The 354,384-nt window shown below is 44.8% G+C and carries 344 protein-coding genes, 2 tRNA genes, 6 pseudogenes, 1 riboswitch and 1 other annotated feature; of the genes and pseudogenes, 222 read left to right on the forward strand and 130 right to left on the reverse strand.

What is annotated here, in order from left to right:
* Window positions 1–102 precede the first annotated feature (102 nt).
* The 6 genes and pseudogenes from DWV34_RS06820 to DWV34_RS06845 all read left to right on the forward strand — a co-directional run.
* Window positions 103–465: pseudogene (locus DWV34_RS06820) on the forward strand (InlB B-repeat-containing protein); the annotation flags it as partial.
* Between the two features lie 208 nt (window positions 466–673).
* Complete coding sequence (locus tag DWV34_RS06825; RefSeq protein WP_118475800.1) at window positions 674–2,941, forward strand: ATP-binding cassette domain-containing protein; 2,268 nt, start codon at window positions 674–676, stop codon at window positions 2,939–2,941.
* Window positions 2,942–3,199: a DUF3781 domain-containing protein gene (locus DWV34_RS06830; protein ID WP_118475802.1), complete on the forward strand. Its 258-nt coding sequence runs from the start codon at window positions 2,942–2,944 to the stop codon at window positions 3,197–3,199.
* A 98-nt stretch (window positions 3,200–3,297) separates the two neighbouring features.
* The gene (locus tag DWV34_RS06835) at window positions 3,298–4,164 is read left to right on the forward strand and encodes an AraC family transcriptional regulator (protein ID WP_118475804.1); all 867 of its coding nucleotides are present in this window, start codon (window positions 3,298–3,300) and stop codon (window positions 4,162–4,164) included.
* A 26-nt stretch (window positions 4,165–4,190) separates the two neighbouring features.
* Window positions 4,191–4,697, forward strand: coding sequence for a GyrI-like domain-containing protein (locus tag DWV34_RS06840; RefSeq protein ID WP_022260789.1), 507 nt, complete (start codon window positions 4,191–4,193; stop codon window positions 4,695–4,697).
* 18 nt (window positions 4,698–4,715) lie between these two features.
* The gene (locus DWV34_RS06845) at window positions 4,716–5,198 is read left to right on the forward strand and encodes a hypothetical protein (RefSeq protein ID WP_009289444.1); all 483 of its coding nucleotides are present in this window, start codon (window positions 4,716–4,718) and stop codon (window positions 5,196–5,198) included.
* An 84-nt stretch (window positions 5,199–5,282) separates the two neighbouring features.
* Here the strand turns inward: DWV34_RS06845 and DWV34_RS06850 are convergent, their stop codons facing one another.
* A complete protein-coding gene (locus DWV34_RS06850) occupies window positions 5,283–6,170 on the reverse strand; it encodes a LysR family transcriptional regulator (protein WP_009289445.1) in 888 nt (295 codons plus the stop codon).
* A 122-nt stretch (window positions 6,171–6,292) separates the two neighbouring features.
* On the opposite strand from DWV34_RS06850, the gene DWV34_RS06855 reads away from it, so the two are divergent.
* From DWV34_RS06855 to DWV34_RS06870, 4 genes are all read left to right on the forward strand, one after another.
* A complete protein-coding gene (locus tag DWV34_RS06855) occupies window positions 6,293–7,081 on the forward strand; it encodes a carboxymuconolactone decarboxylase family protein (protein ID WP_009289446.1) in 789 nt (262 codons plus the stop codon).
* Window positions 7,065–7,505, forward strand: a complete 441-nt coding sequence (locus DWV34_RS06860; RefSeq protein ID WP_006566662.1) for a cupin domain-containing protein — start codon at window positions 7,065–7,067, stop codon at window positions 7,503–7,505. Before DWV34_RS06855 ends, DWV34_RS06860 begins: the two co-directional genes overlap by 17 nt.
* Window positions 7,506–7,819: 314 nt before the next feature.
* Window positions 7,820–8,959 (forward strand): aldo/keto reductase, encoded by a 1,140-nt coding sequence (locus DWV34_RS06865; protein ID WP_039930394.1) that lies wholly within the window; start codon window positions 7,820–7,822, stop codon window positions 8,957–8,959.
* Window positions 8,960–8,982: 23 nt separating this feature from the next.
* A complete protein-coding gene (locus DWV34_RS06870; protein WP_009289448.1) occupies window positions 8,983–10,149 on the forward strand; it encodes an iron-containing alcohol dehydrogenase in 1,167 nt (388 codons plus the stop codon).
* 1 nt (window position 10,150) lies between these two features.
* On the opposite strand, the gene DWV34_RS06875 is transcribed toward DWV34_RS06870, so the two are convergent.
* A complete protein-coding gene (locus DWV34_RS06875) occupies window positions 10,151–11,041 on the reverse strand; it encodes a LysR family transcriptional regulator (RefSeq protein ID WP_118475806.1) in 891 nt (296 codons plus the stop codon).
* Between the two features lie 166 nt (window positions 11,042–11,207).
* On the opposite strand from DWV34_RS06875, the gene DWV34_RS06880 reads away from it, so the two are divergent.
* The 10 genes from DWV34_RS06880 (at window position 11,208) to DWV34_RS06920 (ending at window position 19,591) form a co-directional block, all read left to right on the forward strand.
* Window positions 11,208–11,831, forward strand: coding sequence for a DapH/DapD/GlmU-related protein (locus DWV34_RS06880; RefSeq protein WP_009289451.1), 624 nt, complete (start codon window positions 11,208–11,210; stop codon window positions 11,829–11,831).
* A complete protein-coding gene (locus tag DWV34_RS06885; protein ID WP_006566668.1) occupies window positions 11,815–12,297 on the forward strand; it encodes a cyclophilin-like fold protein in 483 nt (160 codons plus the stop codon). The genes DWV34_RS06880 and DWV34_RS06885 overlap by 17 nt, the downstream gene beginning before the upstream one ends.
* A gap of 215 nt (window positions 12,298–12,512) precedes the next feature.
* A complete protein-coding gene (locus DWV34_RS17930; protein ID WP_267901014.1) occupies window positions 12,513–12,866 on the forward strand; it encodes a hypothetical protein in 354 nt (117 codons plus the stop codon).
* The gene (locus tag DWV34_RS06890; protein ID WP_225103685.1) at window positions 12,809–13,366 is read left to right on the forward strand and encodes a collagen-like protein; all 558 of its coding nucleotides are present in this window, start codon (window positions 12,809–12,811) and stop codon (window positions 13,364–13,366) included. The genes DWV34_RS17930 and DWV34_RS06890 overlap by 58 nt, the downstream gene beginning before the upstream one ends.
* A gap of 256 nt (window positions 13,367–13,622) precedes the next feature.
* The gene (locus DWV34_RS06895) at window positions 13,623–13,886 is read left to right on the forward strand and encodes a DUF1294 domain-containing protein (protein ID WP_006566672.1); all 264 of its coding nucleotides are present in this window, start codon (window positions 13,623–13,625) and stop codon (window positions 13,884–13,886) included.
* A 67-nt stretch (window positions 13,887–13,953) separates the two neighbouring features.
* Window positions 13,954–14,436 carry a GNAT family N-acetyltransferase gene (locus DWV34_RS06900; protein ID WP_022260786.1) on the forward strand — a complete coding sequence of 161 codons (483 nt, stop codon included), beginning with the start codon at window positions 13,954–13,956 and terminating at the stop codon, window positions 14,434–14,436.
* A 29-nt stretch (window positions 14,437–14,465) separates the two neighbouring features.
* Window positions 14,466–15,158 (forward strand): response regulator transcription factor, encoded by a 693-nt coding sequence (locus DWV34_RS06905; RefSeq protein WP_006566674.1) that lies wholly within the window; start codon window positions 14,466–14,468, stop codon window positions 15,156–15,158.
* Window positions 15,155–16,399, forward strand: coding sequence for a sensor histidine kinase (locus DWV34_RS06910; protein ID WP_006566675.1), 1,245 nt, complete (start codon window positions 15,155–15,157; stop codon window positions 16,397–16,399). Before DWV34_RS06905 ends, DWV34_RS06910 begins: the two co-directional genes overlap by 4 nt.
* 78 nt (window positions 16,400–16,477) lie before the next feature.
* Complete coding sequence (locus tag DWV34_RS06915) at window positions 16,478–17,152, forward strand: ABC transporter ATP-binding protein (protein ID WP_006566676.1); 675 nt, start codon at window positions 16,478–16,480, stop codon at window positions 17,150–17,152.
* Window positions 17,153–19,591: an ABC transporter permease gene (locus tag DWV34_RS06920; RefSeq protein WP_118475808.1), complete on the forward strand. Its 2,439-nt coding sequence runs from the start codon at window positions 17,153–17,155 to the stop codon at window positions 19,589–19,591.
* Between the two features lie 52 nt (window positions 19,592–19,643).
* Here DWV34_RS06920 and DWV34_RS06925 read toward each other — a convergent pair whose 3' ends face one another.
* Together DWV34_RS06925 and DWV34_RS06930 are read right to left on the reverse strand one after the other, a co-directional pair.
* Window positions 19,644–19,907, reverse strand: coding sequence for a hypothetical protein (locus tag DWV34_RS06925; protein WP_006566678.1), 264 nt, complete (start codon window positions 19,905–19,907; stop codon window positions 19,644–19,646).
* A 10-nt stretch (window positions 19,908–19,917) separates the two neighbouring features.
* Complete coding sequence (locus DWV34_RS06930; RefSeq protein WP_006566679.1) at window positions 19,918–20,412, reverse strand: hypothetical protein; 495 nt, start codon at window positions 20,410–20,412, stop codon at window positions 19,918–19,920.
* Between the two features lie 59 nt (window positions 20,413–20,471).
* On the opposite strand from DWV34_RS06930, the gene DWV34_RS17390 reads away from it, so the two are divergent.
* On the forward strand, window positions 20,472–20,648 hold the full coding sequence (locus DWV34_RS17390) for a hypothetical protein (RefSeq protein ID WP_006566680.1): 177 nt from the start codon (window positions 20,472–20,474) through the stop codon (window positions 20,646–20,648).
* A 111-nt stretch (window positions 20,649–20,759) separates the two neighbouring features.
* On the opposite strand, the gene DWV34_RS06935 is transcribed toward DWV34_RS17390, so the two are convergent.
* Window positions 20,760–20,981, reverse strand: coding sequence for a hypothetical protein (locus tag DWV34_RS06935; RefSeq protein WP_006566681.1), 222 nt, complete (start codon window positions 20,979–20,981; stop codon window positions 20,760–20,762).
* A 202-nt stretch (window positions 20,982–21,183) separates the two neighbouring features.
* On the opposite strand from DWV34_RS06935, the gene DWV34_RS06940 reads away from it, so the two are divergent.
* From DWV34_RS06940 to thiD, 4 genes are all read left to right on the forward strand, one after another.
* Window positions 21,184–24,849 (forward strand): S8 family serine peptidase, encoded by a 3,666-nt coding sequence (locus tag DWV34_RS06940; protein ID WP_233444272.1) that lies wholly within the window; start codon window positions 21,184–21,186, stop codon window positions 24,847–24,849.
* 95 nt (window positions 24,850–24,944) lie between these two features.
* Window positions 24,945–25,766 (forward strand): hydroxyethylthiazole kinase, encoded by an 822-nt coding sequence (thiM, locus tag DWV34_RS06945; protein WP_118475812.1) that lies wholly within the window; start codon window positions 24,945–24,947, stop codon window positions 25,764–25,766.
* 4 nt (window positions 25,767–25,770) lie between these two features.
* Window positions 25,771–26,391: a thiamine phosphate synthase gene (gene thiE, locus DWV34_RS06950; RefSeq protein ID WP_006566684.1), complete on the forward strand. Its 621-nt coding sequence runs from the start codon at window positions 25,771–25,773 to the stop codon at window positions 26,389–26,391.
* Complete coding sequence (gene thiD / locus DWV34_RS06955) at window positions 26,388–27,170, forward strand: bifunctional hydroxymethylpyrimidine kinase/phosphomethylpyrimidine kinase (RefSeq protein ID WP_006566685.1); 783 nt, start codon at window positions 26,388–26,390, stop codon at window positions 27,168–27,170. Before thiE ends, thiD begins: the two co-directional genes overlap by 4 nt.
* A 78-nt stretch (window positions 27,171–27,248) precedes the next feature.
* Here thiD and DWV34_RS06960 read toward each other — a convergent pair whose 3' ends face one another.
* Window positions 27,249–27,779, reverse strand: coding sequence for an ECF transporter S component (locus DWV34_RS06960; RefSeq protein WP_006566686.1), 531 nt, complete (start codon window positions 27,777–27,779; stop codon window positions 27,249–27,251).
* A 171-nt stretch (window positions 27,780–27,950) separates the two neighbouring features.
* Here DWV34_RS06960 and DWV34_RS06965 point away from each other — a divergent pair, with 171 nt between their 5' ends.
* The 23 genes from DWV34_RS06965 (at window position 27,951) to DWV34_RS07075 (ending at window position 55,001) form a co-directional block, all read left to right on the forward strand.
* A complete protein-coding gene (locus DWV34_RS06965) occupies window positions 27,951–30,239 on the forward strand; it encodes a hydratase (protein WP_009289465.1) in 2,289 nt (762 codons plus the stop codon).
* A 12-nt stretch (window positions 30,240–30,251) separates the two neighbouring features.
* The gene (locus tag DWV34_RS06970; protein ID WP_118475814.1) at window positions 30,252–31,736 is read left to right on the forward strand and encodes a Na+/H+ antiporter NhaC family protein; all 1,485 of its coding nucleotides are present in this window, start codon (window positions 30,252–30,254) and stop codon (window positions 31,734–31,736) included.
* Between the two features lie 10 nt (window positions 31,737–31,746).
* Window positions 31,747–32,679, forward strand: a complete 933-nt coding sequence (locus tag DWV34_RS06975) for an AAA family ATPase (protein WP_006566689.1) — start codon at window positions 31,747–31,749, stop codon at window positions 32,677–32,679.
* Between the two features lie 9 nt (window positions 32,680–32,688).
* Window positions 32,689–33,681 carry a DUF58 domain-containing protein gene (locus tag DWV34_RS06980; protein WP_006566690.1) on the forward strand — a complete coding sequence of 331 codons (993 nt, stop codon included), beginning with the start codon at window positions 32,689–32,691 and terminating at the stop codon, window positions 33,679–33,681.
* A 25-nt stretch (window positions 33,682–33,706) separates the two neighbouring features.
* On the forward strand, window positions 33,707–35,749 hold the full coding sequence (locus tag DWV34_RS06985; protein WP_182483081.1) for a transglutaminase-like domain-containing protein: 2,043 nt from the start codon (window positions 33,707–33,709) through the stop codon (window positions 35,747–35,749).
* A 120-nt stretch (window positions 35,750–35,869) separates the two neighbouring features.
* Window positions 35,870–36,331 carry a C40 family peptidase gene (locus DWV34_RS06990; protein WP_006566692.1) on the forward strand — a complete coding sequence of 154 codons (462 nt, stop codon included), beginning with the start codon at window positions 35,870–35,872 and terminating at the stop codon, window positions 36,329–36,331.
* Window positions 36,332–36,538: 207 nt separating this feature from the next.
* Window positions 36,539–40,453, forward strand: coding sequence for a PAS domain-containing hybrid sensor histidine kinase/response regulator (locus DWV34_RS06995; protein ID WP_022260779.1), 3,915 nt, complete (start codon window positions 36,539–36,541; stop codon window positions 40,451–40,453).
* Complete coding sequence (locus DWV34_RS07000) at window positions 40,450–40,947, forward strand: ABC transporter substrate-binding protein (protein ID WP_006566694.1); 498 nt, start codon at window positions 40,450–40,452, stop codon at window positions 40,945–40,947. Before DWV34_RS06995 ends, DWV34_RS07000 begins: the two co-directional genes overlap by 4 nt.
* Before the next feature lie 57 nt (window positions 40,948–41,004).
* On the forward strand, window positions 41,005–42,420 hold the full coding sequence (locus DWV34_RS07005; protein ID WP_006566695.1) for a 5'-nucleotidase C-terminal domain-containing protein: 1,416 nt from the start codon (window positions 41,005–41,007) through the stop codon (window positions 42,418–42,420).
* Between the two features lie 11 nt (window positions 42,421–42,431).
* The gene (locus tag DWV34_RS07010) at window positions 42,432–43,073 is read left to right on the forward strand and encodes a hypothetical protein (protein WP_006566696.1); all 642 of its coding nucleotides are present in this window, start codon (window positions 42,432–42,434) and stop codon (window positions 43,071–43,073) included.
* A gap of 12 nt (window positions 43,074–43,085) precedes the next feature.
* A complete protein-coding gene (locus tag DWV34_RS07015; RefSeq protein ID WP_009289471.1) occupies window positions 43,086–45,008 on the forward strand; it encodes a response regulator in 1,923 nt (640 codons plus the stop codon).
* An 82-nt stretch (window positions 45,009–45,090) separates the two neighbouring features.
* Window positions 45,091–46,287 (forward strand): enoyl-ACP reductase FabV, encoded by a 1,197-nt coding sequence (fabV, locus tag DWV34_RS07020; RefSeq protein ID WP_006566698.1) that lies wholly within the window; start codon window positions 45,091–45,093, stop codon window positions 46,285–46,287.
* Between the two features lie 3 nt (window positions 46,288–46,290).
* Window positions 46,291–47,424: a ribonuclease E/G gene (locus DWV34_RS07025; protein WP_118475818.1), complete on the forward strand. Its 1,134-nt coding sequence runs from the start codon at window positions 46,291–46,293 to the stop codon at window positions 47,422–47,424.
* 120 nt (window positions 47,425–47,544) lie between these two features.
* On the forward strand, window positions 47,545–47,853 hold the full coding sequence (rplU, locus tag DWV34_RS07030) for a 50S ribosomal protein L21 (RefSeq protein WP_006566700.1): 309 nt from the start codon (window positions 47,545–47,547) through the stop codon (window positions 47,851–47,853).
* 15 nt (window positions 47,854–47,868) lie between these two features.
* Window positions 47,869–48,195, forward strand: a complete 327-nt coding sequence (locus DWV34_RS07035; protein ID WP_006566701.1) for a ribosomal-processing cysteine protease Prp — start codon at window positions 47,869–47,871, stop codon at window positions 48,193–48,195.
* A 4-nt stretch (window positions 48,196–48,199) separates the two neighbouring features.
* On the forward strand, window positions 48,200–48,481 hold the full coding sequence (gene rpmA, locus DWV34_RS07040; RefSeq protein ID WP_006566702.1) for a 50S ribosomal protein L27: 282 nt from the start codon (window positions 48,200–48,202) through the stop codon (window positions 48,479–48,481).
* A gap of 99 nt (window positions 48,482–48,580) precedes the next feature.
* Window positions 48,581–49,864 (forward strand): GTPase ObgE, encoded by a 1,284-nt coding sequence (gene obgE, locus DWV34_RS07045; RefSeq protein WP_006566703.1) that lies wholly within the window; start codon window positions 48,581–48,583, stop codon window positions 49,862–49,864.
* A gap of 9 nt (window positions 49,865–49,873) precedes the next feature.
* Window positions 49,874–50,164 carry a ribosome assembly RNA-binding protein YhbY gene (gene yhbY, locus DWV34_RS07050; protein ID WP_006566704.1) on the forward strand — a complete coding sequence of 97 codons (291 nt, stop codon included), beginning with the start codon at window positions 49,874–49,876 and terminating at the stop codon, window positions 50,162–50,164.
* A gap of 29 nt (window positions 50,165–50,193) precedes the next feature.
* Window positions 50,194–50,799, forward strand: a complete 606-nt coding sequence (gene nadD, locus DWV34_RS07055; protein ID WP_118475820.1) for a nicotinate-nucleotide adenylyltransferase — start codon at window positions 50,194–50,196, stop codon at window positions 50,797–50,799.
* Window positions 50,786–51,358, forward strand: a complete 573-nt coding sequence (gene yqeK / locus DWV34_RS07060; RefSeq protein ID WP_006566706.1) for a bis(5'-nucleosyl)-tetraphosphatase (symmetrical) YqeK — start codon at window positions 50,786–50,788, stop codon at window positions 51,356–51,358. The genes nadD and yqeK overlap by 14 nt, the downstream gene beginning before the upstream one ends.
* The gene (gene rsfS, locus DWV34_RS07065) at window positions 51,355–51,708 is read left to right on the forward strand and encodes a ribosome silencing factor (protein ID WP_006566707.1); all 354 of its coding nucleotides are present in this window, start codon (window positions 51,355–51,357) and stop codon (window positions 51,706–51,708) included. The genes yqeK and rsfS overlap by 4 nt, the downstream gene beginning before the upstream one ends.
* Window positions 51,709–51,966: 258 nt before the next feature.
* Window positions 51,967–52,374 (forward strand): leucine-rich repeat protein, encoded by a 408-nt coding sequence (locus DWV34_RS07070; protein ID WP_158565676.1) that lies wholly within the window; start codon window positions 51,967–51,969, stop codon window positions 52,372–52,374.
* Window positions 52,332–55,001, forward strand: a complete 2,670-nt coding sequence (locus DWV34_RS07075) for a leucine-rich repeat protein (RefSeq protein WP_118475824.1) — start codon at window positions 52,332–52,334, stop codon at window positions 54,999–55,001. The genes DWV34_RS07070 and DWV34_RS07075 overlap by 43 nt, the downstream gene beginning before the upstream one ends.
* A gap of 78 nt (window positions 55,002–55,079) precedes the next feature.
* Here the strand turns inward: DWV34_RS07075 and lexA are convergent, their stop codons facing one another.
* Complete coding sequence (lexA, locus tag DWV34_RS07080; protein ID WP_118475826.1) at window positions 55,080–55,697, reverse strand: transcriptional repressor LexA; 618 nt, start codon at window positions 55,695–55,697, stop codon at window positions 55,080–55,082.
* Window positions 55,698–55,848: 151 nt separating this feature from the next.
* Between lexA and DWV34_RS07085 the strand changes: the two genes are divergently transcribed.
* A complete protein-coding gene (locus tag DWV34_RS07085; RefSeq protein WP_006566712.1) occupies window positions 55,849–56,148 on the forward strand; it encodes a LysM peptidoglycan-binding domain-containing protein in 300 nt (99 codons plus the stop codon).
* 102 nt (window positions 56,149–56,250) lie between these two features.
* On the opposite strand, the gene DWV34_RS07090 is transcribed toward DWV34_RS07085, so the two are convergent.
* Window positions 56,251–57,741 carry an N-acetylmuramoyl-L-alanine amidase gene (locus DWV34_RS07090; protein ID WP_006566713.1) on the reverse strand — a complete coding sequence of 497 codons (1,491 nt, stop codon included), beginning with the start codon at window positions 57,739–57,741 and terminating at the stop codon, window positions 56,251–56,253.
* Between the two features lie 154 nt (window positions 57,742–57,895).
* The gene (locus tag DWV34_RS07095; RefSeq protein WP_022260776.1) at window positions 57,896–59,359 is read right to left on the reverse strand and encodes an N-acetylmuramoyl-L-alanine amidase; all 1,464 of its coding nucleotides are present in this window, start codon (window positions 59,357–59,359) and stop codon (window positions 57,896–57,898) included.
* Window positions 59,360–59,754: 395 nt separating this feature from the next.
* On the opposite strand from DWV34_RS07095, the gene DWV34_RS07100 reads away from it, so the two are divergent.
* From DWV34_RS07100 to DWV34_RS07145, 10 genes are all read left to right on the forward strand, one after another.
* Window positions 59,755–60,462: an AzlC family ABC transporter permease gene (locus tag DWV34_RS07100; RefSeq protein ID WP_006566716.1), complete on the forward strand. Its 708-nt coding sequence runs from the start codon at window positions 59,755–59,757 to the stop codon at window positions 60,460–60,462.
* Window positions 60,459–60,776, forward strand: coding sequence for an AzlD domain-containing protein (locus tag DWV34_RS07105; protein WP_006566717.1), 318 nt, complete (start codon window positions 60,459–60,461; stop codon window positions 60,774–60,776). The genes DWV34_RS07100 and DWV34_RS07105 overlap by 4 nt, the downstream gene beginning before the upstream one ends.
* Window positions 60,777–60,792: 16 nt before the next feature.
* On the forward strand, window positions 60,793–61,875 hold the full coding sequence (gene leuB / locus DWV34_RS07110; protein ID WP_006566718.1) for a 3-isopropylmalate dehydrogenase: 1,083 nt from the start codon (window positions 60,793–60,795) through the stop codon (window positions 61,873–61,875).
* A gap of 84 nt (window positions 61,876–61,959) precedes the next feature.
* A complete protein-coding gene (ilvD, locus tag DWV34_RS07115; RefSeq protein WP_006566719.1) occupies window positions 61,960–63,630 on the forward strand; it encodes a dihydroxy-acid dehydratase in 1,671 nt (556 codons plus the stop codon).
* Between the two features lie 12 nt (window positions 63,631–63,642).
* Entirely contained in the window at window positions 63,643–65,331 is a 1,689-nt protein-coding gene (ilvB, locus tag DWV34_RS07120) for a biosynthetic-type acetolactate synthase large subunit (protein WP_006566720.1), read from the forward strand.
* An 18-nt stretch (window positions 65,332–65,349) separates the two neighbouring features.
* Window positions 65,350–66,432, forward strand: a complete 1,083-nt coding sequence (serC, locus tag DWV34_RS07125; RefSeq protein ID WP_022260775.1) for a 3-phosphoserine/phosphohydroxythreonine transaminase — start codon at window positions 65,350–65,352, stop codon at window positions 66,430–66,432.
* 12 nt (window positions 66,433–66,444) lie between these two features.
* Window positions 66,445–67,605 carry a phosphoglycerate dehydrogenase gene (locus DWV34_RS07130; RefSeq protein ID WP_006566722.1) on the forward strand — a complete coding sequence of 387 codons (1,161 nt, stop codon included), beginning with the start codon at window positions 66,445–66,447 and terminating at the stop codon, window positions 67,603–67,605.
* Between the two features lie 11 nt (window positions 67,606–67,616).
* Entirely contained in the window at window positions 67,617–68,702 is a 1,086-nt protein-coding gene (gene asd, locus DWV34_RS07135) for an aspartate-semialdehyde dehydrogenase (protein ID WP_006566723.1), read from the forward strand.
* A gap of 173 nt (window positions 68,703–68,875) precedes the next feature.
* Window positions 68,876–69,916, forward strand: a complete 1,041-nt coding sequence (locus tag DWV34_RS07140; protein ID WP_009289481.1) for an Ig-like domain-containing protein — start codon at window positions 68,876–68,878, stop codon at window positions 69,914–69,916.
* Between the two features lie 90 nt (window positions 69,917–70,006).
* Window positions 70,007–70,867, forward strand: a complete 861-nt coding sequence (locus tag DWV34_RS07145; RefSeq protein WP_006566725.1) for a mechanosensitive ion channel family protein — start codon at window positions 70,007–70,009, stop codon at window positions 70,865–70,867.
* Between the two features lie 39 nt (window positions 70,868–70,906).
* On the opposite strand, the gene DWV34_RS07150 is transcribed toward DWV34_RS07145, so the two are convergent.
* Genes DWV34_RS07150 through argH form a run of 3 tightly spaced genes read right to left on the reverse strand, consistent with a single transcriptional unit; the run spans window position 70,907 to window position 74,804 of the window.
* Window positions 70,907–71,683, reverse strand: coding sequence for a class I SAM-dependent methyltransferase (locus tag DWV34_RS07150; RefSeq protein WP_006566726.1), 777 nt, complete (start codon window positions 71,681–71,683; stop codon window positions 70,907–70,909).
* Between the two features lie 7 nt (window positions 71,684–71,690).
* Window positions 71,691–73,424 (reverse strand): hypothetical protein, encoded by a 1,734-nt coding sequence (locus DWV34_RS07155; protein WP_118475828.1) that lies wholly within the window; start codon window positions 73,422–73,424, stop codon window positions 71,691–71,693.
* Window positions 73,425–74,804 (reverse strand): argininosuccinate lyase, encoded by a 1,380-nt coding sequence (gene argH, locus DWV34_RS07160; RefSeq protein ID WP_006566728.1) that lies wholly within the window; start codon window positions 74,802–74,804, stop codon window positions 73,425–73,427.
* A gap of 154 nt (window positions 74,805–74,958) precedes the next feature.
* On the opposite strand from argH, the gene DWV34_RS07165 reads away from it, so the two are divergent.
* The 4 genes from DWV34_RS07165 to DWV34_RS07180 all read left to right on the forward strand — a co-directional run bounded on the left by DWV34_RS07165 (window position 74,959) and on the right by DWV34_RS07180 (window position 79,178).
* Window positions 74,959–75,384, forward strand: coding sequence for a putative ABC transporter permease (locus DWV34_RS07165; RefSeq protein WP_009289485.1), 426 nt, complete (start codon window positions 74,959–74,961; stop codon window positions 75,382–75,384).
* Between the two features lie 215 nt (window positions 75,385–75,599).
* The gene (locus DWV34_RS07170; protein WP_006566730.1) at window positions 75,600–76,334 is read left to right on the forward strand and encodes an ankyrin repeat domain-containing protein; all 735 of its coding nucleotides are present in this window, start codon (window positions 75,600–75,602) and stop codon (window positions 76,332–76,334) included.
* A 15-nt stretch (window positions 76,335–76,349) separates the two neighbouring features.
* Window positions 76,350–78,470: a DNA topoisomerase III gene (locus DWV34_RS07175; RefSeq protein WP_118475830.1), complete on the forward strand. Its 2,121-nt coding sequence runs from the start codon at window positions 76,350–76,352 to the stop codon at window positions 78,468–78,470.
* Window positions 78,471–78,491: 21 nt separating this feature from the next.
* Window positions 78,492–79,178, forward strand: coding sequence for a SanA/YdcF family protein (locus DWV34_RS07180; protein WP_006566732.1), 687 nt, complete (start codon window positions 78,492–78,494; stop codon window positions 79,176–79,178).
* Window positions 79,179–79,253: 75 nt separating this feature from the next.
* On the opposite strand, the gene DWV34_RS07185 is transcribed toward DWV34_RS07180, so the two are convergent.
* Entirely contained in the window at window positions 79,254–80,471 is a 1,218-nt protein-coding gene (locus DWV34_RS07185) for an argininosuccinate synthase (RefSeq protein WP_006566733.1), read from the reverse strand.
* Between the two features lie 283 nt (window positions 80,472–80,754).
* Between DWV34_RS07185 and argC the strand changes: the two genes are divergently transcribed.
* From argC to holA, 13 genes are all read left to right on the forward strand, one after another.
* Window positions 80,755–81,795 carry an N-acetyl-gamma-glutamyl-phosphate reductase gene (gene argC, locus DWV34_RS07190; RefSeq protein ID WP_118475832.1) on the forward strand — a complete coding sequence of 347 codons (1,041 nt, stop codon included), beginning with the start codon at window positions 80,755–80,757 and terminating at the stop codon, window positions 81,793–81,795.
* A 23-nt stretch (window positions 81,796–81,818) separates the two neighbouring features.
* Window positions 81,819–83,045, forward strand: a complete 1,227-nt coding sequence (gene argJ / locus DWV34_RS07195; protein WP_006566735.1) for a bifunctional ornithine acetyltransferase/N-acetylglutamate synthase — start codon at window positions 81,819–81,821, stop codon at window positions 83,043–83,045.
* A gap of 11 nt (window positions 83,046–83,056) precedes the next feature.
* Window positions 83,057–83,941 (forward strand): acetylglutamate kinase, encoded by an 885-nt coding sequence (argB, locus tag DWV34_RS07200; protein WP_006566736.1) that lies wholly within the window; start codon window positions 83,057–83,059, stop codon window positions 83,939–83,941.
* Between the two features lie 9 nt (window positions 83,942–83,950).
* Complete coding sequence (locus DWV34_RS07205; RefSeq protein WP_006566737.1) at window positions 83,951–85,132, forward strand: aspartate aminotransferase family protein; 1,182 nt, start codon at window positions 83,951–83,953, stop codon at window positions 85,130–85,132.
* 60 nt (window positions 85,133–85,192) lie between these two features.
* Window positions 85,193–85,630, forward strand: coding sequence for a DMT family transporter (locus DWV34_RS07210; protein WP_006566738.1), 438 nt, complete (start codon window positions 85,193–85,195; stop codon window positions 85,628–85,630).
* A 109-nt stretch (window positions 85,631–85,739) separates the two neighbouring features.
* On the forward strand, window positions 85,740–86,309 hold the full coding sequence (locus DWV34_RS07215; RefSeq protein WP_009289492.1) for a helix-hairpin-helix domain-containing protein: 570 nt from the start codon (window positions 85,740–85,742) through the stop codon (window positions 86,307–86,309).
* A 14-nt stretch (window positions 86,310–86,323) separates the two neighbouring features.
* Entirely contained in the window at window positions 86,324–87,010 is a 687-nt protein-coding gene (locus DWV34_RS07220; RefSeq protein ID WP_006566740.1) for a response regulator transcription factor, read from the forward strand.
* A 28-nt stretch (window positions 87,011–87,038) separates the two neighbouring features.
* The gene (locus DWV34_RS07225; RefSeq protein WP_006566741.1) at window positions 87,039–88,439 is read left to right on the forward strand and encodes a sensor histidine kinase; all 1,401 of its coding nucleotides are present in this window, start codon (window positions 87,039–87,041) and stop codon (window positions 88,437–88,439) included.
* A gap of 14 nt (window positions 88,440–88,453) precedes the next feature.
* Complete coding sequence (locus tag DWV34_RS07230; protein WP_009289495.1) at window positions 88,454–88,972, forward strand: GerMN domain-containing protein; 519 nt, start codon at window positions 88,454–88,456, stop codon at window positions 88,970–88,972.
* Between the two features lie 2 nt (window positions 88,973–88,974).
* Window positions 88,975–91,245: a DNA internalization-related competence protein ComEC/Rec2 gene (locus DWV34_RS07235; protein WP_022260773.1), complete on the forward strand. Its 2,271-nt coding sequence runs from the start codon at window positions 88,975–88,977 to the stop codon at window positions 91,243–91,245.
* Entirely contained in the window at window positions 91,245–91,883 is a 639-nt protein-coding gene (locus DWV34_RS07240) for a nucleotidyltransferase family protein (RefSeq protein ID WP_227031843.1), read from the forward strand. Before DWV34_RS07235 ends, DWV34_RS07240 begins: the two co-directional genes overlap by 1 nt.
* A complete protein-coding gene (locus DWV34_RS07245) occupies window positions 91,864–92,772 on the forward strand; it encodes a selenium metabolism-associated LysR family transcriptional regulator (RefSeq protein WP_006566745.1) in 909 nt (302 codons plus the stop codon). The genes DWV34_RS07240 and DWV34_RS07245 overlap by 20 nt, the downstream gene beginning before the upstream one ends.
* Entirely contained in the window at window positions 92,772–93,752 is a 981-nt protein-coding gene (gene holA / locus DWV34_RS07250) for a DNA polymerase III subunit delta (protein ID WP_006566746.1), read from the forward strand. Before DWV34_RS07245 ends, holA begins: the two co-directional genes overlap by 1 nt.
* Before the next feature lie 88 nt (window positions 93,753–93,840).
* On the opposite strand, the gene rpsT is transcribed toward holA, so the two are convergent.
* Window positions 93,841–94,104 (reverse strand): 30S ribosomal protein S20, encoded by a 264-nt coding sequence (gene rpsT / locus DWV34_RS07255; RefSeq protein WP_009289501.1) that lies wholly within the window; start codon window positions 94,102–94,104, stop codon window positions 93,841–93,843.
* A gap of 197 nt (window positions 94,105–94,301) precedes the next feature.
* On the opposite strand from rpsT, the gene gpr reads away from it, so the two are divergent.
* From gpr to hemW, 4 genes are all read left to right on the forward strand, one after another.
* The gene (gpr, locus tag DWV34_RS07260; protein WP_009289502.1) at window positions 94,302–95,165 is read left to right on the forward strand and encodes a GPR endopeptidase; all 864 of its coding nucleotides are present in this window, start codon (window positions 94,302–94,304) and stop codon (window positions 95,163–95,165) included.
* 9 nt (window positions 95,166–95,174) lie between these two features.
* Window positions 95,175–96,290, forward strand: coding sequence for a stage II sporulation protein P (gene spoIIP / locus DWV34_RS07265; protein ID WP_006566749.1), 1,116 nt, complete (start codon window positions 95,175–95,177; stop codon window positions 96,288–96,290).
* Between the two features lie 102 nt (window positions 96,291–96,392).
* Window positions 96,393–98,204, forward strand: coding sequence for a translation elongation factor 4 (lepA, locus tag DWV34_RS07270; RefSeq protein ID WP_009289503.1), 1,812 nt, complete (start codon window positions 96,393–96,395; stop codon window positions 98,202–98,204).
* On the forward strand, window positions 98,194–99,330 hold the full coding sequence (gene hemW, locus DWV34_RS07275; RefSeq protein WP_022260772.1) for a radical SAM family heme chaperone HemW: 1,137 nt from the start codon (window positions 98,194–98,196) through the stop codon (window positions 99,328–99,330). Before lepA ends, hemW begins: the two co-directional genes overlap by 11 nt.
* On the opposite strand, the gene DWV34_RS07280 is transcribed toward hemW, so the two are convergent.
* The 6 genes from DWV34_RS07280 to abc-f form a co-directional block, all read right to left on the reverse strand.
* Window positions 99,325–100,203 carry a S8 family peptidase gene (locus DWV34_RS07280; RefSeq protein WP_009289506.1) on the reverse strand — a complete coding sequence of 293 codons (879 nt, stop codon included), beginning with the start codon at window positions 100,201–100,203 and terminating at the stop codon, window positions 99,325–99,327. The genes hemW and DWV34_RS07280 overlap by 6 nt on opposite strands.
* A gap of 76 nt (window positions 100,204–100,279) precedes the next feature.
* Entirely contained in the window at window positions 100,280–101,023 is a 744-nt protein-coding gene (locus DWV34_RS07285; RefSeq protein ID WP_009289507.1) for an ABC transporter permease, read from the reverse strand.
* 4 nt (window positions 101,024–101,027) lie between these two features.
* The gene (locus tag DWV34_RS07290; RefSeq protein ID WP_009289508.1) at window positions 101,028–101,744 is read right to left on the reverse strand and encodes an ABC transporter ATP-binding protein; all 717 of its coding nucleotides are present in this window, start codon (window positions 101,742–101,744) and stop codon (window positions 101,028–101,030) included.
* Window positions 101,745–101,816: 72 nt separating this feature from the next.
* Entirely contained in the window at window positions 101,817–102,560 is a 744-nt protein-coding gene (locus DWV34_RS07295; protein ID WP_118475834.1) for a MerR family transcriptional regulator, read from the reverse strand.
* A gap of 146 nt (window positions 102,561–102,706) precedes the next feature.
* The gene (locus tag DWV34_RS07300) at window positions 102,707–103,723 is read right to left on the reverse strand and encodes a glycosyltransferase family 2 protein (RefSeq protein WP_006566756.1); all 1,017 of its coding nucleotides are present in this window, start codon (window positions 103,721–103,723) and stop codon (window positions 102,707–102,709) included.
* Between the two features lie 67 nt (window positions 103,724–103,790).
* Window positions 103,791–105,701, reverse strand: a complete 1,911-nt coding sequence (abc-f, locus tag DWV34_RS07305) for a ribosomal protection-like ABC-F family protein (protein ID WP_187115075.1) — start codon at window positions 105,699–105,701, stop codon at window positions 103,791–103,793.
* A 152-nt stretch (window positions 105,702–105,853) separates the two neighbouring features.
* On the opposite strand from abc-f, the gene DWV34_RS07310 reads away from it, so the two are divergent.
* The 15 genes from DWV34_RS07310 to DWV34_RS07380 all read left to right on the forward strand — a co-directional run bounded on the left by DWV34_RS07310 (window position 105,854) and on the right by DWV34_RS07380 (window position 118,965).
* Window positions 105,854–106,513, forward strand: a complete 660-nt coding sequence (locus tag DWV34_RS07310) for a redox-sensing transcriptional repressor Rex (protein ID WP_009289511.1) — start codon at window positions 105,854–105,856, stop codon at window positions 106,511–106,513.
* Between the two features lie 16 nt (window positions 106,514–106,529).
* Complete coding sequence (gene acpS / locus DWV34_RS07315; RefSeq protein WP_006566759.1) at window positions 106,530–106,892, forward strand: holo-ACP synthase; 363 nt, start codon at window positions 106,530–106,532, stop codon at window positions 106,890–106,892.
* Window positions 106,889–108,370 carry a bifunctional ADP-dependent NAD(P)H-hydrate dehydratase/NAD(P)H-hydrate epimerase gene (locus DWV34_RS07320; RefSeq protein ID WP_009289513.1) on the forward strand — a complete coding sequence of 494 codons (1,482 nt, stop codon included), beginning with the start codon at window positions 106,889–106,891 and terminating at the stop codon, window positions 108,368–108,370. Before acpS ends, DWV34_RS07320 begins: the two co-directional genes overlap by 4 nt.
* Complete coding sequence (alr, locus tag DWV34_RS07325; protein WP_054335029.1) at window positions 108,354–109,520, forward strand: alanine racemase; 1,167 nt, start codon at window positions 108,354–108,356, stop codon at window positions 109,518–109,520. Before DWV34_RS07320 ends, alr begins: the two co-directional genes overlap by 17 nt.
* 117 nt (window positions 109,521–109,637) lie before the next feature.
* Window positions 109,638–109,985, forward strand: coding sequence for a type II toxin-antitoxin system PemK/MazF family toxin (locus DWV34_RS07330; protein WP_006566762.1), 348 nt, complete (start codon window positions 109,638–109,640; stop codon window positions 109,983–109,985).
* 69 nt (window positions 109,986–110,054) lie between these two features.
* Window positions 110,055–111,005: a hemolysin family protein gene (locus DWV34_RS07335; protein WP_009289516.1), complete on the forward strand. Its 951-nt coding sequence runs from the start codon at window positions 110,055–110,057 to the stop codon at window positions 111,003–111,005.
* An 8-nt stretch (window positions 111,006–111,013) separates the two neighbouring features.
* Window positions 111,014–111,742, forward strand: a complete 729-nt coding sequence (locus DWV34_RS07340; protein WP_006566764.1) for a YebC/PmpR family DNA-binding transcriptional regulator — start codon at window positions 111,014–111,016, stop codon at window positions 111,740–111,742.
* Window positions 111,743–111,883: 141 nt separating this feature from the next.
* Window positions 111,884–113,410, forward strand: a complete 1,527-nt coding sequence (locus tag DWV34_RS07345; RefSeq protein ID WP_022260770.1) for a S8 family peptidase — start codon at window positions 111,884–111,886, stop codon at window positions 113,408–113,410.
* A 209-nt stretch (window positions 113,411–113,619) separates the two neighbouring features.
* Window positions 113,620–114,321 carry a zinc metallopeptidase gene (locus DWV34_RS07350; RefSeq protein WP_006566767.1) on the forward strand — a complete coding sequence of 234 codons (702 nt, stop codon included), beginning with the start codon at window positions 113,620–113,622 and terminating at the stop codon, window positions 114,319–114,321.
* A 314-nt stretch (window positions 114,322–114,635) separates the two neighbouring features.
* On the forward strand, window positions 114,636–115,127 hold the full coding sequence (locus tag DWV34_RS07355) for a YbaK/EbsC family protein (RefSeq protein WP_006566769.1): 492 nt from the start codon (window positions 114,636–114,638) through the stop codon (window positions 115,125–115,127).
* On the forward strand, window positions 115,124–115,588 hold the full coding sequence (gene rlmH / locus DWV34_RS07360) for a 23S rRNA (pseudouridine(1915)-N(3))-methyltransferase RlmH (protein ID WP_022260769.1): 465 nt from the start codon (window positions 115,124–115,126) through the stop codon (window positions 115,586–115,588). Before DWV34_RS07355 ends, rlmH begins: the two co-directional genes overlap by 4 nt.
* A complete protein-coding gene (locus DWV34_RS07365; RefSeq protein ID WP_009289520.1) occupies window positions 115,588–116,268 on the forward strand; it encodes a response regulator transcription factor in 681 nt (226 codons plus the stop codon). Before rlmH ends, DWV34_RS07365 begins: the two co-directional genes overlap by 1 nt.
* A 97-nt stretch (window positions 116,269–116,365) precedes the next feature.
* The gene (locus DWV34_RS07370; protein ID WP_009289521.1) at window positions 116,366–117,301 is read left to right on the forward strand and encodes an ABC transporter ATP-binding protein; all 936 of its coding nucleotides are present in this window, start codon (window positions 116,366–116,368) and stop codon (window positions 117,299–117,301) included.
* Window positions 117,279–118,070 (forward strand): ABC transporter permease, encoded by a 792-nt coding sequence (locus tag DWV34_RS07375; protein WP_022260768.1) that lies wholly within the window; start codon window positions 117,279–117,281, stop codon window positions 118,068–118,070. The genes DWV34_RS07370 and DWV34_RS07375 overlap by 23 nt, the downstream gene beginning before the upstream one ends.
* 19 nt (window positions 118,071–118,089) lie before the next feature.
* Window positions 118,090–118,965 (forward strand): sensor histidine kinase, encoded by an 876-nt coding sequence (locus DWV34_RS07380; protein ID WP_022260767.1) that lies wholly within the window; start codon window positions 118,090–118,092, stop codon window positions 118,963–118,965.
* On the opposite strand, the gene DWV34_RS07385 is transcribed toward DWV34_RS07380, so the two are convergent.
* Complete coding sequence (locus DWV34_RS07385; protein WP_009289525.1) at window positions 118,938–119,324, reverse strand: hypothetical protein; 387 nt, start codon at window positions 119,322–119,324, stop codon at window positions 118,938–118,940. The two genes, DWV34_RS07380 and DWV34_RS07385, sit on opposite strands and share 28 nt — an antisense overlap.
* Before the next feature lie 3 nt (window positions 119,325–119,327).
* Window positions 119,328–120,140, reverse strand: a complete 813-nt coding sequence (locus DWV34_RS07390; protein WP_006566776.1) for a MerR family transcriptional regulator — start codon at window positions 120,138–120,140, stop codon at window positions 119,328–119,330.
* Between the two features lie 84 nt (window positions 120,141–120,224).
* Here DWV34_RS07390 and DWV34_RS07395 point away from each other — a divergent pair, with 84 nt between their 5' ends.
* Window positions 120,225–120,863: a GNAT family N-acetyltransferase gene (locus DWV34_RS07395; protein WP_022260766.1), complete on the forward strand. Its 639-nt coding sequence runs from the start codon at window positions 120,225–120,227 to the stop codon at window positions 120,861–120,863.
* A gap of 3 nt (window positions 120,864–120,866) precedes the next feature.
* On the opposite strand, the gene DWV34_RS07400 is transcribed toward DWV34_RS07395, so the two are convergent.
* Window positions 120,867–121,280, reverse strand: coding sequence for an acyl-CoA thioesterase (locus tag DWV34_RS07400; RefSeq protein ID WP_009289530.1), 414 nt, complete (start codon window positions 121,278–121,280; stop codon window positions 120,867–120,869).
* Window positions 121,281–121,422: 142 nt separating this feature from the next.
* Between DWV34_RS07400 and DWV34_RS07405 the strand changes: the two genes are divergently transcribed.
* The 13 genes from DWV34_RS07405 (at window position 121,423) to DWV34_RS07470 (ending at window position 134,894) form a co-directional block, all read left to right on the forward strand.
* Window positions 121,423–125,031, forward strand: coding sequence for a pilus assembly FimT family protein (locus DWV34_RS07405; protein WP_009289531.1), 3,609 nt, complete (start codon window positions 121,423–121,425; stop codon window positions 125,029–125,031).
* 14 nt (window positions 125,032–125,045) lie between these two features.
* Window positions 125,046–125,597, forward strand: coding sequence for a hypothetical protein (locus tag DWV34_RS07410; protein WP_006566780.1), 552 nt, complete (start codon window positions 125,046–125,048; stop codon window positions 125,595–125,597).
* A 4-nt stretch (window positions 125,598–125,601) separates the two neighbouring features.
* Window positions 125,602–125,964 carry a type II secretion system protein gene (locus tag DWV34_RS07415; protein ID WP_006566781.1) on the forward strand — a complete coding sequence of 121 codons (363 nt, stop codon included), beginning with the start codon at window positions 125,602–125,604 and terminating at the stop codon, window positions 125,962–125,964.
* The gene (locus tag DWV34_RS07420; RefSeq protein ID WP_009289532.1) at window positions 125,961–126,572 is read left to right on the forward strand and encodes a type II secretion system protein; all 612 of its coding nucleotides are present in this window, start codon (window positions 125,961–125,963) and stop codon (window positions 126,570–126,572) included. The genes DWV34_RS07415 and DWV34_RS07420 overlap by 4 nt, the downstream gene beginning before the upstream one ends.
* Window positions 126,573–126,685: 113 nt before the next feature.
* Window positions 126,686–127,144: a prepilin-type N-terminal cleavage/methylation domain-containing protein gene (locus DWV34_RS07425; RefSeq protein ID WP_009289533.1), complete on the forward strand. Its 459-nt coding sequence runs from the start codon at window positions 126,686–126,688 to the stop codon at window positions 127,142–127,144.
* Between the two features lie 42 nt (window positions 127,145–127,186).
* Window positions 127,187–127,630 (forward strand): hypothetical protein, encoded by a 444-nt coding sequence (locus DWV34_RS07430; RefSeq protein ID WP_006566784.1) that lies wholly within the window; start codon window positions 127,187–127,189, stop codon window positions 127,628–127,630.
* A 75-nt stretch (window positions 127,631–127,705) separates the two neighbouring features.
* Entirely contained in the window at window positions 127,706–128,482 is a 777-nt protein-coding gene (locus DWV34_RS07435) for a prepilin peptidase (RefSeq protein WP_009289534.1), read from the forward strand.
* A gap of 26 nt (window positions 128,483–128,508) precedes the next feature.
* Window positions 128,509–129,714, forward strand: a complete 1,206-nt coding sequence (locus tag DWV34_RS07440; RefSeq protein ID WP_009289535.1) for a type II secretion system F family protein — start codon at window positions 128,509–128,511, stop codon at window positions 129,712–129,714.
* A gap of 12 nt (window positions 129,715–129,726) precedes the next feature.
* A complete protein-coding gene (locus tag DWV34_RS07445) occupies window positions 129,727–131,178 on the forward strand; it encodes a pilus assembly protein PilM (RefSeq protein WP_022260765.1) in 1,452 nt (483 codons plus the stop codon).
* Between the two features lie 11 nt (window positions 131,179–131,189).
* Entirely contained in the window at window positions 131,190–131,849 is a 660-nt protein-coding gene (gene gspM / locus DWV34_RS07450) for a type II secretion system protein GspM (protein ID WP_009289538.1), read from the forward strand.
* A 24-nt stretch (window positions 131,850–131,873) separates the two neighbouring features.
* Window positions 131,874–133,550 carry a GspE/PulE family protein gene (locus DWV34_RS07455; RefSeq protein WP_118475839.1) on the forward strand — a complete coding sequence of 559 codons (1,677 nt, stop codon included), beginning with the start codon at window positions 131,874–131,876 and terminating at the stop codon, window positions 133,548–133,550.
* A gap of 9 nt (window positions 133,551–133,559) precedes the next feature.
* Window positions 133,560–134,606, forward strand: coding sequence for a type IV pilus twitching motility protein PilT (locus DWV34_RS07460; RefSeq protein WP_006566790.1), 1,047 nt, complete (start codon window positions 133,560–133,562; stop codon window positions 134,604–134,606).
* A 215-nt stretch (window positions 134,607–134,821) separates the two neighbouring features.
* Window positions 134,822–134,894 (forward strand) — tRNA-Arg (locus DWV34_RS07470).
* A gap of 74 nt (window positions 134,895–134,968) precedes the next feature.
* On the opposite strand, the gene DWV34_RS07475 is transcribed toward DWV34_RS07470, so the two are convergent.
* Window positions 134,969–135,433 (reverse strand): hypothetical protein, encoded by a 465-nt coding sequence (locus DWV34_RS07475; protein WP_147342250.1) that lies wholly within the window; start codon window positions 135,431–135,433, stop codon window positions 134,969–134,971.
* A gap of 121 nt (window positions 135,434–135,554) precedes the next feature.
* Here DWV34_RS07475 and DWV34_RS07480 point away from each other — a divergent pair, with 121 nt between their 5' ends.
* From DWV34_RS07480 to DWV34_RS07675, 40 genes and pseudogenes are all read left to right on the forward strand, one after another.
* Entirely contained in the window at window positions 135,555–135,893 is a 339-nt protein-coding gene (locus DWV34_RS07480) for a transposase (protein ID WP_006566792.1), read from the forward strand.
* Window positions 135,890–136,156: pseudogene (locus DWV34_RS07485) on the forward strand (IS3 family transposase); the annotation flags it as partial. The gene DWV34_RS07480 and the pseudogene DWV34_RS07485, both read left to right, overlap by 4 nt.
* Window positions 136,157–136,656: 500 nt before the next feature.
* Window positions 136,657–136,797 carry a hypothetical protein gene (locus DWV34_RS17635; RefSeq protein ID WP_006566794.1) on the forward strand — a complete coding sequence of 47 codons (141 nt, stop codon included), beginning with the start codon at window positions 136,657–136,659 and terminating at the stop codon, window positions 136,795–136,797.
* Window positions 136,734–137,093 carry a flavodoxin family protein BilS gene (bilS, locus tag DWV34_RS07495; RefSeq protein WP_006566795.1) on the forward strand — a complete coding sequence of 120 codons (360 nt, stop codon included), beginning with the start codon at window positions 136,734–136,736 and terminating at the stop codon, window positions 137,091–137,093. The genes DWV34_RS17635 and bilS overlap by 64 nt, the downstream gene beginning before the upstream one ends.
* Before the next feature lie 92 nt (window positions 137,094–137,185).
* Window positions 137,186–139,849, forward strand: coding sequence for a magnesium-translocating P-type ATPase (mgtA, locus tag DWV34_RS07500; protein ID WP_006566796.1), 2,664 nt, complete (start codon window positions 137,186–137,188; stop codon window positions 139,847–139,849).
* Window positions 139,850–139,864: 15 nt separating this feature from the next.
* Window positions 139,865–140,368: a winged helix-turn-helix domain-containing protein gene (locus tag DWV34_RS07505; protein WP_006566797.1), complete on the forward strand. Its 504-nt coding sequence runs from the start codon at window positions 139,865–139,867 to the stop codon at window positions 140,366–140,368.
* Window positions 140,369–140,635: 267 nt separating this feature from the next.
* Window positions 140,636–141,559: a cation diffusion facilitator family transporter gene (locus DWV34_RS07510; RefSeq protein WP_006566799.1), complete on the forward strand. Its 924-nt coding sequence runs from the start codon at window positions 140,636–140,638 to the stop codon at window positions 141,557–141,559.
* Window positions 141,560–141,698: 139 nt separating this feature from the next.
* The gene (locus DWV34_RS07515) at window positions 141,699–142,376 is read left to right on the forward strand and encodes an MgtC/SapB family protein (protein ID WP_006566800.1); all 678 of its coding nucleotides are present in this window, start codon (window positions 141,699–141,701) and stop codon (window positions 142,374–142,376) included.
* A complete protein-coding gene (locus DWV34_RS07520; RefSeq protein WP_006566801.1) occupies window positions 142,377–142,607 on the forward strand; it encodes a hypothetical protein in 231 nt (76 codons plus the stop codon).
* 6 nt (window positions 142,608–142,613) lie between these two features.
* Window positions 142,614–142,925 carry a DUF3784 domain-containing protein gene (locus DWV34_RS07525; RefSeq protein WP_006566802.1) on the forward strand — a complete coding sequence of 104 codons (312 nt, stop codon included), beginning with the start codon at window positions 142,614–142,616 and terminating at the stop codon, window positions 142,923–142,925.
* A gap of 164 nt (window positions 142,926–143,089) precedes the next feature.
* A complete protein-coding gene (gene mgtA / locus DWV34_RS07530; RefSeq protein ID WP_006566803.1) occupies window positions 143,090–145,855 on the forward strand; it encodes a magnesium-translocating P-type ATPase in 2,766 nt (921 codons plus the stop codon).
* A gap of 9 nt (window positions 145,856–145,864) precedes the next feature.
* Window positions 145,865–146,035, forward strand: coding sequence for a hypothetical protein (locus tag DWV34_RS07535; protein ID WP_006566804.1), 171 nt, complete (start codon window positions 145,865–145,867; stop codon window positions 146,033–146,035).
* A 563-nt stretch (window positions 146,036–146,598) separates the two neighbouring features.
* Window positions 146,599–147,201, forward strand: a pseudogene (locus DWV34_RS07540) (class I tRNA ligase family protein); the annotation flags it as partial.
* A complete protein-coding gene (dgt, locus tag DWV34_RS07545; protein ID WP_227031851.1) occupies window positions 147,165–148,601 on the forward strand; it encodes a dGTP triphosphohydrolase in 1,437 nt (478 codons plus the stop codon). The pseudogene DWV34_RS07540 and the gene dgt, both read left to right, overlap by 37 nt.
* Window positions 148,602–148,779: 178 nt before the next feature.
* A complete protein-coding gene (locus DWV34_RS07550; RefSeq protein ID WP_227051605.1) occupies window positions 148,780–149,223 on the forward strand; it encodes a recombinase family protein in 444 nt (147 codons plus the stop codon).
* Between the two features lie 476 nt (window positions 149,224–149,699).
* Window positions 149,700–150,056, forward strand: a complete 357-nt coding sequence (locus DWV34_RS07555; RefSeq protein WP_006566810.1) for a winged helix-turn-helix transcriptional regulator — start codon at window positions 149,700–149,702, stop codon at window positions 150,054–150,056.
* 74 nt (window positions 150,057–150,130) lie between these two features.
* Entirely contained in the window at window positions 150,131–150,550 is a 420-nt protein-coding gene (locus DWV34_RS07560; RefSeq protein WP_006566811.1) for a pyridoxamine 5'-phosphate oxidase family protein, read from the forward strand.
* A 37-nt stretch (window positions 150,551–150,587) separates the two neighbouring features.
* On the forward strand, window positions 150,588–150,998 hold the full coding sequence (locus DWV34_RS07565; protein ID WP_006566812.1) for a C-GCAxxG-C-C family protein: 411 nt from the start codon (window positions 150,588–150,590) through the stop codon (window positions 150,996–150,998).
* 317 nt (window positions 150,999–151,315) lie between these two features.
* On the forward strand, window positions 151,316–152,140 hold the full coding sequence (locus tag DWV34_RS07570) for a metallophosphoesterase (protein WP_006566814.1): 825 nt from the start codon (window positions 151,316–151,318) through the stop codon (window positions 152,138–152,140).
* A gap of 56 nt (window positions 152,141–152,196) precedes the next feature.
* On the forward strand, window positions 152,197–153,069 hold the full coding sequence (locus tag DWV34_RS07575; protein WP_054335023.1) for a prepilin-type N-terminal cleavage/methylation domain-containing protein: 873 nt from the start codon (window positions 152,197–152,199) through the stop codon (window positions 153,067–153,069).
* Window positions 153,070–153,220: 151 nt separating this feature from the next.
* Window positions 153,221–153,883, forward strand: a complete 663-nt coding sequence (locus DWV34_RS07580) for a hypothetical protein (RefSeq protein WP_006566816.1) — start codon at window positions 153,221–153,223, stop codon at window positions 153,881–153,883.
* Entirely contained in the window at window positions 153,880–154,287 is a 408-nt protein-coding gene (locus DWV34_RS07585) for a 23S rRNA (pseudouridine(1915)-N(3))-methyltransferase RlmH (protein WP_006566817.1), read from the forward strand. Before DWV34_RS07580 ends, DWV34_RS07585 begins: the two co-directional genes overlap by 4 nt.
* A 15-nt stretch (window positions 154,288–154,302) precedes the next feature.
* Window positions 154,303–155,193 (forward strand): DUF2156 domain-containing protein, encoded by an 891-nt coding sequence (locus DWV34_RS07590; RefSeq protein WP_006566818.1) that lies wholly within the window; start codon window positions 154,303–154,305, stop codon window positions 155,191–155,193.
* 65 nt (window positions 155,194–155,258) lie between these two features.
* Complete coding sequence (gene pyrB, locus DWV34_RS07595; RefSeq protein ID WP_006566819.1) at window positions 155,259–156,176, forward strand: aspartate carbamoyltransferase; 918 nt, start codon at window positions 155,259–155,261, stop codon at window positions 156,174–156,176.
* The gene (locus DWV34_RS07600; RefSeq protein ID WP_006566820.1) at window positions 156,173–156,595 is read left to right on the forward strand and encodes an aspartate carbamoyltransferase regulatory subunit; all 423 of its coding nucleotides are present in this window, start codon (window positions 156,173–156,175) and stop codon (window positions 156,593–156,595) included. The genes pyrB and DWV34_RS07600 overlap by 4 nt, the downstream gene beginning before the upstream one ends.
* A gap of 16 nt (window positions 156,596–156,611) precedes the next feature.
* Window positions 156,612–158,888: a RelA/SpoT family protein gene (locus tag DWV34_RS07605; protein WP_006566821.1), complete on the forward strand. Its 2,277-nt coding sequence runs from the start codon at window positions 156,612–156,614 to the stop codon at window positions 158,886–158,888.
* A gap of 10 nt (window positions 158,889–158,898) precedes the next feature.
* Entirely contained in the window at window positions 158,899–159,543 is a 645-nt protein-coding gene (locus DWV34_RS07610; RefSeq protein WP_006566822.1) for an MBL fold metallo-hydrolase, read from the forward strand.
* A complete protein-coding gene (hemZ, locus tag DWV34_RS07615; RefSeq protein ID WP_006566823.1) occupies window positions 159,540–160,979 on the forward strand; it encodes a coproporphyrinogen dehydrogenase HemZ in 1,440 nt (479 codons plus the stop codon). The genes DWV34_RS07610 and hemZ overlap by 4 nt, the downstream gene beginning before the upstream one ends.
* A 13-nt stretch (window positions 160,980–160,992) precedes the next feature.
* Window positions 160,993–161,709: an HD-GYP domain-containing protein gene (locus tag DWV34_RS07620; RefSeq protein WP_006566824.1), complete on the forward strand. Its 717-nt coding sequence runs from the start codon at window positions 160,993–160,995 to the stop codon at window positions 161,707–161,709.
* Window positions 161,615–162,856, forward strand: coding sequence for a histidine--tRNA ligase (gene hisS / locus DWV34_RS07625; RefSeq protein WP_009289549.1), 1,242 nt, complete (start codon window positions 161,615–161,617; stop codon window positions 162,854–162,856). The genes DWV34_RS07620 and hisS overlap by 95 nt, the downstream gene beginning before the upstream one ends.
* Window positions 162,857–163,193: 337 nt before the next feature.
* The gene (locus DWV34_RS07630; protein WP_009289550.1) at window positions 163,194–164,741 is read left to right on the forward strand and encodes an L-lactate permease; all 1,548 of its coding nucleotides are present in this window, start codon (window positions 163,194–163,196) and stop codon (window positions 164,739–164,741) included.
* A 21-nt stretch (window positions 164,742–164,762) separates the two neighbouring features.
* Entirely contained in the window at window positions 164,763–166,052 is a 1,290-nt protein-coding gene (larA, locus tag DWV34_RS07635) for a nickel-dependent lactate racemase (protein WP_009289551.1), read from the forward strand.
* A 21-nt stretch (window positions 166,053–166,073) separates the two neighbouring features.
* Window positions 166,074–167,501 carry an FAD-binding oxidoreductase gene (locus DWV34_RS07640; protein WP_009289552.1) on the forward strand — a complete coding sequence of 476 codons (1,428 nt, stop codon included), beginning with the start codon at window positions 166,074–166,076 and terminating at the stop codon, window positions 167,499–167,501.
* A 43-nt stretch (window positions 167,502–167,544) separates the two neighbouring features.
* A complete protein-coding gene (locus DWV34_RS07645) occupies window positions 167,545–168,681 on the forward strand; it encodes an acyl-CoA dehydrogenase family protein (protein ID WP_006566830.1) in 1,137 nt (378 codons plus the stop codon).
* A gap of 29 nt (window positions 168,682–168,710) precedes the next feature.
* Entirely contained in the window at window positions 168,711–169,514 is an 804-nt protein-coding gene (locus DWV34_RS07650; protein WP_006566831.1) for an electron transfer flavoprotein subunit beta/FixA family protein, read from the forward strand.
* 13 nt (window positions 169,515–169,527) lie between these two features.
* The gene (locus DWV34_RS07655; RefSeq protein WP_009289553.1) at window positions 169,528–170,526 is read left to right on the forward strand and encodes an electron transfer flavoprotein subunit alpha/FixB family protein; all 999 of its coding nucleotides are present in this window, start codon (window positions 169,528–169,530) and stop codon (window positions 170,524–170,526) included.
* Between the two features lie 195 nt (window positions 170,527–170,721).
* Window positions 170,722–171,411, forward strand: a complete 690-nt coding sequence (locus DWV34_RS07660; protein WP_006566834.1) for a FadR/GntR family transcriptional regulator — start codon at window positions 170,722–170,724, stop codon at window positions 171,409–171,411.
* Window positions 171,412–171,601: 190 nt separating this feature from the next.
* Window positions 171,602–172,390 (forward strand): electron transfer flavoprotein subunit beta/FixA family protein, encoded by a 789-nt coding sequence (locus DWV34_RS07665; RefSeq protein ID WP_009289555.1) that lies wholly within the window; start codon window positions 171,602–171,604, stop codon window positions 172,388–172,390.
* Between the two features lie 12 nt (window positions 172,391–172,402).
* The gene (locus DWV34_RS07670) at window positions 172,403–173,596 is read left to right on the forward strand and encodes an electron transfer flavoprotein subunit alpha (protein ID WP_009289556.1); all 1,194 of its coding nucleotides are present in this window, start codon (window positions 172,403–172,405) and stop codon (window positions 173,594–173,596) included.
* A 2-nt stretch (window positions 173,597–173,598) separates the two neighbouring features.
* On the forward strand, window positions 173,599–175,002 hold the full coding sequence (locus tag DWV34_RS07675) for an FAD-binding oxidoreductase (RefSeq protein WP_022261169.1): 1,404 nt from the start codon (window positions 173,599–173,601) through the stop codon (window positions 175,000–175,002).
* A gap of 65 nt (window positions 175,003–175,067) precedes the next feature.
* On the opposite strand, the gene DWV34_RS07680 is transcribed toward DWV34_RS07675, so the two are convergent.
* The gene (locus tag DWV34_RS07680; RefSeq protein WP_009289559.1) at window positions 175,068–175,589 is read right to left on the reverse strand and encodes a flavin reductase family protein; all 522 of its coding nucleotides are present in this window, start codon (window positions 175,587–175,589) and stop codon (window positions 175,068–175,070) included.
* A 143-nt stretch (window positions 175,590–175,732) separates the two neighbouring features.
* Here DWV34_RS07680 and aspS point away from each other — a divergent pair, with 143 nt between their 5' ends.
* The 6 genes from aspS (at window position 175,733) to DWV34_RS07710 (ending at window position 182,506) form a co-directional block, all read left to right on the forward strand.
* Window positions 175,733–177,532 (forward strand): aspartate--tRNA ligase, encoded by a 1,800-nt coding sequence (aspS, locus tag DWV34_RS07685; protein ID WP_006566839.1) that lies wholly within the window; start codon window positions 175,733–175,735, stop codon window positions 177,530–177,532.
* A 13-nt stretch (window positions 177,533–177,545) separates the two neighbouring features.
* Complete coding sequence (locus tag DWV34_RS07690; protein WP_006566840.1) at window positions 177,546–178,016, forward strand: ACT domain-containing protein; 471 nt, start codon at window positions 177,546–177,548, stop codon at window positions 178,014–178,016.
* Between the two features lie 31 nt (window positions 178,017–178,047).
* Window positions 178,048–179,283, forward strand: a complete 1,236-nt coding sequence (gene glyA / locus DWV34_RS07695; protein WP_006566841.1) for a serine hydroxymethyltransferase — start codon at window positions 178,048–178,050, stop codon at window positions 179,281–179,283.
* A gap of 132 nt (window positions 179,284–179,415) precedes the next feature.
* The gene (locus DWV34_RS07700; protein ID WP_009289560.1) at window positions 179,416–180,621 is read left to right on the forward strand and encodes a GGDEF domain-containing protein; all 1,206 of its coding nucleotides are present in this window, start codon (window positions 179,416–179,418) and stop codon (window positions 180,619–180,621) included.
* Window positions 180,606–181,829, forward strand: coding sequence for a GGDEF domain-containing protein (locus DWV34_RS07705; protein WP_009289561.1), 1,224 nt, complete (start codon window positions 180,606–180,608; stop codon window positions 181,827–181,829). Before DWV34_RS07700 ends, DWV34_RS07705 begins: the two co-directional genes overlap by 16 nt.
* Window positions 181,826–182,506, forward strand: coding sequence for an HAD family hydrolase (locus tag DWV34_RS07710; RefSeq protein WP_009289562.1), 681 nt, complete (start codon window positions 181,826–181,828; stop codon window positions 182,504–182,506). The genes DWV34_RS07705 and DWV34_RS07710 overlap by 4 nt, the downstream gene beginning before the upstream one ends.
* A gap of 62 nt (window positions 182,507–182,568) precedes the next feature.
* Here the strand turns inward: DWV34_RS07710 and DWV34_RS07715 are convergent, their stop codons facing one another.
* Complete coding sequence (locus DWV34_RS07715; RefSeq protein WP_006566845.1) at window positions 182,569–183,204, reverse strand: lactate utilization protein; 636 nt, start codon at window positions 183,202–183,204, stop codon at window positions 182,569–182,571.
* 86 nt (window positions 183,205–183,290) lie between these two features.
* On the opposite strand from DWV34_RS07715, the gene DWV34_RS07720 reads away from it, so the two are divergent.
* The 14 genes from DWV34_RS07720 (at window position 183,291) to DWV34_RS07785 (ending at window position 197,766) form a co-directional block, all read left to right on the forward strand.
* Window positions 183,291–185,303 carry a DNA topoisomerase gene (locus DWV34_RS07720; RefSeq protein WP_118475842.1) on the forward strand — a complete coding sequence of 671 codons (2,013 nt, stop codon included), beginning with the start codon at window positions 183,291–183,293 and terminating at the stop codon, window positions 185,301–185,303.
* On the forward strand, window positions 185,300–185,968 hold the full coding sequence (locus DWV34_RS07725) for an acyltransferase (RefSeq protein ID WP_022261171.1): 669 nt from the start codon (window positions 185,300–185,302) through the stop codon (window positions 185,966–185,968). The genes DWV34_RS07720 and DWV34_RS07725 overlap by 4 nt, the downstream gene beginning before the upstream one ends.
* A gap of 21 nt (window positions 185,969–185,989) precedes the next feature.
* Complete coding sequence (locus tag DWV34_RS07730) at window positions 185,990–186,868, forward strand: hypothetical protein (RefSeq protein WP_118475844.1); 879 nt, start codon at window positions 185,990–185,992, stop codon at window positions 186,866–186,868.
* Between the two features lie 57 nt (window positions 186,869–186,925).
* Complete coding sequence (locus tag DWV34_RS07735) at window positions 186,926–188,203, forward strand: HD-GYP domain-containing protein (protein ID WP_009289566.1); 1,278 nt, start codon at window positions 186,926–186,928, stop codon at window positions 188,201–188,203.
* A gap of 229 nt (window positions 188,204–188,432) precedes the next feature.
* The gene (locus DWV34_RS07740; RefSeq protein WP_009289567.1) at window positions 188,433–189,311 is read left to right on the forward strand and encodes a class II fructose-bisphosphate aldolase; all 879 of its coding nucleotides are present in this window, start codon (window positions 188,433–188,435) and stop codon (window positions 189,309–189,311) included.
* 32 nt (window positions 189,312–189,343) lie between these two features.
* On the forward strand, window positions 189,344–190,396 hold the full coding sequence (locus tag DWV34_RS07745; protein WP_009289568.1) for a zinc-dependent alcohol dehydrogenase: 1,053 nt from the start codon (window positions 189,344–189,346) through the stop codon (window positions 190,394–190,396).
* Window positions 190,397–190,518: 122 nt separating this feature from the next.
* The gene (locus tag DWV34_RS07750; RefSeq protein ID WP_118475846.1) at window positions 190,519–191,016 is read left to right on the forward strand and encodes a PTS sugar transporter subunit IIB; all 498 of its coding nucleotides are present in this window, start codon (window positions 190,519–190,521) and stop codon (window positions 191,014–191,016) included.
* Between the two features lie 21 nt (window positions 191,017–191,037).
* Window positions 191,038–192,666 carry a PTS system mannose/fructose/sorbose family transporter subunit IID gene (locus DWV34_RS07755; RefSeq protein ID WP_118475848.1) on the forward strand — a complete coding sequence of 543 codons (1,629 nt, stop codon included), beginning with the start codon at window positions 191,038–191,040 and terminating at the stop codon, window positions 192,664–192,666.
* A 94-nt stretch (window positions 192,667–192,760) separates the two neighbouring features.
* Complete coding sequence (locus tag DWV34_RS07760) at window positions 192,761–193,729, forward strand: sugar-binding transcriptional regulator (protein ID WP_022261172.1); 969 nt, start codon at window positions 192,761–192,763, stop codon at window positions 193,727–193,729.
* Between the two features lie 32 nt (window positions 193,730–193,761).
* Window positions 193,762–194,919: an iron-containing alcohol dehydrogenase gene (locus DWV34_RS07765; protein ID WP_006566855.1), complete on the forward strand. Its 1,158-nt coding sequence runs from the start codon at window positions 193,762–193,764 to the stop codon at window positions 194,917–194,919.
* A gap of 218 nt (window positions 194,920–195,137) precedes the next feature.
* Window positions 195,138–195,830, forward strand: a complete 693-nt coding sequence (locus DWV34_RS07770; protein WP_006566856.1) for an iron-sulfur cluster assembly scaffold protein — start codon at window positions 195,138–195,140, stop codon at window positions 195,828–195,830.
* A gap of 12 nt (window positions 195,831–195,842) precedes the next feature.
* Complete coding sequence (locus tag DWV34_RS07775; RefSeq protein ID WP_006566857.1) at window positions 195,843–196,853, forward strand: GGGtGRT protein; 1,011 nt, start codon at window positions 195,843–195,845, stop codon at window positions 196,851–196,853.
* Window positions 196,854–197,315: 462 nt separating this feature from the next.
* The gene (locus DWV34_RS07780) at window positions 197,316–197,582 is read left to right on the forward strand and encodes an AbrB/MazE/SpoVT family DNA-binding domain-containing protein (RefSeq protein WP_006566859.1); all 267 of its coding nucleotides are present in this window, start codon (window positions 197,316–197,318) and stop codon (window positions 197,580–197,582) included.
* Window positions 197,557–197,766 (forward strand): hypothetical protein, encoded by a 210-nt coding sequence (locus tag DWV34_RS07785; RefSeq protein ID WP_006566860.1) that lies wholly within the window; start codon window positions 197,557–197,559, stop codon window positions 197,764–197,766. The genes DWV34_RS07780 and DWV34_RS07785 overlap by 26 nt, the downstream gene beginning before the upstream one ends.
* A 9-nt stretch (window positions 197,767–197,775) precedes the next feature.
* On the opposite strand, the gene DWV34_RS07790 is transcribed toward DWV34_RS07785, so the two are convergent.
* The gene (locus tag DWV34_RS07790) at window positions 197,776–198,708 is read right to left on the reverse strand and encodes a helix-turn-helix transcriptional regulator (RefSeq protein ID WP_118475850.1); all 933 of its coding nucleotides are present in this window, start codon (window positions 198,706–198,708) and stop codon (window positions 197,776–197,778) included.
* Between the two features lie 106 nt (window positions 198,709–198,814).
* Between DWV34_RS07790 and DWV34_RS07795 the strand changes: the two genes are divergently transcribed.
* Complete coding sequence (locus DWV34_RS07795; RefSeq protein WP_022261173.1) at window positions 198,815–199,453, forward strand: type 1 glutamine amidotransferase family protein; 639 nt, start codon at window positions 198,815–198,817, stop codon at window positions 199,451–199,453.
* Between the two features lie 365 nt (window positions 199,454–199,818).
* On the opposite strand, the gene DWV34_RS07800 is transcribed toward DWV34_RS07795, so the two are convergent.
* Entirely contained in the window at window positions 199,819–200,304 is a 486-nt protein-coding gene (locus tag DWV34_RS07800) for a hypothetical protein (RefSeq protein ID WP_006566864.1), read from the reverse strand.
* 457 nt (window positions 200,305–200,761) lie between these two features.
* Here DWV34_RS07800 and DWV34_RS07815 point away from each other — a divergent pair, with 457 nt between their 5' ends.
* The 8 genes and pseudogenes from DWV34_RS07815 (at window position 200,762) to DWV34_RS17855 (ending at window position 207,012) form a co-directional block, all read left to right on the forward strand.
* Window positions 200,762–201,178, forward strand: coding sequence for a hypothetical protein (locus DWV34_RS07815; protein ID WP_118475852.1), 417 nt, complete (start codon window positions 200,762–200,764; stop codon window positions 201,176–201,178).
* Between the two features lie 77 nt (window positions 201,179–201,255).
* A pseudogene (locus tag DWV34_RS07820) lies at window positions 201,256–201,915 on the forward strand (flavodoxin family protein); the annotation flags it as partial.
* Between the two features lie 79 nt (window positions 201,916–201,994).
* Window positions 201,995–202,612: a hypothetical protein gene (locus tag DWV34_RS18095; RefSeq protein ID WP_006566869.1), complete on the forward strand. Its 618-nt coding sequence runs from the start codon at window positions 201,995–201,997 to the stop codon at window positions 202,610–202,612.
* A 398-nt stretch (window positions 202,613–203,010) separates the two neighbouring features.
* On the forward strand, window positions 203,011–203,811 hold the full coding sequence (locus DWV34_RS07830) for a MerR family transcriptional regulator (RefSeq protein ID WP_006566870.1): 801 nt from the start codon (window positions 203,011–203,013) through the stop codon (window positions 203,809–203,811).
* Window positions 203,808–204,617, forward strand: a complete 810-nt coding sequence (locus tag DWV34_RS07835; RefSeq protein ID WP_006566871.1) for an ABC transporter ATP-binding protein — start codon at window positions 203,808–203,810, stop codon at window positions 204,615–204,617. The genes DWV34_RS07830 and DWV34_RS07835 overlap by 4 nt, the downstream gene beginning before the upstream one ends.
* A 3-nt stretch (window positions 204,618–204,620) precedes the next feature.
* Window positions 204,621–205,337 carry an ABC transporter permease gene (locus tag DWV34_RS07840; RefSeq protein WP_006566872.1) on the forward strand — a complete coding sequence of 239 codons (717 nt, stop codon included), beginning with the start codon at window positions 204,621–204,623 and terminating at the stop codon, window positions 205,335–205,337.
* Window positions 205,338–205,768: 431 nt separating this feature from the next.
* Entirely contained in the window at window positions 205,769–205,996 is a 228-nt protein-coding gene (locus DWV34_RS17645) for a hypothetical protein (RefSeq protein WP_006566873.1), read from the forward strand.
* A 5-nt stretch (window positions 205,997–206,001) separates the two neighbouring features.
* Entirely contained in the window at window positions 206,002–207,012 is a 1,011-nt protein-coding gene (locus DWV34_RS17855) for a flotillin family protein (RefSeq protein WP_022261174.1), read from the forward strand.
* Window positions 207,013–207,191: 179 nt separating this feature from the next.
* On the opposite strand, the gene DWV34_RS07850 is transcribed toward DWV34_RS17855, so the two are convergent.
* The gene (locus tag DWV34_RS07850; protein ID WP_006566876.1) at window positions 207,192–207,368 is read right to left on the reverse strand and encodes a DUF1540 domain-containing protein; all 177 of its coding nucleotides are present in this window, start codon (window positions 207,366–207,368) and stop codon (window positions 207,192–207,194) included.
* A gap of 160 nt (window positions 207,369–207,528) precedes the next feature.
* Here DWV34_RS07850 and DWV34_RS07855 point away from each other — a divergent pair, with 160 nt between their 5' ends.
* Entirely contained in the window at window positions 207,529–209,022 is a 1,494-nt protein-coding gene (locus DWV34_RS07855; protein ID WP_118475855.1) for a L,D-transpeptidase, read from the forward strand.
* A 6-nt stretch (window positions 209,023–209,028) separates the two neighbouring features.
* Here the strand turns inward: DWV34_RS07855 and truA are convergent, their stop codons facing one another.
* Entirely contained in the window at window positions 209,029–209,778 is a 750-nt protein-coding gene (gene truA / locus DWV34_RS07860) for a tRNA pseudouridine(38-40) synthase TruA (protein ID WP_009289574.1), read from the reverse strand.
* 159 nt (window positions 209,779–209,937) lie between these two features.
* On the opposite strand from truA, the gene fliB reads away from it, so the two are divergent.
* From fliB to DWV34_RS07895, 7 genes are all read left to right on the forward strand, one after another.
* Window positions 209,938–211,023, forward strand: a complete 1,086-nt coding sequence (fliB, locus tag DWV34_RS07865) for a flagellin lysine-N-methylase (protein WP_009289575.1) — start codon at window positions 209,938–209,940, stop codon at window positions 211,021–211,023.
* Window positions 211,024–211,040: 17 nt separating this feature from the next.
* The gene (locus DWV34_RS07870) at window positions 211,041–211,328 is read left to right on the forward strand and encodes a hypothetical protein (RefSeq protein ID WP_006566880.1); all 288 of its coding nucleotides are present in this window, start codon (window positions 211,041–211,043) and stop codon (window positions 211,326–211,328) included.
* Window positions 211,329–211,384: 56 nt separating this feature from the next.
* Entirely contained in the window at window positions 211,385–211,714 is a 330-nt protein-coding gene (locus DWV34_RS07875) for a GGDEF domain-containing protein (RefSeq protein WP_009289576.1), read from the forward strand.
* A 34-nt stretch (window positions 211,715–211,748) separates the two neighbouring features.
* A complete protein-coding gene (locus tag DWV34_RS07880) occupies window positions 211,749–213,611 on the forward strand; it encodes an LPXTG-motif cell wall anchor domain protein (protein ID WP_022261175.1) in 1,863 nt (620 codons plus the stop codon).
* A 490-nt stretch (window positions 213,612–214,101) separates the two neighbouring features.
* Window positions 214,102–214,479: a M20/M25/M40 family metallo-hydrolase gene (locus DWV34_RS07885; protein ID WP_006566883.1), complete on the forward strand. Its 378-nt coding sequence runs from the start codon at window positions 214,102–214,104 to the stop codon at window positions 214,477–214,479.
* Between the two features lie 22 nt (window positions 214,480–214,501).
* Window positions 214,502–215,212 carry a M20/M25/M40 family metallo-hydrolase gene (locus DWV34_RS07890; RefSeq protein ID WP_022261176.1) on the forward strand — a complete coding sequence of 237 codons (711 nt, stop codon included), beginning with the start codon at window positions 214,502–214,504 and terminating at the stop codon, window positions 215,210–215,212.
* 110 nt (window positions 215,213–215,322) lie between these two features.
* A complete protein-coding gene (locus DWV34_RS07895; RefSeq protein WP_118475857.1) occupies window positions 215,323–215,658 on the forward strand; it encodes a GGDEF domain-containing protein in 336 nt (111 codons plus the stop codon).
* 113 nt (window positions 215,659–215,771) lie between these two features.
* On the opposite strand, the gene DWV34_RS07900 is transcribed toward DWV34_RS07895, so the two are convergent.
* Window positions 215,772–216,770, reverse strand: a complete 999-nt coding sequence (locus DWV34_RS07900; RefSeq protein WP_009289580.1) for an SPL family radical SAM protein — start codon at window positions 216,768–216,770, stop codon at window positions 215,772–215,774.
* Between the two features lie 184 nt (window positions 216,771–216,954).
* On the opposite strand from DWV34_RS07900, the gene DWV34_RS07905 reads away from it, so the two are divergent.
* The 3 genes from DWV34_RS07905 to DWV34_RS07915 all read left to right on the forward strand — a co-directional run bounded on the left by DWV34_RS07905 (window position 216,955) and on the right by DWV34_RS07915 (window position 219,036).
* Window positions 216,955–217,800, forward strand: coding sequence for a hypothetical protein (locus DWV34_RS07905; protein ID WP_009289581.1), 846 nt, complete (start codon window positions 216,955–216,957; stop codon window positions 217,798–217,800).
* A gap of 22 nt (window positions 217,801–217,822) precedes the next feature.
* Complete coding sequence (locus tag DWV34_RS07910) at window positions 217,823–218,743, forward strand: NYN domain-containing protein (protein ID WP_118475859.1); 921 nt, start codon at window positions 217,823–217,825, stop codon at window positions 218,741–218,743.
* Window positions 218,744–218,820: 77 nt separating this feature from the next.
* The gene (locus tag DWV34_RS07915) at window positions 218,821–219,036 is read left to right on the forward strand and encodes a helix-turn-helix domain-containing protein (RefSeq protein WP_009289583.1); all 216 of its coding nucleotides are present in this window, start codon (window positions 218,821–218,823) and stop codon (window positions 219,034–219,036) included.
* A 100-nt stretch (window positions 219,037–219,136) separates the two neighbouring features.
* On the opposite strand, the gene DWV34_RS07920 is transcribed toward DWV34_RS07915, so the two are convergent.
* Together DWV34_RS07920 and DWV34_RS17860 are read right to left on the reverse strand one after the other, a co-directional pair.
* Window positions 219,137–219,343, reverse strand: coding sequence for a DUF378 domain-containing protein (locus DWV34_RS07920; RefSeq protein ID WP_006566890.1), 207 nt, complete (start codon window positions 219,341–219,343; stop codon window positions 219,137–219,139).
* Window positions 219,344–219,402: 59 nt separating this feature from the next.
* Entirely contained in the window at window positions 219,403–219,531 is a 129-nt protein-coding gene (locus tag DWV34_RS17860; protein WP_255419864.1) for a hypothetical protein, read from the reverse strand.
* A 116-nt stretch (window positions 219,532–219,647) separates the two neighbouring features.
* On the opposite strand from DWV34_RS17860, the gene DWV34_RS07925 reads away from it, so the two are divergent.
* Together DWV34_RS07925 and DWV34_RS07930 are read left to right on the forward strand one after the other, a co-directional pair.
* Entirely contained in the window at window positions 219,648–219,836 is a 189-nt protein-coding gene (locus DWV34_RS07925; RefSeq protein WP_006566892.1) for a DUF6472 family protein, read from the forward strand.
* Between the two features lie 14 nt (window positions 219,837–219,850).
* Window positions 219,851–220,381: a VanZ family protein gene (locus DWV34_RS07930; RefSeq protein ID WP_118475861.1), complete on the forward strand. Its 531-nt coding sequence runs from the start codon at window positions 219,851–219,853 to the stop codon at window positions 220,379–220,381.
* A gap of 51 nt (window positions 220,382–220,432) precedes the next feature.
* Here the strand turns inward: DWV34_RS07930 and DWV34_RS07935 are convergent, their stop codons facing one another.
* Window positions 220,433–221,092, reverse strand: a complete 660-nt coding sequence (locus DWV34_RS07935; RefSeq protein ID WP_118475863.1) for a hypothetical protein — start codon at window positions 221,090–221,092, stop codon at window positions 220,433–220,435.
* Window positions 221,093–221,358: 266 nt separating this feature from the next.
* Between DWV34_RS07935 and DWV34_RS07945 the strand changes: the two genes are divergently transcribed.
* The 7 genes from DWV34_RS07945 to ilvC all read left to right on the forward strand — a co-directional run bounded on the left by DWV34_RS07945 (window position 221,359) and on the right by ilvC (window position 230,690).
* On the forward strand, window positions 221,359–223,272 hold the full coding sequence (locus DWV34_RS07945) for a DNA gyrase/topoisomerase IV subunit B (RefSeq protein ID WP_118475867.1): 1,914 nt from the start codon (window positions 221,359–221,361) through the stop codon (window positions 223,270–223,272).
* Between the two features lie 12 nt (window positions 223,273–223,284).
* Window positions 223,285–225,546, forward strand: coding sequence for a DNA gyrase/topoisomerase IV subunit A (locus DWV34_RS07950; RefSeq protein WP_022261178.1), 2,262 nt, complete (start codon window positions 223,285–223,287; stop codon window positions 225,544–225,546).
* Window positions 225,547–225,563: 17 nt separating this feature from the next.
* The gene (locus DWV34_RS07955) at window positions 225,564–226,487 is read left to right on the forward strand and encodes a glycosyltransferase (RefSeq protein ID WP_118475870.1); all 924 of its coding nucleotides are present in this window, start codon (window positions 225,564–225,566) and stop codon (window positions 226,485–226,487) included.
* A gap of 75 nt (window positions 226,488–226,562) precedes the next feature.
* Window positions 226,563–227,627 carry an LCP family protein gene (locus DWV34_RS07960; RefSeq protein WP_006566900.1) on the forward strand — a complete coding sequence of 355 codons (1,065 nt, stop codon included), beginning with the start codon at window positions 226,563–226,565 and terminating at the stop codon, window positions 227,625–227,627.
* A gap of 135 nt (window positions 227,628–227,762) precedes the next feature.
* Window positions 227,763–229,037 carry an LCP family protein gene (locus DWV34_RS07965; RefSeq protein ID WP_118475872.1) on the forward strand — a complete coding sequence of 425 codons (1,275 nt, stop codon included), beginning with the start codon at window positions 227,763–227,765 and terminating at the stop codon, window positions 229,035–229,037.
* 66 nt (window positions 229,038–229,103) lie between these two features.
* Window positions 229,104–229,604, forward strand: coding sequence for an acetolactate synthase small subunit (gene ilvN / locus DWV34_RS07970; RefSeq protein WP_009289590.1), 501 nt, complete (start codon window positions 229,104–229,106; stop codon window positions 229,602–229,604).
* 69 nt (window positions 229,605–229,673) lie between these two features.
* A complete protein-coding gene (ilvC, locus tag DWV34_RS07975; protein WP_009289591.1) occupies window positions 229,674–230,690 on the forward strand; it encodes a ketol-acid reductoisomerase in 1,017 nt (338 codons plus the stop codon).
* A gap of 88 nt (window positions 230,691–230,778) precedes the next feature.
* Here ilvC and DWV34_RS07980 read toward each other — a convergent pair whose 3' ends face one another.
* A complete protein-coding gene (locus tag DWV34_RS07980; RefSeq protein WP_006566904.1) occupies window positions 230,779–231,900 on the reverse strand; it encodes a LacI family DNA-binding transcriptional regulator in 1,122 nt (373 codons plus the stop codon).
* 252 nt (window positions 231,901–232,152) lie between these two features.
* On the opposite strand from DWV34_RS07980, the gene DWV34_RS07985 reads away from it, so the two are divergent.
* Together DWV34_RS07985 and DWV34_RS07990 are read left to right on the forward strand one after the other, a co-directional pair.
* Window positions 232,153–233,028 carry a phosphodiesterase gene (locus tag DWV34_RS07985; RefSeq protein WP_006566905.1) on the forward strand — a complete coding sequence of 292 codons (876 nt, stop codon included), beginning with the start codon at window positions 232,153–232,155 and terminating at the stop codon, window positions 233,026–233,028.
* Between the two features lie 24 nt (window positions 233,029–233,052).
* Entirely contained in the window at window positions 233,053–234,366 is a 1,314-nt protein-coding gene (locus DWV34_RS07990; protein ID WP_006566906.1) for an MFS transporter, read from the forward strand.
* Between the two features lie 354 nt (window positions 234,367–234,720).
* On the opposite strand, the gene DWV34_RS07995 is transcribed toward DWV34_RS07990, so the two are convergent.
* The gene (locus DWV34_RS07995) at window positions 234,721–235,449 is read right to left on the reverse strand and encodes a hypothetical protein (protein WP_118475874.1); all 729 of its coding nucleotides are present in this window, start codon (window positions 235,447–235,449) and stop codon (window positions 234,721–234,723) included.
* A 186-nt stretch (window positions 235,450–235,635) separates the two neighbouring features.
* On the opposite strand from DWV34_RS07995, the gene DWV34_RS08000 reads away from it, so the two are divergent.
* The 4 genes from DWV34_RS08000 to DWV34_RS08015 all read left to right on the forward strand — a co-directional run bounded on the left by DWV34_RS08000 (window position 235,636) and on the right by DWV34_RS08015 (window position 239,634).
* On the forward strand, window positions 235,636–236,493 hold the full coding sequence (locus DWV34_RS08000) for a MerR family transcriptional regulator (RefSeq protein WP_009289593.1): 858 nt from the start codon (window positions 235,636–235,638) through the stop codon (window positions 236,491–236,493).
* 201 nt (window positions 236,494–236,694) lie between these two features.
* Window positions 236,695–237,585: a Fic family protein gene (locus DWV34_RS08005; RefSeq protein WP_022261050.1), complete on the forward strand. Its 891-nt coding sequence runs from the start codon at window positions 236,695–236,697 to the stop codon at window positions 237,583–237,585.
* A 31-nt stretch (window positions 237,586–237,616) separates the two neighbouring features.
* Entirely contained in the window at window positions 237,617–238,486 is an 870-nt protein-coding gene (locus tag DWV34_RS08010) for a toll/interleukin-1 receptor domain-containing protein (RefSeq protein ID WP_009289596.1), read from the forward strand.
* Between the two features lie 413 nt (window positions 238,487–238,899).
* Complete coding sequence (locus tag DWV34_RS08015; protein ID WP_009289597.1) at window positions 238,900–239,634, forward strand: tRNA 2-thiocytidine(32) synthetase TtcA; 735 nt, start codon at window positions 238,900–238,902, stop codon at window positions 239,632–239,634.
* A gap of 211 nt (window positions 239,635–239,845) precedes the next feature.
* Here DWV34_RS08015 and DWV34_RS08020 read toward each other — a convergent pair whose 3' ends face one another.
* Complete coding sequence (locus DWV34_RS08020; protein ID WP_009289598.1) at window positions 239,846–240,286, reverse strand: GNAT family N-acetyltransferase; 441 nt, start codon at window positions 240,284–240,286, stop codon at window positions 239,846–239,848.
* 113 nt (window positions 240,287–240,399) lie between these two features.
* Between DWV34_RS08020 and DWV34_RS08025 the strand changes: the two genes are divergently transcribed.
* Together DWV34_RS08025 and DWV34_RS08030 are read left to right on the forward strand one after the other, a co-directional pair.
* A tRNA-Pro gene (locus tag DWV34_RS08025) sits at window positions 240,400–240,474 on the forward strand.
* A gap of 161 nt (window positions 240,475–240,635) precedes the next feature.
* Window positions 240,636–241,175 (forward strand): annotated as a pseudogene (locus tag DWV34_RS08030) (DUF1989 domain-containing protein).
* Between the two features lie 76 nt (window positions 241,176–241,251).
* Here the strand turns inward: DWV34_RS08030 and thrS are convergent.
* The 6 genes from thrS to DWV34_RS08065 all read right to left on the reverse strand — a co-directional run bounded on the left by thrS (window position 241,252) and on the right by DWV34_RS08065 (window position 249,971).
* The gene (thrS, locus tag DWV34_RS08035; protein ID WP_022261047.1) at window positions 241,252–243,183 is read right to left on the reverse strand and encodes a threonine--tRNA ligase; all 1,932 of its coding nucleotides are present in this window, start codon (window positions 243,181–243,183) and stop codon (window positions 241,252–241,254) included.
* A gap of 46 nt (window positions 243,184–243,229) precedes the next feature.
* Window positions 243,230–243,434: a binding site (T-box leader), on the reverse strand.
* Window positions 243,435–243,479: 45 nt separating this feature from the next.
* Window positions 243,480–245,291 (reverse strand): DUF975 family protein, encoded by a 1,812-nt coding sequence (locus DWV34_RS08045; protein WP_022261046.1) that lies wholly within the window; start codon window positions 245,289–245,291, stop codon window positions 243,480–243,482.
* 17 nt (window positions 245,292–245,308) lie between these two features.
* On the reverse strand, window positions 245,309–247,021 hold the full coding sequence (locus DWV34_RS08050; protein WP_118475876.1) for a B12-binding domain-containing radical SAM protein: 1,713 nt from the start codon (window positions 247,019–247,021) through the stop codon (window positions 245,309–245,311).
* Between the two features lie 15 nt (window positions 247,022–247,036).
* Window positions 247,037–247,396, reverse strand: a complete 360-nt coding sequence (locus DWV34_RS08055) for a YccF domain-containing protein (protein ID WP_006566935.1) — start codon at window positions 247,394–247,396, stop codon at window positions 247,037–247,039.
* Between the two features lie 12 nt (window positions 247,397–247,408).
* Window positions 247,409–249,265: an ATP-dependent nuclease gene (locus tag DWV34_RS08060; RefSeq protein ID WP_006566936.1), complete on the reverse strand. Its 1,857-nt coding sequence runs from the start codon at window positions 249,263–249,265 to the stop codon at window positions 247,409–247,411.
* A gap of 145 nt (window positions 249,266–249,410) precedes the next feature.
* A complete protein-coding gene (locus DWV34_RS08065) occupies window positions 249,411–249,971 on the reverse strand; it encodes a CDP-alcohol phosphatidyltransferase family protein (RefSeq protein ID WP_009289606.1) in 561 nt (186 codons plus the stop codon).
* A gap of 124 nt (window positions 249,972–250,095) precedes the next feature.
* Between DWV34_RS08065 and DWV34_RS08070 the strand changes: the two genes are divergently transcribed.
* The gene (locus tag DWV34_RS08070) at window positions 250,096–251,151 is read left to right on the forward strand and encodes a tyrosine-type recombinase/integrase (protein WP_022261044.1); all 1,056 of its coding nucleotides are present in this window, start codon (window positions 250,096–250,098) and stop codon (window positions 251,149–251,151) included.
* A 4-nt stretch (window positions 251,152–251,155) separates the two neighbouring features.
* Here DWV34_RS08070 and DWV34_RS08075 read toward each other — a convergent pair whose 3' ends face one another.
* On the reverse strand, window positions 251,156–253,591 hold the full coding sequence (locus DWV34_RS08075; protein ID WP_118475878.1) for a PAS domain-containing hybrid sensor histidine kinase/response regulator: 2,436 nt from the start codon (window positions 253,589–253,591) through the stop codon (window positions 251,156–251,158).
* Window positions 253,592–253,768: 177 nt separating this feature from the next.
* On the opposite strand from DWV34_RS08075, the gene DWV34_RS08080 reads away from it, so the two are divergent.
* Window positions 253,769–255,241 (forward strand): GntR family transcriptional regulator, encoded by a 1,473-nt coding sequence (locus DWV34_RS08080; protein WP_158565678.1) that lies wholly within the window; start codon window positions 253,769–253,771, stop codon window positions 255,239–255,241.
* A gap of 280 nt (window positions 255,242–255,521) precedes the next feature.
* On the opposite strand, the gene DWV34_RS08085 is transcribed toward DWV34_RS08080, so the two are convergent.
* The 18 genes from DWV34_RS08085 to DWV34_RS08170 form a co-directional block, all read right to left on the reverse strand.
* Window positions 255,522–256,538 (reverse strand): alpha-hydroxy-acid oxidizing protein, encoded by a 1,017-nt coding sequence (locus DWV34_RS08085; protein WP_009289612.1) that lies wholly within the window; start codon window positions 256,536–256,538, stop codon window positions 255,522–255,524.
* A 28-nt stretch (window positions 256,539–256,566) separates the two neighbouring features.
* Window positions 256,567–257,529, reverse strand: coding sequence for a DNA/RNA non-specific endonuclease (locus DWV34_RS08090; RefSeq protein WP_009289613.1), 963 nt, complete (start codon window positions 257,527–257,529; stop codon window positions 256,567–256,569).
* Window positions 257,526–257,939 carry a hypothetical protein gene (locus DWV34_RS08095; protein WP_009289614.1) on the reverse strand — a complete coding sequence of 138 codons (414 nt, stop codon included), beginning with the start codon at window positions 257,937–257,939 and terminating at the stop codon, window positions 257,526–257,528. Before DWV34_RS08095 ends, DWV34_RS08090 begins: the two co-directional genes overlap by 4 nt.
* A 105-nt stretch (window positions 257,940–258,044) precedes the next feature.
* Window positions 258,045–258,665 (reverse strand): cytidylate kinase-like family protein, encoded by a 621-nt coding sequence (locus DWV34_RS08100; protein WP_009289615.1) that lies wholly within the window; start codon window positions 258,663–258,665, stop codon window positions 258,045–258,047.
* Window positions 258,666–258,759: 94 nt separating this feature from the next.
* Complete coding sequence (locus DWV34_RS08105; RefSeq protein WP_009289616.1) at window positions 258,760–259,692, reverse strand: bifunctional riboflavin kinase/FAD synthetase; 933 nt, start codon at window positions 259,690–259,692, stop codon at window positions 258,760–258,762.
* A gap of 10 nt (window positions 259,693–259,702) precedes the next feature.
* Window positions 259,703–260,593, reverse strand: a complete 891-nt coding sequence (gene truB / locus DWV34_RS08110) for a tRNA pseudouridine(55) synthase TruB (RefSeq protein WP_022261042.1) — start codon at window positions 260,591–260,593, stop codon at window positions 259,703–259,705.
* Between the two features lie 8 nt (window positions 260,594–260,601).
* The gene (locus DWV34_RS08115; RefSeq protein ID WP_118475882.1) at window positions 260,602–261,546 is read right to left on the reverse strand and encodes a DHH family phosphoesterase; all 945 of its coding nucleotides are present in this window, start codon (window positions 261,544–261,546) and stop codon (window positions 260,602–260,604) included.
* Between the two features lie 10 nt (window positions 261,547–261,556).
* Window positions 261,557–261,907 carry a 30S ribosome-binding factor RbfA gene (gene rbfA / locus DWV34_RS08120; RefSeq protein ID WP_006566949.1) on the reverse strand — a complete coding sequence of 117 codons (351 nt, stop codon included), beginning with the start codon at window positions 261,905–261,907 and terminating at the stop codon, window positions 261,557–261,559.
* A 23-nt stretch (window positions 261,908–261,930) separates the two neighbouring features.
* Entirely contained in the window at window positions 261,931–264,282 is a 2,352-nt protein-coding gene (infB, locus tag DWV34_RS08125) for a translation initiation factor IF-2 (RefSeq protein ID WP_118475884.1), read from the reverse strand.
* Window positions 264,283–264,296: 14 nt separating this feature from the next.
* A complete protein-coding gene (locus DWV34_RS08130) occupies window positions 264,297–264,611 on the reverse strand; it encodes a L7Ae/L30e/S12e/Gadd45 family ribosomal protein (RefSeq protein WP_009289621.1) in 315 nt (104 codons plus the stop codon).
* Window positions 264,601–264,870, reverse strand: coding sequence for an RNase P modulator RnpM (gene rnpM, locus DWV34_RS08135; protein ID WP_009289622.1), 270 nt, complete (start codon window positions 264,868–264,870; stop codon window positions 264,601–264,603). Before rnpM ends, DWV34_RS08130 begins: the two co-directional genes overlap by 11 nt.
* 20 nt (window positions 264,871–264,890) lie before the next feature.
* A complete protein-coding gene (nusA, locus tag DWV34_RS08140) occupies window positions 264,891–266,066 on the reverse strand; it encodes a transcription termination factor NusA (protein ID WP_006566953.1) in 1,176 nt (391 codons plus the stop codon).
* A gap of 18 nt (window positions 266,067–266,084) precedes the next feature.
* Complete coding sequence (gene rimP, locus DWV34_RS08145; RefSeq protein WP_009289623.1) at window positions 266,085–266,549, reverse strand: ribosome maturation factor RimP; 465 nt, start codon at window positions 266,547–266,549, stop codon at window positions 266,085–266,087.
* A 155-nt stretch (window positions 266,550–266,704) separates the two neighbouring features.
* Entirely contained in the window at window positions 266,705–269,803 is a 3,099-nt protein-coding gene (locus DWV34_RS08150) for a UvrD-helicase domain-containing protein (protein WP_022261040.1), read from the reverse strand.
* Window positions 269,804–269,913: 110 nt separating this feature from the next.
* Window positions 269,914–270,309: a hypothetical protein gene (locus tag DWV34_RS08155; RefSeq protein ID WP_006566957.1), complete on the reverse strand. Its 396-nt coding sequence runs from the start codon at window positions 270,307–270,309 to the stop codon at window positions 269,914–269,916.
* Between the two features lie 55 nt (window positions 270,310–270,364).
* On the reverse strand, window positions 270,365–271,186 hold the full coding sequence (locus DWV34_RS08160; RefSeq protein WP_006566958.1) for a metal ABC transporter permease: 822 nt from the start codon (window positions 271,184–271,186) through the stop codon (window positions 270,365–270,367).
* Window positions 271,173–271,886: a metal ABC transporter ATP-binding protein gene (locus tag DWV34_RS08165; RefSeq protein ID WP_009289626.1), complete on the reverse strand. Its 714-nt coding sequence runs from the start codon at window positions 271,884–271,886 to the stop codon at window positions 271,173–271,175. Before DWV34_RS08165 ends, DWV34_RS08160 begins: the two co-directional genes overlap by 14 nt.
* Window positions 271,883–272,836 (reverse strand): metal ABC transporter substrate-binding protein, encoded by a 954-nt coding sequence (locus DWV34_RS08170; RefSeq protein ID WP_227051620.1) that lies wholly within the window; start codon window positions 272,834–272,836, stop codon window positions 271,883–271,885. Before DWV34_RS08170 ends, DWV34_RS08165 begins: the two co-directional genes overlap by 4 nt.
* Window positions 272,837–272,974: 138 nt before the next feature.
* Here DWV34_RS08170 and DWV34_RS08175 point away from each other — a divergent pair, with 138 nt between their 5' ends.
* On the forward strand, window positions 272,975–273,403 hold the full coding sequence (locus DWV34_RS08175) for a hypothetical protein (RefSeq protein ID WP_039946575.1): 429 nt from the start codon (window positions 272,975–272,977) through the stop codon (window positions 273,401–273,403).
* 96 nt (window positions 273,404–273,499) lie between these two features.
* On the opposite strand, the gene DWV34_RS08180 is transcribed toward DWV34_RS08175, so the two are convergent.
* From DWV34_RS08180 to DWV34_RS08260, 17 genes are all read right to left on the reverse strand, one after another.
* Window positions 273,500–273,763: a metal-sensing transcriptional repressor gene (locus DWV34_RS08180; protein WP_006566977.1), complete on the reverse strand. Its 264-nt coding sequence runs from the start codon at window positions 273,761–273,763 to the stop codon at window positions 273,500–273,502.
* A 9-nt stretch (window positions 273,764–273,772) separates the two neighbouring features.
* Window positions 273,773–276,304 (reverse strand): heavy metal translocating P-type ATPase, encoded by a 2,532-nt coding sequence (locus DWV34_RS08185; RefSeq protein WP_199485885.1) that lies wholly within the window; start codon window positions 276,302–276,304, stop codon window positions 273,773–273,775.
* A 143-nt stretch (window positions 276,305–276,447) separates the two neighbouring features.
* The gene (locus DWV34_RS08190) at window positions 276,448–277,971 is read right to left on the reverse strand and encodes an HD domain-containing phosphohydrolase (protein WP_118475888.1); all 1,524 of its coding nucleotides are present in this window, start codon (window positions 277,969–277,971) and stop codon (window positions 276,448–276,450) included.
* Between the two features lie 148 nt (window positions 277,972–278,119).
* Window positions 278,120–282,547 carry a PolC-type DNA polymerase III gene (locus tag DWV34_RS08195; protein WP_022261035.1) on the reverse strand — a complete coding sequence of 1,476 codons (4,428 nt, stop codon included), beginning with the start codon at window positions 282,545–282,547 and terminating at the stop codon, window positions 278,120–278,122.
* Window positions 282,534–283,610: a flavodoxin-dependent (E)-4-hydroxy-3-methylbut-2-enyl-diphosphate synthase gene (gene ispG, locus DWV34_RS08200; protein ID WP_118475890.1), complete on the reverse strand. Its 1,077-nt coding sequence runs from the start codon at window positions 283,608–283,610 to the stop codon at window positions 282,534–282,536. The genes DWV34_RS08195 and ispG overlap by 14 nt, the downstream gene beginning before the upstream one ends.
* Window positions 283,611–283,622: 12 nt before the next feature.
* On the reverse strand, window positions 283,623–284,654 hold the full coding sequence (rseP, locus tag DWV34_RS08205; RefSeq protein ID WP_118475892.1) for an RIP metalloprotease RseP: 1,032 nt from the start codon (window positions 284,652–284,654) through the stop codon (window positions 283,623–283,625).
* 4 nt (window positions 284,655–284,658) lie between these two features.
* Entirely contained in the window at window positions 284,659–285,798 is a 1,140-nt protein-coding gene (locus DWV34_RS08210) for a 1-deoxy-D-xylulose-5-phosphate reductoisomerase (protein ID WP_118475894.1), read from the reverse strand.
* The gene (locus DWV34_RS08215) at window positions 285,795–286,610 is read right to left on the reverse strand and encodes a phosphatidate cytidylyltransferase (RefSeq protein WP_118475896.1); all 816 of its coding nucleotides are present in this window, start codon (window positions 286,608–286,610) and stop codon (window positions 285,795–285,797) included. The genes DWV34_RS08210 and DWV34_RS08215 overlap by 4 nt, the downstream gene beginning before the upstream one ends.
* A 4-nt stretch (window positions 286,611–286,614) precedes the next feature.
* Entirely contained in the window at window positions 286,615–287,313 is a 699-nt protein-coding gene (locus tag DWV34_RS08220; protein ID WP_118475965.1) for an isoprenyl transferase, read from the reverse strand.
* Between the two features lie 78 nt (window positions 287,314–287,391).
* Window positions 287,392–287,937 carry a ribosome recycling factor gene (gene frr / locus DWV34_RS08225; RefSeq protein WP_006566986.1) on the reverse strand — a complete coding sequence of 182 codons (546 nt, stop codon included), beginning with the start codon at window positions 287,935–287,937 and terminating at the stop codon, window positions 287,392–287,394.
* An 11-nt stretch (window positions 287,938–287,948) separates the two neighbouring features.
* Window positions 287,949–288,647, reverse strand: coding sequence for a UMP kinase (gene pyrH, locus DWV34_RS08230; protein ID WP_039930409.1), 699 nt, complete (start codon window positions 288,645–288,647; stop codon window positions 287,949–287,951).
* Window positions 288,648–288,744: 97 nt separating this feature from the next.
* Entirely contained in the window at window positions 288,745–289,191 is a 447-nt protein-coding gene (gene dtd / locus DWV34_RS08235; RefSeq protein ID WP_039930411.1) for a D-aminoacyl-tRNA deacylase, read from the reverse strand.
* Window positions 289,192–289,207: 16 nt separating this feature from the next.
* Window positions 289,208–290,491 carry an amidohydrolase gene (locus tag DWV34_RS08240; RefSeq protein ID WP_118475898.1) on the reverse strand — a complete coding sequence of 428 codons (1,284 nt, stop codon included), beginning with the start codon at window positions 290,489–290,491 and terminating at the stop codon, window positions 289,208–289,210.
* A 38-nt stretch (window positions 290,492–290,529) separates the two neighbouring features.
* Window positions 290,530–291,363 (reverse strand): purine-nucleoside phosphorylase, encoded by an 834-nt coding sequence (locus tag DWV34_RS08245; protein ID WP_006566990.1) that lies wholly within the window; start codon window positions 291,361–291,363, stop codon window positions 290,530–290,532.
* A gap of 13 nt (window positions 291,364–291,376) precedes the next feature.
* Entirely contained in the window at window positions 291,377–291,940 is a 564-nt protein-coding gene (locus DWV34_RS08250) for a M48 family metallopeptidase (protein ID WP_118475900.1), read from the reverse strand.
* On the reverse strand, window positions 291,925–292,527 hold the full coding sequence (locus DWV34_RS08255) for a SanA/YdcF family protein (RefSeq protein WP_006566992.1): 603 nt from the start codon (window positions 292,525–292,527) through the stop codon (window positions 291,925–291,927). Before DWV34_RS08255 ends, DWV34_RS08250 begins: the two co-directional genes overlap by 16 nt.
* A 17-nt stretch (window positions 292,528–292,544) precedes the next feature.
* Complete coding sequence (locus DWV34_RS08260) at window positions 292,545–292,946, reverse strand: hypothetical protein (protein ID WP_006566993.1); 402 nt, start codon at window positions 292,944–292,946, stop codon at window positions 292,545–292,547.
* A gap of 249 nt (window positions 292,947–293,195) precedes the next feature.
* Here DWV34_RS08260 and DWV34_RS08265 point away from each other — a divergent pair, with 249 nt between their 5' ends.
* On the forward strand, window positions 293,196–294,392 hold the full coding sequence (locus DWV34_RS08265) for an FprA family A-type flavoprotein (protein ID WP_006566995.1): 1,197 nt from the start codon (window positions 293,196–293,198) through the stop codon (window positions 294,390–294,392).
* Window positions 294,393–294,456: 64 nt separating this feature from the next.
* Here the strand turns inward: DWV34_RS08265 and moaA are convergent, their stop codons facing one another.
* From moaA to cobA, 18 genes are all read right to left on the reverse strand, one after another.
* Entirely contained in the window at window positions 294,457–295,431 is a 975-nt protein-coding gene (gene moaA / locus DWV34_RS08270) for a GTP 3',8-cyclase MoaA (RefSeq protein ID WP_118475902.1), read from the reverse strand.
* 15 nt (window positions 295,432–295,446) lie between these two features.
* Complete coding sequence (locus DWV34_RS08275) at window positions 295,447–296,817, reverse strand: aldehyde dehydrogenase (protein ID WP_022261032.1); 1,371 nt, start codon at window positions 296,815–296,817, stop codon at window positions 295,447–295,449.
* Complete coding sequence (locus DWV34_RS08280; protein ID WP_118475904.1) at window positions 296,814–297,422, reverse strand: SOS response-associated peptidase; 609 nt, start codon at window positions 297,420–297,422, stop codon at window positions 296,814–296,816. The genes DWV34_RS08275 and DWV34_RS08280 overlap by 4 nt, the downstream gene beginning before the upstream one ends.
* A 16-nt stretch (window positions 297,423–297,438) precedes the next feature.
* Window positions 297,439–298,059 carry a V-type ATP synthase subunit D gene (locus DWV34_RS08285; protein WP_009289648.1) on the reverse strand — a complete coding sequence of 207 codons (621 nt, stop codon included), beginning with the start codon at window positions 298,057–298,059 and terminating at the stop codon, window positions 297,439–297,441.
* A gap of 28 nt (window positions 298,060–298,087) precedes the next feature.
* Window positions 298,088–299,536 carry a V-type ATP synthase subunit B gene (locus DWV34_RS08290; RefSeq protein ID WP_118475906.1) on the reverse strand — a complete coding sequence of 483 codons (1,449 nt, stop codon included), beginning with the start codon at window positions 299,534–299,536 and terminating at the stop codon, window positions 298,088–298,090.
* A 47-nt stretch (window positions 299,537–299,583) separates the two neighbouring features.
* Complete coding sequence (locus DWV34_RS08295; RefSeq protein ID WP_118475908.1) at window positions 299,584–301,350, reverse strand: V-type ATP synthase subunit A; 1,767 nt, start codon at window positions 301,348–301,350, stop codon at window positions 299,584–299,586.
* Entirely contained in the window at window positions 301,343–301,930 is a 588-nt protein-coding gene (locus DWV34_RS08300) for a V-type ATP synthase subunit E (RefSeq protein WP_006567002.1), read from the reverse strand. Before DWV34_RS08300 ends, DWV34_RS08295 begins: the two co-directional genes overlap by 8 nt.
* A gap of 24 nt (window positions 301,931–301,954) precedes the next feature.
* On the reverse strand, window positions 301,955–302,263 hold the full coding sequence (locus tag DWV34_RS08305) for a V-type ATP synthase subunit F (protein WP_009289651.1): 309 nt from the start codon (window positions 302,261–302,263) through the stop codon (window positions 301,955–301,957).
* Between the two features lie 3 nt (window positions 302,264–302,266).
* Entirely contained in the window at window positions 302,267–302,692 is a 426-nt protein-coding gene (locus tag DWV34_RS08310) for an ATP synthase subunit C (protein WP_118475910.1), read from the reverse strand.
* Between the two features lie 29 nt (window positions 302,693–302,721).
* Window positions 302,722–304,650, reverse strand: coding sequence for a V-type ATP synthase subunit I (locus DWV34_RS08315; RefSeq protein WP_009289653.1), 1,929 nt, complete (start codon window positions 304,648–304,650; stop codon window positions 302,722–302,724).
* Window positions 304,647–305,696: a V0D/AC39 family V-type ATPase subunit gene (locus DWV34_RS08320; RefSeq protein WP_118475912.1), complete on the reverse strand. Its 1,050-nt coding sequence runs from the start codon at window positions 305,694–305,696 to the stop codon at window positions 304,647–304,649. The genes DWV34_RS08315 and DWV34_RS08320 overlap by 4 nt, the downstream gene beginning before the upstream one ends.
* Before the next feature lie 3 nt (window positions 305,697–305,699).
* Window positions 305,700–306,011: a hypothetical protein gene (locus DWV34_RS08325; RefSeq protein ID WP_022261027.1), complete on the reverse strand. Its 312-nt coding sequence runs from the start codon at window positions 306,009–306,011 to the stop codon at window positions 305,700–305,702.
* A gap of 115 nt (window positions 306,012–306,126) precedes the next feature.
* Window positions 306,127–306,786, reverse strand: coding sequence for an HAD family hydrolase (locus DWV34_RS08330; protein ID WP_009289657.1), 660 nt, complete (start codon window positions 306,784–306,786; stop codon window positions 306,127–306,129).
* A gap of 1 nt (window position 306,787) precedes the next feature.
* Complete coding sequence (locus tag DWV34_RS08335; protein ID WP_006567009.1) at window positions 306,788–307,447, reverse strand: ribonuclease H1 domain-containing protein; 660 nt, start codon at window positions 307,445–307,447, stop codon at window positions 306,788–306,790.
* A 114-nt stretch (window positions 307,448–307,561) separates the two neighbouring features.
* Complete coding sequence (locus tag DWV34_RS08340; RefSeq protein WP_009289659.1) at window positions 307,562–307,816, reverse strand: hypothetical protein; 255 nt, start codon at window positions 307,814–307,816, stop codon at window positions 307,562–307,564.
* A 110-nt stretch (window positions 307,817–307,926) separates the two neighbouring features.
* Window positions 307,927–308,265, reverse strand: coding sequence for a helix-turn-helix domain-containing protein (locus DWV34_RS08345; protein ID WP_022261025.1), 339 nt, complete (start codon window positions 308,263–308,265; stop codon window positions 307,927–307,929).
* A 422-nt stretch (window positions 308,266–308,687) separates the two neighbouring features.
* The gene (locus DWV34_RS08350; RefSeq protein WP_006567013.1) at window positions 308,688–308,972 is read right to left on the reverse strand and encodes a cysteine-rich small domain-containing protein; all 285 of its coding nucleotides are present in this window, start codon (window positions 308,970–308,972) and stop codon (window positions 308,688–308,690) included.
* Window positions 308,969–310,483, reverse strand: coding sequence for a uroporphyrinogen-III C-methyltransferase (gene cobA, locus DWV34_RS08355; protein ID WP_118475914.1), 1,515 nt, complete (start codon window positions 310,481–310,483; stop codon window positions 308,969–308,971). The genes DWV34_RS08350 and cobA overlap by 4 nt, the downstream gene beginning before the upstream one ends.
* A gap of 66 nt (window positions 310,484–310,549) precedes the next feature.
* Window positions 310,550–310,730: riboswitch (cobalamin riboswitch) on the forward strand.
* A gap of 150 nt (window positions 310,731–310,880) precedes the next feature.
* On the opposite strand from cobA, the gene DWV34_RS08360 reads away from it, so the two are divergent.
* The 7 genes from DWV34_RS08360 to DWV34_RS08390 all read left to right on the forward strand — a co-directional run bounded on the left by DWV34_RS08360 (window position 310,881) and on the right by DWV34_RS08390 (window position 316,572).
* Window positions 310,881–311,642, forward strand: a complete 762-nt coding sequence (locus DWV34_RS08360) for an energy-coupling factor ABC transporter permease (RefSeq protein ID WP_009289663.1) — start codon at window positions 310,881–310,883, stop codon at window positions 311,640–311,642.
* Entirely contained in the window at window positions 311,632–311,964 is a 333-nt protein-coding gene (locus DWV34_RS08365) for an energy-coupling factor ABC transporter substrate-binding protein (RefSeq protein WP_054334963.1), read from the forward strand. The genes DWV34_RS08360 and DWV34_RS08365 overlap by 11 nt, the downstream gene beginning before the upstream one ends.
* Window positions 311,954–312,727, forward strand: coding sequence for a cobalt ECF transporter T component CbiQ (gene cbiQ / locus DWV34_RS08370; RefSeq protein WP_009289665.1), 774 nt, complete (start codon window positions 311,954–311,956; stop codon window positions 312,725–312,727). Before DWV34_RS08365 ends, cbiQ begins: the two co-directional genes overlap by 11 nt.
* On the forward strand, window positions 312,724–313,566 hold the full coding sequence (locus DWV34_RS08375; protein ID WP_009289666.1) for an energy-coupling factor ABC transporter ATP-binding protein: 843 nt from the start codon (window positions 312,724–312,726) through the stop codon (window positions 313,564–313,566). Before cbiQ ends, DWV34_RS08375 begins: the two co-directional genes overlap by 4 nt.
* 26 nt (window positions 313,567–313,592) lie before the next feature.
* Window positions 313,593–314,369, forward strand: a complete 777-nt coding sequence (locus tag DWV34_RS08380) for a sirohydrochlorin cobaltochelatase (RefSeq protein ID WP_118475916.1) — start codon at window positions 313,593–313,595, stop codon at window positions 314,367–314,369.
* Between the two features lie 353 nt (window positions 314,370–314,722).
* A complete protein-coding gene (locus tag DWV34_RS08385) occupies window positions 314,723–316,045 on the forward strand; it encodes an MATE family efflux transporter (RefSeq protein ID WP_187115076.1) in 1,323 nt (440 codons plus the stop codon).
* Window positions 316,046–316,197: 152 nt separating this feature from the next.
* Window positions 316,198–316,572: an MATE family efflux transporter gene (locus DWV34_RS08390; protein ID WP_330416985.1), complete on the forward strand. Its 375-nt coding sequence runs from the start codon at window positions 316,198–316,200 to the stop codon at window positions 316,570–316,572.
* Here the strand turns inward: DWV34_RS08390 and DWV34_RS08395 are convergent.
* The 7 genes from DWV34_RS08395 to DWV34_RS08425 all read right to left on the reverse strand — a co-directional run bounded on the left by DWV34_RS08395 (window position 316,520) and on the right by DWV34_RS08425 (window position 323,036).
* The gene (locus tag DWV34_RS08395; protein ID WP_118475920.1) at window positions 316,520–318,256 is read right to left on the reverse strand and encodes an FtsX-like permease family protein; all 1,737 of its coding nucleotides are present in this window, start codon (window positions 318,254–318,256) and stop codon (window positions 316,520–316,522) included. The genes DWV34_RS08390 and DWV34_RS08395 overlap by 53 nt on opposite strands.
* Before the next feature lies 1 nt (window position 318,257).
* Window positions 318,258–319,016, reverse strand: coding sequence for an ABC transporter ATP-binding protein (locus DWV34_RS08400; RefSeq protein ID WP_118475923.1), 759 nt, complete (start codon window positions 319,014–319,016; stop codon window positions 318,258–318,260).
* A 52-nt stretch (window positions 319,017–319,068) separates the two neighbouring features.
* Window positions 319,069–319,329, reverse strand: a complete 261-nt coding sequence (locus tag DWV34_RS08405) for a sensor histidine kinase (RefSeq protein WP_227031892.1) — start codon at window positions 319,327–319,329, stop codon at window positions 319,069–319,071.
* A gap of 22 nt (window positions 319,330–319,351) precedes the next feature.
* Window positions 319,352–319,678, reverse strand: coding sequence for a response regulator (locus tag DWV34_RS08410; RefSeq protein WP_118475927.1), 327 nt, complete (start codon window positions 319,676–319,678; stop codon window positions 319,352–319,354).
* Window positions 319,657–320,160 carry a GNAT family N-acetyltransferase gene (locus DWV34_RS08415; protein ID WP_118475929.1) on the reverse strand — a complete coding sequence of 168 codons (504 nt, stop codon included), beginning with the start codon at window positions 320,158–320,160 and terminating at the stop codon, window positions 319,657–319,659. The genes DWV34_RS08410 and DWV34_RS08415 overlap by 22 nt, the downstream gene beginning before the upstream one ends.
* A 115-nt stretch (window positions 320,161–320,275) precedes the next feature.
* A complete protein-coding gene (locus tag DWV34_RS08420) occupies window positions 320,276–321,421 on the reverse strand; it encodes a hypothetical protein (RefSeq protein WP_118475931.1) in 1,146 nt (381 codons plus the stop codon).
* Between the two features lie 31 nt (window positions 321,422–321,452).
* Complete coding sequence (locus DWV34_RS08425; RefSeq protein WP_233444275.1) at window positions 321,453–323,036, reverse strand: DNA/RNA helicase domain-containing protein; 1,584 nt, start codon at window positions 323,034–323,036, stop codon at window positions 321,453–321,455.
* Between the two features lie 453 nt (window positions 323,037–323,489).
* Here DWV34_RS08425 and DWV34_RS08430 point away from each other — a divergent pair, with 453 nt between their 5' ends.
* From DWV34_RS08430 to DWV34_RS08440, 3 genes are all read left to right on the forward strand, one after another.
* Complete coding sequence (locus DWV34_RS08430) at window positions 323,490–324,080, forward strand: hydrolase (RefSeq protein WP_118475936.1); 591 nt, start codon at window positions 323,490–323,492, stop codon at window positions 324,078–324,080.
* A 159-nt stretch (window positions 324,081–324,239) separates the two neighbouring features.
* Window positions 324,240–324,503, forward strand: coding sequence for a CD3324 family protein (locus tag DWV34_RS08435; RefSeq protein WP_009289684.1), 264 nt, complete (start codon window positions 324,240–324,242; stop codon window positions 324,501–324,503).
* Between the two features lie 156 nt (window positions 324,504–324,659).
* Complete coding sequence (locus DWV34_RS08440; protein ID WP_009289685.1) at window positions 324,660–325,988, forward strand: hypothetical protein; 1,329 nt, start codon at window positions 324,660–324,662, stop codon at window positions 325,986–325,988.
* Here the strand turns inward: DWV34_RS08440 and DWV34_RS08445 are convergent.
* The 3 genes from DWV34_RS08445 to DWV34_RS08455 all read right to left on the reverse strand — a co-directional run bounded on the left by DWV34_RS08445 (window position 325,985) and on the right by DWV34_RS08455 (window position 329,193).
* Window positions 325,985–327,145 carry a cation diffusion facilitator family transporter gene (locus DWV34_RS08445; RefSeq protein WP_118475938.1) on the reverse strand — a complete coding sequence of 387 codons (1,161 nt, stop codon included), beginning with the start codon at window positions 327,143–327,145 and terminating at the stop codon, window positions 325,985–325,987. The two genes, DWV34_RS08440 and DWV34_RS08445, sit on opposite strands and share 4 nt — an antisense overlap.
* Entirely contained in the window at window positions 327,142–328,518 is a 1,377-nt protein-coding gene (locus DWV34_RS08450; RefSeq protein ID WP_009289687.1) for an MATE family efflux transporter, read from the reverse strand. Before DWV34_RS08450 ends, DWV34_RS08445 begins: the two co-directional genes overlap by 4 nt.
* A gap of 114 nt (window positions 328,519–328,632) precedes the next feature.
* Window positions 328,633–329,193 (reverse strand): TetR/AcrR family transcriptional regulator, encoded by a 561-nt coding sequence (locus tag DWV34_RS08455; RefSeq protein WP_009289688.1) that lies wholly within the window; start codon window positions 329,191–329,193, stop codon window positions 328,633–328,635.
* 198 nt (window positions 329,194–329,391) lie between these two features.
* Here DWV34_RS08455 and DWV34_RS08460 point away from each other — a divergent pair, with 198 nt between their 5' ends.
* Window positions 329,392–329,838 (forward strand): MarR family winged helix-turn-helix transcriptional regulator, encoded by a 447-nt coding sequence (locus tag DWV34_RS08460; RefSeq protein ID WP_118475940.1) that lies wholly within the window; start codon window positions 329,392–329,394, stop codon window positions 329,836–329,838.
* Between the two features lie 10 nt (window positions 329,839–329,848).
* A complete protein-coding gene (locus DWV34_RS08465) occupies window positions 329,849–330,616 on the forward strand; it encodes a sulfite exporter TauE/SafE family protein (RefSeq protein ID WP_009289690.1) in 768 nt (255 codons plus the stop codon).
* A gap of 51 nt (window positions 330,617–330,667) precedes the next feature.
* On the opposite strand, the gene DWV34_RS08470 is transcribed toward DWV34_RS08465, so the two are convergent.
* The 23 genes and pseudogenes from DWV34_RS08470 to DWV34_RS08580 form a co-directional block, all read right to left on the reverse strand.
* Window positions 330,668–331,306 (reverse strand): precorrin-8X methylmutase, encoded by a 639-nt coding sequence (locus DWV34_RS08470; RefSeq protein WP_009289691.1) that lies wholly within the window; start codon window positions 331,304–331,306, stop codon window positions 330,668–330,670.
* Window positions 331,306–332,820: a cobyric acid synthase gene (locus DWV34_RS08475; protein WP_118475942.1), complete on the reverse strand. Its 1,515-nt coding sequence runs from the start codon at window positions 332,818–332,820 to the stop codon at window positions 331,306–331,308. Before DWV34_RS08475 ends, DWV34_RS08470 begins: the two co-directional genes overlap by 1 nt.
* On the reverse strand, window positions 332,802–333,869 hold the full coding sequence (locus DWV34_RS08480; RefSeq protein ID WP_009289693.1) for a pyridoxal phosphate-dependent aminotransferase: 1,068 nt from the start codon (window positions 333,867–333,869) through the stop codon (window positions 332,802–332,804). Before DWV34_RS08480 ends, DWV34_RS08475 begins: the two co-directional genes overlap by 19 nt.
* Window positions 333,870–333,886: 17 nt before the next feature.
* Window positions 333,887–334,855 (reverse strand): adenosylcobinamide-phosphate synthase CbiB, encoded by a 969-nt coding sequence (cbiB, locus tag DWV34_RS08485; RefSeq protein WP_009289694.1) that lies wholly within the window; start codon window positions 334,853–334,855, stop codon window positions 333,887–333,889.
* Window positions 334,846–335,454 carry a histidine phosphatase family protein gene (locus tag DWV34_RS08490; RefSeq protein WP_118475944.1) on the reverse strand — a complete coding sequence of 203 codons (609 nt, stop codon included), beginning with the start codon at window positions 335,452–335,454 and terminating at the stop codon, window positions 334,846–334,848. Before DWV34_RS08490 ends, cbiB begins: the two co-directional genes overlap by 10 nt.
* On the reverse strand, window positions 335,451–335,834 hold the full coding sequence (locus DWV34_RS08495; protein WP_009289696.1) for a bifunctional adenosylcobinamide kinase/adenosylcobinamide-phosphate guanylyltransferase: 384 nt from the start codon (window positions 335,832–335,834) through the stop codon (window positions 335,451–335,453). Before DWV34_RS08495 ends, DWV34_RS08490 begins: the two co-directional genes overlap by 4 nt.
* 10 nt (window positions 335,835–335,844) lie before the next feature.
* Entirely contained in the window at window positions 335,845–336,609 is a 765-nt protein-coding gene (locus tag DWV34_RS08500) for an adenosylcobinamide-GDP ribazoletransferase (RefSeq protein WP_118475967.1), read from the reverse strand.
* 8 nt (window positions 336,610–336,617) lie between these two features.
* Window positions 336,618–337,130, reverse strand: a complete 513-nt coding sequence (locus tag DWV34_RS08505; protein ID WP_009289699.1) for a bifunctional adenosylcobinamide kinase/adenosylcobinamide-phosphate guanylyltransferase — start codon at window positions 337,128–337,130, stop codon at window positions 336,618–336,620.
* 12 nt (window positions 337,131–337,142) lie between these two features.
* Entirely contained in the window at window positions 337,143–338,192 is a 1,050-nt protein-coding gene (gene cobT, locus DWV34_RS08510; RefSeq protein WP_009289700.1) for a nicotinate-nucleotide--dimethylbenzimidazole phosphoribosyltransferase, read from the reverse strand.
* Window position 338,193: 1 nt separating this feature from the next.
* Window positions 338,194–339,573, reverse strand: coding sequence for a cobyrinate a,c-diamide synthase (locus DWV34_RS08515; RefSeq protein ID WP_118475946.1), 1,380 nt, complete (start codon window positions 339,571–339,573; stop codon window positions 338,194–338,196).
* Entirely contained in the window at window positions 339,563–341,575 is a 2,013-nt protein-coding gene (locus tag DWV34_RS08520) for a bifunctional cobalt-precorrin-7 (C(5))-methyltransferase/cobalt-precorrin-6B (C(15))-methyltransferase (protein ID WP_009289702.1), read from the reverse strand. The genes DWV34_RS08515 and DWV34_RS08520 overlap by 11 nt, the downstream gene beginning before the upstream one ends.
* The gene (cobJ, locus tag DWV34_RS08525; RefSeq protein ID WP_118475948.1) at window positions 341,568–342,302 is read right to left on the reverse strand and encodes a precorrin-3B C(17)-methyltransferase; all 735 of its coding nucleotides are present in this window, start codon (window positions 342,300–342,302) and stop codon (window positions 341,568–341,570) included. The genes DWV34_RS08520 and cobJ overlap by 8 nt, the downstream gene beginning before the upstream one ends.
* Window positions 342,292–343,338, reverse strand: coding sequence for a cobalt-precorrin 5A hydrolase (locus tag DWV34_RS08530; RefSeq protein WP_009289705.1), 1,047 nt, complete (start codon window positions 343,336–343,338; stop codon window positions 342,292–342,294). The genes cobJ and DWV34_RS08530 overlap by 11 nt, the downstream gene beginning before the upstream one ends.
* Window positions 343,335–344,096: a precorrin-4 C(11)-methyltransferase gene (cobM, locus tag DWV34_RS08535; RefSeq protein WP_118475950.1), complete on the reverse strand. Its 762-nt coding sequence runs from the start codon at window positions 344,094–344,096 to the stop codon at window positions 343,335–343,337. The genes DWV34_RS08530 and cobM overlap by 4 nt, the downstream gene beginning before the upstream one ends.
* Entirely contained in the window at window positions 344,093–344,788 is a 696-nt protein-coding gene (cobI, locus tag DWV34_RS08540; RefSeq protein ID WP_022260967.1) for a precorrin-2 C(20)-methyltransferase, read from the reverse strand. The genes cobM and cobI overlap by 4 nt, the downstream gene beginning before the upstream one ends.
* Entirely contained in the window at window positions 344,785–345,933 is a 1,149-nt protein-coding gene (cbiD, locus tag DWV34_RS08545) for a cobalt-precorrin-5B (C(1))-methyltransferase CbiD (protein WP_009289708.1), read from the reverse strand. The genes cobI and cbiD overlap by 4 nt, the downstream gene beginning before the upstream one ends.
* A 23-nt stretch (window positions 345,934–345,956) precedes the next feature.
* Window positions 345,957–347,231, reverse strand: a complete 1,275-nt coding sequence (hemL, locus tag DWV34_RS08550; RefSeq protein WP_187115083.1) for a glutamate-1-semialdehyde 2,1-aminomutase — start codon at window positions 347,229–347,231, stop codon at window positions 345,957–345,959.
* The gene (hemB, locus tag DWV34_RS08555) at window positions 347,231–348,214 is read right to left on the reverse strand and encodes a porphobilinogen synthase (protein ID WP_187115077.1); all 984 of its coding nucleotides are present in this window, start codon (window positions 348,212–348,214) and stop codon (window positions 347,231–347,233) included. Before hemB ends, hemL begins: the two co-directional genes overlap by 1 nt.
* A 24-nt stretch (window positions 348,215–348,238) precedes the next feature.
* The gene (gene hemC, locus DWV34_RS08560; protein WP_022260970.1) at window positions 348,239–349,117 is read right to left on the reverse strand and encodes a hydroxymethylbilane synthase; all 879 of its coding nucleotides are present in this window, start codon (window positions 349,115–349,117) and stop codon (window positions 348,239–348,241) included.
* The gene (locus DWV34_RS08565) at window positions 349,099–349,557 is read right to left on the reverse strand and encodes a precorrin-2 dehydrogenase/sirohydrochlorin ferrochelatase family protein (RefSeq protein ID WP_118475954.1); all 459 of its coding nucleotides are present in this window, start codon (window positions 349,555–349,557) and stop codon (window positions 349,099–349,101) included. The genes hemC and DWV34_RS08565 overlap by 19 nt, the downstream gene beginning before the upstream one ends.
* A 12-nt stretch (window positions 349,558–349,569) precedes the next feature.
* A complete protein-coding gene (hemA, locus tag DWV34_RS08570; protein WP_118475956.1) occupies window positions 349,570–350,799 on the reverse strand; it encodes a glutamyl-tRNA reductase in 1,230 nt (409 codons plus the stop codon).
* A gap of 300 nt (window positions 350,800–351,099) precedes the next feature.
* Window positions 351,100–351,327: pseudogene (locus DWV34_RS08575) on the reverse strand (replication initiation factor domain-containing protein); the annotation flags it as partial.
* Between the two features lie 252 nt (window positions 351,328–351,579).
* Window positions 351,580–354,369: a DUF7601 domain-containing protein gene (locus DWV34_RS08580; protein WP_118475958.1), complete on the reverse strand. Its 2,790-nt coding sequence runs from the start codon at window positions 354,367–354,369 to the stop codon at window positions 351,580–351,582.
* Window positions 354,370–354,384 lie beyond the last annotated feature (15 nt).

Raw genomic sequence — 354,384 nt, forward strand, 5'->3', positions numbered from 1 at the left:
TCTGACGGAAATAAAGCCACAGTAAAGGTGACGCTGACCGGGGATCACAGAGTGTCCTTTGATCCTGACGGAGGAGACTACTAGCCGGAAACACAGACGGTCAAAGGAGGCGACTGTGCGGAAGCTCCGAGGGACCCTGCAAAAGAGGGATATGTGTTTGAGGGCTGGTATTATACAGAGGAAGACGGAAACGAAGTGAAGTGGGATTTCAAGACTCCGGTTCACGGAGATATAGAGTTAAAGGCGAAGTGGAAAGAAGCGGACAGGACGGAGACTACGGCGGCACCTACAACTGCGAAAAAGCCAAAACAGAAAAAGACGGTGTCGGAATGGGAGTATAAGAAAAGAGTGAGAAGAAAGCGTGTCAGCAGAACAGGAGATGAGAGACAGATTTTGTGCCTCATCCTGGTGTTCGGGGCAGCATTGACCGGACTTGCAGCGGGGATAAGGAAAAAGAGAAGATAAAAGAAGAGCCGGAAGCTTTGAATGTGATATCAATGCTTCCGGCTTTTTGCTTTATGAAAGCTGGCAAAAGAAGGCAGGAAAAGAGAGGAATAAATTTGACGCTTATAGTATGATTATTTTACAATTTATAATATCATGGAAACAGCCGGCACCTTCCTTATATTGAAGGTATACATCATACAAAAATGAAGAGAGGTATGAATAACAGATGTCAGATATCATTGTACAGGGACTTACCCAAAATAATTTAAAACATGTTTCATTCAGAATTCCAAAAGAAAAGATCACAGTCTTTACCGGAGTGTCCGGTTCCGGAAAATCCAGTATCGTCTTTGACACCCTTGCAGCGGAGTCACAGCGGCAGATGAATGCTACCTACCCGGCGTTTGTGCGGTCGAGACTGCCTAAGCATCCAAAACCGGCAGCGGAGAGGATCGACAATCTGACAGCATCTGTTGTCATAGATCAGTCCCCGCTGGGTGGAAATGCACGTTCAACGGTAGGGACCATCAGCGGACTGTATTCCAGCCTGCGTCTTTTGTTCTCAAGAATAGGAAAACCATATGCGGGCACAGCCTCCTATTTTTCATTTAATGATCCAAACGGGATGTGCAAAACTTGTTCGGGCCTTGGAAAAATTACAAAGGTGGATATCAAAGCTCTGATAGATCCTGAGAAGTCGTGGAATGAGGGTTGTATCAAAGATTCTCTTTACCGACGTGGTTCCTGGTATTGGAGACAGTATGCCGGGTCCGGTCTGTTTGACCTTGATAAACCGATCAAAGATTATTCCAGAGAAGAATACAATCTTCTTATGTATGGCTCCAGAGACGGAAGAGGTGAACCGGAAAATCCGAAAATTACCGGGATCTATCATAAATATACGAAAACACTCCTGAATCGGGATATCAGCAGTAAAAGCAGACACACACAGGAAAAGTCTCAAAATCTGATCGCGGAGATGGAATGCAGTGACTGCCATGGAAAACGGCTGAATGATGCGGCATTAAGCTGTAAAATCAATGGATATTCTATCGCTGATATGTGTGAGATGGAGCTGCCCCAGCTGAAAGAAGCCCTGTCACAGATAACAGATCAGGCAGTGGGAGTGCTGGTGCAGACGCTCATAGAAGGACTGGACAGAATGATTGAGATCGGACTTGAGTATCTTCATCTGAACAGGGAAACACCGTCACTATCCGGCGGGGAGGCACAGAGACTTAAACTGGTCCGTTATATGGGCAGCAGTCTGACCGGGCTGACTTATATTTTTGATGAGCCAAGTGCCGGGATGCATCCCCGTGACGTCTGCCGCATGAACAAACTGTTAAAGCAGCTTCGGGACAAGGGGAATACAGTTCTTGTGGTAGAGCATGACAAGGATGTGATCTCGATTGCTGACTATGTGATCGACGTGGGTCCTCAGGCGGGATCAAACGGCGGAGAAATTGTTTTTGCGGGAAGTTATGAAGATCTTTTAAATTCAGAGACCTTAACGGGAAAAGCTATGCGCCAGTCTCTTCCGGTCAAGCAGAAACCGCGGCTTTCTGCGGGCAGTTTTCCGGTTCGGGGAGCCTGTCTCCATAATTTAAAACACATAGATGTGGACATTCCTAAGGGTATTATGACCGTTGTGACCGGAGTGGCGGGTTCCGGAAAGAGTACTCTGATCTCCAAGGTATTTGCCGCTCAGTACGAGAACAGCGTTGTAATGGTTGATCAGGGCCCGATCACGGCGACCAGCAGGTCTACTCCGGCTTCTTATCTGGGATTTTTCGACGCCGTCCGAAAACTGCTGGCAAAAGAAAACGGGAAACCGGACGGACTGTTCAGCTTTAATTCCACAGGAGCCTGTCCGGTGTGCGGCGGAAAGGGTGTCATCGTGACCGAACTGGCTTTCATGGACCCGATTATCACCGAGTGTGAAGCCTGCGGCGGAATGAGATATAACGAGGAGGCGCTTGCCTGCACCTATAAGGGAAGAAATATTGTGGAGCTGCTGGGGCTGACAGCTTCCCAGGCTATGGAGGTGTTTGAAGACGCAAAAATACTGAAGAAGCTTCATGTGATGGAACAGGTGGGATTATCCTATCTGACATTGGGACAGCCGCTCAGTACGCTGTCCGGAGGAGAGCGCCAGAGAATCAAATTGGCAAAAAATCTTGGAAAAAAGGGCGGCATTATCATCATGGATGAGCCAACCACGGGACTGCACATGTCTGATATCCAGAAGCTGTTAAAGTTATTTGACATGCTTGTGTCCAGGGGAAATACCCTGGTAGTGATTGAGCACAATCTGGATGTGATGAAGCAGGCGGACTGGATCATAGATATCGGACCCGACGGAGGAAAACATGGCGGCGAAGTTGTATATGAAGGGACACCGGCGGATATGATAAAGAGTGCAAAAACACTTACGGCTGACAGCCTTCGCGCATCATGCACACAGGCAGACGGAGGAGAAGAAGAGTTTTAGATGAAAATGAACGAAAGCAGAGAATTAAAAGCAAACATAGACAGAATCCATACAACTGATTTAGGTGCAGAACGGATCAAAAGAAACCTTTCTCTGGACACAGATCATCCGGCTGAATGGTGCAAATCTAAAATTATATCTCCTGATGCTGTAATTACAAGAAACGGGAAAAATTGGTATGTAAAAGCAGACGGCTGTATTATAACGATCAATGCGCACAGTTACACGATTATCACGGCGCATATAGAAAAAAATTAAACGATTGACATGCAGTCTATCCGAACAGTACCTGTAAAGAGAGGAATCTTTTCTTCATATGAATTATAATGACGTAGTGAAGAGAGAGGTGAGAAATCATGGAATGGAATGAAAAACTGCAGATGATTATCGACTATGTAGAACATCACCTTCAGCGGGTACAGGAACCGATTGATCCCGGTGAGATATCCAAAATCGCGGAGTGCTCCTTTGGATTTTTTCAGAAGGTATTTTCTTATATGAACGGCATCAGCTTTGCGGAGTATGTCCGCTCCAGGAAGCTTACTCTGGCAGGATATGATTTGAAAAGTACCGATCAAAGAGTCGTCGATGTTAGCTATCTGTACGGATATGATTCTCCGACTTCCTTTACAAGAGCGTTTCAGCAGTTTCATGGTGTTTCACCGAAAGAAGCACGGATCAGCAAGACCAAACTTAAAGTTGTGCCTAAAATGCAGGTTTCAGTGAAACAGGAGTATACATGGAGGGTGGAACAGAAACCGGCTTTCCGGCTCATAGGTAAAAGTATCCGGTTTTTCTGTGACGACGAAGAAAAGTCGTCCAAAATATTGGAGTTTTGGAGTGAATGTCAGAGAAACGGTGTTTTTTCTTGCCTGATTTCCATGGATAAAGGAGAGCCGTCGGGGCTGTTTGGTCTTTTTCACAATGTGGAGGAAAGCCGAAACGAAATGCAATATTCCATCATGGCAGCCACAGACGGGGAAGTGCCGGAAGGATACGGTGAATTTTTAATTCCGGAGACTTCATGGGCGGTGTTTGATTTAAGCGGCCCTGTGCCCCAGGCCATACACAGCGGGTGGAAGTATTTGGAGGAAGAATGGCTGGTGAAATATCCGTTCCGGCATGCAAAGTGCCCGGAACTGGAGTGGTACAGCAGCGGGAACTTTTATGATAAGAATTATCTGAGCCAGATATGGATACCGATCCTGGACGGAGAACAGTAAACAGACAAAAATGGGAGGACACATATATGGATTTACCTTTCCGTATAGAGAAAAGGGACAGCTTTCGTGTTGTCGGAAGTTTGATTGAGACGACAAATAAAAAAGGCGGGGGAAGAAAAGATATCCCCATGCATTGGTCTGAGTTTAAAGAAGATAACCTGGAAGCGTCATTGTTAGATTTGTCAGATCAGGAGCCGGGCGGACTGCTTGGCGTCAATATTTACAACACTGATAAAACAGATTCCAGAAAATTTCATTATATGATCGCTGTCTCAAGCAGCAAAGATACAGAACATGGTTTTGCCGAATATACCGTACCGGCGATGACGTGGGCAGTGTTTCCATGTACGGTGGAAACCATAGGAAAAACAGAAGCACAGGCAATTACAAAATGGCTTCCAAAATCAAAATATAAACCGTTAAATAAAGGATATATTACCGGCAAAATGAAATCCGGGGCGCCGGACATCGAATTTTATGGTCAGGACGGACAAGTTGAAGTCTGGATTGCGGTGAAGGAAAAGACGAACTAGGGTAGGGAGGATCCCAATATGAGTCAAAAAGCTGAGTTTAAAGATTTTATTGTTACTGTTCCGGAAGAAAATCAGGATTTTGTCAGGAAACTTCATGAGAAATTAATGGAGCGGGGATGCAGAATTGACATAAAGACTGCCAGGAGCGGGTATGTGGTTTCTTACAGTTTTGATAAGAAAACCGCCGCAAATTATGTGTTTCGCAAAAAGGGTATGCTTGTTCGGATTTACGGAGCACATGTGAATCAGTACACAGAGGTTCTGGATACGTTTCCTGAAGAAATGGTACAGGCCGTTCTTTCTGCACCACCCTGTAAACGGATGAAAGATCCGGATTCCTGTAACCCAAGATGTTCTATGGGATATGATTTTTGGCTGAAGGGCGAGCACTGCCAGAAATGCCGCAGCAGCGCTTTTATGTTTTTGATTTACCCGCAGAACCACACTTATATAGAAAAGCTGCTTCTGAGTGAGGTTCAGGCACGCAGGAACACACCGTAAAAATAAATTGCAAAACCCGTCCAAAAGAATATTTATATTGTTTTAGAGAGTTTATGGAAGCTTTTATGGCTTCTGTAAACTCTTTTATTTTATCTGTTCTAACGTTCTAACCAGCCGCAGCACATGATCAGCAGGGTTCAGTGAATATAACAGCCCATAGGATATACTGTATTCCCACTCTACGGGAATGGTCACTAACCCAGGATGAACATCCTGCCAGCATTCCAGGGATAACAGTATATTTCCGGTCTCGGCGCACCGGTTAAACACGGACATATCATAAAAATGCGGGGTGTCTTCTATCTGTATCTGAGGATGATGTTTCTTAAGATCATCTCTGATATGATCATTGGTATCGGAGTCACCGTGTTTTACCATCATGAGTCTTTCACCGTATAAATCCATGATTTTCAGCTTCTCTTTCTTCGCAAGACGGTGTTCCCTTGAGACTGCACACATCTTTTTATATCTTCCGAGAGGAAGCATATGACATTTATTCAGCCATATCTTAGAATCACAAACACCGATCAGGACATCAAATTTTTCTCCTAATTGTGATATTTCTGAGAGAATGCCTTTGTGGTCATCGTCAAAAGGAACAAGATGCAGTTTATAACCAGGAAAATCTTCATTTACGCGGTACCACAAATCCATAAAGGGTTTTGCAGGGTTTAAAAGGGAGGTTCCCACATAGAATGTGCGGTCCGTACAGTACATGGCCTGTCTGGCATTGGCAATTGATTTTTTAGAAAAATCGAATAAAAACTTTGCGTCTTTATAGATGACCTCTCCGGCAGGCGTCAGACGAATCCCTGAGGGTGTCCGTTTTGTAAGCTTCAGGTCCAGATGGTTTTCCAGGGAATTGATCTGTTTCATAACGGCGGTAGGTGAGATGTACAGGATTTCTGCGGCTTTTGTAAAACTGCCGCAGTCAGCCACAGTTACAAAAGCTGTTAAGAGACTGTTATACATAGGGTGCCTCCATTCATTGTATAAACATATAGTTTATACTATCGTAACGTACTGGAGATTCCAGGTCAAGCTTATGGCAAATATAATGAAGGAAAGATGGATTAGGAAAGTGAGGGAATACGATGGAAATGACAGAATCTATAAAAAAATACAAAGAAAAAATCTTTCAGGGACGTGATTCTGAGCTTTTAGAAACAGACCCGGAGTTTATGGAGCGTTTTGAGCATTTTGCCTTTAGTGAAGTAGTCAATGAGACCAAACTGGATGACAAGATTGGATTTATGGCAGTTTTGGCAGCACTTTTGGGCTGTCAGGGGGAAGAAGCGTTCAGAGAATTACTGTCTGCGGCTGTAAATATAGGGATTACACCCGTGGAAGTAAAAGAAATCGTATATCAGGCAGCTGCATATTTGGGAATGGGCAGAGTCCTTTCGTTTTTAAAGATTACCAATGAAGTGCTGACAGAAAAAGGGGTATCCCTTCCACTGGAAGGACAGGCAGTCAGCACGATGGAGAACCGCAGGGAGACAGGGACACGGGTACAAGTGGAGATCTTTGGGGAAGGAATGCGGGATTTTTGGCAGTCAGGGCCTCAGGAGAGCAGGCATATCAATCGTTGGCTGGCCGCAAACTGTTTTGGTGATTATTACACGAGAACCGGGCTTGACTACAAACAAAGGGAGATGATCACATTTTGTTTTCTGGCGGCACAGGGCGGATGTGAGCCTCAGCTTACCAGCCATGCGGCGGCTAATATGAAGATTGGAAATGACAAGGAGTTTTTAATCAGGATAATTTCTCAGTGTCTGCCGTATATTGGATACCCAAGGAGTTTGAACGCATTAAGCTGTGTGAATGCAGCGGCAGAGAAACAGGAAAAGGGGATGAATATCAATGAAGATAAGAGATAAAAAGGACTTTGACGAGATCAATGTATTTGGGCAGGGTGAGCCTAACGATGGATTTGCGCAGTATTTCAGCGGGGAATCTTTTTTAAATGTACTTAATAACTCCCAGGAGCATGGGGGAATCTTTGCAGCCAATGTTACTTTTGAACCGGGATGCCGCAACAACTGGCATATCCACCATGCAGCGACCGGCGGCGGGCAGATGCTGATCTGTACCGCCGGTGAAGGGTGGTATCAGGAGGAAGGGAAGGAGGCGGTAAGTCTGACACCTGGAACCGTCATCAATATAAGGCCGGAAGTGAAACATTGGCACGGCGCAAAGAAAGATTCGTGGTTCAGCCACATAGCATTGGAGGTACCTGGAACTGACTGCAGGAATGAGTGGTGTGAGCCGGTTTCTGAAGAAGAGTACGGGAAATGTTCATAACTATGATTTGCTGATAGACAGTTCTATAGAAATTGAAAACTGTGGTGTGGCAGCAGTCTGTGAGTATGCAGAAACTACTGAAAATAAAAAATGATTTATGAAAGAATGGCGGCTGCTGTAAAAACAGCCGCTATTATAAGCGTAACATTAAAATCATCATTCATGAATTTAGTTGGTGAAACACGAATTTAATATTATATTTTACAGGTTTTTTACAAAATTTTTCTTGACTTGGAGTTAACTACAAGGAGTATTCTTTATATATGGGATACATAAAGAATGAACTCGATGTGAAAGATGTAAGGAGGATTTGTATGATTTATAAAGATTTTAAAGACAAGAAGCTGTCTGCCCTGGGGCTGGGTGCAATGCGCCTTCCAATTATGAATGGTGATTCAGATGGGCGGATTGATGAAGAGCAGACTGCAAAGATGGTAGATTATGCGCTGGACCATGGGATCAATTATTTTGATACTGCATATGGCTATCACGACGGGCAGTCTGAGATTGTCATGGGTAAGGTATTGGGCAGATATCCGCGGGAGAGCTATTATTTAGCCGATAAGTTTCCTGGGTACGATCTGTCAAATATGGATAAGGTGGAGAGCATTTTTGAAGAACAGCTGAAAAAATGCGGAACGGAGTATTTTGATTTCTATTTGTTCCACAATGTGTATGAAAAAAATATAGATCCCTATATGGATGAAAAATACGGCATTATGGAATATCTTAAAAAGCAGAAAGAAGCCGGTAGAATCAGGCATCTGGGATTCTCCTGCCATGGACGGTATGATACGTTAAAACGTTTTCTGGATACATACGGCGATGACCTGGAATTTTGCCAGATCCAGCTGAATTATCTGGACTGGAAGCTTCAGGACGCAAAAGCCAAGGTGGAACTGCTCAATGAATATGAGATTCCGATTTGGGTTATGGAGCCGCTAAGAGGGGGAAAACTGGCATTACTTTCTGATGAAAACAGTGAGAAACTGAAGGCCTGCCGTACGGATGAGGAGATTCCGGCCTGGGGATTCCGGTTCTTACAGTCCATCCCGGGGGTGACCATGGTACTTTCCGGTATGTCCGATATGAAACAGCTGATGGAAAATACGGCTACATTTGCAGAGGAAAAACCGCTGACAGAGGAAGAAATGAAGGTTTTGATGGAAGTTACAGACAGTATGCTGGATATTCTTCCATGCACTGCCTGTCGTTACTGTACATCACACTGTCCCAAAAAACTGGATATCCCAACGTTGCTCTCCTTATACAATGAGAGCCGTTTCAACATGACAATTATTACACAGATGGCCGTAGGTGCCATGCCAAAGGATCAGCGTCCGGATGCATGCATCGGATGTAAAAGCTGTGAGGCAGTCTGTCCGCAGATGCTGAAAATATCTGAGGCGATGAAGGACTTTGCACAAAAGCTTGAACAGCCGGCAGGACTGTGAGAGACAGAAGAAGGAGAAATATTATGTTAGGAAATTTCAGTTATTCAAACCCGACGAAATTATATTTTGGAGAGGATTCTTTAAATTATTTAAATGAGGAACTTCCAAAGTATGGTAAAAATGTACAGCTTGCCTATGGAGGCGGTTCCATCAAGAAAAACGGGATCTATGATAAGGTGATGGAGATTCTCAAGGCAAACGGGAAAAATGTATTTGAAGACGGAGGTGTTATGCCCAATCCTACGGTAGAGAAGTTATACGAGGGCGTAAAGATTGCCAGAGAACATAAAGCAGACCTTATCCTGGCTGTTGGCGGCGGTTCTGTCTGTGATTATGCCAAAGCAGTGTCCATTTCCGTTCATTGTGAAGAAGATCCATGGGAGAAATACTATCTGCGCATGGAGAACGTGGACAATGAAATCATCCCGGTGGGCTGTGTCCTTACTATGGTCGGAACAGGTTCAGAGATGAACGGCGGGTCCGTCATCACCAATCACGAGACGAAGTTAAAGATCGGTCATGTTTTCGGGGAAAATGTATTTCCGAAGTTTTCGATCCTGAATCCCACATTTACATTTACTTTGCCGAAGTATCAGATGACAGCGGGATTTTTTGACATCATGTCTCATATTTTAGAGCAGTATTTCTCAGGAGAGGATGACAGTACCTCTGATTACATTATGGAAGGACTTTTAAAATCCCTGATCCACAGCTCACGGACTGCCATAAAAAATCCTGCCGACTATGAGGCCAGAAGCAATATTATGTGGATTGCCACATGGGCATTAAATACCTTTGTTGCAAAAGGGAAAACGACTGACTGGGAAGTGCACATGATCGGACAGTCCATTGGCGCATATACCAATGCCACCCATGGAATGACATTATCAGCCGTATCTTTGCCGTACTACCGTTTTCTTCTGCCTTACGGCCTTCAGAAGTTCAAACGCTATGCCGTAAATGTATGGGATGTGAACCCGGACGGCAAGACGGATGAAGAGACTGCAGAAGAAGGACTCTCCTGCATGGAATCCTATATGAAAGAGCTGGGTCTTGTCATGAACATCCGGGAACTCGGTGTGACAGAAGAGATGCTTCCAGGCATTGCAGACGGAACCTTTGTCATGGAAGGCGGATATAAGGTTCTGACACATGATGATATCATAACGATATTGAAAAAAAGTATGTGATTCAAATACCGTTTAAATATTCTTTCAACAGGCTTAAAAATTTTTCGGCCGGTCTGGAGAAGATTTGATGTTTCTTCCAAATGATGCTCATTTCTTCTTCCAGCTTTGGTGCCAGGGGACGGAAGCAAAGACTGCTGCAGGAGGTGTTGATGATCTTGTCAAGACCAACGGCGTATCCTAATCCTTCATCTACAAGCAGAGACGCATTATAGATGAGATTGTAGGTAGCAGCGATATTTAAATCCGTCATCTGGCATTGAAACCACTGTGTGAAATTGCCGCCCCGGTGCTCCTGCTGGGACAGGATTAATGGTTTGTCCTGCAGATCCCCGGGTGTAATCTCTTTTTTTGATGCAAGGGGGGAATCCCTTCGCATGAGTACGCCCCACACATCTTTGTCGGGGAGCTTGAGGGCATTGTATTTTGTCAAATCAACAGTGCCGAAAACGACTCCAAAATCGAGCAGCCCTTTATCGAGTTTTTCCATCACAAATGTAGCATTGCCGCTGGAAATATGAAAATGGATTCCCGGACAGATCTTCTGCAGTTTTCCTGCAGTCTTTGCAATGAGGCGGACCCCATCGGTCTCGCCTGTTCCGATATAAATATCTCCCATAATAATGTCATCGGCCGAAGTGATCTCACATTCGGTCTTTTTTACCAGATCAAGAATCTCTTCTGCACGTTTCCTTAAAATCATGCCTTCTTCCGTAAGTGTTATTTTCCGTGATCCTTTCGTACCACGGATTAATAGCTGTTTTCCTAATTCTTTTTCCATGTTTTTAATCTGGGTGGAGAGAGTCGGCTGTGAAAGATGCAGCGATTCTGCCGCGCGTACAATGCTCTGCTCCTGTGCAATGGCCAGGAAGTAATGCAGTACCCGTAGTTCCATGTGTGACCTCCTTTATTTGATTTGTAATCAGCAGTCATGTTAATGGATTTAGTCTAACATGGATTTATATAGGTTTCAACTATTCAAATGTATTAATAATAAGTATTTGTTATGTAAAAATATCAGTATTATACTATAAGTAAAAAAATAAGGGAGAAAAGATGATATGAACAATCAAATGGAACTGGAAGATTTTATAAATTATGTGAACAGTGGAAAGGCAGTAACTGCCGGCTCAGAAATACATCAATATATGTGTATGCTTTCACAGGAAGCCCTGCGTCTGACTGCTGAAATGAACAGCAGTTATCACTCACCAGAAGAAATAAGAGAGATTTTCATGAAACTCACAGGAAAGCCAGTGGACGTCTCTTTCGGGATATTTCCGCCATTCTATACAGACTGCGGAAAGAATATCACGATCGGCAAAAATGTTTTTATTAACAGCGGCTGCAGGTTTCAGGACCAGGGGGGAATTACCATCGATGACGGGGCTCTGATCGGACATAATGTAGTCCTTGCTACGATTAATCATGAACTTCATCCTCAGAACCGAGGGGATATTTATACAAAGCCGATCCATATCGGAAAAAATGTATGGATCGGCGCAAACGCTGTAATACTTCCCGGTGTCACGGTTGGAGACGGTGCCGTAGTCGCAGCAGGCGCTGTTGCAGCAGAAGATGTTCCAGAAAATACGGTTGTCGGCGGAATTCCAGCCAAGACAATCAAGACCATTTATTCAGCCATAGAGAAAGGAAGGAGAAATCCGATTGAAAAAGGTTTATAAACTTTTACTTGCGGGAGTCTTTATTTTATCTTTAGCGGGCTGCAGCCGTGCGGGCCGGACGAAGGAGAGCACTTCTGGTCAGGAAAAGAAAGTCCTTATAGAACAGTATCTGAGGATAAAAAGCCAAAATGGTCAGAACATTATCGTCAGTCTGAATGGAAGTCCGGCGGCGCAGTCACTCTATAACCAGCTGCCCCTGTCTGTTCGGATAGAGAATTACAGCGACAACGAAAAGATTTTCTATCCGCCCAAAAAACTTGAAACTGAGGGTACACCGCCGGCAAAGGGACCGGCAGGAATCCTCGCTTATTATGCTCCTTGGGGAGACGTCGCAGTTTTTTACGGAGAATGCAGAGGTGCCAGCGGCCTGTATGAACTTGGGGAGACGGTGTCGGGCAGAGATCAGATTAAAAATCTAAAAGGTGAGGTAAAGATCGAAGCAATGACGAAATCAGACAGCAAATGAGCCGGCTGTTTTTGAGCGCATTGTTGTATTTTGATGGAAATTTCATCTGGTCTTACATAACAAGGAAAGACATTGAACAAGAACAGCCTGCCATTTTTGGCATAAACTTATATTACATATTTAATACAAATATAGTTTCTCAAATGCGTATAGAAAGGATTATAATATGAATATAAGCAGTAACTGTAAAAACGAAAAACTTCAAAAGAATTGCTGTGACTGCTGTAATTGCAGATGCTACCGAGGGCCGCAGGGAGAACCGGGTCCACAGGGAGAACCAGGTCCGCAGGGAGAAGCGGGTCCGCAGGGAGAACCGGGTCCACAGGGAGAACCAGGTCCGCAGGGAGAAGCGGGTCCGCAGGGAGAACCGGGTCCACAGGGAGAACCAGGCCCACAGGGGATGCCGGGCCCGCAGGGAGAACCGGGTCCACAGGGAGAACCAGGTCCGCAGGGAGAACCAGGTCCGCAGGGAGAACAAGGGCCGGAAGGCACCTTTAATCCGGGGGATGTCTTGTTTTATATTAATGGCAACGGCGGTCCCATACCTATCAGGTTTGGAGAGGATTTAAACTTTATATCTCCAAATCTGAATATATTTTTGCATGATTATCCAGCCACTGTCGAAATAGATGGTAAGGCAGTGGAAACTGCGTTCGGCGGTCTTTATTCCAACATGGTTCAATCATTTGATTTTTCTGTCAGTGACCAGGTGGAACAGGTACAATTTAACAATTATATGCCATCTTTTAATGTTGGAGCGGGCCAAAATGAAATACAAATTTATATGCCGGGCGAATATGAAATCAATTATATGATCCGTATCGATCCGGCTGAAACAGCAGGCCAGACAATTTCGGCAGGAGTGCGGCAAAACGGCAGATTTATTGACTCCACGCTGCAATACACTACAATTTCTGCAGATGATATCACAATCTTGCAGGGAAGCGTCATTGAATTCCTGGACGGCCAAATTGATTTGGCGTTTTATTCCACCGGAGCCGCAGGCTTTGATCTGACTTCATTGACAAATGCTACTCTTACAGTAGAACGATTATCTCCATTGCCATAAAAAAAAGGTCTTTAAAGAAGCCGGCTGTCATACAGCAGCCGGTTTCTTCTAATATTTGGATGTATTGAAAAGAGACATCCCTGATACCTTACTCTTCGTAAAAATAAAAGGGATAGATTCTGTTCAGACAAAAGCTGTCTGTGTCAGGACAATGCTGAAAAGGACAAAAAAAGAAAGGTCTAACACAGAAAATGGGACTATGTTATAATGAACTAAGATTTTTACTTTTTGAATTAGAGGAGGGAAAGGAGCTTTCATGAAATTATTTATCGTCTGTCTTGTTTTTATAAATGTAATTACATTTTTTATATATGGGAGTGACAAGCAAAGGGCAAAAAAGAACAGATGGAGGATTCCGGAAAAGACATTGATTTTGCTGGCAGCAGCAGGAGGATCTGTGGGAGCCTGGCTGGCTATGCGGATGTTCCGGCATAAGACAAGGAAGCCGGTGTTTATGTATGGCATCCCGGTCATTCTTTTGTGTCAGATGGGACTTTACACATACTTTTTTATTTCATAGGGAGGGTCGTCCTATGGAATAAAAAGGATGCACACTTTTGTTCTAAAATAACAGGAGGGAGGAGGACATGAGACATTTAGATGAGTATTCTTCAAAAAGAATTTCTTACCGGAGGATGACCGTATGTGATATACCGGCAGTCGTTCGGATGAGAGTACAACAGCTGAAAGATGAAGGAGCACAGGCTGATTTTGAGCTGAAACCATATCTGACAGAGTTTTATGAGAGAAATTTAGAAACCGGACTGTATATTTCATGGCTTGCAGTGTGCGGTGAGGAAATCGTGGCTGCCAGCGGAATGTCATTTACAGAGAAACCTCCGTATTATAAAAATCCAACTGGAAAGATCGGTATTCTATCCAGTATGTATACAGTGGAAAAGCACAGAAGAAGAGGGATTGCACGGGTTCTATTAAAGAAAGTAATCGATGAAGCGAGAAATTATGGATGCGGTGTTGTTCATGTGACTGCATCGGATATGGGAGTTTTACTGTATAAAGACTTCGGGTTTCGGAAAAATAAGAATTTTATGCAGTATGAACTAAACTGACAGAAATACATAGACGGAGGATTGAGGACATGATGAAAGGCAGAATCCTGCTGCTGGAAGACGATGAGAGCCTGAGACGCGGCATATGCTTTAAATTAGAAAAAGAAGGATATGAGGTCCTGGCCTGTGCGGGGATTCAGGAAGGCATGAGACTATGGAATAACAGTGAGATTGATCTGGTCATCTGTGATATAACGCTGGAAGACGGAAGTGGATTGGATTTCTGCAGAGAAATACGCAGGATCAGCAATGTGCGTTTCATGTTCCTGACTGCCATGGATCAGGAGATCGACATTGTCATGGGATATGAGGCGGGGGCGGATGACTATGTGGTAAAACCATTCAGTCTTGCCGTTCTCATCTCGAAGATACACGCGGTATTTGCCCGGATGGATGTAAAAGAGGAAAAGATAGAATCCGGGAAAGTCTGTGTCCATAAGACAGAGATGAAGGTCATGGTATCGGGAGAAGAGAGAAGCCTTACCAAAAATGAATGGAAACTGCTGCTTTTGTTTATCTCCCATCCAAGGCAGGTGTTTTCCAAAGGCCAGCTTTTAGAGCAGATGTTTGACATGGACGGCGAGTTTGCCGATGAAAACACGGTAGCAGTCAACATCAGAAGGCTCAGGGAAAAGATTGAGCCAGATCCGTCCAAACCGGAGTATATTAAAAATATACGGGGGATCGGATATTTATGGGATAAGGAGTGTACCGGAAATTGATTGGAAAGAGGGAAAAGATCGGCTGGGTCAGATTTTCTGTCTGTACAGCAGCTATTTTCTTATGTATCTTTGGATATGGATTATTTTCAGAAAACAGAAAGCTGATCCGGGAAGAAAAGCAGCAGCTGGAAACGGCAGGAATGATGGAAGATGGAAAGACTCAGGAAGAGATATTGTATCATATCTTTCAGGGAGAAGAAGAAAAAGCACTGCAGAAAAAGGGAAGACAGGTTTATGCCAGGGCAGGTTTTGAAGAAGAGATGAAAGCAAGGTATCAAAGCCGCATGGTGCAGTACATCGTCCGTTCCGGAGGAGTTTTTTTAGGTGCGTACCTTTTGATCACAGCGGCTGCATATATCCGAATGAGAGAGGCCGTCAGAAGAAAAGAGCAGGAATTCGAACAATTCGGGAGCGTCATTGAACAATTTTATACAGGACATTATCAGGTCGCTTATCGTGAGGAAGAGGGGATGAAAAGCAGACTGTTCAGCAGGCTCAACTCCCTTGGAAAACGTTTGGAAGTGCAGGAGAAGAAAATCCAGGACGAAAAGGAAACCACAAAGTCCCTGGTAACTGACATATCCCATCAGCTGAAAACACCTGTGGCATCCCTGAAAATGTGTCTGGAGCTTTTAGCGGAAGAAGATCTGTCAAAGGAAGAGGAGAAAGAGTTTCTCGGACAGGCAGTGGGGCAGACCCAGCGCCTGGACAGTCTCACAAAAGCCCTTATTAATATTTCCAGAATGGAAACAGGCATGATCTCAGTGAAAAAGATTCAGGCACCTATCATGGATACCATCGCACAGGCGGTCAGCAGCGTGTATGTGAAGGCCCAGGAGAAGAATATCGAGATAGAAGTGGTGAAAAACAGCGATGAGGCTGCGGATATGGCAATCCCCCATGATCCCCACTGGACCAGAGAAGCGATTGCAAATATTTTGGAAAATGCAGTGAAGTACAGCGGAAGGGATACGTGTATCCAGATCCGCATGATGAAACGGACCAGTTTTTTGAGGATAGAAATTGAGGATCAGGGGATCGGAATTGACAGCAGAGACTATACCAAGATTTTTCAGCGGTTCTATCGGGGAACAGCGCCGCAGGTAAAAGAGGCGGATGGATCCGGAGTCGGTCTTTATCTTACCAGAAGTATCCTGGAGGCACAGGGAGGGTCTGTTTCTGTTTCTGCGGGGAAGCAGGGAAGTATTTTTACGATACATGTAAGTCTTACAGATTTGTAAGGCTTTTTCTTTTGGATTGAAAGATGAATGTAAGAGGAGGCATTTATCATAGACAGTAAGAACAGGAGGTATGAAAAAATGCAGAATACAGTTATTCTAGAGACAAAGGATTTATGTAAATATTATGGCAGCGGAGAAAATGAGGTGCGTGCTATCGACCACACATCCCTCCAAATCTATCAGGGTGAATTTGCTGCGATTGTAGGAAAGAGCGGTTCGGGAAAAAGTACACTTCTTCATATGCTTGGAGGACTGGACTGCCCTACAAAAGGAAAGATCCTGATCGGAGATAAGGACATCAGCTGTATGAAGGAAGAAGAGGTAGCTGTTTTCCGGAGAAGAAAGATCGGATTTATCTTTCAGTCCTTTAACTTGATTTCTTCCCTGAATGTGTGGGAAAACATCGTTCTTCCCATTGGGCTGGATGGAAGAAACGTGAATGAGGCATTCGTGAATGAGATTTTGTGTACACTGGGTATCGAAGAGAAGAAGCACAATCTTCCCAATACGCTTTCCGGCGGCCAGCAGCAGAGAGTTGCCATTGCCAGAGCGATTGCGTCAAAGCCTGATATCATACTGGCGGACGAACCGACCGGAAATCTGGACACAAAGACCGGGGATGAGGTAATTTCCCTCTTAAAAATGACGGCCAGGAAATATGGACAGACATTGGTTATGATTACCCATGATGAGGAGATTGCACAGATGGCTGACCGTATTATCCTGATCGAAGACGGCAAGGTGGTGGATTAAATGAAAGCAGTCACACAGTTGTCGAAAAAGAATTTAACGCAGACCAGAAGCAGAAGTATCCTCATCGGGATTTCCATTATGCTGACGACGGCTCTCTTAACGATCATCGGTTTAAGCTGCAATGGAATAATGAAAATGAACAGTCACAACAGCTCTGTCCTCTATGGAGATTTTCATGCCGCATTTACCGGAATCAGTGAAGAAAAGAAGCAGGAAATTTCCGTCAGAGGCGAGATTGAAAAGACAGGCTCCATGTCCTCTGTAGCCACGGTTGAGCTGGGGAAAGCCAGCGGCGTACTTTCCTACTATGACCAGAATGCCCGGGCAATGTCGAACTTAAAGATGACCGGCCAGAGCAGAATTCCCACCGGGGAAAATGAGATCATGGTTCAGAAATCATTTTTTAAGAAGCTGATGAAAAAGAAACCTAAGATAGGAGACACGGTCACAGTTCCTTACCGGATCAATGGGGAAGGAACCGTACTGAGAAAAAAATTCACAATTACCGGCTTTCTGCCTGACAGTGAAATGAATGATCTGAAGCAGGCATACGGGGCCGTAGTATCAAAAGAATTTTTTGAAAAGGCTGTCCCTGTGGAACAAAGATCCTATACGCTCTGTGTAAAGATGAAGAAGGCAGACAAAGTCACAGAAAACGGGCTGAAGGAAAGTATCAATCAGCTGGCAGAGAAACTTTCCATCCCTGAAAAAAATGTTTCTCTCAATACGATTTTTATTATGTGGGATACGGACCCGGGGGCAGAAACCGTGGCTGCGGGAGTATTTATTGCGGCGGTTGTCATCTTATTCAGCATCGTTGTGATCTACAATATTTTCTATGTCGGTATGATACAGAAAGTACAGGAATACGGGAAACTGCGGGCCATAGGAATGACGAAGAAGCAGATGAAACAGATGATCTTCCGGGAAGGCATGATATTGTCCGGCATCAGTATACCTGTTGGACTGATTGTGGGTTATTTTGGAACAGATCTGTTTTTTACGAAGATTGCCGGGTTCAGCAGTGTAAACGAGTCCATCAACGAAGCGATCGCAAATACTCAGCTGTTCAGCATACCTGTTTTGGCCGGAGCAGGGATCCTTTCGCTGATTACCGTCTGTCTTTCCGTGAAACGGCCGATGCAGATTGCAGCCAAAGTGTCTCCGGTGGAAGCGGTGCGGTATCAGGAAAACACCGGGAAAAAGAAACAGAAGAGGAAAGGATGCAGGCAGGTAAAGCTGATCGGTCTTACCAGGGCAAATTTGTCAAGCAACCGGAAACGGACATTGATGACCATCCTTACTATGGGGCTGAGCTGTGTAATGTTCGTCACCATCGCTAATCTGTGCGGCAATATGGATCCGGCCTATGAGGCTAAAAAAGATGTGAAAAAAGGGGACTTTTATCTGACACTGGATACGAAACTGGATGATAAAACCTATCCGGAGAAAAATCTGAACCGGGTCCAGGAACAGGGACTCATGAATGCTTCGGTAGTAGAGAAGATCAAAAAGATCGATGGTGTTACAAGAGTAGAAACTGGTAAATGGGCCGCAGTAAAAGTCCGTGGTAACGAAGAAGAAGGAACTTCAGTCATTCAGATCTTATCCAAAAAGGATTTTAATGCTTTTGTAAAAAGCGGATTAGAGCGCGGCAGTGCGGACTATGAGCAATTAGTAAAAGAAAGCGGAACCGTCTATCTTTGGGATCACTTCTTCGATGAAAATGGCTATCACATCGGAGACAAGATATCTATGGATCTGCTGGACGGAGAGAGAAAAGTGCCGCTTACTTTAAAAATCACCGGTTCTGCAAATGCACATTTGGAAGCCAGCTGGGCTATGACAGAGGAGACATTTAAGAAACTCCGCGTGAAAGGGAATCTGACCAGCGAAATTTATATTTCCTGCCTTCCGGAAAAAAAGACGGCAGTGGAAAAACAGCTGAGGAATCTGACAGGAGGCAGCGAGTTTTATGACCTGCTCTCTTACGATGATGCATACCGCACTGCGCAGCTTGGCATCGGGCTTCTCAGGGACTCTTTATATGCCCTGCTGTTTGTCATTGGGATCATTGGATTCATGAATATGGCCAATACACTGATCACAAGCATTGTTACCCGGAAAAAAGAACTGGGAATCCTGCAGGCATTGGGTATGACCAATCGGCAGCTGGCCAGAATGCTCCAGATGGAAGGGCTGATTTTTACGGCGGGGACTCTGCTGATATCGTTTACCTTTGGAAATGCCGCCGGATACATGCTGTTCCTGAAATGTAAGGATACCGGAATGATCGGTATTAATGACTATCATTTTCCTATGGCCGAGATCCTTGTGATGGCAGGCATCCTTCTGATGCTGCAGATCATTCTGTCCGCATTTATGAGCAGAAAACTGCAGAAGGATTCTCTTGTTGAAAGGATCAGATACGAAGAATAATTTATGAAATAAAAAATTTCCGAATACTTTTTAAAAGTATCCGGAAATTTTTTTAAAGTATCATATTTCTCAGCATTTCAAGTCTCTGCTTTTCCTGGCCGGTCATAGTTTCCGAGAGAGCGTCTATGATGATGCCGGTTTCTTCGTTGGTAAATGCGATGCCCTGTTCTGCCAGGCGGCTGGAGGCCGCCATAAGATCAGGCAGGATGTCTTCCAGGTTTTTGCCCCGGCATTGGTTCACGAGAAGTTCCATGATTTCTATTTTCTTTGGGTCGATGCTCTGGACCGCGCGGTTCATTTTCCATTGTTCATTCATGCGGGATACCTCACTTTTTCAGAATTTGATTGATTTGATTTAACAGGTCACTGTTGGGTGCATTTGCTGCTTCCTGCTTTTCAGGCTGAGACTGGGACATAAACAGCGGCATTAGTTTTGCCATCATGTCTGAATCGGCTGAAGAATTGCCGGGCGAAGCATTGGCATTTGGATTTGCCTGCAGAAAATCCTGATAGGACTGGTACATTTTTGCCATTTTCATCATCTGGAGTATCTGATCGATTTGTTTTGAGGTTTCCTTGGGGGCCCGCATTCTCATCGCGGTAAGCATCATTTCCAGAGAAGCATTGTTCTGGTCCAGTCCGCATGCGGAGAGAGTATCCTCATCGTCAAAGTCTTCCATGATGTTTTGCAGTTCATGGAGTTTGATGTAAAGAGCTGCAGATTTTTTCAGAGTGGGAGGGAGATAAGGGAGCGCGTCTTCCAGCATATTGGACGAGTCGTCACGGAAAAAGTGCTCCCAGTGGGTTTGTTTTTGATCCATTTTGTCACAACCTTAGGTTTCATTCTCATATCCTATATTATTAGGAGGTGAAGAAAATTATGAGTGAAATTTTTGTAGAAGAAGAAAATACCGTTTACGAACTGGATGAGGAATGTCTCAGAAGAAAAGGAGAAATGGGATTTTCAGGACAGAGAAATGGAATCATGAAAAAGCAGAGTATGGAAGGCGGAAGCATACTGATTTTGATCGCTGCCCTTTTATGCTGTTTTAAATAATAGATATTTCAGTGTCCGGAGGATCATTTCCGGACACTTTTTATTTTACGGCACGCAAAAAGGGCAGCAGGTTTGTTACCCGCTGCCCTTGGTTTATCAGGACATATCAGATTAGCATCCGCATCCGCAGCCACTGCCGCCGCCGAATCCGCCTCCGCAGCAGCACAGTAAGATGATGATCCAAAGGATAGAATCACATCCGCATCCGTCTCCTCCTCCGAATCCGCCGTCGCCTCCGCAGCAGCATAATAAGAGAATAAGAAGAAGACAGTTGTTTCCTCCGAATCCTGAATTGCATGATGTTCCGCAACCTGTTGCAGCTAAATCACTCATGTTGTTTCCTCCTTGATTATATTTACAGTTTATATTATTCGGTCTCTTCCAATGTGTGCCGAAAAAAGAAAATCTTTTTATTTGCCTGCTGCTTTTCTGGGGGAAAACGGGGTTTAAAGAATTGTAAACCAAATGTAACAAACGTAATGAGAAGGTATGTTATACTCTAACAATGAGATACAAGCAGGGGAAAGGAGAGAGTATGAGGTATTTTAAAAGATGGGCAGCATGGCTGATGTCGGCGGTTCTTTTGGGAACATCGGCTCCCGCTGCGGTCAGCGCGGCTTCCGGCAAAGACCAGGTGACAGAGATGAAAAAGCTGCTTTCCGGCAGACAGGAAGCAGGATATGAGGAGGGAGAAGCACTGGTCATGTACCGGACGACGGCATCAGGGCAAAAGGGCAGATCCGCTCCTTTTTCCTCCGGAATAAAGGTTAAGCAGGCCTGGAACTTTTCGGCGGATACCAAAAAGAAGACGAGGAGCGCTTCTCAGAATTCCGCAGTTTCCATTGCCAGAGTGACTTCACAAAAGAGCACGGAGGATCTGGTCAGACAGCTGAAGAAGGATCCGCAGGTGATTGCCGCACAGCCCAATTATAAGATTAGGATTTTGGGAGGCAGCGATCCCTATTTTGACTTTCAGTGGGCAAATAAAAACAGCGGTCAGAATGGAGGCAGTACAGGGAAGGATGTCGGCTATGATCAGTTTTATGACAAGACATCCGGGTCCAAAGGCAAAGAAACGGTTGTGGCGGTAGTTGACACAGGAATTGACCTTGAACATGAGGATCTCAGGGACAGGCTGTGGACAAACAGGTCAGATGTGCTCTACGGCAGACATGGCTATGATTTTGTCAACCATGATGCAGATCCTTCCGATGATTACGGTCACGGAACCCACTGTGCCGGTATTATTGCGGCTCAGGCAGGCAACGGCAGGGGCGTTGCGGGTATCAGCCAGAGCAGCGATGTTAAGCTGATGGCACTGAAGGTGCTGGACGAAGACGGAGACGGTGAATTATCTGACGTGATCGATGCCTATTATTACATCTATAAGCAGCAGATGGAAGGTGTCAATGTGGCGGCTATAAACAATTCCTGGGGAATCGATGAGGCTGACGAACAGGAATTGATGAAATATTTGATCGAACTTGTAGGAAAGAAAGGGGCGGTGACAGTCTGTGCCGCCGGAAACGACAGTGAGGACAATGAAGGGAACGCATCCATTCCGGCAGGCATTGACAGCGATTATGTGATATCGGTTGCGGCATCCAATGAGAAAGACGGACTGGCGTCCTATTCAAACTATGGGAAAGAGTCTGTACATATGGCCGCGCCGGGAAATCAGATTTTGTCTACGGTCAATGAAGACTGTTTTAATCCTTCGATTTACAGTGACGGGGAGAGAAATTCAAACTGCCAGTTTTATAAAAACTATAATGACGGTGATGTCTCAGAGATTAAGACAGAGGGATCAGGCAGCATCGGAAAAGGTACGGTGGCGGTTTCTGAGGACAGTGACTATTTTGGAAAAGAATCTGCCGGAAAGTCAGCGAAGATTTCAGTGAAGAATGCAGAGCCCGGAGATATCTATACGGTATATCTTCCTTATGACAGCGCCAAGGGCAGCACAGATTCCTATTTGAGCACGATGCTCAAGGCTTCCAGCAGTCTGGCAGTGGAAGACGGGGCCGGACTGGTCATAGCAAAGGACTATAAGCTGGATGAAGAAGGTCAGATCGAAGATCCTCTGACGTCGGAAGATGTCACCATAAACATGATAACGGGTACGATCCCTATGATGGCAGCCAACGGCGAGTCGGATGTATGGGGACATCTGTCCTATCCAACCCGCAGCACAACAAAGAATGAAAAGCGTGCGGTTGGTATTTCACTGGTAGTATTAGAGAAGCAGAATTTTACGATCCGTCTGGATGACACTGCAGTCAGCAAGGCAGGTGTATTAAGCCGGGATTTCGGGAAATACGATTTTTCCAGCGGGACATCCATGGCTGCCCCTCTGGTGAGCGGTGCGGTGGCAAACACTTCCTGGTACTATGGGAAGAAGGATGCACTCTCCAACAGGGAGACAGTCCTTGGAATGACAAGAACAGTGAAGGATCTGCCCGTGATTACCAGGGGAGTTCTGGACGGCAGGAAGCTGTCTGATCAGAATGCAATCCTCACCGGCGCAGCAGTTTCCGGGGGCAGAGTCGTTCTCTCAGGGAAGGGATTCGGAACTGGAGGTACTGTAAAGGTCAACGGTAAGGCAGAAAAGGCAGTATCCTGGAGTGATACAAAGATCGTTCTGGAAAACAGACAGTTAGTAAACCGGGTGGGCGAAGTCGAGATCCTGACCGGCAGCGGAAAATCTGTCACTGGTTCATTTTATTTTATAAAAGGTAAAAACGGGCCGAAAAAAGTCTTTTCAGCCGAGGATATTACAGACGGCGGGGGTGCAGTCTCCGACGGCAGGAAGATGTATTATCTGGACAAAGAGCTGAATCTTTATGTGATGGATGAGGAGGAACAGGAATTTTCCAGAATATCCTCTATGGCACGGGAGAAAGCATTTGCAGGCATAAAGAAGGGAGAACTGGACCGGTCAGATCTCAGTCTGGATTCAGCACCGGTCTACTGTGACAGGGCTGTCTATGCGATAGCCGAGGCGGATTTGGGATATGAGACAAAAAGATCTCTTGTGAGCTACTCATTTCAGACGAAATCGTGGTCGAGAGTTGACTCCTATGTGACGAAAACAGGCGGGGCCAAACTGGAGGGATCAGCTCTGACCGCCTACAATGGGAAGATTTATGTGATCGGAGGCCGGAATAAAAAGACCGGAGCTATGGAAAAGAGTGTCTTTTGTTACGACAAGGAGAAAAAACAGTGGTCCAAAGCCCCGGGACTTCCGGAAGGGCGCTGCCAGAGTGTGGCCGTCCAGTCGGGAAATCAGCTGATCCTTACCCTGGGCAGCAGCGGAAAGAAAGGGGAGATTCCAAAGAATCTTGTTTACAGCGATAAGAGCAGGAAATGGGTGAAAAAATCAGCTTCTCTGATACCAAAAAATAAGGGCGAAGAGATCTATACGGCCATTGTGGGCGTATGCAGAGATGGTCTGGCCTACGTGGGGCTTAATACAGACGGCTGCGGAAATGTGTTCCGGTATTCTGTTTCCAAAGATCGTTTTGAAGCCATGGACTATCAGGCAGCCTTTGAAGAAGATCTCATAGGAACCACTGTTGGCTCAAGGTTTCTCTTCATGCCTGTGACGGAGCAGGAAGATTTCGATTATAAAAATTTAAACAGGAAGAAGACATCGGTTCAGGCTAAAGCACAGAGCGATGTAGACGACGAGGATTATGACGACAGCTGTACGGTGTATTCTTATCCTGTAACTTCCGGGCTTGTGACGGTAAAAGCAAAAACTAAGCATGGAACTATCTCCGGAAAAGGAGGATACCTGCCGGGGCAGAAGGTAACGGTAAAGCCGAAGGCCGCAAAATATTACTGCTATAAGCCTTCCACTATGAAAGCGGCAGGCAAAAAGGTGAAAGGCAGCAGCTATTCCTTCCGCATCACGGGAAATGTAACCGTGTCCGCAGTATTTAAAAAGACTGTGGTGAAACTGAATAAGAAAAAACTGACTCTCAAAGCCGGAGATAAATACCGTCTCAATGCAAAAGTAAAGACAGTTGGTAAAAAGAAGTCGGTTACATGGAAGACAAGTAAGAGCAAATACGCCACGGTTTCTAAAAAGGGCGTGGTAAAGGCGAAGAAGGCGGGCAGAGGAAAGACGGTTACGATCTATGCCAAGGCAAAGGATGGTTCCCGGTCCTATGCTAAAATCAAAGTAAAAATCCGATAACAATATAAAAAAGATCCCTGTGTTTCGCGCGATAAGGTATAATAAGAGATGCAGGGATTTTGTCTGTGCTTTTTCAAAAATTATGATCAGGAGGAATGTTTATGTTTAAAGACATATTACATAATGTACAAAAGCATCCGTCTCTTGTCCATTGTATGACAAACTATGTGACGGTCAATGATGTGGCCAATATTGTGCTGGCATCCGGCGGTTCGCCGATCATGGCGGATGACAAGGGTGAGGTGGAGGAGATCACGAGTATCTGTACCTCACTTGTGATCAATATCGGGACGCTGAACGCGAGGACCGTTGAGGCGATGGTGCTGGCAGGGAAGAAAGCCAATGAGCTGGGTCATCCGGTGATCCTTGATCCGGTGGGAGCAGGCGCATCCTCTATGAGAACGGAGACTGTTAAGAGACTGTTAAGAGAGGTTCGCTTCAGCGTGATCCGGGGAAATATTTCCGAGATCAAGACGGTATTTGAAGGCAGCGGTGCCACTCTTGGTGTGGACGCCAGCGAAGCAGATGCCGTGACGGCAGAAAACCTTTGGAAAGCAGCGGATATGGCAAAGTGTCTGTCTGCACAGACCGGTGCAGTCATTGTGATCACAGGAGCCATTGACATAGTAGCCGACGAGCACAAGGTTTTTGTTTTAAGAAACGGCAATCCGATGATGGCAAAGATCACCGGAACCGGATGTATGCTTGACGGAGTCGTCGCCGGATTTGTGGGGTCCAATCAGGACAGGGTTCTGGAAGCAGCAGCGGCAGCAGTGTGTGCCATGGGATACTGCGGGGAGAAGGCCAGGACAAAATGCGAAGGAACTTCTTCTCTGAGGATGCATCTGATCGACGCCATGAGCAGCCTGACGGCAGAGGAATTAGAAAGGGGTGCAAAGGTTGAGAGTAGAATCTGAGGCAATGACCCTCTATGCGGTGACAGATTCCGCATGGACAGGCGGGCAGACATTGATGGAACAGGTGAAAGATGCACTGGACGGAGGTATAACATTCCTCCAGCTCAGGGAGAAGGATTTGGAGTATGATGCGTTCTTACAGGAAGCAATAGAGATGGCAAAGCTGTCCAGGAAGTACGGGGTGCCGTTTGTTATCAATGACGAGGTGGAGATTGCCCTTAAATGCGGAGCAGACGGTGTTCATGTGGGGCAGGAGGATATGGCATGCCGGAATGCCAGAGATATTCTGGGGCCGGATAAGATCATAGGAGTATCGGTCCACAATGTAAAAGAGGCATTAAAGGCACAGGCCGACGGAGCAGATTATCTGGGCCTTGGAGCCGTGAAAGCCACGCCCACAAAGACCGATGCCAGGGTGGTGGAGTTCGAAGAGATAAAAAAGGTATGTGATGCAGTGAACATACCGGTCGTAGCCATCGGAGGGATCAAAAAGGATAACATGATGGAACTGAAAGGCAGCCATGTGGACGGGATCGCAGTGGTCTCTGCCATTTTCGGAGCCGAGAACATTAGAAAAGAGACGGAAGAATTGCGAAAGAAAGCAGAGGAGTTGAGAATACGATGAAGACAGTATTGACCATTGCGGGATCTGACTGCAGCGGCGGGGCAGGGATTCAGGCTGATCTAAAAACCATGGCCGCCCACGGTGTGTACGGCATGTCGGCCATTGCGGCGCTGACGGCACAAAACACCACAGGGGTTGCGGGAATCTATCATGTATCCAGAGATTTTCTGGAACAGCAGCTGGACTGTATTTTTACGGACATTTATCCGGATGCGGTGAAGATCGGTATGGTTTCGGAAAAAGAACTAATCGAGGGAATTGCCGGAAAACTGAAACAGTATGGTGCAAAAAATATTGTCCTGGACCCGGTTATGGTGTCTACCAGCGGCAGCAGGCTGTTAAGCGGGGATGCCATCGGGACCTTAAAGGAGGTGCTGTTTCCGCTGGCTGATATCATTACGCCCAATGTGCCGGAAGCGGAAGTGCTCTCTGGAGTCAGTATAAGGACAAAAGAGGATATGGAAGAAGCCGCGTCAAAGATCGGAGAATATTTTGACGGATATATCCTGATGAAAGGCGGACACTCGGTGGAAGATGCAAACGATTATCTTTTTTATCACGGAAAGAAAAAGATGTTCCGCGGCACGAGGGTGGAAAATGAAAATACCCATGGGACAGGCTGTACGCTCTCATCTGCTATTGCTTCCAATCTGGCAATGGGATGTGATATGGAGACGAGCATTCAGAATGGAAAAGAGTATATTACCGGCGCACTGCTTGACGGGCTGGACCTGGGAAAAGGCAGCGGTCCTTTGAATCATATGTATCGGTTGAAATAGATTTTTTATCTAAAACAGATCAAAAAACTGCTGCTTCATGACAAACGAATAAAGTCATGGAGCAGCAGTTTTTAAAGTCTACTCGTGATTCATGCACAATTTTGCGCGTTTGATATCAGGAACCGCAGTTAAAATAGGAAGCAGGATCGCTGCGACGACCAGGCCGGAGCATCCCTGTACCGCATTGGAAGGAACGCTTAAAAGTGCCGGTCCCACGCCCTCAGTGATATAAGAATGAATAAAATAGCCGGTTACCACAAAAAAGATATCTGCCAGCCCGCAGGGAATCATGGCAATGAGTTCTTTAACTCCGTGGTTTGTCAATATTTTGTAAAGGGTTGCTGCAGTCAATGCTACTAGGAATTTGACAATAAAAGTCGTGGGAGCATAGTAAGCATAGCCGGAGAAAATGTCGGCAAAGGCGGAGCCGATACCGGCGGCCAGGGAACCGTACTTTTTCCCTAAGATCACACCGCTCAAAATAACGAAGGCGTCCCCCAGATGGATATATCCGTGAGTGGCAGGGGTGGGAATCTGGATAACCATGGTTCCCACGCAGCAGAGTGCGGTAAACAGAGCAGTATATACAAGTTTTTTTGTTTGATTCATAACATCAGTCCTCCTCTTGCGAAATCATATCGATTATTTTCATTTATCTTAATACAATATGTGGCATCTTTTAAAATGCCAGTTATAATGTTTTTGATGGTGCCAGACTGTTTTTCTTTCCTAAAACATGATCTTATGATATAATCTCCTAAAAAGATTCAGGAGGAAAGTATGATTAATTTGTATGAAAAAGGTGCTTATTTAGTGAACGGCACCGAATTGGTAGATGAAGATAACACAGAAAAATTAGCACAGCTTACAGGGTCTGCACTGTCAAAAGAAGAAGCCAGACAGAATACCATTGCATATGGAATCCTCAGCGATCACAATACATCCGGAAACATGGACAAGCTGATGATTAAATTTGATACATTGACTTCCCACGATATTACATTTGTAGGGATCATACAGACGGCGAGAGCGTCAGGGATCGAGAAATTCCCGGTTCCTTATGTGCTCACTAACTGCCATAACAGCCTCTGTGCCGTGGGCGGGACGATCAACGAAGATGACCACATGTTTGGGCTGACTGCAGCAAAGCGCTACGGCGGCATGTATGTGCCTCCTCATCAGGCTGTCATCCACCAGTTTGCCAGGGAGATGCTGGCCGGAGGCGGGAAAATGATTCTCGGGTCCGACAGCCATACCCGCTACGGAGCACTGGGAACAATGGCCATGGGCGAGGGAGGACCGGAGCTGGTAAAACAGCTTCTGAACCGTACTTATGACATTAATATGCCTTCCGTGGTAGGTGTTTACCTCACCGGGAAACCTGAAAAAGGGGTAGGCCCTCAGGACGTGGCTCTGGCCATTATCGGAGCCGTGTTTGAATGCGGATATGTTAACAATAAGGTGATGGAGTTTGTAGGACCGGGTGTGGCAAACCTGTCTGCCGATTTCCGGATCGGCATCGACGTTATGACCACAGAGACTACCTGTCTTTCTTCTATATGGAAGACCGATGACACGATCAAAGAATTTTACGAGATACACGGAAGAGAAAAAGATTACAAAGAATTAAATCCGGGAGCAGTCGCATACTACGACGGAATGGTGGAAGTGGATCTGTCAAAGATCAAGCCGATGATCGCCATGCCGTTCCACCCGAGCAACACCTATACAATAGAAGAAGTCAATGCAAATCTTAAGGATGTCCTGGCAGAAGTTGAAAAACGTGCTTTGGTCAGCCTTGACGGAGCCGTAGACTACTCTCTTCAGGATAAGATCAAAGACGGAAAGCTGTATGTGGATCAGGGGATCATCGCTGGATGTGCAGGAGGCGGATATGAGAATATCTGTGAGGCAGCCAATATCTTAAAGGGTGCCAGCATCGGCTCCGATGAATTCACCCTGAGCGTTTACCCGGCAAGTACGCCTGTATTCATGGAACTTGTAAAGAACGGGGCAGTGGCAGACCTGATGGCTACAGGCGCAGTTGTGAAGACGGCCTTCTGCGGACCGTGTTTTGGAGCAGGGGATACACCGGCCAACAATGCGTTCAGTATCCGCCACTCTACAAGAAACTTCCCGAACAGAGAAGGCTCCAAGCTGCAGAGCGGACAGATCGCATCAGTTGCACTGATGGATGCAAGATCGATCGCAGCCACTGCGGCAAACAAAGGTTACCTGACTCCGGCGACAGACATTGATACAGACTTCAGCGTGCCGAAGTATTTCTTTGACAAGACGATCTACGAAAACCGTGTCTTTGACAGCAAAGGTGTGGCAGATCCTTCCGTGGAAGTACAGTTCGGGCCGAACATCAAGGACTGGCCGGAGATGTCTGCACTTCCGGAGAATCTGGTATTGAAGGTCGTGTCTGAGATCCATGACCCAGTGACAACCACGGATGAACTGATCCCGTCAGGGGAGACTTCTTCTTACCGCTCTAATCCACTCGGACTCGCAGAGTTTACACTGTCCAGGAAAGATCCGGCCTATGTGGGACTCGCAAAGGAGATCCAGAAAGCACAGAAAGCCATAGAGGCGGGGAACTGTCCTCTGGATGCCGTGGAAGAATTAAAATCTGTGATGGAAGCGGTTCATACGAAGTATCCGGAAGCCGGCGAAGGAAATATCGGCGTCGGAAGCACGATATTTGCAGTGAAGCCCGGTGACGGCTCTGCCAGAGAACAGGCGGCTTCCTGCCAGAAAGTCCTGGGAGGATGGGCGAATATCGCCAACGGATATGCAACAAAGCGCTACCGTTCCAATCTGATCAACTGGGGCATGTTGCCGCTTACGATCGAAGAAGGAGAACTTCCGTTTAAGAATAAAGACTTCTTATTCCTGCCTGGTATCAGAAAGGCAGTAGAGAACAAAGACAGCAGGATCAGGGCTTTTGTTGTGGAAGACGGAGGACTCAGGGAGTTTGCTCTGACTCTGGGGGAACTCACCGATGACGAAAGAGAGATCATCCTGAAGGGATGCCTGATCAATTACTATAAAGAGGAGAACTGAGGAGCAGTATAAATGGTCGGAACTATTTGGGCGCTGATACCGCCTGTCATTGCCATTGGACTGGCATTGATCACAAAAGAAGTTTACCTTTCCCTGATGGTGGGGATCGCCTCCGGGGCTTTGATGTTTGAACATTTTCAGCCTGTGGAAGCGATGAATACCATATTTGAAATCATGACCGGAAAGATCGGGAGCAACTGTGATATCCTGATCTTTCTCGTGATGCTCGGTATCCTGGTGGCCCTGATTACAAAATCAGGTGCCTCCAGGGCATACGGAAAATGGGCGCTGAAGGCAATCAAATCAAAGAGACAGGCTATGTTTGCAACCTCTCTTCTGGGGACGGTTATTTTTGTGGACGATTACTTTAACTGTCTGACAGTGGGAACCGTCATGAAGCCTATCACAGACAAATATAAGATCACCAGGGCAAAGCTTGCCTATGTGATCGATGCCACCGCGGCTCCTATCTGTATTATCGCACCGATTTCCAGCTGGGCCGCTGCGGTGGGATCTTCCCTGCCTTCGGGCAGCAATATCGACGGATTTTCCCTGTTCGTAAAGGCAATTCCGTTTAATTACTATGCACTGCTGACACTTGTATTCCTTATATTTTTAATGATCCTGAATGCTGATTTTTCTAAGATGAAGCGGTATGAGGAGGAGAAAGGGAATGAGACACACGATCAAAAGCATGAGGCAGATGTTCCGGTCGTCGGAAAAGGACAGGTAAAGGACCTGATCCTTCCGATTCTGTTTCTGATTGCTTCCTGTATTGGATTTATGCTTTATACCGGAGGATTTTTTGAGGGAAAAGATATTATAACGGCATTGTCCGAATGCAGCAGCGGAAGAAGTCTTGTATTGGGGTCCTTTTCAACGCTGATCTTTACATTTCTTCTGTATATTCCGAGGAAGGTCGTGGCCTTCGTGGATTTCTGCGGGAGTTTCAGCCAGGGATTTAAGTCGATGACATCGGCCATCATGATTCTTTGCCTGGCATGGACTCTTTCCGGCATATGCGGAGAAGAGTATTTAAGGATCGGACAGTTTGTCAGCAGGATTATCAGCGGAAATACATCCGCAGCGGCTGTGCTTCCGGCCCTGTTTTTCCTGGCTGCTCTGGGCCTGTCCTTTGCCACGGGAACTTCCTGGGGAACATTTGGAATTCTGATTCCTATCTCCGCAGCTGTCGTGGGGAATGATATTTCTGCGCTGACGCTGCTGGTGGGGTCTGTTTTGTCCGGAGCCGTATGCGGAGACCACATTTCTCCGATCTCCGATACAACGATTCTGGCCTCTGCGGGAGCCGGATGCCGCCATATTGACCATGTTGCAACACAAATGCCTTATGCGCTTATTGTGGCAGTCTGCGCTGTAGTCGGATACCTGACGGCGGGAGCGTTGAATAACGGATTTTTAGGCCTGGCGGTTGCGGCCGGAGCCCTGGCTGTGGCCATGGCTTCCATCGTGTGGAATCTAAAAAAGAAGGCTTAGAGGTGATAAGATGAGCAATTTGGCCACAAGAGCAATAGAAGAAATAGGAAAAGTGATCATCGGAAAAGATCATATCATAAGGCAGGTCATGACTGCGATCCTGGCCAACGGCCATATTCTGATCGAGGATATTCCGGGTGTGGGAAAGACTACGCTGGCGATTGCATTTTCTAAGGTTCTGGGTCTGGATTATCAGAGGATACAGTTTACGCCGGATGTGATGCCTGCGGATATTGCCGGGTTTTCTGTCTATAAGCAGGGCAGTGAATCCTTTGAATACCAAAAGGGGGCGGCCATCACCAACCTTCTCCTGGCAGATGAGATCAACCGGACTTCGCCCAAGACCCAGTCGGCTCTCCTTGAAGCCATGGAGGAAGGAAGAATCACCGTAGATGGGGTGACGAGAGAACTTCCCGATCCATATGTGGTCATTGCCACACAAAACCCTCTGGGAGCGGTGGGGACCCATTCACTCCCGGAGGCCCAGCTTGACCGGTTTATGATCCGGATTTCCATGGGATACCCGGACCGGGAGAGTGAGGTGGCGATGCTCAAACAGGAGAGAGTCAATGTTGCCATCGATTCTCTGGAAGAGATCATACAGGTGACGGATCTCATACTGATGAAACAGCAGGCGGAGCGGATATATGTCCACGAGGATCTGTACCGGTATATTGTCGATCTTGTATGTGCCACCAGAAATCATCCGGATCTTAGCATGGGGATCAGTCCCAGAGGAACTATCTCTCTTCTTCAGATGGCCAAGGCAAATGCATATCTCGATGACAGAGATTATATGGTACCGGATGATATTAAGCAGATTTTCTATGCCGCATCCGCCCACCGTGTCATGAAAAGCAAAGAGGCGAGGATCAAACGCAGGACGGTCAGGGAGATTCTTACGTCCATAGCCGAAGAGATCCCTGTCCCAGAGAGCAGATAAGGAGCATCCATGATCATTGGAATCATCATCCTAAGCGTGATTTATGTTATCTTATATCAAAATATCATCGGAGGATGCCTTCTGGCATCCTTATTTGTTTTGGTGTTATTTTCCTGGTGGAACGTGCGGAGGAAGACATCAAAGCTTAAGATTGAAGTGTCTCTTGACCGGAAAGCGGCTTCAAGGAAGGAAGAGATTCATTTAAAGGGAATCTTTGAAGGAATCCGGTGTCTGGATGCCGCAGAGTGCGAGGTGACTTACCAGGTGCGCTACTGGCTCATGGGCCGGAAAAAAGTCATAAAGGAGAGATTTGAGTATTCCGGGAAGGAGTCAGAGGGCTTTTTGATCCCGCTTAAATTTGACCACTGTGACGAGGTGCACATAACGGTAGCTAAAATAAAAATGCGGGATATGACGGGCCTGTTTTGGGCAGATAAATTTGTAAAAGTCAAAGCCGGGGTGCTTATCATGCCGGATGCGTATCCGCTGGGCCGGATGTCAGATCAGTCGGTGGAGGCAAAGACCATGGACCCGTATGAGTATGACGGCCTCAAGGAATACCGGCCCGGAGACAAAGGCTCCAGGATTCACTGGAAACTGCTCGCGGGAAAAAATCTGCTGATGGTGAAGGACACGGAGGAAGAAAGGGAAGAAAAGCTCTTAATTTTTCTAAGTCTTCCGGAGCGGGGAGAGGCATATGATGATTTTTTTGCTGTATTTTTCTCTGTCTCAAAGTTTTTTTTAGAGCAGGGAATGCCTCAGACAATTTACTGGGGGACAAAGGAATACTACCTGGAACGGTATCAGCAGTATGAAGAATTGTTTGGGGAGATGTTTGCCTCAGACTTCGACGGAAACTTTGAAAACAGGGAGTATGAGGGAATTCATATTTATATGAGAGAGACAGAGCCTGACCTGATTTATGTCGAAACAGAATCGGAGACGAATACAGTTGACAGGAGCGGGCTGGAACAGGGAATCTATGATCTGGAATTATTTTAAATCAGACTGCAAGGGGTCTTTTTATATGAAGGAAAAAATTCAACCATATATGAAATATATATTTCTGAGCATGATATTTCTTGGCTTGACAGACAGTGTGTTTGTCGGGTTTTTTACGAGAGCCTTTCAATATTATCTGCTTTGTGCCGGTGTGGCGATCCTGACAGTGCTCTGCGTTTTGTTAGAAAGGTATCCGAAAGCCGTCTTTGGCGCAGTCGGCTTTGCGGTAGCGGCTGCATTTTTTTTAAGGAGCGCTCTTGCCAATGGATTTCAGGTGATCAGCAACCGGATGGCCGATGCAGTAAATCAAGTGTTTGATATGGGATTTTATTATTACGTGGATATCCGGCCTGAGTATACGCGGCGGGACAGTATCCTCTTTATCCTGCTTTTATTCCTGCTGGGCAGTGTGGTATTTCATTATCTGACGAAGAAGACGAAGATCTTTGCGGCAGTGGTATCTGCCGTCGAAGCCTGTCTGCTGATCCTGACTCCGTACTCTATCACGGGACCGTTTCTGCTGTTTTTATGCGGATTGACTGGCTATGTCCTTTGGACACGCAAAAAGACATTCAGCGCATCGGTCATATCCGTATGCCTTCTTCTGGGGGCTGTCGCAGTATCCGGAACTGCCGGAGAGCCTGCAGAAAGCAATCCGGTGAAGGAGACGGCACTGGAACTTGTAAGGACGCTGTCACAGGGCAAAGATTATCAGGTGGCAGGAGGGATCGGAAGCGGCGATATCGGAAAGATCGGTTCCGTGGCGCCCAGGGGAACGAAGCTGTTTCAAGTAAAGCTTTCAAAACCGGAGACGCTGTATCTGAAGGGATTCACAAGCGGTGTTTATGAAAAAGGAATGTGGAAAAAGGAAAAGAAAGACGCAAAGGTGATTCTGGGAGAGAACAGCCTGGATCTGCCCTACCAGTTTTTTGATCTGAAGATTCCTGAGCTCAGCCTTGAACTTTTAGATACCGGTCTTCAGAAAAAAACGGAAAATGCAGAGATCCGCTATCAGAAATTTACGGATGAATATTATCTTTGGCCTTATTTCAGCAGTATTTCTCCGGAAAAGGGGAGATACTACGGAGATTACAATATAAAAAGGAACGGAAAGAGGGAAAAGGAAACGCTTACATACTATCCTGTATCCTTAGACAATATCCTGAAGGCAGACGGGAGGATCACCGATGCCCTTCTGGACGGACAGACCGGGGATGTAACTTTGGAAAGGGAATATTTTGAGGCGATGGATTCCTACAATCAATATGTCAGGAGCCAATATTTGAAGGTTCCCGGAGATTTAAAGAAGAAGCTTACAAAGAAATTTCCGGAACTGCTGCAGGTGGTCTCCATGAGGAAAAAGACCGGGATGATTCAGACACTTTTGAGAGAGAACTATCAGTATACAAGCGACTCCGGAACTACCCCGGAGGGGAAAGATCCCATCTGGTATTTTCTGAATGAGAATAAAAAAGGCTACTGTACGCAGTATGCCTCCGCTGCGGTCATGATGTTCCGTTCTGCGGGGATTCCTTCCAGATATGTGGAGGGATATCGGATTGATGAAAGGAAGTTTAAGAGGGATCATACGGCCCAGGTTACGGATTTTTATGCTCACGCATGGCCCGAAATATACGTAGAGAATGTGGGGTGGGTTCCGGTGGAAGTGACCAATACCCGGAATCTGCTGTCCGAACAGGATCAGACAGAGAGGGATGCATCATACACAGAACACGGGAAGGATTCCTTTTTGAAAAAAAATCTGGTTCTTCAGAGCCTGGCTGCACTGCTCTTATCTTTTTTCGTAATTGTTACAATTGTTAAGATTACGGCAGAAATTATCCGGTACAGAAACTGGAGAAAGAGCACGAACAAGGAGAAAGTCATAGTTTATCAAAATTTAATAAATTCTTTGACAGAAGGCAAGAAGCTGGACGAAAAATATGTCCTGACTCTCGAAAAAGTGCGTAAAATCTCGGAAAAAGGCAGATTCAGCCAGCATGAAATCACTGACGAAGAACTAAGATATGTGAAGAGATTTGTCGATATATTAAAGAAAAAAATATAATTGTTACACAAATGTTAAAAAACTCTTGACAGTTTTATTACATATAAGCTACAATAGCAACAGTGAAAGAAATACATGAAACATTATTGTAGTATTTGTATTGATTGATTAGGAGAACACATGAAACGTTTGGTAGTAAAAGCAATGGTAGTCATAATGCTCACTGTAGTGGGATGTTCAGCGATCGGCGGAACAAGAGAGACAGAAGCTGCTTCCAATAAAGGGCAGAAAGTTGTGAATTATGCAAAACGCTTTGTCGGTAATAAATATAGATATGGCGGAACCAGTTTGACGAGAGGAGCCGACTGTTCCGGATATGTAATGTCTGTTTACAGAAAATTCGGAAAAAGACTTCCGCACTCTTCTTACGGAATGAGAAAAGTAGGAAAGAAAGTAAAAGGCGGAATCAAGAAGGCGAAGCCGGGAGACATCATCTGTTACAGCGGACACGTAGCAATTTATATGGGAAAAAATAAAATTGTCCACGCAAGCAACTCTGCACCGTATCCCAGAGGGGGAATCAAGATCTCCAAGAATGCAAAATACAGAAAGATCGTCGCAGTAAGAAGAATTTTTAAATAAGTATACATAAATATAAAACTGTTGTATTAGTATTTATACTACTGATACAGCAGTTTTTTTGTTTCGCCCTTGATCCGTGTGTGATCATTGCACTTTTATACCTTGTATGGTAAAATTAATTAATATATATATGGACAGAGTTGGTGCCGGGATAAGAATTTTTATTCCTGTCCAATGTGGAAAGCAGTAACAAAGGCGGTGCTGTGGATGGAGAAGATAAGGCGTGAGGTCCAGGAAGCCCTGGAGATGATTCCAGGCGGAGTGTGTGTGTATTTGTATAAAGAAGGTCGGATTTATCCGGTGTTCCGCAACTCCTCATTCTATGAAACATTAGGCTGTTTTGAGGAGTATACCGGGGAAATAAGCCGGGAGACGGCATTTCAGGGAATACACAGGGAAGACCTTCCGGAAGTGAAGGAAAAAGTAAACAGATTATTGCGTAAGGGCACGGCATTATCACATACCTGCCGTATTTTTAATGACAATCAGGGAAGATACCGGTGGGTCCATATCGATGGGTCCGCAGAGCACGGTGAAGATGGCAGCGTGCTCTTTTATGCTGTTTACAGAGATGTGAGTGAACAGATACAGCTGAAAGAGGAATTGGTCCGTTCCAATGAACAGATGCAGGATATTATAAATTTGATTCCCGGAGGCGTGGCGATCTACAAAGTATCTGATTTCTTTGAGACCGTATATTTTTCGGACGGTGTATCGGAGTTATCCGGATATTCAGCTTTAGAATACAGGGAGCTGATCAAAAGGGACGCTGTTGAGATGACCTGCCGTGAAGACAGAGAAATGATCATCTCCAAGGCAGGGGAAGTGGTTCAGACAAAAGGAACTTCAGAATTTGAATTCCGCAAAAAGCACCGGAATGGGCAGATTGTCTGGGTCCATGTACAAATGAAGTGGATTGGAGAAGAAGATGGGTGCCCGCTTGTGCTCTGTGTATTTCATAATATTACCGATCTTAAAGAAGCTCAGCTGGAGAAGGAACATCTGATTAACTCTATACCGGGAGGGATTGCCAGCTATCGGGTGGAAGGGGAACGATTCATACCCGAGTTTTATTCTGACGGTGTGATGATGATTTCAGGCCATACACGGATGGAATTTGAAGCAATGGTCCGGCGCAATGCATTTGATGTTATTTATGAGCCAGACAGGAAGAGAGTGCTGGAAGCCGCAAAAACTGCTCTTATAAGCGGGGAAGTGCTGGACGTCTCATATCGGATGTATCATAAAGATGGAAATCTGATCTGGATTCATTTAAATGGCCGGCGCATGGGGCCTTTGGCGGAGAAGATGAGATTTTATGCCGTGTTTACCGGAATGTCTGCTGAGGCCAGGCTGTTTCAGGAGATTGCTAATGAAACGGCCGACGGCATCTATGTGATTGACAGATCGAACTTTGAACTGCTCTATGCAAATGAATCTTTAAATCTTTTTATGGAAAAAAAGGAATGTACCGGTCAAAAATGTTTTAAAGTCCTCCACGGTAAAGACAGTCCTTGTGAATACTGCAACATTATACAATATGAACCCGGAAGCGAAGAACATGAGATAAAGATTCCCGGCTCAGACAGGGTGTACAGCGCCCGCTGCCACAAAACAGTTTGGAATGGAATTCCCGCCTATGTGCAGTATGTTAAGGATATCACACAGACGGTGAGAGAGCAGGAGAGGATCAGGAATCAGTATAAAGACCTGCTTCTGAAGCATTACCGGACTCCCGGTCCCGATGCACTGGTCGTGGGGCACTGCAATGTCACGAAGAGCAGGATTCTCGATATTTTAGATTATACCGGTTCGGATCTGATGGAAACCTTCAGTGACGACAGAGAATGTTTTTTTATGGGCCTTTCAAGTCTGGTGACGGATGAGAAAGAACGGAAAACATTCCGGGAGACATTTTTAAATGAGCCGTCTCTAAAGGCCTTTGAGCGGGGAGACTTAGAGCGGAAGCTTGAGTGCTTTGTCCGCCTGCCGAAGGATCAGAGGGGCAGATATGTACAATTTAATATGAATATGGTAGCAGCGCCTGACAGCGGAGATATCACAGGGATTCTGACGGTAACGGATATCACCGAGCGGAAGATTTCGGATCTGATCCTCAGGCAGCTGTCAGTGACAGGATGTGATTTTGTTGTCGATGTTGATCTGACCGCAGACCGTTATAAATTGCTTTCCTGCAGTGAGAATGCATTCTGTGTTCCGCCGCATAGGGGCAGACATTCCGAATGGACCGCCTATATGCTGCGGTCAAGGGTTGTCCCAAGAGACCGGGAGCAGTATAAGAACGGGCTGGAACCGGAAAAAATGATGAGCAGGCTTCAAAAAGACGGGCCGTATACATTTGCCTTTTGCATCTCGGATGATAAAGGGGATATCAGAACAAAAAACATGACAGTTTCAGCCGTCGATCTGAGACTTGGCAGGGTCTGCCTGTCCAGAAGCGATATCACAGACTCCATCCGGGAGCAGCAGGGACTGCTCCATATGATTGCGTATACATTTGAATTGGCTGCGTTCATTAATTTAAGCAGCAGAAGCCTGACATTATATACGAGGGAGAGCGTACTTGACAATTTACAGCCCCATTATGTAGAAAACTACGACAGGACAATTCTTAAATTTGTTGAGCACCACGGTACTTCAGAACATAAGGAAGAAGCACGGACACAGTTTAGGATTGAGACAATGACGGAGCGCCTCAGAGAGAAGCCTAACGGTTATGATTTTCTGTTCTCCTATGAAGGAGATAACGGGGAACGTTTTAAGCAGATCAATGTCCTGTGGGGAGACGTAAATCATAGGACACTCTGCCTGGTGAGGGCGGATGTGACGGAAATGCTGACTGCGGAGAGACAGGCGAAAAAACGGTTGGAACATGCGCTCGCATCGGCAGAAGAAGCCAATAAAGCAAAGAGTGATTTTCTCTCTGCTATGAGCCATGATATCCGGACCCCTATGAATGCGATTATGGGGATGACAACACTGGCATCCGCCTATCTTGGTGACGATGAACGGGTGGCCGGATATCTGGATAAGATAGAAGTGTCTTCAAGGCACCTGCTCAGCCTGATCAACGATATTCTGGATATGAGCAAAATTGAGAGGGCACAGATCACTTTGAATCTCTCGAAGGTATCTATTCCTAAACTGTTGGATCAGCTTTCTGTTATGATTTTATCTCAGGCAGAGGAAGCAGGCCTTACACTTAGCATACGGGCGGAAGGGGTGAATCATGAAGATTTTTATGGAGATCCTCTCCGCATCAATCAGATCCTTATTAATTTGCTGAGCAATGCTGTAAAATTTACAAATAAGGGAGGCATGGTGGAACTGCTGGCAGAAGAAGTTGAAACAGAAGGATCAGCCGGGCGTGTGAGTTACCATTTTACGGTCAGAGATACAGGGATCGGCATGCCGGAGGAGTTTGTTTCCAAAATCTTCGAGCCGTTCAGCCGCAGCGGAAATGCGGCGCATATTGAGGGGACAGGGCTTGGTCTCAGCATTACAAAAGGACTGATTGATCTGATGGGTGGAAAAATTTCTGTGGAAAGCTGGATCAATGAGGGATCTGTTTTTAGAGTGGAATTAGAGTTTGACCGGGCACAGGCAGAAAACAGTTCTTATATAAAGAATGCAGAGCCGTCATTCAGCCTTTCTTCCGGGAAAAGGGCATTTTCCGGCTGCTGTTTTCTGGTGGCCGAGGATAACGCCATTAATGCAGAAATACTTTGTGAACTGCTTGGACTTTGCGGAGCAGAAACTGTGCTCATGACGGATGGAGCTAAGGCGGTAAAGGCATTTCAGGATACAGAGCCGGAAACATATGATGCCATTCTCATGGACATCCAGATGCCTAAGATGAACGGATATGATGCCGCCCGCGCTATCAGAGGAATGGAGCGGGAGGATGCGGAGGAGATACCGATTATTGCCATGACGGCCAATGCTTTTAATGAGGATGTTCAGAACGCATTTCAGGCGGGGATGAATGCCCATATAGCAAAACCTATCGATTTAAATGTACTTATGAACACACTGCAGAAGGTTTTGGATGAATCAGGAAAGGAACTGGAAACTTCCGGAGAACAGAAACGGAGGAAATGAAAAGAAGAGTATTGGCGGTCATATTAAGCATAGCATGTTTGACTTCTATATTTACAGGGTGCAGTTTAAAGAAAAGCAATGAGAGCAAAAAGAAGACAGTAGTGACACTTGTCTATAATCAAAAGTTAAATAATTTTGAAAAATATGTGGAAAGTAAACTTCCTGATGTAGATCTGCAGTGGGAACATATGGCTTCCAGTCCGCTGAGCACTACGATCAAACGGCGGTTAAAAGCCGGACATGGCCCGGATTTGGTTGTCTCCACCCAGCCGGCAGATGAGGAGAGCTCAGCGGATGTGCTTCCTCTGGACGGATATGAATTCAGTGACCGTTATGAGAGCACTATGCTGAAAAATCTGACAGTAAATGAAAGGCTTTATTACCTGCCTATGCCGGGACAGTATAATTGCTATGTGATCAATAAGACCTTATTTGAGGAAGCAGGTCTTAGTCTGCCAAAAAATAATCGGGAGCTAGTATCGGATCTTGAATAATTCCGTAAGAAAAAGATTGGCCTGTCTGATACCGGACACGTTTTTGGCATTAGAGAAATGACAAATGAAAATATCGGAACCTTTCTTGCGGGCTGTATAACACCTGAGTTTTTGGGGAATGCAAAAGGGGTAAAGTGGCTGGCCGCCTATGAAAAAAAGGAAGGGAAGATGACGGGTACATGGGAAAAAGCATTTTCTTTGTTTGAACAGTTACAGAAAAAGGATCTGATGAACCTGGAGCCTCTGCGCAAGCAGGGCAACTTGATCAACAATACAATCTATATGGGCAGAGGGAAAATGATCGCAGCCTATGGAAGTTCGGCATTTCTTGAAGAGTGCCGGCAGATGAATGAAAAAGAAGTGAAAGCGGGGACTAGTAAAAAGTATGAATATGTAATGCTCCCTTTCCTGGGAGAAAAGAAAACAAAGAATTGGACGCTGACGCTTCCGGCAGGCTATGTTGGACTTAATTCAGCTCTGAAAAAGGAGGGTAATGAAGAAAAGATGGATGCCTGTCTTAAGGTAATGGATATTATTTCTACTCAAAAAGGGCAGGAAGCGCTCATGAAAGATTTAAGGCTTGATAACTCCTATTTAAAGCAATTTGACAGAAGTGACAGTAAAGCTCCTTCCGGACTTGAGAGCACAGTTAAGGACGGATACGTCTATTATGTAAAATTTCCGGGGAAAGTGGTGGAGTATCTGGGATTGCAGGGAACACAATATCTGAGTGGACAAAAAAGTGTAAAAGATGTTTTGGCGGCTGTGGATGATTACTATCTTAACGGATCAAAGGAGGCTGATCAGGACCTTACGGTTGTGGGTACCTCCCCGAAAGATTTTATTTATCAGAATTATAACACTCGGCTGAAGGAGACGATTCTTGGAAATCTCGTGGCCGACAGTATTGCCGATTATTCTGATGCTCCGATTGCCGTGGCAAATGGAGGGGGAATCCGGGCAAGCTTATACAAAGGCAATATTCTTGGAGATGATCTGAAGGCAGTATGTCCTTTTGATAACCAGATTCTTGTAGTAAAAATGACAGGTTCAGTGCTCAGGGAGATGCTGGAGCACAGTTTATCCGAAATTGACGGCAGCCGTGGAATTCCGGGAGGAAGATTCCTGCAGGTATCCGGTATCACATTCACTTATGACAGCGCCAAGCCGGTCGGACACAGACTTTTAGATGCAAAGCTGAAGGATGGGACAAACATCGAGAACAAGAAAGACTATACTGTGGCGATCACAGATTATATGGCAGGTTCCAAAGGATATTTAGAGGGCAACGGCGACGGATATACGATGCTCAATCTTTTCAGTGAAAAAGACCCGAAAGCAAAAGGTGTTACGCCGGTAAAACAAAATGTGGGTACTTACCGTGATGCTATGCAAAATTTTATTCAGAAACATGCGGATGCTTTGGAAGCTGTCAAAGCCGAGGGGCGTATTACAGACATCAATGACGATTAGGGAGGAAGTTTATGGCCAAAAAATCAAGCAGGCATATGGGAAGCAGTGCGCCGGCGTTCATTTTGATATTAATCTGTGCTTTCCTGATGTTCTTTATGCTGCAAAAATTCCAGAGCCGGACAGATGACACTGTTTCCAGTATCAGCAAAGCTTATCTGAGTGAGCTGAGCAGTCAGACGGTAGGTCATTTGAAGACGAGTCTGGACAGCCAGTTTGCCCAGATCGTCACGACTGTGGACAGTATCAATGAAGCTGACCTGAAAGACTTGAATTCGCTGCAGCGGTTTTTGAAAAAACAGATGAAGAACAATCGATTTTCCTATGTGGCCGTGCTGGACAGCGATGGTATGTGCTATACTCCTGATGATGTTTACTCAGCCATATCAAAGATCAACTCTTTAGATACGCTTTTAAGCGGAAAGGGAAGATTAATTTCTTCCAATGAAACGATTCTTGGAGACGACATGATCTTACTTGGAACTCCGGTTTCTGATATTAAATTCAGAGGGAAGCAGATTACCGCGGTTTTGGTCGGAATGGATACCCATATACTCAGTGAAAAACTGGTTCTTCACAAGGACAATACGAATTCTTATGCTGATGTCATATCGAAAAAGGGTGCATTTGTTATGCGTTCCGCCAAGGGAGCTTAGACCCGGGCAGGTGTGAATTATTTTGGAATGCTGGAGAACAGGGCCGTTCTTGACAAGGGATTCTCTCTCAAAAAAATGCAGGATCAGATTTCCGGCCGCAGAGAGGGAATGGCAGCGCTTTCGATTGACGGAGTACATGAATATGTCTATTACGGTCCTATTCCGGAAACCGAATGGACGGTATGCGTGACGATGCGTTCCGGAGGGGTAGATTCACAGATTGAATCTCTCAGTGGGTTTATGTCCCGCAGTACAGTGGCGGCTGTATTGTTTATAACGGCTCTCATTATGGGCTTTTCTCTGGTGTACATTCATCTGATCCGGCGCAACGCAGAGCTTCTGGCAGCAGAGAAAAACAGGGCGGAGGAGGCATTTAAACATGCGGAAAAGGCAAATCTGGCAAAGAGCGAATTCCTCTCAAGAATGTCTCATGAGATCAGGACACCAATGAATGGCATTATCGGCATGACGCTGATTGCCGGGCAAAATCTTCAAAATTCGGCGAAGATCAGCGACTGTCTGAAAAAGATCAGCCTTTCCTCAAAACATCTCCTGGCACTTATCAATGATGTTTTGGATATGTCAAAGATTGAAAGCGGTAAGATTGAGATCAAAAACGAAGTATTCGACTTTAAGGTTTTCATTGAATCTTTGACGACGGTTTACTATGCTCAGGCCGTGTCCAAAAAATTGAATTTTGACACGATTCTGATTGGAGAAGTGCGGGAAGAATTGATAGGAGATTCTTTGAGATTGAATCAGATTATTACAAATCTGCTTTCCAATGCTATTAAGTTTACACCGGAGGGCGGGAATGTGACGCTCAGAATTCAGGAATTAAGAGAAGAAGATGAGCTGGTTTGGTTCAGATTTCAGGTAGAGGACACCGGATGCGGCGTAGCACCGGAAAATATGGAAAAAATATTCAATGCTTTTGAACAGGAAACATCAGATGTGGCACAGAAATATGGAGGCACGGGTCTGGGACTGTCTATTTCCAGGCGTTTTGCCTCATTGATGGGCGGCAGTCTGATATTGAACAGTGAAGTTGGAAAAGGCAGTGTTTTTACGGCAGATATCCCATTTCAGATTTCAGAGAAGAAAAAAGCTCCGGCCGTTGATTATGGAAAACTGAGAGTTCTGGTCGCAGACGATGATATGGTCACTTGTGAGCATGTCTCACTGCTCCTTAACAATATGGGGATTCGTTCTGCATGGACGGATAATGGATATGATGCCGTATCACGTGTAGAACAGGCTCATAATAAAGGCGAGGATTTTGATGTGTGTTTTGTGGATTGGAAAATGCCGGGCTTGGATGGGCTGGAGACTACACGCCGTATACAAAACATTGTAGGAAATGAATGCACGTCTGTCGTACTGATCACTGCCTATGATCCGGGGGAGATTGAAGAGGCGGCGAAGGAAGCGGGAGCAGTCGGGGTTATCAGCAAACCTTTATTTGAAACGACGCTGTCGCAGGCATTTGAGTCGATAAGAATGACAGATCCGGCCAATCCGCCGCAGTCTAAGAGAGAAGCGCGGCACGACTTTACAGGCAGACATATATTAATTGCAGAAGATAATGAAATAAACAGGGAGATCGCGGTGGAACTGGTTGCCATGTCCGGTGCAGAAGTAACTGCAGTTGAGAACGGGGAAGAAGCACTGAACATCTTTAACGCTTCAGATCCGGGATTTTTTGATCTGATTCTTATGGATATACAGATGCCTGTCCTTGACGGTTATGAAGCTGCCCGCAAGATTCGTTCCCTGGAACGGCCGGACGCAGGGACTGTGCCAATCTTTGCTATGACGGCAAATGCGTTTGCTGAAGATATGGAGAAAAGCAGGCAGAGTGGTATGGATGACCATATCAATAAGCCGATCGATTTGAATGAATTGTTTGACAAGATGGCCAGCAGGCTTTCCTAAATATTGGGGAAACTTGACAGTGGAATGAGGAACGATTATAATTTTCAGTAATGAATGAACAGGAAAAGAAAAGGAGATATACATGAAAATAAGTCCAAAAGTCCGGGAATTTTTGTGCCTGACCGCACATCCAGAGGGCTGCCAAAAAAACGTTGAGAATCAGATTACATATGTAAAGAAGCACAGTGAAGTTAAGAACGGGCCAAAGAAAGTCCTGATCATCGGAGCGTCCACCGGATACGGACTGGCATCAAGGATCAACGCGGCATTCGGATGCGGTGCTGCTACGATCGGCGTCATGTTTGAGAGACAGGCTGCAGGAAAGAGGACTGCTACGGCGGGCTGGTATAATACAGCTGCATTTGAGCATGCGGCAGCCAATGAGGATCTGTATGCCAAGACAGTCAACGGCGATGCATTCTCAAAGGAAGTCAAAGATCAGGTGATCGATCTGATTAAGAAAGATCTGGGAAAAGTCGACGCCGTCATTTACAGTCTGGCCGCACCGAGAAGAACGGCCGAAGACGGCACCGTGTACCAGTCTGTGCTAAAGACGACAGGAGAAGATTTTACAAATAAGAATCTGAATCTGAAAGACAACACGATTGGAGAGAAAACCATCGAGGCTGCCACAGAGGAAGAAGTGGAAGCGACGGTGAAGGTGATGGGCGGAGAGGACTGGAAGGCATGGATTCGGGCCCTCACAGATGCCGATGCCATTGAAGAGGACGCTGTTACATTCGCCTATTCTTATATCGGACCGGAACTCACTTATCCCATTTATTTTGAGGGTACCATCGGCGCTGCAAAGAAACATCTGCACAAGACTGCAGGTGAGATCAGTGAAGAATTTAAAGAAAATGGAATCAGTGCATATATTTCGGTCAACAAGGGTCTCGTCACTCAGGCGAGTTCTGCAATTCCGATCGTTCCCCTGTATATGGCGGTGCTTTACAGTGTCATGAAGGAAAAAGGACTCCACGAAGGATGCATCGAACAGATTACCAGACTGTTCGGAGAAAAGGCTGTGTTTGGACAGGCAGAGACAGACGGTCAGGGGCTGATCCGTCTGGATGACTGGGAGTTAAAGCCGGAAGTACAGGCAGAAGTGGAACGGCGCTGGGAGAAAATCAATACAGAAAATGTCAGGGAGTATGCCGATATTGAGGGATACTGGGAAGACTTTTACCAGATGTTTGGCTTTCATATGGACGGAGTGGATTATGAAAAAGATCTGGACCCTTCCGTGAATATCCCGAGTATACCGGACGCAGAATAATATATGAATGAAGTAATCATTACAAGGCTCGGAAGACATATTGTCAGTGCATGGCTTGAGGACGGAGAATTCGCGGAATTTTCCTCTGAACCGGCTGAGGAAGGCAGTCTGGTCGGAAATATTTACAAGGCCAGGGTGAAGAATATCGTAGGAAATATTCACGGAGCTTTTGTGGAGATCGACGAGGGCAGGCTCTGTTTTTATCCTCTGGACGAACGAAGAAAACCGGGAAAACTCAAAAACGAAGAAGAAATCCTCATTCAGGTAAAAAAAGACGGTACAGATAAGAAGGAGCCGTTAGCCACAGAGAACATTGAACTGACCGGAGAATATCTTGTGCTGTCCTCTGACAAGCCGTTTGTTGGCATATCAGGGAAAATTCGGGACAAAGAAAAAAAAGAAGACTTAAAGAGATTTGTCTCTGCTTTTGTCACCGGGGAGTATGGATTTATTGTGAGAACAGAGGCTGAAAATGCGGATCAAGACAAAATCGGGAGAGAAGCAGCAAGTCTGGCTGAGAGATATGTTCAGATCCGGGAGAAACAGCAGTATATGAAGCCATGCCGGCTTCTGGCCACAAATCAGAGTTTCTCATCCCGTTATGTGTTTGGACTTTCTCCTTCCCGGGCGGAACGTATCATCTCCGACGATGAGGTGATCTTAAGAGAGGCAGAGGAGAATGGATATCAGGTCCGCCGGATGGACAGACAGGATCAGTCTATCGAGAGAGGATACCGGCTTTCTCACGCACTTGAGGCAGTGTTTCATACGAGAGTGTGGCTCAGGTCGGGAGGGTTCCTGATCATCGAGCGCACAGAGGCCATGACAGTGGTCGATGTAAATACAGGAAAGTCGATCGGGCGTGGACAAAAGGAAGGCCATATCATAAAAATCAACCGGGAGGCGGCAAGGGAGACGGCCAGACAGATCAGGCTTCGGAACTTATCCGGGATCATTCTCGTGGATTTTATTGATATGAAAGAAAAAGAAGAAGAGGGCAGGCTCCTCTCCTATATGCAGAAGATGCTGAACCGGGATTCCAAGAAAGCGGTGGCCGTAGACATGACGAAGCTTGGACTAATGGAGATTACGAGAAAAAAGATCAGGAGACCCCTAGAAAAAGAAGATTTTCTGTAAGATTATTGCTTGACATGGAAAAAATAAGTTGCTATACTGTAACAGTATGCCGCACAGCGAGGTATAAGAATCTGCAAGGATCACCAAAGCTGGCGAGTTTGATTATAGGAGGTGCCATAGATGTACGCCATTATTGCAACAGGAGGAAAACAGTATAAAGTAAGCGAAGGTGACGTGATCAAAGTTGAAAAACTTGACGCGGAAGTCGGAGCAAAGATTACTTTTGATCATGTTTTATTAGTTGGTGGGGATACTGTAAAGGTAGGAACACCGAACGTAGATGGTGCAAAGGTTGAAGCTTCAGTTGTAAGCGAAGGCAAAGACAAAAAAGTCATTGTTTACAAGTATAAGAGAAAAACCGGATACCATAAGAAGAATGGTCACAGACAGTTATTCACACAAGTGAAGATCGATAACATTGTTGGATAATAAAGGACCGAGAGGATGACACAGATTACATTCTACCGGGACCATAAAGGAAAGCCTGTGGGCTTTCAGGCGAAGGACCATGCCGGATATGCAGAGGAAGGACAGGATATTGTCTGTTCTGCGGTATCTGCACTGGTCATCAATTTCCTGAATTCTTTTGAACAGCTGACAGAGGATGCCGGCACATGCCGTACATCGGAAGATGATGCGGTGATCGAGTTCAGAGTTTCAGGTACATGTTCTGAAGAAGGACAGATTTTATTGGATTCTCTGGTTCTTGGGATAACCAACATTGAATCGGAGTATCGTCCATATATTCACGTAGTATTTGAGGAGGTGTAAGACAATGATGAAAATGAACCTTCAATTTTTCGCTCATAAAAAGGGAATGGGTTCCACAAAGAACGGAAGAGATTCTGAGTCTAAGAGATTAGGTGCGAAAAGAGCTGACGGACAATTTGTAAAAGCTGGAAATATTCTTTACCGCCAGAGAGGAACAAAGATCCATCCGGGAGTCAACGTAGGCCGCGGTGGTGATGATACTTTATTTGCATTGACAGATGGTATCGTTCGTTTCGAGAGAAAAGGCAGAGATAAGAAACAGTGTTCTGTACACCCAGTTGCATAATTGTCGACTTAAGTTTGTACAGGCAGACAGTTGAATGTTTAACGGCTTCAAATTTCACAATTTGGAGCCGTTTTTTTGAAAATCAGAAAGGAAAAGCCGATGTTTGCAGACAGAGCAAATATATATATCAGATCAGGAAAAGGCGGCAGCGGCCATGTGAGTTTCCGAAGAGAGCTCTATGTGCCCAACGGCGGTCCGGACGGCGGAGACGGAGGACGCGGCGGCGACGTGATCTTCGCTGTGGACGAAGGGATGAATACTCTGGCAGATTACCGTCATAAACGAAAATATAAGGCCGGAGACGGCGAAGAAGGCGGAAAGAGACGCTGCCATGGCGCAGACGGAGAGGACATTGTACTGAAGGTTCCGCCGGGAACGATCATAAAAGAGAAAGAAACAGGGAAAGTAATCCTTGATATGTCAAATAAAAAAGAACCGGTAGTGCTTTTAAAGGGAGGCCGCGGAGGAAAAGGCAATCAGCATTATGCCACGGCCGTGATGCAGGCACCTAAATATGCCCAGCCGGGAGGCAAATGCCAGGAACTCGAGGTGACCCTTGAACTAAAAGTAATTGCCGATGTGGGACTGGTAGGCTTTCCAAATGTGGGGAAATCCACGTTCTTATCAAGGGTCACCAATGCAAGGCCCAAGATTGCAAACTATCATTTTACAACACTGAATCCTAATCTGGGGGTCGTAGACCTGGCGGGAGGAAAAGGCTTTGTCATCGCCGATATTCCCGGAATCATAGAGGGAGCTTCTGAGGGAGTCGGCCTGGGATTTGAATTTCTCCGCCACATCGACAGGACGAAGGTCATGATTCACCTGGTGGATGCGGCTTCTGTGGAAGGCAGAGATCCGATTGCGGATATCCGGGCCATCAACGGCGAACTGGAAAAATATAATCCGGAGATCTTAAAGAGACCACAAGTCATTGCGGCCAATAAGATCGACGCTATGACCGAAGAAGACCGGGAAACCGTGCTGGATCTGCTGAAGGAAGAATTTGCAGAGAACGGCATTGAAGTATTTCCAATCTCGGCTGTTACCGGAGAGGGAGTCAAAGAGCTTTTGTGGCATGTGAGGAAGCTTTTAGATGAACTTCCGGAAGGCGCGATGGAATTCGAGCAGGAGTACGACCTTGACTTCGAGGAAGAAGAGGGCGGAATCAATGTGGCAAACCCGGAAGAAGGAGTCTTCACGGTGGAAGGCCCGAAGGTAGAGCGAATGCTCGGCTACACAAACCTGGAGTCAGAGCGGGGATTCGATTTCTTCCAGAAATTTTTGAAACGAAACGGAGTCCTTGAAGAGCTGGAAGCCATGGGAATTGAAGAAGGGGATACCGTAAAATTATATGATTTAGAGTTTGATTATTACAAGTAAGGAGAAGCAATGACGAGTAAACAGAGAGCTTATTTAAAAAGCCTGGCAATGAAGATAGATCCTGTCTTCAGGGTTGGAAAAGACAGCATATCCCCGGAACTGATCGAGGGGGTAAGAGAGGCCATAGATGCTAGGGAACTGATAAAGATCGCAGTTCTTCAAAACTGTATGGATGACCCGAAGGAAGTGGCGCAGACTTTAGCCGAGCGGACCAGATCAGAAGTGGTCCAGGTTATCGGAAAGAAGATCGTGTTATATAAAGAGTCCAGGGATCACAAGAAGATCCAGCTGCCGAAATAATATCATGGAAGGGGCTTTTCGGAGGGATTATGAAGAAAATAGGAATTCTTGGCGGGACATTCAACCCGATCCATCACGGACATCTGATCCTGGGGCAGACTGCCCTTGAGGATTTTGGGTTGGACAAGGTGCTGATCGTCCCGACCAAAAATCCGGCCTACAAAAAAATATCTAAAAATGTAGAGATCGAAGACCGTGTTAATATGGTCAGAATGGCCATAGAGAACCATCCCGGCTTTGAATTTTCTGACATTGAACTGGACAGGGAAGGATATACTTATACAGTAGATACACTGAGAAAGCTTACCAGACTGCATCCTGATGCGGAGTACTATTTTATCATGGGCGCAGATTCTCTGTATCAGATCGAATCGTGGAAAGATCCGGGACAGATCTTGTCAATGGCAACGATTTTGGTTGCATCCAGAAATGATTCCAGGAGTGCATTGGATGCACAGATTGAATACATTCAGGACAAGTATCAGGGACGTATTTATCATTTGGACAGTCCAGATTTGGAAATCTCATCGAATGAGATCAGAAAGAGGGCGTCCAGAGGACAGAGCATCCGCTATTTTGTACCGGAAAAAGTCAGACTTTATATAGAAAGAAATGATTTGTATGGAACTCAATGAAATAAAGAAAAAACTGTCGGGAAACCTGAAAGAGGGCCGTTATACACATACGCTCGGTGTGGCCTACACCGCATCTGCAATGGCAATGGCAATGGGAGCAGACATTCAGAAGGCATTCAGGGCAGGGCTGCTCCACGACTGTGCCAAAGGATATTCCATAGAACAGCAGATGAAATTCTGCGGTCAATATGGGATCATACTCACAAGAGAAATGAAAAAAAGTCCGCAGCTTCTTCATTCTGCACTGGCACCGTATATAGCAAGGGACTGCTACGGCAATGAGGATGCAGAGATTGCATCTGCGGTAGAATGTCATACAACCGGAAAGCCGGGAATGAGTCTTTTAGATAAGATTATATTTATTGCCGACTATATAGAGCCCGGCAGAAAAGACATACAGGGTCTTTCCGAGATCAGGCGGCTGGCATTCTCGGATATCGACCGATGTCTTCTTAAAATAATTGAAAATACCATGCAGTATCTGAAAAGCAGGGATCAGGCGATTGATCCAAGGACCACAGAGACTTATGAATACTACAAGGAGGGTGATCACACATGAATCAGTCTTTAGAAATGACAAAAATTGCGTATCAAGCGTTAGAAGAAAAGCTGGCCGAGGAGATCAAGGTCTTAGATATCCGCCAGATCTCCGTCATTGCCGATTATTTTATCATCGCCAACGGAAAAAATAAGAATCAGGTGCAGGCGATAGTCGACAATGTACAGGATGCTTTGCAGAAAGCAGGATATGAGATGAAACAGATGGAGGGATATCAAAATGGAACCTGGGTTTTGATTGACTTCGGTGATATTGTAATTCATATCTTTGATCAGGAAAACCGTTTGTTTTATGATCTTGAGAGAATCTGGAAGGACGGGGTGGAGGTCTCAATGGAGACCGGTGTCTAGCCCGCTGTTATAAAGAAAAAAATAGGTGAAGATTGCTGTCGCAATGGCTGAAATAATATGGCTGTGCGGCAGTTTTTTTCTTTTATAAAATTAAAAATTAAGAGACTTTTCTTTGGGTTATGATGTATAATAAAGGTAAATTAAAGGGGATTCTACAGGGAAGCATAGTATAATGGAGGGGATAGAATGAAGGGGATAAAAAAGCCGCTTATTATTTTGCTCGTCTTAATATTGTCAATACGTACAACAGGAGCCATAATGGCTGAGAATGGCGGAGCTGATCATATAATGCCTAAGGAGGAGGACTATATGTTCAGCGCAGGGGCGATTACTGGTCTGAGTACCGACTTTTTAAGCGGATTGACAGATGAGCAGAAACAGAATATTCATTTGGTGATTCCGGGTACGATCAACGGACAGACGGTAACATCGATTGCAAAAGATGCTTTTAAACTCAGTTATAATACAAAGTATTCAGGGTGCAGATTCGTAAGCCTGGATCTTTCAAATGCATCAGGGCTTACCAGTATTGGAGAGAATGCATTTTACGGAGCTTCCGGCATAAGTGGATCACTGAAAATACCTTCTAAGGTGACGGCGATCGGCAACAGTGCTTTTCGGGGATGTACCGGATTTACCGGAACACTTGTGCTCCTGGGAATTTAAAGACGATCGGAGATTACGCATTTTTTGATGTGGGACTTGGAGGAACTTTACAGATACCCGATCAAGTAACCTCCATCGGGTCAAATGCATTTAAGATCAGCGACAGCAGCCTCGTCGGTTTCTCAGGGAAGCTGACAATACCGGCAAGTGTTGAAAGTTTGGGTTCCGTTGCTTTTTCCGGAAATAAAAAGATAACATCGGTTGAATTTGAGGGGAACAAGCTGACTCAGATACCGGATTCTGTTTTCCGTTACTGCGGTCTGAACGGCGCGGTTGTGATACCGCCTTCTGTCCAAAAGATAGGAAGAAATGTATTTGATTCCACTAATTTAAAAACGATCTATCTGCCAAAAAGGACGGATGAAAGCAATACAGCGTTTATCAACTCGGGTACGTTCGGCACGTTCTCAAACAGCAAACTGACGGCAATCGTGTGTCATAAAGAGGATTTCAGTGTGGTTTGCAGTACATTAGGATCTCAGTTCAGCAAAAAGACAGGATATGAAATTTCTGTCAGTTTTGTAAACGGAGGAAGTGCTGAACCGATTGATCGGCTGTATAACCTTCCCTATAATTATACGAAAGATGATCAGGGAGTGTGGAGTGCAGACAGTACATACAGGTTTCCGCAGATACAGGGGAAAAAGTGGGGGCTCACAGAAAATGCAGTCAGCCCGGTGTCTGAAACGGATATTATAAAGCAGGAGAAACTGTATCCCATCAGTGCACTGGAAGATCCGGTCATTACCTTCGGAGACGGAATTGATAAAGTATATGACGGTGAACCGGCAGCGTTAAAAGTGACGGCGGAACACCCGATGGCAAAGCCCATAGGGAAGGCGAAAACAGGGGATGTAGTGTTTTATTATACATGGTCATGGGGAACGATCACATCATCTTCGGCAGTTTTAAAAGGCTTTGATGAGAATACTTATAATGTGACAGATGTCAGGGAACCAAGATTCCCTATTTCGTGCGGTGTTCGTGTTCAGGCGTGTCTTGTAAATGGCACGAAAGCAACTCTGTTCTATACAGTTGATCATGATTTTACGGTGCATCTGCGACAGGCTGAACCGGAAGTGAATCCTGTATATCCAAAAGGAATGACAAATATCTCGGAAGGTATGCCTCAGATTACTCTCTCAAAAGGAGATACCAAGGGTACTATAAGCTGGGACAAAGACCAGATCTTTGAGGTTGGAAAAAAAGAGTACCGATGGACCTTTGTGCCGGATAAAAATACGGACGGAAATTATAATTATGCCTCTAAATCTGGTACAGCAGTGCTGAATCTGGTGGATGGAAAAGTATTCAAAGCCACAGTGCATCAAGCAGAACACGGACACATCACTCCGGAAGGCGAGTTTGAGACTGCGCAGGGAAGCCTGACTGAGTTTCGAATTAAACCGGATGCGGGTTATCGGCTTAAATCTGTCAGCATGAATGGCCGAGATGTAACCGGAGAGATTGAAAATGATGTTTATACGCTTCATAATATTCAGTCAGACTATGAGATCAGTGCAGTATTTGCTCCACTGTCAGCGGCAGATATGAAGAAGATTGCAGATCAGCTGCCGCAGGCTGCCAGCGGAAAGCCTTTGAATGAGGAAGAAAAAATTTCGATTCTGGATGCGAAACAGCATTTTGATGCTCTGCCGGAAACATCACAGGAAGAAGTTCCGGAGGCATCGAAGAAAAAGCTGAGAGAAGCAATTTTAAGCCTGCCCCAGGTGCAGACCGAAGTGAGCGGCAACCTGCAGCTGAACGATCAGTCTCTGCTTCTGGATAATATGACTTCCGCGGATGTACAGAAGCTTTATCAAAATGACAGAAGCTTTAAAATTGAAGTAGTGGCCGCAGATACGAGACCGGATCGGGGAGAAGCAAAAGCGATAGAGGGACAGCTTCACGGAGCCACTATATATAAAAATATGGATATCCGAGTAATAAAGACCGTTGTGGAAAATAATAAAAAAACGATAGAGGACCTGTCAGTCTTGCGTTCTCCAATCCGTATTGTATTTGATATACCGGAAGAAATCAGAGCTCCTCAGTCAGGAGCCGAAAGAGAATTTTTTATCATAAGAGCACATAAGGCGGACGGAAAGATAACAGCAGAACTGCTGACGGATCAGGACGACAGCGACGCTACAGTTACAGTGGACAGTGATCAATACTCTGTCTATGCGATCGCCTATAAGGACAGTGGAATTTCAGGGAAGGATCCGCAAATACAGACACCAAAAGAAGAACGGTACGAGGTAGTGTTTGACAGCCGGGGCGGCAGCAGCGTGCCGAGTATAAAAAATATTAAATATGGTGATCACATTCAGGCTCCGCATACTCCGAACAGAAAAGGTTTTTCGTTTACAGGCTGGTATAAACAAAAGGAATGTAAAGATAAATGGAATTTTAATGAGGATATCATCACAGAAAACAAGGTCTTGTACGCGGGGTGGAAGGAGTCCGCAGATGTGGGAGGGTCACTGAGTGTTACGAATAACAGCAGCAAAAAATCAAAATTTCTGCCGAAAACAGAAGATTCTATGACTTTTAATAGTGCAGGGCGTATGGGAATAAGTATTGTTATAATGGCGCTGCTGTATAGAAAGAGAAGAAAACTTTAGATAATGAAAAAGAAGAAAAGCTGAATGCGGCTTTTCTTCTTTTTTGTATGTAAGACTGCGTAATGTATAACTGTCGGATCATGACATGCTGCGGTAAAGGCCGATAACCTTTCCTAATATAGAAACTTCATCTACAATGATCGGGTCCATAAAATCGTTTTCCGGCTGAAGGCGGTAATGCCCGTCTTCCTTGAAGAATCGTTTGACGGTGGCGGAATCTTCTATGAGGGCTACGACGATATCGTTATTCTCAGCGGAAGGAGTTTCCTCGACGATCACCATGTCACCGTCATAGATGCCGATGTTGATCATGCTGTCGCCTTTCACATGGAGCATAAAGGTGTTTTTGGAGCCAATAAACTCAGGAAGCATGGGAAAGTAGTCTTCAACGTTCTCAGTAGCGATGATCGGCTCTCCTGCAGTGACGGTTCCCACTATAGGAATGTTCACTACCTCGCGTCTCGTGAGCTGGAAGTCATCGTCTATGATCTCAATGGCTCTTGGCTTCGTCGGATCTCTTCGAATATAGCCCTTGCTCTCTAAAGACTCCAGATGGGAATGAACGGAAGATGTGGACTTCAGACTGACAGCGGCACAAATCTCACGGACTGCGGGCGGATATCCCTTTTCCAGTATCTGAGATTTTATATATTCTAAGATTTGTTCTTGTTTTGGGCTCAGCTTTTGTTTGCTCATAATGTGCCTCCTTTATTTTCTTGTTATTATCTTACCATATATTACAGATTGAAACAAGTGTTCCCGAACAAATTTTCGGAAAGACATTGACAAACGAACGCGCGTTCGTTATAATAGAACTATAAACAAATGTTCGATAGGAGGATGCGTTATGAAAACACTGAAGATAAAAGTTTTGATCACAGTCTTATTTATTGTTACGATTTTGGGTATCGCCGGTGCTGTTGTGGCGGAGAGCCGGCAGGTGGCGGGGGCTGCCGACGGCAGAGAGAAGTATTTTACCAGTATCCGGATTAAAAAAGGGGACAGTCTTTGGAGTATAGCAAAAAGCCGTATATCGGAGGAATACAGTTCTATTGGTGAGTATGTGGAAGAAGTATGCGAGACCAACCATATCTATGACGGGGAGATCAAAGAAGGTATGTACCTGGTTGTCCCATATTACAAATGATTCTGTGATGAGTATAAGATTATGAATTACTTTGGAAGCTGAATAAAAGGCCGGAACAACTCGGCATTGAGTTGTTCCGGCCTCCTGTAACAGATAAATTTCTTATCGTTTGCTCGGATATGTAGAAAAAGAGTTTACGATAGCGTTGTACACGGCTTTTCCATAAGTACCAGTATTGCTTTTCATTTTTTTTGCTTCTGTCTTGTTAGAGATGAAGCCGATTTCTGTAAGGCTGGAAGCAGTCTTTGTATTTCTCAGGACAGCCAGTCCAGTCCTGTTTTTAAGTCCACGGTTCGTAAAGCCTGTGGCAGGCCGTACATATCCATGAATCTTGTTTGACCAGTTGTAGCTGGTAAGACCTGAGGTTGACTTATAACCTTTGGAGTTATAGAGAGTCTCCGTCCCGTGGGCGGAAGGAGTCGCTGAGTTTATGTGGACACTGATAAAACGGTCAGCCCCTACATTGTTTGCCAGATCTGAGCGGTATGACAAAGATGGGTACCAGTCGGACAGCCGTGTGTAGTAGACTTTATATCCGGAATTCTTGTCAAAGTATGATTTGGCAGACTTGACGATTTTAAGTGTCAGATCCTTTTCCCTGAGCCCGTTTCCGGTAGCTCCGGAATCAGATCCTCCGTGGCCCGCATCCAACACGACGATACGGTTATATATCTTCTTCGGTGAATCATACTTTATATAGATATAGTCGGACGTCTGTGAGACTGCATAAGCCTTTATCACGTCTTTTCTCGGACGGATATAGATATTCGTATAGCCGCCGCTGTATGTGACCGTATAGGAACGGAAGTACTTGTCCGTTTTTATGTAGCGGTTGGAACTGGAGCTAAAGTGTGTCTTATAGTTGCCCTTTACCTTAATGATCAGCCTGCGGTTATCGTAATCGTCCGAGGTTGAGATGGCAGATGACGCAAGCCCTTTTGGCTTTTTTATCCTCACACTGTAGTTAGATGCAGAAGCAGTGATCCTTGTCCCGGGAGTGATACTTGAAGTACCAGAGGAAGAGGAGGCTCCTGAATTTGAACTGCCCCCTGTATTAGTGGAAGGCAGTTTCTTCGTTGTTATCAGGCCGCTTTTCTGTGAACCGCTCCATTTGTAACTGTGGCCTAAGTTCTTTGCACAGAACGCCCCTGGCACATAGATATAATTCTTTTTCTTTGCGTAAGAATATACTTTCCTTGCCGGAGTAGGCATCTTTGTCTTTTTCCCGTTTACATAGGCATACATGCTGTCGAGTGTCATGACAACAGATTTACTTCCACGTTTCAGCGTAACTTTTTTTGTTTTAGACGAATAGCTGTAAGACACCCCTAAGCTTTTCTGTTTTTTAAATAGCCAGTATGCTGAATACATAGAAGTGTTGGCCCGGGAGAATCCGGGGGCATAGGTTTTTACTGTTTTGCCGTTGACTTTTACATTTCGGCATTTCTTTTTCTGCTTTTTTCCTGCAATCTTTAGTGTATAATACTTGCCTGCTTTTGGTACAGAGGCTGCGTTTACGGTGGATGCAGGGATCGTAGCTGCTGTCAGCATCATAATTGATAAATAAGCGATAGATTTTTTTAAATTATTCATACTTTCCCGTCCTTTCGCGTAAATTGTAACATAATCGTAATAAAAATGCAATAATCATATAAAAAATCCCATAATATTTTGCTTTTTGGAGGACTCTCCAAAAGAAATATCATGGGATTCCGGATGAGGCTACGATCGTCGTCATTCAGTAATACTAAAAGGAAGCCAGGATTCCATCATAAAATGCCTTTCCGATCTTTGTATAATTGTTTTTCATGGAGGACGCCTCCGTAGGGTTGGATATGAACCCTACTTCTCCGAGAGTTGCCGCAGTTTTGGAATAAGTCAGGACAGCGACTCCGTTTACTCCGGGGACTCTTTGCTTTAAACCGCGGTCTGTAAAACCGGTGGCACTTCTGATTTTCTTATGTACATCACTGGCCAGGGCTTTGCCGGTCAGACTGCTGTACGGGGAAGGAGCTTTTCCGCCTTTTGGGTTATAGAGTGTCTCGGTACCTTTTGCTGAATAACTGATTTTGCCTACATCGTTGATATGAACACTGACAAAGCGGTCTGCACCTACGTTGTTTGCCATCTGATACCTCTCCGAAAGAGACGGATACCAGTCAGACAGTCTCGTATAGTAGACTTTATAATTGGCATTCCGATCAAAGTAATATTTCGTTTTCTGTACGATGGAGAGTGTCATGTTTTTTTCCTGAAGACCGTTTCCAATGGCTCCCGGATCGCTGCCGCCATGTCCGGCATCTACGACAATAACCCTTGAGAACATAGATTTCGGGGCAGCATATTTCACATAGATATAATTAGAATCCTGTGTAATGCTGAATCCTTTGATAGAGCTTGTCTTCAGGTAGATCTTGGTCTTTCCTCCTGTGTAAGATACAGAATAGGTCAGGCTGTCTTTTATATTCCGGTTGGCAGAAGAGGAAAAATGGGTTTTATAATTGCCGTTGATATTTAAGATAAGCCGTTTGTTCCAATAATCATCTTCTGAAGTAACTGCTGAGGATGACAGGCCCGACGGTTTTTTTAAACGTATGGAATAATTGCCGCTGCCTGCGGTTATTTTTGTCTTCGGTGCCGTGGTCTGTGAGGCAGACGGTGCTTGGGCGGATGGTGTTCCGGATGAGGGAGAAGACGAAGAAGATGCCTTCATCACTCCGGACAAGAGCCGGTTGTTCCAGGTGTATGAGATGCCCAGCTTTCCGGCCACAGTCTGTCCGGGTACCATGATATAGTTTTTCTTTTTTTTCACATAACGGACTTTTCTGGGGGCAGCCGGAAGAGTGAATGATTTACCGTTTAAAGTAGCTTTCTTGCTGTTCAAAGTCATGACAACCGTCTTGCTGCCTCTTTTCAGAGTAATTTTTTTCGTTTTGCTTGTATATTTATATGAAGTACCAAGAGATTTGCACCTGCCAAAAATCCAGTAGGCAGAATACATAGAAGTAGATCCGTCCAGAAAGCCGGGCATGTTTGTTTTAATGACTGTGTTATTATATCTTGCGTTCAGAGCTTTCTTTGTGTAGGTTTTTTTGTTGTGTGTATATTGTACTTTAAATTTTGTCCCCGCGCTGATGGCAGAAGCAGGATGGATGCTTGAGGCAAGCATCAATGCTGACAGGCCAAAGCACAGAAGTGTTTTTCGATTCATATGGACTCCCCTTTTCCTTTTTTATTCTCTTTCTGCTATTATAATATATTTTTCTGTCTGAAACAACAGCGTAATCATTAATGGAAGATCATGGAACGGGAGTATCCGGTTTCGCCAATCAGCATTCGGCGTGCAAAGTTTAAAGGCCTTTGAAGTAGTGAGTGACATGGGAGACGAAGCGACCCTGTTTTCTTTGATCTGAAGATTTTAAAATATTGTCATAATTCTTGTTAAAACAGCAAAAAGGCCCAGAGAATCACATATTCAATGAAAAAACTATTTTCAATCTATATTAAAATATGGTATTCTATTATATAAGTTCGCTTCAGGAGGGAGTTGAAACCCCCTATATTATAGAAGAAGAACAATTAATGTAATAGCGACAGGAGAAGAAAATGAAAGTAGAGAACAGCTTTCGCCGGGGAGCTTTGGATTCCATTCCGATAGCGCTTGCGTATCTGGCAGTTTCTTTTGCTTTTGGAATCGCCGGGAGTGCCAAGGGTGTTCCTGTCTGGGCGGTAACGCTGATCTCTGCCACATGCCTTACATCAGCGGGCCAGTTTGCAGGACTGATTTCCATTACCGCAGGAGGATCTCTGATCGAGCTGGTTCTGTCTCAGGTTATCATCAACCTAAGATATTCTATTATGTCTATTGCGATTGGACAGAAGCTTGAATCAAGGACAAAACTTTGGAACAGATTTTTGATGGCATTTGGAGTCACCGACGAGATTTTTGCCATGGCCTGCGGCCGAAAAGGTGAGATAGGTCCAAAATATTTTTATGGACTCATGAGTTTCTCATGGCTCGCATGGACGTTAGGTACCTTCCTGGGAGCCACTGCAAGCGGGCTGCTGCCCCAGATGGTGATGAACGCGCTGGGGATTGCTATCTATGGAATGCTGACTGCGATCATTATTCCGCCGGCAAAGCATAATAAAAAAATAGTGGCAGTTATCATTGTGTCTGTATGTTTTAGTTTATTATTTCATTATGTAAAACTGTTTTCTTTCATTTCCAGTGGATTTTCCATTATTCTCTGCACGCTGATCGCAGCGGGGGCAGGGGCTGTATTGTTTCCGGTGAAGGAGGAAGAGGAATGAATCTTTGGAGATTATTTTTGTATATCATTGCAATGGCAGTGACTACATATCTTGTAAGAATGATTCCGCTGACGGTCTTCCAGAAAAAGATAACCAATCGTTTTTTTCGATCGTTTCTTTTCTATGTGCCATATGCTGTTTTGGCAGCCATGGTCATACCGGCAGTGTTTTCAGCTACAAAGAGTTTTGGATCATCCGTCACAGGTTTTGCGGCAGCGGTGATTCTCTCATACAGAGAAATGAACATCGTCACGGTAGCCTGTTTAAGCTGTGCGGCAGCTTTGGCAGCGGAGATGGTATCAGTGATATTATAAGGAAGAGGAGAAGACTATGAATTTTAATGTAGCAGTTATCAAAGGAGATGGGATCGGCCCTGAGATTGTAGACCAGGCTGTGAGAGTTCTGGATGCAGCGGCAGAGAAGTCGGGACATGAATTTACATATAAGCAGATTTTAATGGGAGGGGCATCCATTGACGCCTATGGAAAACCTCTCACAGAGGAGACACTGGAGACTGCCAGAAACAGTGATGCAGTCCTGATGGGGTCGATCGGAGGCAACACTACCACATCGCCGTGGTATCGGCTGCCTGCTGAGCTTCGTCCGGAGGCAGGGCTTCTTGCCCTGAGAAAGGGATTGGGGCTGTTTGCAAACATCCGTCCGGCTTATTTATATGAAGAGTTAAAGAAGGCATGTCCATTGAGAGACGAGATCATCGGCGACGGTTTTGACATGGTGATTATGAGAGAATTGACAGGCGGACTTTATTTTGGAGAGAGAAGCACCGAAGTGGTGGACGGCATCCGGGTAGCGAAAGATTCTCTCACATACAATGAAAATGAGATCAGAAGAATTGCAGTCAAAGCCTTTGATATCGCCCGCAAGCGAAAGAAACATGTTATCAGTGTTGACAAGGCCAACGTATTGGACTCTTCAAGACTCTGGAGACAGGTAGTGGAAGAGGTTGCAAAGGACTATGAGGATGTAACTTACGAGCACATGCTGGTTGACAACTGTGCCATGCAGCTGGTCAACGACCCAAAACAGTTTGATGTGATCCTGACAGAGAATATGTTTGGAGATATTTTATCAGACGAGGCCAGTATGATTACCGGGTCCATCGGGATGCTCTCATCGGCCAGCCTTGCAGAGGGCAAATTCGGATTATATGAGCCGAGCCATGGTTCTGCCCCTGACATCGCAGGAAAAGATATTGCCAACCCGATCGCTACAATCCTGTCGGCAGCCATGATGCTCAGATATTCGTTCGATCTGGACGCAGAGGCCGACATGATCGAAATGGCAGTGAAGAAAGTGCTGAAAGACGGATACCGCACCGTGGATATTATGTCCGACGGAATGGTCCAGGTGGGAACCAAAGCGATGGGAGATCTGATCATCGAGAGGATATAAGACAATATGATATAAAGTGCCATAGGCATATAAAAAGCCTCCGGAATCCCGGAGGCATAGATAATATTTAGGAGGAAGTGCGATATGAGTAATACTTATACAAATGGAGAGAATTTTGCTCCTCAGAGATCGTTGTTTAATGCATTGGGTTATACCAAAGAAGAGATGGAAAAGCCGCTAGTCGGTATCGTCAGCTCATACAATGAAATCGTGCCGGGACACATGAACCTGGATAAGATCGTAGAAGCAGTAAAAATGGGAGTCGCTATGGCAGGCGGAACCCCGGTCGTCTTTCCGGCGATTGCAGTCTGTGACGGAATTGCCATGGGGCATATCGGAATGAAATATTCTCTTGTGACAAGGGATCTGATCGCTGATTCCACAGAGGCAATGGCACTGGCCCATCAGTTTGACGCCTTGGTCATGGTCCCCAACTGCGACAAAAATGTTCCGGGACTCTTGATGGCAGCGGCACGCGTCAATGTACCCACAGTGTTCGTCAGTGGCGGACCAATGCTCGCAGGACGTGTAAAGGGACAGAAAACCAGTCTGTCCAGCATGTTTGAGGCGGTGGGCTCCTATGCTGCCGGTTCTATCTCCAAGGAAGAACTGGATGAATTTGAAAACAAGGCATGTCCGACCTGCGGTTCCTGTTCCGGCATGTACACGGCAAATTCTATGAACTGCCTGACAGAAGTGCTGGGCATGGGACTGAAAGGAAACGGAACCATTCCGGCAGTATATTCAGAGAGAATCAAGCTCGCGAAGCATGCAGGAATGAAAGTTATGGAGCTTCTTGAAAAAAATATCCGCCCGAGAGACATCATGACCGAAAAGGCATTTTTGAATGCACTGACTGTGGATATGGCACTGGGATGCAGCACCAACAGTATGCTCCATCTGCCGGCCATCGCCCATGAAGCAGGCGTAGAACTGAACCTGGAGCTGGCAAACGAGATCAGTGCGAAGACACCAAATCTCTGCCATCTGGCTCCGGCAGGCCATACTTATATAGAAGATTTAAATGAGGCTGGCGGCGTTTACGCAGTTATGAATGAATTAAATAAGAAAGAACTGTTACATACAGATCTGATCACCGCAACCGGAAAAACGGTGGCAGAGAATATTGAAGGGTGTGTCAACAGAGATCCGGAAGTCATCCGTCCGGTGGAGAATCCATACAGCGAGACCGGCGGAATCGCAGTGCTTAAAGGAAATCTTGCACCGGATTCCGGTGTCGTAAAACGTTCTGCCGTGGCTCCGGAAATGTTAAAGATGGAAGGGCCTGCAAGAGTGTTCGACTGTGAGGAAGATGCCATCAAAGCGATCAAAGGCGGAGAGATCAATGCCGGAGATGTGGTAGTCATCCGCTATGAGGGACCGAAAGGCGGACCGGGAATGAGAGAGATGCTCAATCCGACCTCAGCCATCATGGGCATGGGACTCGGCTCCAGTGTGGCGCTTATCACAGACGGACGTTTTTCAGGGGCTTCCAGAGGCGCATGCATCGGACACGTTTCTCCGGAGGCAGCGGTCGGCGGACCGATCGCCCTTGTGGAAGAAGGAGATATGATCTCCATCGACATTAATGCAAATACACTGAATGTAAAAGTGTCTGACGAAGAGATGCAGAGACGAAGAGAAAACTGGGTGCCGAGAGAGCCGAAGATCACAACAGGATATCTGGCAAGATATGCGTCTCTTGTGACTTCCGGAAACCGCGGTGCCATCTTAGAAATCAATCAGGACAAATAGAGAGGTATTCTTATGAAGCAATTGACGGGATCACAGATTGTTTTAGAGTGCTTGAAAGAGCAGGGGGTCGATACGGTTTTCGGCTATCCGGGCGGTGCCATCTTAAATATCTATGATGAATTATATAAGCAGCAGGACTGCTTTAACCATATTCTTACCGGACATGAGCAGGGCGCTTCCCATGCGGCGGACGGTTATGCCAGATCCACCGGAAAGGTAGGCGTGTGTTTTGCAACTTCCGGTCCGGGAGCCACGAATATTGTTACGGGGATTGCAACCGCATATATGGATTCTATCCCTATGGTGGCGATTACATGTAATGTAGGAGTCAATCTTCTCGGAAAGGACAGCTTCCAGGAAGTAGACATTACAGGGATCACGCTTCCCATCACAAAACATAACTTTATTGTCAAGAATGTAGAAGACCTTGCAGACACGATCCGAAGGGCATTTAGGATTGCCCAGACCGGAAGAAAAGGGCCGGTCCTCATCGACATTCCGAAGGATGTGACGGCAGCAGTCACGAATTATAAAGAACACAAGCCAAAAGAAATCAAAAGAAAGATTGATAATATCAAAGAAATGGATATCCGGCAGGCCATTGAACTGATCGAATCGTCCAAAAAACCGTTTATACTTGTGGGCGGCGGAGCCGTGCTCTCGGACGCATCGGAAGAACTCAGAGAATTTGTAGAAAAAGTCCACGCTCCGGTTGCCGATACACTGATGGGCAAAGGCGCCTTTGACGGGACAGATGCCCTGTATACCGGCATGCTCGGCATGCACGGGACCAAAACGTCCAATCTGGGAGTCTCGGCCTGTGATCTGCTGATCGCCATCGGAACCAGATTCAGCGACAGAGTATTGGGCAATCCGGATTCTTTCGCAAAGAATGCAAAGATCCTGCAGATCGATATCGATCCTGCGGAGATCAATAAAAATATTATGGCACATACCCATATCATCGGTGATATCAAGGCGGTACTCACGATGGTAAACCGCAGGCTCGGACAGCAGAACCACAATACCTGGGTAAAGAATGTCATGGTGGATAAAGTAAATTATCCTTTGACCTATGACAAATCGAAGCTTTCCGGTCCTCAAATCGTAGAGGCGATCTACAATCGAACAAAAGGGGATGCGGTGATTGTTACCGAAGTGGGACAGCACCAGATGTGGGCAGCCCAATTCTATCAATATAAAAAGCCGAGGACATTCCTGACATCGGGGGGGCTTGGAACTATGGGATACGGTCTGGGAGCCAGCATAGGAGCAAAAGTGGGCAGCCCTGAAAAGACCGTTATTAATATCGCAGGAGACGGATGTTTCCGTATGAATTTAAATGAACTTGCAACGGCGACCAGATATAATATTCCGATCATTGAAGTGATCATCAACAACAGTGTGCTCGGAATGGTACGCCAGTGGCAGAATCTGTTTTATTCAGAGCATTATTCTTACACGACCTTCGAGGATCCGGTGGACTTTGTGAAGGTTGCGGAAGGTATGGGTGCGCTGGCGAAACGGGTGACGACTCTTGAAGAGTTCGAGTTTGCGTTCGAGGAGGCACTCGAAGCAGGAAGACCGGTTGTTCTGGACTGTCATGTGGATCTGGACGACAAAGTCTGGCCGATGGTGAATCCGGGAGCCGCAATCCAGGAAGCGTATACAAAAGAAGACTTGGAAAAAACAACAAAGTAAATTTGGAGGATTATGAAAATGGCAAGAGTGTATAACTTTTCAGCAGGTCCGGCAGTGCTGCCGGAAGAAGTGTTAAAGGAAGCAGCAGAGGAGATGCTGGACTACAAAGGCTGCGGCATGTCTGTAATGGAGATGAGCCACAGATCTAAAATGTTCTCTGACATCATCGAGACGGCGGAAGCTGACTTGAGAGAATTGATGAACATTCCTGACAACTATAAAGTATTGTTTTTGCAGGGAGGAGCTTCTTCACAGTTTTCTGCAATCCCGATGAACCTGATGAAAAACAAAGAGGCAGACTTCATTATTACGGGACAGTGGGCAAAGAAAGCATATAAGGAAGCCAGCCGATATGGAAAAGCAAACATCATCGCTTCATCTGAAGACAAGACTTTTACATATATTCCGGATTGCTCTGATCTGAACATTTCTGAAAATGCAGATTACGTGTATGTATGCTATAACAATACGATTTACGGAACTAAGTATCAGCAGGTGCCGGATACAAAAGGAAAGATCCTGGTTGCAGACATGTCTTCCTGTATTTTGTCTGAGCCGGTAAATGTGGAAGATTTTGGAGTCATCTACTTTGGAGTACAGAAAAATGTAGGACCTGCGGGAGTTGTAGTTGCAGTCATCCGGGAAGACCTGATTACGGACGATGTGCTTCCGGGAACACCGACTATGTTAAAGTGGAAGACTCAGGCAGATGCCAAATCTTTATATAATACGCCTCCGTGCTATGGAATTTATATCTGCGGAAAAGTATTCCAGTGGCTGAAAAAACAGGGCGGACTTGAAGCAATGAAAAAGCACAATGAAGAGAAAGCAAAGATCCTCTATGATTTCTTAGACCAGAGTGAAATGTTTAAGGGAACTGTCGTAAAAGAAGACCGTTCGCTCATGAACGTTCCGTTTGTCACTGGTGATGATGAGATGGATGCCAAGTTTGTCAAAGAGGCGAAGGAAGCCGGATTTGAAAACTTAAAGGGACACCGCACCGTCGGCGGAATGAGGGCAAGTATTTACAATGCAATGCCGAAAGAAGGCGTAGAGAAGTTAGTTGAGTTCATGAAAAAATTTGAAGAAGAAAACAAATAAGGAGTGTTGAAAATGTATACAGTAAAATGCTTAAACCCTATTTCAAACCGCGGTTTGGATTTATTTACAAGCGAGTTTGAGGTAATCGACGATTTAAACGCTGCCGATGCAGTTTTAGTCCGCAGTGCATCTATGCATGATCTGGAAGTGCCGGATTCTATGCTTGCAGTGGCACGTGCGGGAGCGGGAGTCAACAATATTCCGCTGAATGAATATGCTGAAAAAGGAATCACCGTTTTTAATACGCCGGGTGCCAATGCAAATGGTGTGAAAGAATTAGTAGTTGCAGGGCTTCTTTTGGCTTCCAGGGACATCATCGGCGGTGTGAACTGGGTAAAAGAGAATGCAAAAGAGGCAGATCTTGCAAAGATGATCGAGAAGAAGAAGAAAGAATTTGCAGGAAATGAGCTGAAAGGAAAGAGCATCGGTGTCATCGGGCTCGGAGCCATCGGTGTTCTGGTTGCAAATATCTGCAATCGTCTCGGCATGAATGTCTACGGATATGATCCGTATGTATCTGTACGTTCTGCATGGAGTCTGTCAAGAATGGTAAACCACAGCAGTTCCTTAGACGAAATCTATGAGAAATGTGATTTTCTGACCATCCATGTTCCGTATATGGAGAGCACAAAGGGAATGATTGGAAAAGAAGCTGTCCAGAAGATGAAAGACGGAGCGACCATCTTAAACTTTGCAAGAGGTGAGCTGGTGGACGATCAGGCGGTACTGGACGGACTCGCATCCAAGAAGATTAAACATTATGTGACAGACTTCCCGAATCCGGCAGTAGCAGCGGCAGACGGCGTGATTACGATCCCTCATCTCGGAGCTTCCACAGAAGAATCTGAAGAAAACTGTGCGGAGATGGCAGTCGATCAGCTGATGAACTATCTGGAAAAAGGAAACATTGTAAATTCTGTTAACTATCCAAACTGTGATTTGGGAGACATCGAGGCAGAATGCAGGATTACGGTTCATCACAAAAACCTTCCGAACATGATCGGACAGCTTACATCAGCTCTGGCAGAAGAAGGATATAATATTGAAAACATGCTCAACAAGTCCAAAAAAGATTATGCATATTCTATCTTTGATGTGGAGAAGCGTCCTTCAGAGAAAGTGCTTTCAAAAATGAAACAGATCGATGGTGTCATTCGTTTAAGAGTATTATAGAGGTGAAAAATATGAGTGAAAAATTAAGAGTCGGAATTCTTGGCGCTACCGGAATGGTAGGTCAGAGATTTATTTCCCTTCTGGAGAATCATCCCTGGTTTGAGGTGACTACGCTGGCAGCCAGTCCGAGATCTGCCGGAAAATCTTATGAAGAGGCAGTAGGCGGGCGCTGGAAAATGGACACCCCGATGCCGGAGGCAGTGAAGAAGCTTATTGTAAAAAATGTAAACGAAGTGGAAGAAGTAGCATCTGAAGTAGACTTTGTTTTCAGTGCGGTGGATATGTCAAAAGAAGAGATCAAGAAGATCGAAGAAGACTATGCGAAGACGGAGACACCGGTAGTTTCCAATAACAGTGCACACCGCTGGACGCCGGACGTACCGATGGTTGTGCCGGAAATCAATCCGGAACATTTTGATGTCATTGAAAGCCAGAAGAAACGTCTCGGCACAAAGAGAGGTTTTGTTGCCGTAAAGCCGAACTGTTCGATCCAGAGCTATGCACCGGTCCTCACCGCATGGAAGGAATTTGAGCCGTATGAAGTGGTAGCAACTACATATCAGGCGATTTCCGGGGCAGGAAAGAATTTTACAGACTGGCCTGAGATGGTTGGTAATATCATCCCGTTCATCGGCGGAGAAGAAGAGAAGAGTGAGCAGGAGCCGCTTCGTCTCTGGGGGCACATCGAAAATGGAGAGATAGTAAAGGCAGAGTCTCCGGTCATTACGACCCAGTGCATCCGTGTTCCGGTATTAAACGGGCATACTGCGGCAGTATTTGTGAAGTTTAAGAAGAACCCTACAAAAGAACAGCTGATTGAAAAGCTTGTAACATTTAAGGGGATTCCTCAGGAATTAAGTCTTCCGAGTGCGCCGAAACAGATGATCCAGTATTTAGAGGATGACAACCGCCCTCAGGTAAGCATGGACGTGGACTATGAGAACGGAATGGGCGTATCCATCGGACGTCTCAGAGAAGATACCGTCTATGACTATAAATTTGTAGGATTATCCCACAATACGGTCCGCGGAGCGGCCGGCGGAGCGGTTCTCTGTGCAGAGACTTTGAAAGCCAAGGGATTCATTGCAAAAAAATAAAAAGATGTAACGAACCAGCCATTAAACAGTTTAATGGCTGGTTTTTTCTTCCACAAATTACCTCGGCAGAGATGTTACAAATGTTACAAAAACAATTGTATTTGTTCACAATTTATATTATAATAAGATTGTTTCAATGTAAAAACATTTTACGGAGACAAAGGGAGAGACAGATGAGTAAGAAAAGGATAAGATGGGGGATTTTAGGACTGGTACTGGGTCTGGCAGTTGCTTTTCCGGCAGGAGGGAAATTAAAGGCCGCCATGACAGTTGTAGAAGTAAAAAAGACAGGACAGGTCGTCGATGAGTTTCAGGGAGTGAACGCGGTTTACCGTCCGGGAAAGTGGGACGGAAATGACAAGACTTATTCCTGTGCGGCCCTGGTTAAGAAATATTATCAGGCCAGATATGGATTTACACCGTACAATCTTTTTTCCGGAGCAACGCCGGAGGAGTATGAAAAAGGCGGTAAGTTCAAAAAGGTTTCTTCACCAAAGGTGGGAGATATCGCATCGGCAGGCACACACTGGGCTATTGTTCAGAATGTTTCCGGAAACAATGTCACATTGCTTGAGCAGAACTGGAAGTGGCAGGAAAAAGGCAGGACCTATGCCAAGGCGGACAGAGTCGTATCAAAGGGTGAGATGAAGTATTTCCGTTACTATGACAAAAGCGGCAGGGAAGTGTCAAACGGCAGCAGTCCGGTGGCATCATCTACGTCCAAACCAAGGACATTGAGTATTAACAAGACAAGCCTTTCGGTCAAAACCAGAGCTACTGCAGCCCTGAAGGCAACGATCGGCAATAAGAGGAGCGGAGATAAATTGATATTCTCTTCTTCCAATAAAAAGATTGCCACAGTCTCCTCAAAAGGAGTGATAACCGGAGTCAAAACGGGCACATGCTATGTAACGGTTAAAGTCAATGGAACCAGCCTTTCAAAGAAGTGCAAGGTCAAAGTATCCCTTGGTTCCAGAATCATAAAGCTGAACGCCAGCAGGCTGACACTGATGAAAGTAAAAAAATATCCTTTGAAAGGTGTCATTTATAATAAACGGTCCAAGGACAAACTGAAGTATAAGACAAGCAATAAAAAGATCGCCACAGTCTCTTCCAAGGGAGTTGTCAAAAAGAAGAAAAAAGGAAAGGCAACGATAACCGCATGGATTCCGGGTACATCCACGAAGAAAACATGCAAAGTTACCGTAAAATAGAGTACATAGGGAAACACGCACTGCGTGTTTCTTCTGTTTTAAAGCCGAAGATATAAAAAATACTTATAAATAACAGGAGAAGAACATAAGATGATAGCATCAAGCGTGAATTGGAATGTCGTATTGAATCATTATACAGATCAGATTTTAGATTTTGCACTGAATATATTGGTGGCACTGATCATTGTCGGTGTCGGGTTTAAGCTGAGCAAATGGCTGGTTTCTCTGTTTCGGAAAGGAATGGAGAAGCGGAAAGTAGATCTCGGAGTTGTAACCTTCAGCTGTTCCTTCCTGAAAATTGCCCTGAGGTGCATTGTCATATTCATGGCAGTAGAGCGTCTGGGAGTGAAGGGAACATCTATTGTGGCTCTGTTCGGATCAGCCGGTGTTGCCGTAGGTCTGGCCCTGCAGGGGAGTCTCTCCAATATTGCAGGAGGAGTTCTTCTGCTGATCCTGAAACCGTTCCAGGTGGGAGATTATATTGTGGTGGACGGCACAGGCTGTGAAGGTGAAGTGGCATCCATGGACATTTTCTACACAAAGCTCAAGACCGTGGACAATCGGGTCATCGTGATCCCAAACGGAACACTGAGCAACAGCAATTTGATTAATAACACAAAGCAGGACAGCAGACTGATTGATTTGAAGATTGGGATTGCCTATGACAGCGATATACAGAAAGTAAAAGAGACGATGCTCGGTGTGGCGAAAAAAGAGCATATGACCCAGGATGAAAATATTCAGGTATTTGTCAGTGATCTGGCCGACAGTTCCGTGATCATGGGGCTGAGGGCATGGGTATCTACGGAGGTGTATGTTTCCACTAAGTGGTCTTTACTGGAGCATATCAAAGATGCATTTGACCGGGAAGGCATTGAAATACCTTACAATAAACTGGATGTCAATGTTACGGAAATAAAGGGAACAGATCGGGAACAGGCTACAGTATAGGGACGAAAATATCCATAAGAAATGGAGAAAATCTGCGGTTTACAGATTTTCTCCATTTCTTTTTTGAAACAAAAGATTGTTTACTTTCTCAGTGATCCAGATTTCACTTTCTGTGATTTCGATATCGTATCCGGCAATGACCTGCTGATCGAACCGGTGTATTATTTCATCAAACTCCGGAGCATTCTCCTTTTTCTTAGGAAACCGTATTTGGGTTTCAAAGCTGTCTGCAAACTGTAATCCTGTCAATTCGCCGAGTTTAAGCCACTCCTCTTTTGTATAGAACTTGATATGTCCGTCTTTTTTCATCTGCATATATGCATCCACAAACCGTTTGTCATCATTATCATTCGGAGCGGGATCGGCAAGAAATAATTTTCCGTTTGGTTTCAATACCCTGTTGATTTCATGGAAAGTATCGGCGATTTGCGGAAAATGATGCAGGGCGTACCGGGTAATAACCAGATCAAATGTCTCATCGGCAAAAGGGAAGGCAAGACCGTCATAACTTAAAAAAATCAGATTTCTTAAGCCCTCGGTTTCAGACCTTTTTCTGTTATGATTCAATGCGTTTTCCACGATGTCCAGTCCGGTAACTTCGGCTTCCGGATATTTCCCGGCAATGGGAAAAGCCAGATAGCCTGTCCCTGTGCCGAGATCAAGAACATTCATTCCAGGGCTTATATTCAGGAAATTTAGGATCAACTCCAGATGATTTTGGTCCTGAGTCTGTTCATTGTAAAAGGTTCCTGACTTAAAACTTTCTTCAAATCCTTTTTTTGTACGTTCTATGCTCTCATATGAATCACGTTTCACTGTATCTTCACCTCTGAAATTTCTTTAGCTGTTCCTGAATCTTTTCCTTTGTTCTCTTCAGCCAATAGAGGACCGAATTTTGTTTGACATACACAAGGATTCCGGCAACGAGCAGAAGGACTAGGGGCAGGAGGAATTTCAGTGCATTTAATAAGAAATGACCCGAAGTGCTTCCTTCATAGTTTACAGTAAAAGAATCGCCTGTGAGTTCTACCTTATGAATAGAAGCTACTGCCTCGTCTCCCTCCATCAGGGCGGAGATCGGTTTATCCGCTACGTTCTGTGCCATTTTAATGTTTTTGGAATGATCTGCGGTCACAGAAATATCAACAGAGGAATCTTTGCTCACGGAGGCAAAAGTGAAAGTGCCTTTGGCTTTCTTATTGTTCAGATGCAGTCTGAATTTTCCGGTATAGCCGGATGTCTGTCCGCGGAAAAGGGTCTTCTTGGTCTCATAGGAAGAAGAACTGCCCTTCCAGATCTTTTTCAAATCTGCATCGCATTGGTCTACGGTGCCTTTCTGTGTGAAAGAGAGGCGGTAGTCATCCTCTTTGTCCAGTGAAACATTGGAGACAGTACTGCCCATAAAGGCTTCTTTGAGTTTAGCAAGTTCCCGTTTGTTACAGACAGAAGAGAAAATAAAGCTGAAACTTCTTCGGATATCATTTTTATTTTTGTAAACTTCCGCAATCTCATACTTTCTCACCGGCTGTCCAAAGGAAGATGAGAAATTTACTTTCTTTTTGCCTGTTTTTCCGTCGATCAGAGTCTGTTCGCCGCTGCCGGAATAGGCGGCGTTGGAAATATGAGTGTAGGTGACGGGGACTTTTCCGGATTCGTCTGCAAAGTTTTTAAAATCTAATGTCTCTTCATAGTCCAGGAGGAATTCAAAGGGGCTGCCGCTCTTTGTCTCTACCCGGTATGTGCCTCTCGTATCTGATGTGTGAAGCACCTTTCGTGTGACGGCGCACAGATCGGAAAAATTATCTTTGGTAAAGGTGATGATCAGGGTTTTTCCGTCTTTTTCATTTTTCCAGCTTTTCTTATAAGAGGAGCCGGAAAAATAGCTGTTGACGGCAGATGAATGTTTTTCCAGGGTTTCTTTCGGCAGCCTGAAGGAAATCGTCCTTTTGAGTTTTCTGCTGCTTGTCTCCCGGGTTTTGATATCAATGGATGTGACAGGTACATAAGTCATTTCATCAATGCTGATCTTTTCATCTGTCTCGTATTTTTTTCCTGCGAACGTAAATTCTGTGCTCTTCAGGTTCCACAGGTCATTGACAGATTTCTGATCCACATACCCCTTCTCATAGAGAGCTGTATAGAGCCAGGACATCAGATCTTTCGTGGAGAAATTTTCTGAATAGCGAAGTCCCTTTGCAAACGGAGAATCTGCATAGCTGTAACTGATCTCCGGGGCAAAATTCAGCAGGGACTCGACTTTTTTTCTGTAATCTTTCAGGGAAGAAAAGTCCATGCGGAAGGTGTAGACCGTGTCGTCTTTTTCCGTGGTCTGCTTATAGACAAGGGCTTTCGGGCAGGCATCCCGTATGACCTTGTCTAAATCTTTTTTGGAACCGGAAAAATATCTTGCCAGATCGGCAGAACTGACCGTACAGGTCATGAGCCTGTGTCCGGAAAAATTTTTATTCAGTTCCATGCGGCTGTTCAGCTCGAGTCCGCATCCCCACAAAAAAATGAGAGAGAACAGCATAAGAGACAGCAAACATTTCTTTTTCATTTACAATTCCTTTAAATATGCTTCGTTTATTTTGATTACTTTTTTCATCGCATCCTGTCCCGGAGCTCCGATGGTATTTCGCTTTTCTACGCAGGTCTTCATGCTGATCGCATCATAAATATCTTCCGCAAAGGCAGGGCTGATCTCCTGATATTCCTCAAGAGAGAGCTCATCTAGGGAAATGCCTTTTTCAATACATAAAAGCACCAGCTGACCTACGATACCGTGAGCGTCCCGGAAAGGAACTCCGTGGTTTACCAGATAATCCGCTGCATCGGTGGCGTTGGTAAAGCCGTTCTTTGCGCTGTTTTCCATGCGGTCTTTATGAAACGTCATCGTCTTTATCATTCCTGTGAACAGGCTTAAACAGCCTTTTACCGTATCAATGGCATCGAAAGTATATTCTTTATCTTCCTGCATGTCTTTGTTATAGGCCAGCGGAATTCCCTTCATAGTCGTGAGGATGGAATTAAGAGCCGCATAGACACGGCCGGTCTTTCCGCGTACCAGCTCTGCGATATCCGGGTTTTTCTTCTGCGGCATAATGCTGCTTCCGGTACTGAAGCCATCGTCGATGGACACAAACTGGTATTCATTGGAGTTCCATATAATGATCTCTTCACTGAACCGGCTCAAATGCATCATAACAGTGGAAAGAGCAGATAATAGTTCTATGATATAATCCCGGTCGGAAACAGAATCCATGCTGTTTAAGGTTGGCCCGTAAAAGTCCAGAAGATCTGCGGTCATTTTTCTGTCCAGCGGATAGGTTGTCCCGGCGAGTGCTCCGGAACCTAACGGACAGTAATTCATTCTCTCATAGATATCGGTAAGGCGGGAGTAGTCCCTTTTGAACATCTCCATATAAGCGCCCGCGTGATGGGCAAGTGTCACCGGCTGTGCCTTTTGCAGATGGGTAAAGCCGGGCATAAATGTATCAAGATTGTCTTTCATGATCTGATGCAGATTTTCCATAAGATCCTTTAAAAGTTCCTTGAGAGAAGTGATTTCGTCTCTGGTATAAAGTTTCATGTCCAGAGCCACCTGATCGTTTCGGCTCCTTCCGGTGTGAAGCTTCTTTCCGGCATCGCCGATGCGGTCGATTAAATTGGCTTCCACAAAACTGTGAATGTCTTCATACTCACTTGTGATCTCAATGGTTCCTGACTCGATGTCTGAGAGGATACTGTTTAAACCGCCGACGATCTGGTCTCTCTCAGCCGCTGAGAGGACACCGATACTTTCAAGCATCGTAACGTGTGCAATGCTGCCCTCGATATCCTGACGGTAAAATTTCTGGTCAAATCCGATGGATGCATTGAAGTTGTAAACCAGCTGGTCGGTTTCCTTGGTGAACCTGCCACCCCATAATTGTGCCATATGTATTTCCTCATTTCTTATTATTTTGTCTTTTGATAAATTCTAACCATAATATTTTACACTATAAATGCAATATTTACTATATTTTTATTGGAAAAAGAGCGTATATCAAAACCCGGCATCGCACACAATATTTAAAAAACGGGTGAATAGAATGGAACGAAGATTAAAAATAGAAAAGCATTTAATTTTATTTGTTTTGGGCGGGATGGGATATTTCTTCCTGGAAGTTTTAGTGAGGGGATATTCCCATTATACGATGTTCCTGTGCGGAGGAGCCTGTTTTTTGTGCATCGGGCTTTTAAACGAGAGTGTAAAGATCAAGATGAGCTTTGTAAGCCAGATGGTTCTCTCTACGTTTATTATCACAGGGCTTGAGCTGATCACGGGGCTGATCGTTAACGTATGGCTTGGCTGGGATATTTGGGATTACTCTGATCTGCCATATAATTTTAAAGGGCAGATCTGCCTTTTGTACTCGGTGCTCTGGTTTTTTGCGTCCAGCGTGGCGATTGTCATGGATGATTTTTTAAGGTATAAACTGTTTCATGAAGAAAAACCTCATTACAAAATCCTTTGATTCTTTCCAGCAGTCAGAAGGAGGCTGTCTTGCCTTCTTCTGATCATATTTTGGGCAGACATCAGGCTCTTTTTATGATATTATTGTCAGGAAAGTATAGGCAGGGTGGAATTGCGGTGAACCGATTTCTTATCAAACTATAATAAAATCATAAGTATTTTCATAAGAATTAGCCAGAAAGAGTTTTATATAATGGTAGCTGCGAGGTGATTCTTATGAAAAAAATACCGACAGTACATAAAAAATTGGCAGCTGTCCTGCTGTTTGTCTTATTGGTGGGCTGTTTTCTGACGGGTGTTCTATATATATCCGGAAAAAAAACAGCCAAAAAATCTGTATATAAAAATGGAACGGTCCAATACAATATTTTCTATAATAACAAGGAAGAAATCAGACGGATGGTAAAGCAGGGCTTTGATCTGAATGACCCTGATCAATCTGCAGCCAATACCCCTCTGCTTATGGCGATTGATGCTCTCGACCGGAACCGGATGTACGGTATGGTGGAATTTTTGATCGGGCAGGGGGCAGAAGTGAATGCGGATTATTCTGCAGAAAATGATATTGTCTTTCGCCGCAGGACTCCGCTCTATGAGGCCATCTCCTTCGGAGACCGAAAGCTGCTCAGTCAGCTTTTGAAGGCCGGGGCAGATGCGGCTTATCAGGATAAAGACGGGACAACGCCGCTGATGTTTGCCTGCTATATGGCAAATGGAAACGTAGATCAAAACTCGGTGGATATCATCCGGAGTCTTCTGTATGCTGGTGCTGATCCGTCTGCCGTAAATAAAGACGGAAAAACAGCCGAGGACTATTTTGAAATGGGACGAAAGAACATAGAAGCCGAGATGAAAAACAGCCGCTTAACCGACGAAGAGAAGAAACAGAGCCGGCGGTATCTGGGAAAGATCCGGGTTCTGCTGGACCGTGCGGTCGTCAGCCGGCGATAGAAATGAGGATGGAAAATGAAAAAACAATTAGTAATCGCAGAGAAACCTTCGGTGGCAAGGGATATCGCCAGAGTTTTGGGATGCAGGCAGAAGGGATCTTCCTTTATGGAGGGGGATCAGTACATCGTGACCTGGGCACTGGGTCATCTGGTGACTCTGGCAGATCCGGAACAGTATGGGAATCAGTATAAGCAGTGGAGCATGGATACCCTTCCGATGATGCCAAAACAGTGGAAACTCGTGGTGATCGGGAAGACGTCCAGACAGTTTCAGTCTGTCAAAAAGCTGATCTTCAGGGAGGATGTGTCAGATATTATCATCGCGACAGATGCGGGGCGCGAGGGCGAACTGGTGGCCCGGTGGATTCTCTTAAAAGCAGGGAATAAAAAGCCGGTAAAACGGCTGTGGATTTCATCGGTCACGGACAAAGCTATCCGGGAGGGATTTTCGAGGCTGAAACCGGGAAAAGAATATGAAAACCTTTATCACGCGGCTGTGGCAAGGGCAGAGGCGGACTGGATGATAGGAATCAATGCAACGAGGGCACTGACCTGCAAGTATAACGCCCAATTATCCTGCGGCAGGGTACAGACTCCTACGCTTGCCATGATCGCGGAAAGAGAAGAGGAGATCCGCAGTTTCCGGCCGAAGAACTTTTACGGACTGAAAGCTGTCAGCCATGGCCTGACATTTACGTGGAAAGAACATAAGTCAGGGAGCAGTCAGAGTTTTGACAGGGAAAGAATAGAAAAAATAAGGAAAGCGGCGGACGGAGCACCTCTACTTGTTCAGAGGGTATCAAAAAAGCCGAAGAAAACCTATGCGCCTGCCCTCTACAATCTGACAGACCTTCAGACTGACGCAAACAAACGATTCGGATTTTCTGCCAAGCAGACGCTGAATCTGATGCAGAGTCTCTATGAGCACCACAAGGTCCTGACTTATCCGAGGACGGATTCCAGATATCTGACTGCCGACATGGCAGATACCATAAAAGAGCGTCTGAAAGCCGTGAGTGTGGGCCCATACAAGCAGTGGACCGCAAAGCTTATGACAAAACCGGTCAAGGCCTCGGCTTCGTTTATCGATGACGGCAGGGTATCGGACCATCATGCTATCATTCCGACAGAACAGCCGGTATTTCTGAGTGATATGAGTTTTGAGGAGCGGAAGATATTTGATCTGGTAGTGAAACGTTTTCTCGCTGTTTTGTCACCGGCCTGTGAATATGAGCAGACGTCTGTTTCCGGAAAAATCCAGGGAGAGACATTTGAGGCAAGAGGAACGGTCATGGTCAAAGCCGGATGGAAAGATCTTTATCGGGAAGAGGACGACAAAGATGATTCCCTGCCTCAGGAAAAACTAAAAATCTTCAAAGAGGGTATGAATGTGAAGGTGAACTCTTTAAAGATCACGGAAGGGAAGACCAGTCCGCCTGCCCGGTATACGGAAGGAACCCTGATTTCCAAAATGGAGCGGCAGGGCCTGGGCACGGTGGCCACCAGAGCGGATATTATTGAAAAGCTGTTTTCCAGTTTCCTTCTTGAAAAGAATGGGAATGAAGTTACGGTTACTGCAAAGGCAAAGCAGCTCTTAAAGCTGGTTCCGGAGGACTTAAGAAAAGCAGAACTGACAGCCCAGTGGGAGCGCAGACTCACGGCGATTGCCGAGGGCAGGGAAGACGACAGAAAGTTCATGGGAGAAATCAGCGGTTATACGAGACAGATCATTGATGAGATCAAACATGCCGACGGAACATTCCGCCATGAAAATCTTACCCGGCAGAAGTGTCCGGAATGCGGAAAATTTATGCTGAAAGTAAAAGGGAAACACGGTACATTTCTCGTGTGTCAGGACCGGGAATGCGGATACAGAAAAACACTTTCAAGGACAACCAACGCCAGATGCCCTGTCTGCCATAAAAAGATGGAGATGGTCGGAGACGGAGATGCCCAGAAGTTTGTCTGTGTGTGCGGGCACAAAGAAAAACTCAGTGCCTTCAAAGAGCGGAAGAAAAAAGAGGGCGCCGGAGTCAGCAAAAAGGAAGTGAACCGGTATCTGAAAAAGCAGCAGAAAGAAGCACAGGAGCCGATCAATAACGCCTTTGCGGATGCATTAGCGAAGCTGAAACTTTAAAAACACAGCAAGGGGAGTGGTATGAAACAGAAGAGAAAAAGATGGAGCCGGTGGCTGAAACTGCTTTTGATCCTTATATTTGCAGGGATTCTGACTGCAGGAGGGATCAACTGGTTTATGATTCACCAGTCTAAAAAAGATATAGAAACAGCCCGTCAGCTGGCCTTGGAACAAAAAGGGAAAAAAGCAGATGCAGTTGTCGTGCTTGGGGCAAAAGTGAGAAAAGACGGCAGCATGTGCCTGATGCTGAAAGAACGTGTTGATTTAGGGATCCAGGCTTACAAACAGGGACTTGCGGACCGGATCATTATGAGCGGTGACCATGGGGCAGAAGGATATGATGAGGTCAGTACCATGAAAGCATATGCCATAAAACAGGGAATCCCGTCCGAACATATCTTTAAGGATCATGCAGGATTTTCTACCTATGAGACAATGTATCGGGCAAGAGACGTTTTTAAGGCGAAAAGTATTGTTGTGGTCACACAAAAGTATCATCTGTATCGTGCCGTCTATGATGCAAAAGCGCTGGGACTTGAGGTGAAAGGAATTTCCTGCGATAAGGCTGTCTATAAAGGAGACAAAGCAAGAAAATTCCGGGAAGCCATTGCAAGGATCAAGGATTTTGGATATACCGCAGTAAAACCGAAACCTAAGTATTTAGGAAAAGCAGTTCCGGTCAGCGGAAATGGAAATACAACGGATTAGAAAACTGCCGGGCAGCTGAAAATATACAGCTGCCCGGCAGTTTTCTAATCATCATTATTTACTTTGTACTGGCAATTAATCAGCAAGTCCCTGGTCTTTTAATGCCCTTACTTTCATTGACAGGCCGAACAGACGGATGAATCCTTCTGCGTCGTGGTGGTCATAAAGGTCACCTGTTGTAAAGCTAGCCAGTGATTCGCTGTAAAGAGTATGAGGAGAGGAAGTACCCGCTTTGATGATATTTCCTTTGTAAAGCTTGAATTTTACTTCTCCGGTCACGTCTTTATCGACGGTCTCGATGAAAGACTGTAAGCCTTCTCTCAGAGGACAGAACCATTTTCCTTCATAGACAAGATCGGCAAATTTACCAGCAACGATTTTCTTGAACGCCATAGTATCACGGTCCAGTACAAGTTCTTCTAACTGCTGATGAGCTTCCATCAAAATTGTTCCGCCTGGAGTCTCATAGACACCGCGGGATTTCATGCCGACTACACGGTTTTCAACGATATCGATGATACCGATGCCGTGTTTTCCGCCTAATTCATTTAATTTACGGATGATATCGGAAGCCTTCATCTTTTCTCCGTTAACGGATACCGGAGCGCCGGATTCAAATCCGATCGTTACATATTCTCCTTCTTCCGGAGCCTGTTCCGGAGAATTTCCCAATACAAGCAAGTGATTGTAGTCGGGCTCTACCGCCGGGTCTTCTAATTCCAGGCCTTCATGGCTGATGTGCCATAAGTTCCGGTCACGGCTGTAACTGTTTTCTGCAGAGAACGGAAGGTCAATACCGTGGTCTTTGCAGTACTGGATCTCATCTTCACGGGAATCCATCTTCCATGTGTCCAGCTCACGCCATGGGGCGATGATCTTGATGTCCGGAGCCAGTGCCATGATGGATAACTCAAAACGGATCTGGTCGTTTCCTTTACCGGTAGCGCCGTGGCAGATCGCAACAGCACCTTCTTTTCTCGCAACTTCCACGAGTTTTTTAGCGATAACCGGACGGGCGAAGGATGTACCTAATAAATATTTGTTTTCGTAAACCGCATCGGCTTTGACCGTTGGGATCACATAGTCGTCAACGAATTCGTCAACAACATCTTCTATATATAACCTTGTGGCTCCGGAAAGCTTTGCCCGCTCTTCCAGACCGTCTAATTCATTTCCCTGTCCGACATCCACGCAGCAGCAGATGACTTCATAATCATAGTTTTCTTTTAACCATGGAATAATCGCGGTGGTGTCCAGCCCGCCGGAGTATGCCAAAACAACTTTTTCTTTCATTCTTGTTCCTCCTCATATAGTTCATACCATCAGATTTTTATCTGTGTTCTATCCAATAATATACGGGATAACAGGAGAAGATGCAAGGACTTTTTCATATAATAATGCATAAAATTTCAAAATAAATGAATATACACAGCAATAAATGAATAAATATTCATAATCCTTTTACGGTGAAAAGATTTAAAAACTCTGATTTATCGGTAAAAAAGGTGTTGCATATTACATTACAGAGATGTATAATTATAAACAATTCGTAAACGCAGGAAAAGAGGAGAATTTTATGATAAAAGCAGGAATTATAGGATCTACGGGTTATGCCGGACAGGAACTGGTCCGTCTGCTGATGCAGCACAAGGATGCAGAGATTGTTTGGTACGGCTCCAGAAGCTACATAGATCAAAAGTATTATGAGGTCTTCCATAATATGTTCGAGATCGTGGATGCCGACTGTATGGATGACAATATGGATGAACTGGCAGAGAAAGCGGATGTGATTTTTACGGCGACCCCGCAGGGATTGTGCAGTTCCCTCGTCTCAGAAGAAGTTTTGTCTAAGACAAAGATCATTGATTTAAGTGCAGACTTCAGAATCAAGGACGCCGACCGATATGAAGAGTGGTATGGGATCAGGCACCCCAGCAGGGAATTTATAAAAGAAGCAGTCTACGGCCTGTGTGAGATCAACAGGGAAGATGTAAAGAAAGCCAGACTGATCGCCAACCCGGGCTGTTATCCGACTTGTTCTATTTTATCCATTTATCCGCTGGCAAAAGAGGGACTGATCAATATGAATACCGTCATCATCGATGCCAAGTCCGGAACCTCCGGGGCGGGAAGGGGCGCAAAGGTCAACAACCTGTACTGTGAAGTCAATGAAAACATCAAAGCCTATGGAGTGGCATCCCACAGGCACACGCCGGAGATCGAGGATCAGCTCGGCTATGCGTGCGGACAGCCGGTGGTACTGAATTTCACTCCGCACCTGGTTCCGATGAACCGGGGAATCCTGGTGACAGCCTACGCTTCCTTAAAAGAAGAAGTTACATATGAACAGGTAAAAGATATTTACGATTCCTATTATAAAGAAGAAACATTTGTCAGAGTGCTTCCCGAGGGCGTATGTCCGGAGACCAGATGGGTAGAGGGCAGCAATTATGTAGATGTGAATTTTAAGATTGATCCGAGAACGAACCGGGTGATCATGATGGGTGCTATGGATAATCTGGTGAAAGGAGCGGCTGGTCAGGCGGTCCAGAATATGAACCTGATGTTCGGACTCGATGAGACAGAGGGGCTTAATCTGGTTCCAATGTTCCCGTAGGAGATGGAAAAGGAGATATATTTATGAAGATATTAGACGGAGGGGTGACATCCCCGAAAGGTTTTTTGGCAGCAGGACTTCGTGCAGGAATTAAGCCCGGAAAAACCAACAAAGACATGGCTATGATTTTAAGTGAAGAGCCCGCGGCTGTGGCAGGGACATTTACGAGAAATGTTGTGAAGGCAGCTCCGGTGCTCTGGGGACAAAAACTGGTGAAGGACCAGGAGACGGTCCGGGCAGTGGTTATCAATACGGGGATCGCAAATGCCTGTACCGGTGAAAAAGGTTATGACAATACGGTCAGGACAGCGGAAATGGCAGCGTCAGAGCTCGGTGTTTTAAAAGAAGAAGTTTTAGTGAGCTCTACCGGAGTGATCGGTCAGCAGCTTCCGATGGAAGCCATCGAAAAGGGAATCAGGCTTTTGGTTCCTGAGTTAAGGCATGACCGGCAGAGCAGCCGGGATGCGGCGGAGGCGATCCTCACCACCGATACGAAGACAAAAGAGGCAGCAGTTTCCGTGGAACTCTCAGGCACGGAGGTGACCGTTGGGGGCATCTGCAAGGGCTCCGGCATGATCCATCCCAACATGGGAACCATGCTCGGTTTTATCACCACAGACACCGCCATCGAAAAGACATTGCTGTTAGAACTCCAGAGAGAACTGATTGAGGATACTTTCAACATGATTTCTGTGGACGGAGATACGTCCACCAATGACACCGTATTTGTGCTGGCAAACGGAATGGCCGGAAACACAAGGATCACAGAGAAAAATGAGGACTATGAGACTTTTAAAAAGGCCCTGCTCTATGTAAACCGGGAGCTTGCCAAAAAGATTGCCGGAGACGGTGAGGGCTGTACAAAGTTATTTGAAGTTCAGGTACACCATGCACCGGATAAGGCTTGTGCCAAAACCCTGAGCAAGGCAGTAGTCACATCCAGCCTCACAAAGGCGGCCATTTACGGAAAAGACGCAAACTGGGGAAGAATCCTCTGTGCCATGGGATATTCGGGAGCGGCGTTTGACCCGCTGAAAGTGGATATCTCATTTGAGAGCAAAAAAGGAAGTCTTGCCATCGTAAAGGATGGGGTTGCCACAGATTATTCGGAAGATGCGGCTACGGAAATTTTATCCGAAGATGCAGTGACAGCGGTGATCGACATCCGCAGCGGAGAAGAGGCGGCCACGGCGTGGGGCTGTGACCTGACCCATGAATATGTATCTATCAACGCAGATTACAGGAGTTAAGGAGAGAAATTATGGACGAAAAGATGTTGGAAGAAGAATCATTAAAAGCAAAGGTGTTGATCGAAGCTCTGCCTTATATCCGTTATTTCAGCGGAAAATATGTGGTTGTCAAATATGGCGGAAGCGCCATGCTGGACGCAGATCTGCAGAAAAATGTGATCCGGGACGTGGCCCTTTTAAAATTGATCGGTATGAAGCCGATCATCGTACACGGCGGCGGCAAAGAGATCAGCAAGTGGGTGAAGCTTTCCGGAAAGGAACCTGAATTTTACAATGGACTCCGTGTCACAGACAAAGATACGATGGAGATCGCTGAGATGGTGCTGTTTAAGGTGAACCAGGAACTGGTTGCCATGATGGCCCAGCAGGGCATTAAGGCCGTCGGACTTTCCGGAAAAGACGCGGAGATGATGAAGGTTGAAAAAAAGGAAGTTCTGGGGAAAGATCTCGGCTATGTGGGAAATGTAACAGAAGTCAATACAGACCTTTTAGAGGCGCTCATTGAGGACGATTTTGTTCCGGTGATCTCTCCCATCGGACTTGGGGAGGATTACGAGGGCTATAACATCAATGCGGATGACACGGCCTGTGCCATTGCTTCTGCTTTGAACGCAGAGAAGCTGGTTTTCCTTACGGATATTGAGGGGGTTTTCATTGACCCTGAAGATAAGAGCACACTGATCTCTGAAATGGATTTGACCCAGGCCCATGAATTCGTAGACAAAGGAGTCGTTGGCGGGGGCATGCTTCCGAAGCTTAAAAACTGTATTGAGGCCATCGAAAACGGTGTTGCAAGAGTGCATATTCTGGACGGACGCCTGGATCACTGTCTGCTGCTTGAGTTCTTTACACAAAAAGGTATCGGAACGGCGATCTTAAAAGATCCGATTTTTTAGGAGGAGAACATGAATCATTTTATAGAAGACGGAGAAGCATACATATTAAAGACTTACAACCGTTTTCCCGTGGTTTTAGACCGCGGGGACGGCGTAAACTTATATGATACCGACGGGAAAGAATATCTGGATTTTGGGGCAGGGATCGCTGTTTTCGCATTGGGGTACGGAAACAGGGAATACAATGATGCTTTGAAAGTCCAGATCGACAAACTGATCCATACGTCGAACCTGTATTACAATGTGCCCTCGATTGAGGCTGCAAAAAAAATCGTGGAAGCCGCGAAGATGAAAAGAGTATTCTTTACCAACAGCGGTACAGAGGCCATCGAGGGAGCGCTGAAAGTCGCAAGGAAATACAAATATCAGGAGGACCCGGACAAGGAATATGAATTCATTGCAATGAAGCAGTCCTTCCACGGCAGAAGCCAGGGGGCCCTGTCTGTGACAGGCAATGAAAAGTATCAGGAAGGCTTTGTGCCGAAGGAATTCCGTGCGGTGTTTGCCGAATTCAATGATCTTTCCGATGTGGCTTCCAAGGTGACGGATAAGACCTGCGGCATCATCTGCGAGGTGGTACAGGGAGAAGGAGGCATTTATCCTGCCGACCCTGAATTTTTAAAGGGTTTAAGGGAACTCTGTGATGAGCATGACCTTCTGCTGATCTTTGACGAGATCCAGTGCGGCATGGGACGGTGCGGTTCTATGTTTGCCCATGATCTCTATGGAGTAAAACCGGACATACTGACCCTTGCCAAGGCCCTTGGATGCGGTATTCCTGTGGGTGCATTTGTCGCAGGTGAAAAAGCAGACGGGGTTTTAGTGCCCGGAGACCACGGAACGACTTATGGGGGGAATCCTCTGGCGGGAGCAGCGGTTAATGCTGTCTTTGACCAGTTTGAAAAGCTTGATCTGGTCGCACATGTCCGGGAAGTGGGCGGCTATCTGTGGGACAAACTCGAAGAACTGAAAAATGAGTTCAGTTTTATCACTGCCCACAGAGGCATCGGACTGATGCAGGGACTGGAGTTTTCGGAAGAGAAACAGGCCGGGCAGATTGTATCGAAGGCTCTGTCCAACGGACTGATTCTTATCTCTGCCGGAAACAATGTTTTGAGGTTTGTACCGCCCCTTGTCATTGAAAAGGAACATGTGGATATGATGACTGAAAAGCTCAGAGCCTCTTTTTAAATGTATAATCAAAAACTTCCAGGGATAAACTATGGGTAACAAATCTTTGGAGGTTTTTTTATGATTGGATTTATAATAGCATTAGTATCAGGTGCCCTGATGAGTATTCAGGGTGTATTTAACACCGAAGTTTCAAAGCAGACCGGATTGTGGACAGCCAGTTCTTTCGTGCAGTTTACCGGACTGCTGACCTGCCTTGCCGTCTGGATCTTTGCGGAAAGGGATCAGAGTTTTTTAAGTCTCATGAAAGTGTCGCCGAAATATGTGCTCCTGGGAGGAGTCATGGGTGCGGGCATTACCTTTACGGTGATCAAGAGCATCGGTTTACTCGGACCGGCAAAATCTGCCATGCTGATTGTGGCTGCACAGCTGATTGTCTCATACCTGATCGAGGTTTTCGGACTGTTTGGGGTCGAAAAAACAGGGTTTCAGTGGATGAAGCTTGCGGGCGTCGTATTGTTTGTTGCAGGCATCTTAATTTTTAAATGGAAATCATAGGGCTCTCCTGAAAGATGTCCTTGTAAAAATGAGGCAGATTAGTTACAATAGCAATAGAGATTTTACGCATGGTTAGATGGCGCTTTGTACAGTTAAGGAGGTCCTTAGATTGTATAGAGCAAAAAAGTTATGTATGACCGGTATTCTGCTTCTGACATTCTGCATCGCGGGATGTGCACAGAAGTCCGGAATGGAGATAAATGATGGGTCCGAGCCCCAAAGAACCGAAAAAGCTTCTGAGAAGGAGAAGATCTGCGTCTATGTCTGCGGCAGCGTGAAGAAACCTGGAGTTTATGAACTTCCGGAGGACGCAAGGATTGTCTCCGCCATCGCTTTGGCAGGAGGATTTACGAAGGATGCCTCAGCCGCAGGTGTCAATCAGGCAGAACGGATCAAAGACGGGCAGCAGATTTACGTGCCTTCGAAAAAGGAAGCCGGGAAGAAGGAAGATACATCTTCACCGACTGGAGGTTCCGGGACTCAGGACAAAAGGGTGAACTTAAACAGTGCATCCAGAGAAGAGCTGATGACCCTTACAGGGATCGGAGAGGCCAAAGCTTCCGACATTATTTCTTACAGAGAAGAAAACGGAGGCTTTGAAAAGCCGGAGGATATCATGAAGATCCGGGGAATCAAACAGGGCATCTACCGTAAAATCAAAGACATGATAACAGTTTAGTTTGAGGTGAAAATATGAAAAAGGTACTGGTTGTTGATGACGAAAAATTGATAGTAAAAGGAATCAAGTTCAGCCTTGAGCAGGATGAGATGGAGGTAGACTGTGCCTATGACGGAGAGGAAGCCCTGGGACTTGCAAAGGAAAATCAATACGATATCATCCTTCTGGATGTGATGCTTCCTAAGCTTACGGGATATGAAGTGTGTCAGGCCATCAGGGAGTTTTCGACCGTACCTATTATCATGCTGACAGCAAAGGGCGACGACATGGATAAGATCCTCGGACTTGAGTACGGCGCGGATGATTACGTAACCAAGCCGTTTAATATTCTGGAAGTGAAGGCGCGGATCAAGGCCATTTTAAGGAGAAGTGTCAGCCACGCTGCTCCGGCAGAGACACCGAAGGTGATCGAGAGCCGCGGATTAAAGATTGATTGTGACAGCCGCAGAGTCCATATCAACGGCAAAGAGGTTAACTTGACGGCGAAAGAGTTTGACTTGCTGGAACTGCTCGTGTTCCATCCGAATAAAGTATACAGCAGAGAAGATTTGCTGAACACTGTTTGGGGGTATGATTATCCGGGTGATGCCAGGACCGTGGATGTCCATATCAGGCGTCTGCGTGAAAAAATCGAAGTAAATCCGGGAGTTCCAGACTATGTACATACTAAATGGGGGGTAGGTTATTATTTCCAAGCATAAGAAGGACAGATTCTCCTACTTTAAGAGCATGCAGTTCCTCATTTTTATGTCAGTGCTGGTGATCACGGTATTCGTGGTGGTGCTGTTCAGCAAGCTTTTAAACGACTCCTACAGCGAGAAGGCAGAACAGCAGAAGATCGATGGAATTGTAAGCCAGTGTCAGTGGCTGGCTGGTCAGGTTGTCGGAGTGGATTTTTTGATTGATGACAGCTCCAACTCTATTTCCAACCAGACCAATGAACTGGCGGCGGGCCTGCATGGACGGATTATTGTCGTAAAGAGTAATTATAAAATAGTAAAAGACACAATGACAGATTATCAGGATAAGTTTTATATCTCTGACGAACTGCTGAACGTCATGAAAGGAAATAAGAAACGCATTGTCTCCGAGGTGGGCAGCAATGTAGAGATCATGATTCCGATCATGAACAAAGGGAACAGGAAAAAGAAGGTACTGGGAAGTGTCATCGCAACGATTCCGAAGAGCGATATTGTCGCTGTGTCCAATGAGATGAAGCAGCAGAGGAATATGCTGGTGGTGGCGTTTATCATCTGCGGTATGTCCGCCGGGGCGCTGCTGAGCTACTGGCTTACAAAAGACTACCGTAAGATTCAAAAGGATCTGGATTTTATTTCTTCCGGACATGAAGATGAGATGATCAGCGTCGTGGGATGCACCGAAGTTAAAAACATGGTTACGGCCATGAATGAGATTCTTGCCAAGGCACAGGTTCTTGAGAATTCACGTCAGGAATTTGTTTCCAACGTTTCTCATGAACTGAAGACGCCTATGACTTCCATGAAAGTTCTGGCCGATTCCCTTCTTCAGCAGGGAGAGACGGTGCCGGCGGAACTCTACCGTGAATTTATGAATGATATTGTGGCTGAGATCGACCGGGAGAATGTAATCATATCGGACCTTTTATCTCTGGTTAAACTGGATAAAAAGGCAGCTAAGCTGGAGATTTCCAGCGTCAATATCAATGAACTGCTGGAGATGATCATGAAGCGGCTGAAACCGATTGCAGGGCAGAGGAACATTGAGCTGATTCTGGAATCTTTCCGTCCGGTAACGGCCGAGATCGATGAGGTAAAGCTGACCCTGGCGCTCTCCAACCTGATTGAGAATGCAATCAAGTATAACCAGGACGACGGATGGGTGAGAGTGTCTTTAAATGCCGACCACAAATATTTTTATGTGAAGGTAGCGGATTCAGGCGTCGGCATCCCGGAAGACTGTCAGGGACAGGTGTTTGAGCGGTTCTACCGGGTAGACAAGGCCAGATCCAGAGAGACCGGAGGAACCGGTCTGGGACTTGCTATTACCAAAAATGCAGTTCTTGTCCATAACGGTGAAATCAAGCTGTACAGCAAAGAGGGAGAGGGCACTACATTTACAGTCCGAATTCCGCTCAAATATCAGGCATAAGGAGGGATACGGCGGTGAGAAAACGAACGATTTTATTATGTATCCTTCTGACGCTTTTCAGTGTGCTCATTTTCTGTGCGGGCTGTTCAAAGAAAGATGATGAGGATACACAGTCAAAAGACGGGACAGGAATTTACTACACGAACAAAACATACACGAAGCTGATCCGAAAGGACAAAGACATCGATGTCCAAATGAACAGTCAGCTGGGAGCAGAGGAACTTTTGGACGAGATGTCCAGGGTCGGCAGGAACAGCAAGTATAAGACAGCCATTCCGGAAGATATCAACATCAGCAATGTGACTGTTTCCAACAATATTGCCTACGTGGATTTTTCGGTTGGATATAAGAAGATTGAACCGAATGAAGATGTCATCTGCAAAGCTGCCATCGTCTATACGCTGACACAGCTGAAAGGGGTCGGATATGTGGAATTTACTGTTTCCGGGCGTCCGATCATTGATACAGACGGCAAACTGATCGGCGCGCTGAACCGGGACAGCTTTATATTCGGAGAACTTCCGATGGAGTAAAAATGAATAACAGACCATTTCTTGCAGTATTTGCAGGCTGTTGGCTTGGAGAAATCACAGCATGTCATGATGTTCGGATGGTTTTCGCAGCGCTTCTCTTTTCAGGGATATTTGTGCTCTTTTTTAAGAAACAAATTTCTGGATGGAGAAGGGCTGTTTTATTTTTCTTTGCAGGCTTTCTTGCGGGAGCACTTATGTTTGTTTATCAGAACAAAAGGTTCACCCGGCAGGAAAATGTGTTAAAAGGCTCTGAACAGGTAAGAGCGGCGGGAACCGCAGAGTGGAAAGGGAGGACAAAGAAGAAAGAATTTCTGCTTTTATCCCATGTATATCTGCCGGACCGGCATCTATATCTGGACGGGGACGTGATGGTCTATGACGATGACTTTGGCCATATACTGCCGGGAAATAAAGTTGTGCTGACGGGAGAGCTTCTGCCTCATGAAGGGCCGTCCAATCTGGGAGAGAACGATATGAGGATCTATTATCTCTCCAGGAATATCGGATTTACGATGTTTCCGGATAAGAAGGAAATTTTGGGGCAGGAGAAAAAGTTTTGGAAGAGCAGGTTGTTCTCTTTACGGAACCGTATGTCAAAAAATCTTTCCTTGCAGTATGACGAAAAGATACGGCCCATGTTTGAGGCTATGATCCTGGGTGACAAGACGGGGATTTCCAAAGATTTGAAAGACACCTTTACCCAAAGCGGGATCGTTCATATCCTGGCTATTTCCGGCCTGCACATTTCGCTGGCAGGCGCAGGGATTTACCGCAGACTGAGAGGGGCCGGGGTTCCTGTCTGTCTGTCCGGTGCAGCCGGGCTGACCTTTGCTTTGTCTTACTGTGTCATGACCGGCATGACCGGTTCATCGAAAAGAGCCCTGTTCATGTTTTTTTTCTTCGTGCTGTCCCAGGTATGCGGACGCTCTTATGATCTGCTGTCATCCGGCGGAGCGGCAGGGCTTCTGCTTTTGCTGGAAAGTCCGTTCAGATGTTTGGATGCAGGTTTTTTGATGTCCATGGGAGCGGTGATGGCCGCCGGTATTTACCGGGAAGTGCTGCCGGCAGGAAAACAGAAAACTTTCAGGGACAGACAGATCAGGCGATTTGTCTTCTGTATCGTGGTCCAGATCATTATGACGCCGGTTCTCTTATATTTTCAGTATGAATGCTATCCTTTATCTTTTATATTTAACTTTTTGATGCTTCCTCTCGTGACAGCGGGTTTTACGGCAGGATTCCTGAGTGCTTTTCTGCCGGTTTTCCTGTTTTCTGTCCCTGCGTCTGCTTTGTTTTCGCTTGTTGTGGCAGGGACAAGTCTGTCCCGCCGCCTGCCGGTTCAGAATCTCGTCCTTGGAAAACCTTCTTTCTTGTGGATCATCGTATTTTATATGGGACTCTGTCTGCTTTATAAGACTTTGAAGAAGAGCTCTTACCATAAATATGCCTGCCTGCTGGCATGCGGCTGCTTTTTGATCTTGGGAGTGCAGAAAAAGCAGGATAAGATTTCTTTTCTGGATGTGGGACAGGGAGACTGCATCGCCCTGTCGTTAAACCGGCAGGATATGATTCTGGTGGACGGCGGAAGTTCCTCCAAACAAGATGTGGGACAGTATATCATAGCACCCTATGTAAAATCACAGGGATATCAGGCGGTCAGCGCAGCAGTCATCACCCACCTGGATTCTGACCATTATTCGGGTATCAGAGAACTTCTGCCGTCGGGGATGATCAGGCGCCTTTATCTGCCCCGGGTAAAAAAAGATCATGCATATATGGAAATAGAAAAGGAAGCCCGACAATATCACGTTTCGGTCAGTTATCTGTCCATGGGGAGTAAGTTTTCAGGGACTGACTGGTCTATGGAATGTCTGCACCCCGGGCCGGATACCGGGCTGGAGAAAAATGCCGCTTCCCTTGTGTTTCGGCTGAAGGTACGGGGTTTGAGTGTTCTTCTGACAGGAGACCTGGAGAACGAGGGGGAAGAGATGCTTGTGCAGAGCGGGATACAGCATGCTGACATATTGAAGGTGGGACATCACGGATCTAAAAACGGCACAGGAGAGGAGCTGCTCCGTCAGCTCAGGCCAAAGATTGCCATCGTTTCCGCGGGGAAAAAGAACCGATACGGGCATCCCCACCGGGAGACGGTCAGAAGGCTGAACGATTCGGGGTGCAGTATCTATGAGACTTCCAGATCAGGAATGCTCTGGTTTTCCATGGAAAGAAAGCGGTGGTATTTAAATCCCAAACTTGATATAATGAAACAATGATGAAAAAGAAGAAAATAGCAGGTATTGTCCCATGTGCAGGGCTATCGAGGAGGATGGGGGCGTTTAAGCCGCTGCTTCCGTTTGGTGACGGAACCATCATAAGCGGTACGGTCAAAAGCCTTTTGAATGCCGGTGTCAGCAAGGTCATCGTGGTGGCAGGATACCGCGCAGATGAAATTGAAGAAGAACTGGCTTCTATGAGCGGGACAGAGATCATACATAATGACAATTTTGAGCACGGAGATATGATGGAATCCGTTCAGGTGGGGATAGCCAGGGCTCTGGCCTTTGACGGCATCACGGTGGTGCCGGGGGATATGCCGATGATTGCACAAAACACATATCAGAAGCTTTTTACATGGCTCGAAGCCTCAGAGGCCTCGGTCGTTATTCCGTCCAGAAACGGTCAGAGAATTCATCCTCCGGTGATTTCGAAGGAGTGTTTTCCATATCTTTTAAGATTCAGAGAAGGAGGAGGTCTCAGGCGGGCACTGCTCCATTTCCTGGAATCTACGGTTTTGGTTACGGTGGATGACGATCCCGGGTGCATGATGGATACGGATACACCGCAGGATTATGTGAGACTGATGGAATATTACGGCAGAGTGAGGAAAAGGCATGGAATTTCGGCAGATTGAAGCTTTTATAAATGTAGTAAAGTATCAGAGTTTTTCTAAGGCGGCAAAGATTATGTTTCTTTCCCAGCCCACAGTCAGTGCCCATGTGGTTTCGCTGGAACAGGAATTATCCTGCCGTCTGTTTAACCGGACGACGAAACGGGTGGAAGTCACGGCAGATGGGGAGAGATTATATGAGTATGCCAGGAAAATGCTGGAGTTAAGAGATCAAGTATATGATGAATTCATCCGGCCGAAAGGAGAGAGGCCTTCTCTCGTACTTGCCGGGGATTCGATTGCTCTCCAGTATGTCCTGCCTGATATCTTAAAGGATTTTAAGCAGCTCCACAGGGAGGCTGACATATCTCTTGTCCAGAAGAACAGTGTGGATACGGTCAAGATGTTACTTAAAAAAGAAGCTGATCTCGGATTTCTGGGGAAACATGAAAATGTGCCGGAACTTACCTTTATCCCTTACGGGACCGATCAGCAGGTGGTAATTGCGCCAAATCAGGAAAAGTACAGGAATCTGCTGGAAAATGGCTATTCGTTTCAGGAACTGCTCAGTGAACCTTTTATTTTAAGAGAACTCACAGATGATACGGAGGAAGATGAAGACCGATTTTTAGAAGAACAAGGTGTTGATTTGAGTAAGCTTCATGTGGCTGCAAAAATCCATGATAAGGAGATCATGAAACGTTCCGTCAGTATGGGAATGGGCATCGCCGTCATGCCGCTGAAAGCGGTGGAAGAAGAGGCAAAAAGGGGAAAGCTGCTGATGTTTCATCTGGACCCCGGGAAAGCCGGGAGAACCCTTTACCTGGCTTTCCGCAAAGAAGATGAAGAGCAGACCATGATTTTAGATTTTACGGCTCTGTGCAGAAAATATAATGGAAGAGAAAGGCTTTGATGATGAAAAGAGTTTTACAGCATATAAAAGAACAGAAGTATCAGAATCTATATTTATTTTATGGAAAAGAAAAATATCTGGTGGCCCAGACGCGGGATAAGTTAAAAGAGGCGCTGATTCCATCCGGGGATACGATGAATTACTCCTATTTTGAGGGAAAAAAGACGGACATTCCGGAAATTTTAGAACTGATACAAACCATGCCATTTTTTAATGATTACCGTCTTTTGGTGCTGGATCAGACAGAACTTGGGAAGAAAAGCAATGATGATTTTTTAAATGCGCTCAAGGAAATGCCGGAGACCACCATCCTTTTGATCATTGAAGATGATGTGGACAAAAGGTCAAAAATCTACAAATACATTAACAAAGAAGGATGTGCGGTGTCTTTTGAGACGCCGAAGGAAAAGGACCTGGTCCTGTGGGTTGCGCAGATGCTGAAAAAGGAACAAAAAAAAATGACCCAGAAAGATATTCAGCTGTTTCTCTATAAGACCGGGCAGGATATGTTTACAATCAAAAATGAGCTGGAGAAATTGATTTCCTATACGAAGGGCAGAGAGGTTATTGGGGCGGAAGATCTGGAGGCCCTGACCACAGCACAGACGACGAATCAGATTTTTGTCATGCTGGAAGCCATCGCAAAAAAGCAGCGGGATACCGTTTTAAAGCTCTATTATGATCTGATCGAGCTGAAGGAATCACCTTTCGGGATACTGGCTCTGCTGGTGAGACAGTGCAATCAGCTTTTACAGACACAGTCGCTTCTGAAAGCCGGAAAATCCCAGGGAGAAATGGCGAAAGAACTGAAAGTGCCCCCATTTGTAGCGGGAAAACTGAAGCAGCAGGTGCGGTTATTTAAGAGAGAAGAACTATATGAGATGATAAAAAAATGCGCAGCCACAGACGAAGGAATCAAGACCGGAAAAATTACGGACAGGATCGGAGTGGAACTGCTGCTCGTAGAATTCAGTAAGTAAGATTAAAGCGGGAAAGCCCGCTTCAAGATTTTAAGTAATAAAAAAAGAGCTGACGGTTAGCTCTTTTTTTATAGATTCATTTTGAAAATTAAGCTACAGAATTGACTGCTTTTGTCAGGCGGGAAACCTTTCTTGCAGCAGTGTTCTTGTGGAAAATTCCTTTGGATGCTGCTTTGTTGATCTCTGAGATACAAGCTGTTAATGCTTCGTTTGCAGCAGTTTTGTCTCCTGCGGCAACAGCTGCTTCTACATTTTTGATATATGTTTTTACTTTCGTTTTGATCGCTTTGTTTCTTTCAGTCTTTGTGTTGATTACAAGAATTCTCTTCTTTGCAGATTTGATATTTGCCAATGTGGGCACCTCCATATAATAATTGTACTTATCTTTTCGTTCGGTGTTTACTTCGAAGCGAGACACGGTTATAGCTTCTATAAACATACTCCTCTATTTTATAGAAGTCTGTCCGATCTGTCAATGCAAAAGTTCCTGTTTTTACATATTTTTTTGGATTCTTTTCATACTAAGGACAGGAAGAAAGGAGAATCAGGATGCAGAACAGAACAGACTTAGCGTTAGAACTAAAAGAAGAAGCGGAGGAGCAATCCAGTCTGAAGGGAGTTTCTATGAAGACGAGGATCGATGCCTCCAATGATATAAAAGAGACAAGAATTACGATTAAGGACAAAGAAGGAGAACAGATTCTTGGAAAGCCCATGGGACAGTATATTACTATTGAGACAAGAGATCTGTCATCAAATGACGGCAGCTATCATAAAGAAATGAGTGAGGCTTTGTATTTGAACTTAAAAGAAATGATTCCGCGGAATGCGAAAGTGTTTGTGGCAGGTCTTGGGAATTCTGAGGTTACGGCCGATTCCCTGGGGCCTAAGGTTGTCAATAATCTCTGGATTACCCGCCACCTGAAAAGAGAGGGTTATTTAAAGGATGCCATGGAACTCAGCGCTATCGCGCCGGGAGTCATGGCACAGACTGGAATTGAAACGTCAGAAGTGCTGGAAGCATTGGCCGAAAAGATCCAGCCGGATCTTTTGATTGCTGTGGATGCCCTGGCGGCAAGAAGTTCTTCCAGGCTTAACAAGACGATTCAGATCAGTGATACCGGAATCGCACCGGGATCCGGTGTGGGAAACCACAGAAATGAGATCACAGAAAGAACGATCGGAATCCCGGTCCTTGCCATAGGAGTTCCTACGGTCATTTCTGTTTCCGCCATCATCAGTGATATTGTGGGAAATGAGTCGGATAACGAAGATATTCTGGAAATGCTTGACGAGGACTTTACTTCTATGCATGTGACACCGAAAAATATTGACGAATCCATTAAAAGAATCAGTTACACAATTTCAGAGGGAATTAATCATTTACTGCATAATCATATAAAAGCTGAATAAAATGATGATATGGGAAAAAAGAGAAGAGCAGCGGGATGTGTCTTGCTTGCCGTCTTTCTTATCATGGGAATCCGTTATTTTTCCGGGCATCCGGACATGGTGTCCACGGCTGTCCAGAATTATTATCTTAAAGCAGTAAATGAGCTGATTCCGTCCTATCACAGCGGCGGACAGCCGATTTACGGATCAGTGCTGAATAAGATCATAACGACCTACCGGAATGACATTGTGCCGTCTATCTGTTACAGTGAAAATTATTCCGAGGTTAAAAGTTCTGATTTAGTAAAAAATCAGTTCTATGATCTGGAGGATAATGAACAGAGCGGAGTCCGGGTAGATGAAGTACCGGCAAAGAAGACCGTGTTCAACAGTAAAAAGTGGAACGATCCGAATTATTTAAGAAAATATATTTATCAGGTAGACAGCACTACGATGGTGACGAACAGTGAGATCAACGGAAAGGTTCTTTTAAATAAGGACCTTTCTCTGAAGAAATCAAAGCAGCCCCAGATTTTGATCTTTCACACTCACGGCAGTGAAGCTTATAAAGACAGCAGGAAAGGAGAAAAGTCAGACACTGTCATAGGAGCCGGAGATGTTCTTACAAAACTTCTTAGGGAACAATATGGGATCAATGTGATACATGACAGAGGGATCTATGATGTTAAAAACGGAAAGGAAGACCGGTCAAAAGCATATTATTATGCTGCGGCCTCTGTTGAGAGATATCTGAAAAAATATCCGAGTATCCAGGTGGTGATTGATCTGCACAGAGACGGAGTGAAGGAGAGTACAAAGCTTGTCTCTAAACAAAATGGAGTGGAAATGGCCCAGTTTATGTTTTTTAACGGCATCAGCCGGACTGCCAAAAATGGAGATATCAAATACCTTAAAAATCCAAACAAAAAGACGAATCTGGCATTCAGCCTGCAGCTTCAGGCGGAGGCAATGAAAAAATATCCGGGTCTTACCAGGAAGATTTACATCAAGGGATACCGTTACAATCTGCATTACAGAGGACGCAGTCTTCTGATCGAATTGGGCGCTCAAAACAACACGGTAAAGCAGGCTAAAAATGCAATGAAACCGCTGGCGGAAATTTTAAATGATGTGTTATACCCTTAGAGGACCTACATAAATATAAACAAAGAAAAAGGTTGAAATAGACTTTCAGCCTTTTTTTTGCTATACTAAATCGAATATGTTTATTTGCAACAGGAGGAAACTATGACAATCGATCAGAGTAAAATCCGCAATTTTTGTATTATTGCGCATATAGATCACGGTAAGTCCACATTGGCAGACCGTATCATTCAAAAAACAGGCACCCTGACTGACAGAGAGATGCAGGAACAGGTGCTGGACAATATGGATCTGGAGAGGGAACGCGGGATCACGATTAAATCACAGGCAGTCCGTATTGTATACAAGGCAGAGAACGGCGAGGAGTATATTTTCAATCTGATAGACACGCCGGGACATGTGGATTTCAACTATGAAGTTTCCAGGAGCCTGGCGGCATGCGAGGGAGCTGTCCTTGTGGTAGATGCCGCACAGGGCATTGAGGCGCAGACTTTGGCAAACGTTTATCTTGCTCTGGACCATGACCTGGAGATTATGCCGGTCATCAATAAGATCGATCTTCCGAGCGCAGATCCGGAAAGAGTAAAGACAGAAATTGAAGATGTCATCGGTATTGAAGCGGAGGATGCCCCCCTGATTTCGGCAAAAAACGGAATCAACATCGAGGACGTGCTGGAGCAGATCGTAATGAAGATTCCTGCGCCGTCCGGAGATCCTGAGGGACCGCTGCAGGGCTTGATCTTTGATAGTATTTATGATGCTTACAAGGGAGTCATTATCTTTGCAAGGATCAAAGAGGGCACGATCCGGCCGGGAACAAAGATGAAGATGATGGCATCCGATGCCGTGGCTGAGGTAGTGGAAGTCGGCATCTTCGGCGCGGGACAGTTCATTCCGTCGGAAGAACTCAGCGCCGGTATGGTAGGATATGTGACGGCCAGTCTTAAAAATGTCCAGGATACCACGGTCGGAGACACGATTACAGATGCAGACAATCCATGCAGCGAGCCGCTTCCGGGTTATAAAAAAGTAAACCCAATGGTATTCTGCGGGCTTTATCCGACCGACGGAGCAAAATATCCTGATCTTCGGGATGCCCTGGAAAAGTTACAGCTGAATGATGCTTCACTGCAGTTTGAGCCGGAGACATCAGTGGCGCTTGGATTCGGATTCCGCTGTGGATTCTTAGGGCTTTTGCACCTGGAGATCATCCAGGAGCGTTTGGAAAGGGAATACAATCTGGATCTGGTGACCACTGCACCGGGCGTTGTATACCGGGTATATAAGACTGACGGTACGATGATTGAGCTGACCAATCCGTCCAATCTTCCGGATCCATCCCAGATTGATTATATGGAAGAACCGATTGTTTCAGCAGAGATTATGGTCACATCCGACTATGTGGGAGCGATCATGGGACTGTGCCAGGAGCGCAGAGGCGTTTATATCGGAATGGAATATATCGAGGAAGGACGGGCTGTTTTAAGGTATGAACTTCCGCTCAATGAAATCATTTATGACTTTTTCGATGCCCTGAAATCACGCTCCAGAGGGTATGCATCTCTGGATTATGAGATGAAGGGATATCAGAGATCAGAGCTCGTGAAACTGGATATCCTGATCAACAAAGAAGAAGTAGATGCACTGTCCTTCATCGTTCATGCCGAGACGGCTTACGAGAGGGGAAGAAAAATGTGTTCCAAGCTGAAGGAAGAAATTCCAAGGCATTTATTTGAAATCCCTATACAGGCGGCAGTGGGCAGCAAGATCATTGCCAGGGAGACCGTAAAGGCTATGCGGAAAGATGTGCTGGCCAAGTGCTACGGCGGCGATATCTCCAGGAAAAGAAAACTTCTGGAGAAACAGAAACAGGGAAAGAAGCGGATGCGTCAGGTAGGCAATGTAGAAATTCCTCAGGAAGCATTCATGAGTGTGCTGAAATTAGATGAAGACTAGAGAACTTGAACTGTACCTTCATATACCGTTCTGCAAAAAAAAATGCAGTTACTGTGATTTCTGTTCGTTTCCGGCCGGAGATGATGAGATCAGCAGCTATATACGAAAGCTTCGGCAGGAAATTCTGCACTGGGGAAGGCTTCTTAAACGCCCGTCAGTGAGCACGGTATTTATCGGAGGAGGAACTCCTTCCCTGATTCCGGGAGCACAGATAGAATCTTTGATGAATACGGTCAGAGATTCTTTTTCCTGTGCAGAAAACATGGAGTGCACGATCGAAGCCAATCCCGGCACTGTCACAAGAGAAAAACTTTCGGCCTATCAAAACTGCGGGATCAACAGGATCAGTTTCGGACTTCAGAGCGCGAGGGAAGAAGAACTGAAGATTTTAGGCCGGATTCACACATTTGAGGACTTTGTCTCGGGATTTTATATGGCCCGGGACTGCGGATTCCAAAACATCAATGTAGATCTGATGAATGCGGTTCCTATGCAGACGATGGAGTCGATGGAACAGACCCTGTTAAAAACTGCAGAACTTGAGCCGGAACATCTCTCAGTTTACAGCCTGATCATCGAAGAAGGGACACCTTTTTATGATATGAAAGGGCTGGATGATCTCCTGCCGACGGAAGATGAGGACGCGGCCATGTATGAAAGGACGGAAAAGATCCTTCATACCTTAGGCTATGAAAGGTATGAGCTGTCAAACTATGCCAGACCGGGATATGAATGCAGACATAACTGCGGATATTGGACAGGGAAACCATACCTGGGATTTGGTTTGGCGGCGTCTTCTTATTTTAGGGGAAAACGCTTTACAAATCCGGCAGATATGGAAAAATACCTGTCAATAACAGATTTTAGCGGCATATTTGAAAAAGAAACAGAACTGACCAAAAAAGAAGAGATGGAAGAGTATATGTTTTTGGGGCTACGGATGACAAAAGGGATCTCAAAAACGGAATTTTCCAAGCGGTTCGGGACAGGTATCCTGGATGTTTACCGGGAACCTATCCAAGAACTCTCTGGAAAAGGCTTGTTAGAACAGGATGCCGAAAGAATCTGGATCCCGCAGCAGGCCTTGTTTTTAAGCAATCAGGTAATGATGGAGTTTCTTTTATAGATCCAGAAGTTTCTGAACGTTGATCTGTCCCCATCCCTGATGATTTCTCGGAGTGGAAAGCTTGTCACAATTGTACCGAAGTTTCATTTTTACATCTTTGTTCGTATAATACGGGTAACGCTCCAAAAGCAGGGCGATGGCCCCGGAAACTGCCGGTGTTGCCATGGAAGTGCCGCTCTTGATGCTGTGCCCTCCGTTCAGGCCGCAGGAATATATATTTGTTCCGGGAGCCACAACGTCCGGCTTCATGACGCAGGAAGAGGTAGGCCCTCTGCTGGAATAATTTTTTGCAAAGCGCTGAGAACCCATGGGACGGCTGGCATCGTCGCTGGAGCCTACGGTAATGATCTTGCGGCTGTTGCCCGGCGCTGTGATGGAATGATCTCTGGGGCCGTTATTTCCGCTGGCGATGCAGACGACCAGTCCGTCATCCCACAGCTGGTTGACCTGCTTCACAATCGCATTGGCAGCTTCGTCATTTCCGGAAGCAGGAGTGCCGATAGAAATATTTACAATCCGGATTCCATACTGTTTGTGAAAATGGTGGATCCAGGACAGGCCGTTTAAGAACGTGCGCTGATTCCCGTTTCCAAGCGCATCCAGAACCTTGAGGGAAATAATATGTGCTGCAGGTGCAATGCCGCAGCTTGCAGATGCGGCAATCCCCGCGATATGGGTCCCGTGTCCATTGTCATCATAAGGATATGATCTGTGGTGTACATAATCTATGAATCCGGCGATCCGCTGATCGGCCGGATAAAATTCTTTATGGGGATAGATACCGGTATCCAGGAAGGCAATCCCTATATTCTTCCCCAGGAAGCCATGTTTATGGGCGATATCCGCATGGATGATCTGTGATATTAGCTTCATAAAATATTGTCTCCTAATAAGTGTTATAGTATAGAATACGCCGGAAACACAGAAAAGCCAGAACATTTTGCGCAGGCTATTCCCACTGAAAGAATTTGGGGGATGCGAAGGTACAGATTACTGCGATGCAGACAATGGTCACAGCCGGAACAATCACACTGCCAAGCTCCTCTCCCAGAGAAGCGGCTTTCAGTAGCTTGATTCCCTGAGTCAGCGGCATAATATCTGCAGTTTTCTGCAGCACTTTGGGCATGACTTCATAGGGAAGTGTTGCGCCTGAAAAAATCAGCATCGGAAAGTACAGCAGACTTGCGGCGACACTCGCTATCTTAGTATTCGGAGCAATACCGCCTACCAGCATGCCGATGCTGAACATAGACACAATGACCAGGAGATAACATCCCAGAAAACTCAAAAAAGATCCGCGGAACTGATATCCAAAGAAAAGAACGGCTTCGGCATAGAGCAGGATCAGAGAAACAGCCGCATATAAAGTATAAATTGTCACCTGTACCGCTAAGATCATGGAAGGGCTGACCGGCGTAACCTTGTAGCGCTTTAAAATACCCTTGCTCCGATAATCAGAGACAACCAGCGGCAATCCCATCACACCTCCTGCACAGATGGATATGGTGGTGACGGCTCCGAACGACTGTTCCAGAAATGAGTATCCGGCACCGCCGAATGCGGGTCTGTCTCCATAAATAATTCCCATGACTGCCAGTACCGCAAGAGGCACACAGATTGCAAAAATAAACATATCCATTCCTCTCAGAGATAATTTTAATTCTGTTTTCAGCATTGTCTTAAAAGTTTTCATCAATTCATTCCTCCTCGTCTGTATACCAAAGATAAGCGTCTTCAAAATGATCAAAAGGACTCGATGCAACTGCCTCCGCCGCCGTACCGTAAAATATGATGTTTCCCTTTTTTAAAATACAGATGCAGTCACACAGGTTCTCGATCTCATCCATAAAATGGGACGTCAGGAAAATCGTCAGTCCATCTTCCTTGAGTGAGGAGAGTATATTCCACACTTGGCGTCTGGCCCTGGCGTCCAGACCGGTCGTCAGCTCGTCCAAAAAGACAACTTCAGGATTGGGTATGAGTGCGAGGATAATAAATAGTCTTTGTTTCTCGCCGCCGGATAAATCTTTGATCTGGCTTTTGGCTTTTTCGGAAATTCCAAACTTTTGCAGTAGTTTTTTCGGATCTGCGGATTCCTGATAGAGAGCAGCGGTAACTTCACAAAGTTCTGAGACGGTAATATTATCCTGATAAGCTGCCTCCTGAAATTGGACACCTACCTTTTGAAACAGCTGCTTTCTGGATGTCTGCGGATTCATTCCCAGAATGGATATGGTTCCGCTGTCTGCCGTCTTTGTACCTAAAATGCATTCAATCGTTGTGCTCTTGCCTGCGCCATTGGCCCCGATCAGGCCGAAAACTGTTCCGCGCTTTACGGATAAACTGATATTGTCTGCCGCAGGCGTTTTGTTGTAGGTTTTACATAATTTTTCTGCTTTGATCACTTCATTCATGAAGGATACCTCCTTGTTTTATTGTAAAAAAAGAATACCACCAACGAAAACATTGGTGGTAAAGTGGAGGGTTTAAGAAAATTGTTTTTTCATTCTTTTTAAGCTGCATATCATTTTCAAAACATTATTCTCGGCAGTCAGCAGAGAAGTAACCAGTTTGTCGCACACCGCAATAATATCGTCATCTTTATTGGGAGTATCCAAAACTTCTTTGATATCAATCCCGGGATTTTTTGACAGGTGCCCAAGCAGACGCAGAATGGATTCCAAAGAATAATTTGCACACCTCAGGGAGCGAATGATTTTGAGCCTCTGTATATCCTGACTCGTATATATGCGGTATCCATTCTGCCTGCGTTTTACAGTCAAAAGGCCGTTCATTTCCCAATTTCTCAGAGCATCCATAGAAATGCCGAGATACCGGGAGACTTCCCTGCGTTTCATGGGATGGGTATGTTCCTGTGATCCGCCGGATAAAATCTCTGTTACGATTTCGACTGCCTCTTCGGCATTGGCTTGTTCCTTTCTGATCTGTGCCAGGTATTCTTCTGCCAATACCAGAGCCCTGGGAAAATCACAGGATGCCGCTGTTTTTACAATCCGGACAGCCTTTTTTCTCAGTCCGTTCTGCAGTACCTCCATTTGAAAAGCCAGCCGGGCCAGCCGGAACTGCTCAATATTAAGATCAGTAAAAATGCGGTATCCATTGCTCTGCCGTTCCGGTTTTGAGATCAGCCCTGCGTTTTCGTACAGCCGGACAGTATTGGGATGAATTCCTATGAGCTTTGCAACCTCAGATGTTTTATAAGTATTCATGTAAAAACCTCCATTCATGGCTCCAGCATAACACAGATCAGAAATATGGTGATATAGTGGAGGGTTTTGGACTCCGCGTTACAATTTTCTTACAGAATAAAAAATGACATTGGTTTGATGGTTCCCAATGTCATTTTTCGACTGATTTAATTAAATCCAATGAACTTCCGTGCTGCTTTGTAAGCTGCGATGACAACTTTCCGGCCTCCGTAGCCCGGGAGGTTTACGGCATTTCCAACAAGAGATCCCCGGATCTGACGGTATAGTTTTGTGTTTTTCGATTTCAGGTACTTCCAGAGTTCCTTCTTCATCTGAAGATGCTCCGGTATGCCGGATTTGATGGCAATGACAGATGATACCGTCATGATGATGCTCAGATAGTGTTTCATGTAGCGGTATAACGGCTTGTTTACCAGCTCAAAGCTGCTCATATAATCGATCATGGCTTTGGTGACAAAAAACTGCTGGTCGATCCGTTTGATCATATTGGCTTCATTGACAGACTGATCGTCCCTTCCGATGAAGTAGCGGTAAAAATTTACATCCAGATAGTAAATCGTCTTCACATATGGAAGCGGTTTGAAAACGTAAAGGTTGTCTACATAAAAAGTATGTTCCGGCAGGCACAGACGGCACTCATGGAGAAGAGAAGTACGGTAAATGACGGAATGCATGAGAATGTACTGACTCAGAGGAAAACGCTTTACATCATCCCAGGTAAAAATCTGTTCAACCGGGATCGTATGGCGGTAATGAATCACGGTTTTTCTCTTCACACCCTGTTTCTCATAGACATAGTTTGACATAAACATGTCTATAATGGTTCCCTGGCGGTAAAAGGTCTCTAATTGATTGAAGATTTCCTCATAGGCATGTTCGTTTACCCAGTCGTCACTGTCCACCACCTTAAAATAAATCCCTTTGGCATGAGCGATACCAGTGTTTACTGCACCGCCGTGGCCTTTGTTCTTTTGATGGATCGCCCGGCAGATACCGGGATATTTGTTTTCATATTCATCGGCGATCATGCCGGTATTGTCCGTGGAACCATCGTCTATGATGAGGATCTCAACTTTGTCTCCTCCGGTCAGCAATGTATCTATGCAGTGTCTCATATATTCCTGGGAATTATAACACGGCACAGCAAACGATATTAATTTCATTTTGTAACCTCCTAAAAATGGTACTTAGTCTATTATAACAAATTTTTGTAAAAATACCATGGCATTTTCACTCAGTTTCTTCTGACAGGGTCTCCCATTCTTCATAAAGGGTTTCCAGATGTTCCTCATTCCGGACTTTGGCAGCGGAGAGTTCCAGCAGTTTCTTTGTGTTGACTGCGTTCTCCGGCAGACACATTTCTTCGTCAAGCTTTGTGCTTTCCGCTTCCAGTTCCTCGATTTCCTGTTCTATTTTTTTCAGGCGGTTTTCTCTTTTCCGACGCTTTGCGTCTTCTTCCTTTTGCTTCTGCCAGCTCAGCTTCGTATCGGATACAGACTCAGTTTCAGCGTTCTGTACCTCTTTCGTGCCTTCCTTCTCCTTTTCGATAAGATAGTGCTGGTAGTCGCCCGGATAAGAGTGCAGACCGTCTTTCGGAGAGAGTTCCAAAATTCTTGTGGCTGTCTTGTTGATAAAATAGCGGTCGTGAGACACGTAAAGAACCGTGCCTGTGTACTGGGACAGGGCGGATTCCAGGATTTCTTTGGAGTGAATGTCCAGGTGGTTGGTAGGCTCATCAAGAATCAGAAAATTGGCATGGGAAAGCATAAGTTTCGCAAGAGATACCCGTCCCTTTTCACCGCCGCTTAAGGAAGAAACAAGTTTAAAGACATCTTCTCCTTTAAAAAGGAAAGCAGCCAGTGTATTTCTGATTTTTGTGTTGGTCAGTTCCGGAAAGGAATCAGATATCTCCTCGAAGATTGTCTTATCCGGATGCAGGTTGTCCTGTGCCTGATCGTAATATCCGATGGAAACTTGGGAACCGAGCTTAATCAGTCCTTTGTTTTTGGCAATTTGTTTGCAGATGATTTTTAACATCGTAGTCTTGCCGGTTCCGTTGGCGCCGATCAATGCCACGCGCTCACCGCGAAATATTTCAAAATTTATATCGGAAAACAGCATATGCGGCCCGAAACTTTTTTCCAGATGTTCCACCGTTAAGACATCGTTTCCGCTGATCACCGACGGTTCGATGGCAAAGCGCATTTTTCCGTCGACTTCCACAGGCTTTTCGATCACATCAATTTTGTTCAGCATCTTTTCACGGCTCTCGGCCCGGCGGATGGATTTTTCCTGGTTAAATTGTTTTAGTTTTTCAATGACCGCCTTCTGGTGACGGATCTCCTGCTGCTGGTTTTCGTACTCCTTCAAGCGGATTGCCTTTACCTGATCCCTTTTTTTAATAAAAGAAGTGTAGTTGCCGTCAAAGAGCATCGCGTGACCCGACTCAATCTCCATGACTTTGTTGACGATCTTGTCCAGGAAATACCGGTCATGGGAGACCAGGATGACAGCGCCCTCATAGTGGCTTAAATAGGTTTCCAGCCACTGGATCGAATCTACATCCAAATGGTTGGTAGGCTCATCCAGGAGAAGGATCTCTGGCTTCATCAGCAGGAGTTTTCCGAGAGCGACCCTTGTCTTTTGTCCTCCGGACAGAGTCTCGATTTTTTTTTGAAAATCTTCCTCTTGAAACCCGAGTCCTTTTAAGATTCCTGTGATCTCACTTTTATAAGCAAAACCGTTTTTCTGTTCAAATAAATGAGTGGCCCTGGTGTATTCCTCCATCTTTTCTTCGAGCTCTGTGCCGCTTAAATGCTTCATCATATGCTCCAGAGAGCGGAGTTTTTTGTCCAGTTCGATCACATCCTGTTTTATGGTCAAAAGCTCTTCATAAATGGTGCGGGAAGAAGTATGGTCCTGATGCTGTGCGAGATAGCCGATATCGGCGTCCTTCTTTTTGTGGATCTCCCCGTCATCGGGTGTCATCTGATCCATGATGATCTTGAGCAGGGTGGACTTTCCGGCACCGTTTAAGCCGATGACGGCAAGCCGGTCCTTTTCATTGATATGAAAGGAAATTCCTTTCAGGACTTCCTGGTCGACAAATGTTTTATGTATATTCTGACAAGATAAAACCATAGTGCACTCCTTCAAAATTTCTAAGCTGTAAAAATTCTTTATAAGCATAACATAATTTCTGAAAAAACGCACTGAAAAGTTTGACAGATATTAGACAATCTTATATAATTTATTTAATTTGAGTAGTTAATAAAATAAGTGGGAGGGTAATAATGTCATCAATGGATAAGAATATATCACCGGCAGTTATAAAGAGATTACCTAGATATTACCGTTATTTGGGGGCTTTGAAAGCAAAAAATATTACGAGGATCTCATCCAAAGAGCTGAGCGAGAGGATGAAAGTAACTGCATCCCAGATCCGGCAGGACCTGAATAATTTTGGAGGTTTCGGGCAGCAAGGATACGGCTACAATGTAGAAAATCTTTACGTGGAGATCGGAAAGATTCTGGGACTTGACAAAAGCAATCAGATGATCATCGTTGGTGCCGGCAATCTGGGGCAGGCATTGGCTAATTATCAGGATTTTAACAATAACAGCATTGGTTTTCAGGTGATTGCGCTGTTCGATGTGAATCCGAAGCTGATCGGCATCACGGTGCACGGAGTGGAAGTGCACGATATTGACGATATGGAAGAGTTTATAAAGAATCATGAGATCAAGATTGCAGCCCTCACGCTTCCGCAGGACCAGGCGCCGAAGATTGCCAAAGATCTTGTGTCGTGGGGCATCAAAGGATTTTGGAACTTTGCCCCTGTGGATCTCACGCTGCCGGACAGTGTGACCGTGGAGAATGTCCATTTGGCAGAAAGCCTCATGACGCTGACTTACAATATTCACAGCAGGGAAGACAGCGAAGGCGCGGAGTAAAGACGGGAGGAACGCCATGATTGTCGGTATAGGAACTGACCTGATAGAAATCGGGCGGGTACAGAAGATGGTGGAGAGAAAGAACCGCCTGAGCCGGATTTTTTCAGAAGAGGAACTGGCATGCGCAGGTTTAAACAGTACGACTCTTGCTGGTAATTTTGCAGTTAAAGAAGCCGTTTCCAAGGTATTTGGAACCGGCTTCTTCGGATTGGAGCCCTATGAGATCGGAGTGTTTCGGAATTCAAAAGGAGCACCTTATGTGAAACTCACAGGCAGAGCCGAAAAAATGGCATCAGATAGGAAGATTACGAAATTTCATGTGTCGGTTACGAACACAGGGGGGCTGGCACAGGCTTTTGTCATAGGAGAGTGTCTATGAAATATGTTTTAAAAAATCAGGAAATGCAGGATGTTGATAAGGAGACCATACAGAAGATAGGGATTCCTGGCCTGGTGCTGATGGAGAGGGCCAGCGAAAAAATTGCCCGAAGGCTCATGGAAACAGTCAGAAAAAATAACAGGATTCTTTCTGTGGCAGGATGCGGAAATAACGGGGGAGATGCGCTGGCTGCGGCCAGAATCCTTCTGGAAGAAGGGTATTCAGTGGATTTTACAGTCGTAGGGGATCTGTCTCAGGCATCCGCAGACTTAAAGACGCAGTACGATATCCTTGCACGGCTTGGATATGAGCAAAAAGAAGAGATAGATTATAAGGATTATGACTGGATTTTGGAAGGACTGTTTGGCGTAGGCCTTTCCAGAGAGGTATCGGGGACATACCGTACTGCTGTGGAAAGGATTAATGGAAGCGGAGCTAAAGTCATGTCAGTCGATATTTCCTCCGGAATCAGCGGGGATACGGGAAAAGTCCTTGGATGCGCCGTAAAATCAGACGCTACGGTGACCTTCGGCGGTCCCAAGGCAGGACATCTGCTCTATCCGGGAAAAGAATATGCGGGCCGGCTGTATGTAGAAAAGATCGGTTTCTTTGATTCTGTTTTGAAGAAACATGCAGGGGGCTTCACATACGATAGGAAAGATTTAGAAAGACTTCCGGGCCGTTTTGCGGATTCTCACAAGGGCACCTACGGAAAAGTCCTGATCATAGCAGGAAATGAGACGATGTCTGGGGCTGCTTATTTTTCGGCAAAGAGTGCCCTGCGCATGGGCAGCGGACTGGTAAAGGTGATTTCCTGCGAAGCCAATCGTCCGATTCTGCAGTCCATGCTTCCGGAAGTGCTGTTCGGGACATATGAGGATGTAAAAGATGCCCTCGAATGGTGTGACTGTATCTTATTCGGACCCGGAATGGGAGTCTCAGAGCGGACCAAAGAATTATTAGAAGAAGTTTTACAGCGCGGAACAAAGCCTCTTTTGCTGGATGCGGACGGCCTGAATACGGTCAGCCGTTATGGAATGGAGATCGATCATCCGGGAGGGTGCGTTTTCACACCGCATCTTCTGGAAGCTGCAAGGCTCCTTGGAATATCCGCAGAGCAGGTGAAAGAAACTCTGACGGATGCGGGACAGAAGCTTTCGGACAGATTCCGCGCCACTGTTGTGCTGAAAGATGCGGCAACGCTTGTAGTGTCAGGCAGCCGGCCTGTTTATTATAACAGCAGCGGAAACAATGGAATGGCCACAGGGGGGAGCGGCGATGTCTTAAGCGGCATGATCGCAAGCCTCCTAGGGAGAGGCATGGAATGTTCTGAGGCTGCCGCCCTTGGTGTCTATATCCATGGGCTTGCAGGAGACCATGCCGCAGAAATTTTTGGACACAACAGCATGCTGGCATCAGACATCATTGAGTCAATCAGCAGTATTTTAGGAGGAATCAGCGATGAATCAGTATTATAGGGTATACGCAGCCATTGATCTGGATGCGGTCTGCCATAATATCAGTGAGATAAAAAAACTTGTGGGGCCGGATACAAAGATTATGCCGGTGATCAAAGCCGACGGCTACGGACACGGGGCGGTCCCGGTGGCGAAGGCATTGAATAAGATCGGCGTCGACGGTTTTGCGGTGGCGATCATTGAGGAAGGGATCGCTCTGAGAAAACAGGGAATCACAAAACCGATCCTAATTCTCGGATATACTTCGGAATATCAGTATGCTTCATTGATCCAGCATGAAATTGAACAGACGGTATTTTCTTATGAGATGGCGGAGGCGATCTCTAAATTTGCAGTTACAATGAAGAAGGACGCCAGGATACATATCAAAGTGGATACCGGAATGAACCGGATTGGTTTTAAGCCCACGGAGGAATCGGTCGGGCAGGTACAGCGTATTCAAAAACTTCCTAATATTAAAATTCAGGGAATTTTTACACACTTTGCATGTGCGGACGAGGAGGACAAGACATCGGCCAGACATCAGAAGGAACTGTTTGATCAGTTTGTCTCAAAGATTGAGGAAAAAGGGATCGAGATCCCGGTCAAGCACGTCTCCAACAGCGCAGCCATTATGGACCTCCGTGAATGCCGTATGGATATGGTCCGTTCCGGCATCATCACCTATGGGCTGTATCCCTCCGAGGAAGTGGATAAATCAGCCATTGATTTAAAGCCGGCACTTTCCCTGATCAGTCATGTGATCCATGTAAAAGAAGTGGGGCCGGGAGAAGGAGTCAGCTATGGCTCCACGTTCGTTACGGACAGAAAGACCAGAATCGCGACGATACCGGTAGGTTACGCTGACGGCTATCCGAGGGCCTTGTCTTCCAGGGGAAGGGTCATAATCCGGGGACAGTATGCGCCGATCATAGGAAGGATCTGTATGGATCAGTTCATGGTGGACGTGACCGATATTGAAGGAGTCAGCGTCATGGACCGGGTTACCCTGGTAGGGACAGAGGGAGATAAAAACATTTCGGTGGAAGAGGCGGCAGATCTGGCAGGTTCCTTTAACTATGAATTTGTCTGCGGGATCGGAAAAAGAGTTCCAAGAGTATACTTTCAGGACGGGAAGGCAAAAGAGGCAGTGGACTATCTGGAAGACTGAGAAATTCTAAAGCCGGACGAAAATCGTCTGGAAAATAGGATTAAGTTGAATACTTCTGAAAGAAATGTCAATACTCTTCATAAACTATTATGAAAGAGATGGAGAGTGATTAGGCTTATGGTAATTAAGCGAGGAGATATTTTTTATGCAGACTTGAGGCCTGTTGTCGGCTCAGAGCAGGGAGGCGTCCGCCCGGTCATTATTTTGCAGAACGACGCGGGCAACCGATACAGTCCCACGGTCATCTGCGCAGCGATCACGAGCAAGATGAACAAGGCAAAACTTCCGACCCATGTGCCGGTGGACTGCAGGAAATGCCAGTTGGAAAAAGATTCGGTCATTTTGCTGGAACAGATCAGGACGATCGATAAAAGCCGGCTGAGAGAAAAGGTCTGTCATCTGAACAGTTCTATATTGGAGAAAGTTGACAAGGCATTAAAGATCAGTTTAAGTCTTGATACATAGATGGACAGATTGACCTTTTCTTCGTAAAATGGTATATTTTATTACGACTGATGAATAAAGGAGATGTATATGGAAGATTTAAGTGCCGCGATGATCCTGATACCGCTGCTTACATTGGTATTAGGTGCCGTCTTCGGCTACATAATTGGAACGAAACGCAAAAATAAGCCCAAGGGTAAGCAGACCGACCAGACAGAGCGGGAAGCGGATGACGATAATGACAATGAATATGAGGAAGAGATCATGAACATTGTCAACCAGGGGCATGAGCAGGGGGCTATTTTGGAAGATGAAGCCAAGATGATCACCAATATTTTTGAGTTCGGAGACAAAGATGTAACCGATGTCATGACTTCCAGAAAGAAGATCGATGGGATCGACTGCACCATGTCTTTGGAAGAAGCCCTTCATTTTATGCTGGATGAGCCATATTCAAGATTTCCTCTCTATGAGGAGGATATCGATCATATCATTGGTGTTCTGTATCTCAAGGATGTGATTGACGCCTATATAAATAATAAAGACCTGGAACTCTATGAGATTGCCAGGGAGCCGTTCTATGTTCACCAGACCATGAATCTGTCTGTGCTGTTTCAGGAAATGCAGACAAAAAAGATCCATATGGCGATCGTTGTGGACGAATACAGTCAGACAGAAGGTATTGTCTCCATGGAAGATATGCTGGAAGTGATCGTTGGAAATATCCTCGATGAGTATGATGTGGAAGACAGGGAGATCACAAAGCTTGGCTGGGCCGATATTTTCCTGATGCGGGGAAGCACGAGACTGGAAAAGATCGAAGAAGTATTAGACATCGAGTTTGATGTAGAAGAGATTGAAACGCTGAGCGGATTTTTGGTAGACCAGCTGGGTCATCTTCCGGAACAGGGAGAAGAAGTAGAGATTATTTATGAAGGATGGTCTTTTAAATCCGTGGATATTCACGACAATGTGATCAAACAGGTAAAAGTGGAGAAAAAGCGTACAAAAAAAGAAGAAAATGATTCAGAGAAGGAGTAAATACAGTTATGTCAGGACATAGTAAATTTGCGAATATTAAACACAAAAAAGAAAAAAATGACGCGAAAAAAGGCAAGATCTTTACCAAACTCGGAAGAGAGATTGCTGTGGCGGTAAAAGAAGGCGGGGCGGACCCGGAAAATAACAGCCGGCTCCGCGATATTGTCGCTAAGGCAAAGGCCAACAATATGCCCAATGACACCATTGACCGAAGCATTAAAAAAGCTGCAGGCGATGCAAATGCCGTCAACTACGAGTCTATTACATATGAAGGATACGGCCCGAGCGGAGTCGCGATTATTGTAGAAGCTCTGACAGACAACAAAAACAGGACGGCTTCCAATGTCCGGAGTGCTTTTACAAAGGGAAGCGGAAGCATTGGAACACCTGGATGTGTCTCCTACAATTTTGAGAAAAAGGGACAGATCATTATCGCAAAAGAGGACTGTCAGATGGATGAGGATGATCTTATGATGACTGCGCTGGATGCGGGAGCAGAGGATTTTGCGGCAGAGGAAGACAGCTATGAGATCGTTACGGACCCGGATGATTTTTCTAAAGTCAGGGAGGCCCTGGAAGCGGAATCCATCGAGATGGCCAGTGCAGAAGTTACCATGATTCCGAACACTATGGTAGAGCTTGCTTCTGAGGATGATATCAAGAATCTGCAGAAGACGCTGGATTTGCTGGAAGAAGACGATGACGTCCAGGATGTCTGGCATAACTGGGACGAATAGACTGTACAGACCAAATAGAGACCCTTCATCATGTATTTATGCCATGATGAAGGGTCTTTTTATGATATAATGAAACAATAATAAAAGAACAATATATCATGCAGATACTGTCTGTTTACAGACAGAAAGGAGAGAGGATTTATGCGGAAAAATGGACATTTTCTGATTCTGGCAGCAATGATACTTATGATGGGTACCTCGCTGCACAATCCAGGAAATTTTTATGAAAGAACGAACAGAAGTGATTGTTTTACCAATGATACGGAGATTTCCAGTGTCAGGTATAAGTCTAATAAGCATAAATATCACAGTATTTTTCAGATGGGACTGGCCGGACCGGGGCTGACGGCATGGAATTATGCAACCGGAAAGGGAGTGAATGTTGCGGTCATGGACGGCGGTTTTGACGTGAATGATAAAGAATTGAAAGGAAATATAAAAGGCTGCTACAATGCAGTTACAAAACGGGAAGGAAAAGGACAGATTACGAAATACAGCCATGGAACTTCTGTGGCAAAAATATTGGGAGCCGCAGGCAACAATCGGTATGCCGGCGCTGGAGTTGCATATAATGTGAATCTGTATCTGATACAGGTAGATGCAAATGGTTCACAGTCATCCTATTCAAAATCAGTGATGGAAGGTATTCGTTATGCTGCTAATAAAAAATGCAGGGTAATCAGCATGAGTCTTAGTGATACTATATATGATGCTAAGATGGAAGCAGCGATAAATGAAGCATATTCCAAATCTAAAAATAGTATATTATTTGCTGCCTCAGCAGGCAACAAAGGAAAAGAGGAATACCGCTATCCGTCGTCCTATCGGAATGTACTGTCTGTCTCTGCCCTGAACTATTCTTCCAATACCCGGAAATACACGGCTGCCGCATCAACCTATAATAACCGGGTTGACATTTCTGCACCGGGAGGTACGACCAGTGCGGCGACACCGTATGCAGCAGGGGTGGCGGCGCTGATCTTTCAAGCCAATCCGTCCCTGACGGCAAAAGAATGTGCAGATATTATTACATCCACGGCAATGGACGCAGGAAGCAAAGGGTATGATAAGCACTACGGATATGGAATTATTCAGCCTCTGACGGCTGTGCAGAAAGCAAAGTACGGAAGAAGTTATATCCCACGGAAGATTTCAGGGACGTCATCTTACAAGAAGTCCTATGGGACGAAGCCGTTTACCCTTAATGCTAAAATTGCGGGCTCCGGGAGTTTGTCTTATAAATCTGGCAATGCCAAAGTGGCTTCTGTCAACGGCAGCGGAAAGGTGACCATCAGGGGAACCGGCAGGGCTGTGATCAAAGCATCTGTTCCTAAATCAGGTATTTACAGCAGTGCTTCTAAAAATATCACGATCAATGTTTCTCTGAAGCGCCCTTCACTCAGCATTAAGAATATAAAAAAGAAGAAATTAAGTCTCAGCTGGAAAAAGGAAAAAAGAGCAAGCGGTTATGAGATCTATATAGCGCCCAATTCAAAATTTAAGAAATATAAAAAATATATGATAAAGAAAAGCCAGATAAAGAAAACGGTTTCCAGGCTGAAAAAGAACAAAAAATATTGGGTCCGCATGCGGTCTTATAAGACAGCCGGAGGCAGGAAAATTTACAGCAGTTACAGCAAAGTGAAGACAATAAAAATCAGAAAGTAAACTTTGTATGGATTTTGATCTCCTATGAGATACTAATAACCTTAATCCTTTGGGATTCAATGAAAGAAGACAGGACAAAATTCCTTTGTGAACATCCTGTGATTTTTTCTAAAATAACTATAAAATCTATTGATTTTATAACTGCTTAAAGATATAATGCATGATATTGTAAAGAAAAGATAAACTTTTTGAAGAGGAAGGGATGACTTATGTTTCCGATGTATGGATTTTTTGATCCGACTTATATTTTGATCATAATAGGTGTTATTATTACGCTTGCGGCATCTGCTAAGATGAATTCGGCTTTTAGGAGGTACTCAAAGGTACGCAGCCATTCAGGGCTGACTGGGGCACAGGCGGCTGCGAAAATTTTGAATTATGCAGGAATCTATGATGTAGTAGTAGAGCGTGTATCCGGCAATTTGACCGATCACTACGATCCAAGAAGCAAGGTATTGAGACTGTCTGACGCTACTTATAATGCCACATCAGTAGCAGCTATCGGCGTAGCGGCCCACGAGTGCGGTCATGCTATGCAGGACAAAGAAGCTTATGCACCGCTCAAACTCCGCGGAAGTCTTGTACCGGTAGCGAATATCGGTTCTAATCTTTCCTGGATTTTCATTATTTTGGGTATCATTATGGGGGCCAATCAGACACTCCTGAATATTGGGATACTCCTGTTTTCATTGGCCGTAATTTTCCAGTTAGTAACTCTCCCGGTAGAGTTCAATGCATCCAGTCGTGCGCTGAGAGTATTGAAAGACTCTGCGATGATGTATGAAGATGAAGTGGAAGACACAAGAAAGGTATTGTCTGCGGCAGCATTGACCTATGTAGCTTCTGCGGCAGCAGCTATTTTGAGTTTGTTGCGTCTGGTGATTTTATTTGGCGGCGGCAGGGACGATTAAAAATTTAGTGAGCTTTTTTAAATAGGCGGGGATCTGAAATAAGTACTTATTTCAGATCCTTATTTTTGTTTTTGGGAAATGACGTATGAGTTTTTCTCCATTATCTCCAGTCGGCTCTTAACAGGCCTCCTTCCGACAATGGAGAAAAACTATCGCAGGTGGCACCTTTGGAGTGGACAGCCGGGAGAAATAAACCCGGCTGTTTTCTTTTGTTTCGGAAAAAGGCCGGGTGCACGGATCACGAAAAGCAAAACTTGTCAACCGGATAAAGAAAGCTTAAAATAGTGAAGAATGAGTATTCAGGAAGAGAAAGGATGAGTGACATGTCTGTAACAGAGGTCAGAAATTATTTAAATGAATTTAATAGGGCTGACAGAGTGAGAGAGTTTGAAGCTTCCAGCGCTACGGTAGAACTGGCGGCAAAAGCCCTGGGTGTGGAAGAAGCGAGAATCGCCAAGACGTTATCCTTCTACGGGCCGGACGGGAGCTGTATCCTTGTGGTAACCGCCGGAGACGTAAAGATCGACAATAAAAAATATAAAACGATGTTCGGATTAAAGGCAAAGATGCTGAGAGGAGATGATGTAAAAACGCTTACCGGACATGAGAGGGGCGGCGTCTGCCCGTTTGCAAATCCGGAGGGGACAAAAGTATATTTAGATGAGTCACTGAAGCGCTTTGAGACAGTTTTTCCGGCATGCGGCAGCTCAAATTCTGCGATTGAGCTCAAACCCGAAGAACTCTTTGAATATGCAAAGGCCGTAAAGTGGGTGGATGTGACAAAGGCCGAGGGAGACGGGAAATGAACGTAAAGGTTATCTGTGTAGGAAAGATAAAAGAGCCATATGTAAGAAAACTGATTGAGCGCTGTGTAAAAGTACTGAACAGGAGCTGCCGTCTGGAGATTATTGAGCTGAAAGATGAAAAAACACCTGACGGCGCCAGTGAGAAAGAGGAGGATCGCATCCGGAAAATCGAGGGCGAGAGGATCTTAAAGCGGATTCCAGCAGGAAGTATTGTGATTCCGCTTTGTATTGACGGAAAACAAATGACTTCCGATGAACTCAGGCATAAGTGGGAAAAATGGAACAGGCAGAGGGATACGGAGGTTGCGTTTGTCATCGGAGGATCTCTGGGTCTCTGCAGTGCGGTCCAGAGGAAGGGGGCTTTTAAGCTGAGCTTCAGTGCAATGACATTTCCGCATCAGCTGATGCGGCTGATCCTTCTGGAGCAGCTCGTATACGCGGCAGGGAGGAAGGAGGAGTGATGGAGTCAATATTGATCATAGAGGACAATCAGGATGTCAGCCGGATGCTGTCAGAATTTCTCTCGGAGTCCGGCTATCAGCCGGAGGCAGCTTTTTCAGGAACGGACGGGCTTATAAAGCTGAGAGAAAAGAGCTATGACCTGGTACTCCTGGATCTGATGCTGCCCTATAAAAGCGGAGATCAGGTTTTGAGGGAACTGAGAGGATTTTCGAATATTCCGGTGATCGTTATTTCGGCAAAGGACATAGTAGGAACAAAGATCGATCTCTTAAAGCTGGGGGCCGACGACTATATTACGAAGCCTTTTGACCTGGGAGAGGTAGAGGCCAGGGTCCTGTCGAATTTAAGGCGGCAGAGTTCTTCCAAAGTCAAAGAACAGACACTTCAGTATAGAGACCTGGTACTGTCAAAAGATGCAAAGAGTGTACTGCTGGGAGGACAGGATCTGGAACTTACCGCAAAGGAATACGCGATCCTTCAGCTGCTGATGGAGCACCCGAAGAAGGTCTACACAAAAGCAAATTTATACGAGACGGTATGGGAAGATGAATATTTGGGGGATGACAACGCAGTAAAAACTCATATAAGCAATCTAAGAAATAAATTAAAAAAGGCCAGTCCCTTAGAACAGTATATTGAAACGGTGTGGGGCATTGGATATCGGATGTACAAGGAATAAACCCACAAATTCTTTACCATTGATCGTATGAACTTAACCTTTTCTTTACGATTGACAGATATACTGTACTTACAAAAGGAAAGGACAGGTGAGAAACATGAATTATGTATTGGAGACAGAAAATCTGACGAAAGATTTCGGCAGTTTTCGTGCACTTGACCGGGTCTCAGTAAAACTTGAGTCTGGGAAAATTTATGGGCTGATCGGCCGGAACGGAGCCGGAAAGACCACACTGATGCGGCTTGTGGCAGGGCTCAGCTTCCCATCAGGAGGAAGTATCTCTTTGTTTGGACGCGGGGGCGAAAAAGCCCTGCAGGAGGAGCGGAAGCGGATCGGCTGTATGATCGAATATCCGGGTATTATCGGAAACATGAATGCAAAAGAGAACCTGAGAGTACGCAGAGTTTTAAAGGGAATACCAAACGAGGAAACTGAAGATGAACTGCTTAAACTGGCAGGTCTTTCTAAGGCAGGAAAGAAAAAAGCAAAGGATTTTTCTCTGGGTATGAAGCAGAGACTGGGTATCGCAGATGCACTGATCGGCACTCCGGAACTGCTCATCTTAGATGAACCCGTTAATGGTCTGGACCCGCTCGGCGTAGTGGAAATCCGCCGCCTTCTGATAAAACTGTGCCGGGAAAATCATATAACGATCCTGATTTCCAGCCATAATCTGCCGGAACTCTACCAGACGGTTACAGATTATATTATCATCCACGAAGGAAGAGTAGTAAAAACTCTGAACCAGGAAGAACTGGAAGAAAAATGTAAGCGTCATATCAGGGTCCGGTGTGCGGACACATCTAAGCTGGCTGCGGTTTTGGAAGAGAGCCTTCATACCTCAAACTATAAGGTGATGCCGGACGGTTCTGTAAAGCTGTATGATTACCTGGACCGGCAGGAAAAGGTCGCGGAAACATTATATCAGAACGGATTGACAGTGAAGGGATTTTCCGTAGAAGGTGATAGTTTGGAAAATTATTTTGTATCTGTGATAGGGGGCGGTCAGGATGATGAATGTTTTAAGGGCTGATATGCTAAAGTTTAAAAAATCAATGGCTTTAAAAGTAATATTTTTGATTTCTGGGGCAGGAGCAGTCCTCATGGTGATCGTGGCCCGTCTGTTCAGGGACGGTACTCTTGGCATGAACGCCGCCGGCAATGCCTCTTTTCTGGCAGATCCTCAGATGGTGGCCCTATTGGGAACCGTGGCCGCGGGAATGTTTCTCTGCGGAGATTTTGAAAATAAGACCGTTCAGGATGCAGTGTCCGGAGGCATCGGAAGGAGTCAGCTGGTTCTGGGGAAAGCATTTTCTTTTTTTTTGATTATTTTTCTATTGATTCTTCCGTACTTCGCTGTTACGGCCGCGTCATTTTTTATAGACAGCCAGTATCAGCTGTATATCCCGTCTGTGTTTCTCACGTTGATTTGCAGAGAATCGGGAACTGCACTCACACTGTATTCTGCACTTAAAATTCTTGGGATCACGGCGTCGGTATGTGTGGTCTACGCGGGACAGCTGAGCATCTGCCTTCCTCTGGCGTTTATTTTCCGCAGGCCGGTGCCGGTCATCGGGATCGGATATCTGGTCTCAATGGCCTGTGGAATGCTTCAGGCAGGAGGAAACAAAGTATTTGAAAAAATGATTAGTCTGACGCCGTTTCATCTTGAAAATTTAACCCGGCTTTCTATGGACGCAGAACCGGAAATGTTTTTGAAGAGTGTCGGAACCGGAGCCGGCTTTGCCATCCTGATGATCCTGGCGGCCATGTTCATTTTCAGGAGAGCCGAGATAAAATAAACAAACAGGAGATATACAGATGGTTTTTATATTGTCAGCGGTGATTTTGTTTCTGGCTGGATATGTGATTTTACTCCGGAAACAGATCAATCAAATAACCCGTCAGCTGGAAAAACGCAGAGAAGAGAATACGAGACAGCCAATAAGCCTGGAATTCATAGACTCCGGGCTTACAAGACTTGCGGGAAATATGAACCGGTGTTTAAAAAGTGAGGAAAAACTGCGGGAGGAAACTGTGAGCAGGGAAAAAGAGCAGAAGGAAATGATAGCCGACTTATCCCATGATCTCAGAACACCTTTGACGGCAATCAAGGGATACCAGCAGCTGCTCATGGCAACACTAGCGGAGGAAGGACAGAGACAAAGACTCCGGACCGCCCAGAAACATGCGGATGAACTGGGAAAGATGATCGAACAATTTTTTGAGTATTCTCTTTATTCTTATAAGCAGTCAGAGCCAAAATATGAACGGATCAACCTGGGAGCCCTGATTGCCGAATGCGTTGCGGAAATGGTTCCGCTGCTGGAAGAACATGAACTTTCCATCCGAATGGAGGAGACAGATCCGGTTTATGCAAAAGCGGATAGGGAAATGCTCATCAGAATTATTCAGAATTTGATCCGTAATTGTCTTGCTTATGCAGATTCCAATGCTGTGGTCAGAGTTGAAAAAACGAAAAGAGCGGTTTTTTCCTTTGGAAACCAAACAACGGCAACAGCAGACCCGGATCGTCTGTTTGACCGGTTTTACAGGGAAGACCGATCAACAAGCCGGCCTGGAGGTATGGGCCTTGCTATTGTAAAACTTTTGGCTGAACAGATGGGGGGAACTGCCAGGGCAGGAAAAAAGGAAGGCTGGCTGTGGATCTATGTCGAACTTCCTTCTGACGGATGATACTTGTTCCATTCATCCAGGATATAACGATTCCACAGTTTATAAAATTGAAAGCCGCGTGCAGCAAACCCGGCGAAAAATATAAGGACTGCAGTGGCGGATGCGTACCGGAATCCTGCAAATGACAAGGCATACCACATAAAAACCGTCGACAGCAATGCCGATACGGTGTAAAGAAAAGCAGCGTATGTCTTGATCTGTTTTTTCGACAGACCGAAAATAAACCAGATCCATCTGCTTGGAGCAAAGCATAAAGCTCTGTCTTTCATCAAAAAGATCAAAAAAAGAAGTCCCAGTGCGGCCGCTTTTGTGATTAAGGATTTCACGCCTATAATGATAAGAAATAGAATTAATTTCATGTCTTACTCCTCTTCATTTTCTGCCTGTATCATGATCTGTGTAATGTATTCGTCTGCACTGGAAATCACAAAATCATTGAGCCCGGTTTCATATGCGTATCCCGTTAGTGTTAAATGGTGTTTTTCTGCAAATGCTATGATTTCCTCATAGAATTCCGGAAGGCCGTCCCAATCACCCGTAAAAAATCCGCATATATAAGTTCCGCCCGGTTTTTTAAATATATCGTTGCTACTGTTCTTTGGTGCCGGAGTAAAAAGACCGTCATAGGAATCGAACTTCCTTTGCTTAATCTTTTCAGTGGAGATAAAACTTCCAATGCCCATAATAAAGTCTTTCGTGTCCCAGAAATTTTTAATCTGAGCGTATATTTGTTCAATATCCTCATCACCAAAAGCAAAAGAGATCCTTTGGTGATATTCTTCTTCACACTCTATGATCCTGATTTCTCTGTTTTTTATCTGACTGCATAATTCCAGCTGTTTCTTTTTCATAAGAAGAATTTGTCTGCTTTTTTTCAGCCGCCTGATCTCACAGCCGATCTCTTTTAGTTTTGTGTCTGCAATACGTAAAAAATCTGCTTGGTTCGGATGGTTCAGATATTCTTTTATTTCTTTAATGCTCATATTTAATTCTTTCAGCATACGGATATATTCTAATTGAATACTCTGTGAGTCATCATAGTATCTGTAATTGTTATCTCCTTTATAGTGCGGTGAGAACAGACCGATCGTATCATAATAGTGCAGAGTCCGTTTGTTGAGTCCGTGGATTTTTGCAAACTGTGAAGTTGTCAGCTTTATTGAGCGGCGATTCATGATAGTTCCTCCTTGACATTACACTTACTGAATACTTTAAGGTAATTATATACCAATCAGTTTTATTAGAATAGGAGGAATCAGATGAAAAAGCAAATCAGGGTAAGGGAATATCGGGACAGAGACAGCAGAGCGTTGGAGAACATTATCAGAGAAGCATGGAAATACGATGAACTTACAGGGCCTGCGACAGCATCTAAATTGGCAAAAGTTTTTCTTTACAGCTGCCTCTGCAGCCAGACTTTTGCACAAGTAGCCCTGGCAGATGGAATGCCGGTCGGGGTAATTATGGGGAAAAATCTGAATAAACACAAATGTCCGTTTAAATACCGTGTGAAGCAGATTACATCCATACTCTCTCTGCTGTTATCCGGAGAGGGAAGACAGGTGATTAAGATGTTTGGATGTATAAGCGGGATAGATAAAAAATTATTAAAGGACAGTGGGAAGAATTATCAGGGAGAGATTACGTTTTTTGCTGTTGATTCTGAATTTCGGGGCCGTGGAGTCGGAAAAGTATTGTTCCAAAATATAAAAACCTATATGAAACATGAAGAAATTCAAAATTATTATTTGTTTACAGACACAAGCTGTAATTTCGGATTTTATGAACATCAGGGTATGAACCGGTGCAGGGAACATACCCATATTTTCACTGTCCGCAGCAGGCCTGCCAAAATGAAATTCTTTTTATTTGAACAGGAAGACAAACGCATGGTCTGAACTCTAATTGTCCATACATTCCTCAAACATCCGGTAGATTTTTGGATGTTCTTTCTTTACATTGACCGGCACCAGGTCTTTGCTGACCATCCCGTGAGAAGTGGTGCCGGTGGCGATCAGGACACGGGGATTTTCCCGGATGACTTCATAGGAGAATTCCAGGCGCACCGGTGTAAGCCTTGTCAGTTTTATATGGATGGAAAGTTCGTCTTCATAAAAAGCGGCCTGTTTATACCTGACCGTAAGGCCGGTAAGTGGAGTGATAATGCCGGCTTTTTCCACGTCTGAATAGCTGATTCCTGAGGCCTTAATAAAATCAGTTCTTGCTACCTCAAACCAGACAGGATAGTTGCTGTGATGGGCAATCCCCATCTGATCAGTTTCCGCGTATCTTACAACGATTTTTGATGTGTACATAAAATCATCCTTTCTTAGCTTTGTCAATTCTATCAGTATATAATAAAACATCCTGACATGTCTAACCCATCTTTGCGGGAATCGTTGAATTTCTTAGATTTATATTGTATCATAAAAGAAACAGAAAGCAGGGAGAGCTTCTATGAAAAACAGGCTGAGAGACAACAGAGGATACACATTGGTAGAGCTGATGGCGGTGCTGGTTATTTTCGCCATTCTTCTGGCTATCGCCGGAGGAGGGATTGCAGCCTATCAGAAGCACTCTGCGTTTAAAAAGAACAATGAATATGCACAGACGATCTTCACGGCACTTCAGTCTTCCATGGCCCATGCAAAAGCAGGCGGAAGTCTGGATGAACTGTCCAAAGAACTTTCGGGTTCAGAGTATAAAGATAACCGCCTGAATGGGAAAATGATCGACGAAGGCGCTCCGGTTCCCGACGATGCTGAGGGCATGTATTATTTTTTCTTTCAAAAAGGCGAAAAAAGGACGGATTACGAAGGGGCTAAAAAGACGGTATATGAGATGATTGCGCCGTATATATATGACGCAGATGTATTGAATGCGTCTTTTTGCGTCGAGTTTGACCCCGACGAAGGGACGGCTCTGGGAGTCTGTTATTCAGACAAAGCAAAGAGTTTTTACTACGGAAATACCCAGTCCAAAGGCGGTGAGGGAAGCGCGGATATCAGCGGCAGGAGCAGAAATGACCGTTATGACCGGCTCGTAGGCTACTACGGAGTGGATTCTGTCTCTTCCACGCCGGAGCCGATGGAGGGGTCAGTTTTCAAAAGCCTTGAGCTGGTCAACAAAGAGACGCTTTCTATCCGATGGGAGTTGGAAGACGCATATCAGGCTTCTGCACTGGGCCTTGCATATGACATAAAACTTTACGATGCAGCGGACAACCGGCTTGTGTGTTCCTTCAAAATCAACGATCTCGATAAGGCGGAGACCATTCTGAAGGAAGAAGGCAGTGATAAAGAGCTTACATTGACCAGTGATGTTTTATTTTATGATGAAGACGAGAAGGTTACAGAGACAAAAAAAGATTTGAAATTTATGGGTTATATCTCAAAGGAAGGGAAGATGATCCTCGTTCTGGATGCAGCAGATTTAGAAGCCGCATCTCAGGTAAACGAGAAATCGCCGGATTATGACGGCACTTACAGCATACGCAGACTGGGATTTTCAGCGGGTCCCATGTATGCAAGAATGCAGGCCTCAGGAACCGGATACCGGCCCAGCCAGTGGGAGCAGACCAATACAGAACACTCATATTTTGCCAAAGAAGAGGCAAAGAAGGACGGCACAAAAATTTATGACCTTAAAAACCCAAGGCATCTCTTCGATCTTAGGTTTGAGGAGAAAGACGCGCCGGATGATACGGTTTTATACCGCCAGGCAGGCGACATTTTCTGGAACGGAGAGAAAGGCATGGCGGCAGGAGGTTTCCTTTTTGAGAAGACGAAACAGCTGTCAGAGACGGAGGAGGGGATCCCTTTTCCTTCGGCAAGTAAACTGAATAAGAAACATACCTTGCAGGGGATGGATGAAAATGACCAGTCCTATGCTGTTCAGTTATTTAAATTCGGAGCGAAGGACCAGAAAACTCCGGCCGGATTATTTGAAGTCAATGAAGGTACGATAAGGAATATGTTACTGAAACAGATATCTTCCCAGGGAACTGACTATGTGGGAACAGTCTGCGGAGTCAACTACGGGACACTGAAAAATATTTCTGTGGATAAAAAGAGCACGGTCAAAGGGAAAAAATTTGTAGGGGGCATCACAGGAAGTGATATCACAGGGAAACCCCTGGATACAGGAACGGAGAAGCTGATCTTAGTAGGTACCATGAGGACTTACGATTCTCTGAAAAACAGCGCCAGGGTTGAAGGAGAAAAGTTTGTGGGAGGCGTTGTCGGATATTTAAACGGCATCTGTATAGAAGATCCGTCTAAACCGGAGGACGTGCAGAGTATTTCTGTCAAAGAGTGCGAAAATTATGGCTATGTGACGGGAACCGGACAGTGTATCGGCGGAATTGTCGGATACAACAGGCTGTCATCCATTGAGAAGTGCTTAAGTGTTCCTGTTTTGACAAAAGAGGAGGAAGAAAAGCTTAGAGAAGCGGCGAAAAATTATCAGCTGAAGGGCGACTTCGTAGGAGGAATCGTCGGTCTCAATGATGACGGCATCATCACGAAATGCAGCACCGGAAAAGAGGATGAAAAGTCCTTTGTGGCAGGCAGGAGATACGTGGGAGGCATCTCCGGATTCCATATGAAGATCGAGAATTCAGGTGCCATAGATACAGAGCTTGTTATGGACGGAGACGGCTCTGCAAACTTCGCAAATGTGATCGGAAGCCAGTATGTGGGAGGAATCACAGGGGTGAACGGCAGCGTGCAGGGGAAAATCTCGGATATACTCAATCAGGATGTTAATCTTAACAATTTTATTGTCAATAAAGAAGAATACACGTCAAAAGCGGTTCTCAAAAACTGGACGAACAAGGGACTTGTGACGGCGAATGAGCTCTTTGCAGGAGGAATTACCGGTCTGAATACCGGGAAAATACAAAACTGTACGTCTCAGATGCAGACAGAGGAAAAAGACAAAGAGAAGATACAAAAACTTCTGCTGGAATATGGAGCATTAGGTATCCAGATCGGCGGTATTGCAGGCTACAATAACGGGCTGATTGAAAATGACAAGAGGACAGAAGTTACGGCATATGTAGCCGGGGATACCTATATCGGTGGGATTACAGGCTACAATGAACAGAAAGGAAAGATCCGAAATTTCTCTGAAATCAAAGGATTTATTTATGGAAAAGACTGTGTCGGAGGAGTTGCCGGAGCCCAGAAAGGCGGGGAAGATCTGAAAGGATTTGAAAACCAGGCGGATATTACGGCAGACTTCGGGGATGCCGGAGGAATCTGCGGACAGATGTCAGAAGGAACAACGGTTATAGACAGCGGCAACACTGGCAACATCAGTTCCGAATACGGAAATGCCGGAGGAATCTGCGGCAGTGGTGAAGATTTGGTCATCGAGGGAGCTTATGTAAAAGACTGCACAATTACTTCTGAGAGAAATACAGCAGGGGGAGTCATCGGCAGGATTTCAAAAGAGGGGCTGATCAGAATTTCATCTGTGAGGCCCGGAGTTGTGATTCAAAGCCCGAAAGAGACGGCAGGAGGCATGATCGGACTGGCAGAAAAGACCAAAGAAAATGGAAAGCTGGAGATTTTCGGGTGTAACAGCGCCGCCGCATTGGAGTCAGGCAGGGCAGGAGGCATAATAGGAGAGTCAGACCTTACATCGGGCAGCATGGAAATAATACAGTGCAGAAACTATGGCTTTCCGATCGGCAAAACGAAAATGTCCGGACTGATCGGCTCTAAGAAGGGTTCGGCTGAGAATTTAAAACTTTATCAATGCTTCGGTGTTTCTGATTTGGAATATCCTCTGGCCGGCGAACCGTTTGAACAGGCAGAAATATCCAAATGTTATTATTTTATTGCTGGGGATCAGACAGAAGGCAATGTGGGAATCGGTATTCCTCTGATGGTGGAAAAACAAGGAACCCAGTATTACAGGGCATCGGGAACCGAAGAAGGCAAAAAGGTTACGATCAGCAACTTTACCGTAGATCCGACGCTGCTTTCGGAAGCAAATCTAAAAGATTTTTATGCTAAGATCGAGCGCACAATCAATGGTTATTATAACGGCTTGAACTAAGAGGATGAAGAACTATGGAAAGACTCAGAAAAAGAAATGAAGGAAGTGCATTGATCTTTGTCATGTGTATCCTCTGTGTATTTATGGCGGCGGCATTGATTATGATTCTCGTGTCTTATCAGGTACTGACAAATGCCCAGCAGTCGGCAGTCAAAGACCAATGCAGGATTTCCGCGGTTTCGTTTAATAAACTGCTGGAAAAAGAGATTACTGCCCCGGAAGGACAGGGAATCAGAGATGACAACATCCGGTATTTTCTTTACGACCAGATAAAAAACGATAAGTGGGTCTACTACAATGAGAAAGAGGAAGGTCATGGCGAAAATGAAGCTTTCCGCACTCTGGACATTGAGATGATCCAGTCGGCGAAAGATACACTGGGAGACATCAAGGTTACGGTTTACTGGGAATCCCAAAAAGATGATCCCCTTGACAAGGCTGTACTTGTGACTAAAGTAAGCGCGGGTTCCAGAAAACAGGAATATCATATAACGACCAGGTATTCTTTAAAGGTAAACACAGGCGAGCCGGAACAGTGGATCTGGGCTACAAATTGGCAGGAGTGATTACATGAGAAAAATACGGATCAAGCATATTTTAAAAGGGCGAGACGGAATGACTCTGGTGGAAGTCCTGGCTGCATTTGCCATTCTGCTGATGGGCATCGCTTTTCTCTACAAAAGTACGGTGATGTCGTTAAACCAGATCAGGAAAGCGAGGGAAGTGCAGGAGCAGGCAGACCGGGCGGTTTCTGAATTTTATGAGAAGAAGGCAGAGGAGTCTTCGGAGAAACAGACCGTCGTGCTCACCGTAAAAAAACAGGACTCCGACACTGCTGTGTCCCAATGGGGTATGGAAGTGAAGGTTGGAGAAGCCAAGAGCAGCGATGGATATTTTATCTATTTCTTCGGGCAGGAAGGAAGTGAGAAATGATACGCCGGCGGATCAGGAGTAAATTACAAAAAGTACTTTTGCATGACAAGTCAGGAATGACCCTTGTGGAATTGATGGTTACCTTTCTGCTGCTGGGCATATTGATGGCAGCGGCCATCGCCACACTGTCTCCGGCGATGAATGTCATGGCGAGGATATCGAACATGAGCCGGGCCCAGGGTGTGGCAGATATTCTGATGGAAAAAGTCTGCGGGGAAGTGGGAAGCTCCACGGGCCAGGTACAGATCGACAGCGGAAATGAAAAGATTTCTTATACCGACAAGAAGGGGCGCTCGGTCATCATGTACGCAAAGGAGACAGACGGAGAAAAGAGGCTGGTGCTTCACTATCAGGCATCTTCGATAGCCGAGGGAGGAGCGGCAGCGACAAAGGGAGTTGACTGGACCTTTTCCAAGAAGATGTATATGAACCAGGAAATTAAGGAACTGAAGTTTGAACGGAAGGAAGATACCAATCTTGTAAAGATCACGCTGACGGTCCGGAATGTAAAGACAGGGCAGACGTATAGACGGACAAAAATCGTGGAGTGCTACAAGCTGGACGACAGGGGATTTATCGCTGATACGGAATTTCCGCAGGAGGTTTAAATAAGGCAGAAAATGCCGCTGTTTTAAATCTCGATATTGTTTGACAAGTATAGGGATTCAGCATATAATTTAAATATGCACTTTGGTAAATCAAAGGATAGGAAGGGAAAATTATGAAGAAAAAATTAAGTGATTTCAGACAAAAAATGAGGGAGGATAAAAAAGGGTTTACTCTTGTAGAATTGATCGTTGTATTGGTTATTCTGGCAATCTTGATTGCATTGTTGGTTCCTACTTTGACTGGATATATTGATAATGCGAATAAGAAAAAAGTAGCATCAGAGGGAAGGCAGATTCTAATGGCAGCTAAAACTATTGCGGCGGATGATTATAACAGTGATGAAGCTACAAAAAACTTGTGCGGCAAAACAATTAATACTTTAAAGATTTCTGCTGCAGGTGCAGCTGCGGATGATCCCACGATTGAGAAACTTTCCGAGGTAAAGGACAGCAAATATACAAATGTTTCTATTACATTTGATGCTGATGGAACGGTATCAAAGTTGGTTTACACAGGTAAAAAATTTACGGCAACATTCGATGGATCTGCATGGAGTACAACTAAGAACTAAGAATCGCTGAGATAGCATTTTTTGGAAAGCGGACGGTATAACTTGGTCACAAGAAGAAGGTTTAAAAATCACAAGTTTATAGAATATACAGAATGGATTTTGCTTCTGGTGCTGTTGTCTGTATTGTTCCTTGGAGTCATTCCTCGTGTCAAGACATCATTCCAGCGCCAAAAGGCCCGTGAAATCTTAAGAAACGCCAAAGATGTCCGTGTCTCAGCACAGATTTATTTCTACGATACATATGCAAAAGGAGAAGAAGTCCCTGTCGCAGGAAAACGCCAGGTGCTTTCCGGGGATGTGGAGAAGGACATTTTAAAGACAGCCAGGAGTCATGGAAGGATTGACACCATTGCCTATGACAGACGGGATGTAAAAGTGACGGACCTTGTTTATATTGAGGATGGCTACATCGTAAGCTACAAAGAAGTGAAGGGAAAACCAGTCTGGAAAGTGTACCGATTGAGCCGGATGATAGGGGATTCATAAGAGATTTAAGTAAAAGGGTGTCCCAAAAGTATTTTTACTTCTGGGGTATCCTTTTCTTTCGCAAAAGGGGGAAACATGGGACTTATCTATTTTATATTCTTCTGGATCGGAGCATCCGTCTTTTCCTTTGTGAATGTCTTAATTTACAGGGTGCCGAAGAAGATTTCTTTTGTCGGCGGCAGAAGCTTTTGTCCGTCCTGTAAAACCAGTCTAAAACCATACGATATGATACCGGTCTTCAGCTACATTCTCCTGAAAGGCAGATGCAGAAAGTGCAGCTCAAAGATCCCGGTCCGCTACCTCTTTGTAGAATTATTTGGAGGAATTTTAGCTGTCCAGTGTGCGGCATCTGTTCCTCTGGATGAGTCGGGAGCGGGCATCTATCTTTTAAAAACAGTATTTTTATTAATAACAGGGGCTCTTTTGACTGCAGTGACATTTGTAGATATTGACACAATGGAAATTCCCAATGGCTTTGTACTGGCGTTAGCGTGTCTTGGAGCCGTGTCTCTTTTTTTGTTTCCGGAAGTATCTCTGCCTATGAGAGTGATCGGCTGCTTTGCGGTCAGTGTTCCGATGCTGCTGCTTACGGTGCTGATCCCCGGGGCTTTCGGAGGCGGTGATATTAAGCTGATGGCCGCAGCGGGAATTCTGCTGGGGGCAAAGCTTACCGGAACCGCATTTTTCTTTTCTGTGTTAGCCGGAGGTGTGTACGGAATCTATCTGCTGGCCGGAAAGAAAAAAGGAGGCAAAGACCATTTTGCATTTGGACCGTTTTTATGTTTGGGCATCTGGGCGGCCATTTGCTGGGGAAATGAGATCATCGGCTGGTATCTTGGCCTTTTGCCGTGAGATGATGCCTGAGGGGGGAATCAAATATGCCGAAATATAAATATAAAGCGAAAGACAGTAGTGGAAAGTTGTCAAAGGGTGTCCTGGAGGCTGCCGATGAGCTGGCCTTATACCAGGCTCTGAGAACAGACGGAAAATATCTGGTTTCCAGCAAAGACTTAGAGGAAGGAAAATTAAAGTCCAAAAGAAAGATGAAGGCATCTGTGCTTGCAGATTTTTGCAGACAGCTGGGGACGCTCTTAAAAGCAGGCGTTTCCTTGGTCCGCTCCCTGAATATCATCGCCAACGAGATCGGAGTCAGAAGCACCGACAAAGAGACGTATCAGAATCTTTTAAATTCCATCCGCCAGGGAATTCCTCTCTCAGAAGCTATGGACGAACAGGGCAGGACGTTTCCGGTGCTTTTGGTCAGTATGATGCGCTCTGCGGAGGCCAACGGAAACCTGGACCAGACCTCACTGCGCATGGCGGAGCATTATGAGAAAGAAAACAGGCTCAACGGAAAAGTCAGGAACGCTATGATTTATCCGATCGTTCTGTCTGTACTGCTCGTAGGTGTGATCATTTTCATACTGTCATATCTTGTACCGCAGTTTCAGGATATTTTTGATACGATGGTATCCCTGCCGCTGCCCACTGTGATTTTGCTGGGACTGAGCGGAGGAATCCGGAAGTACTGGCCGTTTATTCTGCTGATTTTGGCGGCTGTGATCTTCGGAATCCGTCTCATACTCCGCATCCCAAAGGTGCGCTGGAAGAAAGACCAGCTGAAACTGAGGCTTCCGGTGATCGGAAAGCTCTTAAGAAAGATTTACACCGCAAGGTTCGCAAGAACGCTGTGTTCCCTGTATTCCAGCGGGATACCGATCATACAGGCAATGCAGATCGGAAGCTCAACGGTGGGAAACCGTTATATAGAAGAACAGTTCGGTCAGGCTGTCGACTCTATCCGCAGAGGAGAGTCCTTATCAGTTTCCCTGATGGAAATTGACGGGTTTCAAAAGAAACTTTCTTCGGCTATTCAGGTAGGGGAAGAAACAGGAAGTCTGGACGAAATGCTGGATTCCATAGCAGAAAGCCTTGAATTTGAGGCGGAGAGAGCTTTAGAGCGTCTTGTGACACTTTTGGAGCCGGTTTTGATTATCCTGATGGCAGTGATCATAGGATTTGTAGTGGTGGCAGTCATACTGCCGATTTATGAATCTTACTCTACGATTGACCAGGGATATTAAGGGGGAGCTTTTATGAAGACAACAGTATATTTATCGAATCACAGAGTGCAGATCGCTGTGGGGGAGGCAAAGAAGAGCAAAATAAAGATTCAGAACCTGGTTCAGTTTGATCTCCGGGAAGGAAGTCTGATCAACGGAGTCATCACATCGGAAGACGGGCTGAAACATCAGCTGGAAAAAGCCTGGGAGAGCCACGGCATATCAATGAAGATCAGTCTCGTCATAGACAGCACGCAGATTGCCGCAAAGCTCATGACGATTCCAAAGATGAATAAAAAAAAGACACTGGAAACAGTAAGAAAAGAATTGTCAAGCATTGAGAATCCGGAAAAGTATGTTTACGATTACCGCGTCTGCGGCATGGATAAAAAAAGCGGTATGGCAACAGTGCTTGGAGCGGCAGTACAGGAATCAATGTTAAAGAGTTATCTGGATGTATTTGCGGCTATGGGCGTGGAAGTAGAATCGGTGGATATTGCCCTGAATGCTCAGCTGAAAGCTTTTGACCGCATACAATCTTTGAAAAACGAGACCTTTATATTCTCGAAGCTCGACGCTGAGATTCTGATCAGCACCCTGTTTGTGCAGGGTGTCTATAAATATCTGAACCGCACAAGGATTTTTGCAGAGCATGGAACCGACGGGATCGCCACAGAAGTCGGGAATACGACAAGTTCTATGATCCAGTTCCTTGCCACAGAGCAAAAAGGAGAAAAAATTAAAAGCATTTATCTGGGAGGCTTCCCGGAAGAAGACAGAAGAATCCTTGCAGCGCCTCTAAAGGATCTGGGTCTTCAGGTTGGACAGTCTTTTCCACTGACGGGATTTGACATGCCCGACCAAAAGGAATTTTCAAATTATATTTTTCCAATCGGTGCTTTTCTTTCAAAGAAAGGTCAGGACATCGACTTTGCCCAGAAGATCAGGGCCAGGGAGGATAACAAAACGTCTTCCAAAGTATATCCGGGTGTGTTTGCAGCGGCGGGCGCTCTGGTTTTGTGTATTGCCGTGTCAGCCGTCCTATTTGCTATGAATACGATCAACAAATCAAAGATCAGTGGAATGGACACTTATATTGAGGACTCAAAAAATGAGGCAGACTACACCAATGCCAAAAATCTGGATCTGGAATTGGCAAACAAGCAGACAGGAAAAGAGCAGTTTGCAGTCGTAAAACAAGTTTTGGAATCTTATCCCCAGGCGAATTCAAGGGTGGAGAAGATGGTCAGAAACAGCGCCGGGACAACGGTTTCCATCACTATAGACCGGTACGATTCCTCCACGGGAATGTACGAATTTGTTGCCATGGCTCCGAAAGTTACGAGTATTTATGATTTTATCAACCGTCTGAAAAAGTCTGAACTGTTTGCGGATCTAAAATACTCGGGCTACAATTATACAGAAGAAACAAGGCAGTACGATATTCATATCAGCACTTATCTAAGTGAGAATGCAGGAAAGTAGGTGGAGCAGCAATGGAAATAACGAGTCGTGACAAAAAAATATTAAGTGTGCTTTCCGTCGTGCTGATCCTAGTGGTCTTCGGAAACTTTGTGATCCGCCCGCTCCTTGCACAGCGCAGTGAGCTGGCTGAGGAATTCAAGGAAAAGCAGCAGACAAAAGAGACAATGGAGATGGCCATAGCCTCCATTCCCCAGAAGGAGGCCCGGCTGAAAGCTTCCAGGGCAGACTTTGAAAAGGAGACAAAGGATATTTATCCGATGATGGAGTCCCATAAAGTGGAGCGTATGATCACGAAGCTGATCTTGAACTGCGGACTTTCTTCCAGAGATTTTGAGATTTCTGCAAGGCCGTCTGTCAGCGTTCTCACTCCTTACATCGAGTCTTCTCTGGCAAAAAGCCTGGGAGTGAAAAGCAGCGGCGACAGTACAGCGGAGGACAGCAGCAAGACCGCCATTTCTCAAAATGTACTCTATTCCTATCCTGTATCTGTCAATATTCTCGGTACAAAGGCGAATGCCAAAAAGTTGATCGATAAAATATATGCGGATTATCCTTCCATTCGTATTGTGAGTTATGGAATGAGTTCAGAGACGGCGTTGACCACATCTAATAAAGTGATCGATGCGTCGACTCTGTCCTTGGTGCTGGAAGTCTATATGTGCAGGAAGTAATATCTGGAAAGCAGGGGGGAGATTATGAAGAATATTCCAATTGGAGAAGTTTTGCTGCAGTATGGATATATAACCAAAGAGCAGATTGACCAGGCGCTGGATTATCAGAAGGAACATCCGGGCAAGCGGCTGGGCACCATTTTGATGGAACTTCAGTTTATTACAGAACAGCAGATGCTGGAGGCTTTGGGGCAGAGGCTGTCACTCAGCCACATCAGTCTGGGAAGCTACCCGGTGAACAGCGAGGCGGTGGAAAAAATACCGAGACAGCTGGCTTTTAAATACAACATTCTGGCTGTAGATATGAAGGATCATCAATTATATATTGCCGTGAATGACCCGCTGAATTTTTATGCTATGGAGGATATCCGCCAGCTGACCGGCATGCAGCTGAAAGTATTTCTGGCAGAACTCAGCCCTCTGAAAAAGGCCCTGGAATATTTTTACGCGGAAGTATCCGCAAGGCAGGCGGCCAGACAGGCTAATGAGACGACCCAGGAGGCAGAGGACATCTCCTTTTTGGACGACATGGATGAGGAGGCTGACAGCGATGCGCCAATCATCAAACTGTTGAATACTCTGGTGCTCCGGGCGTACAATACCAATGCCAGCGATATTCACATCGAGCCTTTTGAGAAAGAAACTGTGGTCAGGATGAGGATTGACGGAACCATCGTAGATTATGTGACGCTGAAGCGTTCCCTTCACGCATCTTTGACGGCCAGAATCAAGATCATGGGCGGCATGGACATAGCGGAGAAAAGGATTCCCCAGGACGGACATTTTAAAATGCGTCTGGAGGAAGACAACATCAACATGCGTGTATCCGTTATACCAACGGTTTACGGAGAAAAATCAGTGCTGCGGCTCCTGAGCAACCGGACGCCGATCGATCATAAAGAGCATTTCGGCATGAACAGCGAAAATTATGAGAAATTCCAGTCGCTTCTGAAATCTCCCAACGGTATTTTATATATAACAGGACCGACGGGAAGCGGAAAATCTACGACCCTTTATATGGTTTTAGAATATCTGTCCAAGAGAAATGCAAATATTTCCACGATCGAAGACCCGGTGGAAAAAAATATCGCAAGGGTCAATCAGATGCAGGTAAATAACACTTCCGGATTGACATTTGAAACGGGGCTTCGGGCGTTGCTCAGACAGGACCCGGATATTATCATGGTAGGGGAGACAAGGGATGCGGAGACTGCTTCGATTTCTGTCAGAGCCGCTATTACAGGACATTTCGTCCTTTCTTCCCTGCATACGAATAATGCAGTATCCTCTATTGTCCGTCTGGTCGACATGGGAGTGGAGCCGTATCTGGTTGCCAATTCCCTGATTGGATTGGTGGCTCAGAGACTGGTCCGGAAAGTGTGTCTGGACTGTGCCAAAAAAGTGAGGACCACAGAAGAGGATAGGAAGATTCTCGGAGAGGACATTGAGTATGTGAAAGAGGCAGTGGGATGTTCTAAATGCAGCCATACCGGATATCAGGGCCGTATCGCAGTCCACGAGATCGCGGTGATCGATCAGGGCATACGAAAAATGATTTCTGAGGGCAGACAGGTGGATGAAATCCAGGACTATGTGACGAGGGAGCAGGGCATGAAGACGCTGAAGGAAAGTGCCGCAGATCTCGTAAAAGAGGGGATCACTACAATGGAAGAATTCTGGAAGATTGCTTATTATGTATAGGAGGCGTTTATGACAATAGAAGAAATGATCGGCATGGCCAGACAAAGGGATGTATCGGATATTCATTTGTCTGAAGGGATGCCCGTTGCTTTTCGCAGCTGCGGACGCCTTGTGGACAGCAGAATCGAACTATCTGACGATGAGATCAGACAGATGATCTTAGGACTCCTGCCGGTGGGACAGAGAGAATTATTTGACCAGGGGGAGGATGCGGACTTTGCGCTCCAGACCCCTGATAAAAACCGGCAGAGGATCAATGTTTTCCGCCAGCAGGGAAAGATTGCGGCGACGATCCGTCTGCTCAATGATCATATTCCCACACTCAGTGAGCTGAAGCTTCCGAAGTGCTTAAAAGATCTGGCTGACCAGCCGAGAGGCCTGATTCTGGTCACCGGTCCCACGGGAAGCGGAAAGTCTACCACACTGGCAGCTATGATCGACTATATCAACAACAGCCGGGCGGAGCATATCATAACGATTGAGGACCCGATCGAATATGTCTATGACAGGCAAAAATCAATTATTCATCAGAGAGAGACCGGTGTTGATGTGAAGGATTTTGCCTCTGCGCTCAGATCTTCTCTGAGAGAGGACCCGGATGTGATTCTGGTAGGAGAAATGAGGGATTACGAGACGATCTCAGCGGCTCTGACAGCGGCAGAGACCGGACATCTGGTTATGTCGACTCTTCACACTACAGGGGCTGCTCAGACTATCGACAGGATCATCGATGCCTGTCCCGGAGAAAGTCAGAGCCAGATACGGACACAGCTTGCTGGAGTGCTGGCCGGAGTTGTGACCCAGTGTCTGATCCCGACACTGAGCGGGATGGAGAGAATCGCCGCGACGGAAGTGCTGATCGGCACAGACGCGGCGCTGAATCTGATCCGGGAAAATAAATGTCATCAGCTGAATACGATCATGCAGTCCGGAATGGCACATGGAATGCACACGCTGAACCGGGATCTTTCAAGACTGGTGGCGGAAGGTACTATATCGAGAGAATCGGCAAAGAAGTATACGAATGATATTCAGGACCTGGAACAATATCTGTGACATTTTCTATATGATTCCCGTTCGGCTCTTAGAATGCCTCTCTACAATCATATAGAAATGGATATAATGTCTGCAGGATAGAGAAATCATTCCGGAATGATTTCTTCTTTCTGCCGGCAGATAATCGGCGAAAATGTCCTGAAATTTGAAAAATATGATTGCAAATAATCTTGAATTGTTGTAATATATAACACGGACATTTAAATTACCGCTTTGCATCAGTAACTCAGTGGATAGAGTGACAGCCTCCGAAGTTGTTGGTCGCAGGTTCGACTCCTGCCTGGTGCATTTTGGAAACCGCGTATTTACGCGGTTTTTTCTATGTCCAAAAGTTTTGAGTGATATTTCGTGTGATACTTTTACTATACGGCGTCATCCATGGAGTTCAAATTTGCAATCTGAGCTTCAAAAAAAGTATCCACTTTGGTGTCCGCTTCCTGGCGGTTTTTTGAAAATGTATGTCTGTACACCTTCTTCATAACCTTATCTGTTTTCCATCCCCCTCTCTCCAAAAAGTATTTTTCTGGAATACCAAGTAGATGCATGACAGATGCATTGATATGCCGCAGTCCATGGAACGTGATCTTTGGTAGCCCACTTTTTTGTATCATATAAGCAAAGCGGGAGGAAAGTGCCCTGGCACTTAATGATACAAGGATATCTCCGTGAACTTCATCCACTAATTTTTTAATATAGGGTGGCATTTTATGCCTCCGGAGACTAGTTTCCTCCTTTGCATCCGTTTTACGGACATCTTCCCGGTCCAGGGATACGACTACCTCCCTAATGGTGATATAGCCCTTATAGATGGATTTTGACTTCGTCAAACCCCGGATCTCTGACATCGTAAAACTAAACCACATGGTCAAAATGATATTGTATAAATAAAGTTGACACTCCATTCTCAAGGATTTGGTATATAAATAAAAGAATAAGGAGTGGACAAAAATGGCAGAAAATAGGCAATATGATCACGAGTACAAAGTACAGGCAGTCAAACTCCCAAAAGAAATTGGACAAGCGAAAGCTGCCAAAGAGCTAGGGATCCCCAAGAATACAATGTATGGCTGGATGAGGGCCAACCGTCTCGGCAATCTCGATCTTGGAGCAGGCTCACAGACCCCTCAAAGCGCTATGACGCTTAACGAAGAGCTCATCCGGCTCCGTCAGCAGGTTAAGGAACAGGACAAAGAAATCCGCCGCTTAAAGAAAGAAAATGACTTTTTGGAGAAAGCCAGTGCTTTTTTCGCCGCGAGCCGTCTGAAGTCAGCAAAAACGAAAGAATGAAGTTGATTGCTTTTTCAAAAAAAGACGGCGGATTGAAAGGAGAAATCGCTTTTTATTGCAGGATGCTGCATGTCAGCAGACAGGGATTTTATCAATATCTTGTTAATAAAGACCGTCCTTGGAAGTATCAGCCTCTGGCAGATGTTATGATGGAGATCCATGCGGAAGACGAATGTAATGACACCTAGGGGCGGATTCGTATGTATCAGGCGTTGATCCTTAAACAGCCTGAAAATATTGATATACCAAGTGAACGTACGATGGAAGCTGCATAGGTACAGAATCCTTGTGGAAAATGTGTCAACTAATCTTGACAAAATCATAATGTGAACTGTCCTCTCATTCCATGCAAATACAGAGAAAATTCGGGACTAGATGACCCTACGGGTAAAAGTGATACTGAGTTCAAAAAAAACAATACATCCCATTCATGCTAAAATTCTTGATTTAGAAGAAAAAGTAAAGAAAAAAGATTTCTGTAACTAAAAATGCCACTAATTTAGCTCGCACAAACTATATGGTTTGTGCGGGCTTTTTAATGCCTTTCCCTTTTTAAAAATGGTATAAGCGTATATTTACGTTTATATATTTCAGCCAATAGCAGAAAGGAGTTTCCCATAGTTAAAGATATCGTACCTGCGCTTACATTACTTGCAAATTATAGATCCTGAAGGTAAAATGCCATGAAAAGCTGATTTCATACAAATTCAATAAGGGTGCCTATAACGAAGTGGAATCTATCTATATAGAGAGGAAGTTGAAAATGAAATATGCGATTGGCCGCAGACTGATTGCTTTTACCTTGAAATCCCTGCTGATGCGGCACTGTCCGCAGAGCGTTTGGATGTTGGATTCTGGACAGACAAAGGAGCCTGTGACGACACTGCGGCTGCGTTTCTTGTAAAGATGCAAGGCAAGGAAGTATTCCTCTTTGGTGCCGCTGGTTTTGGAGGAGAAGCTGCCTATTTTGAAAAAATACTGAAAAACACTCTACACAAACTAAACAGTAGCAACACCATTGTCTGCACTCATATGTGTCAGGGGAAAATGCCTATGTCTGTGCGAGAGCGCTATGAGAAAATGCTCTCCGCGCCCATTCATGCTCCCAATTTAGAAGGAATGATTGAAAACTTTGATAAGGCTTTTTCTCACCCTGACGAGACAGATTTGATCGAGCTGAAAAATGCTGCATCAAAGTAAATTGCAAGAAAAAAGCAAGAATATAAACATAGCATTTTCATGGCACTATGTTAAAATATACTTACTTATACTTATAAAGGAGGGAATGTCTCGTGTCAAAAGCAACACTATTTGACAGTCGTATCAAAAAATACGCTTACCGTGAGGCATCAGAAATATATCGAGACATTGGCGCATCTCCGGATGGTCTACCCATTGAGCAAATCGAGGCGATGCGCGAGAAATATGGAGTGAACGGCTTCACTGAGCGAAAAAACGATACGACGATGCAACGATTGCGACGGGCATTTATTAACCCGTTTAATGTGATTCTTTTTGTTCTGGGCATTGTTTCTCTCGTTACGGATGTTTTCGTAGCCTCCAATTTTGCGAGAAATGCCACCACCGCCATTATCATCTTTTCCATGATCCTAATTAGCGGTGTAATTCGTCTGATTCAGGAGCTGCGGGCAAAGAGCGCTGCTGCTCAGATTGACCGCCTGATTCATGAAAGCGTCACGGTGAGGCGCGATGGGGAGTTAATGGAGATTCCCACCGAAGAATTAGTGGTCGGGGATCTTGTTCTATTCTCCGCAGGTGATCGTGTTCCGGCGGATATCAGATTGACGAAGATCACGGATCTCTTTATCTCCCAGGCTGCCATCACCGGCGAGAGCGCCATCCTTGAAAAGAGCTGCCGCAAACTCAGCTACGGCGAGCAGGAGACGCTGACACAGCTTGAAAACCTCGCTTTTATGGCAACAACTGTCATCAGTGGCAAAGGCGAAGGAATTGTGCTGGCCGTCGGCAAAGACACGCTGTATGGTAGCTTTACAAAGCCCGATTCTGACGACAAAAATTCCTTTCAAAAGGGTGCCAATTCCATTGCCTGGGTCATGCTCCGCTTCATGGCAGTGCTGGTGCCGATTGTGTTTGTGCTTCTCGGTATCACAGGCGGAAAATTGCTGGAGTCCTTTGCTTTTGCTCTGTCGGTGGCCGTCGGACTGATGCCCGAAATGCTGCCCATGGTTATTACAGCCTGCCTTGCCAAGGGCAGCCTTGCCATAAGTAAAAAGCAGACGATCATCAAAGACATCAATGCCATGCAGGGCTTTGGAAGTATGGATGTGCTTTGCATGGACAAGACTGGCACGCTAACCAATGAAAGTATCCTGCTGGAATATTACATGGATATTCTCGGCAATGAAAATACGGAAGTTCTCGATCTGGCATATCTGAACAGCTCCTATCATTCCGGCGTTCGCAACACTATTGACAACGCAATTCTTGCCTGTAAGACTATGCCGGGTTGTGAAACCCATTATACTGACCTTTTGGCCCAGTATCAAAAGGCGGACGAAATTCCCTTTGACTATGCCCGCAAGTTTGTCAGCACCCTTGTGCGAGATAGCGATGGTGAGTGTCAGCTCATTATGAAAGGTGACATTGGGCATATCGTTTCCCGTTGCAGCCATGTGGAATATCGGGGTGAAATTCTGCCGATTGAAAAGGATGGGATGCAGAGCGTATCTTCTGTGGTAGATGATATGCTCCAGGATGGTATGAAGGTCATTGCTATCGCACGGAAAAATGTAGGCCATCAAAGCAAAATTACACCCGTTGACGAATTTAATATGACTCTGGTGGGCTATCTGTCTTTCTTTGATGCGCCCAAGCAAACTGCAAAAGAATCCGTGGCAGCCCTCAAGAGGTTAAAAGTAACCCCTAAAATTCTGACGGGAGATCAGGCGGCCATTGCGGTGTCTGTCTGCCGCCGGGTGGGAATCTCCGCCGAGGAAATACTGACAGGTGCGGAGCTGGATGAAATGACGGACAGTGAGCTTAGCACGGCGGTTGAGAAAATCCATGTTTTTGCAGAGCTTACTCCCGGACAGAAAGTGCGTCTGGTTTCCGCTCTGCAGGAAAACGGCCATTCGGTGGGCTTCATGGGCGACGGCATCAACGATATTCCGGCGATGAACGAAGCGGATGTCGGTATCTCTGTGGATACCGCTGTTGACGCCGCCAAGGATGCAGCGGATGTAGTTTTGCTGCAAAAGGATCTCAATGTGCTAGAGCAGGGCATTCTGGAAGGGAGAAAGACATTTACCAATATGCTCAAATATATCAAGATCACCGCCAGCTCCAACTTTGGTAATATTTTCGCCATCGTATGCGCCAGCGCATTTTTGCCGTTTCTGCCCATGACATCCATCCAGATTCTGCTTCTGAATCTGCTGTACGATATTTTGTGTATTGTTCTGCCTTGGGACAATGTGGACGAGGAAGAAATCCTGTCTCCGAGAGATTGGTCGGGCAAAACTTTGGGACGGTTTATGATGTCATTCGGGCCGATCAGCTCTCTATTTGATATTGCGACCTTCTTGTTCCTGTATTATTTCCTGTGTCCCATGCTGTGTGGAGGAGCAACTTATCTGAATATTACCGATCCTTCTTTGCAGCTTCAGTATGTGTCACTGTTCCAGACGGGGTGGTTTTTGGAATCCATGTGGACACAGGTGCTGATCTTGCATTTTCTGCGAACACCCAAAGTTCCTTTTATGCAGAGCAGGTCATCTACACCTGTGATTTGCATAACGCTTGCCGGAATCGTTGCCTTTACAGCTATTACCTTTACCAGCGGTGCGTCGCTGTTCGGCCTGACGAAGCTGCCACTTTGGTATTTTGCATTTTTGCTGATCGTAGCGCTTGTGTATATGCTGCTGACTACGGTAGCCAAATATTTCTATAAGAAAAAGTACCATGAGTTGATTTGAAAGGAGGAATTCATCGTGAAAAAGAATATCAGTTTTATCCCTATGGATTCCGCCCTTGAAATTTGGATGCTGGAAAAGCTGATTAAAGAGCCGCCGAAAAGTGACTGTGCAGAAGATTTACTGTCTGGCATCCGGGATATGATCAGCGGGGAGGTATCTTCTTTGCTTTTGGGAGCATCAGAAGAAACAGAGCTACCTGCCGGTATTCTGTCGGACGGGATTCTAATTGGAGAATTGGAGATTCATCCGAAAAGTAGAAAGGTTCTGCTGAAAGGTTCAGAAATCAGCTTGACCCCAAAAGAGTTTGACATTCTGTATTTTCTTTCCCAGAATCGGGGCGAGGTCTTTACTAAAGAGCAGATTTATCGTGCAGTCTGGGAAGAGGATTATCTGCTGGATGACAGCAACATCATGGCATTTATCCGAAAACTGAGAAAGAAGATTGAGCCTGATCCAGATGCGCCGAAGTATATTTTGACTATCTGGGGCATCGGGTACAAATTTAATGACCAACTATAACATAGGCGGACTGAGACCACTTTCGGTTTCAGCCCGCCTAAATTCTTGTCAAATCGCAAGGAAATCGCAAGGTTTTCGCCATGGGAGTCACCTTGCGATTGTTGTATTATTAAGCCTGTGCCTGTTGCAAGGTATTGTTCCGCGGCTTCAGCCGGTATACATCTCAAACATGTATGAAGAGAATAAAGCCCAAAGACATTTTGAGAGCGGCATTGGACCGCTTTGCCATGATTATCAAAAAGAATTATAAAAGAAGGAGGTATTAAAGTGGAGAGTAAATCGAATCCCGATAATGCCGCACAAAAGACTGCAATGCACGTTTCCAGTATCAGTATCATTGTAAATCTCCTTTTGTCTTTATTTAAATTGATTGCCGGAATCATCGCAAGATCTGACGCCATGATCTCCGATGCAGTTCATTCAGCGTCCGATGTGCTTAGCACAATTGTGGTTATCGTTGGAGCAAAAATGTCGAGCAAGGAATCCGATGCAGAGCATCCTTACGGACATGAGCGTATTGAATGCGTATCATCCATTATCCTCTCGGGTGTGTTGCTGGTAACGGGAATTGGAATCGGAATTGTTGGGTTGAAAAAGATTATTGCCGGCAGCACTGGGGATGATTTGACAGTTCCGGGAATATTGGCGCTTATGGCCGCCGTAGTATCCATTATTGTAAAGGAGTGGATGTACTGGTTCACCAGATCGGCCGCAAAGAAGATTAATTCCGGCTCTCTGATGGCAGATGCGTGGCATCACCGTTCAGATGCCCTATCTTCTATTGGTTCGTTTGCGGGGATTCTGGGGGCAAGGCTTGGCTATCCTATTTTAGATTCAATTGCCAGTGTTATCATTTGTGTGGTGATTGTGAAGGTGTCCATGGATATTTTCCGTGATGCTATCAATAAAATGGTAGATCATTCCTGCAATGATGCTACTGAAGATAAACTACGAAGTCTGATTGCCGCAATCCCTGAAATAAGGCGTATTGACCTGCTACAGACCCGCCTGTTTGGTATGAAAATATATGTGGATATTGAGATTGCCGTAGATGAAAACCTACGGTTAAAAGAAGCGCATTATATTGCTGAGCAGGTTCATTACTCAATAGAAAATTCCTTTCCAGAAGTAAAACACTGCATGGTTCATGTAAATCCAGCAAGCACTGTATCCGATGGCAGTACAAAGTAGAACATAGCAATCTATGAACTATTATCAACGTATTATTCTTTAAAATCTTGCCAAATCGCAAGGAAATCGCAAGGTTTTCGCCATGTGATTCTCCTTGCGGTTTTTATATACTGTTCGTGGTCGAAGGGAGGCGATTCGCATGTTTTACACCGATTTTGTTTTAAGAAACTCCCTCTCCTTGGCGCTTGGCTTTCTGATTGAATTGGAACGGCAGCTAACCGGCCATCCGGCAGGTATTCGTATCAATGTTCTGATTTGCATGGGAACCAGCTTCTTTACCTTGTTTCCAATGCTCTATGGCCCGGATCAGGTATTTCGTGTCGGGAGCAGTATTATATCCGGTGTTGGCTTTTTATGCAGCGGTGTGATTTTCAAGGACAGCGGAACAGTGCGTGGAATGAATACTGCGGCAACGCTATGGTGTACAGCTGCCATTGGCATTCTTGCAAGTACAGGGATGTATGCAATGGCAATCACCGCTGCTGGTATTTTGATTGGCTCCAACTTGATTTTGCGTCCTCTTGCAAGAAAGTTGAATCCAATCACTGCCGGTGATGAATCTGAAAAACAATATCGTATTTCGGTCACTTGTCAGGAAGATGCAGAGCAGGAAATTCGTCTGTTGCTTATTAACAGCAATCCTTGCAAAACGCTGTTCCTGGATAATCTGGAAAGCGGCGATGTTGTTGGTGACAAGGTTGAGATCATTGAGGAATACTGTTCTGCTAGAAAGCCTAAAAACAATGTTTTAGAGGGAATCGTTGGGCAGGCATTGGCAATCCCGGAAGTTGTAAGCGCTGGTTGGGAGGTGTTGTGAGTGAAGACGAAAATCAAAGATCACAAACTGGCAATTTTCTTTGCACTTTACTCCGTGTTCACAATAATATGCGGGTGTTTAAGCTGGATGTTCTCTAAACAGAGGATTTTGATGTTTCAGATGTGGTATCAGGTAACTGCTGTTATTTGGTTTATCCTTGCTGTTACAGTGATCATACTGCTCACCAGACTTCTGAGACTAAAAAATGAAATAAAATATTGGAAGGAGTGAGGAAATATGGATTTCACCTGCATCTTTTTCGGAGTTCTTTTTACTATTGCAGGTTTCTTGTTTGCTTGTGGGAAAGGACATATTCACCTGTCTGCGTGGAAAAATATGTCGCAGGAAGAGAAAGATAAAATTAAAATTATCCCGCTTTGCCGTAACATCGGGGAAGTCATTGTACTCAATGGCATTATCTTTCTGATGAAGGGGTTTTGGGCAGGATTTTCAAACCACTGGTTTGTGTGTGCGATGATAGCATGGCTAATCGTTGCAGGCTTTGATGTCTGGTATATCGGAAAGAGCAACCGCTATTATAGTCAATAATCCGCATTGCGGTTTCACATAGATATTTTATAAAACAGTGAGGTGAAAGGCATGGACTCTGACAGTAGTCCGCGAAGGCAAAGAGCAGCAGATGGGGATTCGGAAGTTCCGTGTCCCTCATGTGATTGCCCTGGCCTCTACAAAAATTCAAGGAGGTAAGTTTAATGAACAAGAAAGAAAACCGCATGGCTGTTCGTCAGTCTGTCGAAAAGACAGTCATTCGTGACGAACAGAACCGTCGCATTCAATTTGCTGCAACCAATCCCATTAAAGAGGTTTTGAAAAAACTTCATACCACACTTCGGGGATTAGATGCAGAAGCAGTACACGTAAGTCGTACCAAATATGGCACCAATAAAGTAACGCATGAAAAAAAGAAGTCCTTGGCAAAACGGGTGGCCGGTGCGTTTATCAACCCCTTTACAGCCATTCTGTTTTGTCTGGCTCTGGTATCAACCATTACAGATATGATTCTACCTTATTTTTCTCTGTTTGGCAGTACGCCGGAGGATTTTGATTGTCTGACGGTGGTTATCATTTTAACAATGGTGTTCATTTCAGGTACGCTTCGGTTTGTGCAGGAATCCAGAAGTGGAAACGCAGCAGAAAAGTTGTTAGCCATGATTACGACCACCTGCACCGTTACCCGTAAGAACCAGGAAAAAATAGAAATTCCTATGGATGATCTGGTGGTCGGAGATATTGTACATCTGTCTGCTGGAGACATGATTCCGGCGGATGTTCGTATTTTGGACGCGAAGGATTTGTTTGTCAGCCAGTCAAGTCTTACTGGAGAGAGTGAACCTGTTGAAAAAACGCCCAATGTGAGCGCACAGAAAGAGAGCGTGACCGATTACACAAACATTGCTTTTATGGGTAGTAATGTGATTTCTGGCAGCGCAACAGCTGTTGTTGCTTGTGTTGGCGATCATACTCTGTTTGGCTCCATGGCGTGCGCAGTTGCCGGGGAAGCGGTTGAAACAAGCTTTACCAAGGGTGTCAACGCCGTTTCTTGGGTGCTGATTCGTTTTATGCTCGTTATGGTTCCGCTGGTGTTCTTCGTCAACGGTATCACCAAGGGCGACTGGTTAGAGGCCTTCTTATTCGGCATTTCTATTGCTGTCGGTTTGACACCGGAAATGCTGCCGATGATTGTAACAACCTGTCTTGCGAAAGGTGCTGTTTCCATGAGCAAGAAGCAGACAATCGTTAAAAACCTCAATTCTATTCAGAATTTCGGTGCCATTGACATTCTCTGCACCGACAAGACCGGCACTCTGACCCAAGATAAGGTTGTGCTGGAATACCACCTGAATGTAAATGGCGAGGACGATACGCGAGTACTGCGTCACGCTTACATTAATAGTTACTTCCAGACCGGCTATAAAAACCTGATGGATTTGGCGATTATCAATAAGACGGAGGAAGAAGAAGCAGCAGATTCGCGTCTCATTGACCTGTCCGAAAACTATGTAAAGGTAGACGAGATTCCTTTTGACTTTACTCGTCGCCGTCTGACTACTGTGGTGCAGGATAAAAAGGGCAAGACCCAAATGGTAACAAAAGGTGCTGTGGAAGAAATGCTTTCTATTTGTACATTTGCAGAGTGTGATGGAGGAGTGCAGCCTCTGACGGATGACGTTCGTTGTCGGATTCTGGAGACAGTGGATGATCTTAACGACAAGGGATTTCGCGTTCTGGGGATTGCACAGAAAAGCAATCCGTCCCCAGTTGGCGCATTTGGTGTCAAAGATGAGTGTGACATGGTGCTGATTGGATATCTGGCATTCCTGGATCCTCCAAAAGAATCTACTGCGGATGCTATTAAGGCTTTGAAAGACCACGGTGTTACCACCAAAATTTTAACCGGTGATAACGACAAAGTGACTCGTACCATCTGCAAGCAGGTGGGGATGAAGGTTCGCAATATGCTTCTAGGTTCTGATTTGGAGCACATGAGCGATGTAGAGCTTGCAAGAGCGGCGGAGTCTACAGATGTATTTGCAAAGCTGACTCCTGACCAGAAGGCTCGTGTGGTTTCCGTTCTCCGTGAAAATGGTCATACGGTCGGTTTCATGGGTGACGGTATCAATGATGCCGCAGCTATGAAAGCCGCCGACATCGGCATTTCGGTGGATACTGCTGTCGATGTGGCAAAGGAATCTGCCGACATCATTCTGCTGGAAAAAGACCTAATGGTTTTGGAGCAGGGTATCATTGAGGGACGTAAGACCTACGCCAACATGATTAAATATATCAAGATGACTGCATCTTCCAACTTCGGCAATATGTTCTCTGTACTGGCGGCTTCCGCACTGCTGCCGTTCCTGCCGATGATGAGCGTGCATCTGATCTTCCTGAATCTGATCTATGATCTGTCTTGCACTGCCATTCCTTGGGACAATGTGGATGAGGAGTTCATTGCCAAACCACGTAAATGGGATGCTTCCAGTGTTGGAAGTTTTATGATCTGGATTGGGCCAACCAGCTCCATCTTCGATTTTACAACCTATATTTTCATGTACTTTGTATTCTGCCCGTTATTCGTATCGAACGGTGTGTTGTTCAATGATTTGCCCGCCCATTTCAGCGGTGCAGAGCTGGCAACGCTCCAGGCGCAGTATATCGGGATGTTCCAAGCCGGATGGTTCGTGGAATCTATGTGGAGCCAGACGTTGGTCATTCACATGATCCGTACTCCGAGGCTGCCTTTCATTCAGAGTCGTGCGTCCGCTCCGGTGACTTTGCTCACAATGGCTGGAATTACGGTTCTGACCATTATTCCGTTTACTGTGTTTGGAACTATGCTGGGATTTGTCGCATTGCCTGCAACATACTTTGCTTATCTGATTCCATGTATTCTGGTGTATATGATTCTGGCAACAAGTTTGAAAAAAGCCTATGTCCGTCATTTCGGCGAACTGCTCTAAGGAGGTGCAATGATGAACTGGAAAGAACTTTGGATGACCCTTTTCGGAACTACCGAATGGCTTGGTCTTAATATCGGTTTTTGGGTGGCTATGGCAGTTGTGATACTGATTGTCATTGTAATGAATGTAGTGTTTTGGTCTATGAAGCCAAAAGCAGACGCAAAAGAGTCTTATAAATAAGATGGCTGTATGAATGAAGCAAGGGAGATACACAGTTTTTTATTGTGGAATCTCCCTTATCTATTATCATCATATCAAGGCTCATTCAATCGTGGTAATTTCGTGGTAAAATAAGTGCTTTTTAATCATTGAATTACTTATAAATGCTGTATTTAAGCGGATAATTGGAAGTTCGATATAAAATTTCTACAGAATTATTTTATTTATTAAATTTCGTGTGATACGGAAGTGAAAATACACAACATAATAAGAAAAAACGCGTCAAAAAATGAAAAATTTTTCCTTATTCTTTTACAGGCTTTAATACGGAGATTTGGGATTTGTACCATTACTACAGTACTTTATAAATGGCGTAACACCTGATAAACCAAGGGTTTATATGAAGCTCAGATTGCAAATATAAATTATAGAGATATCGGATAAGTATTTCTGCGGAACCAGTTTGGAGCTATGAGCAAATCATGGCTCCATTTTTTTATTACAGATAAGAACGGACCTGACAGTGGAAGACGGGCAGGCTTTTAGAGCCCACCTGTTTTCTTGTGTGTCCGTTAAGCATCTTATATGCGATCAAGATGGGAGTGCATCCGAAAGAATCCACAGCTCAGAATATTGAAAATATCAAACGCCAGATCGGTGAGATCGCAGCCATCTATGACTGGGATATGGAAGTCAACACCACAGATCCTGAGTTTTACAAATGGACTCAGTGGATCTTTGTCCAGATGTTTAAAAAGGGACTGGCCTACGAAAAACAGATGCCGATCAACTGGTGTCCTTCATGTAAGACCGGACTTGCCAACGAAGAGGTAGTCAACGGCAAGTGCGAGCGCTGCGGAGCCGATGTGACAAAGAAGAATTTAAGACAGTGGATGTTAAAGATCACAGAAAATACAGACCGTCTTCTGGGAGACTTGGATAAACTGGATTGGCCTGAAAAATTTAAGAAAATGCAGGCAGAATGGATCGGAAAGAACCACGGTGCCGAAGTAGACTTTAAATTAGAAGACAGGGACGAGGCGATCACTGTCTATACCACAAGACCGGATACGCTCCACGCAGCAACTTTCATGGTTTTGGCGCCGCAGCACAAGCTGGCAGCAGAACTCGCCACTGACGAGACCTATCATTGTCCGAAGAAAACGATGGTGTATACTCCTTCCCTAATCTGGAAATTCATCTGAAAGAGCTGTGGACTTGCCACCCGGAAACACCTTGCTTTGCAAGTTGTTCCCGTCCGACAAGTTTTATTCATAAAACAATTATTTGTAGTACCCTATTTCGCAGATTACAAGATAAGGCACAGGTTTTCCCCTTAGATGATGATGACTATATAAGAACCCGTTTAACGCATTCATTAGAAGTATCGGCAATAGGAAAAAAGCTAGGCGAATATGTATTCAAAAAGCTAAAGAAAGAAAAGAGAGATTTATGGTTTGAAACCCATACAGAAAAAGAGTTTTCTGATGTCCTTCTATGTGCAGGTTTAGTACATGATATAGGAAATCCACCATTTGGCCATTTTGGAGAATATGCAATTCGTGAATGGTTCCAGACAAATCTTAGTCATTTGTATTTAGGAAAAGAACAAATAACAAACATACTGTCAGAATGGCAACTCCAGGATTTATATTCCTTTGAAGGGAATGCACAGTCTTTGCGTATATTGTCCAAAACGCCTTATCTGGGGAAAAAAAACGGCTTTAATCTCTCATATGAAGTTCTGGGAGCAATTATGAAATACCCTATTTCTTCTGTCGATTTATTATACAATAACCCGAACAGTTATAAAAAAATGGGATATAACTTTTCCGAGCATGAATTATTTGAGGACATCAATGAAAAAATGGGATTGTACGGAAACCGCCACCCATTATCCTATCTTTTGGAGGCGGCGGATGATATTGCTTATAGAACCTCTGATGTGGAGGATGCTATGGTAAAAAAAGTAATAAGTTTTCAGGAGATTATAAAAACTTTCCAACATTACAGGACACAGGACGGTATATATGGGAGCCGTATTCAGGAATACATTAATAAATTATTGACCATATACGAGGAGGAATTGGCAAAAAATGAACGGAAGCCGGAATTAACTGCCGTTCAAAGATGGAATCAATATATACAAAGTATGATGATAATAAATGCCGGTGATTCTTTTATTAAGAACTACGAAGAAATCATGAAAGGCAAATTTAATGGAAGCTTGTTTGACGATACTGTATCTGGCGATATTATCTTGGCTATCGCAGAACTAAGCGAACGCCTGGTTTATACAAGTTCCATAAAAACCAGAACAGAATTATTTGGACGCCGGGTTATAAATTCATTATTGAATCAATTTATGCCAGCAGCGCTTGTCTATGATACGGAAGAAAACGCTACGTTTATAGAACAGAGGACAATAGACACCGTATCTGAATTTTATAAATCCATGTACCATAGCGAAGCATATAAAAGAAATGAACAGGAGAAGCTTTATTTAAGAATTTTGATGATTACGGATTATATAAGCGGTATGACAGATAGTTATGCCAAACGCTTATATCAGGAACTTTTTGCATAAATTTATATACCGCATCAAATTTTACATGTGAAATTTATAAAGCTGATTAGCAATTTTGTTCGTAATATCCAGAAACCGTAAATAATGAAATGCCAGCTGTCCACCGGCGGCTCCACCAAGCAGAAAATCTGAAACAGGTTCCCTGCTTTTTTACCCAAAACATGGAGAAATCTTTCGGTTGAAAATGTCGGGGATGGGCCAGACAGGAATTGTCAATTATCTGAATGACCAGGGCGTGTTATCCTTTATGGAGTATAAGCATAGCATTGGAATTAATATTCAGGATAGTTTCAAGATACACAAACAGGCTGAGTGGAGTGCCATGTCAGTGAATCGTATTCTGGAAAATGAGGTATATATCGGAACACTGATCCAGGGGAGACATACCATACCGAACCATAAGATCAAAAAATTTATGGATAAGCCGGAAAAGGACTGGATAAGGATTGAGCAGAACCATGAGCCAATCATAACTGACCCAGAATTTGCTTTAGTGCAGAGACTGTTGGGGTTGGATACGAGGACCTCTCCAAATGAGGAAAAGGTATATCCGTTATCCGGTCTTGCTGTCTGCGGTGACTGCGGGGCATTGATAGAAATAGCAAAAATCAGCATTTTCTAGTAGATATAAATATTGTAGCCAAATAATGTGATTGTTATTTTTGAATTTCTAGGTTGTAGCTTTTATTTAAAATCTCAATTATTTTATTTATTAAATTTCGTGTGATACGGAAGTGAAAATACACAACATAATAAGAAAAAACGCGTCAAAAAATGAAAAATTTTTCCTTATACTTTTACAGGCCTTAATATGGAGATTTGCGATTTGTACCATTACTACAGTACTTTATAAATGGCGTAACCCCTGATAAACTAAGGGGTTACGCCATTTTATGGTTTGGCATTTATAGATTTTTTAAATTGATTTTAATAGTGAAACTCTTTTTAAGCTGTTTTTAGAAAATGCATAGTGGTAGGTTCGACTCCTGCCTGGTGCAGTTCTAAAAACCGCATATATATGCGTTTTTTTATTCTTTTTAGGCAAGATTTGTCCAGTAGATATGATGTCCATTTTCTATATGATTGGAGGCGGTCAGGATGAAGATGAGGAATGAGTACACGTGTCCTTTGGAATTGACACATGACATTATAAAGGGCAAATGGAAGCCGATTATTTTATGGGAGCTCAGCAAGGGCGGCAGTTCTCTTTCAGTTCTAAAAAAGTCCATCCGGGGAATCAGCCAGAAAATGCTGGTGCAGCATCTGAAAGAGCTTCAGGAATGGGGAATGATCGGAAAAACGATAAATGACAGCTATCTATTGAAATCGAATTACTTTCTCACGAAACGAGGGAAAAAGATTTTTGAAGCCGTATCAATTATGCAGGATGTTGGGATCGAGATGATGATTGAGGATCACAGGGAAGAATTTTTAAAAGAAAAAGGGCTGTTATAGTTACAAAAAAGTAACTGATTTACCATAACTCCTGCCTGTCTTATAATGTAGACATAGGTTAAGGAGGTAAGAAAATGAGAGATCCAGTGAAGATGATTGGAAACCTGATCGATAAGCAGGGAGTGTCATTTATCAGTTCTGTGGATGAAAATGGTTATCCCAATACGAAGGCTATGCTGCCGCCGCGGAGAAGAGAGGGTATCAAGGTATTTTATTTTACCACGAATACGTCTTCTATGAGAGTCAGCCAGTATAAATACAGTCCTAAAGCCTGTATTTATTTTTGTGACAGACGGTTTTTTTGGGGCGCTATGCTGACAGGTACTATGGAGGTACTGGAAGACAGCTTCTATAAAGAGATGATATGGCAGGAAGGTGATACCATGTATTACCCGGAAGGTGTCACAGACCCGGATTACTGTGTTCTGCGCTTTACTGCGGAGCAGGGGAGATATTACAGCAATTTCAGTTCTGAAAATTTTGAGGTTGAATAACCGGAAACTGCTGTAATAAAGACAGGAGAAAAAGAAGATGGATTACATAAATCAAAGAGTGCATGAATTGTATTGGAAGAATGATTATAACTGTGCAAGAACCATGCTGTTTTGTTTGAGAGAAATATTTGAAGTTACACTGGAAAAACAAACCATTATCTCGGCTGCAGGTTTACATGGCGCCGGCGGCTTCCGTGCACAGTGTGGTCTGGTTGAGGGCGGATTAATGTTTATAGGCATTTATTATCATTTTTTGGGAAGATCAGAAGAAGAAACTGTCACAGCTTGTTATAAATTTGCAGATACTTTTCGTAAGAGGTTTGGTTCATTAACCTGTTATGAATTAAGGCCAGGCGGATTTACCCCTAATGATCCTCCGCATATGTGTGAAGAGCTTACCTGCCAAGCTGTTGGATTTGCGTGTGATTTTATGAAAGACGCAATATGACATTTTCACCAGATGAGCAGGAGCTGCAGGCGAAGTGTGAATTTAGTGAATCGAACCTCGTTGCCTCCGAACTGGTGACAATGGACATAGTTTCTTCTGGAGAAGGCTAATGAATAAATATTCCTTAAAAATAAGAGGCTTGGTCAGCCATCATTTTTTAGTAAGTGATGGCTAATCAAGCCTTGCCATCTGCCCTTTCATCGTTTATACTTAACAAATAACTTGAATGAAAATTGGCAGATATGTCTAAAAATAAAAGAAGCGCATAGAAATATGCGGTTTTTTCATTACTCGGCGAAATCATAAGGAGAATTCCATTGAAGATCATCAAAAGAATCATTCTGTTTATACTTCTGATCCTCATTTTAACAGGCCTTTTAGCGGTATATGCAGTAAAAATAGAACCTTACAGACTGGCAGTACGAGACTATGATTTGAAGAATGGAGCGGCATCGGCAGAACTGAAGCTGGTCCATATATCTGACATCCAGGTGAGTGAAGCATATTCGGAAGAACGGCTGGGAAAGTTAGTGGATAAGATCAACGGACAGTCGCCGGATATTGTTGTCTTTACCGGGGACCTCTATGACAATTATGCTGCTTACCACCCTGAGAAAAAAGTAGAAAAAGCACTGTCTGCCATAGAGGCCAGGTATGGAAAATATGCGGTCTGGGGAAACCGGGATTACGGAGGAGGCGCCATGAGGGCTTATCCGAGAGTCATACAAAACGGAGGATTTAAGCTGCTCGCCAATGCATCTGAGACCGTCCGCCTCCCCAACGGAAAAACGATTGGAATCGGCGGGCTGGATGACGTACTGTTCGGAACACCAGACTATGAACTGATGGGGTCGCAGGAGTTAAAAAACTGTGATTACAAAATATTGCTGATGCACGAACCGGATGCTGCAGAGCGTCTCCCTGAAAACAGTGCCGACCTGATTCTTGCGGGGCACAGTCACGGCGGACAGGTCAAGCTTCCGTTTTTTAAGATGAAAACGTCTCTTGCCAAAAAATATACGGATGGGTTTTATACAGTGAACGGGATGAAGCTTTTTGTCAACACAGGGATCGGGACATCTCACTATCCCATACGGTTTCTCGTTCCTCCGGAAATTGATGTATTTCGTATTTCAATCTGATTCAAAATCAGGTATATTAGACTTAGAGGTCATTAATGCCGGCAAGGAGGGGAAAGATGAAGCAGACAATCAAAAATAAAAAAGGGTTTACGCTGGTGGAATTGGTCGTAGTGTTAGTGATCATCGGTATTTTTGCTGCGATTGCGATCCCTTCATTTACCGCATACCTGCGAAAGCAGAAAGAATCAGATGCCAAGTCGGAGTGTAAGCTTATCGTGGCGTCTTCACAGAGTGCGTATATGGAACTGTATGCGAAAAACCGTCTGACCTCAGTGGGCGCGGACAAGAAGCAAATCTTAAAAATGGCCGGCACCGGCGGATCTTTTCAGGGCAGCATCTTCTTCGATGAAAATGAAATGAAGATCCAGACTCTTACCTATAAAGCGGAAAACGGCCTTTGTGTGAAATACAACAAAGATGCCGATGTTAAATATGTGATTTCTGATGACAGTGCTTTGACCCCCTTGGAGGAATATGTAGAAGAATACAAAAAACTCATGGATCAGCTTTACAAAGAGGGAAAAGTAAACAACTGGGCCAGCAGAGAGCTGCTGATGAAGTATATGTATGACCATGGCAATGGATATATGCCGGTCGATTCCTCATTTCTTAAATCAAAATATTTTGACGAACTGGAAGACCAGCTGTACTGGCAGCCCTATTATCTGTCATCCAAAGGGGTATCGGGGTCTTTCGGCTCCTTACTGATCGCTACGAAAAGCGACGGATCGAATCCGAATAACATGCACGGGCAGTGGAAAGCATATCTTGTATATTATGACGGGAAAATATATGAGACGGGTAAGACTACAACCAATGGAGCGGGTACCCACCCTGAGTATATAGGAGTCTCCTCTCTGGCTACAATTAAAAATCCGGATGACGTCCATGATTTTCTCATAAGCCTTGGATTCCGGGTACAAAGTTAGAAAGCCTGAGAGATTGAAAGACCGCATTCTGTCTGTTTTCCTGTGAATTACACGGGATTGGACGGAACGCGGTCTTTATTTTATGTTTTCTTTGTATCAAAAAAAGGGATATGCTATAATAAAAAAAACAATCTAGATGGAGGCATGGTAAGTGAAGCTAAAGAAATCAACAGTCATTGTCATCGTATTGAGCTGGATTTTATTTTTTTGCGCTTGTTTTTTGATTTTCCTGAAACTGGACAAGGAACATACGGAAAAAATCACAAATGAGAAGATTTTCAGGGAAGAGACAGAAGCCTCAGAGAAAAAAAACACCGATGCTGTTGCAGCATCCCAGCCGGTGGAGCCTGAGACAGAGAAACTGCTGTCATTTATGAATGAGTACTATAAAAAGCTCAGGGCAGGTGACGAGAAGGGCTTAAAAGGCATGGTGGAAGACCCGAAAGATCTGGTTTCCAGCCGGGTAGTAAAGAAGCTACATAAGTATGTGGAGTCATATGAGAACCTCTCATTCCACACTGAAAAAGGCGCGGATGAACAATCGTTTATCGTTTATGCTGCTTACAGTACAAAGATCCGGGGGATCAAAACACCTGCACCAGGCATGAGCCAATATTATATTGTAAAAAAGGGCCAGTCTTATCTGCTCTATAACAATGAGAAACATTATACGGCGCAGATGAAAAATGCTCTGAATGCCGGTCTGGCAACAGAAAAAGTAAAACAGCTGATCAAAGAGACCAACGATGCCTTTGAGAAAGCGCTCAAATCTGATAAAAAACTGAAGAAGTTTTTTGATAAAGGCAAGTCATGATGAAGTTCTATATTTTTATTTTACAGAAGAACAGGGATACACTGTATGTCCAGGCTATGGAAGAATATTTGAAACGTCTGGGGAAATATTGTACAATAGAAGTCAAGTATGTAAAAAAAGAGAAACAATTGGGAAGAATCTTTGATAAGGAAGGAAAGCATTTTCTGGTCACAAGTTCTGAAAACAGTTTGGAGAGCACTGCATTTGCAGAAGAAATCAGCCGTTGGATGCTAGACGGCTGTTCTAATATCTTTTTTTATATTGGCGGATTCAGCCGGAAGCATCATGTTTCAGAGTTTTCCGTATCTTCTTTTGATATGGCACCTGAATTATGCGCTGCTGTTCTTTTGGAGCAGATTTACCGGGGATACCGAATCATGAACTGCCAGCCTTATCACAAATAAATAAAGGAGTTTACAATGGAATTTAAGACACCGAAATTAGAAGATAAAAAAATGTTTGATGCATATTTTGACAAAATCAATTACCGGAGTGCCGATTTTTCGGCCGCGACACTGATCCTGTGGAAAGATCATTATCACATGACATATGCCATAACAGAGGATATGCTGATCATCCGGTCAAAAGACGGAGAAGGGTGCACGTTCAGCTATCCGATCGGAGGCGGGGATGAGAAGAAAGCCGTGGAGGCCGTCATGGAATACTGCAGGGAAGAAGGAATCCCATTTGCCATGCATGGTATCCTGAAGGAAACAGAAGAAAAGATGAAAGAGATGTTCGGGGATATTTTTACAGTGGAATATGACCGGGATCTTTTTGATTATATTTACGAACGGGAATCTCTGGCAACGCTGAGGGGCAAGAAGCTTCACGGCAAAAGAAATCATATCAACAGGTTTAAGGAAAATCACGACTGGTCTTACGAATCTTTAAATGATGAAAATGCCCTGGAAGCCCTGACCATGCTCATGGAATGGAAGATGGCAAACGAGGCTACCAAAGCAGAAGACGCCGACAAGCATGAAGAGATCTGTGCTGCCAAGAATGCTCTGATGTATTATAAAGACCTTGACTTAAAGGGCGGGGTGCTGAGAAGTGATGGAAAGATTATTGCGTTTGCCATAGGGGAGGGAACAACAGAAGATACCTTTGTTGTTCATTTTGAGAAGGCGTTCGGAGAGATACAGGGAGCCTACCCGATGATCAATCAGCAGTTTATTCTGCACGAAGCCATGGATTATCAGTTTATCAACAGAGAGGAAGATTTGGGGGAAGAAGGACTCCGGAAGGCAAAACTTTCTTACCGTCCTTCGGAACTGCTGGAAAAAGGCCTGCTAAAATATAAGTAATTCATTGACACTATTGGTCTATAAATGTAGAATTATTATAATATAACGATTAGGAGGTACTTTCTATGAAACATTTAATCGATCCGATGGATTTGTCTGTGGATGACGTCGACAGGCTTTTGAATCTTGCGGATGATATTTCTTCCATGCCGGAGAAGTACAGGGAAGTATGCAGATATAAGAAGCTGGCAACACTATTTTTTGAACCAAGTACCAGGACAAGGCTCAGTTTTGAAGCGGCTATGCTGGAGTTAGGAGGCAGTGTACTTGGCTTTTCTTCTGCTAATTCTTCCTCAGCAGCAAAAGGAGAAAGTATCGCCGACACAGCGCGGACTGTGGCCTGCTACGCAGATATCATCGCTATGCGCCATCCGAAGGAGGGAGCTCCGTATGTTGCTTCCAGACATGTGGACATCCCGATCATCAATGCAGGGGACGGAGGACACAACCATCCGACCCAGACACTCACCGACCTTCTGACCATAAGGAGGGAAAAAGGAAGACTTAAAAATCTGACCATCGGATTCTGCGGGGACTTGAAGTTCGGGCGCACCGTGCACTCTCTGATCAAAGCCCTTTCAAGGTATGAGGATATCAGTTTCATCATGATCTCTCCGGAGGAGCTTCAGATACCGGAATATCTGAAAAAAGACGTATTTGAAAAGAAGAATATTCCGTTCCGTGAAGTCAGGAAGATGGAAGAAGTCATGCCGGAACTGGATATCATATATATGACCAGAGTTCAGAGAGAACGATTTTTTAACGAGGCCGATTATGTCCGATTAAAGGACAGCTACATTCTGGACCCTGAGAAGTTAAAGAAGGCAAAAGAAGACCTGTCCATCCTGCACCCGCTGCCGAGAGTCAATGAGATTTCTGTCAAAGTGGACGAGGACCCGAGAGCCTGCTATTTCAGACAGGCACTGAACGGCAAACACGTGAGGATGGCACTGATCATGGATTTATTGGGGGTTACGGCATGAACATAGACAGTATAAAGAACGGAATCGTTTTAGACCATATCACAGCCGGAAAAGGCATGGATATTTACTATCAGCTGGGACTTGACAAACTGGACTGCAGTATCGCGATCATTCAGAATGCCAAGAGCAATAAACTTGGCAAGAAAGACATCATCAAGATTTCCAATAACTTTGATATCGATCTGGATGTGCTGGGATATGTAGACCCCAATGCCACCGTATGCATCATTGAGGACGGAAAGCTGAAATCTAAACATAAGGTCGGGCTTCCGGAGGTCATCACCAACATTGCAAGATGCAAAAATCCGAGGTGCATTACTTCCACAGAGCAGGAGATCGATCATACATTCAAACTTGTGGACAGAGAAAATAAGGTTTACAGATGCATTTACTGTGAATCAAAGTTAAAAAATAATTAATCTGGAGTGGCTGCCAATGGAGCAAAACAGTAAAACAAAAATAAACCGTGTAAAAAAAGATATCAGCAATCCCAAGAGTTTTACGGCTCCCGATGAACTCCGTCAGCAGCTGATGGAGACGATGAAGAGCCTGTACAGCGATGAAGATATAGAGATGGTGAGCAGGGCCTACGATATGGCTTTTGAAGCCCATAAGGACCAGAAGAGGAAGTCCGGGGAACCCTATATTATTCATCCTATTTGTGTCGCCATTATCCTGGCCGAACTGGAACTGGACCGGGAGACGATCATTGCCGGTTTGCTGCACGATGTGGTGGAAGACACAGACGTGACATATGAAGACGTAGTCCGGGAGTTTGGGGTGGAGGTTGCCCAGCTTGTGGACGGTGTCACGAAGTTGGGCCAGTTAAGTTATTCCAAGGACAAGATCGAAGTACAGGCGGAGAATTTACGGAAGATGTTCCTTGCCATGGCCAAGGACATCAGGGTCATACTGATCAAACTGGCAGACCGTCTGCACAACATGCGCACCATGCAGTTTATGAAGCCTGAAAAGCAGAAGGAAAAGTCCAGAGAGACTATGGACATCTATGCGCCTATCGCCCACAGGCTTGGTATTTCCAAGATCAAGGTGGAACTGGACGATTTGTCTTTGAGATATCTGAAGCCGGATGTCTACAAGGAACTGGAACATTCCCTGGACTCCCAGAAGGTACGCAGGGAAGCTTACATCAAAGAGATCGTCGATGAAGTCAGCGGTCATATTGAGCGGAGCGGCATCAAGGCGGAGATCGACGGGCGGGTGAAGCATTTTTTCAGCATTTATAAGAAAATGGTGAATCAGAATAAGACTCTGGATCAGATTTACGATCTGTTTGCGGTGCGGATCAAAGTGGATACGGTCAAGGACTGTTATGCGGCTCTGGGAGTAATTCATGAGATGTATAAGCCTATTCCCGGGAGATTCAAGGACTATATCGCCATGCCAAAACAGAATATGTACCAGTCGCTCCATACGACGCTGATCGGGCCGGAAGGACATCCTTTTGAAATCCAGATCCGGACATTTGAGATGCACAGGATCGCTGAATACGGTATTGCCGCCCATTGGAAGTACAAAGAAAAAAGCAGCAGCGTGGGCGTCAACAAAGAAGAGGAAAAGCTGAGTTGGCTTCGGGAGATCCTCGAGTGGCAGCAGGACATGGACGATAATAAAGAGTTTTTGTCTCTCCTCAAGACGAATCTGGACCTGTTTGCGGAGCAGGTTTACTGTTTTACCCCAAACGGGGATGTAAAGAGTCTTGCCAACGGCTCCACACCGATTGATTTTGCTTACAGTATTCACAGTGCGGTAGGAAATACGATGGTAGGAGCCAGGGTCAACGGCAGGCAGGTGCCGTTTGAATACCATCTCCAGAACGGAGACCGGGTGGAGGTGATTACCTCACAGAACTCCAAGGGCCCCAGCAGGGACTGGTTAAATATCGTGAAATCCACCCAGGCTAAGAGCAAGATCAATCAATGGTTTAAGACTCAGTTTAAAGAAGAAAATATTGTCAAAGGCAAGGAGATGCTTGAGAAGTACTGCAGGGGCAAGAGAATTGAACTGTCAAGCTACTTAAAGCCGGAATACATTAAAAAAGTACAGCTCAAATATGGATTTAAAGACTGGGAGTCTGTGTGCGCAGCCGTGGGACACGGCGGACTGAAAGAGGGCCAGGTTGTCAATAAGCTGGCGGAGGAGTTCAATAAAGAGCAGAAACAGAAGATTACAGATGAACAGGTTTTGGAGGCGGCAGAACATGTCAGGGAACGGCGTCCGGAAGAGAAACAGAAGGGCGGAATCGTTGTCAAAGGGGTGGACGACGTGGCAGTGCGGTTTTCCAAATGCTGCAATCCGGTTCCCGGAGATGAGATCGTCGGATTCGTCACAAGGGGACGGGGAGTATCCATTCACAGGACAGACTGTGTAAACTTATTAAGCATGTCAGAGACCGACCGGTCCCGCCTGATCGAGGCAGAATGGCAGGAAGGATCTGAGGGCTCCGGACAGACCTATACCACGGAAATTTCGATTTATGCAAACAACCGGAAGGGAATGCTTGCAGATGTATCCAAAGTGTTTTTGGAGCTGGACATCGACATTCTGACGATGAATGTTTCAAATTCCAAAAAAGGAAGGGCTACCCTCAGCATGTCCTTTGACATCAACGGAGTTGCCCAGTTAAATCAAGTGATCGCAAGGATACGCAATATTGAAGGTGTGGTAGACATAGAGAGAAAGGTAGGATAGTTTTTCAGACATGAACGAAAATATTATTTTGATCGGAGCAGGTCTTGGACAGATGCAGACAAACTGTTATATCGCCGGCAACCGCCAGACGAAAGAAGCGCTTGTATTTGATCCGGGAGACGAAGGATACCGGGTGATGGAAATGCTTGAAAAAGAGGGGCTTGAGCTCACGGCAGTCCTTCTGACACACGGACATTTTGACCACGTGATGGCTCTTCCTTATCTGCAGGAGCAAAAGCCGGGGCTGCCGGTTTATCTGCATGAGGATGAGGAAGATGTACTGAGAGAGCCCTCCCTGAATCTGACTTCTATGTTTGGGGAGCCTGTTTCTATGGATGCTGATCATCTCGTAAAAGATGGCCAGATTTTGGATCTTTTAGACACGGAGATACACTGTATTCATGTGCCAGGACATACAAAAGGCGGAGTCTGCTATTATTTCAAAGAACAGGGGTGGCTGATTGCGGGAGATACTCTGTTTCGCCAGAGCATCGGGCGGACAGATTTTCCTACCGGAGATACAGATGCACTGCTGTCAGGCATCCGGGAAAAACTATTCGTTCTGCCGGATGAGACGGAAGTGTATCCGGGACATATGAACAGCACGACCATTGGACTTGAAAAACGGACGAATCCGTTTCTTATGCAGCCATGATCGGACTGATTCAGAACGAAACCCTGTATGAATACGATATCAGAAGCCTGATTCTGGCATTCTGCATTGGAGAAAAGATAGAATTGTCTTCGGAAGGAGATGACAATTCTATCTATGATTTTATATGCAGGGTCTTCTGCGATGAGGAGGAAACACTTCTGGAACTGAGGACCGGGGAATCTGTCATTTCCGAGAAAGTCAGAGGAGACTTCAGGGACAAGAGGAACTTCAAAAACAGCCTGAAGGCGGCTCTGTACCGTCTGCTGTCCTGTTATTTTCAAAAAGAACTGCCCTGGGGAACATTAAACGGCATCCGTCCCACAAAGCTTGTGTTTGAGGACTGCCTGCGGGGGAAATCCAGGGCAGATATGCAAGCGAAACTGTGCCGGGATTATCTGGTCAGCGAAGAAAAGGCAGATCTTTGTGTATCTGTGGGAATAAAAGAGACAGAACTGCTGAAAAATATCACCTATGAAAGCGGATACAGTCTGTATGTGGGGATTCCGTTTTGTCCAAGCACATGCCTGTACTGTTCTTTTACGTCGTATCCGATTTCGGCATACAGGGAGTATGCAGATCATTACCTAGACGCCCTGATCCGGGAGATCCACTATATAGGAGAGCAGTACAGGGACAGGGAGATGATCAGCCTGTATGTGGGAGGGGGAACACCTACTACCCTTTCTCCAGAGCAGCTTGAGCGTCTGTTTGGAGAGCTTAAACGATGCTTTGATTTTGGCAGGGTCCGTGAGATTACGGTGGAGGCCGGAAGACCCGACAGCATCACCGCGGAAAAACTTTCCGTACTCTCGGAAAACGGAGTTACAAGGATCAGTATCAATCCCCAGACGATGAACAATGATACACTGAGAAAGATTGGGAGAAACCATACGGCGGAGGATGTGGCTGACAGCTTTCATGCTGCCAGAAAAGCAGGATTTGACAACATTAACATGGACACGATCTGCGGACTTCCTGGAGAAGGAATCCGGGAACTTGAGACAACCTTTAAGGCTCTTGGGGAACTGGAGCCTGACAGCATCACGGTCCACGCGCTGGCGATCAAGAGAAGCGCTCCCCTGAATCAAATGAGGGATCAGTTTTCTTGCGGTGCCGATGACGAAATGATCCGGTTTGCACAGCGGGCATGCTTTGATCTGGGAATGGAACCTTATTACATGTACCGGCAGAAAAATATTCCCGGAAATTTTGAAAATACAGGCTTTTCTTTGGAAGAAAAAGAATGCCTTTATAATATACTGATTATGGAGGAACTGCATGATATTATTGCAGCAGGTGCCGGCGCTTCATCTAAGATTGTCGGCGGCAGAAGAAACATCCAGAGGGTGGAAAACCTGAAGGATGTCAGACAGTATACGGAACGGATCGAAGAAATGATTTTACGGAAAGATAAATTACTAAAAAGTATGTGTTAGGTGGTGTTATGATATGCCGATGAAATATGAATCCCGGGATGTAGAGACTCCGATTCAGGTCAGTCTGGACGATTCCATCGAACATGGGATCGTTGTGAGCAACCTCGCATATAACGTGGGAAAAGAATTAGGACTGGATGAGGCAGTCTGCTATGATCTGGCAGTGGCGGGCCTGCTGCATGACATCGGAAAAGTCCGGCTGAATTTTTACATGAATGAAAAGGAAGAACAGATTCTTGCAGTAGATGAGACACGCTACCTGCGCATGCATTCTACGATCGGCCATTCGATTCTGGTCGAACACGGCTATGATAATATTGTGCTGGATGCGGTTTTGTACCATCATGAACATTATGACGGCACAGGATATCCGAGCAATCTAAAGAGAGATGAGATCCCGCTGGTGGGCAGGATCATGCATGTCTGCGATATTTTTGGGGCCCTGATCGCCAACCGGGATTACCGGGAGGGATTCTCTGTAGAAACCGCTCTGGAAGTCATGATCGAGGAAGTAAAGAATTTTGACATGAAAGTGTTTCTCGCATTTCAGCGGGTTGCATTTTCGAAAGAAATGCTTAGAATATTAGAAAAGAGTAATCTGCACGATACAGATACAATAAAAGGAGGAACTGCGAATGATAACACAAGCACCGAGAGGGACGAAGGACTGGTTCGGGGAGGAGATGCAGAAACGGACATATCTGGAGAATGTGTTCAAAGACCTGTGTGAGACATATAATATTCATGAAATCATTACCCCTGTTTTTGAGCATACCGTACTGTTTCAGCGAAGCGTGGGAGAGACAACGGATGTGGTCCAGAAAGAGATGTATACTTTTGAAGATAAAGGAAACCGGAGCATCACCTTAAAACCGGAGGGAACTGCGGGTGCCATCCGCGCTTATCTGGAACACGGAATGCAGAACGAACCACAGCCGGTAAAGATGTTTTATATTACCCCGGCTTTCCGATATGAAAAACCACAGAGCGGAAGACTCAGACAGCACCACCAGTTCGGGATTGAGTTTGTAGGGGCAGAAAGTCCTCTGGCAGAAGTGGAACTGATCACACTGGTAACAACGTTTATCAATAAGATTGGGCTCAGTGATGCGAAACTTCACATCAACAGCATCGGATGTTCAAACTGCAGAAAAGATTACAACGAAGCTCTTCTTGCATATCTTCACAGACATGAGGACAAACTTTGTCCGACCTGCCGGGAGAGGATGGAGAAGAATCCTCTGAGAGTCATCGACTGCAAGGTCCCTTCCTGCAAAGAGATTATCAAGGATGCACCGAGAACGATCGACTATCTGGACGAAGAGTGCAGAGAACATTTTGAAGAGCTGAAAAGCCTCCTGGACAGCCTGAATATCCCTTATGAAGTGGACACAGGGATTGTCCGCGGGCTCGATTATTATACAAAGACCGTGTTTGAGTTTGTAAACGGAGAAGGGTTTACTCTGTGCGGCGGAGGAAGATATGACAACTTAGTCCATGAGATCGACGGGAAAGCGTCTATGCCTTCGGTGGGATTCGGCATGGGAGTAGAGCGTATCTTATTTTTCCTCGAAGAGGAGGGAGCAGAACTTCCGGCGGGAAGACCACTGAACCTCTATGTGGGAATTCTCGGAAAAGAAGCTAAGGCAAGAGCCTATGAGATCGTTTCCGGTCTGCGCATGGAAGGATTTAAGGTGGAGACAGACTACCTTGGACGAGGAGTAAAGGCACAGATGAAATATGCAAATAAGCTCCGGGCACAAAACACGATCATTATTGGCGAGAATGAATTAAAAGAAAATAAAGGAAGACTGAAAAACATGGAATCCGGAGAAGAGATAGAAATCTCTTTGGACGATATAAAAAATGCATTATAAGGACAATCGTTTTATAGTGCACAGAGGCAAAAGCTTCTCTGATTATTTGAGATCAGAGAAGCTTTTTATTTTTGTGAGATTTCATGAAATTTATAAAAAATGGAATGTTCTGTGAAGCAGATGCAGACCTGTTTCAGCGAATAGGATCAATCAGAAAAATAATATAAATTTCAGCGTTTTGCACAAAAAATATAGAGTATCATGAGACTTGTTCATGCAAATGGGCTTGACAAACGATAAAATTGGTCCTACCATAAGGGGCAACAAGGGGATTGGTAGAACCAATTTATTTGGAGTGTAACTCGTCGTCCTGAACAGAAAGGAGATTCTGCTTGTGATGTTCATTAAATTTATTTTGGCTTTGCTTCCTATCCTTTGGCTGATGCTTGCCTTAAGCGGCCTTAAAATGCCCGGATACAAAGCCTGTCCTATTTCACTTGCGATCACACTAGTTCTTGCACTGCTTCTTTGGAAAATGCCGCTTGTCGATGCTCTTACCGGAACTTTGGAAGGAGCGGCCATGGGAATCTGGCCGATCTGTCTCGTCATCATCGCGGCCATTTTCACTTACAACCTGACGGTACATACAAAAAATATGGATTTAATTAAACGGATGCTGACCAGCGTATCCAGAGACAAACGGATTCTGATCCTGATCATTGCATGGGGATTTGGAGGATTCATGGAAGGGATGGCCGGCTTTGGAACGGCAGTTGCGATTCCGGCCAGTATCTTATGCGGACTTGGTATCAGTCCGATCTTCGCTGCAACGGTCTGTCTGGTTGCCAATGCAACGCCTACGGCGTTCGGTTCGATCGGTATTCCGACAATCACGGCGGCTTCCGTGAGCGGCCTGGATCCCAGAGGCGTGGCAGTTGCCGTAGTTATGCAGCTTGCAGTCCTGGTAGTCCTGACACCGTTTCTGATGATGATCATGACAGGGGGATCTGTCAAAGGACTGAAGGGGATCGGCATGATCACACTGCTCTCCGGACTGGGATTTATCATTCCGGAATACCTCACTGCAAAGTTTGTAGGCGCTGAACTCCCGGCGGTGATCGGCTCTGTATGCAGTATGGTCATTACAATCCTGGCGGCAAAGCTTTTAAAGAAAAATGAAGACCCGGAATACATTTTGAAAGATCTTGATGACTCGGAGCATTCCGGCAGTGAGCCTCTTGGATTAAAAAAGGCAGTTCTTGCATGGCTTCCCTTTCTGCTGATCCTCCTGTTTCTCCTGATCACTTCCAGTCTCGTCCCTGCTGTCCACGATCCGCTGGCGAGCGTAAAGAGTTCGGTTCAGATCTATACAGGTGCCGGAGCCGTCCCGTATACCTTTACATGGCTGGCAACACCGGGTGTCCTGATCTTCCTGGCAGCGCTGATCGGAGGAAAAGCACAGGGGGCATCCTGGAAAGAAATCGGAATGGTATTGAAAGACACCCTGATACAGATGTTCAAGACAGTGCTTACGATCGTATCCGTTCTGGCAACAGCAAAAGTCATGGGATACAGCGGGATGATCAGTGACATTGCAGCACTGATAGTGGCGGTCACCGGCTCTTTTTATCCATTGGTGGCACCGCTGATCGGTTCGATCGGAACCTTCGTGACAGGAAGTGCTACATCCTCAAGTGTCCTGTTCACCGGCCTGCAGGTCCAGACAGCCCATACACTTGGAATGAACGATGTCTGGCTGGCTGCGGCCAATACAGTAGGATCCACGGCGGGAAAGATCATCTCACCCCAGAGCATTGCCATTGCTGTGGCAGCCACGGGAACAGTGGGAAAAGAGAGCAGCATACTGAACGGGTCCATGAAATACTTCATTCTGTTTATCGTACTATACGGAGTGATCGCATTTTTGGGACTTAGATTTATTTAAGACATTCTACGGAGGTGACTTATGAAAACGATAAACCTTCCCTATGGAAAAGGGAAATTAACGATTGAGATCCCGGAGGAACGGCTGGCGGGAATCCTCTTATCAAAAGCTCATGACTATCAGGCCAAAATGGAGGAAGAAGAACTGGTAAAAGATGCCCTGCTGCATCCGGTGGGAACACCGAGGCTTAAAGAGCTGGTCAGGGGAAAAGACAATATTGTGATGATTGCCAGCGACCATACCCGTCCGGTTCCGAGCAAGGTGATCATGCCGGCTGTTTTGGAGGAGATCAAGCAGGGAAATCCCGGCGCAAAGGTGACAGTTTTAATCGCCACAGGGTTTCACCGCCCTACCACAAGGGAAGAACTGATCTCAAAGTTCGGAGAAGAAACAGTGGATCACCCGGACATCAGATTTGTAGTGCATGAAAGCGGAAAACAGGAAGATATGGTAAGTCTGGGGAAACTTCCGTCCGGAGGGGAACTTCTGATCAATAAAATCGCCTGGGAAGCCGATCTTCTGATCTCGGAAGGATTCATTGAACCTCACTTTTTTGCAGGTTTTTCCGGAGGAAGAAAGAGCGTGCTGCCGGGAGTCTCCAGCAGAACAACAGTACTGGCAAACCACTGCTCGGAGTTTATTGATGATCCCCATGCCAGAACTGGAATTCTTGAAGGAAACCCTATTCACAGGGATATGATCTACGCGGCCGGAAAGGCAAAACTTGCTTTTATCATAAACGTTGTGCTGGATGAAGATAAAAAGGTGATTGAGGCATTCGCAGGACACTATGAAAAAGCTCATGAAAAGGGATGCCGGTTCGTGGATCAGCTTTCAGGAGTGGACGCAGTACCTTCCGATATTGTCATATCCACCAATGGGGGATACCCTCTGGATCAGAATATTTATCAGTCAGTCAAGGGCATGACGGCGGCGGAAGCCACCTGCCGGCCGGGCGGAGTGATTATTATGGCTGCAAGCTGTATTGACGGACATGGTGGTAAGGAGTTGTATGATACTTTTGCAAAAGAAAAAGATAAGGAAAAGATCATGCAGAGATTCCTGGCTACAGACAGGAACTCTACTGTGCCTGATCAATGGGAGTCCCAGATCTTATGCCGTATCCTGTTAAAGTATAAAGTTATCCTGGTGACACAGGCTCCGAAGGATATGGTAGAGGAGATGCAGATGGACTATGCTGACAGCGTAGAAGATGCGATCCGCATGGCCGATGAATATTTGGGCAGAGAAAACAGTAAGATCACTGTAATACCGGACGGCGTAGCAGTGATTGTAAGAAATAGAAATTGAGATTTTTTAGAGGAGGAGAAGATGAGCGAATATGAATATGGCAGAGTGACACAGGAGATCATTGACCGTCTGAATGAGATTGCACCCAGACGTGTCTATACGGGAGACGAGATCAATGATGATTTTACCCATGACGAAATGTCAATCTACGGAAAGGCAAAACCCGAAGCGGTAGTAGAACCACTGACGACAGAAGAAGCTGCAGCGGTAATGAAGCTTTGTAATGAACACAAAATTCCTGTGACGCCAAGCGGGGCCAGAACCGGGCTGGTGGGAGGAGCTGTCAGCATCCATGGAGGAATCATACTGTCCATCACAAAGATGAACAAGATCCTCGGCTATGATAAAGAAAATTTTGTCGTGACCATACAGCCCGGAGTTCTGTTAAATGACCTGGCGGAAGATGCAGAAAAACAGGGGCTTTTGTATCCGCCGGACCCGGGAGAAAAATTTGCGACCGTAGGCGGAAATGTAGCAACCAATGCCGGCGGCATGAGGGCAGTAAAATACGGTACGACGAGAGATTATGTCAGGGCGATGACCGTCGTTCTTCCCACAGGTGAGATTGTCAAATTGGGGGCGACAGTTTCTAAAACCAGTTCCGGATACAGCCTGCTGAATCTGATGATCGGATCGGAAGGAACATTGGGAGTCATCACAGAGCTGACGCTGAAATTGATTCCTCAGCCCAAAGCGGTCATCAGCCTGATCATTCCTTATGAAACTTTGGAAGACTGTATTGCAACAGTGCCTCAGTTTTTCATGAACCATCTGCATCCGCAGGCTCTGGAGTTCATGGAAAAAGATGTCGTCATGGATACGGAGAAATTTCTGGGAAAGAAGGTTTATCCAAAAGAAATGGAAGGCGTGGAAGTCGGTGCGTATCTGCTGGCTACCTTTGACGGAGATTCGGAAGAACAGCTGGAAGATATCATAGAGGCAGCCTCTGAGGTTGTCTTGGAGGCGGGAGCCATTGATGTTCTGGTAGCCGATACACCGGCACTGAAACGTGACGCGTGGGCTGTGAGAAGCGCTCTTTTAGAGGCCATTGAGGCGGATACTGTACTTTTGGATGAATGTGATGTGGTAGTGCCCACAAATAAAATCGCAGAGTTCCTGACCTACACAAAATCACTGGAAGCGGAAGCAGATTTCCGGGTAAAAAGTTTTGGTCATGCCGGGGACGGAAACCTGCATATTTATACATGCAGCAATGACATGCAGGAGGAGGAATTCAGAAAGCAAGTATCAGTATTTATGAAAAAAGTATACGAAAAAGCCACGGAATTCGGAGGACTGATCTCCGGAGAACACGGCATCGGACACGGAAAGCTCGACTATCTGGCAGAATCTGTGGGACCGGTCAGCATGCGTATCATGGAAGGCGTAAAAACTGTTTTTGATCCGAACATGATCCTGAATCCGGGCAAAGTCTGTTACAAGCTGTAAGGAAAATACAAACCATTGATCAATTTAAAAGGAGAAATCAATTATGGCATATTTAATTTCAGAAGAAGCAAACGATTTACTGCAGGACGTGCGGGAGTTTTGTGAGAATGAAGTCAAAGAACAGTGTAAAGAATTTGACCGTTCAGGAGAATGGCCGAAGGAGATCTATGATAAAGCGATTGAGATGCAGCTTCATTCTCTTGAGGTTCCGGAAGAATACGGCGGACCCGGACTTTCCAGAGTGGATGTGGCTGCGCTGATCGAGGAGATGGCTATCGCGGACGCAGGATTTGCCACCACGATTTCTGCCAGCGGGCTGGGAACAAAACCGGTTTTAATCGCAGGGAACGAAGAACAAAAAAAGCATGTCTGTGATCAGATCATCGAGGGCGGATTCGGAGCATTCTGCCTTACTGAGCCGGGAGCAGGTTCCGATGCAGGAGCAGGTACAACAACTGCAGTGAAAGACGGAGACGAATACATACTGAACGGAAGAAAATGCTTTATCACAAACGGCGGGATCGCTTCCTTCTACTGTATTACGGCTATGACCGATAAAAGCAAAGGTGTAAAAGGCATCTCCATGTTCCTTGTAGATGCAGGAACACCGGGACTGAGCACTGGCAATGAAGAAGATAAGATGGGAATTCGTACATCGAATACCTGCGATGTGGTTTTGGAAGACTGCCGGATTCCGGCCAAAAACCTGATCGGAGCGGAAGGAAAAGGTTTTGGCATTGCTATGAAGACTCTTGACCAGGCCAGGGCATGGATGGGATGTGTCGCAGCAGGAATCGCACAGAGAGGCATCAATGAGGCTATTGCCTACGGAAAAGAAAGAATCCAGTTTGGAAAACCGATCATCAAAAATCAGGCACTGCAGTTTAAGATTGCGGATATGGCGATCAAGACAGAGACAGCCCGCCAGATGGTTGCCCATGCACTGACAAGGATGGATCTTGGACTTTCTCATTCTAAGGAAGCAGCTATTGCAAAATGCTACGCCAGTGATATTGCCATGGAAGTGGCATCAGAAGCCATTCAGATGTTCGGCGGATACGGATACAGCAGAGAATATCCGGTAGAAAAACTTCTCCGTGACGCGAAGATCTTTCAGATTTTCGAGGGAAGCAATGAAATCCAGAGAATCGTCATTGCGAACAATACCATCGGCAGATAAGAAATTGACCCGACAAAGGAGTGAAGATTATGGAAATTTTAGTATGTGTGAAACAGGTGCCGGATGATTCTGTGGAAGTACATTTGACAGCAGAAGGGAAGCCGGATCTTGCAAACATCACACCTGTAGTCAATGCGTTTGACACCTATGCGCTGGAGATGGCTGCACGCCTGAAGGAAGCCGGGGAAGGGGAGATCACCGTCCTGTGCATCGGCGGTGAGGAAGCCAGAAATTCATTAAAAAACTGTCTCGCAGTAGGAGCAGACCATGCATATTTGGTACGGGATGACCGGTTTGACGGTTCGGATTCCAGGGGAATCAGCCATATCCTGATGTGTGCCGCCAAAAAGATTGAGGAAGACACCGGAAAGAAGTTTGATCTGATCTTCTGCGGGAAAGAGGCTACCGACGCTGCCCTGGGACAGGTGGGAGCAGAACTCTCCGAACTGCTGGGCACCGGTGTTATCACCAACGTGATCGGGGTCGAATTCGAAGAAGGACAGGTGTGCGCCAAACAGGAGACGGAAGAAGGCTACCGTCTTATCGAGACAGCGTCTCCGTGTGTTCTGACTGTTACAAAACCGGATTATGACCCGAGATATCCGACGATTAAAAATAAGATGGCAGCCCGGAAAAAGCCGATCGGTACGATCAAGGCAGAAGATCTGTCTATGCTGGAACTCGAAAAAACAGGGGAGGACGGGGCCTTTGTAAAAACTCTTAAACTCTATGAACCGCCGAAAAAAGAGGCCGGAATCAAGATCCAGGAAGAGACAGCGCAGGATTCAGCATTTAAAGCAGTTGCCATGATGGCGGATGCGAAAGTATTCTAAGGAGGAGTTTGCAATGAATATGACAGAATATAAGGATATCGTGGTTTATATTGAGACTGCGGACAAAAGTCCGGTAAAGGTCGGTTTGGAAATGCTCTCTCCTGCCAGAAAAATCGCTGAAAACACGGGCGGGAAGGTCAGAGCAGTTCTGATCGGAGACGGAATTCGGACAGCCGCCCAAAAAGCTGCCGAATCCGGTGCCGATGAAGTGATCTTAATTGAAGACCCTCAATATGAAAGCTTTCATCTGGACTATTTTACCAACGTAATGGAATCAGTAATCAAAGAAGAGAAGCCTATTGCAGTGCTGGTAGGAGGAACTCAGGACGGCAAGGATCTTGCTCCAAGACTGGCTGCCAGATTAAAGACTGGATGTGTTTCTGACGTCATGGATCTAAGGACAGAAGATGGAAAAACAGTCTATACCTGCCCGCTTTATGGAGGAACGGTACTTCAGGATGTGGTAATGGAAACATCCGTGCCGCAGATTGCGGTGCTGCGTTCCGGCGCCTTTAAAAAAACAGAAGAAGCCGGAAAAGGAACGATCACAGAGAAAAAAGTCCCGGTTACGGATGAAAAAGTTCGGCTGGATATAAAAGATGCAGTCAAAGAAATTTCTGAGGCTGTCAATTTGGAAGAGGCAGAAGTCATTGTCTCCGGCGGACGGGGAATGGGCAGCAAGGATAACTTTGCCCTGGTCAAAGAACTGGCTGATCTGCTCGGCGGAGTGGTTGGGGCCACAAGGCCGGCCATCGAAGACGGATGGATCTCCAGGGTACACCAGGTAGGGCAGTCAGGAAAAATCGTAGCGCCGAAGCTTTATATCGCGTGCGGTATTTCCGGCGCGACACAGCATGTCTCCGGAATCATGAATTCCGATTATATAGTAGCTATCAACAAAGATGAAGATGCGCCTATTTTTGAAGTGGCCAACATCGGCATCGTAGGAAATGCAGTAAACGTGCTTCCGGTTATGATCGAAGAGATCAGGAAGAAAAAGGAAGCAGAATAAATCAGCGTGTTTCTATGCTTAATGCATATTGACCATCTTAATGCACCTTCTGTTTCGGAGTTATCCGGGACAGAAGGTAATCCTCTTTTATGAAAAAAACGGCGAAAAAGCTGGAAATAATAGAAATTCCCTTGATTTGATGAAACCTGGACGGTATAATTCTCTCCAAACGGTTTTAAAGAAAGAGGGATAGAGATGCAGCAGACAAAAGCTTACGAAAAAGTGATTGAACATATTAAGAAACAGATCATCAATCATGATTTGACGATCGGTGAAAAATTACCTCCCGAGAGGGAAATCTCGGAACAGCTGGGCGTCAGCAGAAATTCTGTGCGTGAGGCGATCCACATGCTGGAGATGATGGGGTTTATATCCAGCCAGCAGGGAGCGGGAAATTATGTTTCCTGTAATTTTGAAAAAAACCTTGTAGAATCAATGTCCATGATGTTCATTCTGCACAAACTTGACTATGGCTCCATCACACAGCTGCGTTTCGCGCTGGAGATGCAGGCCTTTGTGCTTGCCGTGGACAACATCAGCAAAGAGGAGATTCAGAAGATTGGTGAGTATATACTGAATCTGGACCGGGGCAAAACTGAGGAAGAATGCGTAATCTGGGATAAAAAGATTCATTATGCGATAGCAAAGGCTTCCCACAATGTCCTGATTATAGATATTTTACAGGCATTATCCGATGTGCTGGATACTTATATCACAGATATGCGGAGAGAGATCTTCAAGGATGACAACAAGGAAAAGCTGCAGCAGGCACATAAAGAAATTGCAAAATGTATGATTGAAAAAGACCTGGAAGGCGGAAGAAAAGCAATCGAGGATCACTTTGACATCATCAACAGCACGCTGGAGCGCATGAAAACGAGATAAACTTGTGCATTATGACGAAAAAGTCATAAGATTTAAAAAAAAGCTGGACGGATAATACAAAAGAAGTTATAATAAAGATAAATTGGTAGGGCCAATATAGAGAACAGGGAACCTGGAAATGATGTTTCATTTCCAATTATTTTTCAGACGATTGGTAGGACCAATCGTGAAAGCAGGAGGAAAAGCAGATATGAATATTTTAGTTTGTATCAAACAGGTGCCGGAGTCCAATAAGGTAGAGGTTGATCCAAAAACGGGAGTCCTGAAAAGAAACGGGGCAGCGTCCAAAATGAATCCCTATGATCTCTACGCGTTGGAGACAGCCATGCGGTTAAAGGAAGAACTGGGAGGGGAGGTCAGTGTGATCACAATGGGACCTCCTCAGGCGGCTCAGGTGATAAGGGAAGCCTATGCGATGGGAGCTGATCACGGAACTTTGATTTCCGACCGGAGATTCGGGGGAGCCGATGTGCTGGCCACAAGCTATACCCTGGCTCAGGGGATTAAAAAGATGGGAGATTTTGACCTGATTCTGTGCGGGAAACAGACCACAGACGGTGATACAGCCCAGGTTGGACCGGAGATCTCCGAATGGCTTGGTATCCCGAGTGTATCAAATGTAAGAAAAATCACCGAGGCAGACGGACAAAATATTACAGTTGAGATGGATATGCCGGACGACATTGAGATCACAAGGATTGCCTATCCCTGTCTTCTGGCAGTGGATAAAGACATTTTCCAGCCAAGACTTCCTTCTTACGTGAGAAAAACCGAGAAAGCAGATACGGAAATCACTATGCTCAGCCTGGATGACATGGACGACAGAGATGAGACTCATTACGGACTGAATGGTTCACCCACACAGGTTCAGAAGATTTTCCCTCCGGAAACGAACCACCATAGGGAACTCTGGAACGAGGAAGGCAGTATCCTTTCAGAAAAACTCTTTCAAAAAGTGAAAGAACTGAAATTTGTATAGGAGGAATTACATATGGCAAAGTTAGAAATCAATCAGGAAAAAATAACAGATCTCAGTGAACTGATGAAAATTTGTCCGTTTGGGGCAATGGAAGAAAAAGACGGAAAACTGGAGATCAATTCGGCCTGTAAGATGTGCAGACTGTGTGTAAAGAAGGGACCGGAAGGAGCCGTCACTTATGTGGAAGACCAGAAGGCAGAGGAGATTGATAAATCCTTATGGAATGGAATCGTAGTATATGTTGACCATGTGGACGGCAAAATACATCCGGTGACTTATGAACTGATCGGAAAGGCAAAAGAACTGGCCAGAAAGATTTCTCATCCTGTGTACGCATTGTTCATTGGAAGCGATATTAAAGAAGAGAGCAGAGAACTGCTGCATTATGGAGTCGATCAGGTATTTCTGTATGATGACCCGGAGCTGAGCCGTTTTAAAATAGAACCGTATACGGCAGTCTTTGAAGACTTTATACAAAAACAACATCCATCCGCTGTCTTAGTAGGTGCAACAACGGTCGGAAGACAGCTGGCCCCAAGAGTAGCAGCCAGAATGAAAACCGGGCTTACAGCCGACTGTACGATCCTTGAGATGAATGAAAATACAGACCTGTCCCAGATACGGCCTGCCTTCGGCGGAAATATTATGGCACATATCACAACACCCAATCACCGTCCCCAGATGGCAACCGTCCGCTATAAAGTGATGAATGCTCCGGAACGGATGGAGGAAGAACAGGGTGAAATTGTAGAATGTTCCATTGAAAAGGGCAAACTCAAGACAAATGTTGAAGTTCTTGATATTGTGCTGAAAGAAAAGGAAAAGTTCATAGAATCTGCCGATGTACTTGTGGTTGCGGGACGCGGTGTTAAAAAAGAAGAGGATCTTTTGATGCTGGAAGAATTGGCAGACCTTCTTGGCGGGCAGGTGGCATGTACAAGGCCTGTGGCAGAGAACGGCTGGCTGGACGCAAAACGGCAGGTAGGCTTAAGCGGCCGTACCGTCCGGCCGAAACTGATCATCACCTGCGGGGTATCCGGCGCTATTCAGTTTGTTGCCGGCATGGATCATTCAGACCAGATCATTGCCATTAATAAGGATGAGAAAGCCTCTATTTTCAAGGTAGCTCATTACGGTCTGGTGGGAGATTTATATGAGGTCATTCCTCAGTTCATTGAAAAGATTAAAGAGAGTCAGGGGGCATAGCTATGGGATATAAAAGATTAGATGAAAAAGATCTTAGATACATAAAGCAGGTAATCGGTGATGACGAACGTATTTTATACGGAGAAAATATAAATGAAGAATACAGCCATGATGAGCTGAGCGGTACCCAGAGCTATCCTGACGTCGTAGTGAAGGCAGCAAATGCAGAAGAGATTTCAAAGATCATGTCCTATGCATATGAACACACGATTCCGGTCACTCCAAGGGGAGCGGGCACAGGGCTTGTGGGATCTTCTGTGGCAATGGAACACGGGATTATGATGGATACCAGCCTGATGAATCAGATCCTTGAACTGGACGAAGAAAATCTGACGGTAACCGTGGAGCCTGGAGTACTCCTGATGGAGCTGTCAGCATTTGTGGAGGACCATGACTTTTTCTATCCGCCGGACCCGGGTGAGAAATCTGCAACGATAGGAGGAAATATCAGTACAAACGCCGGTGGAATGCGGGCAGTAAAATATGGAGTTACGAGAGATTATGTCCGGGGACTGGAAGTGGTTCTGCCCAACGGAAAGATTGTAGAATTCGGAGGGAAAATCGTAAAGAACAGTTCCGGTTATGCGATGAAGGATCTGATGGTAGGGTCTGAGGGAACACTGGGAATTATCACGAAAGCAGTTCTTAAACTGCTTCCGCTTCCGAAAAAAGCGATCAGTCTTCTGATACCGTTTAAAAATCTCAACTCGGCGATACAGACGGTGCCGGAAATCATCAAGTCCAAAGCGATTCCTACCGCAATCGAATTCATGCAGAGAGAGGTTATTGAAGATGCTGAAGAATATCTGGGCAAAAAGTTCCCGGACCATCAGGCAGACGCATACCTTCTTCTGAAATTCGACGGAAATTCGGCCGAGGAGATCGAGGCGGATTACGATAAAGTCGCAAAACTCTGTTTGAGTCAGGGCGCGCTGGATGTGCTGATCTCTGATACAGAAGAGCGGGACGAATCCATCTGGAAAGCCAGAGGTGCATTTCTGGAAGCGATCAAAGGATCTACCACCTATATGGATGAGGTGGATGTGGTCGTTCCAAGAAATAAGATCAGTGAGATGGTGGAGTATATGCACAATCTTCACAGCGAAGTGGATATCAGGATCAAGAGCTTTGGCCATGCGGGGGACGGAAATCTCCATGCTTATATTTTGAAGGACGATCTGACTGAGGAACAATGGCAGGAGCGGATGACACTGGCCATGGATAAAATATACCGGAAAGCGAATGAATTAAGCGGTCAGGTGTCCGGGGAACACGGCATAGGATATGCCAAGAAGCCATATCTTAATGAGTCTTTAGAAGAAGAAACAATGAATATCATGAGGGGGATCAAAGCAGCCTTCGACCCGAAAAATATTCTGAATCCTCACAAAGTATGCCAGGTATAAATTTCATATAGACTGTTTCATAAAAAATCGGCGGAGAACATGTGTCTCCGCCGGTTTTTATGGTATTAATCCTGTTTTACGAGAATCTGCTCGATCTCTGCCACGTAGAGAGTATGGTAGTCTTTATCCGCATACCACTGAGCATCCAGTGCTTTTGCGTCTCCTATAAATCCTTCCGGGTCCATCGGCTGACTGTACAGCTTTCTGCAGATCAGAACAATTTTTGCTTCCTCAAAGTAAGGGATGCCGTTGGCATCGGTCGGTGTAAGTCTTGTCTTTGAAATTTTATCTTCGGTCCGTCCTGACACACTTCCGAGATACGTCAGGTCTTTCTTAAATGCTTCATCATAGAATGACAGCGAGAAAGTTTCAGAGTTATCGATAAATTCTTTCGTATAGCGCTGCGGACGGATCACAGATACTGCCACGTCCTTGCCCCACATGACTCCGAATCCACCCCATGATGCGGTCATCGTATTAATTCTGCCTTCTTCATTTTTGGCGGTTACCAGCATCCAGTCCTTCCCTATGAGACGGAAGGCACTCTGGTCAAAATCTTCTGGTGCAACAATTGCATATTCACTCATGTTACTTGCCTCCTTTTTTGTGTAATTACCATTATAATGCAAAAATGATGCAATGTCTATAAAACCTGCAAGTTTCATTGAAATCCTGCCATCCCTTATGCTATAATGACAGACAGGTTTAATATATGTAAGGAGGAAGCAGCATGGCAGAGTCAATGGCCGGGTTATCACGGAGCCACCGGTGTACAGAAGTGGGCCGTGAAAATATCGGCGAGAAAGTAACCGTCATGGGATGGGTACAGAAGAGAAGAAATTTGGGAAGTCTTATATTTGTAGACTTAAGAGACCGTTCAGGATTATTGCAGCTGGTCTTTGATGAAGATACATTGTCAGGTGAAGATTATGAAAAAGCCAATTCCCTGAGAAATGAATATGTGATCGCGGCGGCAGGGGAAGTGCAAAAACGAAGCGCCGCTGTCAATGAGAATTTAAAGACAGGGGATATCGAGATTAAAGTGACAGACTTAAGAATCCTGTCAGAGTCAAAAACGCCGCCATTTCCTGTGGATGCGGAACAGACCGTAAAAGACGAACTGCGGCTCAAATACCGCTACCTGGATTTGAGAAGACCGAACCTTCAAAAGAATCTCCTCGTGAGGAGCCAGGTAACAAAAGCGGCAAGAGACTTTTTAGCAGAAGAAGGATTTTTGGAGATTGAGACGCCGATCCTCGGGAAAAGCACGCCGGAGGGGGCCAGGGATTATCTCGTGCCGAGCCGTGTGCATCCGGGAAATTTTTACGGACTTCCCCAGTCACCGCAGCTGTTTAAGCAGCTTTTGATGTGTTCAGGAGTAGACCGTTACTATCAGATCGCAAAGTGTTTCAGAGATGAGGATTTAAGGGCGGACCGGCAGCCGGAGTTTACACAGATCGACATGGAGCTTTCTTTCGTCGATGTAGATGACGTGATCGATGTCAACGAGCGCCTGTTAAAGAAAGTGTTTAAAGAAGTGCTGGACGTGGATGTGCAGATCCCGATGAAGCGTCTCACTTATCAGGAAGCCATGGACCGGTTCGGTTCCGACAAGCCGGATACAAGGTTTGGCATGGAACTCATTAACGTATCGGAAACAGTGAAAGACTGTGATTTCATGGTCTTTAAAGGAGCATTGGAAAACGGAGGCTCCGTGCGGGGACTGAACGCAGAAGGCCTCGGGGATCTGGGACGCAAGAAGATCGATGCTTTTGTAGACTTTGCCAAAGAGTTCGGGGCAAAGGGACTCGCCTATATCCAGCTGAAGCAGGATGGAAGCGTAAAATCTTCTTTTGCCAAGTTTATGAAAGAGGAAGAAATGACGGCGCTTATCGATGCGATGCGGGGGAAACCCGGAGATCTGCTTCTGTTTGCGGCCGACAAAGACTCTGTCGTCTATGATGTCCTCGGAAACCTTCGTCTGGAGATCGGAAAAAAATATGAGATGATCGATGAGTCCTTATATAATTTCTTATGGGTCACAGAATTTCCTCTGCTGGAGTGGAACGAAGAACAGAACCGCTATACGGCGATGCATCATCCGTTTACCATGCCGATGGAAGAGGATTTAGAGTACATTGAAACAGAGCCCGGAAGAGTCAGGGCGAAAGCTTACGATATTGTTTTAAACGGCACAGAGCTCGGAGGGGGATCCGTGAGGATTCACCGCAATGATATCCAGAAAGCCATGTTTAAGGCTCTTGGATTCAGCGAGGAGGATGCCAATGAAAGATTCGGATTCCTCCTGGAGGCTTTCCAGTACGGAGTGCCGCCTCATGCAGGTCTTGCTTACGGCCTGGACCGTCTTGTCATGTGGATGACAGGGGAGGACAGTATCCGTGACGTCATTGCATTCCCAAAAGTAAAGGACGCTTCCTGCCTCATGACACAGGCACCGGGAGGGGTGGACACAGAGCAGCTTGATGAGCTTGGAATAGATTTGAAAGAAAACGATACGAACGAGGAATAAGGAGAAGCAGATTATGGAGAAAATGTTATTTAGCGGCGTGTTGTCAAACACAGATGTTGCACAGGTGGCGATCAAAGGGCTGAAGCACGAACCGGGGATCGCGGCGAAACTGTTTACCGCCATCGCGGACAAGGGGATCAATGTAGAACTGATTCTGCAGTCCATAGGGAGAAAAGACAGCAAAGACATCTCCTTTGTTGTGAAAAAGTCTGATGCGGATGCGGCGGTGGAGACCTTAAAAGAAACCTTTCAGGAAGGCTCTTATAAAGAGATTGTTTCTGACAAAAACGTGGGTATCGTATCCATTGTGGGCGCAGGAATGATGTCCAACTCAGGGGCGGCATCGAAAATGTTTGAAGCTCTTTATAACAAAGGCGTCAACATCCATATGATCTATACTTCTGAAATCAAGATCACGGTCCTGATCAGAGAAAGCCGTGTGGAAACAGCAGTGGAGGCACTGAAAGAACAATTCCAAGATTAACATCATCAATATATAACAGGAGGACACGAAGATGTTCGATTTTAGCGAAGTTAAGAATTATGATCCTGAAGTTGCCGATGCAATGCAGGACGAGCTGTCCAGACAGAGAAACAATCTGGAACTGATTGCTTCTGAGAACTTAGTTTCAAAGGCAGTCATGGCAGCCATGGGCAGCCACCTGACTAACAAATATGCGGAAGGATATCCCGGAAAGAGATATTACGGCGGCTGTGAGTTTGTGGATGTAGTGGAGAATCTGGCAAGAGAACGTGCCAAAGAACTGTTTGGCTGTGAGTATGTCAATGTTCAGCCGCACTCAGGTGCACAGGCGAATATGGCAGTATTTTTTGCGGTCTTAAATCCAGGGGATACCTATATGGGAATGAGCCTGGACCACGGCGGACATTTATCCCACGGAAGTCCGGTCAACATGTCAGGGAAATATTACAACTGCGTGCCTTACGGTGTCAATGACGAGGGATTCCTCGACTATGATGAGGTGCTCCGCATAGCAAAGGAGTGCAGCCCAAAACTGATCATTGCAGGGGCAAGCGCTTATGCAAGATCCATTGACTTTAAGAAGTTCCGTGAGATTGCAGACGAAGTCGGAGCCGTTCTTATGGTGGACATGGCGCATATCGCAGGCCTTGTTGCGGCAGGGGTACATCAGAGCCCGATTCCATATGCCCATGTGACGACTACGACTACCCATAAGACTCTGAGAGGTCCCCGCGGCGGTATGATCATGTGCAGTAATGAGATCAATGAAAAATACAACTTTAACAAAGCCATCTTCCCGGGTATCCAGGGCGGTCCGCTGATGCATGTGATTGCCGGAAAAGCCGTGTGCTTCAAAGAAGCGCTTTCCGATGATTTTAAAGAGTACGGTAAACAGGTGGTTAGAAATGCGGAAGCCCTGGCAAAAGCTCTCATAGAAGAGGGATTTGATATTGTATCCGGCGGTACAGATAATCATTTAATGCTGGTGGATCTTAAAAAATATGACCTGACCGGAAAAGAAGCGGAAAAAGTTTTGGATTCCGTCCATATCACCTGTAATAAAAATACAGTGCCGAACGATCCAAAATCTCCATTCGTCACATCAGGACTCCGTCTCGGAACACCTGCAGTGACGACCAGAGGATTGAAAGAAGAGGATATGGCGGTGATTGCCAGGGCAATCCGCCTCACTCTTTTAGATCAGAAGCTTGAAGAAGCAAAACAGCTTGTAAAAGAATTGACGGCAAAATATCCTTTATATGAGTAATCAGCAGAATAGATGAAGATAAAGTACAGCCGGTACTGCGGCTGTACTTTTTTGTCCTATGATTAAGTAAAAGTGAGACATTACGGAGCAAAATAGTGTATAATAATACAAATAAAAACGAAAGGCAAAGAGATGATACAAACAGAGTTATTCCTTCTGCTGATTGGTGTATCCGCGGCACAGGAAATTTTAAGAGTAAAAGCCATGGAATCTGTCGGATATCTGTGGAAAGAACACAAATCGGCTCTGATTTTCTGCGGGGCTGCCAGCCTTGTATGGTCCGGCGTGACTGTATTGTCTGAAGTACCCGTATACTTGAGCCTGCTTTTATATTTTCTGCTCTGGTACCTGCCTTATCTGCGTGTACACATCAATGGCAAGATGATTCAAACTTTTTCTATGATAGGATATCTTCATCTCTCGTCCTTTTATCTCATGTTTCTGGGAGCGGCTTCCATTGGCCGCGGAAGTGTCAGGAATATAAATCTTCAGAGTTCCGTGAAAGCATCGGGATATTTGACTGCAAAGATCGTGCTCTGTATATTTTATATTATATGGATCAGATACTTTAGCGGTAAAAATGTGAAGGAAGAACACACTGACTATAAGAAATCAAAAATATTTTTGTTGTTTCTCTGGAGCTGTCTCGTCTATGAAATGATCGACAGTATCCTGGCATCGTTCTTTTCAGATAATGTTTTTGTACCGGCTCTCATGATCAGCGGCAATGCTCTGATTCTGCTGCTGACATTTTTATTTATGCGCCATAATTATCTCATTGTGCGGGAGCAGTATTTGGAAGAGAGATACCGGAAGATGGAGGAGGCAAAAGCCAGAAAACTGCTCCGGGAGGAACAAATGACCAGGATGGCAAAGACCGACAGTCTGACAGGGGCCTATGCCCGCGGATACGGAATAGAGCTCCTTAAATCCTTTCTGAAGCAAAATAAGCTGCTGACTGCGGTGTATATGGATCTGGACGGACTGAAAGAGATCAATGACAGCAAAGGACATTCCGTTGGAGATGTATATTTAAAAACGTTTGCAGAAGAAATGAAAAAGAATCTCAAAAAAGATGAACTGCTGATCAGATTCGGAGGGGATGAGTTTTTAGCTGTCTTTCCGGGAATCGGTTCTGAAGAAACGAAGGACAAGATGGAAAAAATAAGAAGAGAGATGGAACATCCGGAGAAGGACCGGCTCCCGATACACTTTAGTTTCGGTGCCGTGTCCGGTCAGAAAACACCGGAAGAATTGATTAAAGAGGCGGACCAGGCCATGTACTCAGACAAACATAACAGGAAAGAGGAGCGTGATACTGTATGCCCAAACAATTAGTCCTGATGGCTGCAGTCGCAGTATCTTACTTTTTTTATCATTATGAGTTTTTCTCCTTTGCTGACTGTGTACTGGAATGCAGGGAAAAAAGAAGGTCTGTTGTTATCCTTACCTTTGTGCTAAATTATGCATGGTTTGTTGCGGCCAGTTTTCTGGATCTGCACCTGATCGTCAACTGGACCATTTTCTTCTTTTTCTTTCTGCTGCAGATACGGATCTTTTACCATGTAGGATTCGATAAAAGTGCGATGCTTGCTTACTTCGGAATCATACCGGGTCTGGCGTGGAACATCTGTCTGCGATGTATCTTTGCACTGCTGTTAAACAGGCCCCTGACATCCTTTGACAATCAGATCAAGCTGCCGGGAAATATAAAGGAATATCCTATTTTTCTCGGCTTTGTAATCACAGGATTTCTGTTTTACTTCTTCAGACGGAGTCAGCTTTACGAAAGGCTCTGCATCATCCTTAGGGACCGCTCCAGTCTGAGGTTTCACGTTGGGATTCAGTTTGTCCTGTATGTATATCTCGTCCTGAATCTGCTTGGCTACTATGTCCCTTCAAATTCCGTATTTCTGAAGTTTTGGGGTATAAAGTCCGCTGTTTTTGTATTTATAGGCCTGAATATTTGTATTGTCTATACGATGAGAATGAGCAGGCTTAATCTTTACAGGAGAAAGATGAGGGAAGAATGGACAACCATGCTGGCAGATAAGGAAGAAGAAGAGAGACTTTGGACACTGGCTTATGTGGATGCACTGACCGGATGTTATAACCGGCATTTGGCCGGACAGGTTTTGGAAAAATATTCTGCGGCCTCTAAGGATTATTGTCTTTGCTTTGTGGATCTGGACCATCTGAAAACAGCCAATGACAAATTCGGACATCAGGAAGGCGACCGTTATCTGAAGACCACTGCTTCAGCTCTGACTGCCGCGGCTCGGGATGAAGACTATGTGTTCCGGTACGGCGGCGATGAATTTCTCTTGTTATTTTCTGAGAAAAATTGCAGCCAGGTGACGGATTTATTGAAAGATACCGGGGAGAAACTGAAGCAGTACAGCAGTGATAAGAATTTTCCATTCATTATGTCCATAAGTTTTGGAGTGGCACAGTGCAGTGTAGCGGAGACGGCAGAAGAGCTGCTTTCGCTGGCAGACCGGAGAATGTACGAACAGAAAAGAGGAAAAGACAGGAGGAAAAGATGAGCATAAAAGGGATTGTATTCGATTTTAACGGAACGATGTATATTGATGGGGACAAACAGGAAGCCGCGTGGTTTGAATTTTTCCAGAGACATGCAGATGGGAAGTATACGGTCAGACAGCTTCACAAAATGATCCATGGGATCAACGGAGGAGAGTTTTTAAAAATGGCTTTAAATCCTGATCTCACAGAACAGGAGATTTATGACCTGACAGAGGAGAAAGAAGATATTTACAGGAAAATGTGTCTGAATGATCCAAAGGGGATCAATTTTACAGAAGGGCTTCCGGAATTTCTTACCAAGCTCAAAGAACATGCGGTACCTTTTGCCATAGCCACGGCGTCAGCCATTGGAAATGTAAGATTTTATATGAAGCATATGCATCTTACCCACTGGATTCCGGCAGAACACATTGTCTATGACGACGGAACCTTTAAGGGCAAGCCCGAGCCGGATATTTACCTCATGGCCATGGAAAGGATCGGCCTTTGCCCCGGGGAATGTGTTGTCTTTGAGGATGCAGATGCAGGAATTGAAGCGGCCAGGAGGGCTGGAGCAGGAAAGATCATAGCCATAGGGCCGAAAAAGGACCATGAGAGGCTGCTTGGGCTCCCGGGAGTCACGGCTGTTATCGAGGATTTCAGAGAAGTCGGACTGGATCTGCTGGAAATTGTTTGACAGACTAAGAAACAAAAAACAGGTGTTCCAGAAGTTTCTTCTTCCAGAATACCTGTTTTGTTTTAATAACCCAAATCTTCTCCGACCAGAATGATCTTGATCCGGTCTTTCTGTCCGCATCTTCTTGTGATCAGCAGATGGGAGCAGATAGAGGAATCACCGTAACACTCCCCGCAGTGTCCTGTGATGGAACACGGAGTTTTCAGTCCCAGGCGGATTGTGTTCGGACAGGAGGCCTTGCTTCTCGTCCGGTGCACGCCTTCTTCCACGGTGCTTACCACTTTGTTCATTCCAACGACCAGAATCACCTGTCTCGGTCCGTAGCTTAAACAGCCTACTCGGTTGCCGGAGCCGTCGATATTGATCAGTTCCCCTTCCAGTGTGATGGCATTGGTACTCATAATATAGGTGTCGGCGAGGACTGCCTTTGCATATATCTGTCTCTGTTCCTCATAATTTTTTGCCGCCGACCGGTCCACAGCTTCATACTGACCTGAATTTTTCACGGCATCTATAAGCCCGATCTCTGCTGCACTCATGGAACCGCCCCATGAAACAACAGAGCCTTTTTCTATGTAGGACAGAGCTTTTTGTAAGGCTTCCTCCTTCGTAGCACAGTATACTCCTGAAAAATTTCTCTTTTCCATGTTCTTAATGATCGCAGCTGCGGTCACCTGATTTGCTTTTTCCATACTCATATCAAACACACTCCTTTACTCACTTTATCTCTGGATATTATTGTATCACAGGAGACCTAAATATGATATAATAGCAAAAGAAAAAAATGAAAGCAGGATTACGTTTGAAGTCATTATTTATTACAGAAAAACCAAGCGTGGCAAGAGAATTTGCCAATGCACTGGACCTGAAACCGTCCAGCAGGGACGGATATCTGGAGAGTGAAAAAGCCGTGATTACATGGTGTGTGGGTCATCTCGTTACCATGTCATATCCGGATAAGTATGATCCCAGTCTGAAGCGGTGGGATTTAGAAACACTTCCGTTTCTGCCGGAAGATTATAAGTATGAGATCATTCCGGGGGTAAAGAAACAGTATGATATTGTATGTACACTCCTGAACCGGGAAGACATCGATACGATCTATGTGTGCACCGACTCCGGACGGGAAGGAGAATATATTTACCGGCTGGTGGATCAGGAAGCCCATGTGACCGGAAAACAGAAGAAGAGAGTCTGGATCGATTCCCAGACGAAGGAAGAGGTGCTCAGAGGAGTCCGGGAGGCCAAAGACCTGAGCGAGTATGATAATCTGGCTTCTGCCGCTTACTTGCGGGCAAAGGAAGATTATCTGATGGGGATCAACTTTTCCAGGGTACTGACCTTAAAGTATGGCTGGACCCTTGGAAACTTCATGAAACAAAAGCGAAGTGTCGTTGTGGCTGTGGGCAGAGTCATGACCTGTGTCCTCGGCATGATCGTAAAAAGAGAACGGGAGATCAGGAGCTTTGTCCCCATACCTTTTTATAAAGTGCTCTCCCACATTACACCGCAGGGTGTAAAGATCGAGTCTGAATGGAAGGCGGTAAAGGGTTCCAGATATTTTGAGTCAAAGAAATTATACAAAGACAACGGGTTTTTAAAAAAAGAGGATGCAGAGGCCTTTATAAAAGAAATAGAAGAAGCCTCCGGTATGGAGACGATAGTGGAAGCTTCTTCAAAACGCCAGGAGAAAAAGAATCCGCCCCTTTTATACAATCTGGCGGAACTTCAGAATCAGTGCTCCAAGATGTTCAAGTTAAGTCCTGATGAGACACTGAAGATTGTTCAGGAATTGTATGAAAAAAAACTGGTCACTTATCCGAGAACCGATGCGAGAGTTTTGTCTAGCGCAGTTTCTAAAGAAATTTACAAAAATCTGTCAGGATTAAAAAATTACGGAATCCTCTCGGAAACAGCTGCGGAAATTTTAGATAAGAAGTCCTACACCGGACTTGCAAAAACCAGATATGTAGATGATAAAAAGATCACGGACCACTATGCCATCATCCCGACCGGACAGGCTTTGAATAACTTAAAAAGCGTTTCACAGACCGGGCAGAAGGTGTATGAAGTGATTGTCCGGCGGTTTTTATGTATCTTTCTGCCTCCGGCGGTATATTCTAAGATAAAGCTGGTGACAAAAACGGCGGGAGAAACCTTTACCGCAAATTTCAAATTGCTTGTAGATCCCGGATATCTTTTAGCAGCCGGAGGAAAAGAGGCCAAAAAGCAGGATTCTGTTTCCAAGGAGCAGACAGATGCTATACTCTCCCTGAAAAAGGGAATGAAGCTTCCGATTAAAAAACATTTGATCAAGGATGGTACTACAACCCCTCCGAAGCGTTATAATTCCGGTTCTTTGATTCTCGCCATGGAAAATGCGGGGCAGCTCATCGAAGACGAAGATTTGAGAGCGCAGATCAGAGGAAGCGGAATCGGAACAAGCGCAACACGGGCCGAGATCGTCAAAAAACTGATCAATAATCAATACATAGCGCTGAATAAAAAGACCCAGACGGTAACGCCGACACTGATGGGTGAGATGATCTTTGACGTGGTCAGAGGCTCTATCCATTCTCTTCTGAATCCGGAGCTTACCGCAAGCTGGGAAAAAGGGCTCACCTATGTGGCAGAAGGCACAGTAAGTGAAGAAGAGTATATGAAGAAACTGAATCATTTTGTGGCAAAGCATACCGATGCGGTCAAAAGGACGGATCATCAGTATATACTGCGCAGAATGTTTGACGAGACTGCAAAATATTATGTAAACAAGAAAGGGAAAGGTGAAAAAGAATGAAACAGCTGACAAACAAGGAATTATTCAAAGATATGGACCAGACGATAGCAAAAGAACTGTTTGAAGAGACTACATATCCATGGGAAGTGCTGGCGCTGATCGGCGATTTTATCTTAAAGACGGGCCCGGAACTTCCCGAGGAAGAATTTAACCGGATTGGCGATGATGTCTGGATCGCAAAATCTGCTGTGATCGCAAGAACTGCGGAGATTAATGGTCCGGCTATCATCGGGGCAGGCACTGAGGTAAGGCCGGGAGCCTTTATCCGCGGCAATGCGCTGATCGGTGAGAACTGTGTGGTCGGGAACTCCACAGAAATAAAAAATGATATACTGTTTAATAATGTGCAGGTTCCCCATTATAACTACGTTGGAGATTCTATTTTAGGATATAAATCCCATATGGGTGCGGGGTCGATTACATCCAATGTAAAATCCGACAAGACCAATGTAGTGATTAAATGCGGGGAACAGAAAATTGAAACCGGAAGAAAGAAAATAGGGGCAATCCTGGGAGATCATGTGGAAGTAGGCTGCGGCACTGTTTTAAATCCCGGGTCTGTTGTCGGAGCGAATACGAATATATATCCTCTTTCCATGGTAAGAGGATATATCGAGGAAAACAGTATTTATAAAAAAGCAGGGGAGATCGCCCAAAAACAATAAACAAAGAAAGGATTTCACAGCATGAGAAAAAGAATGATGACTCTGACGCTTTTCATCTGCGTTTCTTTTGCGCTTTCCGGCTGCGGGAAAGCTTCCAAACAGGAAATCATCGAATCGGAATACTACCAGAAATTACAGGACCAGAACGAAAAGCTCAGCCAGGATCTGAAGAGGTCTAGAGCAAGGGAAGATTCGCTGGACAAAAAAATTAAAGAAATACACGAATATACCGGTGATCAGAAGCTGGCTGCCTACAAAAAGGAAGTGGAGGGGAGCACCATTTCAAAGACAGATTTTGTCCGTATCCAAAAGGGAAAGGCGTACCAAAGTTTTGCTGTCACGAATGAGCCGGTTTGTAATTTTGTGAAAGATATTGTGCAGAATTCATATCGCATCATAGGGCTGACTGTCACCGATCTGAGGGAAAAATATCACGGTAATATTTACTCTTATGCACTGATCGATGAGGATAATTCTACGTATGAATTTAAGGTTTATGGGAACAGCTATATTGTATTTGACCAGATTCCTGAAAATGTATACTGCTTCAACAATGCGAGCGTCATTGGGGACGGGCTGATCGACGCGGTTAACGTCAAACATTATCCTTCCTATCTGGAAAGGCTTGCAGATGCGTCCCTGATCATCACAGATCAAAAGCTGAAATTTAACGAAACAGCTGTTCAGGTATCTGAACTCCTGCGGAATGCCAAGGCAGATAAGAAAAAACATGATACTGCGAAGTGGACTGAGTACCGTTTTTATACGCAGGGAACACTGACCAGTCTTTCGGTATCGGAAGAGGGGACGTCTTTTTGCATTACGGATAAAAAGGGCAGCCAAAAGTTTTATACAGCCAGCGAAAAATCACTTTCAAAAATAAAAAAATTGTTAAAGTAAATAGTTCTTAAGAGGGTAACATGATGAACAAAGAAGGGGATATAAAGGTATTATAATATGCACGCCATAAGGAGCAAAAATATATGGGGGATTGTTAAGCGGACGCTGAACAAAGTAGATCCCCGTCTGGTTGAACACGGAGAGAGGGTAGCTTACATTGCTCTCAAAATTTTAGAAGAGGCAGAGGGAGAGATCTCACACGAGATGCTGAAAAATGTCCTTCTGGTATGTCTCATTCATGATATCGGGGCATATAAAACAGAAGAAATTGACTGTATCGTGGAATTTGAATCGAGAAATGTATGGGAACATTCCATTTACGGCAGCTTATTCCTCAAAATGTTTTCGCCTCTTTCCGAATATACGGAGGCAGTGCTTTACCATCATGCGGATTACTGCCTGATGAAGGAGCAGGGAGTGAAAGGACGTACTCTTTTCCTTGCAGATGTCATTCATCTGGCGGACAGAACTGATCTGCTGTGGCAGACAAAGGCACAAATAAGGGAAAAACTTGAGGAGAGAAAAGGAAGGGAGTTTTCTGAGTTTGCCGTTGAGACACTTCTGCGTGCGGAGGAGAAATATCAAATCGGCCGGGCACTGAAGGACGGCTCCTTCGAGGAGGAATTGGAAGACATCATAGAAAAGATGAGATTTACGGAAGATGAGCAGCGGACTTACCTGGAAATGCTGGCATATTCCATCGACTTCCGCAGTGAGTTCATGGTGCTTCACACGATCACAACGGTTAATGCCAGCATTGCCATAGCAAATATTATGGGAATTCCCGGTGACAGGTCAGACCGCCTGTATTACGGCGCTCTGCTCCATGATATCGGAAAGGTTGCCACACCGGTTGAAATATTAGAAAAGCCGGGGGCACTGACACCAGACGAATACAAGATCATGCAGGAGCATGTAGTTGACAGCGGAAGAATTCTGAAAGAATACGTCCATCCTGATATATATAAGATCGCAGTCAGACATCATGAAAAGCTGGACGGCTCCGGCTATCCGCTGGGTCTTACGGGAGATCACCTTTCCAGGGAGGAAAGAATCTGTGCGGTGGCGGACATCATCAGTGCACTGATCCGAAAGCGCAGCTATAAGCAGGTCTTCTCAAAGGAACAGACCTTGAAGATACTCGGTGACATGGCCCGCAGAAATCAAATATGTCCGGAAGTTACAGAGGCCGTTTCCATGAATTATGATTTTCTTATGGAGGAGATCGATAAAAACGGAGAGCGGCTGATGCTGATATATCAGCAAATGAAGGATGAGTACAGAGAGATGCTCGGGATGCTGAAAGAACAGGGATTTCCAAAGATGCTGTCCTAATCTTTTTTCTGATATAGTCACTATTTTATGAAAAACGAAGAATAAAAATAATTTCCCACTCCAGATTCGGAGTGGGATTTTTTTGTGATGAGATCATAACAAATACACAAATGAGCATATTCACATTAAAAAGTGAATATGCTTGACATGCTGCCGAAATATGCTATAATTTGAAACATAAGAACAGATGCACAATAAATAAAGCAAATGCACAGATGGAGGTAATGGTATGATCACAGATATGGGTACAATATTACGAAAGGCAAAAGCAGAAGGATATGGAGTTGCAGCACCAAATGTATGGAACCGTGTTACGGTAAAGAGTGTTTTTGAAGCCGCTGAAGAGCTGAAAGCACCGGTCATCTTTGACTGCGCAGGAATCCACAGCCTGGAGGAAACGATAGACACAGTGAACTACTATAAGCACAAGTTTCCGACTGTATCAGGGGCGATCAACTTAGACCACGGCGGGGATTTTGAAGAAATCATGACGGCTATCCGGTGCGGATGCACATCCGTCATGGTAGACCGCTCCACACTGCCATTTGAAGAGAATGTAAAAGAGGTTGCAGAGATCGTTAAAATTGCTCATGCTGTCGGTGTTTCTGTGGAAGCGGAATTAGGGCATGTCGGACAGGGATTTGAATATGAACAGACCAGGGATTCAGGGCTTACGAGAAAGGATGAGGCCGCTGAGTTTGTAAAACAGACTGGGGTCGACTGTCTGGCAGTTTCTGTAGGAACATCCCATGGCACATACAAGGGAACTCCAAAACTTGAGTTCGAATTACTGGCTGAGCTCCATCAGATGCTCGAAATTCCGCTGGTTCTTCACGGGGGATCGGGGACAGGAGATGACAATCTACGAAAAGCAGTGCAGACAGGAATCCAGAAAGTAAATTTATGTACAGACTTGAGCAATGCAGGGCTTGCACAATTAAAAGAATATCTCGGAATTGACTATGACAGCATGGTAAAGGACGGAAGTCTCGGAGAGTTTGGAAACCAGAGTGCCAACATGTATGACTTGTCAAATGCTATGGGAGAAGGCTATAAAAACCTGCTGAAACATTATATGAGATTATTCGGCGGAGAGAACAGAGCATAGAGACTTTTAGGACAGCAGAAAAGGAGCAGATTATGAGCGAAGGGAAAATGAGATTCGGATGTTTAGTAAAAAAAGGTGTGGCAGAAGTCAGGGAAAGAGATTTGCCGGAAATCGGTGAGTATGATGTCCTTTTGAAAATGAAAGCCTGCAACATCTGCACTACAGACTACGGACAATGGCTTGGCTTGAGAGAGCACCAGGGATATCCGATGGCAGGAGGACATGAGGCTGCCGGTATCGTACAGAAAGTCGGATCCAAGGTGGCTGATTTTAAAATCGGTGATCTGGTTGCAACGGGATATGAGGGCTGCGGAAACTGTTCTGCCTGCCGGAACGGACAGGTGGATCAGTGTGCAGACATCAGAAAAGACACGGAAGACGGATACCGCTGGGGCTTCTTCGGATTTTCAGACTATTGTGTGAAAAGTGTGCGGGGCATTTACAAAATAGCAGCTTCTGTGAACCCGGCTGAGGCAGGATTTTTAGAACCGCTGGCTACAGTACTCCACGGGGCAAAAAAATTAAGGCTGAAGCCATTTGATACTGTGGTCGTCATTGGGGCAGGAACGATGGGGCTGATCAATGCACAGGTGGCAAAGGCTTATGGATGCCGTGTGATTGTATCAGAAATGATTCCGAAGAAACTTGAGACTGCCAGGGCTATGGGATTTGAGGTCATTGACTGTAATCAGGCGGATCCTGTGGAGGAAGTAAAAAGGCTGACAGAAGGAAAGGGAACGGATGCTGTTATCGCTGCTGTAGGAGTCACAGCGGCTAATGATCAGGGTCTGAAAATGATCAAAGAAAAAGACGGTAAACTGCTGCTGTTTGCGGCCGGCTATCCGGCACCGGAATTACATATTGATTCCAATGAAATGCATTACCGCAGGATGGAACTGATCGGAACCTTTGGCGCAGACAATGAAGATTTCCAGGAAGCTGCGAGAGCACTCAGCACAGGAGTTGTAGATGTATCTAAGCTAATTGAAGAAAAAACGTTCAAATTAGATCAGATCCAGGAAGCATTTGAAGAGGCAAGCAGGCCGGGAATGTATAGGGTATGTGTCTTATTGGATCAGCAGTAAAAAAGTGAAAGTTTATCAGCAAGAGCAAATGATTTTCCGCATTGATACAGAGGGATTCTTAAATGACGATGAAGATGATGACTAAATCATCTTCAGAATGTCACAGAAAAGGAGAATGAGGTATGGCGAAAAAATTAGCAGTCAGAGTTGATGACCGCCTGATCCACGGACAAGTGGTTACCCAGTGGGTGAAAGTCTTTCATGCACAGAAAATCGTTGTCATTGATGATCAGGTGGCGATAGATAAAATGCAGAAAAGTATACTGAAATTTGCAGCGCCGCCGGACTTGAAAGTCAGTATTTTATCCGTAGAGAAGGCAGCGGAAGCCTGGAAGAAAAATAAGTTTGGCTCCGGAAATGTGTTCGTATTATTCCGGGATGTAAAGCAAATAGCTGAACTCCAGGAAGCAGGCGTATCTTTTGATGAGATTACCATCGGCCAGATGGCAGTCATTCATGACAGAAAACAGATTTACAAGCAGGTAGGACTCTCAGAAAGTGAAGCACAGACCCTGATGGACATTGAAAAGAGCGGGGTGAAGCTGTGTTTCCAGATGCAGCCAACTGACAGGAAAGAGTCTTTGGAAATTATGAGGAAGACATTTCCGAATCTTCATTAAGAGGAAAAGGAGGATGAAAATATGACGATTTCATTAATGCAGGCTATATTGCTGGGGCTGTTCTGCGGTATTGCTAAATGCTGCATTCCATACACTACCGGGGCTTTCATGTTTAACACTGTGATTTTTAATGCTGTCATTATCGGTGCTGTCATGGGAGACATGACACAGGCAATGATCATCGGTGCGTCTCTGCAGCTGATTTACCTGGGTGTCATTTCCGCCGGCGGAAATCAGCCCACAGATCCATGTCTGGCTTCCTATGTTGCGATTCCGGTTGCTATGGTTTCCGGACTTAATACAACAGCTGCGGTTGCCCTGGCAGTGCCGGTAGGACTTCTGGGAGCACAGCTGATGAATCTTGACTACCTGCTGAATGGATTTTTTGCCCAGAGAGGAGATACCTTTGCGGAAAAAGGTGATGCAGCCGGAATGACAAGGTGGTCTGTTATTTACTGCGGCATTATCAGAGCTTTAATGTTTGCAGTGCCCGTGGCGACTGCCCTTTATTTTGGAAGCGGTGCATTACAGGGGATTCTGGATGATATTCCGAAGTTCGTAACAAATGGACTTTCTGCCATGGGAGCATGTCTGCCTGCTGTAGGATTTGCAATCATAGCAAATCTAATCTCCAAACCGAGGTACATGCCGTTTTTCTTTGCGGGTTTTTTCCTGATCCAATATACAAAAATCGGAACAATTCCATTGCTTCTGGCCGGACTCTTTCTTACATTCCTCTATATTACATTTACTATAAAGGATTATAAAGGAGAGGCAGAAGATGAGGATGACGAGGATGAAGAGGAAGAAGAATACGATGAGACAATAAAACTGCTCGGAAAAAAAGACATATTCCATGCATGGATGCGCTGGTGGATCGGTGCAGAAGTCGGACACAGTTTTGAAAGAATGCAGGCGCCTAGTTTTTGTACAGCGCTGGTGCCGGCACTGAAAAAATTCTATCCGGGAGAAGAGAATAAAGAGCATTACTGTGAAGCACTGAAACGCCATATGACATTTTTTAACACAGAGGCTCACTGGGGCGGCGGCCCAATTCTTGGACTGACTCTGGCAATGGAAGAGAAGAAGTCACAAAATTATGATGTAATACCGGGTGAAGTGGTAATGAATCTTAAGACAGGCCTGATGGGGCCGCTGGCCGGAATCGGCGATACCATTTCCTGGTCCACCCTCATGTATCTGTTTATCGGATTGTTCCTGCCCCTTGCAAAACAGGGAAATCCCCTGGGAGGAATTGGACCGGTCGTATGCTTAACTGTTGTCTGTTTTTGTATCGGCTACTTTCTGACCTCCAAATGTTATACGTTTGGATACTCTTTTGCGGAAAATATGCTGAAATCCGGACTGGTCAATATGATCATTGCAGGAGCAAGCATCTTAGGTCTGTTTATGATGGGAGGCCTTGCCTCAACTTATGTTACGGTGTCCACACCGTTAAAATTCGCAACCAGTGCGTACACAACGACTCTGCAGTCTATCTTCGACTCTATTATACCCGGCCTTCTTCCTCTGGCTGTAGTGTTATGCGTATGGGGATACCTTGCAAAGGTCAAGAGAAATTATTTTGCGGCCACTCTGGAGCTGACCATTGTTTCACTCATTTTAGGATGTCTAGGGATAATTATATAAAAGGATGAATGGTTTCGATTGACGGATTACATATCATTTTTATATACTAGTAGTAAGACAAACAAATTTGCAGAAGACAGGGAGACGCAGGAAGTTGAAAGACGAACGGTTCATGATGAAAGTTGTAAAGATGTATTACAAAAACGGCATGTCGCAGGTGGATATCGGTAAGAAATTAAACGTGTCCAGGATGACGGTCGCAAGAGCATTGGAGCAGGCCAGAAAACAGGGATATGTACAGATTAAAATCAATTTTCCTGAAAACAGTGCTGCCAATGAAGAAGAATTCCTTGAAGAAAAATTTGACCTTAAAGAAGCAATCATAGCTTATCCCAGAGAAGGGGAGGTCATCGAAGAAATCGGGTTTCTCACGGCAGACTACATGATCAGGATCATGAAAAACCATATGACCCTGGCACTTACAAAGGGAATTACTCTTCAAAAGGCTATTCAGTATCTGGAAAAAGATATGAGACTGAGGCTGCAAAAGTATAAGGATGTAAAAGTAGTTCCATTGTCCGGTTCCAATAATCCGCCGGCTTCTGCGGATGAAGAATACCGTCTGGCATATTCCAATTATCTGATCGATGTGGTCGCTAAGATTTTAAAAGTAAGTGCATATCAGATCATGGCACCACTGGTCGTTGCAGACGAGCAGGCCAAACAGAAGTTTATGGAAGAAGAAAGTGTCCGCAACGTCATTGAGATAGCGGAAGGCGCAGATGTAGCAGTGTTTGGGATCGGTGCATTGGATTACAATTCAACCATCATGAATACAGATATTATTCCACCGGGAGAATATGACCGTCTAAAAGATAAAGGAGGGGTCGGCGAGATTCTCTGCCATGTTTTTGACATAGAAGGAAACCTGATTGAAGATTCTTTCAACAAGCGCCTGGTCAGTATTTCGTTTGAGAATTTAAAGAAGATACCGATCAGAGTAGGGGTCGCCTACGGCAAAGAAAAGCGGCAGGCAATTCTGGGCGCGCTGAGGGCAGGCATTGTAAATGTCCTGATCACCGATATGCAGGCGGCGGAATATTTGATAGCTGTAGAACAATAAAACACATATTAACATAATTTAAGGAGGTCCAAATGAACAACTTCACATACTCAATTCCAACAAAGATTCACTTTGGAAAGGGACAGATCGCTCATTTATCTGAACTTAGGGAGAGCGGAGAAAAGGTTCTGCTTGTCTATGGAGGCGGCAGCATTAAAAAAGCAGGAATCTATGATACCGCGATGAAGATTTTGAAAGATGCGGGACTTTGTGTGTCCGAACTTTCCGGTGTGGAGCCTAATCCGCGGATAGAGTCTGTGGTAAAGGGAGTAGGAATCTGTAAGGAAGAAAACATTGACATGGTCCTTGCCATCGGAGGAGGAAGTGTTATCGACTGTGGGAAAGTTATAGCAGCCGGAGCCTGCAGTGAAGAAGATCCATGGGAACTTGTTTTACACCCGGAAAAGATCACTGCCGCACTGCCGATTTACTCTGTGCTTACATTGGCAGCCACCGGATCTGAAATGGATAAGTTTGCGGTAATCTCCGATCTCAAGAAAAATGAAAAATGGGGAACAGCCAGTGAGCATATGAAACCAAAGATGTCTATTATGGATCCGGAGTATACATATTCTGTTTCCAAAAAGCAGACGGCAGCAGGTACAGCAGATATGATCAGTCATATTTTTGAAAATTATTTTACCAATGTGTCCAATGCTGATGTACAGGCACGGTTTGCGGAGGGTCTCTTAAAGAACTGCTTTTACTATGGGCCTGTTGCGCTGGAACACCCGGATGATTATGATGCCAGGGCCAATCTCATGTGGACATCCAGCATGGCGATCAACGGCATTCTTTCAGACGGAGCCGAAGTTGCATGGTGTGTACATCCCATGGAGCACGAATTAAGTGCATTTTATGATATCACCCACGGGGAGGGACTTGCAATCCTCACACCTCACTGGATGGAGTTTGCACTGAATGAAGCTACGGCGAAGAAATTTGCAGACTACGGAAGAAATGTCTGGAATCTGCCGATGGCAGAAGATGACATGGAGACAGCGAGAAAGGCCATCAACTGTACGAAGGAGTTCTTTAAAGACATGGGGCTTCCTTCTACATTGAGAGAAGTAGGAATTGATGAAACCTATTTTGATGTCATGGCAGAAAAAGCGGCGGCGGGCTGTAAAGGCTCTTATGTGGAACTCACGAAGGAAGATATCGTTCACATTTATGAAAATGCATTATAGGGTCAGAGCAAAATAACAGAAAAAGGCCGGAGTCCTGCGAATGGAACCCGGCCTTTTCCAGTCCGCGAAAAAATACAAAACATTACAAAGTTATTGAGATAATTTCTTGTTTTAATTTTAACAATATGATAAAATAAACTAGAGCAAATGAGCTTAAAAACATTACTTACATATGAGTGTGGAATGTTTATTATTTATTCACTGAAAGGAGTTTCAACATGATTTATTCACATGAAGTAGAACAAATGTGTACTGTAGCTCAGGGTGTAAACCACGGAGCTGCTCCGATCCCTGAAGAAGCAAAATGGATCAGTGCAAAAAACGTAACTGATATTTCCGGGCTGACTCACGGTATTGGATGGTGTGCACCTCAGCAGGGGGGATGTAAGTTAACTCTGAACGTAAAAGAAGGAATTATCCAGGAAGCATTGGTAGAGACTATCGGATGTTCTGGTATGACTCACTCAGCTGCCATGGCATCTGAAATTTTACCAGGAAGAACAATTTTAGAAGCATTAAATACAGACTTAGTATGTGATGCTATCAATACAGCGATGAGAGAACTGTTCTTACAGATCGTATACGGAAGAACCCAGAGTGCTTTCTCTGAGGACGGGCTTCCAATCGGAGCAGGGCTTGAAGATTTAGGAAAAGGGTTAAGATCTCAGGTTGGTACTATGTACGGTACACTGAAAAAAGGACCTCGTTACCTTGAAATGGCTGAAGGATATGTTACAGGAATCGCTTTGGACGAAGAAGATCAGATTATCGGATACCAGTTTGTAAGCTTTGGTAAGATGATGGACTTCATCAAGGCAGGCGATGACGCTCAGACAGCTTTAGACAAAGCAAAAGGTCAGTACGGCAGAGTAGATGATGCTGCTAAAATCATTGACCCGAGAAATCAATAGGAGGTAACGAACATGGCTTTATTTGAATCATATGAGAGAAGAGAGAAACAAATTCTTGCTGTATTAAAAGAATATGGTATTAATTCTATTGAAGAAGCTGCTGAAGTTACAAAAGCTGCAGGATTAGATGTTTATTCTCAGGTAGAAGGCATCCAGCCGATCTGTTTTGAAAATGCAAAATGGGCTTACACCGTAGGTGCTGCCATTGCAATCAAAAAAGGCTGCACAAGAGCTGCTGACGCTGCTGCTGCAATCGGTGAAGGACTTCAGGCATTCTGTATTCCCGGATCTGTTGCAGAACAGAGAAAAGTAGGTCTTGGACATGGTAACTTAGGTAAGATGCTTCTGGAAGAAGAGACAGAATGTTTTGCATTCTTAGCAGGACATGAGTCTTTTGCAGCAGCAGAAGGTGCGATTGGTATCGCTGAAAAAGCGAACAAAGTACGCCAGAAACCACTTCGTGTTATCTTAAATGGTCTTGGAAAAGATGCTGCACAGATCATTTCCAGAATCAATGGATTTACATTTGTTGAAACTAAGATGGACTACTCCACAGGAAAAGTAGAAGAAGTATTCAGAAAATCTTACTCAGAAGGACTGAGAGCAAAGGTTAACTGCTACGGTGCAAATGATGTAACAGAAGGTGTTGCTATCATGCACAAAGAAGGTGTTGACGTTTCTATCACAGGAAACTCTACGAACCCAACACGTTTCCAGCACCCGGTTGCAGGTACATACAAAAAAGAATGTATCGAGCAGGGTAAAAAATACTTCTCTGTTGCATCCGGCGGTGGTACAGGCCGTACACTCCATCCGGACAACATGGCTGCAGGACCGGCTTCTTATGGTATGACAGATACTATGGGACGTATGCATTCTGATGCACAGTTCGCAGGATCTTCTTCCGTACCGGCTCACGTTGAAATGATGGGTCTGATCGGAATGGGCAACAACCCGATGGTAGGTGCAACTGTTGCAGTTGCAGTTGCGATCGAGGAAGCTGCAAAAGAAGGTAAGTTCTAAGAAATGGCTTAAAATAAGGATCTCTGATGGTGTGAATGGCTGTCAGAGGTCCTTTTTTGGTGTGCGTAGGTTACAAATTACTCGGAAAAGATAGGTATTTCTATTTTTTTGTTTACAAATATTGTATAATAAGACAAATTAGTATTTATGGTGATAGAAAATGACAATAAACGAAAAGTGCCCTTGTAAAAAACAAAAAGTGAGGTTTATGGCAAATGTGATGAATGCAGAAAACATCATGCTAATTCTAAAAGGCCAAGACCCTGTGAAAGAAAGACAACAGGGTTAAAGAACATAATCAGCAGATAAATTTAAAGTTTGCTGAATTAATAAATTTCAGTTTATCTGGTACAATTCTTTGTTTCTTGATTTTTATTTAGGAGTGTTCTTAAATGCCAAAATAATAGAAATAATTGATTAATTTATAGTGGTGATATATACAAGAACGATGGAGGTGTTTTCTTGCAAACGCAGGTTAAAACATGGGGAAATAGTCAAGGCACACGTATTTCGAAAGAGATTTTACAGGAAGCCAATATTGCAGTTGATGATGCATTAGATGTAAACGTAGTGAACGGCATGATTACATTAGTTAAACCATTTGGACATAAAACTCTTGAAGAAAGAGCTGCCGATTTTAATGGAAAACTAAATTTAGACGGTGAGTATGACTGGGGAGAACCTGTAGTAAAAGAGGTTTGGAATGAAAGAAACATTACATCAAGGTGATATTGTCAAAATAGAAAGAGTCAAGAGTCCTGTACTTGTTACGAGTAAGGACTTTTTTAATCAAACCGGTGAAATTATCGGTTGTCCCATTATTCAGAATAGTGTGGCCAGCCCTCTGCATATTCCAATGGCAGACATTATCAATATAACAGATGCAATTCAAAGTATTTTTGATTATGTATAAAGCTGTGTTTCATTTTTCATATAAGTTAGCTATATTATGTATTCTGCGTTTCATTTCTGCACGGATATGTTTTGGCTCTAAACACTCGCATTTATCCCCAAAACTTAAAAGAATATCATAGTGGTATTCATTCTCTATGAAGGGAAAGCTGACAATGTAATACTCATCACCGGCTGGTGAAAAATCTTCATAGGTGCAATAATCGAGCACTCTATCCATCACAGATTTATGAATTCGGATTTTGATTTTTGTTTGTAAGGCTTCTAAAATGTCTGTAACGTCTAAAGTCGGCTTTTGATAATCCCGCAGTGCAAAAGTTTCCTCCTGCATTTGCAGATTTGACATGCGAGACAGTCTGAATAAGCGAAAATCATTCCTTCTATGGCAATATCCCTGTAAATACCAATGACTGCTTTTCATTACAAGCTGATATGGATCGACTGTTCGTATGGTGCTGATTCCGCGGTGGGCGATATATTCAAACGCAAGTACTTTGTTTTCCTGTAAGGCTGCTTTGATAATTTCTACATATGTTTGTAAGTTACTGTTACCTTTCCACGGACTTACGTCTATACATATTTGATTTAATTTTAATTCAATCTCTTTCGCCCTGTCGTCAGGAATAAAACTCTTGACTTTTGTAAGAGTGTGTATCAGCTCATCACCTTTTATTATATTTGAAAGACTGGAAAGTCCCATCAAGAGAGTGGAAAGGTCAGCGCTGGAAAAGACCTTTTTATCAATTTTGTATTCCGGCATGATTTCAAAGCCGCCGCCTACTCCCGCAGCTCCGCGGACAGGAATGCCTGCCATGTTAATAGCGTCTATGTCGCGGTAGATTGTGCGGGGTGAGACTTCAAACATATCTGCTAACTCCTGCGCACCTATACGTTTTTTATCAAGGAGTATCATAATAATACTAACAAGCCTGTCTACTTTCATTTAATAATTGCCTTTCGATTTGGATTATGGCCATAATGTTGTCAACAATCACATGGTACAATGATAAAGCAAACAAATCAATAAGACAATGAAATTGGAGGAAATTATGTTTACAATTTATGTTTATGTTCTTGATACTTTAGCCGACTGGGAACTGGGGCATGTTATTTCGGAGCTCAATTCCGGTAGATTTTTCAAAAAGGGCGCGCAGCGTGTATCACTTAAGACGGTCAGCTATTCTAAGGACCCAATCCATACAATGGGCGGGATGACCATTGTGCCGGATTGTTTCATCGACGATATTGTTGTGAGTAAAACAAGCATGCTGCTTTTGCCGGGATCAGATACATGGAACGACCCAAAGCATGCCGCTGTCATCGAGAAAGCAAGTGAATTTCTCACCTTAGGTGCTGCGGTAGGTGCAATCTGCGGGGCTACTGCAGCGCTTGCCAACTTTGGGCTGTTAGATCAGCGTCCGCATACCAGTAACGGGCCGGGATTTCTTGAAATGGTTTCTCCTGGTTATAAAGGACAAAGTTTTTATATAGACAAGCCATCCGCAGCAGAAAATAATCTTATTACTGCAAGCTGCACCGGAGCTTTGTTGTGGACAAAACAAATCATTGAATATTTAGATGTTTTTGAAACAAACACACTGGAATCGTGGTATAAATACTTTAGTACCGGCGACCCGAAACATTTCTTTGCCCTGATGCAATCATTGCCGTCCAGAGATGAAAGTTAATGGAGATTCAGTATTGCAGCTGATGATGTATTAGATGTAAAAGTAGTTAACAAAATAATTATGAGTTTTTCTCCATTATCTCCAGTCGGCTCTGGAAAGGCCTCCTTCCGACAATGGAGAAAAACTATCACAGGTGGCACCTTTTTTACAGAGGCCCTTCTCCAACAGACATTACGTCCATTTTCCATATGATTGGAGTGAGGCATTCTAAGAGCCGAACGGAAATCATGTGGAAAATGTCATGATTTTTACGCAGCATCCTGACTGTGTAATGCATCCTTTGTTATTGTGTGAGGACTGTCAGGAAATGATGAGATACCATCTTCCTGATAAAATATGGATCTAAAGATAAATATACTTGTCCACTAACTTTGAGGTGCATAAAGCTGCCCTCTTACATGATAACTCCATAAAGTTTGGGCAGGCAGTGCCTGCACCGCAGTATCAAATGCATCAGAGGCACAGTCCAATTTATAATAGGTTTCATGAGCGCCTATCGCATGAATTTCTATAAGATTATTTTGGGCCTGGTCGAAAGTATAAAATAGGGAACAGTTATTGGCGCCATGGTTAGTGTCAGTTTCGTGATAAACGGGCAGACCATTGATCAGCAGTGACGTTGTTTTGCTCGGCAGAGGCTGCCTTGTAGAAATGAGGGAATCGAGATTTCTTTCAACTGCGCGAAGCGTTCTCATTAAGCATGGGTGATTTTGTCTGGGATTATCATCGTAATTTTCTGGCGGTTGATGTGCAAAGAGCGTGAGTATGCTTTGTGCAAAATCATTTGTAGAATACAGACGATCATAAGAGATCGTTGGAATAAAATCTTGGGTATAAGTTCTAAATGGCATATTGTGATCCTCCTTTGCTTGATGTAAATAAGTGATGAAACGATCTGTATGATTGTAATTATATGTATATTAGAAGAGATAATCAATCATTTGTGGCCAATGACGGATGTGAATGAGCCAATAACTGAAACAGACCAGTACATACTATCTGTAATAGATATGATTATGAAGATACGATATGAAATATCCAGCAGGGGACTCCTGCTGGATAAAAATTTTTATTCTTGAAACATGACGGGCCACGGTCATCTTACAGTTCATTAATCGTCTCCGTCACAGATACATCTCGAATCCTTTTTGCCGGGCCATATACTGCGGCAGCAGCTGAAAAGGAATATTCTGTCTTGCACAGGCAGCACAGGCTAAAAATATTCCTTCGGAGGAGGAAAGTCCGGGTTTTTCTGTTACATGGGATTTCTGTTTTGATATTTCTAATATAGCACCATTTGAAGTAGTGATGAACTCTGCCGGGTTAGTAAACATTGAGGCATATCAGGCACATACAGAAGCAATAGAGAGGACGAATAGCAGAATTAATAGCTTAAATTCGGCTTTAGAATATGAAATGGAAGAGTATACACAAGCTGGCTTTAACAGCGGTAGTATATATGCAGAAAAATTCGGGGAAATAATGAATTTGACTTTTAATTTTACTTATGCGCAAGATGTTCAACCTGATACAACTATAACAGTATATATTTTACCAAAAAAGTTTTGGCCAAAAAAATCTATGAAAGTAACTTTCGTTCATAATGGATATATTTCACCTTTGCTATTCGTAAATAACGAAAATGGAGCGGTTAGTTTTAAAGCTATTTCTGGAAAATACACAGCAGATACATGGATTTATGGAACACTAACATATATGCTATAAAGTAAGAATTTAACAAATTATTATCAGCGTAAAGCCATAACTAATGCAAAATTTTTTAATGAAAGAGCCATAAGGGTTCTACCTATCATATTGCAAAAATGCTCTCGGAAAAGCTGGAGGGGGAAGTTACAGAATTCTTTTTGCCAAGAGATTTTGACTCCTTTTGCATAGGGTGTACAAACTGTTTTGAAAGATCTGAAACATCATGCCCTCATTATGAAAAATTAAGACCTATTACTAAAGCCATGGATGATGCAGATGTCATCATCCTGGCAAGCCCGGTATATGTATATCATGCAACAGGCGCAATGAAGTCATTTTTAGACCATTATGGGTACCGATGGATGGTACACCGTCCTGAAGAAAAGATGTTCCATAAACAGGCTGTCTGTATCTCGACTGCTGCAGGGGGAGGAATGAAAAGCACAAATAAAGATATGGCAGACAGCCTGTTCTTTTGGGGGACTGCAAAGATTTATAAATATGGGGCTGCAGTTAGGGCGGTAGCGTGGAATGGTATTAATAACAAGATAAAAAATAATATAGAGAAGAAAACCGATTCTTTGGCATTAAAAATCAAGAACAATTATGGCAAAGTAGAACCGTCTGTAAAGACCAGATTATTTTTCAATATCATGCGCATCGTTCAAAAAAACGGATGGAATAAGGCGGATTCAGATTATTGGCAGGAAAAAGGATGGACGGATAAAAAGCGTCCATGGAAAAGCAAAGAATAAACTTTATCATTCCGTACACTATTTGAACAGCCCGGCAAATTCTGAATATAATACAGTAAAACAATTGTTGGAAGCTTTTATGGATAACATTACTCGTGGGAGATTGATTCAACAAGGGAATCTGATGCGGATCAACAATGCTTTCGTGGAAGAGGCTTCTTGTGTTAATAATTCAGTTGGAAATATCTTGATATCTTATTCTGTCCCGGAAAGAAACCGGCCTGATTCGATTCAATATATACGTTTAAATTTAAATAGGAATACGGTGATCTTAAATTCCTTTGGGCAGAGCATGTGTATATGCTGTATTCAGAGGGGAATGTGGGTCAATGTCATATTTTCATCACGCATGACAAGAAGCATACCGCCTCAGTCCAATGCCGTTTCTGTGATTGTACAAAGGATTTCTCTGCCGCCGCGGCCGCCATTGCCGCCTCAGCGACCATCCTCGGTGACAACAGGAAGGATTGTTTTAATTGATTTTGACAACCATTTTATCGTTACGGAAAATCCAAGGAATATGAATGATCAAAACAGATTTTTAATTACAAATTCCACTACTATTACAAACCAATTCGGTTTGCCGATCAGACTGCGTGATCTGCAGCCCGGCAATATGGTGAGAGTGACTCATGCAAATTTTCAGACGCCTTCTGTGATACCCCAGACAACGGCATTTCATATACAGCGGTTATAATTTGAGAAATTAATGATTTTGGGGAGAACGTTTTATGAGCAAAAGAAATTGTATGATAATACAAAAATTTGATTTAAAAGACAGATATATTCCAGATGTTTACCATATCATTCTGCATTTATATCAATGATAAGCTTTATTTTACAGCAAAAACATAAACATTAAACGCTGACTTCAGCTTGGTTGGGTATATCCCAATCAAGCTTTTTTTATTCCATAGGAGAGTTCGTCCTATGGAATAAAAAGCCCTGCGGGCAGGATGCGCTGCTTCGTGCGCGGAACAAAAGCTGTGCATAGAAAAAACTGGTTCGCGAGGTGTGTGAAGCACACTTTTGTTCAAGAACTGCTTGCTTGTGACGCGGCGTCATGAATTATAATAATTTTAGGAGGTACGACAAATGAGAGAACAAAGAGAGTCATCCAAAGAATATATGACAGTCGGAGAGCTTGCAAAGAAAATGGGGATTACGGTTCGTGCTTTACAGTATTATGATAAACAAGGCATTTTTTCTCCGTCCGCCGAAAGCAGAGGCGGCCGCAGACTGTATACATATAAAGACATGGTGAGGCTTCACCAGATCCTGTCCTTAAAGTCTCTGGGATTTTCACTGGATGATATAAAGAACAGACTGATCTCCCTTGACTCGCCCGATGATGTTGCGGATGCCCTTTCAAGGCAGGCTGCTGCTGTCAGAGAAAAAATAGATCGTCTGACGGAATCGTTAAATGCCATTGAAATGTTAAAGTCAGAGGTGTTGCAGATTCAGACCGTGGATTTTAAGAAATATGCCGATATTATTGTAAATTTCCATATGAACAACGAGTACTACTGGCTGATCAAGCATTTTGACGACAGTCTGCTGGATAATATCCGAAGCCGTTTTGACGAGGAAAGCGGTACGATTTTTATGGAGAAGTATAATTGCCTGAACGAAGAAGCCATAGAACTCAGTGAAAAGGGCGTCCCGCCTGAAGATGAAAAGGCTCAGGTGCTGGCAGAAAAATTTTGGACATTGATCACAGAATTTACCGGCGGAGATATCAGTATACTGCAGGAGCTCATAGAATTTGGGAAATTCGAGGGCATAGACAATGATTGGGTGCAGAAACAGGCAGAAGTGAATGCTTATCTGGACCCTGCCCTGGAAATTTATTTTTCGCGGATGGGCATCAATCCGTTTGTGGAGGGTGAATTATGAGTTATGCGGTCCGGGTAGAAAGTCTGACGAAAAGCTATGGGAGCCATACTGTACTGAAAGGGCTGAGTTTTCAAGTAAAGAAAGGAGAGATTTTTGGGGTACTCGGCGTCAACGGGGCGGGTAAGACTACGACTCTTGAGTGCATGGAAGGTCTCAGAAAATATGACAGCGGGAAAATTACGGCAGACGGAAGGGTAGGAATTCAGCTTCAGTCAGCTTCTCTCCCCGCCTTTATAAAACCGATGGAAGCGATACAGCTTTTCGCAAAATGGAATCATACAAAGGTAAACAATTCTGTATTATCTGCACTCGGAATAAATGAGCTGAAGAAGATGAAATATGCCGATTTATCCACTGGTCAGAAAAGGCGTCTGCATCTGGCTCTTGCCGTGATCGGCAATCCGGATATCATTTTTTTGGATGAGCCTACAGCCGGGCTTGATGTGGGAGGAAGAATATCTCTGCATGATCAAATTGGAAAATTGAACAATCAGGGAAAAACAATAATCTTAGCCAGCCATGATATGGCGGAGGTGGAGAAGTTATGTGACCGTATAGCGATTTTACATGAAGGAAGGATAGCCTTTATGGGCACGGTTTCAGAATTGACCGTAAAAGCAGGCGGACAATATGATATTAAAATTACAACGGAACTCGGAGAAGAACATTATACGTCAGATCAGATTGGAGAGACTATGTTTAAACTTCTTAAAAACTATCAAACGAGAAATCTTCAGATTTTAGATATAGAGATAAACAGAGGGAAATTAGAACAGTTCTTTATGAAACTGACAGAGGGGGAATGATATATGAATGCTTTTTTATATGGAACGATGCTGCAGTTTAAGATAGATATAAGGAGCAGAACTATGCTTGTTACGTGCTATCTCGTTCCTCTTTTATTTTTTGCCGTCATGGGAGGGATTTTTACCTCGCTGATGCCCGAGGCAAAGGATACATTAATTCAGTCCATGACGGTCATGGGGGTATCAATGGGAGCACTGATCGGTGTGCCTTCTTCGGTTTTGGAAATTTGCGGAAGTAACATCAAGAAAATGTATGAGGCCAATGGGGTGCCGCTGCACTGCGGTCTGCTTTCCTCCATACTGTCTGCATTCGTCCATCTGTTTATCATGAGCGTAATTATTTTTGCTGCCGCTCCGGCTGCTTTTGATGCAGTCATTCCATCTGATCTTTTATTATATTTTGCCGCCCTGGTCTTTTTTCTGATCGTTTCATTGAGTATTTCAGGTGTTCTGGGTCTTCTGGTGAAAAGTCAGGCAAAACTGACGATGATCAGCCAGATCTTATTTTTTCCCTCTATTATGCTGTCGGGAATCATGTTTCCTGTAAATCTGCTTCCTGAATTTTTAGAACAGCTGGGAAAATTATTTCCTGCGACATGGGGTTATGCTCTGCTTTTAGAACCGAAATCAGAGCTGAAGAGCTGTATTCCGCTGGCCGTTATTTTTTTCATAGCAGCTGTAACAAACCGTTTTTTGCTTAAGAGGATACGAACAGAGTAAAAAGGAGTATAAACGAGTGTATGCAACCGGATATAGAAAACTTTTTTGTTGAATATTGCCACACGTCATTGTATAATAATTACATGAGAGAGAACTTTGGTAACAGGAACTATATTCTGCATATATAAAAGAGATGCCTTTACCGTGCATCTCTATTTTGCGTTATAGAACCAGGTTTTTAATTTTAGTTCTCTCAAAGGTAAGAACCCAGAAACTTTTACGAAAGAGGAGGTACATATGGAAAGTATCATGGATTACATTTCAATTTTATTGCCGGCTGCAGCGATCATATTCGTTCTAATTATTTTTTCTCCGGCTATGTCAAGGCATCTCCGGATACCGCACTGATCATTTCCGGTCTGAGGAAGAAACCGAGATTTCTTATCGGAAAGGCGGGCGTTAAGATCCCGTTTTTTGAAAAGAAAGACGAATTGAGCCTGAGGCTGGTTTCCGTAGATGTAAAGACTTCCAGTCCGGTTCCGACAGCCGATTACATCAATACCAATGTAGATTCAGCCGTCAATGTTAAAATCGGAAGTTCTCAGGAGATGCTGGAAAAGGCATCCCAAAACTTTTTGGACTGCGGAACCGATATCATCGGTATGATATCCCGGGAAGTACTGGAAGGTAATATGAGGGAAATCATCGGCCAGAATTGAAAGAAATGGTTTCTGACCGCCAGAAATTTGCAGAGAAAGTAAAAGACAATGCCGTTCCGGATCTGGGAGCTATGGGCCTTGAAATCATCAGTTTTAATGTTCAAAATTTTGTCGATAACAATGAAGTCATTGAAAATCTTGGTATCGACAACATATCAAAGATTAAAAAATCAGCCGCTATTGCCAGGGCAGAATCTAAAAAAGAAGTTGAAGTTGCCAAGGCACAGGCCGATAAAGAGGCCAATGATGCAAGGGTTGCCTCAGAGACAGAAATTGCAATCAAAAATAACCAGTTGGAAATCCGCAAAGCAGAACTTAAAAAGGAAGCGGATCTGAAGAAGGCAGAAGCAGATGCCATTTATAAGATCGAGGAGCAGGAGCAGCGAAAACAGTTGGAAATTGCCAATGCCAATGCTAATATCGCAAAGCAGGAGCGGGAAGTCGAGTTAAAAACGAGAGAAGTAGATGTCAGGGAGAAGGCATTGGATGCCGAAGTCCGCAAAAAGGCTGAGGTCGACCGATTCACGAGAGAACAGGAAGCCGAAGCAGATCTTTATGAACGCAAGAAGGATGCGGAAGCTTATGAGGCCGAACAGGAGGCTGCCGGAGTTCGGGCAAAGGGTGAAGCGGAGGCATCTGCAATCCAGGCAAAAGCGCTCGCGGAAGCAGCGGGTATTGAAAAGAAAGCAGAGGCCATGGCGAAAATGGGTGAGGCTGCAATTCTTGAAATGTACTTTAAAGCTTATCCGGAAGTTGCAAGGATCGTTGCCGAACCGTTATCCAAGGTTGATTCCATCGTTATGTACGGAGACGGGAATTCGGCTAAATTGACGGAAGATATCGTGAAATCTGTTGCCCAGGTTGATCAGGGACTGCAGAAGTCCATGGGACTTGACATTAAGTCCCTGCTGGCAGGCGTTATCGGCGGAAAAGTAGCCGCTGTTGGAGTTCAAAAAGATAGTGAAAATGACTCTGACAGTATGGAAGAAGTAAGAAGCGAACCAGAAGATAACTGAGAAACTGACAGGAGAGAGTTTGTTCGAATATTTCCTTTTATGGAAAATCAGGCAGGCTCTCGTTTTCTTTGCTCTGGCAAGTATCAGATTAATAAAAACAGCAGAAATTTTTAACCAAAAATTTCTGCTGTTTCCGAACTTAAAGGAATAAAGAAAATGAGTTGGTGGATGGTATTACTTTAGCATCCTGATTTGTTTGCGAAAGATTCACAGTCAGTGCATTCTTTTGTTGTCGGATTAGGCTCATGAGTTCCGATTTTGATTGTCTCTAAAGTACAATAGTCAACATCACCTGCATGGTAGGCACAGTTATTAATTGTACACTCGATACAATCGTTTTTTCCATTTGATTTCATAACAAGGCTCCTTTCAATTTATGATACAACTTTAGTATCTCCGTAATCTGAAAAAGGATACATCACATGTTGACACTAAATAAAATGTTCGTTATCCTTATACATGGCAGGAAAAAACAGGCCATAAAAGGGAAAAGCAGCTTAGAAACAGGAGAAAAATATGGCAAAAATAAAACAAAAATATTTATATATCATGGGTGCAGCGGCGGTGGCCGTCATCGCAGCACTCACAGCAGTACATATTTATTATAAAGACCGGTGGTATCCGGGAAGCAGTATCGACGGCCTCAAAGTATCGGGAATGACCTATGAAGAGTCTCTGGATGAGCTCAAAGAGACTGCAGACCGATACAGCATTACCGTAAAAGGGAGAGAAAAGGGAACTTTAACGATCAAAGGCAGGGATATCGGCTTAAAAGTAAAGTCTTTGGATTCGGTGAAAGAACTGTATCAAAAGCAGCATAAACAGAGTGTCATTTTTTCTTTTATGAAGAAGGAACAGAAAAATTTAAAAGATACGATTGATTTTTCAGAGAAGAAGCTCTCAGGTCTTGTAAAAAAATCGGTTTTGGTGACCGGGGATGACGGCTATAAGCTGACGAAGCCCGAAGATGCGGCAATAGAATACTCTAAAGAGAAAAAGTATGGCGTGCTGAAAAAAGAAATAGAAGGAAATATTTTGGATCAGAAGGCCTTTGTGAGACGGTTATCGGAAGCCATAAAGGAACTGAAAACTTCTATGGATCTGACGGACCAGAAAACATATCCCGGTGTATATAAAGAACCGGGGTTAAGAATCGATGACTCTGAACTTACCAGGATGCAGGAGACATATAATCAGTATTTGCTGCACTGGATTCAATGGGATATGGGAAACGATACAAAGGAGACGATGACACCTGAGGTTTTGAAAGACTGTATCAGGGTCAATACAAAAAAACGTACGGTGAAGCTTGACAAATCTGCCGTGGAAGACTGGGTGGAAAAATTCTGTCTTAAATATAAAACCGTAGGGATTGCCAGAAAATTCACCACGCATTCAGGCAAGAAAATAAAAGTAGAAGGCGGAGACTACGGATGGAGGATTGATTACGACAAGGAGATCGCCAGAGTCCTGAAACTGCTGAAAAAAACACCGTCAAAGAAACTGATGGAGACTTACCAAAAAGATCCGTCGGATAAAAATCAGAAAGCTATGACCGTAAATTTAAAACCTGTTTATTTTAATAAGGCCTATCGGAAAGATTATCAAAATCCTCAAAATGACTGGGATCATAAAAATTACAGTGAGGTGGATCTCTCCGCTCAGGAAGTATTTGTATATAAAAACGGCAAGAGAGTATTTTCTGCAAACTGTATTACGGGAAAACCGACTCCTGACCGCATCACAAGGACCGGAACATACTATGTGAAAGAAAAACGGCTGACCAAAACCCTGGTTGGTGCAGATTACAGTGTAGACACCAAGTATTGGGTCAGGATCATGTGGACCGGAACCGGATATCACTGGAGCAAGAGGAGCGACTGGGGTCTGTGGTCTCCAGGCAGATATAAAGTGACCGGTTCCCACGGGTGTGTAAACCTTCAGCTCTCAGATGCCGCGGCCATATATAAGCTTGTGGAGAGCGGAGATCCGGTGTTTATCCACTACTAAGAGGTCTTAATACTCCACATTCATCAGGAACAGGCCCTGGGGCGGGGCGGTGATGCCCGCATCTTTCCGGTCTTTTGACTGAAATACATGAAAAATAGACTCCGGGTCTCTGCTTCCTGCACCGATCTCAGCCAGTGTTCCGGTCAGAATCCGGACCATATTATAAAGGAAGCCGTCGCCGGTGAAACTGAGGCGGATTTCGCTGTGTTCTTCTTCAATCACAATAGAATAGATTGTTCTCACCGTTGATTTCTTTGTCTTTTTGACGGAAGAGAATCCTAAAAAGTCGTGGGTGCCGAGACAGAAGGCGGCTGCCTTGTTCATTTTTTCTATGTTCAGTGTTTCCGGATATTTCCACAAATATTTTCTTTCAAAAACATTCACAGTGCCGGGAATGGCAATACGGTACTGATATGTCTTTTGTTTTGCATTCAGCCGGCTGTGGAAGCGCTCTGAGACTTCATCTGCCGTCACAATACCGATATCGGAAGGCAGATATTTCGTGAGGTATTCTTTGATCTCCCGGCAGGAGAAGCTGCAGTCTGTATGGAAGTTGGCGATTTGTCCGCAGGCGTGTACGCCGGCATCTGTGCGGCCGGAACCGATAATCTGGATGGATTCCCCGGTCATTTTTGAGAGAACTGACTCCAATTTTCCTTGGATCGTGCTGGCGTTTGCATTTTTGCCAAGTTTCTGCCAGCCTTGATAGCGGGTGCCGTCATATTCTATCTTCAGACGGATATTTCGTTTCATCATTTCCTGTACTCCTTTTTGTGCGGGATTTTTTTAAATCTGCTGGACTCCATTATAGGGGAAGATGCCAAAAAATACAAATCATAGTTTCTGCTGCAGGCTGTGTACAGATGCGCAGGGAATTTATGATATAATAGAGGACAGAAAATATCAGGAGGAGAGATGAAGTTTCGGATACCGGATTATTATGACAAATTTAAATGTATAGGTTCTGACTGCACAGACAGCTGCTGCGCGGGATGGGATATCACTGTGAACGATGAGACCTATGAAAAGTACACCCTCGTGAAAGGATCATTCGGAGACCGTCTCATGAGATCTGTCAGCTCTTCCCGTCCTCATCATTTTCTCATGGAGGAGGGAAGATGTCCTTTTTTAAATCAAAAGAATTTATGCGATATTTATATACATCTGGGAGAAGATTTCCTCTGCCAGATCTGTACAGACCATCCACGGTTCTATGAAGTTTATGGCAGCCGGCAGGAAGCGGGACTGGGACTCGTGTGCGAAGAGGCGGCAAGACTGATTTTGACCAACAAGAAAAAGGTCCGGTTTCTTGATGAAAATTTGGATGAAAAAACGGAAGAAGAGGAGCCCTGGCTGGAGCCGCTTACGCTGGCAAGAGACTGGATCATCCGTCTGCTTCAGGACAGGGAGCAGACTCTGGAGAGACGTTTGCGGCAGACGCTGTCGGCGGCAGCGGTCTTTCAGGAAGATTACATTCGCGATGATATGGAGGCCATGTATCTGCATATACATAAATGGGAGACGAAAGAAAGAGTACAAAAGCCGCGGACCGGTCTGAGAGAATGGTTCACGGAATGTCTGGAATTTCTCCTGGATCTGGAGATTCTCACCCCCGAGTGGAAGCAGGCTTTAAGCCAGGCATCTTTCATGTTTCGGGAGAGAGACATTTGTTTTTCAGATTTTGACGGAATCTTTTATGAACATTTGATAGTGTATTTTATATACCGGTATTTTCTGAAATCCGTCTATGACTTTCAGCTTTTGGATAAGGTTAAATTTGCGGTTTTCAGCTGTTTGGTTGTCCGGGGGACAGAGGCAGCGGTTTCACGAGAGGAAAGCCTGACGTCATTGGAAATTGCCCGTCTGTACTCAAAAGAAATCGAATACTCGGAAGAAAATATGGAAGCGGTCAATGAAGAACTTTTGTTTTCAGATATGTTTGACACACAGAGACTGTCAGATATGGTATCCGCAGTGTTCGGAAGTTCATATTTAATCTGAAGAGACAGGGAGAATTTATGAATAAGATAAAAAAATATCTGGGGTTTCCGGCAGATCCTGCTTACCGGATTCAAATTGAACAGAACATGACCGCCAATATTTTTAAAACTCATACGATTTTTCAGCTGCTTATTCTGGGATGTCAGATCTTAATGCTCTATTCAATATCGACTCTTCCGGGAGGCGTTTTTATGAAACCAAGAAGGACCGCATATTTCTGTATGTATATCCTGCTGATCATTTTAACAGTGCTCAGTCTGGCAGTGAAGGCAGTTTTCAGGCGAAAGATCATGGAACATTACTGAATGATCTTCTCCCGTACTTTCCTGATCCTTATGGGGCGGATCAGAGCTTTAATAATATGACGAACAGCTTTTTTATTACGGTTCTTTGTATTGGAATTTCAATCATTCTCTATCGGAATCGTGTCTTGTCAGAATATGACCGTATTATTATCGGAGAACAGTATCAGAAAATCGCCGAGATCAATCAGAAGTTGAATCAACAGGTAATCCGTGACCGTCTGACTGGACTTTTTAACCGCAGTTATCTTGAAACTTCCCTGAGAGAACAGTTTCAAAGCGTACAAGAGAAGCACGGAAACATTGCATGTATGATGATTGATATAGATTCAATAAACTACTTCTTAAGTAAATGTAGCCCTGTCTATTTTTTTTATGATACTATGTAAACAATGATATTTAGTTTTATGGAGGATTGCAATTATGAAAAAGAAAATCTTTGCAATGGGACTAAGCCTATTGTTTGCGGCATGTTGTTTCCCGAAGATGTCTTTTGCCGCTGAGCCAGCGGAAAATGTCGTGGCCAAAGTGAATGGGAAAACATATGCAACATTGAAAGAAGCTGTTGATGCCGCACCGGAGAACAGTACTGTTACACTACTTTCTGATGTGACAGAAGATGTAATCTTTAACAAAAATATCACTGTTGATGGTGCCAGCAAGTACACGATTTCAGGTGCGTCAACCGTAAAGGCAGGAACACTTACGAATCTTACTTTAAAACCGAATGAAACAAATACAAATGGCAAGCTTTTAACAATTGGAAATGGAGACAGTACTTCGATTAATCTCGAAAATGTTACGATCCATTATTCCGTAACAAAAAGATCCAGCGGAAGCGCTGTGACAGTAAGTGGCAACAGTGCAACTATTAAAATCAATCATTGCCGCTTCATCAATACCCCAAATAATAATGGAACGACAACAGACGCACCTGAATGGTCTTACGGTCTATACGTTAACGAACAAAACGACGCCGGAAGTATTACTTTTACAAATAACGAATTCAACGGGGCATTCCGCACAATGCTTGCAAATGTAAGTGGTAATTTTCTAATTGAAAACTGCGAATTCATAAATAGCGTTTACAGCGTGGCAAATGGACCTACCGGAGGCTCTGCCGGGGAAGCCACAACAATTACTACTTCAGCCGCTTCCAACAATCAGATTGTCGTAAAAAACAATATGCTTGATAATGCCGGATCTATTTATTTACAGACACAGGCAAATTTCACAGGGAATACGATCAAAAACGATAAATTTGAACACTATATCCAGGCAAAGGGAAGTATTGGACAACCTATAGACTTTAAAAATAATACTTTTCAGTTAGGTACAAACAATCTAGTGGTCATTGATGTTGCTGCCACACCAATTTTACTTCCAGCTGGACAGCCTGCGGTAAACTATTGGATCTGGAGTGATACTCCTGCAAATGTTCGTCCCGCCGATTACAGCGACTATAAATATATGTACAACGAAGACGGAAGCATTACATTCATGCCTCAGTCTGACGTAGCATTTGAACAGTTTTTCGCTCAAAAAACAAATGGAAATATACAAGTAAACGATCAGGATACAGTACTTATTGAGAAGAATTTAAAGATAAACGACATAGAAATTGGTTCTGATAAAAATATTACTTTTGAAATAGCAAAAGACGCAACTTTAGAAATTGCAGGCGCCTTAGACATCCAAGGAAAAATTACGGTAAAAGGGGAAGGTGCCCTCATCATTACCGAACAGGGAAAAGTAAATATCTACTCTGATGCTGCATTAACTGTTTCCCCCGATACAAGCCTTAAAAACAATGGCTTCATTTCAAACAACGGTGAACTGACAATTCCAGATACCACCACAGGAAATGGAACAATCGAAGGCACTGGTATTACAGAAAAAGTACACAACGCAGTACACGTTGAAGCTAAGGAGCCTACCTGTGACACCGACGGAAACATTGAATACTGGTACTGCAGTTTTTGTGATAAATACTTTTCTGACAAAGCTTTAACCCAGGAAATTTCCAAAGAAAAAACAAGCCGAAAAGCTCTGGGGCACAAATATGAAAACGGAAAATGTACCGTGTGCGGAAAAGCTGATCCTAATTATAAGCCTGAGACATCTCCGACAGATAACGAAAACGACGGAAATTCTAATCAAGAATTCTCCAATTCTCACGCCCCTAAAACAGGGGATAACAATCATATCGGACTAATGATCGCACTGATGCTTGGTGCATCGATTGCTTTCTTTGGCGTTAAAAGAGATAAAAAACAACACGGTTAAAATGACTTAAAAATGGAGCAGAATTGCATGAAATGCGATTCTGCTTCATTTTTTCAGGATATCATCTTATTTGAAGAAATGAACAGTCGACTTGATTACTGCCATTAAAAAGTACTTAGGTCAATAATAATTCAAGATTATGATAGCTTTCATAAAAATATCGAAATTTTCCACTTCATTAACATTGCTTTCTATCTCCTTTCGCTTTTATTCTTTAAAATAATAGAAAAAGTAACATGAAAACGTTACAATAAAAAAAGTTTTTTAGTCCGCGTATGGCATCCACAGAACTAAAAAACTATGTAATCTTTACTAAAAAAAGGGGGCATCGCCATAAAGAATTTTCTACTAAATGATGTATTCCCATGTTTTAATTCCCTTTCAGTTATAATGTATATACCATAACAGGCATAAAATTATACTTCAAGATAAATTTATGAAAAAAGAGTAAAATAATTATCGTAAGAATTTTAAGAAAGAGAGTGAGAATATGTATTCTTCAATTTATGCTGAAAGCAAAGAAATGTATAATGAACTTATAGAATGGCGTAGAGAACTTCACAAAACACCTGAATTGGGACTTGAACTTTCTAAAACAGTTTCTTTTGTGAAGAAAAAATTAGCAGAATGGGATATTCCATTTGAAACAAAAGTCAATGGAAATTGTATTATTGGCTATATGGGCTCTGGGGATAAATGCTTACTTCTTAGAGCAGATATGGACGGGCTTCTTATGAATGAAGAAAGTAAATTGTCTTTTGTTTCGCAAAATGGTAATATGCACGCTTGCGGACATGATATGCATACGACCGCTTTGTTAGGAGCCGCCAAAATATTAAAAAAACACGAAAAGGAATTAGGGTGCTAACGCAGTGATTGCTGAGGGTGTAATGGAAAATCCTAAAGTAGACTCAGCTTTTGCAACTCATGTAGCGTCCGTTATTCCTGCAGGAACAATTGCTTATGGAACTATGACAGGGACATCTGTCTTTGGATTTAAAATAACGATAATAGGAAAGGGTACGCATGGTGCTATGCCCCAGAACGGAATAGACCCTATCAACGTTGGGGTTCATATTTACCAAGCATTGCAGGAGCTAATCGCACGTGAGTGTTCTCCAAGCCAAGAAGTAACATTAACAATTGGTCAATTTAACTCTGGAACGGTAAATAATGTTATTCCAGAAACAGCTATTTTACAGGGAACACTTCGCACATTCGATAATAAAATAAAACAGTATTTAATTACGAGAATTAAAGAAATTGTTGATAATATTTCCCATGCTTTTCATGCAGAAAGTAAAGTAGATGTCCTAGCAGATATACCCGTACTCTGCTGTGATGAAAAAAGAAATACTGAAATTGCTAAGGCAATAAGGTCCATGAATGGTGAATTTAACATGGTATCCGGGTTACACACAACTGGTTTTGATGATTTTGCAGTGTTTGCAAATAAAGTACCATCTTCTTATTTTATGATAGGAGCTAAGGTTGATTTAGATAATATCTATGCACATCATAATCCGAAAGTATGTTTTAACGAACAAGTTTTACCAATCGAAACGGCGGTATATGCATGTGTGGCTATGGACTGGAAATAAGTTAGAAAACAATAAAATTAAAAGGGAGACACACGTTTTTTGTGCAGTATCCCTCTCTTTTTTCTGTCATATCAAGGCTCGTTCAATCGTGGTAAAATGAGTGCTTTTTTATACTTCAAAGTACTGTAAAGTATAATGTTTATGCGGATAATCAAAAATTAGATAAAAATTTTTTTAGAAAACAATATAATGATCGGTTTGGGCATATATCCGAGGACCAGTGCCTGAGAACTTTCGCAGGCTTCCTGAAGAAGGAAGTGCAGAACAGGTCAGGAAGCCTGATCCGTTATGGCGGTGAAGAATTTCTTATATTCTTATTTGGGCAGGACGCTGAGGCGGCAGAAGAAATAGCAGAACATATGCGCCGGTCCGCAGAGTCCGGCGGATACATCAGCGACGGGCCGGACAGCAGTCCTGTCACAGTCAGTATAGGGGTCTATAAATAATGCCCGTCCGCTGAGACTCCATTCAAAGAATTTATTACTCTGGCAGACAGTGCCCTCTATGAAGCAAAATGCTGCGGAAGAAACTGTGTAAAATTAAAGACAGGGGAGATGTCTCAGCAGACATAGACCAGTCTTGCTTCCGGAAGGCGCAGCCTCACATAGTCTGTCAGCACCGGCTCTGCCTCCAGCCGCAGTTCCTTCCGGTAGCGGTATTTTCCTCTTCCGCCTCCGGACATAGACTGATTGTCGTAGAGGTCAGGAGCCTCCGGAAATGCCTCTTTGTTAATAGCATTCTGCACAAAGCTGTAAGTCATAAAAATCATCTCTATTGTCATTGACTTCTTGGCCTTTTCGGTAAGACCGTCGGCCAGCTGATCGATCAAATTCATGTATTTTTCTTTCCAGCCATCATTCAGGATGATGGGAGCGATCAGTATTCCTACGGGATAACCGGCCTCACACATGTCGTTGACTGCCTGGATTCTCTGATGAAGCGGGGAGGTCCCAAGTTCGATATGGTCTATGATTTCCTGAGGATTGACGCTCATTCGAAAAATGCTCTTTCCCTGATGGTCAAGGCCGAGCAAAGGTTTTACAGACGCAAATTTGGTGGGAAATGTAATCTGTCCTCTCCCCTCACGGGCGAAAGCAGGGATGACCCATTCCAGATTGTTTGTTATCATATTTTCTAAAACAAGATCACTGTTGGAGCCTATCTCAAAAGTCTGGGGTACAGCTCCTTTTTTTGAATTCTTTATCAGCCGTTCCATCATGTCTTCCCGATTTACGAAAAGCCTTAAATAGGCGCATTTATTGTAATTGCATACCAAATAACAATAAAGGCACATGGCAGTACATCCGGACGAAGTGAACGGAACCAGATAATCGGATATCTTATGGTTTTCTGTATATCGGTGAGTCTTTCTTGTGCCGATAATCAGAAAACGTTTCATTTTTGGAAAATCGCTGTTGGGCCTTTGGGTCATCTCTTCGATCCGGTTATGGCTTTTGATCTCATGCCAGGGCAGATCCGCAAAATCTTTTTTTAATTTCCGGCCGAGGGGATAATCAAAGATTCCCGGTTCATGATATACGGCGGTAAATAGTTTCATAAGCAGTTCTCCTTTTCATATTTGTATTAGTATTTCTGAAAAAAACGAGATATATTGATTGCTGTCTGATTTTTGGTAAGGATTTCATTGGAAATGCAAGAAAATTTTCTAGTTTAAACAGATTTATTATGTTATAATAAATGCAAACAAATTTGTTTGCATGTAAAATGATGGGAGTTATAAATTGGATGAATATTCAGCGTTGATGATACATATAAAAAAGAGAATGAGGTATGAGCCCGAAGAGGAGCAGAATCTTCAGATTTATCTGACCAAAGTGGCAGAGCAGCTGAACAGCCTTTTTGTGGACAGCATGATATTTCCGGTAATCTTCGGAAGGCATGATGAACTTCAGGGTCTGTTTACATCTTCACTGTCCGCAGCCTCCTATTTCCGGCTTTTCGAGATCATGTGTTATCCGGTCGCCGTCACCGGAGGGATCGGGATCGGCGAGTGGACAGTGCGTATGGAGGATGGGACCTCTGCCCAGCAGCAGGGAACGGCCTATGACCGGGCGGAAGAGGCTTTAAAGACTGTGTCAAAGAAGAAGACACAGAGGCTGCGGATCCATTCTTCAAGAGAAGACGGTATGGCAAACTATCTTCTGAATGTTTCCAAGGACATGCTGAGTGCACAGAATTCGATCCAGAACCGTCTCCAGCTGATCGCAGAGATCCTGTACCCGTTTGTTGAGAACAGGACATGGATACGATTTGAAAATCATGGCCTCAGGCTGCTGACACTGAAGGAAAATTTCGGACCTGCGAAACAGATGGTGGATAAGATCGCAAAAGTGCCGGAACAGACGATCTCCTGGAAGAAAAACGTTTATGTCCAGGAACCGATCTTCATTACAGGCGAAAAAAAGGAAGGAGAAGAAGCCGTCATTCTTAAAAATGTTTCCAGCAGCATTGCGGTGACTGCAAAGAAAAGCCGGCAGAATGTGGAAACGATCATGAAACGGGGGAAACTGCTCACGATCCGGATCATGGATTATATGGCACTGCAGTATATAAAACGGTACTACTAAAAAGGGAGAAACAAATATAAGTATGGAAAATAAGGAAAAAAGATTTGCACTTTTAATTGACGCTGATAACATATCAGCAAAATATATCAAGCCGATTTTGGACGAGCTGTCACAGTACGGCAATATTACATACAAGAGAATCTACGGTGACTGGACAAGTACGCTTCATGCCAGCTGGAAAGAGGAGCTGCTGGCCAATTCCATCACACCCATCCAGCAGTTTTCTTATACACAGGGGAAAAATGCGACAGATTCTGCAATGATCATCGATGCCATGGATATCCTTTACACCAACCGGGTGGACGGCTTTTGTATCGTCTCCAGTGACAGTGATTTTACGAGGCTTGCCAGCAGGATCAGAGAGACAGGGCTTACTGTGATCGGTATGGGTGAGGGGAAGACTCCCCCGGCTTTCCGTAAAGCATGTGATGTTTTTACAAACCTGGAACTCCTGATCGAGGACAAAGAGGAAAAGGAAAGCAAGCCGATTGGCCGCAGGGATATCGAGGCAGCGATCCATTCTATCATCACAGACAATCAGAACAGCGATAAAGAGACGACGCTGGGAGAGATCGGGACAAGGCTGTTAAAGAGATATCCGGACTTTGACGTGAGGAGCTACGGATACAGTCTGCTCTCTAAATTTCTGGAAGAATTCGATCATTTCAGACTGATTAAGGATGGCAATATTGTCACTGTTTCTCTGAGAGAAGATATTGACATGAAAGAACAGCTGGACCACTATGTAACGGCATTGGTGAAAAACACAGGAAAAAAGGGACTTGATCTGTCTGATCTTGCAAACAAAATATATGCAGAATATGAGAACTTTAAAGTACAGGATTTTGGATACAATCGGTTCAGCTCTTATGTGCGGAGCATCCCGGGTATGCAGCTGGAGAACAAAAATAATATTACAAAAGTAACGTTTTTAAAAAAATAATACCGAAAAGGCAGAAAAATTTTCTAATAGAAATACGAAAGCAGATCAATATACAAACCAAACGAGGTATTTTAAATATGAGAATTTTTTTATGGGAAATCAGGGAAGAACAGGGTTACAGTTTGAGGAACCTTGAAAAATATACGGGCATCAGCCATATGCATATCTATGATATTGAAAGAGGACTGGTAAGTCCCACACTGGAGGAAATCGAAAAGCTGGCGGGAGTCATGAGAATCAGTCCTTACCGTCTGTTTGACTTTCGGCCGGCTATACAGGTGAATTCCAATTAAAGAGACTGCTGCAAAACGTACATCAATGATTCTGTCAAAAATAACAGAATCCCGGGTTTTGCAGCAGTCTTTTATCAAACGAATATGAGGATCATTGGTATTAGAGATCTCTTCCACAGCGGCCGTAAAAGGTTAAAAGATAAAGTCCGCAGATGCCGACCAGATCATAGACGATCCTTGAGAGCATCGTCATGCTGCCGAAGAGAAAAGCTACTAAATCAAACCGGAAGAAGCCAATCAGGCCCCAGTTGACCGCACCTATAATTGTAATTGTCAGTGCTATATAATCTAATGTTTTACTTCCCATAGCAACCTCCTTTTCTATTAATAATCTTCCCAGTCTTAGAAATATTATGCATGGGTTGTTTAATCTCCTCCGGGACCGTCTTTTCTCGGACGTTCAGACTCGGGCAGAGGTTCCACGATGTGCGGACGTTCTTTTTTTGCGTCTTTTGGTTCCTGCTGTTTATGCCTGTGGCAGTTGGATTCGTGCATTGCGATCACTCCTTTCTTTTTAGTTTTCTTAGTATGTTTGCAAAAAGTCCGGATTATACAGTATAATAAAGACAGAAACTACGAATACGGATTTAGATTAGGATAGGAGGAATTTTATGGCGGGAAAACAGAAAAGCAACTGTGAGTCTTGTATAAATTATGTGTATGACGAAATGTGCGGTTCCTATGTATGTGATGTAAACCTGGACGAAGATGAACTGATGCGGTTTATGACATATTCAAATTATAGCTGTCCGTATTTTCAATTAAATGATGAATATAGTATTGTCAGAAAACAAATTTAAACAGGGACAGATATATGAAGCTAAAAAGAAAACGCGTGATATCCTGGACAATGGTCATTTTGATGATGGCGGTGATCTTTTTATTTTCTGCGAAGACGGCAGATGCGTCAGAGCAGATGAGTATGGGAGTTACCCAGTGGATTTCGAAGCTGGTCGGGATATCCCCGGCAGAAGCGGGAGGATTCGGAAACAGCCTTTATGATATGCTGTCTGTCATGGACCACTATGTGAGGAAGACAGCCCACTTCCTGGAATATGCACTGCTCGGAGTGCTTGTGTGCCGGGCCTTGGGGATTGATGTAAAGAAAAAGGCTCATCTTCTGGGTGCGGCATTGGCGTTTTGTTCTTTCTATGCCGTGACAGATGAACTGCACCAGTATTTTGTGCCGGGAAGAAGTTGTCAGATAAAAGATGTCATGATCGACAGTTCGGGTGCTCTGACCGGCATCTGCTTTTGTATGCTGGCAGGTTTTGTATTAAAAAAAATAAAGAATAAGCGTAGAAATGTCCGACAAAAAAATACCCCGGATGTCAGAGTTTTCTGATATCCGGGGTGAAATTTTTGTGGCGGCGGCAGATAAACTTTTGAAAATCCCTTATCTCCCTGTGACGAGATTGATCAGATCAGATCCAAGCTGTTTGGAATCTTTCGGGAAGTACAGGGTAACTGTGTCTTCACCGCTTTTGATATTCTGTTTAGTCAGTGTAAACGTCTTTGTCTTCATTTCGGAAGAGGGTTTCATACTTTTAAAACCTTTTGCCACGTTTTTGATCAAAAGTTTCTGAGCATCTTCTTTCGTCTCGATGTGCTGAGGCTTTAACGCGTCTACTGTTTTTTTCTTGGCGTTCTTGAATACAGATAAGTAATCAATATACTGTGATTTTACAGTGACAACAGCCTCTTTCTTTTCCTGTTTTTTTACGGATACTTCATAATCAAGACTGGACAAAGCCTGGGAGAGTGCATCATAAATATTTTCAGCGTCTTTTGTTGTCAGTGTGATGCCCGCAGATTTGAAACTGTCTTTCAGTGATGAAATCGTAGACTCTTTGTATACGTTCAGGGTATCACTGACTTCTGCAGAGTCAATGCCCAGATCTGTCATGGCATCTGCTTTATGGCATACGATCAGCTGATAAAAAGCATCCATGGATTTATCTGCATCCGGAGCTTTTTTTGTGCCGCATCCGGTCAGCAGAGTTGCCGCCAATAAGGCTGCTATAACCAAGGTCATCAATTTCGTATTTTTCTTCATAATTCATTTCCCCAATCCTGTTTGTTTATAATGAATACTCGTCTCATTATAAAGGTTAGAAGGAAATGTGTCAATAAATGCCGAATAGAATCGAACTGTGCTTTTGCATGAAAAAGGGCAGAAAACTGCAGACTATATGTACTCAGGGATATCTACTTGAAGTTCTTGTTCAAAATGTATATAATATTTTAGATTGTATAAAAGAAGACGTTTCTATGACAGGGCTGCAGGATAGTCCTGATCATATTGGGAGGAGAATATAGAAAATGAGCAGTCAAAACTATGACGCAAACAGTATTTCCGTACTGGAAGGGCTGGAGGCAGTCAGGAAGCGGCCCGGAATGTATATAGGAAGTGTTTCGACAAAGGGGCTTAACCATTTGATCTATGAGATCGTAGATAACTCGGTGGATGAATTTCTTGCGGGACACTGCAATGAAATTACGGTAACATTAAAAGACGACGGGACAGCAGTGATCGAAGACAATGGCAGGGGCATTCCTGTCGGAATCAATGAACAGACTGGTCTTTCAGCGGTTGAGATGGTGTTTACCATGCTGCATGCCGGAGGGAAATTCGGAGACGGGGGATATAAAATTTCGGGAGGACTGCACGGTGTGGGGGCATCTGTGGTCAACGCCCTCTCTACATGGCTTAAAGTGACGGTTAAACAGGACGGAAACATTTATGAAGAATGTTTTGAAAGAGGGAAGGTTACAGAACCGCTGAGGGTGATCGGAAGCTGCAGAAAGTCGGAGACCGGAACAAAGGTCCGGTTTCTTCCTGATCCGGATATTTTTGACAAAACCTATTTTAAAGCCGCTATGATCCGCAACCGTCTCCATGAGACGACTTATCTGAATCCGGAATTAAAGATCCATTATATAAATGAACGTTCAGGAGAAGAGACGGAAGTCTTATATCACGAGCCTGAGGGAATCTGTGCCTATGTAAAGAAACTGAATGACGGCAAACATGTACTGCATGATCCAGTCTATTATAAGAGGGAGATCAACGGAATCGAAGCGGAGATCGCCTTCCAGTATACGGAAGATTTCGGAGAGAATATTTTAGGCTTCTGCAATAACATTTATACCACGGAGGGCGGTACCCATATCACAGGATTTAAGTCCAAATTTACAGCAGTGATGAACCAGTATGCCAGGGAACTGGGTATATTAAAGGAAAAAGACACAAACTTTACAGGGGCAGATGTGAGAAACGGCATGACCGCCATCATTTCCGTAAAACATCCGGAACCAAGGTTTGAAGGGCAGACGAAGACAAAATTGGACAACCCTGATGCTAATAAAGTGGTCGGTGAAATTACCGGGGATGAGACGGTATTATTTTTTGATAAAAACCTGGATACCTTAAAAAAAGTCCTTGCCTGTGCGGAGAAATCCGCAAAGATCCGAAAGGCTGAAGAAAAAGCGAAGACAAACCTTCTTGTGAGACAGAAACTCTCCATTGACAGTAACGGAAAGCTGTCCAACTGCGAAAGCCGGAAGCCGGAAGAGTGTGAAATTTTTATCGTCGAGGGAGATTCGGCAGGAGGATCTGCTAAAACTGCCAGAAACCGCCGGACTCAGGCGATACTGCCAATCAGGGGAAAGATCCTGAATGTCGAGAAGGCTACCATGGACAAGGTCCTGGCGAATGCAGAGATTAAAACGATGATTAATACTTTTGGATGCGGATTTTCAGAAGGCTACGGAAATGATTTTGACATTGAGAAACTGAGGTATCAAAAAATTGTGATTATGACCGATGCCGATGTGGACGGGGCACATATTGCCACCTTGCTGCTGACATTTTTCTACCGGTTTATGCCGGAGCTGATTACCCATGGACACGTCTATCTGGCAACGCCTCCTCTATATAAGGCAATTCCTAAGAAGGGGAAAGAAACTTATTTGTTCGATGATACTGCGCTGGAGAAATATAAGGCTGCCCATAAGGGTCCGTTTACTCTCCAGCGGTACAAAGGACTTGGAGAGATGGACGCCAGCCAGCTTTGGGAGACGACGCTGGACCCGGAGACGAGGACATTAAAGCAGATAGAGATCGAAGATGCCAGAATGGCATCCGATGTAACCTCTATGCTGATGGGCAGTGAGGTTCCGCCGAGAAGGCAGTTTATTTATGATAACGCAGAGGATGCGATGTTGGATATATAGAAAGGGAGAGAGATGGCAGAACATATCATTAGGGCAGAATTTTCTGAGGTTATGCAGAAGTCGTATATCGACTATGCCATGAGCGTTATTTGTGCGCGTGCCCTTCCCGACATTCGGGACGGTTTAAAGCCCGTACAGCGGCGCGTCCTGTATGCCATGGACGAGCTTAATCTGAGGCATGACAGGCCGCACAGAAAATCTGCGAGAATCGTTGGAGACACGATGGGTAAATATCACCCTCACGGTGATAGCTCTATCTATGAGTCTCTGGTGGTCATGGAACAGGAATTTAAAAAGGGTATGCCTTTAGTGGACGGACATGGAAATTTTGGTTCCATCGAAGGTGACGGAGCCGCGGCCATGCGTTACACGGAGGCAAGGCTTAAAAAATTTACTCAGGAGGTCTATCTTGCGGATCTGGATAAAAATGTAGTGGATTTTATATCCAATTTCGATGAGACGGAGAAAGAACCGGAAGTGCTTCCGGTCAGAGTACCGAACCTTCTGATCAACGGTGCCGAGGGAATTGCCGTCGGTATGACTACCAGCATTCCGCCTCATAATCTGGGGGAAGTGGTCGATGCCATGATCGCGTATTTGGAAGACGAATCAGTTGCCAATGAAGATCTGCTTACCTATATCCAGGGACCGGATTTTCCTACGGGAGGCCTGGTGGTCAACAAAAAGGATATAAAAACAATTTATACCGAAGGCAGCGGAAAACTGAAACTCCGGGGAAAGGTGGTCTTTGAGCCTGGAAAGAAGCGCGGGGAAAAGGATAAGCTGGTCATCACAGAGATTCCATATACGATGATCGGTGCTAATATCGGGAAATTTCTTTCTGATGTGGTAAACCTCGTGGAATCTAAGAAAACGACGGATATCGCTGATATTTCCAACGAATCCTCCAAGGAGGGAATCCGTATTGTCCTGGAACTGAAGAAAGGGACAGACATCGAACGCCTGAAGAATCTTTTGTATAAGAAAACAAAGCTTGAGGATACCTTCGGCGTAAATATGCTGGCCATCGTTGACGGCCGTCCGGAGACGCTGAGCCTTCGGGATATCATAGCGCACCACACAGAATTTCATTACGGACTTGTAAAGAGAAAGTATCAAACCCTGCTGTCTAAGCTCTATGACCAGCGGGAAGTCAAAGAAGGTCTGATCAAGGCCTGCGATATGATCGATCTGATCATTGAGATACTGAGGGGGAGCAAAAATTTAAAAGAGGCGAAAGCGTGTCTTACCAAAGGCGAAGTGGGGAATATCAGATTCAAATCATCTGAATCCATGATCGAAGCCTGCAAGCTGTCTTTCACAGAGAAACAGGCAGAAGCGATCCTGGACCTGCGCCTCGGAAAGCTGATCGGATTAGAAATCCTGGCTCTCAGAGAAGAATATGAAGAGATCGTTGCCAAAATAGCTGAATATGAAGATATCCTTCACAATCCGGCATCCATGCAGCGTGTTATGAAACAGGATCTTATGAAGATTAAAAAAGAATATCAGCGAGAGAGAAGAACGGTGGTAGAGGACGGAGCCGAGGCAGTTTTTGAAGAAGAACCGCTGAAGGAGGAGCAGGTTTATTTTGTCATGGACCGGTTTGGCTATGCAAAGACCTTCGACAAGGCTACTTACCAGAGAAACCAGGAGAATGCATCCAGGGATTATAAATATATTGTCCCTTGTATGAACACAGATAAGATCTGTATTTTTACGGACACCGGCGTTATGCATCAGATCAAAGTGCTGGATATACCGGCGGGAAAATATAAAGATAAGGGTACACCGATCGATAATCTGGGCAACTATGACAGCTCTGACGAGGCAATCATCGCAGTCCTGGCAGCAGAGGCAATGACACATGACAGCCTTTTCTTTGCCACGGAACAGGGAATGTTAAAGATTGTTTCGGGAACAGAATTTCAGGTGACAAAGAGAACAGTATCAGCAACAAAACTGTCGGACGGAGACGCACTCCTCTCGGTAAAGCCACTGAAAACAGAAGGTGGCCTGATAAAACCGGATATGGTAATATTAGAAACTAAGGAGGGTGTTTTCCTGCGGTTTTCACTGGAAGAAGTTCCGGAAAAGAAAAAAGGAGCAGTAGGTGTAAGAGGCATTAAACTGAATAAGGATGACATACTGCTTCATACTTATCTCATGGAGGCTGACGGCATTACATCCATGGACTACAAAGGAAAACGTCTGGATTTCAATAAACTGAAGCTTGCGAAACGGGATACAAAGGGTTCTAAAATCCGGCGCTGAGAAAAAGGAGAGAAGAGATGACAATTGATCTTGTGATTCCAACTTATAAACCAGGGGAGAAGCTTTTTGAATCTCTCCGGCGCCTGTCCAGACAGACGGTTCCATTCGGTACGATTTTTCTGATCAATACGGAGGAGAAATACTTTCCGGATCATCTTACAGAGCAGTACCCGAATGTAGTAGTGAAGCATATAAAAAAAGAAGAGTTTGATCACGGAGCCACGAGGGATTACGGAGCTTCCCTTTCAGATGCGGAGATCATTGCGTTTATGACCGATGACGCGGTGCCCGGAGACAAATATATGGTGGAAAATCTGCTGAAGGCTTTTGAGGACCCACGTGTGGGAGCCGCTTATGGACGTCAGATGGCGGACCCGGAGGACAATTATCTGGAGTATTATACGAGGATTTTTAACTATCCTCCGGAGAGTTCCATAAAGACAAAAGCCGATCTGCCAAAGCTTGGGATCAAGACATTTTTCTGCTCCAATGTGTGTAGTGCATACAGAAAAAAAGATTATGAAGCCATGGGCGGATTCATTCACAAAACAATCTTTAATGAGGACATGATTATGGCTTCCAGGCTGATCGGGGCAGATAAAGCCATTGCATACCAGGCAGATGCCGCTGTATGGCACTGGCATAACTACCGCTGTTTTGAGCAGCTTCACAGGAATTTTGATCTGGCAGTCTCACAGGTATCCTACGGAGGGCTGTTTCTTGAAGTCTCCTCTGAATCGGAGGGGATGAAGATGGTCCTTCACACGCTGAAACATCTGCTGTTTACCGGAAGATTCTTTAAGATTCCTAAATTTATGGCGGATACGGCGTGTAAATTCATAGGCTATAAACTGGGCAGAAACTATAAAAAATTTCCCAAAAGCCTTATTCTGAAACTCACGATGAACCGTTCTTACTGGGATTCGTATGAAAAGCTTTAGATTTTCTTAACATTTCTGGTTTAGTTTTCTGTTACAATAGATAAAATTACAGACATACGTTTGGAGGATAAGGAAATGGGAAAGAAATTTAAAATTGTTATGGCTGTCTTCCTTGTAATTGCTCTTTCCATAGGAGGAGTTCTTGGATACTATGATGCGAAATTAGAGGCTTCGGTGACGCCGAAGGGAAACTTAAGCAAAGTAGATGTGGGAGACGACGTTAAATTTGATAATGATGTAGTTAATATCCTGCTGGTCGGCTCTGACCGCAGATCCGATGAGACTGAGGCGGGAAGATCAGATTCATCTATGATTGCCACCATCAATATGAAGACAAAAGAATTAAAGCTTACTTCCCTGATGAGGGATATGTATGTGGATATTCCGGGACACGGAAGAAACAAGCTGAATTCAGCATATTCTTTCGGCGGAGTGGATCTGCTCTACAAAACCATTGCCCAAAATTTTGATATAAAGATCGACAAATACTGTGTCGTAGACTTTTCAACCTTTGAGAAAGTGATCAATGAGGTGGGAGGCATCGAGATTGATCTGGAAGAGAAAGAGGCAGACTATCTGAATACGACCAATTACATTTCCAAGAAGAAATACCGCAATGTAAAAGCAGGAAAGCATATCCTGAACGGGAACCAGGCTCTCGGTTATTCCAGAATCCGTTATGTGTCAAACAGCAGGTACGGAGACGGCGAATTCGGCCGTACCGGCCGTCAGAGAGCGGTCCTGGAAGCCACTTATAAAAAGATCATCAGGCAGAATCCGATGAAGATTCTGGATATCGGGTTTAATGCACTGGACGACGTGTCCACCGATATGAATGCAAGTTATATCAAAGGCCTTGTGACTTCTGTGGTTCAGTTCGGAGTTCCGAAGGTCCAGCAGATGAGGATTCCGATCGAGGGCACTTACATGCAGGGCCGGGCACAGAGCGGCATGTTTGTCTTCTTCATTAATTTTGATGCAAATAAGGCGGCGATGGAGCATTTTATCTTCAGCAAAGGAAAAGAAGAGGATTTCGCATCCAAATTCGGCGGATATCAGAATATAGAGACTTACGGCTATCCTGCAAAACCGGATTCAGAGGATGCTTCAGAGAGTTCCCCCGGAAGCTATAAGAGATAGTTTTTCACGCTTACATAAAGTCGAAACGGCACAAACATTGTAAAATCTTCAGGTTTAATTAAGAAACTGTCTGTTGTTTTCTGATATAATGTGCTATAATTGTAGACTAATAAATAGCAATTCAGGAGGAGTAGCATGACGCTGAAGACATATAAAATCATTTTGGGCATATTTTTAGTAATATCCGTTGCGGCGGGAGGAGTTCTTGGATATTATGATGCCAGGCTTGAAGCTGCCATCAATAAGACCGGTGATTTAGGAAGTGTAGATGTAGGTGATGTGAAGTTTGATGAGGATGTTGTGAATATCCTGCTGGTCGGTTCTGACCGGAGATCCGACGAAGAAGCGGCCGGGCGGTCCGATTCTTCGATGATCGCAACGATTAATTTTAAGACAAAAGAACTGAAGCTTACTTCCATTATGAGAGATATCTATGTAGAGATCCCTGGACACGGAAGGGATAAGCTGAATTCTGCATATGCATATGGAGGAGTGGAGCTGCTTTATCAGACCATTGCGAAGAACTTTGGAATCAAGATCGATAAATACTGTGTCGTAGATTTCGACACTTTTGAAAAAGTAATCAATGAAGTGGGCGGTATCGAGATCGACCTCGAAGAAAAAGAGGCACAGTACCTGAATACGACCAATTATATTTCCAAGAAAAAATACCGCAATGTAAAAGCAGGAAAACATACCCTGAACGGAAACCAGGCTCTCGGCTATTCCAGGATACGCTATGTGGTATCTAAGAAATACGGAGATGGGGATTTCGGCCGTACCGGCCGCCAGAGGGCAGTTATGCAGGCTACCTTTGATAAAGTCAAAGGCCAGAGTCTCACAAAGATTCTGGATATTGCTTTGAAGGTATTAAGCGATGTTTCCACCGACATGGATGCTGACTACATCAAAGGTCTGGCGGCATCTGTGATCAAGATGGGCACGACAGATATCGACCAGATGAGAATACCGATCGAAGGTTCCTATAAGATGGGAAGGGCACAGCATAACATGTTTGTCTTCTTCATAAATTTCAATGCAAACAAAGCTGCCATGAACTACTTTATCTTCGGAGACGGAAAGGCGGGAGACGGATCTGACGAGGCCTTTGCCAAGGAGTACGACGGATTGAGCGGTGTGGAGACCTTCGGATATTCGGGGGTATCGAATACTTCATCCGGAAGTACCTCGTCCGGAAATACGGGATATAATAACTCAGGAGGATCTGCGGGAAGCGGCTACTCCACTTCGTCTACGAGCGGCACAAGCAGGCCGGCTTCCACATCGACCAAAAGACCGGCTACGACAGCGGCTACACAAGCTACAACAGAACAGCAGACCCAGGCTACTACCCATGCCACAACGGCTGCGAAACCAGAAAATACAAGTCAGGGAAACGCAGAAGAATAGTTTTTCAGTGATTTCTTGACACTGAATATTAGAATTGATAGAATTGTTAGGAGGATGAAGTCGTCTATGAAACAGATCGTACTATCTATCGTGGCGGAAAACAACCCGGGGGTACTAAGCCGTATATCCGGACTGTTCAGCCGCAGAGGCTATAATATCGACAGTATTACAGCCTGTAAGACGCAGGATGAGAAGTATTCACGAATGACGATCGCGGTCAGCGGGGATGATACCATTCTGGCACAGATCAAGAATCAGCTGATCAAGCTTGAAGATGTCATAACGCTTGTGGAACTGGAAAACCCGACCTCTGTCTGCAGAGAACTTATTTTAGTCAAAATCCGCACAGGAAAGTCTGAAAAGCAGGAGATCATCACGATCGCCGACATTTTCAGAGCCAAAGTTGTGGACGTGTCAAAAGATTCACTGATGATCGAGCTTACCGGAAATGTAAATAAAATTGAAGCTTTCATAAATCTTCTGGAAGGCTTTGATATTCTGGAACTTGTGAGAACCGGACTCACCGGGCTTTCTCGCGGGGAATCCGTGCCGAGACTTGTCAAATAGGCACACATTTAATTAAAAGGTATGGGAATACCCCTTACTTATAAAGCCTAGAAAATGGAGGAATGTAAAATGGCAAAGATTTATTATCAAGAAGACTGTAACTTATCACTTTTAGACGGAAAGACCATCGCGGTGATCGGTTACGGAAGTCAGGGACATGCACATGCCCTTAACGCAAAAGAGTCCGGATGCAATGTTATCATCGGATTATATGAAGGAAGCAAATCCTGGAAGAGAGCAGAAGAACAGGGATTTGAAGTATATACAGCTGCTGAGGCTGCAAAAAAAGCAGACATTATCATGATTCTGATCAACGATGAAAAGCAGGCTACAATGTACAAAAATGATATCGAGCCGAACTTAGAAGCAGGAAATATGCTCATGTTCGCTCATGGCTTCAACATTCATTTTGGATGTATCGTGCCTCCTAAAGACGTAGACGTAACAATGATCGCGCCTAAAGGACCTGGACATACTGTAAGAAGCGAATACGAAGAAGGAAAAGGTGTTCCTTGTTTAGTAGCTGTAGAGCAGGATGCTACAGGAAAAGCATTAGATATGGCTTTGGCATATGCACTGGCGATCGGCGGAGCAAGAGCAGGTGTTCTTGAGACTACTTTCAGAACAGAGACAGAAACAGACCTCTTCGGAGAACAGGCAGTGCTCTGCGGCGGTGTTTGTGCACTGATGCAGGCCGGCTTCGAGACATTAGTAGAAGCAGGATATGATCCGAGAAACGCATACTTTGAGTGTATCCATGAGATGAAACTGATCGTAGATTTGATCTACCAGTCAGGATTCTCAGGAATGAGATACTCTATCTCCAACACTGCAGAATACGGTGACTACATCACAGGACCGAAGATCATCACAGAAGATACAAAGAAAGCGATGAAGAAGATCCTTTCCGATATCCAGGACGGAACTTTCGCAAAAGACTTCTTAGTAGATATGTCCGAAGCAGGAAGCCAGGTTCACTTCAAGGCTATGAGAAAGTTAGCTTCCGAACATCCGGCAGAAGTTGTCGGGGAAGAGATCAGAAGCTTATACAGCTGGTCTGATGAAGACAAACTGATCAACAACTAATATTTGATTATTGATCTTACATATAAAACCGGAGCGCATGTGCACTCCGGTTTTTTCTGATACTATGGGAAAGTTCGTTCTATTATGTTTATCTCTTCTGCTGCCTTGCGCGGTTGGTCGAATCTCTGACAATGAGATAAGGCTTGTACTCGATTCGGATAAAGTATTGGCTTTTTTGCTCCGGAGTTTCATTCCACTGGATTTTTTGATAAATCGTGTCAAAAGCCTTCCGTCCTTTCTCCTCCATATAATGTTCCACTGTGGTCAGTGAGACCGGAAGCAGACCGGAAGGAAAATCATTGTCAAAGCTGCACACGCTGAAATCTCTTGGAATCTTATATCCTTTCTTTAAAACCGCATCCATGATACCATAGGCAACCATATCGTTATTCCCGACAAAAGCAGTGATACCGGACAGGCCCCGGTCTTCCAGGCAGTCCATACACAGCTGATATCCCACATCGTATTCCAGTGACAAATGATTTCGTTCATATTGAGAATCAACCTTTTGTTCTCTTACGATGACGTCATAAGGCTCATTCGCGCATAATTTTGCATAAGTATTCTGAATGGCCTTCAGCCGCTGATACCGCATGGCCAGGGATACGTCAGGAGTGATCGTCGTTGTCAGGAAAGCGATATGCCGATGCCCTAAACTGTGCAGGTGTTCAGCTACCAGAACCCCTGCAGTATAGTTGTTTGTTTCAATAATATCGATGTTGATGGAAGAAGTCTTGTCACCGATCACGACAATAGGAAACTGTTTTGCAACCTTTTCGACAAATCCCGGATCGTTGGGTATCATGGTGAATATGATTCCTTCCACGTTCATATGGATGGCATCCATGACCAGTTCGTGTTCTTTCTTTACTTCGCGAAACGTAGTAAAGATTAGGGTCTTATATCCTTTTTTATAAGCGGACTGCTCGATGGACTGGGCAATCGTTGCATAATAAGAGTTGAAGATATTGGGGCAAAAAACAGCGATTACTTTTTTGATCTGTGCAGAAGAGGGGGATCTGAGAGCAGTGTCTTTTTTCTCATGGCTTAACTCATATCCCAGACGTTTTGCGGACTCCAGTACTTTTGCCACCGTTTCTTTGGAGAAGGAGACATCAGATCTTCGGTTTAAGATCATGGAAACAGCAGAAACGGAAATGTCCGTATCCTTTGCAATATCTTTCATCGTCACACTCTTTTTATTGGCCATGGCGGTCCTCCTTATTAAAATTTTAATTGAGCTTTATATAATATCTACAAAATATTTTAATTGAAACTGTATATTATTCCAAAGTTTATTGAAAATAATTTAAATAATTTGATAATTTAACGGGTCTGGATTAAAATTTAAGTAAAGAAAAGTTAAATTTAAATAAAATTCCGGAATGTTTTATTAAAATTTTAATTTATTATAACACACCAATTCATGTGAATCAACGATTCCTAAGGAGGTTTAAGAATTATGAGAATTATACAAATTTCTGATTTTCATTTGAGAGGGGACGGGAAACTGTCTTTCCAGAAAGCGGACACGATCGCTGCATTAAACCAAACAATCGAGTATTTTTCAAAATTAAAACCATATGAATTACCTGAATTTTTTGTTGTGACTGGAGATCTGGCCGACGGAGGAACACAGGAAGGATATGAGATCATCAGGGACGGATTAGATAAGCTTCCACGTCCTTACTTCGTAGTTCCCGGCAATCATGACAAACGGGATTTTTTCCTCCGTATGTTCCCTGAAAATGCACCGGTGGAAGACGATATTAAACCTTATATTTGCTACACCTTAGATGACGGGCTGATTCGTGCGATTATCATTGATACCATGATTCCGGACTGCCATTACGGCGGACTGACGGATGAGGTCGCAGAATGGCTGGAGAAGAAAATTATTGAATATCCAAACAAACCTACTTTGGTATTTACCCATCACCCGCCTTTTACTACCGGGCTGGCAGCGATGGATGAGGGGTTTGCACAGGCTGACCGGCTGGCCGCAATTTTAAAGAAACATAAAAATGTCCGTCTTTGCTGCGGCCATATGCACACAGGTATCTTTACTTCATGGCAGGGAGTGTCCTGTGTGACTTGTCCGCCGATCGCCATGCAGATGGAAGTAGACTTCAGGACAAAAGACGGACCGGATGTCACTCAGGAAGAACTGGCTGATCATTTCAAAGGGGGAGGAGACCGCTTCTTCCTTGGCAATCCCGGATATTTAATTCATGATCTGCAGAATGACATGGTAAATACCCATTATATGATCATCCCCACAGGCGCAGATTATTCCGGCCCCTGGCCATTTAAATATTATGAAGGAGAAGGTCATTAATCGTCTGAAAAAGGAGAATAAACTATGGGAGAGCAAAAATTAAGTCTTAGGAAAATTGCCGCAGTTACCCTGTTTGAAAGTGCCGTTCAATGGTATTGCTTTTTACTATACGGCACTGCTGCAGGAACTGTGTTTGCAAAAGTATTTTTCTCACAGTCCGGGGACGGCACTACCGCATTGATCCTTTCTTATATGTCCTTTGCCATCGGATACATAGCAGGACCATTTGGAGCAGTGTTTTTTGGACACATTGGTGACCGGAAGGGACGCAAAGTTACAATGTATGCCTCTTTATTAATGATGGGCATCTCAACATCTATTATCGGAATTTTGCCGTCGGCAGCAACGGCGGGCATTTGGGTCGTGGTCGTACTTCAGCTTATGCGACTGCTGCAGTGCTTTGGACGCGGAGGAACATGGGGCGGCGGTATCCTGATGGCTTTTGAAAATGTGCCGGAGAATAAGCGGGCTTTCTACGCAGCGATTCCGCAGATCGGCCTTCCGATAGGATTCGGATTATCCTCCATTTTAATTGCAGTACCGACGTTGGTACTGCCTGAAGAGATCTTTTTTAACTGGGGCTGGAGAATCCCGTTTTTGTCAGCAATCATATTGACACTGATTGTTGTCTATTTAAAAGGTATCACGATGGAGACGGAAGACTTCAAGAAAGCCCAGGCAAAATTAGAGGCTCAGGAAGCCGAGGGGAAGAAGCAGAAGGTAGGATTTATCCCTATGGTAAAAGGATATTGGAAAACGCTGCTTCTCGGATGCGGAACCCGCTGGGTAGACGGAACATTTTATAACATCTTTATTGTGTGGATTTTATCTTACTGTATCGGATGGCTCGGAATGCCGTTGATCCAGACTTATATCATTACTATCGTTGCATGTGTTTTCAAGATTCCATTTACACTGTTCGGCGGATGGTGTGCACAAAAGTTCGGTATGACCAGAACGTTTGTCATCGGAGGGCTGGCATCGGCGTTTCTCAGTATTCCGACATTAAAAGTCATTGAGCTGAGCGGCGGAAATCTGTTTGTTACCATCATGGGAGTTGTTCTCGGATGGAGCATTGCCTACAACTTAATCTGGGCAGTCATCAGCGGACTCTGGTCTTCTTATTTTGAAACAGAAGTGAGATACTCCGGCATTTCCTTTGTTTATCACGTGCCGAGTTTCCTGGTAGCCGGCCTTGTGCCGACCATCTGTACACTGCTGATCGACTATGGAAAAGGAGATACCATTTATGTAGGAATCTATTCCACCATTGTCGCTTTGATCAGTGTGGCCTGTGCCATTGCTTTAAAATACCGGCATGACCGGGGCATGAAATAAACTATGACATTTTCCACACGATTTCCGTTCGGCTCTTAGAATGCCTCACTCTAATCGTGTAGAAAATGGACGTAATGTCTGTTGGAGAAAGGTCTCTGTCAAAAAAAGGTGCCACTTTTCGAAAACTATTTACCGCTATTGGAGGAGCGCATTTTAAAAGCGCAACGGAAATAGTGGTGAATAACTCACAATTTTCTAATAAATATGATTCACCAAAAAAGACACCTTGTGGTCACTGGATGAGTATTTCGACCTAAAGAGAGTAAAGATTATTCCTTGAACAAAAGAAGCTGTTCAAAGGTAACACCTGTCTCACCAGTTTATGCAAGTGTGTAACTGGTGAGACAGGTGTTTTTAATGATTCATTTCTTCCAGCATAATAGACTGGTGCAGATAACCCAGATTTTCTTTTAGGAACTTTACAAAGCTGTATCCTCCGGCCTGATATACATTGTGAAACTGTGCCCATACGAAAAGCAGTGTGGTTTCCATCGTGATGATTCTAATGAATTTATGAAAAGGATGTTTTTTGAACCGGCTTAACGTATGAGACTGAAACATAATATGCGGCAGTTCATCACGGAGCATCTGGGTGCAGATACTTTTTAACGCAGGGGAGTCTGTGCTCTTTGACAGGGCGTCATAATAGGTCAGGGCGATCATTTCAGCTGTTACAAGTATGGTGATCTCACATCCCAGTCCCCCTGCCTGCCTTAATTTCCGGAAGACTTTATCGGGAAAAGATGACTTGGCAGGTTTAATGTGGTGATGATCCATGAATTTTCTTAAATATGCGGAGTGCCAGTTTCCTTCTTTGATGAACCATAGCATAGCTTCCCGGTATTCAGGAGCACCATGTTGATGTATGTATGCTTCCACTGTGTTCATGAGATGTCTGCCGTCGGAGCCCTCGCCTTTTTGGAAAGCTCGGACGGAGGGAGTGATGAGCCTTCGTTCTGAATCTGTCAGAGGCAATTCTTTTGAAAAATCGATGTGGAGTCTTTGCTGGTCATTGGATTTAAAGTAGGAAATCCAGTCTTTATAGTTGTATTTATTCATTTTTGATTTTAATAGATTGATCATGTTGGGCTCCCTTTCATATGTTATATTTTGGATGTTAATTGTATTTTACCATATACAGCAGCAGTGTGAAAATCGATGTCTGGATACAAATATGATATACTCAAAGAAAAGTTTGAAATTATCTATTGACCCTCACGGGGCGTCATAGATTAAGTTGGATATATCAGGAACGGGAGGGCAACAGCTATGAGGACGGTAAAGGAAATATCAGAAGTAACAGGTATCAGCGTGCGCACGCTTCACTACTATGATGAGATCGGGCTATTAAAGCCGACGAGCAAGAGTGATGCGGGATACCGGCTTTATGACGATAAAGCGTTGGAAACTTTACAGCAAATCCTGTTTTTCCGTGAGTTTGATATTCCACTGAAGGAAATCAAAGCTGTTATAAAAAATCCGGCTCTTGAGAAAAATCAAATTTTGCAGGTACAGAGGAGAATGCTGGTTTCTAAGAAAGAACGAATGGAGCGCCTGATTGCCAGTATTGATGATATTTTGAAAGGAGATAATAAAATGGATTTTGCAGTTTTCAGTAAACCGGAAATAGAAGAAATGTTTGAAGCCATGCTGGATCATATGCCGGATGAAATGCGTCAAATGGCCATTAAAGAATTTGGCGGTGTAGAAGAGTGGAGGAAACATTACATTGAAGTATTGTCCTCAGAAAAAATGCAGAAGAGCTATGCAAAAGTAGTGGAGTGGTATGGCGGTAAAGATGAATACTTGTCTGTTGTGAAGAACCCTGTCAGCAAAGAAATTGCAGAAAGTTTTAATAAAAGAATAGAAGTGATATTGCAGAAGCTGATTGCTAAACGTGGTTGTCCTCTGGATTCCTTTGAGGTAAGAGAAATTGTCGGTGAGTACGGATTTGTAGTGAAACAGCTTAGTCAGATGAAGGAAGAGAGGGAGGGTATGCTTGCCACCGCACGCTTCTATCGGAATGAACCTTCAAAGTCTAAATTGGATGAAACGTATGGAGAGGGGGCGGCAGAATTTTTTGCTGAGGCGATTGAGGCTTTTTATGGAAGAAGTGATGAGCACTAAATTATTGATTGTTATATAGATAAAATAAGAACTGGATCTCACTATTAAGAAGTGGAATCTGGTTTTTATTTTTTGTAGTATTTTCGGAAACGGCAAAAATATTATAAATAATGATCAAGAAATAGATTTATTGCCGATAATGTGATATAATATTTATTAAATTAGTATTATTTTTTATTACAAATTAACGGAGGAAATCAGATGCAATATCTTTCAGTGGCAGAGACAGCGGAAAAATGGAATATATCGGAGCGCAGCGTAAGAAATTACTGTGCCCAAGGCCGTGTGCATGGAGCATTTCTTACCGGAAAGACTTGGAGTATTCCAGAAAATGCAGAAAAGCCAGAACGTATTAATAAGAAAAAAGAAAAGCCGATAACACTATTAGATATTTTGCAGAGTGAGAAGAAAAATAAGTATTCCGGCGGTATTTATCATAAAACACAGATTGACTTGACATATAACTCAAACCATATCGAAGGCAGCCGCCTGACTCACGATCAGACAAGATATATTTTTGACACCAATACCATTGGTGTAGAAAATGAAGTCCTTAACGTGGATGATGTGATTGAAACGGCAAATCATTTCCGATGCATCGACATGATCATCGACAATGCGAAAGCGACACTGACTGAGAAATTTATCAAAGATCTTCACTTGATTCTAAAAAACGGAACGAGTGATTCCAGAAAAGATTGGTTTTCCGTTGGAGAATATAAAAAGATGCCAAACGAAGTCGGCGGCATGGTTACTGCACTTCCTGAAGAAGTTGCCGATAGAATGAAAGCGCTGCTTACAGAATACAACAACAAGGAAGAAAAGACTTTGGAGGATATTCTAGATTTTTATGTTAAATTTGAAAGAATTCATCCGTTTCAAGATGGCAACGGACGTGTCGGCAGATTGATTATGTTTAAGGAATGCCTGAAATATAATATCGTTCCATTTATCATCGAAGACCAATTGAAGATGTTTTATTATCGTGGACTGAAGGAATGGAAAAATGAAAAAGGGTATTTGAAAGATACATGTCTGACAGCACAGGATAGATATAAATCTTATTTGGATTATTTTTGGATTGGATATTAAATGTTACTTGCGGAGAAGCGGAGGGAAATAAATGAGTGTTGAACAAGCGCAGAGAGTTGTAAATCAATTTAATAAAGAAATTGCTGATTTAGAAAAAAAGATGGCTGATTTAGTAAAAAAAGAAGCTGATAAGACAAAAAGAATTGGAGATATACAACGAAGTATCACAAAGAATACATCAGCCACTTCTCTAAGGTCAAAAGATAGGCAAATCGAGAGATATCAAAAGGATTTATCTAGAGTTCTCTCTGATAAAGCTGATATTAACAAAAAAATAGCTGATAAAAGAATGCGTTTGGCTGACGCAACAGTAAAATTGCAAAAAGAAGAAACTACGCATGCTAAGTCTTTAGCTAAACAGCAAGAAAAGGGATACATCACTTATCAAAAGCAAATTTCAGATTTAACTAAGCAGATAAAAGCACAGGAAAACCTTGTTTCATCAAAAGAGAACCTTTTTGATTCGAGTGGTGCTGAGGAATACGATGTTTTTGTTTCTCATGCAACAGAAGATAAAAGCAGTTTTTGTGATGAATTTGTACAAGTTCTTAAAGATAAATACGAATTAAACGTTTGGTATGATAGTGTTTCTTTACAATGGGGAGACAGCATTAGAACAGAGATTGACAAAGGTCTTAAAAAATCTAAATTCGGCGTTGTTATTTTGTCAAGAAGTTATATAAAAAAATATTGGACAAACTATGAACTTGAAGGTCTTTTCCAAAGAGAGTCAAATGGTGGAAAACTAATCCTTCCAATATGGCATGATATTACTAAGAAAGAGGTTCAAGACTTCAGCCCGTCACTAGCTGGAAAAATGGCTATGAATACCGCTATAATGACAGCGGATGAAATTGCCGAAAAATTAAATCAACTCTTTGAGGCTTCTCAAAGAGAATAAGGATGACTTTTTGAAGGTTCAGATTACTGTTGAATTTTAGGCAATTTACAATTTCTGGACTTTTAAGACGAATGTTGATGCCAGTGATCATAGAAAAGAAAGAATATCTCTTTTTACCATGGATTTTCATATCATGCAGATGATAGGGTCCTGTAATGCCTGTGCGCGGAGGAAGCTTTGTCTAATTGGCTGAGAAATTTTTACGCATGAGTGCCTCATTTCTACAATGGATAGGAGCTACTAAAAATGATACGCTATATGGAAGGGAAGTGTAAGGCTAAAATCAGCATAGAGGTGGAAGTTACTTTTTCATTCAAGGGTACTATTTATCTGCTCTGGAAACAGTAGCACTTCGAGATTCTATATGTTATACTAAACATCGAAAATTTGTTAAGAAACTGAGGAAAATAATTATGAAGTTACAACAAGTACTAAGCTATGTCCGCCGGGCCGTGGACGACTATCAGATGATACAGGAAGGGGACAAGATCGCAGTCGGCATTTCTGGCGGCAAGGACAGTCTGACCATGCTCTATGCCCTTGCACAGTTACGCATTTTTTACCCGAACAAATTTGAAATCCATGGAATTACCGTAGATCTTGGATTCGGAAACTTTGACATATCTCAAGTAGAAAAACTATGTGAAGAATTAAAAGTACCATATACTATTGTAAAAACAGAAATCGCAGATGTGGTTTTTGAGCGCAGGAAGGAAACAAACCCGTGTTCTCTTTGTGCTAAGATGAGAAAGGGTGCATTGAATGAAAAGATAAAAGAGCTGGGATGCAATAAAGTTGCCTATGCCCACCACAAAGATGATCTGGTGGAGACATTTTTGATGTCCATGCTGTTTGAAGGGAGGCTTCATTGTTTTTCACCGGTGACATACCTGGACCGGATGGATCTTAAAGTCATTCGGCCTTTGATGTACATGGATGAAGCAGATGTGATTGGATTTAAGAATAAGATGAACCTTCCGGTGGAAAAGAGTCCTTGTCCGATGGACGGCTATACAAAGAGACAGTATGCAAAAGAGACCTTAAAAAAATTGGATGAAGACCATCCGGGATCGAAAGATCATATGTTTCGGGCTATGATCCATGGAAATCTTGAAGGATGGCCTGAAAGACAGGAACGAAAAAGATAACATACAAAAGCAACCAATGAAAAAACAAGATGCCTATCAAAATTATTTTTTGACAGAGATCTTGTTTTTTTGATTTTAACAATAATTTGAGTTTGTACCACAACAAGAATGAAGCAGCTGCAGTAAAAAATATATCAGGAGAGTAAAATGATGATCTCTATATCTATACGCAAAATACTAATTTAAATTATAGATATAGGGGAAAAGCTCTTTATTCTACTGTCAGGATCATTTTCTGGCATGGATAATCAAATACTGTGAGCAATTCATCATCTTTGAATCCGCAGGCATGATAACAATTTCGTGCCGCAATTCCTTTCTTATCTTCAGATGTAAATGTCACCACCTGAATTTGATCTCCAGGTTTAAAAGCCAGGATCATTTTTTTAATAAGTTTTTTTGCTGCACCTAGCTTTCTGTAGTCAGGATGTGTGGCCAGGAACTGTAATTCCTTTTCCGTCCTTGAAAATAATAATAAGCAGGTGATTTCTCCTTTATCATTCATTGCCGCAAGGGCTTCTTTGTTTTCGATGCAGTATTTTAGAGCTTTCCTGAATTCTTCCTCCTTGTAGCCAGCAAAATCTGTTTTGACAATTTCGACAAATTTCATACAAGACTCTATATCATTTTTTTTGACCAAATTTATTTCCATATTTCTACTCGCCCTTTCGCTTTCACCATACTTTTATTCCATCATACAAAAAAATCTGAGTAAATTCAATTAATACTTGCACTCTTCGATAGAATCCGATAAAATACTTCTAGCGGGGTATGGCTCAGTTTGGTTAGAGCGCACGGCTGGGGGCCGTGAGGTCGCAGGTTCGAATCCTGTTACCCCGACTTTTTAATATTTTTTAACGAGAGCCGGCAGGCTTTGGCCAAGGGATTATCTGACGGATATAAAATCACTGATTGTGATTTCCGTTGGATATTTTTTCTTTTGATGAAGAGAGGGGAAATTAGAAATGGAGTATATAATAGATGCCTGCAGCGGAAAAAGTATGAATGTATCGGCAGGACAAAAAGTAACGATTATTGATCTTGAAGGCGGACAAGTCGTTGATTTTTTTGCAGAACATAAAGAAAATTCAGAGGAATTTCTATCCACCGGAGTCACAATAGATTGTAATGAATCTTTACGTCTATCGGTCGGAAATCATATTTATTCAAATCTTTATCACCCGATGTTTGAAGTGCTTTATGATGAGGTTGGCGAGCATGATCTGCTTCACCCATGCTGCCGCCCCGAGATGTACGATTTCTTTTATCATAATGGAGAATGACATTCAAATTGTTTAGATCATATTAATCACAGTCTGGATGAGAAAAGACCAATCATTCATCCGGTAAATATTTTTATGTATACGAAAATTAGTGCGGGTGGTTCTATTTCGGTCAGAAAGCCCCTGTCAAAGGCGGGGAACAAGATAATTCTAAGAGCTGAAATGGATATGCGTCTGGGCATTGCCGCCTGTAGTGTATCTGAGAGTGAGTGCAATAACGGAAAATGTACTCCAGTTAAAATTCTTATTGAAGACTGATGAATCAAATTTGATAATACGGATAAAGAAAGAACCGGGAATAAGTGACTCCCGGTTCTTTCTTTATAAATCATCTTTACTTCTCTTCTTCTTTTTCCACCTGGCGGATTTCTTTTGTCTCTATTTCTTTCCGTATCGCACAAATAAAGTCGTCTAAGGACATCTGTCCTTCGTCTCCCTTGAATCTGCTTCTCACGGAAACTGCCTGGTTCTCTTCTTCTTTTCCGCCCACAACCAGCATATATGGAATCTTATGAAGCTGTGCCTCACGGATCTTGTAGCCCATTTTTTCGGCTCTTGTATCAATCTCTGCTCGGATGCCGGCAGCTTTTAACGCATCGAGTACTTTTGTTCCGTACTCTAAATGCTTATCAGAAATCGGAATGACTTTTACCTGCACCGGTGCCAGCCAGGTTGGAAAAGCCCCGGCGAAATGTTCGATCAGGATTCCGATAAACCGCTCGATAGAACCAAATGCTACCCGATGGATCATGATCGGACGGTGCTTCTCTCCGTCTGCTCCTGTGTAATGAAGGTCAAATCTCAGCGGAAGCTGGAAGTCTAACTGAATGGTTCCGCACTGCCATGTCCTTCCGATGGAATCCTCCAGATGGAAGTCGATTTTCGGCCCGTAGAATGCTCCGTCGCCTTCGTTGACAACATAGTCAAGGCCAAGGTCATCCAGTGCACTTCTCAAAGAATCTGTTGCCATCTCCCAGTCTTCATCACTTCCCATGCTGTCTTCCGGACGGGTTGACAGTTCTACGTGATATTTAAATCCAAACAGGCTGTAAACCTGATCGATCAGTGCTGCAACACCTTTGATCTCGTCTTTGATCTGCTCCGGCATCATAAAGATATGGGCATCATCCTGTGTAAAGCAGCGGACACGCATCAGTCCGTGGAGCTGTCCGGATTTTTCATGACGGTGGACTAAACCGAGTTCACCCATACGAAGGGGCAGGTCACGGTAAGAGCGCGGCTCTGACTGGTATACTAAAACGCCGCCCGGACAGTTCATCGGTTTGATCGCAAAATCTTCTTCGTCGATCACAGTAGTATACATATTTTCCTGATAGTGATCCCAGTGGCCGGATGTCTCCCACAGATGCCTGCTCAGCATGATCGGGCTTGAAATTTCAACATAGCCGGCTTTGTTATGGATCTCTCTCCAGTAATCCAGTAAAGTATTTTTAAGAACCATCCCATTCGGCAGGAAGAACGGGAACCCTGGTCCTTCATCTCTCATCATAAAGAGTCCCAGTTCTTTTCCAAGCTTTCTGTGGTCACGTTTTTTGGCCTCTTCCATCATGGTCAGGTAATCTTTCAGCTCTGCTTTCTTTGCAAAAGCAGTTCCATAGATCCTGGTGAGCATCTGGTTCTTTTCGTTACCGCGCCAGTAAGCACCGGCAAGGCTTGTCAGTTTAAACGCTTTTACCGGTTTTGTTGTCATAAGATGAGGTCCGGCACACAGGTCAATGAACTCTCCCTGCTGATAAAAACTGATCACTGAATCCTCCGGGAGGTCTTCAATCAGTTCTACCTTATATGGTTCATTTTGCTCTTTCATAAAAGCAATGGCTTCTTCTCTCGGTTTTGTAAAGCAGGTGATTTGAAGTCCTTCTTTCACGATCTTCTTCATCTCTGCTTCAATTTTTTCCAGGTCATCCTGTGTAAAAGGAGTATCCTTTTCCATATCATAATAAAATCCGTTGTCAATGGAAGGGCCGATGGCAAGCTTCGTCTCCGGATACAGGCGTTTGACTGCTTGAGCTAAAATATGGGATGCCGTATGACGGAAAGCATGTCTTCCGCCCTCTGAATCGAAGGTGAGAATGTTCAGTTCACAGTCATCTTCGAGGATTGTCCTTAAATCTACCACTTCTCCGTTCACTTCGCCTGCACATGCTGCTCTTGCAAGTCCTTCGCTGATGTCTTTGGCAATGTCAATGACAGACATACTCTGGCTGTATTCTTTCACAGAACCATCTTTTAAAGTAATTTTCATCTTTTTTTCCTTTCTTACTAAAATAAAAAAGTCCCATGGAAAATTTCCATGGGACGAGTTATCGCGGTTCCACCCTGGTTGCCTTTCTGTGAATGATACAGAAGGCCGCTTATATGGCGGTAACGGTGCCGACCGGGCTGGTTTGCAGCCGCTCAGAGGTGGTCTTCATCTGCTTTGGCTTAGAACACTCACACCATATGTGTCCCTCTCTGAAAGTTTTCACAGACTACTCTTCTCTTCAGCGCTTTTTCTTATTTCTAAAATATTATAACACCGATGAATTTTGAAATCAATCCTCAATTTGCCTGGATATGATCTTCTGTGTGGGAATAATCGGTAATTCCTTTTCCTGCGTTTGGATGCTTTGAGGAATAAATCTGATCTGTCAAAAAAGTCCCCAGCAGCAGTATACAAAGGATGACCAGCAGTTTAGGCTTCAGCTTTTGGATCTGATTATCAATGATTGGGGCAAGGAAATAGACGATTGCTATGCCTCCAAGTCCAAAAACAAGCAGTCCTTCCGCACAGACTCTTCCCTGGATATTCAGAAAATATCCGCTGTAGTCCCACCATTTTTGTCCATGATGTACGGTTTCGAGAAAAACAGAAGTAAAATATTCCACACATCCGCACAGCACAACTGCAGAAAAGAATTCAGCAACAGGCCGGCTTCGCATTTTATGTAAGAGCGTAAGGATCAGAATACTGCCGACACCATAGATTGGAAGCCAGGGACCGTGAAGTACGCCCCGGTTTACAAAGGTACCATCAGAGATTAAATGCAGGCTTACCTCCCATACCCATCCGATAAATGACAGGATAAAATAAATCATGATCAGAGACCAGATGGTATAATTGCGCATATAATGCAGCGTCTGAATCTTTCTGCGCTTTGTATGTTCAGGGAAATTGCTTAGTCTTCCGGGATATGAAATTTTTTGAACAGCGCCGGCAAGATCCTGGAGCCTGATCTGCTCTGACTGATATTGTTCATATTGTTGATACGCATTGGAATTGACCAGAATTACGCCGAAATAGTCAGATAAAAATCTGCCGATTCCTGTGCGGCTGTCTTTGAAGTTCCTGGTTTGTTTCAAAACAGGGATCACGTCTCCATATGCCTGCTCGATTTCTCTTTCTCCTGCAGTTTCAAAGAGATAACGGTCATTTAATAAGTCTGCATGTTTTATCTGCCGGTCTTTGGCTTCTTTTCTGAGCTGTGTGTAATACTCGCAGAATACTGCAGTTTTATATGGGCTGGAGTATAAGACTGCACTGATGCCAAGGGTCATAAGTTCGAGGATGTTCCATCCGAAAAAAGACAGTTCAAATACAAAACACTGCCATTTGTGTCCTCTCATCATATTTCTTGAAAGGGAAATAGCCTCCCTGGAACCGATGCCCGGGTTTTCCGCAACAATATAAGGTACCAGATAATAAGAATATTTCTTGATCGGACCGCCGATGACCGTTAATCCCCATAAAATCTGATAGACAGCCATGAGAAGCATCGTTTTTGCGGCCTGTGCCCACTTCCTGACCCTTAGCAGATAAAGAAAACGATGGGCTGGAATCTGACTGTAAATGCGCCCCTCCAGAAAGATTCTTCTGGATATGACGGAATATGTATTTACGATAAATACCCAGAAGAAACACACGATGAGGATACTGAGGATCAAAAGGACTGCCAGTGCAGCGTCTGTAGAGCCAAGGAAGGAATTTAACCCGGAAACTAAGGTTACAACAATGGATCCGGAAGTTACAGCGTTAAATGCCTCGGCAAAAACACCCCGGCTCCGGCCAAATGCCGGATTTCCGTGTTTGGCAGCCTTTACTTCTTCTTTTTTTATTTTTTCTGATTTCTTTCTTGCCTTTTTTGTACCGCCTGTAAACAAGTCTTCTGTAACATCGATGATCCCTTTTTGCACTGTTACGGTACCGGATGGGGAAACTTGTTCTGAAGTGGGAGAATAGGTTTTGACAAACTTAAGAGAGCCGGTGAACTCGGTGCCCAAAAATGCGGCAATCAGGCAGACGGCAAGAAACATGATATAATGCTTTTTTAATGACTGTCTGCCCAGCTGCTTCATTTCTTTTCTTGAAAGCATGGTTTTCTCCTTTGTATTCAAAGCTGTATTACACAGGCCTGTTGATTGAGAGGATTTCTTTTTTGATAATCAAAGAGAAGGAGTGTGTCTTTCCTGCATCCGCTGCCATAAACATCATACCGGAATTTCTCAATGTGGGCCATCTTGCGCATATTCTTTTTCGCATACGCGGATAAAGATGGATTTTTGGACAGTACTTCATCATAGAGATCATACAGCTCCTCTTTCCCCACAGAATAATCCCCGGCAAATCCGGGCCGGTTTTTCACATTTTCCCGCAAGTACAGATCAAAGGTTAAGTATTCCTCATAAAAAGATTTTTTTTCTTTGATGCCGGGCAGTCCTGAAATAAATTCATCCAAAATTTCATATCTGGAAATACGGGAATGCTTTCTCTTGTGATAGCCGTTTTGTAAATAGAATTCCCCGAGACTTTGGTACATATCAAAAGGTGTGGAAAATTCGTGTTCCAGCTGTCTCATCGTATAAGTGAACTGACCGCTGTTATAGTAAGTTTCCACCATACTCTCAACAGACTTCAGCGTAAGAACGTCTTCGTAAGAGAGCCATTTTGTATAGAGAACCTCATAGGGAGGAGTGCTCTTATATACAAGTCCATAGGAATCCTTCTGCTGCTCCATAAAAGATCCTTTCAGCACTTTTAAAAATCCAAGCTGCAGCTGTTCCGGCCTTACTCTGTATACGTCGTTAAAAGAATCCCTGAAACTTTTGAGATCTTCAAACGGAAGACCCGCGATCAGGTCCAGGTGCTGATGGATATTTTGTCCATGGTTGATCCTCTCTGCAATGGCGGATACTTTGGCAAAATCCATTTTCCTGCAGATCTCGGATATCGTTTTCGGATTGGTGGACTGAACTCCAATTTCCAGCTGGATCAGGCCGGGACGCATGCCGGATATCAGATCTAATTCTTCCGCTGATAAAAGATCGGCGGCCACCTCAAAGTGGAAATTGGTGATGCCGTTGTCGTGATCCTTTATATAATTCCATATGGCCGCGGCATGTCTGTGGTTACAGTTGAACGTCCTGTCTACGAATTTTACCTGGGGAACCCTGTGGTTAAGAAAAAACTGCAGTTCTTCTGTTACGAGAGACAGATCCCTAAAACGCAGGCACTTGTCAATGGATGAAAGGCAGTAGCTGCAGGAAAAAGGACAGCCCCGGCTGGATTCATAGTAAATGATCTTATTCTGAAAATCTTCCAGATGGTGGTAGACAAAGGGGACCATGCTTAAATCCATGACAGGCCGCCATGGATTTTCTGTAATCTGATCCCGATGTCGGTAAGTAATGCCTTGAATCTGAGAGAGATCTTCTGTCTTGCCGTGATAATGGTCAAGCAGCTCCAAAAATGTTTCTTCTCCTTCTCCCCTCATGATTCCTGTAACCTCGGGAAATTTCAGGAGAACTTGTTTTGCATCATAAGAGACTTCCGGCCCTCCCAGCCAGATGGGCAGGGAAGGGAACAGTTTTTTTATCTCGCGGAGGATTCGTTCCACATATTCGATATTCCAAATATAACAGGAGAAACAAAGAAGATCCGGTTTTTGTTTGTACAGATCCATCAAAATATCGTCTGTCTGCTGGTTGATCGTATATTCTGCGACAGTGATTTCGTCCTGATAGGGTTTTGCAAAAGCTCTCAGGCAGTACACTGCCAGATTGGAGTGGATGTATTTTGCATTAATTGAAGTAAGTATAACGTTCATGATTTCTCCTGTGTTTTAAAAAATCTCAGAGCCAAACGGCATCAGAGCCAGTTTTGCGATCTTAAAATGCTGAAGCCCGAAAGGAATGCCTACAATGGTTACACACAATAAGGCTCCCATAAGGGCAGAGCCTGCGGCCATGGGAAGTCCCGTGACGATCAGCCAGATAATATTCAGAAGCATGGAACCGGCGCCGCCGCCGTAACGTACTTCTTTTCCGAAGGGCCAGAAGCTTAGGGAAGCGAATTTAAAACACTGAAGTCCTACCGGTATTCCTACAATCGTAATGCACCAGAGGCAGCCGGCAGCGCACCAGCCCAGTCCGCTTACAAAGCCTCCGCAGATAAACCATAATATATTTCCAAAACAGCCCATAGTTTTTTCCTCCTATTCCTGTGTTCTTTTGCTCTTGAAGTAGATAAAATCATCGATTGCACCGAGGATATCCTGAAAGTCTTCTCTCGGAGCCAATTCTATATATTTTTTCAGAAGCTCCCGTTCATTTTTCTTATAGGGGCCGTAAAAAATATCAAAAAGATTATGGCCCCTCAGATAAATTTTGATCTGTTCCATATGTTGTCTGATATCCTCAGACGATGTCAAAGTTCTTCCGAGTATTTCTGTCAAATGCCTGCCGCTCTGCAGGCGATGAAGATATTCCTGCCATTTGTCAAACAAAATCTCATAGAACTCTTCCTCTGTCTTTAGAAGGTTTAATTTTACCATAACCTTTGGGTTCAGGAAATAGTTTTCAAAGGAATAATACTTTAGGATCAGGACGTTTTTTCTGGTGACCTTCGGCAGAGGGTCCGCATCGGAGAAACTCCGCTCATCATAGTATCTGCAGAGCTGTTTTCCGAGGATATCCGGGTCCTTTCCGTCGCTGTCCCGTATCATCAGGAACTGGTTCTTCAGATATATCTGATTCATATACTTTAAGTTGGCATAAGTCTTAATATTCGTACAGCTGTTGGTGGTAATGATGGCGATCCGCTTTAAACGGCCATCTTCATCACAGACTTCCGAATAATACCGTTCAAGCAAAAGAGGAAGACGGCTTTTGTCCTGTTTCCCCTCCACGATAAAAACAAAATTCACATCCATCAAGTCTGCCGCTGTATAGCCAAGGTCATTTAAGATTCCGCCGATATCTGTCTTATCCCGCACAATGGAATACGCATTTTTGTCCAGCTGGATCTGACGAATCTGCCGGCTGTTAAAGTTAAAGATCAGGTGCGGTGCATGGGTGGTAAACATGACCTGATTTTTTTCCGAAAGTTTATACAGCAGATCTCCTGCCGTTTTCTGGAGTTCCGGATGCAGATAGATTTCAGGAACCTCCATCATGATGATACATGGAATACTCGCGGACTCTTCCACATAGGCCTCCAGAAGGGACAAAATATAGATGCTGCGGATGCCTTTTCCCTGCTGCTCTACGGTTCTGGAGGCCTGATGTTCGGGACTGTAAATCATAGAATGAACCTTCAGCAGAGAATTCATATCATAATTCATATAATAAAATACGTCACCCACTCCGCCGTTTTTGCGAAAGCTTGTGTTGACCTTTTCCACAAAACGATCCAGGTTCAGGTGGTACAGTTTATATTCGAATAATTTGGAAGCCTCAAAGGCATTCAATTCTTCCGGCATTTTTTGATTGATCAGGCCGATGCACTGAAAACAGTGGGTGCACTTTTTTTTCCTGTCAAAGAGGCAGCAGTCGGAGCGCATCTGAGTCAGCAGCCGGTCTTCCTGGCTGATAAACAGATCCTCCTGGATCTGGGAAATATCCCGTTCCGTGTCAATATAATAAATTTTGGGAAACACCTTTGGAATATAGGGATTATTTTTCTGAAATCCGTCCTGATATAAGATCCTGCCGTTTCTGTTGGCGATAAAAGAGAACGTAAGGCACCCGTCCTGAAACGAAGGAAGCCGTTCTTTAAATCTTTTTTCCCAGACATCGTAGCGCTTATATTGGCTCACAATGCCCTCGGAATGGAGGACTTTCAAATCTTCCCGGGTAATGGAGAGTGTGATCCCTATCTCGATATTTTGTCCGGATGGATGAAAATCGTCTTCGGTGATTTGATACTGTCCTCCCACTGCTCTGACTGCATCTAAAACAGAACTTTTGCCGGCATTATTTTTACCCACGAGAATCAGAGCATTTTCAACATCAGTCAAATGCATAGTCTTGATGGATTTAAAGTTATGAATATAAAGGCTGGTTATCTGCATTGAAAGCTTCTCCGATCATATAGATATATACTATTTTATCACATTTCCGGATTTGGCAGTACTTCTTCTTCAATGCTGTCTGAAAGTTCTTTCATATCGGTGATGAGTGCAATGCGAAACATTTTTATTTTACGGTAAATCCTTCCTAGTCTCCCTTGATAAAATGGTAAAATGTTGGCAGATAATAAAGCCCTGCGGCGATCATCATGCCTCCGCACAGCATCATCAGAATTAGCTGCAGGAGCCTGGGCATATGAGGGAACAAAAGGAAAAAGGCCAGGCACCAGTAAGTGATCATAGTAGATGCTTTTCCGATAAAGGCGGCACCGTCAAGCTTTTTGCCATGAAATCGCATGGAGATAAGATTTCCTGCCAGCATATACAGTTCTTTTACCGCAAATACTGCAAACAGGTATTGGATTCCCGGAATTGTTCGAATCAAGCAGAAGATCACGGCACCGAGCGTGAGTTTATCCGCAACAGGATCCAGGGCTTTTCCCAGCTGGGTCACCTGATGAAGCTTCCTTGCTGCGATCCCGTCAAAAAAGTCGGTGATGCCGGATAAAATAAGTATGAACAATGCACGGCAGGTATCTGTCACAGACTGCGCATTTAAATAAATATACATAAAAATCGGGATCAGCAGAATACGAAAATATCCCATCAGGTTTGGTATTGTAAAGAGTTCTTTTGTACGGATTGTCATACAGTATCTCTCCTTCCGTTTTTATTTTAACATACTGCCATAAATTTGTAAGGCTTTAGGCAGAAGACAGTTTATGATATAATGGACTCCAGAAAGCTGATACGGAAAGGAGCCATTTTACAGAATGAAACCTCAATCTTACTATGATGAACTGAGCATGCAGCAGACATTGAAATTAAGAGAATTGATCCGGACTCTGCCGCCTTTTGCAAAACAATTTTTCCGCGCCATAGATACGACGACTCAGGTGCGCACACGGATCGCATATGCATATGACTTAAGAGTCTTTTTTCATTTTTTAATGGATGAGAATCCGGTGTATAAGAATTATACTGTTATAGATTTTAAACCGGCGGATCTTGACAGGATTGAGTCTGTAGACCTAGAAGAATATATGGAATATTTAAAGACTTATGTCTCCGATGATAAACGGATGCAGAACACAGAAAGGGGAATCTTCCGCAAGATGTCTTCCCTGCGGACATTTTATGCATACTATTATAAGCGTCAGCTCATAAAAACTAATCCGACTCTGCTCGTCGATATGCCGAGGATTCATGAAAAAGAGATCATTCGGCTGGAAGCCGATGAAGTCGCCTCACTGCTGGATTTTATCGAGAAGGGCGGAGATAATTTAACCGGACAGAAACGAATGTATTATGAGAAAACTAAAGAGAGGGATCTGGCCATCATTACTCTTCTTTTAGGCACAGGGATCCGTGTGTCGGAACTGGTGGGCCTTGATATGAATGACGTGGATTTTAAAAATAATGGTCTTCACCTGATCCGGAAAGGCCGGAAAGAAATGACGGTCTATTTCGGTGATGAGGTATCCGATGCCCTGCTCCAGTACATAGAAGGTTCCAGGAGCAAAATCATCCCGCGGGAAGGACATGAGAATGCCCTCTTTTATTCCATGCAGAGAAAACGAATCGGAGTTCAGGCAGTTCAGAATCTGGTGAAGAAATATGCCAGACAAGTAACTCCGCTGAAAAAAATTACTCCGCATAAGCTGCGGAGTACTTATGGAACTGCTCTTTACGAGGAGACAGATGATATTTATCTGGTTGCGGAAGTTCTGGGCCATAACGATGTAAATACAACGAGAAAACACTATTCTGCCATGTCTGATACAAAGCGGAGACAGGCAGCAAAAAAAGTGACTCTCAGAGAGAAATAAATTTTCAGGAATGCCTCTTTTTTGCTGCTTCTTCTGCCAGAGTCTGATAGAGAAGTTCAGGATCGATGGGCTTAGCAAGGTGTCTGTTCATACCGGCCTCATCTGACTTCATGACGTCCTCGCGGAATGCATTGGCAGTCATAGCAATGATAGGGATGGTTTTTCCGTGCTTTTGGCCGGAATTCCGTATGATCTCTGTGGCCTGATAGCCATCCATGACCGGCATCTGTACATCCATCAGGATAAGGTCATAGGCTTCCCCGTTTTCTAAGAATTTTTTTACTGCTTCTTCCCCGTTTTTTGCACAGTCTGCCGTGATACCTGCCATACGAAGGAGCTCTACTGCAATCTCACGGTTGAGTTCATTATCCTCTGCAAGCAGGACCCGGCATTCGGCTAATTCAGGGTGCTGTGTCATTTCACCCGGCGTGCGCACCGTTTTCCCGATGCCCGTTACAGAGAGAAGAGAATTATATAAGGAAGACGCAAAAACAGGTTTTGCCAGAAAAGAGTCTGCTCCTGCATTAAGCGCACTTTCTTCAATGGACATCCAGTCATACGCAGTTATAATGATGATTGTTGTATCAGGGCCTGCGATATTTCTCACACGTTTTGTCACCTCTATACCGTTGATATCCGGCAATTTCCAATCGATCAGACAGACGTCGTAGTCCTTCTCTCTGTTGTGTGCATCCTGAACCTTTCTCACACAGTCGTTTCCGCTCAGCACCCAGTCTGATATAATCCCCATATTTTTCAGCAATAGAGATGTATGGATGCAGCTGTCCCGGTCATCATCTGCTATGAGTACCTTCAGCGATTCTATCATATGCTGTTTTTTTGGAATTACGGATCTCTGGTCTGCCGGCTTATCAAACTCAAGTTCCACTGTGAATGTTGTTCCTTTTCCGGGCTTGCTTTTGACAGAGATTGTTCCGCCCATCAGTGTTACGAGATTTTTGGTGATGGACATGCCAAGTCCGGTGCCTCCGTACTTCTGACTCGTTGAAGCGTCTTCCTGCTCAAAAGGATGAAATAAGTTTGATATAAATTCATCAGCCATTCCGATGCCGGTATCACTGACAGTAAAACGCAGGCAGACAGTATCGGAATTTTTTTTGATCTGCCGGATTTCCATCCGGATACTTCCGCCCTCAGGAGTAAACTTCAGTGCATTGGATAAAAGATTTAAAAGAATCTGGTTCAGCCGAAGGGAATCTCCTACCAAGGATGTATCCGTCAGATCTGCCAGCGGTACTGTAAAGACAAGACCTTTGTCAGAAGCCTGGGGATATACAATGGAAGATACAGACTCCACCACAGTTTCAAGCTGAAACGGTTCATGAGCAATCTTCATTTTTCCTTCTGAAATTTTAGACATATCCAATATATCATTGATCAGCGTCATCAGATGTTTGGAGGAGTAGCCGATCTTTTCAAGGCAGTCTGAGACACGCTGACGATCATCTATGTATGCTGCTGCGATGGTTGTCATACCAATAATGGCATTCATGGGAGTGCGGATTTCGTGGCTCATTCTAGATAGAAATTCCGTTTTTGCCTTGTTGGCCTGTTCGGCAACGGTCAGGGCATCTTTTAATGCCGCGGCCTGTTCCGTCAGTTTTCTCTGAATCTCCCGAAGTTCCGTTACGTCCGTAATATCAGTAAAAACTGCCAGATAAACGGGACATCCGTCCTGCCATTCTATGCATGAAGCATTCACTTGAAGCCATAAGGTTTGTTCTTTAAGGATTTTTACATTCATCAGAAAATGCAGCGGTTTTCCCTCCAGTATCCTGTCTTTTTGCTCAAGCAGTGTATCCATATTGCTGTGTATATTTCTCTGACTCAGGCTGCTGCCGCTGCCCACCGCATCATTTCCGAAATACTCCATGAAGCGGTCGTTTCCCTCCAGCGCCTGGAAATTAAATTCCTGATCAATCCGGTACTTTGCCACAAATCCCGGAATATTTTCATAGGTAACGGATTGTTCCTTTTGTGCTCTGATTAAATCATCAATATTTGTGAGGACTGAATATGCTACCTGATGTCCGTTAATATACTCATCAGAAAACTGAGCCGAAAATTGCACCCAGACATAATTTCCGTCTTTCCGCCTGATCCGGGAAACCATATGATATCCGTTTTGTCCGGAACTGACTGCATTTAACACGGTTTCAGAAAGTTTTTCCCATTCTTTTTGGCTGTCATGGTATTGGTAATACAGATCGGGACGGTTGTGGAATGCCGCTTCATACTCATCTTTAGGCCATCCGATCAGTTCATAATAAAAATCATTTGCCCAGATCAGAGTAAAGCGGTCATCCAGCATATGCTTACTTACACTGACGCCCAGCAGACGCATTAACGTATCATATTCATAACCGGCAGACATTTCATAATTGTCCGGCACAGTGCATTCTTTTTCATGTTCTTCCATATCTGCATTCCTCCGAAACTATGTTCTCTCATGTAGTTTCTGCTAAACGTGAAAGAACTCTAACCTTGTTCATAACCACTTCTTTTATATTATACCGCAAAAATGAAAAAACTCAACTCATCTATGGAAAGTAATATGATAAAATGCTAAAATGACATCTGTGGAGGTGGCCGATCATTGCAGAATAAACAACACTTTTCTAATTTAATCTATGAATATTTTTTTCTCCGGATTCGGTTTCAATATTACGAGTGCGGGGATACACTGCCGTCCATTGATACGCTGTGCGATGAGTTCAGTGTATCCTCACAGACTGTTAAATCTGCTCTCAGGCGTCTGCGTTCAGAAGGTTATATTTCAATGCATAACGGCAGACCTACAACCGTGATTTTCCGCCAGACCGGAGAAGATCTTTCAGACTTTATTACGGGCTATTATTCAAAACGGTATAAAGCATTTGCTGATCTCAATGAAACGGGATTACTCATTTATATTCCATTAATAATGGAGGGTCTGTGCCGGATGAACGACGACGAGATTTCCGGTATCTTTCAGTTGTCTGAACAGCCAACAACCGACAATTTACTGCATTTCTATTGTTTTGTTCTCCAGAAGTTAGATAATCCGCTGATCATGAACCTTTTTTGGGAGACAGCAATGTTTGAAGGATTTCTGCTGGCTCAGAAAAATGCCGGCATCAGCCTATACAGTGATCAGACAATCAGAGATTATTTGAAAGCCGTGGCGGGATATGCGGCGGAGCGGAACTGGACTGAAACATATAAGGTACTTTTCACCTTCCAAAAACAGACTTTTGAGGAGGTAAAGAGATATGTACAAAAACATATTTCTCCTGCGCCTGATTCAGAACAGATTCCATTTAAGTGGAGGATTTACAGAGAGCATCCTCAGATCTGCTACAGTCTCTCAGTGCGTCTTCTTCATGAGATGTGTATGGGTGAATACAGCGAAGCTGAATATCTCCCATCCTACGAAAAGATGTCAGTCAAGTACAATGTATCGGTCAGCACCATGCGCAGGACCGTATATGTGCTTCATCATCTGGGTGCTGTTCAGCCGGTAAACGGGAAGGGTACCCGTATTTGCAGGATCAGGGAAGGCGATGGGATGCCGGATCTTTCCATTGCTCCGATCCGGCGCAACATGGCTTTCTTCTTTCAGGCATTTGAAATTATTATGTACTCCTGTGAGGAAGCTCTGCATATCACTTTCTCGGCAATAAGTCCGGAAGAAAAAAAACAGCTGAAGGAACAGCTGAGAAAATATTTGGCATTGGGCTGCTGTGAAATTTCTCTCTGGCGACTTCTGCTGACAGTTGCGGTGGGCAGTCCTCTTCAGGGAATCAGAGAGATCTATGGAAACATTTATGGACTGTTTCTGTGGGGCTATTCTTTGAAACCATCCCATGAGACGGAACCGGATAACAAGCGGATGTACAGGATGTTTACGGAAGAACTGATACAAGCACTGGAGACAGACGATATTGACCAGTGTGCTGCCTTTATAAAGCAATTTGTCTCTAAGCAGTTTATATTTGCTGAAAAGTATCTGATCAGACATGGCTTTCAGCAGAATGAACTGAGGCTGTCATCATCGATCAGCTTTCTTCTTTCCGCAAACGAAGGGTAATCTTCGCTTCAGTGCAAACCAAAAGGCCCAAGTACAGTCAATCACACTATACTTGGGTCAGAAAAGATGAGTCATTCACCACTATTTCCGTCGCGCTTTTGAAATGCGCTCCTCCAATAGCGGTAAATAACTTTCGAAAAGTGGCACCTTTTTTTGACAGAGACCTTTCTCCAACAGACATTACGTCCATTTTCCATATGATTGGAGTGAGGCATTCTAAGAGCCGAACGGAAATCATGTGGAAAATGTCATGATATATTGACCAGGCTGTCAACTGTTTTTAGAAGCGAATCATTTCCCTTGTGATCTTTTTCAAAGAATCTGCACCGCACATCACCATAGTGTCTTCCAATTCACTTCCTATTTTATCTATGTAGGTCCTGACACCGTCAGAACCCCCTCCATATACGGCAGTCACGAACGGCCGGCATATGAGAACACCGTCTGCTCCCAGGGCCAGGGCTTTAAACACGTCAGTGCCGGAACGGATTCCGCCGTCGACCAGAATTTTCATGGATCCTTCTACTGCATCCGAAATCTCTTTCAGTACTTCTGCAGTAGAAGGACACTGATCCAGCACACGTCCCCCGTGATTGGAGACTACGATGGCTTTGGCACCTGCCTCTTTCGCTTTTAAGGCACCTCTCACAGTCATCACACCTTTGACGATGAAAGGAAGATTGGTCTCTTTCATGATTTCAGCTAATTCTTGCTCTGACTTTCGTCCGGCAGGCGGCGTCATATTTTTAAGAAAAGGAAGGCCTGCCGCATCCACATCCATAGCCACAGCAAAAGCACCGCAGCTGTGTACCTGTGCGAACTTTTCCCGGATCGTCTGAAGATTCCACGGCTTGACGGTAGGGACACCCAGTCCGCCGGTTTTCCGGATTGCTTCTGTTGCGGCGCACATCACTTCCGGATTGGTTCCGTCACCGGTAAAAGCTGCAATTCCCGCATCGGCACAGGAAGAGACCAATACTTCATTGTATGTGACATCAGTGTATTTTTCGCTGTAATGGAGATTCACAGCCCCTGCCGGACCTGCAAAGAACGGATAGCGAAAAGTTTTTCCGAACAGTTCAAGGCTGGTATCAGCGGGCAGGTTTTCGCACAGGGTATCCATATTGACACGAATTTCCTGCCATTTTTGATAATTGCGGATGGCTGTATCACCGCTTCCTTTTGCTCCGGGCCCCGGTATCTGATTTCTGCAGGCCCTGCCATTGCATACTGAACAGGCCTTGCAGTATGGTCCCATACAGTTTCTGGCCGTCTTCAAAATTTCTTCATATTTCATATGATCCTCCAATCTTTGATTGCCGATATTACCGTTTTGCTCTGCGATATCCCGCAGCCTGTGCTTCCTTCTCGCTTTTAAACTTCACAAGATATTTTGAGGTTTTCATTTTTTCATAATCCCTCTGTCCTGGGCAGTGATAAACCTTAGATCTTGAGTTGCCGCAGATATAGACGGATTCATTGTGATGGCTCTGGCCGCTTTCGGCATGTCGTTTTTTCTTTGAAGCGGCTGTCTGAGTCTCTGTATTCTGTGCTTTTTTGCTTTTCCCTGTTTTATAGTCAATGGAGACTCCAGGCTGTACGTTATATACGAAGACATTAAATTCAATATCCTTTCCTCTGTCTTCCACAGACATAGCTTCCATCTGAACGCCTTTTGCGACCAGGTCTTCTTCCTCATAAACAGGAGTGACCCGGTACAAAACGTGATTTCCGGTCTCTTTGACATAGTCGGCTACCATATCTTCAAATGGCAGCATTCCGTCTACATTCATCGCACGGGTTCCGGTAATCAGGTTCTTTTCGTTTGCATTTTCGCCGGTGAGCTGATAGCCGATCAAATGACAGCGGTTATAGAGGTATTTTCCGTCCACATTGCTGTATTTGACAGTATGCCATCCGGTAGGTTTGACCATTCCGATGGCGCCTCTTTTTTTCGTGGGCATGATATCTTTTCCTATGTTTGCCTGGGCAGTGCCGCATCTTCCGAGAGAATCCAGTTTGCTGTATGACTCGTAAGATTTGGTCTTTAATTCCCTGGATTGAAATTCAGGCCGGCTGCCGTTGAGTTCCACATACATCTTCCCCGAATAATCAGGGATATTGTTTACGGATATGTTCTTTTGTGAGGAATTGGAGGCGGTCTGAACCTCGGTTTCCGCTGTGTGGCTGCCCGGCTGTTTTTCTTTCGAACTGTCCTGGCATGCTGTCAGGCCAAAGGCCATGAACAGTGCGAAAAGTAAGATAGAAATTCTGTTCCTTAATTTCATATTTCGTAATCTCCTTTTATATATCTTTCTTTTGTGATGCTGTGAGAGGATCCCTCCAGCTCTTCAAGCTCTGCGAGATTCCAGAGCGATAAGTCCAGATCAAAATACGTGTCTGCCGGATAAACTTTGTTCCAGCGGAATATGAAAAGTTCCCGGATCTTCTCTTCATCCTCTTTCACAGAGCAGGTTTCCAAGAGACAATAGTCATCTGCTTTTGCCCGGGATAAAAAATCTTCACAGACAACTGCATTTTTAAAGTCTTTATATAGTTCATAGGTGTAGAAATTCATATACAGCTTTGAATCTTTTGTCATAGCTTTGATAAAATCTCTTAATCTTCGGTCCTGGCTCTGTCTTCTTTTATTGAAACAAAGTCCGTTTTTATTGTCCAGACAAACAATCAATTTCATAATCTAAGATGTCTCTCCTTTCTCCGGCAGTGTCATTCGGCGCGCAAATACATCAAGCCCCTCAAAGAGTGAGGGGCTTGATAATTATATTCTCATGTACTGTTTTTACTTCTCTTTTTCTTCAATAACCTGCTTGATCAGTTCTACGGTCTGGTCAATGCCCAGAAGGCTGCTGTTGATACAGAAGTCATAGGCCTTTGCATCGCCCCACTTATTAGAGCTGTAATAGTTGTAATAGCTAGCCCGCTGCTTATCCTTTTTCAGAAGCGCTTCCTTGCTTTTCGCCTTGGGGATCTCATATACTTTTTCAATCCGTTTGATACGGTCTTCAAAAGGAGCGTGGATAAAAATGCTCAGGCAGTTATCAAAGTCTTCCAGGGCATAATCAGCGCATCTGCCGACGAAAATGCAGGGACCTTTGCTGGCAATGTCTTTAATGGTGTCAAAGGCAGCCAGAAATACTTTGTGGTTCAGCGGAAGATCAAAGGAATTGGCGTTATATCCCAGAGAATAGGGGTCCATAACCAGGGAGTATAAAAAGCTTGTGGTCGGTTTCTCATCAAAGCTTTCAAAGATTTCCTCACAGATTCCGCTCTCCTTTGCTGCGACTTTTAATAATTCTCCGTCATAAAAAGGAATACCAAGATCTTCGGCAAGCTTTTTCCCGATCAGGTGCCCGCCGCTTCCATACTGTCTTTCAATCGTAATAATCGTTTTTGTAGCCATATGAACCGCTCCCTTCTTTTCAGTAACTTCGTTTAAGTTATCTTTATTATAACGCATCTCGGCAAAAAAGTATACCCGCAGGGCACACAGGTATTTAAATGAGCCCTTGTTCTATTACCCAATCTCTTGCAAATAGCGCGTCTTCCTTCATTTGCCTCGAAAGGCAGTCAAGGGATTCAAACTTCATTTCCGGGCGTTTAAAACAAAGAAGTTCAACAGATATTGGTTTATGATATATATTCTTATCAAAATTTAAAATATACGTTTCAACCCCCATATGTTTTTTTCCTTCGATCGTGGGTTTGACGCCTATATTGCTGATTCCGTAATATACCTGATTTTTGATCGTAATCCTCGATACATAAACTCCGTTAGGGGGAAGCAGCTTTTCAGGATTTGGAATTTGATTGGCAGTGGGAACTCCTAAGATATCTTTTCCCATATGATTGCCCTGCACGACGGGTCCATAAACCAAAAAAGGGGATGAGAGCAGGCTGTTGGCCTCCTCGATCCTTGCCTCTCTGAGCAGGCTGCGGATGCGGCTGCTTGAGACAATTCCTCCGTTCAATTCAAGTTTTGGAATTACGATCAGTTTAAAATCGTATTCTTTCTGCATCTCCTTCAAGAGTTCTACATTTCCCTGACGCTTGTATCCGAAGCCGCAGTCGTCTCCCACCACAAGAATTTTCATTCCGACCTTTTTGATCAGGACTTCTGTCACGAAATCCCTCGGAGAGAGCTTAGAGAATTCTTTGGTAAAAGGATGCTCAATTAAGACGTCCATCCCCTTTTTTGCCAATAAGCGCTCCTTTTCTTCTTTAGAATAGATCATGTGATAATTTTCGGATTTCAGGGTATTGACCGGAGGACGGTCAAAAGAAAATACAACAGTCTGGTATCCCTGTTTTTTGTATTCCAGCAGCTGGTCAAAAATAAGCTGATGGCCCCTGTGCAGTCCGTCAAATTTACCAAGCGCTACCGCAGAGTTATGAAATTGAAAGTTCTCCGTTTGATGTATGTATTCCATAGTGCTCCTTTCAGTAAAATAATTTATCCGGAAAGTACATTTTTTTCTGATCTTTCCAATCATACACCCCGATAAAACAGCCGTCCTCATCATAAATCCTCAGCCGCTGTTCATCGCCGCAGGAGGATGTAAAACACTCTGATTTTAAGGGGTTGCCATTATAGAGGATTTTTTCATATTGTTTTTTTACCGTTTGACAGGGAAGGCTCATAAACACCTGATCCGGAGGAATGACAGCCTCCATAAGCCGATTTTCCTTGACCAGCTTCTCAACCTCATCCAGAGTATGGCTGTCTTTTTTGTGAAATCCGCTGGCCGCAGTGCGCTCCAAACTGGTCATACAGGCACCGCACCCCAGTTTTTCGCCGATGTCGCGTCCAAGGCTCCGTATATAGGTGCCTTTGCTGCAGACAACGGTCATGGTAAACTCAGGGAGACAAATCTCTAAATTTTTGATTTCATAGATCGTAACGGGTCTTGCTTTTCGCTCAATTACTTTACCCTCTCTTGCAAGTTCGTACAGTTTTTTGCCATTTACTTTCAAGGCAGAATACATGGGAGGAATCTGATCATAGCCTCCTTTAAAAGAACAGATGGTTTTTCGCACCTTGTCCTCGGAGACAGAAATGTCTGATTCTCTCAAAGTCTCTCCCCAGATATCTTCCGTATTAGTTGTGAGGCCGAGACGGAAGACTGCCCTGTATTCCTTTTTCGTATCCGTGAGCATATCGCACAGCTTGGTAGCCTTTCCAAGACAGACAGGAAGCACACCGGTGGCCTGGGGGTCCAGGGTGCCGGTGTGTCCGATTTTCTTTTGTTTTATGATTCCCCGGAGCTTTGCCACTACATCATGAGAGGTAAAGCCGGCTTCTTTGTAAATATTTAAGATACCGTGTATCATAAGCACCTCTATAATTGTTCTCGGATTTTTGAAAGGACAATGCCGGTCACTTCTTCAAGTCCGGCTTTCATACTGAAGCCGGCAGCACGGACATGCCCTCCGCCGCTGAATTCTTCTGAGATTGCAGCCACATTGACTCTGCCGTTGGAACGCATGCTGACCTTATAGGTATCTTTGTCCAAAGCGTACAGAAATACCGCAGCTTCTACCCCTTTTGTAACTCTCATCTGGTCGATTATCCCGTTGGTGTCCCCGGAATCAGCACCGAGGGCCTGCATTTCATCTTCATTCAGGTAAGAAAGAATGATCTGGCCTTCTTCATAAAGCCGGCTGTTTAATAGTGCCTGTCCCAACACGCGGTTCTGTACAAACGTTTTCTGATAAAAGGTTTCATCGATGACTCTGGATGTATTGATTCCTTTGGAAATCAGTCTGCCGGCGTACTCCATTGTCTGCTTCGTCGTATTGGAATGCTTAAATACACCGGTGTCATGGACGATACCGGTATACAGGCAATAGGCACAGGATAAAGAAATACGGTCCGGTTCAAATAACTCATACAGCACTTCGCAGGTGGCACTGGCCTGGGGTTTTAAAATATACTCCTGACCGATTCCTTTGCTGCTGATGTGGTGGTCGATACAGAACGTCTTTGCCGCGCGTTCATACATGGACAGATACGGTTCGATCCTGTCCAGAGAACTGCAGTCCAGGACAAAGAACAAGTCATAGGATTTATGTTCGGCCTCCTGTTTCACTGAATCAGCCCCGGAAAGAAAGAGAAACTCCGGAGCAATGGACTCAAGATAAACTGTAACAGATTTCCCGGGATAATTATCCAAAATGTACTGCCGAAGCCCCAGGCAGCTCCCGATGCAGTCACCGTCCGGATGGATATGGCCGGTGACTGCAATGGTGTCTGCGGCTTCGATGGATGATATGAATTCATTCATAGTGCTTCTCCTATTTGTTCAGCTCGTCAATTTTTTTTGACATTTCAACACCATATTCAATGGAATCATCCAAAATAAAAGTGATTTCCGGGGTATTCCTAAGATTAATGGAATGTGCCAGCTCCCTGCGGATATAGCCAACCGCACTTCTGAGGCCGTTAAGGGTATCCTCTTTGGCTTTCTGGTCTCCAAGGACACTGATATAAGCCTTACACTGTTTTAAGTCCGAGGTCACAACCGCATCCACAACAGATGTCATAGGAGCGATGCGGGGATCTTTAATTTCCCGACTGATGATACGGCTCAGTTCCCGCTGTACCTCCCCGTTGATTCTAGTATTCTTAATGCTGTTCTTTCTCATGGTTTTCCTCCTGTAAAGAAGGCTTATCTAGGGATCTCTTCCATTATATAGGCTTCAATCTGATCGCCTTCTTTAATATCATTATAATTTTCAAGCACAAGGCCGCACTCAAAGCCGGTCTTGACTTCTTTTACGTCGTCATTGAAACGCTTGATAGACGCGAATCCGCCTTCGTGTACGACGATACCGTCACGGATCAGTCTGGCAGTGCTGCCTCTCTGAATGATACCGTCGAGGATATAGGATCCTGCGATGGTTCCGACTCCGGATGCCTTGAATGTCTGGCGTACTTCGGCGTGGCCGATGACTTTCTCCACATACTCCGGCTCCAGCATACCCTTCATGGCCGCTTCGATATCTTCGATAGCGTTATAAATGACACGGTACAATCTCAGATCGATTTTGTCTCTCTCGGCAGCATCTTTAGCGGTTGGGTCCGGACGGACGTTAAATCCGATGATGATGGCGTTGGATGCAGATGCAAGCATAACGTCAGATTCCGTGATCGCGCCGACTCCTCCGTGGATGACTTTGACGGCTACTTCATCGTTAGAGAGCTTGGAAAGACTCTGCTTTACAGCCTCCACCGATCCCTGAACGTCTGCTTTGACGATGATATTTAAATCTTTTACGCTTCCTGCCTGGATCTGGTCAAAGAGATCATCCAGAGAAAGCTGTGATTTTGTCTCTGAGAGCATTTTTTCTCTGCCGTATGCAATGAATTTCTCTGCCGTTGAACGGGCTTCTTTTTCATTGTCCATGGCCATGCAGACTTCTCCTGCAAACGGAACTTCGCTGAGCCCGAGAATCTCAACCGGAGTTGACGGTCCGGCAGTTTTGACACGTTTTCCTTTGTCATCAATCATAGCACGGACTTTTCCGTGAGCACTTCCGACTGCGATGGCATCTCCCACATGGAGAGTTCCTTTCTGAACAAGTACGGTAGCGACCGGACCGCGTCCTTTGTCGAGTTCTGCCTCGATGACAATACCTCTTGCCTTACGCTTCGGATTTGCTTTCAGCTCCAGAACTTCGGCTGTGAGCGAGATCATATCAAGAAGATCGTCGATTCCCTCTTTGCTGTGTGCGGATACAGGACAAAAGATTGTCGTACCGCCCCAGTCTTCCGGAATCAGTTCATACTCTGTAAGTTCCTGTTTTACACGCTCAATATTTGCACTTTCCTTATCGATCTTGTTGATGGCAACGATGATCTCAACACCGGCAGCTTTGGCATGGTTGATTGCCTCGATTGTCTGCGGCATGACACCGTCATCTGCGGCTACTACAAGGATTGCGATATCGGTGGACTGGGCACCGCGCATACGCATGGATGTGAAGGCTTCGTGTCCCGGTGTATCCAGGAATGTGATTGTTCCGCTCTCTGTCTGTACCGTATAGGCACCGATATGCTGGGTGATCCCTCCGGCCTCACCGGCAGTGACACGGGCGGATCGAATCGCATCCAGAAGAGAGGTTTTACCGTGATCAACGTGTCCCATAACGCACACAACCGGCGGTCTGGTCACAAGATCCTTTGTATCTTCTTCGTCTTCATCTTTTAACAGCTCTTCGATGACGTCTACGGTCTCTTCTAACTCAACGATGCGGTCATACTCTAAAGCGATCTCTTCTGCACGTTCAAAATCCAATTCTGTGTTGAGGTTCACAAGTCCGCCTCCGGAGATCAGAAGTTTTTTGATGATGTCATTTGCAGGGATGTGGATCGCTTCCGCAAACTCTTTTAAGGTGAGGATCTCAGGAATTTTTACTGGTTCACTTGGATCATATTCTGGCTTCTTTACCGGATCCGGCTTGATAAAAGCTCCCGGTCCCGTCTTTTTCTTCTTCTGGGTATTTTGATTTTTATTGTTGAACTTATTGTTTCTGTTCTTTTTGTTGTTCTTGTTAAACCTATTGTTTTTATTATTCTTCCCATTCTGTCCGTTATTATTGGAAAATTTCTGAGAATTCTGCGGATTTTCTTTCTTCAGCACTTTCTTCTGAGTTCCCTGATTCTGGCCCGCTTCTTTTTCCTTCGGCTGCCTCTCAGGCTTTTTGCCCGTACGGTTCTGATTCTGAGTATTCTGAGGCCTCTGTTGTCCCTGCTGATGCTGACCCCTGTTGCCGCGCTGCTGGTCTCGGCCCTGCTGATTCCTTGGCTTTTCCTGGCAGTTCTCCGGTTTATTCTCTTTCTTCACCGGTTTTTCTTCCTTTTTTACTCCAAGGGCCTTGTCAATGACCGCGATCTGGGAGTCTTCCACCGTACTCATATGATTTTTTACTTCGATATTATTTTTTTTCAATATTTCAATGATTTCTTTGCTCTGTTTATTATATTTCTTTGCTATCTCATGGACTCTAGTTTTTGCCATAGATTGCACCTCCATTATTCAATTTTACTATTTTCGAGTTTCCCGCGAATGGCCTTTGCAAATCCCTGATCTTCCACAGCTACCGCCGCACGGAATTCTTTTCCGATGGCGTGGCCAAGTTCGCTTCTGTCGCTGAAAAAATACAGCGGCACATGATAGTATTCGCACATATTCCGGTACATCTTTTTCGTATTTTCGGAAGCATCATTGGCCGCAAGGACCATGCATGCATGGCCGGATTTTACGGATTTTTCTACCGCAAATTCTCCGCTTACCAAATTTCTCGATCGGGCTGCTAATCCGAGAAGAGACAGAATTTTATGATTCAAGATCCATCATCTCCTTTTCCAGCGCGCCATAGACTTCCTCGGAAATCGATGTCTTAAAAGAACGATCAAGACCTTTTGACTTTCTCGCTTTTTTCAGGCAGGAGAGAGAACGGCAGATATAAGCGCCGCGTCCGTTGGACTTGCCGGTGGGATCGATGAAGATATCTCCATCCTTGGGTTTTACCACTCTAACAAGGTCTTTTTTCGCTTTTGATTCCTGACATCCAATGCATTTTCTCATCGGAGTTTTCTTGTTCATATACGATCACATCCTAAATTTTATTCGTCAATATATTCAGATTCTTCGGAAAGGAGCTCATCTTCCACGGCATTTTCATCATCGTAAGCCATGGATTCATCTGCCATTTCTTCGGATTCGTAATCTTCATAACCTTGGAGTTCCTCTTCTTCCTCAGCCTGAGATTCACTTTTGATATCGATTTTATAGCCGGTCAGCCTTGCAGCGAGTCTTGCGTTCTGCCCCTCTTTTCCGATAGCCAGTGATAACTGATAATCCGGAACGACAACCTGAGCACTTTTTTCCTCCACGTCTACGGATACAGATACAACCTTAGACGGACTCAGCGCATTTTCGATATAGACACAAGGATCTTCATTCCAGTTGATGATATCGATCTTTTCACCTTTTAAGTCATTGACGATCGCGTTGACTCTGGCACCGTTCATGCCGACACAGGCACCGACAGGATCTACGTTTGGATCATTGGACCAGACGGCAAGCTTTGTTCTGGAACCGGCTTCGCGGACGATGTTCTTAATCTCTACGATGCCGTCCTGGATCTCGGCTACCTCTTTTTCAAAAAGACGCTTTACAAGATCCGGATGTGTACGGGACACTAAGATCCGGGGTCCGCGGTTGGTGTCTTTTACTTCTACAATGTAAAGTTTGATCCGTTCCGTGGGCTGGAATACTTCGCCTCTGATCTGTTCGGACTTCATCAGAAGTGCATCTGTCTTGTCATCCAGGCTGACACTGACGTTTTCGCCGACATAGCGCTGTACCACGCCTGTGACAATGTCTTTTTCCTTGCAGTAAAAATGATCAAAGACAACTCTTCTTTCTTCTTCTTTGATCTTCTGTACAATGACACTTCTGGCGTGCATAGCAGCAATTCTTCCAAAATCTTTCGGTGTTATCTCCACGCGGACAATATCACCCAGCTCATATTTAGGGTCCATTGCTTTTGCTTTGGCAAGACTGATCTGGAGCGCCGGGTCAAAATCTTCCCCGTCTGCGGTTTCCACGACTTCTTTTTCTGCATATACGACAATATCTCCGGTCTCACGGTCCATATTGACCACCACATTGTCTGCATTTCCAAAGTCTCTTTTGCATGCAGCAACCAGGGAATTTTCAATCGCTTCCATAATGACGTCTTTATCAATATGCTTTTCTTTTTCTAACTGGTTTAATGCATCAATTAATTCACTCATTTTTTCTGTTGTCCTCCTTTAAAAATCTAATGATAAACGGGCGGATGCCACACTTTTTGTTTCAAATTCCTGATCGGTGCCGTCGATCGAGAGTATGATTCTTTCCTTTGAATATTCTTTTAATATACCGGTAAACTCTTTTTGTTTGTCGATGGCTTTATATAATTTAATGTCCACAGACTGCCCGATACTTCTCTGAAAGTCTTTTTCCTTTTTTAAAGGCCTTCCAAGACCCGGGGAGCTGACTTCCAGAATATATGCGTCTTTGATGAAATCATCGGCGTCCAATTTGGCCTCCAGTGCCCGGCTGATCAGCACACAGTCATCGATACTGATGCCTCCCTCTTTATCCGCGTAAATCCGCAGATACCAGTTGGCACCTTCTTTTACATACTCCACATCAACAAGTTCAAAGTGGTTTTCATCGATGATCGGTGTCACAAGTTCTTCTGTTTTTTGTTCAATCTCTGCTTTTCCTGCCAAGTTGCCCTGCCTCCTTTTCTGCGCAAACAATAAGAGTGGACTTGCGTCCACTCTTTAAGTTAATGCTTTATGTTATTGATTATTATAACACTTTCATTTACAGAATACAAGGGTTTGTGTCGGAATCTTGTTTTTACCTTGAGTTTTGAATGAAATCAAAGATCAAACAGTGACAGCTGGGTAATCTCCGGCTCTTTTTTTCCTGCGGTCTCTTTTGCCGTATATTGCTGCGGCAGGTCCGCGAGAAATTCGGAAGATTCTTTTCTTGTAAGAAGGATTAGTTCTTCTTTTGCCCTGGTCATGCCTACATAGAACAGACGTCTCTCCTCTTCCTTATCTGCATGGTGAGCAGGTGATTCCAGCGGTATACTGCCCTGTTTTGTTCCGGCGATGAACACAACCGGAAATTCCAGTCCTTTGGACCCGTGGAGAGTCATCAGGGTGACAGCATCTGACGTATATTCCTTTTCACCGCTTCTTTTTATATCCCCTTCTGTTCCCAGCAAAAGATTGGACAAAAAGGATGCCATATCTTTATGAAACAGAGTCATCTTGTACAGACTGAGAAGGGATTCATCATCCAAAAGACCGTTCTTTTCCATCCAGAGCTTTAAAACCTCTCCTGGAGACTCTTTTTTCAAAAGCTGTTTGAATTCTTTTTCTAAGGTTCCGCAGTCAGGAAAAGCGTTCAGTGCGATCTGAAGAGCCTTCGTATCCTTTTCATCGAGAAGAAACCGAAAAAATGAAGTTGTACCTTTTACCTTTTCTTCCTCAAGAAAACTATCCTGTCCTGTGATGACGCATGGAATACTCTCCTGTCTTAAACATTTTTCTATGGCTCTGGCCTGATGGTGGGTTCTGTATAATACGGCAATTTCTCCAAAACCTCTGGGATGTTCCGTTTTTAAGGCATAATTCTGGGCATCCATCATATCCATGCCGCCGGTGAGCCTGTTGATTTCCTTTGCAATAAAAATGGCCTCGGACCAGTCATTGGAGGCAGTGACCAGACGGACTGGTTTCCCGGGTTCACGGACGGCAGAAAGACAGCGTTTGTTTCCCGGATTCCGGCTGATCACCTGAAGGGCAGACTCCACGATTTCAGGTGTTGAACGGTAATTTTTCTTCAGATAAATTTCATACAGATCCGGAATTTCTTCTTTCAGCCGTGCAAAACATCTGGAATCAGAACCCCGGAAACCATAGATCGACTGGTCCGGATCTCCAATGACAAATAATTCTTTCCCGTTTTGGTTCCAGAAAAGCACCAGACGGAATTGTATGTCGTTGATATCCTGGAATTCATCCACGAGAAGATAAGAAAACTGAGAGGTTTGTAAAACCGGGGATTCTGCCTGTGAAAGCACACGAAGAAGCAGGTCATCAAAATCTGTAAGACCCATTTCACTCATGATTTCCTGAAAACAGTCTGCTTCATCATTCGTCAGACGCTCTTCCATCGGCACATTGTTTTTAAAATTGGATATCTGTTTTAAAAAGTCCTTTGGCTTCTTATCTGAATCTAAACGGTTCAGGGCTTCTTTGGCAGTTTCAAGAAGTTCCGCTTCATCGGCGAGGATAATGTCCTCACCCTGCTGTTTCAGAAGCTGAAGGCAGATAGAATGAAAGGTGCCGATGGTCATATCTTTGACAGCCCGTTTTCCTCCAAGCCTTTTGGCAAGCCGTTCTCTCATCTCCGCTGCCGCCTGGTTTGTAAAGGTAACGGCTGTGATCTGAGACGGAGATACGTTCCTCTCCTTCACAAGATAAGCTATCTTGTCTACCAGGGTTTTCGTTTTTCCTGTTCCCGGTCCCGCGATGACCGCAACAGCTCTGTTCTCAGCAGTGACCGCTTCCTGCTGTTCTTTGTTGATCCCTGTATCTTTTCCTTCAAGGCCGTCTGTTTCCATGACAGTTTCTTTTTTCACAGGTCTGATTTTTTTCTTCTTTTTCCCGGGCTCGGCTGCGGCGGCAATACCAAGAGAATCAAAAAGTGTCATCTGGCCGTTAATGATATCCATCTCGTCCTTTTCGATGAGATGGATTTTTCCGTATTCTCCGTCATATCCGGGGTCGCGCCGGACTTCTCCCCGTCTTAAACGCCGGATTCCTTCCTCTACACAGGCTCCCGCACTGTGTCTTATATCCTCAAAAGGTACTTCTCTTAAAATAGAAAACTCCGGTCCAAGCTCTGAGAGCATTTTTTCAAACTGCGCATTCACCTTTTTCCCGCCGGCCGACATTCCCGTAGATGCGGCAATGACTTCCGGAAGTGGTACGAGGCTTTCAAAGGGCTTTGCGTCAGGGCGGAGATAATCTTCGGGCCTGTCCGCCAGCTGTTCTACCCGGTGCTGGACTCCGATGGTGATTTTTTTCCCGCAGACCGGACAGATGCCGCCATATTCCTTTGTCTCTGACGGAGTCAGCACAAGACCGCATTTTCGGTGTCCGTCAAAGTGATATTTTCCTTCTTCCGGGAAAAATTCGATCGTTCCGTAAAGGCCCTGTCCGGTCTGGATGGCTTTCGTGAGTTCCGGATAAGAAAGTTCAATGTCCATGAGATTGGCTTCCCGCCCAAGCTTTGCCGGAGAGTGGGCATCTGAATTTGAGATCAGCTGGAAGGAGTCCAGCGCTGAAAGCCTCCAGTTCATAGGAGGATCGGAGGACAGGCCTGTCTCTAACGCATGGATATGGGGCGTTAAGTCTTCAAAACATTCCTCGATCGTATCAAACCCCGAAAAGGCTCCGAACAGTGAGAAATGAGGAGTCCATATATGGGCAGGCACCAGTACTGCATTTGGAGAAATGTCCAGAAGAATCTCTAAGAGATCCCGGCTGTCCAGACCAAGGATCGGCCTGCCGTCGGAATGGATATTGCCGATGGTCTCAAGTTTTGCAGAAATCTTATCTGCGGTTTCGAGTCCCGGAAGAAGGATCAGGTTGTGGACTTTCCTTGTCTTTCCGTTCTTTTTATAGATAGAACTGATCTCCCCGGTAACGACAAAGCGCGGACTCTGGCTGTCCGGAGCGATCCCGTCTTTTATTCGGAACTCTTCCTTAAGGATGTATAATCCTTCTTCCGCAGGTTCTAATTTTTCCCGTAACTCGTCCCTCCACGCCTGATGAGTAAAATCACCGGTTCCTACAATATGAATCCCTTTTTTTCTGGCCCAGAGATCCAGATGTTCCGGATCACACTCTTTGCTTGTTGCCCTGGAATATCTGGAGTGGATATGTAAATCTGCAATGTACATCGTATTCTCCTTCTTTCGTAGTGTTTTATCCTGACATAAAACATTCTTTTCTATGTAAGAACAAAACAGACAATCTGCTGATTATCTGTTTCTAGTGACTGATTATGAAATTATTTGCAGAATCTGATGGAATAAAGATAAAGCAAAGGGAAGACGAAGCCTCCCAGGCTTGTAGCTGTAAATCCATTGACAAAGAAATTAAAAATAAAAATGAATACAGCGGCGGCTACGAGCGCAATGGCAAGCTGAAAGCAGGTTTCTCCAAATTCAAAATGTTTGGCTGCTTTTAAACCGTAAACTCCGCAAACGATTTCAAGCATCCCGAAGATAATGCAGACTATGAGGTACACGGTTAAAATCCCGCCGCTTAGCTTGACCTGCTCCATAGCCATCTTCATCAGATTGCCGCTTGTCATCAGGGTGACATTGGTCACAAGGTTTAAGATTCCGGCTAACAGCAGAATGATGCTCATGATCGTCAGCATCACATTTCTCTTTTTATTCATATGTTTCTCCTAACTTGTAATAATGAAATTATTCTATCACAGAATGTTTTGGAAATCAAACATTCTGTCTGTAAACCATACGCAGCAGTCGGAATAAGAGAAATCCCAAGAGGTTTGCAATGACGATGCTCGCACCGGCCGGTGCAGAAAAGAAATATGATGCCGACAGACCGATACAAAAACATATGACAGAGAGGAAACCGGAACAGATCACAACTCCCCGGAAGCTCTTAAACATCTGCATGGCCGTCAGCGCAGGAAAGATGACCAGGCTGGAAATGAGCATAGCCCCCATCATTCTCATGCCGATAACAATCGTGACGGCGGTCAGGATTGCAAGCAGCGAATTATAAAAGGAGACATCCACTCCTGATGCCCGCGCAAAACTTTCATCAAAGGTGACAGCAAAGATCTTATGATAACAAAAAAGAAACAAAATGAGGACTGCTACACTCAGCAGAACACTTAGCCGTACATCTTCTCTGCTCATAGCCAGAATGCTTCCAAACATATAACTATATACATCCATATTCATGCCGGTAGTGAAGGAAGTCACCAGGACTCCGGCAGCCAAAGCCGATGCCGACATGACAGCGATGGCCGCATCGCTGCTGATCCGGCTGCTCTCAGTCAGCTTCAGGAGAAAAAATGCGGCAATGACAACGACCGGAATCGAGAGTTTCAAAGGAGCAATCCCGAAAGCGACTGCGATGGAAAGCGCTCCGAAGGACACATGAGACAGTCCGTCTCCGATCATAGAGAATTTTTTCAGTACAAGGCTTACACCGAGCAGGGCTGCACAGAGGGAAATCAAAATTCCCACGATGAAAGCACGGATAATAAAAGGATAAGAAATCATTTCTTTAAACAATTCCATGAACAGCACCTCCATTCATTTCACGAAAATGTTCAGAACGGCGGTATTCTGAAACACTGCCGAAGAAGTAATCCTCATGCCGGATGTGGAGGATTTCATCCGCATCCTTTAAGGCATTGGACAAGTCGTGGGAGACCATCAAAATTGCGATGCCCTCATTTTTGTTGAGTTCCTTCAGCAAGATATAGAGTTCTTTTGCGGCACCCGGGTCCAGACCTGTCACCGGCTCGTCCAGGACCAGCAGCTGATCGGTTGCGCATAAGGCTCTTGCCAGCAGGACTCTCTGCTGCTGGCCGCCGGAAAGCTCCCGGTAGCATGTTTTGAAAAGCTCCGGAATACCAAGCTTCTCTAACTGCTCCATGGCAGTGGATTTTTCTTTTTTCGTATAAAAAGGCCTTCGCTGTTTTCGGCTTAAAAAACCTGACAGAACCACTTCCAGGGCAGTTGCCGGAAAGTTTTTCTGCATTTCCGTCTGCTGTGGGAGATATCCGATGCCTTTTCCCGAAAGACTGCGCTGGATTTTCCCGGAGACAGGGCGCACAAGACCCAGCAGCGTCTTGATAAACGTGCTCTTACCGGAGCCATTTTGTCCGATGACAGAGACATAAGCCCCCTGTTCTATTTTCATATTTAAGTCTTTTACGATGACATGTCCGTCATATCCAAGATCTACATGACTGCACGTAATAATGGAAGTCATTCTCTCAGTCCTTTCTCCAGATTTTTCACATTTTTCTCCATCAGATCCAGGTATGTGACGCCCTGGTCAAACTGACGTTTTGTCACGGTATGGCAGGAATAAAACGGTATATTCTCAGCACCGGATGCTTCACAGATCACATCCGCGATCTTACTGCTTCCAAAGTCCATATGATAGATGACTGGTATTTTTTCTTTCTTTACCAGATCAATCAGATAAGAAAGCGTCCTGGAACTAGGCTCCGATTCCTCGCTGCATCCCGGGAATGCCGCCCTGTAAGAGAGGCCGTATGCTTCGGTAAAATAGCGCATCGGGAATTTATCTCCGAAAACCATAAGCTTACGTTTCCCATGTTTTACTGTCTCTCTGAAGTCCCGGTCCAGTTTTTTGAGCTTTTTTAAATAATCCTTTGTATTCTTCTCATAAAAATGGGCGTTTTCTGGATCTTCCTTAGATAAGACAGCACATATTTTTTTAACAATAATCTGTGCGTTCACAGGGGATGTCCAAATGTGTTCGTCATATTCTGTTTCCCCTTCTTCTTCCCTGGGAAGGCTCATCCCCTCTGTTACCTCTTCTTCTACTGGATTAACCGAGTCCATAAAGGCATAAGAAACTTGTCCGTTGTTTTCCTGGGATTTCTGTATTTTTTGGACCCAATATTCCATTGCTCCGCCGTTATAGAAAAAAATATCGGCCTTCTGTATGCTGATCAGATCGGCCGGAGTCGGTTCAAATGTATGACTGTCTTTGCCCGCAGTGACGATCATTTTGAGGTTTACTTTATCTTTCCCAATTTGCCTTACAAAATCATAGTAAGGAAAAATGGTGGTTACAACATTCAGTTTTTTGGAACTGCTGTCGAATTCTTTACCGGTGCCACATCCGGATAATGCGGACATGCAGACAGTAAGACACAGCAGAAAAACAATCCATCGTTTCACAGGCATGTTCCTTTCTCTATATTATCTAATTGAATATAATAGCAGGAAAAAATTTGAATTGCAAATATGGAAATTTTCACGTGGTTGAATCTTTTGTCGAATTATCATATACTTATACTTCATAGGAGAAAGGGGAATGAGTTTATGAGTCAGGATACATCTACAATAAAACAGCTGAAAGCGCGCCAAAATGCGCTGCTGCACGGAATTCTCTTAATGTCTGTGCTTTTGCTTGCGGATACTTATTTGAGAACAAGGAGCTATATTCTGATTGACGGAATATGGGATAATACCTTTATTATTGTCGCTGCTTTTACTTTGATTTTTTTGGAAATGATTATAAAAGGAGCCTTTGACCTAAGCGATCCAGTCTGGACCGTTCTGGCCGGAGCCGTTGGCATCGGGAGCATTGCAGCTTTTGTCAGTCAGATATATCTCATATTTTTCAGCAAAGACAGTTTCTTTCTCATCACAGAATCAATATCCAGCAATGGATTTTTTTTGATCTGTTCCGTGCTGGGAATGCTCGTGGCTGCGGCTTATTTTATAAAGAGGAAATGTTTTTTGAGATAAAAATGCCGCTGTATAAAAGACGGAATCATATCAAATATAATGCTTGATATGATTCCGTCTTTTATTTTGACCAATTTTCCGTCCTACAACAGTTTTTTATTTTCCGAATTTGTCGATGAGTTCGATCAGTTCATCGATCTTCTCATCACCATTGTCTTCTGCCAGTGCTTCAGATATGCATCCCTTCATGTGTGCTCTTAGAATTTCTTTATTCGTCTTTCGTATGACGGCCTCTGTCGCCATGAGCTGATTGGAGATATCCATACAGTACCGGTCTTCCTCCACCATCTTTAAGATCCCGTCGATCTGTCCCCTGGCGGTTTTAAGAAGCCTTGTGATCTGAGTTTTGTCTGCCTGCATGGACCCTCCTTACTGAATACCGGTCACTTGATAACCTGCATCTTCCACTGCCTGTTTCAGTACTTCCTCACTGACCTCTTTTTCTAAGTTCACAACAGCATTTTTATCTGAAAGGCTGACCTCTGCGGCCACCCCGTCGAGTTTATTGAGTGCATCTGTCACGTGTTTTACACAGTGTTCACACATCATTCCTTCGATTGAAATCGTCTTTTTCATCTTTGTTTCCTCCTCACTTTGGCCCGGCTCATGTACTTTCACCGGTGTTTCTTTGTTTCTTATAAAACCTGGCCGGAAAAACTTCAGGCGCAGGGCATTGCTCACGACAAATACAGAACTTAAACTCATGGCTGCGGCACCGAACATAGGATTAAGCTTTAATCCGAAAAACGGATACAGACATCCGGCGGCCAGGGGAATTCCGATTACATTATAGAAAAAGGCCCAGAAGAGATTTTCTTTGATATTTTTGATCACCGCTTTGCTGAGCTGGACTGCCGCCACTCCGTCCAGCAGATCACTCTTCATCAGAACGATATCTGCGGATTCGATGGCAATATCGGTGCCGGCTCCAATAGCTATTCCCACGTCAGCTCTGGCAAGGGCCGGAGCGTCATTGATACCATCCCCGATCATGGCCACTTTCTTTCCTTCATTCTGAATTTCCCGGATCTTGGCCTCTTTGTCCTGTGGAAGCACTTCTGCGATTACACGGCTGATGCCCAGCTGTTTCTGGATTGCCTCTGCTGTTTTTTTGTTATCTCCGGTCAGCATGACGACTTCGATATCCATCTTTTCAAATTCCTGAATGGCCTGTCTGCTGGTCGGTTTTACAACATCGGCTACGGAAATCAGTCCAAGCAGTGTGCCCTCTTTTGCAAAGTAAAGAGGAGTCTTGCCCTGTGAGGCAAAAACAGTACTTTTTTCTTCCAGTTCTCCAAGAGAAACTCCTATCCGTTCCATCATTTTCAGGTTGCCGGCATAAACCTTATCACCTTTTATGGAACCTTCGATCCCTTCTCCGGGCACAGACTTAAATCCAGATACTTCATAGAGACCGGCATTGGTCTCTTCGCCAAAAGAGACAATGGCATCTGCGAGAGGATGCTCTGAAGGTTTCTCCATACTGGCGGCAAGCTTGACCAGTTCTTTTTCTTTCATGCTGCCTGAGGTTAAAATATCTGTCACCTGAGGACGTCCTTCCGTGACAGTTCCGGTCTTGTCCAGAACGACGGTTTTTATCTCATGTGCCGTCTCAAGGCTCTCCGCAGACTTGATCAGAATGCCGTTTTCTGCGCCTTTCCCGGTTCCCACCATGATTGCGGTCGGGGTGGCAAGGCCAAGTGCACACGGGCAGGAAATAACCAGGACGGCAATGGACGTAGACAGCGCGAACTCAAATGTCTGCCCGGAAAGGAGCCATATGATCCCGGAAGCCAGGGCAATGACAATCACTACGGGAACAAAAATTCCGGCGATTTTATCCGCAAGCTTTGCGATCGGCGCTTTGGAACCGGAGGCATCTTCCACAAGCTGTATGATCTGGGCAAGCGTCGTGTCGTTTCCTACCTTTGTAGCCCTGAATTTAATAAATCCCCCTTTATTGATGGATGCGCTGATGACTTTGTTTCCGGAGGATTTCTCCACAGGGATGCTTTCCCCGGTCAGAGCGCTTTCATCCACAGAAGTTATGCCTTCAAGGATGACTCCGTCAACCGGAATGCTGGCTCCGGGGCGTACGATCACCGTATCTCCCTCATTCAGCTCCTCCACGGGGATCTCAATCTCTTCTCCGCCCCGTTCTACGGTGGCCGTTTTCGGAGCCAGATCTAAGAGTTTGCTGATAGCCTCCGAAGTCTTCCCTTTGGACCTGGCCTCCAGATATTTTCCGACCGTGATCAACGTCAGGATCATAGATGCAGATTCAAAATATAAATCCATGTGGTACTGATGTACCAGATGAAGATTCTGCACACCGAGGCCGTATCCCATGCGGTAAATGGCAAAGACTCCATAGACAAAGGCAGCGCCGGACCCAATGGCGATCAGGGAATCCATATTTGGAGAGCCCTTAAACAATGTTTTAAATCCCACCTGATAAAACTTCCGGTTAATATACATGACCGGGAGAACCAGGAGCATCTGGGTCAGCCCGTAAGAAACCGCGTTGTGGGTTCCGCTCAGAAAAGACGGGAGCGGAAGATTCACCATATGCCCCATGGAAATGTACATAAGCGGTATCATAAACAGGATGGATACCCAGAGTCTTCTTTTCATGCCAGTAATCTCATCATCTACGCCGATATCCCGTTTTCTGCCTGCTTCTTCCTGCTTATCATGGACAAAGGCACCGTAGCCTCCGCCGATGACAGCGCGGATAATCTGATCATCGTTTACTTCTGACTCGTCATACTCTACGGTCATGGTGTTTTGAAGCAGATTGACATTAACTTCAGCAACACCGTCTAATTTTCGGACACTCTTATCTACATGGGCACTGCATGCACTGCATGTCATGCCCGTCACATCAAATTTTTGTTTCATAACACGCCTCCTTACCACCCCCTGGGGGTATGGGTATATTATAGGTCCCGCCATAATTTCTGTCAACGATAACATTTCTCAATTAGTATTTCCCAATCCGCTTATAATATCGCCTTATACGTAGAAAAGCAGAAAAAAGCAGCTTATCTCTGCTTTTTTCTGCCTTCCATCCACTCGATGAATTTTTTTGTTAAAAGCGGGTCAAACTGTCTTCCTGACCAGCGTTTTAATTCTTTTATGATTTCTTTTTCAGAATGACGATACCTTCCGAATGGTGCATATTTCATCCGGTCATAGGTATCTAAAATTAAAAGCATTCTCGATTCCACTGGGATGCTGTCGCCTGACAGACCATACGGATAGCCGCTGCCGTCCCAGTTTTCATGATGATATAACACAATCTGTGCTTCTTCTTCCATATCCGGCACGGACTTCAGAATCCGGTATCCCGTTTCCGGATGACGCTTGACTTCCTGCCTTTCGTTATAGGACAGAAGGTCCCGCTTGTTCAGGACCTCATCAGAAATGGAAGCCATTCCGATATCATGTACATAGCCGAGGCCCTGGAGAAACTTGACCCGTTCGGTTTCCAGACCGAGATAAGAAGAAAACTGACCGAAAAGCCGGGACATTCTCATGGAATGCTGATGGATTTTCGGATTTCTAGTAAAGAGTGCATTGAGGATTACATCTAATGTCTCTGATTTTTTCACGGCGTTGTTTCTGAACTTCTTTCGGTACATCATATCTTCTGCGGCGGATAAAACCGTCAATATATCTTCTCCCGGACTGCTTTTTACTGCGCAGCCCCATGAGAAGGAAAGCCGGATGCCTGACAGGCTGTGCAGCTGTATCATCTCCTCTGCTCTTTTTAGAAACGATTCAGCTTCGCATAATTCTGTCCCCGGGAAAAAGGCAGCGATTTCATCTCCCCCGATCCGGGCAAAGATATAGTTTTCCTTTGCGTATGTTTTCAGAATCTTTGCAACTGTAGTGATCGCCCTGTCCCCGAAGGAATGGCCCAGGGAATCATTGATCATTTTTAAACGGTCCAGATCCAAGATTGCCGCGGAGAGGGGGAGATCATCCGTTTTATCACAGTACAGAAGATATTCATTGTAAAACATCCGGTTATAAAATCCGGTCAGTGAATCATGAATACTTTTCTCCCTTATTTTCTGCTGTTCTTTTTTCAATTCCGACACTTCTGTTACGATGCCCGCAAACAGCATGGATGCTTTGTTCTCCATACGGCCGAGGGGCTGTCCATATCGGTTGCCGGTTATGATAACCGGGATATAACTATTCCTGCACAACATCCTGGCTTCTATTGATAAGACCTGATCCTTCTTTAAGAGACCGTGTATCATCATATCCAGTTCCTCTCTGGTGTCTTTGTCTGTCAAGTCTCTGATATTATAGCTGCACCGGTCCTGAAACGGTACATATACCATACTGCAGAATCGTTGATTTGCATCTGCGATCCGCCCTTCCTGGTCAAATACAAGATATCCGGCCGGCGCGCTGTGAAACAGCTGCTGGTAATGCATCCGTTTCTTACGGCACTCTTCCAAGTTATATTCAAGATGTTCAATCTGCTTTGTCAGTTCCTCCACAGATTGTTCTTTGCCTGTCTTTTCAAGATGAAAGTGATTTAAATTGCTCATGATCGATCCATGTCTCCCCCTTATTAAAACAAAACCCCCGAAGCCTGCCGATGCCTTCCGGCAGACATTAAAATTATTATATGAGAGATTTTCCAAAAATAGAACCGGATATGTAAAAAAACATATTCGGTTCTATCATTTCGGGGGATCAAAGGAAATTGAAACTGAGCTGATCGCTTTCTTCCAGATCTCCCATTAATCCCAATTCTTTCATCTTATCTACAACAGATTTGGGCGCCTTTGTCCGGTCACGGAAATTTTCCATAGAAGTAAATGGTTCTCCTTTAGACGCCTCTGCGGCTTCCTTGGCAGCTTTTTCTCCCATACCGTCAATGGCTGAGTAAGGAGGCATGATCTTTCCGTCAATGATCTGAAAGTCTTTTGCCTTTGCCCGGTAGATATCCAGAGGCATGAACTCAAATCCACGGGCATACATCTCATCTGCAATCTTCATTTCCCGCAGAAGATCCAGATCTGCATTTTTCACCTCAAACTTCGGCGTGTTTTGTATCTCCTTCATCCGGTTATTCAGTTTTTCTTTTCCCATACACATGTCTTCATAGGAAAATGCTTTTGCGCGGATACTGAAATAGGCGGCATAGTAGGCGAGAGGATGAAAAACCTTAAACCAGGCAATCCTCCATGCCATCATGACATAGGCAACCGCATGTGCTTTCGGGAACATGTATTTAATTTGTTTACAGGACCAGATATACCATTCCGGCACATCTTTTTCCCTCATTGCTTCTTCCTGTTCCGGTTTCAGACCTTTTCCCTTCCGGACGCTCTCCATAATCGTAAATGACAAGGCTTCATCCAGACCCTGATTGATCAGATAGACCATAATATCATCCCTCGTACAGATGGAAGTTGAGATTGTAGCATCCCCCTCCTCGATCAGTTTCTGAGCATTGCCGAGCCATACATCTGTACCGTGGGACAGTCCTGAAATACGGACCAGATCCGAAAAGCTCTGAGGATTTGTGTCCAAAAGCATCTGAATAACGAAATCGGTTCCGAATTCCGGTATCCCGAGAGATCCGAGTTTCGTGCCTCCGATCTGTTCCGGAGTGATGCCCAGAACCTCTGTTCCGTGAAACAGAGACATGACAGATTTATCATCCAGGGGTATATTCTGGGCGTTGACTCCTGTCAGATCTTCCAGTCTGCGGATCATGGAGGGATCGTCGTGACCCAGGATATCCAGCTTTAACAGGTTGGAATCGATGGAATGATACTCATAATGAGTTGTAATAATCGGTGATCTTACGTCGTTGGCCGGACGCTGAACGGCAGTAAAGTCATAAATTTCTTTGTCATGGGGCACAACGATGATGCCGCCGGGGTGCTGGCCGGTCGTTCTCTTAACTCCGGTGCATCCTTTCGCCAGCCGTTCGATCTCACATTTTCTTTTCGATATTTCTCTTTCTTCTAAATATTTAAGGACATATCCATAGGCAGTCTTTTCCGCCAGCGTACCGATGGTCCCCGCGCGGTAGGCCTTTCCTTTGCCAAAGATCACTTCCACATATGCGTGGGCCTTACTTTGATATTCCCCTGAAAAATTAAGGTCAATATCAGGTTCCTTGTCCCCTTTAAATCCGAGGAATGTTTCGAACGGAATATCGTGGCCTTCTTTGTTTAATTTTGCACCGCATTTCGGACACACCGCATCCGGCATATCACATCCAGACATACCCATCCTGGCATATTTTTTTACCTCAGGAGAGTCAAAATCCACATAATAACACTCCGGACAGATGTAGTGGGCAGGCAGAGGATTTACTTCCGTGATCCCGGACATGGTCGCCGCAAAAGATGACCCGACAGATCCTCTTGAACCTACCAGATAACCATGGTCCAGGGAATCCCATACAAGCTTCTGTGCGATGATATACATAACTGCATAGCCGTTTCCGATGATGGAATTCAGTTCTTTGTCAAGTCTGGTAGTTACGATGTCCGGCAGGTTCGGACCATAGATATCGTGTGCTTTCTTGTAGCAGATATCCCGGAGATCCCGGTCTGAGTTTTCGATGACCGGCGGACATTTATCCGGATGGATCGGAGAGATATTTTCAATCTGGTCACTGATCTTATTCGGATTTGTTATGACAACTTCTCTGGCTTTATCGCTTCCCAGATATTCAAATTCATGGAGCATTTCCTCCGTTGTACGGAAGTAGAGAGGCGGCTGGCTGTCCGCATCTTTAAATCCTTTTCCGGCCATAAGAATCGCCCGGTAAATGGAATCATCCGGATCTAAAAAATGCACATCGCAGGTAGCAGCCACAGGTTTGCGGAAGGTTTCGCCCAGCTCCACAATCTTCCGGTTGAAATTTCTGATATCCTCAAAAGAGCAGACGTTCTCATGGCGGGCAGATTCGATCATAAACTGGTTATTGCCCTCCGGCTGAATTTCCAGGTAATCATAAAATTCAACAATCTTTGCGATTTCTTCCTCAGACCGCTGATCCACGATGGCACTGTACAGTTCGCCGGCTTCACATGCTGATCCGATGATCAGCCCTTCCCGGTACTTATTGATCAGGGATTTGGGCATTCTGGGGCGCCGGTTAAAGTACCGGACGTGAGATTCCGACACCAGGCGGTTTAGGTTGACTCTTCCGGTGTTATTTTTGACGAGAATGATCCCGTGATAGGTACGGCCTTTTTTAATGAAGTCTTCGGAACCTGCAACAAACTCATTTACCTGATCCAGGTCAAAGATTTCTTTTTCCTCCAGCATCTGAACAAATTTTATGAAGATTTTCCCCGTAGCTGTGGCGTCATCCACTGCCCGATGATGAGTCTCCAGTTTGATGTTCAAATTTTTGCACAGATTATCCAGTGTAAATTTTGCCAGGTGGGTCATCAGGCTTCTTGACAGACCGAGCGTATCCACAATGGTTGGATGAAAATCAAGATCCAGACGTTTCGCATTTTCATGGATAAATCCGGTGTCGAACCCGGCATTGTGAGCCACTAAGACAGAATCCCCGCAGAACTCAAGAAATCTTGGAAGTACAGCATCGATCGTATCTGCATTCATGACCATTTCATCTGTTATTGTCGTAAGCTGTGTGATTTTAAATGGAATCGGAATCTGCGGATTAATGAATTCACTGAAGGTTTCTGTGATCTCACCAGCTATGACCTTTACGGCCCCGATTTCTATGATGCGGTCTGTCTGGCTGTTAAATCCTGTGGTCTCAATGTCGAATACCACAAAATCTCCCCGGAGGGACTGGCCTCTGGAGCGGACTGCCAGATCTCCAAGGTCATCGACAAAATAAGCCTCCACTCCGTAAATAATCTTAAACGGATCGTCTTGTGGAAGCCTTAAATCCTCATAAGCATGCCTTGCAATCGGAAAGGCCTGAAGCACGCCGTGATCCGTGATGGCAACGGCAGGATGTCCCCACTCGTAGGCGCGTTTTACGATGTCATTGATCTGAACAACGCTGTCGTTGTCGCTCATAACTGTATGTAAATGGAGTTCTACTCTCTTGTCCATGGACGTGTCCTGGCGTTTCTCCCTGAAATCCGAGACTGCCTTAATGCCCATGACAGAACCAAGAGATATCTCATGATCAAATTTATCATACATGGCGACCGCCTTAACACGGTAGAAACCGCCTTTTTTCAGATCACTGAGAACCTCCGGGAGCTGTTCATTCCTGACAAAAATTTTACAGGAGATGGTATCCGTAAAGTCCGTGATATGAAAAATAATGATTGTTTTTTCATTTCGAATTTCTCTCGTATCGAGGGTTGTAACCTGTCCGTGGATCACGACTTCACCGATCTCATCGATAATATCTTTGATTTCAATGAGTTCCCCTTCACAGTTTCGGCCGTAAAGAAGGGTCGGATCGTCTTTAAATTTAGGCTTTCTCTTAAACTTGGAATCGTAAGAAAAGTTGGATTCCTTTTTCTTTTTTCTGGCTTTTTTCTCTTCTTCCTGTTCTTTGCTGAGCAGGTCTGCCTGTTCGACAATCCCCTCAATCTCTTTTTGAAGCTTATATTGGCTTTCCTTTTTCAAAGACCGGTCTGTCGTCTTGGAAAAATCAAAGCCAACTTTGATCTCCATGCCAAATTTGTCTTTCAGCGTTGTCTCAAAATATTCTTTGATCTCATCTGCCTTGCTCTTGTTGACAAACGTATTTTCAAAAATAAAGGTAACGACATCGCCGTCAATGGCATAGTCTCCTTTTCTGACTACATTAAAAATAACCTCCCCTTTGCCTTTTAACTCAAAGAGGAAGCTTTTCATATAGTGTTCAAATAAATAATCCAGATCGTATTGGGCTGAAAGCCGGAAATACTCCTGAAAGCGTATTTTAACATAGCGCTTTGAAAACAGCTGCTCCCGGATCTGCTGTTCCATCCGCCAGGTGTCGATTCTTGGAATCAGATGGTCGCTTGTAAATGAAATGAAAAGTGTATTTTTTGATTTCTTGAACAGAACCTGACGGATACACACAGTGCGGAACAGTTCTTTTACATCCCCGGATACTTTCAGGTCAGGAAATACCTGAAAAAATTCTTTTGTATGCTCTTTAGCAGTCTGCATCTGATTCACCCCAATGTTCTAATTCATAGCGCAGAGTACTTAAAAGATCCTCCTCCGGGACCTTGCGGATGACCTGTCCTTTTTTCATCAGAAGGCCTTCACCGATTCCGCCTGCGATCCCGATATCCGCTTCCTTTGCCTCACCGGGACCGTTGACGACACAGCCCATGACGGCGACCTTGATATTCAAATGTTCGAAGTCTGCGGCCATCGTCTCCACCTGCCCGGCAAGACTGATCAGATCAATGTTGGTCCTTCCGCATGTAGGACAGGAAACTACTTCGATCCCGCCCCTTCTGAGCCCTAACATCTTTAAGATCAGTTTAGCGCTTGCGATTTCGTTGACAGGATCTCCGGTCAGTGAGACGCGGATTGTGTCTCCGAGCCCCTGGTGAAGGATAATGCCCAGTCCGACAGCGGACTTGATATTCCCACTGTACACGGTTCCTGCCTCTGTGATTCCGACGTGAAGCGGATAATCAATCTGCTCTGCTACCAGTTCATATGCTCTGGCACACATGAGAACATCAGAGGATTTGATGCTGACCGCCAGATTGTCATAGTCGAATGCCTCGATCATACGGACTTTGTCAACAGCACTCTCCACCAGTCCCTCGGCCGTCACTCCGTGATACTTTTCCACCAGCTCTTTTTCCAGAGAGCCGCTGTTGACGCCTACACGGATCGGAACGCCATACTCTTTGGCTTTTTCAATGACTGCCCGGATACGGTCTTCTCCTCCGATATTGCCCGGATTGATGCGAATTTTATCGGCGCCGTTCTCCATAGCCGCGATGGCGAGCTTATAGTTGAAATGTATATCCGCCACCAGCGGAATGTGAATCCTTTTTTTGATCTCACCCAGGGCATCCGCTGCTTCCGGAGTCGGGACCGTGCATCTTACGATATCACATCCGGCTTTCTCAAGGCTTAATATCTGTGATACGGTAGACTCAACGTCTTCTGTCTTTGTATTGGTCATGGACTGGATCAGCACAGGATTGCCGCCGCCAATCTTCTTATCCCCAATCCGGATGACTTTTGTATTATTTCTAGTAACCATACTAAGACTCCTTTACAACATAATCTTATAGATATCCTGGAACATGACAAAGATCATAAGCCCCAGCAATAAAAACAGGCCGACCGTGTGGACAGCAGCTTCCACGTTTTTTGAAACAGGCTTTCTCCTGACCGCTTCCACGATGAGAAAACAAAGTCTGCCTCCGTCCAGTGCGGGAAGCGGCAGAAGGTTCATAACCCCCAGGTTTGCACTGATCAGGACCGCAATACTCAGCATTGTGGAGAGAAGGACTGTGAAACCGTAAGTGGCTGCCTGGTTATACGTATCCCCTACCTGTTTTACAATGCCTACAGGTCCTGACAGATCATTCAGCGTCAGCTGTCCCGTGACCAGTTTTACAACACTCTTTACCGTCACGCGAATTTGGAATCCCACCTCATGAAATCCATATTCTATGGTTTTTAATGGATTTAATTTTTGATATGGTTCCCAGCCGATGCCGATCATATACCGCTTGGCTTCTTGGTTAAACTTCGGGGTCACAGAGAGGCTTTTCTCTGTTCCGTCCCGCTTTATCACAATAGGCACTTCTCCGCCTTTATAGTCCAGAAGGAAATAATAAGACAATTCACGGTTATTGTAGATCTTTTTTCCATCAATCTTCAAGACCTGGTCCCCGGCTTTCAATCCTGCTTCCTGAGCAGGAGACTTTGTCTCCACTCTGGCGATATCGGGCAGGTCAGCGCCTGATATACCGATCATAATAAAGGCAAGGATCAGGGCAAAAACAAAATTGAAAAACGGTCCGGCAAAAATGACTGCCATTCTGGCCCAGACAGATTTATTTCCAAAAGCGTCCGCCTCCGGCCGGTCTTCGTCTTCACCCATCATACAGGCTCCGCCAAATGGAAGGAGTTTTACGGAATAATAAGTTTCTCCCACTTGTTTCCCAAACAGAGTCGGACCAAGACCTATACAGAATTCGTCCACACGGATACCATTCTTTTTGGCGACTGAAAAATGTCCCAATTCATGTACAATGATAATAATGCCAAAGATTAAGATTGCAATAATAATGTTCAAGTAATTACCTGCTTTCTATGAATTCATATACCCACTGTTCTGTTTCCAGTACCTCCGTAAGAGATGGATTCTCTATCACATGATGTGCATTCATTGCATCTTCGATCAGATCATAAATCTCTGTAAAAGATATTTTCTCCTGCAAAAACAGAGCCACCGCTTTTTCGTTGGCTGCGTTCAGCACGGCCGGCATGGATCCTCCGGTCCGTCCTGCATCATATGCATATGAAAGACCTTTTAGAACATCGACAGGCGGCTCTTCAAAAGAGATACTTCCCAATGCAGCAAAATCTAAACGGTCTCCCGGAAGAAATCTGCGCTCCGGGTAGTAGAGGGCGTATTGGATCGGCAGCTTCATATCCGGGGTTCCCAGCTGGGCCTTTACCCCGCCGTCCTGAAACTGCACCATAGAGTGAATGATACTCTGCGGCTGTACGACTACCTTGATCCGGTCAAAATCTATATCAAAGAGCCAGCGTGCCTCGATCACTTCCAGCCCCTTATTGACCAGCGTTGCGGAATCTATGGTGATCTTTTTGCCCATAGACCAGTTCGGATGTTTTAAAGCATCTTTTAATGTGACCGTTTTGAGTTCTTCTTTTGTCTTGGTTCGGAACGGTCCGCCGGATGCCGTGATGATCAGGGAATCCACATCTCTGTCAGACTCTCCCTGAAGGCACTGAAAAATAGCGGAGTGTTCACTGTCCACCGGATAAATCGAAACTCCGTATTCTTTTGCCAATGGGATGATCAGGTGGCCTGCGGTCACCAGCGTCTCCTTATTTGCGAGAGCGATGTCTTTCTTTGCCCTTATAGCAGCCATCGTCGGCTTTATGCCGATCATCCCGACGACTGCAGTGACGACCAGCGAACAGCACGGCTCAGAAGCTGCCTCGATGAGCCCTTCCGTTCCGGAAAGCACCTGCACTTCGAGATCCTTTACACGAAGACGCAGTTCCTCTGCTCTTTGTTCATCATAGAGAACTGCTGTATGAGGATGAAATTCCCGGATCTGCTGTTCTAAAAGATCCACATTGCTTCCGGCTGCCAGAGCCGTCACGCCAAGATCTTTATTTGCACGTACAAGCTCCAGTGTCTGGGTTCCGATGGAACCGGTAGAGCCGATGATGGAAATGTATTTCACTGCATTGTGCCTCCTGAGATCATCATTGTGAGATAATAAATAACCGGAGCAATCAGTATGATACTGTCAAACCGGTCTAAAATACCGCCGTGTCCTGGAATCAGAGTCCCGAAATCTTTGATCTTGGAATCTCTCTTAATGGCAGAGGCAGCCAGGTCACCGATCACGGATATAGCCGCACCGATTCCACAGATGATCCCGAACATCATCATCGGATTAAAATTAAACCGGATCCTTGTCTTTAAATAGATCCCATATGCTGCTCCTAAGATCACCGCCCCAAGGATTCCGCCGATCAGTCCTTCTATGCTCTTTTTCGGACTCAGCTTCGGGGTCATTTTGTGCTTTCCGATCAGCATGCCCGTGCAGTAGGCCAGTGTATCATTGCCCCACGCGGCCAGGAACAGGAGTACAATAAATTCGCCTCCGTTCTGAGCGATCCTCAGCTGATAAATATAGGAAATCATGACGCTCACATAGACAAATCCAAAAAAACAAGCCATGACCTGGTTCATGTTGTATTTGGGAAATCGGACCACATAACAGCCGAGAAGGAAGATCATAAACAAAATGATGATCGATGTGGACCACTGGCCCAGGTCAAAAAACAAGGCGGCATAGTAAAGAATCGTTCCTGTGTATCCAAGGACCGCCAGAGATGATTTCTCTATATTGAATATCTTCAGTATTTCATTGTATCCGATCAGGGCAACGATCGCCGTTAAGAGTAAAGTCACGATTCCTCCCAGGTAAAGGCCAAGGACGGTAACTGCCACTAAAGCAATCCCGCTGATAAGTCTCTGTTTAAACATAAGTCTATATTCCTCCAAATCTCCGTTCTCTTCCGTTATAGTACTCCACAGCTTTTTTCAATTCTTTTTTATTGAAATCCGGCCAGAGCACATCGGTAAAATAAAATTCTGTGTAGGCCAGCTGCCAGAGCATAAAATTTGACAGACGCTGCTCTCCGCTTGTGCGGATCATCAGATCAGGTTCTGGAATACCCTTTGTATCCAGATATCCCGCAAATGCATCCTCTGTAATATCCTCTTTTTTCAGGGTGCCGGCCAGCAGATCACCGGCCATTTTTTTCATGGCGCGGATCATTTCATCGCGGCTTCCGTAATTCAGGGCAATCGTAAAATTAATTCCTGTGTTGCCCTTGGATGCTTCTTCAAGCTGTTCGATCTTTTCCCTGAGATCCTCTGAAAGGCCGGTCACGTCTCCGATGACGCGGACCCGCATATTATTTTTATTTGCCCGTTTGATGCATGTTTTTAAGTAATCCCTTAAAAGCTTCATCAAAGCATCCACTTCATCCTTCGGACGTCTCCAGTTTTCGGTTGAAAATGCGTATACCGTCAGGTATTTGATGCCCATGTCAAATGCATCCTCAATGATTCTCTCCACCGTCTTGCTGCCCTGTGCATGCCCCATATTCCTGGGCAGGAATCTTTTTTTCGCCCATCTGCCGTTGCCGTCCAGAATGATCGCAACATGCTCCGGCACTCTCATTGACTCCATAGAACACCTCCGTCAAATCATCGAAAAAACAGGGCTGACTCAAACCAGCCCTGCTGCTTTTCTTTATTGTTATACCGTCATGATCTCTTTTGACTTTGCTTCCACCGCATCATCAATTTTTTTAATATATACATCTGTAAGCTTCTGAACTTCAGATTCCTGGTCTTTTAGCTGGTCATCGTTCAGTTCATTGGCTTTGTTCATTTTTTTCAATTCGTCATTAGCATCTCTGCGGATATTCCGGACTGCAACTTTTGTTGTCTCTCCTCTTTTTTTGATATCCTTTGCCAGATCTTTTCTGCGTTCTTCTGTGAGTTCCGGGAAATTCAAGCGGATCGCAGACCCGTCATTGTTAGGAGTGATTCCGATGTCAGACATCATGATCGCTTTCTCGATCTCTCCGAGCAGATTCGGCTCCCATGGCTGGATCAGGATCGTGCGTGCTTCGGGAACAGAGACATTGCCCACCTGCTGGATCGGAGTCGGCACTCCGTAATAGTCTACGGTAACTTTGTCCAGAACATGGGGATTGGCCCGTCCTGCACGTATCGCCATAAATTCTGATGTCATGTTCTCATAAGACTTCTGCATCTTATCTTCAAATTTTTTTAACATTTTTCTTCCTCCTATTTTACGGTAACATATGTACCATTGAATTTTCCTTTTAATAAATCAGCTATGCTGTCCGGCTCATTGAGCCCGAACACTGCAAGGGGCATCTTGTTTTCCAGACACATGATCGTAGCTGTCAGATCCACGACTGCAAGCTTTTGATCCAATACTTCATCTAAACTGATCGTATCGTATTTTTTTGCATCGGGGTTGACCGCGGGATCGCTGTCGTATACACCGTCAATAGACTTTGCGAGCAGTATCGCATCTGCCTCGATCTCCACGGCGCGCAGAGCCGTTGCCGTATCGGTAGAAAAATACGGATGCCCGGTTCCGCCGGCAAAGAAAGCGATCTTTCCGTCTTCCATGGCTTTTACCGCCTTGTCTTTGGAAAACAGTTCTGTAAACGAACCGCACACAAATGGGGTGAATACTTCGGTCTCAAGCCCTGCGGTGCGGAAAGCGTCCGCAACATAAATACAGTTCATCACCGTAGCCAGCATGCCGATCTGGTCTGCTTTTGTCCGTTCCATATTCTCGCTTGTGCGTCCTCTCCAGAAATTACCGCCTCCGATGACAATGGAAATCTGGAGGCCCCGGTCGGCTAAAACCTTGACCTGTCTTGCCACATCCATACAGGTAGCTTCGTCAAAACCGGTCTTTTTATCTCCCGCGAGAGCTTCGCCGCTCAGCTTTAAAAGAATCCGTTTCATATCCTTTATATCTTTCATGAACATACCTCATCTATCGTATTTTTCTGTTTCTCTCTGATGAATTATAGCATAAACCATACCAAAGGACAACTGAAAATCAGCTGTCCTCACTGTCCAGTATAATCGTAAACGGTCCGTCGTTTGCGAGTGTCACTTCCATCTCCGCACCGAAGATCCCGGTCTCGACTTTAGGAACTTTTTTTCTGCACTCCGATATGATATATTCATACAATTCTTCTGCAAGATCCGGTTTTCCTGCATTGATGAAAGAAGGCCGGTTGCCCTTTCTGCAGTCTGCATAGAGGGTAAACTGGGAGACGAGCAAAAGGCTTCCGTCCACATCCTTCAGTGCAAGATTCGTCTTTCCGTTTTCATCATCAAAAATTCTTAACCCCACCATTTTTTTGATCAGTTTATCCGCTGTCTCTCTCGTGTCGTTCTGACCGACACCAATCAGCACGAGAAAGCCTCGGTCAATACTTCCGACCGTTTTGTGGTCCGCATCCACTTTGGCATGGCTGACTCTTTGAATTACAAATTTCATATGCTCTCTCTTTCTGTCAATTTCCAAAAATTCTTCCTGTAATCTCTTCCGCTTTCCTGTAAACGAAATCTGGTTCTTCTCCGATGGAGAATTCTCCGTCCTCATAGAGGATCTTTCCAGCAACCATGGTGAGCCGGACATTCTGCTTGCTGCCGCTGTAAACTAAGTTTTTTGTCAGATTGTGGACCGGCCGCATATTGGGCTGGTTCAGATCGATCAGGATTAAGTCCGCCTGCTTCCCTTCTGCGAGAATATCACAGTCAGAAAGCCCCATTGCCGCTGCGCCGCCTAAAGTTGCCATTTTGAGCACAGTGTCCGCATCTGTGGCCGAGGCGTCGGTTTCCCGGTATTTGGAGAGCCCTGTGACCAAAAACATTTCCCGGAACATATCCAGGCAGTTGTTGCTTGCGGGACCGTCTGTCCCGATGGCCAGGCTGATTCCCATATCCAGCATCTGCTTTATTGGTGCAATACCGCTTGCCAGCTTCAGATTAGATGCCGGATTGGTGATCACAGACACCCGGCGTCTTTTCAAAATCCGGAGATCTTCCGGTTCCATATGGACACAGTGAAAACACCCGCCTCCATTTTCAAACAGGCCCAGACGATCCATGTAAGCCGTCGGCGTCAGCCCGGTGCGCTCTCTGCAGGAGATGACTTCCGGGAGGCCCTCTGAACTGTGAGTATAAACCGGGGCATGATACTGATCCGACAGCTCTTTTACAGCGCGAAGCTTCTCTTCGGATGTAGTATACTCCGCATGAAATCCAAGCCGAAAGCTGATCAGACTGTCTTCTTTGTTATATTTTTGATACCATTCGTCCAGCTGTTGGGCAGACTGTGAAAAATCGTTCAGGGCACCGCAGAGCACTGTCCTGAATCCGCAGTCTTCGGAGGCCTGAGCAATCGTATCGGGTGTTAAATACATATCGAAATTAGCTGTCATCCCGCTCGTCAGATATTCCATTACAGCCAGTTTAGAGAGATGATAGATATCATCGGGAGTGAGTTTTGCCTCCCACGGAAAAACCTGCCGGTTGAGCCATTCGAGCAGCGGCAGGTCATCTGCATGGGATCTTAAAAAGGTCATGGCGGAATGAGTGTGGGCATTTTTAAAGCCCGGCATTAAAAGACCGCCCCGGGCGTCAATCTCTCTTTTAAACGGCCGGGCATCTCCGGAATCTGCGGGTGGTTTTTCACCAATATATGAAATACGGGACCCGTCAGTTTGGATTTCTCCGTCAAACGGCTGCATACCGTTTTCCATTGTAAGAATTTTAGCATTGTAGATCCTTATCATGGGACTCTCCTTTAAATATACCGCCGGAACTGCTTTTCTCAGAGCAGCTCCGCTATCTTTATGATCCCTTCTTTGAGCAGTGCCTTGAACACAGGAGCCACTTTATCGGCAGTCTCCTGAACCTCTTCATGGCTTAAAGGCTTCATTGTAATACCTGCACCCGGATTGGTGATGCAGGAAATACCGCAGGTTTTCATCCCCATATGCTTTGCGGCTACGGCTTCGCAGGCTGTACTCATGCCAACCGCATCCGCTCCCAGTATTCTGCACATCTTGATCTCCTGGGGAGATTCAAAATTCGGTCCGCTGAGCTGTACATAGACACCTTCCTTTAAATCAATTTCAAGTGTCCTGGCGATTCTGCGGAAAATATCCTGAAATCTGTCATTATAAATGCCTGTCATGTCACAGAAACGTTCTCCAAGCTTTTCCAGATTCGGTCCAATCAGCGGAGAAGGAACAAAGGTGGAAATCTGGTCAGTGATCATCATGAGATCACCGGCGTCAAATTCGTCGTTGACACCTCCTGCCGCATTGGTAAGGATCAAGGCTTTGGCGCCCATCATTTTCATCAGGCGGATCGGCAGAACTACATCTGTCATATCATAACCTTCATAGTAATGAACTCTTCCCTGCATGATCACAACGGGCACCTTTTCTACATAACCAAAGATAAATCTTCCTTTATGGCCTTCCACTGTAGACACCGGAAAATCCGGCAGATCCCTATATTCTACAATCGTCTCAATCTGAATATCTTCTGCAAAACCGCCTAGTCCTGATCCGAGCACAACGGCTATCAGCGGCTTAAAATCTGTTTTTTCCTGCATGCTCTCATAGCATCTCTGTAATTTTTCGTAAACCGCATTCATCACGGTCCCTCCTTTATGAAATCAAATGAATATTATATTCTGCACCATGTTTCGACAGCCATGTTTTCGGCTGTTCATAATCCGGCATATACTGTGCGACCGCCTCATAAAATGCCGGGGAATGATTCATGACTTTTAAGTGGGCAAGTTCATGCACCACTACATATTCAAGAACTTTCCGCGGCATCAGGATCAGCTTCCAGTTAAAATTCAAGTTTCCTCTGCTGCTCGCGCTGCCCCAGCGGGTTTTCTGCTCACGGATCGTTATTTTCCCGCAGGAAACACCCATCTGTTCTGCATATATCCGGCAGAGCCGTGTGATCACAGTCTTTGCTTCCTTTTTATAGTTTTCCCGTTCTTTAGCAGTCATACGAATTTTTTTCTGATTTCTTTTTCTCTCCGCTGAAAGCTTCATGTGGTGTCTGATCCAGCCTTGCTTCTCCTCGATAAATTTGCGGATCTCACCTTTTGGCAATCGCTCGGGCGCCCTGACGATCACCTGTCCGTCCGCAGTCACTGTGACGGCCAGAGTTTTTCTGCCGCTGTAAATCACTTCATAGTCTAATGCCTGATCCACTGGTAAACCACTCCCTCCAGCAGTGCCTTGGACGCGGCAAAATATTCACGGATTCTGTCTTTGTGTCTGCTTTGATAGATCACCGAATCCGAGATCACCGCATGGGCGTTCAGTCCTGCGGCTTCTGCCAGATAATCCGTCCTTGGAACATAGAGTTTCTGCGTGCACACATAAAATGATTTTCCGGGAAATGCGGAACATGTATTTTTCATTGTGCGGAATGTATCGAGGCCTTCCCGGTCTTCATATATATTTTCTTGTGGAATTCCTCTGAAAAGCAGGTACATTTTCATGAACTTTACTTCTTTTCTCGTCCCTGAGATCAGAATAAACTTTCCGATGCTGGCCCGGTAAAGCCTCAGCGCCCCGTCCAGACGGTCTTTCAGCTGTGCGCCTATGATACCGTTTTTAACGAGTGCTCCCGGGACCAAAATGCCGTCCCGCTTTTTTAACGCCTCACAGAAGAACACATCCGCTGCAGCCCTCTTTTGTTTTCCGTGCAGCTTTCTGTATGAAAACAGAGAAAACCCTGCGGGCAGGATACCCGGAAGAAACCAGAGCCCTGTATGTCTTTTTTTGCCGTTCATCTCTCATTACTCCTTACTTACTGACCGTCATCTTCGGTTTGTTCCTGCTGCTGTTCCGTTGTGGCCGGCTGCTCCGTCGTGGCAGGTTTTGGTGCCTCGGTCTTCTGCTGTGTGGCTGTCGTCGTTTTCTGCCGTTCGGCCGTAGTCTTCTTCTGTCTGCGCGTCGTCGTACTCTTGTGGGCTGCGGTCGTACTCTGATGATTGGAGCCGGTGTTTTCTGTGCCCCGCTCCTGAGTCTGCTGATCTTCTGAGGACCCGGTGTCTTCTAAAGTCGTCTCTTCCGAGGATGTCTCGGTTGCCGATGAATCTTCCTTATCCTTTTTAAATCCTCCGGAAAACATTACAACAATGACCATGCAAATGATCACAGCGACTGTCCCAAAGATCAGTGCGATCATATTTTTTTTACTGATCTGCATTGTCTTATCTCCTGTTCTTATATAAATTTTTGTTTTATTTTCCTTCTATGTGCCGTCTCCATTATAAAAGAGGAATGATAGTGTGTCAATTTTTACTAACAAAGAAATTATATCATAGAATCATGCTGGGAATTATGTAGAATCTTTTTCAGTTGGTATCTTTGACTTGTAAAATGGTTTTTTGGACATTATACTAGTAGTGATATAACATTGACAAAAAATAATCAAATAAGCTAAGGGGATGAAAACATGTATTGCACAAAAAATATTACAGACGATTTATATTGGATCGGAGGAAACGACAGGAGACTCGCCCTGTTTGAAAACATTTTTCCGGTGCCAAACGGTGTTTCTTACAATTCTTATGTGCTGTTAGATGAAAAAACAGTGCTTTTCGATACGGTGGACAAGGCTGTCAGTGAACAGTTTTTTGAAAATCTTGTCCATGCGCTCGGAGAACGCACACTGGATTATGTGATTATTAACCACATGGAGCCTGATCACTGTGCCATGCTCAAAGAAGTAATCATGCGATATCCGGATGTTCAGATCGTATGCAATGCCAAGACAGCGGACATTATCAAACAGTTCTTTAAGATCGAGACGGACGCTGTCATCGTGAAGGAAAACGATACCCTTTGTACAGGAAAACATACTTTCACATTCCTTATGGCACCTATGGTACATTGGCCGGAAGTTATGGTCACATATGATACGACGGACAAAATATTATTTTCAGCAGATGCTTTCGGAACATTCGGAGCGATCAACGGAAATCTGTTTGCCGATGAGATTGAATTTGAACACAAATGGCTGGATGACGCCAGAAGATATTATACGAATATCGTAGGAAAATACGGAGCTCAGGTACAGGCGCTGTTAAAGAAGGCTTCCAATGTGGAAATCGGGATGATCTGTCCGCTCCACGGTCCGGTATGGAGAAAAAATATTGAGTGGTTTGTTGAAAAGTATCAGAAATGGAGCACTTATGAGCCGGAAGACCAGGGTGTCATGATCGCTTATGCATCTATTTACGGCAACACGGAAAATGCAGCCAATGTACTGGCTTCCCGCCTCGCTGATAAAGGTCTTAAAAATATTGCCATGTACGATGTGTCCGTAACCCATCCGTCTGTGGTTGTTTCCGAAGCATTCCGCGCAAGTCATCTGGTATTTGCATCCCCGACATACAACGGCGGTATTTTTCCGAATATGGAGACCGTGCTGCTTGATCTGAAAGCCCATAATCTTCAGAAACGTACCGTAGCGTTCATGCAGAACGGAACGTGGGCAGCCACATCCGGCAGGCAGATGAATGAGATGGTGTCAGGGATGAAACAAATGACGGTCCTGGAACCAACCATCACGATCAAATCTGCACTGAATGACAGCCAGTCAGAGGAAATCGACGCGATGGCTGATGCAATTTTGGAATCTATGAACTAAAGAAATTATATACAAAAAGACGCTTTTAAAGGCTTTGTAATCAGGCCGTTTAAAAGCGTCTTTTTTATCCTCCGATCTGAGACATTTTCCGGCTGTCTGCTTCACCATCCGTGTCTCTCTCAGAAAATCGGTGTCCTTCGGGCTTATCCAGAACAGTCTGGCGTATGAGCTGTGAAAGATCTCCTCTTGATATTCCGGATCTTAATTTTTCTCTCAGAGGGATGCCGCGGCTGTAATACAGGCAGGGCTTTAAGAAGCCTTCTGAGGTGAGCCGGATTCTGTTGCACTGTCTGCAGAATTTACAGTGTACCGCATCGATGAAGCCCACGGCTCCGGAAAAACCGGGAATTTTTAAGTATCTGGCAGGTCCGTTTCCACGGATTTGTTCTTCTTTTTTAATCCCGGGATATGTTTGACGGAGCAGAGATATGATCTCATCTGAATTCATACCGGTAAATTGTGTTCCGAAGCCGATAGGCATCATCTCAATAAAGCGGATGTCAACGTGATCCTCTCTTCCGATTTCCAGCAGATCCAAGATTTCATCGTCGTTGATGCCTTTCATGACCACACAATTTACTTTCGTGTTCAGACCCATACGGGCAGAGTTTCTGACGGCTGACAAAACTGTCTGTACTCCTGTTTTCCCGGTGATCTCTTTATATTTCTTCTCGTCCAGCGTGTCCAGGCTGATGTTGATGCCGTCGATCCCTGCCTCTTTCAGCCGTTCAAGATACGGTTCTAAGAGGAGGCCGTTGCTGGTCAGGGTAACCTGCCTGACTCCGGGAAGCTGTTTCAGTCTTTCCATAAAGCCGGCGCATCCTTTCCTCACCAGAGGCTCTCCCCCTGTGATCTTAAACTTACAGATGCCCAGATCTGCGGCGCTCTCACATATGCTTAACAGTTCTTCGTAGCTTAAAATATCTGTATGTTCCACTGATGGAATATCCTCCGGCATGCAGTACCGGCACCTTAAATTACAACGGTCAGTGACGGAAATCCTCATGTAATCAATTGTGCGTCCATAGATATCTTTCATCACTGTGTGTCCTTTCTATCTCAAAAACAGACGAAGCAGCCTGTTTTTTCTCTTGCTGTACGGGTGGTAACGAATGGGAAGATCCGTCCATGTTGATTTTTTTACGATACTTTTTCTGTGGCTGAATGTCCGAAAGCCATATTCGCCGTGATAGGAGCCCATGCCGCTCTCACCGACTCCCCCGAATCCCATGTGTGACGTGGCAAGATGAATGACGGTGTCGTTGATACATCCGCCTCCGAAAGCCATGTTGTTAAGAATCCACTGTTCCATCTTCTTGTTTCCTGTAAACAGATAGAGAGCCAGGGGCTTCTCCATCTGCCTGATATGCTGTACCGCGTCAGAAAATCTACGGTAGGACAGCACAGGAAGTACAGGGCCAAAGATCTCTTCCTGCATGACGGGGGAATCCCACGATACCTCCGGAAGAATAGACGGTGCTATTTTCAGTGTTTTTTCACAGCCGTATCCTCCGAGGACTGCAGTCTCTTCCCCGATCAGCTTCATAATCCTGTGATAGTGTTTTTTATTGACGATTTTTGGGTATTCACTGTTTAGGAGAGGCTCCTCTCCAAGCATCCTGCGGGTCTGGAAGATCAGTTCTTTTATCAAAGTCTCTTTTACTGCTTCGTGTACGAGGATATAGTCCGGGGCCACACAGGTCTGTCCGCTGTTTAACAATTTTCCGAACACGATCCTCCTGGCAGCCAGGGAAAGATCTGCCGACCTGTCCACGATACAGGGACTCTTTCCTCCGAGTTCCAGGGTTACGGGCGTCAGACGGCGTGCCGCATGTTCCATGACGATTTTCCCCACTGCCTTGCTGCCGGTAAAGAAAATATGATCAAACTTCTGGCTGAGAAGCTGCTTGTTCTCCTCTCTTCCGCCTTCTACGACAGAGATATAATTCGCTGGAAAAGCCTCCTCGACGATGTGCCGGATCAGCGCGGATGTGTTGGATGCGTCTCTGGACGGCTTTAAGATACAGCAGTTTCCGGCGGCTATGGCTCCGATCAAAGGAGCAAACGTCAGTAAAAAGGGATAATTCCACGGAGCCATGATCAAAACCACACCCAGAGGCTCGGAGATTTCAAAGCTTTTTGCGTGAAACTGGCTGACCGGCGTAGGCTTTCTCTTCGGTTTCATCCAATTTTTTAAATGTTTTTTTGCATGAGTTAATTCACTGTAAAATAATCCGATTTCTGTCATATATGATTCAAAGCCGGATTTGTTCAAATCTTTTTTCAGGGCACGCTCCAGCTGTTTTTCATGGCTTTTGACTGTCTGCTCTAAACGGCAGAGAGCTTCCATCCGAAAAGCGTAAGACTGTGCAGCACCTGTATAATAAAAATTCCTCTGAAGTTTTACCAATCGTTCAATGGTCATAAAGGTTCCTCCTTATGGAATAAAAAAGAAAAAGATATCTGTTCATAGTCAGACTTTTTTTCCAGCGGCCCGGGTGTTTTCTGTAAGATGAATTCGGTCTGTCCGTCATCCATAAGCCATACCCATGCATCTTTCGGGTCCAGGATGAGAGGCATCCTGTGGTGAACACCTCTCACTGATTCATTTGCTTCTGTGGTAAGAATCACGAAACGCTGCCAGGAACCGAACTGATTCCAGCATCCTGCCATCAGCAGCGGTTTTCTGTCTGTGCGCTCAAAAGTATATTTCGTCTTTTCGCTGTCCCACTCATAAAAACCGCGGGAAGGTACGAGAATTCTTTTGGTGCGGACGCTGTCTCTGAACATCTTTTTTTCCAGTGCACCCTCCGCTCTTGCATTGAAAATCAGCTTATTTTTCTCAAAACCGGGAAATCCCCATCTCATCTTTTCAAACCCAATTCCTTTCGGTGTGGAAATCAGGACATCCGCAGTATCCGCGGGATGAATATCCTCCGCCGCCGGGACAACATCTTTTGTTCCGGGAATTTTGAATATATCATAGAGTTCTTCTGCCACTGAAGGGTCTGTAAAATATCTTCCGCACATAGTGCTCTCCTGTCCGTTAAGCTTTATTTTTTCTCTGTTTGATCACTTTAAGCCTGGTGAATTCTTCTCTCTCTTTCTCTTCCAGGGCATTGGATATCTCGCTCACAAGACTCCTGTAAGAGGGAATCGTAATGTTTTTCAAGGCATTTGCACGCTTTTGCGTCTTTTTGATGCTGGCTGCCAGCCGGTAGGCAGAGTTTTCAACCATGGAAAGCCGGATCGTCAGATCTTTGACTTTCCGGAAAGCTTCTCTTGCTTTGTCGATGGATTCCCTCGTAGTGCTGAAGGAATAGGTCGGAATGTTTTGATCCGGTGTGTAAGTCACCAGAGGGATCTCTGTTCCCATGATACTGCGGCTCTTTATCTGAATAGAATCCTCGATGGGCACCGTGTAGGCCAGCTGGTCTGTCTCGCTGATGCCGTGTTCAATATTTGCTTCCTGAAGACATTGATAGGCGTACGTAAAAGTCACATCAATCTGTTCCTGAATATCCTTCGCCTGATCAATCAGGTTCATAAGCTCTCTGATCAAAATGTTCCGCTTCTTGTCCATCAGATCATACCCCTGCATCGCCAGGGCGAGAGAATTTTTAGCGAGCATCAGATTCCCCTTGGTCGGAAAAGTTCTCGTGTCCATATGTCCGCCTCCTTTCGTTCAGCTTGGACTAAAACATTAAAGAATCCGTCGCCGCCGGAGGCCTGCTGTCCTCCGGATTTTTGGAATAAGTCTCCTTATCTCCGGTCTTTCGATAATAACGGTCCAAAAGCTTCGTGTCAACACGGTCCAGTTCTTCTCTCGGGAGAATGGCGAGGAGTTCCCAGCCGAGATCGAGGGTCTCTGTCACCGTACGGTTTTCCTCACTTCCCTGTCCGATGTACCGTTCCTCAAACTCTTTTCCAAACTCTAAATACTTTTTGTCAATCGGAGACAGTTCGTCTTCCCCGATGACAGAGGCCAGATTTCTGGCGTCTCCCACTTTTGCATAGGCGGAGAAAAGCTGATTTGCCAGATCCTGATGATCTTCCCTCGTATAGCCCTCTCCGATTCCGTCTTTCATAAGGCGGGACAGGGACGGGAGCACACTGATCGGCGGATAGACAGCCTGACCGTGCAGGCTGCGGTCCAGCACGATCTGTCCTTCCGTAATATATCCGGTGAGATCCGGGATGGGATGCGTGATATCGTCATTGGGCATTGTAAGGATCGGTATCTGGGTCACTGATCCGTCGATGCCTTCCACAATGCCCGCCCTCTCATAGATCATTGCCAGTTCACTGTATAAATAACCGGGAAATCCTTTCCGGCTCGGAATTTCTCCCTTTGAGGAGGAAACTTCCCTCATGGCCTCCGCAAAGGCCGTCATATCCGTCAGAATGACTAAAATATGCATGTGATGTTCAAAGGCCAGATATTCTGCCGCGGTCAGCGCCACCTTGGGTGTGATCAGCCTCTCAGCCACCGGGTCATTGGCCATATTTAAAAACATTGCCACATGGCTTAAGGCACCGCTCTCCTCAAACGTCCTGCGGAAGAAATCCGCATCGTCGTGTTTGACACCCATGGCGGCAAAGACGATACCAAAGTTTTCCATGCTGTCCCCGCCCAGTGAAGCCTGGGTCACGATCTGGGCAGCCAGCTGATCATGGGGCAGCCCATTTCCCGAAAAGATAGGAAGTTTCTGTCCCCGGATCAGTGTCATCAGGCCGTCAATTGCCGAAATCCCTGTGCATATAAAATTTCGCGGATACTCCCTGCGGACCGGATTCAGGGGCAGTCCGTTGACATTGCGTTTTACGTCCGACACAATGGGTCCCAGTCCGTCGATAGGCTTCCCAAGGCCGTTTAATGTCCTCCCGAGGATGTCGGGAGAGAGAAAAATTTCCATTGGATGCCCCGTAAGCCTTGTATGAGTATTGGAAAGCCCCATATTATCCGTTGTGTCAAACACCTGGATGATCGCTTTGTCCTCGTAAAGTTCTATGATCTTTCCAAGCTTTTTTTTATTTCCCTCCACAACAAACTCTACAATTTCCTCATAGAAAGCATCTCTGCAGCCCTCCAGTACCACCAAAGGTCCATTGATCCTGTCAAGTCCCAAATATTCAATAGGCATATGTTAAACACTCCTTTCAGGTACAATCCCTTTACACTGCAGACAATTTATCCGTTTTTCTTGATCACTTTCCGATAGAAATCATCCACCGCTTTCCGATATTCATCAAACATCTCCATCCTGTCATTGGGCACGTCATATTTCATGGAGATCACAGATTCAAACACCGTATCTTCTTTCAAAACAGACATGGGCATATTCATACTGATCAACAGCTTTGCCTTTTCATATAAATAGAGGATTACATCCATCATCTCAAACTGTTTTTCCATAGATACGCAGGTATCGTCTTTATGAAAGGCATTCTGCTGCAGAAATCCAAGACGGATCACTCTGGCGATCTCCAGAATCAGCTTCTGGTCATCGGGAAGCACATCGCTTCCGATCAGTTTGACGATTTCCATCAGGCTGCTCTCCTGATTTAAGAGAGCCATGATGCGGTTTCTGTGATCCACAAACTCCACGGAGACGTGTTCTTCATACCAGGGTGCCAGATCTTTTAAGTATTCACTGTAACTGGTCAGCCAGTGAATGGCAGGGAAATGTCTTGAATAAGCAAGACTTTTGTCAAGTCCCCAAAAGCACCGCACAAACCTCTTTGTATTCTGGGTCACCGGTTCTGAAAAGTCGCCTCCCTGGGGCGATACCGCGCCGATGATCGATACGGAGCCTTCTGTGCCGTTTAAATTCTTCATCATACCCGCCCTTTCATAAAAGGCCGACAGTCTTGAGGCAAGATAGGCAGGAAAGCCTTCCTCCGCCGGCATCTCCTCCAGCCGTCCGGAAAGTTCTCTCAGCGCTTCCGCCCAGCGGGACGTAGAATCTGCCATGATTGCCACGTCATATCCCATATCCCTGTAATATTCGGCCAGGGTCAGTCCAGTATAAATGCTTGCTTCCCTGGCGGCAACAGGCATATTGGACGTGTTGGCGATCAGGACTGTGCGGTCCATCAGGGGATTCCCGTTCTTCGGGTCCACCAGCTTGGAAAACTCCTCCAATACCTGTGTCATCTCATTTCCGCGCTCTCCGCATCCGATATAAATGATGATGTCGGCATCCGACCACTTGGCGATCTGATGCTGAGTCATCGTCTTGCCGGTTCCAAAGCCGCCCGGGATGCAGGCCGTACCGCCTTTTGCAATGGGGAACATCGTATCCAGAATCCTCTGTCCGGTAATCAGCGGCCTGGATGCCGGATAGCGCAGGCTGACCGGTCTCGGAACTCTGATGGGCCACTGCTGCATCATAGGAAGTTCTTTGAGATCACCGTTTTCCTGTCTTACGGTAACCAGCGGTTCATCGATGGTATAGCTGCCGTCGCAGACTGTCTTTTCGACGACACCCTGAACTCCGGGAGGCACCATGCACCGGTGAGTGATGGCGGCCGTCTCCGGCACTTGGGCAATCACATCCCCCGGTTTTATCTGATCTCCCGCCGATACGGTGATCTGTGTTTCCCAGCGTTTTTGATAATCCAGGGAATCTACCTGAGTTCCCCGGCTGATATATTTTCCGGACTGAGCGGCAATCTGTTCGAGAGGGCGTTCAATTCCGTCAAAGATATTATGGAGAATTCCCGGTGCCAGTGACACAGAAAGCGGATGTCCGGAGGCCTCTGCCCGGTCTCCGGGACGAATGCCTGTGGTATCTTCAAAAACCTGCACCGTAGCCGCATTCTTATCCAGGGAGATCACCTCTCCCACCAGTTTCTCCGGTCCCACATAGACCATCTCGGACATTTTAAAGCCAATGTCTCCCTTCACGTAGATGACCGGTCCGTTGATTCCGTATATACGGCCTGCCTCAGACATTTTTCTCACCTCCCCGGAACAGAAAATCCGCGTATTCTTTCTCAAGTGCCCGGCTGAAAGAACGGTCAATCAGAATATTTTTGGTCCGGATGACTGCCCGGATTCCGCCGGTAAAATCTTCGCTGCTGACCGTCAGCAAAGCTCCGGTCCTCTCTTCTATGGCTTCCTTTAACTCTCTGTCCGAAGCATTGATATAGATCACAGTCTCCTCCCCGTCAGCATAGAGCATGGCTTCTCTGACCTGGCGGCTGAGAAGATCCAGGTATTCCCCGGTTTTCATATAAATCTTCAGCAGTTCGCGGACCCGTCCAAAAAGTTTCTTTTTTAACTCTTCCTGATATTCATTCAGTTCTCTCCTGAGCCTTATCTGATACTCAGAAATATCTCTGTTCTGCCTTAACCTGATTCGGGCTTTTTCATTCCCGATCCTGTTCTCGGCCTGCATCTTCATTTTCTGCTGATGTTCCGACAATCTGTGAGACAGAAAATCCGCATGTCCTTTGATCAGGGCATTTCCCTCGGACCTTGCCTCTTTCATAGAAACCCTCTGCAGGTTCTGGATTTTTTCTTCCAATGTCATTTGGGGTCACCTTCTTTGCAATCCTTAAAGCTTCAGTCCAATGGCTTCATTTACATACGATGTGATAAAGTCTTTTCTGCGTCCGGTTCCGTGGCGGTCAGGAATCTCGACAATCAGGGGCATTTTCCTGTTCAGTCTGATCTCGTCGATGATCTCGGGAAATTCCCTGCCAAACTTTTCCGTGAGCAGCACAATGCCGATCGTGCTGTCGGTCATGACCTTCTCAAGTGCACGGGAGAGTTCCTCTCTTTCATGGACAACGATGCCGTCCACGCCGGCAAGCCGCATTCCTGTGCAGGTGTCGACATTATCACTGATCAAAAACATTTTCATGGCTCACAGCTTTCCCAGGACCATAAAGGCGATGACCAGCCCATAAAGGCAGATTCCTTCCGCCAGCCCTGCAAAGATCAAAGATTTACCGAAAATACTGCTGTCCTCACTGATGGCGCCGAGAGCAGCGCTTGCGGCGCTGGCCACGGCAATTCCTCCGCCGATGCCGGAAAGACCAGTAGAAAGAGCCGCTGCCAGATATCCGATCCCGGCCGATGGATTGCCGGAGGCCGAAGCCGCCTGCACTCTTTCGGGATAAAGCATAACCACTGCGGCAATCAGAAGAGTGCCGAAGAAAAAGAAAACATTGACTCCCAGAGCCTTCTTATATCTGGATTTCTTTTTCTGCCCTAACAGAAAGTATCCGAACGGTATTAAAACGCTTAAAATCAAGGCTGCAATCAGCACAAGCTTTGTTAATGTATTCATAGTGAAGACCTCCTTTGATCCGATGTGTCCTATTTGGTTTTATGTCTGTACGGCCGGAATTCCGTTCCGCCTCCCTGATAAAAGCGGCTGAATATTTCATAATATTCGAGTCTCAGCACCTGGATGCCCACGATGAGTCCTTCCATCAGACAGACAAACAGGTTTCCGAATACGATCACCGCCCAGTTGATATGCCCTTCTTCCGCTCCGGACAGCATCATGACGACTCCCATCATGGCTCCGTGGCTGACAGCAAACGCTCCGATCCTCACAAAAGACAGAGTGTTGGAAAAGTAGCTTAACAGTGTCTCAAATAATTCAAAAAATGCCTGGACGAAAAACATAAGCTTCCCCTCTTTCAGTTCTGGCCTGTGTCTTTTCAGCATGCCGGAGAGGGGTTCCTTCAGTGCGATCATAAGCAGCGGAATGCCGAACATGACAGCCAGTATGACCGTTCCCGGCATCCTGCGGCCCGTGACAAACATAAATACTGCCAGGAGTACAGAGCCATAAAACAGAAGTCCTGCGGCTCCGCTGGCTCCAAACAGTGATTCTCCCAGATCACCGGCTCGTACAGAAAATATAATGTGCAGGATCATGGTCAGAAGAATCAAAAATGTTCCAAAAATAATCGCCGCGATGAAGACCGTATTCATCTTTCCGATACCCGGAACATTCATCATTGCCTCCTGGGGCTTCAGCCATCTGGCCTGTATAATATTCTCAAATCCAAAAAAGCTTCCGTACATCCAGCCGAAAAAGGAAGAACAGACGCCGGCAGCCGCAATGATCCCGGCCAGGTCAGCCTTTTTTGTCAGATAGAGCAGCATACCTCCCGCAAAAAGACATAATCCCTGTCCCAGATCTCCGAACATGATGCCGAAAATAAGAGGATACGTCATCGCAATAAAGATCGTCGGATCAATCTCGTTGTGAGAAGGCAGTCCGTACATTTTCACAAACATTTCAAATGGCCTGAGCACCTTTGGATTGTGCAGTTTCGTAGGGGGCTCTCCGAAGTAATCCTCGTGTTCATCCTCCACCATTAAAAACAGCTTTTGGTCGTTCTTAATGTCTTCGGTAAAACTTTTGACGTCTTCTTCTGACATCCAGCCGCATAAAATATAAAAATTCTCGTGTTTGTCCTCCACACATGCCGCCATCTTCCTCACGTCAAAATTTGCCGATAAAGCCGCTAAGGTTTCCCTGGCGGCATAAATCTTATCAGCATTTTCATTTAATTCCTGTTCCAGCTTCTTATTCAGCTTCTTTTTTTCCTCTGTTAGAATAGAGAGTTTTCGGTTCAGGTCGTCACAAGCCTCCTCCGGAGTTCCGATGAACTCGTCCGGAATAAAAATCCTCTCAAAGTGAAGAGACTTGAAAATGGCATCAATCTGTTCCGATTTGGACCTGGACGTAAAATATACCCCATACCCATAGCTGTTATTTCGTACCCCTTCGACGAAGATCACATCCGGATTGTGTTCGATGAACTCCAGCATCTTTTCGAAGTATTCCAAGGGTGCCCGTCCGAAACGGAATTTCACGAATTGAAAGTGAAACACTTCTCTCAGTACAAACTGCATGGGGCGGAATGGTTCAATCATTTTTATTTGCTCGGTGAGATTCTTTTCCTCAAGTTCCAGTGCTTCTTTTTGGGCCTCAATACTGCGGCAGATGTTTTCGGTCTGGGATATGATCCTGAGTGCCTGGTCAGAAGTCAGACCAGGCAGATCCTGAGTTTTTGGAACACTCAGAAGCTCTGCGGCTTTATCGGCCTGTTCCAGAGGCTTTTTATAAGGGTTTGTATCTGTGAACGGCTGCAGGTTATCAACCGTCTTTAATTCCGACAAGGCATTTTCAAGCTGAATCTCATATTTTGACAGATAGTCGTTGGTGACTCTGTCGATGTCGCGCTTTGGTCCTGTGAGTGTTATAAACTTCATCTTAACAATCATACCCCGATCACTCCTTTCACATAGCCTGCCGTCTGTTCTGGAGGCAGGCCGTAACGGACACGTTCCATAATGGTGATCAGTCTCTGTATCTCTTCTTCCTTATAAAAGAGATATGCGGTGAGGCTTGCGATAGAATACGGATCTCTGCGCCTTTCCGTCAAATACAGGCGGCAGAGACATTCGCGGTACATCTGCTCAATGGAAGCTATATCTTCTATCCGGTACCGCTTCCCATAAAAACTTCCCGTGACCTCCGCCTTAAATTCCTCAATTTCTGACACTTCTGTGAGTTTTTTCAATTCCTCTGCATGAATATGAAAATGTATTGGAATCAGCAGCGCATAGATATCCGCAGGCTGCATCTCATAGTACTTCTTGGATCGGTAGATCCACTGCAGATTCAGAAGATCTACCTGTGTGCCTGCCTCTTTCGTGAAAATCTCCAGTTCTTTCTTTTTTAAGATTTTTTTCTTTTCCCTCCATATGGAGGAGAAATAATAGAGATTCAGTGCCAGATCAAAATCAAACAGTGTCTGTGCCCCTGCATCCAGTAAATTTGAGAGCGGACCGTAATACTCCGTATCCCGAAGTCCTTCCACCAAATCTTTCATATTTTTTGATCCGATCAAACGATCGATGGAAATCTGAGAATATCGGTCAAAAAATCGTTTCTTATAATCCAGGTCAAAAGGTTTTTGATAATGATTAAAAATAATCCGGAAACAGTAATTGATCAGTTCCACCTCATATCTTTTTAAATATAATTTGAGGAATCTGCGCTGTTCCAGTCCTGAAAACCGGTACAGCTTTGTATAATCTTCATAAAGAGACTGTACCAGAACCTTTTCTATATTCCCGCGGTGAAGATCTGCCTCATCCAGAAGAGAAAGGATATCCCTGTAGGCCGGATATCCTTTCAGATGGCCCACGATTTCAGGGACACTGAAAAGCTCTGCCAAAAGCTGAAAATCTTCATCCCTTAACAGCTTGGCTCTCATGGCACGTATCTTAGTAACAAGAGCGCTGTATTTTATCATACTTCCCATAGGCTATACCCCGCTGATGCGTTCTAAAATCTCCCTGGCATACTGCTCCCCTCTCTGCTCATATTCCTTCTTCAGCTGAAGGATCTTTGATTCATGATTTTTTTTCAGCTGTTCCTTTTCAGCGGATACTTGGCTCTCTGCCTGTTTTGATACTTCTGTAAGCCTCTGCTCCGTCACAGCCTTTAATTCCTCGTCAAATTTTGTCTGTTTCCGCCGCATTTCCTGTTCAAGCTCATCCTTCTCTTCCTCTGCATGTTTTACGATGGCGGCAGCGGCACTCTCAATTTCAGCCAGCCTGTTTACAATCGCATCCATCTTCACGCCCCCTTTTAAAGTCAAAATGTTTTTTTCATTATACACCTAATGCATAAAAAAAGCATCTGAAAACCCAGAGATGTTTCTCTGTTTTCAGATGCATATTTCAGACGGATTATTTTGAGAGCAGGATGTTAATCAGACCTTCTTCGTCTGACACTGTATAGTCCGGAGATGTCTTGCCGTCCGGCAGAATATCCTGTCTCCGGTTCAGCCAGATGCTCTTCCAGCCGGCAGCAATGGCTCCGCATATATCTGTGGCATAGGTATCACCTATAAACCATGTATCCTTCATATCAAGTCCGAATCTCTGCTCCGCGAGTTTAAAAATCCCGGGGGCCGGTTTGCGGACTCCCTCATCCCCGGATACAATGATATGGCTTCTTGGTATCCATTCTTCCAGATGAAGACTCTTTACTTTGTTCCACTGAGCACGGGAGAATCCATTTGTTATAATTCCGGTGAAAATTCCTTCTTGTCTGCAAAATTCCAGAACGTTTTTCATTCCTTCTGTCAGCGTAATTTTTGTCTGTTCTCCCCGGTAAACTTCATGAAATTCCATCACCTCTGACTCTGTAATCTGAATCCCGAATTTACTGAAAGCTTTGCGGATTCTGTCAACAACAGGGATGTCGTGAATTCTTCCTGCCAGAAATAAGTCTATGGAAGGAATGGAATATTTCTCTTTAAAAACCTTGTCGCATGCGCTGCAAAATGGTATGGATGCATCATAGAGTGTGTCATCCACATCGAATAGTATAGCCAATATCCCCACCTCACTTTTTCTTTTGATTATTTTGCGGCATCCACCGGCCTGATCCGTCTGAAACAAAGCTTCCGTCACCGATGCCAAGCGCAGACTTTGCAAGCATATCTGCCTTGTCATTGTATTCATCATTGGAATGCCCTTTTACCTTTACAAACCGTACCTGAAGCCGATCCTTCACACTATCGTAGAAGGAACGGTAGGCTTTCGTTCCCTCTTTTTTTGCTGCCCACTCCCCGGTACACCATTTTGCGATTCCCTCATAGTCATAGTAAATGGCCAGTTTTTGATAGCCGCTGTCCACAGCATACTGCATTGCCTTTTGAGCACCCTTGATCTCGCCGGCTACATTTCGCATAGCGGCTAACGCAGGATCTGCATATTTTTCGGCAAAATACAAGTCTCCCTCTTTTTTTCTGAGGACCATGCCATATGAAAATTCTTTTTTGCGATGGTCATAACTCCCGTCTACATAGGCTGTCAGTGTCTGACCGTCGATCTCTATATCCTGCCCGGCTGAAGAATTAAGAAATGCCTCAGCCTCAGCCAATGCAGGAAAGCTTTTAAACTGAGCACAAGGAAATCCGGAAACCTGTGCCTGACAATCCTTCCATGTGCGGTAAATTCCCGGGTTGCGTCCTTGTCTGACTGCATAAAATTTGTTTGCCACGATGTAAGTCCTCCATATTTTTTCCGCTTTTTATTATAACAGAAACAGGAAGTATCTGAAAGTACAGATACCCCCTGCCTGATTGCCGATATTTTAATGATAAAAGATGAAGTTTTAGTTATTCGACAAATTCACAGAAAAACTGTATGTAGCATTTGCTTTGGCAAGGACCTTCTGTTTTACAGAACAATCGTCGATCAGATAGGAAAATTCTTTCATGACATCCCATAAGTCCCTTGCCTCCTGACCACTTAATTCGGTTGTACGGTCATTCAGTAATTTCCCTACTGCGGCTGCGGTCTGCCTCACATTTTCTGTGCTAAAATCATTTCCAAGCAACTCTAAAAAAACTTCAGACATATATTTCATATTTGCTCCTTTTATTATCTTAAAAGTAACACTGCTCATGCTTATAGAGTAAAGCAAAATTCTGAAAAAGTCTATTCTTTTCGACAGACATAAAATGAAAGAATCCGTCTCTATTCGACAGAATCTCCGTTCATACTTTTCTTAAAAGTGTCCAGCAAATCTGACAATATACGTTTTTGTTTGGGAGTCAAACTTTCTACTTTCAGGAGAAGTTTGTTTTCACTCTCAATTATTTCCGGATCAAATTGATCTTTTAATATTTCATTTGGTGCTGTTTTTAATGCCTGACATATTCTGATAAACAGAGGCAGACTTGGAAGCCTGATCCCTGATTCTATCTGCCTGATGTGTCCGGCATTTACATCACAAATTTCTGAAAGAGCTTCGGAAGTCAGCCCTCTTTCTTTCCGAATCTGGTTAATCCTCTTACCCAACAATCTGCGTTCCATGTTCATGGCTCCAATCGGTATTATTTTCTCTCTCTCATATCCTTTCACAGCCTTATCTATAAGGTTTTAACATACATGTATTTCATTATATACAAAAGGTTTCCCGTTTCACTAGATGCGTAGACGTATGTATTATAATCTCTCAGCACACAAAACAGATGGATATGAACATGCTTCTTCTTTTATGTCGAATTTTGTCATCCATTTTCTGTTTACAAGATTCATAGAAAAGCCGTCTATCAAACGTGACAGGAACAGGATATCAAGATGAAAATAAATCTATGAGTCATCGGGAGCTCAGCTTTTGCAGCCATGACTGCAGAGCAGGACACTATTATGGAAATAATGGGGAAGGATATGTTAGATATACCGGCTTCATAAGAGGAAATCGGAACAATGAATGCGGAACTGAAAAGGAAAGATTATTCCTGCTGCTGATCTTTGGAAAAATTCATTGCAGCGGCAATCTCAGAAAATTTCCCGGTAATATAGCCATAATTTTCTCTTTTATGGGGAATTATGCACTGACTGCAGTCTTTCACGCCGTTTTTTAAATTAAAACTGCCGCCGCAGTTCTCCCCAAGCATATAGAGCGGACAGTAACAAAAAAGACAATTAAAGTTTTCAATATCATCTGTTTCATGGCATGGAAAATACTCACAGTCTCTGTGCCGGAAAAATTGATAGTTTTTTTTCTCTCTCTTCATAATTTACTTCCTGTCTGATGTTCTGAAACGAGGCGGACGAGACTTTCGGCCGACGCCTGCTCTGCAATATATACCTTCATTCCAACTTCTTCTGCCGCCCGGGCAGTCTGCTCTCCGATGCATGCTGCCTTCATTCCTTTGATGCACGTATCCGCCACTGCAGCCGCAAATCCCCGGACTGTGGAAGCGCTTGTAAAAACTGTCCAGTCGATCTCTCCCGATTCGATCATTTCTTTTACAGGGACCAGCTGCCAATTCTCATATTGAGTGTCATAGATTCCTATATCATCTGTCTGAATTCCGGGCTTTTTATGAAGAATCCGTATCATTTCCTGATTTCCCGAAGCTGCCCGCGGTATCAGGATGTGCTCCGTACCTGTAAGTCTGTCCGCGAGTGTCCCGGCAAGAGAAACTCCGTCATAATGTTCGGGTACCAGATCACAGAACAGGCCTCTCTCTTCCAATGCATTTTTTGTGCCTGCACCGATGGAGGCTATCCTGCAGGAACCAAGGCTCCTGATATCTTTCTTCTGATGTTTCATTTCCTCAAAGAAGATTCTGACTCCGTTGACGCTTGTGAACACGATCCAGTCATAAGAATTGATCTTCTCAAGAGCCATGGAAAGTTTCCTCTGGTCTCTTACCGGCTCTATACTGATAGAAGGCATTTCCAAGACTTCTGCCCCCTGATCTCTGAACATGGCAGCTGTCTTTTTGATAAGCTCCTTCGGGCGTGTGAGTAAAATGCGGCATCCCGCCAGAGGGAGGTCTTCATACCAGGCAAAATCTTTTGAAAATCTGCATACCTGTCCGACGACAATGACCGCAGGAGTCTTTATCCGGCTTTTGCACACGGCTTCCGGAAGTTCACGAAGCGGCGCAGCAACTCTTTTCTGTCCTGCCGTGGTTCCCCTGGAAAGCACGGCAGCCGGCATCTGAGGGTCCATTCCCGCAGAGATCAGGGAGTCAGCGATATCCGGAAGTGATGAAATTCCCATCAAAAACACCAGAGTACCTTTTGTTCTCACGAGAGCTTCAAAGTCGATATCATATTCTGACCCTGCTTTTTTGTGTCCGGTTATGATATGAACGGAAGAACTGAAATCCCTGTGAGTCACCGGGATACCGTTATATTCCGGCACCGCGATCGGTGAGGTGATGCCAGGAACGATTTCAAATGGAATCTGGTGTTTTTTTAACAGTTCCAGTTCTTCTCCTCCCCTGCCGAACAGGAAGGGGTCTCCTCCCTTCAGCCGCACGACAAAACGGCCTTTTTGAGCTTCTTTAAGAAGCAGCAGATTGATTTCTTCCTGAGGCATCGTGTGCTGTCCGGAACGTTTTCCGACATAAATGTAATCAGCTGTTTTGGGAAGTGCCGATAATATTTCGGTGCCGATCAGGCTGTCATAAATGATCACATCTGCCTTCTGCAGCACCTCCGCCGCTTTTATCGTCAAAAGGCTGATGGACCCGGGCCCTGCGCCCACCAGCCATACCTTTCCAGTCTTCATCGGTAATTTCTCCTTTTTATTTCCATCATAGCATATTGACAAGATTCTAACAACTCGATAAAATGGGAGAAATTGAATGTTTACAGGTGCCTTTTATAAAGGAGAATAGGAAAGCGGGTGAGATTCCCGCACGGTCCCGCCGCTGTATAGGAAGAGCTGCATTTCAATCATGTCACTGGGAAACTGGGAAGGCGGAATGCGGCAGTGAGGCCTGAGTCAGAAGACCTGCCGTAAACATGCGATTTACACCGGTCTGCGAAAGACAGCCGTTGTAGAATATATCGTCGAAGGAGCCGCGTCCTTCTGCGCCTATATTCGATGCGCCAGCATACCTGGTGTTTTCGGTGCTGCAGTTTTTTACACCGAGACACAGCGAAGTGAATCGAAAGGAGCAAACATGAAAAACTATCAAAAAATCATTGTAACCGCTGCATTGGCGGCGGCTGTCATCTTTGGCTTCGGCCGCACAGCCAGCGCCATGCACATCATGGAGGGGTATCTTCCTCCTCTGTTCTGTATCGCCTGGGGAGTTCTGAGCCTTCCGTTTTTAGCCGCAGGATTTTTTTCCATCAAAAAGACGGTCAGCAAAGACCGGCGGCTGATGACGATACTTGCTATGTCAGGAGCATTCATCTTCGTTATCTCTTCTTTAAAAATCCCCTCTGTCACAGGAAGCTGTTCCCACATGACCGGTACCGGACTTGGCGCCATTCTGTTCGGACCTCTGGCTGTAAGCATACTGGGCATCATCGTTCTGATCTTCCAGGCAGTCCTTTTAGCCCACGGCGGATTGACGACTCTTGGAGCCAACACTTTTTCTATGGCAGTCGCAGGGCCGTTTTTATCCTTCGCAGTGTATAAGATCTGCCAAAAATGCGGGCTGAACCGCCGGATCAGTGTATTTTTGGCCGCAATGCTTGGAGACATTTTTACATACTGTATTACCAGTGTTCAGCTGGCACTTGCATATCCTTCAGAACAGGGCGGCTTTTTGGCTTCTGCAGCAAAATTTCTCGGAGTCTTTGCTCCGACCCAGCTCCCTCTTGCCATCGTAGAAGGAATTCTGACCGTTGTGATCATTATCGCTCTTGAATCCTATGCCCGTCCGGAACTCAAGATTCTCAGCTTCATCAAGGAGGGACATGCATATGAAAAGTGATAAGAAAAAAGTAATCATCCTGCTTTTCGTGGCCGCCTTTATTGCTGTGGTACCTCTGTTTGCCTTAAAAGGCGCCGAGTTCGGAGGCTCTGATGATGCGGGCAGTGTCATGATATCAAAGATTGAGGGAAAGGAATATCAGCCGTGGTTCACTCCTGTGCTGGAAACCTTTATTGACGGAGAACTTCCGGGTGAAGTGGAAAGCCTCTTGTTCTGTGTACAGACCGGGATTGGTGTCGGGATCATTGCCTATAACCTGGGACGTTTAAGGGAACGGAAGCGCCTCCTTGCTGCGGCAGAGGCGGCAAACGATGCTGATTGACCAATACTGTCACCGGTCCGGGCTCAGAAAAGTAAATGTCATGGAAAAGTTCTGCTTTTCCATGACAACGCTTCTGCTCTGTATCCTCAGCAGATCTTTTTCTGTTTCGACTCTGGTCATTCTAAGCCTTGGCTGGCTGACGGTAAAAAAAGGCGGCATCTCTGTCCGCCGGTATATAAAGCTGATGCGTCTTCCTGCGGTCTTCCTGCTCTTGAGCACGCTGGCGATCCTCTTTAATATTTCCAAAACTCCTCTGGATGCATATGCAGTGCCGGCAGGTTCCTACTATATAACAGGAAGCTGGGAGTCGCTGATCTTCGGTTTCAGGCTGATACTCTCAGCTCTTTCTGCAGTATCCTGCTTATATTTTTTGTCTCTTTCCACCCCGGTGACTGACTTGATCGGCATTTTAAAGAAGCTGGGCTGCCCGGCTCTGCTCATAGAACTGTTTATGCTTATTTACCGGTTTATTTTTGTCTTATTGTCGGAGGCCACAGCCATCAGGATCTCCCAGGAGGCAAGGCTTTCCAACCGGAATTTCAAGACATCAGTCCATGCATTCGGAGGTATGGCTTCCGCCTTGTTCATGAAAGCAATGAAGCGTTCCGGCAGATTATTTGATGCCATGGAATCCAGATGCTATAACGGGAACATGCGGGTCCTTTTAGAGGACTATCCTCCAAAAAGGAAAGAAATTATTTACATCATAATGTTTGAACTTCTTCTGCTGTCTCTCATAATAGGAAGGAAAATTTACGGATGAAGATGGAATCTATTATAAAAGCCGATAATCTGTATTTTACTTATGACGGAGAGAATACTCCGGCGTTAAACGGGCTTTCCCTGGATATTCAAAAAGGCAAAAAAATCGCAGTCATGGGAGCCAACGGTTCCGGAAAATCTACTTTCTTTCTCTGTCTGAATGGAATTTTAAAGCCTCAAAAGGGAACTCTGTCTTTTTGTGGAACACCATATTCCTATGATAGGAAAAGTCTGTTAGAGCTGAGGCACAGGATTGGAATTGTATTTCAGGATCCCGATAACCAGCTGTTTTCGGCCAGTGTCCTGCAGGAAATCTCCTTCGGCATCTTGAATCTTGGAGCTGACAGCGAAACGGCTCTCAAAGAGACGGAAAAGATCATGGATGCTCTGGATATCACAGAGTTGAAAGACCGCCCTACCCATATCCTGAGCGGAGGGCAGAAAAAACAGGTTGCCATTGCTGACATCCTTGTCATGCATCCTGATATTGTAATCCTGGATGAGCCGGCTGCGGCTCTGGATCCTAAACATACGGCCCTGGTAAACGGAACCATAGATCAAATGACAGAAGCCGGATTGACTGTTCTGATCTCAACCCATGATCCGGACTATGCTTTCTCATGGGCGGACCAGATTATATTATTCCATCAGGGCAGAGTTCTGAAATCAGGATCTCCTATAGAAGTATTTTCTGATCAGGCAGCCCTTACCCTCACCAATCTGTCTCGGCCCGCCGTACTTTCTATGTATGGAAGTCTTTGCCGGAAAAAAATAATAAATACTGGAATTCCGATTCCCAAGAACCTTATGGAGCTTGAACAAATAATTGAAGGAATCTGAAAAATATCTGTCTGCGGAGGAAATAGATGAAGAAAAAAGCGATTTTAGCTGTCAGTTTCGGGACAAGCTATGAAGATACACGAAAAAAAACGATCGAAGCGATCGAACATACACTGGAACATCATTTCCCGGATCACAAGATGTACCGGGCCTGGACCAGCCGTATGATCCTTGAAAAAATAAAGATAAGAGACGGCATCCATATTGATTCTGTGCCGGAAGCCATGGCGCACATGAAAGCCGACGGCATTACGGATGTGATCATCCAGCCCACCCATGTCATCAATGGTGTGGAAAATGACCGGATGAAAACAGACGCGCTTTCCTTCCGGGACTCTTTTCATTCTATTGTCTTCGGGGCACCTCTTCTCTCATCGGAATCCGACAATGAAGCGGTTGTAAATGCGGTGGCATCGGAATTTTCGTGGATCACTGACAAAGATGCCCTGGTTTTGATGGGACACGGAACTACTCACTATGCCAATACTGTCTATGCTGCCCTTGACTACCGGTTCAAGGATATGGGGTTTAAAAATATCTTTCTGGGTACAGTAGAAGCCTTCCCAAGCATGCAGTCCCTGATGCGTATGGTAAAAGAATACCAGCCGAAGAAAGTCATTCTTGCGCCTTTTATGATCGTAGCCGGAGATCATGCAAGACATGATATGGCGGGAGACGACCCGGATTCCTGGTACTCTCAGTTTGTGTCGGCAGGATATCAAGTAGAATGTGTCATGAAAGGACTCGGAGAATATGACGGGGTCAGGGAGCTGTTTGCCGAACACGCGAAATCGTGTACCTAGATATTGACTTTCTCAGTCAATATGATATTATCTATAAAAATAGCATAAATGTTAATTACCGCCGGGTAACGTCTTATTTATTCCAGTAGGCCTTTGTTGGAATGAGTAAGGCGTTTTTTATTTCATAGGAAAGTTCTACGACCTTCCCTATGAAATAAAAAACGCTTCGCAGGCTGTACACAGATGCGTAAGGAAATTATTTGACTACGTCAAATCGCATCTGGTACGCAAAGTTGTCAAGCCCCTCAAAGATTGAGGGGTTGGGGTGTTGAAGTGTGGGCTTGCCCACTTTGTTCTTCCATAGGGAAGTCCTGCGGGGATGTACACAAATGCATAAGGAAGGTATATACCATATGAAAGAGATGTCATGTTTTAAAGTTTTTTTGAAGTATTCTTCGCTCAATGTACTGGGTATGCTGGGGCTGTCTTTTTATATTCTGGCAGATACTTTTTTTGTCTCCAGGGCATTAGGGGCAGATGGACTGACCGCCCTGAATCTTGCAATTCCGGTTTACAGCTTTATAAACGGCAGCGGATTAATGCTCGGAATCGGAGGTGGAACAAAATATTCAATTTTAAGAAGCCAGAAAAATAAAGTCAAAGCGAATCAGGCATTTACAAATGCTGTGGTTTTTACGGGAATCATTGCAGGTATCTTCTGCCTGCTTGGTATTTTCTGCTCCGGCCCTTTGGTTAGAATGTTGGGAGCCAACGAATCTGTGTTCCAAATGACAAAAACTTATTTACAGGTTATTCTGCTGTTTGCCCCAATGTTTATGGCAAACAATCTTTTGCTGTGTTTTATAAGAAATGACGGAAATCCCCAGTTGGCCATGACAGCCATGATCTGTGGAAGTCTGTCTAATGTTATTTTAGATTATATATTTATATTTCCTCTCGGAATGGGATTGTTCGGGGCAGCGTTTGCCACCGGACTGGCACCGGTAATCAGCATTTTGATTCTGTCCCCTTATCTGATCAATAAAAGAAATCAGTTTCATTTAAAGAAATGCAGGCTTTCGGCAAATCTGCTGCTTGACATTTTTTCAAGCGGACTTCCGTCTTTAATCACGGAAGTTTCTTCCGGTATCGTGATCATTGTATTTAATATGATCCTGCTGCGCATAGCGGGGAACATCGGCGTCGCGGCCTATGGTGTCATCGCGAATCTGTCGCTGGTCGTCATGGCAGTCTATACAGGCATCGCACAGGGGATACAGCCCGTCTTAAGCAGCAATTACGGTGCCGGAAACCATAAAAATGTTACTGCGATTTTACGTTACGCCGTCACTGCGGTTATTGTAATCTCCGCCTGCGTTTATCTGTGTATATTTTTCGGTGCGGAACCGATTACCGGAGTCTTTAACAGCAGTCACAATAAAACACTTCAGGATATCGCAGCCGCAGGACTGAAAATATACTTTACCGCCTCTGTATTTGCAGGTTTCAACGTTGTGGCTGCCGTCTACTTTACTTCCACGGAATACCCGCGGCCGGCACACATCATATCAATTCTCCGGGGATTTGTCATCATCATTCCTATGGCTTTTTTGTTATCTTCCCTGGGAGGCATCACTGGGGTTTGGGCGGCCTTTCCCACGACCGAGCTGCTTGTCAGTCTGATTGGAATGATCCTGCTTTTTCAATTTCATAAAGTAAAGAAAGAAGATTCTTGACATTAGGAGTTCGTCTGTTATATTATGAATTGCTCGGAGGGCAAATCATTTGGATGATAGGCCGGACAAGGGTATAGATTGAATGATCAATCTGTTCCCTGTCCGGCTTTTTTACGTCTAAAATTATCATTTATTTTCAGGAGGATCACAATATGGATTTTTTAACAGGAAAAATCAGACCACTTTATTTTAAATATTTATCAGCCGCTTTCTGCAGTGCACTGATAACTTCTGTCTATTCTGTTGTAGATATGGCCGTGGTAGGACAATATCAAGGCCCGGAAGGTACAGCTGCTCTTGCCGTAGTTGCCCCAATATGGAATATCATTTACAGCCTGGGACTGCTCATGGGGATTGGAGGATCGGTAATCTTCAGTACCTTAAAAGGACGAACAAATCTTAAATCACGTGACGAAAATGAATATTTTTCTGCTTCCGTCATTGGTTCCGTTTTCTTAGCTGTAGCTGCATGGATCATTCTAATCTTTTTCGGCAAAGAATTCTTTTCCGGCGTCCCCCGTGGCTGACTGTTACCATGTCCCCTTCCCTCTTCCCCAGATAGTTTGATGAAACTTCTGTCAGCATCATCTCATTATCATACTTTGGAACGCGTCCCTTTAAAGGGTCCAGGAAATTTTCATTATTAAATTGGCTTACAACCTGCAGCAGCATTTTCTGATGTTCCATATCTAAATACTGGCTTTCCGTTGAATAGATTGATTTTACCTCAGATAATTTTTTCGTATCTTCTATAAAATCCTGAAACAGTATACTGCTGTCGGCGGACAAATCTGATGTGTTTGCAATGGAGATATCTGAAGCTGAACTTCCGAATAAGACTGCTGTTTTTCTAATATCAGTCATATTTTCATGCAGTGCCGAGATACTCACCATGAAATAGATCATAAATCCGCAGACAATGACTAAGAGCAGATACTGGGGAAGACGAACCGATACATGTTTCACAGCCAGCCTTAAAGGCAGCGAAGGAAGATTGAGTTTTACCAGGGAAACCTGATACCTTTTTGTAAAACAGATGTCTTTTTTACCATTTCTTATGGCCTGAACAGTTGAAATCTTTTGGACACACCGAAGGCTCATCCAGGCAGTCAGTACGACAAAAAGGGCAGCCGCCAAAATTGAAAGTATGACCGGTTCCAGGCGTATCCCTCCGTGCCATAAAATCCCTGAACCTTCCATTGCAGTTTCTCCCAGAGAAGGTACGGTAAAAAATGACCCAAAATGTCCGGCCACTCCTCCGGCTCCAAATAAAAACGCCGTCTGCAGGATTTTTGCACCCAAAAGCTTCCTTTTTGAATAGCCAAGAGCGTTAAGAATCCCCAGTTTTTTGTAATCATCCTCCAAAGATGAGGCGATCAGGTAGCGGATAGTGATCAGCATGACCGTCAGCATAAGCAGACTGAATAGAAAGATCAGTCCCAAAAAAATGTCTGTCAAAGCCATGGCCGACATTTTTATCAGCGGCTGTTCGATATATTCTGTTCCCTTTCTGGCAAAGCCTGTTTTGCCGTTCAGCTCTTTGATCCTGGACGTGAAATCCTTCCCGGTATCATGATTCGTCCAAAGACTTACCATCGTGCTCTTATAGTTTAAAGCTTCCGTTGTTTTTGAAAGTTTCTCATATGTTTTCCGATCCAAAAACAGTTGTTTAAAACCGGTCATTGTGCTTCCGAGAAACGGGTCTTCAAAAAAACCTGCGATTCGGTACTTTTTGATCTGACCGGACAATTTCAGAGTCACAATATCCCCTGTCTCCAGGTGCTTGGAATCCTTTAAGGTAATGGGGAGATAAATTCCATCCCGTTTCCGTGTTCCTTCTGTCAGGCTGTACTGGTCCGGAAATGCCCGGATAATGGTACCACTGGAAAACCAGCTGTCATCTTTGAAACGGACAATCTGATTTTCTCTGAGCAGAAGGATATTTTCCTTCATAACTTCTTCTGTCTCCGGCTGCTTTTGAAGGTTTTTAGTAACTTCATCTGCGTCTGAATGCTGTCCTTTGTTAAAAATATTGATGACTTCCGGCAGGTGCATCCTGGCAGCCGCCTCGTCATACTGCTCCTGGCTCTGCCATAGAACAGAGACGGACGTTGATATTAACAGGGTAATCAAAAAGCTGAGAAGAAAAATAACCGCTGCCTGGCTTTTCCGTTTTCGGATATCATACTTTATCATCATGAGGATGCCCATACTACCACCCCATTCCCGAAAGCCAGCCAATCAGCTGTTTTTCTCTTGCCGCAGCACTCTTTTCTTCATATGGGGCAAGGTTTAATTCACCCTCGATTTTTCCATCCTTCAAATATAAAATACGGTCGGCCATGAGCGCTGCTTTTATGTCATGAGTTACGATTAAAATATCTTGTCCAGTCCTGCTCATAGAATAGAGAAGTTCTAATATTTCTTTTCCGGAAGATGAATTTAAGGAACCGGTTGGTTCATCGGCAAACAATATTTTGGGATGATTAATTAATGCTCTTGCAATGGCACACCGCTGCTGCTGGCCCCCGGACATCTGTGATGGCAGCCTTCCGGAAAGTTCAGGTATTCCGATGCGCTCCAGCAGATCTCTGGCCTCCTCGTGTGTTTTTCTTCTGCTTCTTCCCTTTTTCAGATATCCTGCAGTACAGATATTTTCCAAACATGTCATATGGGAAAGAAGGTTCATCTGCTGAAAGATCAATCCTGTCGTCTCCTGTCTGAACCGGGCAGTTTCCTTGTCATTCTGTTTCCGAAGGAGTTCTCCGCAGATAGAGACAGTACCGCTGGTGACGGAATCCATCCCGCTCAGCATGTAGAGCAGCGTGGACTTTCCGGAACCGCTGGGTCCCATGATCACGGTGAACTGCCCCTCGTAGATCTTCAGATCGATATTTTTTAATATATGCATCTGTTGGCCTTCGCTGGCATAGCTTTTACATAGGTTTGATGTCTCAATGATTGATTTCATACTTTGATCCTCCTTATGCTGCTATCCTAGCAAAAGAATTCTTAAATAGTCTTTAAATCACGTGCTTTACTTTTAGAAGATACAAAGAAACCTGCAGTCCTTCCCTGTTCTCAAGTTCCAGCTTCCCTTCCATCTGTCTCATCAGCAGCTCACTCAAGTACAGACCAAGCCCCGCTCCCTGCTGATTAAGGGCATTCCTTCCCCGGTAGAACTTTTGCTTCGCATATAAGAAGTCCTCCTCAGGAATTCCCGGACCACAGTCTTTGATACGAATCACCGCGTACTGCTCCTGATCTTCCATTTTAATTTCCACAGGAGAACCTGCCGCATATTTTTCAGCATTTCCAAGAATATTTTGAGAGATAATCGTCTCCGCCAAGCATCAGGCCTTTTACTTTATCTGTATCACTGGTCCTGGCAGAAATGAAAATGACAGGAAGCTCTGTTTCGTTTCTTAGCTTTTCTATGAACTGAAAGCCATTCATTCCGGGAAGATTAATATCCAGGATAATCAGTCTGATAGGATGCTGATACAAAGCTTCAAATGCCTCTTCGCCGCTTTCTGCCCGGATACATCCAAGCCCCTTTTCTTCCATATAATCTATAGCGATCTCTGCCAGATCCCTGTCGTCTTCTACGATCAAAATCTCTGATTGAAGCATGGAATATCCTCCTGTCTGTCATGCCGGGAATGAGTCATTAAATAATTTGTCAGGTACACACCCTGGCGTTGTGCCCGCTGTTCTTTCACAACTTTGTACCCTCTTTTTTCAAAGAACGGTTTTGCAGTAATGGATGCATGTGTGATAATTTTTCTCCCTTGTACTGCCTGTTCCAGCTGATCGCAGATAGCTGAGGCAATTCCTTCTCTTTGATAATCTTTATGAACGAACAGGCGGTCTAAATATCCTGTATGATCAATGTCTCCAAAGCCCACGATAACATCATCTTTAACTGCAACATATGTAATATTTGCTGATAAAGATTCATTCCATCTTTTTAAATCGGCACTTCCGGCTGCCCACACATTTAATTGTTCTTCAGTATAATCTTCTGCGTTGACTGCGTGGATCGTGTTATAAAAAAGTTCCGCCAGTTCCTTACCGTCAGAAGATTGATATATTCGAATTGATAGGTTTTTCATAATATTCTTTCTATGTGCTAAAAAACAGCTCAAAAGATCTAATAAAAAGTTTCAAAAAAAGATTGCCAAGTCACATACCACGCGTGTTTTTATCATTCGTTAAAATAAAAATATATTATTTAACCCCTCCTGCCAGGGGTGGTATTGTCCGTTCTAAATCTCCTCTCAATGCTCTTGCATTAAAAATACGACTATGATCCCGGACAAATACTTCTAAATTGCGTAACCAAAAATCCAGAGAAACTTTTCTATCTTCACTTATAAGTATAAGGATATCCTGTAAGTATTCCCTCATCATAAATCCTTGCTCTACATTACCTAATAAGTTTTTATATTTCTCTGTAAAATCACATTTTGCAGACAAATTCCCTCTAAAATAATCAGGTCGAATCTTTTCCACACTGTCTAATTGATGGAGCATCAAATAGACATTATGTAATACAAAAAGAACTTCACTTTTGGGCAATGCTTTCACTTCTCTAACCAATACAATAAGTTGTACACATGCTCCCTTTAAGTCATCTTGATCTAAACATTTTATTTCATCATTTAGTATACTTTCTTTATAACTTAATTCTTCTCCATATACTGAAACATGGTTTATTAAGGATTTTGCTAATTCACAATAATCATCATCACCAATATATTTAACTATCAACGATTTTTGGTATACTGTTTTTCTATAAAAATGCCATCCAGTTTTAATACAGGGTAAATATACAAAATATACAATATCATTTGTTACAGTTATAGCAGACAATACAAACCATCTAATGCCCCCAAATATATTATTATTTCCTAATAGATGTTCTAAATTTATTTCATCTCCATCTACTAGTCCCCCTATAGAAAAACTATTCTCTGAATGAATAGCTCCGCTTGTATTTAATTCACCTAATGTCATAAAATCATTTCTTATATTTGCAATTTGAATTTTTACATTTAAGATTGGAGAATTTTGAGGATTTCTAGCAAAAATAATTTCGTTTTTAATATAGAAAAAAGGTAACGATTTCTCGAATTTATCCTTCTCGTCCATTTCATATTTCTCTTCTTTCTGTTTTTCTTTCTCTAAACGTTCTTGTTTGTCTTTGTTCACCTGAAAAAAATACAATAAAGCAGGTATCGTTAAAGGAAGAGTAAGTTCTATAAACTTAATAATCGCTTGATTGTTACCTAATAGATCCATAATTTTATTATTACAGAAATATATTATTATTAAAACGAATATATAGCTTAATATTAATTTAAATAACATCATAATACTATTCCTCAATTATTATCTTGTTCATCTATCTCGCAGCTTCTTTTAATGCTTCTCTCAATTCTTTATCGCATGCATAAATATATAATCCATTCACTCCCCGGGTCATCAGGACTCTTACTTCATGCTGGATTAAAGTTTCTCCAAATCTCTGCTTCGTACCATCCGACAATGTACGTTTTCTGGTTGCTTTTAAATTCCAGCTTTCACTTGGGTCGAAAACAATCTTGCCATTGCGGTACTTAACAGACGGGCCAAGGATTACACCTGCGTAATTCAGGTCAAATCCCTGAATTGTAAAGGTGGAACCCACCTCATCTATTGTCTGCGGCTGTTCCGCCCAGGCAAGTGTTTTATTCTTGTTTTTCTCTTCTCTTCCCAGTTCCTTGTCCAGCTCATGGTTCCATGGTTTATGCCAATCACCGATCAGCACTTCCCAATATTTCTTCATTCTCTTTTCCATGGATGAATTCTGGCTATATTCCCAATCATAGGTTGCTATCATCCGGGAAAGCTTATGTTCTTCCTCCGCGGCTTTCGTCTTGACTGCAGTCTCAAGCTCAGCCGGATGTTCAAAGATTTTTATCTCATATCCTGTGGTATCCATTGGAATTGCTGATAGATGATTCTCCTTTGTAAAATCATCTATCCAGGAAATCGTTTCATCTGATGCAGTAATTCTCATCTGCTTTGTCAGCTTAAAATGATTTCCATTTTCTTTGGCTTTCTCTCTATAATTTCCTAATATTTCTGTTTCCCAATACTGCTCTGTTGTCAAAATCTGATTTTCATCAAACATAACCACAGTGACTTTGGCCCTCTCAATGATATCCTGGAGCTGATTTTTACCCCGATAGGATTGTTTTCCCTGTGTTAATAGCAGATGAGCCTCATCAATAAATGCCACGTCTATCGGTTTATCCGCTGAGTGATGATTGATAAAAGTTGTTGGTTTAGATACAACCCTTCCATATTTATTTTTTAAACCTAATTTTTCTGCTATTTGCTCATATACCGTAATCTGCTCATCATGATTTACTATCAGACAACACTGGAAATCCGTCATTTTTTCTTCTTCTGCCATCAAGTACAGCTCGTAAAAAGTGCTGCTGTTAAGAACGGTTTTTCCTGTTCCGGCTTCTCCGTCAATAAAAATAAGCTGTCCATCTCCATTCTGCTCATTCAATACACTGAAAACCCTTTCTATAATCCTGTCTCTTATATCTTCCTGCTCTTGTGTCAGTTTATGAAGAGGTGAAGCCTTAAATAACGCTGAATCCTTTATAACACTTTCATTTGGAAACATTGATGGGTCTGTTTTTCTCAGCTTATGCCAGATCCTTCGAAAGATATCATTCACTTCAAAATCAGGATAATATCTGTTCTGCGGATTTGTCCTTTTATTATGTATTCTTTTTACCGAATCAACCCCCATCATATAAAGCATTAAGCGGTTTTCAATATCCATGGTTAAAGATTTATTAAAATGGTCATGGCCGATAATATACAAACTTGCCGACTTTCTTCTCAGCTGGGACCTCCAGTTCTGTTTGTCCTCTGATTGATCAAAATGCTGTTTTGTTCTCTGAATAATATTATTTGATTCACCCACATATACCTCATAGCTTCCGCTCTTTTTCCAGTTATGTATATAAACCGTAGGATAATCTAACAAGACTGTTTTTTCTTTTTCTGAAGCCTTATTTAATAATTTTTCCTGAAAATTATGTAAGCCATGCATATTGTCATTTATTTTATGTATGATAGGTTCCAAATCAATTCCTTGTATCATGTTTATAAAAAAATAAACACATACTTTCCTTTCTTTTAAAATATCTTTTCTTACAAAACAAAAGAAATTGCATTACAATCTTCACTTAAAATCAACAAATTGTATCATTTCCTTCTTAAATTCTAATATCTTCCTGTGTAATTGTCAAACAGGTGTCCTCTCCTTATGAGCCGTTATAATCCCGAAGTTCTGCTGATTTTACTTTCTCCACCGAAGATGCTAAAATAGTGCCAGAATAATCGTTAAACAATCACATCCGCAAAGGAGGTTTCTATGGAATCGGCAGTTACACGTGACGAAGCTTTTGAGCTGTTGAAACAATATAACAAAGAACCTTTTCACATCCAGCATGCACTGACAGTGGAAGGTGTCATGAAATGGTATGCAAACGAACTAGGCTTCGGACAGGAAGAAGACTACTGGGGCATCACAGGACTTCTTCATGATATTGACTTTGAACTTTATCCGGAAAAACACTGCCAAAAAGCACCGGAGCTCCTGCGGGCAGGAGGTATTGGAGAGGACATGATCCGCTCTGTCTGTTCCCACGGCTATGGGATCTGTTCCGATGTCCGGCCTGAACATGAGATGGAAAAAGTCCTGTTTGCGGCCGACGAACTGACTGGTCTGATTGGAGCCGCTGCATTAATGCGTCCTTCTAAAAGCGTACAGGATATGAAACTATCCAGTGTCCGCAAAAAGTTTAAAGATAAAAAGTTTGCGGCAGGATGTTCCCGGGATGTAATTTCACAAGGAGCTGAGAACCTCGGCTGGGAGCTGAATGAACTATTTGAAAAAACGATTCTTGCCATGCGTTCCTGCGAAAATCAGATCCGGCAGGAAATGCAAAAATATGAACAGTAGGAGGTAACCCACCATGTGTATTAACAAAAAAAGACAAGCAGATGTTACCCTCCATGCAGAGCCGAACAAAAAAAGTGCCGGCTGCATGGAGTAAACAGGCACTTTTGATATGCGGCTTTGCATCCAAGAACAACGATGTTTAAGGAAACGAGGCCAAATATGAAATATAAAAATGCATCTTCCCTTCTTCCTGCGGCCCTTGTGGAACAGCTTCAGGACTACCTGCAGGGAGAATATTTATATATTCCTAAAAAAGAAGATCAGCATAAAAGCTGGGGTGACCAGACCGGAAGCCGGCTCAGGATCAGCAAACGCAATGCCTGTATCCGGAGAGATTTTCAGCTTGGGAAGTCAATAGAAAATCTGTCAGAGACATATTTTCTATCTGTACACACTATCAGGAAGATTATATACAGCAAATAAAATATCTGGAAAAAGTGCGGTTTATAGATTGGAAACCGCACTTTTGTTTTGCGCATGAAACTTTCTGAATCCATAAGTATAAAATGATTCTGTATCAATTCGTATATTGAGGGAAACTTATCTCTCTGATATTCTTTGATGCAGGAGGTGTTACTTATGAAACAAAATAGAAAGACTGCATCATTTGGATTTGCACAAACGGATATTACCCCGAGCGTATCCGTAGAAATGGTTGGATTTTCAAGAACAAACAATAAATCAAGGGGTGTTCTTCATCCATTGAAAGCACAAGTCCTGATATTCAGGACCGCAGATAAAACAATATGTCTGACAGCCATCGACAGTCTGGGATTTACCGTAAAATTAACGTCTCAATTAAGGAAGCAGATGTCAAATGTACTGAATGTTCCCGTTGACAACATCATGATCTGCTTTTCCCATACTCACTCTGCTCCGAATGCTGCAGCAGAAAGTGCCTATTTTACCTTCGTGTGTGACCGTATATGTTCTGTCCTGAAAACGGCCCTGAAAAATATGAAACCATTCTATGCCGGATGGGGTATTGCAGAACATGACATTGGAGTCAATCGGAGATCCGGAAAAGTTTTAAGAGATCCCCGTCTGGGAGTTTTAAAGCTTTCCAAGCCCGATGGCAGTCCGGCACTGCTCCTGCTTCGGGTATCCGCCCATGCAAATGTCCTTACAAGTGACAACTATAAAATTTCTTCCGATTATTTCGGCGTAACCAGACAAAAACTTTCTGAATCGTTTGGATGTCCGGTTATGATGATTCAGGGGGCATCTGGAGATCTCCGCCCCAGATTCCAGCAGGAAAACGCTGAGTTTATGGAGATTTATGGTGTGGACGCCTTAGAAGAACCATATACTGCCCAAGAAAAAGAAAAATATTTCAGACAGAGCACAGAATCCTTAAACAAAATGGCAGAATCCGTATTTCAGTCTGCTGCTTCCATCTTTACTGCTTTAAAAACAATGCCGGTATACTGTGTCTCTATGTGTTCTGTAAGACACAGGTTCACAGCCGATGTTCCGCCTTTGAACCGGGCCGCTGAAATCGCGGCTGAAGCAAAGGAAAAGGCCAGAATTGACGGAACAGGATGGCTGCAGGAGGTCCGCAGGCTGCACCATGAACACATCCCTGCTCAGACAGCAGACATTGAATTTCAATATTTTTTATTGAATGAAGGATGTCTCTGCGGTGTTCCCAATGAAATCATGTGCGAAATATCTCTGGATGCGTGGCATCGGTCAAAGGATTCCCTTCTTTTCCTAAACGGCTATACCAATGGGATTGACAGTTACCTTCCCACAGCTGAGGAATATGATGAGGGCGGTTATGAAGTCCTCTGGTCTAATCTGATCTATTATCCTTATCACGGAAGGGTCATGCCGCTGAACCGGGAATCTGCCCGCCGGATGGCATCCTTTGCAGTGGCTGACCGAAAGAATCTTCTGGCGGATTAGTCTGCCCCTATTCTTTTTTCTGCCTGATGTGAAGTCTTCCAGGCTTTGACATGATTGTTTTCCATGACAGGGTGTAATCTCAGCTGATACTGCCCGCCGTGCTGACGGACCGTCCGGCTCAGTTCCCCGTAAACCAGTTCCCGTTTCTTCTGCTGGGAAACAGGAATACTAATGTCCGCCGTTATGAGAATGTTTGCCCCAGATTTGATCAAATAAAAATGATGGATGTTTAATAATCGATGGATTTCTTTCGCTTTCTCTTTTAAATCTTTTTTTATTTCCTGTATCTCAGGAGACTCTTCTGCCATTATATCCGCCTGGACCGTACAGCTGCATCCAAACTTCTGCTCTATTTCTATAGAAAGCTCTGAGGCCCGGGCGCAGACAGTATTTTCTGTTCCAAGAACCTTTGCCGAGACCACATAATGGTTGAGCCCGTAGTCATGAATCATTAATTCATAACAACTCTTGATGCCTTTCTTTTGCATTATCATCTCTTCTATCTTTTCTGCTATGGAACTATCGGCCTGCATACCGATTACTTTCTGTACAATGGCTGAAAAGCTTTTGACTCCATTGAATATAATCAGTGCCGCCACTCCGACCCCGCACCATCCATCTATTTTCCAGGAAGTAAATTCTGCGGCGAGAGCTGAAATCAGTACTGCGGATGTAGCGAGTGCATCGGCCAGTGAATCATTTGAAACAGCTTTTAATGTCTCTGACTGCCGCCGCTCTCCTGCCCGCTTCTGTATAAAATGCATCCATATCTTAACAAATACAGACAGGAGCAGCACAATAAATACGGAACCCGGATACTGGGACTGCTGTCCTTGATATACGGCGGACCCAGAGGATTTGAGCAGTTCTAATCCTATCGTGATTACCGATGCAGAGGTCAGCATGCCAAGGATCCATTCCAGTCTCCCGTGCCCAAACGGATGATGTCTTCCAGCGCCGCATCCTGCCGCCCAGAGCCCAAGCATTGTAATAGCCGATGTCCCTGCATCTGTCAGGCTGTTCCATCCGTCTGCGGTTATTGTTACAGAATGGCTGACAGCGCCGGCTCCAAATTTCACAGCACACAGCAATAAGTTTAATGCAATGCCCAGCACGGTAAGTCCGAAAATGCCGATTCCTTTCTTTTCCCCTTTCATATATTTTCCTCCTTCATCTGTTCCATAGACCGGCTGCCGTTTTGGATTCCCAATATTTCATTCATCTTCCATGCAAACCACAGAGTCATCAGTGCCGAACAGATATCCGCCGCCGGCTGAGCCCACACAATCCCTGAAAGTCCGAAGAGTTTTGGAAGGATTAAAATACACGGAAAGAAAAAGATCCCCTGCCTTCTTAAACTCAGAATACTTCCGGCACCGCTTCTCCCTGCCGACAGATATAGGGAGGCATAAACCATCTGAAACCCAAAAGTAAGAAACATCAGCGCATTCAGCCTCAGTGCTTTTCCTCCCAGGGCCAGCATCTGAGGGTCAGTTCCAAACAGCCCGATTACCTCTCCGGAATACAGAATACATAGAAATGACATGAGAATACAAAAGGCAGTAGACCATAAACTGCACAGCTTTACCGCCTCTCTGAGCCGTTCATACTGCCCTGCGCCAAAGTTAAAACCTGCAAACGGCTGAAATCCCTTCATAAAGCCAAAGACGACATAGATACCGACCGTCATGACCCGGCTGACTGCACCCATGGCTGCGACTGCATAATCCCCGTACTCTTTTGCCGCCGTATTTGTAAGGCCCAGTGCAGCACTGGCAAACAGCTGAAAGGTCAGGACAGGAATTCCTATTTTTAAAATCTCCTTATAGACAGCACCTTTTATTGTAATTTTACGAATAGATGGTTTTAGCACACCCTTTTGTCTTCTCAAGTAATACACATACATCAGGGAATTGACACAAAGGGAAACCACTGTAGCTGCAGCGGCCCCGCGGATTCCCATGTGCAGTCCGTATATCAGAAGCGGATCCAAAATCAGGTTCGTCACACTTCCGGCCGTCATAGTAAATCGTGTTGATCCCTGGGCCGTCAGAAGGTTATTCATTGTCACATTAAATACATTGAGTATAGAACCAGAAACATAAATCACAGCATATTCTCTGGCGTAGGGTAAGATCGTTTCTGTAGCTCCAAGTGCCGACAATATCGGTGTTAAAAAGCACAGGATCAGGCCAATAACTGCCGCTCCTGTCAATAGTCCGGAAAATAAAGCCGTTGAGGCTGTCTGGTCAGCCAGAGCGTACTCCTTCTCCCCGAGCAGCCGGGAAATATAGGAAGATGCTCCTGCACCGAACATCATCCCCAGTCCGATGACCAGCTGGACAACAGGAAAAACCACAGAGACTGCACCCATTTGGCTGATTCCCAATCCTCCCACAAAATAAGCGTCCACAGCATTATACAGAGCCGAGGCCAGCATACCGATCATCGTGGGGATGCCGAGCTTTAGCAGCGCCTTTGACACCTTTTCTTCTCCTAAAAGAAAGTTGGTTTTCGTTGTTTGTTCCATTTTTCTTACCTCCAAAAGTATTTTTTATCTGAACGGATCACTTTTCCGTACAAATCAGAAGAATTATAATATTGAATATATATTCAATATTGTTCAATAAAAAAGGGAACCGGCTCAAAAACCGATTCCCTGCAAATACATCTTCGATATTTTATTTAGTAATTCCATAGCCCATTCCTCGCTTTCATAATGATATGCAATCTGAAGCAGCGCATCTACAAAATTGTTGGCTACAATATGCACAAACACCGGATCATGGTTTTTTAACATGTCTTTGTGTGAATTCAGATGATGCTCAATTTCACTGACTAAGCGCTCTTTTTCATCCTCATATTTGGTCTTTGTGCTTTTATCCATCATGATAATCAATTCCCTGCGGTGTCGGAAAAGAGTCCGGATACAGTTCTCTTCCATTTGGCTCAGATACTTATAGTCTTGATAGTCCGGAGAGCCGCCATGTTTCATGACCCGTTTCCAGTCAAAACAAACCGGCCTTAAAACTTCATCAAACAAAGCCTCTTTATTTTTATAATAGGAATAGATCAGTCCGGCGGGAATCCCTGCCCTGCCGGCAATGTCCCGTATCGTTGTGCGGACATATCCATGGATAAAAAACTCTTCCAGTGCAGAATCAAGAATACACTGGCGTATTTCATCTTTTAAGACTTGTGCCATAGCGCCTCCTAATATTAAACTTTAATTCAATATTATAAGAAAGCCGGGATTTTGTCAACTATTGTTTCATCTTCGCTGCAAATTTCATCTTGATGACTGACGGCAGCAGACAAAGCAGCGTGTTTCTTGACATCTTTGTATTATATAGTTATAATTATAACAGTTATAAATAGAACTATATGGAAAGGAATGTATTTGATGCAGAATCATGTTTTAACCTATGCCAATCATTTCAAACATCTGTACCGCCAGACATTTCAGCCCTTGTCGGAACAATATGAAATGTCTCAGCTGGAAATTGATATTTTGCTCTTTCTGAAAAACAATCCCCGGAATAATACCGCCAAGGAAATCTCAGTCATGCGGGGGTTTGCAAAATCCAATGTTTCAAAAGCCGTGGAATCTCTCAGGATACAGGGTTATCTGACCACCTCTCCTGATCCCGGTAACCGGAAGGTCCGCCGTCTGTATCTGACTGAGAAAATGCAGAACAGAATCGACGCCCTTTCAAAGTGCCAGGAACAATGTTTCGCACTTCTCCTCGATGGATTTACAGAAGAGGAGCGGCTCAAGCTGCAGGAATTTTTCAGCAGGATCGACGAAAATATTACAAAGTCACTAAATCATAAAAAACACAAAGTATGAGGTAACAGCTATGTTGTATAAATTTATCATTTGTTTTTTAGCCGGAATCGGCGCAGGATTGGGGACAGGCTTCGCTGGAATGAGTGCAGCTGCAGTCATAAGTCCCATGCTGATCACTTTTCTTGGAATGAATCCATATATGGCAGTGGGCATTGCCCTGGCAAGCGATGTTTTTGCCAGCGCAGTTTCAGCTTATACATATGGAAAACACAAGAATCTGGATATTAAAAACGGACTGGTCATGATGATTTCTGTGCTTTGCTTTACACTAGTCGGCAGCTATATTTCCAGCCTTGTGCCAAGCACTGCTATGGGCGGATTTTCTACATTCATGACTTTGCTGCTGGGAATTAAATTTATTGTCCGTCCTGTTATGACCACAAAAAGCAGTATGGATTTGGTGGATGCAAAAAAAAGATTTCTTCAGTCTGTTCTCTGCGGATCTGTCGTCGGTTTTATCTGCGGATTTGTAGGAGCGGGCGGAGGCATGATGATGCTCCTTCTGCTGACCAGTGTCTTAGGGTACGAACTCAAAACTGCTGTTGGAACCAGTGTATTTATCATGACATTTACTGCTCTGACCGGATCTCTGAGTCATTTTGCCATCGGCGGACGCCCGGATATGCTAAGCCTGCTTTTCTGCGTGCTGAGTACATTTCTCTGGGCAAGAGTAGCAGCGAAGTTTGCAAACAAAGCTTCGGCGATCGTATTAAACCGGGCAACCGGTGCGGTCCTTACAGTGCTTGGACTGGCGATTGTCACAGTGAATTACCTTTAATCAAAAGGGCCGGATCCACTAAGGTGAGCCGGCCCTTTTGAATGCATCGATTTATCTGGTTCCATCTATCATATAAAGCAGTGCATTTACAATACACGCCGCAATATTGCTCCCGCCTTTTCTTCCCCTTGCCACAATATACGGAACTTCAGCATCCATGATCAGTTCTTTTGACTGGACCACATTAACAAATCCCACGGGAACCCCTATTACCAGATGAGGATCCAGTTTCCCTTCCCTGATCAGCTCATACAGCCTGACCAGTGCCGTCGGGGCATTTCCAACTGCAAAAATGAACTTCTCACCTAAAGCCGCCGCTTTGTCCATACTCGCCACAGCCCTTGTGGTGCCGTTTGCTTTTGCTGCTTCTGCAACATCCTCATCGGACATAAAACAGTGGACCGTTCCCCCATACCGGGCCAGTTTCTTTTTATTAATGCCTGCCCTGCCCATCTGCGTATCTGTCACAATGGACGCGCCGTTTTTGATGGCATCTATGGCAAGTGATACTACATGATCCGAAAAGCAAAGATTTTTTGCATAATCAAAGTCGGCGCTAGTATGAATACAGCGCTTTACGATAGGTTCAGTTCCGGGAATCAGCGAAAAAGCCCTCATTTCCTCTGTTATGATCTCAAAACTTCTTGCCTCGATCTGGGCAGGCTCCACATTCTCAAGTTTAATTTTCATTAGTCTTCTGCTCCTTTATGAAGGATTTCATATATTTTTTCCATATCCAGATGCTTTCTCAGTTCATCTGCCAGCAGATCATACTGCTCTTCCTTTAACTGCCGGTAATCCGTCGCCGGAGCATCGGAAAGATCGATCCCTTTCTTTTCTCCAATGGCACGGACAATCTTTTCCGCCGTATCCGAGAGTTCAAAAATGCCATGTAAATAAGTGCCGTAGACATTTCCTACCCAGGTTCCGCAAAGCTTTGTGACGCCGTTACCTTTATCCTCAAAAAACGTCAGCGGTTTTGCATTGCCGTGCTGTGAAGAGATTCCCATGTGAATTTCATATCCTTCAAAGGGAGCTCCTGAGATCGGATACAAATCACCATCCAGCTTAAGAAATCTTCCTTTGACCCGGCTTCTTGTTTTTTGTTTGGAAAAGACGGTGTCGATCGGGAGCAGTCCCATTCCTTTAACCATTCCTCCTGTCTCCACATGATGAGGGTCAGACAGTACTTCTCCCAGCATCTGATAGCCTCCGCAGATTCCAAAAATAATCGTTCCCCGGTATGCTTCTTTGAGGATCATATTTTCCAGGCCGGACTGACGGAGCCACAGGAGATCCTCAATGGTATTTTTGCTTCCCGGAAGCAGGATCATATCCGGATCTCCGAGTTCTCCCGGGGTTTTCACATAACGCAGTGAAACATTTGGAATGAGTTCAAACACGTTAAAGTCCGTAAAGTTAGAAATCCTTGGAAACCGGATCACAGCAATGTCGACCAATTCCTTTTTTGTTTTCCGGTCAAACTTCTCGCTCAGACTGTCCTCATCATCTAATTCAAGATTCATATAGGGGGTAACCCCCACGACCGGGATCTGCACTTTTTCTTCCAGCATCTCAATGCCGGGATCCAGGATCGTTTTATCTCCCCGGAACTTGTTGATAATCATTCCTTTCACTCTTTTTTGTTCTTCCTCTGTCAGCAGCATCATGGTTCCGGTCAGCTGTGCAAAGACGCCTCCCCGGTCGATGTCTCCCACTAGAAGTACAGGTGCATTGGCCAGTTCTGCCATGCCCATATTGACGATATCGTCCTGTTTCAGATTAATCTCTGCCGGACTCCCCGCACCTTCTATGACAATCATATCATATTCCCTGCTCAGAGCATCAAATGCCTTTTGGATTTCAGGAATCAGCGTTTTTTTATATGCAAAATAATCTCTGGCGCTCATATTGCCAAGGACTTTCCCATTTACAATCACCTGAGAGCCGGTATCGCTGGATGGCTTTAAAAGAATCGGATTCATATAGACAGACGGTTCGATTCCCGCCGCCTCTGCCTGCATGACCTGGGCACGTCCCATCTCCAGCCCGTCCTTTGTTATGTAAGAGTTCAGCGACATGTTCTGCGACTTAAACGGAGCCGCTTTATAGCCATCCTGCTTAAATATTCTGCAGAGTCCTGCAGTCATAAGACTTTTCCCGACATTTGACATCGTTCCCTGAATCATGATTGTCTTTGCCATGCTGTTTCTCCTTTCGTGAACGCCTGAAGTGTCCAGATAAACCGCCGGTTTTCCTCTTCTGTCCGGACTGCGATCCTGAACCATCCTTTTGAAAGTCCCTCATAATTCCGGCAATTCCTGATCAGAATTTGATTTGAGAGACAATATTCATAGAAATCCTCCGGGCCTTTGAAAAATATATAGTTGGCTCTGGACCCGTAAATTCGAAAGCCTGCTTCCTCCAATGCTTTCTTTAAAATATGTTTCTGTTCAGACACGAACCGGACTGACCGTTTTAAGTAGGACTGCTCCGACAAAGCCGCTGTTCCTGCGGCCTGGGCAGGAGACGACACTCTCCATGGCTGGGTCACTTCCGTCATTTTTAAAAGGACCTTTTCGTCGGAACAGATACCGTACCCGAGACGGAGACCGGCCATGGCATAGCGCTTTGTAAATGCTTTCAGCAAAAAAATATGGCGGTTATATTTCAGGCAGCCTGCCAGTTCATAGTCCTGTCCTTTCGGGACAAAATCCAGGAAACACTCGTCCACTGCAAAAAATACCTGATGTTCTCTGCACTTTTGTGAGAGTTTCAGCAGCATTTCCCTGTCGGTCAGTTCTCCTGTGGGATTGTTTGGATTGCACAAAAACACCATATCCAAAGCCGGTGTGATTTCTGAAAGGATCTTCTCTGTCACACGGAATTCTTCCTGTTCTGTCAAATAAAAATAGGTTATCTGACAGCCCACACTTTTCAGTGCCTGTTCATATTCTGCGAAGGTCGGAGCTAAGATCAAAGCTTTCTTAGGCTTTAACGCCAGTGTCAGGGCGAAAATAAGATCTGCAGCGCCGTTGCCGCAGATCAGCCAGGACTCAGGAACCTGTTCCCACTCTGATAATGCCTTTTTTAATTTGCTGCAGTGAACGTCCGGGTAATGTTCGATTCCTTCGGCCGATTTCCGAACAGCTTCTTTGACACTCTCCGGCGTTCCAAGAGGATTTACATTGGCGGAAAAATCAGTTATATGCCCGTGACGGTAAATATCTCCCCCGTGTATATGTTTCTTCATGCCGCTCCTCCTTCCGGTCAAAACTTCCATCCGATACACATAAGTATAATCCCAAAAACGGCGGCTGCCAAGAGGCTGCATCCGTACATAAGGCCGTTGGCTCTTTTTATATCTTCCGGCTCCGGGTGTCTTAAATCATCGCCTATGGTTGGTTTTTCATAAAGTTTTCCAAAGTACCAGGCATTTCCTGCCAGCTGGATATGCAGAGCCCCCGCTGTCACGGCTTCCGTGTGGGCAGCGTTGGGACTCTTATGGTTTCTTTTGTCTCTCCTGTAAATCCGTCTGGCCGCCGGCACATCATTTCCGGTAAAAATACAGGCGGCAATCATAAACCATGCAGACAGCCTTGCAGGGATATAATTTGCCAGGTCATCCAATTTCGCCGGATATCTGCCGAAATTCAGATATTGTTCATTCTTATATCCCACCATGGAATCCATCGTGTTGATGGCTTTGTAGAGAAACATCAGCGGAACACCGCCTAATGTCATATAAAATAACGGGGCCACGACTCCATCCGATGTATTTTCCGCCACGGTCTCCACGGCGGCCTTTATAACACCGGTGCGGGTTAGTTCTTCTGTATCTCTTCCGACGATCATGGAAACTGCCTTTCTGGCCCCTAAAAGAGATCCTTCGGTAAGCTCTCTGTAAACTTTTATACTTTCATCTTTTAACCCCCTTGCCGCCGTCAGCTGATAACAGAAAAAAGACTCCAAAAGAAACCCTGCCGCCTGGCTCCATCCGTACAGTATTTTCAAAGCAAAAAACGGAAGGGCGAAGGATGCGGACCCGATCAGGAGGATCAGAAGAATTCCTCCCGCCCGTTCTCCTCGTGGTGTCTGAGGAAAAACAGACCGTATTCCTTTTTCCGCCGCTGATATGGCAGAACCGATCAGGCGGACGGGATGACAGAGCCAGCGGGGATCGCCGAACAGGAAGTCCAGGAAAAAACCAAACAATAATGCTGCTGCTCTTACTTCCATATGTCTGATCCCTCTTTTCTGATATAGATTTCATGACTGCCTATGACCCATTGTTTCTCATCTGTCTCTATTTCATATCCCTCCAGATTTTTTACCTGCCAGTCAAAATAATCCCTGTGAGGGACGGCAAATCCGTCTAAAATACTCATGATCGTTCCTCCATGGATTACCATTGCAAAAGTTCTATATTGATACTGTATGCAGTGCTCTATGCATAGAGAAAACCCTTCAAGACACCTGGCCTGAAATTCTTCTCTGCTCTCTCCCCCAGGAAAAGGGAGGGTTCCGTTGCTGTCGATCCATTCCTGATACTTCGGTTCATCGGATAACTCTATGTAGTTCTTTCCCTCAAAAATGCCGAAATCACACTCAGCAAACTGTTCCCGGATCACCGGCTTTTTTCCGCGGTAAAGAAGTCCGGCAGTCTGTATACACCGCCTCATAGGGCTTGTATAGACCACGTCTGTCTGCGGATATATCCGGTCCAGACACAAGGAGATCCCTTCCGGGCTTAAATTTTCATCTGTTCTTTTTCCAGCATAGCGGCCTGAAGCATTACTCTCTGTCATGCTGTGCCGGATCACGTATCCTCTGATCATCCCTTTATCACCGTCCCTATTCCGCACACGACCCGGTGCACTTCACTGCTCATCCCGGCCAGACAGGTAAGAAGCCTTCCCTCTGTCTCCCTGAAATTCCGGTCAAATGCATTCGCCGGCACAACACCGCAGCCGAGTTCATTAGCTATAAGGACCAGCTCCGGGTTTGCCTCAAAAATTTTCCTGGCTTCCTGTTCATAATCCTTTATATCCGGCAGTTTCCGCCTGACCCATTCATGAAAATGATACAGGCATTGACAGGAATAAATCTCCTCCAAAGAACAATCCGCTCCGTCTGTCATCTGATCTCCCGGAATGCCGGTGACCCTTTCCGCATATTGTTTTTTCCCTTGAAATGCTCCTCCTATGATGATGATCATGGCTGCTCCTTTACATTATTTTCTCTATTACGGCCAGGCATATGGCCGCAGACAGCTCACATATCTGCAGAAACCACCCTGCGAGATCTCCTGTAATGCCGCCAAACTGTTTCATCGACATCCGGTAATACCAGGCAAAGGATAAAATGGCTCCTCCAATACACAAAAGTCCGGCAGCAGGATTTAAGAGACACATGGCGGCCGCAGACCCTGCCGCTGTCACAGCCGAGACTCCGCGCACCGCTCTTTTGTGGGCAGTCCCCGAAAAGGATGCCGCAAGCCCTGTTTCTTTTGCCATGGGAAAAGATGCGATGGAAAAGGCACTCAGCGCCCGTGACAGCACGAATCCCCAGGAAAGAATCAAAAGATTTCCTCTTCCGATCTCACTGAGGGCGCCTCCATAAGCAATAAAATAACCCACGCATGAGAGAACGGCAAATGCTCCGCAGTGGGGATCTTTTAAAATCAGCAGCTTTTTTTCTCTGTCCCGGCAGGACCCTAAAGCGTCTGCGGTATCCATGAATCCATCCATGTGGATGCCTCCGGTGACAATGACCGGGATCAGAGCCAGGCCGGCAGTGCGGGCCAGGATACCCAAGTTCAAAAAGATGCTGAAATCGGACCAGCAGATGACAAGAAGCCCCACAATCCCCCCAACTGCCGGAAAAAAACAAAGGGTATATTTCATATATTCTTTTGTCCACTCACTTTTCGGCACAGGAATCCTGGAATACATGGAAAATGCGATTTTAAAGCTATTCCAAAGCTGCTTCATTTTTTGTCTCATCCTTTCTGTCTCAGCGGAATCCCGCATACTACTTCCACCACCCGGTCTGCCATTTCTGCCATCCGGCAGTTTAAATCCCCAAGACATTTTTGATAGAGGATCGTTTCGGCTCCATATTCTATTCCGTCTGAAAAAATCTCATTGGTGACAATACATACATCCTCTGCTGATGCCAGAAGATGTTCTATACCGGAAAGAATGGATGTTCTTGTATCAGCACCTGCTCCCTCTTCTGTAAACATTTCGTTGGCCGTAAGGTTTGACATACAGTCCAGCAGCACATGACACTCCTCAGGAAGACAGAGATCAGAAAGGCCGGTAAAACATTCTAAGGTGATAAACCCTTTGTCCCGTCTCATCTCCCGGTGTCTTTGGATCTTCTTTCTGGTCTCCTCATCAAACGGCATCATCGTTGCTATATAGATTTTCGGATCGTTCCAGGAATCTACAAGACTCTCTGCATATTCTGATTTTCCGCTGCCGCTGCCGCCGGTGACTAAGGTAAACATCCTGCCCTCCTTTCAGCTGAGAGGAACATACTGTTCCACGTTGATTTCATCAAAGGTGCTCATTTTTTCATAGACATCCAATGCCGTGTCCAGTAAAGGAAACAGCATAAGAGCCCCTGTCCCTTCTCCAAGGCTCATGCCGCAGTTAAGGCAGGCGTCCAGACCAAGCGCATCCAGCAGCAGTCCTGCCGCCGGCTCCTTTGACTTGTGGGAAGGAAGCATATAATGGACTGCGTCAGGACAGATTTTCATTGCCGCCAGAGCCGCTGTCCCGGAAATAAAACCGTCGATCACAATGGGAAGTCTTACTGCCGCTCCGCCCAGGAAGAATCCCGTCAGAGCGGCCAGATCAAAACCGCCGACTTTGGATAGGACATCCAGCGGATCCTTCCTGTCTGGCTGGTGCAGGTTTACTGCCTGTGTAATCACCTGAATCTTGCACCGGAGTCTCTGATCATCGAGGCCCGCTCCACGCCCGGTCATTTCTTCTGCCGGCCGGTCCAGAAGAACGGATGCGACCGCACTGCTGGTGGCCGTATTTCCAATTCCCATCTCGCCGGTGGCTGCGATACAATATCCCTTCCGGGAAAGTTCAAATGCCATGGAAATTCCCGCATTGACTGCGCTGACGGCTTCCTCTCTGGTCATCGCAGGCTCTCTCAGCATATTTCTTGTCCCAAAGCCTGATTTCTTTTGAATCAAAGACGTCTCGCATGCGACTCCCACGTCCACGGCAAACAGATCTGCCCCCAGATGCCGGCACATCACACTGGAAGTGGCCCTGCCGTTTAACATGTTTTCAGAGACGATCGCCGTGACCTCCTGTCCTGACTGGGAGACTCCCTCTTCCACGACTCCGTTGTCGGCGCACATACAAACCAGTGCTTTTTTCGTGAGATTGATGCGCTCACTTCTGGTGATCCCCGCGATCTTTACGATCAGATCTTCCAGCTTTCCAAGGCTGTGCAGTGGTTTCGCTATGCTGTCCCACCTCTTCCTGCACCGATTCATGGCGCCTTCATCCGGTTTCGTGATATGACTGCTGATTTCTGTGATGTCCATTTTATCTCCTCTTTTCCGTCTGGTATTGACGGCATTTCCTTAAAAATGCCTTTGGAAGCTCCGGACAACCATAGTAATAAAAATGAGGAAAACCTGCAAACAAAGTATCGGATGCGTAGATACATTCCCAGCCTCTGTTTCCCACTGGTTTTTTGGCATAAAAGTCCTGCCCGCAGCAGTCGGAATCATAATAATGAAACTCGTGAGCCGTAAGCTCTGCAGGACTGGTTCCAAACAAGCTGCCAGAGTTCTGTCTCAGAGAGATATATCCGAACCGTGAAAGACGGTCCTCTTTATATGCCTTTCCCGGAATCACGCCTGCCATTTCCCTGAAAATACCGTCTTTGTCCTCCATCTCCCTGTGAAGATACAGAAAGCCTCCGCATTCGGCCATACATGGAAGCCCGGAAGACACAGCAGATGCAGTCTCTCGTCTCATCACATGATTTTCCTCAAGTTCCATTCCATAAAGTTCCGGATAACCGCCGTAAAAGATCAGTCCGTCCAAATCTTTAGGCAGGTGTCTGTCATGAATAGGCGAAAAAAATACAAGTTCCGCTCCCATGTCGCTGAGCAGTTCTAAATTTTCTCTGTACATAAAACAGAAGGCTTCATCTTTTGCAATCCCGATCCTTACCTTGGAAAACGATGTGTTCTCAAAAGAATCCGTTTCATCTTCTGCCTCCAGGAAAGAGGCACCTTGCGCAATTCTAAATAATGTATCCCAGTCGATGGTTTCTCTCATAATACCCGCAAGACGGTGAAGCTTCTCTTTGATATCCTTGATTTCATCCGGCATGACAAGGCCGAGGTGACGGCTTTTAAACACACAGTCCGGGACTTCCGGCACATAGCCTGCAACCGGGATGTCCAGCCGTTCCTCGATCAATTGTTTCATCCGGGGATAGAGCATCGGGGATATCCGGTTTAGAAGGACCCCTCGGATGCCGCTGTCCTTTTTCCATGATAAAAAGCCATGAATCTGTGCCAGGACAGAAGTGCTCATTCCTTTTGCATCGACGATCAGGACTGCAGGAGTTCCTGTGATGCTGCACAGTTCATATGCGCTGGCTTTTGCCGTTGTCCCTCCGAGGCCGTCATAATACCCCATGACGCCCTCTATCACAGCCAGATCGGCGTCTTTGGCATGGCGGGCCAGCAGGGATCTGAGTGCCGAAGCAGATGTCAGAAAAGGATCCAAATTCCAGGCATCGGTTCCGACTGCTTTCCGGTGAAACATCGGGTCAATATAATCCGGCCCGCATTTAAAGGATACCGTCTTTTTCCCCATTTCGCCGAGGGCGGCAAGAATGCCGCAGGTCACCATCGTCTTCCCTCCTGCACTCTGCGGGGCCGTAAATAAGAGTCTGTCAATCTTCACAGCGCACCTCCCCGGTCCCAGTGCAGGAAAGGATATAAACCGGATTTTCTCCCATCATCAAATGATAGCTGCCGGCTTTTTTCGCCCTGCTTACCGTCACATTCACGATATCCGGCTCCGTGACAGGCAGAGTTTGAAAGGCCTTGACTGCCTCTGTAAGTGTCTCCAGCGTTATGCAGTTCATAACAATTCTGACCCTGGGATTTTTCTTTAACACAGCATGAAGGATTTCTGTGAGGCCGCCTGAAGTCCCTCCGATAAAGACATGGGTGGGAGGCTCCAGCCCTTTTAATGCCTCCGGTGCCGTTCCTTCCACAATATGTATAGAATCCATACAGAACTTTCTCCGGTTTTGACGGATCAAATCTGCCGCTTCCGGTTTCTTTTCCACTGCATATACGCGTCCTTCATCTGCTTTCTCTGCCATCTCTATGGAGACAGATCCTGTACCTGCACCGATATCATAGCAGACAGCATCTTTCAAAAGCTGAAGCTTTGAAAGAGTGATGCTCCGCACCTCCTCCTTCGTCATGGGAACCTTTCCGCGCACGAACAGATCATCCTGTAAACTGTGAAGTGCAAAACAATTCCGCGGCTTTGGATTTTCCACACAGAGCACACTTAAAGCATCCGTCCGGCAGCAAAGGAATTCCTTCGGCGTACCGGATCTGATCTTTTCGCCGGGATAGGAAAGCCGTTCCCCTATATGAAGAGTAACCTCCCAAAGGCCATATTGAAGGAGTTCCTTCGCAAGCTCCCCGGCTTGTGTTCCTGTGCCCAGGATCGCAAATACTTTCCCATTTTCTGCTATTTTCCGTACAAGATGTCTTTTCTGTCCATGGCAGCTGACCATCACCGCATCCTCCCAGGAAATACGAAGTTTGGCCATGAAATAGGACAGAGAAGAAATGCCGGACACTGCTCTTACGTTCCATTCTTTTTCAGAGGACAGCAGTCCGTACAGTTTCTTTGCCCCGCTGTAAAATCCGGGATCCCCTGACACCGCAATGACAATATGGTCATAAAACGGATGAGCCTTTATGTAGGCCAAAATCTCCTCACTTTTATATTCCTCATAAATCTCTGCCTTACGAGCGTTTCCAGCCGCTTTTTTTGCTGTCTCCAGCACCCGGCCGGCTCCGATCAGAAGATCTGCGTTTTGGCATGCACGTACTGCCTCTCCTGTCATCGTTTCGATGCTTCCCATTCCCACACCTGCAAGAGTAATCTCCGGACGGTATGGGAGCTGAAAACGTTCCTTCAGCATCTTCCGGCATTCTTTAAAAGTAAGCCCCGTTTCCTTTTTCGGCCTCCCAATGATCAGAAGCTTTGCTCCCGCCTCTTTTGCGGCCTCTAATTTTTCCGGAAATCCACCTTCCATACCGGAGGCCTTTGTCACCATCCATTTACAGCCATACTGCCTGAGCATTGCAGTATTCAGGTCCTTTGAAAACGGCCCCTGCATACAGATCAAATGATTTCCCCGAAACCCCATTTCGTCACAGCTTTTTACCACATCCGGAAGAGAGAGGACTCTCGCATAAATCCTCTCTTCAAATTCAGGAACCGCAGTAAACTCTGCCAAATCTTTGCTTCCTGTCGTCAAAAGAACATTTCCCTCTGTGCGTGAAAGAAACTCCGCTGCTTCTTTTGCGGAACTGACACAGGTAATGTCTCCTCCGTCCCAGGTGCCCTCGTCCCTTACCAGCCGTATCAGCTCCGTGTGGGTGTGGATACAGGCTGACCGTATATTTTCTGTTACCAATTCTGCATACGGGTGTGTGGCGTCAACCACAAGATCCGGTTTTTGGATTCTGATCTGTTCTTCCATCTCCTCTGCGGAAAGTCTTTCAGGAGACAGGACCATATGCTCCGCTTCCCCGATCAGGCTTTTCCCATATTCAGTTGCCGTAAATACAAAGACCTCCACGCCGGCCCGGCTTAGAAACTCCGCCAGTTCCCGGCCCTCTGTGGTGCCCGCAAATAAAAATACTTTATACATCTTGATATCCTCTCGGAGTGACCATCGCTTCGGACAGGTTCTTTGTCTGGGAGTTCCCAACAAATACTGTGGTAAACATATCCGCCTCTGCGTCTTTAAGCTCCTGAAGAGTGAGGAGAGACTTCTCCTCCCCCTCTCTTCCGATATTTTTTACGATTCCGCATACCGTGTCCGGGGATTTATACTTCAGCATGAGTTCACATGCCTTTTTCAGATAATCCCGACGCTTTTTGCTGGACGGATTGTAGAGACAGACAGAAAAGTCTGCCCTGGAAGCCGCAAGAATCCGCTTCTCGATGGTTTCCCACGGAGTCAGCAGATCACTCAGGCTGATGACGCAGAAATCATGGATCAATGGTGCCCCAAGCAGTGCCGCTCCGGCTGTGGCTGCCGTGACCCCCGGTATGACTTCCAGTTCTGTATCAGGATATTGTGCGCCGATTTCATACATTAGTCCGGCCATCCCGTAGATTCCCGCATCTCCGCTGCAGATCACCGACACCGTCTTTCCTTTCCGGGCCTCCGAAAATGCCATCCGGCACCGGTCTGTCTCTTTTGTCATGGGAGTAGACAGAAACTGTTTGCCCGGCAGGTGATCTCTCACCAGATCAATGTATACGGTATATCCGATAATGACATCACTCTGTCTTAAAACATCCGCTGCCTTTACGGTCATCTGTTCATACGCTCCCGGACCGATGCCCACTACATATATTTTATGACTCAAACCTGATCCTCCAATCTTTTAACGCAAGAGCCGCAGTCACGCCATTTCCAGCCTGTCTGCCCACAATCAGTTTCCCTCCGTCTCCGGCCGCCAGAAAGGCACTTCTCTCACAAACATTATCTGCGCCGGTCACGCGGCTGACAAAGGCAGAGGATGTAAATGCTCCTTCTGCCTGCATCAGTTCCTTGGCAGTAAACGTTTGAAAAGGAATTGCTTTCTCCCTGCAAAAACCAAGGAGTCCGCGTTCTTCCTTCTTTAAATCAATGCTGGCTGCCAATCCCAATGCCAAAGGCTCAATCTGCCCTGTTTCACATACCTGTAAAAAAGCCTGTTTGATGGCTTCTTCCGGTGTGCCTTTTCGGCATCCCACTCCAAAAACGAGGGCTTTCGGAATCAGCCTCAGGGTTTTCGCAAAAGGAAGAAAATTCTTCCTCACAGAAATGCAGATGCCGAGTTTTGTATCTTCCCCCCGCACCAGTCCCTCCGGCAGATTCCCAGACACCGGAAAGTCACTGTGAAACCCGACCGGCATCCCTGACAGCAGAGAGGCGGATATTTCTTTGGCAAGCCCAAGATCCATGATATGCAGACGGTTCTTTTTTGCAAACAGATCCACTGCAAACACCTGATGGATATCCGTAGACGTAGTAATCACAGGAACAGCGCCTGTGAGGAAAGCCGCCTGTTCTGCCAGATCGTTGGCGCCTCCCAGATGTCCGGACAGCAGAGGAACCGAAAAGTTTCCTGTCTCATCGATTGCTATGACAGCCGGATCAGTGTCTTTGCTTTTGATAAAAGGTGCAATAGCCCTCACCGCAATCCCGCAGGCCCCGATGAAACATAAGGCGTCTTTTTCCCGAAACTGCCTGGCAGTCCAGTCATTTAATGACTCTGTTACACAGTGCACATCCCGGTTCTTGATATATCCGGATTTCACTGAGATTTCTGCTCTGTGGCCCGACTTATTGAGACCCGTCTTCAATTTTTCGGCAAGGTTTAACCCTCTTTGGCTAAAGCAAATGATGGCTGTCTTCATTTCCCGTTTCCTTTTCTGTATCCCGTGGTAAACTCCGGATCATAGAGCTTCGACCTCTGATAATGGTGATGGGAGACCACATCCCCAACAATGATCAGCGCTGTTTTCGTAATCCCGTGCTCCTCTGCCGTCTGAAAGAGAGTCGACACTGTGCAGAGGAAGGTCTGCTCATCCTCCCAGGTCGCCTTATAGACGATGGCCGCCGGTGTCTCCTCTGCGTATCCGCCTTCCACAAGCTTCTCTGATAATTCCTTTAACATTCCGGTGCTGAGGAAAATCACCATAGTGGCCTGGTGAGCAGCAAAAGATGCAATGCTTTCTCTTTCCGGAACCGGGGTCCTTCCCGCCATCCTTGTAATGATGACGCTCTGTGACACATCGGGAAGTGTATATTCTAAATTGAGGGCAGACGCCGCTCCGCAGAAAGAACTGACACCCGGACAGTAATCATATGGGAGACCTTTTTCATCCAGAAGGTCCATCTGTTCTCTGACAGCCCCGTAAAGACATGGATCTCCGGTGTGCAGCCGGACCGTGTCCTTCCCCGCCTGTTCCCCTTCTTCCATGACCTTGAAAACTTCCTCCAGTGTCATTTCTGCGCTGTTGTAGATCTTACAGTCAGGCCCTGCATATAAAAGAAGTTCCGGATTCACCAGAGATCCGGCGTAGATCAGGATATCCGCTGTCTCGATCAGCTGTTTTCCCCGGATGGTGATCAGGTCCGGCGCTCCGCTGCCCGCTCCGACAAAATGGATCATTGTACATCCTCCTGTTCCTTTACGATGATCAGGGAGTAATACCCTGCCTCCTGTGGGATCTCATTGATGCTGCCATAAAGTTTCTCATCTCTCATTCCGCAGTTTTCTATCATTCTTCCGTCCAGATTTTTTTCAGACAATTTTTTCTTCACCTTGGCCAGCTGTTTTCCGGCCTTCATAAATACTTTTGTCCCCGAAAGTTCCAGCCATTCTTCCACCTCATAGGCTGCCGGTATAATGTGCAGTGCCTGGTCTTTCTCTGCAAGGCCTGTTTCCATTCTGGCCGCAGCCGCACAAAAAGAGGGGATACCGCTTATGATCTCTGCCAAAAATCCCTGTTTTCTGACGATCTTATGTAAATACAGGTAAGTAGAATACACAGTTGGGTCACCGAGCGTTAAGAAAGCGATATCCATCCCTTTCTTCAGATGTTCTGTCAGAAGAAACGCCCCCGCTTCATGATTCTCCTTCAGTTTTTCTTCATCTTTCGTCATAGGCATATGGATACCGATCAGTTTTTTATCTTTTATTTCCGGACACGCCCTGACCGCAATCTGAAAAGCCGTGCTTTCTTCCGGATTTCTGCCCGGAACAGCGACTGCCGCGCACTCTCTGATCTTTCTCACTGCCTTTAGCGTCATAAGTTCCGGATCCCCCGGACCCACCCCGATTCCATATAGTGTTCCGCTCATTCTGTCTCCTTTAGTTTCTGCCATAATAAATCTGTGTGTTTCGTCTGTCCCAGAAATCCGTGTCCGCCTGAAAAGACCAGGGCACCGGTCAGCAGCCTGTCATAGGCTCTTCGGGAAAGATTCTCCCCAATCTTTTCTAACAGATCTTCCATTGTCCGCTCCAAAATACCTTCTGATTTCAGTAACGAAATGCCCTCTTCCGTGGTTTTTGTCTGAAGAATCTCCCTGACCGTTTTAAGACCTGCACCGCTCCTCACTGCAGCAGCAGCCATCAGCTCTGCCCGGCAGTCTGCCTCTCTTGAATGGGTATTCATAATCCCGCCTGCAAGCTTGATAAACTTTCCGATATGGGACACAAACAAAAGACCCCTGGCCTTTAAATTGACAGCCATGTCGATCGTATCACCCACAAAGTTACTGCACTTTAAGATGTTGTCTCCCGAAATGCCGCAGTGTGTTTTTACATAGTCAGCCCCGTAATTCCCGGGCGTCACTAAAAGGTATCCGTTTCCCTCTGCGAGCAGGATCCGCATCTCTGCCTCAATACTTTTGACCATCGCCGCTTCGCTCATAGGTTCTACGATCCCGGTAGTCCCGAGAATTGATATCCCGCCTTCGATCCCGAGGCGCGGATTAAAGGTTTTCTTTGCAGTCTCCTCTCCCTCCGGCGTCCGGACGGTTACTGAGAGACCGCCTTCATAATCGGAACGGTCAAGAACTTCCTGCACGGCATCCGTGATCATTTTCCTCGGCACAGGGTTAATGGCCGCCTCGCCGACCGGCAGAAAAAGGCCTTTTCTTGTAATTTGGCCAATCCCCTCTCCTCCTTCTATGAGAATTCCGGGAGAAGGAATTTTTTTCACCTCCGCATAAATATGAATCCCGTCTGTGACATCCGGGTCGTCTCCGGCATCTTTGGTAACACAGCAGGAAACCGAATTATCTGATACCCTGAAATCCTCCAGGGGCAGAAAAAGACGGATACCCGCTGGTGTCAGAAGAGAAATTTTTGCCTCCTTTATCCCCAAAAGCAAGGCCGCGGCGGCTCCTTTGGCTGCGGCGGCCGCACAGGAGCCTGTCGTAAAACCGCATCTCAGCTCTTTATTCTGCTTTATGACCTTATGTTCTTCAAGTCCCCTGCCCATAAAATCCCTCCCGGCTGTCTTCTCTATGAAAAAAAGGAATCCATCACATCCAGCGTCAGATCTACATCCTCCTGTTTCATAGCATTGTTAAAGAAAATAGCTTCAAACTGGGACGGGGCCAGATGGATTCCGTGATCCAGCATATAATGAAAATATTCTGCAAATGCTGATACATCCGAAGTCTTTGCATCCTCATAATTGGTAACCGGACGGTCTGTAAAAAACAGACAGCTTAAGGAGCCTGTCCCTGTAATCTGATATTCCTCGCCGTGCCGCTTTAAGATCTCTTTTACACCGCTCCTGAAAGACTCTCCAAGTTTCTCAAGATGCCGGTAGACTTCCGGGTGATCTTTTAGAATTGTAAGTTCCGTGATACCGGCCGCCATGGCAACCGGATTTCCGCTCAGAGTCCCGGCCTGATAAACACTGCCGAGAGGTGCGATCATTTCCATGATCTCTCGCTTTCCTCCGTAACAGCCTACCGGCATGCCTCCTCCGATGATCTTTCCGAATGTGGCCAGGTCCGGCATCACGCCGTAAGTTCCCTGTGCGCCGGTAAGTCCCAGTCTGAAGCCGGTGATGACCTCATCAAAAATCAGCAGTGTCCCATTCTCGGTACAGATGTCTCTGAGTTCCTTAAGAAAGCCTTCTCTCGGCAGTACAACCCCCATATTTGCCGCCACCGGTTCAATGATCAGCGCGGCGATCTGTCCCGGATTTTCTTCAAATAATTTACGGACGCTGTCTATGTCATTATACACCGCAGTCAGGGTATCCATCGCACAGCCCTTTGGCACCCCGGAGCTGTCCGGGATTCCGGCGGTCATTACACCGGACCCTGCTTTAACCAGCAGTGCGTCAAAATGTCCATGATAGCATCCCTCAAATTTGATGATCTTATCTCTGCCTGTAAAACCTCTCGCCGCCCGAATGGAACTCATCACGGCCTCCGTGCCCGAATTGACCATGCGGACCATATCAAAACACGGCACCAGGCTGCAGAGCAATTCTCCCATCTTGACTTCGATCTCTGTGGCCGTACCAAAGCTCAGCCCCCTTTGTGCAGCTTCCACTACCGCTTGTTGGATCTCTGGATGATTATGTCCCAGGATCATCGGTCCCCAGGAGCCGATGTAATCAAGATAACGTTTTCCTTCTTCGTCATATACATAAGTGCCTTCCGCTTTTTTAATGAACCGCGGACAGCCTCCCACAGACTGGTAGGCCCTCACCGGGCTGTTGACGCCTCCCGGCAGTACCCGTTTGGCGCGGTTAAATAAGTCTTCTGATCTGGTCATCATCCGATCCTCCCTTCTCTCACAAATCCGGCGATCTCCTTCGCAAAATACGTCAGGAGGATATCACAGCCTGCCCGGTAAATCCCGGCAGCCGTCTCGCAGATCATCTGATCCTCGTCGATCCAGCCCTTCATGGCTGCCGCCTTGATCATAGCATACTCCCCGCTGACGCTGTATGCAGCTACCGGAAGATCGACCGTGTTCCGCACTTCCCGCACAATGTCCAGATATGAGAGCGCCGGTTTCACCATGATGATATCCGCACCTTCTTCGCAGTCCTGTTTCACTTCCTTTAAGGCCTCCAGACGGTTATGATAATCCATCTGATAACTCTTCCTGTCCCCGAAAGAAGGAGCAGATCCTGCGGCATCCCGAAAAGGACCGTAAAAAGCGGAAGCATACTTGGCAGCATAGGACATGATCGGCACATCTGTGTAACCGTGCTGATCCAGCAGACTTCTGATCTCAGAGACCCGGCCGTCCATCATATCAGACGGGGCTACCATATCGGCCCCGGCCTGTGCCTGGGACAGGGCAATCTTAGCAATCATAGGCAGAGTCTTATCGTTGTCCACCCGTTCTCCGCTTAAAATACCGCAGTGTCCGTGGGAAGTATACTCACACATACACACGTCTGTAATATAATAGAGATCCGGCACTTCCTTTTTTGCCTTTCTCAATGCCTTCTGGATGATGCCGTAATCTGACCAGGCCCCGGTTCCGCACTCATCTTTTATATCCGGAATTCCAAACAGCATAACACTCGTCACCCCGGCATCCGCCATTTCATTCAGCACCTCCGGCATCCGGTCCAGACTGTACCTGAACTGTCCCGGCATGGACGGAATTTCTTCTTTCACATTTTCTCCCTCCCGCACAAAAAGCGGATAAATGAGAGAAGACGCATCCATTCTCGTCTCCCGCACCATCTTTCTCAATATCGGTGTGGAGCGGAGTCTTCTTGATCTTATTGTCATATCCATTCTGCATCCTTCTTTCTGTATCATTTATTCCTGTATCTGTTCTGCAAGGCGGCATCCAAGTTCACCGGCATCCTGTGCCTTTCCATTGATACTCATTTTCCTTCCGGTATTATCTGCCGCATTATAATAAAGACCGGTAAGACAAAGGTCATTCCCTGTAATCTCTGCGTATGCCGCGATCGGAGAAGAACAGCCCCCGTCCAGAGCACGTACAAAACCTCGTTCCGCCTCAGTCACAAGCTCCGTCTCCCTGTCGTGGATACAGAAAAAAAGTGACTGATCAAAATCTTTTCTCACCTGAACGCACAGGGTCCCCTGTCCGGCCGCCGGCAGCATTTCTTCCACTGAAAAATATCGGCTGATCCGCTCTTTAAGGCCTGCTCTTTTCAGTCCCGCGGCCGCCATGATCAGTGCCGAATACTGTCCTTTGTCCAATTTGCGGAGTCTCGTGTGGATGTTCCCCCGGATACTCTGAAACTCTGCTTCCGGAAACAATCTTCTTGCCTGGAGAACTCTTCTGGCACTGGAAGAACCGATCACCTGTCCAAATTCTTCAAAATCTCCGGACGAAGGAAGCACAAGCACGTCTCTCGGATCACCCCGCTTAGGCACTGCCGCCACGGGAAGGTCATCAGAGATCTCCATAGGCAGATCCTTCATGCTGTGGACCGCCATGTCGATCCTTCCGTCCAGAAGGGCCTGGTCAAGTTCCTTCACAAAGAGGCCCTTTCCCCCAATCTTATCTAATGTCTTATTAAGAATCTTATCCCCGGTGGTTTTCAAAGTCACCAGTTCAAAAGAAAGCTCCGGATAATTTGCTTTTAACTGCTCTATTACAAGTCTTGTCTGGGCCACAGCCAGAAGGCTTTCGCGGCTTCCAATCCTCAGTCTTTTTGGTTCCATATCAAACTCCTGATTCTGTCTGCTGTCTGTTTTGTCTTTTTATGATCGGCACCTCCGGATGTAACCCCGATGACAATCTCGCCGTCTTTTATAACTGAAGGAAAATAAAAACTGCACTCTTCTTTGCAGTCGCTGATATTGACAAGTATTTTCTCCCTCCGGGCTTCCAGGAAGACACCGTGATTGACTTCTCTGTCATCTGTTGCGGCAAGTACCATATCAAAACCTTTCAGGTCTCCCGGAACATAACTCCTGGAAATCCAGGTGGCAAAGCCCTCAAGAGCCATGTCTTCTATCTCTTTGCAGACAGACGGCGATATGACGGTGATATGTTCATGAAACAGTTGAAGTGTCTTAAGCCTCCGCAGGGCGATTGCGCCCCCTCCGACCATCAAAATCCTGAAATGCCGGATATCTGTATACAATGGAAAATATCCCATGGTCAAGCCTCCTTAAAAAATATCCACCTCATCTGCCGACAATTCCAGTGCCTCAAGGATATGCTTCCATTCCTGTCTCGGAAGCACATCTTTAAGACCGAAGAGAATCCGTTCAACCGCTGATTCCGATGCCCGCATCACCTCTTTTTGAAGGCCGCTTACATCCCGGTGCTTTTTCCTTAATTCCCTGTATGTCTTCTTCAGCTTGGCATTGGTCAGTTCCCCGGCAGCGCTGCTGACTTCCCGGACCAGGGGAATGTAGTCCCTGAAATAATACCAGTTCATAAACTCATCAGACTGCTCGCAAATGATTTCTTCTGCCTTCTTAAGTTCCCCGGCATCCGCCGATACCTGAAGGCCCAGATCGTCCATATCTAAAAGGCAGCATCCGGGCAGCTCTGTAAGATCCGGGTCCAGGTCCCTTGGCACTGCAAGGTCTGCAAATACATAAGAGCAGTTCTCCTCCAGAGCCTCTGCCGCCTGCTGCGCATGGACCGTATAGTGTGGACTTTTCGTGGCACTGAAAACAAAATCCATGGTTCCCATGGTTTTATACCGGTCCCGGTAAGGAACGACTCCGCATCCTGCCGGGATCATGACGTCCTGTTTCCGGTACTGCCGCAGAGTCATGGAAACACAGGCCCCTTTATGTATCAGCCATGCGGCCAGAAGACGGCCCATTTCTCCATTACCGATGACCAGACATTGTTTTCCTTTAAATGAGCCGTATCGGTCTTCCAAAATCGAAACGGCCCGTTCCGGCACAGAGGTGTCCCTGCTTCCGATCCGGGTTTCCGTTTTGACTTTTTTTGCTGCCGTCACAGCCATCCGAAACAGCGTGTCCAGAACAGGATCCGGCTTACAGCATTCTCTGGCACGGTTAAGCGCCTCTCTGACCTGGGAGACAATCTGGTCTTCCCCAAGGATCTGAGAATGGAGACCACTGGTCATTTCCATCAAATAAGAAACAGCCTCAGTCCCGGATCTTCGGACGAACAGCTCTCTCCCCGAATTCTTTATATGAGGCAGCTGTGAGAAAAGGTAATCCAGGGGGTCAGGTGTCAGATTATAAAACCAAAGTTCTGTCCGGTTACAGGTAGACAGGACGATGCAGGAGGCATTTGGGTCCATTTCCTTTACAGACCTCATGAATCGGACGGCCCCCGAATCTGTAAATGCAAACGGCTCCCTCTCCTCTACCGATGCCGTATGATAATCTATTCCTATCATCAAAAGTTTCATGGCTAACTCCTTTTTATATCTGAAAGAATTTTAGCACGTTTTACAGAATAAACGCAACTAAAAACAGAGCTTATCCGGCATTTCTCTGCCAAACACCAGGATAAGCTCAGAAAAGTATGAGTTTTTCTCCATTATCTCCAGTCGGCTCTGGAAAGGCCTACTTCCGACAATGGAGAAAAACTATCGCAGGTGGCACCTTTGATTTCTAAGCAGCCTGCTCCAGCAAATAATATGTCCATTTTCTACACGATTGGAGTGAGGCATTCTAAGAGCCGAACGAAAATCGTGTGGAAAATGTCATACCATTTTTATTGTAGGTGCTGCCTGTCTATGTAGCCAATGTAAAGCTTTTTGTAAGGTATAAGGCTCTGGCTTTGTAGTTAAGTGTATCAGTTCTCTGTTTTCGCCTATAAACCATGCGCAATCCTCACTTATTTTCCATTGACTTTTTGGCTAGCCGTTCTTTCTGTCTACAAAACAGATATAATTCTTCATGTATTTTTCAAAACGGTTTTTAATCTCCGTGTCCAAGTCAACCCGTTTTATCACACCGCCAGCCGTCATACAATCGAGCATGACGTTTTCCACCTGTTAGTGTATAGTGTTTCCTGTGCCCCCTCCCTTGTTAGATAACGGGGCTACATAAAGCTCGCCACAGGCTCGCTCACAGACGAAGTGAACCAGCCACTTGCAAGCATGGCGGAAAAATCCTGAGATTTCCCCGCCACCGTGTCTGGATCACTCCGTCAATGTGAGTTGTGTAGCCGTTACAATCTTATTTCAAGATCTTTTTCGGTTCTCCAATATTTTCTTTTTCTTCAATACGATTAGAATTGCGATTAATAGTCCGCTTATTGCGAACAATGATATATATAACACTATATTTGTTCTGTCACCCGTTTTTGGACTGTCTGGCGTATCAAGTTTATCAGGTGTGGATGGCTTCTCTGATGTCACTTCCTTGTGGTTGATAAACTTGATTCCCACATTACCATTCTCTGGAACTGTTCCTTTGTCAGCAGTAGAAGTAGTCACATAGCCGTCCTGGTTGGCTTCTGTTTCTTCTACTGTATATCCGATACCAGCAGGAAGTCTCACAGCTGTTGCTCTCTGCCCGTGTTTCAATGTGAATGTAGCCACGCCGTCCGCGAAGTCCATATCTCCAAATTTTCCGCTGATTGTCTTATCATCAAGCGTAACCGTGAAATGGAACTCCTTGTCTTTATCGCCGTGTGTTCCCGAAACTTGTTTTGTTACTGTCAAGCCACCTGTTTCTGTTTTTGCATTGACATATTTAATGGTATTAGATGGCTTTTTTTGATCCATCTCGGTCACATTCTCATCCACTATAATAGTTCCGGTAACCTTTCCAGAAGCTTCGTCTTTATTTATCTTTCCACTTCCTGTAGTAACAATCTCTTTGACCCCATAATATGTGTTTTTGGCTTCTGTAATGGTATAGGTTGCCCCTTTTGGTAAATTATAAATCAAAACCTTTTCACCAGCTTTAATTGATAACACGCCTTTACCATCTTGCAACTCAATATCTGATTGTTCAACCCAGTTTGGACTCTCAACATCAGTCGGGCTTTTAAACCATGATAAAGAGTTCAAAGGCGTCCCATCTGCTTTTGTGAAATATACGTTGAAATTGAAATCCTTATCTGTTGATTGCGTATCAACAGATAATTGCTTTTCTAATTCTAACATTCCAGGGTCTGTGGCATTAATAAAACGAACATAATTGTTTTTATCAAATTCATCCCCATAATCAACACCCAATGTTAATTTTTGACCTAATCCATCCTTAATTGTTCCTGTCATAAAGGTTGTTGAATCTTTTGGAGTCAATGGAATAACTGTAACATTACTTGGATTCAAGTTATCAGGGTATCCTGTACTAGATGAATCTACTCTTCCTAATTCTCTTACATTATATCCATAGCCTTTCTCCAAATCCTTATCAGTATCTTTTGGCAAATGAGAAATCAGCACTTTCTCTCCATCCTTTAAAAAAAATTTTGTTCCACTGACAATTGAAGCATTAGAAGTACTAATTTCTTTTCCATTTGCATCATATCTCTTATATGGATATTGATTAACCATAGAATTTCCGTTAGGTGTCGTTAAATCCAACTGAAATGCATATACACCTTTATCTTCTTTTGAATTGCTCTTAACATTTTTCTCAATTTGAATTGCCTGATCAAAAGTAATTGGATTTGTAGCTAACTCTTCAAATGGAACTGTAAATCTCATATAGCATGAAGATCCAGATGCTCCTCTTTCTGTGTAATATACAGATAAACGATATGTTTTCTTATTATCTTTATTTGGAATACCTGTGGCAATTATCTCTCCATCACTATTTTTTATATCTTCTGCTCCATCAATAAATTCCCATAAATCTACGTACATACCTAATGACGAGTGAACTCCACCCATGTCTGCCACTTGTACACTGTTAGTATGATCAACTGTAACTGTCCCATCCTCAGAAACAGTTGTTTCTGACAAGAACACTAATAAATCATCATCTCCATAAAAGAAGTAATTCAATGGTCCACAATATCCAGGTTGTAACACAAAGTCAAAATATGTTGTCATACCAAAGTAAGAATTATGATCATTATTTTGATCATCACTTGTTGGAAGGGCTCCAGATACTTTAGCTCCAGAACCATCAATTCCTACAAAATTTCTAAGATCTTTGGAATTTAAATTTCCAAATTTAAGATCGTGTCCATCAGTTCCATATGATGAAGCATAATCCATCGGCCAAAATTCATTTGAATAAAGAGATGATTTATTTTTGGAAATTTTATCCAACTTACTGCTGACTTGTTTCCCTTTATTGTTCTTAACTCCAGATAAAGTATATGTACCTCCAAGACGAGAAAACTGTAAGTTATAGTTTTCTTTGGAATTTTCTGTCCCATATCCACTATATTTTAAATATTCCGTTTTCCCTTGTATTCCATTTGGATTATCTATACCATCTGAATTCAAAGTATCTTTAGCTGTTGAAAAGATTGGAGGTGCATTTACCCCCTCACTCCACTTAATACTTCCATTTTCATTGACGCCTTGACCCAAACTAAATGTTGCCCCTCGAAGACTCGGACCATAGAATGTAGTACCCCATTTACTGGTTCCAGCACGATTTCCTGCATTAGTCATATTTAATGATGCCGCTACACCGTTAGGATCATTCCAAGTATTCTTTCCTAATCCAGTCCCAGCATTATCGTTTCCAAAAGCAAATTTTTGCTCTGCTCCAGCAGGAAGATTATTTCGGTTATTTATACCTTGTTTTGCTGTGTTTGCATAAAATGTTACATTTTTCAATTCATCTTTGCTTTGATAAGAAGTTGGAAGTTTACCATCTACATTAAATTTACTGTTTGAAACTAATTGATCTAAAGTTTGTGCTTCTATTGCCTTATCAACCTTTTTGCTTATATTATCTACCTCTTGACCATCTCTTGCTAATGCAGCTGCTTTTTCTGTAGTATAAATCCATCCATCCGTTATTGTCGGGCGGCGAATTAAAGTTCCAACCGACTGCAATTCTACCGCAAATTA

The sequence above is a fragment of the Anaerostipes sp. AF04-45 genome, assembly GCF_003461725.1.
Taxonomy (GTDB): Bacteria; Bacillota; Clostridia; order Lachnospirales; family Lachnospiraceae; genus Anaerostipes; species Anaerostipes caccae.

What these genes read in the sequence shown, in the direction of transcription:
- DWV34_RS07300 (WP_006566756.1), bottom strand. Translation starts at nt 103,723, where the DNA reads ATGAAATTAATATCGTTTGCTGTGCCGTGTTATAATTCCCAGGAATAT.
- DWV34_RS08115 (WP_118475882.1), bottom strand. Translation starts at nt 261,546, where the DNA reads ATGAATGAATTCATATCATCCATCGAAGCCGCAGACACCATTGCAGTC.
- DWV34_RS06900 (WP_022260786.1), top strand. Translation starts at nt 13,954, where the DNA reads ATGAGACATTTAGATGAGTATTCTTCAAAAAGAATTTCTTACCGGAGG.
- cbiD (WP_009289708.1), bottom strand. Translation starts at nt 345,933, where the DNA reads ATGGGCAGGGGACTTGAAGAACATAAGGTCATAAAGCAGAATAAAGAG.
- DWV34_RS07095 (WP_022260776.1), bottom strand. Translation starts at nt 59,359, where the DNA reads ATGAATCGAAAAACACTTCTGTGCTTTGGCCTGTCAGCATTGATGCTT.
- DWV34_RS07730 (WP_118475844.1), top strand. Translation starts at nt 185,990, where the DNA reads ATGAGAAAAAGAATGATGACTCTGACGCTTTTCATCTGCGTTTCTTTT.
- hemL (WP_187115083.1), bottom strand. Translation starts at nt 347,231, where the DNA reads ATGACCAGATCAGAAGACTTATTTAACCGCGCCAAACGGGTACTGCCG.
- DWV34_RS07565 (WP_006566812.1), top strand. Translation starts at nt 150,588, where the DNA reads ATGGATTACATAAATCAAAGAGTGCATGAATTGTATTGGAAGAATGAT.
- DWV34_RS07935 (WP_118475863.1), bottom strand. Translation starts at nt 221,092, where the DNA reads ATGAAGAAAAATACGAAATTGATGACCTTGGTTATAGCAGCCTTATTG.
- aspS (WP_006566839.1), top strand. Translation starts at nt 175,733, where the DNA reads ATGGCAGAGTCAATGGCCGGGTTATCACGGAGCCACCGGTGTACAGAA.
- DWV34_RS07380 (WP_022260767.1), top strand. Translation starts at nt 118,090, where the DNA reads ATGGTTTTTATATTGTCAGCGGTGATTTTGTTTCTGGCTGGATATGTG.
- DWV34_RS08385 (WP_187115076.1), top strand. Translation starts at nt 314,723, where the DNA reads ATGAAAGAGATGTCATGTTTTAAAGTTTTTTTGAAGTATTCTTCGCTC.
- DWV34_RS07925 (WP_006566892.1), top strand. Translation starts at nt 219,648, where the DNA reads ATGGCGGGAAAACAGAAAAGCAACTGTGAGTCTTGTATAAATTATGTG.
- DWV34_RS07640 (WP_009289552.1), top strand. Translation starts at nt 166,074, where the DNA reads ATGAGCGAATATGAATATGGCAGAGTGACACAGGAGATCATTGACCGT.
- DWV34_RS07680 (WP_009289559.1), bottom strand. Translation starts at nt 175,589, where the DNA reads ATGAGTGAATATGCAATTGTTGCACCAGAAGATTTTGACCAGAGTGCC.
- ilvN (WP_009289590.1), top strand. Translation starts at nt 229,104, where the DNA reads ATGAAACAGATCGTACTATCTATCGTGGCGGAAAACAACCCGGGGGTA.
- DWV34_RS07375 (WP_022260768.1), top strand. Translation starts at nt 117,279, where the DNA reads ATGATGAATGTTTTAAGGGCTGATATGCTAAAGTTTAAAAAATCAATG.
- DWV34_RS07960 (WP_006566900.1), top strand. Translation starts at nt 226,563, where the DNA reads ATGGGAAAGAAATTTAAAATTGTTATGGCTGTCTTCCTTGTAATTGCT.
- DWV34_RS08460 (WP_118475940.1), top strand. Translation starts at nt 329,392, where the DNA reads ATGCAGAATCATGTTTTAACCTATGCCAATCATTTCAAACATCTGTAC.
- DWV34_RS07880 (WP_022261175.1), top strand. Translation starts at nt 211,749, where the DNA reads ATGAAAAAGAAAATCTTTGCAATGGGACTAAGCCTATTGTTTGCGGCA.
- lepA (WP_009289503.1), top strand. Translation starts at nt 96,393, where the DNA reads ATGACAATCGATCAGAGTAAAATCCGCAATTTTTGTATTATTGCGCAT.
- DWV34_RS07290 (WP_009289508.1), bottom strand. Translation starts at nt 101,744, where the DNA reads ATGAATGAAGTGATCAAAGCAGAAAAATTATGTAAAACCTACAACAAA.
- DWV34_RS07885 (WP_006566883.1), top strand. Translation starts at nt 214,102, where the DNA reads ATGTATTCTTCAATTTATGCTGAAAGCAAAGAAATGTATAATGAACTT.
- DWV34_RS07170 (WP_006566730.1), top strand. Translation starts at nt 75,600, where the DNA reads ATGAAAAAAATACCGACAGTACATAAAAAATTGGCAGCTGTCCTGCTG.
- DWV34_RS08440 (WP_009289685.1), top strand. Translation starts at nt 324,660, where the DNA reads ATGAAACAAAATAGAAAGACTGCATCATTTGGATTTGCACAAACGGAT.
- DWV34_RS07235 (WP_022260773.1), top strand. Translation starts at nt 88,975, where the DNA reads ATGAATAACAGACCATTTCTTGCAGTATTTGCAGGCTGTTGGCTTGGA.
- DWV34_RS07750 (WP_118475846.1), top strand. Translation starts at nt 190,519, where the DNA reads ATGGCGAAAAAATTAGCAGTCAGAGTTGATGACCGCCTGATCCACGGA.
- DWV34_RS08375 (WP_009289666.1), top strand. Translation starts at nt 312,724, where the DNA reads ATGAAGATGGAATCTATTATAAAAGCCGATAATCTGTATTTTACTTAT.
- DWV34_RS08505 (WP_009289699.1), bottom strand. Translation starts at nt 337,130, where the DNA reads ATGTTTACCTTAGTCACCGGCGGCAGCGGCAGCGGAAAATCAGAATAT.
- DWV34_RS08455 (WP_009289688.1), bottom strand. Translation starts at nt 329,193, where the DNA reads ATGGCACAAGTCTTAAAAGATGAAATACGCCAGTGTATTCTTGATTCT.
- yhbY (WP_006566704.1), top strand. Translation starts at nt 49,874, where the DNA reads ATGACGAGTAAACAGAGAGCTTATTTAAAAAGCCTGGCAATGAAGATA.
- DWV34_RS08420 (WP_118475931.1), bottom strand. Translation starts at nt 321,421, where the DNA reads ATGATGTTATTTAAATTAATATTAAGCTATATATTCGTTTTAATAATA.
- DWV34_RS07090 (WP_006566713.1), bottom strand. Translation starts at nt 57,741, where the DNA reads ATGAATAATTTAAAAAAATCTATCGCTTATTTATCAATTATGATGCTG.
- DWV34_RS07370 (WP_009289521.1), top strand. Translation starts at nt 116,366, where the DNA reads ATGAATTATGTATTGGAGACAGAAAATCTGACGAAAGATTTCGGCAGT.
- DWV34_RS06860 (WP_006566662.1), top strand. Translation starts at nt 7,065, where the DNA reads ATGAAGATAAGAGATAAAAAGGACTTTGACGAGATCAATGTATTTGGG.
- DWV34_RS08430 (WP_118475936.1), top strand. Translation starts at nt 323,490, where the DNA reads ATGGAATCGGCAGTTACACGTGACGAAGCTTTTGAGCTGTTGAAACAA.
- DWV34_RS08170 (WP_227051620.1), bottom strand. Translation starts at nt 272,836, where the DNA reads ATGCCTGTGAAACGATGGATTGTTTTTCTGCTGTGTCTTACTGTCTGC.
- DWV34_RS06840 (WP_022260789.1), top strand. Translation starts at nt 4,191, where the DNA reads ATGGATTTACCTTTCCGTATAGAGAAAAGGGACAGCTTTCGTGTTGTC.
- DWV34_RS08435 (WP_009289684.1), top strand. Translation starts at nt 324,240, where the DNA reads ATGAAATATAAAAATGCATCTTCCCTTCTTCCTGCGGCCCTTGTGGAA.
- DWV34_RS07280 (WP_009289506.1), bottom strand. Translation starts at nt 100,203, where the DNA reads ATGAAGCTAATATCACAGATCATCCATGCGGATATCGCCCATAAACAT.
- DWV34_RS07310 (WP_009289511.1), top strand. Translation starts at nt 105,854, where the DNA reads ATGTCATCAATGGATAAGAATATATCACCGGCAGTTATAAAGAGATTA.
- DWV34_RS07765 (WP_006566855.1), top strand. Translation starts at nt 193,762, where the DNA reads ATGAACAACTTCACATACTCAATTCCAACAAAGATTCACTTTGGAAAG.
- DWV34_RS08095 (WP_009289614.1), bottom strand. Translation starts at nt 257,939, where the DNA reads ATGAAATTGATTGTTTGTCTGGACAATAAAAACGGACTTTGTTTCAAT.
- DWV34_RS08195 (WP_022261035.1), bottom strand. Translation starts at nt 282,547, where the DNA reads ATGCAGACTGCTAAAGAGCATACAAAAGAATTTTTTCAGGTATTTCCT.
- DWV34_RS07795 (WP_022261173.1), top strand. Translation starts at nt 198,815, where the DNA reads ATGTTTACAATTTATGTTTATGTTCTTGATACTTTAGCCGACTGGGAA.
- asd (WP_006566723.1), top strand. Translation starts at nt 67,617, where the DNA reads ATGAGTGAAAAATTAAGAGTCGGAATTCTTGGCGCTACCGGAATGGTA.
- DWV34_RS06855 (WP_009289446.1), top strand. Translation starts at nt 6,293, where the DNA reads ATGGAAATGACAGAATCTATAAAAAAATACAAAGAAAAAATCTTTCAG.
- argJ (WP_006566735.1), top strand. Translation starts at nt 81,819, where the DNA reads ATGAAGATATTAGACGGAGGGGTGACATCCCCGAAAGGTTTTTTGGCA.
- truA (WP_009289574.1), bottom strand. Translation starts at nt 209,778, where the DNA reads ATGATGAAACGAAATATCCGTCTGAAGATAGAATATGACGGCACCCGC.
- DWV34_RS07005 (WP_006566695.1), top strand. Translation starts at nt 41,005, where the DNA reads ATGACAAATGAAAATATCGGAACCTTTCTTGCGGGCTGTATAACACCT.
- DWV34_RS07440 (WP_009289535.1), top strand. Translation starts at nt 128,509, where the DNA reads ATGCCGAAATATAAATATAAAGCGAAAGACAGTAGTGGAAAGTTGTCA.
- DWV34_RS08010 (WP_009289596.1), top strand. Translation starts at nt 237,617, where the DNA reads ATGAGTGTTGAACAAGCGCAGAGAGTTGTAAATCAATTTAATAAAGAA.
- DWV34_RS07980 (WP_006566904.1), bottom strand. Translation starts at nt 231,900, where the DNA reads ATGGCCAATAAAAAGAGTGTGACGATGAAAGATATTGCAAAGGATACG.
- DWV34_RS07675 (WP_022261169.1), top strand. Translation starts at nt 173,599, where the DNA reads ATGGGATATAAAAGATTAGATGAAAAAGATCTTAGATACATAAAGCAG.
- DWV34_RS07655 (WP_009289553.1), top strand. Translation starts at nt 169,528, where the DNA reads ATGAATATGACAGAATATAAGGATATCGTGGTTTATATTGAGACTGCG.
- DWV34_RS08350 (WP_006567013.1), bottom strand. Translation starts at nt 308,972, where the DNA reads ATGAAGAGAGAGAAAAAAAACTATCAATTTTTCCGGCACAGAGACTGT.
- DWV34_RS07700 (WP_009289560.1), top strand. Translation starts at nt 179,416, where the DNA reads ATGATACAAACAGAGTTATTCCTTCTGCTGATTGGTGTATCCGCGGCA.
- fliB (WP_009289575.1), top strand. Translation starts at nt 209,938, where the DNA reads ATGAAGTTTCGGATACCGGATTATTATGACAAATTTAAATGTATAGGT.
- DWV34_RS07295 (WP_118475834.1), bottom strand. Translation starts at nt 102,560, where the DNA reads ATGAATACTTATAAAACATCTGAGGTTGCAAAGCTCATAGGAATTCAT.
- mgtA (WP_006566803.1), top strand. Translation starts at nt 143,090, where the DNA reads ATGAACAAGAAAGAAAACCGCATGGCTGTTCGTCAGTCTGTCGAAAAG.
- rpmA (WP_006566702.1), top strand. Translation starts at nt 48,200, where the DNA reads ATGATGAAAATGAACCTTCAATTTTTCGCTCATAAAAAGGGAATGGGT.
- DWV34_RS18095 (WP_006566869.1), top strand. Translation starts at nt 201,995, where the DNA reads ATGGATAACATTACTCGTGGGAGATTGATTCAACAAGGGAATCTGATG.
- DWV34_RS07965 (WP_118475872.1), top strand. Translation starts at nt 227,763, where the DNA reads ATGACGCTGAAGACATATAAAATCATTTTGGGCATATTTTTAGTAATA.
- DWV34_RS07210 (WP_006566738.1), top strand. Translation starts at nt 85,193, where the DNA reads ATGATTGGATTTATAATAGCATTAGTATCAGGTGCCCTGATGAGTATT.
- DWV34_RS07165 (WP_009289485.1), top strand. Translation starts at nt 74,959, where the DNA reads ATGGAACGAAGATTAAAAATAGAAAAGCATTTAATTTTATTTGTTTTG.
- DWV34_RS07660 (WP_006566834.1), top strand. Translation starts at nt 170,722, where the DNA reads ATGCAGCAGACAAAAGCTTACGAAAAAGTGATTGAACATATTAAGAAA.
- DWV34_RS07155 (WP_118475828.1), bottom strand. Translation starts at nt 73,424, where the DNA reads ATGAAAAAGAAATGTTTGCTGTCTCTTATGCTGTTCTCTCTCATTTTT.
- thiD (WP_006566685.1), top strand. Translation starts at nt 26,388, where the DNA reads ATGAAGACAGTATTGACCATTGCGGGATCTGACTGCAGCGGCGGGGCA.
- hemC (WP_022260970.1), bottom strand. Translation starts at nt 349,117, where the DNA reads ATGGAACCAAAAAGACTGAGGATTGGAAGCCGCGAAAGCCTTCTGGCT.
- DWV34_RS06850 (WP_009289445.1), bottom strand. Translation starts at nt 6,170, where the DNA reads ATGTATAACAGTCTCTTAACAGCTTTTGTAACTGTGGCTGACTGCGGC.
- hemW (WP_022260772.1), top strand. Translation starts at nt 98,194, where the DNA reads ATGAAGACTAGAGAACTTGAACTGTACCTTCATATACCGTTCTGCAAA.
- cobT (WP_009289700.1), bottom strand. Translation starts at nt 338,192, where the DNA reads ATGGACATCACAGAAATCAGCAGTCATATCACGAAACCGGATGAAGGC.
- DWV34_RS07435 (WP_009289534.1), top strand. Translation starts at nt 127,706, where the DNA reads ATGGGACTTATCTATTTTATATTCTTCTGGATCGGAGCATCCGTCTTT.
- DWV34_RS07515 (WP_006566800.1), top strand. Translation starts at nt 141,699, where the DNA reads ATGTTTTACACCGATTTTGTTTTAAGAAACTCCCTCTCCTTGGCGCTT.
- DWV34_RS08150 (WP_022261040.1), bottom strand. Translation starts at nt 269,803, where the DNA reads ATGTACATTGCAGATTTACATATCCACTCCAGATATTCCAGGGCAACA.
- pyrH (WP_039930409.1), bottom strand. Translation starts at nt 288,647, where the DNA reads ATGAAACGGATTCTTTTAAAGCTGAGCGGCGAAGCTCTCGCGGGAGAT.
- DWV34_RS07645 (WP_006566830.1), top strand. Translation starts at nt 167,545, where the DNA reads ATGGCATATTTAATTTCAGAAGAAGCAAACGATTTACTGCAGGACGTG.
- DWV34_RS08045 (WP_022261046.1), bottom strand. Translation starts at nt 245,291, where the DNA reads ATGCTTTCAAGAAAAGAAATGAAGCAGCTGGGCAGACAGTCATTAAAA.
- DWV34_RS07665 (WP_009289555.1), top strand. Translation starts at nt 171,602, where the DNA reads ATGAATATTTTAGTTTGTATCAAACAGGTGCCGGAGTCCAATAAGGTA.
- DWV34_RS17855 (WP_022261174.1), top strand. Translation starts at nt 206,002, where the DNA reads ATGGTTTCTGACCGCCAGAAATTTGCAGAGAAAGTAAAAGACAATGCC.
- rsfS (WP_006566707.1), top strand. Translation starts at nt 51,355, where the DNA reads ATGAATCAGTCTTTAGAAATGACAAAAATTGCGTATCAAGCGTTAGAA.
- DWV34_RS07900 (WP_009289580.1), bottom strand. Translation starts at nt 216,770, where the DNA reads ATGAAACTATTTACCGCCGTATATCATGAACCGGGAATCTTTGATTAT.
- DWV34_RS08500 (WP_118475967.1), bottom strand. Translation starts at nt 336,609, where the DNA reads ATGAAGCAGCTTTGGAATAGCTTTAAAATCGCATTTTCCATGTATTCC.
- DWV34_RS07460 (WP_006566790.1), top strand. Translation starts at nt 133,560, where the DNA reads ATGACAATAGAAGAAATGATCGGCATGGCCAGACAAAGGGATGTATCG.
- DWV34_RS07650 (WP_006566831.1), top strand. Translation starts at nt 168,711, where the DNA reads ATGGAAATTTTAGTATGTGTGAAACAGGTGCCGGATGATTCTGTGGAA.
- DWV34_RS08280 (WP_118475904.1), bottom strand. Translation starts at nt 297,422, where the DNA reads ATGTGCGGAAGATATTTTACAGACCCTTCAGTGGCAGAAGAACTCTAT.
- yqeK (WP_006566706.1), top strand. Translation starts at nt 50,786, where the DNA reads ATGGAACTCAATGAAATAAAGAAAAAACTGTCGGGAAACCTGAAAGAG.
- DWV34_RS07990 (WP_006566906.1), top strand. Translation starts at nt 233,053, where the DNA reads ATGGGAGAGCAAAAATTAAGTCTTAGGAAAATTGCCGCAGTTACCCTG.
- hemB (WP_187115077.1), bottom strand. Translation starts at nt 348,214, where the DNA reads ATGGATATGACAATAAGATCAAGAAGACTCCGCTCCACACCGATATTG.
- DWV34_RS08365 (WP_054334963.1), top strand. Translation starts at nt 311,632, where the DNA reads ATGAAAAGTGATAAGAAAAAAGTAATCATCCTGCTTTTCGTGGCCGCC.
- DWV34_RS07145 (WP_006566725.1), top strand. Translation starts at nt 70,007, where the DNA reads ATGATAGCATCAAGCGTGAATTGGAATGTCGTATTGAATCATTATACA.
- DWV34_RS07010 (WP_006566696.1), top strand. Translation starts at nt 42,432, where the DNA reads ATGGCCAAAAAATCAAGCAGGCATATGGGAAGCAGTGCGCCGGCGTTC.
- DWV34_RS06835 (WP_118475804.1), top strand. Translation starts at nt 3,298, where the DNA reads ATGGAATGGAATGAAAAACTGCAGATGATTATCGACTATGTAGAACAT.
- DWV34_RS08260 (WP_006566993.1), bottom strand. Translation starts at nt 292,946, where the DNA reads ATGCAGATCAGTAAAAAAAATATGATCGCACTGATCTTTGGGACAGTC.
- DWV34_RS07000 (WP_006566694.1), top strand. Translation starts at nt 40,450, where the DNA reads ATGAAAAGAAGAGTATTGGCGGTCATATTAAGCATAGCATGTTTGACT.
- DWV34_RS07715 (WP_006566845.1), bottom strand. Translation starts at nt 183,204, where the DNA reads ATGAGTATGGAAAAAGCAAATCAGGTGACCGCAGCTGCGATCATTAAG.
- leuB (WP_006566718.1), top strand. Translation starts at nt 60,793, where the DNA reads ATGAATTTTAATGTAGCAGTTATCAAAGGAGATGGGATCGGCCCTGAG.
- DWV34_RS07525 (WP_006566802.1), top strand. Translation starts at nt 142,614, where the DNA reads ATGGATTTCACCTGCATCTTTTTCGGAGTTCTTTTTACTATTGCAGGT.
- DWV34_RS08085 (WP_009289612.1), bottom strand. Translation starts at nt 256,538, where the DNA reads ATGAAATATGAAGAAATTTTGAAGACGGCCAGAAACTGTATGGGACCA.
- DWV34_RS06925 (WP_006566678.1), bottom strand. Translation starts at nt 19,907, where the DNA reads ATGAATGAACAATGGAAAATGAACCGCGCGGTCCAGAGCATCGACCCA.
- DWV34_RS07070 (WP_158565676.1), top strand. Translation starts at nt 51,967, where the DNA reads ATGGCTGAGAATGGCGGAGCTGATCATATAATGCCTAAGGAGGAGGAC.
- infB (WP_118475884.1), bottom strand. Translation starts at nt 264,282, where the DNA reads ATGGCAAAAACTAGAGTCCATGAGATAGCAAAGAAATATAATAAACAG.
- DWV34_RS07850 (WP_006566876.1), bottom strand. Translation starts at nt 207,368, where the DNA reads ATGAAATCAAATGGAAAAAACGATTGTATCGAGTGTACAATTAATAAC.
- DWV34_RS08255 (WP_006566992.1), bottom strand. Translation starts at nt 292,527, where the DNA reads ATGAACGGCAAAAAAAGACATACAGGGCTCTGGTTTCTTCCGGGTATC.
- DWV34_RS07815 (WP_118475852.1), top strand. Translation starts at nt 200,762, where the DNA reads ATGAACTCTGCCGGGTTAGTAAACATTGAGGCATATCAGGCACATACA.
- DWV34_RS08070 (WP_022261044.1), top strand. Translation starts at nt 250,096, where the DNA reads ATGAAACCTCAATCTTACTATGATGAACTGAGCATGCAGCAGACATTG.
- DWV34_RS07245 (WP_006566745.1), top strand. Translation starts at nt 91,864, where the DNA reads ATGGAATTTCGGCAGATTGAAGCTTTTATAAATGTAGTAAAGTATCAG.
- DWV34_RS07425 (WP_009289533.1), top strand. Translation starts at nt 126,686, where the DNA reads ATGAAGAAAAAATTAAGTGATTTCAGACAAAAAATGAGGGAGGATAAA.
- rplU (WP_006566700.1), top strand. Translation starts at nt 47,545, where the DNA reads ATGTACGCCATTATTGCAACAGGAGGAAAACAGTATAAAGTAAGCGAA.
- spoIIP (WP_006566749.1), top strand. Translation starts at nt 95,175, where the DNA reads ATGGGAAAAAAGAGAAGAGCAGCGGGATGTGTCTTGCTTGCCGTCTTT.
- DWV34_RS08275 (WP_022261032.1), bottom strand. Translation starts at nt 296,817, where the DNA reads ATGACCATTGAACGATTGGTAAAACTTCAGAGGAATTTTTATTATACA.
- DWV34_RS08175 (WP_039946575.1), top strand. Translation starts at nt 272,975, where the DNA reads ATGAGTCAGGATACATCTACAATAAAACAGCTGAAAGCGCGCCAAAAT.
- DWV34_RS08090 (WP_009289613.1), bottom strand. Translation starts at nt 257,529, where the DNA reads ATGAAATTAAGGAACAGAATTTCTATCTTACTTTTCGCACTGTTCATG.
- DWV34_RS17390 (WP_006566680.1), top strand. Translation starts at nt 20,472, where the DNA reads ATGAGTGAAATTTTTGTAGAAGAAGAAAATACCGTTTACGAACTGGAT.
- DWV34_RS17635 (WP_006566794.1), top strand. Translation starts at nt 136,657, where the DNA reads ATGAAATATGCGATTGGCCGCAGACTGATTGCTTTTACCTTGAAATCC.
- DWV34_RS08215 (WP_118475896.1), bottom strand. Translation starts at nt 286,610, where the DNA reads ATGTTTAAACAGAGACTTATCAGCGGGATTGCTTTAGTGGCAGTTACC.
- cobI (WP_022260967.1), bottom strand. Translation starts at nt 344,788, where the DNA reads ATGAGCGGAACACTATATGGAATCGGGGTGGGTCCGGGGGATCCGGAA.
- larA (WP_009289551.1), top strand. Translation starts at nt 164,763, where the DNA reads ATGAAAACGATAAACCTTCCCTATGGAAAAGGGAAATTAACGATTGAG.
- alr (WP_054335029.1), top strand. Translation starts at nt 108,354, where the DNA reads ATGAATCAGTATTATAGGGTATACGCAGCCATTGATCTGGATGCGGTC.
- DWV34_RS07285 (WP_009289507.1), bottom strand. Translation starts at nt 101,023, where the DNA reads ATGAAAACTTTTAAGACAATGCTGAAAACAGAATTAAAATTATCTCTG.
- frr (WP_006566986.1), bottom strand. Translation starts at nt 287,937, where the DNA reads ATGTTAAAAAAATTTGAAGATAAGATGCAGAAGTCTTATGAGAACATG.
- DWV34_RS06980 (WP_006566690.1), top strand. Translation starts at nt 32,689, where the DNA reads ATGATCATTGGAATCATCATCCTAAGCGTGATTTATGTTATCTTATAT.
- thiE (WP_006566684.1), top strand. Translation starts at nt 25,771, where the DNA reads ATGACCCTCTATGCGGTGACAGATTCCGCATGGACAGGCGGGCAGACA.
- DWV34_RS07890 (WP_022261176.1), top strand. Translation starts at nt 214,502, where the DNA reads ATGGAAAATCCTAAAGTAGACTCAGCTTTTGCAACTCATGTAGCGTCC.
- DWV34_RS07420 (WP_009289532.1), top strand. Translation starts at nt 125,961, where the DNA reads ATGATACGCCGGCGGATCAGGAGTAAATTACAAAAAGTACTTTTGCAT.
- DWV34_RS08050 (WP_118475876.1), bottom strand. Translation starts at nt 247,021, where the DNA reads ATGAACGTTATACTTACTTCAATTAATGCAAAATACATCCACTCCAAT.
- DWV34_RS07835 (WP_006566871.1), top strand. Translation starts at nt 203,808, where the DNA reads ATGAGTTATGCGGTCCGGGTAGAAAGTCTGACGAAAAGCTATGGGAGC.
- DWV34_RS07710 (WP_009289562.1), top strand. Translation starts at nt 181,826, where the DNA reads ATGAGCATAAAAGGGATTGTATTCGATTTTAACGGAACGATGTATATT.
- DWV34_RS07720 (WP_118475842.1), top strand. Translation starts at nt 183,291, where the DNA reads ATGAAAGCAGGATTACGTTTGAAGTCATTATTTATTACAGAAAAACCA.
- DWV34_RS08265 (WP_006566995.1), top strand. Translation starts at nt 293,196, where the DNA reads ATGTATTGCACAAAAAATATTACAGACGATTTATATTGGATCGGAGGA.
- DWV34_RS08005 (WP_022261050.1), top strand. Translation starts at nt 236,695, where the DNA reads ATGCAATATCTTTCAGTGGCAGAGACAGCGGAAAAATGGAATATATCG.
- DWV34_RS08480 (WP_009289693.1), bottom strand. Translation starts at nt 333,869, where the DNA reads ATGAAGAAACATATACACGGGGGAGATATTTACCGTCACGGGCATATA.
- DWV34_RS06960 (WP_006566686.1), bottom strand. Translation starts at nt 27,779, where the DNA reads ATGAATCAAACAAAAAAACTTGTATATACTGCTCTGTTTACCGCACTC.
- obgE (WP_006566703.1), top strand. Translation starts at nt 48,581, where the DNA reads ATGTTTGCAGACAGAGCAAATATATATATCAGATCAGGAAAAGGCGGC.
- DWV34_RS08295 (WP_118475908.1), bottom strand. Translation starts at nt 301,350, where the DNA reads ATGTCTGAGGCAGGCCGTATATACGGAATCAACGGACCGGTCATCTAC.
- glyA (WP_006566841.1), top strand. Translation starts at nt 178,048, where the DNA reads ATGTTCGATTTTAGCGAAGTTAAGAATTATGATCCTGAAGTTGCCGAT.
- DWV34_RS06875 (WP_118475806.1), bottom strand. Translation starts at nt 11,041, where the DNA reads ATGGAACTACGGGTACTGCATTACTTCCTGGCCATTGCACAGGAGCAG.
- DWV34_RS07205 (WP_006566737.1), top strand. Translation starts at nt 83,951, where the DNA reads ATGAATCATTTTATAGAAGACGGAGAAGCATACATATTAAAGACTTAC.
- DWV34_RS06895 (WP_006566672.1), top strand. Translation starts at nt 13,623, where the DNA reads ATGAAATTATTTATCGTCTGTCTTGTTTTTATAAATGTAATTACATTT.
- cbiQ (WP_009289665.1), top strand. Translation starts at nt 311,954, where the DNA reads ATGCTGATTGACCAATACTGTCACCGGTCCGGGCTCAGAAAAGTAAAT.
- DWV34_RS07770 (WP_006566856.1), top strand. Translation starts at nt 195,138, where the DNA reads ATGATTTATTCACATGAAGTAGAACAAATGTGTACTGTAGCTCAGGGT.
- DWV34_RS06845 (WP_009289444.1), top strand. Translation starts at nt 4,716, where the DNA reads ATGAGTCAAAAAGCTGAGTTTAAAGATTTTATTGTTACTGTTCCGGAA.
- DWV34_RS06830 (WP_118475802.1), top strand. Translation starts at nt 2,942, where the DNA reads ATGAAAATGAACGAAAGCAGAGAATTAAAAGCAAACATAGACAGAATC.
- DWV34_RS07790 (WP_118475850.1), bottom strand. Translation starts at nt 198,708, where the DNA reads ATGAAAGTAGACAGGCTTGTTAGTATTATTATGATACTCCTTGATAAA.
- argB (WP_006566736.1), top strand. Translation starts at nt 83,057, where the DNA reads ATGGACGAAAAGATGTTGGAAGAAGAATCATTAAAAGCAAAGGTGTTG.
- DWV34_RS08400 (WP_118475923.1), bottom strand. Translation starts at nt 319,016, where the DNA reads ATGAAATCAATCATTGAGACATCAAACCTATGTAAAAGCTATGCCAGC.
- DWV34_RS06975 (WP_006566689.1), top strand. Translation starts at nt 31,747, where the DNA reads ATGAGCAATTTGGCCACAAGAGCAATAGAAGAAATAGGAAAAGTGATC.
- DWV34_RS07915 (WP_009289583.1), top strand. Translation starts at nt 218,821, where the DNA reads ATGAGAATTTTTTTATGGGAAATCAGGGAAGAACAGGGTTACAGTTTG.
- DWV34_RS08075 (WP_118475878.1), bottom strand. Translation starts at nt 253,591, where the DNA reads ATGGAAGAACATGAAAAAGAATGCACTGTGCCGGACAATTATGAAATG.
- DWV34_RS07840 (WP_006566872.1), top strand. Translation starts at nt 204,621, where the DNA reads ATGAATGCTTTTTTATATGGAACGATGCTGCAGTTTAAGATAGATATA.
- DWV34_RS07620 (WP_006566824.1), top strand. Translation starts at nt 160,993, where the DNA reads ATGCCGATGAAATATGAATCCCGGGATGTAGAGACTCCGATTCAGGTC.
- DWV34_RS06920 (WP_118475808.1), top strand. Translation starts at nt 17,153, where the DNA reads ATGAAAGCAGTCACACAGTTGTCGAAAAAGAATTTAACGCAGACCAGA.
- DWV34_RS08315 (WP_009289653.1), bottom strand. Translation starts at nt 304,650, where the DNA reads ATGATTGTTAAGATGAAGTTTATAACACTCACAGGACCAAAGCGCGAC.
- DWV34_RS07390 (WP_006566776.1), bottom strand. Translation starts at nt 120,140, where the DNA reads ATGAATCGCCGCTCAATAAAGCTGACAACTTCACAGTTTGCAAAAATC.
- DWV34_RS07800 (WP_006566864.1), bottom strand. Translation starts at nt 200,304, where the DNA reads ATGCCATTTAGAACTTATACCCAAGATTTTATTCCAACGATCTCTTAT.
- DWV34_RS06935 (WP_006566681.1), bottom strand. Translation starts at nt 20,981, where the DNA reads ATGAGTGATTTAGCTGCAACAGGTTGCGGAACATCATGCAATTCAGGA.
- DWV34_RS08325 (WP_022261027.1), bottom strand. Translation starts at nt 306,011, where the DNA reads ATGGATGCGATTGTAAACAGGCTGGCTGAAATTGAGAGTGCCGCTGCC.
- gpr (WP_009289502.1), top strand. Translation starts at nt 94,302, where the DNA reads ATGCAGAACAGAACAGACTTAGCGTTAGAACTAAAAGAAGAAGCGGAG.
- abc-f (WP_187115075.1), bottom strand. Translation starts at nt 105,701, where the DNA reads ATGGTTTTATCTTGTCAGAATATACATAAAACATTTGTCGACCAGGAA.
- DWV34_RS07870 (WP_006566880.1), top strand. Translation starts at nt 211,041, where the DNA reads ATGAATAAGATAAAAAAATATCTGGGGTTTCCGGCAGATCCTGCTTAC.
- DWV34_RS07690 (WP_006566840.1), top strand. Translation starts at nt 177,546, where the DNA reads ATGGAGAAAATGTTATTTAGCGGCGTGTTGTCAAACACAGATGTTGCA.
- DWV34_RS08155 (WP_006566957.1), bottom strand. Translation starts at nt 270,309, where the DNA reads ATGAATAAAAAGAGAAATGTGATGCTGACGATCATGAGCATCATTCTG.
- DWV34_RS07345 (WP_022260770.1), top strand. Translation starts at nt 111,884, where the DNA reads ATGCGGAAAAATGGACATTTTCTGATTCTGGCAGCAATGATACTTATG.
- serC (WP_022260775.1), top strand. Translation starts at nt 65,350, where the DNA reads ATGGCAAGAGTGTATAACTTTTCAGCAGGTCCGGCAGTGCTGCCGGAA.
- DWV34_RS06965 (WP_009289465.1), top strand. Translation starts at nt 27,951, where the DNA reads ATGATTAATTTGTATGAAAAAGGTGCTTATTTAGTGAACGGCACCGAA.
- DWV34_RS08165 (WP_009289626.1), bottom strand. Translation starts at nt 271,886, where the DNA reads ATGACTTCCATTATTACGTGCAGTCATGTAGATCTTGGATATGACGGA.
- DWV34_RS08565 (WP_118475954.1), bottom strand. Translation starts at nt 349,557, where the DNA reads ATGGGATATTTTCCATTGTATACAGATATCCGGCATTTCAGGATTTTG.
- DWV34_RS07735 (WP_009289566.1), top strand. Translation starts at nt 186,926, where the DNA reads ATGCACGCCATAAGGAGCAAAAATATATGGGGGATTGTTAAGCGGACG.
- DWV34_RS07910 (WP_118475859.1), top strand. Translation starts at nt 217,823, where the DNA reads ATGGAAAATAAGGAAAAAAGATTTGCACTTTTAATTGACGCTGATAAC.
- dtd (WP_039930411.1), bottom strand. Translation starts at nt 289,191, where the DNA reads ATGAAATTTGTAATTCAAAGAGTCAGCCATGCCAAAGTGGATGCGGAC.
- DWV34_RS08160 (WP_006566958.1), bottom strand. Translation starts at nt 271,186, where the DNA reads ATGGAATTGTTTAAAGAAATGATTTCTTATCCTTTTATTATCCGTGCT.
- DWV34_RS08360 (WP_009289663.1), top strand. Translation starts at nt 310,881, where the DNA reads ATGAAAAACTATCAAAAAATCATTGTAACCGCTGCATTGGCGGCGGCT.
- DWV34_RS07930 (WP_118475861.1), top strand. Translation starts at nt 219,851, where the DNA reads ATGAAGCTAAAAAGAAAACGCGTGATATCCTGGACAATGGTCATTTTG.
- DWV34_RS07350 (WP_006566767.1), top strand. Translation starts at nt 113,620, where the DNA reads ATGTTTCCGATGTATGGATTTTTTGATCCGACTTATATTTTGATCATA.
- DWV34_RS08245 (WP_006566990.1), bottom strand. Translation starts at nt 291,363, where the DNA reads ATGAATGCGGTTTACGAAAAATTACAGAGATGCTATGAGAGCATGCAG.
- DWV34_RS07480 (WP_006566792.1), top strand. Translation starts at nt 135,555, where the DNA reads ATGGCAGAAAATAGGCAATATGATCACGAGTACAAAGTACAGGCAGTC.
- DWV34_RS07945 (WP_118475867.1), top strand. Translation starts at nt 221,359, where the DNA reads ATGAGCAGTCAAAACTATGACGCAAACAGTATTTCCGTACTGGAAGGG.
- ilvC (WP_009289591.1), top strand. Translation starts at nt 229,674, where the DNA reads ATGGCAAAGATTTATTATCAAGAAGACTGTAACTTATCACTTTTAGAC.
- DWV34_RS07585 (WP_006566817.1), top strand. Translation starts at nt 153,880, where the DNA reads ATGATGAAGTTCTATATTTTTATTTTACAGAAGAACAGGGATACACTG.
- DWV34_RS08465 (WP_009289690.1), top strand. Translation starts at nt 329,849, where the DNA reads ATGTTGTATAAATTTATCATTTGTTTTTTAGCCGGAATCGGCGCAGGA.
- moaA (WP_118475902.1), bottom strand. Translation starts at nt 295,431, where the DNA reads ATGAAAGATATCTATGGACGCACAATTGATTACATGAGGATTTCCGTC.
- DWV34_RS08020 (WP_009289598.1), bottom strand. Translation starts at nt 240,286, where the DNA reads ATGGAAATAAATTTGGTCAAAAAAAATGATATAGAGTCTTGTATGAAA.
- DWV34_RS07830 (WP_006566870.1), top strand. Translation starts at nt 203,011, where the DNA reads ATGAGAGAACAAAGAGAGTCATCCAAAGAATATATGACAGTCGGAGAG.
- DWV34_RS07140 (WP_009289481.1), top strand. Translation starts at nt 68,876, where the DNA reads ATGAGTAAGAAAAGGATAAGATGGGGGATTTTAGGACTGGTACTGGGT.
- DWV34_RS07725 (WP_022261171.1), top strand. Translation starts at nt 185,300, where the DNA reads ATGAAACAGCTGACAAACAAGGAATTATTCAAAGATATGGACCAGACG.
- DWV34_RS07630 (WP_009289550.1), top strand. Translation starts at nt 163,194, where the DNA reads ATGTTCATTAAATTTATTTTGGCTTTGCTTCCTATCCTTTGGCTGATG.
- DWV34_RS07605 (WP_006566821.1), top strand. Translation starts at nt 156,612, where the DNA reads ATGGAGCAAAACAGTAAAACAAAAATAAACCGTGTAAAAAAAGATATC.
- DWV34_RS07590 (WP_006566818.1), top strand. Translation starts at nt 154,303, where the DNA reads ATGGAATTTAAGACACCGAAATTAGAAGATAAAAAAATGTTTGATGCA.
- DWV34_RS07355 (WP_006566769.1), top strand. Translation starts at nt 114,636, where the DNA reads ATGAGTGACATGTCTGTAACAGAGGTCAGAAATTATTTAAATGAATTT.
- DWV34_RS07180 (WP_006566732.1), top strand. Translation starts at nt 78,492, where the DNA reads ATGAAACAGAAGAGAAAAAGATGGAGCCGGTGGCTGAAACTGCTTTTG.
- DWV34_RS07740 (WP_009289567.1), top strand. Translation starts at nt 188,433, where the DNA reads ATGATCACAGATATGGGTACAATATTACGAAAGGCAAAAGCAGAAGGA.
- DWV34_RS07670 (WP_009289556.1), top strand. Translation starts at nt 172,403, where the DNA reads ATGGCAAAGTTAGAAATCAATCAGGAAAAAATAACAGATCTCAGTGAA.
- DWV34_RS08105 (WP_009289616.1), bottom strand. Translation starts at nt 259,692, where the DNA reads ATGGAATACATACATCAAACGGAGAACTTTCAATTTCATAACTCTGCG.
- DWV34_RS08395 (WP_118475920.1), bottom strand. Translation starts at nt 318,256, where the DNA reads ATGGGCATCCTCATGATGATAAAGTATGATATCCGAAAACGGAAAAGC.
- DWV34_RS07535 (WP_006566804.1), top strand. Translation starts at nt 145,865, where the DNA reads ATGATGAACTGGAAAGAACTTTGGATGACCCTTTTCGGAACTACCGAA.
- DWV34_RS08000 (WP_009289593.1), top strand. Translation starts at nt 235,636, where the DNA reads ATGAGGACGGTAAAGGAAATATCAGAAGTAACAGGTATCAGCGTGCGC.
- DWV34_RS08470 (WP_009289691.1), bottom strand. Translation starts at nt 331,306, where the DNA reads ATGAAAATTAAACTTGAGAATGTGGAGCCTGCCCAGATCGAGGCAAGA.
- DWV34_RS06990 (WP_006566692.1), top strand. Translation starts at nt 35,870, where the DNA reads ATGAAACGTTTGGTAGTAAAAGCAATGGTAGTCATAATGCTCACTGTA.
- DWV34_RS08190 (WP_118475888.1), bottom strand. Translation starts at nt 277,971, where the DNA reads ATGAGCAATTTAAATCACTTTCATCTTGAAAAGACAGGCAAAGAACAA.
- fabV (WP_006566698.1), top strand. Translation starts at nt 45,091, where the DNA reads ATGAAAATAAGTCCAAAAGTCCGGGAATTTTTGTGCCTGACCGCACAT.
- DWV34_RS07240 (WP_227031843.1), top strand. Translation starts at nt 91,245, where the DNA reads ATGAAAAAGAAGAAAATAGCAGGTATTGTCCCATGTGCAGGGCTATCG.
- DWV34_RS07220 (WP_006566740.1), top strand. Translation starts at nt 86,324, where the DNA reads ATGAAAAAGGTACTGGTTGTTGATGACGAAAAATTGATAGTAAAAGGA.
- hemZ (WP_006566823.1), top strand. Translation starts at nt 159,540, where the DNA reads ATGATCGGACTGATTCAGAACGAAACCCTGTATGAATACGATATCAGA.
- ilvB (WP_006566720.1), top strand. Translation starts at nt 63,643, where the DNA reads ATGAAGCAATTGACGGGATCACAGATTGTTTTAGAGTGCTTGAAAGAG.
- DWV34_RS07130 (WP_006566722.1), top strand. Translation starts at nt 66,445, where the DNA reads ATGTATACAGTAAAATGCTTAAACCCTATTTCAAACCGCGGTTTGGAT.
- nadD (WP_118475820.1), top strand. Translation starts at nt 50,194, where the DNA reads ATGAAGAAAATAGGAATTCTTGGCGGGACATTCAACCCGATCCATCAC.
- DWV34_RS08390 (WP_330416985.1), top strand. Translation starts at nt 316,198, where the DNA reads ATGGATTTTTTAACAGGAAAAATCAGACCACTTTATTTTAAATATTTA.
- DWV34_RS07105 (WP_006566717.1), top strand. Translation starts at nt 60,459, where the DNA reads ATGAATCTTTGGAGATTATTTTTGTATATCATTGCAATGGCAGTGACT.
- DWV34_RS08530 (WP_009289705.1), bottom strand. Translation starts at nt 343,338, where the DNA reads ATGAAGACAGCCATCATTTGCTTTAGCCAAAGAGGGTTAAACCTTGCC.
- DWV34_RS08285 (WP_009289648.1), bottom strand. Translation starts at nt 298,059, where the DNA reads ATGGACACGAGAACTTTTCCGACCAAGGGGAATCTGATGCTCGCTAAA.
- cobM (WP_118475950.1), bottom strand. Translation starts at nt 344,096, where the DNA reads ATGATCCATTTTGTCGGAGCGGGCAGCGGAGCGCCGGACCTGATCACC.
- DWV34_RS08345 (WP_022261025.1), bottom strand. Translation starts at nt 308,265, where the DNA reads ATGGAACGCAGATTGTTGGGTAAGAGGATTAACCAGATTCGGAAAGAA.
- gspM (WP_009289538.1), top strand. Translation starts at nt 131,190, where the DNA reads ATGGAAATAACGAGTCGTGACAAAAAAATATTAAGTGTGCTTTCCGTC.
- DWV34_RS06905 (WP_006566674.1), top strand. Translation starts at nt 14,466, where the DNA reads ATGATGAAAGGCAGAATCCTGCTGCTGGAAGACGATGAGAGCCTGAGA.
- DWV34_RS07100 (WP_006566716.1), top strand. Translation starts at nt 59,755, where the DNA reads ATGAAAGTAGAGAACAGCTTTCGCCGGGGAGCTTTGGATTCCATTCCG.
- thrS (WP_022261047.1), bottom strand. Translation starts at nt 243,183, where the DNA reads ATGAAAATTACTTTAAAAGATGGTTCTGTGAAAGAATACAGCCAGAGT.
- rbfA (WP_006566949.1), bottom strand. Translation starts at nt 261,907, where the DNA reads ATGAGAAAGAACAGCATTAAGAATACTAGAATCAACGGGGAGGTACAG.
- DWV34_RS08380 (WP_118475916.1), top strand. Translation starts at nt 313,593, where the DNA reads ATGAAGAAAAAAGCGATTTTAGCTGTCAGTTTCGGGACAAGCTATGAA.
- truB (WP_022261042.1), bottom strand. Translation starts at nt 260,593, where the DNA reads ATGATACACGGTATCTTAAATATTTACAAAGAAGCCGGCTTTACCTCT.
- DWV34_RS08240 (WP_118475898.1), bottom strand. Translation starts at nt 290,491, where the DNA reads ATGATAAGGATCTACAATGCTAAAATTCTTACAATGGAAAACGGTATG.
- DWV34_RS08300 (WP_006567002.1), bottom strand. Translation starts at nt 301,930, where the DNA reads ATGACATTGGAAGAAAAAATCCAGAACCTGCAGAGGGTTTCTATGAAA.
- DWV34_RS07185 (WP_006566733.1), bottom strand. Translation starts at nt 80,471, where the DNA reads ATGAAAGAAAAAGTTGTTTTGGCATACTCCGGCGGGCTGGACACCACC.
- DWV34_RS07985 (WP_006566905.1), top strand. Translation starts at nt 232,153, where the DNA reads ATGAGAATTATACAAATTTCTGATTTTCATTTGAGAGGGGACGGGAAA.
- DWV34_RS06995 (WP_022260779.1), top strand. Translation starts at nt 36,539, where the DNA reads ATGGAGAAGATAAGGCGTGAGGTCCAGGAAGCCCTGGAGATGATTCCA.
- DWV34_RS07335 (WP_009289516.1), top strand. Translation starts at nt 110,055, where the DNA reads ATGGAAGATTTAAGTGCCGCGATGATCCTGATACCGCTGCTTACATTG.
- DWV34_RS17860 (WP_255419864.1), bottom strand. Translation starts at nt 219,531, where the DNA reads ATGCACGAATCCAACTGCCACAGGCATAAACAGCAGGAACCAAAAGAC.
- DWV34_RS07755 (WP_118475848.1), top strand. Translation starts at nt 191,038, where the DNA reads ATGACGATTTCATTAATGCAGGCTATATTGCTGGGGCTGTTCTGCGGT.
- DWV34_RS07320 (WP_009289513.1), top strand. Translation starts at nt 106,889, where the DNA reads ATGAAATATGTTTTAAAAAATCAGGAAATGCAGGATGTTGATAAGGAG.
- ilvD (WP_006566719.1), top strand. Translation starts at nt 61,960, where the DNA reads ATGAGTAATACTTATACAAATGGAGAGAATTTTGCTCCTCAGAGATCG.
- lexA (WP_118475826.1), bottom strand. Translation starts at nt 55,697, where the DNA reads ATGAGCAAACAAAAGCTGAGCCCAAAACAAGAACAAATCTTAGAATAT.
- hemA (WP_118475956.1), bottom strand. Translation starts at nt 350,799, where the DNA reads ATGAAACTTTTGATGATAGGAATAGATTATCATACGGCATCGGTAGAG.
- DWV34_RS07405 (WP_009289531.1), top strand. Translation starts at nt 121,423, where the DNA reads ATGAAAAACAGGCTGAGAGACAACAGAGGATACACATTGGTAGAGCTG.
- DWV34_RS08495 (WP_009289696.1), bottom strand. Translation starts at nt 335,834, where the DNA reads ATGATCATCATCATAGGAGGAGCATTTCAAGGGAAAAAACAATATGCG.
- DWV34_RS06870 (WP_009289448.1), top strand. Translation starts at nt 8,983, where the DNA reads ATGTTAGGAAATTTCAGTTATTCAAACCCGACGAAATTATATTTTGGA.
- DWV34_RS06930 (WP_006566679.1), bottom strand. Translation starts at nt 20,412, where the DNA reads ATGGATCAAAAACAAACCCACTGGGAGCACTTTTTCCGTGACGACTCG.
- DWV34_RS08410 (WP_118475927.1), bottom strand. Translation starts at nt 319,678, where the DNA reads ATGCTTCAATCAGAGATTTTGATCGTAGAAGACGACAGGGATCTGGCA.
- DWV34_RS07705 (WP_009289561.1), top strand. Translation starts at nt 180,606, where the DNA reads ATGCCCAAACAATTAGTCCTGATGGCTGCAGTCGCAGTATCTTACTTT.
- DWV34_RS08015 (WP_009289597.1), top strand. Translation starts at nt 238,900, where the DNA reads ATGAAGTTACAACAAGTACTAAGCTATGTCCGCCGGGCCGTGGACGAC.
- DWV34_RS07400 (WP_009289530.1), bottom strand. Translation starts at nt 121,280, where the DNA reads ATGTACACATCAAAAATCGTTGTAAGATACGCGGAAACTGATCAGATG.
- DWV34_RS08220 (WP_118475965.1), bottom strand. Translation starts at nt 287,313, where the DNA reads ATGAGAGTGCCGGAGCATGTTGCGATCATTCTGGACGGCAACGGCAGA.
- argH (WP_006566728.1), bottom strand. Translation starts at nt 74,804, where the DNA reads ATGGCACAATTATGGGGTGGCAGGTTCACCAAGGAAACCGACCAGCTG.
- DWV34_RS06825 (WP_118475800.1), top strand. Translation starts at nt 674, where the DNA reads ATGTCAGATATCATTGTACAGGGACTTACCCAAAATAATTTAAAACAT.
- DWV34_RS08310 (WP_118475910.1), bottom strand. Translation starts at nt 302,692, where the DNA reads ATGAATACATTAACAAAGCTTGTGCTGATTGCAGCCTTGATTTTAAGC.
- DWV34_RS08055 (WP_006566935.1), bottom strand. Translation starts at nt 247,396, where the DNA reads ATGGGCTGTTTTGGAAATATATTATGGTTTATCTGCGGAGGCTTTGTA.
- DWV34_RS08490 (WP_118475944.1), bottom strand. Translation starts at nt 335,454, where the DNA reads ATGATCAGAGGATACGTGATCCGGCACAGCATGACAGAGAGTAATGCT.
- DWV34_RS06985 (WP_182483081.1), top strand. Translation starts at nt 33,707, where the DNA reads ATGAAGGAAAAAATTCAACCATATATGAAATATATATTTCTGAGCATG.
- DWV34_RS06940 (WP_233444272.1), top strand. Translation starts at nt 21,184, where the DNA reads ATGAGGTATTTTAAAAGATGGGCAGCATGGCTGATGTCGGCGGTTCTT.
- DWV34_RS07075 (WP_118475824.1), top strand. Translation starts at nt 52,332, where the DNA reads ATGTACCGGATTTACCGGAACACTTGTGCTCCTGGGAATTTAAAGACG.
- DWV34_RS07415 (WP_006566781.1), top strand. Translation starts at nt 125,602, where the DNA reads ATGAGAAAAATACGGATCAAGCATATTTTAAAAGGGCGAGACGGAATG.
- DWV34_RS07555 (WP_006566810.1), top strand. Translation starts at nt 149,700, where the DNA reads ATGAAGATGAGGAATGAGTACACGTGTCCTTTGGAATTGACACATGAC.
- DWV34_RS08060 (WP_006566936.1), bottom strand. Translation starts at nt 249,265, where the DNA reads ATGCAGATAACCAGCCTTTATATTCATAACTTTAAATCCATCAAGACT.
- DWV34_RS07455 (WP_118475839.1), top strand. Translation starts at nt 131,874, where the DNA reads ATGAAGAATATTCCAATTGGAGAAGTTTTGCTGCAGTATGGATATATA.
- DWV34_RS07950 (WP_022261178.1), top strand. Translation starts at nt 223,285, where the DNA reads ATGGCAGAACATATCATTAGGGCAGAATTTTCTGAGGTTATGCAGAAG.
- DWV34_RS08290 (WP_118475906.1), bottom strand. Translation starts at nt 299,536, where the DNA reads ATGCCTATTGAATATTTGGGACTTGACAGGATCAATGGACCTTTGGTG.
- DWV34_RS08450 (WP_009289687.1), bottom strand. Translation starts at nt 328,518, where the DNA reads ATGGAACAAACAACGAAAACCAACTTTCTTTTAGGAGAAGAAAAGGTG.
- DWV34_RS07395 (WP_022260766.1), top strand. Translation starts at nt 120,225, where the DNA reads ATGAAAAAGCAAATCAGGGTAAGGGAATATCGGGACAGAGACAGCAGA.
- DWV34_RS07575 (WP_054335023.1), top strand. Translation starts at nt 152,197, where the DNA reads ATGAAGCAGACAATCAAAAATAAAAAAGGGTTTACGCTGGTGGAATTG.
- DWV34_RS07175 (WP_118475830.1), top strand. Translation starts at nt 76,350, where the DNA reads ATGAAAAAACAATTAGTAATCGCAGAGAAACCTTCGGTGGCAAGGGAT.
- DWV34_RS07410 (WP_006566780.1), top strand. Translation starts at nt 125,046, where the DNA reads ATGGAAAGACTCAGAAAAAGAAATGAAGGAAGTGCATTGATCTTTGTC.
- DWV34_RS06970 (WP_118475814.1), top strand. Translation starts at nt 30,252, where the DNA reads ATGGTCGGAACTATTTGGGCGCTGATACCGCCTGTCATTGCCATTGGA.
- DWV34_RS08475 (WP_118475942.1), bottom strand. Translation starts at nt 332,820, where the DNA reads ATGGCAAAGACAATCATGATTCAGGGAACGATGTCAAATGTCGGGAAA.
- DWV34_RS08340 (WP_009289659.1), bottom strand. Translation starts at nt 307,816, where the DNA reads ATGAAATATATGTCTGAAGTTTTTTTAGAGTTGCTTGGAAATGATTTT.
- rlmH (WP_022260769.1), top strand. Translation starts at nt 115,124, where the DNA reads ATGAACGTAAAGGTTATCTGTGTAGGAAAGATAAAAGAGCCATATGTA.
- argC (WP_118475832.1), top strand. Translation starts at nt 80,755, where the DNA reads ATGATAAAAGCAGGAATTATAGGATCTACGGGTTATGCCGGACAGGAA.
- rnpM (WP_009289622.1), bottom strand. Translation starts at nt 264,870, where the DNA reads ATGAACAAGAAAACTCCGATGAGAAAATGCATTGGATGTCAGGAATCA.
- DWV34_RS07855 (WP_118475855.1), top strand. Translation starts at nt 207,529, where the DNA reads ATGGCAAAAATAAAACAAAAATATTTATATATCATGGGTGCAGCGGCG.
- DWV34_RS07610 (WP_006566822.1), top strand. Translation starts at nt 158,899, where the DNA reads ATGAACGAAAATATTATTTTGATCGGAGCAGGTCTTGGACAGATGCAG.
- DWV34_RS07745 (WP_009289568.1), top strand. Translation starts at nt 189,344, where the DNA reads ATGAGCGAAGGGAAAATGAGATTCGGATGTTTAGTAAAAAAAGGTGTG.
- DWV34_RS08185 (WP_199485885.1), bottom strand. Translation starts at nt 276,304, where the DNA reads ATGAAACAAAAATTTGATGTGACGGGCATGACATGCAGTGCATGCAGT.
- DWV34_RS07995 (WP_118475874.1), bottom strand. Translation starts at nt 235,449, where the DNA reads ATGATCAATCTATTAAAATCAAAAATGAATAAATACAACTATAAAGAC.
- DWV34_RS07875 (WP_009289576.1), top strand. Translation starts at nt 211,385, where the DNA reads ATGACGAACAGCTTTTTTATTACGGTTCTTTGTATTGGAATTTCAATC.
- acpS (WP_006566759.1), top strand. Translation starts at nt 106,530, where the DNA reads ATGATTGTCGGTATAGGAACTGACCTGATAGAAATCGGGCGGGTACAG.
- DWV34_RS07035 (WP_006566701.1), top strand. Translation starts at nt 47,869, where the DNA reads ATGACACAGATTACATTCTACCGGGACCATAAAGGAAAGCCTGTGGGC.
- DWV34_RS08415 (WP_118475929.1), bottom strand. Translation starts at nt 320,160, where the DNA reads ATGAAAAACCTATCAATTCGAATATATCAATCTTCTGACGGTAAGGAA.
- DWV34_RS07025 (WP_118475818.1), top strand. Translation starts at nt 46,291, where the DNA reads ATGAATGAAGTAATCATTACAAGGCTCGGAAGACATATTGTCAGTGCA.
- DWV34_RS07225 (WP_006566741.1), top strand. Translation starts at nt 87,039, where the DNA reads ATGCAGTTCCTCATTTTTATGTCAGTGCTGGTGATCACGGTATTCGTG.
- DWV34_RS07560 (WP_006566811.1), top strand. Translation starts at nt 150,131, where the DNA reads ATGAGAGATCCAGTGAAGATGATTGGAAACCTGATCGATAAGCAGGGA.
- holA (WP_006566746.1), top strand. Translation starts at nt 92,772, where the DNA reads ATGATGAAAAGAGTTTTACAGCATATAAAAGAACAGAAGTATCAGAAT.
- DWV34_RS07445 (WP_022260765.1), top strand. Translation starts at nt 129,727, where the DNA reads ATGAAGACAACAGTATATTTATCGAATCACAGAGTGCAGATCGCTGTG.
- DWV34_RS07330 (WP_006566762.1), top strand. Translation starts at nt 109,638, where the DNA reads ATGGTAATTAAGCGAGGAGATATTTTTTATGCAGACTTGAGGCCTGTT.
- DWV34_RS07920 (WP_006566890.1), bottom strand. Translation starts at nt 219,343, where the DNA reads ATGGGAAGTAAAACATTAGATTATATAGCACTGACAATTACAATTATA.
- DWV34_RS08445 (WP_118475938.1), bottom strand. Translation starts at nt 327,145, where the DNA reads ATGAAAGGGGAAAAGAAAGGAATCGGCATTTTCGGACTTACCGTGCTG.
- DWV34_RS08520 (WP_009289702.1), bottom strand. Translation starts at nt 341,575, where the DNA reads ATGTATAAAGTATTTTTATTTGCGGGCACCACAGAGGGCCGGGAACTG.
- DWV34_RS07775 (WP_006566857.1), top strand. Translation starts at nt 195,843, where the DNA reads ATGGCTTTATTTGAATCATATGAGAGAAGAGAGAAACAAATTCTTGCT.
- pyrB (WP_006566819.1), top strand. Translation starts at nt 155,259, where the DNA reads ATGAAACATTTAATCGATCCGATGGATTTGTCTGTGGATGACGTCGAC.
- nusA (WP_006566953.1), bottom strand. Translation starts at nt 266,066, where the DNA reads ATGAGTGAATTAATTGATGCATTAAACCAGTTAGAAAAAGAAAAGCAT.
- DWV34_RS07955 (WP_118475870.1), top strand. Translation starts at nt 225,564, where the DNA reads ATGACAATTGATCTTGTGATTCCAACTTATAAACCAGGGGAGAAGCTT.
- DWV34_RS08305 (WP_009289651.1), bottom strand. Translation starts at nt 302,263, where the DNA reads ATGAAAATGTTTTTGATCAGTGATAATGTCGACACCTGCACAGGAATG.
- DWV34_RS07340 (WP_006566764.1), top strand. Translation starts at nt 111,014, where the DNA reads ATGTCAGGACATAGTAAATTTGCGAATATTAAACACAAAAAAGAAAAA.
- DWV34_RS08320 (WP_118475912.1), bottom strand. Translation starts at nt 305,696, where the DNA reads ATGGGAAGTATGATAAAATACAGCGCTCTTGTTACTAAGATACGTGCC.
- hisS (WP_009289549.1), top strand. Translation starts at nt 161,615, where the DNA reads ATGATAACACAAGCACCGAGAGGGACGAAGGACTGGTTCGGGGAGGAG.
- DWV34_RS07385 (WP_009289525.1), bottom strand. Translation starts at nt 119,324, where the DNA reads ATGAAATTAATTCTATTTCTTATCATTATAGGCGTGAAATCCTTAATC.
- DWV34_RS08100 (WP_009289615.1), bottom strand. Translation starts at nt 258,665, where the DNA reads ATGGCTACAAAAACGATTATTACGATTGAAAGACAGTATGGAAGCGGC.
- DWV34_RS08180 (WP_006566977.1), bottom strand. Translation starts at nt 273,763, where the DNA reads ATGCAGGCAGACAAAACTCAGATCACAAGGCTTCTTAAAACCGCCAGG.
- DWV34_RS07085 (WP_006566712.1), top strand. Translation starts at nt 55,849, where the DNA reads ATGAAAACACTGAAGATAAAAGTTTTGATCACAGTCTTATTTATTGTT.
- cobA (WP_118475914.1), bottom strand. Translation starts at nt 310,483, where the DNA reads ATGAAGACTGGAAAGGTATGGCTGGTGGGCGCAGGGCCCGGGTCCATC.
- DWV34_RS06915 (WP_006566676.1), top strand. Translation starts at nt 16,478, where the DNA reads ATGCAGAATACAGTTATTCTAGAGACAAAGGATTTATGTAAATATTAT.
- DWV34_RS08065 (WP_009289606.1), bottom strand. Translation starts at nt 249,971, where the DNA reads ATGACAATCCGTACAAAAGAACTCTTTACAATACCAAACCTGATGGGA.
- cbiB (WP_009289694.1), bottom strand. Translation starts at nt 334,855, where the DNA reads ATGGAAGTAAGAGCAGCAGCATTATTGTTTGGTTTTTTCCTGGACTTC.
- ispG (WP_118475890.1), bottom strand. Translation starts at nt 283,610, where the DNA reads ATGGTTACTAGAAATAATACAAAAGTCATCCGGATTGGGGATAAGAAG.
- DWV34_RS06865 (WP_039930394.1), top strand. Translation starts at nt 7,820, where the DNA reads ATGATTTATAAAGATTTTAAAGACAAGAAGCTGTCTGCCCTGGGGCTG.
- DWV34_RS07785 (WP_006566860.1), top strand. Translation starts at nt 197,557, where the DNA reads ATGAAAGAAACATTACATCAAGGTGATATTGTCAAAATAGAAAGAGTC.
- thiM (WP_118475812.1), top strand. Translation starts at nt 24,945, where the DNA reads ATGTTTATGTTTAAAGACATATTACATAATGTACAAAAGCATCCGTCT.
- DWV34_RS06880 (WP_009289451.1), top strand. Translation starts at nt 11,208, where the DNA reads ATGAACAATCAAATGGAACTGGAAGATTTTATAAATTATGTGAACAGT.
- DWV34_RS07365 (WP_009289520.1), top strand. Translation starts at nt 115,588, where the DNA reads ATGGAGTCAATATTGATCATAGAGGACAATCAGGATGTCAGCCGGATG.
- DWV34_RS07600 (WP_006566820.1), top strand. Translation starts at nt 156,173, where the DNA reads ATGAACATAGACAGTATAAAGAACGGAATCGTTTTAGACCATATCACA.